We start from the raw sequence: 461,373 nt of genomic DNA, 5'->3' as shown, positions 1-461,373 counted from the left end.
AGGAAAAACTGAAAACCAGTTTACAAATCATCCAAAAATTCATAAAGTTGATGCTCCAATTGTAGAAATTTCTTCTACCATGATTCGTAATGGAATTAAAGACAAAAAGAACATTAGACCTTTACTTACCAAAGAAGTTTGGGAATATATAGACGAAATGAATTTTTATAAGAAATAGTTTCACTATTTTTTCGTTGTATATTTGTTATTCATCAAATATTAATTTGTGGCTATAAAGAATAAAAAAAAGAGTAAATTAAAACAAAAACTGACCGATAAATACAGGTTGGTAGTTTTAAATGAAGACACGTTTGAAGAACGTTTTTCGTTAAAACTATCAAGATTAAATGCATTTGTTTTAGGTGGTGTTTTTTCAATATTATTAATTGCAGTTACAACTGTTTTAATAGCATTTACTCCAATAAAAGAATACATTCCTGGGTATTCTTCTACTGCTTTAAAAATAAAAGCAGCAAAATTAACTTTTGAAGCAGAATCTTTAAAAACGAAACTTGCAATTTTAGAAAACTATACAAAAGCTTTAAAACCTGTTTTAACAGGAGAAATTGAAGCAGAAAGTATCGATTCTATTCAAACTGATGCAAGACAACGCGTAATTGATGAAAGTAAATTAAATGCCTCTAAAGAAGATTCTTTGTTTAGAGAAAAAGTAGAAAGTAAAGATAGATTCCCCATACAAAATAATGCAAATAGTAATGTAAAAATTGTGTTTTTCGCACCACTTTCAGGTTCAATTTCACAAGATTTTGATGCTAATTCTAAGCATTTTGCAGTAGATATTGCTGCTATAACAGGGGCACCAATAAAAGCAATTGCAGATGGAAGAGTTATTTTTTCTGGCTGGAATACAGAAACTGGCTATGTTATCATTTTAAAACATACTAAAGATTTTATTTCCGTTTACAAACACAATGGGAATTTACTAAAACAACAAGGCGATTTTGTAAAATCTGGTGAAGTTATTGCTAGCGTTGGTTCTACAGGAGAATTAACTACAGGACCGCATTTACATTTTGAACTTTGGAGCGGTGGTTATGCCGTAAATCCTACAAATTTTATAGATTTTAAATAATGAGTATTAAATCTGTTTTTGCAATTCCGTTTGCTAAAATTGCAACAAAAAGAGTATTAAAATGGGCTAACAACCCCATTAAAACGCAAGATAAAGTTTTTAAAAAATTAATTTCTAAAGCTAAAAACACTGCTTTTGGAAAAGACCATGATTTTAAAAATATTAAAAACTATTCTGATTTTAAAAAACGTGTAAAAGTTACAGATTACGAAGGCTTAAGAGCTTATGTAGATAGAATAGTAGCTGGTGAATCTGATGTTCTTTGGACAGGAAAACCACTTTATTTCGCAAAAACTTCTGGTACAACTTCTGGCGCAAAATATATTCCGATAACAAAAGAATCTATGCCAACTCATATAAAAGCAGCAAAAAATGCGTTGTTATTTTATATCGCAGAAAAAAACGATGCCAGTTTTGTAAACGGAAAAATGATTTTTTTACAAGGGAGTCCTGTTTTAGAAAATAAAAACGGCGTGAAACTAGGAAGATTAAGTGGTATTGTTGCACATTATATTCCTCAATATTTACTTAAAAATAGATTGCCAAGCTGGGAAACGAACTGCATTGAAGATTGGGATACAAAGGTAAATGCAATTGTAGAAGAAACTATTAATGAAGACATGACTGTAATTAGTGGCATTCCTTCTTGGGTACAAATGTATTTTGAAAAACTGATAGAAAAAACAGGAAAATCTGTTTCAGAATTATTTCCGAATTTTAACTTCTTTATTTATGGAGGCGTAAATTTTGAACCGTATAAAAATAAATTTGAATCTTTAATTGGCAAGAAAATAGAGTATATAGAATTATACCCTGCATCAGAAGGGTTTATAGCATATCAAGATTCTCAAACAGAAAAGGGAATGTTACTACAATTAAACTCAGGAATTTTTTATGAGTTTATTCCAGCGTTAGAATTCTATGATAAAAATCCGACAAGGATTTCTCTAAAAGAGGTACAAATTGGTGTGAACTACGTCATCGTTTTAAACACAACTGCAGGTCTTTGGGGATATAATATTGGTGATACTGTTGAATTTACATCAACAAAACCCTATAGAATTAAAGTTACAGGACGTATAAAACATTTTATTTCTGCCTTTGGCGAACATGTTATTGGTAAAGAAGTAGAAAAGGCATTAAACGATTCTATTATAGGAACTAATATAAATATTAGTGAGTTTACAGTTGCGCCACAAGTAAATCCAGAAAACGGTTTACCTTATCATGAATGGTTTATAGAATTTGAAAATGAGCCAGAAAACCTAGAAGAATTTGCATCAAAAATTGATGCTTCTATGCAAGCTCAAAATATATATTATTTAGATTTGATTGATGGAAAAATACTGCGCCCTCTTGTTATTCGTTGCGTTAAAAAAGGAGGTTTTCATGAATACATGAAATCTATTGGTAAATTTGGAGGTCAGAATAAAATTCCACAATTATCTGATAATAGAAAGATTGCAGACGTTTTACAGCGGTTTTTAATAGCATAAAAAAATTAAAATATATAAAAATGGGAGGAGATTATTTATTTATAGGATTAGCAATAGGATTGGTAATTGTGTACTTTTACAACAAGTTTAGAAACAGAAGATAAATTGTCATTCTTTATTAGAAATGGCACAAGAAAATAGCACAAAAATGAGTACAATAAGAATTACAAAACAATTTAATTTTGAAACTGGACATGCTTTATATGGTTATGATGGAAAGTGTAAAAATGTTCATGGACATAGTTATAAGCTTTCTGTAACTGTTTCTGGAAAACCAATCACCGACAATACAAATGTTAAATTTGGAATGGTAATTGACTTTTCTGATCTTAAAAAAATTGTAAACGAAGAGATTGTAGATATTTTTGATCACGCAACTGTTTTTAATAAAAACACACCTCATGTTGAGTTAGCTAAGGAGTTGATAGATAGAGGTCATCATGTTTTATTAGTAGATTACCAACCAACAAGTGAAATGATGGTAATTGATTTTGCATCAAAAATTAAAAGTAGATTGCCAGAAAACATTAAACTTCATGCCATCAAATTACAAGAAACTGATTCTAGTTTTGCAGAATGGTATGCTAGTGAGAATTAGATTAAAAAGAAACTACACTACTTCCCATTAAAAGCATTCATCGTATTTGCTAAACCAGCAGTTCCAAAACTGGTAATAATTTTTGCTGATACAGGTAAACGCTCAATTAATTGGCTAGTTTCTTCTTTGTTCCATTCTCCAAGAACAAAATCTACTTGCCTTCCTTTACTATAATTACCTCCAACTCCAAATCTAAAACGAGCATATTGTTGGGTATTTAATTTTTCTTGAATATCTTTTAATCCATTATGCCCTCCAGCTGAACCTTTGGCTTTTAAACGAACCGTACCAAAATCAATATTAACATCATCTGTAACAATTAAAATATTTTCTACAGAAATTTTCTCTTTATCCATCCAATATTTTACAGATTTTCCACTTAAATTCATGAATGTACTTGGCTTTAGAAGCACAAAAGTTCTTCCTTTAAATCTAAAGGTAGCTACGTCTCCTAATTTTTCAGTTTCAAAAGTAACCTTATGTTCCTCTGCAACCTCATCAACAATTTTAAAACCAATATTATGACGTGTATTTTCATACTTCGATCCAATATTACCTAAACCAACAATTAAAAATTTCTTCATCAATTCTTCTTTAGTTTCAACTTTTATTCCAAATAAAACAGAAAAGAGGTTTCTTAAATCCATTTGGTAAAAATACTAAAATAAAAAAAGCGTTACAGAATTGTAACGCTTTTTGTAAATTATGTTTGCAAAATTTATTCTGCAGCAGCTTCTGTAGCTTCTTCTGTAGCTTCTTCTTCTTCAGCGGTTGCATTACGAGAAGTTCTTACTTGAACAACAACAGTGTTATCTGGGTGCATAAATGTATAAGAATCATTTACCATTGATGATACTAATAATTTACTTCCTATTTTTAACCCTGAAATATCAGCAGTTACAAAATCTGGTAAATTAGCCGGTAAAGCTTTTACTTTTAATTTACGGTTTGTAAAACGTAAAGAACCACCATTTAATACTCCTGGAGACGTTCCTGTTAATTTTACAGGGATGTTCATTGTAATTTCTTTATCATCAAATAACTGATAAAAATCTATATGTAAGATTTTATCTGTTACTGGGTGAAATTGAATGTCTTGTAAAATTGCAGCTACTTTGTGTCCATCAACGTTAATTGTTGCAGTATATACATTTGGAGTATAGACTAAACTTTTGAACACTTTTTCTTCTGCAGAAAAATGAACTGGTTTATCTCCTCCGTATATAACGCAAGGAACCTGACCAGCATTACGTAAGGCTTTAGTTGATACTTTACCTACGCTTTCTCTTTTTGATCCTTTAATTGTAATTGATTTCATTACTTTTTTGTATTATTTATTTACATTAAAAATTGTCCACTAATTGAAGTATTGTCTTGCACTTTGTGCATAACATCAGCAAATAATGGCGCGCAAGATACTACTTTTATTTTAGAAGTTACCTTCTTTAAAGGAATTGTATCTGAAACAATTAGCTCTGTTAACCCAGAATTTTCTATTTTCTCATACGCTCCTCCAGAAAGTATTGGGTGTGTACAAATTGCACGAACACTTAAAGCCCCTCTTTCCATCATTAAATCTGCTGCATGTGCTAATGTTCCTCCAGTATCAATCATATCATCAACTAAGATCACATTCTTTCCTTTAACATCTCCAATTAACTCCATATGCCCTATTACATTTGCTTTCTTACGTTGTTTGTAACAGATTACAACATCACAATGTAAGTGCTTAGAATATGCATAAGCTCTTTTAGAACCACCCATATCTGGAGAAGCAATTGTTAAGTTATCTAAGTTTAAGCTTTCTATATATGGCATAAAGATTGTAGAAGCATATAAATGATCAACGGGTTTTTCAAAAAATCCTTGAATCTGATCTGCATGTAAATCCATCGTCATAATTCTTGTAGCTCCTGCAGTTTGCAACAAGTTGGCAACTAATTTAGCTCCTATTGCAACTCTTGGTTTATCTTTTCTATCTTGTCTTGCCCAACCAAAATAAGGCATTACTGCTGTAATATGTCTTGCCGATGCTCTTTTTGCTGCATCTAACATCAATAACATTTCCATTAAGTTATCTGCTGTAGGAAATGTAGAACCTATCAAAAAGACTCTTCTTCCTCTAACAGATTCTTCGAAAGCTGGCTGAAATTCGCCATCACTAAAATGAGTTGTAATTACTTTTCCTAATTCCGTATTATACTCTTTAGCTATTTTTTCTGCTAAAACAGTACTTTGTGAGCACGCAAAAAGTTTTGGTGATAATTGATTTGTAGGCATTTAGTTGTTTTTTTGTTGTGTTGTTGTCTAAATACAAAAGTAGAAATTATTTATTAAGTTTCGATTTTATTTTTTCACTTTAAAATAAAATAATTTAATACATTTGCAGTCTTGTTTATTACTTGCTCAAGTGGCGGAATTGGTAGACGCGCTGGATTCAAAATCCAGTTTTTTCGGAAGTGCGGGTTCGATTCCCGCCTTGAGTACAAAGCGAGAATTTGTAGGTTTTTGACCTCTTTTTCTCGCTTTTATTTTGTCTCTATTCCCCGTTAATATTGACATTACTATGTTTTCTTTGGGAGTTCGATAACTCATTTTTTTAGGGTCATATTCAATTTGATTTGAGAACAAAATATTTTGAATATCTTTCTTTATTTCTATATCTCCTTTCTCCCAAATTCCTTTGTAATCATTGACTAATTCAAGTGATTCGTCAAGGTAGTTTTCGTAGTTCGATAAACTAAACGTGATGTTAGATAGTTCTTTATTTAAAATATCAATATCAGCTTTAATTTTAGTAGATACTTGTAGAAAAATCTCTTCATCAAGGTTTTCAGCTGCATATTTAAAATTTACATTATCTAATCTTGTTGTTTCTTTTGAAATCTTAGTCAATAATTCAGATTTCTTTATGTTATTTTCATTTTCTATGTAGTCAAATGTATATTTAAGTTGTTTCTTAAATAATGAAATATACTTTTTATCGAATGAGTATTTAGACAATAAGTCCTCAAATGAATTGTGTATTGGATTAACAGCAGAGTTGTGATGACATTTATTACACTTGTAATAGTTGTATCTTTCTTTCTTTTTATATCCCGTATATACACCTCCGCAAGAACATTTTAAATCTCCTTGCAAAGGTCTATTTTCATCCATTTTAGACGTCTTGTATATTCTAATCTCAGCTTTTTCTCCATTAACTTTCAAAAACATCTCTTCTGAAATTAAAGATTCGTGTAATCCTTCTACAACCCTCCCATTTAAATGTTTGTTTGCAATCCAACCACAATAAAATGGGTCTGATAAATATTTAGGTAAACGGCTTTTGGTTATTTTGGAACCAAGAGCTCGTGTAACTTTTAAAATCTCTGTATTACTACATCCATCCGATTTCATCTCAAATGCTTTTTTTATAAAATCAGCTTCCTCGTTGAATTTCAAGGTATATTTATCAACCTTAGTATAGCCTTTTGGGGGCATTCCAAGCCAATATCCAGATTCTAATCTTTTTATTGACCCATCAATAATTTTCATTTTTCTCTCTCTATTGTTCGAATTAGCTATAATCATCTTTAAATCGTTAAATACATCCTCACTAAAACTATCTGTAATTGAGGTTGCATTTGATTCCAAAACCTTGATTCCAAAGTTTGTTTTCAATTCTTCTACAAGAGCCACAGCTTTCATACCCTCCCTGGAAAATCGAGATATATCATACACAATAATATAACCAATCTTATTTTTTTTATTTTTTACAAATTCTAACATTTGTGGAAAATAAGTTCTTTTATTACCTAATTTTGCACTTTCATATGCTCCACCAAAACGTTCGACAACATTCAGATTATTATTTATTGCACAATCTTCACATTTTTCGAGTTGAGTTTCTAAACTGAAATTATTTTCTTGCTTTAAGGTTGAAACCCTCGTGTAAATTACCGCATTTGGGAATCTCTCTTTTGTAACGGTATTTGATTTCTTTCCGAATTTTTGAAATTTTTCATTCAGCATTTGATATGATTTTAGCTGTTAATAAACTTATGATTTTCAATTTATTAGATATAGTTTCACACTCAGTATCTGAGAGTTTTTGGTTATTTAAACTATTCCTTATTTCCTTATTTGATAAAACTCTTAAATCATTATTTTTCAATTTTAATGTTAATGTAGTAGCAGACTTGTTTTAAAAGTTTTTGCTTACCCAATTCGAACACTCGAATTATTTACTTTGGCAGAGTTTCCTCCTTTAGCCCTATTCTATCTTTAAAAATTTCTTGTATAATGAAAATCAAAAAGGTTATGTTTTCCTTTAAATATTTTTGTCTTAAATTCTAAATTAGAACCTAACCTTTTTTTATAATTTTCAGTTTCTTCATTACTTTTTGGGTCTTTTAAGCCCACTTTAATAGTTTTTAAAGTGTTACTTTTTTTTCTAATTTCAATTTTATTAGTATCGTCTGACCTTATAGCCCACAGTATAATTTTAATAGATTCTTTTTCATCATCATTCAGCAACTCTTTTTGCTTAAAATGGTCACTTAAACCTAATTCCACAAAAATCTCATCAAAAGAAATATATAGATGACTATTGTAAAATCTTCTTATATTTTTATTACCATCATCACTTTCAATATATATATCAGTATTTATTTCTCCTTCATTATTAAATATTAGAATACCCGACGGGTTTCGATTGTATAGAACCGCAAAAAGTACTTCTTCAAAATCATTTCTTCCTTTATCCTCAACGTAATTAAAATACTTTATAGTACTGTCAATTTTTCCTTGTATAAATTCCTCTGACTTGCCTTTATACATTTCTCTAACACCCTTAATTAATGGCTTATACTTTTCCTCCAAATTATCAAAACTGCGAACTTTATCAATAATTTTAGCCTTCAAGTTTTTAATCTGATTTAATGACATCCCGTAATCACGACAATTTTGTATTACACGAATCCAAAAATATTCAGACAAACTAAATCGCATCATCATATTTTTTTCAATATCATTATGTGAATTAAATAATAAGCCCTCTGTTTTCCAATGGTAAATTGTTCTTGAAGCAACTCCTAAGTCTTTTGCACTATATACTTTTTCTTGAATTATTGGCAATAAGTTGTGTACATCCATCTTTTTATGTTTTTAATAGCATTTTTAAACGCTTTGAAACGCAAATGTAATATAAAAATACATATATCCAAAGTATTGGATAAAATTTATTATATTTGTTAAACATATAATTAATAATAAAAACTATGGAAATACAATGTTTATATAGTGGTGAAGGGTTCAACCCTATTCGTTCAAACCAAAAATTTGCATCCACTAAAAACCGAATCAGCTATCATAATGCTAAACTTAAAAAAGTAAGGGATGCAAGGGCTTCTATTGATAATAAATTACATAAAAACTACTTGATTTTATTAGAATTAATGAAAGACAAAACAAAAGGAATCTTTCATAAACAATTCTTAAAAGGGAAAGGCTATTCATTTAATGTATTAACACACTACGAAGAGTATAAAAATAAAAATAGACACGCTATCTATGACTTTTTAATCATTGAAGAGGTGAACGGAATACAGATTATTAGATATTAAAATATGACGGATATAACAAAAATACAAGCGTATGAGATTCCTCCCGAAATTAATATGTTAAAAGACAAGAATATGCAATTAACCAATAAAAACAAATATCTTTTAAAACAAGCGAACATTGTTATCAGTGTAATTGCTTTTTCAACATTAGTACTTGGCATACTAATATATTATAAACAGAATAAAAAAGTAAATAGCAAAAAGTATGGTGAATAAGAAAAATTTATTTGAAGAGACGAAAAAAGAACTATTACATAATTTATACACGAGTAAAATCTTTAAAATAATACAATACGGTGGTATTGCCTTAATTGGTGTTTATAGTCTCGGTTACATTTTTAAGATATTAGCTTATACCAATAATAATTTTAAAATATTAAAAGAGAGTGTAAAACTACAATAGTAGCCTACACTTAAAATTGTGATAACAGAAATTGGAAATTGATTATCTAAAACGGCCATAAACCTTAACGCGAGACACAAAATAAGGGTAAAACGTACACTAACCTAAAATTAGTACAAAATGAAAGTTTTATACATACGAACAAGCACCATCGAACAAAACTCTGAAAGACAAAAACAGAATAAAGATGAAACTTGTAAAATTATAGAAGATAAATGTTCGGGTGCAATACCATTTTTTGAACGTGAGGGAGGAAAGAAAATCTTAGAATTAACAGAAAAAAGGGTTGTCGATGAAATTATCGTTCACGAAATTGACCGCCTTGGAAGAAATCTGTTAGACATTCTAAAGACCATTGCTTTTTTTAATACCAAAAAGGTCAATATTGAATTTAAAAAACAAGGTCTAAGAACTTTAAATGAAGATGGCTCAGAAAATGATATTTCTAAAATGGTCATCTCTATTTTAGGTGTTGTAGCTGAAATGGAACGTAAGATGATAAGAGAAAGACAGTTAGAAGGTATTGCTGTTGCAAAGGCTAATGGTATATATAAAGGTAGAAACAAAGGAACTAAAGAAAATCAAATAGATTTTTTGAATAAAGACAAAAATAAAAAAGCGTTAGACTATTTAAGCAAAGGCTATAAACAAATAGAGGTTGCAAAGATAATTGGCTTACATCCAAATACTATTTCGAAGATTAATAGAATAAGACTTCAACTAACGTAGAATCGGTAATTCTTAGTTAAAAAACCATAAAGCAACATATATTCGATATATTATTTATTTGGCACTATCATTATATTTTTCTTACCAGTCATCATCTGAACTTTTCTTATTAACGTAATCCTCAATACTTTTAAACGTTAATTTAATTTGCTCATTCCAAATAGGTAGGTTGTTTAAATAATCTTTATAATTATCTTTTATGGTTGAACTATATTTTTTAACATTCTTTTTACTCTTTTTTTCAGAATACCCCATCCCTAAAAAACCTTTATACATTGCATCTAAAGAATATTCGGTAAATGTATCTATATTTTCAAATGGCTCAAAATACTGTCTAATTGCTTCTATTCCTCCAACTTCAGAACCGTTATAAGACATACTGTTAGGTATTAAATCTATTTTAAACTTTTTTTCTCTAATAGAAAAAGTTAAAGAATTATTGATTGAATAAATAAAAACATATTTAGATACATTAAAAGTTACTGAAAAATTACCCTTTGTTATTATTTTTTCTTCTGTGTTTAATTGAATTACATCTTTAGCTGACTTATAATTTGTGGCAATCCATTCATTTAATTTCTGATAGATTTCTTTTTTGCTCAATTCTGTATTAATAACTTTAGTGTAACCATTTTTTTCTTTATTTAACATTTGTGAGTAGCTTATCAACGTAAACAGCATAACTGACATAAATAATAGTTTTTTCATAATAATATTGTTTACTCAAATATAATAAATAAAAATATAATAAAATCATTCTACCAATTCTTAACTACAGAAGAAATAGGCAAAGGAAGATTAACTGTTTTTACTTTGAAAGAAAAAACCCTACATTTCTGTAAGGTTGTTTAATAGGTTTTCTATTGAGGTCTTAATACAAATTTTGCACAGCTAACTTTTTAAAAATGACTCTTTCTCCAAACTTGATTGAACACTACTTTTGTAAGTAAAATTTTATAATTTTTTAAAAGCTTTTTCTCTATTTCTATGTGCTTCTTGAAAACCACTGTTTATTTCTAATGCCTTATCGTAATTTTCAATTGCCTCATTAAATTTACCGCTTTTGAAGAAATAATTACCTTGTTTGAGAAATGCAATTGCCCTATTCTTATCGCTAATTCGTATAACTTTAGTTGGCTTAAAAATCAAAAATAAAATTAATATAAAATTGAAGAGAGGTATAGTAATTGCTAAAAGCCAATATCTTGTAATTCCTATGTCTAACATTCTTCGAGCTGCAACAGTAAACAATGGTACAAGATTAAATAGAAGCCATATTCCGAAAATCCAATTTGTCCATTCTGGGAAATTAAATTTATTTTGGAGGTAAATGAAGCCAAAAAGTACGCCATATACGGTTATCCAAAAAAGATTAAACTCTGTTCTACTCGCTCGATATTCGATATTGAAGTAATTTTCGCTACTAACACATTTTAGATAATTATCTATAAAATCATATTTTTCATTCATATGGAAATTAATAAAAGCGTATTAAAATTTTTATTATCTATAATAGTATTAATCGCTAAATTACTAAAAATAGTAATAACAACTTCAAACATTAAGTATCTCAAAAACACTTTAAAAAAGAGTTTAAATGGAATGGGTTCTATAAGTACTGTGTATGTCTTTAAAGGAAGCGTAAAGGGTTACAATACACTCAGTAGTTTGTGTTTTTTATATGTTTCTGTAAACTCTCTAAGCCTATCAAGGTCTTTCAAGAAAAAGTTCGATAATTGGACTACATTGTGTACAAAATATCCCCAAAAATAATAATTTATTCTTGGGGATATATTTTTTTTACTCGGCCGCTTACTCGGCACTTATTAAATTACGCACCCTTTAATATTTTCTTGAAAGGTGCTCGTGAGACCGCTTCGCTTAATTGATAAATAATTAAATAACTAAAAAGCCCGAACTGCACGCACGTTGACTGTGTAGTACTTATAGTAGTTGGCCTGATTACCAGCGGAGAAATTCTGAATCCACGCGCTATTGGTATCGTACTCCGTAGAACTCCAGTAGTAATTACTAAATGCACTAAACCCAGAGACCCCCTCTAAAGTTGTTTTATTAATATACATTTGATTTAAATCCTTTACACTTGGTAAAAACCATTGTGCACCTAAAGACCTTGCCGCTAAAGCAGCGGGAGCAGTAGGGCAATCATTTAGTATAGCATTCGTATTACTAACACCATCTCCTATTTCTGCACCAAGACCAATAGGTGGGTTACTGCTAACATTCGGTACGTTTGGTAAATCTTGACCATAACAACCCCATTCTACAGAAGTTGCATAATCTGAAAAAGCACATACCAAACCGTGTATTTCTCCTGAAACAAAGCCAGGTTCATCGCTTTCAAAAATATAGAAAACAACACCGCCATTAACAACATCACCAATATTATAAGTAGCAGAAGTAGCAGCAGCACTTAAACTTACCCAATTGGCTGTTGTAGCATCTCCTTCATTAATCTGTAGCGTGTTTGTAGTAGTATTAAATAACACTAATCCTTTTGCAGCACTAATAGCATCACGCTGGGTCTCTGTCATTCTTGGTACAAGTAACCCCCCCGTAGTAGAGGTAATATCCAATGCCGCAGAGATATCTGGGATTACTGTGTTTATGCCTATTTGGGCAAAGGTTGTTGTAGTAATAAAGAACGTCGCTAAAAATGTGATAATGTGCTTCATAGAGTAATTAGTTAATTAATCAAGTTACAAAACTATAGTGTTAATTATTATACGCCAAATAATATCTACCTTTTTTTTACAAATAATTAAACAGTCTGTGCTCTAGCTGTGAAATCTCTCAACCTATCTAAATCTTGCAAGAAAAAGTTCGATACTTGGAGTGGGGTGTGTACTTTTAAAAACCTTAACTACTTTATTTTAAGTTAGTTGAGGTTTTTTATTTCGAATAACAACAACCATTTTACAACTACTTTTAAAAACGGTTAATTTAAAGTATTTTTTGTAGTGTTTGTATTTTCAAGAAATCGCTTGTTTTACCAAAGCTAAACTTTTTTCAGAAAATGGAAGTTTCAAAGCAGCTTCATGTCCTTTATCAGACATTTTTACCCAAGTTTTCTTTAAAATATCAATTATTTTTTCGTCAGCATGTTTTGCTGCAAATTCATCAAAATAATAATCTAAAAAAACCAAACAAATAATATCTTCTAAAATTTGAGGCTCTTCATTTTTCTTAATCAGTTTTTTAAGAATAATTTCCTGAACTCTGTCTACAAATTGAGTATCAAAACCAACTTGTTGTAAGATTTCTCCAGTAATATCTGCATGCATTTTTTTTAGGGTTTCACGCCATTTTAGATACCCAACTCTATCCATTGTATATTCATTTCTTTGAATTTTCCAACGACAAATATGTTGTGCTCTCGCTGCAATTTGAAGCGCCTTTGAAGCATTTGGCTCAAACTGAAGCAACGTTCTTGTCATCCTTTGAGAATACAATAATTCTTTAGGATACTCTAATCCTTCTACTTGATACGTATTTGTATCTTCAGCGTTTTTTTTATCAATAATTGCAATAGCAGTTTCAAATCTTGTTGGCTTCATTTTCTTGGTTTAATCTGAGAAGCCAATATACTCATTTCAATCAGTAATCTTTAAAGGATATGTTTCAGTTTTCATTAGAAAAGCTCTTACTTGAGTATTCCATAAAAGAAACAGGAACTCTGTATTTGAAAAAAACAATTAATTACTTAATCCTTTTTAATATCTTTGAATTCCTCTGAAATCAGATAGAAAATGAACGATTTTATCCTCTACTTTAAAATGGGTCTTAACCACGTGTTAGACTTTTCTGCTTACGATCATATTTTATTCTTAATTGTTTTAGCTGTTGTGTTCAGTTTTAATCAATGGAAAAAAGTAGTGTGGTTGGTTACCTTTTTTACAATTGGGCATTCCATAACTTTAGCACTATCTGCTTATGGCCTTCTAAAAATAAGAATGGATATTATTGAGTTTTTAATTCCGTTAACTATTTTTATTACAGGTGTTATTAATGTTTTAACAGCTAAAAAGTCTTCATCAGGAAAAGAAAATATAAACTTAGTTTTTGCGTTGTTCTTTGGGTTAATTCACGGACTTGGTTTTTCTAATTATTTTAAAATGATGATTGGAAAAGAAGAAGATAAATTATTACCTTTATTAGAATTTGCACTAGGGATTGAAGCATCACAAATAATTATTGTTTTTGGAATATTAATTTTAGGAACTATATTTCAAAATTTCTTTCGCGTTTCTAGAAGAGATTGGATTTTAGTTTTCTCATCTATCGTTATTGGTTTTGCGATACCTATGATGATTGAGCGTGTTTTTTGGTAACATGAAAAAATATAGAGGTTTATCTCTAATTCAAATTTAATTGTCTTTCCCGTAAAAACGGAAATCCAAATAGCTAATTTTAATTAACATTTTTGTCTGTTTATTAACATGATAGTTATTCAAATCTTTCTATTTTAGCTTTATGACTGAGATAAAACAACTAAAATATGATACAGCCTACTTAAAAATGGCTTTTGAATGGGGAAAACTCTCTCATTGTAAACGGAAACAAGTTGGTGCTTTAATAGTGAAGGGAAGAATGATAATTTCTGATGGCTTTAACGGAACGCCAACTGGTTTTGATAATTGTTGCGAAGATGAAGAAGGGTTAACAAAATGGGAAGTTCTACATGCAGAAGCAAATGCAATTTTAAAAGTTGCATCTTCCACTCAATCTGCAAACGGAGCAACTTTATATATTACACTATCACCTTGCACACAATGCAGTAAATTAATTCATCAAGCAGGAATAAAACGTGTTGTTTTTGCAAACTCATACAGAGATACTTCTGGTATTCAATTTTTAGAAAAAGCAGGTGTAGAAATAATGCATTTACCATATGAAAAATAGAAATAATCTTCCAATTTACTTTTCTTTAGCTGTAGTTTTTGGTATTTTAATTGGTGTTTCTTTTAGCGGAAACTCAACAAGTATGTTGTCTTTTACTAAAGGTTCAGCCCAAGAATTAAAAATAAAAAGGCTTATTAATTTTATTGATAAAGATTACGTAGACAAAGTAGATACAGATAATTTATTAGACGGTGCAATTACACAAATGTTAGGAAAACTAGACCCACATTCTGTGTATATTCCTAAAGAAAACTTACAAGCTGTTACAGAAAGTATGCAAGGTAATTTTGTAGGAATTGGTGTTCAGTTTAGAATGATTAGTGACTCAATTACTATCATTCAACCAATAAAAGGTGGCCCAAGTATTAAAGCGGGTATCAAAGCTGGAGACAGAATTTTAATGGCTGATAAAGACACGTTGTTTGGTAAAAAAATGGTAAGTGGTAATGTTCCTGAATATTTAAAAGGAAAACCAGACACAAAAGTGGCACTGCAAATTTATAGAAAAACGAACGATTCTCTTTTTACAATTAATCTTAATCGTGGAAAAGTAAACATTAAAAGTGTAGACTTAGCCTACATGGTAAATGATTCTGTTGGGTATATAAAACTAGATCGTTTTGCAAGAAACACCTATAAAGAATTCAAATCTTCTTTAACTCATTTAATGGATGATGGAATGACTGATTTAATTCTAGATTTACGTGGAAATGGTGGCGGTTTTATAGACATTGCTAACAGTATTATTGATGAATTTTTAGAAGATGATACCCTAATCGTTTTCACAAAAAACAACAAAGGTAAAATTGAAGAATCTTATGCAACCTCTAAAGGAAGTTTTGAAAAAGGAGGTTTATATGTTTTAATCGATGAAAACTCCGCTTCAGCATCAGAAATTGTTGCAGGAGCATTACAAGACAATGATAAAGGAACCATCATTGGACGTAGATCTTTTGGAAAAGGTTTGGTGCAAATAGAAATGGATTTAGGCGATGGCTCTGCAGTGCGTTTAACAACTGCACGTTACTACACACCAACGGGTCGTTCTATTCAAAAACCATATTCTGGGGATGGAAATAAAAATTATTATAAAGATTTTCAACAAAGAATTACCAATGGAGAATTACTAAGCAAAGATAGTATAAAAGTAATAGATTCTTTAAAATACAAAACGCCAAAAGGCAAAATTGTTTATGGTGGTGGTGGTATTATTCCAGATGTTTTTGTAGCAATAGACACCACTTCTTACATGTCTAATTTCTATTTTAATAGTATCAATAATTTTGCTTTTAAATATGTAGACAACAATCGTAAAGATTTAGAAAAATGGACACTAGCTTCTTTTGTTTTAGATTTTGATACAGATGAAAAAATTTTTGACACTTATTTATCTGATATTAAAGACACAGCAAAACCTTCATTTAAAACTAAACAAAGCATTAAGAAATACCTAAAATCTTCAATTGCAAATGCGCTATTTGGTGATGAAGGCTTCTATAGAGTTATACATAAAGATGATAAAATGATTCAGAAAGTTTTGGAGTTGGAAAGTAAAGAGGAATAACGTTTCTTTGTAGCAATGATTACAATTACAACTTCAGAAAATAAAAAAGTCTATTTTGCTTCAGACCAACATTTAGGAGCTCCAACACAAGAAGCTAGTTTTCCTAGAGAGAAAAAGTTTGTGGCTTGGTTAGATACAGTTAAACAAGATGCAGAAGCTATTTTCTTGTTAGGAGATTTATTTGACTTTTGGTTCGAGTATAAGACAGTTGTTCCAAAAGGATTTGTACGTGTTTTAGGTAAACTTGCAGAAATTAGAGATAGTGGAATTCCTATTTATTTCTTTGTTGGAAATCATGACTTATGGATGGATGATTATTTTGAAAAAGAATTGAATATTCCTGTATATCACGCTCCACAAGAATTTATCATCAATAATAAAACTTTTTTAATTGGTCATGGAGACGGTTTAGGGCCGGGTGATAAAGGATATAAACGAATGAAAAAAGTCTTTACTTTTCCTTTATTTAAATGGATGTTTCGCTGGTTACACCCAGATTTAGGTGTAAAGTTAGGGCAATATATGTCTGTAAAAAACAAATTGATTTCTGGTGATGAAGATGCAAAATTTTTAGGCGAAGAAAATGAATGGTTAGTTCAATATTGTAAGCGTAAATTATCTCAAACACATTACGATTATTTTATTTTTGGTCATAGGCATTTACCTCTAGATATTCAATTACAAGAAAATAGTACCTATATTAATCTTGGCGATTGGATACAATACTTCACATTTGGTGAATTTAAAAACAGTAAATTATCTTTAAAAAAGTTTGAAAATTAACATTGTAAATCAATAACAAATTTCTTTATTTTTTCTACGCCATTAAAAATATTTGGTGAATTTTCTTTTATGAAATTAGTATCAATATTTTGATTTTTTTGATACGTTTTCATCATATTTTCTCCATCAAAATCTACAAATGCAATTCTAAAAAAGAAATCCTCTTTTTTAAAACCGAAATCAATACCAGGCAGCATTGCAAAATTATAATTCTCTAAAACATAATTTGCCAAATCAAAACTACTAGAAATTCCTAATTTTAAAATAGCAGCTTTGTGCAAGTTAAATCCAATTAACATATAAAAAGCTCCTTCAGATTTGGTGCATTCAATCTTTACTTCCGAAAGTTCTTTAAAAATAAATTCTGAAATTTTTTTTAAAATAGCTGCACTAGTTTCCACATATTTTTTCAAATCAGTAGGGTATTCAAAAGCTTTTATGGCAGCAAATTGAATAGGGGAAGAAACACAGCTAAATGTTTCACTAAAAAGCGATTTATAGACATTTTGAAGCGCTTGCAGCTCATTGGGTAACATCATGTAACCTAACCGATATCCACCTGCAGAAAAGACCTTGCTTAAACCTCCAAAAACAATTGTTTTTTCAGGGTAGAATGCTGAAATACTTGGCGAATAGCTTTCCGAAAAGTTGATTTGAGAATAAATTTCATCAGAAAAAACCACTACATTATATTTTCTACACGCAAGAGCTAACGCTTTATATTCTTCTTTTGTGTAAACGGCTCCTGTAGGGTTGTTTGGTGAGTTTAAAATTAAAACCGTTTGTTTTTTAGGTGCTTTATTCTTGAAAAAAGCATTCAAATTATCTGCAGTTAATTTAAAATCGTTTTCAAAATTGGTTTCTAAAATATGATACACACCACCTTTAGATTGTATTTGAGGAATATAACTAACCCAACTTCCTTTTGGTATTAAAAATTCGGCATCAAAAATTAAAATGGATTGATACAACAACTCTTTACTTCCGGGTCCTATAAAAATAGTCTCTTTTGTGGTTTTAATATTTTGATTCTTTTTTAAAAAAAGCACTATTTCTTCTCTTAATTTCTCTAAACCCGCTACTGGTAAATAATGGTTATTTTCTGCGTTTTCTTTTAACGCAGCAACAATACTAGTATGAATTGGAAAGGGAGATTGACCAAAACCAAAATGACTAATTTCTTTCCCATTTATTCTTAATTCCTTTACTTTTTCATTAATTAAGAGTGTAGAAGATTGTTTTAATGATAAGATATTTTGATTAATCATAATTATATAGCATCTTTTATATTTATAAAAATACTCATTTTTAAGCATAAAAAAAGCGGCTTAAAGCCGCTTTTTCTAAAAAAAATAAATTAATTTACTTTAGAGTAAAACTTACTCTTGCGAATAAGAAACGACCACCAACACCAAATTGTTGAGATCTTCTAGACCAATCAAAACGACCACCACTACGGTTCGCTTCGATAGCTCTGTCTGGAGATACATCTAATAAATTGTTAGCTCCTATTGTAAACGTTAAATCTTCTGTAGCTTTGTAACCAAGAGATAAATCTGTAACAATTTTAGATGCAAAAACTTGTTGATTTGCAGGAGTGTTAGTTGCTTCAGATACTTTACCAAAATACACATTTCTTAAGAAAACATTAAATTTCCCAGAAGTTAGACTATTGGTTAAGTTCATTTTAGTTCTTGGTACTGCTTCTTCTAAAAATATTCTACTAGTTTCAGGAAAATAAGTATCTACTAAACCTGCATCTTTTAAGATTTGAGAAGAGTTAATATCTCCTACTTGTCTTGTTTGAGAAAGCGTTCCTGATAAATCAGTCTTTAATCTTGTATTTGTTCCTAAAGTTGCTTTGTGTGAAACTACAAAATCAATTCCTTTAGACTGCGTATCTATTGCATTTGCAAAGAAAGATGCTGCAGAAGCGTTTGCTTGAATTAACAATAAATCTAGTTCAGATCCTGTACCTGGTCCTTTAAATTGACCTGTATACACAACTCTATCAGCAATATTTACTATATAACCGTCTACAGTAAAGGTTAAGTTAGATTCTGGTAATTTTGCTGTAAAACCAGCACTAAAACTATTAGACGTTTCTTCTTTTAATTGAGGAATTCCTAATAATTGTGCAGCTTTACTATCATTTGCAAACGTCCCTACTTCTACAGGAACTCCGTCTTGAAAAATAGTAGACGTAGAGTTAAAGTTTAATTGGTGTAAAGAAGGAGCTCTAAAACCAGTATTAAAAGAAGCTCTTATTCTAAAATTATCTGAAGCTTTATAAATAGAAGCTAATTTAAAGTTTAAAGTAGAACCAAAGTCTGAATAGTTTTCATAACGTGTTGCGAAAGTAGTTGAGAATACTTCAGAAAACTTAGCGTCTAAATCTACATAAGCAGCAACACTACTACGTGCTCTATCTAATTCATTTTTTGGTCCAAATCCTGGAAATACTTGAGAACCTCCTGGTCTAGAATTTCCGAAAAAGTCTTTTAATGGTGTAGTACCTTCAATACCTGTAAATGGTAAACCATCTGCTTGGTATTGTGTGTAAGAAGATTCCTCACCAGAAATAATTTGATAGTTTTCTATTCTGTGTTCCCCACCAAAAGCAACACCAAAACCTTCAAAAGTATCTTCGTAAAATTTAGACAAATCTAAATTGGTAGTATTTTGCATAAAAGAGAATCCACCAGCATCAAAAGTTGTTGGAGATGCATTTCCTTGAGAAGCGTTATACGTATTACCAATAACAAAATCGAACGCATTTTTACCATACGTGTTAGAAAAATCTACATTCCACTCACCAATTTTTCCTTTAATACCAACTGCTAAAGATTGATCTGAAATCGTTGAATTAATTTCTGGTAAAAAACCATTATTGTATGCAGGTGTAAACGTTCTACTTTGACTTGGTAATCTGTAAAAACCAGCAGAGTTACCGTTTCTTGAACTCATTCCTGAAAAAGAATATAGTTCCGTTCCATTGTCATCTAAAGGTAATTTAAAGTTGGCAAAAAATCTACCTCCTCTTACTTTAGATTGTCCAACTCTCATGTTATAGTCTGTTCTTTTCTGACCTCTTGCTGCTAATTCAGAAGTAGTTGCATCTACCCCTAATATAGATTGTAATTCAGAAAAACCGTCTCCTGCAGTTGTAGGATAACCTGCCGAATTTGCAAAACCTTTTAAATTGTCTATAATCGGTAAACCGTTTATTCCTGACAATGTAGCACCATCTACTCCATTGGCTAATGATAAGAATTCAGAAGAATACCCAGCATTACTGGCATTTGCTAATCTCTCAACAGCATTATATCCGTTAAAAATACCACCTTCCCATTCTTTCATTCTGTTGTACGCTTCACGCACATCAAAATCTCCTGAGAATGTAATAAAACCACCATTTTCACCTAAAGGTAAACCGTAGCTTGCGCTAACGTTTGTAGTTTCACCATCAGAACCACCAGTTTGACTATTTGAGTTTTCACTAAAATGAGCCCCTGTAGTTACTGCGATAGACAATTCATTTACAGTTTCATTTAAAACGATGTTTATAACTCCTGCAATTGCATCAGAACCATATTGTGCTGCTGCACCATCTCTTAATACTTCTAATCTTTTAATTGCTGCAGCTGGTATTGCATTTAAATCAGTACCAACAGAACCTCTACCAAAAGTACCATTAACATTAATTAAAGAAGATGTATGTCTTCTTTTACCGTTAATTAATACTAAAACCTGGTCTGGACCTAAACCTCTTAAAGACGCAGGATCTACGTGATCTGTACCATCTGAAATAGTTTGTGTATTTGATGTAAATGAGGGTGCTACAAAGTTTAAAATTTGATTTAAATTAACCTGTGGTGATGATAATGCTAACTCTTTAATATCAACAATATCAATCGGTACAGGAGAGTCTATAACTGATCTGTTTGGGTTTCGAGACCCGATTACAACAATTTCTTCTAAAGTATTGTCTTCTTTAACAACAATTGTTAAATAAGCGTTATTAGTTACTTTTATCGTTTTTGTTTTAAACCCCATAGAGGAAACATTTAAATAGGCTGGTAAACCTTTTACTGAAAGCGTAAATTCTCCATCATCGTCTGTAGTTGTTCCATTAGAAGTTCCATTTTCTATAACATTCATATAAGGCAACCCTGCGCCAGATGAATCTGTTACTTTACCTTTTACTGTTTGTGCCATTACCCCTAGAGGCAGCATAAACATAAAAGCAATTGTACATAGTTTTAATAAGTAGCTTTGTTTCATGAAATAATTTTTTAGTTAATAAATAAATTTAATTAAGTCTTTACTTTAAATTAAAAAAAAGTAGCAACATTTTTATTATAAGACAAAAAAAGGAAAAGGATACTCTTTAATGTTGAATTAAAAACATCCAGTACACTTTAATAATCTTATACTTAAAAGTAAAGATAAATAAAAAATGCTGTCAATCTCACAAAAGTGAGAAAGACAGCATTTTATATTCAAATAATAATTCTTAAAACTAGAACTGGTAGTTTAAAGATAAATTAAACATGGTTCCTAATTGACTAAAGTGAGAACCATCATAAGTCATTTGAGAATAACGACCATTAAATGTAATAGCATTAGACTCATTTTCAAGTTGAGTTAATCCTGAACCACCATTTGCAATTGAAATTACACTTGTATCATCAATGATTGCTTGTCCTGCAGCAGTATCTGCTTTAAACGCCCATTCTGGTAATACGTTTAATAAATTATTTACATTTAAAGCAATCGATAATTTATCAGATGCTTGAAAGTTTATTGCCAAATCAGTAACGATTTTAGGTGTAAACTCTGTTCTTAATCCATCGTTCATGAATTTCTGTCTAAAAGTAGTTTTACCGAAGTACGTATTGTTTAAAGCCAATCCCCATTTATTGATTTCATAGTTAGCTCCTAAGATCCACTTCGTTTTTGGTCTAGAAGTAAACATTAATGCTAAATTAGATCTGTCAAGTACTGGATATGTATTAACAGAGCCATCGTCTTCAGTAACAGCAATCGTTGGTACATCTTCTGTTCTTTTGTTAGCAATTGTATAATTCCCAGAAAGATTTAAATCTAATTTACCTTCTCCTAATTGAATATTTGAAAAACTAGAAACAAAATCAATACCAGAGGTAGTAGTATCAAAACCATTGATAAAAAATTGATTTTTACCAATTTGGTTTGTATAAATTACTCTGTCCTCAACATCAATTTTATAATAATCAACCGTGAAGTTTATATTATTAGTTACTTTACCACCAAAACCAAATGTTATGTTTGTTGATTTTTCTGGAGTCAATTTAGGAATTCCTAATTCTCTTGCCTTAGGAGATACATTATTTACTAAACCTACAACATCAATTCCTCCACCATCAGCAAAAGAGTATTGAGATTTTTCAGTATAAATTTGGTGTAAACTTGGTGCTCTAAATCCAGAAGAAACAGAACCTCTCATTGTATAATTATCAGATAATTTGTAACGAGAACTAAATTTATATACAAAAGTATTTCCAAAATCAGAATAATTTTCACCACGCACTGTACCACTTAATAAGAAAGCATCAGATACATCATAATCTAAACTAAAGTAACCACCTAAATTATATCTGTTAAAGATTCCTGAATTTACAGGGTCATTTCCTGAAAACGAATCTGAACCACCACCTTCATAAGAAGATGCTTTTCCAGCAATTATTTCGAAATTTTCATTTCTAAACTCTGCTCCCATACCAATACTAACTTTGTCCGAAAGAAGTCTAGATACATCTAAATTACCTACTAAATGTTTAAAAGAGGTTCCTCCTGGATCAAAACTTGTTGGACTAAGTGCCTGATAACCTTCACTCGAATTATGAGAGTTGTTTACTTTATATGTTTGCTCATTTCCACCAAAAGTAATACTAGAATCTACATTCCAATCATTTACTTTTCTTTTAATTCCTAATGTAGCATTATAATCATTTAATACACCTTCAAAAGTTGGTACATACCCATCAAAACCACCTCTTTCATCTGAAGGAAATAAATCTTGTAAATAAGCTGAATCGCCAGTTGCTATTTTCCAATAAGGAGTTCTATAATTAGCGTAACTATTTACTTTTTTAAATACATACGCTGCATTAAAATATAGTGTAGACTCTTCGGATAAGTCATAAGCTCCATTAATTAAGAATTTAGTAGCTACAGTTTCAGGAGAACCGTTAATATTTCCTGCATCTGGTCTACGAGATAAAAATTCTTGAACATCTGCTAAAGGTGCATCAAAACCTGTTCCACTAAAAGCCTCTCCTTTAGCACTTACTGTTCCTGGTCTGTTAGCTAAACCTACTTTAGAAAAATCAACTGTATAGTTAATAAATCCTTTATCGTCACCAATAGAAGATCCGTTATTTATACTAATACCAAACATTTCTCCATCTCCTTCAGAAGTAACGCCTGATCTTAATGTTGCAGAACCTCTGTTTACATCGTCTTTTAAAATAATGTTTATTACACCTGCAATGGCATCAGAACCATATTGTGCAGATGCACCGTCTCTTAATACTTGTATACTTTTAATAGCATCTACAGGTATTGCAGAAATATCAGTTCCTGTTTCACCACGTCCTGGAGAATCTTGTGTATATAATAAGGCACTAACGTTTTTACGTTTTCCATTAATTAATACTAATGTTCTACTTGGTCCCATATTTCTAATTTCATACGGGTCTAATAAAGAAGTTGCATCATTTACAGGAGTTTGTACTGTATTAAATGAAGGAATTCTAAATTGTAATGCCTTATCAAAAGTAGTTTGACCTGTAGACATTAACTCTTTAATACCAACAACATCTATTGGTAATGGACTATCTACATTACTTCTAGGTGCAGTTCTTGAACCAGTAACAATAATTTCATCTAAAGCATTGTCTTCATTAACAACAATTGTTAAATAAGAAGGCTGAATTACTTTTATGCTTTTTGTAGCAAAACCCATAGAAGAGACTACTAAAGTTGTAGGTAAACTCTTAACATTAATGGAAAACTCACCATTATCATCTGTAGTAGATCCATTTGAAGTTCCTTTTTCTATAACATTCATATAAGGCAATCCTGCGCCAGATGAATCTGTTACTTTACCTTTTATAGTTTGTGCCATCATACCTAGAGGTAGCATAAACATAAAAGCAATTGTACAAAATTTTAATAAATAGCTTTGTTTCATAAATAAATTATTAATTAATAAATGTGTTTAATAGGTTCTTACTTTACAAAAAAGAAGGTACCGATTTGTTATATAAGACAGAAAAAGAAATTGTATACTCTTAAAAATTTGCTTTTTTTTCAAAAAAAACAATAAAAACCAATTAAGTGTTTATTAATTATAGTTTTAAATTCAATTTTGTGTAGTAAAATGAGCCATTTGTTCCCATTTGTGTAGCATCCCATAACCCACCACTATCCGTAAAATTATTTTGTTTAGTTGGGTAAATGTTAAACAAGTTATTGGCTCCCAATTGTAGATTAATTATTTTATTTAATTGATAACTAAAATGAATATCTGTTGTTATTTTTGGTTGATAAATATCTGTAGCTGCTTCTAATCTTTCTACCTCTGAATTATTGAAGTTTGATATCTCTTCGCTTATTTGCCAATCAATTAACTTTACGCTGCTAAATCTTGTAAAATTTAATGCTGTTTTTAACTTTTTATATTCATAGTTCATTCCTAAACTAAACTTACTTTTTGGAGCAGATGCTAATAAAAATTGTCGATCTCTTTCTCCAAAAAAAGTTTCTTTATCTAGCTCTTTATTATTAATATTTGTAATACTCATGTAATTTACATTCCCAGAAAGGTCGATAGATATTTTACTGTTTTCCGTTTTTTTCTTCCAATTTAAAACCAAATCTACTCCTGTAGTTTCCGTATTTACACCATTTGCAAAGAATTGAACATTGTCTATGCCTAAGCCTAAAATTGAAGCATCAAAATTACCGCTTAAAATAATTCTGTCTTTAATAGATACATAATACCCGTCTATTGCTAAATTAAACATCGCACCTAATTTTGCTGTAAACCCTAAACTAGCATTTATAGCTTTTTCTTCCTTTAAGTTATCAATATTAAATCTTCTTGCAATGGAGCTATTATTTGCTATTAAAAAAGATTCTGTTGGTGTATTTCCTATGAAATTTGTGAAGGTTAAATTGTAATAACTCTGTGCCAAAGAAGGTGCTCTAAAACCGGTGCTAAAAGAGCTTCTTAGGTTCAATTTTTTGGTAATTCTATATCTAGAAGCTAGTTTATAATTTAATGTGCTTCCAAAATCACTATAATATTCAAAACGTAAAGCAGCGCCAATCATAAACTTTTTAGAAAAATCTACTTCTGTATCTACATAAATGCCAAAATTAGACCTACTTCTATCTACTTCATTTTCTGTAGAATACCCTGGAAAACCCTGAGAACCTCCTGGTCTAATTTTTCCATTATAAATTGTATAATCTGAAATTGGAGTTTGTGAATCTACTACAGCTCCACTACTATCATAGGAACCGTATGAAGCTTCTTCACCAGAAAATATTTTGTATTTATCTAATCTGTGTTCTAAGCCTAAAGCGATATTAAACCCATAAGATGTTGCTAAAAAGTATTTAGAAAAATCTATACTCGTTGTATTTTGTATTAATTGATGTCCGCCTGCGTCAAACTCTGTTGGAGAGTTTTCTTCAAGCGTAGCATTCAGTGTATTTTTAATAAAATAATGAAAGTTATTTCTTCCAAATGTATTGTTTAAATCTACATTCCATTCTTTCAAATTAGTAATCATTCCTACAGATAATGAATTGTCTAAAATATTGGAAGTTATTAATGGATTAAATCCTACAGGATAAATTTCAAGCACGTTTCTTTCACTTTCTGGTCTTCTCGTAAATGCATAAGCTTCTGGTTTTTTATAATTAAAACCACCATTTGCATACAGTTTTATATTTCTATAAATAGGTATTTCAGTATTAAAAAATAGACTCACATTTTTTATTGCCGCTTGTCCAAAATTTTCTCTTGTAGCTGTTCCATTTCTAAAAGTATTGTCTGATGATAATGCTTCTGTAGAAAAATTTACAAACCCTCCTTTAGCTATTTTTACTCCGTAATTTAATGCAATTTTGTAGGTAGTTCCATCCACTTTATTTGGAAAAAAATTATTAGTATTCGCATTATGAAACCCTAAAGTAGTTGTAACATTTAATTGATTATCTGCATCTTTTAAAACAATATTTAAAACACCCGCTATTGCATCAGAGCCATATTGAGCAGAAGCACCGTCTCTTAATAATTCTATTCTTTTTATAGCAGATATGGGAATTGCATTTAAATCTGTACCAGAATTACCTCTTCCTCTTGTTCCATATAAATTTATTAAAGATGCTTGATGTCTTCTTTTGCCGTTAATTAAAACTAATGTTTGGTCTGGACCTAAACCTCTTATTGTTGCAGGGTCTATATGATCTGCTCCATCTGATCCAGATTGTTTTGTTGCGTTAAATGAAGGGATTTCATATTGTAAAAATTGATTAACCTCTACCTGACTACTTTTTGTTGCTGTTTTTTCTATATCTATAAAATCTATAGCTACAGGTGTATCATTTGCAACTCTATTTTTATTTCTTGAACCAACAACTTGTACTTCATCTAACTCTTGACCAGATAATAAAGTTATTGTATTAAATATATTTGGAAAAAGTTGAATAGTTTTAGAATTATGACCTAAAAAACTAACAGTGACTAAACTATTTTGTTTAATTTCAAGTTCAAATGTTCCATCTCTATTTGTTGTTACTCCTATTAATGATTCTTTTTCTTGTAATGTAGCTCCACTAAGAGGCTCGTTATCTGAACTTAAAACAATTCCTTTAACAATTATTTTATTTCTATTAAAAGTACTATCAACAACAATACTCGTAGAGAAAACTGATTCTTCTTTTGAATGAATTCTTCTCTTATTAGATTCTTTTTCAGCGTAAATAACATAGTAATTATTACCTAAGTCATCAAATAGAAATGGTGTTAATTTTTCTAATAATGAAATAGATTCTATTAAAGATAAGTTTACAAAACCTTCTTCTTGTATAAATTTATTTGAAAGTAAATTAGCATTATAAGTAAAGAAAATTTCATGCTCGTTACTAATTTTGTCTAGTAAAACAGCTAAAGGAATTATCTTTTTTTTATGCTCTTGAGCAATTGTTATTTGAAAACTAAAGAGGACAAAAAGAAGTAGTAAAAATTTTATGAATACTAATTTTTTGTCCATTTATTAATTTAAAATTACACCTATTTTTCACTTATAATTAAACTATTATTTTTTTTAATAATAGTTACATCAACTGATTTTTCAATCGCTTTTAAACAGATGTCAATATTTGTAATAGGAACAGCTCCTGTAATTAAAGTATTTTTACTTTTATCATCTTTAAAAACAATAGAATAACCATACGATTCTTCTATTTTTTCCATAGCTTTTTCCAAAGATAGGTTTTCAAAAAGTAAAGAACCATCTTTCCAAGAAGTTTTTACAATAGGATTAAAGATGTTTTTGTCTTCTAAAATTTCATTTTTCTTTGATGAATAAGAGATATAGTTACCAGGAATCATTTTTTTATTCTCCCCATTTTTAAGTGATAACCAGATACTTCCTTCTTCTAAGAATACGTCTGTTTTTTTCTTTTTTGTATTTACATTAAAAGAGGTGCCATACACTTCTACAGACAAATCATCTGTTATAACCCAAAACTTAGCATTGGTAGTTTCCTTTTTATCAACCTGAAAAAATGCTTCACCAGATAACCAGACTCTTCTACTTTCGTTTTTATAATAAGATAAACTAGAATTAGAGTTTAATGTAACATCACTACCATCTTGTAATTTAATATTCAAGATTTCCCCAAAATTGGTTTTGTGTGTAACTTTTGTATTTTTGTTAATGAAATAAAACCCAACTGATATTAATAATAAAATAGATGCTGCTGCACTTATTTGTCTTAAAAACCTAACTTTTCTTTTTGGTACTGCTTTATTTGCCTGAATTCTAGATTCTAATTTCCCCCATTCAAAAGCAACTTTCTCTTTACTAACAAATTTTTTATCAAAAGAGATTCCTAAAACTAAATCTTTAGCTTTATTTACTACTTCTTTTTTGTCGGGATTGTTTGCAATCCAAAACTCCCAAAAATTTATGTCTGTACCAGTATTCTGTAATGCCCAATTTTTAAAAGATTCATCTTCTAAAAAGTCATTAATGGTATTATATTTTTTCTTAATCATACTAAATATATCAGTGTACTTGTGTAAGAATATTTTTCTTTTTTATACTCTTAATTTTATGTTAAAGCTTAATTAAATAATTTAATAATAGCAACTTCTTCTTTTAAACTCTTTATAGCCTTGTGAAGTGTGTTTACCACACTTTGGTAATTTATACCCATAATTTCTGAAATCTCGGTAGCTTTTAAGCCACTATAATATTTTAAATAAATAGCTTCTTTTTGTCTTTTTGGTAACTTATTTAATAACTCTGAAAGATTTTTATCCTTAAACCTCTCTGTTTCTTGGTTTGTTAATAATTCTTCTGGTGTAAATTTAAGGTCTACTATAGTTTCATCAGCATAATCTATATATTTTAGTTTTGCGTTTTTTTTCATCACCTTTAATAAAAAACGTCTATACGATGTAAAAAGATAAGGAGCAATGATATCTAAATCACTTAGGTTTTCTCTATGCTCATAAATATATAAGAAAAAATCCTGCAAAGTATCTTCTGTAATTGCAGCATCCTTTGAAATCTTTAACCCATAACCATGCAATTTTGGATAAAAACTTTCAAAAAGCACAGAAAATGCATTTAAGTCTCCTTCTTTTAATGATTTCCAAATAAACTTATCTGTAAATTTTTCCATATAAAATTTTAGAGGTGAAATAATTTATAAAAATAGTGAAAAAATACCAAATCATCTTTAACCAAAATTTAACAAGATTAAAATTGTTAATATTGTAGTTTTGTTTTTCGAAAAATATAACACATAATATAATATTACAATGGATGTAGATGTAAGAGCTATTAATGAGAAAATTGAAAGAGAGAGTGCCTTTATAGACATTCTTACTCTAGAAATGAATAAAGTAATTGTTGGGCAAAAACAAATGATAGAAAGTTTGTTAATTGGGTTGATTGGAAATGGTCATATTCTATTAGAAGGAGTTCCTGGTTTAGCAAAAACACTAGCAATTAACACATTATCTAAAGCGGTACAAGCAACTTTTAGTAGAGTTCAATTTACGCCAGATTTATTACCTGCAGATGTTGTTGGTACCATGATTTACAACATGAAGGAAAATGACTTCATGATTAAAAAAGGTCCGATTTTTGCAAACTTTGTGTTAGCCGATGAGATTAACAGAGCACCTGCAAAAGTGCAATCTGCTTTATTAGAGGCAATGCAAGAGCGCCAAATTACTATTGGAGACACTACTTTTAAATTAGATGAACCTTTCTTAGTAATGGCAACTCAAAACCCGGTAGAACAAGAAGGGACATATCCTTTACCGGAAGCACAAGTAGATCGTTTTATGCTAAAAGTAGTTATTGATTATCCAAAATTACAAGACGAACAGATTATTATGCGTCAGAATCTTTCTGGCAGTTTTGCAACTGTAAATCCTGTAGTTTCTGTTGCAGAAATTTTAAGAGCAAGAGAAGTTGCTAATGAAGTTTATATGGATGAAAAAATTGAGAAATATATTCTTGATATCATCTTTGCAACTCGTTATCCAGAGAAATATAATTTGCCACAATTAAAAGATTTAATCAGTTTTGGAGCATCACCTCGTGGAAGTATTAACCTTGCAAAAGCTGCAAAATGTTATGCCTTTATCAAAAGAAGAGGTTATGTAATTCCAGAAGACGTTAGAGCCGTTGTTTTTGATGTTTTACGTCATAGAATTGGTATTACATATGAAGCTGAAGCTGAAAATGTAACTTCTGTAGACATCATCAATTTAATTATCAACGAAGTTGAAGTACCATAAAACGTGTAATTGTTGAAACGTTTAATTGTGTAATTGTTAGTAATATTATGCTACAATTCTCAATCAAATAATTACACCAACGCACGCTTACACATTTAAACAATTACACGCTTACACATTGGAAACTAAAGAAATACTTAAAAAAGTTCGTAAAATAGAAATTAAGACAAAGCGTTTGTCTAATGATATTTTTGGAGGTGAATATCATTCATCATTCAAAGGACGAGGTATGACTTTTTCTGAAGTAAGACAATACCAATTTGGTGATGATGTAAGAGCCATTGATTGGAATGTTACCGCCCGTTATAACGAACCTTATATAAAGGTTTTTGAAGAAGAACGTGAATTAACAATGATGCTTTTGGTAGATGTTTCTGGTTCAGAATTATTTGGCACATCCACGCAATTTAAAAAAGATACCGTTACAGAAATTGCTGCAACATTGGCTTTTTCTGCAACTCAAAACAACGATAAAGTTGGTTTAATTTTATTTTCTGATGATGTAGAACTTTTTATTCCTCCTAAAAAAGGAAAAAGTCACGTTTTAAGAATTATTAGAGAGTTAATAGAGTTTAAGCCAAAGAGTAAAAAAACCAATATTGCTGCTGCTCTAAAATTTTTATCTAGTGTGATGAAAAAAAGAGCAATTGTTTTTATGTTGTCTGATTTTATGGATGATGATTATGAGAAAACTTTAAAAATTGCCGCTAAAAAACACGATTTAACAGGAATTAGAGTCTATGATAAACATGATGAAGAAATTCCTAATCTAGGAATGGTACCCATGTTAGATTCTGAAACAGGCAATGTTCAGTTGATAAATACAGGATCAAAATCTGTAAGAATAAGCTATAAAGCAAATGCTTTACGTTTAACAGGTTATTATATAAACATGTTTAAAAGAAGTGGCGCAGGAACTGTCAACACAAGAGTTGATGAAAACTATGTAAAAAAATTATTAGGTTATTTTAAACACAAAGGAAGATAGTAACTCCCTTACTTTTTACAAATGAAAAAACAGTTATTCTACATATTAATTTTGATTTCTACCCTAAATTTTGCTCAGCAAAAACAAATGGTTAACGTAGAAATTGACACTACAAACATTAGAATTGGAGAGCAATTCAATTTAAAAATCTCTGTAAATGAAACTCAGAATGTAATAATCCCTAAACTACAATTGGCAGGTTTAGAGGTCGTAGATTCTACAAAGGTAGATACTATTAAAAATTACCTTATCAAAAAATATGTTTTAACAGGTTTTGATAGTGGTTCTTTTTACATTCCGCAACAACAAATCTTTGTAAAAAATCAAGCTTTTTTAACAGATTCCATATTAGTTAATGTTGCTACAATTGCTGTAGACACTACTAAAGTGAAAAAATTCCCTATAAAATCTATTAAAAGTGAACCTTATGTTTTTGATGATTTTAAAATCTATATTTATCTACTTATAGCTGCATTAGTAATTATTGGTTTTTGGATTTACTGGTTTGTTATTAGAAAACGAAAAGAGGAAGAAGAAGCACCAACCTACAAAACGTTGCCTCCTTATGATGAAGCCATTTATCGATTAAATGAATTGGATGAAAAATTACTGTGGCAAAATAATAAGATAAAAGAATACTATAGTGAGTTAACAGAAATTGTACGTGGTTATATAGAACGTGAACTGCATGTTCCTGCTTTAGAAAAAACTACAGATGAAATTATTGAAATGCTTTTAGATTTTAAAGATGCCGAAACAATAGAAACATCAAAAGAAACTATTAAAAAGCTTAAAGACTTATTACAGGAAGCAGATTTAGTGAAATTTGCAAAATCAAAGCCTTTTGCTTTAGAAATTGAAGAAGACAGAAAAGATGCTGAAGATATTGTTAGCAGTCTAAAACCAAAACCAATTATTGAAGATGATGAATTGGAATAATATTGAATTTAATAATCCAGAATTTTTATGGCTGCTACTAATAATCCCTTTATTAGCAATCTGGTATTTTTTTATGCGTAAAAAAGACGCTGCAGTTTTAACAATGCCAAGCATTAAAGGTTTTAAAGCAACAACTTCTATTTTACCAAAATTAAAACCACTCTTATATGTAGTAAGAATATTAGCTTTAGCTGCTATTATAATTGCTTTAGCTAGACCTAGAAATGTTGCTGTAAGTAAAAAAACAAAAACAAACAGAGGTATAGATATTGTTATGGCAATAGATGTTTCTGCAAGTATGTTGGCAAGAGATTTAAAACCTAACAGATTAGAAGCATTAAAAAAAGTAGCGGTAGATTTTATAGATAGAAGACCAAATGATAGAATAGGTATTGTAGTTTATGCTGGAGAAAGTTTTACGCAAACACCAATTACTAGTGATAAAGGCATAGTAAAACGGACAATTTCTGAACTTAAATGGGGACAATTAGAAGGCGGAACTGCAATAGGAATGGGCTTAGGCTCTGCAGTAAATAGATTAAAAGAAAGTACCGCAAAAAGTAAAGTTATTATTCTTTTAACTGATGGTGTAAATAATTCTGGAAATATAGATCCTAGAACTGCAACTGAATTAGCTAAAGAATTAGGAATTAAAACCTATACAATTGGAATTGGGACAAATGGAATGGCAGATTTTCCTTGGAGTAGAGATCCTAGAACTGGTAAATTACAATTTAGAAAACAACAGGTAGAAATTGATGAAGAATTGTTGAAATTTATTGCTACAGAAACAGAAGGAAAATATTTTAGAGCAACAGATAACACCAAGTTAAAAGCAATTTATGATGAAATTGACAAACTTGAAAAAACAAAAATAGAAGAGTTCAAATATTATAATTATCAAGAAAAATACAGACTATTTGTGTTTTTCGGATTAGGATTATTAGTACTAGAATTTATTTTAAGAAACACACTATTTAAGAGTTTTATATAAATTAATGTGTAATTGGTTAATTGTTGAATAGTGTAAATGTTAAAAGTGTAATTATATGTATGTTTTTTCATTTGAAAAATTAGAAGTTTGGAAAGAAGCAGTTAAGCTTTCTAAAGACATTTATAAGATTACTTCTTCTTTTCCCGCGGATGAAAAATTTGGGTTAGTAAGTCAGATTAGACGAGCTACAAATTCAATTGCTGCAAATTTAGCAGAAGGAACATCTAGAATTACAAATAAAGACAAAGCACATTTTACAACAATTGCATTTAGCACAACAATGGAAGTCTTAAATCATATAATAGTATCAAAAGAATTAGAATTTATTTCTGAAGTAGAATATCTAAAATTGAGAGAGAGAATCTATAAAATATCAAATATGTTGAATGCTTTGAGAAAAGCACAGTTAAACAAATAAACAATTACACGATTACACACTCTAACAAATGTACAAAATAGAAGAACCAATATATTTTTACTTATTTGCAATAATCCCAGCAATAATTGTCATTTTCTTGTTGGTTTTATGGTGGAAAAAAAGAACCCAACGTAAATTTTCTAACTCCCTTTTATTAGAAAGATTAGCGCCAAACGCATCACCCTTTAAATCCATTTTAAAATTAATAATACTGCTTTTAGGAATCTCATTTTTAATAATTTCATTGGTGAATCCTAAAATGGGAACCAAATTAAAAACCATAAAAAGAGAAGGTGTAGATGTTGTTTTTGCTTTAGATGTTTCTAAAAGTATGTTGGCAGAAGATATTGCGCCAAATAGGTTAGAAAAAGCGAAACAAATTATTTCTAAAATAATAGATAAACTAGGTAGTGATAGAGTTGGTATTATTATTTATGCAGGAAATTCGTATCCATTATTACCAATAACAACAGATCATGCAGCTGCCAATATGTTTTTGCAAAACGCAAATCCAGATATGGTTTCTAGCCAAGGAACAGATATTAATGGTGCATTAGAATTAGCAAAAACCTATTATAATAATGATGACCAAACTAACCGGTTTTTAATCATTATTTCAGATGGTGAAGATCACCAAGAAGACACTAAACAAGTTGCTCAGAACTTAACAAACGAAGGCGTTAAAATCTATACAATTGGTGTTGGATTAGAAAAAGGAGGCCCAATTCCTATGCGTTTAAATGGCGCTATGATTGGTTATAAAAAAGATAACAAAGGAGAAACTGTTATTACCAAACGCATGCCAGAAATTTTACAAGGAATTGCAGATATAGGTGAAGGAAAATATATAGATGGGAATTTTACAGACAACCCTGTAAATAGCATTGCAGAAATTATTGCAAATGCAGAGAAAAATGAGTTTGAAACAAAACAATTTTCCGATTATAAAGATCAATTTCAATGGTTTTTAGCCATTGGTTTATTCTTTTTAATTATGGATGTATTCTTATTTGAAAAGAAAACAAAATGGTTAAGAAAAGTTGATTTGTTTAATGAAGAAAAAGCCAAGAAATAAAATGAAAAAATTAAAATACCTATTAATTATTTTTTTGATGCTATTCTCATCCGCAGAAATAGTAGCTCAAAAAGATTCTATTGCTTTGCAACGTAAGGCTAGAAAATTAGTTAGAGATGGAAATCAATTATACCAACAAAAACGTTTTACAGATGCTTCTGTTGCTTATAAAAAGGCCTTAGGAAATGATACAAATTACGAAAAAGCAAACTATAATTTAGGAAATGCTTTGTATGAAACCCAAAACTTTAAAGAAGCTGTTCCTCAATATGAATTAACTGCAAAAACAGCAACAGATAAGTTTACAAAAGCAGAAGCCTATCATAATATTGGTAATGCAAATATGGAATCTAAACAATATCAACCTGCTGTAGATGCATATAAAAATGCATTAAGAAACAATCCTACAGATGATGAAACTCGTTATAACTTAGCCGTTGCCCAACAATTATTAGAAAAAGAGAAACAAGATAATAAAGACGACAAAAATAAAGACAAGGATAAAAAAGACGATAAGGACAATAAAGATAAAGACGATAAAAATAAAGAAAACAAAGACGAAGGAGATAAGGATAAAAAAGACGATAAAGATAAAGACGGAAAAGGAGACAAGGATAAAGAAAAAAACAAAGATCCTAACAAAGATTCTAAAGAGAAAGAGAAGCAAAAGCAAAAACCTAAGCAAAGTAAAATGACTCCTCAGCAAATTAAGCAGTTGCTAGAAAGCTTAAGTAATGAAGAGAAAAAGACACAAAAGAAAATGAATGCTAAAAAAGCAAGAGGGAAAAAAGTAAAACAAGAAAAAGATTGGTAGAAGTACATGTTTAATCGTTTATTTGTGTAATTGTTTCACTGTTACATACTGTAATAAAAAACATAAAATTAAGGCAGGAGTGTCTCTCCCCTTTGGGGAGAATAAGAGGGACAAATATGAAGTTGAAATTTTACATATCGTTATTTATTAGCTTGTTATCACTTTCTGTGATGGCACAAGAAGCAACTTTAAAGGCAAAAGTTAGCAAAAATAAACTTGGCCTAAATCAGCGTTTAAGAATTGAGTTTGCAATTAATAAACAAGGTGGAGACAACTTTTCACCTCCAGGTTTCACCAATTTTAAAATTGTTGGTGGCCCAAGTCAGTCTGTTAGCCAATCTTGGATTAATGGAAAATCTAGTTTTACACAATCCTATACGTATATTATTCAACCAAAAAGAAAAGGTGAGTTAGTTATTAATCCTGCAAGTATAAAAATTGGTGGTAAAATAATAAAATCTGAACCGATAAAAATTATTGTTTTAGACGCTGTAGATCTTCCTAAAAACCCAAATGACCCAAGCTATATTGCACAACAAAACATACATTTAGTTGCAGAAATTTCAAAATCTAAACCTTATGTTGGTGAAGGTGTTTATGTAGAGTATAGATTGTATGTTAGTGAAAGCGTAAGTGTTTATGATACTTCTGTTACAGAAGCACCACAGTACAATGGTTTTTGGAATCAAGAAATTAAAATTAATGGGTTTCCTGTTAAATTAGGGAAATATAATGGTGAAGATTATAGATATATTGTACTTCAAAAGGCACTATTAATCCCTACAAAATCAGGAAGATTAACAATAGATCCTATGAAAATGGATATTGTTATTGGTGTTCCTACAGGTAGAGCTGATTTTTTTGGAAATGTAATTTCAAAAAATATTCGCAAAGAATTTTCTTCTACCAAAAAAGTAATTATTCCAAAAAGTCTTCCTCTAGAGGGGAAACCAGCAAATTTTAATGGTGCAGTAGGTGAATTTAATTTTGATGTTTCTTTGAGTAAAAATGCTTTAAAAGCAAATGAGACTTCGCAAATAAAAGTTGTTGTGTCTGGTAAAGGAAATTTAAAATTGTTTGAACTACCAGAAGTTACAACTCCTGTTGAATTAGAAATATATCAACCAGAAAGGAAAGAAAAAGTTAGCGTTAAAACAAACGGAATTACGGGCTCAGTTTCTGAGTTATATACCGTTGTACCTCAGTATAAAGGGAAATATAAAATTCCGAATGTTTCTTTCTCGTATTTTAATCCGAATGAAAAAAAATACCACACAATAGCTACAGAAGATTTCTTGGTTAATGTGTTAGAAGGAAAAGAATTAGTATCAAGTATTGATAGTAATACCGTAAGAAAACAAGCCATAAAAACAACGGGAAAAAACTTTAGATACATACAGACAAAAAGTAGTTTTCAACCTTTAAAAAATGCTGATTTTTACAAATCTAACTTGTTTTACATTTTATTATTCCTGCCTTTAATAGCAATTCCTGTAGGGCTGTTTATTGCTAAAAAGAATGAGGAAAGAAATAATGATGTTATGGGTAATAAATTAAGAAAAGCAGAAAGATTGGCTAAAAAATATTTATCTGAAGCAGAAAAACAATTGGGTAAAAAAGAAGCTTTTTATGAAGCTTTAGAACGTGCTTTACACAATTACTTAAAGGCAAAATTAGGAATAGAAACTGCTGATATTAGTAAAGAAAAAATTACTCAAATTCTACAAGAAAGAGAAGTAGATTCAACTACAATTCATCAATTTATTGAAGTTTTAAAACATTCTGATATGGCGCGTTATTCACAAATAACAAATACAGAAATGAAGGAAGAATTTGAGAGAGCAAAACAAGTAATTATTAAATTAGATAAACAATTTTAAGATGAAAAAAATACTTTTTATATTCTTATTAATTGCCACCACTCTCTCCTCTCAAGAGGTAGATAGTTTGTTTTCTAATGCAAATAATTTATACAAAAACGGCCAATTTGAAGAAGCAATAGAAGAATACAAAAAAATTGAATCTCAAGATTTAGTTTCATCAGAATTATATTATAATTTAGGAAACTCTTATTACAAACTTAATAAAGTTGGCCCAACAATTTATTACTATGAAAAGGCTTTAAAATTAAACCCTTTAAATCAAGATGTAAAAAACAACTTGGTTTTTGCTAAACGATTGGCTTTAGATAATATTGAAGAATTACCCAAAACAGTTTTGCAAAGATTTAATAAAAATTATTTACAAAAACTATCCTACAACCAATGGGCAGTTGTTGTAATTGTATTTTCTGTTTTAGCAAGTTTACTATTGTTATTATTCTATTTTGCTGATGTTCCTTCAAAAAAACGTATTTATTTTGCTACAAGTATTTTTAGTTTTATACTCTTAGTAACTTCTTTATTCATCACTTATAATCAATATCATTTTTCTAAAAAAAATAAGGTAGCAATTGTTTTTGCAGAAAAAACAGCAGTTAGAAATGCACCAACATTAAATTCTGAAAAAGTTTTTACTTTACATGAAGGTACAAAGGTTATAGTTTTAGACGCTGTTGATAACTGGAAAAAGATTAAATTAGTAGATGGTAAATTAGGTTGGATAATTGCAGATGAAATAAAACTGTTGAACGATTTTTAATTTTTATTTAACAATTATTTCCTATTTTTGCATAAAGCCAAAAAAAGATACTCATTGAAAGTTAAAATTGCACTTTTTTTTACCTTACTATTTTCGACTTTAATAATTACTCCTACAGTAATTAGTTTAGTTGATGATACTCCAAACATTGCTTTTTTTCTTGATATAAATGAAGAAGAAGAAAATAAAGGAAAAGAATCGGCTAAAGATTTAGAAATTAAAATTCATACTACAGATCATTTTAATGATTTTATAATTAATGGAATTCAAAAAAAGAAGAATGTGAGTTTTAAATCTACAAACTACACTTCAGAGTATCCAAAAAACACAACACCACCACCCAAATCATTGTCTTAACAGTTCGTTAATTAAGACAAAATCAATCAAATTTATAATTTAAAAAACTTTAACTAATCTAGTTAGAGTAAAAAATACTTTTATATATGTTTAAATATATTAAAAACGATTTTCCTGCAAGTATTGTAGTGTTTTTCGTAGCATTACCTTTATGTTTGGGTATTGCATTAGCAAGTGGTGCCCCTCTTTTTTCTGGAGTAATTGCAGGAATTATTGGTGGTATAGTAGTAGGTTTTTTAAGTGGCTCTAAAATTGGAGTAAGTGGCCCTGCAGCAGGTTTAGCGGCAATTGTATTAACTGCAATTAGCACTTTAGGGGGCTATGAAAATTTTTTAGTTGCCGTTGTTTTAGGAGGTGTTATTCAGTTAGTTTTTGGTTTTTTAAAAGCAGGAATTATTGGGTATTATTTTCCATCATCTGTAATAAAAGGAATGTTAACAGGAATAGGAATTATAATAATTCTGAAGCAAATACCTCACTTTTTTGGATATGATGCTGACCCAGAAGGAGATTTTGCTTTCTTTCAAATAGATGGTGAAAATACATTTTCTGAAATATTTAAAACTCTAAATAATATTAGTTTAGGGGCTACGACAATAGGGGTTATTGGTTTGGGTATTTTAATACTTTGGAGCAATGTTTTATCAAAAAAAGGAAAAATTTTTCAAATAGTACAAGGTCCATTGGTTGCGGTTGTTGCTGGTATAGTATACTTCTTTGTTACAGATTCAGAATCTAAGTATGGAATAAGCGCAGCACATTTAGTAAGTGTCCCTGTACCAGATAATTTAGATTCATTTTTAGGGCAATTTAGGTTTCCTAATTTTAATGCAATTTCAAATCCTCAAGTTTGGATTACTGCCTTTACGATAGCTTTAGTAGCAAGTTTAGAAACTTTATTGTGTGTCGAAGCCACTGATAAATTAGACCCGCATAAAAACGTAACACCAACAAATAGAGAATTATTAGCACAAGGAACAGGAAATATTATTTCTGGTTTAATTGGTGGTTTGCCAATTACACAAGTAATTGTAAGAAGTTCTGCAAATATACAATCTGGCGGTAGAACAAAGATTTCTGCAATTATTCATGGTTTTTTATTATTAATCTCTGTTATTTTAATTCCAACTTTATTAAATAAAATTCCTTTATCTGTTTTATCTGCAATTTTATTAATTGTTGGTTATAAATTAGCAAAACCTAGTGTTTTTAAAGAAATGATACAATTGGGGTGGAAACAATGGATACCATTTACAGTAACTGTTGTAGGTATTGTTTTTACAGATTTATTAGTTGGTATTGGTTTAGGCTTAGCAGTTGGTATTGTAGTAATATTGATAAAAAGTTTTCAAAATTCTCACTTTCTTCATATTGAAGATAAAAGTAATGGAAAACATAGAATTAAAATGACGCTTGCAGAAGAAGTTACTTTCTTTAACAAAGGTGCTATTTTAAAAGAATTAGACAGTTTGCCAAGAGATACTTTTTTAGAATTAGATGTAAGAAAAACGAGATATTTAGATAATGATATTATAGAAATTTTAGAAGATTTTGCTATAAAGGCAAAAGAAAGAAACATCGATATTAAATTAACTTCTGAAAGAGGAATTGTTGAAAATCCACCAAGTTATATAGAATTCTTTAATTTAAGACCAAAAAAATCAGCCTAAATATATGAAACAAAAATGTAAAATATTGGTGCTTTCAGATATAGATTCATCAACAGAAAAAATTATAAAAAATGGTGTAAATTTAGCAAAGATAGTAGATGGAGAGATTAGCTTTTTCTGTGTTAAAAAAGCTACAGATATTGTAGAAAAAGAAAGTCAGCTTTCTGCAATGAGAACCATAAATGAGAAATTTTTAGAAGTAGATAATAAAATTAAAAAAATTATTAAAGAGCAATCTAAAAATGAAGATGTAAAAATTAATTACAAAATTTCTTTTGGTAATTTAAAAAATGAAATTAGTAAACAAATAGAAGAAACCAATCCAGACATTATTGTTTTAGGAAAAAGTAAATCTAAAGTTTTGTCTTTTGTTGGAGATAATATAATAGATCATGTATTAAAAGAATATTCTGGCACCGTTATGATTGTTTCTGATAATAATTTATTAGAAGCAAGTTCAGATATTTCTTTAGGTTTATTAGGTAATGTAAACATGTTTTCAAATAAATTTACAGAAACTATTGTTTCTTATTCAGATAAATCTTTAATATCTTTTTGCATTAATGATGATAAATTAGATTCTAAAAATATAAATGATTCATCTAAGAAGATAGTAGAGTTTGTTTTTGAAAAAGGAGATAACGTAATAAAACACATTTCTCACTACTTATCTAAAAGTAAAGTAAACTTACTTTTTATTAATAGAAAAAAACAAGATATAAAAAGTATAATCAAAAACCTTGATTGTTCATTAATTTTAACAACATAAAAAAAACACAATGAAAGCACATACAAAAGAAACACAAGGAACAATGACGCCAAATAAAGCGTTAGATTTTTTAAAAGAAGGAAATCAACGATTTCAAAATAATTTAAAAGCGAACAGAAACCTTTTAGAACAGGTAAATGACACAAGTGATGGACAGTTTCCTTTTGCAACAATATTAAGCTGTATAGACTCAAGAGTGTCTGCAGAATTAGTTTTTGATCAAGGATTGGGAGACATTTTTAGTGTAAGAATTGCAGGAAATTTTACCAATGAAGATATTTTAGGAAGTATGGAGTTTGCTTGTAAATTAGCAGGAACAAAGGTTGTTGTTGTTTTAGGACATACAGGATGTGGTGCCATAAAAGGTGCTTGTGATGATGCAAAATTAGGAAACTTAACTGCATTAATTAGTAAAATAAAACCAGCTGTTAAAGCGGTTACAGAACCTAAAGATTTAAATTTAAGAAATTCTAGCAACATAGATTTTGTAAATACAGTTGCAGAAAAAAATGTTTATATGACTATTGATAATATACGTGAACAAAGCCCTGTTTTAAAAGAAATGGAAGATAATGGAGAAATTAAAATTGTTGGTGCAATGTATAATATAAGTGATGGTGGTGTAACTTTTTATTAACTAGAGTATTAGAATTTACTTTTTTAAACCAATCCGTTAAAAGATTGGTTTTTTGATTTTTAGCCCTAAATTGCTTGATATTGAATAAAACTATATAAAAATTTATGAAAAAATTATTTTCAAATATCAAAGGAGATGCTTTTGGTGGTATAACGGCAGGTATTGTTGCATTACCCCTTGCCTTGGCCTTTGGTGTATCTTCTGGTTTAGGACCAAGTGCTGGTTTATATGGTGCTATTTTTATAAGTTTCTTTGCCGCTTTATTTGGTGGAACAAGTACTCAAATTTCTGGTCCAACAGCACCAATGACTGCTGTGAGTATGATTGTAATTGCTGGTATTGTAGCTGCAAATGATGGTGATGTTACAAAAGCGTTACCGGCTATTTTAACTGTTTTTCTTTTAGCAGGATTGTTTCAAGTTATATTGGGAGTTATTGGTCTGGGAAAATATATTAGATATATCCCGTATCCGGTGGTTTCAGGTTTTATGACCGCAATTGGACTTATTATTTTATTGACCCAAATATTACCCTCTGTTGGATATTATCCAAAAGAAGATGTAGAATTTGTAAGCACATTTAAAGCAGAAGCCCAAGAAGTCATTTTAGAAAATATTTTAAAAGAAGAGGCTGGTGAAAAGATTTTAGTTTTAGAAAATTTTGAAGAAACAATTACAAGAGCCGAAAAAATTACGCCTGAAGATATTCTAAAAGAATCACAAACCTTAGCTGCAAAAGAAACCGCTGGTGCCTTAGGTGCTATTAAAGCGTTTCCTAAAGCAATTCTAAACATTAATTGGTTAGAATTATTGTTAGCTTTAGGAACCATAATTATAATATATGGTTTTAAACGGATTACTACAAAAGTACCAAGCACGCTCGTCGCATTGGTTGTAATGTCTAGTATTGCTGTTGGCTTTAGTTTAAAATATAGAACCATTCAAGAAATACCAAGTGGAATACCCATTCCTAATTGGGAGATTTTTACAGGTTTTAGTTTGGCTAGCATCACACCTTATATTTTTACAGCATTAACTTTAGCCCTATTAGGTGCTATCGATTCACTTCTAACAAGTGTAGTTGCAGATAATATGACCAAAACAAAACACAATCCGAATAAAGAATTAATGGGGCAAGGAATTGGAAACAGTATTGCTGCAATATTTGGTGGAATTCCTGGGGCTGGAGCAACAATTAGAACTGTAGTAAACATAAATTCTGGAGGAAAAACAAAGCTTTCTGGAATGATTGCCGGAATCATGTTACTTATTGTAATGCTTGGTTTAGGACCAGTTGCATCTAAAATTCCTGCAGCAGTATTAGCAGGTATTTTAATAACCGTTGGTATTGGAGTTATGGATTATAAAGGGTTAAAAGCAATACCAAGTTTACCAAGAGATATTAAAATAGGTCCATTAAAATTAAGTTCTGAGGTATTAATAATGATAATTGTTTTATTACTTTCCACGTTTTGGAACTTAGTTTACGCTGTTGGTATCGGTTTAATAATTGCTTCTTTAATGTTTATGAAAAAAATTGGCGATTTAACAGCTGAAAGAAGTGATGTTAAAAAATTAAAAGAAGAATCTTGGAGTGATGAAATAGATTTTCCAGCAAATTTAAAAGAAGAAGTATTTATTAAACACATAAAAGGACCTTTGTTTTTTGGATCTACTAGTGATTTTCAGGCTTTATCTTTACAAATTCCAGAAACTGCATCTATTGTAATTATGCGTTTAGGTAGAATGCAATATATGGATCAATCGGGTCTATATGCAATGGAAGATATGCTACAAGATTTAAAGAAAAAAAATATAGAAGTTTTATTTGTAAACTTACTTAAACAACCTAGGTATATGATGGAACGAATTGATATCATTCCAGATTTTATTCCAAAAGAACATATTTTTAAGTCTTTTAATGATTGTGTAAAATGGATAAAGCAAAATATTAAAGACAATTAAAATGGATAAAAAAAAACCATCAAAATTAATTTTGATGGTTTTTTTTTAAGCTTTAAGTAAATAAAAAATATTTCTATTCCTTAACCATAGTAAGTCTTCCTTCCCAAGATTTTCCTCCAAGTGACGAGGTATAATATACTTTTTCACCCTTCACTTTGTTTATTATAATATGCAGTTTTGCACCCATTTCAAAAGGGAAATTTGGAAGTGTAGTTTCTGTTACTGTTAAATAATACTCACAATCACTTATCCATTCTATATCAGATTTAATATAAAACTCATTATCATTATGGTATTCAGCATGTTTACTTTCCTCAAAAACAACTAAAACATCCTCTCCACCGGTTCTATAAGTAAAACTATTGTTCTTCAAAATAGAACAGTCTTTTGACGCAAAAGACATTAGCATTGCAATGCTAAAAAAAGCAATCATTTTATAAATTTTCCTCACTGTCGTTTTTTTTTGTAGGCAATTTACACATTTAATACAATATGTTTATATTTTCTTCTAGGGTTTTTTCATCTTTTTCATTTTTAATGATAGAAGGAAAGATTGCAGGTGCAATTTTTTTAACTGGCTCATATAAAATTGACTCATCTAAAGTCTCCTTTTTTATAAATGGAATGGTGTCATTCATTTTACCAAAAAAGATAAAAACCACACTCAATATTAGTCCTATTTTTAAGGCTCCAAAAACACCTCCTAATATTTTATTTATGATTCCTAAAGAGGCAAAATCTGCCAATTTTGTAAGTGCCCTACCTAACAAAGCAATCACTACAATAATAACAACAAACGTAGCTGCAAAAGCTGCTAAAGAAATATATTCTTCTTTCCAAGAAACAGCATCTTTTAAAAAATCTACTGTAAAATAAGAAAAATGGATCGCACCATAAACACCCCCAATTAAAGCAACTAAAGAAGCAACTTCTACAAAAAGACCTTTCATTAACCCTCTTACAAATCCAAAAAGTAATAATGCTGTAATAATGATGTCAAAAATATTCATGAAAATAATTTTCTCAAACCTACATCTTTTTTTTTACAATTTAAAAATGGCAGTTGTACCTTTACCTTTTTTAAACAACTTGTATGTCAAAAAATAGTAATCTTAAAGAAAAGTGGGATTTGCTTGTTAGCAAATTAACAGATCAATTTGCAGATGGAGAAGCCTTAAATATGGATGGCATTATCTATTTAATTGGTATTCAGGAATTAGGACAAGGACATAGGTCTTTTAAAAAAGACGAGAAAATGAACTTAATGCACATTGCAATTTGTAAATTACTTGAGCCCTATGGTTATTATGAATTCGATTTTTTTGATGATGATAGTTGGCCACATTATAAGATAATAACAGAATTGCCAAACCTAAAACCAGGGGAACAATCTGTACTTATTAAAGAAGCAATTATAAATTATTTTGACGCAGTTGCTTACTTAGAATAATTTAAGTAACGCTTAATTTTCTAATCATTATAGATAAAAACTTAGGAAAAAATCGTTTTACATAAACACCTAATTTCTCTTTTGCGCCAGCAATATAAACTTCCTCTTTTTTATTCTTAATAGCCTTTGCCATAAATTTTGCAAAACGTTCTGGCAACATTCCGTTTTGTGTGGCAACATCCATTTTTTCTTGCGGAGTGCCATCACCTGTTAATGCATTTTTAGAAACATTCGTGTTTACAAAACCTGGACAAACTAAAGTTACGGCAATATTATCTTTAAAATGTTCTGCTCTTAAGCTATCAAAAAAACCATGTAAAGCATGTTTACTTGCCGCATAACTGGAGCGTAAAGGGGTTCCTATTTTCCCCACAATACTTGTAGTTACAACAAAATGGCCTTTTTTATTTTTGATAAAATGTGGCAATACCTCCTTTGTTAAAGCAACCGTTCCTAAATAATTAATATCCATTAAACGCTTATCAACCGCTATTTTAGTGTCTTTTACAAAGGACCTTTGACTAATTCCGCCATTATTTACTAAAATATCAATAGTTCCAAAAGCAGAAATAGCTTCATCAACTTTAGGTTTTAAATTTGTAAAATCTTCTAAATCTAATGAAATGACCTTCACATTTGAGGAATTTTTACACGCTTTTTTTACCAATTCTAAAGCGGCCATTTTTCTTGATGATAAAATTAATTTTGCATTTTGATTAGATAATTCAATTGCTAAGGATTTTCCAATACCAGAAGAGGCACCAGTTATCCAAATTACTTTGTTAGAAAAACTCATTTATTTATTTTTATCTCACAATATACCTATTTTGCTCCAGAAATAGTATTTTTGGTACGCTTATTGAAAATAGATTTACCACAATATTACCCAACAAAAACATGAAAAATTTACTTGCTTTTTTACTATTATTTTCCTCATTTTCTTATGCTCAATATTCAGTAAATGGAACTATGACTCCAGCTTTAGAGAGTGATTGGGTTATTTTATATAAAATTGAAGGTGCTAGACAAGTTTTTGTTCAAAACACTAAAATTAAAACTGATTCTGTTACTGTAAATGGCAAAAAGAGAGCAATAGGTAGTTTTAATTTTACGCTTCCTGCAAATGCAAAAGTGGGTTCTTATAGAGCAACATATCGATTAAAGGAAGCTGGTTTTGTAGACTTTTTTTTTAACAAGGAAAATATTCATTTTGCTTTTAATTCTGATTACCCAGATCAATCTGTGGTGTTTTCAGAATCTAATGAAAACATTTTATACCAACAATATTTAGAAGATATTTCTATTAAGCAACAAAAATTAGATTCAATACAAATTGCTGTTTTAAGAAACGCAAACTTAGAGTTAACACAGAAGTATACGAAATCATTAATGGATTTAAACACCTTACAAAAGCAATACTTAGCTGCTTCAAAAGATTTTTATATTCATCCTTTTATTAAAGCTACTATAAAAAATAATCCACCAGAAATGTATACGTCAGCTGAAAAATATATGTCAAATATAACGGATACTTTTTTTGATACTATGGATTTTTCTGATCCCACATTATTGAATTCTTCTTTTTTAGTTGATAGAATTACTGATTTTGTCTTTTACATTAATTATTCCGATGATTTTGCTACACAACAAAATCTTCATATAAAATCTATAGACACTGTAATTTCTAACATAACAAACATCCCTTTTAAAAAGGATGCTTTAGAATATTTAATTACCCAATTTGCAGCTTCTAATAACTTAGAAATATTTGATTACTTGTTTAACAAGTATTATAATAAGTTGCCAGAATCTTTACAAAACCATGCTTTTAAAGAAGAAAAAATGGCTGCTTTTGCTGCAGAAGTAGGTAGAATTGCACCCAACTTTACTTGGAGAGAAAACAAGAAAAATTTTAGCCTTGCAGAATTAGAGGAAGCTGATACTTATATTTTAATTTTTTGGAGCACAAGTTGTTCACATTGTTTAAAAGAAATTCCTGAAGTATATCAATTTTTACAAGAAAACAAGAAAGTAAAAGTTATTGCTTTTTCTATGGAAAAAGATGATTTTGGATGGAAGAACATGAAAACAACTTTACCAAATTGGCATCATGTTTTAGGATTAAATAAATGGGAAAACAAAACGGCAAGAACCTATAATATTAACGCTACACCAAGTTATTTTGTATTAGATAAAAACAAAAAAATTATTGCTAAACCAGAAGAGTTAATCGATCTAAAAGAGTTTATAGAAAAACTTTAAAAATGTAGAAAAGCATCTTTTAAATGTTCAATTTTAGTAGTGTTGTTTTTATGAATAATTGCAATAATATCAAAACGGACCTCTACGTCTAAATCTCTCTCTACAACATAATTATCTATTGCCGAAAGTAAAAGTTTTATTTTCTTTGGATTTACAAAATCTTGCGGATTCCCAAAGTAATCTGTAGCTCTAGTTTTTACTTCAATAACCGCTAAAGTGTTTTCTTTTTGAGCAATAATATCCACTTCTGCTTTTAAATATCGATAATTTTTTTCTAGAATTTTATACTCGTTTTTAATTAAAAAATTGATGGCTAATTCTTCTCCTTTTTTTCCCAGTTCATTGTGTTCTGCCATATGTTAGTTTTCAGTATTCAATTGGCAGTTTTCAGTGAATTGTAAAACTTCAGAAAAGTTATTTATAGAAAACTACAGCGTGTTAATTTACAGTTTATTATTTACTTATATAAAGTAGGAAGAATAGAATGATAGGAATTTTGACACGAATTCACCAATTAAACTTTTAAAATTCATGAATTCGTAGCATTTTTCTTCAAAATAAAAACGCGAATTTAGTCAGTAAATTTAACTGAATACTGGTCACTATCAGCTGTCAATTTTATTTTTCTCCCAAAAACCAAAGCTCTATTATCAGCTTCATGACCTGCAGGAAAATTAAATAAAACTGGAATATCTTCTGGTACAACATCCAAAATTAATTGTTCAATAGAACTTCCCCATTTTGTAGAGTTCATTTTAATGGAAGACATATCACCAACAATAACCGCTTTTATTTTTGTAAAATATCCAGCCCTTTTTAAACTTTGTAACATTCTATCTATTGAATATTTGTATTCGCCAATTTCTTCAATAAATAAAATTTTCCCTGCTGTTGAAAGTTGACTATTTGACCCCAACATAGAAGTTAAAATTGAAAGATTCCCACCTATTAATTGTCCTTTTAAAATTTCGCCTGAATTTAAAATAGCATTTCTATTCTCTTCTGATGATGGAATTGAATACTTTAATTCTTCACCAAAAAGGGCTTTTTTAAAACTTGCTATAGTTTCTACAATTTCTTCTGGGTTTTCCTCTAAACTTGTTGCCATCATTGCATGCATCGTTTCTACCCCTAAATTATGAATATGATTGTGAAACGCAGTAATATCTGAATAGCCAATTATCCATTTTGGGTTTTTCTTAAATTTTATAAAATTTAGTTTATCTAAAATTCTAACAGAGCCATAACCTCCTCTTGCAGACCAAATAGCTTTTATATTTTTATTGTCTAATGCTTCTTGAAAGTCTTTAAAACGTTCATTGTCTGTACCAGAGAAATGATTATTTTGGTTAAATAAACTTTTACCATACACTACTTCTAAACCCCAACTTTCAGCTAGATTTTTAGCCTTTTCTATGGTTGCTTCTCTGTTTTTTAAAATTCCTGCTGGTGCTATAATTACAATAGTATCTCCTTTATGTAAATAAGGTGGCGTTATTAATTTACCTGTTTTTTCTTGTGCTTTTATTGATGAAAAAATCATCAGAAAAAAAATAATAAAAAATATTTTAATATTCAAAATAGTGTCTTTTTTTTTGATTCTAAAATTTAAAAATAAATGAATGTAAATGTATCTAATTTCAATGGAATTTAAAACTCCGTTTTTTGTACTTTTGTCACTCAAAGATCAGTCCACAAACTAAATTTAAGGAAAATTCAATGAATACTCCAAAAAGATATACAATTACAGCAGCATTACCTTATACAAATGGTCCCATTCATATTGGGCATTTAGCAGGAGTTTACGTTCCAGCAGATATTTACGCACGTTATTTACGTTTAATTGGTAAAGATGTTGCTTACATTTCTGGTTCTGATGAACATGGTGCTGCAATACCAATGAGAGCAAAAAAAGAAGGTGTTTCTCCACAAGTTATTATTGATAAATATCATGGAATGATTAAAAAATCATTTGAAGAATTTGGTATTTCTTTTGATAATTATTCTAGAACTTCATCTGAAATTCACCATAAAACAGCCTCTGATTTTTTTACTAATTTACATGAAAAAGGTGAATTTATTGAAGAGGTTTCTGCGCAATTATATGATGCAGAAGCGAATCAGTTTTTAGCAGACAGGTTTGTTGTAGGAACTTGCCCTAGGTGTGGTTTTGAAGAAAGTTATGGAGATCAATGTGAAAACTGCGGAACTTCTCATAACGCAACAGATTTAATTAACCCTAAATCTGCAATTACAGGTAATGTACCAACTGTAAAAGAAACAAAACATTGGTTTTTACCTTTAGATAAACATGAAGATTTTTTACGTGAATGGATTTTAGAAGGTCATAAAAAAGACTGGAAACCAAATGTTTATGGTCAAGTAAAATCTTGGGTAGAAGATGGTTTAAGACCAAGAGCGGTAACTAGAGATTTAGATTGGGGAATTCCTGTTCCTTTAAAAGATGCAGAAGGAAAAGTTTTATATGTTTGGTTTGATGCGCCTATTGGTTACATCTCATCAACAAAAGAATGGGCAGAAAGAGAAGGAAAAAACTGGGAAGATTATTGGAAAAAAGACGATACTAAATTGGTTCATTTTATAGGGAAAGACAATATTGTTTTTCACTGTATTATATTTCCTGCAATGTTAAAAGCGCATGGAGATTATATTTTACCAGACAATGTACCTGCAAATGAGTTTTTAAATTTAGAAGGAAATAAATTATCGACTTCTAAAAACTGGGCGGTTTGGTTGCATGAGTATTTAGAAGAATTTCCAAATCAGCAAGACGTTTTACGTTATACATTAACTGCAAACGCGCCAGAAAGTAAAGACAATGATTTTACTTGGAAAGATTTTCAGGCAAAAAATAATAACGAATTGGTTGCCATTTTTGGTAATTTTATAAACAGAGTTGTTGTTTTAACTAATAAATATTATGAGGGAATTGTACCAGAACCAACTGATTTTACAGAAGTAGATGAAGATGTTTTGGCTGCAATAAAAGAGTTTCCTATTACTATTGGTAAATCTATAGAAAGATATAGATTTAGAGAAGCTAGCCAAGAATTAATGAGCTTAGCCAGACTTGGAAACAAGTACTTAGCAGATGAAGAGCCTTGGAAAGTTATAAAGGTGGATGCAGAACGTGTAAAAACAATTATGTATGTTGCTTTGCAAATTTCTGCAGCTTTAGCAGTAGTTTCTAAACCTTTTTTACCATTTACCTCAACGAAATTAAAAGGTATTTTAAATATTGATAAAAACCTTTATTGGGAAGATATTTCTGAAAAAAATGTTTTAATTGATGCAAATCACCAAATAAATAAGGCCGAATTGTTATTTTCTAAAATTGAAGATAAAACCATTGAAACTCAAATTGAAAAGCTTGAAGCAACAAAAATTGCAAACGAGCAAGAAAACAAAGTTTTAGAACCTCAAAAAGAAACTATTGAATTTGATGACTTTACAAAACTAGATATTAGAATTGGTACTATTTTAGAAGCTGAAAAAGTTGCTAAAACTAAAAAGCTTTTAAAACTAAAGGTTGATGTTGGTATTGATGTAAGAACAATTGTTTCTGGTATTGCAGAAAGTTTTTCTCCTGAAGATATTATTGGTCAGCAAGTTTCTGTCTTGGTAAATTTAGCGCCAAGAAAAATACGTGGAGTAGAAAGCCAAGGAATGATTTTAATGACAGATACACCTGATGGTAAGTTAGCTTTTGTAGCACCTACAAAAGAAGTTAAAAACGGACAACAAGTGAGTTAGTTCATCTTAAACTCTAATATAAGTTTGAAGAGAAAAAATAAACATATTTAATTACTTCTTTAAAAAAAGTAAAGTTCTTTTTATCATAAATCGATAAAAGGAACTTTTTTTTATACTACTCTTGTATGATGTTGGTTTATTATCAACTAAATTATTTTATCCCAAAACACCACTCTTTTTCAATTCCTTAATAAAAGGTTGACTATAGATTCTTTTACCCAAAGCAGCGTTAATTGCATTTGCAACAGCACCTCCAGCAGGTGGTAAACCTGGTTCTCCTAAACCTGTTGGAGACAACTCATTTTCTACAAAATGAACGGTAACTTTTGGCGTTTCTTGCATTCTAATTAATCTGTATGTATCAAAGTTTTTGTGTGATGGTTTTCCGTCTTTAAAAGAAAAATCAGCATACATAGCATGTCCAATTCCATCTAAAACGCCTCCTTCAACTTGATTTCTTGCTCCTGTTGGGTTTACTACAACTCCACAATCTACAGCAACAACTACTTTTTTAACTACAGGAAAGCCGTCTTTTAAAACAATATCAGCAACTTCTGCAACATGTGTATTGTGACTGTAATAAGCAGAAAACCCTTGAAATACTCCTTCTTCTGTTATTCCCCAATTTGCTTTTTCTCTTACTAATTTAATAGTGTCTTCCATTCTTTGTCCAGAATATTCTATGCTCTTATCTATTGTTCCTTTTACATTTTGAAGTAAATCTAAACGTAATTGAATTGGATCTACATTTAATTCAGTTGCTAACTCATCAAAGAAACTTTGTTCTGCAAAAGCTAAAAAATTAGTATATGGCGCTCTCCAAGCTCCTGTAGTAATATTGCCTCTATAATTACCTGATTCGACTTTATAATTAGGAATACAGCCTGCAGGAAAAAAGTTAGGAATTGAACCATACATATTTCCATTTATAGCAGCCTCTTTTAAATGATATCCAGTAATTTTTCCGTTTTTGATAGATGCTTTTATTCTATATTTTATGGAAGGACGATAAACACCTGTTGTCATATCACCTTCTCTAGAAGAAATAACTTTTACAGGTTTTTTAATTGCATTCGATATTTCTGCAGCTTCATAAACGAAATCTCCATACAGTCTTCTACCAAAACCACCACCCATTCTTGTCATTTCTAAAGAGACTTTATCTAAATCGTAGCCTAACATATCTGCAACAACTGAAGCTGCAAATTCTGGTGTTTGAACAGGCCCCACTAAATGCACTTTTTCAGGAGTTACATTTGCATAAAAGTTCATTGGCTCCATGCAATTGTGAGGTAAAAAGGGCGAATGATAGGTTTTCTCAATTACTTTATCTGCCGTTGAAAAAGCTTTATAAATATCACCATCTTCTCGTCTAACGTTCTGCTCTTTTCCGTCTAAAACTTTTGTCAGAATTTTATCATGGTCTTCTGTAGATTCTAATTTGGTATCAGTTACCCAAACTGCGGAAAGTGCTTTTTTACCTTTTAATGCTGCCCATGTATTTGTAGCAATAACAACTACTTTGTCTGTTTCTGATAGTTTGAATGTCCAGTTATTCTTACCAGATTTCACATAGTTCCTTACTTTATCTCCTATTTTTATAACGTCTATTACTCCTTTTACTTTTTTGGCTTCAGAAGCATCAAAAGAGGCTAATTTCTGTCCAAAAGCTGGTGGTCTTAAAACGGATGCATATACCATTCCTTCAGCCTTATAATCCAACCCAAAAAGAGGTTTTCCTGTAATAATTTTATCAATATCTACATTTACAATTTCTTGACCAATAATTGTATATTCTTTTGTTTTCTTCAGCTTTACATTTTCAGGAATTGCTAACAAAGCTGCTTCTTTTACAACATCTCCATAGCCTAATTTATCTCCTTTTGAATTTGTAATAATTCCTTTTGAAGCTTTACAAGTGTTTGCAGCCACGTTCCATTTTACAGCAGCAGCATTTACCAACATTTGTTTTGCAGTTGCTCCTGTTTGACGCAAAGCATCCCAACCAAAACGTATAGATTGACTTCCACCTGCAAGTTGTCTTTTAAAATTTTTGGTATCTAAAGCACCTTGTACAACATTAACTTTACTCCATTCTACATCTAATTCTTCTGCAATAATCATTGGCATTGATGTTTTTACACCTTGACCAATTTCTGGATTTGGAGAAAAAATAGTAACATACCCATCCTCAGAAATCTTAATAAAAGCATTAAAATCATTGAAATTTAAATTTTCAATATCTACAGGCATTACTGCTCCTGGTTTGCATGCTGTAAGTAAGTTAAACCCTATTAATATTCCTCCACTTGCTAAAACCGAAGTTTTTAAGAAATTTCTTCTGCTAAAATTTGTATTTAATTGAGATTTCATTTTTTAGTAGTTTAGTTAATTATGACATTTTTTGTGCGGCAACTTTAACCGCTTTTTCAATTCTATTGTAGGAAGCACATCTGCAAATATTTCCATTCATTGCTGCTCTAATTTCTTCTTCTGAAGGATTTTTATTCTCCTCTAAAAAGGCTGTAGCTGTCATAATTTGTCCGGCTTGACAATAACCACATTGAGGAACATCAATTTCTTTCCAAGCTTCTTGTACTGGGTGCTTTCCATCTTCAGAAAGACCTTCTATTGTAGTGATTTTTACATCATCTAAAATAGAAACTTGCATTTGGCAACTTCTAGTTGCTATACCATCTATATGAACTGTACAAGCACCACATTGTGCAATTCCACAACCAAATTTTGTACCTACTAAATTGAGCTCATCTCTTAAAACCCATAATAAAGGAGTATCTGCATCAACTGATACAGAACGTTGTTCTCCATTGATGTTTAAATTGTAATTTGGCATAGAAAGTTATTTAGAATTGATGTTGTAAGTTACAAAAAAATGTTTTTGCTTCTTTATTTGAAAGTTAAATAAAAAATATTTGTGAAGTTTTTAACAAAAAAAAATACTTTTTAAAATAAAAATATTTAATAATTTGAGATAATAAAAGTTGAGAGTGTTCCGTTTTAAATTGACCCCGAATTCACAAAAGAAAAACAAACATAGAGGTACGGACCTGGTTTTGTAAGACTTTGGTTGCTATAAATAGCAAAAGAAAAACCCACTCTTTTGGAGCAGGTTCTTCTTTTCACAGCAATTTATTGCACTAAACTAACCATTAACTATTCTTCTTCTTTTTCACTCTTTTATTTTATTTCTTTTTTATTCAAAAGGTTTTCTTCTTCTAAAACTAAAACCAATAAATTTATATAATCATCAACGGTTTCTTCTGCAGAAGAAGGATCTATAATATCTATATATCCTTTCCAAATTAACGTTCTTTCTTTTACAGGACAAATACAATATAAAGAGGTTTCTGTATGGTAAATTTTAAAATCTTTGTAATAATCTGGATTGTAAAAAATTTCTTGGTTAGCATAATAATCATCTTTAAACTTAATGTCTAAATATTCTTTGTCCCTAAATGTTTCTGTATAAACTCTTTTGTCTTCTACTCCTTTTACTTTGGTGAATAAAATGGCATCAAAAAAACTAGCTCCTAAGATCTGTGCAACAATCCTTAACTCTTCTTTAGATTTTTCTTCACCAGTAAATGAAGGTTCAAATAAATCTAAACTCATTACTGCTTCAATACCTCTAGACTCATATTCTTTTTTTAATTTTTCTTCAAATTGTTTTCTTGCTTCAATATTAGAAGACATACCAACAATTAAAACTTTAGATATTGAAAATGAATCTATTTCTGGGTTTTTCCAACTCTCTATAAGCTCTGTAGAAGTACAATTCATTAATAATAATGCTGTTATTAAAAAAAGAATTTTTTTCATCTTATTTGCTTTTATTCTAAATCTATTAACCTTTTCTGTTTTTCTGTTTTCTTGATTTTCTTAATGATATTAAATAACTTTAACTTAAGTACTTTGTTTTCTTTTAAAAAGTTTTTTACCAAAACTTTTAGACCTTTATGTCCTTTTTTATAAGCTTCCTCTTCTTTTGGTTTATTGATACCATCAACTAATATTTCAAGTTTATTTTCATGTTCTTGAACCAGTTTAATTAAATTGTCGTTTTCCTTTTTATAATTACTTATTGTATCAATAATTTTCTTATTCTTAGAGTAATCTTGTAAATCAATTAGTTGAAGTGTATATGATTTCATTAAATCTTCAAAAAAAAGATACTCATCTTTTAAAAACGCTAGTTCTAAAAGCCATTCTTTAGAATCATTATGTATATCCTCTACACTTAACCATTCTGTGAAATTTGTGTGTGTTTGTGTTGTTTTCATATTATTTTATTTTAAACCTTTAAGCAGAAAGTAACCCCCCCAAATTACTAACTGCTTAAAGGCAAATTAAAACAACCTCAATTCTTTTTTGGTTGCCCTTTTTCTTCTTCAATTTTATCAAGATTAAATTTGTGGGTGTTTTGTTATTCTTTTTTTTTTAAAACCTTTAAGCAGAAAGTAACCCCCCCAAATTGCTAACTGCTTAAAGGTAAATTAAACAACCTCAATTATTTTTTTTGGTTGTTCTTCTTCTTGTTCAATTTTATGAATATTTAATTTCAAAATACCATTCTTGTAAGTTGCTTTTACATCTTCTTTTTTATTAACCGTTTTTGGCAATGTGAAAGATCTTTTAAAAGAATTGTAGCTAAACTCTTTACGAGTGTAATCTTCTTCTACTTCTTCCTCTTTATGTTTTTTATCAGCACTAACAGTAAGGGTATTATCATTAATTGTTACTTCAAAATCTTTTTTTAAAAAGCCAGGAGCTGCAAATTCGATTTCAAAATCTTTTTTGTGCTCTTTTACATTCATTGCTGGCATTAAACTATCTTCTTCTAATAAATCACTCTTAAAGAAAAAATCAACATTCAAAAAGTTGTTTAACCTTTCAGAAGTCCATGGAAAAAATCTGTTTTGAATGTTAAATTTAATAAGTGACATAATTTTATGGATTTAGATTAAACATTAATTATGATACAAATTTATAGATGTAAAACGTTTATCAAAATGACGACAGTCAGTCTGTTACAAAAAATATAAAATTAATTATTCTTTTTTAAGACACTTTCTAAATATTGAAGCATTTGTCTTTTAAAGGCTGTTGATTTAAGAAAGAATTGGTAAATTTTCTCTTCTAAATCATCCTGTATTTTTATAAAGAAATTATCACAAAATAAATCATCACATTCAATTTTATTAGTAATTGAATGTGAGTGTGCGTTTATTTCAAGTACTAATTCTGAAACTGCTGTCTCAATATTAGTAAGGTTCCTTTTAAATTGTTCTAAGTTTTCAAATAAATTGATTGTATTTGATTTGTAAATTGATGCTTTTAGAAGGTTTTTATAAAAATTATTTTCTATAATTACTTCTTCTAATCTTGTTTTGTATTGAAGCATATTATACTTTAATTCTTCAATAGATTTTTTTTCATTAAAGCTTTTATAAGAATGTATTGTTTCCATTTTATTTAGATATTAATTAAATGACTACCTCTTCTACAGATTCAAGTTTCGGAATCGTTGCATTCCAATTATAAGTATCTTTTATTTTTACTCGAAAAGCATCTAAAGCTGTTGGTTCTCCATGAATTAAATATACTTTTTCTGGAATGTTTTTAATATTTCTCATCCAATTTATTAAATCTTGCTGATCTGCATGTGCAGATAAACCCTCTAAGGTTTTTACAGCAGCTTTTACTGGATAATATTTACCATAAAAACGTATTTCATGTGCGCCCTCCTGAAGCTGTCTTCCACGTGTTCCCTCTGCTTGATAACCAACTAATAAAACTGTTGTAGACGGTTCATCTATCAATTGCTGTAAATAAGTAAGTACTCTACCTCCTGTTACCATTCCACTTCCTGCAATTACTATCTTAGATCTTTTATTGTCTATCGTTTCCCAAGTTTCTTTGTAAGATTGAATAATATTTACATGATCACACATGGCATTATATTCTTCCAATGGTAATTTATGCCATTTTGGAAAACGTTTAAAAACCTCTAAAACATTGTTGCCCATTGGGCTATCTATAAAAATAGGAATATCCGGAATCTTATTTTCCTTGTATAATTTCCAAAGAATATACATTAGGGTCTGCAAGCGCTCTACGGCAAAACTTGGTATAATAAGGTTTCCTTTTTGATGAATTGTATCAATAATAATACCTGCTAATTTCTCTTCTACATCTTCATCTGAGTGTAATTTACTTCCATAAGTACTTTCAATAAATAAAAAATCTGCCCATTCAGGAGTTTTTGGATCATCAAGTAAATAATCATTACTTCTGCCAATGTCTCCAGAAAATACAAAGCGTTTACCGTTCATATCTATTTCTATAAATGTGGCACCAATAATATGTCCATTATACTGAAAACGATACGTTATATTTTCTGATAAAACGATCCACTTTCCTTCAATTTCTACTTCAAATTGATTAATTGTACTTTCTGCTTCTTTAATTGTATAAAAAGGGATTGCTGGGTTATATTCTGTATACTGTTCTTTGTTTGCTTTTTCTGCTTCTTCTTCATTAATTTTAGCACTATCCTTCAATATAATTTGTGCAATTGATAAAGTGGGTGCTGTGCCAATAATTTTCCCTTTAAAACCTTGCTTTACTAATCTTGGTAAATAGCCAACATGATCTAAATGACCATGTGTTAAAAGAACAACATCAATCTCTTTAACATTTACAGAAAGGTCTTTCCAATTAAGTTCTCTAAGTTCTTTTAACCCTTGAAACATACCACAATCTATAAGTATGTTTTTCTCTGAAGTTTCAATAAGAAATTTAGAACCTGTTACCACTCCTGAAGCTCCCAAAAATTTTATTTTAGCAAAATGTTCCATATTTTAATAATTTTTGGTGTTACATAATTGTTTTATTTCATTAAGTATTTTTTCCTTTCTACTATTAGAAACACCTAAATGATCTAAGTAAAAAGCATCATCTATTAAGTCTCTACATAACACAACATTTCTGTTTAAAATAAACTGCTTTTCTCTATTTGTAAGCAACGTAGAAACTGTAATTGGATATAACCCTAAACGATCTATTCTGTCTTTTAATCCATCGTTTTTAGGATAATCCCAACTTAATAAATACAACCCACAGCAGTTTCCATATTGCAATGCATCTTCTGTAAATCTTGTATTTGTAACAAGCCAACCTTTTGTTAATTTACTTTTAGTTTTATTTTTTTCTTCCCAATGAAATTTTACATCTAGATAGCGAGAATTAATGTATAAAGGAACTTTTACATTACAATTAAAACCTTGCTCGCTATGAAATTTACATTCTATAATTGTGGTTTCATTATTTTTATTTGCAAAAACATCTATTTCGTGTTTTACACATTTTCCGTTTAAAGTTTTTCCAACTTCAACATTGTATCCAGAATATTTTAAAATAGCAGCAACAAATCTTTCAAAAGGAAAACCAGTTGGTCCTAATTCATAAATTGCTTTTTTTAACTTGTATTTAGAGGCTAAAAAGCTTTTCTTTTTTTTAAGTAGTGAAAAAGCTCTGTTGTAAATTTCTTTAGTGGTAATTCCTTGGTAAAGTTCGTCTATTACTTTTTCTATGATCTGATTTACAATTGCATCTTCAGCACCCGTTCTTTTTAATGAAGTATAAAGTTTGTTCACAGAAAACTTTACTTTTTCACCAGAATACTTAATGATACTAATGTCTTGATCATTCATATTGAAAAATAAAAAATTGTTTTTATTTAAAGAAATCTCTCACCCAAGCTTTTACTTGGTTCTCTGTCATACTATCTGCAACTTGTACCGCTTTTACTTTTGCATTTATTTCACTATAAGAAGCTTCTAACTCACTTTTTAATTTATCCTTTACCTCTGCAGGACCAAAAATTATGATACCATCTGCCTCTTTTATTTTTAAAGCTAATTCATCAAAATAAACTTTAAATTGATTTTTTTCTCTTTCTAAATACCTGCTGTCTTGTACTACATCTTGTGGACCTCCTTTAAAACGGGTTCCTGATCCTCCATGAATATGAAAATTTTCTACATTTGAAATAACGGTTTCTAATGTTTCTGTTTCTGCTGTTATTGTTACAATAAGTGCTTTACTTTTGTCTAACCAAATTCCTATATTTTTCATCTTTTTTATGTTTTTAGTTTCTTAAATCGTGCATTACTAGTATTGGAACTTTAGAATGAAAGCCCACTTCTTTAACAAGAGGTTGTGTTAAAACACTACCAAAGAAGAAATGCTTTTTATTAATAAATGCAACCATATCACTATCTCTACTTTCAATAAAAATGTTTATTGCAGCTTCAACTGAGTTATAACTTAGCTCATGAAAAGAATAGGAAACATCTTCAAAAATTTCTTTAAGCAGTTGTTTGTTTTCTTTTTGATTTTTATCTAATTTTTCTTCTTCCGAAATATGTAGTATTTCAATTTTAGCATCACATTTTTTAGCGATATCTATCAGGTAGATTAATTCTCTTCTTTTATAATGTGTTTTATAACTTGTTGGAAAAACAATTTCTTTTGGCAACGTGTGTTTTGCTTTTTCTGGAACAACAATTACAGGACAATTTCTAACTTTTTCCATCACATAAATTGCGGTACTTCCATAAGGAATGTGTCTTGAATCTGTTTCTCCTTTTGTGCCCATTACAATCATTTCTATATCTTTTTTCTCGACACTATTTTTTATTGCTTCTAAAGGATAATTAAACATTGAAATTGTTTCAAAATGATGTTTTGGGTTTTCTTGATCTTCAATATCTAACAGGTCTAAAATTCTTACTAAACCTTGTTCTGATTTTGCTTTTGAAAGCTCATATAATTCGCTTCCAGGTTCAAAATTTATTAGATTATCAAAAACATTTTGTGTTGCCGAAAAAGCATTTAAAAAGTAAAAAATACATTCATCACTTTTATATAATTCTAACGCATACTTTATAGCATTCCAAGAATTTTTTGAGAAATCTGTTGGTACTAATATTTTACGTTTCATACTATGAATTATTAACTATTTTGATATAAATTTAACCCGAAATTAAATATGTTAAAATGATATAAATCAAACTAATACATTTAAATTACTGAAGGAATTACTAAAAACGGAATATTTAAATGGTAGCCCATTTGATTTACAGTAGATTTAAAAAACAATTTTTCTAAAAACGAATTTTTATTGTTAATCATAACTAATAAATTAACACGGGCTTTTAATTGAAAATTAGTAATTGCCTCTGTTACATGCTGTTTATCATCACTATGAAATAGATGTGCTGTATTTTTAAAATATTCTTTAAGTTTTTGTTGGTTTAATTTTTGATTGCTTGTTAATTCAGCTCCTTTTAACACATTTAAAATGTTAATTCTTGAATTATTAGCTTTTACAATTTCTAATATTGGCGCTATGTGTTTATCATTAAAAGACACTTCATAATCTGAGGGAAATAAAATTTCACGAGGAGGTTCAAAATCAAAATCACTTGGAATCGCCAAAACTGGGCACCTTACATTATTAATTACACGAACTGTATTTGAACCCAATAAAACCTCTTTAAGTCCAGATGCGCCTTTGGTTCCCATCACAACATAATCCATTAGATTGCCAAGTTGTAACTCTTCTATTTCGCTAACCAATGTATTAACAGAAGATATTTTGCTAAATGTATGGTTTGGGTTTTTAAATTGTTTACTAATTTTTTGATGAAGCGCTTCTAATTTTTCTTTTGATGCACTTAATACTGCATCCATTAAACCAGATTGCGCACTATAAACCTCCATATAATCTACACCATAAATTACTGGATAACAATTATTTAATAAATAAAAAGTGCATTTTTCATTTTTAAATAACTTGAGAGCATACTGTATTGCATTCCATGCATTATCTGAAAAATCTGTTGGTAATAGTATTTTTTTCATGTTCCTGTTTTTTAATTTCTACATTAATTACGTCTCATGTTTTGTAATGCTAAAAACGGAATATCAATAGACAAACTAATTTTATCTACAGTATCTTGAAATAGAATATTTTCTAAAAAAGAATGCCTTCTATTTATCATAACTAAAATATCTGCCTCATAATTTCTTATATAATTATAGATTTCATTTGAAATATTTTTATCATTAGTAACTATAAAATGAATCTTGGTATTTTTTAAATTTTCTTTTATAACAGATTTGTTCTGTTCTTGTCTAAGAGATAAATAATTGCTGTCTGAAATATAAAGTACATCTATTTTAGATTTATTATCAGTAGCTATTTTACTTAAAAGTTCTAATTCTCTTTGTTGATAAGACATGCTATAGTCTGTTGCAAAAAGAATATCATTAGGTTCTTTAAACTCATAATTTTCTGGAATCGCCAAAACAGGACATTTTACATATTTTAAAACTTGTAAAGTATGACTGCCAAAGGTTAACTTTTTATCATTTGTTTTACCGCGAGTTCCCATTACAACAATATCTATGTTTTCTTCATCTACAACCTTTTCTGCTTCATCTACAAGAATGTTATTGGCAGATAAAATTTTATAGGTGTGTTTTAAATTGGGAGAAAAATTTTTAATTTTCTTTAACGCTAGTTTTAGGTTTAATTGAGATTCTTTTCCAACAGTTCTAATAATCTCATTAATTGTTTCTTTGCTAATTGGAGCATCACTTCTATAAATACCTTCTTGATATGCATGTAAAAAGTAAAACTTGCAAAACTCCTCTTTAAACAATTCTAATGCATATTTTATAGCATTGTTAGCGTTTTCTGAAAAATCAATTGGAATTAATATTTTTTTCATTGGGTGTTTTTTAAAGGTTTGCTCAAAATTACATTTGAGTTTAACAAAACACAATGACATACATCATCTAGAAAACAGCAACTAGATAATTCTACATATAAGGTTTTACAATTCCTTTTCTCTTTTTTAATTGTGTTTGTAAATCTATTATTGTGTTTTTTACAGCAAGTTCATAATTTTTTTCATTAGAAGAAGCAAATACTCTTGGTCCAGGAATGCTTAATTCTATTTCACAAATTACTTCTTTTTCTTTATGAGTAATCTCTCTTTTAAAAAAGACCTTGGCTTTTAGTATCCAATCGAATTTTTTAAATAAGTTATCTAATTTTTTTACTGTGTATGTCTCCATAGTATCACTTGTAGACATATTTACAAATTGAATATTTATTGTCATTTTATATAATTTTAAATGGTTATTTTATAAAAAAAAAGCGAAGTACTTTAATTGCAAAAAACAGGAAGAAAAATCCCCCCGTTTTAGAAGAGCTTTAAATTATTAATAAACCCAAAAAATTTAATAACAACGAAATCTCTTAACCTAAACTATTTTATAAATAATCTAGGTCTCTTTTTAATAATGGCAATTCAAAGAAAAGAGCGCTTTATTTATTGTACTAATTTACAGGGTATCCAATTGATGTAAAATGACATATATCAGTTTTAAAAATTTAAAAAGGAATTATTGAATATGCAATATTCAGTAGAAATAAACCGATAAGAAAAAGTAGCGTATAAATTACCTGAACAAATTTTATGTTTATAAATTTTAACCAATCTATTGTTCTTTTTGGAAAAATAAAAAGCGCTAAACCTATAAATAATGAAACCCAACCAATTAGTGTTATTATTAGTTTCCAGTTAGATTCCCAAATGTTATGAAATAGAATATTGAGTAATCCTATAATTATTGATAAAAACGATAAAATGATAAGGAATTTTTCATCATTTAAATCATTAAAAATTTGTCTTATTCTTTTTGGATTAAAACTTAAAATAACAAAAAAAATAAGTAAATAATAACCCCAAAACTTTGCTAAAAAAATTGAATAATCCATAATTTCTTGTTTTTATTCATGCAGAACTAAAAAAGGAACATCTGTATGATAACTAATTTCTTCTACCTTTGTGTGAAATAATATTTGTTGAAAATAATTGAGATTTTTTGCCACCATTGTAATAATGTCTATATCTCTGCTTTCTACAAAACACTGTATTGCAGCTTCTACTTTTTTATTTGTTAAAAAATGAAAACTGTGTTTATAATTAAAAAAATAATCTTCTAGTAATTCTTTGTTTTTTTGTTGCTCAATATTTAATTTTGCAGATCTTTTACTAATATTTACTATTCTTAATGAGGAATCGTTCTCTTCTAAAATTTCTGCAATTGGATGTAATAATTGTAAATCATTAGTTAAACTAAAATCTGTAGGGAAAGCAACTTCTTCTATTTTTTTAAATTTCGCATTCTCTGGTACAACTAAAGTGGTGCATTTTACTTTTGTAATAACATCACCAGTATTGCTTCCAATAATATATTTACTTAATCCAGAGGCACCTTTTGTTCCCATAACAATCATATCTACTTTTTTCTCTTCTATATGTTTTCTAAGAGAATCTATAAAAAAGTTATAATCTGTTAAAGTGTAAAATTTATGCTTTTTATTATTGGGAAATTTTGTTGCTATTTTTTTAAGTATTTTCTTTAATTCTGTCTTTGCTGGTTTTATGTAAACATCTTCAATTATATCTTGCGTAGGAATATATGGGTAATCATTAGTTACAATGTTACTTAATTTATTAACGTGCAATAAATAAAAGTTGCAATTAGAATCTTTAAAAAAATTAATTGCGTACTCAATGGCGTTCCAAGAGTTATCTGAAAAATCTGTGGGTAATAAAATAGTTTTCATTTAAATTCATCTTAATAGAAGACAAATCTATTGTTTGAACGCTTTTTAAAATATGATATTGGTCATATTAACACTATTTAGAGAACTTTAGCAGATTTCTTGAAGTTTTTCTAAGTCTAAAATTCTAATATTTCTACCTTCAATTTCTATAATACCTTGTTTTTTAAAGTTAGACATTGTTCTAATTAATGTCTCTGTTGCAATACCTGCAACACTTGCTAAATCGTTTCTAGAAATTCTTATTATATCTTTTGGTTTACGATTTAATTTTTCTGCAAATTGTAAAATTGTAGTTGCTGTTTTTTTATTTACAGAACTATAAGCCATTTGTAAAAGCTGGTTTTTTACGCCTGCCAAATCTTCTGTTAGCAGTTGTATTAGCTCTAACGTAACTTTATGGTTACTGTGTAGAACATTTGTAAGTTCTTGCTTAGAAAGGCCAACTAACTCCGTGTCTTTAACTGCAGTTGCAGATTCTTGATACGCTAAATTTTGAGTAAAAGAGGTATAGCCAAATAAATCATCTTCTTTAAACAAAGCAGTTGTAAGTTCTTTACCTTGTTCATCTAACTTATGGCATTTTACAAGCCCTTTATTTATCAAAAAAATATAATTAGAATTGTTTCCTTCTTTATAGATTAATTTATCTCTTGAAAAATTAAATATTTTTCCATTATCATCAAAGAAATTTTTTAAATCATTAAGATTTCTTATTTCTTCTTCATCTTCTTCATGTTTTTCTCTAAGATCTTTTAATATTGATGCTTTTGCTAATCTACTTTCAATAGCACTTATTAACTCTTCTTCACTAAAAGGCTTTGTAATATAATCATCTGCACCTAAATCCATTCCTTTTCTAACATCTTTTCGCTCTGTTTTTGCAGATAAAAATATAAAAGGGATGTGTTTTGTTGTGTCGTTTTTTGTTAAAGCTTCAAGTACGCCATAACCATCTAGTTCTGGCATCATAATGTCACAGACAATAATATCTGGCAACGCTTTTTGTGCTAATTCTACTCCCTTTTTTCCATTAGGGGCATTAATTACATTGTAATTTGATAATTCTAAAAGTTCTGAAGTATTTTCTCTTAAAACAACATCATCTTCAATTAATAGTATTTTTTTCATTTTTTTCCTTTATTAATAATTTTCATAGTAAAAATTGACCCAATATGTTCTGTACTTTCAAAAGTTACGGTTCCTCCTAAGTTTTTTAAATGACTCTTAATAATGTTTAAACCGATTCCCGTACCTTGGGTTAGTAAAGCATTTTCAGCTCTAAAATAACGGTTAAAAATATTTTTTTGATCAACTTCTGGAATCCCAATTCCGTTATCTTTTACTTTAAAAGTGGTGTATGTTTTATCTTGTTTTACTTCAATATTAATTACCGCATTTTCTGGCGAATATTTTATAGCATTGTTTAGCAAATTAGAAAGTGATAATTCTATGATTTTTTCATCTTGGGTTAATGAAATTTCATCAATATCTTCTGGGTAATTAATTTTTTGACCTTCTTTTAAAAGCATATTTGCATTATAAATTACTTCGTTTACAACTTTACTTAATTTAAAAGTATGAAATTTATAATTTATTTGACCTGAATCTAGTTTTTCAACTGATAAAAAGTCATTTAAAATATTATTTAAGTAATGAATTTTATTTGTGATTGTTTCTAAGTGCTTGTCTCTTTTTTCTTGTTGCTCAGTTAATTTATATTTACCTAACAACATAGTAGATGTTAATATTCCGCTTAAAGGTGTTTTAAATTCATGAGAAACTAAGGATAAAAATTTTGTCTTTAATTCATTGAGTTCTATTTCTTTTTTTAGCGCATCTTTAATATGATTTTCTGCTTCTATTCTTTTTTGATTTTCTGCATCTAACTCAACATTTACAACCTTTAATTCATGAACCGTTTTACTTAATTCTCTTGTTCTTTCAGCAACCTTTATTTCTAGTTCTTCATTTAGTTTCAGAATTTCAAATTCTTGTTGTTTACGTATTGAAACATCTATAACCAAGGCCATTACAAAAGTTTCTTCATGAATTTCAAACGGATTTAAGCCAATTTCTAAAGGAAAAACAGTTCCGTCTTTACGAGCTCCATAAAGATCTCGCCCTTTACCCATTTGCCTTTTCTCTTTTTGCTTCATAAAACCCTTAAAATGAGAACCATGATTTGGGTGATACCTTTTTGGTATTAAAATCTCTAGCTTTTCATGTATAAGTTCATCTTTATTGTACCCAAACATTTTTTCTATTGATGAATTAACAGAAACAATCTTTTGTAGATCGTTAACAACTAATACACCCTCTGAAACAGCTTCAAAAAGTACGTTAAAAACATCTTTCTCGTTATTTAGCATTTTTAATAATTAATTATTTAGATTAAATAAGGAAATAAAAATACTACATTTTAGGCAAATATTAATACGAATACTGATTAATATCATTATTTAACACCATTCATTATTCTATTTTTAGATCTATTTATAAATCACTTGTTATGAGACCTTCACAAGATATAATAATCGCTTTTTATCAAAACCTTGGCAAACTATTTTATGCAATTGCAGCTGTAGACAAACATGTAGAAGAAGCAGAATACACTGCTTTAAAAGAAATTGTAAAAACTAAATGGACAAAAATTGATCCTGTTGATGATGATTTTCACACAGATGCTGCCTATCAAATTGAAACTGTTTTTGATTGGTTAAACAGTGAAAGTTTTTCTGATTCAGAAACGTGTTATAAAGAGTTTTTAGATTTTAAAAGAGCGCATCCATCATTATTTACAGAAGAAATTAAGCGTCTTATTTTAAGCACGGCTACTAAAATTGCGGCTTCTTTTCATGGTTTAAACAAATCTGAATTAATGATACTTGCAAAACTTAGTATTGAACTTAAAAAAACCAAATAATAAATTAGTATCATAACAAAATTGTAGCAGGTGATTTTGATACTATTGTTCAAAAAGTAACCCAATTATTAAAAGAACAAGGCTTTGGAGTATTAACCCAAATTGGTATCCAACAAACGCTAAAGGAAAAACTAGACGTAGATTTTAAAAAATATAAAATATTAGGTGCTTGTAATCCTGCCTTTGCATACAAAGCTTTACAAGCTGAAGATAAAATAGGAACCATGTTACCCTGTAATATTATTGTGCAATAAATTGATAATAACAAGATAGAAATTGCTGCAATTAACCCTCTAGTTTCTATGCAATCTGTTAAAAATAAGCAACTAGAAAATATTGCTGAAGAGGTGAGTAAAAAATTAAAAAAGGTGCTTTTAAATATCTAAATTTTAGTAGATAAAAAAAATACTAATTTTTAGTATTAACATGATGAATATCATTTCACTAGGTCGTATTTTAAAATACATTTATTGTTAACTTAAAATACTGTAGTCATGAAAAAACTAATTCTATTATTTATTTTAATTCCTCTTTTAAGTTTTTCTCAAACAATAGATAAACTTGATTATATCTCACCATTTAATGAAGGTTTTTCTGCCATAAAAAAAGGAAGTGAATGGGCATTTATTAATGAGCAGGGAAGCATTATTATCAACTTTAGAAAAGATTTAGTTTTAACAGAAATTGACAATGAAAAGTATCCTGTTTTTAAGAATGGTAGGTGTTTAATTTCTGTAAAAAAAGAGGGTATTTCTTTTTTTGGATATATTGATATATCCGGAAAAACGGTAATTGAACCTAAATTTTTAAATGCTACTAATTTTGAGAACAACCATGCAGTAGTTCTTAAAATGTACAAGGAAGTTTTAGGCGAAAATAATGTGCTAAATAAACATGTAGTAAGGTATGAATCTACGGAGGTTTTAATAGATAAATTTGGTGTTATTAAACACAATTTAACAGCACCAAAAGGTCTTGCACTTTCAATAAACTATATCACTAAACCTCCAAAAATATATAGCAAAATTATTGCTCAAAATTTGTATTCTACATTAGGAGATGATAATAAGCAAATCATTAAAAAACTTATAGAATAAACAAAACCAATCAGTTAACAATAAATTCTAAATAGATGAAAGCAAATTTAAATTTAGGAAGTGTTTCTGGTATCAAAATTAAAATTCATTGGACTTTTTTCTTTCTAATTGTTTGGGTTGCTTTTAATGAAGTTAAAGAAGGCGGAACAACTGAAAGTGTTTTGTACAATATTGCTTTTGTTCTCGCTGTTTTTGCTTGTGTTGTTTTACATGAATTAGGTCATGCATTAACAGCAAAACGTTTTGGCATAAATACTAAGAATATAACCTTGTTGCCAATTGGTGGAATGGCTAGTTTAGATAAAATTCCAGCATCTCCTAAGCAAGAGTTTTTAGTAACAATTGCAGGTCCTTTAGTAAATGTTGTTATTGCTTTACTACTTTATTTTGTAATTCCTCACCAAAATTTAATGCACTTAAGCTTAGGCGAAGAAATAGCATTTATAAATAATTTTACGTTACAAAACTTCCTTATATACCTCTTTTTTGTAAATATAGGATTGGTTGTTTTTAATCTTATCCCTGCTTTTCCAATGGATGGAGGTAGAATTTTAAGAGCTTTATTAGCCATGAAATTAGATCGTGTAAAAGCAACAAGAATAGCTTCAAGTATTGGTTTAACTATTGCTGTAATCTTTCTTTTAATAGGTCTCTTATATAATCCTATTTTAATTTTTATTGCACTGTTTGTTTTTATAGGAGCTTACACAGAAAATTTAATGGTGAAACAATTATCACTATTAAAAGGTCATAAAATAAAAGATGTTATGCTAACAAGTATTACTAAATTTAACTCAGAAAACTCCATTCAAGATGTTATAGATGTATTGTTGGCTGGAAGTGAAAACAATTTTGTTGTTGTAGATAATGATAAAATTGTAGGCTTATTATATCATAAAGATATTATTGAAAAGTCGAAAGAAAGAGCTTTAAAAATTAAGGAAATAATGAAAACATCTTTTAAGACGATTGATATAAATGCAGATATTAATGAAGTGTATCGATTAATATATAGTGATAACAAACCATTTTTACCTGTTGTAGATAAAAACAAACTTATTGGAGCAATTGATTTAGCAAACATTAACGAATTCTTTTTATTACAAGCTAAACTAGCGTATTAAAAAAAATAGCTCGTTAATTTTTATAGCAACCTGATGAATCTCATTTTATCTGAAAGCTATTTCCAATACTTTTATTAAGGCTTATTTAAATATAAAAAACAAGTAATGGCATTTATAGATTATTATAAAATTTTAGGACTTACCAAAAGTGCTTCTCAAGCTGATATTAAAAAAGCTTATAGAAAATTGGCGCGAAAATATCATCCAGATTTAAATCCTAATGATAAAAATGCAGAAAAAAAATTTAAGGAAATTAATGAAGCTAATGAAGTTTTAAGTGATGCTGTAAATAGAAAAAAATACGATAAATATGGCGAGCATTGGCAAAATGCTGAAGCTTATGAACAAGAAAAACAAAGACAACAAAAATACCAAAGAAGTTCTCAAGGCTCTTCTGGAGGATATTCTCAAGAAGATTTTTCTAATATTTTTGGAAACATGTTTGGCGGCGCTTCTTCTGGCAGAAGAACAAGTGCAAAATTTAGAGGTCAAGATTATAATTCTGAGATCCAATTAAATTTAAGCGATGTTTATAAAACGCAAAAACAAGTAATAACGGTTAATGGAAAAAACATCCGAATTACAATTCCTGCAGGAGTAGAAAACGGACAAATCATCAAAATAAAAGGACATGGAGGAAAAGGTGTAAATAACGGTCCAAATGGCGATTTATACATTCAGTTTTCTATTATAAATAATTCTAAATTTAAACGAGACAAAGAGAATCTTCACATTAATATAGATTTAGATATTTACACAGCTTTGTTAGGTGGGCACCTTATGGTGGCTACTTTTGAAGGAAAAGTAAAACTTACGATTAAGCCAGAAACACAAAACGGAACAAAAGTAAAACTGAAAGGAAAAGGATTTCCTAAGTATAAAAAAGAAGGTCAGTTTGGTGATTTATTTATAACCTACCAACTTAAAATACCTACAAATTTAAACGAAAAAGAGAAAGAGTTAATTAAAGAACTACAAAAACAACGCTAATTATGGAAACTCAAAACTTAATATCTATACAGCGCTTTTGTGAGCATTACAGTATTCCTGTTAAATTCATCAACGAATTAAGAGAGTATGAATTAATAGAAATTATTGTAACAGATAGTCAAGATTATATTAAAATTACAGAAATTAACGAGGTAGAAAAAATGATTCGTTTGCATTATGACCTCAACATAAATTTAGAAGGAGTTGATGTAATTTATAATTTATTAGATCAAGTTGATTCCTTAAAAAAAGAAATAACAGATTTACAAAATAAACTTCTTTTTTACGAGCATTTTAAAAATCTATAACAATTAAAATGGAACAAATTGAAAAAAATTTTTGGGAGGTTTTATCTGAATATGGTATTCTGAAATACTTGTTGTTAATTATTTCTGTTCTTTTTATAATTCAGATTTTAAGACGTTTTTTAAGAAAGAAAATAGACAATACAACGGTAAGGTATAAAACACAAAAAGGGGTAGAAATTATTGGTTATATCCTATTAGTTGTTCTGTCTTTCTCCTTTTTTACTGGAAACATAAAAGACTTTACAGTTCTCATTGGCTTATTTACAGCAGGTATTGCTTTTACGCTTCAAGAACTCATTTTAAGTATAGCAGGCTCTGTATATATTTTTATGGTAAAAGTATATCAACCAGGAGATCGAATAGAAATTAACGGAATAAAAGGAGATGTGATTGATGTTGATAGCGTTTACACAACAATGATGGAAATTGGCGAATGGGTAACAAGCGATAATTATAGTGGTAGAATTGTAAAATTGAGCAATGCTTTTGTATTTAAAGGCCCTATTTATAATTACTCACAACACTTTCCTTTTATTTGGGATGAGTTTAATTTACCCATTAGATATGGTTCTAATATTGAGTTAGCAAAATTAATAATTATTAAAACTGCTGCTAAAATTCTTTCTGATTATACCATTAATTCTAAAAAAAAGTGGAAAGAAGTTGTAAATAAATACTACATAGAAGATGCACTGGTAGATCCAACTTTAGCAATAACATTAACAGATAATTGGATTCAATTTAACATCAGATATATTGTAGATTATAAAAAAAGAAGGCTTACAAAACACACTTTACATAATGAGATTAGAAAAGAAATAGACAAAACAAAGGGTAAAATAATTCTGGCTTCTGCTACTATAGAAATTATTGAAATTCCTGAAATAAATATTGATCAAAACAAATAAAATGGACACTAAAAAAATACTCACATTCAAAAATTATAATATAGCAGACTGGTTTTCTTTTTATAGGATATTAGCGGCTCCGTTTTTACTTTTATTAATTTGGTTTGATGCTCAATTAATTTTCACTTGGTTTTTATTAATTAGTTATTTAACAGATGCAATAGATGGTTATTTAGCCAGAAAACTAAAAATTACAAGTGCAAGAGGATCACAATTAGATTCTATTGGAGATCAAATAACTTTAATTATTGGGCTTATTGGTTTGTTTTATTTTGAAAATGAGTTTGTGAAAACAAATCTTACACTAATATTAATAGCATTTATTCCTTATATAATTCAAATGATAATAGCGTTTTACAAATATGGAAAAGCAACCTCTTTTCATACCTATTTAGCAAAAACATCTGCTATTTTACAAAGTGTATTTATACTTTGGTCTTTATTTTTTAATCCAGAATATTCATTATTTTATATAATGATTGTTATAGGAATTTTAGAAACTATAGAAGAAATTTCTTTAGTTTTTATGTATAAAAACTGGGTTTCTGATGTAAAAAGTATTTTTTGGGCACTTAAAGATGAGCGAAGAAAACAAAAATAACCACCAATGAAAAGCTACTCTCTATTTACAATTTTGCTCTTATGTTTGGCAATTTTAATTGTAGATATTTTAGCGTATTATTGGTTACAATCTATTACGCAACTTATAACTTCAGAAACTTTAATAACTATAATAAATGTGTTTTTCTGGGTCTTCACAGTTGGTTTAATTACATTAATAATACTTCTTAAAGTTACTTTAGACGATATTAATCCTAGACGAAAACACCTACTAATTTCTTCTTTATACGGATTGGCAATTTCTTCTTTTATTCCTAAATTTATATTTGTTATTATTTTTTCAATATTGTTTTTCTCTAACTATGTTTTCTCAGAACAAGAATCCTTAATTGTTGTTCCTCTTTTTGGTTTGCTTTCTGGGTTTCTCCCTTTTTTTGTAATACTATTTGGTTTTTTTAGAACTTTATACCGATTTAAAGTCCATCACATTACAGTTAAACACCCAAAATTACCAGCTTCTTTTAACGGATTAAAAATTATTCAAATTTCTGATATTCATCTTGGTAGCTTTAATTATAAATACCACATCTTAGATAAAGCTATTAAAATAATTAATAATTCATCCCCAGACTTTATATTTTTTACTGGAGATTTAGTTAATAATTATGCCTGGGAATTAATTGGATGGGAAAAGGTTTTTAAAAATTTAATTGCAAAAAAGGGTAAATATGCCATCTTAGGAAATCATGATTATGGAGATTATAGTAGTTGGAATTCTGATGAAGAAAAAAAAGAAAATTTCGAAAAAATAAAACAATTTTATAAAAATATCGATTTTAAACTCTTGCTAAATGAATCAGAAATAATTAAAAAAAATGAGGATAGTATAGCAATTATTGGAGTAGAAAATTGGGGAAAACCCCCTTTTAAACAATATGGAAATTTACAAAAAGCACTAAAAAGTGTAACTGAAATTCCCTTTAAATTATTGTTATCTCATGATCCTTCACATTGGAGCGAGGAAGTGATTAAAAATACTGATATTTCATTTACTTTTTCTGGTCATACGCATGGAATGCAAGCTGGTTTTCAATACAAAAAAATGAAATGGAGCCCAATTAAATACAAATACAAACATTGGGCAGGATTGTATAATGAGAAAGAACAATATTTGTACGTTAATCGTGGTTTAGGTTGGCTCGGTTTTCCTGGAAGATTAGGAATGAGACCTGAAATTACAGTGTTTGAATTACTTAAAAAATAGATGTTCTAACTGATACATGTCATGCTTTTTAACTTTAATTATAAATAGCTTTGTTTTTCATTAAAAGCTAAAATCATGTTAACAAGTTTAAACGAAAAAGAATGCATAAGTCTTTTATCAGATAATTATATTGGTCAACTTGCTTATATATATAAAGGCAGACCATTTATTGTTCCCATTACCTATTATTTTGACGGTAAAAATATTTATATTATTGGCTATTCTACAGAAGGTCATAAAACGATGGCGATGCGAAAAAACAATAATGTATCAATACAAATTTCAGAAATAAAAAAAAATGAGAATTGGACTTCTGTAATGGCTCATGGATTTTTTAAAGAACTTACTGGTAGTGATGCAAAAAGATATTTACATGAATTTACCAATGGAATAAAAGATCTTATCTTAAGGAAAGAAGAAAAGAATTTACATTTTATTAGTGAATTTTCTAGTAAAACATATACAGATAAGCTTCCTGTAGTTTTTAAAATAACGATAGATGAAGTTACCGGAAAAAGAAGATTACGTTAAAGAAAATAATAGTTTAGATCTCTTTGTTTTGAAAACCTAACTTGGTTCTATAAGATGGAACTTCCCATTTTATCATTTCTTTTAAAAACTCATCTACTTTTTCTATAACAAGTTTCTCTGTAATTTCTTCAGGATTATAAACACCAAGGTCTAAACTACTATTTTCTACTTGCAATTGTTCTACATAAGGGAAAAGAGCAAGAACATACACATCTCCACTATAAGATTGTGAAAAAACCAACGCGCCTCCTTGAATAAATTGATACGTAGGAATCTTATTTGTACAATCAATTAAATCTTTTGGAAAAGAATCAAAAGTAATATTTATGGCTTCATTATTATAAATCCAATTAAGTTCTTGCACTCTCCAACCAATATTATAACTTTTAGCAACTTTATTTAAAGTTCTAATAATTAATTTTTTAGACTTACTTTGCCACAGCGTTTTTTTATCTACAACTGTTTTTATAGATTCTTTGTAATCATTAACGCGTTCTTCTAAATGTTCTATTTTCATAATAGTACTTCCTAAACCCTTATGTAAAAGAAGTTAAAATTCTATAAAAATGAAATGATATTAATCATATGTAATTTAAGCTGATGAGTATCATTTGAATTCTATTTTAGGAAACATAACTTTATGAAACAAAAATTTATCAAAAATTTAATCAATGAAATACAAGGTTAATTTAGGGGTTTTAATCGTCTTTTTCTTGATAGTAATTATTGGTATAAGTTATTCAAATGTTTTTACTCCTCTAAAAGAGAAAACAATGATTTTTAATACTGATTTAAGAAAAAATATTCCTATTAATTCTGATATTTCTGTAGAAAATTACTTTCAATTCTTAGATTCAATTGTTCTAAAATACGATTCTATAACCTCTTACAAATTAACAGAACATCTTTTAGTGAGAGCTAATCCTTGGATTATTGACAGCCTAAAAAATACCGATTATTATACAATGAAAGAAAAAGATTCTTTTGTTTATAATCAGAAAAAAATGGTTGTTTTAAAAAAAGGAGCTACTTTAATTTTACCAAGTATTAATTCAGTAAAAAAGATGCTCACCTCATTTGAAAACACAAAAATTGATGTAAATATCCCTGAGTATAAACTCAGAATTTTTGAAAACTCTAAAGAACTTTTTAATTTTTCTGTTAGAGTTGGAAGAAATGAAAAAAAATATCTTAAAATGGCAGGAAGAATTTTAGATTTAAGAACCAAAACAGGAAAGGGTAAAATTGTAAGACATGAACGTTTTCCAGATTTCTATAATCCTGTTAACGGATATCAATATTATGTAACAAAAAGAGATGATAAAAAAGTAACAAAATTACCTCAAATTCCGTTTATAGAAACTGAAATAAACGGTGTACGTTATGGTCAATTAATTCATCCAACAACAAATCCAGTTACACTAGGAAAAGCATCTTCTAATGGCTGTATTGGCACAAATGAATCAGCTGCTTGGGTTATTTATTATTACGCACCAATTAATACTAAAATAACGATTAGATACGATTTAATAGTTAATGATTTGGGTAATGGAAATAACCTAATTTTAAAAGATATTTATGGTTATAAGAAGAAAGAATGATTATACCGTTTCTGTAACGGTTTTCGTTAATTCGTTTTCTGTTTCTCTATTTTTACTCCAGCAATCTAAATTATAAATTGTTGTTTCTGCAATATTTGTTAGCGCTTCTTCAGTTAAAAAAGCTTGATGACCTGTAATTAGTACATTCGGCATTGCGTTTAATTTAATAATCATTTCATCTGTAATAATATCATTAGAATGATTTGTAAAAAATAGACCTCTTTCTTTTTCATACACATCTATTCCTAAAGCGCCAATAATTCCACTTCTTAAACCTTTAATGACATCTTCTGTATTTAAAACTGCACCTCTTGCAGTATTTATTATTACAACACCAGGTTTCATTTTGTCAATTAAATCTTCATCAATTAAATGATGCGTTTCACTATTTAAAGGCACGTGTAATGAAATAATATCTGCCTTTTTACATAGCGCTTCCAAAGACTGATATTGCATTCCATATTTTTTGATTAATTCTTCATTTTCAACAATATCATACCCTAATAATTCACATCCAAAACCATGCATTATTTTAGTCATAATAGCACCTATTTTACCAGTTCCTACAATACCTATTGTTTTATTATTTAAATCGAAACCAATCAGGTTATTTAAGTTAAAATTGAAAGACTTTGCTCTTTTATTAGCTTCAATTAACTTTCTATTTAATGTTAATAATAAACCTACAGCATGTTCTGCGATTGCGCATGGAGAATAAGCTGGCACATTTGCCACTTTTATTCCAAATGTATTTGCAGCCTTTAAATTTACATTATCATGTCCAACAGCTCTTAATGTAATATATTTTACACCAAAATCTTTTAATTTTTCAATTACAATTGTTGAAGCTTTACCTGATGAAGATATAGAAACTGCCTCATATCCTATAGCTTTCACTGCAGATTCTGATGACAATGACGCTTCTAAAAAAGTGAATTCATGTTTTTTGCAATTCGCTTTTTCTAAATAAGGAATTTCAAAATCTTTAGCACTGTATACAAGTGTTTTCATGAGTAATTATTTGTTAGATACAATGATGCCTTCTTTTTTTAAGGATTTTATAATAACGCTTACATAGTCATTAACCGTTGTATTTATTGAACTAGGTTCTACTATTTTATTAGAAATAACCCAAACCAATGATTTATCATTATTTTCTTTTAGTTTGTATAATGAAGTTTCTACGTGATAAATTTTATATTTATTATAATAACCGGTATCAAAATACACCTCTTGGTGTAAGTAATAATAATGTCTAAAAGGGTGTCTTCTGTAGTAATAATCTGTATAATAATTATTATTGTGAATTACTTTTTCATCTATTCCTTTAACCGCAGAAATTAAGATTGCATCAAAACCATTTTTAGTTATTTTTTCTATTTCTTCCTGAATATTTTCCTCAGTTTGTTTTTCACTTGTAAATTTAGGTGTAAGTATTTCATAGCTTTCCATAGCCTCAACACCGCTCAAGTTTAGTTCTTCTTTTAATTCCTCTTCAAAGATTCTTCTTGCGATTAAGTTTTCCGTAATTCCAACAATTAATACTTTTTGGGGTTTAAAATCTGCATGGTTTTTACTTTTCCAACGATCTACTGTTTTAATGGATGAACAACTAAAGAAGGTTATTAGAGTTAAAATGTATATTAGATTTTTCATAATATTTATTTTCAACTCCTAAATTATTAAAAGTATAAGCGTACACCAATGACTTCAATCAGTTAAACCTCTTAACATCTATTAAATTAAAAATAAAAACCCACTCTTTTACAAGTGGGTTTCATCTTTAAAATATAATATACTTTACTGCTTATTTCCTAACATCAACAATTCATTACAAACAATTTCTGTAATGTATCTTTTTTCTCCTTCTTTAGTCTCGTAAGATCTAGAAGTCAGTTTTCCTTCAACCGCTACTTCACTTCCTTTTTCTAAATATTTCTCAATTATTTCTGCTGTTTTATTCCAAGCTACAATATTATGCCATTGTGTATCTGTTACTTTTTCTCCTTGTGCATTTTTGTAACTTTCATTGGTAGCAATAGAAAATTTTGCTAACTTTTTACCGCTTTCTAAAGTGATAATTTCTGGGTTGTTTCCTAAATTTCCAATTAACTGTACTTTGTTTCTTAACGTACTCATAAGATAAGGTTTTAAATTATTATTATTTGTCAACTCATTTTGACACTGCAAAGTTGAGACATCATTCCAACTTTATTCGGTTAACAAGCAATTACTTTCGGTTGTAATTACTTGTAATCGTTTGTAAACGGATAAATTCCCTTATATTTGTTCCGAAAAACATCAAAATTATGAAGTCATATAGAAATGAAAGCTGGAAAACTTTCGATTTAGCTGATTGCAATTTTGAAAAAGAAGAAACACAAATATCTAATTACGGTAGGGTTTTAAAGAAGAAAAAAGGAGATGAAGAATTTAAACTCAAAAAAAATAGAATCATTAATAAGTTTGAAACCTTTCTTTATTTAAACAGTAATAATAAAATAAGAAGCTATTCTGTTCATAGAGCAGTTGCCTTTTTATTTTTATTTTTAGATAAAAAGGAAGGTCAGAAGTTTGTGATTCATAAAAATCATGATTTAACTGATAATTTTTACGAAAATTTAAAATGGGTAAATGAAAAAGAATTGACAGCACATCAAATTTCTAACCCAAAAATAATTGTAAAATTTTGAATAAAACTAGGTGCAAAATTGAATGAAGAAAAAGTTACTAGACCCCAATAGAAGAAGGTTAAGAATAATTGCAAGTAATATAGTATAAACACAATGCAATTAAGAAGAATAAAATCTGTTGAAAATTGGGGAGAAATTAAAGTGTAAAAAGAAGGTTACTATGGAAAAAAAAGAATGTTTAGAATGTACTGAGACTTTAATAGGTAGAGTAGATAAAAAATTCTGTTCAGATTATTGTAGAAATGCATACAATAATAAAGTAAATAAAGATAGTAAAAACCTCATCAGAAATATTAATAACCGACTTAGAAAAAATTATAAAATTTTATCTGAATTAAACACTTCTGGTAAAACAAAAGTAACAAGAACAAAATTATATGACAAAGGTTTCGATTTTCAGTTTTTTACATCCATCTATAAAACCAAAACAGGAAATACCTATTTTTATATTTATGATGAAGGCTATTTACCGTTAGAAAATGAAACTTTTTTATTAATAAAAAAAGAATCTTAAAATTAACTATTCCAAGTATTTCCTTGCACTTTAATAGCCGCTTTTAAAACATCTTTTTGGCTCAATTGACCAATAAGTTTTCCGTTTTCTACAACGGGAAACCTTCTTCTGTGCGAGCTTATAAATTTAAAAGCAGCATCAAAAATATTCATGTTTTTATCAATTGTATCAACATCAGTAACCATATATTTTCCAACCGTATTATTTGTGTCTGAAGGCATGTTGTAATACTTACTTTCAGAAATATGCTTAATACAATCGGTTTCAGAAATAATTCCTATTAATTCATTTTTATCATTTACAACGGGTCCTCCAGAAATTTTATATGTAATTAATTGATTAATTACATGATCTAAAGAATCTTCTGCTTTAAAAGTTATCAATTTTGTAGTCATATAATCAGAAACTAAAATTTGAGCATCTTCTTTTCCTTGTGATGCATCTCTTTTTCCTTGGAAACTTTTAATAGCCATAATAGTTTAGTCTTTAATTTAACTAAAAGTAACAATTTTTCAGTTTTAAACAACTTATAATCTACGTTTTTTTTATTTCATATATTTATAAAAACTTATTTATAAAATGAAAGCCTTTTCTTCCCTTGTTTCTATCCTTATAATTCTTGGTGTAATTTATTGGAGTTTTTCTGATTTAAAGCCTTCTTTATCATCAGAAAAAACAATTCAAAAGACAGACTTTTCAATTGATAATGCGCTATTTCATTTAAAGAAAATTAGCGAAACAGCACATCATGTTGGTTCTGATGAGCATAAATTTGTTCAGAATTATATAGCTGATGAACTTAAAAAAATGGATTTTGAAGTTGAAATTCAAACTCAAACTGCTATTAATAAAAAATGGTTTGCAGCTACAACTGCAGAAAATATTATTGCTCGTTTAAAAGGGTCTGAAAATGGAAAAGCATTAATGGTACTCACTCATTATGATTCTAATCCTCATTCTTCTTTAGGGGCAAGTGATGCCGGTTCTGGTGTTGTTACTATTTTAGAAGGAATAAGAGCCTTTTTAGCAAAGAATGAGCAACCAAAAAATGATATTATTATTCTAATTTCTGATGCTGAAGAGTTAGGTTTATTAGGCGCACAAGCTTTTGTAGATGCCCATCCTTGGTCTAAAGATGTGGGTTTAGTTTTAAATTTTGAGGCTAGAGGAAGTGGTGGCCCAAGTTATATGTTAATGGAAACGAATGGTAAAAACAGCAAATTATTATCAGAATTTATGGCTGCAAAGCCTAATTTTCCTGCTGCAAATTCTTTAATGTATAGCATCTATAAAAAGCTACCAAATGATACAGATTTAACCGTTTTTAGAGAAAGTGGAAATATAAATGGATTCAATTTTGCTTTTATTGGAGATCATTTTGATTATCATACAGCACAAGATTCTTATCAAAGGTTAGATAAAGAAACCTTGCTACATCAAGCAGATTACTTTACTACCTCTTTAAATTATTTTGCAAATTCAGATTTATCAAATTTTAATTCTGATAAAGATTTTGTTTACGTAAACTTTCCGTTTGTAAAATTGGCAACCTACCCTTTTTCTTGGGTTAATCCAATGTTGATTATCGCATTTGTTATTTTTATAATATTACTTTTCTTCGGTTTTTCATTAAATAAAATTACTGTAAAAGGTGTTTTAAAAGGTTTTCTACCCTTTTTAATTTCTATAATTTTATGTGGTGGAACCTCATTTGGGTTGTGGAAATTACTTTTAATTATGCATCCTCAGTACAATGATATTTTACAAGGTTTTACTTACAATGGTTATCAATATATAGCCGCTTTTGTATTCCTAAATCTTTGGATTTCATTTAAGGTTTACAAATACTTTTTAAAACAAGATAAAACTACCGACTTGTTAATTGCGCCAATCTTTATTTGGCTGCTTATAAATTTAATAATTGCTACAAACTTAAAAGGAGCTGGCTTTTTTATAATTCCGGTTTTTTCTGCTTTGTTAATTCTTGCAATTGCTGTTTTTATGAATTTAGAAGAGAGGTCTAAACGTATTTTATTTACAATTTTATCAATTCCTGCAATTTACATTTTTGCGCCAATGATAAAAATGTTTCCTGTTGGTTTAGGTCTTAAAAACTTATTTATTAGTGGTGTAATTATTGCCTTAATTTTTGGGTTGATGATCTTAACTTTTTATCAAAAAAAATCTTTCTGGATGCAAAAATTAGTGGGTTTATTCGCTATTATTTTCTTTGGATTAGCAACTTTTAATAGCAGTTTTTCTATTGATAATAAAAAACCAAACAGTATTGTATATATTCAGAATTCTGATCATAATACTGCCTTTTTTGGAACTTACAATTCCACTTTAGACGATTATACAAAGCAAATTTTTGATGCAAATTCAAACAAAGGAAGTATATCAAATGCAGAAACAAAGAGTAAATATAACACGCGCTTTAAGTTTTATAAAAAGACAGACAATAAGAATATTTCATCATCAGAAATCCAAATAGAAATAGATACTATTATTGGTAATAAGCGTTTTTTAGAAGTTATAGTCTCTCCAAAACGAAAAGTAAATAAATTAGAATTTAGTACAGAAAAAGAACTTGAATTACATCAATTTAAAGTAAATGATGTTTTGGTAAATGATGGGAAGCGTTATAACGTGAAAAGCGGTACTTTTTTAGTGTATCATTTAGGAAATCAAGACAAAGAGGTTGCAATTTCTTTTAGCGTTTTAAAAGAGTACCAATTGGATGTTATTTTAAATGAAATCTCTTATGATTTATTAGAGAACCCTAATTTTAATCTAACTCCAAGAACGGATGAAATGATGCCTATGCCCTTTGTTACTAATGATGCTATTATTATTTCTAAAAAACTGAAGTTATAAAAGTTAAATGAACAATTTGCTTTGTGTCTTGTAATGACAAATAATTAATAAGGTGGTTTAGCACTGATTGAAATGACATCCTTTTATGAAGAATGAAGAAAAGATACAGTGGAAAGCAGGAAATAGCTTCTAAAAAAAATAACCTTAAAAATTATAACCAAAAAAAAGCATTCTAAAAATTAGAATGCTTTTTAAAGTCTATTATATTAAGTTTTAATCTATTTCAGAAACTCTTAATGTATTAACCATTCCTTTTGCTTCAACGGGCATAGAAGTAAGATTAATCATTAAATCTCCTTGTTTTACAAACCCTTTTTCTTTAGAGATTTTGTTGATATCTACAACGGTATCATCCGTACTTAAATTTTTATCATAATAAAAAGCTTTAACTCCCCAAAGTAAATTTAGTTTTCCTAAAATTCTTCTTTCAGATGAAAATGCTAATATTTTAGATTGTGGTCTCCAAGCAGATATCTGAAAAGCAGTATACCCACTATTTGTAAGTGTAGAAATTGCTGTTGCATCTATATCATTTGCCATTAAAGCCGCATGATGACAAACAGATTTTGTTATAAATCTATCTGTTCTAATATGTGGTGCTTCATGGGGTACTTTAATCATTCTAGAATTTTCAACAGCGTTAATAATTTCAGCCATTTTTTGAATTACTCTAATTGGATGTTTTCCTACAGATGTTTCTCCAGAAAGCATTACTGCATCTGCACCATCCATAATAGAATTCGCAACATCATTAACCTCTGCTCTTGTTGGAACAGCATTATCAATCATTGTTTCCATCATTTGAGTTGCAATAATCACAGGAATTCTTGCTCTTTTTGCACGTCTCACTAATTTTTTCTGAATTAACGGAACGTCTTGCATTGGTATTTCTACACCTAAGTCTCCACGAGCAACCATTAATCCATCACAATAAGGAATTAATGCATCTATATTTGCAACTGCTTCTGGCTTTTCAATTTTTGCAATTACTGGAACTCTATATTCTGAATGTTCATCAATTAAATCACGTAACATTCTTAAATCTTCTGGTGTTCTTACAAAAGAAAGTGCCATCCAATCTACTTCTAAACCTAAAGCAAAAATTGCGTCTTCTTTATCTTTTTCAGTTAAAGCTGGTAAAGAAATCGCTGTATTTGGTAAATTAACTCCCTTTTTAGAATTTAATGGACCTCCTACAATTACTTTTACTACTACTTGTTTGTCTTTGTCTGTAGAAATTACTTCAAATAATAATTTTCCATCATCTACCATTATTTGTTCTCCTACTTTTACATCTTTAGGAAAACGTTGGTACGTCATAAATGCTTTCTCTTTAGTACCAATACATTTCTCTGTTGTAAAAATAAATGTACTTCCATCTTCTAAAACCACACCATCTTCCATAACGCCAACACGTAATTTTGGACCTTGTAAATCTGCTAAAATGGCAACATTATAACCGTTTTCTTCATTAATCTCTCTAATCGTTTTTACAGTCTTTCTTACATTGTCATAATCTGCGTGAGAGAAATTAATTCTAAAAACATTAACTCCTTCTTTTGCTAACCTTGTTAAAATTTCTTTACTATCTGTTGCTGGCCCTAAAGTTGCAACTATCTTGGTTTTTTTGTATGAATTCATTTTTAAAATATTAAAAAGTCTTTTGACTTTAGTGTGTTCTTATCTATAGAGTATGAGGTAATTACTTGCTCAATACTTTTTATTTTATCTATTGTTTTTAAAACAAAATCATAACTTACTTCTCCAGATATTTTTATAAAAAAGTCTACTTTCTTCTTCTCCGGAATTAAATAAGTTTTAGTTTCTGTTGTTAATAACAGTTCATTTGATTCTGTTTGATTCTCTCTTCTAAAGCTATTCGCAATTAAAAACCAATCAAAGTCATATTTGTCATTTGAGAAATTATAAATAGAAAACGAAGCTTTCTTTTTTTCGCTATCAAATTCTAAATTATCTTTTGATTTATAAAAACGAGTATTTAAGTTTTTATTAATTAAATAGGCAAGTTTATAATCTTCTAATGTTGTGTGAATTCCTATTAAGGAAAAGTCTTCATCACAAAAATCATCAAAGCCGAGGGCATATACTTGCATAAAACTTAAACCATTTTAAGTATGCTAAATTACTAATAGTTTATGAGGTTTACTGCTATTTTTAACGAAAACGATATCGTTAGTTAGTTACAGAAATTTCGTTTTGAAATGCAAAGTACACTCTTTTTGAAGCTTGTTCTTCTGCTTTTTTCTTTGAAGTAGCTCTTCCTTTGGCTATTTGCTCACCATCAATACTAATCTTTACACTAAAATGCTTAATAGGTTCATTTCCAGAATCTTCATAAGTATCAAACGAGTATTTTTTCTTTTGTTTTTGGCACCACTCTATAATTAGACCTTTATAACTAGTAATTTTACCTTCTAATTTTTCTATATCAACATAGGGTACAATTACTTTTTCATAAATAAATTTTTGGCAAGAATTATAACCTCTATCTAAGTAAATTGCGCCAACTAAAGCTTCGAAAATATTTCCATGAATGTTATCGCCAACATTAGCTTGATCTATGTTACTTTTTACAAATCTAATTAAGTTTAAGTCTTTACCTAACTCGTTTAAGTGCTCTCTACTAACAATTTTAGAGCGCATTTGAGTAAGATAACCTTCTGATCCTTGTGGCACTTTTTTGTACAAATAAGCTGCAATTACAGACCCTAAAATAGAATCTCCTAAGAACTCTAAACGTTCATAATTTATAGGAATTCCACTTTTATCTAACATTTGCACAGATCTGTGTGTAAATGCTTTTTTGTATTTATTTATATTTCTTGGAGAAAAATTAAGCAATATTTTTAATTCGTTATATAATTGTGCATCCTCTTCTGAATGAGGTTTAATTATTTTACGAATGAAATTCATAGGTTATTCATCTAATTTCTTAAATGCAACACAAGCATTATGCCCTCCGAAACCAAAAGTATTACTCATCGCAACTTTAATGTCTCTTTTCTGAGCTTTATTAAGCGTTAAGTTTAGTTCTGGGTTAATGTTTTCATCTACGCTTGTATGATTAATTGTAGGTGGTACAATACCATGTTTCATTGCTAAAATTGCAGCAATAGACTCTATAGCACCAGCAGCACCTAGTAAGTGGCCAGTCATAGATTTTGTAGAATTAATATTAATATTTTTAGCATGATCTCCAAAAACTTCTGAAATTGCTTTTAATTCTGCAACATCTCCAAGCGGCGTAGAAGTACCATGTGTATTAATATGGTCTACATCTTCTGGCTTAATTCCTGAATTTTCTAAACAGTTTTTCATTACAGCAATCACTCCTATTCCTTCTGGGTGAGGTGCTGTCATGTGATACGCATCAGAAGACATTCCTCCTCCAATAACTTCTGCATAGATTTTTGCGCCTCTTGCTTTGGCGTGTTCGTATTCCTCAAGAACAAGAGCACCTGCTCCTTCACCTAAAACGAATCCGTCTCTTTCTGAATCAAAAGGTCTTGACGCCGTTGTTGGAGTTTCGTTTCTTGTAGATAAAGCGTGCATGGCATTAAAGCCACCAACACCAGAAATAACAACTGCAGCTTCCGAACCACCAGTTACAATTACATCACAAGTACCTAAACGAATATAATTTAAAGCATCTATCATCGCGTTAGCAGATGATGCACATGCCGAAACTGTAGTATAATTTGGTCCCATAAATCCATTCTTAATAGAAATGTTTCCTGGAGCAATATCTGCAATCATTTTTGGGATAAAGAACGGATTAAATCTTGGTGTACCGTCTCCAGCTCCAAAATTTATTGCTTCGTTTTGAAAAGTTTCTAAACCTCCAATTCCTGCTCCCCAAATTACACCAACGCGTAATTTGTTAATAGTGTCAAGATTTAACTCAGAATCTGCAATTGCTTCATCTGAAGCAACCATAGCATACTGCGTAAATCTATCCATTTTACGTGCATCCTTTTTATTAATAAAATCGGTGACGTTAAAGTTTTTTAATTCACATGCAAAACGAGTTTTGAACTTGGCAGCGTCAAAACTTGTGATAGGCGCTGCACCGCTAACTCCGTTAACTAATGCGTTCCAATATTCTTCAATATTATTACCAATTGGCGTTAATGCGCCAAGTCCAGTGACTACAACTCGTTTTAATTGCATATAAATTTTACTTTTTTGCTTCTTCTATATAACTAACTGCTTGACCAACTGTACCGATGTTTTCAGCTTGATCATCTGGAATTTGAATATCAAATTCTTTTTCGAATTCCATAATTAACTCAACAGTATCCAAAGAATCTGCTCCTAAATCATTTGTGAAGCTAGCTTCTGTTGTTACTTCGTTATCGTCAACGCCTAATTTGTCTACGATAATCGCTTTTACTCTTGATGCAATGTCTGACATAATTTTTTAATTTTAAATTTTAAATCAGGGCAAAAATACAAATCTTATTAATTATAACTAATATTTGTCCCTAAAATGATTGCTAAATGTAAAGATAAAAGTTTTATCTTTAATAAAAATAATCAATTTGTTAATAATTATTCTTTTTTTTGCACCCTAGAAATGTAGTTTATGAAGCGTATTGTTATTTTTGCATCTGGTTCTGGAACGAACGCAGAGAATATTATTAAATTTTTTAATCATACTAAAACCGCTAAGGTCACCAGTGTTCTATGTAACAATGAACACGCTAAAGTCTTTGATAAATGTAAAAATTTAAATACCAAGTGTATACACTTTAATAGAAATGATTTCTCTACTACAGAAATGGTATTAAATCTCTTAAAAGAAAATGCAGATATTATTGTGTTAGCGGGTTTTTTATGGAAAATTCCTGAAAAAATTATAGCAGCTTTTCCTAATAAAATTATTAACATTCATCCTGCATTATTACCAAATTATGGAGGAAAAGGAATGTATGGAATGAACGTTCATAGAGCCGTAAAGGAAAATAAAGAAACAGAAACTGGTATTACTATTCACTATGTAAATGCCAATTATGATGAAGGCGCCATCATTTTTCAAGCAAAAACTGCACTTTTAGAAGAAGATTCTCCAGAAATTATTGCAGAAAAGATCCATATTTTAGAGCAACGCTACTTCCCAAGAGTTATTGAAGATGTAATTTTAAAAGTAAATGAGTAAAAAAAAGTTTTATGTAGTTTGGAACGGTCGTAAAAAAGGAGTTTTTACTTCTTGGAAAGTTTGTAAAGCACAAATTGATGGTTTTGAAGGCGCACAGTATAAATCTTTTGCAGATTTAAATGAAGCTGAAATTGCATCCACCAAAAACTACGAAGATTACAAAGGTAAAAATACTAAAAAACCCACTTTATCAGCTGATGAAAAAGCTACCTATGGCACTCCTAATTTAGAAAGTATTTCTGTAGATGCTGCTTGTTCTGGAAATCCTGGAAAAATGGAATACAGAGGTGTTTTAACACACAATAAAAAAGAAATTTTTATAAAAGGTCCATTTAAAAATGGCACAAATAATATTGGTGAATTCCTTGCTTTAGTGCATGGTATTGCACTTTTAAAAAGTAAAAATAAAGAAGATATTCCTATTTATTCGGATTCTAGAATCGCCATGAGTTGGGTGAAACAAAAAAGATGCAAAACAAACATGCATTTTGATGCTTCTAATAAAGACTTATTAGAACTCATAAAAAGAGCTGAAAAATGGTTAAAAGAAAACACGTATAACAACCCAATTCTAAAATGGGAAACCAAAGCTTGGGGAGAAATTCCTGCAGATTTTGGTCGGAAATAAACAATTACTATTTTGTTAATGTTTTTGTATCTTTACACTTACCTTCTATCTATATATTCAAATGTTAAAAAACCCAACATTTTTGATATTGTTTACTTTACTTTTTCTATGCATAAGTTGTACTACAAAAAATAAAGAAACAAAAAAAAACTTCCTTTTAAATAAATTATCCCAAAAAACTACTGGAATAAATTTTAAAAACACATTACATGAAGATGCAAAGCATAGTATTATTAATTACATTTATTTTTATAATGGAGGTGGCGTAAGCGCTGGTGATATTAATAATGATGGTTTATCAGATCTTTACTTTGTATCTAATCAAGGTGATAACAAACTTTTTCTTAATAAGGGAAACTTAAAGTTTGAGGATATTTCTGAAAATGCGAACATCAATAGTTCTGCAGATTGGAATACTGGTGTTACAATGGTCGACATTAATAACGACGGGTTTTTAGATATTTATGTTTGTGCAGTTTCTGGTTTATTAGATTTTAAAGGGACCAATGAGCTTTTCATCAATAATGGTGATAACACTTTTACCGAAAAAGCGAAAGAATATGGATTGGATTTCTCAGGTTATTCTACACAGGCTTACTTTTTTGATTTCGATAAAGACAATGACTTAGATGTATACATTGTAAATCATGCAACACACACCGTAACTTCTCATGGAAAAGCTTCTTTAAGAAAGGAACGCGTTCCGTTTGTTGGTGATGTTTTACTAAAAAACACCAATGGAAAATTTATTGATATTAGTGAAGAAGCCAATATTTTTGGGGGCGCAAATGGCTACGGTCTAAGTGCTTCTATTGCCGATTTTAACAACGATGGATGGGATGATATTTATGTTTGTAATGATTTTCATGAAGATGATTATTATTACCTCAATAATCAAGATGGAACCTTTAGAGAAGAACTAAAAAAATCATTTTCTACCATTTCAAGATTTTCTATGGGAAGTGATGTTGCAGATATTAATGGTGATGGTTTTCAGGATCTTATCACTCTAGATATGCTACCAAATGACGAACGCGTTTTAAAGGAAACCGAAGGTGATGACGCCATGTACACCATGCAAGAAAAGTTACGAAAACAAGGATATAAAGACCAGTATTCTAGAAATATGCTTCAAATAAGTGAAAAAGGAAGCTATTTCTATGAAACTGCTTTACAAAATAATGTTGCGGATACAGACTGGAGTTGGGCGCCACTTTTTGCCGATTTTAATAATGATGGTCATCAAGATTTATTTATCAGTAACGGAATTAATCGAAGGCCAAACGGTTTAGATTTCAAGAAATATGTCTCTAGCACTTTTAAACAAAAAAGTCATGCAGAGGGTTTAGAATGGCTTTTTAAGTCTATTGATGAGATGCCTTCTGGAAAAGTTTCAAATGAAATTTATAAGGGGAATTCTGACAATTTTATAAAGAAAACTGGTAATTGGATTGAACAAAAGCCGTCACTATCTAACGGAGCAATTTATGCCGACTTAGATTTAGATGGTGATTTAGACATTATTACCAACAATTTAAATAATTATGCAGGAATTTACGAAAACACTACAAATAAGAAAAAGAACTCAATTAGTTTAAGTTTCAATTATAAGAACGGAAATAAAAATGGAATTGGAACTAAAGCAATATTATACAATAATGGTAAAAGTCAACTAAAACAATTATTTGTTTCTAGGGGTTTTATTTCTTCTGTAGAACAAAAAATTTATTTCGGTATAGACACTCTTTCTAGCATTGATTCTATTAAAATAGTTTGGCCAGATAATACGTTTCAGAACCTTAAAAACCCTAAAATAAACAAAAACCTTTTAGTTAATTATATAAGTAAAAACCTCATTTATGATTATACTTTAAGTGAAAAAGAACCCATTTTTAAAACTGATAATAGCATCAAATTTAACCATAAAGAAGATAGTTATTACGACTTTAATAGAGAGAAAATTATTCCGTATCAAGTCTCTAAACTAGGACCAGCTGTTGCCATTGGTGATGTTGATGGAAATGGTTTTGATGACATTTATTTAGGAAATAGCTCTGGAAAAGCTGCAGAATTATATTTAAACAATGGTAAATATTTCAAAAAAAGTACTCAAAGACAATTCAAAGAAGATGCAGATTATGAAGATAATGATGCCGTTTTTTTTGATGCTGACAATGACGGAGATTTAGATTTATATGTTGCAACCGGTATACACAAAATAAGAAATAGGCGGTTTGAAGTAGATCGTTTATATATTAATAAAAATGGAAAATTTTTAAAATCTGAAAAACAAACGCTATTAAATCCACTAAACACTTCTTGCGTTGCAGCTTACGATTATGATAATGATGGAGATGACGATTTGTTTATTGGAAACTTGTCAAACCCTGTAAATTTTGGCTCGAATGTGAATTCTGCAATTTTAATAAATAACGGAAAAGGTAATTTTACTGCAGATTTAAATTTTAAACTCAGCTCGAAAGTTACGGACGCAACATGGGTAGACATTAATAATGACAATCAAAAAGATTTGTTAATAGCCACAGAATGGGGAAACCCACAAATTTTTATAAATAATAACGGAAAATTATCTTTGATGGAAATTCCTGAAAACTTAGAAGGTTTATGGCAATCTATCACCACTTTTGATATTGATAAAGATGGAGATAAAGATATTTTACTAGGAAATTGGGGACTAAACACCAAGTTTAATCCAACTCCAGAAAATCCATTAACATTGTATTATGGTGATTTTGATGCCAATAATAGAAAAGAAACTATAATTGCGTACTCTAAGAACGGGAAAGAATATCCTGTAAATTCAAAAGATGAATTAGCAGCTCAAATGAACATTATTAGCAAGCGATTTGTAGAACATAAGAACTACGCTTTAAAAACAGTTGAAGAAGTTTTAACGCCCGAAGCCCTGCACAAAGCCACCAAATTTACCGTAAACACATTAGCTTCTGGATATTTAGAGAACAATAATGGTGCTTTTAAAACCTTTAAAAGATTCCCAAAAGAATTACAATATGCGCCAATATCTAACTTTAATAATATCGAATTTAATTCTAAAGATGCAATTATCATATCAGGTAATTCATTCAATGTAAACACATATCATGGCGGGTATAGTTCTTTAAAAGGCGTTTTACTAAAATCAATTTCTGATTATAACTTTGTTTCTGATTATGGAATTTCACCTTTTAACACTCAAGTTAAGGCAGTAAAAAGCATTGAAATGAAAAACAAAAAACTGTTATTAGTAGTTTCTAATAATGATTCTTTACAAATGTATTCTTATAAAAAATAAATAATGTCTTTTTTACGAAAACACTTTCCTTTCTCTCCATTTGTTTGATTATTTCTTGTCAAAAAGAATAAAAAATAATTGTGATTACTTCAGATGATGGTTATAAAACAGTAGCTAAATTAGCTAAAATTATGATTCATGATATTTTATCACCCAGTGGCATATGAGGTTTTAACTTCAGAAAACTCAAGCTATAAATCATTAGTAAATGAAGTAAACGGCCTAACTTATTTTAGAGCTATTGACTCACAAAAAAATATTGATAAAATATTGGCCGCTTTAATTACTTATATGGTTGTGGCCAGAGACTTATAGAGAGAGTCTTTTTACGGTCTGGAAAACAACAAATAGAGATGTCTTTTTATCCTCAAAAAAATATGCAAGAGTATTTTCCAAACCCATTAAAATTTGTATGAATACAGAGGTGTTTTAACACATAATAAACAAGAAATTTTTATAAAAGGTCCATTTAAAAATGGCGCAAATAATATTGGGGAATTCCTTACTTTAATATATGGTATTACACTTTTAAAAAGTAAAAATAAAGAAGATATTCCTATTTATTCTGATTCTAGAATTGCAATGAGTTGGGTAAAAAAGAAACTTGTAGAACAAATATCACTTTTGATAATTCTAATAAAGACTTATTAGCACTCAGAAAAATAGCTGAAAAATGGTTAAAGGAAACACCTATAAAAACCCAATTCTAAAATGGGAAACCAAAGCTTGGGGAGAAATTCCTGCTGATTTTGGGAGAAAATAAAATAGTTTGCAATGAACAGTTTCAGTTTGCAGTAAAAAAAATAAAACCCAAAACTAAATTAGTTTTGAGTTTTATTATATATAGATTCTCGATACAATTTTTCAAAAAAAAAATCACTCGAACTGACAATTTCTATATTTATATAGACGCTTTCATCAATTCTCTATTCATTCTTGCAATGTTGTCTAAAGAAATTCCTTTAGGACATTCTACCTCACAAGCACCTGTATTAGTACAGTTTCCAAAACCTTCTAAATCCATTTGTGCAACCATATTTCTAACTCTGTCTGCAGCTTCTACTTGTCCTTGTGGCAATAATGCAAACTGAGATACTTTTGCACCAACAAATAACATAGCAGAACTATTTTTACAAGTTGCTACACAGGCACCACAACCAATACAGGTTGCTGCATCCATAGCTTCATCTGCTGCGTGTTTTGAAATAGGTATGTTATTTGCATCTTGAGTATTACCAGAAGTATTTACAGAAATATAACCACCAGAATGCTGTATTCTATCAAAAGCAGTTCTATCTACTACTAAATCTTTAATTACAGGAAAAGAAGCTGCTCTAAATGGCTCAATCGTAATTGTATCACCATCTTTAAACATACGCATGTGTAATTGGCAAGTTGTTACACCTCTATCTGGTCCATGTGCTTCTCCATTAATATACATAGAACACATACCACAAATACCTTCTCTACAGTCATGATCGAAAGCAACTGGTTCTTCACCAGTATTAACTAATTGTTCGTTTAGAACATCCATCATTTCTAAAAAAGACATATGTTCTGAAATCTCAGTAACTTTATAATCCACCATTTGACCCTTTGATGTTGAGTCTTTTTGTCTCCAAATTTTAAGTGTTAAATTCATTCTATCTTTTTTATTTATAACTTCTTTCTTTAACTTCTATATTCTCGTAAACCAATGCTTCTTTATGTAAAACAGCATCTTTAGGTTCTCCTTTATATTCCCAAGCTGAAACAAATTGAAATTCTTTCATTCTCTTTGCTTCTCCGTCTTCTGTTTGGTGCTCTTCTCTAAAGTGTCCTCCTGCAGATTCTTCTCTTACCAAAGCATCTTTTGCAAACAATTCTCCTAATTCTAAGAAATCTGCAACTCTACCTGCCTTTGCTAATTGCTCGTTATATTCTGTATCTGTTCCGGGAACAAGTACATTTTTCCAGAAATCTTTTCTTAATTCAGAAATTTCCTCAACGGCTTCTTTTAAACCAGCTTCATTTCTAGACATTCCACATTTATCCCACATGATTTTCCCTAATTTCTTGTGGTAATAATCTACAGAATTCGTTCCTTTATTATTAACAAAGAACTCAATTCTTTCAGAAACTTCTTTTTCTGCAGCATCAAATTCTGGTGTATCTGTTGGTATTTTCCCAGTACGAATATCATCTGATAAGTAATCTCCAATTGTATATGGTAGTACAAAATAACCATCTGCTAAACCTTGCATTAATGCAGATGCTCCTAATCTGTTTGCTCCATGATCAGAGAAATTAGCCTCTCCAATTGCGTAACAACCAGGAATAGTAGTCATCAAATTATAATCAACCCAAACACCACCCATTGTATAGTGTACTGCCGGATAAATCATCATTGGTGTTTCATACGGATTTTCATCTATGATTTTCTCATACATCTGAAATAAGTTTCCATACTTTGCTCTTACAATTTCTTGTCCTAATTCTTTAATTTTTGCTTCAGAAGGATTTGAAATATTTTGAACCTTCGCTTGCTCTTTTCCATAACGTTCAAAAGAGGCAGCAAAATCTAAATATACCGCTTCTCCTGTTGCATTTACACCGTAACCAGCATCACAACGCTCTTTTGCAGCTCTAGATGCAACATCACGTGGCACTAAGTTACCAAATGCAGGATAACGTCTTTCTAAATAATAGTCTCTTTCTTCTTCTGATAATTGCGTTGGTTTTAATTTCCCTTCGCGAATAGCCAAAACATCTTCCATGTTTTTAGGAACCCAAATACGTCCATCATTTCTTAAAGACTCAGACATTAACGTTAGTTTTGACTGATAATCTCCAGAACGTGGAATACATGTTGGGTGAATTTGTGTATAACAAGGGTTTGCGAAATACGCTCCTTTTTTATGTACTTTCCAACCTGCAGTTACATTAGAACCCATTGCATTAGTAGATAAGAAATATACATTTCCATACCCACCAGAAGCAATAACAACTGCATGTGCAGAATGTCTTTCGATTTCTCCTGTAACTAAGTTTCTTGCAATAATTCCTCTCGCTTTTCCATCAACAATAACAACATCTAACATTTCGTGACGGTTAAACATTTCTATCTTTCCACGAGCAATTTGACGATTCATTGCAGAATATGCGCCTAATAATAATTGTTGACCTGTTTGACCTTTCGCATAAAAAGTTCTAGAAACTAAAACTCCACCAAAAGAACGGTTGTCTAAAAGACCACCATAATCTCTTGCAAAAGGAACTCCTTGTGCCACACATTGATCTATAATGTTTGCAGAAACTTCTGCTAATCTATATACGTTTGATTCTCGAGATCGGTAATCACCACCTTTTACGGTATCGTAAAATAACCTGTAGGTAGAATCTCCATCTCCTTGGTAGTTTTTTGCTGCATTAATACCTCCTTGTGCTGCAATAGAATGCGCTCTACGTGGAGAATCTTGATAAGCAAATGATTTTACATTGTAACCCAATTCTGCTAAAGTTGCAGAAGCAGAACCACCTGCTAAACCTGTACCAACAACAATAACATCTATGTGACGCTTGTTTGCTGGGTTTACCAAATTAATATGGTTTTTATAATCTGTCCATTTATCTTTTAATGGACCTTTTGGTATTTTTGAATCTAAAGCCATAATTTTACTATTAATGGTTTAAGTGATGATATAATGCAATAAAAATAAATCCTAAAGGAACTATAATAGAATATGCTTTACCAATATTTTGTAATGTTTTCTTTCTTCCTGCAGTACCTCCCATTGATTGAAATGCAGAAGTAAAACCATGTGCTAAATGCAAGCCTAAGAAGATAAATGCAAGTACATAAGCACCTACTCTAATTGGGTTTACAAACTTGTGTACTAATTCTTCATGATAACGATATCCTTCTAAACCTTCAACAACACCAGACCAATCGCCTTGAATAAATTTTGTGTTGATTTCTGGAAACCAAAAATCGATAAAGTGTAAAACGATAAAAGCTAAAATTGTAATTCCGCTCCAAATCATATTTCTACTAAACCAAGTAGAATTTGCAGCACCATTATTTTTAGCATAAGAAACACCGTTTGCTTTTTTGTTTTTTAGCTCTAAAATAAAACCCATTACAAAGTGAAAAACAACTGCAAAAATTAATACAGGTTGTAATGCAAATTGAACCAATGGATTTGTTCCCATAAAATGAGATACTTCGTTAAAAGTATCTGGGCTAAAAACCGATAAAATATTAATTGCTAAATGCTGTAGTAAGAAGAACATTAAGAAGAATGCCGAAAGCGCCATTGCTACCTTTCTTCCAATCGAAGATTTAAAAAATCCGCTCATTGTATATTTTGGTTATAATTGTTGACAACAAAAATAGGGCTAAACTATTTCGTTTACAACGAAAGTAGATTATTTTAACCCGTATTTAGAATAAATTTAAATAAATACTTAAACAAAAACGACAACAAGAAGTGTTGTTTTTTAAAAAAACTACTAGTTAATAAATATTAGAATCTACAAGACACTTATTGTTTTTCCACTTTCCAGTAAGTGCTTCTTTTAAGATAATTTTTCCATCACACGTTAAAAAATTACCTTTTTTATCTTTCAAAATAATTTTCATTTTACCTTTCTGAATTGCATTAACAATTCTAAAAATTAATCCACTTTTTGATGATAAACTACCTTTAGAAATTAATTTTAATCCTTGTTCATTATTATATAAATCCATTTCAGAAGAGATTCTATCTGGCACAATACCATCTTCTAATTTACGCGCTTTAAAGGTTAGGTAATTCTCTTTTTCATGTGCTTTACCTAAAGATTTTGCTGCAGATTTTCCTATTTCTTGACGCAAACGCGCCATCCAATATGCATGACGAAAAGCATCTACTTGCCCACCAGAAGCATCACCATCTAACAAGTTGGTTCTTTTAATAGAATCTGCAACTTTTTTTGCTTCCTTAGAAATTTTAAGAGATTTTTTTGCTTTAAAAGGATGAAACATCACCCATGTACGTTTTGGTCCTGAGAGCTTAAAAAAGCTACTTAGACTAGGTTGAGAATATGTTTGAAACGTAAATATCAGACAAAATAAAAACACTACCTTTTTCATTTTTCAAAAGTAGTGTTTTTAATAAAATTAGACTTGAAACAAAATTATTTCACTTCTAATTCTCCTGAAACTTCACCAATTTTAATGGTATATTTCCCTTTTGGTAAATAATACTTATCATTTTTAGCTTTCTCTATATCTACTTCTTTGTTTGCTTTTTCAAAATCTTCTCTTCCTTTCTTAGAAAAAGAAACATCAAAAACTGCCTCATTAAAACCTTTGTCTGCGTCTATAGAAAATGAATTCACTTTTACATCATCAGAAAACACATCAATAGTAACTTTTTTATCAGAATTTACATAAAAAGGAATTGTTACTTCTGGCGTATTTGGTTCTAACCATTTACTCCAAGAACTTCCCCAAGAACTTCTTTTTTTAATCGAATTAATTTCAAAAATATGAACTGATTTTGCAGCTAATTCATCTGTTAATAATTGTAAAGGCGCAATATTTGCTTTGTATAAACTTCTTCCATGTGTACCAATAATTAAATGTTTTGCTGCAGGTTGAATCACCAAGTCATGCACGGCAACATTTGGTAAATTTTTACTAAAAGCTTCCCACGAATCTCCTTGATTAAAAGAAACATACAATCCATTATCTGTACCTAGATATACTAGATTTTCATTCTCAGCATCTTCTTTTATTACATTTACTGCTGATGTAGGAATTGTACCACCAATATTTTTCCATGTTTGTCCAAAATCATCAGACATAAAAACATAAGGTGTAAAATCATCAAACCTGTAACCGTTTAACGTTACATAAACACGTTCTTTTTTATATTTTGATGCAATAACTCTAGAAACCCATAAATTTTGTGGCAAATTATTAGAAATACGTGTCCAACTTCCTCCTCCGTTTTTGGTAACATTTACAAATCCATCATCTGAACCTGTATAAATTAATCCAAATTGAAACGGACTTTCAGAAATTGAAGTTAATGTTCCATACGCAACATTTCCTTTTTTTCCACCATTTGTTAAATCGCCTGAAATAGTTTCCCAATGATCTCCTTTATCTAGAGAACGATGCAATTTATTTCCTCCTAAATATAAAATATCTTGATTATGTTTTGATAAATGAATTGGTGTTTGCCAATTAAATCGATAAGGATTTTCGCCTAAAGTATGTTTTGGTTGAATGTAGGTGTTTTCTTCTGTTTCTCTATTAATTCTATAATAATTTCCAAATTGATACCCTGTGTAAACAATATTAGGATTTCTGTCATCTACCTGAACTTGCATTCCATCTCCACCCATAATTGACTCATAAGGATTTTGACCCGTTTGTTGCCAACGTTTATCTATTTTTGCATTATTTGATGCAACCCAAACGCCATTATCTTGCAAACCTCCATACACTTTATAGTTTTTTTGATTGTCTGCATACACAGCATAAAACTGACCAACTGCAGGGTCGTTTAATTTTATCCAGCTCTCTCCATCATCATAAGAAATGTTTAAACCACCATCATTTCCGTCAATTAAATGACCTTGTTTTTTAGGGTTTACCCATAATGTTTGATGATCTGCATGTACATTTTCTCTACTAATAGATGCAAAGGTTTTTCCACCATCTTTTGATTTTAAAATAGGAACTCCTTGTACGTAAATACCATTTTCATCTTGTGGATCTACTCTAATTTCACCAAAATAATATCCGTAAGAATAATATAAATCATCTAAATAACCTTCGTGTGTTTTTTTCCAAGATTTCCCTCCATTTGTCGTTTTAAAAACTTCTGCACCTATAACTGGCGTGTCAAATAACATTGAGTTTGCATCTTCTAAATAGTTAGCTAAATCTATTGGTTTCACGTTTCCTGAACGCACCATTTGCTTTACATTTTCTGCTCTATATTTTTCTTGAAATCCGTTTGTTTTTAAATAGGTATTCAATTTTTTATCTGTAAGATTTAAAAACACTTCTGCAGACATGGTTTTAAAATCATCTTTTGTCAATGAATTTAACGCCTTTTTATCCTTGTCTTCCTTTCTTCTAAATTGGTTATCATGAAAAGCATATACTGTATTTTCATCATAAACTGCTAAACCAATTCTACCAACTCCATCTCCGGTTGGGAATCCGCTTTTATCAGAAATTTTATCCCAAGAATTTCCCGCATCTGTACTTTTATAAATGGCAGAACCTTTTCCGTTTCCAACAAAATCCCACGCTTTTCTATTTCTTTCCCAAGAAGCCGCGTACAAAATATTAAAATTATTTGGAGATTGGGCAACATCAATAATTCCTGTGTTTTCATCAATAAACAATGATTTTTTCCATGTTTTTCCTCCATCAGTAGTTTTAAAAATTCCACGTTCTTGATTTGAAGAATACAAATGACCAATTACACCAACTACAACTTCATCAGTATTATTTGGATTGATTAAAATTCTACTTATGTGATGTGAATCTAGCAACCCAACATTTGTCCAACTTTTTCCTTTATCCGTAGATTTCAACATTCCTATTCCTGCATAACTTGATCTAGAAGAATTCTTCTCACCAGTTCCTACCCAAATAGTTCCACTTTTCCAATCAACAGCAATATCTCCAATATTTTGTGTTGGAGATTTGTCTAAAACGGGTGTAAAAGTTGTTCCGTTATTATTTGTATGCCATAAACCACCAGAAGCATAACCAACATAAAACTCGGTTGTATTTTCTGGATTAACATCAACATCTACAACTCTACCACTCATAACAGTTGGTCCTATATTTGTAAATGAAATGTTTTTTACACGTGAATTTTTTGTTAGAATTGCTTTTTGTTTTAAAGCATCTTGAATATTACTTGATTTTGTTACAGTTTGTTGTGCTTCAAAATTTATTGAAAAAAAACACACTACTAACGTAAGAATTGTTGATAAAGTTTTCATTAGGTCTTTTGGTTTAGAAGTGTTGAATTTACTATTTGTAAGGACCTTCACAAAAATTTTAACGTTAAAAAAACTATAATACATCTATTAATCGATTAACAAAACCTCAACAAATAAGTGTTAACACCTTAAAATACAATTCTTTACATCTTTATAGTTCCTCGTTTTTTTAAGAAAAATTGAAATTATAAAAAATTTAAAAGAGCAACACAGCCAGAATTAAAAACCATCAAAATTGATGGTTTTTTCATTTTTAAGAAAGGTTAAAACATTAGTAATACCAATAGAATTCCATGTATATTTGCAAATTCATTCAGAAACGACAAAATCTACGTTGTTTCTTAAAAACCAACTATGTCGTTTAAATCATTAGGATTATCTGAAGCTTTATTAAAAGCCGTTCAAGAAAAAGGGTACACAACCCCATCACCAATACAAGAAAAAGCAATTCCTCATATATTAGACGGAAAGGATATTTTAGCTTCTGCACAAACAGGAACTGGAAAAACTGCAGGTTTTACATTACCTGTTTTACAAATTTTATCAGAAACAAAACACCCAAAATATAGACCTTTACGTGCATTGGTTTTAACACCAACAAGAGAATTAGCAGCACAAGTTCATGAAAATGTTAGAGAATATAGTAAATATTTAGACATAAGATCTACTGTAGTTTTTGGTGGTGTAAAAGCTGCTAGTCAAATAAGAACGCTAAAACAAGGTGTAGATATATTAGTTGCAACTCCAGGTAGATTATTAGATTTACATGATCAAAAAGCAGTTTCATTTAAAAGAGTAGATATTCTTATTTTAGACGAAGCAGATAGAATGTTAGACATGGGTTTTGTTAGAGATATTAACAAAATTATTAGTTTTATGCCTTCTAAGCGTCAAAACTTAATGTTTTCTGCAACTTTTTCTAATGATATTAAGAAATTGGCATCGGGAATTTTAAGAAATCCTGTTTCTGTAGAAGCTGCTCCACAAAATTCTACTGCAGAAATGGTAGAGCAAAAAGTGTATCGAGTAGACAAAGGGAAAAAGACAGGATTAGTTATCGATTTGATAAGTGAAGGTAATTGGAGTCAGGTTTTAATGTTTACAAGAACAAAACATGGTGCAAATAAGTTAACAGAAAAATTAGTTAAATCTGGTATTACTGCTGCTGCAATTCATGGAAATAAAAGTCAAGGAGCAAGAACAAAAGCTTTGGCAAATTTTAAAAACAATTCTATTAGAGTTTTAGTAGCAACAGATATTGCAGCTCGTGGATTAGATATTCCTTTATTACCTCACGTTATAAATTTTGAGCTACCAAATGTACCTGAAGATTATGTTCATAGAATTGGTAGAACGGGTAGAGCTGGTGCAAGTGGAGAAGCAATTTCTTTAGTTTGTAGTGAAGAAACTGAATATCAAAAAGAAATAGAAAAAATTCTAAAGCAGAAATTAAATACTGAAGTTTTAGCAGGGTATGAACCAACGGATACTGCTGGCCCAAAAAGAGCCGCATCTCAAAGTAAAGGTTCATTTGGTAAGAAAAATTCTTCTTCTGAAGGAGATAAACCAAAAAGAAAACCACACTTTAAAGGAAATAAACCTGCAGGATCTACTTCTGGAAGAGGTAGAACTGGAGCACCTAAAAAGAAACGTTATTAGTATATAAGTTTCCTTTTATAGAACGAACCTTTTTTATTTTGAAAAAAATAGAAAAGGTTTTTTTATGCACTTGAAAATTCATCTCGTTTTAAGTTGATGTATATTATTCCTACCTTTGAGTTCTAAATAGAATTCAGCATGAAATATCATCAAATAAATTCACAACTTTTTATAAAAAACCGTAAAAACTTTGCTTCTAATATGAAGCCAAATAGTTTAGCCGTTTTTAATTCTAATGACATTTACCCAATAAGTGCAGATAGCACAATGCCTTTTGAGCAACACAGAGATATTTTATATCTAAGTGGAGTAGACCAAGAAGAAAGTGTCTTGGTTTTGTTTCCTGATTGCCCAAATGAAAAGCATAGAGAAATCTTATTTGTAAGAGAAACAAATGATCATATTGCAGTTTGGGAAGGCGCTAAATTAACAAAAGAAGCCGCTTTTAAAACATCTGGAATCAAAACAGTTTATTGGTTACAGGATTTAGAAAAAGTAATTTTTGAGCTTTCTACGTATTGCGATACTTTCTACATCAATACAAATGAACATTATAGAGCCAACATAGAAACAGAAACACGAGAAGACCGTTTTACAAAATGGTTGCTAGCAAAATACCCTGCACATTCAGTTGCAAAAAGTAGTCCTATTATGCATGGCTTACGCGCTGTAAAAGACCAAATAGAATTAGACTTAATGCAAAATGCTTGTGATATTACTGAAAAAGGGTTTCGTAGAATTTTAGATTTTGTAAAACCCGGTGTTTGGGAACACGAAATTGAAGCAGAATTAATACATGAGTTTGTAAGAAACAGATCTAAAGGGTTTGCTTATTCCCCAATTATAGCTTCAGGAAACAGTGCTAATGTTTTACATTACATGGAGAATAATCGGGAATGTAAAAGTGGCGATTTAATCTTATTAGATACTGCTGCAGAATACGCAAATTATAAAAGTGATTTAACAAGAACAATACCCGTTTCTGGGAAATTTTCTGATAGACAAAAAGCAGTTTACAACGCTGTAAATCATGTTAAAAAAGAAGCTACAAAATTATTAGTTCCAGGTACTTTATGGAAAGAATATCATGTAGAAGTTGGGCATCTTATGACTTCAGAATTACTAAACTTAGGTTTATTAGATAAAGCTGATGTACAAAATGAGGATAAAGATTGGCCTGCATATAAAAAATATTTTATGCATGGAACTTCTCATCATATTGGTTTAGACACCCATGATTATGGTTTGTTGCACTTGCCAATGGAAGCAAATATGGTATTTACAGTAGAACCTGGAATTTATATTCCTGGTGAAGGTTTTGGAATTCGTTTAGAAGATGATGTTGTAATTCAAGAAAAAGGAGCCCCTTTTAACTTAATGGGAAACATTCCTATTGAAGCAGATGAAATTGAAGATTTAATGCAAGGTTAAATCTTGAAATAAATACTTAAAAAGCGAGTTTAAAAACTCGCTTTTTTTATGATTAAATAAATTATATCTTTCTTTTTTATAAAAAATCAACTTTAAGTTTAACTAAACCAATATAAATGTCAACTCAAACTAAAAACAAAACATTAGTTCCAATAATTATTATTGCAGGTCTTTTCTTTATTTTCGGATTTGTAACTTGGATAAATGGCGCATTAATTCCGTTTATGAAAACGATAAACGAATTAACAGATGCACAATCTTATTTAGTGGCTTCAGCATCTTATATTTCTTTTGTTATTATGGCTTTACCAGCTTCTTATATTATAGATAAAATTGGGTATAAAAAAGGAATGTCTTTAGGTTTGATAATTATGGCAATAGGAGCATTGGTTTTTATTCCTGCTGCAGAAGCTAGAACTTACTGGATGTTTTTAGTTGCAATATTTATTCAAGGTGCAGGTATGACTTTACTGCAAACTGCTTCTAACCCTTATATTACTATTTTAGGCCCCATGGAAAGTGCTGCAAAACGTATTGCAATTATGGGAATTGCTAACAAAGTTGCTGGTGCTTTAGGTTCTGTAATTTTTGGTGCTATTTTATTATCTGGAATCGATGAAATTAAAGAACAATTAAACGTTGTAAATGATGCTGAAAAAGCGAGTTTATTAAACACAATGGCAGATAGTGTTGTTACTCCTTATATTGTAATGGCAGTTGTTTTATTTTTATTAGGAATTCTAATTAGAAAAGCTCCTTTACCTCATGTAGAAGCACAACCAATTGAAGTTTCTGAAACTGATGGAAAACCTAAAACAAGTATTTTTCAATTTCCACATTTATGGCTGGGTGTTTTAGCGTTGTTTTTATATGTAGGAGTAGAAGTGATCGCTGGAGATACTATTATTTCTTATGGTATTTCTTTAGATATCCCAGTTGATGAAGCTAAGTTTTTTACCTTATTTACACTAATGGCAATGGTTGCAACCTATGCTTTAGGTGTATTTTTAATTCCTAAATATATAAGTCAATCCTTGGCTTTAAAAGCAAGTGCTATTTTAGGTATTGTATTTTCATTTTGTATTGTTTTTACAAGTGGATTTACCTCTGTACTTTTTGTTGCAGCTTTAGGTATTGCAAATGCGTTGGTTTGGCCAGCAATTTGGCCTTTAGCTTTAACAGGATTGGGAAAATTTACAAAAACCGCTTCAGCATTACTTATTATGGCAATTTCTGGTGGCGCAATTATTCCTCCCTTATATGGTGCTTTGGTTGATAACAAAAAAGCAGCACTAATTACAAACGGAATTAACGAAGCTACAGCGCTCGCAGAAGCTGCTTCCTTTGGGTATTGGATATTATTACCTTGTTATATTATAATTCTTTATTATGCCTTTAGTGGGCATAAATTAGGTGTTAATAAAGGATAAAAAAATAGATTTATTTTTAAACTGCTAAAGAGTTTATAAATTTAATTGTTTGATTGTTAAACGTTTCCGGCTGTTCTACATTTACAACATGTCCAGAATTATCAACAACAAATAAAGAAGAAGTTGTATGTTTTGCTACAATATTTTTTATTGATGGTAAAAACAAATGATCTTCAGCTCCCATAATATAAAAGGTAGGAATTTTAATATCAGTTGCTCTAAAAAAACGCAATAGAGGATTAATCTCTGAGGTTAATTTAAACCATCTTAAAAATTCTTTTTGATAGAGTTTCTTTGCTTCATTTACAAACAACAAACGCGAATTCTTATGATTTTTCTTTGGCATGATTATAAAAGCAAAGAGCTTATATAGATACATGTATGGAACCACAGATTTAAAAACATTACCAACTCGCATTAAAATTTGAGAGCGAAAGTCTAATTTAATAATTGCACCACCCATAATCAAGCTTTCCACCAATTCAGGTCTTTTTTCGGCAAGATTCCGTATCAAAATTGTTCCTAAAGAGATTCCTATAAAATGTGATTTATTAATCTGTAAATACTCAATAACCTCAACAATATCACTTGTAATAGAGTCAAAGGTATATTTAGGATTAAAAGTGTCTTTTAGCGTTGGCGTACTATCTCCATGACCTCGTAAATCTAAAATTAAAACATTAAAATGCTTTTTAAAATCTCTAACTTGTTTGTACCAAATAGAACTACTTCCTCCTGCACCGTGAACAAAAGTCACCCAGTTTGTAGAGATTTTATGAGGATATGAGTAATAGTTTAACAAAGGCTTATTTTTTAACAATAGATAATATGAAAAGCAAAAATAGGTATTTAATTTTGAATGTAATTTTAGTCAAAAAATTAGTCGTTTATTATTTATAATTGATTTAAAATAGGGAATCTAACCCTCTTTAAGTACTCTTTTTTTTTGATTTTTCTTAAATTGCATGTATGAATGACTCAACTTCAGAAAAAAACAAAGGCAAAAAGTTTAATTACGAACAAGAACTAGCGAAAGTGCACACAGAATTAGTGCATTTACAAGAATGGGTAAAAAAGCAAGGTTTAAAAGTAGTTATCATTTTTGAAGGAAGAGATGCTTCTGGAAAAGGTGGCACTATAAAACGTTTTACAGAGCCCTTAAACCCAAGAATTTGTAAAGTTGTTGCATTGGGTATCCCTACAGAAAGAGAGAAATCTCAATGGTATTTTCAGCGTTATGTACAATATTTACCAGCAGCTGGTGAAATTGTTTTACTAGATAGAAGCTGGTACAATAGAGCTGGTGTAGAAAAAGTAATGGGTTTTTGTACAGATGATGAATATGATGAGTTTTTACGTTCTTGTCCAGAATTTGAACGCATGTTAGTGAGATCTGGAACTATCGTTTTAAAATATTGGTTTTCTGTAAGTGATGAAGAGCAGGAAAAACGTTTTAAAAACCGTATTTCTAATCCTTTAAAACGTTGGAAATTTAGTCCAATGGATTTAGAATCTCGATCTCGTTGGTTAGAATATTCTAAAGCAAAAGATACTATGTTTGCTCATACAGATACCAAACAAGTTCCTTGGTATGTAGTAAATTCTGACAATAAAAAGAAAGCAAGATTAAATTGTATTAGCCATGTTTTAAGTAAAATCCCTTATGAAAAAATAGATCATGAACCTATAGAACTTCCTCCTTTACCAGACAACAAAGCGTATATTAGACCGCCAATTACTTACCAAACATTTGTGCCAGAAAAGTTTTAATAGCGCATTTTAAAATAGTAAGAAAAAGGCGAACAGAAGTGTTTGTCTTTTTTATTTAAAAAGAACTCCCTGGCAACAAATTAGTATGTAAAAAATACTTCTTACAAGCTTATAGTCCTGTAATTTTTTTATTAAATTTTAGGTAGTACAAAGTCCTTGTTATTTAAAATGTAGTGTTTTTACTTAATTACCTCTTTTTTCTATAAAAAAAGGGTAATTATACTGACTTCTATATTTTATTAAAAGTAGACCTTTACCTGCAATAATAGCTATTAAGAATTACAATCTCTTTTTAACAAATTTTCGATAAACAACTATTTATGAATACAAAATTAAACACTCTTTTTGCTGCCTTATTAATTACTGCAAGCACTTTTGGACAAACACCAGATAAATTAAATTACCAAGGGGTAATTAGAAACAGTAGCAATGCATTAGTAACCAACACAGCAGTAGGTATGCAAATAAGTATTATAAAAGCGGGCGTACCAGATACTACCGTTTATGTAGAAACCCAAGCACCAACAACCAATGGCAATGGTTTGGTTTCTTTTAAAATAGGAGAAGGTACGCTTGTAAGTGGCAATATTACTACCATAGATTGGTCTGAAGGTACATACGCTATAAAAACAGAAACAGACTTAACCAATGATGGTATTTATACCATAACAGGCACCAGCGATTTATCAAGTGTGCCGTATGCATTGCAAGCTAAAACCGCAAGTAATTTATCTAGTAGTAGTGCAGCTGCTCTTAACCCTGCAGAATGTAATTGTAGTTCTTATATTATACCTTATATGCCTTACTCTTCTAATAGTTCCCAAATAATGTATATCAGTAATAACCCTGCGAGTTGGTTTGGTGGTGCCGTATTACCTGACTCTGATATTACTGCAGAGGCGGTAGATTCTGTCGGAAATTATTATGATTTGGGTATAATAGGGACCGCTCCTGCAGGGGCAGTAACAAAAATTACTTCATTGGTTTTAAAGGCTCTAGAGAGTCAAGGTTTTATGGAAGGTAAAGTTTCAATTCGTATTACGTTAAGCCACCCAGAATATGCATTTGTATATGCTTCTTATAATGCAGGCGGTGTTAGAGGTTACGTAGATGTAAAATGTGTACGCTTTTAACAAATGAACTCTATGAAAAAAGCAGCTTTAATAGCCTTTCTGTTTTTGGCTACTCATTTCTTGTATTCTCAATAAACCGTTTCACCCTCATCTGGCAAAGCCACAGGTACTTGCCCTACCCTACGTTATACCGTATGCCAGGGCAAGTATTTAATGCAATTTAACAGGGAGTAATAGCAATACGCTGTCTGAAGGCGTGCAACCACAGCACGAAAAAATAACCTACACTTTTAATACTACTTGGTTACCAAATGACCCAAGTGAAATTTCATTTGCAGAAGATGATGTTTTAATAAATACAGGTAATGCAATTCTATCTAATACTACATTCTGTAATACACTAATAGTTAATCCTGGCGCTGCAGTAACTGTAAATACTAGCTTTTGATTAACAGCAAACACAACTACATTAAATTCTAAGAATAAAATTAGAAAAAAAAAAAATACCTCATAGTTGATACAAATAAGAGCTAACTTTTGGGTTTTTTACAACTGTTGCCACTTTTTTTGAAGGAGAAGTAAAAACATACAATCATTTTGCTACCAAGAAAAGGTTTACTATAAATGTAAAAATTAAAAGTCTTTTTTGTAAAAATAACAGTGCTTCTTTTTAAATTTTCAGCTAAATAATTTAAACATGAAGTTTGATAAACTTTGAATGAGATTAAGTTGGTTAATAGTTTTTGTACTAATTAATCTTCAATGATAAAAAGAGTAAGCATTTTGTTGTTCTGTGTGATCTATTGTACAGGCTTTTTCAAACTGAACGGCACATACTTAAAAGGTGTCTTTAAAAGAGTGTTTTGTAATGACAATTATAGCTTCGTTTGGTTTACTAGTCGTAAAAAAACTATTTAATTATAGTTAAAATCTTGTTTATTGGTTGACTTTTACCTATTTTTATATACTTTTGTCAACCTTTAAAAGTAGAAATATGGAAAATATTATAGCAAATAGAATTAAAAATGCACGAATATTAAAATGTTTGTCTCAACAGAATATTGCTGATGAATTAGGTATTACTAAACAAATGGTTAGTAAATATGAGAAAGGTGAAGCGGTTCCAACAAGTTCTAGGTTTTTAAAATTATCAAAGCTTTTTGGCTTAAAAATGGATTACTTTTTTAGTTCTTTTCAAATTGAACTTGGTGAAATCAACTTTAGAAAAAAATCAACTTTTTCTATAAGAAAACAAAACTCACTAAAAGAAGAGATAAAGATAAGACTTGAAAATTATATTTGGATAGAAGAAACTCTATCAATTGATTATAGTTTTAAAAATATAATTGAAAATATAAAAATTAACTCTTTAGATGATATTCAAAAAACTGTATTAAAATTAAGAAATGACTGGAATATTGGTATTGACCCTATTCACAACATAATTCAACTTTTAGAAGATAAAGAAATAAAAGTAATCGAGTTATATAATGTAGATGAAAAATTTGATGGTTTAGCCACTTATGTTAATAATAAATACCCAGTTATTGTTGTTAATGGGGATTTCCCTGTTGAAAGAAAAAGATTTACTTTACTTCACGAATTAGGACATCTTTTACTAAACCTTCCAGATTGTGAAACTAAAGAGGAAGAAGTGTTTTGTAATAAATTTGCTTCAGAATTTCTTTTTCCTGCAGATATTGTAATTAAAGAATTTGGGGGAAAAAGACGTAATATTACTTTTCCTGAATTAATTAATGCTCAAAAAAAATACGGAATCAGTATTCGTGCAATAATTTATAGACTTGTAGATACTGGTATTTTAAGTAAGAATAAACATATCAGTTTTTATAAACGATTGAATTTAAACCCTTCCTTAAAAAGGGAAGTAGATAATTCAAGATTTGAAACTCCAGAAAAATCAAATAGATTTGAACAGTTAGTTTACAGAGCACTTTCTCAAGAAAATATTTCTATTAGTAAAGCTTCTTCTTTACTTAATGAGAGAATAGCAAACCTAAAAGAGATTTCATTATTATAAGATACAATTGCTATGAAAGTTATAATAAATGATGCTAATATTTTAATCGATTTAGTAAAATTAGAACTTCTTGAAGTATTTTCTGAACTTAAATTTGAATTACATACAACAGATTTTGTATTTGAAGAGATATACGATGAGCAAAAAGAAGCTATTTCTATTTTAACATCAAGTAACAAACTTAATATAATTGAGACTGCCTCTATTGATGATTTTTCAGGGATAAATAACATTTTAGAAAAAAGCAATGGTGTAAGTTTTGAAGATTGTTCTGTTTGGTATTATAGTAAAAAACTCTCTGGAGTTTTGTTAACTGGTGATGCACAATTAAGAAAACAAGCAAAAAAAGATGATTTAGAAGTTCGGGGAATATTATACATTTTTGATGAGTTATTAAATCAAAATTTGATTACACATGAGATAGCTCTACAAAAGATAAAAGAGCTTTATTTGTTCAATAATAGACTTCCTAAAAGAGAAGTTGAACAAAGAATAGAGTTGTGGAAAAACAGTTAGTTAATTGTCGTTTTCTTCCCTAAAAAATTCAACCCAATAAAAACCAATAAAGCAGGAATTACCCAACCCAAACTAGAGTTTGCTAAGGGAATCATATTTTTAATGCCTACTAAGTTTTCTCTAGGAATTATAAAGCCTAAAAAGTCAGTAATACTAAAGATAAAAGTCACTAAAACCACTCCTCTAAAAACCAATTTTGAAGCATATTTATTGGGTACAATATTTAGTAGAATTAATACAATGGTTATTGGATATAAAAACATTAATGCTGGTACCGCTAATGTGATAATAAAATCTACTTGATAACTCCCTACAACAATCCCAATTACAGAAGCAATAGCAGCAGTAGCAATATAAGCTGTTTTAGAGTTTTTGCATATTCCTTTTATATAATCTGCTGATCCTGTTACAATACCAACCGCTGTTGTAAAACATGCTAAAGCAACTAAGACACTTAAAAAAGTAGTTCCTAAATTACCCAACGTTTGTGAACTTAAGCTTGATAAAACTTCTGTTCTTGATCCATTTTCTACAAATGTTGAAGAAAATAAAGAGCCACTTAGAATTAAACCTCCATAAATTAAAAGCAAACCAGATCCTGCAATAATTCCTGCTTTTGTAATCAGTTCTTTTCTAACTTCAAAAGAGTCATTCCCTTTTAAGTTTAAAGAGATAATAATTACGGCTCCAACAACAACGCCTCCAATAGCATCAAAGGTTTGATATCCTTCTAAAATTCCGTCTACAAAAGGAGTTTTAAACGTTGATGGATTTACAGTTCCTGAAGATGTAAAAATAGCGATTGCAATTATTATCAAAAGAATTAAAACAATAATTGGTGTTAAAAACTTACCAATTAAACTAATAATTTTATTACGATTTATGGCAAAAACAAACACCAATACAAAATAAATAATACTGGTTAAAAGTGGTGTTATTTCAAAAAAGGGTTGAACTGCCATCTCATGTGTAACTGCTGCTGTTCTTGGAGATGGAATTGCGATGGCAATTGCATAGATAAGTACACAATAAACCGTGCTAAAAATCGGAGAAACTTTTTTACCAAAATCATATAAAGTTCCCTGTAATTTTGCGTGTGCAAAAATTGCCAAAATAGGAATCGTTACTGCTGTTAGTACAAAACCCAATACAACAATCCACCAATCTGAACCTGACTTCGCTCCTAAAGTTGGAGGTAAAATTAAATTTCCTGCTCCAAAAAAGAGCGAAAATAGTGCAAAACCTGCAATCCAAATATCTTTTGTTTTAATCAAAATTACTATTATTTTTTAAGGTTTAGGTCATGAAAATCGAAACTAAAATCTGTAATTGGTGCAATGTATTTCATTTTTGCAGATTGCGCCATTCCTTTTTCATCAAAAGAAAACTGAACAAAAACATCTGCATCATAACTTCTATTATTCCATTTTACAACATAAGTTGTTTGATTGTATGGCAATAATTCACCAAACAAATTAGAAGAACGTTCGCATTTTATAGCATAGGTGTTGCCATCATTAGAAATAATAACATTTCCAAACCAATCATCTTTATAAGTTCCTATAATTTGAGCCGGTTTTGGTAAGTTTTTATTGGTTTTAGCAAGTTCAACTTTTGCATAAATACTATCTTTTAAATCATCATTATATTTTAAATAGGTAGCATTACTTGTTCCGTATTTCTTTAACCAACCTCTATCTTCATAGCCTAAATAGGTGTCTTTTATCGTATTGGTAATGGTATTAAATGCGCTTCCATTCATTTGATTTGTTAACACTACAATTGCCAAATCTAAATCTGGAATCATGGTAAACTGAGTTACTGTGCCTAACAAACCACCTGTGTGATACACTTGCTTATATCCGCCTTTTACATCCGTTAAAAACCAACCCAAACCATACCCTCTAAAATTAGCATTGTAAGAGTCGTTTTTTCTAACTTTTAAAGGCGTTTGTAATTGCCATAATTCGTGAAATTGTAGTTCACTTAATAATCGTTTTCCGTTTTGAGTAACAGCATCATTCATTAAAAAATTTGCCCAAGTAAGCATGTCTTTTACATTACTCATAATTCCACCTGCAGGATTGGCTGTTTCGCTCCAATCATGAGGAATTTGAATCACTTTACCATCTGCTCTTGTGTGTGCCTCAATAATGTTCGTTCTATCTGTAACTCTATTGTAAGATGCTTTACTGTTTAGCATTCCAACAGGTTTCATAATTTTTGTTTCAATAAATTCTTCCCAAGAAAGACCACTTACACGTTTTAAAACTTCACCAGCAATAATAAACATGTTGTTATTGTAAGCAAATTTGCTTCTAAAAGAACTTTCTGGTTTTAAATGTTTTACATTGTTAATCACATCTTTGGATGTAAAATCATTTCCTTCAGGAAAGAACATTAAATCTCCAGCTCCTAAACCCATTCCACTTCTATGCGTTACTAAATCTCTTACTGTAAATTGTTCTGTTACCCAAGCATCATATAGCTGAAATTCTGGAATGTGTTTTCTCACTTTATCATCCCAATTTAGTTTTCCTTCATCTACCATCATCGCCAAAGCAAAACACGTAAAACCTTTACTATTAGAAGCAACACCAACTAAAGTATTTTCGTTCATGTCTTTTTTATTGGTTAAAGAACGAACTCCATGGCCTTTTGCATAAATAATTTTTCCGTCTTTTAAAATTCCGACAGAAATACCTGGAACATCAAAAGTTTTTAACGTCTCTTTTACCAAGTTATCGAGATTTTTCTCATCAATTTGTGCACTTAAGGTTAAAGAAAAAATAAAAAGAACAAGAGGTAGTATTTTTTTGAAAAACATAAGATTAGATTTTAATGAATTCTCATCAAATATAGTAAATACTTTTTCATGTTTTTGAGTTTCTAAAAGCGATTCAAATGGTATATTTGTTTCTATGGTTTTAGATTATAAAAATGCTACTATTTCTTATTCTGATCAAGGAAAAGGAACTGCTATTATTCTGATTCACGGTTTTTTAGAAAATGCAACAATGTGGAAAGAGATCACACCACAACTTACTAAAAAAAATAGAGTAATTACTATTGATTTATTAGGTCATGGAAAATCTGATTGTTTGGGTTATACACATTCCATGGAATTATTTGCAGAAACAATTGAAGCTGTTTTAAAGCATTTACGAATTAGAAAATGTATTCTAATTGGTCATTCTTTAGGCGGTTATGTTGCGTTGGCTTTTGCAGAAAAAAATCCACAGAAAATAAAAGGGTTGTGTTTAATGAACTCGACCTCTATTGAAGACGACAATGAGCGAAAAAAGTTAAGATCTCGTGCCAATAAAATGGTACAAAATAACTTTACCAATATGGTAAGAATGTCTTTTACTAATTTATTTAGTGAAGCAAGTAGAACTGTTTTTAAAGATGAAATGAAATTGGCTTTAGCTGAAGCTTTACAAACCCCTATTCAAGGTTATATTGCCGCTCAAGAAGGAATGAAAAATCGCCCAAATAGAAGTCCTATTTTAGCTGAAAATAACTTTAAAAAATTGATAATTATTGGTGAAAAAGATCCTGTTTTAGACCATCAAACTTCCTTAGAAGAAGCTAAAAAAACGAATTCAGAATTTGTTGTTTTTCCTAATGGACATATGAGTCATATTGAAAACAAAGAGGAGTTGATAACTATTTTAGAGCGTTTTGTGAAGCTTTGTTGATTTCACTTTCTAAAAAAACTACTGACTTCCTTTAACTTCTGATAAAATGAATTAAAGCTCATGTTCTCTTTATAGAGAAACAAATCTTTATTAAAAACAAAAAAGCGCAAATTTTAAATTTGCGCTTTTTTTATAAGTTATTTTATGCTTTTTACTCCCCTTTTAAAGCATTCCAACCTTGTGCTTTTAGCTCAATTTCTTGGTTTGCTCTTGTAACTAAATTCATACCTTGAGTTTCTGCTGTAATATGCCCAATAATAGAAAAATTAGGATTGTCTTTTATTTTATCAAAATCTGCAATTGGCACTGTAAAAAGTAATTCGTAGTCTTCACCTCCACTTAATGCAATCATCGTAGAATCCATATTAAATTCTTCTGAAGCGGTTATTACTTGTGGATCTAAAGGTAACTTGTCTTCATATATTTTACAACCAACTTTACTCTGGCTGCAGATATGCATAATTTCAGAAGAAAGTCCATCAGAAATATCAATCATAGAAGTTGGTTTTACTTCCAATTCTTTTAACCAACCTGCAACATCTTTACGTGCTTCTGGCTTTAATTGACGTTCTATTAAATACGTGTAATTGTCTAAGTCTGGTTGATTATTTGGATCTACTTTAAAAACTTGTTTCTCTCTTTCTAAAACCTGTAACCCCAAATATGCTGCACCCAAATCTCCAGTAACAACAATTAAATCGGTTTCTTTTGCAGTATTTCTATAAACAACTTCTTCTTTATCAACTTTTCCTATTGCAGTTACAGAAATTAAAATCCCTTTGGTAGAGGATGTTGTATCTCCACCAATTAAATCTACTTTATACGTATCACACGCCAACTGAATTCCTGCATACAATTCTTCAATTGCTTCTAAAGAAAAACGATTAGATACGGCAATAGAAACTGTAATTTGTTCTGCAACACCATTCATTGCATACACATCAGATAAATTAACCATAACAGCTTTATAACCTAAATGTTTAAGAGGCATATAACTTAAATCAAAATGCACACCTTCAACCAACAAATCTGTAGTAATTAAGGTTTGCTTTTCTGATGCAGCTAAAACTGCAGCATCGTCACCAATTCCTTTTACTGTAGATGCGTTCTGAATTTTAAAATATTGTGTAATATGATTTATTAAACCAAACTCACCAAGTTCAGCTAATGATGTTTTTTGTGTATTCTTGTCTTCTAACATACTGCAAAGATAGGTACAATCTTAAAGGTTATATGGTACATTTAAAAGAGATATTTATCAAATCTTGTTTTTTTGTAGTACATTCGGTACATTATTAAAATTAACCCCCCAATTCTACCATGAAAAAAATTACTTTTATTTTCTTTTTATTAACTCAAATTATATTTGCTCAAACTCCTTGTATAGATGGTTTTGCTGGCGAATATCCTTGTAATGATTACGACTTAATGTCTCACATTTCTAATGCTACTCTTGGCAATCTCTCAACGGCAGGTAATGATAGCTGGGGATGGACCGACCCTGATACACAAAAAGAATATGCTTTAATGGGTATAGATACCGGTATTGTTTTTATAGATATCAGCAATCCTATAGAACCCATCATTATAGGAACACTAAGCTCAAGTACCGTAAGTAGTTCTTGGAGAGATGTAAAGGTGTATAATTCTCACGCCTTTATTGTTAGCGAAGCTAATTCTCATGGCATGCAGGTTTTTGATTTAAGAAGACTAAGAAATCCTTCAAATGCAATAATACCTTTTACTGCAGACACCACTTTTACGGGGTTTGGAAGTGCGCATAATATCGTGATTAATGAAGAAAGTGGATATGCATATATCGTTGGGGCAAGCAGAAGCTCTACCTATGGGGGTGGTCCTATATTTATAAATATTCAAGATCCTGTCAACCCGGTTATTGAAGGCGGTTTTGCTGAGGGCGGTTACTCCCATGATGCACAGGTTATCACTTATAGCGGTCCAGATACAGACTATACCAACAAGGAAATTCTTATTGGAAGTAATGAAAATGAAATTGTAATTGCAGACGTAACGGATAAAACAAACCCTATCGTAATTTCTACCATAAGTTATTCTAATGTTAAATATGCACATCAAGGTTGGTTTACTGATGATCTAAAATATTTTATTTTAGGTGATGAACAAGATGAGTTAAAAATAGGAAACAAGACACGGTCTATTATTTTCGACTTTACAGATTTAGACAATCCAGTATATCATTTTGATTACTTCGGAAACACAAATGCTATAGATCATAATGGATATGTAAAAGACAATGTCTACTATCAAGCAAATTATACGGGTGGTGTGCGCATGATTGATGTGTCAAATATAGCAACTAAAAGTTTTTCAGAAATTGGTTTCTTTGATACCTACCCAAACAATGATAATGCGGACTTTAACGGTGTTTGGAATGTATACCCTTATTTTCCCAGCGGAAACATTATTGTTAGTGATATAGACAACGGTTTTTTTGTTATTCGAAAAAGTGGTACTTTAAATGTAGCGCCTAAAAAAGCACTAACAAATTTCTCTGTTTTTCCAAACCCTGCAAAATCTCAAACAACAATAACAATTGGAAATAATAAAATAATAGAAAGTGTTCAAGTATATTCTATTTTAGGCCAAAAAATAATTGATAAAAAAAATCTTAAGCAACCAAAATACATTTTAAAAACTGCTATTTTAAATAAAGGAATTTACCTTATTAAAATTAATGGTAAAATGACAAAGAAATTTATTATTGAATAAGTTCTTTAATATAAAGTTTCAAATAATTATTACAACCCTTAAAAGAGCTAGTTCATACTAGCTCTTTTAATTTTACAAAAAAAAATTAACCAACCTAAATATATTTTAGAAACTACCGTTTTAGAAAAAGGTATTTACCTTATTAAAATTAATGAAAAAATGACAAAGAAATTTATTGTTGAATAAATTATTTAACATAAAATGCCAAATAATTATTATAAAATGAAAAAATATTCTCTAATATTAGCGTTATTATTTTTATATAACTGCTCAAAAACGGATGTTACAATAAACCAAGAAGAAGTAGAAGAGATAATTAATACAGGCTCTTTAGATTTTGCCCAAACTTTTGGTGGTTCTAAAAATGAGGTTTTTTATTCTGTTGAAAAAACAATTGATGGTGGCTACGTTATTGCTGGTTATACGCACAGTGTAGACGGAGACATCACCACAAAAACAGATGCCTCTTTTGATTTTTGGATTCAAAAATTTTCTGCAGACAACACCCTAGAATGGCAGAAAACTTTTGGTGGTTCAAAAGATGACAGTGCAGCAAGTATTATACAAACTAAAGATGGTGGTTTTGCAGTCTTAGGATACAGTAAAAGTTCAGATACAGATGTTTCTGAAAATGCAGGTGATAAAGATTTTTGGTTTCTAAAACTCTCAAACAGTGGAAACCTGCTTTGGGAAAAAACATTTGGTTTTTCTGGCGCAGATTACGGTACAACATTGTTAGAAGCCAAAGATGGGGGATTTCTTATTGCTGGTGTTTTAGATGTTTCTAGTTCTAACGGACAAGGGAACTCAAAATCAGCCGCAACACAGCACGCTGGTGGAGATTATTGGGCAATAAAAACAGATGGTTCTGGTAACTTACAGTGGCGTAAATTCTTTGGTGGGTCACTTTCAGAACTGCCTTTAGGTGTTGTGGAAACCACGGATAATAATTTTATAATTGTGGGCTCATCAGACAGTGACGATTTTAATATTGAAAATAATAAAGGAAGTTATGATTTTTGGATGATAAAAATCTCATCTACAGGAACATTGCTTTTAGAAAAAAGTTTTGGCGGATCAAAAATTGATGAAGCTACTGCAATTACAGCTACAAATGACGGTAATTTTATTGTTGTTGGAGATACCAGAAGTTCAGATTTAGATGTATCGTTAAATAATGGTGGCGCAGACATTTGGATTATTAAAGTTTCTGCGCAAGGAGAACTTATTTGGGAAAAAACAGTAGGAGGTTCAAGTTTTGATGTTGCAAAAGCAGTTTTTAAAACCCAAGATAATGGTTTTTTAATTGCAGGTAGTTCTAGAAGTTTAGACAACGGTTTTGAAAATAAAGGACAAAATGATGCACTTATTTTAAAAGTTGATGCCAATGGAAACCTCTTATGGCAGAAAACAGTTGGCGGCTCAGAAATCGACTTTCTATACGATGTTGTTGAGTTAAATAATAAGGCCATTATTGCAGTTGGTGAAAGTAGTAGTTCAGACAAAGATATTTCTGAAAATAAAGGCTTTACAGATGCATTAATAATTCAATTAAAATAACAAAATGAAAAATATACTTGCTTTTTTATGCATCTCAATATTTATGTTTTCATCTTGCTCCAGCGAAGACGAAAACATAACTATTACCTTAAATTTTACTCATAATTGGGATGGAACACCAATTACCAATCAAGATTTTGACACGCTAAAATTTACAAACAAAAATGGAGAAAAAATAAGTATCGAGAAATTACGATATCTTATTTCAAATATTAGTTTGCTTGGCTTAAAAAACTATCATTTGATTAATTTTACTGAAAATTCTGGAACATCATTCAATATTTCAAACCTTACGAACGGGACTTATACACTTTCTTTTAGATTCGGTTTTTCAGACGAAGACAATATAGATGGCGTATATCAAGATTTAAATTCTGTTAGCTTTAACGTTCCTGGGATGTTAGGTGGCGGATATCATTACATGCAATTTGACGGAAAATATATAGACAACAAATACGAAGAAGCAGGCTTTAATTACCATAGTATTAGAGCGGTAGACAGAACATATCCAGATAATTTAAAATTTGAAGACACTTCTTTTGAAGTCAATTTAGGAACTGTAACAATTTCAAACAATACGGAGATTGAAGTTAAGGTAAACCTTGCAGAATGGTTTAAAAACCCAAATACATGGGATTTAAACGAGCTAAACACTGTTTTAATGCCTAACTTCGAAGCTCAAAAAACAATGAGTGCTAACGGGAAAGGTGTTTTTTCTCTTGGAGAAGTAAGTCAATAAAACTTTGTCATTACTAAGAATGGCAAACAATATAAAAATGAAAAAAATACATCTATTTTTTCTTTTCTGTTTTCTTTTGATGAATTGCGCATCGAATGAAGAGGAGGTGTACACCCCAATTCCGTATAACTTAGAAATTCCAACTCTTTTTGCAGCAAAATTAATTGCTCCCATTGTACCTGCAAACAACCTTTTAACGGAAGAAGGAGTTGCTTTAGGAAAGAAATTATTTTTTGATCGTATTTTATCTGGGGATGGATCACAATCTTGTGCTTCTTGCCACAATCCAAAAAAAGCATTTACAGATCAACAACAATTTAGTGCCGGAATTCAAGGAGAATTTGGAAAAAGAAATGCCATGCCTTTATTTAATCTCGCATGGAATTTTGATGAACGTTTCGCTTGGGACGGAAAAGAATTTGGTCTAGAAGAACAGGCATTAGAACCAGTTTCAAATCCGATAGAAATGCATGCAGATTGGAAAAAAGTTACTCAAAGAATCCAACAACACCCAACCTATCCAAATTTATTTTTACAAGCTTTTGGTACTTCAAAAATAGATTCTATTATAATTACAAAAGCAATTGCTCAGTTTGAAAGAACACTTATTTCTGGCAATTCTAAATTCGATCAGTTCTTACGTAAAGAAGCAACCTTAACTCCTGAAGAGCAAAACGGATTTGATGTTTTTATGGACGAAGCAAAAGGAGATTGTTTTCATTGTCATGGAAGTAATAACAATCCGCTTTGGACAGATAATAAATTTCATAATAACGGATTAGATGCTACTTTTAAAGATTTAGGGTTTGGAAATGTTACAGGAGACCCTAATGATAATGGTAAATTTAAATCGCCTTCTATTCGCAATTTAGCTTTTACAGCACCTTACATGCATGATGGTCGGTTTTCAACTTTAGAAGAAGTTATCAATCATTATTCTGAAGGCTTAAAGAAATCAGCAACCATAGATCCTTTAATGAAGAATATAGATAAAGGTGGTGTGCAGTTATCAACTCAAGATAAAACAGATTTAAAAGCATTTCTACTCGCGCTTTCAGATAATGATTTCATCAATAATCCAACCTTTCAGCAGTAATCAATAAAACCAATTGGATTATTGTCTTTCACAATGAAAATTCTTCGTTATTCTTCGACTTATATTGTATATTTGTCCACAATTTAGATTTAATCTATTTAAAGATATGATAAAAGTTTCAGACACAGCAAAGAAGAAAGTCGTAGAATTAATGACTGACGACGGCTTTAACGCGGTAACCGATTACGTAAGAGTTGGTGTTAAAAGTGGTGGTTGTTCGGGTTTGTCCTACGATTTAACTTTTGATAATAAGAAAGAAGATAGTGACAAAGTTTTTGAAGAGAATAATGTAAAAATTATTGTTGACAAAAAGAGTTTTTTATACTTAGTGGGAACAACTTTAGAATACTCTGGAGGTTTAAACGGGAAAGGGTTTGTTTTTAATAACCCAAACGCAAATAGAACTTGTGGATGTGGAGAAAGTTTTTCACTTTAAAAATCAAATAAATATGTCAAAATACACAGAAGACGATTTAGAACAAGAATTAAAAACCAAAGAATATAAGTATGGTTTTTATACAGATATAGAGAGTGAAACCTTTGCAAAAGGGTTAAGTGAAGATGTTGTAATTGCAATCTCTAAAAAGAAAAACGAGCCTCAATGGATGACTGATTGGCGTTTGGAAGCTTATAGAGTTTGGGAGAAAATGGAAGAGCCAGAATGGGCAAATGTTCATTATACAAAACCAAAATTTCAAGACATTGCTTACTATTCTGCTCCAAAAGCAAAACCGAAGTTAAATTCTTTGGATGAAGTAGACCCAGAATTATTGGATACTTTTAAGCGTTTAGGGATTTCATTAGATGAACAGAAAAAACTAGCAAATGTTGCTGTAGATATTGTAATAGATTCAGTTTCTGTTGCAACAACTTTTAAGAAAACATTAGGCGAAAAAGGTATTATTTTTATGCCTATTTCTGAGGCAATTCAAGAACATCCAGAATTAGTTAAAAAATATTTAGGAACTGTTGTACCAACTACAGACAACTTTTATGCAGCATTAAATTCAGCAGTTTTTTCAGATGGATCTTTTTGTTACATTCCAAAAGGTGTGCGTTGTCCAATGGAATTATCTACCTATTTTAGAATTAATGAAGGAGGAACAGGACAGTTTGAAAGAACGTTAGTTGTTGCAGATAAGGGTAGTTATGTTTCGTACTTAGAAGGTTGTACTGCGCCAAGTAGAGATGAAAATCAATTACATGCAGCCGTTGTAGAATTAGTTGCAATGGATGATGCAGAAATTAAATATTCTACCGTACAAAACTGGTATCCTGGAAATAAAGAAGGAAAAGGTGGTGTTTACAATTTTGTAACTAAAAGAGGTATTTGCGAGAATAATGCAAAAATTTCTTGGACACAAGTAGAAACTGGTTCTGCCGTAACTTGGAAATACCCTTCCTGTATTTTGAAAGGAAATAACTCTGTCGGTGAATTTTACTCAATTGCAGTAACAAACAATCACCAGCAAGCAGATACTGGAACAAAAATGATTCATTTGGGGAAAAACACCAAATCGACCATTATTTCTAAAGGTATTTCTGCAGGAAAATCACAAAACTCGTATAGAGGATTAGTACAGATAAGTCCAAGAGCAGAAAATGCACGTAACTTCTCTCAATGTGATTCTTTACTAATGGGAAATGATTGTGGTGCGCACACCTTCCCTTATATAGAAGTGAAGAATAAAACAGCACAAGTAGAACACGAAGCAACTACGAGTAAAATTGGTGAAGAACAATTGTTTTACTGTAATCAACGTGGAATAGATACTGAAAAAGCAATTGCATTAATTGTAAACGGATTTAGTAAAGAGGTTTTAAATAATTTACCAATGGAATTTGCTGTAGAAGCTCAAAAATTATTGGAAATTAGTTTAGAAGGAAGTGTTGGATAAGATTCACGGAGTTTTAACTGTATAATTGCTGAACCAACAGAGCAAAAATTAAACAGAATATTAAAAAGCGAATCGTGTAAAAAGCGAAAAGAAAATAGCGAAAGACAATGTTAAAAATAGAAAATTTACAAGCAAGTATCGACAATAAATCAATCTTAAAAGGATTAAATTTAGAAGTAAAAGCTGGTGAAGTTCATGCAATTATGGGTCCTAACGGTGCTGGAAAAAGTACGTTGGCTAATATTATTGCCGGTAAAGATGATTACGAGATTAGTGCGGGAACTATTGAATTAAACGGTGAAGATATTAGCGAGCTAGCACCAGAAGAAAGAGCACACAATGGCGTGTTTTTATCTTTCCAATATCCTGTAGAAATTCCTGGAGTTTCTGTAACTAACTTTATAAAAACTGCAATAAACCAAACTCGTAAAGCAAAAGGTTTAGAAGACATGCCAGCAAAAGACATGTTAAAAATGATTCGTGAGAAATCTGAATTGTTAGAAATAGACCGTAAATTCTTATCCCGTTCTTTAAACGAAGGTTTTTCTGGAGGAGAAAAGAAGCGTAACGAAATATTTCAAATGGCAATGTTAGAGCCTAAATTAGCAATTCTTGATGAAACTGATTCTGGTTTAGATATTGATGCTTTGCGTATTGTTGCAAACGGCGTTAACAAACTAAAATCTAAAGACAATGCCGTAATTGTAATTACGCATTATCAACGTTTATTAGAATATATCGTGCCAGATTTTGTCCACGTTTTATACGATGGGAAAATCGTAAAAACTGGTGATGCTTCGCTAGCGCTTGAGTTAGAAGCAAGAGGATATGATTGGATTAAAGAGGAGTTAGTTCAGTAAAAAAGTTTATAGCTAAAAAAGTTTAACAATTGAAACAGTGATAAAGCTGCGTAAAAGCAAACTTTAAAAAACTCCCAATTCTAAACTTTAAAACGAAAACAAATGGAATTAAAAGATAAATTATTATCATCATACGTAGCGTTTGAAAACGATATAGACACCAATTCTGATATACATGAAATTCGTTCAGAAGCGTTTCAAAATTTTGAAGATTTAGGTTTTCCTACTAAGAAATTGGAAGCTTGGAAATACACTTCTTTAAACTCAGTTTTAAAGCAAGACTATAGCCTATTTCCTAATAAAGAGAATTCAATTCAATTAGCAGATGTACAAAAATATTTTATTGATGATATCGATGCATACAAGCTTGTTTTTATTGATGGAAAATACAGTTCTTTTCTATCGGAAACTACACATGACACTTTTGATGTTTGTTTAATGTCTTCGGCATTAACAAAACCAAAATACAAAGCTGTTATCGAAAACTATTTTAATAAAATAGCAAAAAAAGACAATTTAACCTCTTTAAATACTGCATTTGCAAACGAAGGAGCTTACATCTACATTCCTAGAAATGTTGAGGTAGAAAAGCCAATTCAGATTGTCAATTTTACCACAGGTTCTGAAGCTGCAACGATGTTACAACCAAGAAACTTAATTGTGGTTGAGCAAAATGCACATGTTCAAATTATAGAACGTCATCAAAGTTTAACTTCAAACCCTGTTTTAACAAATGCAGTTACTGAAATTTTTGCTGCAAAAGATGCTACTGTAGATCTTTATAAGATTCAGAATGATGATAACAATGCTTCATTAGTAGATAATTCTTATATAGAACAGAAATCGAATAGTGTGGTCTCTGTGCATACTTTTTCTTTCGGAGGAAATATCACTAGAAACAATTTAAACTTTTATCAAAGAGGAGAACACATCGACTCTATTTTAAAAGGAATTACAATTATTGAAGGAAAACAACATGTAGATCATCATACTTTGGTACATCATATAGAACCAAATTGTGAAAGTCATCAAGATTACAAAGGGATTTTTAACGATCGTTCTACAGGTGTTTTTAACGGTAAAGTTATTGTTGATAAGGAAGCTCAGAAAACAAATGCATATCAAAAAAACAACAATGTTTTATTGAGTGATAAAGCTACGATTAATGCAAAACCTCAACTAGAAATTTTTGCTGATGATGTAAAATGTTCTCATGGTTGTACCATTGGTCAATTAGATGATGAAGCATTATTTTACATGCAACAACGTGGAATTCCAGAAAAAGAAGGTAGAGCATTATTAATGTTTGCTTTTGCAAATACCGTTTTAGAAAGCGTTAAAATACCGGAAGTAAAACAACGAATTACTAAATTAATTGCAGAGAAATTAAATGTAAATATTGGTTTTGACCTATAAGTAACATTGTTTCTTTTTTATAAGAGTATAAACCACGCAATTTGCGTGGTTTTTTATTATCTATAAAAAATGTAGTAACTTAGAACAAAAATCAACGATGAACAAAAGCATAAAACTAGTTTTATTAATTACAGGTGCTATTCTACTAACTTATGGAATTTACACCATGGTAATTCCAGAAACACAGCTTTCTATAGGTACTTTAGACTTAGTTAAAACACAAGATAATACGAATGCTTATATTACAATTTCTTTAGGTATTGTAGCTGTTGTTTTAAGCTTGATTAAAGGAAAAAATTAGTAAATTTATACTGCATAAGACAGGCTTTCACTTTTTAAAAACTAAAATTATTTACATAATACTATTTTAAACTTTCAATTACACCTTTCAAAAATAAATTAATATCCGCATTTTTAGTTAATCCCATTCTAACAATAACCAATTCTTGGTCTGGTAAAACAAATACATTCTGTCCTTGGTAACCATTAAAAGAATACATGTTTTTGGGTGCATCTGGATATCTTTTTCCGTCATTTAACCAAATTTGCGCGCCATACCAACCCTCTGAAGTTGGTGTTGGTGTAGTAGCGTATTTTACCCATTGTTTTGTGAATAAGTTTTCACCATTCCATTTTCCGTTATTTAAATATAACAAACCAAATTTAGCCCAATCTCTTGGCGTTGCCCAAGCATAAGAAGAACCCACATAATTTCCAGATAAATCTGTTTCAACAACCATAGAATTCATGCCAATTTTATCAATTAAATTCGTGTACCAAAAATCTAAATATTCTTGGTGGGTTTTAAATTGATTTCTTAAAATACCCGACAATAAATTTGTTGTTCCAGAAGAATAGTTCCACGTTTCGTTTGGTTTTCCTACAAACGGTTTGTTGATTTGTTGCTGCGTCATATCTCTTTCTAAAAACAACATTTTACTAACATCAGAAATAGAATTATAATCTTCATCCCATTCTAAACCGCTATTCATTTGTAATAAATTATGAATCGTAATTTCACTTCTAGCATCATTTTCCCATTCAACAATTGGTGCTTTATCTTGCACATTAATTTTTCCTTGATACTGTAAAATGCCGAATAAAGTACCTGTAATACTTTTGGTCATAGACCAACCTAAAATTTTAGACTCTTTTGTAAAGCCATTCGCATATTTTTCTGCAATAATTTTATTTTTATAGATAACAACAGCTGCTCTGGTTTTATTCACATCCTTAAAAAGAGCACTAACAGTTTTGTTTAAGTGGGTATAATCTACATTTGTAAAAACAGTATCTTTTTGATCTGCATTTCCAAATGGAAAAGGAGTTTTATAGTCAGGTTTTGTTCTTTTGGGAGCTAAAAACTTCTTATTGACATCTTCTTTATCTAAAGTTAAAACACTTCCTAGGCCTTCTCTATAAATTGCTTTTCTTGTAAGTAACCCAATTGCAGATGCAGATGCAGATTTTTCTTCTAAGTTCACTTTATCAGAAGCTAAATTAATAGGAGAAAAGTTATTGTCATTTATATCTGTAAATTCTAAAGTTCTCTCTGCAACAAAAACAGATGAAGCCATATTTTTAGCAGAATAACCTGCCATAATATTCAATTTAGGGTAATTATAGATTACAGTAATTATAATAATTAATGATAAAAAAAGAAGAATACGCTTGCTTACTTTCATTAGAAATATAGTTTAATGATGTAAAAATAAGGAAAACATATTCAGTTTATGAAAACTTTAAAAAATCAAGCTTTATCTTTGTAACTAAATATGATTTGTATGATTAATATTGATAAAATTCGTGAAGATTTCCCAATTTTAAAAAGAACTGTTCATGGAAAACCTCTAGTATATTTTGATAATGCAGCAACTTCACAAACACCACAAGTTGTAATTGATGCTATTGTAGATTATTACAGCAATTACAACTCAAATATTCACAGAGGCGTGCATACTTTAAGTCAAGAAGCAACTGATAAATATGAAGAAGCTCGTATTAAAGTGCAACATCATTTTAATGCAAAAGAAGCTTACGAAATTATTCTAACTGCTGGAACTACGCACAGTATCAACATCGTTGCATCTGGATTTTCTTCACTTTTAAATGCTGGTGATGAAATTATTGTTTCTGCTTTAGAACACCATTCAAATATTGTTCCTTGGCAAATGCTTTGCGAAAAAACAGGTGCTATTTTAAAGGTAATTCCAATGTTTGAAGATGGCTCTTTAGATATGGAAGCATATCATAGTTTGTTAAATGAAAAGACAAAATTAGTTTTTTGTAATCATGTTTCAAATGCATTAGGAACCGTAAACCCAATTAAAGAAATTATTGATGCTGCTCACAAAGTAAATGCCGCTGTTTTAATTGATGGAGCTCAGGCAACACCTCATATTAAACCAGATGTACAAGCTTTAGATGCTGATTTTTACGTGGCTTCTGCTCATAAATTATGTGGCCCAACAGGAGTTGGGTTATTATATGGGAAAAAAGAATGGTTAGAAAAACTACCTCCTTATCAAGGTGGTGGAGAAATGATAGAAACGGTTTCTTTTGAAAAAACTACCTATGCAGGTTTACCTCATAAATTTGAAGCTGGAACCCCAAATATTTGTGGAGGAATCGCTTTTGGAACAGCTATCGACTATATGAACTCAGTGGGTTTTGAAGAGATTGCCTCTTATGAACACGAACTTTTAGAATATGGAACTAAAGAATTATTAAAAATTGAAGGTTTAAAAATTTATGGAACCACAAAAGAAAAAACAGCTGTTATTTCTTTTAATGTGAATGAAATTCATCCTTATGATATTGGATCAATCTTAGATAAATTAGGAATTGCTGTTAGAACAGGGCATCATTGTGCACAACCAATTATGGATTTCTATAAAATACCAGGAACCATAAGAGCTTCTTTCTCTTTTTACAATACAAAAGAAGAAATAGATATTTTAGTTGCTGGAGTAAAAAGAGCAACTTTGATGTTGTCTTAAAAAGATAACATTTATAAAAACAAAAAAGGTTGAGCAATTGCTCAACCTTTTTTTATGAATACTATATTGTAAAAACTTATCTCAATAAAGGAGAGTAATTTGTTGGATAATCTCCTGCTTTTGCTAAACCATTTGTTGCAGTGGTAAAATTAGAACCAAATTCAATATCCATAGCTGCTAAAATTTTGTTTGCCATTAAAGCATATCCTCTTGCAGTTAAATGAACACCATCTAAACTTACTAAACCTCCAGTAACTAAACTTGTAGTCATTGTATAATTATCAAACATAATACCTGTAGATGCTTCTGATAAAACCCCTTTAAAATCTACTAATGCAATATTTGAATTAGAAGCGGCAACTGCTCCGATAGTAGTATTGTATGAATCTGTAGCTGTTTTAATAGCTGTTTGTTCTTCAGGTGTTAAAACCCATTCGTCTGCTAAGGGAACAGAGACTCCATTAATTAATTGAGGGTTTCCACCAACTGTAGTACCTAATACTGTAGAACTTGCTAAAAGCAATAAATCATCTGCAGTTGCTTGTCTCATATTTGTTAAACCTGGGTTAATAGGAGTTAAATTTGATAAATTTTCATCTAACATTAAAACTGCGTTTTGTCCAGCAACAAAATTAACTTGTCTACGATCTACTTCAGCTTGATCATAGTTAACCAACAAAGGAAGAACCTGAGCCGGTAAAAGGTTTGCGTTTTTAAGATCTAATATTTGTTGTAACCCTCCATTATAAGCTGCAAAAGCACCATTTAATTGACCAGCAGTTGCTGCATCTAATGGAATTGCATTATAAGGTACAGTTGTAAAATTAGCCAAATCTGTAATATAAGGTACATTAGCTACTACTCCTTTTGCTCCATTTGCAGTTAAAGCAGTAACCATACCACTAAATACTTGTGCAAATACATTAGGATCTGTAATATCTGAACCTCCATAACTAGATGGATCAAAATTACCAGTTTGATCTATACCTGAACCTCCAGAAAGCGCATACCCTAAAACATCATTTCCACCAATCTCTGATAAGGTGAAAAACGTTGGGCTTTGAGCTAATGCGTCTCCCATAACAGATGCTCCGGGACTAGATGCCATTCTACCGAAATAAGGATTTAATTGTCCATATCCAGCAACTCCTAAATGAAAACTTTTTGCTCCTGGAGCGCCAAAATTATTAAAAGGCCCTGAAAGAACCGCTGTTAACTCTGTAGTTGGCGTTGCGGGTAATCTTGCTGGTCCAGCACCATCAAAATAAAATCTTGGTGGCTGAACTGCTGTTCCTCCATAAACCAATCCTCCAATATTATCTGCCATTAATGGTTGATTAAATTCAGTTCCAAATTTCCCAGCCAAAATATTTGGAAAAGAATTTTCTTGAGCTGCTTTAAACATCGCTCCGTCTGTATAACCTGCAGTAAAAGATGCACCAATAGAAATGTATTTAGAAAAATCTAATCCATTTGCATCCAACTGTACTTGATCAACTATTTCTTCTTGAATTGCATCTAACTCATTGTTTACATTACAAGATGTGAAGCCTAGAGTTAAAAGAAACAATCCTAAATATTTATAATTCTTCATTAAATTTTGTTTTTTTTAGTTATTAATTGACCAAGAAAGGTAGTATTGAGAACCAATTGCACCAACACCTGGAGCACTTAAGTATTCTTGACCTGTTAAGTTTGCGCCTCCTAATTTAAATACAGATTTTATAGAAGGAACCGAATAATTAATCTGTGCATCTATAACAGTTCTTGATTCTATAGTACCATCTACAAAGGTAGATTCCCATCGATATTCATCTTGCCATCTTGCATTTATGTTGAAACCAAAGTTTTTAAACAAATCTGTTTTACCAAATTGTAATTTTACTTTGTGTTCTGGCGTATTAAAACCAGCTTCAAAATCTGGGTTTGCAGCTTGGTCAAACTCAAATTGAGCAAAAGTATAGTTTAAGCCTAAATTAAAACCTTTTAAAACCTTCGTATTTAAACCGATAGTTGCTCCGTAAGAACTGATATCTGCTGGAGAATTCGTGTACAATTGAAAGATTTTATATCCACCTGTTGCATTGTAAGGTACAATTACATTTGTATTCGCTATAAAGTCTTCATATTGATTATAATACACACTTAAATCTACAGTAATTCTGTTAGAAACACCGGTGTTAACTAGCCCCCTATAACCTACTTCATACGCGGTTACTTTTTCTGGTTTCACAAAAGCTACATTTGCTTTTACAGTTCCGCCACTTGCAACTGTGTAAGAATTTTCATAAGCATCTCTACCTGTTAAAGTATAACTAGTTCCAGTACCATCTTGAAAAGTTGTACTGTATCTATCTATATTATCTTCAACACCACCAACTAAAATAGCATTACCTACGTCTAGACCAATATATTGATCTTGCGTTGTTGGGTTTCTAAAACCTGTTTGAAAAGAGGCTCTAAAATTTTGATTTTTATTTTCTCCTGCTGCATATGCCATAGATACTCTTGGTGAAAAATTACCATCAAAATTTTGTGCTTTATCATATCTAAGGGATGCCGTTACTTTTAAACGATCCTCTTCTAAAAATTTCTTTTGAGCTTGTGTATAAATACCGTATTCATCATAGTCAATAGGACCATCTGCATCCGTAAATATATTACCAAAAGAATTTAAAGAATACCTTCTATAAGAAGCACCTACTTGAATTTCTGCAAAATCTATTAGATCTTGAAAATTATAATTTGCATCTCCATGATATAATTTAGTTTGATCTCTAAATTTTGCACCTGTTAATAAATCTGGGTCTGAAGTAATTCTATCAAAGGCCTCTTTATATTCTGCTGAACCTGGCTCATATCTTCCTGATTCTGCAGTTTGTCTTGCTACGGCATGCGCCTGGTCTGATGTTAAACCTGCAAGAGTTCCTCCTAAATATGCTCCTGTATATTGTCCAAACCAAGTACTATCATCTTTCCACGCTCTATTGATGTTTATTGCTGCAAATAATGTGTTATATGAATCCCCAGCATCTTCTGCTGTCATATATCCTCTTACAAAAAAGTTTTTCCCTTTCACTTCTAATTTATGCTGTTGCATCAAAAAGTTTTTAATAGCATATTTTTGACCACCTAAGTATTGAGTATTACCTGTACCCACTTTAGAATTCCAAATAACCTCTAGACGATCATCCCCAAAAGGACGGTAATTTAATGAACCTCCAAACTTTACGCTTTTCACACCGTAATCCATCAAATCTCTTTCATTATAACCCGTTCTACTGATGTTTTCACTAGGTACAAGTGCAGAAGCTCCGTTAGGAATAAGTCCTAAAGCCTCAAGACTTTTAGCCACACCATTTATATTTGTAGAAACCACATCTCCATATACATTAACACCGTTATAGTTCCTGTCGGATTCTCTGGTTCCAGCAATCATTTTTCCGCCACTCGTATTTCTATAATCTGTTGCAAACCAATCTGTGCCTTCTAGTACAGAAAGAGTTGCTTTTGCTGCAAACTTATTAGAAAAAGCATGCGCCATTCTAATATTTAAATCTGTAAATTCATTGTCTCCACCAGCTTCTTGACTAGTAATTCCTCCTTTTAAAGAGACACTAATCCCTTGATCATCAAAAGGGCTTTTACTTGTCATAAACATAATACCATTAAAAGCATTTGCACCATATAATGCAGAAGATGCTCCAGGAAGTAATTCTACTGTTTTTACATCTAATTCAGACATTCCTAATAAATTACCCAATGCAAAATTTAAAGCTGGAGATGAATTATCCATTCCATCTACTAATTGCATAAAACGTGTATTTGAAAAAGTAGCAAAACCACGTGTATTTACAGATTTAAATGTTAAACTATTTGTATTTACATCTACACCTTTTAAATTTTCTAAACCATCATAAAAAGATGGAGCAGAAGTGTTTTTTATTGCTCTAGAATCTAACCGCTCTATTGTTACCGGAGACTCCATAATACGCTCTGGAGTTCTAGAAGCAGAAACGACTATTTCATCTAAAGAAGTTTCGTTTTCAGTTAAATTAACCTCAACCTTTTGGTTGTTTTTAGTAATCTCAACTTTGGCTGTTTTAAAACCTAACATAGAAATTTCTATCGTAAATGGTGGTTTATCTGTTGTATTCATTACAAAAACACCATCAAAATCTGTGTTTGTTCCAACTGCCTTTCTAGAAACTTTAACACTGGCACCAGGAAGTGTTTCCCCAGTAGCCGCATCTGTAACTATACCAGTAACAGTGGTTTGAGCAACCATTGCAATACTACCAAAAGCTATAAATGCAAGAAGTAAAATCTTTTTTATCATAATTTAAAATTATTTGTTAACTATTATGCAAAATACAATTTTTTTTGAATAATTGATTATTTGAATAATAAATTTATTAATTCTTAAAAAAAACATCTTTTAATTATTGATTTATCAACACAAAAAACCACTACTTTGAAGTATTAATTAAACTTATAGTTATTGTACATTTGTAAAAAAATCACTTTTTTGATTACAATTCAGAATATTTCTAAATTTTCTTCCTTAGAGAAAACCTTTGTTACTATTGGTACTTTTGATGGGGTTCATTTTGGCCATCAAACAATAATAAAAAAACTAGTTTCTGATGCTAAAAAAGCAGGTAAAAAATCGGTTTTATTAACTTTTTTTCCACACCCAAGAATGGTATTGCAAAAAGAGGCTACTATAGAGTTAATTAATACAATTGATGAACGTGCAGCGCTTTTAGAAAAAACAGGATTAGATTATTTAATTATTCATCCTTTTAGTAAAGAATTTTCTAGAATTACGGCGCTAGAATTTGTGCGAGACATTTTAGTAAGTCAACTAAATATTTCTAAATTAATTATTGGTTACGATCATCATTTTGGAAAAAATAGAGAAGGAAATATTGAGCAATTAACAGCATATAGCCATTTATATGATTTTACTGTTGAAGAAATTCCAGCTCAAGATATAGATGATGTTTCTGTAAGTTCTACAAAAGTTAGAAAAGCATTAGCTACTGGAAACTTAAAAACTGCCAACAACTATTTAGGCTATCTTTTTATGTTAAACGGTAACGTTGTTAATGGTAAAAAGTTAGGTGGTAAAATTGGTTTTCCTACAGCAAATATTGATGTAAAAGAAACCTACAAATTAATACCTAAAACAGGTGTTTATGTTGTAAAATCAACTATTGACAATCAAGAGGTTTTTGGAATGATGAACATTGGAAGTAGACCAACTGTAAATGGAAAACACCAAACTATTGAGGTTCATTTTTTTGATTTCAACAAAGATGTATACAATCAGAATTTAACTATAGAATTATTTTACTTCTTACGTGATGAACAAAAGTTTGCTTCTATTGAAGAACTTATCATTCAAATAAAAAAAGACAAAGAAATCTCATTAGATTATATTAAAAATAATCTATAAATTAACTGCTTTAACAAATCTCATTCCCTATTTTCAAGGTGTCTAAGTAGTCAAGTTTTTTATTTATGATTTCTTGGTAAAACTACTTCACAAATTATATCTTTGCATTTCATAATTCTTACAAAATGTTACAATTACAATTTATTAGAGAAAACAAACAAACTGTTTTAGACGGGTTGGCAAAAAGGAATTTTGCAAATGCTGAAACAATTATTGAAAGTGTTTTAATTGCAGACGAAAATAGAAGGGCAACTCAGGTTTCTCTTGATACTATTTTGGCTGAATCTAATAGCTTATCCAAAGAAATTGGACAATTGTATAAATCTGGTGAAGTACAAAAAGCGAACATTTTAAAAGAAAAAACAAGTCAGTTAAAAGAGACCTCTAAAGAAGTATCAGAGAAGTTAACTTCTTATGCAGATGAATTACAAAACTTGTTGTATCAAATACCAAATGTGCCTCATGCTTCTGTAAAACCAGGGAAATCTGAAGAAGATAATGAGAAAATTTTTAGCGAAGGGATAATTCCTGATTTAGGAGAAAATTCTCTTCCTCATTGGGAGTTGGCGAAGAAATATGATATCATAGATTTTGAATTAGGTACAAAAATTACGGGTGCTGGTTTTCCTGTTTATAAAGGAAAAGGAGCAAGGTTACAACGTGCATTAATCAATTACTTTTTAGATAAAAATATTGAAGCTGGTTATAAAGAATATCAAGTTCCGCATTTAATTAATGAAGCTTCAGGTATTGGAACGGGTCAATTGCCAGATAAAGAAGGGCAAATGTATCACTCTACAGTAGATGATTTATATTTAATTCCTACTGGTGAAGTGCCAATTACAAATATGTTTCGCGGAAATTTATTACAAGAAAGCGATTTTCCAATAAAATGTACAGGTTACACCCCTTGTTTTAGAAGAGAAGCAGGAAGTTATGGTGCACATGTTCGTGGATTAAACAGATTGCATCAATTTGATAAAGTAGAAATTGTACGAATTGAACATCCAGATAATTCTTACCACGCTTTAAGCGGAATGGTAGAACATATTAAAGATATATTAAGAGACCTTAAATTACCTTACAGAATTTTACGTTTGTGTGGTGGAGATACTGGTTTTACGGCTGCATTAACTTTTGATTTTGAAGTTTTTTCTACAGCGCAAGACAGATGGTTAGAAATTAGTTCTGCATCAAACTTTGAAACTTTTCAGGCAAATAGACTAAAGTTACGTTTCAAAAACAAAGAAGGAAAAAGCGAATTAGCGCACACATTAAACGGAAGCTCTTTAGCTTTGCCTCGTGTTTTAGCAGGAATTCTAGAAAACTACCAAACAGTAGATGGAATTAAAATTCCAGATGTGTTAGTTCCTTATTGTGGATTCGATATTATAAACTAATTAAACAGTATTCAGTAAGCTGTTTTGTGTAGATATGTGTTTATAATTTGAAACTGTTTCCAGTTAGTTGATGACTATTTATAAAAAACAGCGTACTAATTTGATATCACAGCAATCATCAATCTTTTATACTTGTTCATTTCTAACAAAGCTTCAAAATAAGCTGTTATTTGTCCTTGTTTCATAAACGCTATTGAGTTCTGTTTTGCTGTTTCGTATTGTTGAGTAAAAGTATTCATGGTTTAAAATTTGTTCGTTATTTATTATGTAGACAAGTTTTATGCCAAAATGTTACAACACAACGCTCAAAATTAGATTGTTTAATAAATATTTAACATTTTAGTTGATTATCTTTGAACCTATATGAAACGTTTTTTTTTACTCATTTTATTGTTTATCAGTAGTTTTAGCTTCTCTCAAAAGGAGCTTCAAAATGATTATTTGCTTGCAGAAAATTATTATAGAGAAGGAGAATACAAAAAAGCGACTCAGATTTTTAAAAAGCTGTATGATGAAAGTCCGTTTAACACAACCTATTTAGGAAGACTTATTACTTGTTATCAAGAAACAGCAGCTTTTATAAAAGCTGAAGATTTGCTAAAATCTCGCATAAAAGCAAATGCTTCACAAATATATTTATACGTTTATTTAGGACATAATTATGAACTTCAACAGCAAAAAGAAAATGCCAAAATTAATTATGAATTCGCATTAAACTCTTTAGATAAATATGCTGCTTATAGTGGTATTATTGGTCGTCTTTTTAAAGATTATAACTTACTAGATAATGCCATTTTAGCTTACGAAAAAGCAATGATGAAAAATGAAAACGCGAATTATAGTTTTCAAATTGCACAGATTTATGGCGAAAAAGGAGACTTTAAAAAAATGTTTAAAGCCTATATAAATCTGGTTGATAAAAATGAGAATTATTTTAACTTAGTTCAAAGATATACCAGTAAATATATAACAGAAGATGCTGAAAATGAAAAGAATATTTTATTCAGAAAAACGCTTTTAAGAAAGTCTGTAAGCAAACCAAAAGATGTTTGGAATGTTTTATTAAGTTGGTTGTTTACACAGCAGAAAGACTATGGAAAAGCGTTAATTCAAGAAAAAGCGTTGTTTCACAGAAATCCTACAGATTTGTCTGCGGTATTTACTTTAGGTGAAATTGCTTTTGATAATAAAGAGTATGAAACTGCTGAACAATGTTTTAATTTCATCAGAGAAAAATCAATTTTAAAAGCAGAAAAAATTAATGCCAATTTATATATCGCAAAAATTGCTGTCGCTATAAAAAACCCAGAAGCAAAAACTATTTTCCAATCTTTATTTACACAATTTGGAAAAAATACGTCTACAATTAAATTACAAGTTGCATATGCTGATTTTTTAACTTTTCAGAAAAATGAACCAGAAGAAGCAAAAGAAGTTTTAAAAGAAGCACTCAGTTTTTCGAACTCTAAATTTGATAAAGCAAGAATTAAGTTAAAATTAGGTGATGTTTTAGTGTTTACTGGAAAATTTAATAAAGCATTAATCTATTTTTCACAGATTCAAACACAATTAAAAAACAACGAATTAGCACAACAAGCTCGTTTTAAGGTTGCTCAAACAAGTTACTTTAAAGGTGATTTTCCTTGGGCAAAAGCACAGTTAAAAGTATTAAAAGGTGCTACCACACAATTGATTGCAAATGATGCTTTAGATTTGTTTTTAATAATTTCAGACAATGAACCTGTAGACTCAATTCCTTCAGGATTAACCGAATATGCAAAAGCAGACCTGTTGGCTTTTCAGAATAAAAATGAAGAAGCAATAACTGTTTTAACATCCATTTTAAATAATGAAAGTCTAAAAACCTTAAACGGTGGCTTTTTACCAATTACAAATAATGTCTTGTTTAAAATGGCGAAACTTCAGATAAAACAAGAGAAATATGAGGATGCAATTCTAAATTTAGAAAAAATAATAGCAACAGATGAGCAAGGTTTTTTAACTGATGACGTTTTCTATGAAATGGCAGAAGTGTACAATAACAAATTAAATAGTCCTGAAAAAGCATCAGAATATTATCAAAAGATTATTTTTGAACATTCTTCTAGTATTTACCTAGTAGATGCTAGAAAAAAATACAGAAAATTAAGAGGAGACGCTATTAATTAATCCATATAAAACAGTGATTTAATGTATATATACAATGTAACTATAAATATAGACGAAACTGTTCATGAAGAATGGTTAACTTGGATGGAAATTCATATTTTAGAAGTATTAAATACAGGTAGATTTACATCTGCAAAACTAACAGAGGTTTTGGTTGAAGAAGAAATGGGTGGAAAAACCTATTCTGTTCAATACACCACTAATTCTAGAGAAGATTTAGATGATTATTATAAATTTGATGCAGATAAATTAAAAGGGGAAGCTTTTAAGAAATTTGCTGATAAAATGATGACTTTTAGAACAGAATTAAAAGTTATTAATGAATTTTTTCCAACGGTTACAAGTAATTAAATTATGAGTGTTAAAGCAAAAAAACATCTTGGTCAACATTTTTTAACTGATGAAACAATCGCAAAAAATATTGCAGATGCATTAATTGGAACCAATTATGATAACGTTTTAGAAATTGGCCCAGGAATGGGGGTTTTAACAAAATATCTGTTAGAGAAAAAACCAAAAATAACGGTAATGGAATTAGATAGAGATTCTGTTGCATACCTGCATGAAACTTTTCCGTTAGAGCATCTTAAATTAGACACCTCAAAAGATAAATTTGAAATTATTGAAGGTGATTTTCTAAAACAAAATCTTACCGATTTTTTCAACAAAAAACAGGTAGCAATTATTGGTAATTTTCCTTACAATATTTCTACCCAAATCGTTTTTAAAGCAATAGAGCATAGGGCGTATGTGCCTGAGTTTGCAGGAATGTTTCAAAAAGAAGTTGCTTTGAGAATAGCAGAAAAAGAAGGAAGTAAAGTCTATGGAATTCTTTCTGTTTTAACACAAGCTTTCTTTGATGTAGAATACTTATTTACAGTTCCGCCAACCGTTTTTAATCCGCCTCCAAGAGTAGATTCTGGAGTAATAAGGTTAACAAGAAAAGAAAACTTTATGCTTCCTGTTGATGAAAAATTATTTTTTAGAGTTGTAAAAACAGCCTTTAATCAACGAAGAAAAATGCTGCGTTCTAGTTTAAAAGTGTTCAATCTTTCAGATACTTTAAAAGAAGACCCTTTCTTTACAAAACGTCCAGAACAATTATCTGTTAATCAGTTTTTTGAACTCACAGAAAAAATCTCAAACAATGGCATTTGAAATTAACGAAGACCTTATAAATCAAGTCAAGTTTCTGATTGAAAATCAGGATGACAAAGCCATTCTTCTTCTTTTAAATGAAGAACATCATGCAGATATTGCTGAAGTTATAGAGGAAATTAATTTTGAAGAATCTGTTTACATTATCAAACTTTTAGATAGTGAAAAAACTTCTGAAATATTAACTGAATTAGACGAAGATGTTCGTGAAAAAATTCTAGAAAATCTTTCTGCAAAAGAAATTGCAGACGAGGTTGGAGAAATGGATACTGATGATGCTGCTGATATTATTGGAGAACTTTCTGAAGAAAGACAAAAACGTGTTATTTCTGCATTAGAAGATGATGACCATGCAGCAGATATTAAGGAATTACTTTCTTATGAAGATGAAACTGCGGGTTCTTTAATGGCAAAAGAATTAGTAAAGGTTTATGAAACATGGACCGTTGCTGGTTGTTTAAGAAGAATTAGAGGGCAGGCAAAAGAAGTTACAAGAGTTCATTCTATTTATGTTGTAGACAAACAAGAAAAACTAATTGGTAGACTTTCTTTAAAAGATTTAATTATCGCTAAAAATGAACAGAAAATTTCTGAGATATATATAGATCAAGTAGATTCTGTAAACGTAAATGAAGATGATGAAGCGGTTGCCAAAATTATGGCAAAATACGATTTAGAAGCAATTCCTGTTGTAGATGATAACAATGTTTTGTTAGGAAGAATTACTATTGATGATATTGTAGACCTTTTAAAAGAAGAAGCAGAAAGAGATTATCAAATGGCTGCTGGTTTAACACAAGATGTAGATTCAGAAGACAGTATTTTAGAATTAACGAGAGCGCGGTTGCCTTGGTTATTTTTAGGTTTAATTGGTGGTATTGGCGCTTTTTTAATTATGGGTTTATTTGAAAACACGTTTTCAGAAAATGCAATATTATTCTTTTTTACTCCTTTAATTGCTGCAATGGCAGGAAATGTTGGTGTACAGTCTTCTGCAATTATTGTACAAGGTTTAGCAAACGATGATGTAAAAGGAAGTATAAATAGCCGTTTACTAAAAGAAATGCTTTTAGCAGCTTTAAACGGAGCTATATTGGCTTTGTTTCTATTTGTTTTTGTTTGGATTTATGAAGGAAAAATAAATACTGCTTTAGCAATTTCTACATCACTTGTTATCGTAATTATTGTGGCGGGTTTAATAGGTACTTTTGTTCCTTTATTTTTAAATAAAAGAGGGATAGACCCTGCAATAGCAACAGGCCCTTTTATAACGACAAGTAATGATATTTTTGGAATCTTAATTTACTTTATGATTGCAAAACTTATTTTAGGTATCTAATAAATAAAAACACCCTAATTCTGCGTATTTTTTAATTTTAAGTATTAGATTTAATCTTTACCTTCATGTCAACTTCCTACACCGCCTATTTCTATTTTTGGATGGTCTACTTCAGGGTTTAAGTTTATTAATAATTCTTGTAAATTCATTCCTAACTATTTTTTTGTTTAATATCTTAAAATAGAGTTTTAGAATTAAAACTATAATATATTCATTTTCTGAAATAAATCCCACAAAACAACCCCTGTTGTAACAGAAATATTTAAAGAGTGTTTTGTACCTAATTGTGGTATTTCAATACACAAGTCAGACGCATTTACAACTTCTTGCTGCACACCTTTTACCTCATTACCCATAACAATTGCATATTTTTCATCTTTCTTAGGATAAAAGTTATTCAATTTTGTGCTGTTTTCTGCTTGTTCAATAGCCAATACTTTCACTTTTTCTTTCTTTAATTTTTCAACTAAAGTAAATGTATCTTCAACATATTCCCAAGCTACAGATTCTGTTGCTCCTAAGGCAGTTTTATGAATGTCTTTATTTGGTGGTGTTGCCGTAATTCCGCAGAGGTAAATTTTTTCAATCAAAAAAGCATCAGAAGTTCTAAAAACAGAACCAATATTATTTAAACTTCTAATATTGTCTAAAACTACAATTAAAGGTGTTTTTTTTGTAGTTTTAAATTCATCAACTGTAATTCTTCCTAACTCGTTATTCTTTAATTTCCTCATAATTCAGTTTTCAATTGGCAGTAACAGTCAACAGTAAAAAACTGGTTTCCTGAATACTGAATACTGCCTACTTTTTGTAACTTCGCAAAACTAACTGAAAATTTTCAAAAACTTGGCAAAATCAACCGCTAAAAAGGTAACTCCGTTAATGAAACAATACAATGCAATTAAGGTGAGATATCCTGATGCAATGTTACTTTTTCGTGTTGGAGATTTCTATGAAACCTTTGGTGAAGATGCTAAAAAAGCGGCTGGAGTTTTAGGAATTACACTCACAAAACGTGGAGCAGGAAGTGAAACAGAAACAGCTTTAGCTGGTTTTCCATATCATTCTTTAAACACCTATTTACCTAAGTTAGTAAAAGCCGGAATGCGTGTTGCTATTTGCGATCAATTGGAAGATCCAAAAATGACAAAAACCATTGTAAAACGTGGTGTTACAGAATTAGTAACTCCTGGGGTTTCATTAAATGACGAAGTTTTACAAACCAAAACCAATAATTTTTTAGCTGCTGTTCATTTTGATAAAAATCAACTCGGAATTTCATTTCTTGATGTTTCTACAGGAGAATATTTGGTGGCGCAAGGAAATGCAGAATACATAGATAAACTGTTGCAAAACTTTAGTCCGAGTGAAGTTTTAGTCCAAAAACAACACAAACAACAATTTTTAGAATTATTTGAAAACCGATATTACACCTTTTATTTAGACGATTGGATTTTTCAAAAGGAATATGCAAACGAAACTTTACAGAATCATTTTGAAGTAAAAAGTTTAAAAGGTTTTGGAATTCAGGATTTAAAACACGGAATTATAGCCGCTGGTGCTGTGATGTATTATTTGTCTGAAACGCAACACAATCAGCTAAAACACATACAATCTATTAGCAGAATTGCTGAAGATAATTATGTTTGGATGGATCGTTTTACGGTTCGGAATTTAGAGCTTTACAATCCGAATTCTATTAATGCAGTTACGCTGTTAGATGTAATTGATAAAACTATTTCGCCAATGGGTGGACGTTTATTAAAACGTTGGTTGGCGCTTCCTTTAAAAAATATTGACGAGATTAAAAATCGTCATGAATTGGTAAAGTTTTTTATAGATTCTGATGATTTTTCTCAGACGGTAACCTATCAATTAAAACAAATATCCGATTTAGAAAGATTGATTTCTAAAGTAGCAACCGGTAAAGCTTCACCAAGAGAAATTGTCTTATTAAAAGACTCTTTAAAGGCGATTTTACCGATAAAATCATCCGCAGAAAGTAGCAAAAACGCTACTGTTAAGGGATTAGGAAATCAATTGCATAATTGCAACGAATTAATTAAAAAAATTAATGAAACCCTGTTTAATGATGCGCCTGTAAACATTAATAAAGGAAATGCAATTGCTACTGGCGTTCATCAAGAATTAGACGATTTACGTACAATTTCTAACTCTGGAAAAGAGTACTTAGATAACATGCTAAAGCGTGAAATTGAAAGAACAGGAATTACAAGTTTAAAGATTTCGTTCAACAACGTTTTTGGGTATTATATTGAAGTTAGAAACTCTCACAAAGACAAAGTTCCTGGAGAATGGATTCGTAAACAAACGTTGGTAAATGCAGAGCGTTATATTACGGAAGAACTTAAAGAATACGAAACAAAGATTTTAGGTGCTGAAGAGAAAATAGCAAAACTAGAACAAGAAATATTTTCTAAATTATTACAATATATCATTCAATATGTACAAATTGTGCAAGAAAATGCGCAAATTATTGCAAAAATTGACTGTTTATTGTCTTTTTCTGTTTTAGCGATTGATAACAACTATGTACGTCCGATTATGGATGAAAGTACCGATTTAGATATTAAAAACGGAAGACATCCTGTTATTGAAAAACAGTTGCCAATAGATCAAACTTATATTGCAAATGATGTTGTTTTAAACAGAAATCAGCAACAAATAATTATGATTACTGGACCAAATATGTCTGGTAAATCCGCAATTTTAAGACAAACAGCATTGATTGTTTTATTAGCACAAATGGGAAGTTATGTGCCTGCTCAAAATGCAAAAATTGGTATTGTAGATAAGATTTTTACGCGTGTTGGCGCAAGTGATAATATTTCTATGGGCGAATCTACTTTTATGGTAGAAATGAATGAAACCGCCTCTATTCTAAATAACCTTTCTGAGCGTAGTTTAGTTTTATTAGATGAAATTGGTCGTGGAACTTCTACTTATGACGGAATTTCTATTGCTTGGGCTATTTCTGAGTTCTTACATGAACATCCTTCTAAAGCAAAAACATTGTTTGCAACGCATTATCATGAATTGAATGAAATGACCGCTACTTTTGAGCGTATTAAAAACTTTAATGTGTCTGTAAAAGAGTTAAAAGACACTATTATTTTCTTACGTAAATTGGTTTCTGGAGGTTCTAATCATAGTTTTGGAATTCATGTAGCAAAACTTGCTGGAATGCCAAATATGGTGATTCATAGAGCTAATAAAATATTAGCGAAATTAGAAAAAAACAATAAAAGTGCAGAAGTTAAAGACGTTTTAAAACAAACGCAACATGAAGAAATGCAACTCAGCTTTTTTCAATTAGACGATCCCTTACTAGAAAACATTAAAGAAGAAATTCTTGCTACCAATATTGATACATTAACACCAATTGAGGCATTAATGAAATTGAATGAAATTAAGCGTATGTTGATTAAAAATTAATGGTAAACAATTTAGAACAAGGTTTTTTCGGAATTGGAATTCAGAATGGAAAAACACCTGAAAATTTAGGTGTATTATGGCGTTCTGCACAAAATATGGGCGCTAGTTTTATTTTTACCATTGGCAATCGCTATGCAAAACAAGCTTGCGATACTCACAAAGCTATTGGTGCAATGCCTTATTTTCATTACGATACTTTTAACGATTTCTTTAACAATCTTCCTAAAGGAGCGATGTTAGTTGGTGTAGAATTAGATGAAAAAGCAGCACAATTAGAAACTTTCGTGCACCCTAAACGTTGTGTTTATCTATTAGGCGCAGAGGATCATGGATTGTCTAATACAGCAATTGAAAAATCACATCATTTAGTGAAATTTAAATCTGAGTTGAGTTTAAACGTATCCGTTGCAGGAAGCATCATTATGTATGATAGACAAGCAAAATTAAATTTTAAGGTTTCATAAAATAAAGTGCCTTGTCTTGAAATACAACTATGGGTTAAAATTGATTTGAACTGTATTTAAATATACCCGATTTGGTGTTTTATAGTCTAAAAGATAGATGCAATAGAATAGAGTTTATAAAGTTCACTCTTGGTGTATTTTTCAGTACTAAGTTCGGTTAAAATTTTTAATTTAAAAGGTTCACTGTAACGTCTAATTACTTTGTCATTTGTGTACATAATATTTAAAATTATGTAGCCATTATTCTGGACGGGGCAGTATGAAGCACATCGGTATATATAAAAACAAATAGTTGTTTTATCCGTTTATTTTAAAGGATACTTATAATCCAAAGATAGCGAGAAAAAGTACCGTTGTCAATCCTTGAAAACACTTAAATTTTCTTCTAACAGAAAACCTTTAAAAACCTCACTTTTTCCCGTGAAGGAAAAAATAAATTTAAGAAACAATTTTAATGCTTTGATAAAAAATAAGCGTATGTTGATTAAAAAGTAATTACCTTTGCATTAGTATGAATACAACTTTTTTATTTATTAGTGGTCCAGAAATTATGATTATCATGTTAATTGTGGTGATGGTTTTTGGTGCAGATAAGATTCCTGAAATTGCCAGAGGTTTAGGTAAAGGATTGCGTCAAGTAAAAGACGCTACAAATGATATTAAGAAAGAAATAAACGAAAGTTCTCAAAAACACGGAATTGATACGGATATTTCTAAAGACATTAAGAACGAAGTGTCTAAAGTAAAAGATAATATTGATGATCTTACAGGACCTATAAAAAGGCAATTGTAAACTAATAATTCTTTTCTAAAAGTTTAAATTCCTGCCTTGTCTGCAATGACAATTGTTTACAAAACTACTTTACTCTACTAATTGTTAATCCATCTCTAATTGGCAATAAAACAGTTTCTATTCTAGCATCAGAATTTAGTAGTTTATTGTATTCTAAAAGTACTTTTGTGTCTTTATCTTTTGGATCTAATTCTTCTACTACTTTTCCACTCCAAAGCACATTATCAGACAAAATAATTCCGCCAGGATTCATTTTATCAATAATTAAATGAAAATAATTTATGTAGTTAGATTTATCTGCATCAATAAAAACTAAATCAAATTTTTCATCAATAGTAGGTATTATTTCTATCGCATTTCCAACAAATTGTTCTATCTGATTTCTATGTCCAGATTTCTCAAAATACTTGTTCTGTAACGGTTCTAACTCTTCGTTTTTATCAATTGTAACTATTTTTCCTTCAGATACCAAACCTTCTGCTAAACATAAAGCAGAATAACCCGTATAGGTTCCTATTTCTAAAATGGTTTTTGGTTGAACTAACTTAGCAATCATAGATAAAATTCGTCCTTGAAAAGCGCCACTTAACATTCTTGGGTTTAATACCTTTTGCCAAGTTTCCTTACTTAACTCTTGTAAAATTTTTGGTTCTTGTTGCGAGTGTTCTACAACATAAGTATCTATCTTTTCTGGTAAAAAATGCATGGAATTTTATTTGCTTCAAAAGTACAAAAAAACGGAATTTATATTTCTATAAATTCCGTTTCAATCTAACAAAAAATCAAAAACTGTAGTTTTTACAAAAACTACAAAAAATTATTTATGACGCTGTTTTATCTAAATTTATTTTAATTTCTTCTTTTTCTTCTTTACTTAAACAGTGTATTCTTTCTTTGCAGTTTGTTGCTTCTTTTTTAAAGAAACGAGATAAAGTAATGTTCTGTTTTGTGTATAATAAACATATTCTACATTTTAAAAAATGAATATTTAATTTCACTTTTTCTGAAAATGTTGCTTCACCATATTGATTTTTATCACATATAGTTGTTGCTTGATCACAAGTTATATTTAATTTTTTAAACATCTGTTAATTTTTAAACCAATTATCTTCCATACACTTTCTTAATTGCGTTCTTGCTCTATGAATAATTACCCATAAATTTGACGCAGTGATGTCTAGTTCCTTACAGATTTCTTCTGTTTCAAATTCTTGAATAGTTTTCATTCTAAAAACCATTGCATATTTTTCTGGTAATTTACTTATACAAAGCTCTAACTGGCTTTTTAATTCTTCGTTTTCAATGTCTTTTTCAGATTGATTATCCCAACTTTGTGGAACTCTTTCTTCTATCCAACTCCCTTCATTTTCTCCATTATCATAGAAATTCATTCGAACTTCAGCTTGCCCTTTTTTAGAATTTATTTTTCTATAATGATCAATAATTTTCCTTTTTAAAATAGAAACTAACCAAGTTCTTTCTGTAGATTTTCCTTGAAAATTTTTCGCAGATTTTAATCCTGCAAAAAAAGTGTCTTGTACTAAATCTTTTGCCAAATCAGCATCATTAACTCTAACCACAGTATAATTATATAAATAATCTGCGTAAGAATCAATCCATTTATTAGAATCTATTTTATGTATTACAGTTTCTGACATTCTCAATTTTAAAAAACCAAATATAGGCTATTTTTTATCCTTTAAATAGGTGCAATTTTCTCTTCTTCTCATATCTACCAAATAAATAATTTCCCATTTGCCATTATTATTAAAAAGCTGAAAAGAGTTTGCACCACAATGACTAAAATTTCCATTGTAATAAAACTCATAAGGTGTCCAAACTGAAGCTAGGTTCCCATCAATTTTAATGGCGTAAGAAAGTATTTTTTCTAAATAAATATCTATTGGTTTTTTATTCGAAACTGCTTTTAACAACTGCTCTCTTGTTTCCGTTTTTAACACCTTTTTACCTTCTTTATTTGTATTTGTTGTTTGAATTTTTATGTCTTTATGAAGTGTTGCCTTCATAATTGTAGTGTCTCCTTTGTGTAATCCATCAAAAAAAGTTTTAATGGTTTGTTTTATTAACTGTTCTTCTGTTTTTTCTTGAGCTACAATTGTTACTGAAAATAGCCCCGCAATTAGTAAAAGAATAATTCTTGACATAATAAATGGATTTTAAAATCTTAAAACTATATAATTTAGAATTGGTATAAAATAAAACACTTCTAATTAACTAAAAATTAACTCGTTTAAAATAGTTCTATATTTATTACTTTTACCAAATTCAAAATAACAAATATGTCTGTAGCAAAAAAAGAATATAAGAGAGTTACCGTAAAATCTTTGGTAGACATGAAGTCTAACGGAGAAAAAATTTCTATGTTAACTGCTTATGATTATACCATGGCTAAAATTGTTGATGGAGCAGGAATTGACGTAATACTTGTGGGTGATTCTGCTTCTAATGTAATGGCGGGTCATGAAACAACTTTACCAATAACTTTAGATCAAATGATTTATCATGCAAGTTCTGTGGTAAGAGCAATAGACCGCTGTTTGGTTGTTGTAGATTTACCTTTTGGTAGTTATCAGTCTGACCCAAAAGAAGCATTACGTTCTGCAATTAGAATTATGAAAGAAAGTGGTGGACATTCAATTAAATTAGAAGGAGGAAGAGAGATTAAAGAATCAATTAAACGTATTTTAAATGCGGGTATTCCTGTAATGGGACATTTAGGTTTAACGCCTCAATCTATCTATAAATTTGGTACGTATACTGTAAGAGCAAAGGAAGAAGAGGAAGCAGAAAAATTAATGGAAGACGCATTAATGTTAGAAAGAATTGGATGTTTTGCAATTGTTTTAGAAAAAGTTCCTGCAAAATTAGCTCAAAAAGTAGCAGAAAGTATTTCAATTCCTGTAATTGGAATTGGTGCTGGAAATGGTGTTGATGGGCAAGTTTTAGTCACGCATGATATGATAGGAATGACACATGAATTTAATCCTCGTTTTTTACGTAGATATTTAGATTTATATAAAGACATGACGGGTGCTTTTGAAACCTATATTAATGATGTAAAAAGTGGCGATTTCCCAAGTGATAAAGAGCAGTATTAAAAGCCCATCCTAACCTTACCAAAGGGAAGGAATTTGTTACAGAGAAATTAAATAAACAGCAAACATATTTTGACTATGTTTCTATGTGGTAAAATAAATATTACAAATGAAAATCCTTCACTTAGACACAAACCATCCTCTTTTACTTAAACAACTCTGCGAGTTGGGTTTTATTAATGATGAAGATTATACTTCTTCAAAATCTGAAATTGAAGATAAAATTCATTTTTACGATGGTTTTATAATTAGAAGTCGTTTTTCTATTGATAAAAAATTTATTGACAAAGCAACAAACCTTAAATTTATTGGACGCGTTGGTGCTGGTTTAGAAAACATAGATTGTGATTATGCCGCAACTAAAAATATAGAATTAATTGCTGCGCCAGAAGGAAATAGAAGTGCAGTTGGGGAACATTCTTTAGCCCTGTTATTATCACTTTTTAACAAACTAAACAAAGCTGATAAAGAAGTTAGAAATGGAAAATGGTTGCGTGAAGAAAATCGCGGAATTGAACTCGATGGAAAAACTGTTGGTTTAATTGGCTATGGAAATATGGGGAAATCTTTTGCTAAAAAACTTCGAGGATTTGATGTAAAAGCAATTTGTTATGATATAAAACCAAATGTTGGCGATGAAAATTGCACACAAGTTTCTTTAACTGAATTACAAGAAAAAGCAGAAGTTGTAAGTTTACACACACCACAAACTGTACTCACACAAAATATGATAAATTCTGATTTTATAAAGAATTTTAAAAAGAATTTTTGGTTGATAAATACTGCCCGTGGAAAATCTGTTGTTACAAAAGATGTAGTTGAAGCTTTAAAATCAGGTAAGATTTTAGGAGCTGGTTTAGATGTCTTAGAATATGAAAAATCATCTTTTGAAAACCTTTTCTCTGAAGATAAAATGCCAGACGCATTCAAATATTTAATCAATTCAGAAAATGTACTTTTATCTCCACATGTTGCAGGTTGGACAATTGAAAGCAAAGAGAAATTAGCACAAACAATTGTTGATAAAATAAAAGCAAAATTTTGTTAAGCTGTAATCATCACATTTTGATGTTATGCAGTACAAAGAAATTTCACCTATAAAAAATAAATTAGTCAAGATCCAGAAGAGCGTAAAAACGCGATAAAAAAACTTCAGACAACAATTAAAGAGAACTTACCAAAAAAATTTGAAAAAGGTATTTAATATAAAATGATTGGGCAGTATAATTCCAATTCTATTTATTCAGATGGATATCATTACAATCCACAAGAACCTTTGTATTTTATGAGTTTTGCATCACAAAAAAACTCCATAAATTTATATCATAGTGGTATTTATGAAATGCTAAAAATTTACGATTGGTTTGTAAATGAAGATCCAAAACATTGTTTTAGAAAATTAGATATAGGAAAAAGCTGTATTTGTTATAAAAAAATGGAGGATATTTCTTTTAATCTTATTGCAGAATTATCAAAAAAAAATACTGTAAAAGAATGAATAGCTATTTACGGAACGAACTCCAAAAAGAAATAAAAAATAAAATAATAGAGTAACAGTAATTGGTTGTTTATTTTTTAAATTTGATGTTTGAAAAGAATTAAAGGATGCTATAAAAATCACTCAGGTTTTAATACAGATAATTGAGGTTCACCTTTTTGGGAAAGATAAAAATATATAGAAAGATTCAATTCAATCGAGTGCGTTTCTAAAAGACACCAACTATTTTGAACCTTCAAAAAAAGACTTTATGTCTAATTATAGAGTTGAAAACTAAGTAGGATTATTTAGAAGAACTAAAATATAAGAGTTTGATTATAAGCAATCTGTATAGGTATTAGACAACTAAGGAACAAAGTAGTGCTTTGTAAAACTATATATAAAGCATTTAAATACACATAACTACCAAAAAATAAATACTTTATGGCAGAAAAAAATATATTAGAAAAAAAAGAACCACAGAAGTCTCTTTCAGATGAAGTAAAACAAAAAGCAGCTGAGTTTAAAGAGGAAGCAAAAGAGGTTTTGGAAAGTACTAAAGAAAAAATAAACGCAACTTTATCAGATGAAAATATAGAAAATGTAAAAGATAAAGTTGAAAAATATAGGGAGGTTACAAAAGAAAAAGCAACAGAATTAGCGGGAGAAGCAGCAGAACATATTGCTGATTTCGCTGATGAAGCAAAAGAAGATATTAAAGAAGTAAAAGGAAAAGCGAAAAACTTTTTTCAACGTTTAATTAAAAAATAAAAACAAGCCATATGAAATTACTATCAAATTATCCCGCAGAAATTCTAATATTACTTTTTTTAATTGTTACTTTTTTACAATCCAGTATTGATAAAGTATTAGACTGGAAAGGAAATGTTTCTTTTATTAAAAATCATTTTAAAAACTCTCCTCTCAAAAATAGTGTTCCTTTATTATTAGCCGTTATTTTATTTTTAGAATTTTTTGCTGGAGCCATAATGGTTGTTGGTGTTTATCAACTTTATACTTTAGGAACAAAAGAAATTGCTTTATTAGGAATAGCGCTTTCTGCTATCGTTTTAATATTTTTACTTATAGGTCAACGATTGGCAAAAGATTATGCAGGAGCAATGTCTTTAGCCGTCTATTTTATTATTACAGTCTTTGGTGTATTTTTATTAAATAATTAAAAATTATAGTAAAAATAAAATCAATAAATATTATTTATTAAAAAACCCCTTAAAACTTTCGTTTTAAGGGGTTTTTATTTATTCTTAAACAAAGTATATGTTTTAAAGCTAAAAACTAACTCAAACAATCTCTAAATGCCTATTTACTTGTTTTTAAGAATATAAATCAAAGAAGAATACTCAGAAGATTTTCTTGCTTTAAAATTTGATAAGAAACCACGATATAAGGAAGAAAACGGTTTCATTTTACCGGACTTATATTTTTCACTTAATAAAGAAACATAATAAGAATCAAATTTCATTGGTAGTGTTTTTTCAACAATCATATTTTCTTCTAAAAATAATTTTTTAATTGACGTTTGTGAAAAGTGCCAAATATGTCTTGGCACATCAAAAGCAGCCCAATATTCTTTATAATAGTTCGCATCATAACTTTTAAAATTAGGAACTGCAATTATTAATATTCCGTTTTCTTTTAGAAGTTTTTTTAGTGTAGAAATATATTTAGTTAAGTTTTCTACATGTTCTAAAACATGCCAAAGAGAAATTACATCGAATGTTTTGTTTTGTATGTTTTCTAATTTTTCTAATAGAATAATATTCTTTTTTTCTGCAATAGTTCTCGCCGCAGAATTTGGTTCTACACCAAAAGTAGTCCAACCATTCGTTTTACAAACTTTTAAAAAATCTCCCGTTCCTGCACCAACATCTAAAATGCTTTTACCTTCCGTATTAAAAGAATTGATTAAAGCTAATTTTTTATTTAAAGTATAACTTCTTACTTTTTGATACACTTTATTAAAGAGTGTTTTTTTACTATCTGTATGAGAAATATAATCTTCACTTTTATAATAATTTTCTAAATCTAAAGGAATTGGCGAAGTAACTAACATCTCATATTTTTTATTGAGCATTACTTCATAACTTTCTTTAGAAACTGAATAATCTTTACAGTTTAAAAAAGGTTCTAATCTTTTAAAAAACTCTTTTTCTTTCCCCATTATTTTTATTTTCAAGCAAATGTTCCACGAGGAACATTTTAATAATTTAATTCTTTTTACCTACCCATAAAAACAAGAAGTACTGAAATATCACTTGGGGAAACGCCACTAATTCTGCTTGCTTGTGATATTGATGTTGGTTGAATTTTACTTAATTTCTCTCTTGCTTCGTAAGAAAGAGATTGCACTTTATGATAATTAAATTTAGAAGGAATCATAACACTTTCTAACCTATTTAATTTATCTGCATTGTTCTTTTCTTTATCAATATAACCAGAGTATTTTAAATGAATTTCTGCTTGCTCTATGACCTCTTTATCAATTGAATTATCTTCTACAAAATCACTTAATTTTTTAACATTCTTAAAATCAGAAAAAGACAATTGTGGTCTAGCTGCAATTTTAAAAAGCTTCATAGATTGAGTAATTAAAGCCAAACCTTTAGCTTCTAAAATAGGGTTTATTTCTTCTTTACGAACACTAGTTTCATTCAAAAATTTAATTAGTAAATCTGTTTTACGTTGCTTCTCTATAACTCTTTCCAATCTTTCTTTTGAAGCTAAACCCAATTTAAAAGCTAATGGAGTTAATCTTAAATCTGCATTATCTTGTCTTAACAGCGTTCTATATTCTGCTCGAGAAGTAAACATTCTATATGGTTCTTCTGTACCTTTTGTAATTAAATCGTCTATTAAAACACCAATGTAAGCCTCATTTCTTTTTAGAACAAAAGGCTCTTTTTCTTGCACTTTTAAGGCCGCATTTACACCAGCCATTAACCCTTGTGCAGCAGCTTCTTCATAACCTGTTGTTCCGTTAATCTGACCTGCAAAAAATAAGTTTTCAATTAACTTTGTTTCTAAAGAATGTTTTAATTGTGTTGGCTGAAAGAAATCATACTCTATCGCGTAACCATATCTTAAAAACTTTACATTTTCAAAACCTTCAACTGAGCGAATTGCTTTGTCTTGGATATCTTCTGGAAGAGAAGTTGAAAACCCATTTACATACATTTCAACGGTCGTCCAACCTTCTGGTTCTACGAAAATTTGATGCCTGTCTTTTGTTGCAAATCGATCAATTTTATCTTCAATTGAAGGACAGTATCTTGGACCCGTAGATTTAATTCTACCATTAAACATTGGTGATCTGTCAAAACCTTCGCGCAATGAATCATGCACGTTTAAATTAGTATATGTCAACCAACATGAACGTTGCTTTACTAGCGCTTTTGTGGTTGGTAAATAAGAAAACTTTTCTGTAAATTCATCACCAGGTTGTTCAATCATTTTAGAATAATCTAAAGAACGTCCATCAACTCTTGGTGGAGTTCCAGTTTTCATTCTACCAGATTCAAAACCTTTTTTAACTAATTCTTCTGTAATTCCAGTAGAAGCTCCTTCACCTGCTCTACCACCACCAAAACTTTTATTACCAATATGTATTAATCCGTTTAAAAAAGTGCCCGCCGTAATTATAACTGTTTTAGCTTTTATCTCTAAACCTAATACAGTTTTAACTCCAATAATTTTATCCCCATCAAACAACAAACCATTTACAGAATCTTGATAAAAATCTAAATTCTTAGTTTGTTCTAACATTGTTCTCCAGCATTCTGCAAATTGCATTCTATCTGATTGAACTCTTGGACTCCACATTGCAGGTCCCTTAGATTTATTCAGCATCTTAAACTGAATAGCTGTTTTATCAGTAACAATAGCACTGTAACCACCTAAAGCATCAATTTCTCTTACAATTTGTCCTTTTGCAATTCCTCCCATTGCAGGATTACAACTCATTTGAGCAATATTTTGTAAATTCATTGTGATTAACAAGGTATGTGCACCTAAGTTTGCACTTGCGGCAGCAGCTTCACTTCCTGCGTGACCTCCTCCTACTACTATAACATCATATGTTGTTGAAAATAAGCTCATTCTTTTATCGTTTCACGTGAAACTTTATTTTATTTAATTAAATATCAGATACTTAACAAGGATAAAGCATTGTTTTCTGCTTCTCTCATTGTATTTTTATCAGTATCAGTTTTATCTTTAAAGCCTGTATAATGTAAAACTCCATGAATCATTACTCGGTGCAGTTCTTCTTCAAAAGAGACATTAAAATCCTTTGCGTTATCTTCTACTCTTTCAACGGAAATATAAATATCTCCATTAATCAACTTCCCTAAAGTAGTATCAAAACTTATTATATCTGTAAGAGTATCGTGTTGTAAAAATTCAACATTTAATTTATGAAGATAGGCATCATCACAAAAAATATAATTGATTTCTCCTAGTTCAAAATTATGATTTTCTACAACATTTTGAATCCAATTTTCTAAAGAAGTTTCATCTTTAAGTTGAAAAGAAGTTTCGTAATTAAATGTTATCATAATTGTTTTTTATCTGGTTCGGAAAAATATTCACGCACCTTACTTTTAAAATTTTGCTGCAAAGGTAATGATTGTCTGTTCAATATTTCGGTTTGATTATAAAACAACTTCTTAAATTTTATAGCTTTTAATTTATTTTTTTGAATCAATTGTAAATTAGTATTTGATTTACGCTTTTTATCTTTCCCTTGTTCTAAAGCAGCTTTATCTAATTTCAGTAATTCATAATTTAAACTTTGCATTTTTTGAAGCGTCCCAGCATTAAAACCTTTTTCAAGAATTTCGTTTTCTAATTGCTCCATCGTTTTCAAAGCTCTTTTAGCAGCAGCATTACCAACAGGATTGACTTTGTTTCCTTCTTTTATTGCTTTTTGTAATTGTTCTCTTAATTGGCTTTGTTGTTTATAAATCTCATATATTTCACCATCTAAATCATCATTAGGTTCTCCGTTACCTTCTCCTCCCTGTTTTCCATTTTCACCTGGTTTATCTCCATTTTCTCCAGGTTTCTTTCCGTTACCTTGTTTACCCTTTTCTCCTTTATCACCAGGTTTACCATTCTTGTCTAGCTTCTCTCCTTCTTTTCCTTTTCCTTTCTTTTGGCCTTTTTTTTGCCCTTCTTCTAATTTTTTAGCCAAGTCTCCTTGCTTTTGAATTAAATCTGGTAAACTAAAACCTTGCCCTTTTTTACCTTTTCCTTTGCCCATTTGCATAGACATGGAATTCTTCATACTATTTAAAATAGTACTTAAATAATCAGCTAAATTATTAACAGATGTCATAACATAACGTTGATTGGAAATACCATTAGAAAATCTATTTTCGGAAAAATTCTCTAAAGATTGGTGTAGATTATAATGGGCAGTAGATAAATCATCTTGAATTTTAGCTGATATTTTTGGTAAACGCATAGAAAGAACATACAAACTATCATCTATATGTTCAAAATAGGTTTTGATATTATTCTGATTTTTTAAGTCATTTCCAAAGTCTGGATGCGAAGTAGAAATAGCACTAAATTTATTCATTAGCCATTCTTGCTTAAAGGAAAAGACAATAAGATTTTCTAAAATTTTACGCAAATCATCCATATTTTCTTCAATGGACTCTCCATCCATTTCCATCATGGCTTGTTGCATTTTAGCGCTCATTTCTTTCATCTTTTCAGATGATTTTTTTTGATTCTTTTTAGCCTCTTTACTTTCTTTTTTGCTTAATTTGTCTTCAGACTTATTTAATTCTTCTGTAATCTCTTCTTTTTCATCTTCAACATCTGGAAGCTCCATTGGCTCTTTCAACTTCTCATTGTCTTTTGCTAGTTCTTCTAACTGTTTTTTTATTTGATTAAATTCTTTATTAATCTCTTTTTGGGCTTCTAAATTATCTTTCTCTTTATTGAAAAGCTCCTCTTGTTTTTTTGCTAATTCATCAATTTTAGTAGCAATTTGCATTGTCTTTTGTTCAACATAAAAACGTTTTGTCAGCTCTAAAATTCGTTCTAAACTTCGTTGTTGTTGTTTATTTTGCTGCGCTAATTCTTTGGCTTTTTTTAATAAGTCTTCCTTATTAATTTTCTTTGCCATTTTTTCAATTTCATCTAACAACTTTTGTTGTTTTTCTAACTTCTTTAATTCTTCAATACGTTTTTTTAGTTCTTCTTTTTTATTCTGAAGGTTTTCATTTTCTTCCTTTTTCTCATCAAGATTTTGTTGCAACTTATCTGTCTGACGTTGCATCATCTGTTTGTAATTATTCTGGCGTTTTATAAAATTTTGAAACTTCTTTTTATCACTCCAATTTAAATTCTTTTTATTCTGTAAATCATTTTTAATTTTCTCTAATTCTTTCTGTTCTTTGTTTTGTTGTTGAATAGAATTCTCTAAATTATTAATGGTGTTTTTTTGTTCTTGCAACAACTCCTCATCTACTTCTTCATTTGTTTTATTTCTATAATTAAAAACCTTACTCTTAGTTTTTTTATTACCATTTATAGCATCATTATCAAAAACCTGAAAAAACAGCTCATAATTTGTTCCAAGTTTAAGTGTTAATCCTTCAGGAAATTGATAGAAAAAAGTTTGAATATTTTCTTGTGTAATTTGTAAATCAAATGTTTTTTGAGCTTCAGGGTTTTGAGCATCATAATACACAAGTTGTAATTTTTTTAAACCATAATCATCAGAAATCTGTCCAGCAAATTGAGCTGTTCCACGTGAAATACTATCAATATCTGAAGTCACAGAAATTAATGGATTATCATCTTTTACAACATCAACAGTAAATTGTAAATTCTCGTAATCCTGTAAATTTTTATTAGAGGATGATATTTGATAATTTAGAGGATTTTGGATACTTTTAGAAAACTGAAAGTCATTTTTAGAAATTTCTTTAAAGAGATTTCTTTTTTCATTATTAATAAAAGCCAAAGAATCTGTTTGACTCGTCTTAACATACCATGTAATTTTTGTTCCTTCAGGAACTGTAATATTTCCTGTATTCTTAATATTTTGGTTTCTTTTTCCAACATATTTTGGATACATTAATTGCATAGAAATATTTTTAATTGTTGGTGTTTTTATAACATTAATTGTATAATTAAGAGATTGAATTCCATTTGCTTCAAAGAAAAAATAGGTTGAATTATTTACTTCAGAAAATGTAAAACTAAATAGTCCATTTCCATTATTTTGTAAATAATATTGTTGATTATCAAAAGTAATTTTTGCTTCATTTGGTACTACACTTCCTTCTGTTTTAATAGAAACTGTAAAAGGGTTTCCTTGTATTACCTGTAAGTTAGCATTGGTAACAAAAAAAGTAAAAGGAGCTGGAGGATTGTAAGTTGTTCTATAATTTACAACACGCTCTAAACTTTCTTTAAAAATATTATTATTCCCTGACAATAAGGTAATTAACCAAATAAAAACAGGAATTACTGCATATTTTAAATACTTTCCATTATGTCTAAATTGAATTGCTTTTACAAACGGAATGGGTTGTAATTCTTTTGATTTCTGATGAATGCTTGCTAAAATTAGTTCCGAATGATCTGAAGTTTCATTTAATTGTAAAACGTTTAACAGCTTGTCTTCAACTTCAAGAAAATGACTACCTATAATTTTTGAAGAATCAATTAAAGAAATTCCTTTTCGTAAGCCAATTAATTTAAATATTGGGATAAAAATAAATCGGATTAATAGAAAAGCCTCAACTAGAATAAACAGCCAAAATAAAAGAGTTCTAGCTGTTGGTTTTAACCAAAAAAAATACTCTAAAAACAAGGTAAAAAATAAATATAGAAATCCTAAAGAGAGAAATAAAATTCCCCCTTTTATCAATTCATTTGTATAATATTTACGTGTAAATTGATGTAACTTCTTCTCTATTTCCTTAAATCCTTCCATAATTAACGAATAAAAGTAATATTTTTACATAGATACACAATCAAATAACTGTTAAAACCCTTTGTGTAAGTTTTGAGTATAGAAAACTACTAAAGGTTTATAAAGAATAAACACATGAAAAACTTCTTAAGAATAGTACTATTAGGAATTAGTATTTCATCTTTTGCACAAGGTCCTTGGACAAAAGAAAAAGGAAAATTTTATACACAACTTTCATTTACAACAATACCAAGTTATACTACTTTATTTGGAAACCCAGATTATGAAATACCTGGAGAAATTTCTGATAAAACTTTACAAATTTATGGAGAATATGGCGTTACAAATTCAACAACACTAATAGTAAACCTACCTTATAAAATAATAAATAATAGTGGTTTAGTACATCCTTGTTTGGTTGCGCCTTGCACTGAACATTCAAATAAAGAAGCATCTATAGGAAACATAGAGGTTGGACTAAAACATAACTTTTATAAAAAAAATTGGTTGCTTTCTGGACAATTTTCTGTGGAAACAAATACAGGTAATTATGACAATGCTACAGGAATAAGAACAGGCTATGATGCATTTACATTTACACCGCTTTTTTTAGTAGGAAAAGGTTTTGGAAAATCTTATTTACAAACATTTATTGGAACTAATATTAGAACAAATAAATACAGTTCTAACTTTAAAATTGGTGGAGAATATGGTGGTGAAGTTAGTAAAAACATTTGGTTGATTGGTTTTTTAGATATTTCAAAATCTTTTAAAAATGGTACTATTATTTTACCTGCTTCCAATTTAGCAACTGGTTTGTATGTTAACAACCAAGAGTATGGAGTTGTTGGCGTTAAAGTAATTGGAGAATTTTCTGATAATTTTGGAATTACAGCAAGTTTACCAGCTGCATTCTTTGGTAATAATGTGGCAAAACAAATAGCTTTTAGTCTTGGAGTTTATCGTAAATTTTAAATCAGTAATTTTAGATGAAAGCCTTTTAAATAAAGGCTTTTTTTTATGCTTTTAAGAAAGTATCTTTGCAGCTTTAAAACAAGAAAAAATGGAATCTCATGTTCGCGTTCGTTTTGCACCAAGTCCTACAGGACCTTTACATATAGGTGGTGTAAGAACTGCTTTATTTAATTATTTATTTGCTAAAAAACATGGTGGAACTTTTGTGTTGCGTATAGAAGATACAGACCAAACACGTTATGTTGCAAATGCAGAACAGTATATTATAGATTCTTTAGAATGGTGTACTATTCCTTTTGATGAAGGTCCAGGAAAGAATGAAAAATTTGGTCCTTATCGTCAATCAGAACGCAAAGAACTGTATAAAAAATACGCAGCTATTTTAATAAATTCTGGTTGGGCATATTATGCTTTTGATACTTCAGAACAATTAGATGGTCATAGAAAAGGGCATGAAGCTGAAGGAAAGACCTTTATTTACAATTGGCATAATAGAGAAAAAGGACGCTTAGTAAATTCATTAATTTTAACTGCTGATGAAGTACAAACTAAGATAAATGCTGGTGAGAATTATGTAATCCGTTTTAAAACTCCACAAGATGAAACCTTGATAATGCAAGATGAAATACGTGGAACCATTAAAATTGATACAAATACATTAGATGATAAAATTTTATTTAAATCTGATGGAATGCCAACCTATCATTTAGCAAATATTGTAGATGATCATTTAATGGAAATTTCGCATGTAATTCGTGGTGAAGAATGGTTACCATCAATGCCATTACATGTTTTATTATACAAAGCTTTTGGTTGGGATTCTCCAAAATTTGCACATTTACCTTTAATTTTAAAACCGGTTGGAAAAGGAAAATTAAGTAAAAGAGATGGAGACAAATTAGGTTTCCCAGTCTTTCCATTAGAATATATAAATGAAGTTTCTGGTGCTATTTCTCGTGGTTATAAAGAAGATGGTTATTTTGCTGATGCTTTTATAAATATGTTGGCTTTGTTAGGATGGAATCCTGGAACAGAACAAGAAATATTTTCTTTAGAAGCGTTAGTTGAAGCTTTTGATTTAGCTAGAGTTAGTAAATCTGGAGCAAAATTTAGTCCAGATAAAACGAATTGGTTTAATCAGCAATACATGCAAACTAAATCTGATGCAGAACTAACTGATTTATACATTCCAATTTTAGAAGAAAAAGGAATTTCTAAAGAAAAAGAATTCGTTCAAAAAGTAGTTTCTTCCATTAAAGAAAGAGCAATTTTTGTTGCTGATTTCTGGGAATTATCAAGTTTCTTCTTTGAAACTCCAACAGAATATGATGCGAAAGCTTCAAAGAAAAACTGGAAAGAAGGAACTGCAGAATTAATGCAAGAATTAATTACTGTACTTTCTACGATTCAAGATTTTTCATCAGAAAACACAGAAAAAGAAATTAAAGAATGGATTACTGCTAAAGAAATTGGTTTTGGTAAAGTGATGCAACCACTACGTTTGAGTTTAGTTGGTAAATTAGCTGGACCTCATTTATTTGATATTATAGCTATGATTGGAAAAGAAGAAACTATGTATAGAATTAAAAATGCAATAGAAAAACTATAATTATGAAAAAAATTGTCCTACTTTTTATTTTTCTTTTTACAACAATAATTCAAGCTCAGAATGGGTATAGAAATGGTCAAAGACAGCGTCAGAGACAAATGCCGCAAACGCAACAGAAAGCGCCAGATCCTGATTTTAAAATAGAAAAATACTTAGGAATTGTACTTTATGACATTGAAAAATCTGCAAAAAAATCGAAAATAAAATTAGCCTCAGAAGAAGGAAAGCAGTTTTCTAAAGTATTAACAAAGTACAATAAGGATATTAAAAGTTTTACTAGAATTAATAGCTTTTTACTTAGAAGTACTAAAGATATGGTTGATAACTATCAAAAATTAGCTATGGAAAGTGGTGATTATTCTAATCAACTAAAGGTTCAAAAAGTAATGATGGAAAATCTAAAACCCATTTCTGAGACCCTTAAAAAAGAAGATTTAAAATTAGACAAAACAATAAAAAGTTTACTTTCTGAAAAACAATATAAAAAGTGGATTAAGTATAATAGAAAAATTTACAAAATTTTTCCGAAAGAAGAATAATCAGCCTACAAAACAATTAAAAAACCTGTGTAAAAATAATTTATACAGGTTTTTTCTGTTTAAAACTGTAACAATATTATAAAGTTGCGTCCAATAAATAACTACTGAAATTCAGTATCTTTACAATAAATGATTATTAACTTTTAAAAAATATACTATGTTACCAGTAATACCTATTATATTAGTACTTGGAGCAATTATTGTTTTTGCTTCCTTTTTTGTAGTAAAACAGCAAACGGCTGCTATTTTAGAACGCTTTGGTAGATTTAATTCTATAAGACAATCTGGACTTCAATTAAAAATACCTATTGTTGATAAAGTAGCAGGTAGATTGAGCTTAAAAATTCAGCAATTAGATGTAATTATTGAAACAAAAACTTTAGATGATGTATTTGTAAAATTGAAAGTTTCAGTACAATACAAGGTAATAAAAGATAAAGTATATGATGCTTTCTATAAGTTAGATTATCCTCATGATCAAATAACTTCTTATGTTTTTGATGTTGTTAGAGCAGAAGTTCCAAAGATGAAATTAGATGATGTTTTTGTTAAAAAAGATGATATTGCAATTGCTGTAAAAACAGAATTAAATGATGCAATGTTAGATTACGGTTTTGATATCATTAGAACCTTAGTTACCGATATTGATCCAGATCCTCAAGTAAAGATAGCAATGAATAGAATTAATGCTTCTGAAAGAGAAAAAGTAGCTGCACAGTATGAAGGAGATGCACAACGTATTTTAATTGTAGAACGTGCAAAAGCTGAAGCAGAAAGTAAACGTTTACAAGGACAAGGAATTGCAGATCAAAGACGTGAAATTGCACGTGGTTTAGAAGAGTCTGTAGAAGTTTTAAATAAGGTTGGTATCAATTCTCAAGAAGCATCTGCTTTAATTGTTGTAACCCAACATTATGATACTTTACAGTCTATTGGTCAACAAACAAATAGTAATTTAATCTTATTACCAAACTCACCTCAAGCAGGAAGCACTATGTTAAATGATATGGTTGCAAGTTTTACTGCAAGTAATCAAATTGGTGAAGCAATGAAAAATCAAAAACCAAAAGAGTTGAATAAATAAATTTGTTCTTTTAAAAAGGCTTAAAATACATCTTATAAATTGGCTTAGAAAGCCATACTTTTTTGAACCAACTCCAAAAACCCATTTTAAATTGGCTTTTGGAGTTGTTTTTTTTACGCAAACATTTATGTTTGTTTTAGTTCCGTTTATATTAAAACAAAAAGCTCAACCTGTAGATACAAGTTGAGCTTTTTAAATTATAATTAGAAGTATACTAAGTTACTTTTTATCTTCTATTTTGTCTTCAGTTTCTTCTTTGGCAGCATTCTTAAACTCCTTAATTCCGCTTCCCAAGCCGCGCATTAATTCAGGAATTTTTCTTCCTCCAAATAACAATAACACTACCACAACAATAATAATTACTTGTGGCCCACCAATCATTCCAAAAAATATAGCTAAACTATTCATTATTTCTTATTTTTAATAAAACAAAGATACAAAAAAGGTTAATATTTTAATACTTTGTTTTTACTTGGATTAATTTCTTTTTTGAATAATACCTCCTATTACTTTTTTATCCTTTACAATATCCGGGTTTCCTTTATAAAAAATAGAACCTCCAAAACTTACTTTTGCATTTAAAACATCACCAGCTAAAATTTCTGCTTTTGCTCCTGTTGCAGATTTTACTGCAGAGTTTCCAGAAACTTTCATATTGTAACCATGATAAATTCCATATAAATCTACATCTACATCTTGATGTTTTGCAGTTCCAGAAAGTTTAATAATACCTCCTGATGAAGCTCTAACAGAAATATAATTTGCAGTAGTTGTTAACGTAATAAAAGCTCTTTCTTGTGCATTTACTTCAATTTTATCTTGATTAAAATCTTTAGCTGTAATAGTTGCACCCTCATTTGCATCAATTAAAGTAATATTTTTATTGTAATAAATTTTTACAAAAATTTTACCTTCAGCTGAGTTTTCTGCTGGTCTTATAGAAAAAGGTAAAGATATTTTTAAAGTATTATTTACGTTTTTTACTTTTACTAATTCAGACTTTTCACCCGTTATTTCTAATTTTTGCTCATTAGATTTTATAAGCTCTAACTCTATTCCATTATAAACTTTTAGTGTCGTATAATCTCCTAAATTTTTAGTGATAGTAGATTGTGCAATTGTTATGTAACTTAACAGTATAATACAAATAAATGTTATTTTTTTCATCATTTTAAAATTTACTTATTTTACTTAAAGAAACAAGTATACCATTATAAAGGCTTTTTTAATCTTTTATTGTAACAATATCGTTAAATTTATTCATCTTCAATTAAATTAAAATCTAAATGTTTACGTTCTAAATCTGCTTTTTTCACTTGCACCCTTACATCATCTCCTAACTGATATATTTTTTTAGAAGATTGCCCAACAATAGCATATTGTTTTTCATCAAAAATATAATGATCGCTTTTTATATCTCTAATCCTTACCATTCCTTCACATTTATTAGAAGAAATTTCTACATAAATTCCCCATTCTGTAACACCAGAAATTACACCATCAAACACTTCATCATTATGATCTTGCATGTATTTAATTTGCATGTATTTAATAGAAGCACGTTCTGCTTTTGAAGCTAATTCTTCTCTATTTGAAGAATGTTTACATTTTTCTTCATAAGAAAGTGCTTTTGGCGTGTCTCCGCCCTCTAAATAATGTTGTAATAATCTATGTGTCATTACATCTGGATAACGTCTTATTGGTGATGTAAAATGACTGTAATAGTTAAAAGCTAATCCATAATGCCCAATATTTTGAGTTGTATAAACCGCTTTACTCATAGTACGAATTGTTAAAGTCTCAATCATGTTAGATTCTGCTTTACCATGAACATCACTTAATAACTTATTTAAAGAATCTGAAGTAGTTTCTTTAGTATCCGTATTAATTTTATAGCCAAATTTTCTAATAATATTTTGTAATGCTGCTAATTTCTCATCATTTGGTTCATCATGTACTCTATAAATAAAGGTTTTATTAGTTGCTTTTCCTTTAGAAAAACCGATAAATTCTGCTACTTTTCTATTTGCTAATAACATAAATTCTTCAATTAATTTATTAGCATCTTTAGATTCTTTAAAGAAAACACCAACTGGGTTTGCTTTTTCATCTAAATCAAACTTCACTTCTACTCTATCAAACGAAATTGCACCTTGTTTCATTCTTTTTTTACGAAGAATTTTAGCCAATTTATCTAACTTTAAAGTTGCTTCTACAATAGCTGGATTTACTTCATATTCTTTATCTAAAATAGAAATATCTAAAGGCATTGTATAAGGCTTAATAGCATCAGATAATTTACAATTTTCTATAATAGATTGCGCTTCTTCATAGGCAAAACGTTGGTCTGAATAGGTTACTGTTCTACCAAACCATTCCTTTATAATTTCTGCTTTCTCATTAATTTCAAAGACGGCAGAAAAAGTTAATTTTTCTTCATTAGGTCTTAAAGAACAAGCGCCATTACTTAATATTTCTGGTAGCATTGGTACTACTCTATCTACTAAATAAACAGAGGTTGCTCTTGCATAAGCTTCATCATCTAAAATAGTTTTTGGCTCTAAATAATGCGATACATCTGCAATATGAATTCCTATTTCATAATTCCCATTTTCTAATTTTGTAAATGACAATGCATCATCAAAATCTTTTGCATCTTTTGGATCTATGGTAAAAGTTAAATCTTTACGCATATCTCTACGTTTAGAAATTTCTTTTTCTGTAATTTCTAAAGAAACTGATTGCGCATCTTTTTCTACTTCTGGTGGAAACTCGTAAGGTAAATCATACTCTAATAAAATAGAATGCATTTCTGTATTATGCTCTCCTGGTTTACCAAGAACTGCCGTAATTTTACCAAACGGGTTTTTAGAATTCTTAGGCCAATCAGAAATTGTAGCTTGTACTTTATCTCCATCTTCTGCACCATTCATTTTATTTTCTGAAATAAAAATATCTGCGTACATTTTATGGTTATCTGCTATTACAAAACCAAAATTCTTGTTCTTATTCTTCTGTAAAACACCAACAAATTCTGTTTTTGCACGTTCTAAAATTTCAACAACTTCTGCTTCTAATTTTTTTCCACTTCGTCTTTTATAAACATATGCTTTAACCGTATCTTGATGTAAACCTTTACCAAGATTTATATTTGGTATAAAAATATCATCTTCATAATCATCAGAAATAAAATACCCATTTCCTGTAGATGTAACATCTAAAGTACCAACAGAATATTTTTTATCTATCTGTATTTGAAATTTACCTCTATCTACTTCTTTAATCTTTTTTTCTCCAGCCAATTCTGCTAATTTCTTTACTATTTGGGTTTTTCCATCCGTATCAGAAATCTTTAATTTTGCAGCAATTTGTTTGTGATTATATGATTTTTCGCTGTCTTCATTTAATATTCTAAAAATATTTCTAGTTAAGTCTTTTACAACATTCCCTTTCTTTTTAAATATTGCTTTCTTCTTTTTTGTCATTTATATTATTTATTTACTTGTTAATTAGAGTGTTTTTTACTTTAACTAACATCAATTGCAAATTACAATTAATTACTTTGATACTATATTAAAAAACAGTTATCAATCTAATATTGTATTTTGGCTTTTCTTTAATTATTATTTATGTCTAAATCTTGGTTTATAATTGCAAATCCTATTGCTGGAAATCGGAATTTTTCTAAACAGTGGAAAGAAATTCAACAATTACTTAAAAATAAGAACATAGACTATTCTTTTGTTTTTACTCAATTTTCTAAACACGAAATTGAATTGGTACAAAACGCTATTCAAAAAGGTTTTAGAAATATTATTTCGATTGGCGGAGATGGAACACTGCACAATGTAGTTAACGGAATAATGCTGCAAAGGTATGTAAAAACTTCTGATATAACTATTGCAGTGATTCCACAAGGAACTGGAAATGATTGGATAAAAACATATAATATACCAAATAATGTTGAAAAAGCGATAGAAATCATCCATCATAAAAAAATAACACTACAAGATATTGGTGTTTTAGAAACGGAAGATAAAAGTATTACTTACTTTAATAATGTAGCTGGTTTAGGATATGATGGATATATTGTTAATAAACTAAAAACGCTAAAAAGTTTTGGTTCAATTGCTTATTTATTAAGTGGTTTGGCCGGTTTATTATTTTATAAAAAATCTAATTTTAAAATTATTTTTGATGATAAAATAATAGAAACCAACTGTTTAATGACCTTATTTGGAATTTGTAAATTTTCTGGTGGTGGAATGCAGTTTACAAAAGAAGTACATACTACTGATGGTTTATTTGATATTACAATTGCTAAAAATCTAACAATTTTCGATTTAATATTTAATATTAAAAAATTATATAACGGAACTATCGTTTATCATAAAAAGATTGAGACGTATAAAACCAAACAAATAACTGTGATTCCACAAAACTCAAAACCTTTTATTCAAGCAGATGGTGAATTAATTGGAACAGGTAAAGTGAACGTTAAAATAATAGAAAAAGCGATTAATTTTGTGGTGAATTAAATCAAAATGTCTGGTTGATTACTATCTAAACCTTTTAAAATTAAATAATAGATCCCGTTTGTAAACGGGATTAATTCAACTTACTAATTTTATACATCACTACGTGATTTTAAAATTAGAGTTTCATTAAGTTAAAGAAATCTTAAAAAAAATGTAACGTTTGTTAAAATAAAACGTCTTTATAATAAGAGGTTACAATTTTAAGATGAAAAACTTACATAAAATTTTTGCTTTATTCGCTTTTATATTTGTTACAGGTATTATTATAACTGTAATGAGTATAAATTCTTCTTTGAATAAAATTGAGCCTCAAAAAGAAACTGTAGAATTACAAAGGGATACACTTTCTCTTTTAAAAACAGAACAGAAAACAGTTTAGCCTGTTTCTTTATTTTTACTTCTTTTTTAAAAACTTCCTTTTCTCTTTATTTTCATTTCAAAATATTTCAATTTTAAAATTTTATGTTTTTAACAGTTATCAACATTATATATTATAATTATATTTCTTTTTAAATTTTAAAAAAAACAATGATGGTTATAATAGTGTGTGAATAGCTACTATAAAATTTTACTTTTTTATTATATTATATCAGTTATTAAAAACGAACAACAAGTTGTTAGTTATTTAAAAGCTTAAAAATCAATATAAAATTGTAGTTATTAACAATAGTTATAAATAGTAATTAACTGCTTTTTCTTAATAGTTAATAAACCAATCTATGTAAATAAATTGTAAATTTTATGTTGATAAACTTTTATCAAAAACTCATAAAAAAAGTTGTGTATGTGAAACTACTCACTGTATTGTAATAATTTTTTAATTCACCAAAAATACTTGTAAAAATTTACTGATACTTCTTAACATTTAGGTAATATAGATAAAGAGTTAAAAACTAAAAGGTTATTAAAAAACTTAAAATTTACATTGTTTATAACTGTTGATAACCGTTAGTTTCTGTATTTTTGTTGTTCTAACTATGTCATTGCGAATGAAATGAAGCAATCTTTTTATAAATTAAAAAAAATTACTTTATTATTCTTACTCGTAAAGATAATCTTTAAATTAAAAAATTATGACAATTGCAATTGGTAACGATCACGCAGGTACCCAATATAAGTTCGAAATTATAAAACATTTAGAAGAAAAAGGATATAAAGTTCTAAATTTTGGAACCGATACAGATGATTCTATGGATTATCCTGATGCAATTCACCCAACTGCAGACGCTGTAGAATCTGGTAAAGCAGAATTAGGAGTTATTCTTTGTGGTTCTGGTAATGGTGCGCAAATGACGGCAAACAAACACCAAGGTATAAGAGCTGCTCTTTGTTGGAATAATGAATTGGTTGCATTAACAAGACAACATAATAATGCAAATATTCTTACAATTCCTGCTCGTTTTGTTTCTTTACAACAAGCTATTGGTTTTGTAGATATCTTTTTAAACACCAAATTTGAAGGAGGAAGACATGGTACTAGAGTAAATAAAATTTCTTGTGCTGGATAAAAACCTTCTCAATATAAAATTCTAAAAAAAAGAATTTCGCTCGAAGTGGCATAATTTTTATTTGAGATGATAAAAGGTGTTGTTATTTCGAGTGATTTCGGTTTTTTTAGCGAAATTGTATCAAGAACATTTAGATTTTAAAATAATGAATTTCCAAATAAAAACCTTTCAAGAATTAACTACTACAGAATTGTATGCAATTCTTCAATTACGATCTGAAGTTTTTGTGGTAGAACAAGATTGTGTGTATCAAGATGTAGATGGTAAAGACCAAAAATCTTTACACGTTTTTGGTTTTAAAAATGATAAAATTATTGGGTATACACGTATTTTTAAACCAGGAGATTATTTTGATAATGCAAGTATTGGTAGAGTTGTAATTGCAGCTTCAGAAAGAAAATATGGTTTTGGTCACGATTTAATGAAAGCTTCTATAAAAGCGGTAGAAACTTATTTTAAAGTTGATGAAATTACAATTTCTGCGCAAAAATATTTAAAAAAATTCTACGAATCTCATCACTTTATTCAAGTAGGAGCCGAATATTTAGAAGATGGAATTCCTCATATTAGAATGGACAGAGATGCTATTTAAAAACGAACCCTAAAACTTAAATTAGGTGTAAAAGGTAAAGAATAACTATCTACTCTTCTTACATTATTTGTACTTGAATTATCTATTACATAATAAGAATCTAAGATGTTTTTTCTATCCGTAATATTGGTAAAACCAATACGAAAAGTAGATTTTACAGCATCAGAAATATTAAATTTATAACTTCCAGAAATATCAATTCTAAAGAAATCATCTAAATTTTGATCATTAGGATTATCATAATTTACAATAGTTCTATTTCCATTTTGTATGGTTTCATTTCCTACTACAGGTTTTGTATATGGTTTTCCTGAGCGTAAAATTCCGCCTAAAGAAACTTTTAAATCTTTGGTAAAATTATAGTTAAAAGCGGCGCTTAAAGAGTGTGTTATATCTAAACTATTAGAAAATGTTTGTGGGTCAAAAATATCAAAAGTATAATTATTTTTAGCATAGGTATAACTTAACCAAGTACTAATTAAAGCTGTTTTTTTATTTACTAAAAATTCAACACCTTGTACTTCATAATTTCCAATAAAATTAATTGTTTGGGTATTGTTATAAAACCCTTGATTTGCAGCTGTAATGCCATCTACTTTCTTGTAAAACCCAGTAATATCAAGATATAATTTATCTTTAGAATAATCGATACCAAAAGACACTTGTTTGCTCTTCATTATTGGAGTGTTTTCCTCATCAGAAAGAATCCACCTTCTTTTTTCTATCCCTAAAAAATTATCTTCAAAATCTATTTTTTGAGCCGTTGTTTGGTTCTTAAATTCACCTTCTAACTTTATAGAAATTTCAGTATTTAGTTCTTGTCGGATGTTAATTCTTGGTTCAATTATGAATTTATTAAATTTATGAAAGTAGTTTGTACGAAATCCAAATCTAGCATACGTGTTCTTTTTACGATATTCAATTTCAGAAAATAAGGCACTTTTTAGCAATACATCTTTTTCTATTTTGGAAAAGGTTGGCGCGTTTACAGAGGTTCTATTTACAATACCAATTTCATTAAATACCAATCCGTTAGAAAAGTGCAGCACATCAGAAAATTCATATTTAGAATTCAGTTTTATCTCTGTTTCTAACACATTGTTAAACTGCGTTTGAAACTGATCTGTATCCCTATTATCATCTGTAGAGTTTATTTTATACCCTGAAAAAAAGGCAGATACACTGGTAGAAAATTTAGAATTCCAATCTGTATCCCAACTAATTCTCGCTCCTAAATTTTCTTGTTTTAACGTACTATTTTCTTCAATTATAGTGTTGTTAGAAGTGTATTGTTCAAGATACTCTAAATTGTTTTTTATATGAATAAAATTAGTTCTAATCGAATGTTTGTAATTAATATCATATAAGAGTTTAATAGAATAATCAAAGAAATAAAAATCTGATTCCGAATTATTTATAGCATTAGAAGCAATAGAATTATCTTGAAAACTACGGGATAAATAATTATTATAGGTAGGGGTGTTTATAATATCTGTAAAAGATCTTCTTGCAGAAACATGAAGCTCTAAATTTTCTTTTATTGGAACTTGCACAAAAGCATCTGCGCTTAATAAATTAAAACCTCCACCACCAGAAATTTTATTGGTAATTCTATTAGAAGTTTTCATATTTATGGTTGATGAAACTCCATCTGAAAATCGACTACTTGTTCCGTTTTTAGTAACCGTAACTTTTTTTGTTAAATACGGATTATAGGCAGAAATTAACCCAAAGAAATGACCTCCATGATACATTTTAATTCCATCCCAAAGTATTAAGTTTTGATCATTTGTACCACCTCTAACATTTATATTAGAAACAGTTTCGTTGATACTTTCTACGCCAGGAAGGATTTTAATGGTTTTTAAAATATCTGGTTCTATAAGACCAGGTAAAATTCCGAATTTTTCTGTGTTTAAAACAGTACTCCCATCATCACTTTTTTGCAACCCTGAAGTTAAAAAATTATCTATGGTAATTTCTGATAATTCTTCTTCTGCTTCTTCTAAAAATAGTTGTTTACAACCTGTATTAGAAAATAAATCTTTTGTAGTGATTGTTTTAGTTTTAAAGCTGATAAAAGAAATACTTATCGTAGAATTTATAGCAATATTATTTAAATAAAAAACACCTTCACTATTGGTTGTAGTTCCTATTTTAGAACCATTTACTTTTACAGATGTTAACAACAATGGATCTAATGTTTTTGCATTTAAAACAAACCCACAGACAGAAACATTCTTATTTAAAAAAGATACAGTTATATACCTATTGTCTAAAGTTTTAAATTGTAAAAATGTTTTTTCATTTAAAAATAATAATAACGCATCTAGCGTTATTCCGTTTTTTGGTTGTTCTAAAAAAATATTTTTTACATCAGTATCAGAATAAGAAAATTTAATAGTGTACGTTTTTTCAAGATCTAATAACAAAGAAGAAAGTGCCAGTTTTTCTTTAGAATCCTGGGCAATACTAACACTTACAACTAAAAAAAAACTAATAAATAGAAGTAAGGTTTTATTCACCATAATTAAATATAGTAATTTTTTTACCTTCAATTTTATATGATAATTGTAACGGAATTGTTACAGATTTCAATGCAATATTGATATCTGTATGGGTAAAACCACCAGAATATAATTTATTTAAGTCAATATCTTTTGTTTCTATTTTGTAACCAAACTGATTTTCTATTTCAGCTAAAACAAAACGAAGTTGTATGCTTTTAAAGTTGGATTCTTTTTGTAACCAAGATTTTTCACTTACATCAAAAGTATTGGTTGTATCTATAATACCATTGACTACTTTAAAAATAGTTCCTCTAGGTAATTTTACAAGTGTGTCTTTATAAGAGACACTTACCAAACCTTCGTAGGTTTTTACCTCAAAATAACCCGCTCTTTCTTTTACATTAAATTGAGTTCCAAGTACGGTTACTTCTCCAATTTCTGTATTTACAGTAAACTTTTTTCCTTTCTTAACTTTAAAATAAGCTTCTCCATTTAAAGTTAAATTTCTACTTTCTTTCCACACTGTTTTAGAGTAGGTAATTTCTGAATTTGCGTTTAGAATAACTTCAGAATTATCTGGTAAATTAAAGGTTTTTGTTTCTGCAAATTGGGTATTAAAATCTACTTGGTTGTTAAAAAATAAATAGTAAGAAGTAGTTATTAAGATTACAATTGCTGCAGCATATTTGTATAAGTTTTTAAAATTAAAGGAGACAACTTTGCCTTTCTTAGACTTGTTTTTTATCTTATTTTTTAAATCTACAAGGGCTTTTTCTACATCTACTTTTGGTACTTCAAATTGAGTACTATAATGAGAAATTTTATCTAAAGTTTTAAAATTTTCAGTTTCTTTTAAACGCAATAGTTCCTCATCAGAGATTTCTTTGTTTAGCCATTTTAATATTTCTTTTTCGTGTTTCATTTTTGATGAACTTGTTTCAATATTTTAGTACTTCTATATATGTAACACTTAAAAAGTAGTTTACCCTACCTTAAATTCCGTCTATTTTATTTCTTAATTTTTTTAAGGCTAATGACATGCGTTTTTCAACTGCTTTCTGAGATATTTCTAATAGTTCTGCTATTTCTCTGTATTTTTTACCATCAATTCTGTTCATCAAAAAAACTTCACGTTCTCCTTCAGTTAAATCTGCAATTGCCCTTTTTAATTTGTCTTTAAACTCTTCTTCCTCTAATAAATAATCTGGACTTTGGTTATCAACATCTAAATAAGGACTGCTTTTGGCATATTCGAAAACTACTTTTTCGTGTTTAACTTTATTTAAAAAAAGATTGTTAATAACTGTAAATAAATAAGACTTTGCTTTTTCAAATTCTATTTTAGCACAATTCTCCCAAATTTTTATAAATGCTTCTTGTGCTAAATCTAAAGAGGTATTTTTCTCTCCGCTTTTATAGTATGCAAAATTACTTGCAGACTGAATGTGAGAAGAGTAGAACTTATTAAAATAAATTTCATCACAAAGTGATTTATCAGTCATAAAGGGGGTTTAAAATATAAAATCTTATAATTTTATAAGACAAAGGTAGGGTAAATAAACGTTTAGTTGTTTTACTTATAGATGGGCAAAAATAATAACCATTCAAAAAAAGAATAAGTAGGGTAAAGTAGTACAAAGTTGTTTTACTTATATAAACAAGAAACATTAATCATTAAATCTATTAATATGAAAACATTTAAATTATTTACAGCAATTGCTTTCACAGCAATTTTAGGATTTACATCATGTCAATCTGAAGAAAATTCACAAGTGGGTACCAATCCAAATGCAAATTCATCTACATCGCCAACTGCCTCTAATTATGAAAGAGCTGCTAAGAATGACGGTTCTGATGACGACTTTTTAGATGGTAACTCTTGTACAGAATTATTATTCCCATTAACAGCAGCAGTAAACGGACAAAGTATTACTATAATAAGTAAATTAGATTTCTCAGCAGTTTTAAATATTATGGGAGAATTTAATGACGATAGTGATGTTGTAACTTTTCAATTTCCTATTAGAGTAATAACAAGCAGTCATACACAAGTTACTTTACAAAGCCAGTCAGACTTAGACGAATTAAAAGAAGCATGTGAAAGTGCAGAAGAGGAAGGAAATGACGCTATTTCTTGTGTAGAGATCGATTTTCCAATAACAATGTTAACCTATAATGTAAGTATAGAACAAACAGGAAGTGTAGTTATTCAATCACAACAACAACTGTATACATTTATGTCAGACTTACAATCAGACGAGTTGTTTTCAGTAAATTATCCAATGAATGTAACTGCAAGTAACGGAACTTCTATTCAAATAGGAAGTGATGCAGAGTTTCAAAGTGCAATTTCAGATTGTTTACAAACAGAAGAGGAAGAAGAGGAAGCAGCAGAAAGTGCAGTTGAAGTAGAGGCAATCTTAAGTGGATCTATATTTAAAGTAGAAACTTTTATTACGGGTGGTGTTGAAACAGCAAACGACTATGCAGATTATACGATAGAATTTACGAACGATTTAAAAATAGTTGCTAAAAACCAGGCAAACGCAACATTAGATGAAATTGAGGGAACGTACACTGTAAGTTCAGAAATCGAAGTTTTTGTAGATATTAGCTTTGCAAGTAATACAGCAGTAAGTGCTTTAGGAAATGATTTTATTGTGAGTGCTTATAGCGATACAGTTATTACTTTAACAAGTAAAACGGACGCTTCTGTAACATTAGCTTTTAAGAAGATTTAATATCTTTAACCCAAGTAAATAAATGATACTTTACAACTATTATAGAAGTTTATAATAGTTGTAAAGTTTTAAATAAAAGCAAAATGAAACATAATATATTAAGAGTAATTTTAGTTTGTAGCATCTTTTTTTCATGTTCTTCAGAAGAAACAGAACAAATCATAGATCCAGCTACAGGAGACACTATCAATGTGGCTTCAAATAGACAACAAACAGGGTCTTCTGCTAACGATTTACTTTCTGCAAATACGTTTGATAAAATGATTGTTGAAATTGCTTTTATTGAAGGCTTTAAACCAACACAAGAAGCATTAGATAATTTTAAAAACTTTATAGAAGATAGGACTTTTAAAACAGCAGGAGTAACGTTTATTGAAAAGGAAATTTCAGCTACAGGAAAAACAGAATATACTACCGAAGAAGTAGCGGATATTGAAAAAGAATTCAGAACACAATATAATTCTAGTTCAACAATTGCAGTTTGGGTATTGTTTATCAACGGAAACTCTTCAAGAGATTCAAACCAAGGTTCAATTTTAGGTTCTGCCTATTGGAACACTTCTTTTGTAATTTATGAAGAAACAATACGAGGTTTAAGTAACAGCACTTTTGAGCCAGAGAGAAGTTTGTTAGAATCCGCTGTAATTCATCATGAATTCGGACATATTTTAGGATTAACAAATATAGGAACGGACTTGCAAAGTGACCACGAAGACCCGGATCATGCAGGACACTGTGTTGAAGAGAGCTGTTTAATGTATTTTGCTGCAGAAACAAGCCAGGGAATAGACACTATGATTTCTGGAGGTCAAGTACCTAAATTAGATGCACAATGTTTAGCCGATTTAAAGGCAAACGGAGGAAGATAACGCTTTTAAAAACTAAAAAAATGAAAACAACATATATAGCAATTGCAGTAATGATTGTAAGTACTTTATCATTAAATGCACAAGACAGAAAAAATAAAGCAACAGCAGGTATTAAAGGAGGGTATAATGTCTCTTCAGTTAGTTTTGATGGAACCTCAGAAACAGAAAGATTACATGGCTTTCACCTGGGTATCTATGTGGAGTCTTATATTGGTAAATATATTTCTGTTCAACCAGAAATTTTATACTCGCAGCAAGGGTACAAAATGATAGATGAGGATGGAACCTTTACTCAAAAGTTAGATTATTTAAATGTTCCGTTGATGTTAAAATTATACCCTATGAAAAGCTTCTTTTTAGAAGCAGGACCACAAGTAGGATTTTCAATTTCACACAAAGAAACATATGATTCTGATTTTATTTTTGGAGATACATCAAGAGAGTTAGAACCAAATAATTTTGATTGGGGTGTAAATTTAGGTGCAGGTTTTAAAAGTGATGCAGGCTTCACTTTAGCGGCAAGATATCACATAGGACAAAATGATATTTACGATGAAGACAAACCAAAAAATAGACTTTGGCAAATCTCTGTAGGATTTGAATTTTAAGAAATTTAAAAGAGAAGTAATTTTTACTTCTCTTTTTTTTTGCGGTTATTTTAAGTAAAACAGGTTACTTCTTTTACTTCACCAACTTCTAAGTTCTCTAATTTAACCTCACCTATTCTAACACGTATTAAACGCAATGTAGGGAAACCAACAGCAGCAGTCATTTTTCTCACTTGTCTAAATTTTCCTTCTCTAATAATTATTGAAACCCAACTTGTAGGCCCATGTCTTTCATCTCTAATTTTCATGCTTCTTAATGGAAAATTAGGAGCTTCAACTAAAAACAAAGAGTACATTATTTATACTTCATAATCTAAAAATAGGGTATCTATACGTAGTTAAAGTCTCTTCCTTTATACTAGATTACAGGTTATTAAATAAATAGCTATGAAAAATTTTAAATTATTGGTTTTACAAACCTGCTTTTTAGTAAGTTTTATAAACCTACAAGCCCAAACCCAAATAGGCGCAGACATTGATGGCGAAGCAGCTGGAGATTACTCAGGAAGCTCAGTGAGTTTAAGTTCCGATGGATCTGTGATGGCAATTGGAGCTCCTTTTAATGATGGAGTAAATGGATCAAATTCAGGATCGGTTCGTTTGTATAAAAATACAGGTGGTAGTTGGGACAAAATAGGCGCAGACATTGATGGGGAAGCAGCTGAAGATTACTCAGGAAGGTCAGTGAGTTTAAGTTCCGATGGATCTGTGGTGGCAATTGGAGCTCCTTATAATGATGGAAATGGAGCTAATTCAGGATCGGTTCGTTTGTATAAAAACACAAGTGGTACTTGGGCCCAAATAGGCGCAGACATTGATGGGGAAGCAGCTTATGATCAATCAGGAATTTCAGTGAGTTTAAGTTCCGATGGATCTGTGGTGGCAATTGGAGCTCGTTATAATGATGGAAATGGTGCTAATTCAGGATCTGTTCGTTTGTATAAAAATACAGGTGGTACTTGGGCCCAAATCGGCGCAGACATTGATGGGGAAGCAGCTGGAGATCAATCAGGAATTTCAGTGAGTTTAAGTTCCGATGGATCTGTGGTGGCAATTGGAGCTCTTCTTAATGATGGATTAAATGGTGCTTATTCAGGATCTGTTCGTTTGTATAAAAATACAGGTGGTACTTGGGATCAAATAGGCGCAGACATTGATGGGGAAGCAGCTCAAGATCAATCCGGTCATTCAGTGAGTTTAAGTTCCGATGGATCTGTGGTGGCAATTGGAGCTCCTAATAATGATGAAAATGGTGCTAATTCAGGATCGGTTCGTTTGTATAAAAATACAAGTGGTAGTTGGGTCCAAATAGGCGGAGACCTTGATGGGGAAGCAGCTCAAGATCAATCAGGATGGTCAGTGAGTTTAAGTTCCGATGGATCTGTGGTGGCAATTGGAGCTCGTAATAATGATGGAAATGGATCAAATTCAGGATCTGTTCGTTTGTATAAAAATACAAGTGGTAGTTGGGCCCAAATAGGCGCAGACATTGATGGGGAGGCAGCTAATGATGAATCAGGATTTTCAGTGAGTTTAAGTTCCGATGGATCTGTGGTGGCAATTGGAGCTCGTTATAATGATGGATTAAATGGTGCTTATTCAGGATCGGTTCGTTTGTATAAATATACAAATGATCCTTGGGCCCAAATAGGCGCAGACATTGATGGGGAAGCAGCTGATGATTACTCAGGAAGTTCAGTGAGTTTAAGTTTCGATGGATCTGTGATGGCAATTGGAGGGATTTATAATGATGGAAATGGTACTCGTTCAGGATCCGTTCGTTTGTATAAAAATACAGCTGGTACTTGGGCCCAAATAGGCGCAGATATTGATGGCGAAGCAGCTGGAGATTACTCAGGAAGTTCAGTGAGTTTAAGTACCGATGGATCTGTGGTGGCAATTGGAGCTCCTCGTAATGCTGGAAATGGTTATCGTTCAGGATCGGTTCGTTTGTATAAAAATACAGGTGGTACTTGGGATCAAATAGGCGCAGACATTGATGGGGAAGCAGCTGGAGATGAATCAGGAAGGTCAGTGAGTTTAAGTTCCGATGGATCTGTGGTGGCAATTGGAGCTCTTTATAATGATGGAAATGGTACTAGTTCAGGATCGGTTCGTTTGTATAAAAATACAGGTGGTACTTGGGACCAAATCGGCGCAGACATTGATGGCGAAGCAGCTGGAGATTACTTAGGAACTTCAGTGAGTTTAAGTTCCGATGGTGCTGTGGTGGCAATTGGAGCTTCTCGTAATGCTGGAAATGGTAGTAGTTCAGGATCGGTTCGTTTGTATAAAAACACAAGTGGTACTTGGGACCAAATCGGCGCAGACATTGATGGCGAAGCAGCTGGAGATTTCTCAGGAATTTCAGTGAGTTTAAGTTCCGATGGATCTGTGGTGGCAATTGGAGGGATTTATAATGATGAAAATGGTGCTAATTCAGGATCTGTTCGTTTGTATAAAAATACAGGTGGTACTTGGGCCCAAATCGGCGCAGACATTGATGGAGAAACAGCTGGAGATCAATCAGGAACTTCAGTGAGTTTAAGTTCCGATGGTGCTGTGGTGGCAATTGGAGGGATTTATAACGATGGAAATGGTACTCGTTCAGGATCGGTTCGTTTGTATAAAAACACAGGGGGTACTTGGGCCCAAATAGGCGCAGACATTGATGGGGAAGTAGCTTATGATTACTCAGGAAGTTCAGTGAGTTTAAGTACCGATGGATCTGTGGTGGCAATTGGAGCTATTGGTAATGATGGATTAAATGGTACTGATTCAGGATCGGTTCGGGTGTATAAAAACCCAAACTATGTTAAAACCCAAATAGGCGCAGACATTGATGGCGAAGCAGCTAATGATGAATCAGGAAAGTCAGTGAGTTTGAGTTTCGATGGCTCTGTGATGGCAATTGGAGCTCGTTATAATGATGGAAATGGTGCTAATTCAGGATCGGTTCGTTTGTATAAAAATACAAGTGGCACTTGGGCTCAAATAGGCTTAGATATTGATGGCGAAGCAGCTGGAGATCAATCCGGTCATTCAGTGAGTTTAAGTTCCGATGGATCTGTGGTCGCAATTGGAGCTCCTTATAATAATGCTAATATAGGTCACGTTCGTTTGTATAAAAATACAAGTGGTAGTTGGGATCAAATAGCTGGAGACATTGATGGGGAAACAGCTGGAGATCAATCAGGTTATTCAGTGAGTTTAAGTTCCGATGGATCTGTGGTGGCAATTGGAGCTCGTTATAATGATGGAAATGGTGCTAATTCAGGATCTGTTCGTTTGTATAAAAATACAGGTGGTACTTGGGCCCAAATCGGCGCAGACATTGATGGGGAAGCAGCTGGAGATCAATCAGGAATTTCAGTGAGTTTAAGTTCCGATGGATCTGTGGTGGCAATTGGAGCTATTGGTAATGATGGAACTGGATCAGATTCAGGATCCGTTCGTTTGTATAAAAATACAAATGATACTTGGGCCAAAATAGGCGCAGACATTGATGGCGAAGCAACAGGAGATCAATCAGGAATTTCAGTGAGTTTAAGTTCCGATGGATCTGTGGTGGCAATTGGAGCTACTTATAATGATGGAGGTGGCACTGATTCAGGATCGGTTCGTTTGTATAAAAACACAGGGGGTACTTGGGCCCAAATAGGCGCAGACCTTGATGGGGAAGCAGCTGGAGATGAATCAGGATGGTCAGTGAGTTTAAGTTCCGATGGTGCTGTGGTGGCAACTGGAGCTCCTTATAATGTTGGAAATGGATCAAATTCAGGATCGGTTCGTTTGTATAAAAATACAGGTACAGATATAGCTGGTACTTGGGCCCAAATAGGCATAGACATTGATGGCGAAGCAGCTGGAGATGAATCAGGATGGTCAGTGAGTTTAAGTTCCGATGGCGCTGTGGTGGCAATTGGAGCGATTTTGAATGATGGAAATGGATCAAATTCAGGATCGGTTCGGGTGTATAAAAACCCAAACTATGTTAAAACCCAAATAGGCGTAGACATTGATGGGGAGGCAGCTGGAGATGAATCAGGAAGGTCCGTGAGTTTAAGTTCCGATGGTGCTGTGATGGCAATTGGAGCTCCTTTTAATGATGGAAATGGTGCTGATGCAGGATCGGTTCGTTTGTATAAAAATACAGGTGGCACTTGGGCTCAAATCGGCGCAGAAATTGATGGCGAAGCAGCTAATGATCAATCAGGAACCTCAGTGAGTTTAAGTTCCGATGGATCTGTGGTGGCAATTGGAGCTCCTTATAATGCTGGAGTAAATGGATCAAATTTAGGATCGGTTCGTTTGTATAAAAACATAGGTGGTAGTTGGGCCCAAATAGGCACAGACATCGATGGGGAAGCAGTTGAAGATAAATCAGGATGGTCAGTGAGTTTAAGTTCCGATGGATCTGTGGTGGCAATTGGAGCTATTGGTAATGATGGAAATGGTGCTGATTCAGGATCGGTTCGTTTGTATAAATATATAGTTGGAACTGCTTCTTGGGCACAAATAGGCGCTGACATTGATGGGGAAGCAGTTGGAGATCAATCAGGATTTTCAGTGAGTTTAAGTTCTGATGGATCTGTGGTGGCAATTGGAGCTCCTTATAATAATGCTAATTCAGGACACGTTCGTTTGTATAAAAATACAGGTACAGATATAGCTGGTAGTTGGGTCCAAATAGACGGAGACTTTGATGGGGAAGAAGCAGAAGGTCAATCAGGATGGTCAGTGAGTTTAAGTTCTGATGGCTCTGTATTGGCAATTGGAGCAATTACCAATAATGGAAGTGGTGGTGGACGGGTAGATTCAGGACACGTTCGTTTGTATAGAAATAGAGGAGATATTTGGGTCCAAATAGGCTTTGACATTGATGGCGAAGTAGCTGGAGATCAATCAGGAAAGTCAGTGAGTTTAAGTTCTGATGGTTCTGTGGTGGCAGTTGGAGCTTCTTATAATGATGGAAATGGTAATGCTTCAGGATCTGTTCGTTTGTATAAAAATATAGATAATACTTGGACCAAAATAGGCGCAGACATTTATGGGGAAGCAGCTGGAGATGAATCAGGATGGTTAGTGAGCTTAAGTTCCGATGGCTCTGTGGTGGCAATTGGAGCTCCTTATAATGATGGAAATGGTGCTTCTTCCGGTACTGTAAGTGTACAGGTTACAGGTCATGTTATTTGGCAAGGAGATGATAATACTGATTGGGAAAATAGTTACAACTGGTCTAACAATTCGATTCCTAAAAGCAATGATTATGTGGTAATTCCGAGCGGTAGTGAACGTTACCCGACGGCTACAAAAACGATATCTGCAAACACCATAGAAATTAACAACGGCGCAAGTTTTATGGCAGATTATTTTGTAAACGCTGTTGTAAATTATAAAAGAAATATTGCTACTTCAGACTGGTATATGGTATCTAGTCCTGTTGCAGGACAAGACATTGATGTCTTTGCAAGTGCAACAAGTTTAGCTGTTGGTGGTACAGGCAATAACCGTGGTTTAGCACCTTATAACAATGCAACACCAGGTTGGGATTATTATCAAAGTGGCGCTACAGGTTCTGGTAATTTTTCTTTAGGTACAGGGTATTCTATAAAACTAACAGCAGCGAGCACACTTAATTATAGAGGTACAATGGCTACCATAAATAAGGATGTAACCATAAACAATGCAGACAATGCTTTTAATTTAGTAGGGAATCCTTACCCTTCTTTTATTGCTATTAATGCAAATGCAATAAATGCTACAGAAAATTTATTAACTGTAAATAAAGCACTACCAGATGCAGCAGCTGTGTTAGAAGAGGCTACACTTTGGTTTTGGGATCAAGGTAGTGTGTATAAGGCTGTAAATTTAGCCTCTACAGATGTAACATACATTGCTCCAGGGCAAGGGTTTTTTGTAAAAACTTCGGCAACTACGGGTAATACTACCTCGTTGAGTTTTACTAAAGCAATGCAATCGCATCAAACTACAGATACTTTTTTAAAGGCTACAAACAACCGAACAGAAATTAAACTAAAGGTTTCACAGAATGAAGCGGCTAAAGAAACAGAAATATTTTATATAAGAAAAACAACAACAGGTTTTGATAATGGTTATGACAGTAGCATTTTTGAGGGTGTTAGTGCTTCTTTAGAACTCTTTACAGGTTTGGTAACTGGTAGTGTAGATAAAAAATTAGCCATACAATCTTTACCAGACAGTAATTTTGATGCGATGGTAATCCCTATTGGTGTTATTGCACCTGCTGGAGAAGTTACTTTTTCTGCTAACGCAACCAATTTACCTTCCGAGGCAAATAAAGTATTTATAGAAGATAAAGAATTAGGTGTTTTTAAACGTTTAGATGATGCAAGCATTTATACAGTAACACTAACAGAAGCCAGTACAACTGCAGGAAGATTCTTTTTACATGTTAGATCAGCGGTATTAAGTGTGCCTAATGAAAATTTAACAGCGATAAACATGTATTATGTAGGCAACTCAAAAGAGCTGCATATAAAAGGTTTATTAGAAGAGGAAGCTATAGTAGAGGTATATAATGTAATGGGAAAAAATGTTTTCTCAACAAAGTTTACTTCCAAAGCAAACACTAGTTTAGTGTTGCCAAACTTAAGCACAGGCGTTTATATTGTTCAGCTTCGAGATAAGTCTAATGGAAACTGGACTAAAAAAATAGCTGTTGAATAATACCTATAAATCGAAAAGCAAAAAAATGAAACATTAAGATAAAAAACAAGTACCTACCATAAATAGAAAAGAAGCAATATAAAAAATAGGAAACTGTGGTAAAGATGCAACATTAACAGCATTGGGTACTACCTAATGTTAAACCCTTAAAAAGCCCAAGCTGCTTGCCCTGAAGCTCTAGGTAGTGGGTTTTAAAAAATAATAAAAACGCTTTTAATAAATTGAAAAGAGAAGTGATTTTTACTTCTCTTTTTTTTTTGCAATAATTTTAAGTAAAACTGAGGACTTCTTTTACTTCACCAACTTCTAAGTTCTCTAATTTAACCTCACCTATTCTAACACGTATTAAACGCAATGTAGGGAAACCAACAGCAGCAGTCATTTTTCTCACTTGTCTAAATTTTCCTTCTCTAATAATTATTGAAACCCAACTTGTAGGCCCATGTCTTTCATCTCTAATTTTCTGACTTCTTAACGGAAATTTAGGATCTTCAATTAAAAAAGATTTTCCGGGTTTTGTGATGTATTTCTTTCCATCAAAACCAATTTCTACACCCGTTTTTAATTTTTCTACAGCTTCTTGAGTAATTATACCATCTACCTGAACAAAATATTCTTTTTCGTATTTACTACTTCTAATTTCTTCAGAAACTTTACCATCTGTAGTTAATAAAAGTAACCCTTCAGAAGCAACATCTAAACGTCCAATTGCCATTGTTCCTGTTGGAAAATCATGCAAATCTCCTAATAATTTTTTCTTCCTTTTTGCAGGATTTACAAACTGAGAAATCATTCCCCAAGGTTTATGAATTATAAAATGTTGCTGTTTTTTAATCAAATTATAAAACTTTAATTGTTATAGAAAAAATATTTTTTCCTTCGGATAAACGCATATTTTCTTCAGAGAATTTTTGCGCTGTATAAGACGTATATTGTGTAATTGGTTCAATACAAAGCATGTTATTAACTTGGGTCCAAAGCATAAAATTATCAAAACCTTTTGTAGTGATTTCTAAATCATTTTTAGCGATATTATGCAGTATAATTTTATTAGAATTCAAAACCGGAAATGCATTAGAGCCTGTTTTAAAAACATCAGACATAGTAATTTCTTTATCATTTGATTTTAAAGTCTCTTTACCAGAATCAGACAATAAAAAAGCGGGATGATAGCCTAACATAAAAGGCATTCCTTTTATAGAATTGATAATAAAGTCGATTTTTAAAACATCATTTTCTAAAGTAAAATTCTTTTCAAAAGAAAAATCGAAAGACCAAAATAGAAACTCTTCAGTAGATTTTTCAGGAAATTTACTATTGGTTATGTTGGTGTTTTTATTATATTTTTTAATAAAGTTTGCGGTGTTTTCATCCGAAGAAATTAAGGAATAATCTAACTCACGCAGCAAACCATGTTGATCTTGAATTGCATCTCCTTTTTTTGTGTGAACTCTAAAATTATTTTTTGAAGTTGGACCAATAACAGGAAACATTTCATCATCAGAATTACGCCAACCTTTATTTCCTTTTTGATGAATAAATTCAATGCCATTTTTTTTAAAACTTGTTAATTCTCCATCAAGAATAATAGCAGCACTATCTAAATTATTTAATTGTATTTCTGAATTCATTTTTTTAAAATTAACCAATACAATAGTACAAAAATGTAGTTTATTTTTTTGTAACTTGTGGCACTTATTTAAAATTATACATAGAAAGATTTATGGCAGCAGATAAAGAAAAAGTAGCAAAACTTAAAGCACTTCAACTTACACTAGATAAACTAGATAAAACGTATGGTAAAGGAGCTGTAATGAAATTAGGAGACGTAGTTACAGAAGATATCGATGCAATTTCATCTGGTTCTTTAGGATTGGATTTAGCTTTAGGAGTTGGGGGTTATCCAAGAGGAAGAGTAATAGAAATTTACGGACCAGAATCTTCTGGTAAAACAACATTAACATTACATGCAATTGCAGAAGCTCAAAAAGCGGGAGGAATTGCCGCTTTTATTGATGCAGAACATGCATTTGATAAATTTTACGCAGAAAATTTAGGCGTAGATATAGATAATTTAATCATTTCTCAGCCAGATCATGGTGAACAAGCACTAGAAATTGCGGAAAACTTAATTCGTTCTGGCGCAATAGATATTGTTGTTATTGATTCTGTTGCAGCTTTAACACCAAAAGCAGAAATTGAAGGAGAAATGGGAGATTCTAAAATGGGTCTTCATGCTCGTTTAATGTCTCAAGCATTGCGTAAATTAACAGGTACAATTTCTAAAACAAAATGTACAGTTATTTTTATTAACCAATTAAGAGAAAAAATTGGTGTAATGTTCGGTAATCCAGAAACAACAACTGGTGGTAATGCCTTAAAATTTTATGCTTCTGTACGTTTAGATATTAGAAGAAGAACTCAAATTAAAGACGGAGATAGAGTTATTGGAAACAGTACCAAAGTTAAAGTTGTAAAAAATAAAGTAGCACCGCCTTTTCAAATTGCAGAATTTGATATTATGTATGGACAAGGAATTTCTAAAGTTGGTGAAATTTTAGATATTGGTGTAGAATTAGGTATTGTAAAGAAAAGTGGTTCTTGGTTTAGCTATGGTGAAACAAAACTAGGTCAAGGAAGAGATGCTGTTAAAGGGTTAATTAAAGATAATCCTGAATTAGCAGAAGAGTTAGAAGGAAAAATAAAATTAGCGATTGAAAATCAAGAATAATTTTTAAAAGCTTATATTATTATAAACTGCTGTGGAAGTAACTCTCTATAGCAGTTTTTATTTTAAAATAATGATTAAAGTATCAGAAAATATAAAGTTAAAAGAGGTTTCTAATTTAGATTCTGAAACTCTTTACAAGTTAATGAAGGAAATTTATCCTTTAGCCTATAGTCATTTTTGGACTGATAAAGGAGATTGGTATGTGAATACACAATATTCTAAAGAGCGTCTTTTAAAAGAGTTATTAGAAGAAAATTCTGATAATTACTTTATCCTTTTTAAAGATAAAATAATTGGTAATTTTAGAATTATTTGGGACGATAAATTAGCTGGTTTAACACAAGAAAAACAAGTAAAACTACATAGAGTATATCTACACCAAAATACACAAGGAAACGGAATTGGTAATGAATTGATGGCTTGGTTAGAAAACAAAGCCAAAGAAAAAGGATATAGAATTATTTGGTTAGATGCAATGAACGAGCAACCTCAAGCTTTTCAGTTTTATAAAAAGCGAGGTTACAAATATCATTCTCACATTTTTTTACCTTTTAAATTATTACATGATGAGGTTCGAAAAATGAGTCAGATTTTTAAAGAAATTTAAACTCCTGTACTTCCAAAACCTCCAGAACCACGTGCTGTTTCACTTAAAACAGTAACTTCTTTCCAAATTGCACGTTCATGTTTTGCAATTACAAGTTGCGCAATTCTTTCTCCATCATTTATTATAAAATCTTCGTTAGATAAATTGACTAAAATTACACCTATTTCTCCTCTATAATCTGCATCTACAGTTCCGGGAGAATTTAAAACAGTAATTCCTTTTTTTGCAGCCAAACCACTTCTTGGTCTTACTTGTGCTTCAAAACCAACTGGTAAAGCTATAAATAAGCCTGTCTTTACAATTGCGCGTTCAAGAGGTTTTAGTGTGATTTCTTCTTCTATATTTGCTCTTAAATCCATTCCTGCAGCGCCTTCAGTTTCGTAATTTGGAGTTGCGTGTTTAGAGTTGTTTATGATTTGTACGTTCATTTTTTATAAATTAAATAAGTAGGTTATTGTTTCTGAAAATTCTGCTCTCCAAAAAGACTCTGAGTGCGTTCCATCTGGAACAATTTTTGTTTTTAATTTTTTTGTTGGAAAACCAAGTTCTATTAAAAGTGCTGCCATGTTTTCTGTATCAACAGCCATAGGACCACTTTCTTTTTCACCTGCTAAAAGGTACATTTTTGAGTTACTTTGTTTACCATTTTCTCTAGCAAATTTTTGGACTTCACTAGAAAACCAAAAAGAAGTAGAAAGTGCGCCAATTTTACCAAAAACCTTAGGATATTTTAAACCGCCGTAGAATGAAATTAATCCACCTAAAGAACTACCAATTATTGCTGTATTTTTTGATGTAGATTTTGTTCTATAGGTAGTATCAATATATGGTTTTAATTCATTTACTAGAAAATCTACATAAATAGCACCTTTTCCACCACCATATTTTTTGTTTTTCCAAGGGGTATATTCTTCAATTCTTTTTTCGCCACCATTTTCTACACCAACAACAATAAAGCTTTTTCCTGTTTTATTATAGATGTCATTTAAGGTTTCATCAACTTCCCATTCTCCAGCATACGAAGTTTTAGCATCAAATAAATTTTGAGCATCATGCATGTAAATTACAGAAAATCTTTCTTTTGAAGAAGTGTAATTTGGAGGTAAATACAACCAAATTTTATGAGAAATAGTATTTAAACCTTCAATAATAAATTCCTTTTCTAAAATAGAAACAGTACCTTTTTGTATAGAATTTTTTTCTTCAATTTTTATTGAAGTTTCTTTTTTAGCTTGCTTTACACCGCAAGAAATCATCAGAAAAAAAGCAAAAAATAATAAGAATATTGTTTTCTTCATAAGATTAATTCTAATTTAGACAAATATAATAAATAGACTAAGGATTCCTTAAAAGTTAATAGTTTTATTACTTTTGAACCAAAATATATTAAATATGAGTAAGCAGCCAAAAATAGCAGTTTTAGGAGGAGGAAGTTGGGCAACTGCCATTGTAAAGATGTTAACAGAAAACTTAGATATAGTTGGCTGGTACATGAGAAATGAACAAGCAATTGAGCATATAAAGAAGAATGGACACAACCCAAATTATTTAAGTGCTGCGGAGTTAGATGCTACTAAATTAGATCTATCTAATGATATTAATACTACTGTTGAAAATTATGATATTTTAATTTTTGCAATTCCTTCTGCGTTTTTAATGAGCGAATTAGAAAAGTTAAATAAATCATTAGAGGGGAAAATAATTTTTTCAGCAATTAAAGGGATTGTACCTGAAACAGGTTTAATTATTGGAGAACATTTTAACGTAGAATATAATATTCCACTAGAAAATATTGGAGTAATTACTGGGCCTTGTCATGCAGAAGAAGTTGCAATGGAGCGTTTATCTTACTTAACAATTGCTTGTCAAGATGAGAATAAAGCTAAAATAATTGCAGATTCTTTAGAGAGTTGGTATATAAAAACAAAGATTTCTGATGATATTATTGGTACAGAATATGCTGCAATGTTAAAAAACATTTATGCAATTGCTGCTGGTATTGCACACGGTTTAGGTTATGGAGATAATTTTCAAGCTGTGTTAATGAGTAACTCTATTAGAGAAATGAAACGTTTTATTAAGAAAGTTCATAAAATGAAACGTAACATTAATAACTCTGCTTATTTAGGAGATTTATTGGTTACAGGGTATTCTTCTTTTAGTAGAAATAGACTTTTTGGAAACATGGTAGGTAAAGGCTACACTGTAAAGTCTGCTCAATTAGAAATGAGTATGATTGCAGAAGGATATTATGCTGCTAAAAGTGCTTTCAAAATAAAAGAAGAAAACGGAGCTAATACACCAATTATAGACGCTGTTTATAGTATTTTATACAACCATAAAGACGCAAAAAAAGAATTTAATAAGTTGACTGATAAATTAGATTAATTGTTTAATTTTGAACATTAGTATAATTTATTAAACAATTGCAATGAAAACAATACAAGAAGTTGTAGAAAGCACTATCAGAAAAACACCTTTTATAGAAGAAGCTTTAAATGAAAAGTTGATAAATGTATCTTCTTTGGCAAGAATTATTTTACCAGAAGTTTCTAAAGTTTTAAAGAAAGATGTAAAAGCGGGTGCTGTAATGATGGCAATTAACAGACTTTCTCCTGCAAGCGAATTAAGAATAAGAAAGAATATTAAAAAACTAGCTTTAGAGCTGGGTGATGTAATTGTTCGTTCAGATTTGTGTGATTTCACTTTTAAAAACACACCTTCTTTATTAAGAGAAATTGCAAAAATATTAACCAAATCTTCAGAAAACACTGATTATTTCTTAACAGTTTCTCAAGGGATTTTTGAAACGAATATTGTTACAAGTAAGAATTTACAACCTTTTGTTAATGATATTTTTGAACAAGAAATTTTAATTAGCAATGTTTTAGAACTCGCTTCAATTACGATAAAACTGCCAAAAGAAAACCAAGAACAATCGGGTATTTATTATTTTATTTTAAAACAATTGGCTTGGGCAGATATTCCTTTACAGGAAATAATTTCTACAACAAATGAAATGACAATTGTTGTAAAAGAACAAGATATCAACCAGACATTTTCTATTTTAATGGATATGAAATTAAGCTAAAAAATGGCAAAAAAAGACCCTTATGGAGCATTAAGAATAAAGGAATTCAATATTTTTTTGTTTGTTAGATTTCTACTTGTTTTTGGTTGGTCTATGCAATTTATTGTTATTGAATGGCAAGTGTATTCAATTACTAAAGATCCTTTATCTCTTGGAATAATTGGGTTAATGGAAATTATTCCCGCATTTAGCATGGCTTTATTTGCAGGTCATATTGTAGATCAAAATGAAAAAAGAAATTTACTAGCAATTTGTACCGCCGCTTTTTCATTAATTAGTTTAGGGTTATTTCTCTTAACTACAGATGGTATTGTTGGTAGTTGGTCTACAAACTCAATTTTATATTCTATCTACGCCTTGGTTTTCTTTGGCGGTTTTTTACGTTCTTTTTTTGGTCCTACAATTTTTTCTTTGGTAGCATTATTAGTGCCTAAAAACATTTATCATAATGCGGCAACCTGGAGCACAAGTACATGGAAAACAGCATCCGTTTCAGGAGCTTTATTTGGAGGTTTTTTTATAAGTTGGATTGGTGTTGATATGACTTTGTGTTTAGTGTTCATCTTAGTTGTTTTATCGTTTATTGTTCTTTTTCAAATAGAAAAGAAACCTATTTTAAATAAGAAAATTGGTGAACCGATGAAAGAAAGTTTAAAAGCTGGAGTAAAATTTGTTTTTCAAAATAAAGCTATTTTAGGTGTTTTGTCTTTAGATATGATCGCTGTTTTATTTGGAGGAACAGTGGCTATTTTATCTGTCTTTGCACAAGATGTTTTAAAAGTTGGACCAGAAGGTTTTGGTATTTTAAACGCATCTATTTCTATGGGAAGTATTCTTACCATGTTTATTACAACCTATATTCCTATCAGTCAGAATACAGGTAAAAAAATGTTGATTTCTGTCTTCATTTTTGGTTTAAGTATCATTGCTTTTGGACTTTCATCTATTTTCTGGGTAAGTGTTTTAGCTTTATTTATTAGTGGAGCTGCAGATGGAATTTCAATGGTAATTCGTCAAACTATTTTACAATTAAAAACACCAGATGAAATGCGTGGAAGAGTCGCTTCTGTTAACTCTATGTTTGTAGGTTCTTCTAATGAATTAGGTGCTTTTGAAAGCGGTTTAGCGGCTAAAATACTAGGACCGGTAGCTGCAGTGGTTTTTGGTGGAACAATGACTTTAATTACTGTTACAGCCACAGGAATATTAAATCCTAAATTAAGAAAATTAGATCTAACTAAAGATATTGAAGAAAACGATAAAGAATAAAAAAACCGTTTTCTGAGTTTCAAAAACGGTTTTATAAAATTTATTTAATTAAAGTGAGTACAGTAATTGATTTTACCTTCTTTTTTTCTCCTGTTAATTCTCCTTCATCATCCATTAATTCTATTTCCTTTTCAACCCAAGAAATAGTAAACTTTTTACCAATAAACGCATCATCATATAAACCAATTTCTATTTCTTCATTAAGGTCATAAAATAGCACTATTTTTTTATTTTCGTCTTCAAATTTGTAATAATCATCTTCAGTAAGACCAATAAAGGTTGCCGTTAAAGTGTTCTCTTTTACAGTAGTTTTTGAAGTAAAAGATAGGGATACTAAAATAAATAGCACGAATGCTACAGAATATAATGTTTTCATAATTTTTAATTTTAAAGTTGTTTTTTAATAAATATAGTAGCTATTCTTTTTCCTAAAAGAAGGTGCTATTTTGTTGAAGTAAAGCGAACTATATTTTCATAGGCCTTAAAATTAAAAATTGGTATACCAAATATACTTTATTTTTTAATTAAATGATGATGCTAAATTAATTTTTTCATCTAATTCATTTAAGTGCATTTTTGCTGTTTTTTCATCCCACTTAAAATGATTTGTAAATTCTTTTAAAGTCAAATTTTTAAATAGGTCTACAGAGGGTTTGTCAAAAAATAATCTACCCGTTCTTCGCATAAAGAAATCAGTTGGCGTGCAAGCCATTTCGTAGTTTACAGCAAACCAAACTTCAGCCATTATCATTTTTTCTTGCATATCGTCATGATATAAATCATCAAACTTTTGCAATATTGTATCTGTTTGCTTTCCGTAATTATGGACTAGATATTCTGCATCTTTTTCATCAAAATCTACTTCTGCAATTCGATTATGAATGGCATCGATATAACTTTTAACTTCAGACGAATTTTTAAAAGTTCCGCCTGAAAGGTTAATTTCTTCCGTTTTAATAGCACTAAACTCTTTATCATAGCGACGGTTGTATTTTTTACTAACCAAATCTACAATTCGTTCTGCCATTTTTCTATAACCCGTTAATTTTCCTCCAGCAATTGAAATAAGTTCAGTATCAGAAACAAAAATTTCGTCTTTTCTAGACAATTCTGAAGCAGATTTTCCTTCTTCATGAATTAACGGACGCAAACCAGCCCAAGAAGATTGAACATCCTCTAGCGTTAAACTAATTTCTGGAAACATATTATTAACTGCAGAAATTAAATACGTTGCATCCACTAGGTTTGTTTCTACATTGTTTTTATCTAACTGATAATTCGTATCTGTTGTTCCAAAATAAGTGACTTTTCCACGCGGAATTGCAAACATCATTCGGCCATCTGGAACATCAAAATAAACAGATTGTTTTACAGGTAATTTTTCATGAGGAACTACTAAATGAACCCCTTTTGTTAAGTGTAATCTTTTCCCTGTTTTAGAGTGATTCATTTGTCTTAATTCATCTACCCAAGGCCCACAAGCATTTACTACATATTTTGCTTTAATTTCAAAAGATGCATCCGTAAAAGTATCTTTTACTTTTGCACCAACAACCCTTTCATCTTTGTAAATAAATTCAGTTGCTTCTGCATAATTCAACAATTTTGCATCATAATCTAATGCAGTTTTTAAAACTTCAATTGTTAAACGAGCATCATCTGTTCTGTATTCTGCGTAGTAACCAGCGCCATTTAAAATACTTTCTGGCAGTAAAGGTTCTTTTTCTAAAGCTTCCTCTTTATCCAACATTACACGCTTATCTTCTCCTTCTACAGAAGCTAAAATATCGTATACTTTTAACCCAATTGAGGTTAGCCAAGAACCATAAGTTCCACCATCAATTAAAGGTAAAATCATTTTTTCTGGAATGACTAAATGGGGCGCTAATTTGTGTACAATTGCACGTTCTGTTCCTACTTCTTTTACCAACCAAAAATCGAATTGTTTTAAATAACGCAAACCTCCATGAATCAGTTTTGTTGATTTACTACTTGTTCCAGAAGCAAAATCATTCTTCTCTATCAAAGCAACTTTCATTCCTCTAGAAGCTGCGTCTAAAGCAATTCCTGCACCTGTAATTCCTCCTCCAATAATTAATAAGTCAAATTCTGTAGCTTGTAATTCTTTGGTACTATTTTCTCTTTCTAAATAGGAGAATTTTTTCATATTTAATTTTTTATAATATTTGTTGGTAAACCATCAATACTTGTTTGATTTATGTCTTCCCAATAGTGTTCAATTTTATCTTTTCCTTCTGTTGTTGCCCACTCATTTAATTCATTTCTTTCCTCTTTAAATTCATAAAAAGGAATTGACATTCCGCAAGAATTTTGAGCAGATTCTATAGTGATATCAAAGATTTGACGGGTTCCTGGAGTTTCTGGAAATAGTGAAATCACATCACTCCAACCGGCATCATTTGGTTTTATTTCTTTTCCTTTCCCGTACAAACGTAAAACATTAGGAGCGCCTTCAAAAGAACAAAACATAATTGTTATGCGTTCGTTTTCTAGTAAATGTGCTGCAGTTTCGTTTCCACTTCCTGTAACACTTAACCATAAAACTTTGTTTTCATTTAGTACTCTAAAAGAATCCATTCCTTTTGGCGATAAATTTATTCTTCCAGAAGTTGGCGCAGTAGCCACAAAAAACATTTTTTGTGCCTCAATAAATTTTTGAATTCTTGGAGTAATTTTTTTATAGAATTTCGACATGTTTTTAATTTTTAATCAATCCAATCTTTAGAGCGTTCAACAGCTTTTAACCATTTTTTATATAATTTTTCTCTCTTTTCTGATGAAAAAGTTGGCGAGAATTCTTTATCAATTTTTCTAAAGGATAAAATATCTTCTTTACTCCATAAACCAACATAAATCCCTGCTAAGTAAGCAGCTCCCAAAACGGTTGTTTCCGTTATTTTTGGTCTTTCTACAATGCAATCTAAAATATCAGATTGAAATTGCATTAATAAATCATTATTGCTTGCTCCGCCATCAACCTTTAGTGAAGTTAACTTAGTTTCTGCATCATTTTGCATCGCAATTAAAAGATCTTTTGTTTGATATGCTAATGATTGTAATGTTGCTTTTATTAAATGATTTTTTCCAGTATCTCTTGTTAATCCAAAGATGGCACCTCTTGCATACATGTCCCAATAAGGAGCGCCTAAACCAGCAAAAGCAGGAACAACAATTACAGGATTCTCTCCTTCAACTTCTGATGCAAAAATCTCAGATTCTTCTGCAGAAGAGATAATTTTTAAACCATCTCTTAACCATTGAATTGCTGCACCAGCAATAAAAACACTTCCTTCTAAAGCATAAAAAATTTTGTTATCAATTCCCCAAGCAATGGTTGTTAATAAACCGCTTTTAGAAAACTGAATATCATTTCCTGTATTCATTAACATAAAACAACCTGTTCCATAGGTGTTTTTTGCTTCTCCTTTTTTGAAACAAGTTTGGCCAAATAGCGCTGCTTGTTGATCTCCAGCAATTCCGGTAATTGGAATTTTAAATCCATCAATTTTATAATTTCCAAAGTGAAAAGAAGAAGGATTTACTTTTGGTAACATTGATTTTGGAATCGTTAATGCTGTCAATATTTTTTCATCCCAACACAAATTTTTAATATCAAAAAGCATTGTTCTTGATGCGTTGCTGTAATCTGTAGCGTGAATTTTTTTATCGGTTAAATTCCATAAAAGCCACGTATCAATAGTTCCAAAAAGTAGCTTTCCTTTTTCAGCTTCTTCTCTGGCGTTTTCTACATTTTCTAGAATCCAATTTATTTTTGTAGCAGAAAAATAAGAATCAATTACCAAACCTGTAGTTTGTTTTATATGATTTTCTAATCCTTTTTTCTTAAGGTTTTCGCAACTATTTGCAGTTCGTTTATCTTGCCAAACAATTGCATTGTAAATTGGTTTTCCGGTGTTTTTATTCCAAACAACGGTAGTTTCTCTTTGATTTGTAATTCCAATTCCTACAATTTCCTTCGGATGAATTTCAGCTTTTTTAATTACCTTTTTTAAGGTAGAAAGTTGCGTTTCTAAAATTGCTATCGGACAATGTTCTACCCAACCAGATTCTGGAAAAATTTGTTCAATTTCTTGCTGTTCAATCGCAATAATTTCTCCTTTTATATTTACAACAACAGCCCGAGAACTTGTTGTTCCTTGATCTAAAGCGATGATAAATTTGTTTGTCATTTCCTTAAAAAATTGAAAAGCAATTTACAAAATAAGACCTTAGAAAACGAAATATAATTTTGTGTATTAATTACTACCTTTAGCTCCTTAAATTTATTTCTATGGAGTATGGTTTTCTTTCAATTGTTCCGCCAATTGTTGCAATTATTTTAGCGTTAAGAACAAAGCAGGTTTATATTGCTTTGTTATTTGGAATCTGGTTTTCTTGGCTGATTATCAAGGGTTGGAATCCGTTAGACGGAACATTGGCAATGATAGAAGGATTGGTAAATGTTTTTAAATCACCAGGAAATACAAGAACCATAATGTTTAGTGCTTTGGTTGGTGCGTTATTAATTTTTATTCAATATTCTAGAGGAGTTGAAGGATTTATAAATATTTTAAATAAACTGATTTTAAAAGTTGAAAAAAAACAAGCTGGTTATAGTCGCGTTTTAGTTCAGCTTTTAGCAACAATTACAGGGTTATTATTATTTGTAGAAACAAGTATTAGTTCTTTAACTGTTGGAACTTTATACAGACCAATTTTTGATAAGTTAGGAATTCCGCGTGAAAAACTCGCATATATAGCAGATTCTAGCTCTGCGCCTTCATCCATCTTAATTCCCTTTAATGCTTGGGGCGCTTTTATTATGGGATTGTTATTAACGCAAGGAATAGAGAAGCCATTTTCTTTAATGATGAGCTCTATTAAATATAATTTTTACCCTTTGTTAGCCATCGCCATTCTTTTTATTGTGATTTTCACCAAAAAAGATTTTGGTCCGATGAAAAAAGCAGAGAAGAGAACCAAAGAAACAGGAGAATTAATGAATCCTAATGCAATACCAATGGTTTCTGATGAGGTAACTTCATTTCCACCAAAAGAAGGGATAAAAGCGAAAGCATATAATATGATTGTTCCTTTATTGGTAATGGTTTTAATGATGCCAATCAACTTAATTTATACAGGTTGGAATGCTGTAGAAGGTGCAACCTCATTTTTAAACCATGCTGCACAAGCAATCGGAAATGGTTCTGGATCTTCATCAGTTTTATATGCGGTAATTACATCTCTTTTAGTGGCAATGGTCATGTATTTTATACAAGGAATTATGAAGCCAAAAGAAATGGTGAATTTAACGTTAAAAGGAATTAGTGAGTTAATGCCATTAGCTTTATTGATGTTGTTAGCATTTGCAATTGGTGATGCTTGTAAGGAGTTAGAAACGGGAATCTATGTTGCAAACGTTACTAAAGATTGGTTGTCGCCAGAATTACTACCTGCAGTTGTCTTTATCATAAGTTCTTTTATTGCATTTTCTACAGGAACATCTTGGGGAACTTTTGCAATTATGTTGGCAATTTCTGTACCAATGGCAAATATTCATGGAGCAGATTTAACCATTGTTGTTGCTGCAACTTTAGGTGGAGGAATTTTTGGAGATCATTGTTCACCAATTTCAGATACTTCTATTATTTCATCAATGGCGTCTGCAAGTGATCATATAGATCATGTAAAAACACAATTACCGTATGCGTTAGTTGGTGGAGCTATCACCACTATTTTGTATTTAATTATTGGTTTTTTGGGGTAAAATGAATGTAAAATTTTTAAGAATTTGGGCGTTACCACAAGGGGCGCGCTTTCCGCACTCGCTTTTTATTCATTCTTCACAAAAGAGCTCAAACAAATGCTACAATCGCTAACGCGGGCTTCTAAGAAAATTTTGTTGTTTTTACAAAGATAAGATGACACGTGACTTGTCATTACTAGGAAGAATGACGAAGTAATCTTTTTATTTAGAGTACAATTAAGCGGATTGCTTCACTCTTCGCAATGAGATTGTGAGAGTAAGAACATCCTGTCAGTTCGAGTGTTTTTTATTGAAACAAAGTGTAAATAAAAAATGTATCGAGAACTTTTACTTCGCTAAAATTCCGCGTTTTTTTAATTCAGGAATTATTCTTAAAGCACCTTCTTTAACGGTGTTTTGTTTCAATAGATATGTTTTATCAAACAATTTGTTATCAGCAAAAAAAGAAACCTGAAAACGGTTATTTAAGGCAAATAAATCAGGTTGAATAAACTCAATCTTTGCAAAAGAATTAGCAGGTAATACCTCTAATTTTTTACGCATTAAAGACGTTGTTTTTTTCTCAGAAAAACCTTGAGAAACAATTACAACCAATTCTAAAGCAATGTTTTTATTATTGATAATATAAATGTTCCAATCATCAGTTTTATAAATATCATTGTATTCATAAACTACCGCAATTTCTACATCTGTAACTTCAGGTATTTGAATGTCTTTTTTCATTTATGCTGAACTTGTTTTAGTATCTTTTTACCAAAGTTTATAAAAATCTTCTTTAGATACTATATCACCATCACAGTCATCAATAGTTAAAGTTCCTTCACATAAACCACCAAATTCATCTTCAAGATGGTCTTCATTATATTTTGTAACTTTTTCGTTTTTATAAACAGTAATTTGTTTTAAAACTTCATCTGCATCATTGGTTTCAAAATACCAAGTTGAGGTTCCCCAATCTGCATATTCATCATCTCTATTTTCGTCCCAAAATTGTGAAAAGTATTTCATTATATAACAGATTTAAATTGCTCTAAAAAGCGTTTATCATTTTCGTAAAACATTCTAATATCTGGTATTTGATATAACAACATTGCAATACGTTCTATTCCCATACCAAAAGCGTAACCAGAATATTTTGTTGGATCAATATTGGCATTTTTCAACACATTAGGATCTACCATACCACAACCCATAATTTCTAACCAACCCGTTCCTTTTGTAATTTTATAATCAGTTTCAGTTTCTAATCCCCAATAAATATCTACTTCTGCACTTGGCTCAGTAAAAGGGAAATAAGAAGGACGTAGTCTAATTTTAGATTTTCCAAACATCTCTTTAGTAAAGTATAAAAGCGTTTGTTTTAAATCTGCAAAAGAAACATCAGTATCTATATACAAACCTTCAACTTGATGAAAAATACAGTGAGCACGCGCAGAAATATCTTCATTTCTAAAAACCCTTCCAGGAGAAATAGTTCTAATAGGCGGCGTATTATTTTCCATATAACGAACTTGCACAGAAGAAGTGTGGGTTCTTAATAAAGTATCTGGATTTTTATCAATAAAAAAAGTATCCTGCATATCTCTAGCAGGGTGATATTCTGGTAAGTTTAAAGCAGTAAAGTTATGCCAATCATCTTCAATTTCTGGACCTTCAGAAACCGTGAAACCAATTCTATTAAAAACTTCAATAATTTTATTTTTAACCAATGAAATTGGATGACGAGAACCTAATTCTATTGGCTCAGAAGGACGCGTTAAATCGCCATAAATTCCTTTTTCTTCAACAGAGTTATCTAAAGCTTCATTTAATTGAATAACTTTTTCTTCCGCAGATTTTTTAAGGTTGTTTAGCGCTTGTCCAAAATCCTTACGTGATTCAGCGTCAACATTTTTAAATTCAGCAAATAAATCTTTTAAAAGACCTTTACTTCCTAAGTATTTAATTCTAAAAGATTCAACCTCTTCTTTAGAAGTTGCATTAAATGCTTTTACATCACCAATCAGTTCTTTTACTTTATCTAACATTTTTCAATAAAATTAGGCTGCAAATTTAGTGTTTTTTGTAGAGCTTTATCCACCTAAAGTAAGGAAAACAATAAGAGCTTCCGAAATCGATTGAAATAAGGTGGTTTAAAGAATAAATAAAAATTCTTTTTTTATTTAAGGATTCATAAATTAACTATATTTGTTCTACTTAAATATTATTAAATTCATAAAAAAGTATGGCTAAAAAAGCAGAATTAAAGATAAATGAGTTTATGGAAATGGTTACAAAAAGAAATAACCATGAGCCAGAATTCTTACAAGCTGTTCAAGAAGTTGCAGAAACTGTAATTCCTTATATCGCTAATCACGATATTTACAATGGAAAAAATATATTGTTAAGGATGGTAGAGCCAGAGAGATTAATTTCTTTTAGGGTTTCTTGGGTAGATGATGACGGAGAGATACAAGTAAATAGAGGATATAGAGTTCAAATGAATTCTGCAATAGGACCCTATAAAGGAGGTTTGCGTTTTCACCCATCAGTGAATGCAAGTATTTTAAAGTTTTTAGCTTTTGAGCAAGTCTTTAAAAACTCTTTAACAACTTTACCAATGGGTGGAGGAAAAGGTGGTTCTGATTTTGATCCGAAAGGAAAGTCTGACAATGAAATTATGCGTTTCTGTCATTCTTTTATGAGTGAATTATTTAGACATATTGGTCATAATACAGACGTTCCTGCTGGAGATATTGGTGTTGGAGGACGTGAAATAGGCTTTATGTTTGGAATGTATAAAAAATTAAATAACACATTTACTGGAGTTCTTACGGGTAAAGGTGCTTCTTGGGGAGGATCTTTAATTAGACCAGAAGCAACCGGTTATGGTACTGTGTATTTCGCACAAAACATGTTATTGCGTAGAGAAGATTCATTTGATGGAAAAAAAGTAGTTATTTCTGGTTCTGGAAACGTAGCGCAATATGCTGCTGAAAAAGCAATAGAATTAGGAGCAACTGTTTTAACATTGTCAGATTCTGGAGGTTATATTTTAGATGAAGAAGGCATCAGCACAGAAAAGTTGAAGCACATAATGTACATCAAAAATGAAAAAAGAGGAAGAATAAGTGAGTATTTAGAGAAATATCCAAATGCAAAATTTGTTGCAGGAAAAAGACCTTGGTCTGTAAAATGTGATATTGCTTTACCATGTGCAACTCAAAATGAGTTAAATGGTGAAGAAGCAAAAGAATTGGTTAAAAATGGATGTATGTGTGTTTCTGAAGGTGCAAATATGCCTTCAACTCCAGAAGCAATTCATGAGTTTCAAAAAGCAAAAATGTTATTTGCCCCAGGAAAAGCAAGTAATGCAGGTGGTGTAGCTACTTCTGGTTTAGAAATGAGTCAGAATTCATTACGTTTAAGCTGGTCTCGTAAAGAAGTTGATGACAAATTAAAAGATATTATGGAAGACATTCATGATTCATGTGTACAATATGGAGAAAATGAAGATGGTTCTATAGATTATATCAAAGGTGCAAATATTGCTGGTTTTGTTAAAGTTGCAGATGCAATGTTAGCACAAGGAGTTGTATAAAACATCAAATTAAATTTAATATAGAAAATGCATCAATTTATTTGATGCGTTTTTTTTTGTGCATACTATTTAAAAAAGTAATCTTTACAGAGAGAATAGTACAAAAAATATTTTTATAGATGATTTTGATTTTTCACCTTTTATTTGGTTTTATTTTTTCATTTATTGGCTCAATTACGCCAAGTATGTTAAATATGACAGCATTAAAAATTAGTTTAGAGAAAAATGAAACAGCAGCTAATTATTATAATTTAGGTGTTTCTTTAATTGTTTTTATTCAAACTTATATTGCAGTAATTTTAACAAATTACATTTCAAAAAATCCAAGTTTTTTAGAGAGTTTAGAAAAAGCAGGAATCTTTATATTTATTCTTTTATCTTTTTATTTTTACAGACAATCAAAAAAAGAAAAAACCCAAGTTAAAGCAAGTAACACAAAAAAAGGAAGCTCTTTTTTATCAGGAATAATTTTATCTTTTTTAAATATGTTTGCAATTCCTTTTTTCTGCGGAATAGTGGCAACATTAGCTCTTTTTAATTTGTTTAATTTCGATATATTTCCAGTACTATTTTTTGTTTTTGGTGCGGGAATTGGGTCGTTTTTTATCTTATTCTTATATGCAAAATATGCAAAACAAATTCAGAAAAAAGCAGGAAAAATAACAAAAGATATTAATTTGGTATTAAGTGTTTTAACAGGTTTATTTGCGGTATTAACACTTTTTAAACTATTTGTTTTAAACGATTAAAAAATGAAGATTTCTAAAGATATAATTTTACAAGGAAAGCATAACAAACCAATTCTTACAGATGTGTTTTTTAAAGAAACTCATCAACAAAAACCAGTGGTAATTTTTTGTCACGGTTACAAAGGTTTTAAAGATTGGGGCGCTTGGAATTTAATGGCAGAAGCTTTGGCAAAAGCAGGGTTTTTCTTTATAAAATTCAACTTTTCTCATAACGGAGGAACTGTTGAGCAACCCATAGATTTTCCAGATTTAGAAGCTTTTGGAACTAATAATTACACAAAAGAAGTAGCTGATCTAGAAACTGTAATAGATTGGATTTCTACAAATCATGATTTTAAAAACGAAGTTAATATTGATGCTATTTCTCTGATAGGGCATAGTAGAGGCGGCGGAATTGTTTTGTTAAAATCGAATGAAGATGCTAGAATTAAAAAGGTGATTACTTTGGCAGGAGTTTCAGACTATAAAAGTAGATTTCCAAAGAACGAAAAACTCCAAGAATGGAAAGAAAAAGGTGTTTTTTATGTAAAAAATGGAAGAACTCATCAAGAAATGCCGCATTTTTATCAATTTTACGAAGATTTTATAAAAAATGAAAATCGATTAAATATTCAAAAAGCCGCTCAAAATTTAAAGATTCCACAGTTAATAATTCATGGAGATAATGATACTTCTGTATTGATTAATGAAGCAGAAAGTTTAAAAAAATGGAATCCAAACAGTGAGTTTAAAATTATAGAAAACGCAAATCACGTTTTTAATGTTTCTCATCCTTGGGTTAAAAAGAGCAGTTCAGAGGCATTTGAAAAAACAATCAAAAGTTGTATTAATTTTTTAAAACAGTAAACTTTTTGTTTTTGTATTTTTGAATAACCAAAAAACAAAAATCATGAGTGGCGAAAAAAATTTAACCAATTTACTAAAAGGACTACAACCCGTTTTAAATGCAGGGGAGTATGTTTTTGTAACGGTTTCAGATTTTGAAAAAATAGGAAGAAAAGACACCTTGTTTGAGTTTAAGGAAGCAGAAGGAATTACTGTTGTTTTAGAAAAAAACAAAGCGCAGGCCTTAAAATTACCCTACCAATTTGTGAGTGCTTGGCTTACATTAAAAATCCACTCCTCTTTAGAAGCCGTTGGTTTAACAGCAGCCTTTTCTACGGAATTAACAAAACATCAAATAGCGTGTAATGTTGTTGCAGGGTATTATCATGACCATATTTTTGTCGATATAAAAGAGGCTCAAAAAGCACTTGAAATTTTAACAAACTTAGCTCAAAAATAACCTTGGAACTACACCCTCCATTTCGGAAAATAATTCATGTAGATATGGATGCTTTTTATGCATCGGTAGCAGAATTAGACAATCCAGAATTAAGAGGAAAAGCGATTGCAGTTGGTGGTGAAGGTAGAAGAGGAGTTATCTCTGCAGCAAGTTATGAAGCACGTAAATTCGGAGTAAAATCTGCAATGAGTGGCAGTTTAGCAAAACAAAAATGTCCACATCTTATTTTTGTTACAACAGATTTTGAACGTTATAAAGAGATTTCATTAAAAGTGAGAGAAATTTTTTATGAGTACACAGATTTAGTAGAGCCACTTTCTTTAGATGAAGCCTATTTAGACGTTACAGAGAATAAGAAAGGGAATGCTTCTGCAAATGATATTGCCAGAGAAATTAGAGAGCGTATTTATGAAGAAACAGGCTTAAGAGCGTCAGCCGGAATTTCTATTAACAAATTTATAGCAAAAGTAGCTTCAGATATTAACAAGCCAAATGGACAAAAAACAGTACATCCAGATGAGGTTCTTCAATTTTTAGAAGAACTACCTGTCAATAAATTTTATGGAGTTGGTAAAGTTACCAGTGCAAAAATGTACAATTTAGGAATTTTTGTAGGGAATGATTTAAAGAAAAAAACAGTAGAAGAATTAACTAATTTATTTGGTAAATCTGGAACACATTATTACAATATTGTACGCGGAATTCATAACAGCGAGGTAAAACCAAATAGAATTCGTAAATCTATTGCAGCAGAAAGAACTTTTAATGAAAACATTTCATCGGAAATTTTTATGCTAGAAAGATTAGAAAAGATTGCTGATGAAATAGAAATACGCATGAAAAAGTCTGATACCAAGGGAAAAACAATTACTTTAAAAATTAAATATTCAGATTTTACGCAACAAACCCGTAGTAAAACTGTGGCTAATTTTATGCAACAAAAAAAAGAGTTTTTTCCGATAGTTAAAGCGCTACTATTTCAAGAAAAATTACAGAATTCCGTACGCTTATTAGGGCTTTCTTTTGGGAATTTAAATACCGAAAATAAAGAACCTATTTGGGTTCAATTAAAGTTTAATTTTGACCCACAGCGTCTTTAACTACTCTCAATAGAATGAGCACAAGAATAGAAAGAACAAACTCAGAAAACAGAGATTTCATTAAATTAGTAAAAAAATTAGATGCATATCTAAAAACTACCGATGGAGATGAACACGATTTTTACAATCAGTTTAATCATATTGATGTTTTAAAGAATATTGTGGTAACTTATGTTGATACTGAAATAAATTCAGCACAAGTGAAAGTTGCAGTCGGTTGTGGAGCGATCAAAAAATTTGACAACAACACTGTTGAAGTAAAAAGAATGTTTGTTTGCTCTGAAAATAGAGGTTCGGGAGTTGCACAAAAAATACTCCAAGAACTAGAAACGTGGGCAAAAGAACTTGGGTATAAAAATTGTATTTTAGAAACAGGAATAAGACAAGTAGAGGCTGTAAGGTTTTATAAAAAGTGTAATTATAAAATTATTCCCAATTACGGACAATATAAAAATATGGAAAATAGCATTTGCTTTAAAAAACGACTATAAATGGATTACAGTTACTGGGAATTAAAAGAATGGTTTACAAACATTGATTTTACCATTGTTGGTAGTGGAATTGTGGGTTTAAATTGCGCTTTAGAATTGAAGAAAAAGTACCCTAAAGCAAAAATTTTAATGCTAGAAAAAGGCATGTTGCCACAAGGCGCAAGTACTAAAAACGCTGGTTTTGCTTGTTTTGGAAGCCTATCTGAATTAATAGACGATTTAGACTCTCATACGGAAGAAGAGGTTTTTAATTTAGTAGATAAGCGATGGAAAGGTTTACAATTACTGCGTAAAAATTTAGGGGATAACAATATCGATTTTCAGCAAAATAAAGGGTTTGAATTGTGTGAAGACCAAGCTTTTTTTTCGGAATGTATTTCTCGTAAAAATGAAATTAATGCGTTATTAAAACCGATTTTTAATACTGATGTTTTTTCAGTTTCTGATAATACTTTTAGTTTTAAAAAAGTGCACCAACAATATATTGTAAACAATTTTGAAGGTCAAATTGATACCGGAAAAATGGCGTTTGAACTGCTACAGAAAGTTCAAAATTTAGGCGTTAAAATTTTAAATAATATTAGTGTTGAACACTTTATAGAAAATCAAAATAAAATACACGTAAAAACCAACAGGTTAGATTTTTATACTAAAAAAATATTTATTACAACCAATGGTTTTGCTTCGGAACTTTTACAAGAAAACGTACAACCAGTAAGAGCACAAGTTTTAATTACAAAGCCAATTAAAAACCTACAGATAAAAGGCACTTTTCATTTAGAAAAGGGATATTACTACTTTAGGAATATAGATAATAGAATTCTTTTTGGAGGAGGAAGAAACCTGGATTTTAAAACGGAAGAAACAACCGTATTTGGTCAGACAGAAATTATTCAAAATCAATTAGAAAAAATCTTAAAAGAGACAATTTTACCAAATACAGCCTTTGAAATTGAACACAAATGGAGTGGAATTATGGGTGTTGGAAATCAGAAAAAAGCAATCGTTAAACAGCTTTCAGATAATGTGTTTTGTGGCGTTCGTTTAGGAGGCATGGGTATTGCAATTGGTAGTTTAGTAGGTAAGGAATTGGCAGATTTACTTAATTAGCACTATGAAAGAAAACCCTAAAAAATTTGATGTGATTATAATTGGAGGAGGTTTGGCTGGTTTGTGTAATGCAATTCACCTATCTAAATTCGATAAAAAAGTTTTATTGATTGAAAAAAATGACTACCCAAAACACAAAGTTTGTGGGGAATATATTTCTAATGAAGTACTACCGTATTTAGAATTTCTTAATGTGAATCCTTTTAATTTTGGGGCAGTAAAGATTAATAAGTTTCAACTTTCTACGACTAAAGGTAATTTAATTTCAGCAAAATTACCTTTGGGCGGATTTGGAATTTCTCGGTATAAGCTGGATTTTGAGTTGTCAAAAAAAGCTGTGAAAAATGGGGTAACCCTATTAAAAGACATTGTTGTTAATGTTGATTACTCCAATGATTCTTTTTTAATACAAACGAAAGAAAATAAAACATACACCTCTAAAATCACAATTGGAGCATTTGGGAAAAGAAGTCTTTTGGATGTAAAAATGAACCGTAATTTCATTAAAAAAAAATCACCTTATTTAGGAGTGAAACTTCATGTAAAAGGAAATTTTCCAGAAGATTTAGTAGCGCTTCATAATTTTAAAGGAGGATATTGTGGTGTTTCTAAAGTAGAAAATAACGCGATTAATTTGTGTTATATCACCAATTTTTTATCCTTCAAAAAATATAAAAATATTGAGGATTTTCAAGAGAAAGTAGTTTTTAAAAATCAATTTTTAAAAGAGATATTTACTACTTCCGAAGCTATTTTTGAAAAACCATTAACGATAAGTCAGATTTCTTTTGAAACAAAAAAACCAGTAGAAAATCATATTTTAATGTGTGGCGATTCTGCAGGAATGATTCACCCTTTATGCGGAAACGGAATGAGTATGGCAATTCAATCTGCTCAAATGGCGTCTAAATTAATTCTAAATTACTTGAATGGAGCGTTAAATTCGAGAAATGAACTCGAAAAGCAATATATTAGGCAGTGGAATAAAAAATTTAGTTTTCGTTTAAAAACGGGTCATTTCATTGCAATGTTGTTTAGAAAAGATAAAATTGCAGCTGTTTTACTTCAAGTTTTAAAGAAATTACCTTTTTTATTACCCATTATTATCAAACAAACTCACGGAAAATTAATGAAAGTTTAATGGATTTTTTCATCAACACAAAAAACAGAACAGACAAGGAAGAGTTGATGGACGATTTTTCTATTGGAGGAGATTTGTTACGTGATACTTTAGATAAATTAGAAAATATAAATCGTTGGTTAGGCGGCAATTTAGTCACCGTAAATTCGCTGAAAAAAATTTTAAAAAACCATCCAAAAGAACAGGAATTAAGCATCGTAGATATTGGCTGTGGACATGGCGATATTTTAAGGGATGTTGCTAAGTTTGGTAGAAAAAATGGCTACAAAATGAAGTTGTTAGGAATCGACGCAAACCCAACAGCAATAGAATATGCAAATGAACTATCGACCGAATTTCATGAATTAAGTTTTAAAACGGAAGATATTTTTTCTAAGGAGTTCAAAAAAAGAAAATTTGATGTTGTTTTAGCAACATTATTTCTGCACCACTTTAAAGAAGAACAATTGGTGTCTTTTTTAGAAAACACATTAAAGCAGACAAAAATAGGAGTGGTTGTAAACGACTTGCACAGACATAAATTGGCATATTATTTATTTATGTTATTATCGGTATTTATCAAAAATAAGATGATTATTGAAGACGGCTTAACTTCCGTTTTAAGAGGGTTTAAACGAAAAGATTTAGTGATGATCTCTCAAACATTAAATATAAAACCACAAATATCATGGAAATGGGCTTTTCGATATCAGTGGATATTAATAAGAACAGAGTTTTGATTTTGAGATTTAAACTTGTGAATTCCGTGAAAAAAAATAATTGTGAGAAAAAAATATTATGAAAGTAAAAATAACATCAGTTGCAAAACAGCTGCCAAAATATTATAGAGAAACAAAAGATATTATTCCGTTTGTAAAACTCTGGATGCAAAATCAAGATACTCGTTTTCAGCGAAAAGTAATTAAACTTTTTGAAGGAGCTGGCGTTGATAAGCGCTATTCAATTATGGACCCTGAAGAAGTTTTTATAGCAACTTCTTTTGAAGAGAAAAACAATATTTACGCACGAGAAGTGGTAAAGTTAGGGGAACAATCTCTAAAAAAAGCATTAGAAAAAGCATACCTAAAAGCTACCGATTTAGATTATATTATTACCGTAAGTTGCACGGGAATTATGATTCCTTCGATGGACGCATATTTAATTAATTCCTTAGGAATGAAACAAGATATTGTGCGTTTACCAGTTACGGAAATGGGCTGTGCAGCAGGAGTCTCGGGAATTATTTATGCAAAGAATTTTTTAAAATCAAATCCAAACAAAAGAGCTGTTGTTATTGCGGTTGAAGCGCCAACAGCCACGTTTCAATTAGACGATTTTTCGATGACAAATATTGTAAGTGCAGCTATTTTTGGTGATGGTGCATCTAGTGTAATTTTGTCTTCATATGAAGAAGATAAAGGCCCGGAAATTATTGATGAAGCCATGTATCATTTTTACGATGCTACAGAAATGATGGGTTTTAATTTGGTTAATACAGGTTTACAAATGATCTTAGACAAGGAAGTTCCGCAGAAAATATCAGACCATTTTCCGGCCATTGTACATCCTTTTTTAGAAAGAAATAACTTAACAATTGAGGATATAAATCATTTGATTTTTCATCCTGGAGGAAAAAAAATCGTGCAAACTGTAGAAGACTTATTTGGTGTTTTGGGTAAAAATATTGATGATACAAAAGAGGTTTTAAGACTGTATGGCAATATGTCTAGCGCAACGGTGCTGTATGTTTTAGAGCGGTTTATGGATAGAAACCCGGCAAAAGGAGAACGAGGTTTAATGCTGAGTTTTGGCCCTGGGTTTTCTGCACAAAGAATTTTGTTAGAATGGTAAGAGAATTTCAGGATAAAAATTATTGGGCGTTTGTTTTAGGAGGTTCAATGGGGTTGGGTTTGGCTACTGCAAAAAAGTTGGCAAAACACGGTATGAATATTTGTGTGGTTCATAGAAACTCAAGAGCTCAAATTGTTTCGATAGAAAAGGATTTTGATGAAATTAGAAATGAAAACATTGAGTTTATTTCTTTTAATATTGATGCTTTAAACGTAGAAAAAAGAGCTAAAGTTCTTCACGATTTTGAAGAAAAATTAGGAAGAAAAGGCAAAGTAAAAACCTTGGTTCATTCGATAGCAAAAGGGAACTTAAAACCCATGTATTCTGAAGAGACCCAAGTATTGCAAAATGACGATTTCCAAATTACCATTAATGCAATGGCAATAAGTTTATATGATTGGTTTCAGGCAATTTTTGACAAAGAATTATTTGCTGAGGACGCAAGAGTTATTGGTTTTACAAGCGAAGGAAATTTAAAACCTTGGAAAAATTATGCTGCGGTTTCTGCTGCAAAAGCAACTTTAGAAGCGATTACAAGAAACATTGCTTTAGAGTTTGCTGAATTCGGAATTAGAGCAAATTGCATTCAAGCTGGTGTTACAAATACCGCTTCTCTTAATATGATTCCTGATAGTGAAGAAATTAAAAATCATACCTTAAAAAGAAATCCATTTAAAAAATTAACAACTCCAGAAGATGTTGCGAATGTAGTTTACTTGTTAAGTAAGGACGAGGCTTCTTGGATTAATGGAACGATTATAAAAGTAGATGGAGGCGAAAGTTTAAATTAGAAATGGACCAAAAACAGCTCATACAATATTTACCCTATAAAAAACCATTTTTGTTTGTGGATGAAATTACTGAAATTTCAGAAAATGGCGTTTCAGGAAATTATACATTCAAGGAAAGCGAGTTTTTTTATAAAGGTCATTTTAAAGACAACCCAGTAACACCTGGTGTAATTTTGACGGAAACGATGGCTCAAATCGGTGTGGTTTGTTTGGGGATATATTTACTAGAAGAGGAAATTTCATCAGAAAAAAAACCACAAATAGCACTAACGTCAAATCAAATTGATTTCTTTTTACCGGTGTACCCCAATGAAAAAGTAAAGGTGGTTTCAGAAAAAGAGTATTTTAGATTTAACAAATTAAAGTGTGCAGTAAAAATGTATAATCAAAAGAACGAATTGGTTTCTAGAGGAACCATTTCAGGGATGATTGTGGCTAAATAGATAGAGATGCTGAAGCAAGTTCAGCACAAGTAAATTGAGCATAAATGAAAAATAGAGTTGTTATTACTGGTTTAGGAGTTGTTGCTCCAAATGGTGTTGGTTTAAAAGCATTTACAAAGGCTATTAAATCTGGAACGTCAGGAATTACTTTTCATCAAGAATTAAAAGACAAAGGTTTTTCTTGCTGTATTGGTGGAATTCCAGAAGTTTCAGAAGAAAAAAAGTTAGAATATTTATCTCCGTTACAATTACGAGGATTTAATAGCACTTCTATTTTATATGGTTGTATGGCGGGAATTGACGCATGGAAAGATGCTGGTTTTTCTGTGGATGAAAATTCAAATTTAGATTATGATTCAGGGTTAATTTTTGGCACAGGAACTTCAGGGATTGAGAAATTTAGAGAATCGATTTATAAGATTGATGATCAAAAAGTAAGACGTTTAGGAAGTACTTCTGTAGTGCAAACCATGGCGAGTGGCATTTCTGCCTATTTAGGCGGAATTTTAGGTTTTGGAAATCAAGTGACTACAAATTCATCAGCTTGTACAACCGGAACAGAAGCATTGTTATTAGGTTTTGAACGCATAAAAAACGGAAAAGCAAAGCGCATGTTAGTGGGTAGCTCTAGCGATAGTAGTTTATATACTTGGGGTGGTTTTGATGCGATGCGCGTGATGACGTATAAGCACAATGAAACGCCAGAGAAAGGCTCTAGACCCATGAGTGAAACAGCATCAGGATTTGTGCCAGGAAGTGGAGCTGGAGCGCTAGTTTTAGAGTCTTTAGAAAGTGCATTAGAAAGAAAAGCAACTATTTATGCAGAAGTTTTAGGAGGAAATATAAATTCTGGCGGACAAAGAAATGGTGGCACATTAACGGCTCCAAATTCAGAAGCTGTTCAGAAATGTATTACAGATGCATTATTAGATTCAGACATATCCTCAGCAGAAATAGATGTGATAAACGGTCATTTAACCGCCACTTCAAAAGACGGCTTAGAAATAGAAAATTGGACCAATGCTTTACAAAGAAAAGGAGCTGATTTTCCTTATATAAATTCGTTAAAATCAATGGTTGGTCATTGTTTAGCAGCTGCAGGTGCTATTGAATCGGTAGCTTCTGTGCTTCAAATTAAAGAACAGTTTGTATTCCCAAATATTAATTGTGAAGACATTCATCCAGAAATATCTGAATTGATTGATGCTCAAAAAATTCCGACTAAAATAATAGAAAAAGACATTGATATTATTGCAAAAGCAAGTTTTGGTTTTGGCGATGTAAATGCTTGTGTTATCTTTAAAAAATATATTTTATAAAAAATGAAAAAAGAAGAATTAATCTTAAAATTAAAAGCGATTGTAAAACCGTACATTCAAGATGAAGAAGCTTTTAAAAACTTAACCGAAGAAACCGATTTTATTAATGATTTAAAAATAAATTCGGCAAATTTAGTGGATGTTATTTTGGATGTTGAAGATGAGTTTGACATCGAAATAGATAACGATTCTATGGAAAAAATGCTTTCTGTAAAAGCGGCCATAGAAATTATTGAAGAAAAGCTATCAGCGTAATGATTGGTAATGATATTATTGATTTAGAATTGGCAAAAACGCAAAGTAACTGGCAACGCAAAGGGTTTTTAGAAAAACAATTTACAGCTAAAGAACAAAAACTTATTTTAAATTCTCAAAATCCATTTTTACAAGTTTGGTTGTTTTGGAGTATGAAAGAAGCGGCTTACAAATGTTATACTCAAAAGCATAAAAAACGATTTTTTGCTCCTAAAAAGTTTGAGTGTACTGTAATTAGTAAAGATAAAGGAATCGTAGTTTTTGAAGAAAACACATTTTATACAGTATCTGTTTTTAATACACTTTATATGTCTACAATCGCCAGAGAAAAAAAAGAAGAAACTGTTATTTTTTCTGAAATTGGTTTGCCAAGCGCAATAGATTTAGATTTGAAAATAAAACTAGCAGCAGAAACAGGTGTTTCAGTTGAAGGCATAGAGAAGAGAAAAACAACTATTGGTGCGCCACTTTTTTATTATCAAGAAGAATTATTAATAAAATCATGCTCAATTTCTCATCATGGAAATTACGGAGCGTATGCTTTTAATTTAGGTTTTAAATTTTAATATATTGATGAGACTTAAAATTATATTACTGGTTTTTGTATTGGGTGCTTTCACTTGTTTTTCACAAGAGTTGGTGCAAGATAAAACAGCCTCTAAAATTACATTTACAATAAAGAATTTTGGATTTAATGTACCTGGTAATTTTAATCAATTTATAGCTTCCAGTAATTTTAGTGCGAGTAATTTAAAGGGAAGTTTTTTGAATGTAAAAATAGGCGTATCATCAATATTTACAGATTCAGAGGCTAGAGATAAACACCTTTTAGAGGTAGATTATTTTAATATTAAAAAGTATCCGAATATTGTATTTGAATCTATTGCAATAGAGAAAATAACCAGCGCTAAATATTTACTAAAAGGTTTTATAACAATTAAAGGAATCAAGAAAAGGGTAGAAACCATATTAAATGTAACCACCTCTAAAAGCACAGTAACAATTTTGACTGATTTTTCTCTAAATAGAAGAGACTTTGGTGTTGGTGGCAGTAGTTTTTTGCTTTCTAAGGAAGTGAATATTAAAATGAAGTATGTTGGTAATAAAAATTAAAGAAGCGCTTTTTAGCCAATGTAAAGCGTTTGTAAATAAACGTGCAAAAACGGTTGAAGAAATCATTTCATCAAACCAAAAAGCTTTGCAATCTGAAACTAAAAGTTCTGCTGGTGACAAGCATGAAACTGGTAGAGCAATGCTACAGTTAGAAATGGAAAAAGCAGGTCAGCAATTAGCTGGAATTAACCAAATGAAAGAAATTTTAGCAAAAGTTAGTGTTTCTAAAACGTCTAAAATTGGACATTTAGGAAGTGTTATTTATACTGATAAAGTCAATTATTTTTTAAGTATAAGTGTAGGCAAGTTAACAGCTTGTGGGGATGATTTTTTTGCGATTTCTGTTTCTTCTCCAATAGGGAAATTGTTATTAGGGAAGCAACAAAATGATGAGGTAGTTTTTAATGGAAATGCAATTAAGATTACTAAAATAGGTTAAGGTATTTTGCTATTCCTGATAACGTAGGATTCTATAATAGAGTGCTTTTATATTGTTGTTTTCACTAGAATAACAAATAGAAATAAGTAATCCTTATTTTATTTAAAAATTAAAAACACGTTTTCACCTTTTTCCAAATTTGAAGCGTGATTAAAAAACACTTTTTGTTCATTAAATTCTGCTTCTAGTAACCAATAAGAACCTTTAAAATAAGAATTTAAAACGGTTGCTTTTAAGTCTGATTTATCAATAATTTTAATTTGATGAGGGTATAACAAAACCTTTTTATTATTGATGATAATTTCATTTACATCATCAAACAAAGCAGCAACATATTTCTCTTTTGGATTGTTGTAAATTTCTTTTGGAGAATCGTTTTCTATTATTTTATTATCTTTTATTACAATTAGTTTATCTGCAAAAGAGAGTGCATCACTTTTATCATGCGTAGCAACAATACAAGCAATGTTTTTTTCTTTTAAATAGCGGAATAAATTTCTTCTTAAAGAGTTTTTTTTGAAGTTATCTATTTGCCCAAAAGGCTCATCTAATAATAACAATTCAGGTTCTTTTGCCAAAGCTCTAGCAATAGCAACACGCTGTTTTTGTCCGCCACTTAAGTTCTTTACTTTAGTGTTTTCAAAAGCGGTCATTTCTATTACTTCTAATAATTCTTGCGTTCGTTTTTCACTTTCTTCAGGGTAAAAACGAGATAAGAATTTTTTAATATTTTCAGAGACAGAAATGTAGGGCATTAAATCAAAATCTTGTGCAACATATTTAAAAAAATCCATTCCTGGAACTAAATGTTTTTTTGGTCCCAAAACCGGTTGCTCTTTCCAAAAAATAGTTCCTTTTTTTAAATCTAGTAACCCATAAATTGTTTTTAAAAGTGTAGATTTTCCACAACCACTTTCTCCCATTACACAAAGATGTTCTCCTTGTTTTAAAGAGAAATTAAATGCTTCTAAAACAGGTTTGTTTTTTTTGTATTTAAAAGAAATATGATTGACTTTTAGCATGTTGCAAAAATAGGTTTTCTATTTGGTTTGTGATCACTAAAAATTGGCAAGTATGCTTGCGTTAACGATTGAAGCATTTGTTTGAGCTCTTTTTTGAGAAACGAAAAAAAAGCGAGTGCGAAAAGCGTGACCCTTGTGGTAACGCCCAAATATCAAAAAAAATAGCATTAAAAACTTTATTAAGAACTAATCTCATAATTTAAGTGTACCCTTTTTAAATAGGTTAGTTTTGTGGCTCTAAAACAATACATGAAGGATTATATAATTATAGGTGCTGGTCAATCTAGTTTGGCGATTGCTTACCATTTAAGTAAACAAAACGCTAATTATTTAATCGTTGATGCAAATACTGAAACAGGTGCTCCTTGGTTAAAAAGATGGAATTCTTTAAAATTATTTACTCCTTCTGAATTTAATAGTTTACCAGGCATGGATTTTCCTTATGAAAAGGGATATTATGCAAATAAATACGAAGTAGCAGATTATTTAAAAGCCTACGTTTCAAAATTTAATATTCCTATTAAATTCAACCAAAAAATAACTTCTTTAAAAAAAGAAAAGGATGTTTTTATCTTAAAAAGTGATACAAAAACATTTGAGGCAAAAAATGTGATTATAGCTACTGGCCCTTTTCATAAACCCTTTACTCCTGCTTGTCACACAAAAATATCAAAAGAAATAATCCAAATTCATAGCGAGCATTATAAAAGTCCAGATCAATTACAAGACGGCGCAACATTAGTTGTAGGAGCTGGAGATTCTGGGGTACAGATTTTAAATGAAATTTCGCAAACAAATAGCGCTGTTTATTTCTCTGGAAATACAAATATTGTTTCTCTTCCACAGGAATTTTTAGGAAAAACATTATGGTGGTGGTTTAGTAAAACAGGTTTTTTAACGGCACACAAATACTCTTGGATTGGTAAAAAACTAAGCAAAAACGGACAACCCGTTATTGGAACAGACGTAAAAACGTTGTTTAAGAAACAAAACATTACTTGTGTTGGTAGAACGCTTGATGCAGATGATGAAACCATCATCTTTGAAAAGCAAAAAATAAATGATATTAAAAATATTGTTTGGGCTACAGGTTTTAAACCTAATTTTAACTGGATTGAAGGTATTGAATTAGATGAGAACCATTATCCGAAAAACTATAGAGGTGTAAGTGATATTGAAGGTTTGTATTTTTTGGGACTTCCTTGGTTATATACTAGAGGTTCTGCTACTTTAGGAGGCGTTAAAAAAGATGCGGAATACTTGAATAATTATATGGCTAAAAAATAAAAAGGTAACTGTTATTTACAGCTACCTTTTTTATTAAAATAGTTTCTATAAATTATGATTTGATTTTACTTTTTGGTGGATTTGGTAATTGATCAAACCCCATATTAAATAATGTGAATCCAAAAATATCTGAATATTGTTCTATTGTTTTGGTAACAGGAGTTCCTGCTCCATGACCCGCATTTGTTTCAATTCTAATTAAAACAGGGTTTTCACCAGCTTGTTTTTCTTGTAATTCTGCCGCAAATTTAAAACTGTGCGCAGGTACAACTCTATCATCATGATCTCCTGTAGTTATTAAAGTTGCAGGATATTTTGTTCCTTTTTTTACATTATGAACAGGAGAGTACCCTTTTAAATAATCAAACATTTCTTTACTCTGGTCTGCAGTTCCATAATCATAAGACCAACCTGCTCCTGCAGTAAATGTGTGATAACGTAACATGTCTAAAACACCAACTGCTGGTAAGGCAACTTTCATTAAACCGGGTCTTTGTGTCATTGTTGCTCCCACTAATAAACCTCCATTTGATCCTCCTCTAATTGCTAAATACTCTGAAGAAGTATATTTTTCTGCAATTAAGTATTCTGCAGCAGCAATAAAATCATCAAAAACATTTTGCTTTTTAAGTTGCGTTCCTGCATCGTGCCATTTTTTACCATATTCGCCACCACCACGTAAATTAGGAACAGCATAAACGCCTCCTTGTTCCATCCAAACTGCATTTGCAATACTAAAACTTGGAGTTAAACTAACATTAAAACCTCCATAACCATATAAAATAGTTGGGTTTTTTCCGTTTAATTTCACCCCTTTTTTATGAGTAATTATCATTGGGACTTTTGTTCCGTCTTTTGATGTATAAAAAACTTGATTACTTATATAAGCATCAGAATTAAAATTGATAGTTGGTTTCCAATAAGACTCATAAGTTCCGTCTTTTGGATTAAATTTATATGATGAGTTTGGTGTGTTGTAATTAGTAAATGAAAAATACAATTCTTTATCTTCTGTTTTTCCTCCAAAACCACCAGCAGAACCAACCCCAGGTAATTTTACTTCTCTAATTAAATTTCCATCAAAATCATATTGTAAAACTTTAGAAACTGCATCCACCATATATTCTGCAAAGAAATATCCAGCACCAGAATTTAGGCTTAAAACATTTTCAGTTTCAGGAATAAAATCTTTCCAATTTTCAACTGTAGGATTTGCAGCATCAACCGTAACTACTTTTTTATTAGCAGCTTTTAAATTAGTCACCAAATATAATTTGCTTTCTCTATTTTCTGTTACATATGTATCACTATCAAAATTATCTATAACCGTTATTAATTTAGAATTTTCTACGGATACATCTTTGATAAATAATTTATTTCCAGAGGTTGAGGTTGAAGCAGTAATAACTAAATACTTATTGTCTTCAGTTAAATAACCGCTTACATATCTGTGTTTTTCTGAAGGTTTTTCTCCAAAAATAACGGGATCATTTTTTTGTGAAGTTCCTAACTTATGGTAATATAATTTGTGTTGATCTGTTTTTGCAGAAAGCTGACTTCCTTTTGGTTTATCATAACTAGAATAGTAGAAACCTTCGTTTTTATACCAAGAAATTCCAGAGAATTTTACATCTACCAAAGTATCTTCTTTAATGAGTTTAGATGTTGCGTCTATAATAATTATTTTACGCCAATCAGAACCACCTTCAGAAATTGAATAGGCAACTGTTTTTCCGTCTTTAGAAAAACTTAAAGTACCTAAAGAAGTTGTAGCGTCATCAGAAAAAGTATTTGGATCTAAAAAAACCTCTTCCTTATCATCTTTCTTTCTATAAACAACATATTGGTTTTGTAAACCATCATTTTTATAAAAATAAGTATAACCGCCTTCTTTAAAAGGGATTCCTACTTTTTCGTAATTCCATAATTCTGTTAAACGAGATTTTAATTGTTCTCTATACGGAATTTTGCTTAAATAATTGAAAGTAACTTCATTTTCTGTGGTAACCCAAGACTCTGTTTCTTTACTTCTATCATCTTCTAACCACCTATAATTATCTACTACTTTTGTTCCAAAAATGGTATCTACAATAGCCTTTTTACTTGTTTCTGGGTAATTCACTTCTATATCTCTTTGTTTAATTTCTTCTTTACAAGAAACAAAAATTGCACTTGCAAACATGATAATACTAATCAAATTTTTATTCATGGTGAGTGGATGCTTTTATGTTAACTCAAAGTTACTGCAAAAAAACAGGTCTATTCTACTTGTATTTAATGTTTTAACACTATTTAACATTTTGAATGTGTTTTCTTTAATAACTTGTGAAGTATCAATTATAAAAACATTTTTTTTGGAAAAAAAAGTACTGAAATATGATAAAAAAAATAATTACAGTCATAATACTTCTTCTTTTAATAGGTTGGTTTGTAGGTAATTCTGATTGGCATTTAAACAGAAATACCCATAATGTTTTACCAATTGGTTTTTTGAAAAAAGTAACTACAAATTTTTATGATGATGACCGCGGAAGATGTTGGGAACTGCTACCCCATAGTAAGAATATATTTCATCAACCAGAAGAAGAAAGTAAAGCGATAGAAAATCCGTATTCGAATGTAGATTTGCTGCCTCCATTTGATACTAAAAACCCAAACATTAAATTTTTATCGGAACTAGAAAATGGGTGCTCTTACGAAGCAATTTTACAGCCAGATGGAACCTACTTGACAACAGGAAGAAAGCAAGGAACGTATAATTATTCGCATCCAAGTGGCTTTTTTGGGACTTTTAAACACGTAATTTTGGATGTAATTCCTCATTTTTTTAATGATGATTATAAGTAGATTTAATTAGAACCTTGGGCGGAACTTCTTGTTTGTTTTCTCAAAAGAAATGAGCAACTAATATTAAAAAGAAGAACTATTTTTATAAGTGTCTTAGAACAAGAGGAAACCTATTATTTTGGATTTTTTTATAATTCAGTTGTGAGTAAAAATGCCTTGACTACAGGTTTTTTTTGATCTTTTCTTAATTTTTATAAGAGAAGTGATATTTATCGACCTAAAAAACGACTATTTTTGCGAAATCTTTTCTACGTTGGAAAAGACAAATTAATGAAATCTCAATTACCTTGAGAAAAATAGTGTATTATTATGACAGAAAATTTAACAAAAGAAGCCTTTTTAGAAAAGGTTTTTAATTTCGAAAACAACCAAGAATGGGATTTTGAAGGAAAAGTACCCGCAATTATAGATTTTTATGCAGATTGGTGTGGACCCTGTAAAACCATTGCGCCAATTTTAGAGCAATTGTCTGAAGAATATGGGGATAAAATAAATATTTATAAAATAGATACAGAAGCAGAACAAGAATTAGCTGCTGCATTTGGCATTAGAAGTATTCCTTCTATGTTGTTTTGCCCAATGGAAGGACAACCGCAAATGGCAAATGGCGCTTTGCCAAAACAAGAACTTGAGCGAATTATTGCTGATGTTTTAGAAGTGGAGAAGTAATTTTTACATTCTGTGCTTGTGTTGAATCTAGTTCAGCACAAGTACAAAAATCTATTTTAATAGACTTATATAATCCTGAGGAAATTAATTCTCAGGATTTTTTTATTAAAGGAAAAAATGCATAAGAGTTTTATACATAAGAAAATTATGTATATATTTGGTTGCGAATCACCACAGATATTTTTTTTGAGTAGATTCAATAAACAAACGATTACACATTTCACAACATGGGAAATCAGAAATTATACAAAGGTTCTTTACAAACCATCATTTTAAAGTTATTAGAAAGTAACGATAAAATGTATGGTTATGAGATTACACAAAAAGTAAAGGAACTCACCAAAGGCGAATTAAAAATTACTGAAGGTGCTTTGTACCCTGCATTACACAAATTAGAAGCCGATGGTTTGTTAGATGTTGAGGTTGCAAAAGTAGGAAACCGCTTAAGAAAATACTACAAACTTACAGAAAGCGGATCTAAAGAAACTGCCAATAAGTTGGAAGAAATGCAAGAGTTTTTAAGAACGATGCAACATTTGGTGAATCCTAAATTTAGTTTAGAGTAAGATTTTATACGCTATGGAAATCACAACAAAACAAATACAACAAGTAGAAACCTATCTTGATAAAAAAAGCTTTGATTTTATTGATTTAAAAGTAGAAGTTTTAGACCATATGATTTCTGACATTGAAAGCTTCTTGGATAACAATTATTCTTTTGAGAATGCTTTTAAACGAACTGTTTTAAAATGGGATCAACATTTTAAAGATACATCTAGTTTCTATTTTGGTCTTCAATATCACGAATCTAAGATTGTAGTAAAAAAAGCAATAAAAATGTTTAAGCCTTTTTACTTCTTGTACCTCTCAGCATATATTTTACCTGTACTATTTCTTAAGAATTTTTCAATTATTTTTTCTAAAAATACAATCTATTTATTAAATGGTTTTTTGAATTTAATTACCGCTGTGTTTTTAATCTACGTAATCTTTATCATTATAAAAGTTATAAAATCGAAAGTAAAAACAACCTATCGTTTTATTCTAAGAACTCAGTATTTAGGGATGATTTTTCTAGTGATTCCTTTGTTGATAGGAAGTCATTTTAATGATAAAGGAAACTTAGAGCCTGTTTTTACGGGCTTTCTTTGTGGTGGTTTCGCAGTAACTTATATCTGCCATTATTTTTTTAAAAAACACCAAGAGGCCGTCAATACATATAACGTTTTGTAAGCTATGGAATTATCAAAAGAACAACTCTTACAAATAGACAATTACATTTTTAGTTGTGGTATTAAATTTTATGATGTTAGAACAGAAATTGTAGATCACTTTGCTAATATTTTAGAACAAAAGTTAGATAAAAACCAGGACTTAAATTTTAGACAAGAAATTATAAATATTCATAAAAATTTTAGCGAGAGAGGTTTTCAAAATTTATTAAAAGAGAAAACCAAATCTGTTCAAAAAAGATTTTATAAAGCATCATTTAAACACTTTATTACCTTTTTTAAACTTCCTAAAATAATTATTACGGGTGCTTTTTTTTATGGGTTATTAGAAGTGATGCATTTAATAGAAGATAAAGAAGTCTTTTTCCAACTCTTAACAGTTTCAGGGTATGTAACTGTATTTAGTTTTTTTTTGATTTCATATTTTAAAAAGAAGAAGAAAAAAGAGTTATTTCTAGCTTTAGACATGAATAATAATCTAGTTATTATTATAAATAACGCTATTATTTACTTTAATACAATTACAATTTTTAGAAATGAAGAAAGTTTTTTAAATCCAATTTATAATAATATTCAATTAGTAATTTTTGTATTGGCTTTATTATTTTATTGGTCTTGTCAATCTGTTTATAATCAAAACAAAAAAATAGTTAAAGAACAATATCCAAATATTTTGGTATAATCATGGAAATCACAAAAGAGCAAATACAATATATAGATAATCGTCTGAAGAAAGAAGGCATAAAATACTGGGACATTAGAATAGAAATGGTAGATCATGTGGTTTCTGATTTAGAAAAAAACGCAAAAACCAGTGATTTTAAAATTGAATTAGATGTTACTTTAAAAAGAATTGGTTGGTCAGGAAACTTATCAGATATAAATAGAGAAAGTTGGCAAAACGTAAACAGATATTATAGAAAAATGTATCATAAAGGATTTGTGCATTTTTTTAAGAAATTTAAGAATGTTTCAATTTTTGCAACGTCACTTTTGGTGTTTTATGTTGTTTCTGAAATGATTTCATTTAAGGCATTTAAAAATTTGAGTTTTACCTTATTTGTCGCTCCCATGCTTTTTGTACTCATAGAGTTTGTGAAATCATTATTTAAAAAATATGGTAGATCCGTGAACTTAGATTATGGCTTTATGTACTTATTAATGAGTTTTTTAATTTTAAACGCTTTTCCGCATTTTTTTATAGATCAAACCGAAACTGTACAAAAGATAGTTTGGTTTGTTATACTTTCTGTTCATTTCATAGCTTTTTATTCTGGCTACCATTTGTACAAGAAAACAATTCTTAAGGTTGAAGAAATGAGAAAACAATTACTATCATGAAACTAACCCCAGCCCACATAGAAGAGCTCTATAAGTTTACCAGAAAACATTTTGTAGAACATTATGATGTGCAAACAGAATTGGTAGATCATTTAGCAAATGATATTGAAGAAATTTGGCAGGCACAACCACATATATCATTTCAAGAAGCTCGTGACAAATCCTTTAAAAAATTTGGTGTTTTTGGTTTTATGGATGTTGTTAGTGCCAAACAAAAACAACTAAGTAAAAGGTATACCAAGATTTTATGGAAGTTTATGAAAGCATGGTTTTCTATTCCCAAACTATTTTTAACACTCTTAATTTTTACGTTCTTTTACACTTTGGTGGGTTTTAGAATTAACAATATTATTATTGATGTTTTCCTAATCTTATTAACGATCCTACAGATTTTTTTAGCTTCGAAACTATTGAGAAAAGCGAATAAAAGACTTAAAGAAAAAAAAAGGAAATATATGTTAGAAGAAATGATTTTTAGAACAGGCTCTTTAAATTCAATCCTTCTTTTTTCTAACTTTCTTAGCCTATCAAATTTCTCTGATGGTATAACCTCTATATGGGGAAAATGCATCTTTTCGAGCTTAATAACGATGGCAATTATTTTCTCCTACATCAGCTTAATTATTATCCCACAAAAAGCAGAAGAATTGCTGCAAGAAAACTATCCGGAATATAAACTTGGTTAAATTTTTTATTGATGAAACTAACAACAAATCAAATAGATGAACTTTTTAAATTTACACGTAAACATTATGTTTATCATTATGATGTACAATCTGAGTTGGTAGATCATTTGGCCAATGATATAGAAAGTACTTGGAAAGAAACACCGAATTTATCATTTGAACAAGCCAGAGATAAATCATTCAAAAAATTCGGAATTTTTGGCTTTATGGATGTAATAGAAGCAAAACAAAAAGCCATGAATAAACGCTACAGAAAAATATTGTGGCGCTTTTTTAAAGAATGGTTTACATTACCTAAAGTAGTAACTACAATAGCTGTTTTTTTATCAATTTTCTTCTTTTTAAAAATTCCATTTTCAGAATATATTTTATTAGGAACGCTTTTTATTTTTGTAGTTTTCGATTTAATAAATCAATTTAGGAACAGAAAAAATCAAAAACAAAAGAAACAAAAGAAAGAAAAAATATTTTTATTAGAATCTATGATTGGCGAAACTAAAGGAGGTTTTACAGGAATAACACTTATCAACGCATTCAATTTTGTTAATTTGTCTCATGTAAACTTTAGTGCTTTAGAGATTCATTGGTCTATTATTGTTTCATTAACAGCAACCTTGTTAGGTGTTTTGTTTTATGTGATTAATTACATCATTCCACAAAGAGCAGAAGAATTATTAGAGGAAACCTACCCAGAATATAAACTTGTTAATAATCTGTAACAAAATCAATTTTTAACCTACTTATTATCAATCAAATTAATGACTAAAATATGATTTCACATTTTTTAAAACTAGAATGGAAACAATTTGTTCGTTCTGCTGCCTTTGGAAAAAGCATTGCTGTAAAAATACTTATGGGCTTTTTTGCTCTCTATTTTATTCTTACTTTCCTAGCAATTGGTGTTGGAGGTTATTTTATTTTAAAGAAAGAATTTCCAGATTCAGATCCTTTAGAACTTGTAAACTCTTACTTGCTTTTTGCAATTCTAGGAGATTTAATTTTCAGGTATTTAATGCAAAAATTACCAATTATGAATATAAAACCAATGCTTATTTTACCAATTAAAAAAAGTAATCTGGTGCATTATGTTTTAGGAAAATCATCTTTCTCATTTTTTAATATTTTGGGCTTGTTTTTTTACATTCCTTTTGCAATTGTTTTAATAAAAGAAGGCTATAACACAACGGGGGTATTAGGGTGGTTATTTACAATGATATTAATTATTCAGTCTGCAAATTTTTTAAATTTTTTAATCAATAAAAACAACATTGCTTTAGTTGTTATTGCTGCAATCTTATTGTCTTTAATTGGTTTACAAAAGTTTAATATTTTAGATGTTGTTAGTTATGGAGGTCAAGTATTTAATGCTATTTATGCAAACCCTATTTTTTCTTTAATTGGTGTTGTTGTTTTGGTCGTATTATATCAGTTAAATTATAAACAATTGCGAAACCAAGTATATTTGGACGAAGCAGTTGCAGCTAAAGTAGAAGAAGCAAAATCTGCAGATTTATCTTTTACAGACAGGTTAGGAGATGTTGCTCCGTTTATAAAAAATGATATGCGTTTAATCTGGAGAAATAAAAGAACAAAAACAGTTTTCTTAATGTCTTTTCTATTTCTTTTTTATGGTTTAATTTTCTTTACAAATGAAATGTATGCAAAAATGCCAGCAATGTTAATGTTTGCATCTTTATTTATTACTGGAGGTTTTGCCTTAAATTATGGTCAGTTTATTCCAGCTTGGGATAGCGCACATTATAAAATGTTAATGAGTCAGAGTTTTAGGTACAGAAAATTTTTAGAATCAAAATGGGTTTTAATGGTCTCAATGACCACAATTCTTTATGTATTAAGCTTCCCTTATTTGTATTTTGGGATAGATGTTTTTTTAATGATAACTGTAGGAGCAATTTTTAATATTGGGTTTAATTCTCTCTTTTTATTGTATGCAGGTTCTTTTAATAGAAAAAGAATAGACTTAACAAAAGGTGGTTTTGGAAACACACAGGGAACAAGTGCAACACAGTTTCTTATTATAATTCCATTAATGTTATTTCCGATGTTATTGTTTTGGGTTTTTAACAAGTTTGTAGGTTATAATTCAGGCTTTATAATAGTTGCAAGCATAGGGTTAATTAGCTTACTGTTTAAAAACTATGCTATGAGTTTCATCGAAAATAAATACATTAAAGACAAATATGTTATGATTAACGCTTTTGAAAAAGAAGCATAATTAAAATTTAAAACACACAAAATGATTACAATAGATACTATATCAAAAAAATACGGAAAGGCAGAAGTATTAAATGTTTCGTCTATAGAAATTCCAACAGGGCAAAGTTTTGGTTTGGTTGGTAATAATGGAGCAGGAAAAACAACGTTATTTAATATTTTATTAGATTTAATAAGACCAACAACAGGAACGATTACAACTAATGATATCGTTGTGAATAAGAGTGAAGACTGGAAAGTCTTTACCGGATCTTTTATTGATGAATCTTTTTTAATTGGTTATTTAACGCCAGAAGAATATTTCGATTTTATTGGCGATTTAAGAGAAATGAATACCGCTGATGTTGCTACATTTCTATCTCAATTTGATGAGTTTTTTAATGAAGAAATTATTGGGAAGAAAAAATATTTAAGAGATTTAAGTAAAGGAAATCAAAAAAAAGTGGGAATTGTTGCTGCTATGATGGGCAATCCACAAGTGGTAATTTTAGATGAACCGTTTGCAAATCTAGATCCAACAACACAAATTAGACTTAAAACAATTATAAAAGAGTTAACTGAAAAAGGAGGTATTACTGTTTTAGTTTCTAGTCACGATTTAAGTCATGTAACAGAAGTTTGTGAAAGAATTGTGGTTTTAGACAAGGGAATTGTTGTAAAAGATATTAAGACTTCTACAGAGACTTTAAAAGAATTAGAGAGCTATTTTTCTGTATAGGTCAGGTATTCTTAATTTATTACTATTTTTACATTCTTATTTATAATATATTTCTTAAAATTCTGTTGTAATTAAGAGGTTTTAATTTTATGAAAGACACAAAAAAAATAGTTTTATTACTTACTGTATTTGCAGTGCTATATTCTTGTAGCACAAGAAAAGACACAATAATTAACAGGAACTACCACGCACTTACTACAAAGTTTAATGTTCTTTTTAACGGGAAAGAAGCTTTTAAAGACGGAATTAAAGGTATAAATGACGGCTATAAAGATGATTTTTTTAAGCAATTACCAATAGAACCTATAGCATTTGATGAAGATAAAATAGTAATGCCTAAATATTCTAACAGCGGTATTGGAGCTGGGTTTGGTGATGAAGAAGAAGAAGAAGAAAAAGCAGAAACCCCTTTTGATAAAGCTGAAGAAAAAGCGGTAAAAGCAATTCAAACACACGGTATGAACATTAATGGTTTAGAACGTAATTCTCAAATAGATGATGCGTATTTACTATTAGGAAAATCACGTTATTATTCTCAGCGTTTTATTCCGGCAATAGAAGCTTTTAATTATGTTATTGCAAATTACCCAAATGCAGATTTAATTGCTGAAACCAAAATTTGGAGAGCCAAAGCCAACATCAGAATAGATAACGAAAAAAGAGCAATAGAAACTTTAAAATTATTACTGGTTGTAAAAGATACATTAGAGGTGAGTTTTTCTGATGAAATAAAAGAACAAGGAAATACTGCTCTTGCAATGGCTTATGTAGCATCAGACAGTATTCAAAAAGCTAAAAACCATTTAAGAAAAGCGACAAGAACCTTAAAAAACAGAGAACAATCTGCAAGAAACCTTTTTATTTTAGGTCAGATTTATAGTTCAGAAAACAAAAAAGATTCCGCTTTAGCAGTATTTAATAAATTGGCAAACTTTAAAAAAGCGCCCTATAAATTTAAAATACATGCAAATATAGAAATGGCAAAAAATGCTTCTAAAGACTCTTCATCAATAGCTTTGTTAGAACAAATGCAAAAGCTAATTAAAAATAGAGATAATAGACCTTTTTTAGATGAATTGTATTACCAATCTGGAGTTTTACATGAAAAAAATGACAGTATAAGAACAGCTATAAATTTTTATAATAAATCGATAAGAACAAAATTAGGAGGTAATAAACAAAAAACGTTCACTTATGAAAGATTGGGCGATTTGTATTTTAAAGACTCAGAATATCAATTAGCAAGTGCTTATTATGATAGTGTTTTACAAATCTCTGAGGATCCTAAAGAATTAAGAATTAGAAGAATAAAAAGAAAGTATAAAAACTTAGCCTCATTAATAAAGTTTGAAGAGATTGTTACAGAAAATGATAGTATTCTAAGAATTGCATCGTTATCAAAAGGAGCGCAAGAAAGTTATTTTCAAAAGTATATTGATGCTTTAAAAAAGAAAGACGAAGAAGCTGCGCAGTTAAAGTTAAATCAATTGGCTTTTGGTAGTGCTTTTGGCAATAACTCATTACAATCTAATAAAAAAGGAAAATGGTATTTTTATAATTCACAATCTTTAGGGTTTGGACAAACTGAGTTTCAAAAAGTATGGGGAAACAGAAAGTTAGAAGATAATTGGCGCTGGTCTTCAAAGATTAGTATAAACACATCAGAAATAGATGCTGTACAAGTAAATGAAATAGATATACGTTATGATTTGGCAAGTTATTTAAAAACGATCCCTTCAGAAAAAGTACAAATAGACAACTTAAAGACCGATAGAAATCAAGCTTTATATGAACTAGGTTTAATTTATAAAGAGCAGTTTAAAAATCTATCTTTAGCAATTAAAAGATTAGAAAGAGTAGCATTTTTAAATCCAAAACAAGAACTAGTTTTACCAATTAACTGGCATTTATATCAAATTTATACTAATTTAGGGCTAGAAGATAAAGCAAGTAAGTACAAAGAAATAATTCTTACAAAATATGCGAACACCGTTTTTGCAAAAGCAATTAAAGAACCAAATAACAAAGTAGAAGAAGAAACAGCAGTTGATGAAATAGAGAAAAAATATAAAGAAATATATTATTTATATAAGGAAAATAAGTTTGAGGAAACAGTTTTTAAAATTGTAGCTATTTTGCCAACAATACAAAGCTCAAAATTATGCCCTAAATTTGAACTCTTAAGAGCTTATGCATTAGGTAAATACTCTAGTAGAGAAGTGTATAAATTTGCATTAGAGGCAATCGTTATAAAATACGCTATTACAGAAGAAGGAAAAAAAGCAAAAGAAATTTTAGAACAACTAAGTAAATAAAATATGTTTAGCAGTAAAAATAAAAAACTAGAAAAACCAAAAACTATGGAAAGAAATGTTATCGCTAAAAACACAACAATTATTGGTGATATAAAATCGGATGGAGATTTTAGAATAGATGGTACTTTAGAAGGCACAATAAAAACAAATGGACGTGTAATTATTGGTGTTGAAGGACTTGTAAAAGGTAATGTAGATGCTGCAAATGCAGATATTGAAGGTAAGTTTTCTGGTAAATTACTAGTCTCAAAAATTTTAACAGTAAAAGCAACAGCTACTATTTCTGGAGATGTTGTAATTGGTAAAATTTCTTTAGAACCAGGAGCATCTTTTAACGCAACTTGTTCAATGAAAGGAGCAATTAAAGAATTGAATAAAGGAAATGACCAACAAAAAACCTCAGAAAAAACCGCTTAATAAAGCGCTTCAACTCTCTGGAGCTGGCTTACAAATGGGGGGTACTATTTACCTAGGTTTTTTGCTAGGTCAATGGTTAGATAAGAAATTTCAATTAGAATTTTTAACAGAAACAATTACGTTGTTTGCTATTTTTTTATCAATGTATTCTTTAATAAAACAAGCCAATAAAATTAATGAATAAAGACATTTTTACCTATATAATAGTGTTTGTTGTTTTATTCTTAATTGTATTTTATTCACATCAAACTTTTTTATCATGTAAAGAAATAACTTTAGGTTTTTCTTTAGAAAAAATATACCTTTTTCACGCCTTCTTTTCAGCTCTTGTTTGTATTAATTTAAGAGTTGTTTCTACTGTTGATAAACTCTTTACTCAACTAGGTTTTATCTATTTAGCGAGCTTAGTAATCAAGTTAGTTTTATTTTGTATTTTTTTCTATAAGTCTATACTAACAATAGAAACCTTTACTTTTTCAGAAAAAATATCGCTGTTAATTCCAATATTTATTTTTTTATTAACAGAAGTTGTTTTTGTGGCAAAAACCCTAAACAGAAGTAATAAAAAACAATTTTAAAAAAACGTTTGTGGTTTTGAATTATTTCCTACCTTTGCGCGGAATTTAGAAAGCCTATTTTTATAATGAAGATTGCACAAAAAATAATCAAGTTTCTTACAATAGCAGCTATAGCCTTTTTTACGGCTACAAGTTTTGCCTCAGAATCTGATAAAAAACAGGAGAACCAAAATGATGGAGGTCGTGTAAACACTAAAGCAGAAGTAGATGCTTATATTCTACATCACATTAAGGATTCTCATGATTTCTCATTATTTTCATACACAAGTGATGAAGGTAAAAGAAAGCATGTTGGTTTTCCACTACCAGTAATTCTTTGGACAAGTGAAGGTTTAGTTGCTTTTATGTCATCAGAATTTCATCATAATGATGATGGTCATGTGGTTGTAGAAAAGAAAGGATTAAAATTTGCTAAAATTCACAGTAAAATTTATGAGTTAGACAAAGAAGCTTCAACAGTTTCTTTTGATGAAACTCACCACGCAACAAATGCACACAAAACTTTAGATTTCTCAATTACTAAAAGTGCTTTTGGTATTTTGGCAATAGGTTTATTGATGTTATTTTGGTTTTCTAAATTAGCAAGACAATATAAAACCAAGAAGGTTCCAACTGGTTTTGGACGAGTTTTAGAGCCGTTAGTTTTATATGTTAGAGATGAAATTGCAAGGCCAAACATTGGTGAAAAACATTATAGAAGATTTACAGGATATCTATTAACGGTGTTTTTCTTTATTTGGGCATTAAACTTATTAGGGTTAACACCTTTAGGATTTAATGTTACCGGTCAATTAGCAGTTACTGCTTGTTTGGCAATTTTTACACTAGTAATTTATACAGTAAGTGGTAATAAGGATTATTGGATGCACATGTTGTGGATGCCAGGAGTTCCTTATGCAATTCGCCCAGTTTTAGCAATTATAGAATTGGCTGGAGCTTTAATAATTAAACCATTTTCATTATTAGTGCGTTTGTTCGCAAACATATCAGCAGGTCATATTGTGGTAATGAGTTTAATAGCAATTATGTTTACGCTAAAAGAATCTTTAGGGGTTGTTGGAGCAACAGGATTGTCATTAGTATTATCATTTTTTATAACATTAATTGAGGTTTTAGTAGCTTTTTTACAAGCGTATATCTTTACAATGCTTTCAGCATTATTTATTGGTATGGCAGTAGCAGAGCCTGAGCATCATTAATAAAAGTTTGTTTAATTTAATATAAATACAATTATTATGTACAATTTAATTGGAGCAGGATTAATCGTAATCGGAGCAGGAATTGGTCTAGGTCAAATTGGTGGTAAAGCAATGGAAGGAATTGCTCGTCAACCAGAAGCGACAGGAAAAATTCAAACAGCAATGATTATTATCGCTGCATTATTAGAAGGTTTAGCATTTGGAGCATTATTCTTAGGAAAATAATCCAAGCAAAAAACAAAAAACATGTTTCTGTAACGGTTGGTTACAGAACATGTTTTAAAATTAAACATTTAAGAATAAAATATATTAACTAGTTTATAGAATGGAAACTTTATTAAACGATTTTTCACCAGGGTTATTTGTAGTTTCGTTGATCTTATTATTAGCACTAATTGCTTTAATGGTAAAATTTGCATGGAAACCAATTTTAACTTCTTTGGAAGAAAGAGAATCTGGAATTGAAAATGCTTTAGAAGCTGCAGAAAATGCACGTAAAGAAATGCAGAATTTACAAGCAGATAATGCAAATTTGATAAAGGAAGCAAGAGCAGAAAGAGATGCAATGATGAAAGACGCAAGAGATATTAGAGATAATATGATTGCTGAAGCAAAAGAAGATGCAAAAGAAGTTACTACAAAATTGATTGAAAATGCGCAAGCATCTATTCAACAAGAGAAACAAGCAGCTTTAGCAGAAATCAAAAAGAACGTTGCAGAATTATCTATAAGTATTGCAGAATCAGTAATTAGAAAAGAATTGTCTAATAAGAAAGATCAACTAGAATTAGTTGAAGGAATCTTAAAAGAGGTTACTTTAAATTAAGCAAACCATGAAAGACGCAAGAGCAGCATTACGTTATGCAAAAGCAATTTTAAATCTTGCTAAAGATTCTAAAGAAGAAACTGCAGTAAATGACGATATGTTATTTATTTCTACTACAATTTCTGAAAATGATGAATTTGAAGTAATGTTAAGAAGTCCTATTGTTAAGTCTTCTGATAAGATAAACGTTTTAAACGCTATATTTAAAGGAAAAGTAAACAATATTACGCTTGGTTTGTTTCATTTATTACTAGATAATAAAAGAATAGCAATGCTAGCATCTATAGCAAAACAATATGTAATCATTTATGATTTTGATAAGCATATGCAAGTAGCTAAAGTTACTACAGTTGTACCTTTAACTGCAGATATAGAAAAGCAAATAGTAGCTAAAATTGTATCCTTAACAGGAAAGAAAGCAAATTTAGAAAACGTAATTAACCCAGCTATTTTAGGTGGATTTATTTTACGTGTTGGAGATGTGCAATATGATGCAAGTATCTCTAATTATTTAAATGAATTGAAAAAGGAATTTGACAACAGTCATTATATTCCAAAAATTTAATAATACATCAAATTATACAAGATGGCAAGTATTAAACCAGCTGAAGTATCAGCAATTTTAAAACAACAGTTAACTAATTTTGAAGCGAAAGCTACCTTAAATGAAGTAGGAACTGTTTTACAAGTAGGAGATGGTATTGCTCGTGTTTACGGTCTTTCTAATGTTCAATATGGTGAACTAGTTGAATTCGAAAACGGATTAGAAGGTATCGTATTAAACTTAGAAGAAGATAACGTAGGTGTTGTATTATTAGGAGCTTCTACTTCAATTAGAGAAGGTTCTACTGTAAAACGTACTGAGCGTATTGCTTCATTAAGAGCAGGTGAAGGCGTAGTAGGACGTGTTGTGGATACTTTAGGGAATCCAATTGATGGTAAAGGACCAATTTCTGGTAAAACTTATGAAATGCCTTTAGAGCGTAGAGCTCCGGGTGTTATTTATAGAGAGCCAGTAACGGAACCATTACAAACTGGTATTAAATCTATTGATGCAATGATTCCTGTTGGTAGAGGTCAACGTGAGTTAATCATTGGAGACCGTCAAACAGGTAAATCTACAGTTGCTTTAGATACTATTTTAAATCAAAAAGAATTTTTTGAAGCTGGAGAGCCAGTATTTTGTATTTATGTTGCTATTGGTCAAAAAGCTTCTACAGTTGCATCTATTGCAAACATGTTAGAAGAAAAAGGAGCAATGCAGTATACTACAATTGTAGCAGCAAATGCATCAGATCCTGCAGCAATGCAAGTGTATGCACCATTTGCTGGAGCTGCAATTGGAGAATATTTTAGAGATTCTGGAAGACCTGCTTTAATTATTTTTGATGATTTATCAAAACAAGCAGTTGCTTACCGTGAGATTTCTTTATTATTAAGAAGACCTCCAGGACGTGAGGCGTATCCTGGTGATGTATTTTACTTACACTCTAGGTTATTAGAACGTGCTGCAAAAGTTATTAATGATGACAAAATTGCAAGTGAAATGAACGATTTACCAGATTCTTTAAAAGGAATTGTAAAAGGTGGAGGTTCTTTAACTGCATTGCCAATTATTGAAACGCAAGCAGGAGATGTATCAGCATATATTCCAACAAATGTAATTTCTATTACAGATGGACAAATTTTCTTAGATGGAGATTTATTTAACTCAGGTGTAAGACCAGCAATTAACGTAGGTATTTCTGTATCTCGTGTTGGAGGTAATGCACAGATTAAATCTATGAAAAAAGTATCTGGTACTTTAAAATTAGATCAAGCAGCGTACCGTGAATTAGAGGCATTTGCTAAGTTTGGATCTGATTTAGATGCAGCTACAATGAATGTAATTTCTAAAGGACAACGTAACGTTGAAATTTTAAAGCAAGCTCAAAATGACCCTTATCCAGTAGAAGATCAAATTGCAATTATTTATGCAGGATCTAAAAACTTGTTAAGAGACGTACCTGTAAAACAAGTAAAGAAATTCGAAAGAGATTATATCGATTATTTAAATGCAAAGCATAGAGATACTTTAGATACTTTAAAATCTGGTAAATTAACAGAGGAAGTAATTGCTACTTTAACAGCAGCAGCTAAAGAGATTTCAAGTCATTTTGCAAAATAATCTAATTGTAGACTTAAAGCTATAATTACCAATACTAAAGTAGATGGCAAACTTAAAAGAAATACGTAATAGAATCACCTCAATTGGTTCAACAATGCAGATAACATCTGCCATGAAAATGGTATCTGCTGCAAAGTTGAAAAAAGCGCAAGATGCAATTACTGCAATGAGACCTTATTCATCTAAACTAACTGAATTGTTGCAGAATTTAAGCGCAACTTTAGATAGTGATGCTGGAGGAACGTATTCTACGCAAAGAGAAGTTTCTAAAGTTTTAATAGTTGCAATTACTTCTAATAGAGGTTTATGTGGTGGTTTTAATTCTTCTATTACAAAACAAGTTGTAAAAACTATTGAAGAAAAATATTCTAATGCAACTGTAGAATTATTTACAATTGGTAAAAAAGGAGCAGATACATTATCAAAGCAGTTTACTATTATTGAAAGACAAAACGACATATTTGACGATTTAACTTTTGATAATGTTGCAGAAATAGCAGAAAAATTAATGGCTATGTATACTGATGGTAGCTATGATAAAATTGAAATTGTTTACAATCAATTTAAAAATGCTGCTACTCAAATACCTCAAGTAGAACAATTTTTGCCAATCAAACCTATTGAAGGTGGAGATGCATCTGCAGTGAAATCTGATTATATTTTTGAGCCTTCTAAAGAAGAGATAGTTTTAGCATTAATACCGAAGTCTTTAAAAACTCAATTATACAAATCTATTAGAGATAGTTTTGCTTCAGAACACGGAGCACGTATGACTGCAATGCACAAAGCAACAGACAACGCAACAGATCTTAGAGATGATTTATTATTAACGTATAATAAAGCGCGTCAAGCGGCAATTACTAATGAAATTTTAGAAATTGTTGGTGGAGCAGAAGCTTTAAAAAGTTAATTATTAAAAATAAGACAAGCAAATTTTATATTTAAAAAAGCGAACCAATTTGGTTCGCTTTTTTATTTTTATATACTTGATCAATACAAAAAAACTAGTTTGTGCTTTTTTTATATCTTAGCATAGCGCTTGAAACTTATTCATTAATCACAAAAAAATGAAGACAATGAAATTGATATCAATAATTGCTATCCTATTTAGCTTTACACAATGTGGAAGCATAAAAGTAGAAAAGAATCCTCCTTTTAAAATTGAAAAAGCATCTTATAATAATTGGGTTGGAGGGCAACCAGGAGTTCGTGGAACTAAAGTAGAAATAGCCTTGAAAGAAAATTCAAGTATCATTTTTGATTCACTATTTTTTCGAAATAAATCAACCAAAGTGGAAATTAATACTGCTGGAAGTAAAATGCTTTTAATAGGACATTTTAATACATCAAAGAGACAAAATAGAGATCTTATTTTAGATGCAGATGTTACTAAAGAAATGAAAAATACACCGCCAGATGTAAATGATTTTCCTTTCGAATTAAAAGAAAACCAAGCTATTATTAGTTATAAAGTAGGTTATAAAATTAAATATTTTAAAATTGAAAATATAGAAAAAACGAAACCTGTGTTTTTTCCAAGAGCAAATAAAAAACAATAACTTATTAGTAATTAGTGTAAAACTCATTCAAATTTGAATGGGTTTTATTTTTGGCACACATTTTGAAATTACATAAGCATAACCATAAAAGGCAAGCTTATGAAATCTTTAAAATTACTTTTCACAATTATTTTTACAGGAGCTTTATTAAGTTCATGTTCTACAATTTATCAAGATTCTTTTGAGGACAATAATCAGATTTCATTAGAAGAAATCGTTTCTGGGTATGATTTATGGTATGTAGATTATCACAGAACTACAGGAAATGTAGATATCCCTTATGTTTCTAAAGCATTTACACTTTCGTTTTTAAACGGAACATTATATGCAAATAATAATATTGCAGATATTGGTATTACAGGAAATGGTTTAGGAATAGATGTTGGAACCTACAATACATATAATGGTTTATTAGAAACAGATCATGATTTAGATGGTGCAAACGATTTTGAAGTTTTTGAGATTTCAGCCAATGAAATTAGGTTATACAATTATAGAAATAATGTAAATTATTATTTAGTTGGCTATCAAAGAAATCAATTTGATTATGATAAGTTGTTTTATGAAAACATAGAATATTTTTTACAAGAGTATGTTGCTTGGGAAAAAACAGCAACTGAAGGAGGAACTCCAAATGCATTTGATGATGAAAACTATTTAGCATTTACACCAGAAAATATAACAACATTTTATAGTTCTCAAGATGGTTTTGGCACAGATATTGATTTTATTAATTGGAGTTATGTTGGTGGCTATGAAGTGTATGATGTAATAGATTATGAAGACCTAAAAATCTTAACACTTAATTATGATGGAGGAGATATTGAAGAATTTGAATTAAACGTTATCAATGATAGAACAATTAGATTGTATCATGTAAGTTCAGAAACAACGTACGATTTTTCAGGTAGAGGGTTTATACAATATTTAAAAGGTGAAAAAACATCAAAAACTCCAAAACCTGCTGTAAGGAATAACAACAGAAAACGTACTAAAATAGAAAGAAATAGAAAGGTTAGAAGAAATTTAAAATAAAGTTTGGTTAGTTGATTTTTGGTTGACTATTTTTAATAGTCAATTAAAAGGAAACCGCTCTAGAGGTAGAGCGGTTTTTCTTTGTTCATAATTCATGAAAAAACTATAGAAACTTACTAGTTTGGTGTTCTTAGATTTTTTATTTTTAATGATAATTTTATCATACATAAAAAAGGATGAAACAAACAGCATTTATTACTGGAGCAACTTCAGGAATTGGAAAAGCAACAGCAGAAATTTTTGCAAAAAATAAGATTAGATTAATTCTCTGTGGACGAAGAACTGAACGATTAAAAGAACTTAAAAATGAATTAAGTAAACTTACAGAAGTTACCACTTTACAGTTTGATGTTTCTAAAAGAACTGAAGTTGAAGCTGCTATTAATTCTATTCCAGAAAATTTTAAACAAATAAATATTCTAATTAACAATGCAGGTAATGCACATGGTTTATCAACCATTCAAGATGGTGATGTTGATGATTGGGATGCAATGATAGATATTAACGTAAAAGGGTTACTCTATGTTTCTAAAGCAATCATTCCTCAAATGACAGAAAGAAACAAAGGTTTTATAGTAAATATTGGCTCTATAGCAGCAAAAGAAGTCTATCCTAACGGAAATGTATATTGCGCTTCTAAACACGCTGTAGACGCTTTAAATAAAGCGATGAGAATAGATTTAAACAAACATAACATTCGTGTTGCTGCTATTCACCCTGGAGCTGTAGAAACAGCGTTTTCAGAGGTTCGTTTTAAAGGTGACACCAAAAAAGCAAAAGCTGTTTATGCAGGTTATAAGGCTTTACAAGCAGAAGATATTGCAGACATTATTTACTTTGTAATTTCTAGACCTTATCACGTAAATATTGAAGATTTAGTAGTGTATCCAACCGCACAAGCAAGTGCAACAATAATGAATAAAGCGTAAATGAAAATACAATCAAAAATAATAATAGGATGTATGTCTTGGGGAAATTGGGGCAAACAGTTTTCTACCAAAGAACAAGCAGAAATGATTCAATTCTGTTTAGAAAATGGAAATTCGGCTTTTGATCATGCAGATATTTATGGAGATTATACAACAGAAGCAGGATTTGGAAAAGGTTTTTTAGAAAGTAGAATTCAACGCGAAAACATCCAATTGATTTCTAAATGCGGAATTCAATTAGTAGGAGGAACTAGAAACAATGCGGTAAAACAGTATCAATATGATAAAAAGTATATTATTGAAAGCGCAAATCAATCTTTAAAAAACTTAAAAACAGATTATTTAGATACTTTTTTATTACACAGACCAAGTCCGTTAATGCAACCTAATGAAATAGCAGAAGCAGTTTCAGAATTAAAAGAAAGTGGAAAAATCATCAATTTTGGAGTATCAAATTTCACACCCTCCCAAGTTGATTTAATTGCGGATAAAGTTCCAATTTGTGTAAATCAGATTCAGTTTTCTTTAACAGAAAATACTGCTATGAGTAATGGCTCTTTAGATCAATTACTACAAAAAAACATACAACCAATGTGTTGGAGCCCTTTAGGAAGTGTTTTTAGAGAAGAAAATGAGCAAACTTCAAGAATAAAAGTAGTTTTAAAAACACTAACAGTAAAGTATAATACAACTGAAGATGTTCTTTTATTAGCTTGGATTTTAAAGCATCCTTCTAAAATAGCACCCGTTATTGGAACCACAAATAGAGAACGAATTTTAAACGCAAATAAAGCGCTAGAAATAGATTTAGAAAACCAAGATTGGTTTTTATTATTAGAAGCAAGTATTGGAAAAGAAGTTAATTAGATATGATTAATAAACGCTTACTTATCAAAAATTTACTTTCTCATAATGATGAGAATAGTTTTTATGATAAGAAGCAAAAATTATCCTTTAGCACAAAGGAAGGAAAAGCAAAGTTTTTAAAACATATCTGTGCACTTTCAAATTCAAACCCAGAAAACAATTCTTACATTGTAAATGGAGTTGAAGACGAAGAAAATAAAATTATTGGTGTCGATTTTTTTGATGATAGTAAGATTCAGAATTTGATAAATGCGTATTTAAAAAATCCACCAAAGATTGAATATGACAATGTTCCTTTTCCAACCCTACCAAGGTATAAAGTTGTTGGTTTGGTTACTATTTATCCGAATAATAAAGTTACTTCTCTTTTAAAAAATGCTTGGAAATATAGAAAAGAAACCATTTTTTATAGAAGAGGAAGCAATTCTATGCCTTCTTATGGTAATTTTGAACTTAGAAATACCAACAAAGAAACCGTTGAAGCTATTGAAAAAAATGCACGTAATAATATTGAATTAACCCTCGATGGAGTTTTCGATTTTATTAATAATCACAAATCAGAATACAACCCACAATACAAAGTTTTTAATGAGCAATTTGTGCTCTGTTGGGCTGGAGAAAAGAAAATTATTAACGGAGAAGAATTTTTTACAAGAGTAGATATTGAATTAATTAACGAACAAGTAAGGCTATTTTTTTCGTCTTTAGACGATGTGCAAATTAGTTATAATAACAAGTCATTTATCATAACAGAATATATTTTATTGGGTATAGATAAAAATGAAACTCATTATCCTTTAGAAAAAACAATCATCAATTTTAAAGCAAACGGACAGCACGATATTGTAAAAGAGTTTTTATTTATTCCCCCAAAATTAGATATACATATTATATCCCGTATTTACGAAAACTGTAAATCTATTATAAAGAAAATTGTAGGTGACATTGCACTCTCTGTAATAGAACATGATGCTATTTTAAGCTTACCAACAGACTGTCTTATTTGCTTTTTACATGGCTTTATAGATGCACCAGAACAACTAAAAAAAGCAAAAAATTTCTTAAAGAATTTAGAAGATAAAACTACCTATATCAAATACAAAGAAGCAATGAGGGTTGTTAGAAAAATGAATTATAATTAAGTGTTTTGTTTATTTATAATGATAAGTCGATTTTTCTGAGAAACCAAAAATTAAATAAAATCTAATTTAGAAACCAATTATTCTATAATTTCGTAGTCAATGCTTAATTTTCGCAAGGCTCTTAAAGCAGAACCAGCGTTTTTATCCTCTATTTCGATATCTACAGCGTCTCCTTCTAAGAGAATTTCTGTAAGTTCGTTTGACATAGATTCATTAATGTTAGCTGAAATCTCTGCAATACATTTGGCAATTACTCTTCTATCTGGTCTTTGAGTATCACAAGATAATAAGTTTAATTTCATAATAATAGTTTATAAATGCAATATACTACAGTTGAGTGTAGATACGTCTAGATTAGACTTAAATAGTATTCATTTTAATAACTTACAACTTTAATAATAGTACTAATCAACTTATTGTCTAAAGAATTTGATCTTTTAATTTTAAGGAATTAGCATTAAACTCATTGTTTTTTAGAAAGGTGAATTATAATTAAGTGATTCGTTTAACGTATTTGTAGCGATTTTTAGACTCCTAATTTAGAAAACGCTTTATTTAAAATGGCAAGAAGATCTACTTCTAACCATTTGTCGAAAAATAGGGTTTTAAATCAAGCTGTAATTTTGTATTCTTTTAAAGAGCTAAATTAACTATTGACTAAACGTTATTACATACTTGACAAAAAATTTATACTTTAACTGACATATTTGCTGATTCAATTGTTTTTTATAAGAATATTTTAATTTTTGTTCAAAAAGTTAGGTTTTACTGCGATCAAAGGGATACAAGACTAATTTTATGCTTTTAAGATCATGAGTTTATGAGTTTATAGCTTTTTATTCTAGTTTTATAGGGTTTTGGCTTGATTTTCGCGGATTGTATGCTATAAGTAAAAATTAAAATATTTGATGTGTAAGAATTATGCAAAGAATATTTTTAAAATTAAATAACATCGTATGAGTCAAGTTGCAGAGAACAACACAGTTAAAGTAAATTATACAGGTAAGCTAATAGACGGACAGGTTTTTGATACGTCTGAAGGAAAAGAACCGATGCAATTTACACTAGGACAAGGACAGGTATTTCCTGGTTTTGAAAAAGCGTTGATTGACATGAAATTAAACGAAAAGAAAACCATTACAATTACTAAAGACGAAGCTTACGGAGAAGTCAATCAAGATTTAATTCAAGAAGTAAATAAATCTGAACTTCCACAAGATATGGCTCCAGAAGTTGGAATGGGACTTGTTTCTAAAACTCCAGATGGACAGGAAATGAACTTGAAGGTTGTTGAAGTTAAAGAAGAAACTATTGTTATTGATGGAAACCATCCTTTAGCAGGTATGGATTTAATTTTTGATATTGAAGTTTTAGAAATTACATAATAGCTGTCTTTTTTTTAATATTATAAGAGATTCTATTTCATAAAAAACCCAACATTTAATGTTGGGTTTTTCTATTTTATTAAAAAGTTTAAATAATTTTAAAGATCAAATTTAATTCCTTGAGCTAGCGGCAATTCATCTGAATAATTTACAGTATTTGTTTGTCTTCTCATATACACTTTCCAAGCATCAGATCCAGATTCACGTCCACCACCAGTTTCTTTTTCACCACCAAAAGCACCACCAATTTCAGCACCAGAAGTACCAATATTTACGTTTGCGATACCACAATCTGAACCAGTATAAGATAAAAATTTCTCAGCCTCTTTCAACTCATTGGTCATAATTGCAGAAGATAAACCTTGTGCAACGCCATTTTGTTGTACGATTGCATTTTCTACTCCACCAGAATATTTCATTAAATATAAAATAGGCGCAAAAGTTTCATGCTGCACAATGTCAAAATGGTTTTCAGCCTCAATAATTGCAGGTTTTACATAGCAACCAGATTCGTAACCTTCACCTTTTAAAACACCACCTTCAACTAACATGTTTCCACCTTCAGCTTTTGCTTTTTCAATAGCAGCTAAATAGGTGTTTACAGAATCATGATCAATTAACGGTCCGATATGATTTGTTTCATCCAAAGGATTTCCGATTGTTAATTGTTTGTAAGCACCTACTATTGCATCTCTTACTTTATCGTAAACAGATTCGTGAATAATTAATCTTCTTGTAGAAGTACAACGTTGTCCACAAGTTCCAACAGCACCAAATACAGCACCAGGAACTACAACTTTTAATTCTGCAGTAGGTGTAATAATAATTGCATTATTTCCTCCTAATTCTAATAAAGATTTTCCAAAACGTTTGGCAACAGTTGCACCAACAATTCTTCCCATTCTTGTAGAGCCAGTTGCAGATAATAACGGCATTCTGGTATCATTCGACATCATTTCACCAACATTGTAATCTCCATTTATAATAGAAGAAATACCTTCTGGTAAATTATTCTCTTTTAAAACACCAGCAATAATGTTTTGACAAGCAATAGAGCATAAAGGTACTTTTTCAGAACCTTTCCAAACACACACATCACCACAGATCCAAGCTAAAGAAGTATTCCAAGCCCAAACAGCTACCGGAAAGTTAAATGCAGATATAATACCAACAACACCAATTGGGTGCCATTGCTCTCTCATTACGTGTCCAGGGCGCTCAGATGGCATGGTTTGTCCGTTTAATTGTCTTGATAAACCAACAGCAAAATCACAGATGTCTATCATCTCTTGAACCTCACCATAGCCTTCTTGTAAAGATTTACCCATTTCATAAGAAATTAATTTTCCTAAAGGCTCCTTTAATTCTCTTAATTTGTTGCCAAACTGGCGTACAATCTCTCCTCTTTGTGGAGCAGGCATATCTCTGAAAGATAAGAAAGCTTTACCAGCTGTTTCCATTACCTTTTCATAATCCTCTTTTGTTGTCGCTTTTACTTTTCCAATTAATTTTCCATCAACAGGAGAGTAACTTTCAATTATTTCTCCGTTAGAAAAATTATCAGAACCAGTAGAAGTTCCGTTATTTATGTCTTTTACACCTAATTGTTGTAAGGCTTCTTTAATTCCAAAATCTGTCATTTTGCAGTTACGTTTTAGTTGTTTAACTTCGAAAAACGAATTTACGAATAATTTCAGACATATGTATATTAAACAAATACATTGTTATTTGTTTAATATAAAACATTCAACTTATGAGAAAAGTACCTTTTATTGTATCACTTTTAATAATTTTATTCGGATGTAGAACGGATAAATCATCACCAGAGAAAGAGAAGACAGAGAAAGTAAATGAATTTGCAATTATAATTCATGGAGGCGCAGGAACTATTTTAAAGAAAAATATGTCTGATAAAAAAGAAACTGAATACAAAGAAAAGTTAGAAGAAGCTATCAAAGTTGGTCATACAATCTTAAAAAAAGGAGGAACAAGCCAAGAAGCAGTAATGAAAACAATTCAAATTATGGAAGAATCACCATTGTTCAATGCTGGAAAAGGTGCTGTTTTTACACATGAAGAAACCAATGAGTTAGATGCATCTTTTATGGATGGAAAAACCTTAAATGCTGGTGCAGTTGCAGGGGTAATGAATGTTAAAAGCCCAATAGAATTAGCAATAACGATTATGACAGATTCAGATCATGTAATGCTTTCAGGAAAAGGAGCATCAATATTTGCCAAAGAAAAAGGGTTAGAAATTGTAGATCCAAGCTATTTTTATACAGAAAGACGATTTCAGTCACTTCAAAGAATAAAGGAAAAAGAAAAAACGGAATTAGATTATGATGCTAAAACAGCAGTTTTTTATGATTCAGATATTAAAAACGCAAAATTCGGAACTGTGGGTTGCGTGGCTTTAGATAAAAATGGAAATATTGCAGCAGGAACTTCAACCGGTGGAATGACTAACAAACGTTGGGGTAGAATTGGCGATGCACCAATTATTGGCTCTGGTACGTATGCCAACAATAAAACTTGCGGAGTTTCTTCTACTGGTTGGGGCGAATATTTTATTAGAGGCCAGATAGCATATGATATTTCTGCACAAATGGAATATCAACAAAAAACGTTAAAAGAAGCTACATCAGATGTAATTCAGAATAAACTAACAAAACTTGGTGGAACTGGCGGTGTTGTTGCTTTAGACAAAAACGGAAATATGTCTTTTGAGTTTAATACTGCAGGAATGTATAGAGCTTCAATGAATGATAAAGGGGAATTACTTGTAAAAATTTACAAAGAATAGCCTAACCATTTTAATGGAATTGGTTGTAAATCTAATTCTATAAATTCAGATTTTAATTTCATCTTTAAACCTAATTTAGATATTTTTGGAACAGATAAATTGATGTTATTTTTTTTGTTGATAAGAATTAAAGCCTCTTCTATTGTTCTATTGGTACACAAAACTAAACTATTCATCATTGAGTTAGATTCTTTTTCTAAATCGTAAAAATCTACATAAAATTTAGGTTTGTTATCTTGATAGATTATCCATTGAGTGAATGTCTTTTTAGGAATTTCAATGACTTCTTTTGTTCCGCTTAAAGTTCTGTAGGTCGTTTTTAAATAAATCATTTTTATTTTTCTTCAAAACTAACTTTTTATTAAAAATTTTATATTTAAAAAAAGTAAAGCAAAATTAAATAATTGTTATAAGTCTGATTTAATACTTCGATAAAAGAACAAAATATGTCGTTAAAAGGTTAACTATAATAGATTAACGGTGTTTAAATAAAATTTTATAGTGGATTATTTTTGTAGCAATTACTTCTTTCGTTTCATTACAAGGAATAAGGAAGAGAATATTAAAAACTAAAAAACATGTTTCATAAATTATACCTTTTCTTATAAGATGCAAAAAGAATAAAAAGGTTGTGTGTAATAATGTTATTTTTGCAAAAGCTTATGAAAGAATCCATTTTTAATATACAAAGCGAAGAAGATTTTACAAACGTAGCGCTAGAAGTTTTTAAATATCAGTTTAAAAATAATAAAGTGTATCGTTCTTTTTGTGATTTGTTATATGTTCATCCATCAGATGTAAAAACGATTGAAGAAATTCCGTTTTTACCAATACAGTTTTTTAAGACAAAAAAAGTGCTGTCTTCTTTAGATAAAGTTGAAGAAATATTTACAAGTTCTGGAACAACAGGTAGCATAACAAGCAAGCATTTTGTAACAGACATCAACCTTTATAAAGAAAGTTATTTAAAAGGGTTTTTACACTTTTATGGAAACATAGAAGGGTATGTAGTTTTAGCTTTATTACCAAATTATATAGAGCGTAAAGGTTCTTCTTTGGTTTTTATGGTTGATGATTTAATTATAAAATCTAAAAATATAGAAAGCGGATTTTATCTAAACAACTTAGAAGAATTAGCTAAAAAGCTGATAGAATTGAACCAAAAAGGACAAAAAGTGTTACTTATTGGCGTTTCTTTTGCTTTGTTAGATTTAATTGAGCAGCAACAATTCAACCTTAAAAATACCATAATTATGGAAACTGGTGGAATGAAAGGAAGAAGAAAAGAGTTAGTTAGAGAAGAACTACACAATACCTTAAAAAAAGGTTTTGGAGTTGATGAAATTCACTCAGAATATGGGATGACAGAATTGTTAAGTCAAGGATATTCTAAAGGAAACGGCGTCTTTAATTGCCCTCCTTGGATGAAAATTCTTACAAGAGACACAGAAGATGCATTAACAATTCAAGCAAAAGGAAAAAACGGAGGAATTAATGTTATTGATTTAGCAAATTACAATTCGTGTTCTTTTATTGCAACCCAAGATTTAGGAAAAGTTTATAAAAACCAAACGTTTGAAATTATTGGACGTTTTGATAGTTCAGATATTAGAGGTTGTAACTTAATGGTGTTATAAAAAAAGTATGAAAATAAAATTGTTTCAAGAGTTTAAAGAATTTGCTGTAAAAGGAAACATGATAGATATTGCTATTGGTGTTATCATTGGTGCAGCATTTAATAAAGTAGTAAATGTACTTGTAAAAGAGGTTTTAATGCCTCCATTATCTTTTTTAACAAATGGTACAAATTGGGAAAATAAAAAGTTTATTTTAAGAGAAGCTATTGTTATTGACGGAGTTACTAAACCAGAAGAAATTGCAATTGGTTATGGTAAATTAGTGGGTGCAGGAATCGATTTTTTAGTTATTGCTTTTACTGTTTTTATTGTGGTAAAAATAATGAATTCTATAAAGAAAAAAGCAGAGGACCCTAAAAACAAAACGATTGTTACACCTAAAAACATTGAGTTGATGAACAAAACAAATGAACTGTTAGAAAAGCAAAATGAGTATTTGAAAAAAGTCTTGGCAGAAAAAAAATAGTTTGTTAACTTGATTCTTTTTTAAACATATTTTCATTTTTTTTAGTGGAACATTACTAAAAATGAATTAAACACCTTACTGAGGTTTTATTGTAATGTTCTAAAAAATTCATCGACAAATTGAAAAACCATACTCGATGAAAAATTTAGTTATCTTTTTTTTCCTTTTAGTTTCTTTCACCTCTTTTGCCCAAAAAACAGATTACAATACAAAAACAGGTTTTGTAGCAGAAGGTTATGATGTTGTAGCGTACTTTAATAACAAAGCAGAAAAAGGAGACAAGAAATTTATAGCAATTTTTGAAGGAGTAAAATTTAAGTTTTCATCTAAAGAACATTTAGAGAAATTTAAAAATTCGCCAGAGAAATTTATTCCTCAATATGGAGGATATTGTGCATTTGCAATTGGTAAAAATGGAGAAAAAGTTTCTATCGATCCTAAAACATTTGAAATAAGGGACGAAAAATTATATTTATTTTATAATTCTTGGGGAACAAATACTCTTGAAATATGGACAAATGAAGGTGCCGAAAAGTTACAAAAACAAGCAGATATAAATTGGGAAAAACTAAAAACTAAAAATTAATGGCAAGCAGACTTGGGGGAGTTTGTGAATGATGATAAAAAAAGAGCTGAAGTAATTCAGCTCTTTTTTATGTTTTATAAAGTTAATATTACTCAACTTTTAGTAAATAATATGTTTTTTTACCACGCTGTAATAACACATATTTATTTGCAATTAAATCTTCTTTAGAAATCGTAAAATCTTCTTTTACTTTTTCTTTGTTTACAGAAATTGCGTTCTCTTTTAACGCTCTTCTAGCATCACCATTAGAATTTAGAAAGTTCGTTTTAGCAGATAAAGCACCAATCATATCCAAACCATTTTCTACATCTTCTTTAGAAACAGTTGCTTGTGGCACACCATCAAAAACATCTAAAAACGTTTGTTCGTCTAAAGATTTTAAATCAGAAGCAGTAGATTTTCCAAATAAAATATTAGAAGCTTTTAAAGCATTTTCATACGCTTCTTTACCATGTGTTATTATGGTTACTTCTTCTCCAAGCTTTTTTTGTAATAAACGTAAATGCGGATTTTCTTTGTGCTCTACAATTAAATTTTCTATAGTTTCTTTATCTAAAAAAGTAAATTTTTTAATGAAGTTTTCTGCATCTTCATCTGAAGAATTTAACCAATATTGATAAAATTTGTAAGGTGAAGTTCTGTCTGCATTTAACCAAATATTACCACCTTCCGTTTTACCAAATTTTGTTCCATCTGCCTTTGTAACCAAAGGAACTGTAATAGCGTACGCTTTTCCTTGTGCTTTTCTACGTATTAATTCTGTACCCGTTGTAATATTTCCCCATTGGTCTGAACCACCCATTTGTAATTTACAATTCTTCTCTTTGTACAGGTGATAAAAATCGTATCCTTGAAATAATTGGTAGGTAAACTCTGTAAAACTCATTCCAACGGAAGATTCAGAGCCTAAACGTTTCTTTACAGAATCTTTAGACATCATGTAATTTACAGTAATATGTTTTCCGGTATCTCTAACAAAATCGATTAAAGAAATATCTTTCATCCAATCGTAATTGTTTACTAATTCAGCTTTATTTTCTGCGGTTGCATCAAAATCTAAAAAACGCTCTAAATTTTCTCTAACTCCCGCAATATTTTTTTCTAATGTAGCTTCATCTAACAAATTTCTTTCTGCAGATTTACCAGAAGGGTCTCCAACCATTCCTGTTGCGCCACCAATTAAAGCAATGGGATTATGGCCTGCGTTTTGAAAATGTTTTAAAATGAATATTTGTACCAAACTACCAATATGCAAAGAATCTGCAGTAGGATCAAAGCCAATATAACCAGCTGTTTTGTTTTTTAATAAATATTCTTCTGTATCTGGCATGATATCATGTAATAATCCACGCCAACGTAATTCTTCAACAAAGTTTGTCATTTCCATAAAATTAATCAGGCAACAAAGATACATTTATCAATGAAAAAATCTAATTTTTAGATAGGATGAATTTTACCCTTTTAAATTTTAGTACTTTTGAAATAAAAATAGAAAAATTCTCTTTTTATAAATTGATTTTTACATGATTTTAGTAACCGGAGGAACAGGTTTAGTAGGCGCACATCTATTGTATCATTTAATTGCAAGTGATAAAAAAGTGCGTGCTATTTATCGTTCAGAAAATAAAATAGAAAGCGTTAAAAACGTGTTTTCTTTATATACAGATGATGAAAAACTGTTCTCTAAAATTGAATGGTTTAAAGCAGATATTACAGAAGTTCCTTCAATGATTCCTGCTTTTTTAGAGGTAGATAAAGTATATCATTGTGCTGCTTTAATTTCTTTTAATCCAAAAGATTATAGAGAAATGCGTAAAGTAAATATTCATGGAACTGCAATTGTTGTTAATTTAGCTATTGATGCCAAAGTAAAAAAACTATGTTTTGTAGGTTCAATTGCTGCTATTGGCGATTCTCTAAATGGCAATATAGTTACAGAAGAAAATGAGTGGAATAGTCAAAAAGATAACAGTGGTTATTCAATTACAAAATTTGGTGCAGAAATGGAAATTTGGCGTGCTAGCCAAGAAGGAGTTAAGGTTGTTATTGTAAATCCTGGAGTAATTTTAGGAAGTGGTTTTTGGAATTCTGGTTCAGGAAAATTATTTTCCCAAATTTATAATGGATTTAAGTATTTTACAGAAGGAATTACCGGTTTTGTAGGTGTAAAAGATGTGGTAGCATCTATGATTTTATTAATGAATTCAGAAGTTAAAAACGAACGTTTTATTTTAGTTTCAGAAAACAAATCTTTTAAAGAAGTTTTCTTTTTAATTGCGGATGGTTTTGGTAAAAAAAGACCAAGTAAAAGTATAAAACCTTGGCAGACTTCTATTTTTTGGCGAATTTCTAGTTTCTTGTCAGCTATTTCTGGCACCCCCCCTTTGTTGAGTAAATACTCTGCAAGATCTGCACATAGTGTTTCTAAATATTCATCAGAAAAAATTAAAAAACTACTTAATTTTGAGTTTGAATCAATAGAAAAATCAATAAAGAGAACTTCCAATAATTACCTTAAAAATTAGGTTTTTCACTTACTGTATCTATCAATAATTTTTTATTTAAAGTATCTATTTTAGGAAATATCATATTTGTTAAATTCTCTATTGCGTCTTTTTTATGAGAAATTAAAAGCCTTTCTTTCTTTCCTATATTACTGATAGAATCTTTTCTAATAGAATCTAATGCTGTTTTTAATTTAGAAAAAAGATCTTTTCTACTTTGAAGAGATGTTTTGGCATCTGTAAGAATTTCTTCATATAGATCTATTTTAGACATATAATAAAGATTACTTTTCTGAAAACGTAAACTATCAATCTTGTACCTTTCACTGACAAAAGGCATATAATTAATATTCTTTTGTTGGTTTATGTTTTTTATATGTTTAGCAGAAGAAGCAATCATCATTTCCTGAATTAAAAGACTCATACTGTCTTTAGGAATGAGATCTTTTGGTTTTTCAAAAATGGTGTTACTTGTACAAGAAAACAAGAAAATTAAAAGTATTAGGTATAAGCTTTTATTCATAATTACCTATTAAAAGTTAGTCTTTTACCTTTAATTTCTTCGTTAAAAACACCTTCATTATACATTAAATTCCCGTTTACAAAAGTATGTGTTATTGTAGATGAAAATGTTGTTCCTTCAAAAGGAGACCAACCACATTTATATAAAATATTGTCTTTAGAAACAGTCCAAGATTTGTTTGGATTTATCAAAACCAAATCTGCATAAAAACCTTCTTTTATAAAACCTCTTTTTTCAATTTGAAATAATTTTGCAGGATTATGGCTCATTTTTTCTACCGCTTTTTCAATAGAAATAACGCCTTCTTTTACTTTTTCTAAAATTGCTGTAACAGCATGTTGTACTAATGGCCCACCACTTGGCGCTTTTGCATATACATTGTCTTTTTCTTCAATTCTATGAGGAGCATGATCTGTTGCAAGTACATCAATCCTGTCATCTAACAAAGCTTCCCACAAACCTAGTCTGTCTTTTTCGGTTTTTACAGCAGGGTTCCATTTTATTAGCATTCCTTTTTCGTCATAATCTTTATCTGAAAACCATAGATGATGAATACAAACTTCTGCAGTAATTTGTTTTTCCTCTAAAGGGATATCATTTCTAAAAAGTGCTGTCTCTTTTGCGGTTGAAACATGAAAAATATGCAATCTTGCACCTGTCTTTTTAGCTAAAGCGATTGCTTTTGAAGAGGATAAATAACAGGCTTCTTCACTTCTAATAATTGGATGATATTTAACAGGAATATCATCTCCAAACTCAGCTTTAAATTTTTCTGTATTTTTTCTGATCGTTGCCTCGTCTTCACAATGTACAGAAATAATCATTTTTGTTGAAGAGAAAATTTTCTCTAAGATAGCTTCATCATCAACCAACATATTTCCTGTAGAAGAACCTAAAAACAATTTAATTCCGGCTACTTTTTTAGGGTCTGTTTTTAACAATTCCTCTAAATTATCATTTGTTCCACCAAACATAAATGAATAATTTGCGTACGAATCATTTGCAGCAATTTTAAATTTATCTTCTAATAAATCTTGCGTAGTTGCTTGAGGTACTGTGTTTGGCATTTCTATAAAAGTAGTAATTCCACCAGCAATTGCAGCCTTACTTTCTGTTGCAATATTTGCTTTATGTGTTAAACCAGGTTCTCTAAAATGCACTTGATCATCTATAAAACCAGGAATTAAATAATTTCCTTCTGCGTTTATAATTTTTGTGTTTTCAGGTGGATTTATTTCTGTAGAAATTTCTTTTATAATTTCATTTTCAATAAGAACATCACCTTTAAAAATGTTGTTTTCATTAACTATTCTTGCGTTTTTTATTAAAGTAAATTGTGTCATTTTTTTAATTAAATTTCCATTTTCATATTTACCAAACTGTTATTAAAACCAAAACGGCTATAAGATTTTATTGCAGATAGATTATTGCTATAAACATCTAATCTTAATTCTTTTAATTCTTTTTCTTTTCCCCAATTTTTTAAAGATTCTAAAATTTTTGCACTAATTTTTTGTCCTCTAAAAGCAGGTTTTACAAACATAAAACCAATATAACCATGAAGTGGGTTTTTTTGGTAATGATTAGAGTTTTCTAATCTTATATAACCAGATCCAACAATTTCATTATTAGACATTGCAACTAAAAGCTGAATGTTTTCTGAAGTAATTAATTCTGTAATATTATAATAAGTGATTTTTCCTTCTTTTAACAATGGATCTAAAGGTCTTTCTGCCTTTATAACACCTTGTTCAAATTCTAATAAGGTTTTTAGATCTTCAATTTTTGAGGGTCTTATAGAAATTTCACTCATTATATTTATTTTGGTAATCCGTTTAAACGCATTTTTATTACTCCAAAAAGTGCTTCGGATACAATGTTTCCACTCATTTTAGATTCTCCTAAAGTTCTATCTGTAAACACAACAGAAACTTCTTTTATCTTAAATTTATGTTTCCAAGCTTTAAATTTCATTTCAATTTGAAAAGCATACCCTACAAATTTTATTTTATCTAATTTAATAGTTTCTAAAACAGTACGCTTGTAGCAAACAAAACCGGCAGTTGTATCAAAAACAGGTATTCTTGTAATAAAACGCACATATTTAGATGCAAAATAAGAAAGTAATAATCTTTTTATATCCCAATTTACAACATTCACTTTATTTTCTACATATCTAGAACCAACAGATACATCCGCACTATCTTTATGACAAGCGTTGTATAAGCGAATTAAATCTTTAGGGTTATGAGAAAAATCGGCATCCATTTCTATAATGTAATCGTATTTTTTATCAATTGCCCATTTAAAACCATGAATATATGCAGTTCCTAATCCGCTTTTTCCTAGCCTTTTTTCTAAAAAAAGCTTATTTGGATATTCAGTAATTAGTTTGGTTACAATTTCAGAAGTTCCATCAGGAGAGTTGTCATCAACAATTAAAATATTAAATTTTTTTTCTTGATTAAATGTAGCTCTAATAATCGCCTCAATGTTTTCCTTTTCGTTATAGGTAGGGATAATAACTAGCGTGTCAGACATAAATAAATTTTCATGTAGTAAGAAGACAAATATACATTATTTAATTACTAATTTTGTGTTAATATTACTAAAACAAAAAAGTGCAGGCACTAGAAAAAATAGTTATAGAAAATAATTTTATTACCCTTCTTTTGGTTTTGCTTCTGGCTATTGTTTTTTTATTAAAAGGAATAGACTCAATAAAACTAAAAGGCTACGTTTCTGCTTTGTTTAATAAGGGTTTTGTAGAGATTGAAACAGATGAAAACAGAATGATTTTTAAAGGATTTTATATTTTAATTTTTACCTTTTCTGTAACTGTTTTATCTCTAATTTTATATTTTTTCATTAGAGAAAATGTAAATAATAGGGAAGAAGGTTTTTATTCTTTTTTTGCTATTTTTTCATTAGTTTTAATTTATTTTTTAGTTAAATGGATTTTAGAATATTTATTTTCTAGTTTATTCTTAATAAATAAGGGAGTTCATTTTTTTTTAGTTTCAAAAACTAGTTACTTATATGCAATCACTTTTTTGCTTTTTGGAGGGGTTATTTTGGTTGAATACTCTCAGCTTAATGCCTCTTTTTTATTCTATTTAACTGCTATCTTATTCTTCATACGTTTTGTAGCACACGTTGTAAATAACAAAAAGCTGATTTTTAGTGAGTTGTTTTATTTTATATTGTATCTTTGCGCCTTCGAAATAGCACCCCTATTTATACTGTTTAAATTGATATTTTAAATACAAAACGAAAGCTTATGAAAGTGAAAACTATTCTAGTATCACAACCACCACCAAAGACAGAAACTTCACCTTATTTTGATTTGTCTGACAAACAAAAAGTAAAGATTGATTTTAGATCTTTTATTCATGTTGAAGGTATTGAAGTAAAGGAAGTTAGAAGTCAGAAAATAGATTTAAATAATTTTACAGCAATAATTTTGACGAGTAGAAATGCTGTAGATCATTTCTTTAGAATTGCTGAAGAAATGCGTTTTAAAGTGCCAGATGATATGAAATATTTCTGTCAATCTGAAGCTGTAGCTTATTACTTACAAAAGTATGTTGTTTATAGAAAACGTAAAATTTATGTTGGTCTTAGAACTTTTCCTGAGTTAATTAAGTTGATTAAAAAGCATAAATCAGAAAAATTCTTACTACCTTCTTCGGATAAATTAAAATCATTAATTCCAGAAGAATTAAATAAAATTGAAGTTACTTGGACAAGAGCAGATTTGTATAAAACTGTTGTAAGTGATTTATCAGATTTAGAAAATGTGGTTTATGATGTGCTTGTATTTTTTAGCCCTTCAGGAATAGAATCGTTATTCAAGAATTTTCCAAACTTTGAGCAAAAGGAAACAAGAATTGCTGCTTTTGGAAACTCTACTGTTGCAGCAGTTACAGCAGCCGGTTTAAAGTGTGATATTGTTGCACCTTCTCCAGAAACACCTTCTATGACAATGGCTTTAGATAAGTACATTAAAGTTGTAAATAAAAAATAATTTATGCTGAATCTTTACACTGAGCTTGTCGAAGTGTAATTCAGAAAATTCTTATAAATTGATATAAACCGAGCAGAGATGTTCGGTTTTTTTTTGATTCTATTCTATGCTACTTTTTTATTTTCTAATTATTCGGCAGCTGACTATCATCATTGCAAAAGAATAATTAGTGTATTAGTTTTGACAAAAGGATATAAAAACGTCCATTATTGTTACTAATTTAAAAAATAAATTATGAAAAAATTAATTATTTTATTTGTTGTTATTGGTTTATCAATACCAGCATTTGCCCAAGATCCAATAGAATTGTCTGAGATAACTATTTTTGCCAGAAATTACAAATATTTAGATAAGATTGATTCTCAAAAAGCAGCGATACCTGTTAAACTACTACAAAGGTCAGTAGCTACTTATGATGTAAGAAAATCAGATTTTTATGATGATGATTATGATTATTATACTGTTTCATTTTTTATTCCAAAAGGAAAAATTGTTGCAGTTTATGATAAAGACAGTAATATTATTAATACCATAGAAAAGTATAATAACATTAGACTACCAATAGCAGTAGCTACTGCTGTCGCAGAACGTTTTCCTAAATGGAGAGTTTCTAAAGATGTTTATTTATTAAGCTATAGGGATGATAGAGAGGCTAAAAAAGTATATAAATTAACATTAGAGAATGGTAATGAACGTTTAAAAGTTAAAATGGATGCTGAAGGAAATTTTTTATAGATAATTAAACTTTTTAGTATAAAAAACAGGAAAGCAATGTGCTTTCCTGTTTTTTATTTTAATCTTATAAAAGATGGAATCAAAGTTATCCCTTTAGGGTTTAGCGTTTACCAAATTAATTAAACCGAGAAAACTAAGCAAATAAAGTAGCAAAAGCTTCTTCAATCTTACCAACTAAAATCAATTTAATTCCGTGGTTTTTAGAAGTAATCTTATTGTATTTAGAAGCTACAAAAGTTTTATAACCTAGCTTTTCTGCTTCTAAAATACGTTGATCAATTTTAGAAACAGGTCTAATCTCTCCTGCTAAACCAACTTCTGCAGCAAAACACACGTTCGGGTTTATGGCAATATCTTGATTGGATGATAAAATTGCCGCTACAACTGCCAAATCTATGGCTGGATCATCTACATTTATTCCTCCAGTAATATTTAAAAATACATCTTTTGCACCCAACTTAAAGCCAGCTCTTTTTTCTAGAACTGCTAAAATCATGTGTAAGCGTTTTAAATTATAACCTGTTGTGGAACGTTGTGGTGTTCCATAAACTGCGGTAGAAACTAAAGCTTGAATTTCTATCATTAAAGGTCTAATCCCTTCTAAAGTAGATGCAATTGCTGTTCCGCTTAAATCGGCATCTTTTTTAGATATTAATATTTCTGATGGATTTGAAATTTCTCTTAAACCTGTAGAAAGCATTTCATAAATTCCTAATTCTGATGTTGAGCCAAATCTATTTTTTTGTGATCGTAAAATTCTGTAGGTATGATTTCTGTCTCCTTCAAATTGTAAAACAACATCTACCATGTGTTCTAAAATTTTTGGTCCAGCAATATGTCCCTCTTTATTTATATGACCAATTAATAAAACTGGCGTAGCTGTTTCTTTGGCAAATTTTATTAGTTCTGCAGCAGTTTCTCTAATTTGAGAAATACTTCCTGGAGAAGCTTCTATAGCATTTGTATGTAATGTTTGTATAGAATCTATCACTAAAACATCTGGTGCTGTAGCTTCAATATTTTTAAAGATATTTTGCGTGTTTGTTTCTGTAAGAATTAAACAATTAGAATTGTTAGTTTCTAACCTTTCTGCTCTCATTTTTATTTGAGATTGACTTTCTTCACCAGAAACATAGAGTACTTTTTGATTTATTTTTAGCGCAACTTGTAATAATAAAGTCGATTTTCCAATACCAGGTTCCCCACCTAAAAGTGTTACAGAACCTTTTACTAATCCGCCACCTAAAACGGTGTCTAATTCGTTATTATTGGTAACAACTCGTTCTTCTGGGTTTAACTGAATATCAGCAATTCTTAACGGTTTTGAAACTTGTTTTGCTGTTGTTGCTTGTTTCCAAGAACGCTTTTCTTCTTTTTGAATTACTTCTTCTACAATCGTATTCCATTCTTTACAGGCGCCACATTGTCCTACCCATTTTGCATGTTGAGTTCCACAATTCTGACAGAAAAAAGTTGTTTTGGTTTTAGCCATTTAAAAAGAGTTTCTAAAGTTTGAAAGTAACAAAGTTACAAAGTTTATGAGCTGATAATTTTTTAAAATAGATAAAAATAAGATTTTCTTAAAGTTGGCAAATAATTGCGTTAGCGATTGAATGGCATGTTTGAGCTCTTTTTTGAGATGCTAATTTTTATTAGCATGAGGAAAAAGCGAGTAATGAAAGCGCGACCTTTAGGTAACGCCCAAAAATTACTTATTCTTATTATAAATGGGTAAAAGGAAAAACGCCAATCCTCCAAAAACAATAATCATTGCAGTTTGGGCGGTCCACATAATCCAACCAAAAGCGGTTGCGGGTTCTGTAGGAATATCAAACAAAGCGAGTGCTCCAGCAACAGCAATTGGGTATAAACCAACGCCACCATTTGTTGCCGCAATAGAAAATCCACCAGCAATAAAGCCAATTAAAATTCCGCCTAAAGGAACATTTAAACCTTCAATTGCAGGTATTGTTGCCCAAAACATAGCAACATACATTGCCCAAATAAATACGGTATGAAAAATAAAAGCCCATTTATTTTTCATCTTAAAAATACTTGTAACGCCTTCTAATAAACCAGAAGCAAAAGTTTTAATTTTTAATAGAAATCCGGATTTTGCTTTTTTTACAAAGGAAGAAAAGATGTAAAAACCAATAACTAAAATTACTAAACCAATAATTATTTTAGTTGGGTCGAAATTCTTAGTTAAGAGTTCGTAAATAAAATCGAACTGAACAAAAAGTGTAATTGTTATGATGCATAACATCATAATTAAATCGGCAATACGTTCTGCTACTATGGTTCCAAATCCTTTTTCAAACGGTACGTCTTCGTAATTTGTTAACACTAAAGCTCTAGATACTTCTCCTGCTCTTGGTAGTGCTAAATTTACTAAGTAACCTACTAAAACAGCTAAAACACTATTGGTAAATTTTGGTCTAAAACCTAAAGGTTCTAACATAAATTTCCATCTATAAGCTCTTGATAAATGGCTTAAAATTCCAAAAAATAATCCTAAAAAAATCCAATTATAATTTGCTTCTTTAAAGTAGCCAATTAAAACATCTATAGAAATATTAGAGAGAGAATACCAAACTAAAAAACCTCCCAAAATAAGAGGTAATATTATTTTTAAAACCTTTTTGATATTCAAAATTATGTAAGAGTATTATCTTTTTCGTTAGGAAAAACTAAGGAAGGTTTAAATGCTTTTGCTTCTTCGAGCTCCATAAAAGCATAAACAATTAAAATTAAAATATCACCAACAGCAACCAGACGAGATGCTGCTCCGTTTAAAGTGATTTCTCCACTTCCGCGAGGCCCGGGAATTGCATACGTTTCTAAACGATTACCATTATTATTATTTACAATTTGAACGCGTTCACCCTCAATAATATTGGCTGCATCCATTAAATCTTCATCAATGGTAATGCTTCCTATATAATTTAAATCTGCACCTGTAACTTTTACACGGTGAATTTTTGATTTTACAACTTGTACTAACATATGGCAAAAATAGTATTTTTTTCGTTATTAATTCTTTAAACGAATGTTGTCAATCAATCTAATTTTATCTGCATAAACTGCAATAAAAGCACGGTACTTCTTTTTAGATTCTCTATTTTCTATTGTTTCTAGTGTTTTTTCTTCAGCAATAGTAAAGTACTCTAAATCTAAAAGAGGTTGTTTTTTAAACTGATTTTCTACCCATTCATTTATAATATTAGCATTTTCTGAGCCAAATTTTTCGCGTACTTTTTTAAGTGTTTCATAAATAAAAGGAGCTAAATCTCTTTGTTCTTTAGTTAAGCGTATATTTCTTGAGCTCATTGCTAAACCATCTTTTTCTCTAAAAATAGGACACCCTTTTATTTTTACAGGAAGTCTATTTTTATTCACCATCTTTTTGATGATTTGTAATTGCTGAAAATCTTTTTGACCAAAATAAGCTCTTTTAGGTTCAATAATTTCAAAAAGTGTTTTTACAACTGTACCGACACCGTTAAAATGACCTTCTCTAAACTTTCCTTCCATTTGATGTTCCAAGCCATCAAAATCAAAATTTTCTGAAGAAATATTTTCTTCATAAATTTCTTCTACAGAGGGTGAAAAAAGAAGATCACAAGAAGCACTTTCTAATAATTTAATGTCGTTTTTTAATGTTTTAGGATACTTTTTTAAATCCTCATTATTATCAAATTGAGTAGGGTTTACAAAAATACTGACTACAACAATGTCATTTTTTTGTTTTGCTTTTTTAATTAACGATAAATGACCCTCATGTAAAGCACCCATTGTTGGCACAAAACCAATAGATTTTTCTTTTGCTTTAAGTGATGATAAACAGTCTTTTAAATCTTGTTTTTTATTAAAAATTTCCATTCCTATATTATAAGTAAAGTGTGCAAACTTACCATTTTAACACGATATTAGCATAATAATTTGTATTTTTGCGCTTCTTATAAAAGAGATTGATTTAATGAAGGACAAGAGAATATTATTTGTTTCATCGGAAGTGGTTCCTTACTTACCGGAAACAGAGTTATCGTTAACTGCTTTTCAAGCAGCAAAAAATGCACATTCTAAAGGGGTTCAAACAAGAATATTTATGCCAAGATATGGTGTAATTAATGAACGAAGACATCAATTACATGAGGTTATTCGTTTATCTGGAATGAACTTAATTGTAAATGATATGGATATGCCACTTATTATAAAAGTTGCCTCTATACCAAAAGAAAGAATGCAAGTTTACTTTATTGATAATGAAGAGTATTTTAAAAGAAAAGCTGTTTTTACAGATGAAGATGATAAATTATTTCCTGATAATGATGAGCGCGCAATTTTCTTTGCAAAAGGAGTTGTAGAAACTGTAAAGAAATTAAATTGGGCTCCAGATATTATTCATGTTAATGGATGGCTGGCATCTTTGTTACCATTATATTTAAAAGAGTTTTATAAAGAAGAACCTTTGTTTGCAGAAAGCAAAATTGTAACATCTCTTTACAATAATGGCTTTGAAGGAACTTTGAATGAAGATTTAGCAAGTAAAGTTAAATTTGATATGATAAAAGACGAAAAAATAGCAACTATAAAAACACCTAATCATACTAATATATTAAAAAGCGCCATAGAAAATTCTGATGCAATTATTTATGGTAGCGAAACAATTTCTGATGAACTATCCTCTTTTATTAAAGAAAGAGAGATACCGGTATTAGAATACCAACCAGAGAACTTAAAAGAAAATTATTTAAATTTTTATGCTGATTTAATTCCAGCTAATTAATTATTTTATAGTGAGAAATATTATTAGAAAAAGCGTTTATGTAGGTGTTTTGTTTTTTATCTTTTCAGGAATTATTTCTTGTGAAAAAGACTTTACAGACATAGGAACAAGTATTATAGGGAATACAAAGTTTTTAACAAAAGATACAATTTTAGAAGTACTAGTAACAAATGCACCTATAGAAAGTGTAATTGCTGGTGGATTAAGCCTTTCAGGAGGTTTACAAGGGCAATATTTGTTAGGTAATTATATAAATACGAATGATGAATATGAGAGTATAGAAGCGTCTATAGTTTCTCAAGTTGTTATAAATACAACTTCAGCAATTGTTACTTATACGAATCCAGATGATTTAGAAGTAATTACTACCATAGATACGGTTTTTTTAAAGCTACCTTATCAAGCTACTTTAGAATCAAATACGGATAGACCTGTTTATGAATTAGATTCTGTTATTGGAAATCAAGAATTGCCATTTACTTTAAATATTTACGAATTAGACACTTATTTAAGTAGGTTAAATCAAACAGATCCTACAAAAGTAAATCAGTATTTATCTAATGCAACGTATGAGAAAAAAGGAACGAACCTAAATGAATTTGCAGATATTGATTTTACACCAGGCGTAAATGATACGTTAATGATTGTAAAAAGAAGAACTAGCGATGGTAATCTGTACGAAACGGATACTGTAAAATATACAACAACATCAAATACAGATTTACCTTTACCAGTTGCTTTTATTCCACTGAAGAAGAGCATTGGGCAAGATGTTTTTTTAGATAATTTTGGTGGTGATAATTTTGCTTCCCAAGATGCTTTTAATAATTACTTTAGAGGAGTTATAATAGAGGCTAAAGAAAAAAATCATGTATCTGGTAAAAAAGGCGGTTCTTTAATTGGTTTTAATTTCAGGAGTACATCTTCTCAATTAAATCCTTCTATAGAAGTTTATTATACGAATACATTTTTAAGGAATGGGGTAATAGATACTGTATTTACTAAAAATCATTCTTTTCAATTATCAGGAATTGTAAATAATTCATTTAAAATGACGGATAAAATTTATCCTACAAATAATGAAGTGAAAATTCAAGGACTTGCAGGAAGTGAAGCAACAGTTGAAATACTAAATGGCAATGAACTTTCTGATTTAAGAAGTGAAAATTGGTTAATTAATGATGCAGCGTTAACGTTTTATATAAATCAATCTTCAGATACTACAATTGCTCCATATAATTTGTTTTTATATAAAAATGGTGTAGATGTAAATTCTAACCCTGTATTAAGTCAAGTAAAAGATAGTTATAGTGAGCAATCTTTCTTTGGAGGTGCTTTAGATAATGAAGGTGGTGTACCGAGTAAGTATACGTTTAAAATTACTGATTATATTTCTGATTTATTAAGTGGTGAAACAGATTATTTACCAAAATTAAGGTTAAAAGTTTATAATTCTACAGATACTCCAGTATCTGATTCAATTTACAGAAATTATAATTGGAGCCCAAAAGCTGTTACAATATTGAATCATGATAAAACTATAAATGGTTCAAGAAGAGCGCAATTAAAAATATCCTATTCAGAGAAAAATAATTAATCAACTAACTTATAAAAAATTGCTATGTGTGGAATTACAGGTTATATTGGTTTTAGAGATGCATATCCAATAGTTATAAACGGCCTAAAAAGGTTAGAGTATCGTGGTTACGACAGTTCTGGAATCATGATGTATAATGATAAACAAATACACCTTTCTAAAACAAAAGGAAAAGTTTCAGATCTTGAAGCCATTACTAATAAAGAAGAAGGAAGAAGAAAGGGAAATATAGGAATGGGGCACACACGTTGGGCAACTCATGGAGTTCCTAATGATGTTAATTCTCACCCACATTTTTCTCAGTCTGGAGATTTAGTTATTGTTCATAATGGAATTATAGAAAACTATGATACGTTAAGAAAAGAGCTAATCTCTAGAGGATATGTTTTTCAAAGTGATACAGATACAGAAGTTCTAGTTAACTTAATAGAAGAAGTAAAAAAACAAGAAGGCTGTAAACTTGGTCAAGCTTTACAATTAGCTTTAAACAACGTAATAGGGGCTTATGCTATTGCTGTTTTTGATAAAACAAAGCCAAATGAAATTGTTGTAGCTCGTTTAGGAAGTCCAATTGCAATTGGTGTAGGAAAAGATAATTCAGAATTTTTTATTGCTTCAGATGCGTCTCCATTTATTGAATATACAAAAGATGCCATTTATTTAGAAGATGAAGAAATGGCAATAATAAAATTAGGTAAAGCAATACAAGTTCATAAAATTCATGATGACTCTATAGTAGACGCTAATATTCAGAAATTAAAAATGAATTTAGAGCAAATAGAAAAAGGGGGTTATGACCATTTTATGCTTAAAGAAATTCATGAACAACCTAAAGCTATTATTGATACTTACAGAGGTAGAATGTTGCCAGATGAGGGCATCATAAGAATGGCCGGTATAGATGATAATATCAACAAGTTTTTAAACGCAGAACGAATTATAATTGTTGCTTGTGGTACTTCATGGCATGCTGGTTTAGTTGGGGAATATCTTATTGAAGATAAGGCGCGAATTCCTGTAGAAGTTGAATACGCATCAGAATTTAGATATAGAAATCCTATTATTACACCTAAGGATATTGTTATTGCTATTTCACAATCTGGTGAAACTGCAGATACATTAGCCGCTATAAAATTAGCAAAATCAAAAGGGGCATTTGTTTTTGGTATTTGTAACGTTGTTGGGTCTTCTATTGCTAGAGAATCAGATGCAGGAGCATATACGCATGCAGGGCCAGAAATTGGAGTTGCTTCAACAAAAGCTTTTACAACACAAATTACACTTTTAACGTTAATTGCATTAAAATTAGCTTCTAAAAAAGGAGAGGTTTCTAAACCTGAGCTTAGAGTGTTCATGCAAGAAATGCAATTAATACCGAAGAAGATAGAGGCTCTCTTAAAGATAGAAGATAAAGTAAAGGAGATTGCTGCCGTTTATAAAGACGCTAAAAATTGTTTGTATTTAGGAAGAGGTTTTAACTTTCCTGTGGCTTTAGAAGGTGCTTTAAAATTAAAAGAAATTTCTTATATTCATGCAGAAGGTTATCCTGCTGCAGAAATGAAGCATGGACCAATTGCTCTGATAGATGAAAATATGCCAATTTTTGTTATTGCAACAAATAAGGGGCATTATGAAAAAGTAGTTAGTAATATTCAAGAAATAAAATCTCGATCTGGAAAAATTATAGCAATTGTTACAGAAGGAGATACGCAAGTAAAAGAAATTGCAGATCATGTAATTGAAATTCCAGAAACTGTAGAAGCATTAACACCTTTGTTAACTACAATTCCGTTTCAATTGTTGTCTTATCACATAGCTGTAATGTTAGGTAAAAATGTAGATCAGCCAAGAAATTTAGCAAAATCGGTTACAGTAGAGTAAAGGTTTTACTATAATATATATGAAAAAAAATCCAGCTTTTTAGCTGGATTTTTTTATTATCTTACTTCAAATGTTATAGGTATACTGTAGCTTACACCAACAGGTGAGCCCCTTTGTTTCCCAGGTGTCATTCTAGGTAATGAAGTTAAAACCGTTATTACTTCTTTTTCTAATCTTGGGTGTGGGCCTCTTGCCATTACATTAGAAACTTTTCCTGTTCTATCAATTTTAAACATAACAAAAAGTTTTTTCTTTCCAGGAACTAACCCAAGCTCCGTTGCTAAACTAGTATTAAATTTTTTTCCAAAAAAAGCTGTTATTTTTTGAGTGAAACAACGTTTAAGCTCTGTGTTGTTACCTTTGCAACCTGGATATACAGGAACGTTTTCAATAAGAACAAAAGGAATGTCTTCTAAAAGCTCTTCTTCTTCCTCTACTTCAATAATATCATCTGTATTTATAACAATTGCTTCACCTTCATCTGTCTCTGTAGATTCAATAATTGTTTCTTCTATTTTCATTTCATCCTCTACAATCTTAATTTTCTCAACAAGTACAGGAACGTCTTTAGGTGGAGGAGTAACTTCTTGAATTAAAACGATAGGAATATCTTCTTTCATTTCATCTTCCATGTTTGCTTGCCCTAAACTTTTTAAATCACTTCTATCATAAGTTTTGTGCTCCATAAGAGTGTACACAACAAATAAGGTAAGTGCTAAACCTATTTGAAGAAATATTTTACTATAATTTTCTAACTGTTGTTTCGGGTTTTTTTTGGTAATCATTTTTAAAACTTTTAATGTTTATATTTTAAAATAAACAGACTAATTAATAGTCTTGGAATATATTAATAACAGTGTGAAATGTCTTTATAAAGACAATTACACAGTGTAAAAGTATATGCTTTAAAAGTTTTAAAATATGATTAAAATCATACTTTATCGTGCACTTTGGTAGAAGTATTGTTATTCCAAAGGGTTAAGATATCTGTTGCTACACTAGCTCCACTTCCTGCTGCAATTGCAAATTGACTTCGCCAACCAGCTATTGTACCACAACAATACAAACCAGTTTTAATTAAATGATTGTTGTTTTTAAGTTGAATTCTGTCTTTTTCAGGATTTGCTCTTTGGTGTGGTTCTAAAAAATTTTCTAAACCAGAAATAGAGAAGGGTTTTGAGTAGTTTAATGCTAGAATTACAATTTTTGAAATATAAACATTTTTATTGGTCGTAATTTTATATCCACCTCCATCTTGTAAGATAGAGACAACTTTTTCATCTTCGATTTGAGATACATGTGGATATAGGTTTGATAATTGCTCTTTTCCTTCAATTAAAATATTTTTTCCAAGAGTTTTAGCTGGTAAACCTAAAACATTATTAAAGAGCGCATTTTGTAAATGAGATGTTTTCTGGTGGAGTATAACACCAATGTTTTTATTGATAGCAAACGCTTTATTTTTAGCAGAACCTAAAACCAAAGCACATTGCATACCAGCAACCCCACCACCAATAATTAAAGTATCAAAAATCATTTAAATAAATAGCATTTTAATATTTGCGGCAAACAATTTTACGGCAATGGCAAGTAAAATTACACCAAATATTTTTCTAATTATTTGTATTCCATTAGGTCCAATAATACGTTCTATTTTAGAAGATGTTTTTAAAACAATATAAATTAAAAGAACATTTAATAAAACGGCTACAATAATATTTTCTATATGAAACTCTGCTCTTAAAGAAAGTAAGGTAGTTAAACTTCCAGGGCCAGCAATTAATGGAAAAGCTAATGGAAAAATAGAGGCGGTTATTGCATTTACATCATCTTCATTGTCTTTATATAGTGTAATTCCTAAAATCATTTCTAAAGCAATAAAGAATAAAATAAAAGCACCAGCTACAGCAAATGAATTTACATCAATACCTATTAAACTTAATAAACTTTGCCCTAAAAAAAGGAAAATTATCATAATAAAACCGGCAATTAGTGACGCTTTTTCAGACTGAATATGGCCCGCTTTTTTACGCAAATCAATAATAATAGGAATATTTCCAATAATATCTATTACTGCAAACAAAACCATAAAAGCGGTAACAATTTCTTTGAAATTAAAATTCATAATTTTTATTTATTTTGCAAAACTAGACAACTTAGTTTAACTAAATGTAAAGTTATAGAAAAAAAAAATACTATTTTTGCGATATGTTTCAACTAGGAAAAACTATCGTTTCAGAAGATATTATCGAAAAAGACTTTGTGTGTAACTTATCTGCATGTAAAGGAGCTTGTTGTGTAGATGGAGAAGCGGGTGCGCCTTTAGATGAAGAAGAGACTAAAATTTTAGAAAAAATTTATCCAAAAGTAAAACCCTTTTTAAGGAAAGAAGGGATCGCTGTTATTGAAAAAGAAGGTCCTTGGGTAAAAAGTGAATGGGGCGAACTAGAAACTCCTTTAATTAATGGTGCAGATTGTGCATATGTTTTTTTTGATGAAAAAAAGACAGCTTTATGCGCAATTGAAGAGGCTTATAACTCTGGAGAAATAGATTGGAAAAAACCTGTTTCTTGTCATTTATACCCAATAAGAGTAAAAGATTACAGTGAGTTTTCTGCTGTAAATTATAATAAATGGGAAATTTGCGATGACGCTTGTTCTTTAGGAAAAGAATTACAAGTGCCTGTTTACAAGTTTGTAAAGCAAGCTTTGGTTAGAAAATTTGGGCAAAACTGGTATGATGAACTTGAAAAAGTTGCAGAAAAGCATTTAAAATAAAGGAAACTTTAAAATAACTTTTGTTCCACAGATTTTTTTATTCTCACACAAAATATCTTCATAGGTAAGTGTATAATCGTTTTTTAAAGTTTTAACAAAGGTTTTTAATCGTTGTTTGGTTAAATCGACACCAACAGATTTTCTTTTTATAGATTTTTCGGCTTTAATTTTGGATGAAGCTTCTCTACCAATTCCATTATCTTCAATTTCAATTTGAATAAAATCGGATGATAATTTAGTAATAGAAATTATTATTTTTTTATCTTCTTTCTTTGAAGATAAGCCATGCCATAAAGAATTTTCTAAGAAAGGTTGCAACACCAAAGGTGGAATTTTTATTGTATTTAAATTTACTAAAGAATCAGTTTTTATACTAAAATCTATTTCATTTGAAAAACGAATATTTTCTATACTCATATACAGCTTCATTGTTTCTAACTCTTCTAATAAAGTAATTTTTTGAATAGATGAAGCTTCTAATATTTTTCGCATTAATTTAGAAAACTTATTTAAGTACGATATTGCCTTCTTTTGGTCATTTTCTATAATATATAACTTAATAGAATTTAGAGCGTTAAACATAAAATGAGGGTTCATTTGACTTCTTAAAGCATCTTGTTTTAATGAAAGAATCCTTTTTTCATTTTTTAGCCCTTCTTGCTTATTGATAGAGAATAAAAGAATAGCAACTAAAGTAAAAATACTTAATGCTAAAATCCATAAATTTCTATTTCGTGTAATTTGTAGTTGGGCAATTTCATTTTTTTTAGCGAGCTCTTTTATTTGATTTTCACTGTGCTGCTTATCATATTTTGTTATCAGTTCACTCAGATATAAAAGGTTACGATCATTAAGCGTTTTAGCATCTTCTTCTTTAGCATGTTTGTAATATGTGTAGGCTTTTTTGTACTCTTTTTTCTTATCGTACAATAAAGCTAAATTTTCATTTGCTTTAACTACAATAGTATGGACATTAAATTTTGTTGCAATTTTTAAAGCTGTAGTTAAATTGTTTTTTGCGTCTACAAGATTATTTAAATGTAACTGCGCTAAACCTAATGTATTGTATGTGTTTGAAAGATAGTATTTATCTTTTTCTTTAATTGCAGTTGATAAAACGGTATCTACAGTTTTTAAAGCTTGGTTGTATTTTTTTTGTTTTATTAAAACATTTGCAATACTATACCCACAAATTACTTTACCTATTTTAGAATTAATTAGATTGTTGTTATCTAATGACTTATGATAATTTTTAAGAGCCTCATCTAAATCTCCCAATTCTTCCTGTGCATTACCAATATTTTGATAATTAATTGCAAGACCAAGTTTATGATTAAGTTCTCTTTGTACAACGATAGATTTTCTAAATTCATTTAAAGCCAATTTATATTGTTTTAAAGAAATATAAATATTACCCATACTGTTTTGAGAAATGCTAATACCCTTTTTAATACTTATTGTGGGGTTTTTAACATTAAGCGCTTTGTCTAATGCTTCTTGATGGTAATTTAAAGCATTTCTAATATCATCTTGTCTCCTATATACAGAGCCAATTGAATTTAAAGTTTTTACTTCAGAAATAGTGTCTTTTTTTTTCCTACTTAACTCAAGCGCTCTCTTATAATAGTAGATTGACTTATTAAAAAGTGAATGGTCTCTATAATACCTTCCCAAAGCATTATTGCCATAAAACTGGCCTTCTAAATAGGATGCTTCCTTGCTTCTTTTAATTAATAACTCTAAAGGTTTTTTGCTTTTTCTTTCCTTTATAAAAATTGAGTCAATAATGCTAAGTGAAGAAAATTTATTTTCAACAAGGTATTCTATTTTATTAGTTGTTTCTGTTTTTTGAGAAAAGCAAAAAATACTTAAAAACAGAAAATAAAAAAGAAATATTTTTGTTTTCATGAATTAAAATTTATCTAAAAATGCTGCTTTTTTCTGACGAGAAACTGGTATTTTATGATTATTTTCTATAACAACATAACCATCCGTTTTATAAAATTCTTTTACCTTTTTTAAGTTGATGATAAAAGAGTTATGAATTCTAAAAAATAATTCTTTAGGCAGTAAAGTATTTACCTCTTTTAGTTTTTTTGTAACAACAATTTTTTTATTTTCTGTAGTATAAATAGTTGAGTAATTTCCATCAGATTCAATAAAAAGTATTTCTTTAGGCTCTAAAAAAATCATTTTACCATCTGTATTTATTGTAATTTTTTTTGCGTTGAAGTTTTTGTTGAAATTCAACAATACCTTTTCTACATTAGAAGAATTTAAAGCTTTAAAACTATGTTTTTTAACTTTCTCTATAGTTTCTTCTAAATCATCGGTATCTATTGGCTTTAATAAATAATCAATAGCTTCATTTTTTAGTGCTTTTATAGCATACTCATCATAAGCAGTTGTAATAACTACAGCAAAATCACGAGATGTAAGTTTATTCAAAAATTGAAAACCATCCATAGTTGGCATTTCGATGTCTAAAAAAAGGCAATCAATATTATTTTTAGCTAAATAAATTAAAGCTTCTTCAGGATCATTGAAAGTAGCAATAACCTTAATTTGGGTATCAAAATTTGATAATTCCCAAGACAAACTTTGTATTGCTTTCGGCTCATCATCAACAATTACTGATGTTAACATAAAAAATATTTTAATCAAAAATACTATAATATTTTTATATAAAAATGAATTGCAAATTCATTTATTTTTAATACCATTTGTACAGTATTTATAACCATTTATACAAAAGTAGATTTTTAAACTTACAAAGTTATTTACTTTTGTATCGCATTTTGAGGGAAATGTTTAGCTTGAAAAGAAAAAGTATTTTATGAAAAAAAGCATCACTTAATTGTGATGTTTTTTTTTGGCATGTTCTTTGTTTTAACAAAGTTTTAACATTTAAAACTTTCTAATTATGAAGAACACAAAAAAGCTACCAACCAAACAATTAGAAAAGTTCTCTACTATTTTTATGCAGTTAGGACTTGTATTAGTACTCTTTATTGTTTTTATTACTTTAGAGTATCAAACTGAACAAAAAACGGCAACCATTTTTAAACCTGATAAAAATAATGTTGTTTATATAGAATTAGAACAAGATGTAATTTTTACTAAAAAGCTAAAAGTTGTTCCTAAATTAGAAGCACCAAAACTACAAGTTTTTATTGTTGATAAAGTTATAAAAGGAAATAATGATATTATCGAAACCATTATTGATGCAACAACAGAAGATCCAATACGAATTGATATAGATAGTTTTGTAGAAATTAAGGAAGTTGAAGACCTAAATTTAGAAGATGAAGTTCCATTTTTAAGCATACAAAATGCACCTATTTTTAAAGGATGTGAAAATTTATCCAAAGAAGAAAACAAAAATTGTTTTGATAAAAAAATGAAACAATTTGTACAACGTAACTTTGATGTCGACTTAGCAAATGAATTAGGTTTACATTCAGGTAAACATAAAATTCAAACTCAGTTTATCATTAATAAAGAAGGAAATATTTTTGATATAAAAATAAGAGCACCTCATAAACAGTTAGAAAAAGAAACTCAAAGAATTATAAAAAAGTTGCCAAAATTTAAACCTGGTAAACAAAATAATAGAACTGTAAAAGTCAGATATACTTTGCCTATTTCTTTTAAAATAGAGTAAAATTTAAGCCCAACCAAAAGGTTGGGCTTTTTAATGTTCTCTTTTTATTATTTCTTATTTTTGTATTATGGAAATTAATCAATTTTTAGATGCTACTTACTTAAAAACGGCAAGTCAAGCCAATCTAACAGAAGAAGAAACTCAACAAAAAGTAATTGAGTTAGTTAAAGAAGCAATTTTGTATGATTATAAATTAGTTATGATTCGTGCAATACACATTCCTTTAGTAAAGAAAATTTTAAATGAAGCAAAATCTAACGTTTTAATAGGAACTGTTATTGGTTTTCATGAAGGAACCTATACTACAGAAGAAAAATTAAAAGAGGCAAAAGCAGCAATTGTTTTAGGTGCAGATGAATTAGATTTTGTTGTAAACTATACAGCGTTTAAAAAAGGGGACCTTGATTTAGTAAGAAATGAAATAATTAAAGGAATAAAACTATGTTTAGATAACAACAAAGTTGTAAAATGGATACTTGAAGTAGCAGCCTTAACAAATGAAGAAATAATTGTAATTTCACGTCTTATAAAACAAATAGTTTTTGAAGATTTTGGAGAAGAAAATGCTAAAAATGTTTTTGTAAAATCATCAACTGGGTTTTTTAAAACTAAAAATAATTTACCAAACGGAGCAACATTAGAAGTTATGAAAATAATTTCAGAAAATGCAAAACCGTTAAAAATTAAAGCAGCTGGAGGAGTAAGAGATTATGAAACAGCATTAAAAATGATTACTTTAGGTGTAGATAGAATTGGTACATCATCATCTGAAGAAATTATAAAGAGAGAAAAAAATAGAAATAAAGGATATTAGTTTTGATAAATTATTTTGCACATAAAACGGCCGTAATAGATAAAGGTTGCAGTATTGGAGAAGATACCAAAATTTGGCATTTTAGTCATATAATGCCTAATTGTATCATTGGTAAAGCATGTAATATTGGTCAGAATGTTGTGGTTTCTCCAGAAGTTATTTTAGGCAATAATGTAAAGGTGCAAAATAACGTTTCAATTTATACAGGTGTTATTTGTGAAGATGATGTTTTTCTCGGCCCTTCTATGGTTTTTACAAATATAATTAACCCAAGAAGCGCTATTAAAAGAAAAAACGAATACCAAAAAACAATTGTTAAAAAAGGCGCAAGTATTGGTGCAAACGCTACTATTGTCTGTGGAAATAATATTGGCGAATATGCTTTTGTTGGTGCAGGAGCGGTAGTTACTAAAGAAATTTTATCGTATGCATTAGTTGTAGGTAACCCGTCTAAACAAATAGGTTGGGTTAGTGAGTATGGGCATCGATTAGATTTTAATGAAAATGGTTTTGCAACCTGTAAAGAAAGTAAGCAAGAATACCAATTAAAAAATAAGAGTGTTATAAAATTATAGAATGATTAAAAAATATTTAATACTGGTTTTATTATTTCCATCAATACTATTATCTCAATCAGAAAAATTTCCAGTTTTTGATGTTTGTAAAGGTTCTGAAATTAATTCTATTGAAGATTGTTTTTTATCAACTACAAAAAAACATTTTTTTGCAGAGTTTAAGACACCTGCAATTGTAGAAAATGAAAATTTTAAAGGAACTGCAAACGTGATTTTTGCGGTCACTAATAAAGGAGATTTTAAATTAATCTATGTTAGTTCGCCATATGAAGAAGTAAGAAAAGAGGTTGAGAGCGCTTTTAAAATTTTTCCTAAAGTTACTCCAGGTTGGTATAATAATCATCCTATAGAAATGACGTTTGAAATTCCGATTACATTTCCTTTAGATGAAAATATAAATGAGAAAGGAATTACCAAAACTTTAAAACCAAAAGAAGATTTATTTGTTTTAGTAGAAAAAAATAGAATAGCAGATTCTATTTTTTTAGAGCATAGTAGCCAATTAAACATTCCTTTTACACATCAAAAATATGTAGATTATGAATTTGCGATGCATAAAGCAAATGGCACTCACACAGCTTCAAAACCTTATATTTATAGTGATGTAAATAAGTATTACAATCTAACAGAAGAAAAAAAGAAGTTTTTAAAACCAAAAGTAAAATCTTGGGTAGGTAACAAAATTTGGAACGAACATTTACTACAAGTTAAGAAAGATGATTATTGGTTTACTTTAGATTTTTTAGTTGATGTTCAATTAGGAAAAGATAATTCAGATCAGTCATACACCTATAATAATTCTAGAATTGTAGCTGTAAATGGAGGTTTAGGAGATAAGTTTTCTTATGCTGCAACCATTTATGAGAGTCAAGCAAGATTTGCAGATTATGTGAATAGTTATATTACAAACACAGCATTAAATGTAAGACCAAAAAACTCTGAAGGATTGGTTCCTGGAAGGGGAAAGGCAAAAGGATTTAAAACAGACGCTCATGATTACCCTGTTGCAGAGGGGTATCTGTCATACAAGCCAAATAAGTTTATGCAATTTCAATTTGGAAATGGTAAAAATTTTATTGGAGATGGATATAGATCATTTATACTTTCAGATGTTTCTTCTCCAACAACTTATTTAAAAATGAAGGTTGATTTTTGGAAATTCCAATATACAAATATTTGGATGTGGAATACAGAACCGTCATTAAGTGCTGCTTCTAACTCTAATAAACATGCAAGAAAATATGTTGCAGCCCATTATTTAAGTATCAACCTAACAAAAAAACTAAACATTGGTTTTTTTGAAACTGCAATTTCTACAGGAGAGCAAGGTTTTGATGCTGGCTTTTTAAACCCTATAATTTTCTATAGATCGGTAGAGTTTAATAGAGGAGAAGATGCAGGAAACGCACTGGTTGGTCTAACGGGTAAATATAAGTTGAATGATCATGTTTCTTTATATTCTCAGTTTATTCTTGATGAGTTTTCTGTGGGAAACTTAAATGATTTAGGAAAGTGGCAAAATAAATTTGCATATCAATTAGGAGCAAAATATTTTGATGCTTTTAAAGTTGAGAACCTTTTCTTACAATTGGAATACAATTATGCAAGACCTTATACTTTTGCACATAAATCACCTGTTTTAAATTATGGTAATTATAGTCAACCTTTAGGTCACTTATGGGGTGCAAACTTTTGGGAAGCAGTTGCTATTGCTAGATATAAAAAAGATAGATGGAGTGGAAGCGCAAAAATAATTCTCGGAAAAAAAGGATTTGATTTACAAGATCAAGTTGTAAGTTATGGAGGAGATATTTACCAATCTTATGAAGATAGATTTGCAGAAACAGGAAACGAACTTGCACAAGGTAATACTGCAACTATTTTTATTGCAGATTTTCAAGGAAATTATCTATTAAACCCTTCGAACAATTTAAGTCTTTTTGCAGGCTTATCCTATAGAAAGTTTACCCCAGAAGTTTCTTTAACTAGTTTCCCAGAAGGAAATAATATTTGGCTTTCAGTAGGGGTTAAAGCAGATTTATTTAATTGGTATTTCGATTTTTAAATATTTTATAGTTTCATTAAGAAAAAGTAAAATATTTATGTATATATTTACATCGTGATTTTCATAGATCACACTTTTTCTTTTTCATAGCAATTTCCCACTCGATTTATTGAGTGGGTTTTTTTTACCTCAATAACTATTAAAATATGTGGTAAATTCAGATTTATCAAATATCTTTGCAGCCGAATTGTGATATGATGAATACAACCGTTATTACAGACAATAAAATATTTATGCAAACTATAATTTCAGATTTAAAGCAACTTACAAAAGTTGGCCTGTCTTTAAGTGTAGTGTTTTCTTCTGTTGCAGGGTATTTATTAGCTGTAGATGTTATTAATTATAGTACACTGTTTTTATTAGCTTTAGGTGGTTTTCTTATGGTTGGTGCTTCAAATGCATTTAATCAAATTATAGAAAAAGATACAGATGCTATGATGAAGCGCACACAGAATAGACCTTTGCCTACAGAAAGAATGTCTATAAATACAGCATTGGTAATTGCAATATTTTTTACAATTGCAGGTTTAACAATTTTGTATAGCATAAATGCAAAAACAGCATTATTTGGTGCTATTTCAATATTTTTATATACAAGTGTTTATACACCATTAAAACCGGTAACGCCATTATCTGTTTTTGTTGGTGCAATTCCAGGAGCAATTCCCTTTATGTTAGGTTGGATTGCTGCAACAAATAATTTTGGATTAGAAGCAGGTTTTTTATTTATGATTCAGTTTTTCTGGCAATTTCCACATTTTTGGGCAATTGGCTGGTTGCAATTTGAAGAATATAAAAAAGCAGGTTTCAACATGATGCCAATGAACACGAAGGATAAAAGAGCTGTAAAGCAAATCATTTTTTACACAATAATTATGATTTTGGTTTCTATAGCCCCGGTTTTTAAAGTGTCAGGAGCATTTTATATTTATCCAGTTACAGCAGTAATTATTGCCTTTTTAGGATTAATTATGTTATATTATGGAGTTAAATTACATAAAAGTGAAGAAAACGTAGATGCAAGAAAACTAATGTTATCAAGTGTTTTATACATTACATTAGTGCAAATTATATACGTTGTAGATAAATTTTTACATTAAAAATGATAGACGAAAAAACATTACAAAAAGAATTAACCACGGCTAAAAGGAAATCAGCAAAACCAATGTTGTGGGTTTCTATGATTAGTATGGTAATGTTTTTTGCAGGATTAACAAGTGCCTATGTAATTAGTATGAAACGTGAAGATTGGGTTTCTTTTGATTTACCTCAAGCATTTTATATTAGTACATTTTTGATTATAGGAAGTAGTATTACGCTATTTTTATCTCAAAAATTCTTAAAAAAGGATAAAAGACAGCTCTCTTTGTTGCTTGTAGTTGTAACATTGTTGTTAGGAATAGGATTTGTTTGGCAACAATATGTTGGCTTTAATCAATTAAAAAGTGTAGGGTTATTTTTTACTGGACCAGAAAGTACAGTGTCAACATCATTTATAATAGGTATAACGTTTATGCACGTTTTACACCTGTTTGCTGGCCTAATTGTACTTTTAGTTGTAATTTATAATCATTTTAAATACAAATACAAATCGGATGATTTACTGGGGTTTGAACTCGGTGCAATCTTCTGGCATTTTGTAGATATATTATGGATTTATCTATTTTTCTTTTTCTATTTTATTAGGTGATGAAAAATGTTTAATTTTGACAAACTAATTAAGAATTAATTAACAGAGAATATTTATGGAAGCAAAGATTGCTATACCTTCTAACAAAAAAGAAACTTGGAATGGAGGTGGTGTGAAGCCATTTGGCGCAAGTTATGGTAAAATGATGATGTGGTTTTTTATCGTATCAGATGCATTAACTTTTTCAGCTTTTTTAGCAGCTTATGGTTTAACACGTTTTAAATTTATAGATTCTTGGCCAATTGCCGATGAGGTTTTTACACACATTCCTTTTTTTCACGGTAATTTTCCAATGATTTATGTTGCATTTATGACATTTGTCTTAATTGCATCATCTGTAACTATGGTATTGGCTGTAGATGCAGGACATCATATGAACAAAAAGAAAGTAACCATCTATATGTTTTTAACAATTATAGGAGGTTTAATCTTTGTTGGTTCTCAAGCTTGGGAATGGAAAACCTTTATTAAAGGTTCTTATGGGGCGGTAAGAACTACAGATGGGAAAATTTTACAGTTTGTAAAAGATGGTCATCAAATAGCATTGTCAGATTTTGTTGTTGGAGAAAGAACAGACGCAAGAGAACAACATACAAGACTAAATGGATTGTGGTTTGAAAAAGAAGAAACAATTTCAACATACTCAATAGACCAAGTAATTTCTGCATATAATGCAGACCCAACAATTCTAATAAAGTCTGAACTTATAAATGCTGATGAAAAAAGCAAAATAATTCTTTCTAGGGAAGCAGGTTCTGCTGCATTAGCAAAAACAAAAATGATTGTAGAAGGCGCTAATTTGAAAGTAAATGAATATGGTAATACCATATTTGCAGATTTCTTTTTCTTTATAACTGGGTTTCACGGTTTTCATGTATTATCAGGAATCATAATTAATATCATCATTTTCTTTAATGTTATTCTAGGAACTTACGAACGCAGAGGACATTATGAGATGGTAGAAAAAGTAGGATTATATTGGCACTTTGTAGATTTAGTTTGGGTATTTGTATTCACATTCTTCTACCTAGTTTAATTATAAAAGCATAAAAAAATGGCACACGCACACGAATCGAATTTAAAAAGAATCTGGGTAGTTTTCGGAATTTTATCTGTTATAACTATAGTAGAAGTTATTTTAGGAATATACAAACCAGATGTATTACACCTTACTAGTTTTTTAGGCACTAGTCCTTTAAACTGGATTTTCATAATCTTAACATTAGTAAAGGCGTACTACATTACTTGGGCATTTATGCATATGGAAGGTGAGAAAAAATGGTTTAGACGTGCTGTAGTTTGGACAGCAGTATTCTTAATTTCGTATTTAGTAACCTTTCTACTAATAGAAGGAGGTTATTTATATACCACATTAGCACCACTTGTAAAATGGTAATCTAAAAAATATAAGGTGGTTTTAACCACCTTTTTTTATATAAAATAATCATGAAAATTTCTAAAAAAAGAGTTGTACTTTTTTTACTCTTTATTTTTCCTTTAATGTTTTACCTAGCATTACAACAAGGAGTAAATAATTTTGCAAAATTACCAGTAGTAACAGAAAATGTTATTAATGTTTCTCTAATAGATAGCACAAATACGACCACCTTAGAAAATAAAATTTCTATTATTTGTTTTTTAGGAAATGATATAGAAACTATAAAAGGAGGAGTTTTTAACTTAAATCAGAAAATTTATAAACCTTTTTATGGCTTTAAAGATTTTCAAATAGTTGTTGTTTATCCTAATGGAAAAGAGCAAGAAGTAATTCAACTTAAAAAAGAAATTGGCAGTTTTACTGATATGGTAAAATGGAAGTTTGTAGCTAGTTCTAAAGATGAAATAAATGCTTTTTATGATAGTTTTAAAACGAATGAACCATTAACTAATTTGTATAGTTCAAAAGCTTTTATAATTGATAGAGAAGGAGGCTTAAGAGGAAGAACTGATGATGAAGACAGTGAAGATGGTAAACTTTTTGGTTATGACATGAATTCTGTAGCAGAACTAAACAATAAAATGAAAGATGATCTAAAAGTTGTTTTGGCAGAATATAGATTAGCTTTAAAAAAGAACGATGCAGATAGAGAAATCTAAAAAATAATGAATAAAAAATATTCTTACGTTGGTGTCGCTTTCATCATTTTATTATTTGGAATTTATACAGTTCCAAAAATTGTTGAGCGCTTTAAAGGTTCAGATTTACATACTTTTAATAAAGTCCCTGATTTTGAGTTTACAAACCAAAATGGGAAAACAATTACCAATAAAAGTTATGAAGGTAAAGTATATGTTGTAGAATTCTTTTTTACTACTTGTCCTACTATTTGCCCAATAATGAACCAAAAAATGAGTACAATTCAAGATGAATTTTTTGGAAATCCAAATTTTGGAATTGCCTCTATTTCTATAACGCCAGAAATAGATTCTCCTCAAATACTCAAAGAATACGCAAGTAAATATAAAATTACACATCCTAATTGGCATTTGTTAACGGGTAAATCAGAAGATATGGTGTATGCTTTATCAAATAAAGGGTTCAAATTATATGCAGGGAAAGGAGATGATGATCATGGAGGTTTTGAACATTCAGGTTTATTTGCATTGGTTGATAAAGAAGGTTACATCCGTTCTAGAAAAGACCAATATGGAAACCCAATAATGTATTACAGAGCATTGGAAGAACAGGGTTTTCCTGATCAAATTAAAGAATTAAAAGAAGATATTAAAACCTTGTTAGATGAATAATATAGCACAAGAAAAAAAGTATAAAAAAATTATTACAGGATTATCAATTGTAATTCCTTTAGCGGTAGCTGCTTTGTTTGGAGTAAATTTAAGAGATTTAGGTTTTAATGTTGAACCTCTAACTTTTTTACCTCCAATTTACGCATCAATAAACGGATTAACAGCAGTTGTTTTAATAGCTGCAGTTATAGCAATTAAAAAAGGGAATAAAAAATTACACGAACAATTAAATACATTTGCAATTGGTTGTTCTTTAGTCTTTTTATTGCTTTATATAGCATATCATATGACATCCAATTCTACTAAGTTTGGTGGAGAAGGAATCATAAAATATGTATATTATTTTATTTTAGTTACCCACATTGTTTTATCAATAATTGTTATTCCTTTTGTGTTAACAACATATATGAGGGCTAAATTGGGTAAATTTCCAGCACATAAAAAAATAGCAAAAATTACATTTCCTTTATGGTTATATGTAGCAGTAACAGGAGTTGTAGTTTATATAATGATTTCACCTTATTATGTATAAAACAAAGCAGTTTTTTTTCTTTTTTGTAATGATGATTTTCTTAACAAAATCATCCTATTCTCAGTGTGCAATGTGTAAAGCAGTTGTAGAGAATGGCGATATTTCTATGGCAGAAGGAGTAAACAACGGAATTACATACCTAATGGTTTTTCCTTACCTTTTAATTGGTTTTTTATTCTATGCAATTTATAGCTATAAAAAGAAATCTAAAAATTAACATTTCAATAAGAGTAAAATAGTGTAACATATTTTACTTTTAATCGTCTTATTAAGACTATCAAAAGTTAGAAGTGTTCAATATTGAGCAAGAAGTGTTTGTCTTAAAACAATTATAAATAATTATTTAGTGTAACTATTTGATTTTTAGTTGGTTTTATTCTTTTATCTTTTGGTACAACCCTTGAAAACCAATCATTGAAATTATAAAATTTAAAGATTTTGAAAACGAAAATTTTACTAGTAATCGTTGTATTAACATCAATAACAACTTTTTCTCAAAAACAATGGACTCTTAGAGAGTGTGTTGACCAGGCATTAGAAAAAAATATTTCTATTCAGCAAAATAAATTAAGTTTAGAGCTTGCTAAAAAGGATGTAGATATTGCAAAAGGTAATTTCTTGCCAAATTTAAATGGTTCTACTGGAGGTAACCTAAATTTTGGTTCAGGATTTGATCCAGTTACACAAAATAGAATTTCAACGAGTATTTTTGGAGGTTCTGTTGGTTTAAGTGCTGGTTATACTGTTTTTAATGGTTTTAGAAATACCAATACCTTTAAACAGGCACAATTAGGAGTAGAATCTAGTTTGTATGATTTACAAAAAATAGAAAATGACATTTCATTATTTGTTGTTAATGGGTATTTAAACATTCTTTTTGCTAAAGAAAATTTAAATGTTGCAAATGTGCAATACGCCATTAGTAAAAAGCAAATTGAAGCTGCAAAAAACAGATTTAAAGCCGGAGTTATACCTAAAGGAGAATTATTAAACACAGAATCTACAGCTGCAACTAATTTACAAAATGTAATTACACAAGAAAATTCGTTGGATATCTCGCTATTAAATTTAGCACAATTAATTCAAACTCCTGTTCAAGATTTTGATGTTGCTTCTATAGATGTGGGAACGCCATCAGCTAATTTATTATATAAAAACTCAAGTGCTGTTTATGATAAGTCTTTAACTAAAATGCCAGAAATAGCGAGAGCTAAACTAGCTATTGAAAATGCAGATTTAAATATTGAAATTTCTAAAAGTTATTTTTTACCAACGGTATCTGCATCAGCAGGATTATCATCAAACTATGGGTATAATTTAAACCTTCCACCCGGATTTTCTAACACGAATTTATTTACCCAATTAGATGATAATTTAGGTTATGGTTTAGGGTTTAATGTTAGTATTCCTATTTTTAATAGATTTCAAACAAAAAACGGTCTTGCAAAATCTATAATAAATAGAGAAATTTTTGAAACTAGATTAGAAAGTGAAAAACTGCAATTAAAACAAACGATTGAGCAAGCTTTTTTAGATGTAAAATCTGCCTTAAAAACTTTTGAAGCTGCAAAAATTTCTTTAGCTGCACAAAAAGAAGCGTTTAAAAATGCGCAAGAAAGATATAATTTTGGGGCAATGACATTGTTTGATTTTGATCAAGTAAGAAATCGTTTAGTAAGTGCAGAAGCTTCATTAATTAGTTCTAAATATGATTATGTTTTTAAAACTAAAGTATTACAATTTTATTCAGGTGAGTTAGTTTTAGACTAATCTGAATTTTAAAATATTACAGAACCTCGCATTTATGTGAGGTTTTCTTTTTCTTATCATTTATATTTGCATTAAAATAGTAGACCTTGGCAATTATCCTAAACATAGAAACTGCAACCAAAAATTGTTCTGTCAGCATTGCTAAAAACGGAGAGATTTTAGCAATTAAAGAACTAAATAACGGTAATTATTCTCATGCAGAAGTTTTACATCCATTTATTGTAGCTCTTTTAGAAGACGCACAAATTACTTCCCAAGAATTAGACGCAGTAGCGGTAAGTAAAGGTCCAGGTTCTTACACTGGACTTAGAATTGGAGTTTCTGCGGCAAAAGGGCTTTGTTTTGCTTTTAATAAGCCTTTAATTTCTATAGAAACATTAAGATCTTTAGCGCATTCTATTTCTATTGATAAAGGAGTTATTATTCCGATGTTGGATGCTAGAAGAATGGAAGTGTATGCTGCAGTTTTTGATAAGAATTATGAGCAAATAAGAGAAATTAAGGCAGAAATTATTGACGAAACTTCATTTTTAAATTATCTTAAAAATCAAAAAGTATATTTTTTAGGTGATGGAGCTGAGAAATGTAAAGAAATTATTACGCATGAAAATGCAGTCTTTGTTGATGATAAATTTCCATCATCAAAAGAAATGGCAGAATTATCATATAATAAGTACAAAAAAAACGACATCGAAGATGTCGCTTATTTTGAACCTTTTTATTTAAAAGATTTTGTTGTGATTCCTCAAAAGAAAAAGAAACCTACTTTTTAACGTTTACTTGGTGTGGATAAGGAATTTCTATTCCTGCTTTATCTAAAGCTATTTTTGTGTTTTCTGTAACATCAAAATAAACAGTCCAATAATCTTCTGTTTTACACCAAGGCCTTACTGCAAAATTTACAGAACTATCTGCTAATTCAGAAACTGTAACGCCAGGAGCAGGATCTTTTAACACTTTAGGATGCGAAGTTAAAACGTTCATTAAAACCTCTTTTGTTTGCTTTATATCAGCAGCATAATCAACTCCAAAAGTGAAATCTACTCTACGTGTCCCTTCTGTAGAATAATTTACAATATTGCCGTTAGATAAAGAACCATTAGGAATTATAATTTCTTTGTTAGACAAACCTGTTAGTTTAGTTGTAAAGATTTCAATTTCTTTTATTACGCCAATTTCTCCTTGAGCTTCAACTAAGTCACCAATTTTAAAGGGTTTAAAAATCATTATTAAAACACCACCTGCAAAATTTGCAAGAGAACCTTGTAGTGCCAAACCTACAGCTAAACCAGCAGCAGCAATGATAGCAGTAAAAGACGTGGTTGCAATACCTAATTTAGAAACAACAGTAATAAGTAATAATATTTTAAGTACCCAACCAATTAAATTACCTAAAAACTTTTGAAGCGTTATATCAACACCTCCTTTTAGCATTAACCTTCTTGAAGTCTTTATTATTATATTAATTATAAATAATCCTATAATTAAAATTGCAAAAGCAATAATAATATTTGGAGTAAATTCAATTAGTAGGTCTTTTATTTTTTCTAGGTATTCTTCCATTGTAATGTTATTAAAGAGAGTTAAAATAAGTTGTAATTTTTACTATATCGTCAATATTTTTATGAGATAATTTTTGTTCACTCATATATTTTTTTATTAGAGCAGCTTTATTATTAAATAATTTATAAAATGCTTTCTTTCTTTTAGGTATACTTTTAAGTTCTTTATTATTGAAAGCAATAAAGAGTTGATCGTTTTTTCTGAAAAATTTTGGTGCTATTTTAGTATCAAATTGTGTAACGACTTTTTTACCTTCATCAAATTGTACAATTTGTTTGATTAAAACAGAGTTTTTGCCTGAATTTTTTATTAAAAAATAATTTAATTCATTATCTAAATAAAATATTCCATATTTTGCTTTTATCTCAAAAAAGTCAATAATTTTATGTTCACTCTTATTTAAAGTATAAATATTATTGTTCTTCACATACTCCATTTCATCAGTAAAGATATTGTACCTCAAAAGATATACTTGTTTAGAATTACTGATATATGCTTTTTTATAGTCTTGATGTAAAAATCGTACGTGAATTGTCTTTCTTAGGTCTTCATTGTCAAATTTTTTAAGTTTTTTTACAGCGCCTATCTCCTCTCGAACTGCATTTTTGAATTCAAAATTCGGATCTGTTTGGCTAGAGGTACTTTTTACTAAAAAAGTAAATAAAGTAATACTTAAGATTATAGTTTTAGTGTTCATAGTTTAAGATTTTAATTAAAGATATTGGTGCTGGAATGGATTGAAAATACAAGATACTTTTTCTCTTTGTGGATTAGGTGCCATAGATACCTGCAATAAAGATACGTATTAAAAAGAATAAAGCTATATCTGTGCTTTTTATAATTATGGACCAAATTAATCCTGCAGCTAAAACTTTAGTTTCTTTAACAAACTATCTACTCTTTAGTCCAAATGCTTTAATTCCCTTGGTTTAGTCCATAAAAATATTTCTATATATACTATGTAAATGTGTATAAGTTCAATAATACAGATAAGTGTAATTTGAAGGTAACTCATTTTTTTTAAATTGATTTAATAGAGTTAACAAATCCTTCTTATTAGTAGTTTTTAGCTTTAATTTACTTCAAAAATAATTTTTAAATTTACGTTAAACGCTTCTACATCATTGTCTTTATCAACTGCACTCAGGTGTTGTACAAATAGAGGTTTAGAGATCTACTTTACTACTTTTCTAGTTGTATCTTCCTAACTTTTCTAAGAATTTGCTACTACTTCAATTACTTTCCTTATTGCCAAAATATTAATTTTTTATTTCTTTTTTACAAAAAACTATACAATGTTAAGTTAATGTTACTAAATTGTTTTTTAATTGTTATAATAATACATATATTCGTAAAGGAATTGTAAACCTTAAAAATAGAAATCATGAAAAAACTTATAATAATTGGTATTCTTTGTATTGCATCAATAGGGTATTCACAGGATAACGAACCAACCTTTAAGGCAGAAGGAGATTTAGTGAAGGCTACATATTATTATGAAGATGGATCTATAAGTACACAAGGTTATTTTAAAGATAAAAAATTAACAGGAGAATGGACTCGTTTTGATAATGAAGGGAAAAAAATTCAATTAGCTTATTACGATAATGGAAAAAAAGTTGGTAAATGGTTTGTTTGGACTAAAGAGTCTTTAAAAGAAATTAATTACGATAATAACGCAATAGTTAACGTAAATTTATGGAAATCTGAAAATGCTTTAGCAACAAATAGATAAAACATAATCCTTTTTTATAAGGACAAAAATCTCCTAAGAATTAATGTAATTCTTAGGAGATTTTTTATTTATTTTTAAGAATAATATTTGATCTAATACAATTTGACCATTGTTAAGTAATGAGTGTTTAAAACTCACGTTATTGTAGTAAATCGAAGAGCATAATACTATTTATTAGTTACGTTCTTTTAGTTCTTAATAGAAAATTAGCAAGTATTTTATAATTAATTTTATAGTGTGTTGTGGAGCGCTTTTATTTGTTCAATTTTTAATAACCAATTCTACTCTTAGTCCTCAAATTCTGGATTTTTAATTTTCTTTAAATTTATTCAGTTTTATACAAACTATTTCTAAAAAATAGAAACCAAATACTTAAAATAGTAAACACTTTTAATCCTATACATAATGTAATAATTTGAGTCAATTATTAAAATAAACCCAGTAATAAAGTATAAATTTATGTCAACTTAATATAAATTCTGGTTTTCTATTTGTCAAGTTAAAAGTAAATTTATTGGACACTTTTTTATTTTAAATCGCTCATTTAATATTCGTTTCTTAATGCTTCATAACATTAGTTATTCTATTATTTCTCTATTAATTGTTTAGAACAAATTTATTTTAAATGCATAAAAAACGTTTAGAGAACCTCTAAACGTTTTTTATGCATTTAAAATATAATTTTAATTACTCTACTAATAAAGTAAAAGGAATACTATATTTAACACCTACTGGTTTCCCTCTTTGTCTACCTGGTTTCATTTTAGGTAATAATTTCATTACCTTAATTACTTCATCCTTAATTTTTGGGTGTGGTGCTCTTGCTTGTATATTTACAATATTACCGTTTCTATCAATTTTAAAACCAATAAATACTCTTTTCCTTCCTGGAGATAAACCTAATTCATTAGGTAGCTCTGCGTCAAATTTTCTAGAAAAATGTTTTTGAACCATTTTACTAAAACATTTTTTTAGTTCAGCTTTACTTCCTTTACAACCTGGAAATACAGGAACGTCTTCAATAATCATGAAACTTACATCCTCTATAACTTCTTCCACTTCTTCAATTTCTACAATTTCAACAGCTTCAGTTTCATCCGTTTCTGTAGATTCAATTATAGTTTCTTCTACTTCCTTTTCATCTTCAACAATTTCAATCTTTTCAGGAGCTGGTGGTGGTGGTGTTTTTGGTTTTACTGGTTCTATTCTTTCAGTAATTATCGTTTCTTCTTCCATTTCAGCATTCATAGAAACAGAACCCAAGTCACCAATATTTCTATCGTATGTTTTCTTTTCTATTGCAACATAAGTTATGAATAGTGCTAATACAAGCCCAATTTGCATAAAAATTTTGCTGTAATTTTCTAAATTCGATTTTGGATTTTTCTTAATTTCCATTATAAAGAGTTTTTAATAGTTCGCTAATTTAGTTAAATTATTATGTTATACACAAGTGTTATTGTGAATTAACCTTATTTTTTTTTAAAATTTGATTATAAATCGTTAATGCTACGATAACTCCAGCTGTATTTGCAACTATATCTATGTAATCTCCAGTTCTATATGAAGTTATTGTACCTTGTAATATTTCAATAATTATGCCAAAAATAATACAACTAACTATTACAATATACTTTGCTTTAGGTTTTTTATAATAAGTAAACAACCAACAGATAGTTAATGTAAAGTATGCAAATAAGTGATAGACCTTATCTATGTTACCAAAACTTATTCCAATTTTTGGCATTTTCATCAAACTTAAATATACAATACTAATTGTTATAGATATTGCTATTATAAAAATGCTATCCTTCAATAAGTTTTTTATACGCTTCTGCATCTAAAAGGTCATCTATTTGTTTACTGTCAGAAATATCAATTTTAATCATCCAACCTTTTTCATAAGGATCAGAATTAACTAATTCTGGTTCATCTTCTAAACCTTCGTTAAACTCTATAATTTCACCTGTTAAAGGCATAAATAAATCTGAAACTGTTTTAACGGCTTCTACAGAACCAAAAACATCTCCTTCCTCTACTGTGTCATCTAAGGTGTCTACATCTACATAAACAATATCTCCTAACTCTCCTTGAGCAAAATCGGTAACACCTACAGTTGCTGTATTGCCTTCTATTTTAATCCACTCGTGATCTTTAGTGTATTTTAATTCTGATGGAATGTTCATTTCTTAATAAAAATTTATTTTGTTATTATTTTAATTTCCTCCTAAATTGTAAATAATATTAAATCCACCATTAATTGCTTGCCTTGGGAAAGTGGTAGAAATAGCATATTTAGACGTTTGATGATTGTAATAAAACGACGCGGTTAAATTACTATTTAATCTGTAATCTGCAGTAAATTTAATTGAAAATAGTTTTTGACCACCGCTTATTTGATTATTATCTTCATCTACAGATCTAATTTGTGTTAAATTATCTCTTAAAGAAACATCTGCTCTTAAATTAACATCGCCTTTTAAGGTTTGTTTTTTCCCGGTAAAACGGGTGTCGAATTTAACATCTTTAAATACATAACCTAAACCAAATATGTATTCAGTTCCTTTTATGTCTGTTAAAGTACTATTGTTAAAGTTCATTGTTAAAGTTCTGTCTCTTTTAATCTCTCCTCTAAACGAAAATGAATTTTTCATTTTCATATCTACTTTTACTAATGGTGAAAACTCATCAACCAAGGTAACTGCAGATACTAATAATTCTGGTTCATAATTTCCAGAAGTCGTATTTGTTTCAGCATAAGGATTTAAGCTATTATGTTGTAGGTTATTGGTGAAATTAGAAATTGTGTATGAAGAATTATATCCATGAGAAACAACAAAATTGCTAAAGTTCTTTTTGAAAAAATTGAATTTCATTAACCCATTATAACGTAAAGACCAGTTAGGAATGGGTACATCTCTAAACAAACCTGTACTTACTTTATCAGGATTATTACCAGAATACGCAGCTATAAATGCAGGCAATAACACTTGCTGACTGTTTTCTCCAAAACCTGCAGCAGGAACTCCATTTTCTATTGATAATCTATTAGAAAGAATACTTCTATAATCTCTCATCTGTTGAAATAACGCATCTCCATCTGAAAATGCTGTAGAAATCATAGAATGACTTGTACTAAAGTTTCCTGTTTCGAAAGCACTAATAGCCGTGTCTATTTCTCCAAATTCTTCACCATTCTCAATTACATCTAATTGTTGTGATAAGTCTCTTGTTTGAATTTTATTACCTCTAACCTCAATATTAAAATCCTTAAAAGGTTTTAGAGTAAATGAATAATCTAACTTATTATAATGTGTTTTACTATATGTTTTATTATAATACTCACTATTTATTGGATCTCTAGGGTTAATTAACCAACCATTAATTAATGCTTTATTCCTAATATCTACTTGGCTACCAAAAGCAAAAGAAGTTGGTGCGCCACCTAAAAAACCAATGTCTTCTGTATATCCTGGTAATAATTGTCCGTTATTTTCTGAATAACTTATTTTTCCTGTTTTTACGGATGTAATAACATCGTAAGTGCCTTTTAAAATCTTTTTTCCTAAGGATAGCTTTTTATTTTTATTGATTCTTCTAGGTGCTGTAGGCAAGCCATTTCCTTTTAATCCTTTTGCTTTTTTACGTTGAGATTTTGTTAATAATAACTTTTCAAAACCAAGACCTTTATAAAATTTTTCAAAATTAATAGTTGTGTTTAAGTTGTGCGTATTTGCATTCTGAATAACATTTCCTATTTGAGAAACAATTTCTTGATCTTGTGAAGATGTTTGCCAGTCAAAATCTGCTGTATACCCATAATCTGCTTTTATAAAACTTAAAAAAGGAATTTTATCAATTGGTAATTTATATGTTGCGTTTAGTTTTTGATGATAATGATTTGGTCTTCCTGTGTTAAAGAAATCATCAAAAACTTCTAATTCTTCATCACTTTCAAATGCATCATAAATATAACTATTGGTTGCATTAAAGTTTAATTGAAGCGATTTTGTTAAATCGAAACCAATTGTATAATCCCAATCAAACAAAAATCTACGTTGTTTTAATTCTGGTTGTACAGATAATCCAGCAACTAAGTTTCTAGATTGTTGTTCGTTATAACTTCTATTAATTCTAGAATTTAAAGCTACTGTTTTTGGTATTGGATTAAAGTTGATGTCTTTTATTAGTTTCCAGTATTTATTTTTAAGTTTCTCAGAATTTTTAAAAGGCTCTATAGATTTAGATTTAAAATTAAAATTGTAAGAAGCAGAAGCTGTTACATTTTCATTTATATATTTTTTAATATTGTAATCTCTATGAAACTCTTTGTTATGAGCATAAGAAACAGACATGTTTTCTACATCGTAAAACTTAGGTTTTTTAGTAGAATTAGGGTTTCTGTTCTTTTTTACATTGTTAAAACTAATACTAGTTCTTTTTGTATAATCTCTAGAAAATTCACTATTTGGATTTTGCGCTATCGCATCCGCTAATTTTACATCTTGATATTGTGGGTCGAACTTTGGATCTATAAATTTCTCACCAACACTGTAACTCATTGGCAATTGAATTCCCCATCTTTCTGGGGTAAATACTTTACCTAAATTAATACTTGTTGCAACATCATATTGCTTAGTTTCATCTAAACTACGTTGGCTTACTCTATCTTCTACATTACCAAAACCAACAGTAGACATGCTACCTGATAAGGAAACATTGGCAACATCAGCAAAATTTGCATCTGCATTTACAACAGCCGCCCAACCGCCATCATTATCAAAACCAGAAGAACGTAACTCATTAAACCAAACTTCTCCATTTTTTGTTGAATTTGTAGTGTTTTTTACACCCAACATTATCGTTTTTAATTGTGCTAAAGTTGGGTTTCCTTTTACACTAATAGTGTAGGTTGAATTTGGGTCTTGTTCTGTAGATGTAAATAACTCGTTTATAGGAGCAATTGTAGTTCCAAGTGCATTTCTTTCTAGTTTTATTTTTCCAAAAGTTTCTAGAAATGCATCTAAATTATTTGCTTCTGGCCAAATATCTAATTGAGAAGTACCTGCAGGACTCACTGTTAAGGGTAAATCTATTTGATAATAATTGTCATCTAAATCTGTTCCTAATCTTATTACTGCATGTAAACCTTCTGCATCTATATTAGAACCAGAGTTTGACTGTAAATGCATAAACATTTTAAGATTTTTAAACCTTCTTAAGTCGATACTTATGTTTTTATAAATAGCTCTAATGCTATTAGCTTGTAAGTTGTTTACTTTTAAAGTTACAGATTGCTCATTTTGTAATTGAACAGTTGTACTTCCTTGTAAACGTTCTCTCTCAATTCCTGGAGGCTGAATATAACTACCTTCATTTTGCTCTATACTTACAACACCAACTTCAAAGTCATTTAATTCTGTTTGTGTTAAATTTATTGCAGGAGCTACATCTTCATCTAACGTTTTTACATAACGTCTCCAATCTCCACGTACCAAATCTAATTCGCCAAATCTAATGATTACTGGCATTTTAAAATTGGTTAAAAACATTCTTACAAAACGAATACTATTAAAATCTGAAATACCATTTATTGGTGTTCCACTTCTAACAGGAACTCTAAATTGATACCATTTTGTTTGTTGAGAACTACCGTTTTCTAAGGTAACAGTTGTTGTTTTTTCATCAACAATAAAATTATTCCCTTTTACCAAATCGGTTTTATTCATAGAAATTTTATACTCATAGTAACTTTCTACAGTACTCATTGTTTGATCTCTGTTGATGTCTTCTACATCGGGATACGTTGATGAGGAAGTTGGATAAGATTCTGTAGATTGATTTAACGTTACTGAGTTTCCTTCTGTGTTATTAAAGTTTTTATATCTTCTTATAAGGGATGCATTTATTGCATCTAACTCGGCTCCTCTAAAATACTGAAAGTTATCTGCAGCAGGATCAGCTAAAGAAGCATAATTACCAATTCCTGCTAATTTTTGTTCATCTGCATCATTTAAACCATCAAAACCAACATCTTGATTTTCTCTTGCTCCATCATCTAAATTAAAGGCATAAATAATTGATGGATTTCTAGGAACATCTCCCCAAGTTGTTCTATTTACATTATTACCATCTACTTTTAATCCATCTTCTGGTAAACCGTTTTCGTACATTTTACGGTTGTCTTTTAAAATATCTTCAGAGATATTACCAAGATTAATATATAAATCTCCAACTTGATTTGTTTGATCGTTTGGATTTATTCCTGCTGGTAAACCTTCTGAGTTTGTTATAGAATAATTCTCATAAGGATCCATTATCCAAAACTGAATATATTCTACATTTGCTTGGTCAAAATTGTTTGTTGTTAAAGGGCGCATAATTCCACCCCAATTTGTTTCTGGGTTATTAAGAGTTACTTCTCCTTCAATAATTTTAGCATCAGGATTAAAGTTGTAAGAACCTCTTTCTTCTGGAAAATAGGCTAAATCTAAAGTTCTAACTAGCGAGTTTTGAGTAATATCTAATTGAACATTAGGAAATAATTCCCTGTAATTAATTTGTCTTGTTTCTGCTCTAGAAAGTTCATCAGCATCTATACTTGTAGGTGTTTCACCAGCGCCATAAAAAATTTGATCTACATTATACCAAGCTAATTTTGCTCTTTTGTAATTGTAAGATAAATCATCTTGTTCCCCATTAAATGTTGGAAAATATTTTGGTGTACTTGCTTCATACCAATCTAAAGGAGATAATAAACTTATAGGAATTTGAGAGGCTTCAAAATCATCTATATAAGAAGTTGCTGCACCAGTAACATCAATTCCACTTGGTGTTCCAGGAAGTAAATAAGCCATATCTGCTTTTACAGATAAATTAGAAGGAACATCTGTATCTACAAAAGGTAATTTATTGGCCAATTTTGTAAAATAGGGTACTTCTGTTGAGTAGTTTATATTTACCCCAAACATAGTGTTATCAATAGGTTCTGCACCAAAATTAACTTTTGGAGTAATAGGTCTTTCGTTCACATTTAAAATTGTGGCACCAACAATAAAGTCTTCAGAGAATTTGTGTTCAATATCAACCCCCATAAAGGTTTTTCTTTGTTGATTAAAAACAGCATTGTTTTCTGTAGAAACACTTATTGGAGTTCCAGAAGATTGTAACCCTGGATCTATAATTTGTACTCTTCCTAATTGATAATCTACAACATAATCAACGCCTTCTACTAATTGTCTTCCGCCAGCAGTTACTTTTACAGAACCTCTAGGAACGTTAAAAGCACCAATAGGGATTCCGCCAGAAGTTTCTGATTTAAAATATCCTTTTAAGAAATATTTATCCTTATTCTGAAAATTGTTTTTTACGTTAATTTTTGTGTTTAAATATAATTCTTTGAACACATAATTAGAAACATCTGTGGTAGTTGGGTCTAAACCTTCATCACCTGAAATAGAATTGTCTTTTACTAAGTCATTACCAAAAGGTTCTGGCTCTGGGAAAATAACATATCCGTTTTGAGAATTTACTGTAACTCCTTCAACAAAATCTATATAACCATCAGGGTTTCTAAACTGACTTTGATCTAATTGATCTAATTTTAAAACTTGTATTAATGGTTGATTTGCAATCCCTGTAGTTTGTGCATTTTGTAATACGTTTGATGCAATACCTGTAGCATCATCTCTATATTGAATTTCGAAACGAAATCCTTCTTGTGATAAAGGGTAAGCACCTAAAGCGTACACGTTTTTCATCATTAAACGCCAAGTAGGAAAAGATTCTTCGCCACCATTTCCATCATCTCTTTTTGTTTGTAGAATTTCACTACGCAATAATTTTACAGCTAAGTTATCTGGAGATTGAATTCCATCATTAGAAAATTCACCAATTTTAAAAGATTTTTTAGTACTTCCGTTTACGTTTCCTGCAACAGTATATTCATAAGCAACAGCTAAAACTTCACCATCATTTAACCTTCTATTTAAAGAAATAAAACCTAATTGTGAGTTTAATGTAAATTCATTTATATCTAATTTTCTAGCATTTTGTAGAATAGAATAATCTGTTCCTTGTTGCATCATGTAAGAAAGCAAGGTAGCATCAACTGTAGAAATATCTCTAATTCCGCTATTTGCTGTTAATAATGCAGATAAATTATTAGATTCATTTGTAGGTAAATTTCCTCCAGAAACAGAAGGAGGACTTGTTGGTTGTACTGCACCAGTTTGGTTTACAAGTACATTATTTTCTGACTCACCAATATCTGCAAACGCAACAATACTTCTATAATCTTCTGTACTTGCATTTCTATTTGTAATCCAAACTTCAATTCTTGTAATATTTACTTGACTATTTATTAAAGGATATCTTTTTAGTGAATTTGCATAATTATCTATAAAATATTGTGATAAGAAAAAGTGTCTATCATTATCATAATCTGTCGCTTTTAATTCAAACTCCTGAATAGAAGCTCCAGCTTCTGCAACTACTGTTTTACTTTCTGAATTTTGCTGAGAAAAAACGGCTGTAATATTTGTATTACCAAACTGTAATTTTGTTTTAAGACCAAATAAACTTTGTGCTCCATTAATTAAAGAGTTTTTAATGGGCATAGAAATATTACCAGCTTCAATTCCTTGAATAATACCATCTTCTCCGTATTTAACATCTGAAAGCGAAGGAGGAATAAACTCTACTTTTACTAAATTCTGAAAATCGAAAGAAGACTGTGTATCGTAATTGGCTGTAAATTTTAATCTACTTCCAACCTTTGCCTGTATACTTGCGTTAATTTGTTGATCAAAATCAAACGTAAAACTACTTCTGTTTTCTTCTGATAATTGTGGGTTGTCTGTGTTTTGATAAATAAAACCAAGCTTTAAATTTAAGCTTCCAGTAGGAGTTACCTCTACTGTATTTCCTCCAAAAATGGTTTCAAAAAATTTAGAGTTTACATAATAAGTGGGTAGTAAGTTTTTTTGTGCGTCTTTAGCACCTTTTGTCTTACCGCTTTCAGCACTTACTTTGTCTTTAAAATATTGTAACATATCACTTTTTAAGCGATATTGTTCATATTCTTTTGGAGATAAGTAAATAGGTGTTCTTGTGTAATAATCTCCTATTTTTTCTACAATTACATATTTGTTCAGCTCTTTATCAAAAACAATCGTTTTTTCTGCTAAATCATCTAAAAACAACCCTCCTTTTTGAAGTTTACTAAAGTTATATTTTAAATTTAAAGTATCTTTTTTTACGTTAGTAGAGTCTTTATCTGTGTTGGTTTGTGCATAAGAAGAAAGGGTTACTATAAAAGTAAGTATACCAAATGTAAATATGTTTTTAAAGATTTTATTCAATTGATTATAAGCTTTTTAGTGCTAATTTTATTAATTGTTCTACAGAAGCATCTGTATTTTCCCTTATGATTGCAGAAATAATTTTATCAGATTGTTTTCTTTGGAAGCCTAAAACCTCTAAAGCAGATAACGCTTCATCTTTATTAGTATTGCTTGTATGAACAGAAACTTCATCTATATCAAACGTTTTTAAAATCTTATCTTTTAAATCTACAATAACTCTTTGTGCTGTTTTTACTCCAATTCCTTTTACAGATTGTATTAAAGCAACGTTTTCTGTTGCAATTGCATTTTGTATTTCCTCTGATGTCATAGAAGACAACATGGTTCTTGCAATACTTGGTCCTACACCAGAAACAGAAATCAATAATTTAAAAACTTCTCTTTCAGTTTTACTAATAAACCCAAAAAGTGTGTGTGCATCTTCTCTAATGGATAAATGTGTGTATAAAACAACAGCTTCATCATCTGGTAAGCTAGAAAATGTATTTAGAGAAATATGTAATAAATAGCCTACACCATTACAATCTACAACAACATCTGTTGGGTTTTTCTCTACAATTCTTCCTCTAATTTGTGTAATCATACAACTATTTTTTTAGGCTTCTAAAGTAACAATTTTTATTTGTTGTTTCTTTTTTCTTTTTCTTGGGCATCAACAGCAGCTAAAGCAGCCATATTTACCATTTCATCAACACTAGATCCTAATTGTAGAATATGTACAGGTTTACTTAACCCTAAAATTATTGGACCAATAGATTCTGCTTGGTTTAATTGTTTTAATAATTTGTAGGTAATGTTTGCTGATTCTAGGTTTGGAAAGATTAAAACATTCACTTTTTTTCCATTTAATTTAGAAAAAGGAAACTCTTTTGCTAACATTTCTGGATTTAAAGCAAAATCTGCTTGAATTTCTCCATCAATAACGGTGTCTGGAAAATGACGGTGTAAATAAGAAACAGCTTCACTTATTTTTTTAGAGGTATCAGAATTTGAAGATCCAAAATTAGAAAAAGAAACCATTGCCATATTTGGTTTCATGCCAAACATCTTCACAAAATTAGCAGTCATTTGTGATATTTTAACCAAGTCTTTTGCCGTAGGATTTATGTTAATTGTAGTGTCTGCTAAAAATAACGGACCTTGTTTTGTTAGCATTAAATTACAGGCAGCAATTTTTTGAACACCTTTGTCTTTTTCAATTAATTCTAATATTGGTTTTACTACAGAAGGATAAGGCCTTGAGTATCCGGTAATTAACGCATCTGCCTCTCCCTCATTTATCATCATAGCAGCAAAATAATTACGTTCTCGCATTAATTTTTTTGCTTCAGAAAGAGTTCTTCCTTTTCGCTGTCTGTTTTTCCAATAAATTTCTCCAAAACGTCCTCTGCGTTCTGTTTCTTCATCGGTTTTTGGGTCCATAATTGGCACATCATCTGTAAAACCAATTTCTTCTTTTAGTTCTAAAATAACCTCCTTACGTCCTAATAAAATAACATTTCCAATTCTTTCTTCATGTACTCTTTGAGCAGCTTTTAAAACATCTAAATGATCTGCTTCAGCAAAAATTATTCGTTTTTTATTGTTTTTTGCTCTGTTATGTAGCAGTCTAATTTCTTTACTTCCAGAACCAGATCTTTCCATTAATTCTTCACGATACTTATCCCAATCTGTGATTGGTTCTAATGCAACACCAGAATCCATTGCAGCTTTTGCTATTGCAGGTGGAATTTCATAAATCAATCTTGGGTCAAATGGTTTTGGAATAATATATTCTCGTCCGTAAGTTAAACTAACCTCGTCGTAAACAATATTTACTTGTTCTGGTACAGATTTCTTAGCTAAATTTGCTAAAGCATGTACTGCAGCCATTTTCATTTCTTCATTAATTTTTGTTGCTCTAACATCTAAAGCTCCTCTAAAAATAAATGGAAATCCAAGTACATTATTTACTTGGTTAGGATGGTCTGATCTACCCGTAGCCATAATAATATCTTTTCTTGTGGCAACAGCTAAGTCGTATTCTATTTCTGCAACAGGATTTGCCATAGCAAATACTATTGGGTCTTTTGCCATCGATAAAAGCATTTCTGGAGAAACTATGTTTCCTTTAGATAAACCAATAAAAACATCAGCATTATGCATTGCTTCATCTAAAGTATTTAAATCTTTATCAGTTGCAAATTCTGCTTTTTGCGATGTTAGATTACCTCTATCTTTTCTAATAACACCTTTACTGTCACACATAACAACATTTTCTCTTTTTACACCTAGTTTTAGGTATAAACGTGTACAAGAAATTGCAGCTGCTCCAGCCCCGTTAACAACAATTTTTACTTTACTAATATCTTTTTCTGTAATATCAATCGCATTTTTTAGCGCAGCAGCAGAGATAATTGCTGTTCCATGCTGGTCATCATGCATTACCGGTATGTCTAGTTCTTCTTTTAATCTTCTTTCTATTTCAAAAGCTTCAGGGGCTTTAATATCCTCTAAATTAATACCTCCAAAAGTAGGAGCAATTGCTTTTACAGTTTGTATAAAAAGTTCTACATCAGTTGCGTCTACTTCAATATCAAAAACATCTATATCTGCAAAAATTTTAAACAGTAATCCTTTTCCTTCCATTACTGGTTTAGAAGCATCTGGGCCAATATCTCCCAAACCTAAAACGGCAGTTCCGTTAGAAATTACAGCAACTAAGTTTCCTTTAGCTGTATATTTATATGCGTTGTTTTTGTCTTTTGCAATTTCTAAACAAGGCTCAGCAACTCCTGGAGAATATGCTAAAGCTAAATCGTGCTGAGTAGCATATTTCTTAGTAGGAACAACTTCAATTTTTCCTGGTTTTGGTTTTGCGTGATATAGTAAAGCTTCGTGTCTTTTTCTAGAATCGCTCATAAATGATTTTTTGCTCGTTTAACTTACAAATATAGGTTTTTCATTTAAGAGGAAATTAAATAAACAAAGAATAATAGGTTGAAATAGTGTTTAAAAATTCATTTTTGTAGTTATTTCATTTTCTGAAAAAGTTATTACAAAAGTACACGTTGTAAGATTTGCTTTTAGCTGTGCAAATTCTTTGTCATTTTCCCAGATAATATCTAATTCGTTTTCATTAGAATTATTAATTTTAATGTTGCCTAGAAAAGCATTAGATGTGTTTCTTAATCGCATTATTTTGAGTTGATTTAAAACAATGTCTTTTTTAAGACCTTCCTCTATGTCTTTATTTGTTAAGGTTGTTCTATTAATTTCTTTATGACCACCACTTCCTCCTTTGTCTGCAGCTGCATAATTGTTTTTTCCTGCAAAAAGATCTAAATACCAAACTTGTGGGATACCAGGCATAAACATTTGAATAGCTCTAGCTAGTAATAATTTTTTTTCGTCTTCGCCTAAAGCGCTAAAAAAAGTTGCATTAACTTGGTAATAAGAAATTTTATTTCCTGAAGGGTCGTATAAGTTTTTTACTCTTCCACCGCGTTCTATAATTGTGTTCATTATAGCTTCTATTTCAGTATCTTCTAACAAACCTTTGTTATAAGTTCCATTAACTTCTTTTCCTTTTAAATCTAAAACAGGAATTCCATCATGGCAACCTAACATATTTACTGTTTTATAACCTTTGGCTATAATTTCTTTTGCCCAAGTTATAATTGCTTTATTAGAGGATTTTTCTAAGGTATGAATCATTAAGCCAGGTAAGAAAAAATCATAAATTTGATACCCTTTTTTTGCAACTTCATCGTGTAGATTTATACCATATTCTGCATGAATTTCTGGTAAAAGAATTAAGTCGTTCTTTTTTGCAATTTCATTAATTCGATCTAGATAATTCCAAGTTCCTGGTTTGTTAAAAAAATTAGTTTGTCCAATTTCTTTATGTAAATACGCAAAGGCATCTAAACGTAAAATTTTACAGCCAAAGCTTTTTACTTTTGCTAAAGTTTCTTCGTAAAAATCCCAAACCAATTCAGATTTGGCATTTACATCCATTTGTCCTAAAAAAGTTTTCTTTGTTTCAATTAATTTTAAAATATCAGATTTTAAATTATCGTTGTTATCAAAACTTAAAGTTGAAAAATCTTCTTTGTTTTCTATTGCTTTGTTTATTTTTTTACAAATATCTTCTTTGTCGAGGTTCGATAGCTTTTGAAAAGAGTGTAAATCAGAAAGCGTAATTTTTTTATAGTTTATTTCTTGATAAAAGGTGTTCCAATAGGGTTTTTCTGTGCCATCTGGAAAAGGAACTTTTAAAATAGGAAGTCCAGATTTTCTCATAAATAATTTAGTAAGAAACTCTTCTTTTGGTAGTACAATTCCATCTTCATTTTTTGTTCCGTTTTCTTGCCAAAAAGTGTTCCAATTTATAAAAAAATCTTTGTATTTAGATTTCTCACCATTCAACAATAAGTCTTTAAATTGTGGAGAATTAACAGATAAATGGTTTAAAACAATATCAAATTTTAATTTAATGTTCAACTTTTCTAGTGCGATTAAATCTGCTTTAGAAACTAATTCTTTATTTAAGTTATAATCTATTACAGAAAAACCTCTGTCTAAATCGCTATTAAAAAAAGTTGGCAATACATAAAACAAAGAAAACACGTCTTTGAAGGCTTCATTTTGAAGCATATTTACGGTATCACTTAATTTATGCCCAATACTATCTGGGTAAGAGTTTAGCATTACTCCATTAGAGATAATTTTGCTGTTTTCGTTTTGCATAAGATTGATGAAGTTTAATAAAAGAAACTTATAAAAGTTTAGATAAAATATTAATGTTATCTGGAAGCCTACCTACATTTTGGAGTTTTAAAGCAGCTAATTTTAAGGCTACTTGTAAACATTCTTCTATTGGCTTTTCTTTTATGTAAGCGAATAAAAATCCTGACCAAAAAGCATCTCCTGCGCCTGTAGTATCTACCACTTTTTCAATTTTTATGGCTGGTAACTGAATAATTTCTTTTCCAATTTGAGACAATTTAACCCCATTACTACCTAGCGTTAAGCATACCGTTTCTACGCCTTGCTTATGGAAGTATTGAAAAATTTCTTCATGAGGAAGTTCTTTTTCAAAAAGCCTCAACATATCATCTTCACTAATTTTAATTAATGGATTAAACTTGCAATAGGTTTTAATTACATGTAGTGCTTGTTCTTGACTCGCCCACAACTTCTTAGCATAATTTAAATCTATACTAAGTTTACAGCCTAAATTATATGCTTCTTCAGCCTTTTTTAAGATAGTAGTTTGTGCAGGTTCTTTACTTAAAGCAAAACAAGTTGTATGAAATATATTGATTTTTTTAAGTATTTCAGTAGGTATTTGATCTTCAGTAATGTGATAATCTGCTGCTCTAAAAGGAATAAATTCTGGGGTGCTTTCAGACCTAGAAACAAAAATTACGCTTGTAGGTATATGCTCTAATCTTTTAATATTATTTGTACTAATATTAGCTTCTGTAAGTCTTTTTAAAATGTATTCACCAAAACCATCATCTCCAATAGAAGAAATCATTACTGGCTTTAAACCTAGTCTAGCAAAATTCATTGCAACATTAGTGGGTGAGCCACCTAAATATCTATGATAATCTCTAGTGTTGTTTATAAGTACTCCAGATTGATGACCTATAAAATCAATAAGGACTTCTCCAACACATAATATGTCTATATTATTCAAAATTTCTAACTTTTTTAGTTACTTATTTTTATATTTAGTATAAACGTACAATTATGTTTTTATAAGGGTCTTTTTTTTTAAAATAAAGCGCTTATTATCTAGCGAAAACGTTTTAGTAAATCGATATTTATCAAGAATATCTAACTATTTTTTTCTTTTCTGAAGTTTAAACCTGCGATTAACAAAGCAAAAAAGGTTAATAGTAACAATGTTAAAAAGCTTATTTTTAAATTATAGGTGTTTGATATATAGCCTAGAACAACGGGGCCTAATAGAAAGCCAGAAAAACCAATTCCTGAAACAATTGAAATACCTACAGAGGCTTTTACGCCTTTAACTTTACCTGCAATTCTAAATAATTCTGGAATAATAACAGAAAGCCCTAAACCTACGATACTGAACCCTAAAAGTGTGATTGTTAACTGCCCAGCAAGAATACATAAATAACCAATACTTGCTAAAATACAGCCTAAAACAATTATTTTTATTGAGCCTATTTTAGCACTAATTCCATCTCCAAAAAAACGACCAATAGTCATCATCACAGAAAAAATAATAAACCCTGAACCTGCAAGGTTTTGTTGGGTGATTTTTACTACTTCAATTAGATAAAGACTGCTCCAGTGTTCTATTGCACCTTCACTGCTCATAATTACAAAAGCTATAAATGCAATCGCTATTAATGGTTTAATTATAGTAAAAGAATACTTATTTTTCTGTTTTAAATGCTGCTCTTCTGATACAGAAAAATAATTTTTGACTAACAGAATATTTAAAAATATAATAAGAACAGCTACTGTAATCATATGATATACAGGTAAATTGAATATTGGCATTAAAAGACTACCCAAAGCTGCACCTAAAACGCCTCCTAAACTAAAAAAGCCATGTGCTGCAGACATGATATTAACTTTCTCCTTTTTTTCAATTTCAGAAACTAAAGCATTCATTGCAATATCTGTTATTCCAGTAAAAACACCAACTATAAATAATGATATACATAATGAAACGTAATCTGGCATTAATACAGGGAATATAAATGCAAGTGCAAAAAGCACAATTGCAAAAAAGGTTAAACGACCCAATCCTATTTTTTTACTTAAATAAGGAACCAATGGGAGGAAAGTTAAAATTCCTAAAGCTAAACAGAATAATGCAAACCCTATCTGAGAATCGTTTAAACTCAACTTTGTTTTTACATAAGGGATGTATAATATCCAAGTACCAACGATAAAATTTAAAGAACTAAAGACCCATACTACTGAAAAGTATTTAATATTAGTTAAAATGAGCTTTAGTGAATTCATTTTTAAAAAATTATTTTTGGATGAATTAGGTTATTTAAACTGGTAACGTATTCTTTTTTTAATAAAGATAACCCATATTGATACGAAGCGTTCATCCAACCAAAACCTTCTTGCGTAATATATTCAAAGTCAGTACCCACATTTCCATATTCAGCAAAAACTTTATGAGTAGCTTCTAAAACATCGTATTTCTCTGGAATTGTGCCATTATAATCTACAGCATTTTTTGTAATCATATATAACCATCTATAGATTAACTCTTGTGTTGCATCTATAAATCCATAGTTTATTAAACCTTTCCAAATTAACATTTGATGTGGAGCCCAACCATTAGGATAATCCCATTGTCGTTGTGGTCTTTCATTTGAAATTAAACCAATACTCTCTTTTGTACTTCCAGCAATTCCTCCTTGTTCTATAAGTAGTGGTAATATATTTTTAACAAGACTTTCTGCTTGTTCTTGTGACGCCATTTTACTCCAAAGAGGTGTAAATGTTGTAGCAGCTATAAAATTTGATTGTTTGGTTGTTTTAAAATTATAATCTAAATAAAGCCCCTTCGTTTCATTCCACAAGTAATGATTTGCTTTTTCTTGTCGGTTTTTTGCTTTTTCTAGCCAATAAGAACTCGTATATGTTTTTGAATTAACTACTAATTTATCATTAAATTCATCTTTAATTAATGCGGCAAAATCAGTTTCATATTTAAAAAGCAACGCATTTAGTTCTACCAAATTTAAATCTGCACAATTACCATCAATACGATAGGAGGTATCATGACCAGATTCACGAACACTTCTATCATTTATAAAATAAGTGTCTAGTGTTTTGTTTTTTATTTCACCTAGTTGATACTTTTCTAAATAAAGACCGATTGAAAGTTTAATTTCATCAGCAAAAGGTTTTACTATAGCGTCAAAATGACCTTCTTCACATTCAGGTGGCATACCAATACCTTCAGCTAAATAACGATTTAATCCGTTTTTTGTAAGACGGTTTCCTGCTGTCATCCAAACGGTTTCATATTCAAAAATAGCGGTTATTAAATTACTCTTTAGCCATTTTTTATCATCAGTTACTTCAAAAACTTCTGTTATTAAACTTGAATAAAATGGAGGTTGTGTTCTTGTTAGGTAATAAGATCTATTTGCATTTAATATTTTTCCATAATGCTCAATTTCATATTGAAAGTGTTCTGCAGCAGCTTTTGCGAGCGTAACTTTACCATCTATAATTAAACCTATAGATTGAAAATAACTATCCCAACCATACATTTCATTAAAACGTCCTCCGGGAACAACAAAAGGTATTCCGCTAATTTTTTCGTTTTCTTCTTCTAATTTTAACGATAAAATACCGGGTTTTGTGTTTATATTTTTTACAAATTTTGGCGTTATTTTTTCAGGAAGTTTAATTGCTTCTATAGGAAAAGTGCTTTCTAATTTTTTATAATATTTAAATGCAATTTCATCCTTAAAAGGAATATATACTCTTAAATTATTAGAGATAAGAGCTTCATTTTTAGAATCGTTTATTAGATTTTTAATCCCTTTTTCATCAAGAGTTCTTGTTAATCCGTTCCAAAAATAATCTTTTATCATTCTAGAAACCCTATCTACTGGTAACTCTTCTATATGATTTAAAGGAATTTGTGCAGTTATTAAACCTTCATTTTTTGAAATCACTAACTCCTGTAATAGATTAGATAAATGATATGTATTATTTACAATATACTTTTTACCATTCTTAGAAACTAACTCAAATGATTTAGGTCCTTTATCTTCAATAGTAATTTTTTTATCACCATCTGTATCTTCTTGCTGTAATAATTTACTTAAAGTATCTTCTATATTTAATTGAAAAATCATGCCTTTAAAAGGGTTTGTTTTTTAGACATTCTATCAATTAGTAGTACAAAAATTATTAGTAAGGTCATTGGGATTAACAGGAAGTAAAAAGCACTTGCACCACCTATAGTTTCAAATAATTCGCCAACAACTCTAGAGCCAATTGTTCCGCCTAATGCAGAAAATATAATAATTAAACCAGACATTGGTGAGTGTAAACTTTTTGGCAAAGAACTTAGTACAGTAGAATTTAATAATGGATAAATAGGAGCAATAAATAGCCCTATTAATGGTAAAATAAATCCTAATAATGGCACTTCAGATAAGCTTGTAATTTCTCCTATAGATTCTATATCTCCTCGTAATTGAGGTAAAATATAAAGAAGAATCCCTCCAGAAATAACAACACATACAATGACCAAAACCACCCAATTAATATGTTTGGTTAAAAAACCTGCAATAAATCTACCAAGCGCTAGAGAAAGTGCCAATATACTAGCCATTTGAACGCTTAACACAGAACTAAAGTTAAATATTTTCTTATTAAAAGTTGGTAACCACGTCATAATTCCTTGCTCTATCATTACAAACAAAAAAGCAGAAATGATAAAAACTAAAACTAGTGGAACAATAATTAATTTAACAGATTCCATTAAGTCTTCTTTTAAACTAGACCCTATGACTTCTACTTTATATTCTATTTTAGAAAAGAGAAGAAATATAAATGAGATTAATATAAGTCCGCATAAAAGATAATATACATTTAACCATGAGTTTTCATCATCAGAATAAAAAACAGGGAATAAAAAATAAGCGAAAGCAATACCTACCATAAAAAAACCTTCAATAGAACTCATCATTGAAGCATGCTCTTTTTTTGAATCTGTTAGAACCCCTATAAGCGAGTAAACAGATAATTTTATTAAAGCAAAACTAACACCTATGGATAAAAATAAAACTTTTGTATGATAAAAAGTATTTCCAAATATCATGTATAGGCAACCAAAAAACACAATTGCTAAGGCTGTTAGCATCGCTTTTTTATAACCAAATCGAGGTAGAAAAGAGGCAATTAAAAAAGAAACTAAAGCAATGGGTAAGTCTTTAAAAGCTTCTAAAACGGAAGCTTGAGATTCACTTACTCTATAAACATCAATAGATTTTTCTATAACGATACCAACACTATTTAATAAAATAGCAAAAACAAAATAGTTAAGATAAATAGAGATTTTAATGCCTAGATTTTTCATGGTTAAATTGTATTAAATTATTCTTCGATAATTGATTTCGATTCATTTAAACGGAATGCTAAAAAAGCTGCAATAGCAAAAAATACACCTGCAAAAAGCATTGCATTTATTGCATTTCCTCCAAGTAAATATTTATAGATCGGACCAAAAGTTAACGTCTGAATAAACATAGGTATTACGATCATCATATTTAAAATACCCATATAAACACCTCTTTTGTCTTGAGGTACAATTTTTGAAACCATCGTGTAAGGAATTCCCATCATTGCTGCCCAACCAATACCAAATAATACCATTGGTGCCAATACCAGCATTGGGTCTGAAATATAGGGTATGGAAAATAAAGCAATTGCAGTACCAATTAAACTTATAGCATATATTTTTTTACCGCCAAAACGAAGTGTTAAAGGCACTAAAGCTAAAGCAACCACCATAGTAACAATATTGTAAGTTAAACTCATTTTAGCCGCTTGTGAAGCAGCTTCGGATGTAGAGAACCCAAGTGTTAATTTAAATAATGGTGTTGTAAACTGCCAGTAAATAAAAAGAGCATACCATTGAAATAGATAAACGGCTCCAATTTTCCACATGAATTTTGGCATCTTTTTTATAGCTTCTGCAATCTCTGAAAATGGTTGTGATATACGTTGGCTAATAGGTAAAGCTTTAATAGCATTAATGTCTGCTAGTTCCTTGTCACTAGGTGGAATTTCTGGAGTTTTAAAAACGGACCATAAAATAGTAGTTAAAGACAAGAAAGCACCTATGTAAAAAGAATAATATAACCATTGTGGTATGACTCCTGCAGACTCAACAGACTCACCCCCAAACCAATATTGAAATAAAACAATAGACCCATTTGCTAATAAAATACCTGCACCAACAAATAAACTTTGCATTTGATACCCCATACTTAATTGCTTTTCTGGTAATTTATCTCCTACAAATGCTCTATAAGGTTCCATAGCCATATTGTTACCTACATCTAAAAGCCATAATAAACCAACAGCAAACCAAAGAATAGGACTATGAGGAAAGACAAATAAACATAAACTACCCATTAAAGCACCAATTAAAAAATAAGGTTTTCGTCTACCCCAGCGATTAGACCATGTTTTATCTGACATGGCTCCAATAATAGGCTGAATAATTAACCCAGTAACTGGGCCAGCAATATTTAAAATAGGCAGCATATCTTCTGGAGCTCCTAAATATAAAAAAATTGGATTTATAGCGGTTTGCTGTAAACCAAAACTATATTGAATTCCTAAAAAACCAACATTCATATTAAAAATTTGCCAAAAGGATAAACTTGGTTTTTTTAGTTTCATCTATTATTTAGTTTTAGTTGTTAAGTATGTTTTTTTTATTCTTTTAAAAGGCTAATTGCAAAACCACCACCTGATGCTAATTTTATATCTAAAGTAGCTGCTTTCGTTATTTCTATTTCTTCAATTTTATAAGCCTCTGGATTGGTATTCCAGTCTGAATCTTCAGAGTCTTTATATACAATCGCTTTATATTTTTTTCCTTCTTCTAAAAAATCAAAAGTTAAAGATTCAATTCTTTCATTTTCATCTGTAATTCCTCCAATAAACCAATTTCCAGTTTCCTTTTCTTTTCGAGCAATGGTAACATATTCTCCAATTTCGCCACTTAAGACCTTAGTCTGTTGCCAATCTACTCCAACATCGGTAATAAATTGAAATGCAGGATGTACTTTTCCATTAGCCATGTAATGTTCTGGTAAGTCGCAAGCCATTTGAATTGGACTATATATAACTACATACAAAGCCAATTGATGTGCTAGAGTAGTATTTACTTGGTTTTCTTTTTTGAACTCATTAAATTTTATATTAAAAACTCCTGGTGTAAAATCTATTGGACCTGATAGCATTCTTGTAAATGCAACGGTTGGTATATGATTTGGAGGGTTACCCCCATCTGTTGCCCAGGCATTAAATTCTTGCCCTCTTAATCCTTCTCTTGCAATCGCATTAGGATAAGTTCTTCTTTTACCTGTTGCTTTAATTGGTTCGTGCGCATTAACTGCAATTTTCTTTTTAGCAGCCTCAACCAATACCTTATGATAGTGATTTACCATCCATTGACCATGATGATATTCTCCTTTTGGAATTATTTTACCTACATAACCAGTTTTAACTGAATTGATGTTATTAGCTTTCATAAAATCGTAAGCAACATCCATTTGTTTTTCATAGGTTAGTGGTGCAGCAGAAGTTTCATGGTGCATAATTACTTCAACACCTTTTTCTTTGGCATATGCCATTACTTCCTCAAAATTATAGTCTGCATAAGGTGTCATAAAATCAAAAACACCTTCTCTATCATTGCTTATCCATTTATCCCATCCCGTATTCCATCCTTCAACTAAAAGTCCTTTAATGCCATTTTGTGAAGCAAAATCTATATATTTTTTCGCATTTTTTGTGTTAGCTCCGTGTCTTGAAGTTCCTACTTTACCCGTTGTAAAAGTATTCATGTCTTGACTTCCTTCTAAGTCCCAAGTAGATTTTCCAATATGCATTTCCCACCAAATTCCTACATATTTCATTGGGGTAAAATAACTAACGTCTCCTATCTCATTAGGGTCATTAAGATTTAATGTCATTTTAGACTCAATTAAATCGCCAGCTTTTTCGGCAATTTGAATTGTTCGCCAAGGAGTCGTAAAAGGTAATGTTACTTTTGCTTTTCCTCCCAATCGTTCTGAACCAACTAATTCACTTGTCATACTCAAGTTCTCTGTATCAACTTTTAAAGTCATACCTGAATAATTAGTTAAATCTGCTTCATGAAAACTTAGATATAAACCATCATCAGTTTTCATTGTTACCGGCGTATTTACTGCATTTTCAGGAATATAAGTTGCAGATAAGTTTTCGTGATTTCTTTTTGAAAGCGCATCAATTTTAGAAATTTTTGTTTTGTTATATAAATGCTCATAAATATCCCAATCTCCAGGAATCCACCATACTTTATGATCTCCAGTTAAATTGAATTCTGTGTTTTCATCTGTAATTAAAACTTCTTTTAAGTTCGCTTGTTCAGGAAATTCATATCGAAACCCTAACCCATCATTATACACTTTAAAGTGAATATTTAATTGTCTTTTATCTTTGGTTTGTTCTTCTAAAAAAACAACTAATTCATTGTAATTATTTCTAACATTTATTTGTTCACCCCAAGGCATTTGCCATGTTTCATCTATGCTTCCTGTTGTTGTTTTTACTATTTTAAAATTCTTTTTTAAAGAAGGTAAATTTTTAAAATCAAAACTGATTGAAGAGGTGTCAATTACTGTCTTGTTTTTATGTATTACAAAATAGATTGGCTCTCCAGTTTTTGATAAAGCAAATTCAACAGTAATGTTTTTATCTGGTGAAGTAACAGAAGTGCTTTTTTCTGAAGTGCTGCATGCAGATAGAATAAATGTAGCTAATATTAATAATAATAATAAATGAGAATTAATTTTTTTCATAATACAGTTCTTAATTTATTTTACAAGTAATTGCTTGGTAAGGTTTTAATATAATTTCACCATTTTTAAGTCGAAAATGTTTCGATTTTTAGAAAATTAAATCAACTATTTAATGCTTAGTTTATGAACAACAAATTCTCCTAAATCTCTACCTTGCTTAACACCAACTTCAACAGCAGCTCTAAAATGAATACCTCCATACATTCTACTAATTGCTGCTTCATCTGCTGCGGCATTAAAAGATTTAAAACTTCTTATAGGTAAACCAAATTGAACTTCAGTATCATCATCAAAAGCAAAATCATTACCAAAAATAGCTGTTAATACTGTTGATGCTGCTCCTGAAACTACAGAATGCCCACTTGTATATTCTGGAAAAGGAGGTGTTTGTAAAATTGGAAGCCAATCTGGATCTATATTTTGATTTATTAGCGTTTCTGGACGCACTAAATTACTTCTGTATTTTTCATCCCAACAACTAATAAACCCATCTGCAATTGCCAAAGATGTTTTGGTATATGCATTTACCGTTTCCATTAAATTTAAATTGGTTTTTTTTGAGGCTATTTTAACGATTCCTATCCAATGTGCACCTGGAGAAATCTTTTTTGTGGCAAACATAAAATGTCCTCTAGTTACAGAAACAAACGGATTACAATCCCAAAATTGAGCGATTGCAATCGCTTCAGATTTATCTCCTTCTTTTGTTATTTCCTGGCTTATATTATAGACTTCTATTAGTTCTTTATAAAAATCAGAATTTTTATCCATTGAAAATTTTGGTGGAGGTATCGGCTTAAATTGTGAAGCAGTTTCTAAAATAAAAGGCCTAATTTTATCCCAATGAGGTTCTATTCCATCCATATAAGCTGGTGGGGTAGGTTGCCACCTAGAGGCATCATCTGTGTCTACCGTAAATTTTGGCATTGTTCTGGTCTGATTGTAATTATCTGCATCCATCCACTTTTTAATATGTTTTACAACTTTTAAAGCATATTCTTTAGAATTTACAAACTCTTGTTCATTTGTGTTATTCCATTTTTGATACAAACTATCTTTTAAAACGTTTAGCTTATCTTCAGAAAAAACTAACATTTTACTTATTTCCATGTGTGCAATTAATGCTGCCACATTTAAATTTACTTGATCTGCTTTTGCTGGTTTAGGAATAGATGTTAATCCATTTAATGTGTTTTCTAAAGAGGTATGAATAGAATCATTTTGCACTAAAATTTCATATGCAGCTACATTAGGATATGCATAAATTCTACTTGCTACTGGTGGCGAAAAAATATCATGAATCATAATATTTGTTACTTTATCTACAGATGCATGATATGTGTTTGTACTAATTTCTATAGGTTCTGATGGTTTTTGACAACCAATAAAAGTTCCTATTATGGATATAAAAAGTAAAGGTTTTAATAAATTATTCATATTAGTTTAGGCTATTTTTTAGTATTTAAAATATATGATTTTCCGTTATTAGAGAGAATTAAATAGTCCTCATCATTTAGTCTTACAATTTTTCTTCCCATAAATTTTGTAGGTAATTGCAAGGCACTTTTTTGATATATATCATTATCAGTAAAAGATAAAACGCCTCCTGAATTTGACTTGTTTTGTCCTAGCTCCGTTACAAATCCATCAAAATTTCCAGTATAAATAATTTCACCATTATTTATATAAATATCTTCTATGGTACTTAATTGAGCTTCTTTTGCTAACGCTTTTTGAGTGAATTTACTTCCATCATTTAGATATAACATAGAACGTAATTCATAAATAAATTTAGTTTCCAGAATAGATTTTTTATCTTTTAAATTTAGATCTTCAATAGATGTTACTTTCGAAAATGCTGAATATTTTAAAAACTGTTTTTTTAATTTAGGTATTTGTTGTACCAATTTATCTTTTGATGCAAAAGGAACATCTATACCAAAATAATTATAAAAAATAATTTGGTCTAATTTATTGTTTCCATCAAAATCATCTAAATACATTTTTACAGGATTATCTTGAGAAGCTGTCCATTTAAAGTTGGTTCCTGTATTTCCTCCTAATATATCTAAAAACCCATCTTTATTAATATCTGTTATTTTAATAACATTCCACATTCCATTGGTTTTATCCAATCCCATTATTTTGGTTTTGTTTTCAAACTTTCCTTCTTTTGTATAAGAGAAAACAGTTATTGGCATCCAATCTCCAGCAACTATTAATTCAATTTCTCCATCATTTTCTAAATCTGCCCATTGGCTATCGGTTACCATTCCAAAACGAGTCTTTACTTCAATTTCAAAATTGTTATTTCCTGTATTTTTCAAAATAAAACTAAATGGTGATAAACCATAAGCTCCAGGAATAGACCTATTTCCAATAAACAAATCTTCAAATCCATCTTTATTAAAATCAAAAGATGAAACCGATCCTCCATTTGTAGCTAATAATTTTGCATCTAATTTTGTAAAATTACCTTTTCCATCATTTATATACACACGATCTTCTAACATTGGGTTGCCTTCTTTATAGTCATTTCCGCCACTTAAAGCATAAATGTCTAAATCATTATCGGCATCAATATCAAAAGCAATTGCGTCTACATCTTCATATATTTTGTCTTTTTCAAAAACAGCATTGTTTTGAACTCTATATTTTCCCTCTTTAGTTTGAAAATATAAAACAGGTTTTTGATTTCTTGCCCCACCAATAAACAGGTCTTTTAAACCATCTGCATTAAAATCTGCTTGAACAACAGAAGGACCTTCTGTAGATAGTTTTTCTGGCATTAATGCTTCTCTTTCATAATCTAAAAAACCATTTTCTATATGTTTATAAGAAAATTCAGTATGTGTGTCTGTTGCTGATTTTTCAAAAATATGTTTAGAAGTTTTTCCTTTTTTAATGGTTATTTCTTTACTAGAAGAAATTTCTTTTTGAAGCGTTTCTGAACCATCATTCCAAACAATTTTTATAGAATCTACAGATGTTAAATTACCTAATCCAAAATGCACTTTTCTAGTAGAACTAGATAAAAATCCTCTAACTGTAGTTTGTTCTTTATAAAAACATTTGTGACCAGCATAGAGAAATACTTTTGTACCGTTTGTATTTAGGTTGTTCTCTTTTTCTAATAAATTTATAGTAACATAATTAGTTGCTGTTGTTTTATTTTCTAGTAAAGTTGCTTTTTCATTCAAATTATTTACTACAATATCTAAATCGCCATCTAAATCTAAATCAGAATAAGCAGCACCATTAGAATACGTCGTTTTTTTCTTAGAATTGATCTCTTTTTTTGTAAAATCTAGATTGTCATTATTCTGAAATAACACATTAGCCAACGCTAAAGTAGGCATGGTTTCAATCAATTTTTTTTCTAAAGTATCTTGCTCATTAGTAGTGTATTTTGCAAAATCTACATTGCTTATGTAGTTTACATAATCTAAATCATTTGGTCTTTTGTAAATTCCGTTTGTAATATAAATATCTTGTAACCCATCATTATTATAATCTAATAATAGAGGAGACCAACTCCAATCTGTTGCGTGAACGCCAGAATATAAAGCCACATCAGAAAAATGAGCTCCTTTATTTATTTGTAAATGATTTCTAGCATATTGCTGTTGAAAGCCAAAAGTTTTTTTGATTTCATTAATCTTATCAGAATCTTCTCCACCAGATTTCAGAAATACTTCTGATTTATAAGGCATCATATCTAAAGTAATTAAATCTAATTTTTTATCATTATTAACGTCTGCAACATCAACTCCCATAGTAAATCTAGAAGTACTTGTAAAGTAATCTGCAGTAGATTCTGTAAAAGTTTTGTTTCCATTATTAATGTATAAATAATCGTTTTCATGAAAATCATTACCCACATAAATATCCATTAATCCATCATTATTAAAATCTGAAGTTGCAATTGCCAATCCGTATCCTAATGCACTATTATAAATTCCTGCTTTTTTAGTAACATCTATAAATTTAATAGCACCTTTTTCAGTAGTGTTTTCAAATAATAGATCACCAGCCAATACATCTGATTTTTCTCTTAATTTAGCATTTCCATAAGAGTAGGTAGAGTGTACAGAATGGTTTAATAGATACATATCCATATCTCCATCTTGGTCATAATCAAAAAAAGAAGCCTGTGTAGAAAAACCAGAAAAGTCCAATCCATACTTTTTTGCTTCTTCTGTAAAAGTGGTATCTCCGTTATTTATATACAACTCATTTGTTGCTTTTAAAGTCTTGTAATTACCTACTTTACAAACATAAATATCTAAAAAACCATCATTATTAATATCTACCATGGTAACACCTGTAGACCAAGTGCTGTCTTGACTTATGTTACCTGTTAATGAAATATCTTTAAACTTTAAATTTCCTTGATTAAGATATAATTTATCTGGTTTTTGATTTGCAGTCAAATAAATATCGTCTAATCCGTCATTATTAATATCACCTAAAGCAACACCACCACCATTATAATAATACAAGTATTCAATAATATTTAAGTCTCCTTTTTCTATTAAATCATTTGAAAAATGAATGCCAGAAACTTCAGAAGCTACTTCAGTAAATAGTTCTTTTTCGATGCTTTCTTTTCCTGTTTTATCTTTGGTACAACCAATTATAATAAGAGAAAATAAAATTATTCTTTTTATCATATTAATATTTGTAAACTTCTAATGAATCGTTATTTTTTGTGATAAAAACTTTGTTGTTCAATACCTTAATATCTCGTATTTGCCCTTTAATTTTTAATCCTTTTCCAGTTTGATGAAACTTGAATTGATGATTACCTAAGTTTTCTAAGTAGTTTCCAAAAGAAGCATCATATTTTCCAAACTCAGGTTTTACGCCATTTAAATTTCCGCCTAAAAGAAGGTCTTGATCACCATCTTTGTCAAAATCTGCTGTAGCAATTGCATATACTGGTGAAAACTGTGTTTCTGTAGGTAGTTCTTGAATTTTAAATTTAAAACCTCCTTGATTGATAAGTAATATCGAGCTTAATGTATTTACTTCTAAAACGGTACTTTCTTTAAGTTGTTCTTCTGTAAAAATATCTTCAATTGTTGCTGATTTAAAAGATTCATAATCAGGGAATTTTTTACTTAAATATTTTAATTGATCTGACAAATCATGACGTAAGGCATATGGATACTCTTTTCCATTTTCTGCCGTAAAAGAAAGAATTGGATCTAAAAATCTATTGTTGTCAAAATCGTTTAGGATTAATTTTATAGGATGTTTCACACTGGCTTTAAATCTACTATTTAAGCCATGGTTACCTAGAATTAAGTCTAAATCTCCATCATTATCCAAGTCGCTTTTTTCAATCGTTTTAAACCAACCTTTTACTTGGGATAATGGACTGTCTTTTAATTTTTGGAAACTTCCTTTTTTATTTTCAAAAACTTCAATTCCCATAAACTCTCCAACAATCACCAAATCTTCATATCCATTTTTATTAATGTCTATAAAAATAGCATCCGTAATCATACCTAAGTTTTTAAATTGAGGTGCTAAACTTTCAGTTTTTTCTGTAAAATTTCCTTTTCCATCATTGATTAATAAAAACCCTGAACCTGGAAGGCCATAAGAGTTAGGAATAGCTCTTTCTCCTACAAATAGATCTAAATCGTTATCATTATCAATGTCAGCAGCAATCACTGTACTTGTGCTATGAAATTTAGTAGCACTTGGTAATTTTTGATTGGATATTGAGAAATTTCCTTTCCCATCATTTAGGTATAATTTATCTAAATAATTGGCACTGTATTTAGAGGTTTCTATACTACCACTGCATACATATAAATCTAAATCTCCATCGCCATCTGCGTCAAAAAAGAGACTTTCTGTATCTTCTGCAGATTTTTGTTTATCAAAAATTGATGTTTTACTTTGTGTAAAAGAATCATTATTCTGCAGAAATAATGAAGCTATATTGTTTTTAGATCCACCAATAAAAATAGCTTGTTTTCCATCATTATTAATATCTGCTATTGCCATTTTTGGTCCTTCTGTACTTCTCATAAATGGCAACAAACGATCTACATTAAAATCACTATAATTATTTTCTTTATGTACAAATTGAAGTGTAGTTTTGTCTTTAATAAAGAGTTCTTTGTTCTTTTTTTTGTCTTTATTTAAAACAGCTACAGCATCTTTTTCAAATAATGTTAAGGTTTTATTTACTTCAATATTTTCTAATTGAGTTCTTTTACCAGAAGGCCATGTTACTGTTAAATTAACATTTTCTTTATTTTTAAAGCCAAAGTTTGGTCTATTATCCATAGAAGATTGAAAACCTCTAACGGGTTGTTGTTCTAAATAATAGTTACCAGATTTTGTTGCTAATTTTATTTTTGCTCCAATAGCATTTTTATTAGCTCCATCACCATTTAAAATAAGCTTTACATAATTAGTTTTCTTTGTGTCTAAATTGTTTTTATAAACAAATAATGGCATGTTTACATTGTTTACCACCAAGTCCATATCCCCATCATTATCTAAATCTCCGTAAGCAGCACCGTTAGAAAATCCCTCTGTATTTAGTCCATTATTTTCACGTTCAAATGCGAGATTTCCTTTATTAATATAGGCATGGTTTTTTACTTTATTAGAAGGAATAATGTCAATCAATTTTTTGTAGTCTACTTTATTATCTTTTACTAAAGACTGTAATACTTCTTCATTAGAAACATAGCGTAAATAATCTTGATTTGTTAAATCTTTATAAATACCATTGGCTATAAATAAATCTTTAGATCCATCATTATTCATATCAAAAAACAATGCTCCCCAACTCCAATCTGAAGCTTCTACACCACTAAATCTTCCCACTTCACTAAAGGTTTCGTCACTGTTATTTAACTGTAACATATTTCGAGTAAACTGGTGGTAGTAATCATTTTTAAGATTGTATTGGTATTTATTCCAATCTTCAAAAGTGGTTACCGTTTTTAACCTTTCATACTCACTAGGTAACATTTCAGTTACAAAAATATCAGTAAAACCATCGTTATTAATATCTGCTGCATCGGCTCCCATAGAAGCTCCACTAATAGAACTAATAGCGCTAGTTAATTGCTCTTTAAAGGTGCCGTTTTGTTGATTAATATAAAGGTAATCTCTTTCAAAAAAATCATTAGATACATAAATATCTTCCCAACCATCATTATTTAAATCACTTACAGTAACTCCTAAACCAAACCCAATAATACTTCCATAAATGCCTGCTTTCTCGCTAACATCTACAAAATGATTATTGACATTTTCAAACAATTTATCGCCACCTAAAACATCTCGATTTGGTCGTTCGTTTTTGGTAAGGTTAAAGCTACCAATAGCTTGATAAGAATTATTTAATAAATACACGTCTAAATCTCCATCTTTATCATAATCAAAAAAAGAAGCATGTGTAGAAAACCCTAAATCTGCTAACCCATATTCAGCTGCTTTTTCTAAAAAAGTTCCATCTCCATTATTAATAAACAATTCATTTTGTTTGTTATCACCTGCTACATCACCAGAATTACAAACATAAATATCTATAAAGCCATCTGCATTAATATCTACCATAGAAACTCCTGTAGACCATGCTTTTGTTCCACCAACGTTTGCTTTTTTAGTAATATCTTCAAACTTAAAATTACCTTTATTTAAAAATAATTTATTTTCTTTTAAGTTCGCTGTGAGATAAATGTCTTGTAATCCGTCATTATTTACATCACCAATTGCAACACCACCACCGTTATAAAAATTACGATAACGATAGACATTAAAAATATCTGTAGAGGTTAAATCGTTACTAAAATTAATGTTTGTTGTTTCTGAAGATAAAAGCTCAAACTGCGTTTTATTTTCTTCTGTTTTGCCACAAGACAATACAAAAACTATCAAAAAAACACTGTAAAATTGTTTCATTTTCTCTCTATTTTTTAATCAACTAAGGTGTTGTATTTGTATTCTAAATTTTCTATTAAGACAGAAACATTTCTGTTTGACTCTTTTTTGATTTGGATTTGCCTATTTCCATCTATTTTTACGTCAATTCCATCTTTCATTTTCATAAATGAATTTCCAGGGTACCATTTCAATAAGCTATCTTTTAGTACCGGAAGTAAAGCATCTGCCAATAAATCCTTGTTCCAAGGCGCCCAAGCTGAGTATGAAAATTTCATGTCCATCGCTGTTATTTTATCACTAGAATCAAACCTAGCATAAAACAACATTTTTATTGTTTTTAATTTGTCAACACTGTCTTTAGGTACCAAGTATTTCTTGACATAATTATTGTTTTCTCCATGAGTTGCGATTCCTTTTTTATTCAAATCCCAGCAAATTTCATAAAACTCTTTTCTTGTATTCCCAAATCTGAGGGTGTTAAAAAGGGTGTCATTTTTTACATTACTGGCTAATTCTTTTTTCACTAATTTTGAATAGTCTGATTGACAGGAGTATATAAATAGAATTCCAATAAGGAAACTTCCTTTCATTAATTTATTGTATTTCATAAAACTGTAAGCTTTCATTATTTATCGTTGCTAATACGTGTTTTTTATGGTTGATTTCACCTTTCCAAAAATCTCTAATTTGTCCCTGTATTTCTAAAGTACGTATTTTATTAAAAATATTTTTATCTCCAGAACCGTATAATAACCATCCCTTTGAAGCATCTTGCCTCCCGAATTGGGGTTTTACAAGGTATTGATTTCCTCCAAATAAAATATCTAAGTTTCCATCATTATTAACGTCTATGGTTTCAATGGCTGCAACGTTTGAATACTGAATTTTGTTTGGAAATCTTAAGGGTGAAAATAGCGTTTCATTATTTACAAAAAGTGTTGTTGCAACTGTTTTTATTTCTAGTATTGTTGCATTTTGAAGTTGTTCTTTTGAAAAAATAGACTCCATCGTTGCATTTTCATATTCTTTATAATAGAGTAGTTGGTGTTTTAAACTGGCAATTTGTCCAATCAATTCATCCCTATCTACAATTGGGTAATAGGCATCTCCTTTTTTATAACAAATAATAGCTTCTACCGTCCCATTTTTATCAAAATCTGAAACATACATTCTCATTCCTTTTTCAAAAAGGGTGTTTTCTCCTTTGTTCCCTGCAATGATATCCAAATCACCATCGGCATCAATGTCTACAATTTTTATCGTTTTCCAAAAGCCATTCGAATTTTCCAACCCAAACTCTTTGGTTGCGTTTATTAATTTTCCGTCAGTTATCTTAAAAACACTAATCGGCATCCATTCACCTGCAACCACCAATTCTTTTACTCCGTCATTGTTAAGGTCTTCCCATGTGGCATCTGTAATTAAGCCAATATTTTTGAGTGCCTTTTGTGATGAGAACTTATACTTGTTATTTCCTTTATTTTCTAATAAATATCCGTGTACAGGAATTCCGTAGGTAGCTAGTTTAAAACGTTCACCTATAAAAATATCCTGATCTCCATCATGGTCAAAATCATAGACTGCTACTGCAGATGAGCTCATAGGAGTTTTAAAAGGCAATGGAGTTTTACTCACTGTAAAATTTCCAGTACCATCATTTAAATACAATCTATCGTGTAAAGAAAAGTCATATTTAGAAAATGATTTTCCACCACTGGTAATATACAAGTCTAAATCACCATCATTGTCACTATCAAAAAAAACAGCATCGGTGTCTTCGGAAGAAGAATGTATCGCAAAAGGTTTTTTAACAGCCTCGTACGTTTCATTCGATTTTGAAAGAAATAAAGTTCCCGTTTGTCCTTTAGCCCCACCAATATAAAAATCTGAAGCTCCATCATTATTAACATCTGCACTTGCAATATGTGGGCCTTCATTATTGTACATTTCGGGTAACAATTGCTCTCGATTAAAATCTATCGCTTTGTTTTCCTTGTGCTTATATACAAAAAGGTTTTCAACAAGTTTTAAATCTTCTTTCTTCGTTAAGACTTCTTGAGGTTTGTTTTTAAGACCTTTTCCTGAAGGTTTAAAGGTGTAGCTCGTATTTGTTTTTAGTTCTTTATAAACATCCGTAATGCCATCGTTCCATGTAATTTTTAAACTATCAATACGATCACAATTACCCAAACCAAAGGTAAGGTTGGTAGACACAGAGCTTTGAAATCCTCTAGAAGGGTAGTTTTCTAGAACGCTATATTTATTTTTCTGATAAAACACTTCTGCTTTTGCACCAATTGCATGTGTATTTTTAAAATTTTCTTTTAATTGAAGTGTAATGCTTTTATGTGATGCACTATCTATGGTATTTTCATACATAAAGGCGGGCATGTTTACATTGTTAATCACCAAATCTAAATCGCCGTCATTGTCTAAATCGCCATAAGCACTTCCATTGCTAAAACTCGGTTGTTGAAGTCCCCAGTTTTGTGTTTGATCTTTAAATTGAAAATTCCCTTCGTTCTTATAGATCGCATTTGCAACTGGATTGGAAGGCATTTTATCAATTAATTTCTTCATGACTTGTTTGTCATTTTGAATCATTTCTTTTATTTGCTCCCTGTTTGCCATATAGGTCAAATAGTCTCTGTCTAGTAAGTCTTTATAAATACCATTGCTAATAAAAATGTCTTTAAGGCCATCGTTATCGGCATCAAATAATAAGGTAGACCAACTCCATTCGGAAGCGTGTACATTAGAGAAACGACTTATTTCCATAAAGGTGTCATTGCCCATATTTTGGTGCAATGCATTTCTTGAAAATTGGTAATGATAGCCATTTTTGACGCTCATATCATGTTTTGTCCAAGATTCAAAGAGTGTTTTTGTACGTTGTCTTTGGATTGTTTTTGGTAACATTTCGGTTACCATAATATCGGTTTTAGAATCGTTATTTAAATCTGCGGCATCTACGCCCATAGAGCCCATAGAAATCGATTCAAATTGTGCTGTTAATTTTTCTTTAAAAGTTCCGTCTTGTTGATTGATGTATAAGTAGTCTCTTTCAAAAAAATCATTGGAAACAAAAATATCGGGCCATGTATCGTTATTATAATCGCTTACGGTAATCCCTAAGCCAAACCCGATTGCACTGGAGTATATATTCGCTTCTTTGGTAATGTCTACAAAAAAGTTATTATCATTTCGTAAAAACTTATTTCCTTTATCGGTCGCTTTATCTCGTTGATCTTTGATCAAATCATAGTTTCCAACGGAACGAATGGAATTGCTTAAGAGGTAGCAATCTAAATCTCCATCTTTATCATAATCAAAAAAAGTAGCATGAACGCCTAAACCGGTAATGTCTAAGCCATATTTTTTTGATTGTTCTGTAAAGGTTAAATCACCGTTATTAATAAAGAGTTGATTGTGTCTATTTTCTGTTTTTGGAGGACCCGCTTGACACACATAAATATCTAAAAAACCATCGTGGTTAATGTCTACAAAAGTGACTCCCGAAGACCAGATGTCTTTACAAGCAACCTGTGCTTTTTTTGTAATATTTTCAAATTCCCAATTTCCTTTATTAAGGTACAATTGATTATCTACTAAGTTGCCACTGAAGTAGAGGTCTAATAAACCATCGTTGTTAATATCACCTATGGCAACTCCACCACCATTATAAAAGTTTTTATAGGTATATGGATTTAGTTGTTCTGTTTCTTTTAATGTGTTTGAAAAAGTAATTCCAATATTATTTTTTAAAACAAAAAGAGGTTTTGAGTTTTCTTCATTTTTACAAGAAAAACAAAGTAGTAATAGAAAGACACAATATGTTGTTTTTAAGTCCATAAGAAAGGTTTACAAAACCATTTTGTTCATTAAAAATTTTGTTGATTTTTTGTCTTCAAATCTTGTTTATGAGAAAAAATTAACTTTCAGTTTACTTAGCAAATTACACCAACTATTCTTAGGGGTAATGTTTCAAATATATAAAAAAAAGCCTTTATATTAAAGATAAAATAGCTGCTTTTGATTATAGAATATTTTTTGATTTAAAATTAAAAAGCGGATTACCAAGTGGTAATCCGCTTTAAAATCAAATAATTATTTTTTATAAGTACTAGTACCCAGGATTCTGAGTTAAAGTACCACCACTTCCGTCAATTTGTGCTTGTGGAATAGGGAACATAGTTTTGTGTGCATCACTATTTGTTTTTTCCCACCATGAGCTACCCCATTTACCAAAACGAATTAAATCTTGTCTACGCGTTACTTCCATAAACATTTCTCTACCTCTTTCAGCTAAAAAGCTATCTGCAGTTACACTTCCCATTGCTGGTAAACCTGCTCTTGCTCTAATCGTGTTTACATCAGTAGCAGCTAAACTCCAGTCTCCTGCAGCTCTTGCTTTTGCTTCAGCACGTATTAAATACAAATCTCCTAAACGGATGATTGGATAATCATTATCCATTTCAGCACGTTGTCCTTGTCTAGAGCTAAATTTCCCTAAACGTGCACCACCTTCTCTAGATGCATTTGGCTCTAATTCGTCGATGAATGGAGTTAAAATTAATTCCAATTCAGAAGACTCCGCATAATCTACAATAGCAGATCCTGAATAATCAAATTGTTGTCCAACAATAAAATTGGCAGCTTTACGCTTATCTGCAGATTCATAAGAATTGTAAAATTCTTCTAAAGCAGAATATCCATTCCAAGGTTGGTCAGCTAAATTCCAAGTAAATTGACTTGCATAGTGCAAAGACATTTGAGCAAAATTCATTCCTCCACCTTCAACATTATCATAAGCAATCGACCAAATAATTTCAGGATTGTTTTGATTGTTTGGTGCAAAAACTGCTGCATACCCTTCTAAAGTTTCTGGATCAGAGTCTACAGCGGGTCTTTTACCTTCATTAGGTACAGAACAACCTACACCACATAATGTATATCCACCATTATCAATTACATATCCAGCAGCAATTTCAGCTTCTACATTCATAGCAATACCTGTATACACTTCTGCATTCAAATATAATTTAGATAACAAACCTAAAGCAGCAAATTGATTAATTCTGTATGCAGCATTTGCAGTTCCTAAAGGGCTCGTTGTTAAATCCATCCCTACAGATACATTTGCAACACCTAAAGAAGCTAATAATTCACTTTCAACAAAGTTAAAAAGCTCAGCTCTTGTAGATTGTGCTGGGTTTCCACCTGCTTCCGTTAAAATCTTCACTCTACCATACATGTCTAACAAACGGTAATAGAAAAATGCTCTTAAGGCCTTTACTTGTGCCATTTGATTTGCATCTAAACCTCCATTAGCGATTGTAGTATTACAAGCACCAATAGCATCGTATTGTTGTCCCCATGCTCCATTTAAAGGATCATTTGTAGAAGTGTATGTATGTCTGTGCATATCTAACCAGATACCACCATCATACCAGTCACCACCTTTTTGTGTAATTGCCATTTCATCAGAAGAAACTGATTGAACTGACCAATATCCACCATGACTTGCAGAACCAGAACTTCTTAATGCATTAAAAGCAGAACTAAGAGGATCTGAAGGACCTGCGCCTCCACCATCAAAATTTCCAAAACTTGGCTCTTCTCCGTTAAACTGAGAAGTAGTATCACCTACCAAGATTTCATCTAAGTTTGTACATGCACTTATTGTTAATAGTGCAAAACAAATTGTAAATAATTTATAAGTATATTTCATTTCTATTTATTTTTTAAAAGTTAACATTAACACCTAATGTAAAGGTTCTTGCAGCAAAATAATTATATCTTCTGTCAATACCTGGTACTAAAGGATCAGCACCTCCAACAAATTCTCCGTTAGCTGCAGCACCTCCATCTTGTAAAGAAGGTTCTGGATCAGCTCCTGAGTAACCAGTAATTGTAAACAAGTTTTGACCTGTTAAAGAAAAACGCACACTTTTAAAGTATTTGTTATCTTCTGAAATTTTTGGGCTATACCCAACAGATAAGTTATCTAATTTAATAAAATCTGCTTTTTCAACATACAATGAACTGAATTTTGCAGTTGTAATTTCTGCATTTGCAAGATCTGTATTGATGTAGTTATAAGAACCTTGAGAACCAACTCTTGGCTCATAAAATACTCTAAAGTTATTTACTAAACTGTGTCCAAATGCACCTCTAAAGAACGCATTTACATCCCAGTTCTTGTATTGAATAGAGTGTGACCATCCTAATTCGAAATCTGGAATACCTTTTCCTAATTTCTTTAAATCTCCGTCAACAACACCATCTCCGTCTGCATCAATTGCATTTCCAACCTCTTGGTTTACATCAATAGAACCATCTCCATTCACATCTACAAAGTTTTGATTACCATCTGTTACAGTACCATCCCATAGTGCACCATAAATTTGACCAATCTCTTCTCCTTCACCAACTAATACTACTGGAGTACCATTTTGTCCTGGAGCACCTAAGTTACCTCTTAAAGAAGTACTTCCGTTAAATTTATCTAATACAGATTTGTACGTAGAGAAATTGATTCCAGAATTATACGTAAAACCTTGTTTCTTAATAATATCATAGTCTAAACTTAATTCAAGTCCGTTTGTTGTTAATTCACCAACATTGTTAAACCAGTTATCAGCTATTTTTACAACACCATCTGCTAATTCTCCATCTTGTATTTTTGAAAACAAGATAAAATCTGAAACTTTTCTAGAGTAGATATCTAAAGTCGCAGACAAACGTCCTGAACTAAAGTCAATACCAAAGTTTGTTTCTGCTTTTTCTTCCCATTTCAAATCTGGATTTGCTTGTCTAAAAGCTACAGAAGATAATAAGTTTCCATTTGGACTATATCCATCTTGAGATAAACCATTTTCACTAGGTAATGCACCTGTTACACCATAACCAATTCTAGCTTTTAATAAATCAACATTGTTTAGTTTAAGATACTTGTTTACATCAACACCTAAACCAAGTGAAGGAAAAAGACCCCATTTGTTGTTTTCTCCAAATTTAGTAGAACCTTCTCTACGTAATGAGGCATTAAAGTGAATAGCATCATCAAAACTAAGATTTACTCTTCCGAAGAAAGCGATAATTCTATCTTCTGGAGATCTATTACTATCAATTGAAATTTGACCTGCATTGATTAAATCTTGAGACCATTCTAATGCATCAATATATTCTAAATCATTGTTTGGAAAATCTCCAGCGGTTAATGAATAATCGAAATAATTAGTTTCTTGCCAAGAATATCCTCCTGTAAATTTGAATTTGATTTTATCAGTTATATCTTTATTATAATCTGCAAACATTTCAAATAATTTGAAATCATTTTCTTGTGTAAACAAGGTAGCAGAACCTTTTCTTAAAGGACTAGAAGCATTACCTCTATATAGAGATGTTGGTCTGTAGTATGCTTTATTGGTAAGTTTTGTTGATTGCTCAGAATAAACACCACTTACAGATAAATCATCTGAAATGTCATATTTCATATTCAAGCTATACGTAAACTCACTACGAGCACCAGTATTTGAATTTTGATTCACAATAGAAACCGGGTTGAAACTATCAAACAATCCTAATGTTTCAAAGTAGCCACCATAATTGTCTCCATTATAAGGATATGGAGAATCTGTTCCATATACTGGAGCAGTTGGATTGTACAATACCGCATAACGCAATGCATCATTAAATCCGTATTCAATATCTTTTTTAGTATAAGAAGCATTGAAACCGATCTTTAACTTGTCGTTTAAGATTCTAGTTTCAGCTTGAAATCTTGTATTGAATTGATTAAATCCAGATTTCCTTAATACACCTTCAGCATCTCTAAAGTTAGCAGAAGCTCTAAATGTTGTATTCCCTTGTCCACCAGACATAGAAACGTTATGTACTTTAGATACTGCAGAACGAGTAACTAAGTCTAACCAATCTGTTCTACTTCCTAAATCCGTACCTCCTGCAGCAGCAAATTCATCTCCAGTCATGTTTTGAACTTGGTTTTGAATAGACTCCATAGCAACAGAACCGCTATAAGAAACTTGTGTCATACCCGCTTTACCTCTTTTGGTAGTTACAATAATAACCCCACTAGAACCACGTGTACCGTAAATTGCAGCAGCAGAACCATCTTTAAGAACAGTCATACTAGCAATATCATTTGGATCTACATTGTTTAAAGAAGCTCCAATTACTCCGTCAACAACAATTAAAGGAGAAGAATTTGCTCCTACTGTAGAAATACCTCTTAATCTGATTACTGCATCATCATTAGGATTTCCCCCTTTGTTATAGATACTTAAACCAGCAACTTTACCTTGCAATAATTGTGCAGGTGCAGCAATTGTTCCTCTGTTAAATTCCTCTGCAGAAACTTGTGTAACAGATGAGGTAATTTCTTTTTTAGCTGAACTACCGTAACCAACAACTACAATCTCATCTAAAGATGTAGCATCTTCTGTTAAGGTTATGTTAATGGTATTTGAATCAACTGTTTTTTCTGCTGTCTTAAATCCTAAAGACCTAAAGACTAAAACATCTCCATTTTTTGCTGTAATTGTATATTTACCGTCAAAGTCTGTTTCTGTACCTACAGAAGTACCTTTAACATTTACACTTACACCTGGTAGCGCACCAGAACCGTCAGACACAACACCGGTTACGGTTTGTCCATACATAATACCACCAATCAATACTAATACTGGCAGTATTATTTTTTTAAGTAATTTGTTTTTCATTTAAATTTGAGTTTAAAAAAGTTAATTGAATTTTTTACTAATTTTTGTTTAATTAGTAAAAACAGTTATAAAAGATTGTAATATTAACAATTATTTATGATTTTAAAAGTAATTTAACTAAAATAGTATTAAAAAATTAACGAAAACGTTTTCGATTTTTTTTTCTATTTCAATTCTCTTACCCATATATTTTTATAGCTAACCCCGCTTTTATCTTGGTGGTCTTGTAGTTTTATAGGTTGCTTGCCATGAGCATTGTTTTTTGGCCAACCTATATATTCTGTTGTTCCTTTTATTTTAAAATGATCTTGTACTAATATACCATTATGTAGCAGTGTAATTGTTGCTTTTTTTGAAACCTTTCCTTTAGTGTCAAATATTGGTTGATGATATATAATGTCATAACGATTCCATTCTCCCGTTTTAGAAGCTGCTTTTACTAATGGAATTGATTGTTTATATATAGCTCCTACTTGTCCATTTACATAAGTATCATTGTTATTATTGTCTAAAATTTGTACTTCATATCTGTTTTGAAGAAAAACGCCACTATTACTTCTGTTCTGACCATTTGCCCTAACTTCTGAATTAGATTTCCATTCTATATGTAGTTGTACTGATCCAAAATTTCTTTTTGTTTGAATATCTCCTTCTTTATCTTTTACAGTCATGCTATTGTCTTTATTTAAAAGCCATTTTACAGCTGTAGAATCTTTTGATGAAATCCACTCATTAAAATCTGTTCCATCAAAAAGCACAATTGCATCTGAAGGAATTCCAGTTTTATAATCAACATGAATTACTTTAGGTTTCGGTTCCCAAATTTCTGTTTCTTCTGGTTTTGTAGGTTCTTTTACAACTTTATTTGTTGTAGTTTCCTCTGTTATTGATTTTTTATTTGTAGTTTGATTACAGCCTACGAAAACGAAGCTCAAACAAAATAATAGTATTATTTTTTTCATATTATAGTCCTAAAATATTTTTTAAATATGTTTCATCTGTTGTTTCTGTTCCTGCAAAATCATCAAAGCGTTTGTTTGTTGCCTCAATAATATGGTCCTTTATAAATCCAGCGCCTTCACGAGCGCCTTGTTCTGGACTTTTAATAACGCATTCCCATTCTAAAACTGCCCAAACATCACAATTGTATTCAGTTAATTTAGAAAACACTTTTTTGAAGTCTATTTGTCCATCACCTGGAGAACGATAACGTCCTGCTCTATTTTTCCAATCGTTATAACCGCCAAAAGTTCCTTTTTTTCCAGAGGAATTAAATTCGGAATCTTTTACATGAAACGCCTTTATAAACTCATGATAATGATCTATGTATTTTATATAATCTAATTGTTGTAATACAAAATGTGATGGATCATAAAGAAGGTTAACCGCTTTATGATTTCCAGTAGCTTCCAAAAAACGTTCGAAGGTGTCACCGTCATGAATATCTTCTACAGGATGAGCTTCGTAACAAACTGCTACTCCATTCTCTTCAAAAGTATTTAAAATAGGTTTCCATCTGTCAGCAAGTTCTTTAAAACCTGTTTCTACTAATCCTTTTGGTTGCTGTGGCCAAGGGTGCATCATAGGCCAAAGTAATGAACCAGAAAATGTAGCATGGGCTTTTAAACCTAAGCGTCTACTTGTTTTTCCTGCTTTGTGCATTTGATCTATAGCCCAAGCTGTTCTTTCTTTGTACTTTCCTTTTAATTCTTTTGGTACAAAAACATCAAACATTATATCGTGTGCTGGATGTACAGCAACTAACTGGCCTTGTATATGTGTTGATAGTTCTGTTATTTCTAATCCGTAGCTATTTATTCTTCCTTTAAATTCATCGCAATACGTCTGGCTCTCTGCAGCAATATCTAAATCGATAATTGATTTATCTAACGTAGGAATTTGCACACCTATATAGCCTAAGTCTGACGCCCATTTACACAATCCATCTAATGAATTAAATGGCGCTTTATCGTCCATAAATTGAGCTAAAAATATACCTGGTCCTTTAATTGTCTTCATTAATCTATCTTATCTATATTAACCCAAACGTTTCCATTTTGATGAGATTCTACTGCTTTTTCTATAAAACTCATACCACGAACTCCATCAATCATTGTTGGAAACTCGCCTGAATTGTACGATTCTTTGTTTATTGCTTTTGCAACACCTTTGTAGATATTACCCATAGAATCGAAAATACCTTCTGGGTGTCCAGGTGGTAATTTTGTTCCATCTAAAGATAAATCACTATTATATGTATGACCTGGTTTTAGTACTTGAAGAGGTTTCCCATCTTCCATTAAGTACAAGTAGTTGGGGTTTTCTTGTTCCCATTTTAATCCCGCTTTATCACCATATACTTTAACAATAAAGCTATTTTCTTCACCTGTAGCAATCTGACTGGTACAAATAACACCTTTTACATTATTACTACAACGAAGTAAAACGGTTCCGTCAATATCCATTTTATTATCAGAATACAAGTAATTTAAATCTGCTAAAACAGATTCTATTTTTACGCCAGAAACAAATTCTAACATATCAAAAGCGTGTGTTCCGATATCTCCAATACAACAACTAATTCCAGATTTCTCTGGGTTTAAACGCCAAGTTGAAGAACGCTTTTCTTTATCATGAATAAGAGGGTTTATCCATCCTTGATAATACTGTGCATCTACTTTTTGAATGTTTCCTAGCTCCCCGTTTTTTATCATTTCGCGCATTTGACGAATCATAGGGTAACCAGTGTATGTATATGTTACGGCAAAAACAGTTTTTGCTTTTTTAAGTGTTTCATTTAATATTTCTGCTTCAGCAAAAGTAGTTGTCATTGGTTTTTCACAAATAACATTAAACCCATTTTCTAAAAGCTTCTTTGCCATAGAAAAGTGCAAAAAATTTGGAGTTAATATAGATACCACTTGCATTCTTTCACTTTCTGGAAGTTTTATTTCTTCTTCAATAAGTGTATCAAAATCTTTATATATTCTATTTGTTGGCAATCCTATTTTGTTAGCAAAACCAATATTGTCTTCCCAATTTGGATTGAAAACACCACCAACTATTTGATATTTATCATGCATAGCAGATGCTATACGATGTAAAACACCAATTAATGAATCGCCACCTCCGCCTAATATTCCTAATCTAATTTTAGAGCTCATTTATTTTTTTAAGATTTGTATTCGATTTTTTCATTTTTAAACAGTACAGCGAATAGTATTAATACCCCTACTGCAAATAATGCTGGAAAAATCCATATTGATTCCCAGTTATGCAATCCACCTTCAATTAAATTAGCATCTACAATTTTACCGGCTACCCAAAACCCAACGAGCATACCAACTCCATAAGTTGCTAATGTAATTAGACCTTGTGCTGCACTTTTTACTTTTTCACCAGCTTTAGAGTCTGTATAGATTTGTCCAGAAACAAAGAAGAAATCATAACAAATACCATGTAAAGCAATACCTGTTATTAACATAAAGAATAAATCGCCATTATTTCCATATGCAAATAATACATAACGAATTATCCACGCTAACATTCCAAATAATACGGTGTTTTTAAATCCATATTTTTTGAAGAAAAATGGCAATAATAACATAAATGCCACTTCAGATATTTGTCCTAAAGAGGCCCATGCGGTAGAATTATCAACTTTATATTCTGTTAAAAACAAACTTATATTTTGATAATAAAACGCTAATGGAATACAGATTAAAAATGAAGACAGAAAGAAGACTAAAAAGTTTCTGTCTTTTAATAATTTCAAAGCATCAAGCCCTAATATATCAGAAATTGAAGCTTTTTCATTTCTATTTGCTGTGGGTGGTGTTTTTGGTAAAAAGAAACTAAAGATACCTAATACAACAGAAGCAATTGCCACCATTATAAAAGTATTAGACAACATTCCGTTTGCAATATTTGCTTCAGAATCCCATTTAAAAAGGAAGCTAATTGCTAAACCAGCCAATATCCAACCTATTGTTCCCCAAACTCTAACGATAGGAAACTGTTTAGCGGGATCACTCATTTGATTAAAAGAAACAGAATTAACTAATGCCAATGTTGGCATATAAGTAATCATATATCCTAAAACATATGGGTAGAAAGCGCTAAATTCTGTTGCTTGAGACATCATATACATTAATAGTGCTCCAATAAGATGTAAAACACCAAGAATTTTTTCTGCATTAAAATAACGGTCTGCGATCATTCCAATAATAAAAGGAGCAATAATAGCTCCCCAAGATTGAGTTGAATATGCCATTCCGGTTTCAGCACCAGAAGCACCTAAATTACTTCCTAAAAAACTTCCCATTGTTACAAACCATCCGCCCCAAATAAAGAACTCAAGAAACATCATGAATGACAATTGGTATTTTGTAGAATTTTTCATCTTTTTATTTTCTTAATTATATTTATTTAACTGTTTTGGCAGATTTTAATAATAAATCTCTAATTGCTATAATACCTTCTTTTTCACTTAAACGATCTCCTTCATATTCTACTCCTACATATCCTGTATAGCCAGAATTTTTTACCATTTGAATGATTCTAGGAAAATCTAATGTTGTTTCATTTCCGTTTTCATCAAAATCATAAGCTTTTGCACTTACTGCTTTTGCCTTGGTAAGCAGTACTTCAATACCTGCGTATTTATCAGGGTATTCTTCTAAACATTCTCCCCACATAGCGCCATCTTTTCGCTTTACACACCAGTTACCAAAATCTGGTAGTGTTCCACAATTATCCATATTAACTTTTGAAATGGCATCCATAAGAACAGGAACGTCAGATGATAACCATCCGTGGTTTTCGCATAATACATTTATATTTTTTGTAGCTGCATATGTTGATAATTTTTTAAGCCCATCAACTACAGAAGGTACCCAAAGTGCTGGGTCATTTGTACCAAAGGTGTTTACTCTAATTGAATGACATCCTAATTTTTGTGCTGCATCTATCCATTTTTTGTGATTTTCAACAGCTTTATTTCTAACGGCAACATCTGGGTCTGCTAAATCGCCTTGACCATCTATCATAATTAGCACATTTTGCATACCATACTTTTCACTTAACGTTTTAAGGGAGTCAATTACTTTATCAAATCCTAAAGTTTCAATTTCTTTTGTGTATAAATGATTTACATATTCTAACCCTTCAAAACCCATTGATTTTGCTTGAGAAGCAAAATTAAAAGGCGAACCATTTTCTTCATTTACATATTTATGTAATGACCATTGTGCTAAAGAAAGTTTAAAAAAAGGTGTCGTTTCTTGCGTTTCTTTTGCTGTACTTACATCCGTCTTTTTTACTTCGTTTTTACAACTTTGTAATGCTAAAAATAAGGTTATTAAAACAAGGTAAGGTTTTAGTTTTGATATGATATTTGAGTCCATTTAGTTTGGTTATTTTATGTTTAAGAAATTAAAATTATAAAAATAGCTATAAATTAGTGTGTATAATTTTTCAGTGAAAAATTTTAAACAAATTTAAATGAGTGAAAGCGCTTTTTTTCGATAGGCTTTTGGAGTACATTTCTCTTGTTTTTTAAACATTGTTGCAAAATATTGACTGGTTGAAAAGCCGCATAAATAAGCAACATCATAAACACTCATATCTAAATTTTCTATTAGAATTTTTTTCGCCATTTCTATACGTTTTAACATCAGGTATTTCATGGGTGTTAAGTTGGTTAATTGTCTACAGTGAAATGTAAAACGGGTGAGTCCAACCCCAGATGATTTTGCCATCTCTTCTACCGTCCAGTTTTCAGATAAATTGTTCTCTAATTCTTTTAAAAACAGATTAACACTTCTAGATCGATCCATTAATTTTTCATCTAATGTTACTTCATCAATTAGTAATAGGTCTAAAAGAAATAGTAATAAATTATTTACTAATAACCTTATTTTTGAAGTATTACTTCCCTTATTGTCAGAGTCAACGGCTTTTCCAATCCTTTGAAAACAATCTAAAATTCGTTTATCTGCTTTCCATGAAATTCTTTCATTTTGCCTTAAAATAGTTGTCAATTTTTCAAGATCTTTTGGGGCTAAAACAATCCAATCTGGCCAGGTCCAGTTTTGATGTGGACGACGAACGTCTAAGTCTAAAATAACCCAATAAAATCGACCCATTCCAATATTTGGGTTCCCAACTTTATGCGCTTCCCAGGGTCTTGTTATGGTTAAATTATTTGGTAAAAGAGTCATTTCTTTGCCTTCTTGAGAATAAGGCATTATACCAGATTCTAAAAAATGAATCTCAATTCCTTCGTTTCTGTGCCAGTCTAAACCCCAATCTTGAGGCTCGTTAGCATCCCAGTAGCCAATACTGTTAATCCCTACTGTATCATCGGTTAAACGCTTTCCTGGGTAGGTGTATCTAGCCAAAGCGTTGAACTTTAATTTATTTCTAGACACAGCGTCAATTAATGGTAAACAAGTATCTGCGTGATACTCTATTCCGTCTATTTCAAACGGTGTTATATTTTGTATATTTAATTTCACTGAAAAATATTGAACATTATAAAAATGCAAATTAATTAATTTGGCTGAGAAATATGTATTTTTACCTAGTTTTAATTTAGAATATCCAAAAAAAAGGTACATAAAAATATATATAATAAACAATAACTTATATAAATATGGAAAATCACCAATACGATGCCATTGTAGTAGGCACAGGAATTTCAGGCGGATGGGCTGCAAAAGAACTTTGTGAAAAAGGGCTTAAAACACTTGTTCTAGAGAGAGGAAGAATGATAAAACATGTTGAAGATTACCCTACAGCACATTTAGACCCTTGGGATTTACCTAATGGAGGAGAAGCGAGTAATGAAACGAAAGAGCGCAAACCAAAACAACATAGGACGGGTTACGTTACAAAGGAGGCACATCAACATTTTTTTGTAGACGATTTAAAACATCCTTATAATGAAGTCAGACGTTTTGATTGGATTAGAGGGTATCACGTAGGTGGTCGTTCTTTAATGTGGGGAAGACAAACTTATAGATTAAGTGATATTGATTTTGAAGCAAATAAAAAAGAAAACATTGCAGTTGACTGGCCAGTGAGATATAAAGATATCTCTCCTTGGTATGATAAAGTAGAAGAATATATTGGTGTAAGTGGTGAAAATCTTGGACTAAAACAATTACCGGATCAAAAGTTGTTAAAACCAATGAACCTTAATTGTGTTGAAAAAGAATTAAAAAGTAAAATTTCTGCAAACTTTGACGACGGTAGGTTACTAACTATTGGTAGAACTGCACATATTACTGAAGGTACAAAACCAGGACAAGGAAGAAGTACTTGTCAATATCGTGATAGATGTATGAGAGGATGTCCTTTTGGTGCTTACTTTAGTAGTAACTCATCAACACTTCCTGCTGCAGAAGCTACAGGGAATATGACATTAAGACCAAATTCTATTGTACATGAAGTTATGTATGATGATGTTACTAAAAAAGCAACTGGAGTTAAAGTTATAGACGCAGAAACTAAAGAGGTTATTGAGTATAAAGCAAAAGTTATTTTCTTGTGCGCTTCTGCAATAGCATCTGCATCGATTTTATTACAATCTAAATCTGAGCGTTTTCCAAATGGATTAGGTAATGACAGTGGAGAATTAGGTCACAACCTTATGGATCATCACTTTCATGTAGGCGCAGTTGCAAAAGCAGATGGTTATGAAGATAAAATTGAAAAAGGAAGACGTGCAAACGGTATCTATATTCCTAGGTTTAGAAATTTAGGAGGTAACACAGATTCTAAAACCTTTAAAAGAGGTTATGGATATCAAGGTGGAGCTAGTAGATCTAGTATGTCTGAAATGGTAGCAGAATTAAAATATGGGCCAGAATTAAAAGAAGCAATCTTAAAACCTGGAGAATGGAATGTTAATTTATTAGCTTTTGGCGAAACACTTCCTGACCATAGTAATCGTATGTATATGGATTACGAAAAACTTGATGAATGGGGTTTACCAACCGTTACTTTTGATGCTGCTTTTGGAGAAAACGAAATGGCAATGAGAGAAGATATGAGAGTTCAAGCAGAAAACATGTTAAAAACTGCTGGCTTTAAAGAAGTACAAGGCTATGACAGGGGTGAAAATACTGCTATGGGATTAGGGATTCATGAAATGGGAACTGCAAGAATGGGTCGTGACCCTAAAACATCTGTTTTAAATGAATACAATCAAGTTCATACATGTTCAAACGTATATGTTACAGATGGTTCTTTTATGACATCTGCTGGTTGTCAAAATCCTTCGTTAACGTATATGGCTTTTACGGCTAGAGCAGCAAATCATGCAGCAGAACAATTGAAAAAAAATAACAGTTAAAATTTTTAAAATGGAAAGAAGACAAGCTTTAAAAAACATAGGTCTTGCTGCAGGTTTTTTTGTAGTAACACCATCAATACTTACTTTAATGCAAAGCTGTAAAAGCGATGTTGCAAAATGGGTTCCAGAATTTTTAACGATAGATCAAAGTGTTGCATTATTAAATATTGTAGATGTGATTTTACCAAAAACAGAAGGTTTACCTTCTGCTACAGAAGTTAATGTTCCAGAATTTATAGATAAATATTTAAACGAAGTGTTAGACGATGAGGATCAAGGCAATGTTAAAGTTGCTTTTGATACTATTATTTCAATACTTAAACCAGACAATGAAGCATCTTGGGATACTGTTACAATAGAAGATTATAAAGGTCTTTTAGATAAGCACATGTTATTAAAAGGAGAAACTGATGAAGAACGATTAGCAAACCCAGCATCTTTAATACCTACTAAGTCAGAGTTTTTAAACAATTTAAAATGGATGACTATTAATGCTTATACAACTACAGAGCAAATTGGAGAAAATGTATTAATATATGATCCAATTCCTTCTCAATATTTTTGTGGAGATCTACAAGAATTAACAGGGGGGAAATCATTTTCTCTTTAGTCTTAAAGTTATTAAATAAATAAAGCAACAGAACATGAAGCATTTTTTAAAAATAATAGTATTCATCGTTTTTGTTGCTTTTTTTAGCTGTAAAAAAGAAACAAAAAATACGTCACTTAAAGCGGGGTCTAGTAAACAGTGGAAACCATTATTTAATGGAAAAAATTTAGAGGGATGGATTCCTAAAATTAATGGTTACGAACTTAATAACAACTATAAGAATACTTTTCAAGTAGAAAATGGTGTTATAAAAGTATCTTATGATAATTATGATAATTTTACAGACCAATTTGGGCACTTGTTTTATAAAACTCCTTTTTCTAATTACAAATTAAGATTAAAATATCGATTTGTAGGTGAGCAAGCTACTGGAGGAAAATCTTGGGCAGCAAAAAATAGTGGGATTATGATACATTGTCAATCTCCTGAAACAATGTTATTAAAACAAGCGTTTCCAATTTCTTTAGAAGTACAACTTTTAGGTGGTGTAAAAAAGGATGAATTACGTCCTTCAGGAAGTTTATGCACACCAGGAACCCATGTTGTAATGGAGGGTAATCAAATTACTGAACATTGTGTTACGGCAAACTGTAAAACTTATTACGGTGAAGAATGGATTACTGCAGAAGTTATTGTAAACAAAGATTCTATAAAACATTACATAGATGGTAAGCTTGTAATGTCTTATTCTAAACCTACTATTGGAGGTGAGTTTTTAGATGCTACCTCTAAAGAAGTTCAGGTTAAAGATGGTCAACTACTAACAAGTGGTTATATTTCTTTACAAAGCGAGAGTCATCCTATAGAATTTAAAAACATAGAAATAATTGAGTTTTAGCGCTTATTTGTAAAACTTACTATTAACAAAAAGTAGTACGGTTGCTAATTATTTGGATCTTTAATAAGCAAGATTATCATTCATATTTTAATGTAAAAAAGCTAAATTTCTATAGATAGAAATTTAGCTTTTTTATTTAATTCTTAGTACTGTAAATTTTTATAAAAATCTTTAAAAGTAATGAGGTTTTAAAAAACCAACAGTACACAAAGTATATAAAATAGCACTTGTTTCTAAAGTTATTCTACGATAAACTTTCCTTTCATCATTGCAAAATGTGCTGGAAAACTACATATAAAATCATAGATACCTTTTTCTGGTGCAGTAAATTCAATAGTTGTTATTTCTCCACCACCAATTATTTTAGTATGAGCAATTACATCTGTTGTTCCTTCAGGAATATAATCATTCTCTTTAGAAGTTGCTGCTTTTTGAGCAAATGTAGAAAGTTTTACACCCTTTTGTAAAATCACCACATTATGGCCCATAATTCTTTTATCTAATTTTCCTGTATGTTTTAAAGTCAATTTTATTTTCTGACCTACTTTTATAGTTATTTTTTTGACATTAAATTTCATAACATCATTTGTTGTTATCAAAATATTTGCTACACCATTTTCATCTACTGTTACCGCAGAAGGTTTAGCCATTTTTTCTACTTTTTTAGTAGCTTTTATTTCTTCTTTAACAGCATCCTCTTTTTTGCTTTTTCCACAGCTTACTAATACAAATAGACTAATAACTGCAATTAAAATTTGTTTCATTTTTTATGTTTTAAATAGTATATAAAGATACAAAATTTATCAATAAATACAAGGTTTAAAGTGTTTTACAATGAAATTTCATTCACTAATTTAGTGTCATAATTGTGATTTATATTTGAAAAGGCATGAGGCTATTTTATTCATATAATTTGAAACAATTAATGTATAATGAACTGTTTTTTTAAAGAAAAATTGTAGATTACATTTCTATAATATAGAATAATAAATAATGCAAAAAGTAACATTAAAAATAATTGCAGAAAAGCTAAAAATTTCTGTTGCTACAGTATCAAAAGCATTAAAGAATTACCCGGATGTTAATAATGAAACAAGATTAAAAGTACTTAACCTTGCAGAGGCCTTAAATTATAAGCCGAACTCTTTTGCTCAAAATCTTAGAAATCAAGAGTCTAGAACTATAGGGCTTATTATACCAGAAATTGTACATCATTTTTTTTCAAACATTATTAATGGTGTTATTAATACTGCAGAAAAGGAAGGGTATCTAGTAATTGTTCTTAAATCCGATGAATCTAATATTCATGAAGAAGAATTACTAGAAGTTCTAGTAAGAAAAAATGTTGACGGTATTTTATTATCATTATCAGGGGATACAATACGTTTTAATCATATAAAAGAAATAATTAATCAAGGTACCCCCATTGTTTTATATGATAGGGTATCCAGAAGTATTAATTGTTCAAAAGTAATAATTGATGATGTTAAAGCAGCTTTTAACGCTACTGAATACCTTATTAAAACTGGATGTAAAAAAATAGCACATTTAAGCGGTGTGCTTAAACCTCAAACAACAATTGATAGATTAAAAGGATATAGAAGAGCTCTAGAAAAACATGATATAATCTACGATAAATCTTTGGTTTATGTTAGTGAAAATTTATCATATGAAGATGGTTATACGCTAGCTAGTAAAATGACTTCTGATCATCCAGACTTAGATGGTGTTTTTGCTCTTACAGATCTTTTAGCAACAGGTGTTTTGGCTAGATTTAAAGAAATGAAAATTGATGTACCAAATAAAATTTCTATTATGGGTTTTAGTAATTGGTTTCTTACGCAGATTACATCGCCCAAATTATCTACTATTAATCAACCAGGATATGAAATGGGGGAAAAAGCTTTTAAATTATTACTTGAAAATATCAAACAATTAAAAGAAGGAGGCAAGAGTGAACCGCAAATCATTGAGTTGCCTACGCACGTAATTGCAAGAGGTTCTACCAAAAGTATTTAACTTTATCTCTTAATGAACTCAATTATATTTTTATTTGATATTTTTGGGTTTGCACCCACACTTGATGCTACTAAAGCACCAACGGCACATGCAAAATCAATTGCATTTTGTGGTGTTTCTTTTTTCAGTAATTTATGTATAAGTGTAGCTAAAAATGAATCTCCAGCTCCTACAGTATCTCTTACATTCACTTTATAACCATCATTAAAATAATAAGTTTTATTTATAAAAAGAACGGCTCCTTTTCCTCCTAGAGTTACACAAATAGTATTTGTAATTGTTTTTTTAGAAATAAATTCAATGTTCTTTTTTAAATCACCTGAGTTAAAATCTAGCTTTTTACATATTTCAAATAACTCATCATCATTAAATTTAATGAAATCTGCTTTTTGCATTAACGCTATTAATACATTTATTTTATAATGTGGAGGTCTTAAGTTTACATCAAATACTTTAAAAGGTGCAACATTTATAAGTTGTAACAAAGTGTTATAAGATAACTCATTTCTTGCAATTAAACTACCAAAAATAAAAGCATCAGATTTTTTTACAGTACTTAAAATAGTGTCGTTTATAGTTATATAATCCCATGCGCATGGGAATTCTATACTATAACTTGCAGCTCCTGCTTTATCTAAACTTACAATTACTTCACTGGTATTAAATTCTTCATTAATTTGAATGGCTGAATTGTTTAGCCCCTCTTTTTTGATATAGTTTAATAAATCAGTTCCATTTACATCTTTACCTACACTGCTTATTATAGTTACTTTATTTTTGAATGAATTAAGTCTTAAAGCAACATTTAGTGGAGCGCCTCCAATTTTTTTATACGACGGAAATACATCCCATAGAACCTCTCCAAAACAAACAATATTTGACATTTTATTACTAATTAATTAGATTTTAATTCTTCAATTTTTAGGTGTTCTATAATTAACTTTTCATCTGAAGTAATTACAGATAAAGTTTCAAATGGCTGATTTGGAAAGAATATTTCAGTCATTACTGTCTCGCCATCATTATAAAAAACTTCTATTGAGGTTTTATCCATAAGTACTTGAACATTTAAAGTACTAGAAGAGTTCATTCTATTTGCTTTAGAAATTGTATTCGAAAATTTATCAGAAAAAGCAACTTTTCCAGATTTTTGTCTATTCACAAAATATTTCTTTTCAATATTGTCTAGACCAAATGAAAGGCTGTCTCCAAATTTATTATGAAATAGAAAAGTATATTTACTTTCATTTAAATTTTTTATTTCTAATTGCAGGCTTATACGTGATAAATCTACTTCATTTTTAGAAATGATTGTTTTCTGTCTGTTAACATGCAGTGTATCTTTAATAATGATTTTAGAAACATATTTAGATAGTTCTGAAACTGGATTAGAAACTAATAAATAATTATTTTCAGATTTTTTAAGCTTCAATTCCCTTGGAATTGTCATTGCACTTCGCCACGTTTCTGTAGGTACATCTCTTGCGTATTCCCAATTAGACATCCAACCAATAAATAATTTTCGTCCATCTTGCTCTGGGATATTTGACCATGTTACGCCAGCATAATTATCTCTTCCATAATCTAACCAGACTGCTTTTTGTTTCTCTAATTGTGTTTTAAAATTAGTGTCAAGTGTAAACTTAGTACCATCAAAATCACCAATAAAATATTGTGTTCCACTACCTCCATTTGGCGCTGCAGGGTTTATACTTACTATTAATACCCATTTGGTTTTATCAGTTCCTTCAATTTTTATAGGAAATAAATCTGGGCATTCCCACATACCATTATGTTGTCCAAATTCTTGTCCAAATTCTGATTCTAAATTCCAGTCTTTTAAATTTGTAGAGCTATAAAACATAATCTTATCAGCCGCCGCCAATGCCATAATCCATTTACTACTATTAGCGTCCCAAATTACCTTAGGATCTCTAAAATCTTTAATTCCTGGGTTAGAAATTACTGGGTTTTTATCATATTTAGTCCATGTCATCCCCTCGTCTAATGAATACGCAATGGCTTGGGTTTGAAAATTTAATTCTCCTGCTTTTTCACCATCCATATTATGGTAGGTATAAATGGCAACTATTGGTGTAATACCGTCTTTTCCAAATCCTGAAGTATTATTTTTATCAACGACAGCACTTCCTGAAAAAATAAGTCCTAATTCATCTGGATAAAGAGCTATTTGTTGTTCTTGCCAGGTAATCATGTCTTCGCTAATTGCATGTCCCCAGTGCATTGGTCCCCAAACATTACCCTCTGGATAATATTGAAAATACAAATGATATTTACCGTTTAGATAAAACATTCCATTAGGATCATTCATCCAATTTGCCTTTGGTGTAAAATGAAAATTAGGCCTGTATAAAACTTCTTCAGTACTTCTTTCTATTGATGCTATTGATTTTGAGGCACTCTTTTTTGTGTCTTTTTTACAACTTATAAAAGCAACAAAAATTAAGGCGATTAAAAAAACAGATAATAGGTTGAAACTATTTTTATTTTTCATCTTTTATTAATTTTTTACTTAATTCTTCTAGTGAAATTCCTTTGGTTTCTGGCATCATAAATAGTACAAATAGCAATTGAAACACCATCATAATTGCAAATACCATAAAGACAACTCCCGCTCCAATTGTAGAGAAAAGTACTGGAACTAATGATGGAATTATGGCAGCTAAAACCCAATGTGTAGATGTACCAAAAGATTGGCCACTTGCTCTTAAATGATTTGGGAAAATTTCAGAAATAAACACCCAGATTATTGCACCTTGACCAATAGCGTGTGAAGCTATAAACATAAATAGAAAAATGGGTACAGCTAAACCACCCCAATCTAGAAAAAACGCCATCGAAACTAAACTTAATGAAATAATATAACCTATAGAACCAATGTACATCAATGTTTTTCTTCCTAAACGATCTATTAAAAAGACACCTAATAATGTAAATATTAAATTAGTTACCCCAATTCCGATACTACTTAATAAGGCAGTACTTTCGCCTAAACCAGCTTCTTCAAAAATTCTTGGAGCATAATATAAAAAGGCATTAATTCCTGATAATTGATTAAAAAAAGCAATTAAAAATGCCAAGATTAAAGGGAACCTATATTTTTTCATAAAAATATTTTCTCCTTCGGCATGACTTTCATTTTCTTTTTTTATTGCTGACATTAATTTTTCTGAATCTTCATCTGGATTAATAAGTTTCAGTACTTGCTTTGCTTCTGCATTTCTGTTTTTTGAAACTAACCATCGTGGGCTTGCTGGCACAGTAAAAATAAGTAGTGTATAAATAAAAGCAGGAAACGCTTCAATACCTATCATCCAACGCCATGCATTTTCTCCTACATTTCTTAGTAAATAATTGGATAAAAAGGCTATCAGAATCCCTAAAACAATATTAAATTGATACAATGCTACTAATCTCCCTCTGTCTTTCGCTGGAGAAATTTCAGAAACATAAGCTGGAGCAGCAATGGTTGAAGCACCAACACCAACACCTCCTAAAAATCTAAAAAAAGCAAAAGTATAAGGGTCATTAACTAAAGAAGATCCTACTGCTGAGACAAAATAAAAGACGCCAATCCAAATTAACGTTTTCTTTCTTCCTAATCTATTTGTGGGAATTCCTCCAAATAATGCGCCAATTACAGTTCCCCAAAGTGCCATTGCCATAACAACAGATCCATGAAAAGCATCAGAAGAGCCCCAAAGTGCTTGTAGCTTTTTATCAGCTCCAGAAATTACTACTGTATCAAAACCAAATAGAAACCCTGCTAAAGCGGCTGTTACAGACCAAATTAATATTTTTTTGTTCATGTTTTAGTTGTTAATTTTTTCTAAAACTAATAAAACAGAAGATTAATGATGGTGTATTTAATTGTTAATTAGCAATTAAGTAACCGAAATCGTTTTCGGGATACAAATCTGTATCTTTTCATTTCATCACTTCTCTATTTAATAAAAAACAGACATCTTTGGGTAAACTTTATAGTGTCAAGGCCATGAAAAATATACTACTTATTACTTTTCTTTTACTATCTACTATTTTAATAGCTCAAAATGAAGGATGGGAGATTTCTACATCAAATAATACTAATTATACGGGCATTGCAACAGCAAATGGAAGAATAGGTATTTTACCTTCAAATAAAGTGTTTAAAACAGAACAAATAATATTAAATAATGTCTACGATAAAGAATCTCCTTTAGGTGTGAGTAAAATTTTGAAAGGTATTAATTTTCAAGATATTGAATTAGAAATTGATGATGAAGTAGTTAATGACGAAAATATATCTAATTGGAAGCAAACATTAAATATGAAAGAAGCTTCCTTTACAACGAGCTTTACTTTTAAAGATAAAGCGGCTATTTCTTATACCATGTATGCTTTAAGGAATGTGCAGTATAGTGGTTATTTAGATATTTCTATAGCAGCTATAAAAGACATTAAGGTAAAGGCAATAGCAAGTATAAAAACCCCAAAAGAATATCATAATCCAATAAGTACGTTTAGAATTTTAAAAGATTTAGAGACTACAATGCCTATTTTACAAACGGTTGCAAGAAGTAGAGAGAAAAAACATCTTGTAGCGGCATCTGGTACTTTTATATGGCATGCTATTAATAGCACTAGAGAGCATCAAAGACCAGTGTTACATCATAAAAAAGTTGATGATTATAATAATCGTTTATCATTTTCAAAAAAGATAAAAAAAGGTGCTTCTTTAGATTTTGCTTGGACTGGTGCAATATGTACTACTCAAGATTTTGAAGACCCTCAAAATGAATCTGAACGATTTGTTATTTTTAATCTACTGACCCCAAAAAAAGACTTATTAGAGCAACATAAAAAGCTTTGGAATAAATTATGGGAAGGAGATATTGTTATTGAAGGAAATGTACAAGATCAACGAGATGTAAGGTTGGCATTATATCACCTGTATTCTTTTTCTAGAGGTGATTCCGATTTAAGTATTGCTCCAATGGGTTTGTCTTCACAAAACTATAATGGACATATTTTTTGGGATACAGAATTATGGATGTTTCCTCCTTTATTATTGTTGAATCAAGATATTGCGCGTTCACTGGTTAATTATAGATCAGACCGTATAGAAAAGGCAAAAGAGAAAGCAATAAATTTTGGATACAAAGGTGCTATGTTTCCTTGGGAAAGTGATGATACTGGTGAAGAAGCAACTCCAGCTTGGGCTTTAACAGGAACTTTTGAACATCATATTACCGCAGATGTAGCTATTGCTTTTTGGAATTATTACCGGGTTTCAAAAAACAAAACTTGGCTTAAAACAAGAGGTTTTCCAATGTTAGAAGAAATAGCAGATTATTGGGTAAGTAGGGTTACTAAAAATAAAGATGGTTCGTATTCAATAAAAAATGTAGTAGGCGCTAATGAGTTTGTTGCAAATGTTACAGATAATGCTTTTACAAATGGGTCTGCAATTACTGCTTTAGAGTTTGCTGTTTTAGCGGGTAAAGAGCTTGAACAAGAAATCCCAGAAATATGGCAACAAGTTGCTGCTAATATTAGAATCTTAAAGTTTAAGGATGGTACAACTAAAGAGCATGAAAAATATGATGGAGAAATTATTAAACAAGCAGATGTAAATTTGTTAACCTATCCTTTAAATATTATAAATGATAAAAAAACCATTTTAAAAGATTTGAAATATTACGAACCTAAACTATCAAAAGAAGGACCGGCAATGGGGAAATCTGTTTTTGCAGTAATATATGCGCGTTTAGGAGATTCTGAAAATGCATATAGGTTATTTAAAGATAGTTACGCGCCTAATAAAAGACCTCCTTTTGGTGCTTTAGCAGAATCAGCAACTAGTAATAACCCTTATTTTGCTACTGGAGCTGGAGGAATGTTACAGACTGTTTTATTTGGTTTTGGTGGTTTACAACTAACCAATGAAGGAGTTGTGCAAATAAACCCAAATCTACCTAAAGAATGGAAGTCACTTACTATTAAAGGAGTTGGTCTTACCAAGAAAAATTATGTAATTAAACATTAGTTTTAACAATAGTTGAAGTGGTATAAGTACCTAAAAGTAGTTTTATACAACCTTTGGTGTTTTTTTAGCATCTTAGAGTTAAGGTTTTATTATACCTTGCTTAGCAAGTTTTAAAGATTTGAGTGTAACATAAACTTTGTGTTTGCGTCTACTAACTAAAACCAGCTATGAAAAAAATTACAATTCTATTCTTTCTTTTTGTTTCAGTAACTTTTGTTGCGCAGGTAAAAGGTAAAATTGTAGATTCAAAAAATAATCCATTATCTTTTGTAAGTGTTTATTTAGATAAAACGGTTACAGGAACTACTTCTAATGACAATGGAGACTATGTTTTAAACCTTACTAAGAAAGGAAATTACTCGATTGTTTTTCAAATTTTAGGTTATAAAACAATAAAAAAGAAAGTGTCTATTACTTCTTTTCCTTTTCAATTAAATGTAAAATTAGCAGAAGAAGATATTGTTTTAGATGAGATTTCTATATCTACAAAAGACAATCCTGCAAATGCGATTATTAGAAATGTAATTGCGAATAAAGAGAAGAACACAGACAAGTTTGCAAATTATACAGCCAAGTTTTATTCACGTGGTTTGTATCGAATTAAAGATGCACCAAAGAAATTTTTAGGTCAAACTTTAGGCGATTTTGGCGGAGGTTTAGATTCTACAAGGAGCGGGATTATTTACCTCTCTGAAACTATTTCTGATATTAAATTTCAGAAAAAACCTAAAAACTTCAAAGAGAATATTATTGCATCTAAAGTTAGTGGACAAGATAATGGTATCAGTTTTAATAGGGCAGAAGACGCAAACATTAACTTTTATGAAAACAGTGTCGAGTTTGGTAATGATTTAATTTCACCACTTTCTGTAAATGCTTTTAGCTACTATACGTTTAAATTAGAGGGAACTTTTTATGACAAAAATGGAAAGCTAATCAATAAAATAAACATCATACCAAAGCGTAAAAATGATCGTGTTTTTAGTGGATCATTATATATTGTAGAAGATGATTGGGCTTTGTATGGGGCAGATGTTTCTGTAACTGGAGCGCAAGTAAATATTCCTGTAGTCGATGTTTTAAAGCTAAAACAAAATTATAACTATTCTGATAAGAATGCTGCTTGGGTTTTAATTAGTCAAAGTATAGACTTTAGAGTAAATGCCTTTGGTTTTAAGTTCGATGGGCGTTTTTCTGCTGCTTTTTCTAATTATAATTTTACACCCAATTTTACTGAAAAAACATTTACAAATGAGGTTTTAACTTTTGAGAAAGAAGCTACTGAGAAAGATTCTTCTTATTGGAATACTTTAAGACCTGTTCCTTTAACCACAGAAGAGGTAAAAGATTATACAATTAAAGACAGTTTAAAAGTAGTACGTAAGTCAAAAAAGTATTTAGATTCATTAAATAAAGAGCAAAATAAAGTTAGTGTCCTTTCTCCAATTACAGGTTATACCTACAGAAACTCATACCAAAAATGGTCTTTGTCTTATGATGGTTTAATTGACGATTTAGGATTTAATACCGTGCAAGGGTTTAATACTTCGGTGGGTGTTAGTTATTCTAAAAGGATAAACGATAAAGGAAATTGGTGGAATGCAGGTTTTAATGTTGCCTATGGTTTTTCTGATAAAAGAGCAAGACCAACTTTCTTTTTTAATAAAAAATGGAATAATATTTCTAGACGAAGAATGTCTCTTTCTGGAGGTGTAAAAACAGCGCAATTTAATGAAAGGCAACCAATTTCTAAATTAGATAATATGATTCGTTCTTTATTGAGGAGAGAAAATTATATGAAAATTTATGAAAAGGAATTTGCGGAAATTAGTTATTCTGAAGAAATTAAAAACGGCGTATATTTTACATCTTCTCTAGAATATGCGAATAGAAAACCACTTTTTAATACCAATAATTATTCTTTCGCACGTCAAAGTAAAACAGCTCCTTATACGTCTAATAATCCTTTAGAGCTATCAAATTATACCAATGCAGCTTTTTTAGAGCATAAAATTGCTTCTTTAAAAGTGGGCGCAACTTTTATCTTCAATCAAAAGTATTTATCGTATCCTGATAGAAAATTTAATATTGGCAACACCAAATATCCAACTTTGGGTTTAATGTATAGGAAAAATTTTGGAGCTTCAAATTCTGAATTAAATTCAGATGTGTTTGTTGCTAATATTAGACAGAGTATAGATGCAGGAAACTACGGAAATCTATCTTATAATATGAGAGGAGGACTATTTTTGAAAAAGAAAAACATTGCTTTTATGGACAATTTGCAAGCGAACGGAAATCAGTTGCTTTTTATTACAGACAATAAATTAAGTAGTTTTGGCTTGTTAGAATATTATAAGTTTTATACAAATGATAAATATGCAGAAGCACATATAGAACATAACTTTAAAGGAGCTTTTTTAAGTAAAATTCCTTTAATTAATAAGCTTAATTTTTATTTAGTTGGAGGCGCAAAAAGTTTGTTTATGGCAGACAAAAAAGCATACACAGAATATTCTGTGGGATTAGATAATGTTGGTCTTGGTAAATGGCGTTTTTTAAGAATTGATTATGTAAAATCTTTTCATGCAGGAATTAAGAATGACGGACTCTTATTAAGGTTGAATATATTAAACTAATACTTTTATCTTTGTTTATGATGAAATTAAAAATACTTTTTTTTGGGATTACAACAGATTTGGTTGGGGTTTCAAATTTAGACCTAGTGCTGCCTGATGCTTCAACGGTTCTTGATTTTAAAAGCTTGTTGAAGAAAAAGTATCCTCAGTTAGAAAATTTAGACTCTTATGCAATTGCAGTAAATGAGAGTTATGCAACTGGTGATTTGATTCTAAATGAAAAGGATACAGTTGCTGTAATTCCGCCTGTGAGTGGAGGTTAAAACGATCTCAAATATTTCTTATCAATATAAAAAGTTCCAAAAGGTACAATTGAAGCTAATAAAACAACTCCTAAAGTTTTAGTATTCCATTTCATTTCTTTTTTAATCATAATTGCCAAAATTATATAGAGCATAAAAAGAATTCCATGCGGCATTCCAAACATTTTTACAAAACTTGGGTCGTTTAAAGCATATTTATAATACAAGCCTAAACTCATTAATAATAGGTAAGAAATACCTTCTAAAAAACTTACGACTCTAAAAATGCTTTTCATTTTATGATACTTTAAAAATTTGATGGCAAAGATACGTTTTAGAATTCCTATTTTTGTCTCAGTGCTAAACTTGTTTTTTCAGTAACTCATAAAATGAAAAGAACTTCTATTAAAATAACATCAGAAAAACTAGACTTAAATGAGTGTTACAATTTTGTAACTGATGCTTCTTGTGGCGGAATTTCTGCATTTATTGGTACTGTTAGAAATGATACGCAAGGAAAAGAAGTAACTCAGTTAGATTTTTCTACCTACAAACCAATGGCTATTAAAGAAATGCAAAAAATTGCAGATTTGGCTTTAGACAAGTTTGATATCAAAAAAATAGCGATTCATCATGCAGAAGGAATGTTACAGATTGGCGAAGTTCCTGTAATTATAACTGCGTCTTCAAAACACAGAAAAGCTGCTTTTGAAGCTTGTGAATTTGCAATAGATACTTTAAAAGAAACGGTTCCTATTTGGAAAAAAGAATATTTTTCTGATGGAGAAGTTTGGGTAAATGCGCACCCGTAGTTTCGGTTTTTAGTCTTCAGTAGACAGTCTCAGTTCTCAGTTGCAGTATGCATAACAGTGAGAAACTGAAAACTGCGACTACCTACTGCCACTGAATTACTGTTTACTTAGCCTTTCTACTTTGCAACCATAAATAAAATTGCAATCCAAATAAAATTGCTCCAGCTAACAAATGTGTTGCTTGTGTTCCTATAGGAAATTCTGCATAATACATTAAAATTCCTGTAATGGTTTCTACAAAGAGTAAGAAGACAATCCAATTTACGAGTTTGTAACCTAAATTTTTAATTTGATTCAGATAGAACATTCCAAAATTAACCAATACAATGGCAATTGTAAAAGACCTATGAAAGTAGAATTTAAAACTAGGGTTCATTAAACTATAATCTTTGTTTTCAAAACCAAAAAGTTTTACTTGTTCATCTATAAATTGTCTTACTTGGGTTCCCATTGCAATTTGAACCAAAGAAAAAATAACAGAAACAATTAGTAATTTATTAAAAAGTGAGTTGTAATTGTATTTCGTTTTATTCTCAGAAACAATAAATTTTAATTGTAGTAACAGCGCAATTATTACCAATCCAATAACCATATGTATTGTTATAATTGTTGGTTTTAAATTGGTGTCTACAACTGTTTTTCCTATCCAAGCTTCAACTAACATTAAAAAGAAAGCAGTAAAAGCTACTATTGGAATTGTCTTGTTTTTTTTCCAAAACTTTGTAGCTGCGTAAATTAAGAATAAGAAAACAAACCCAGATAAAACAGATGCTAACCTATTAATATATTCTGTCCAAGTATGGTATTTATTAAATTTAACATAATTGTGTTTGGTGTATTTTTTCCAATTATTAACGCTAAATTTTGTAGAAGTTTTAATGTTTTTTTCTGCAACAAATAAGGTTTTGTCTTTAACAATAATGATTCCTTCTTTGTAGTCAGAATTTGGTTGCCAAGTAATTTGTTCTTCAGAAGTTGGTGGAATCAGATAACCAAAACATTTTGGCCAATCTGGGCATCCCATTCCAGAACCTGTCATTCTAACAACGGATCCTGCTAAAAAAATTAGGTAAACAGAAATAATGGAAATTTGTACAATTTTTGGAAACTTTTTTTGCATCAAAAATAAATTTACACAAATATACTGCAAAAAAAAGGTCGCCTAAAATAATTTAGACAACCTTTTTTATTGTAAGAAAATAATAAATATTAGATTACTCTAACGTCTACAGCGTTTAAGCCTTTTCTACCTTCTTTTAAATCAAATTCTACAGAATCACCTTCTCTTACTTCGTCGATTAATCCTGAAACATGAAGAAAATATTCATCGTTTGAACCATCCTCTATAACAAATCCAAATCCTTTAGATTCGTTAAAAAATTTTACTTTACCGTTTTTCACTTTAATATATAATAAATGTTAATAATACGCAAATATACGGATATATCTCTGATTTCTAACATGTTTTCGTTTTTAACTGTTAAAATTTTTTTTTATTGATTTTTGAGAATTTTATTCCCTTTTATTTAGGCTAAAAAAGCTGCAAAAATTTTTTATAAAAAGGTGTTTTTAAGAATGTCAGTAGAATAGGGATGTCTCACTGCTTTTTGTTTTTAAACACCTATTAGTTAGTCTGTTCTATAATCTGTTTTTTTAGATGAAAAAGTGTTTTTTTTTAATTTTGTTAAAAACTTCAAGGGATTTGTGAATAAGTATAACTTTCATTTTTAAGTAAAAAAGCCAATCTTTGTAAGAGTCGTTATTAACGATTAATTAACCTTCAAACAACAACAATTTACTGTGGAAATTACGCATATCATAAAAAGAGACTCTGAAACTACCAATTTTGAGTTAGAGAAAATTACTAATGCTATTGAAAAAGCAATGGTTACTGTAAATCACGGTACTAGACAAGATGCTATTGCAATTTGTAATATAGTAAACGGTACTTTATTAGAAAGAAAATTAAATGAACCTGATTACACCCCCACAGTAGAACAGGTTCAGGATATTGTAGAATATAAATTAATGGATAGTCCTTTTCATGATGTTGCAAAGGCCTATATATTATATAGAGACGAGCAGACAAGAAGTAGAAAAAGCAATATTTTTGAGAAGAGAATAAATTTAAAGCCTTATGATTATCCTGCTTTGGGAGAATATGTAGACGCTATTAGACATTCTTACTGGATTCATACAGAGTTTAATTACACGAGTGATATACAGGATTTTAAGACCTCTCTTACAGAATTAGAGAAAAATGCGATAAAGAATACCATGTTAGCAATTTCTCAAATAGAAGTTGCTGTTAAAACTTTTTGGGGAGACATTTATAAGAAGATGCCAAAACCAGAAATTGGTTCAGTTGGTGCTACGTTTGCAGAAAGTGAAGTACGTCATCATGATGCATATTCACATTTATTAGAAATTTTAGGATTAAATAATGAGTTTAAAAACTTAAAGAAAAATCCTGTAATTATGAAGCGTGTTAATTACTTAGAAGGCGCATTAAAAAACGTAAATAGTGAAAACAACCAAGAGTTTTCTGAATCTATAATTTTATTTTCTCTATTTATAGAGCATGTATCTTTATTTTCTCAGTTCCTTATTATTATGGCTTTTAATAAGCATAAAAATGTATTAAAAGGAATTTCTAATGTTGTAGAAGCTACTTCTAAAGAAGAACAAATTCATGGAGATTTTGGTATAGATCTTATTAAAATTATAAAAGAAGAGAACCCAGAATGGTTTGATGAAGAGCATAAGTTATTAGTGCAAGAAACTTGTAAAGAAGCTTTTCTATCAGAAAGTAAATTAATTGATTGGATTTTTGAAAAAGGAGAATTAGATTTTCTACCTAAAAATGTAATTAAAGAATTTATTAAAAATAGATTTAATGACTCTTTAGAAAGTATTGGTATCTCAAAAGTATTTGAGATAGACCAAGCATTATTATCTGAAACAGAATGGTTTGATGATGAAATCATAGGAACTAAACACGGAGATTTCTTTGTAAAAAGATCTATCAACTACAGCAAAAGAACTAAAAGTATAACCAGCGACGACTTATTTTAAACTATGAACCTAAACGACCAAAAAACAACGACAGAGCCTACCGAGCACGAAAGATTAATTCAAGCAAGAAACGCTGCTCGAAAAGAAATGCTTAAAAACAAAAACGAACCTGAAATTGAATGGTTAACAGAAAATAGCCGTAAATTTTTAGAGTCGGGGTATTTAACAGGGAAAACAACACCAGAAGAAAGAATACGTGAAATTGCTGATAATGCAGAAGGTATTTTAAAAATTGATGGTTTTTCTGATAAGTTTTACAAATACATGGCAGCAGGGTATTATTCTTTAGCATCGCCAGTTTGGTCTAATTTTGGGAAAAAGAGAGGTTTACCTATTAGCTGTTTTGGTTCGCATGTTGCAGATGATATGGGAGATATTTTATTCTCACAATCAGAAGTTGGTATGATGTCTAAATTAGGTGGAGGTACCTCTGGTTATTTTGGTAAGTTACGTCAAAGAGGAGCGGATGTTAAAAATAATGGTTCATCATCTGGTTCCGTACATATTATGCAATTGTTTGAAAAAATGGTTGATGTTGTAAGTCAGGGTTCAGTAAGACGTGGTCGTTTTTCTCCATATTTACCAATAGATCATCAAGATATTAAAGAATTTTTAGAAATAGGTACAGAAGGAAACCCAATACAAGAATTGACGCACGGTGTTACTGTAAGTGATAAGTGGATGCAAGAAATGATTGATGGTGATGTAGAAAAAAGAAGTCTTTGGGCAAAAGTATTACAAAGAAGAGGAGAAATTGGGTATCCATATATTCTTTTTAGAGACAATGCAAATAACGGAACGGTAGATGTTTATAAAGACAAAGGCCACGAAATTTATGCAAGTAATTTGTGTACGGAAATAATGTTGCCTTCTAATGAAGATTGGTCTTTTGTTTGTTGTCTATCATCAATAAATTTAGTGCATTATGATAAATGGAAAGATACAGATGCTGTAGAAACATTGGCTTTCTTTTTAGATGCAGTTATGCAAGAATTTATCAATAAATTAGAGGTATATAAAGATTCAGAAGATAGAGACGATCAGTTTACGTTTCGTTTTATGGAGAAAGCGTATAATTTTGCAAAAGAGAACAGAGCTTTAGGTTTAGGAGCTTTAGGATGGCATTCTTTATTACAATCTAAAATGCTTGGATTTGATAGTGCAGAAGCATATTCTTTAAACAGTGAAATCTTTAAAGTAATTAAAGAAAAATCATACAAAGCATCTGAAGAGATGGCAAAAATGTATGGTGAACCAGCGGTTTTAAAAGGATATGGAAGACGTAATGCAACGCTAAATGCAATTGCACCAACTACATCGTCTGCTTTTATTTTAGGACAAGTATCTCAAGGTATTGAGCCAATTTGGTCTAATATTTATGTAAAAGATATCGCTAAAATTAAAACGACGATTAAGAACCCAGTATTAGAAAAATTATTGGAAGACAAAGGACAAAATACTTCTGATGTTTGGAAAAGTATTAGAGATAATGATGGGTCTGTTCAGCATTTAAGTATTTTATCTGAACACGAAAAAGACGTTTTTAAAACCTATTCAGAAATAGATCAAAATGTAATTGTTTACCAAGCAGCAAATAGACAAAATCATATAGATCAAGGGCAATCTATAAACATTATGGTGCACCCAGATATGCCAATTAAAGAAGTAAATGCAGTGTATGTTAATGCTTGGAAATTAGGTGTAAAATCTATGTATTACCAACACAGTATGAATGCTGCACAAAAATTTAAACAAAAGAAAGATTGTGCTTCTTGTGAAGGATAATCACTTTATAAATTAAAGTTAATAGAAAGAGAAGTCGAAAGGCTTCTCTTTTTGTATTTATATGATTACTAAGTAGTGAAGAATCTCTTTTTTTTTGAAGCTATTTCCAGCTTTCACTACTCGCTTTTTTTATTCCGAAAAAAGAATAAAAAAGAGCTCAAACAAACCGTTCAATCTGGGCTAACCTTGTTTAAATACACATAACTTGTTATTTAATATAATTTATTAATAAAGGTAGTTTATGAAGCAAACAAAGTGAAGAATTTTTTTGTATTTTCGTCCAACTTGTCATTCTTGCATAGACAGGAGTCTAATAATAAAAGATACTGAACTAAATTCAGCATAAAATGAACTGGGAACAATTACTTTCTTTAAAACGATTTGGAGATACACAAAAACGACCAAGAATTGAGCAAGACGAAACACGTTTAGGCTTTGAGGTAGATTTTGATAGAATCATATTTTCATCAGCATTTAGAAGCTTACAAGACAAAACACAAGTAATTCCGTTATCAGAAACAGACTTTGTGCACACACGTTTAACACACAGTTTAGAAGTGTCTGTTGTTGGTAGAACTTTAGGTAGAAGAGTAGGTAAAATTTTACTAGAACGTCATCCAAATTTAAAAGAACTTGGGTATACGTTTAATGATTTTGGTGCCATTGTTGCCGCAGCTTCGGTAACACACGATATTGGGAATCCACCTTTTGGGCATTCTGGAGAGAAAGCAATTGGAGAGTATTTTAAAACCGGAAAAGGAGCACAATACAAAGAAGAGTTAACAGCAAAAGAATATCAAGATGTAATCGATTTTGAAGGAAATGCAAACGGATTCAAGATTTTAACAGAAAGCAGAGAAGGAATTTCTGGCGGATTAAGATTGTCTTACGCAACTTTGGGCGCGTTTATGAAATATCCAAAAGAAAGTTTACCAAAGAAACCTACACATCATATTGTAGATAAAAAATACGGCTTTTTTCAATCAGAAAAAATAGAGTTTTTAGATGTTGTTCAAGAGTTGGGGTTACTAAAAAAATCTAAAACGGATGATATTTCTTTTCATCGTCATCCTTTAGCGTATTTAGTAGAAGCAGCAGATGATATTTGTTATACAATTATTGATTTTGAAGACGGAATTAACTTGGGCTTAATTGATGAGAGTTATACGCTTGAATACATGTCTAAATTAATAAGAAATGTAAACAAAGAAAAGTATTATGCTTTAGAACATAAAAAAGACAGAACAGCTTATTTACGTGCTTTAGCAATAGGGTCTTTAATTGATGAAGCAGTAGCAATTTTTTTAGAAAATGAAGAAGCTTTTTTAAAGGGAACTTTTGATAGAGGTTTATTAGATAGATGCCAATATGAAGCACAAATTAATGATATTATAAAAATTAGTATCGATAAAATTTATAAGAGCAAAGAAGTTGTAGAAAAAGAAGTTGCAGGCTATAGAATTATTGCAGATTTATTAGATGTTTTTGTAACGGCTTTAAATAATAAGTTTGAAGGAAATCAATCTAATTATGACGAACTAGTACTAAATTTATTGCCAGAAGAATATCAAACAGAAACCAATAAATTATACAACAGAATTATGCTAATCTGTAGCTATGTTTCTAGTATGTCAGACAGTTATGCAATACGAATGCATAAAAAAATAACAGGAAACATTTTATAATACTTAAATTAAGAATAGGATATAAATCTAGAATTATAAATAAGTACGTAAAAAGGCTTCCTATTATAAATAGATATCTAGCATCAATTAAATAGTAAACATTTAATTAAAATTAGATTTAGTTTTTTAGAATAAAAGAGAATTATTCAATATTAAACCATTACGTTTGTAAATCCTCCAATAAAAGTTAATCTTAAGTAAATTAAATTACGAGATTAACTATTTTTATATTTCCAATAAAAAATATCAAATACATAACGCTTTCGTGTTTTGTCTAAAAGTATCTAAATATTGGTTTATAGAAGTCATTCAATTTTTAATATTATTTGCAAAAGTCTTAAGACTTTTTACTTAAAATAAAAGTCAAGAACTTTGCATTAAGGGTATCATTATAAAATAGGGTACAGATACTAATAGTGTAAAATATTTAGTGATGTTACTGTCTTAAGGAAGGCTTAAAAATTAATACTATTAAAATGATTAAAAAAACGCTACAATTATTCTTTCTAATCTTAGTTTCAGGGCTATTTTTTTTCTGTAAATCAAACGATATACATGAAAAAAAAAAGGATAATCAACTTACTTTTATAGAAAGTGAAATTACAAAAGAAGTATACAACCAAGATAAATCTAAAATTTTGATTTTGAATTATGTGATACATAGATCTCCAGTTATTACGTATAACTTTAAAGTGGTGGATTCTAAATCTAAAAAAGTATTAAAAAAAGGAGTATTTGTAGGCAGTAAAATAGAATGGAAAGACAATTCAACTTTAAAGTGTTTTCTTCACAAAGGAATCGTACAAAAAGAAAATGAAGCCTTTTCAGATCGAAAAAATAGTAAACCCAATATAGATTATATAATAATACAGATTAGATAAATTAATAGATGAAGAAAACTTACAAAGTATTAGTATTTGCAATAATATCGATTTTCCTAATCAGTTCTTGTGAGCAAAAGAATAGTGATAAACAATTTTTACTGCAAGAGTCAAAAGTGAAAATTGAAAAAAAAGATAAAAATATTCCTCATAAAAAAGGAATAGAACATCTTGCTGATTATCAAAATGAAATAAGAAAAGCTGTTGACGAAGAAAAACCGAACTATAAGGAAGGATATTTAATAGAAGAATTTAATAAAGCAAAAAAACAAATTTTGTTTAGAAAAAAAGCGAGTGCTATAACACCCGTTTTTGAAGAGAGAGGTCCAGCAAATGTTCCGGGTAGATCTAGAGGCATGGCTGTAGACCCTACCAACCCTAATAGATGGTATGTAGGGACAGTTGGTGGTGGTGTTTGGTTAACTCAAGACGCAGGCACAACATGGGTAAATTTAACAGACTTGCAAATTCCTAACCTTGCAACCTCTACGATAGTAATTAGCCCTCAAGATGCAAATACTTTATATGTTGGTACAGGTGAACCATTTAGAAACTTAGGAGCAATTGGTGGTTCTGGAGTTTTTAAAACTACAGATGGAGGTACAACTTGGCAACATTTAACAGCATCTCAAAATTTTGGAGATGTAGGTAGAATTATTATTAACCCTAATGATAAAAATAATGTTTTAATAGCTACAGAGTCTGGTATTTATAGAACGATTAATGGAGGAGGTAGTTGGACAGTAACATACAACTCTTCAGGAATAGTTCAAGATTTAGATGCAGATCCTACAGATTTTAATATTCAATATGGATCTGTAAGAAACTTAGGAATTGTAAGGTCTACAGATGGAGGTTTAACTTGGTCAATAGTTCTTGATAGGGCTTCATTTAATAGCAACCACAGTAGGTTTGAAACATCAGTATCGCCAGCAGACCCAAATACAGTTTTTGTAAGTGTATATAGCGCTTCTGGAGCAACAGTTGGGGTAAATACAGATTTTTATGTTTCTAGAAACAAAGGAGCTTCTTTTACGAACTTAAAAACTAACGGCACTGCTGATAGCGCAAATTTACTTACAGGTCAAGGATGGTATGACAATGTAATTATGGCGCATCCTTATGATGCTAATGTTTTTTATGTTGGTGGCGTAGCTGTTTTTAAAGTTACTGTTTCGGGTAGTCTTTTTAGTTCTCAACCTATAGCTTCTGGTTATGATAATACTCAAATTAATAGAGATGTTCACGTAGATCAACATGGTTTGTTTACAGTTTTAGGTAACAATCAGGAATTTAGAATACTTTTAGCCAACGATGGTGGTGTATTTAGTACATCATTTAAGGAAGACCCAGGGGTATCGCAAGGAGATTGGTCTAATTCAGTATTAGGAAAAAATAGTACACAGTTTTATGGTGCTGCTAAAGAAAATGGTAAAGATAATTATTTAGCAGGTGCTCAAGATAATGGTTCTTGGCTTTCTCAGGGAGATGACTCTTCGAAGTCTAAATCTTTTTTGAGTGTTACAGGAGGAGACGGTTTTGAAGCTATTTGGCATTATAATAATCCAGGAGATATTATTACTACAAGTCAGACGAATGTAATATACAGGTTCATTAATTTTTCTGGAGCGGCTGCAAATATACCAGATTCTAGAGATAGTGGTAAATCACCTTTTTACACAAAAGTTGCAAATGCAGATAATAATCCGGATGTTGTTTTTACGGTTTCAACAAGTGGTGTTTGGAGATCTACAGATTTTGCAGCCAATTGGACCTTAGTGCCAATTACCAGTAATTTTACGTCTAGTGCTACAAGTTCTTTAAATATAAAAGTATCTCCTGCAAACCCTAATATTGTATGGACAGGTGCGGTAATGGAAGCAAGCGGCAGTTACACAATGCATGTTTCTCAAGATAATGGTCAAAATTTTACCAAAACAAATGTTTTTGATGATCCTAGAGGGGCTTACTTTTATAATATTTCTGGTATGAGTACATCTTATATAGAAAAAAATAGAGCGTATCTTGCATTTAGTCAAGAAGGGGCAGCTAAAATTTTAAAAACTGAAGATTTAGGAAATACTTGGGTAGATATTTCTGGTTATTCTACTAGGACTAATACAGGTTTTCCTAATGTAGCAGTGCACAGTGTTTTAGAAATGCCTTTTGATAAAAATATCATTTGGGCTGGTACAGATATTGGTTTATTTCAAACAGAAGATGGTGGTGCTAATTGGAGTTTAGTTTCAGAATTTATACCAGTAGCCATTTATGATATGAAAATAGTAAACGATCAAGTAGTTATTGCTACTTATGGCAGAGGGATTTGGTCTGCTACTATAGCTGAATTAAATAATTATGAGCCAGCAGCTTTTTTATCTCTACCAGATGTTACATCTAAACAAAAAGGGTTTGATAGTTCACAAACTTTAGTGAGTTATAATGTAACAGGAGACAATGTAAATAGAGTTAAAATATTTATTAATGATGTAGAGCAACCAGAGGTAGTTCAAGATTTTAATAAAGGAGTAACTTATGAGTATGAAACTGCTAATCTTTCTGAAGGAATTCATAAATTTTCAATTCAATTATTTGATGATAGGTCTGGTGATAGTTCTTCCTTAAAAGATTATGAATTTAGTGTAATAGATTTTGAGAATGCATCACAAACTATGGGTATAGATCAGTTTGCAGCATCGGACGTATATTCACCGAATGGAGATTTTTTAATAAATAATATGAGTGGAGCTGTTTCTGAGTTAGTAATGAATAATTCGGATCACCCATACCAAAATAACAAGACTTATACCTCTATATTAAGAAGACCATTAATCATAACTGAAGCAAATAAAAACTTCACTTATGAAGATATGGCTATTACAGAGCCTTATTCCGATGATTTAAATGATTTAAATAGTTTTTATGATTTTGTTATTATTGAGGCTTCTTCAGATTTAGAAACATGGAAAACATTAGATAAATACGATTCAAGAAGATTTACAGATTGGTTAGACGAATATAATAAAGGAACCATTGCTTCAGCTAATGATAATTTATTTAAATCTCAAACAATTGTTTTAACAGACAATGGTTTCTCTATAGGTGAGACAATTGTTTTTAGATTTTCACTGGTAGCAGATCCTTTTGAAAATTCTTTTGGATGGGCTATAAAATCTATTGAAGGCTCTGTCGCTTCTATAGATAAAGTAATAAATGGTATGAAATTATTTTCAGTGTATCCTACAATTTCAAAAGGTAATTTTACTATTTTTGGAAAAAATACTTTAGGTAAATCTAAAATACAAATTGTAGATGTAAATGGTAAAAAGGTATATCAAAATACTATTAATTTTAACAAAGAGGAAAAACAAGAAATTTCTGTTAATTTAAATACAGGAATTTATATGGTTAATTTAATTGATGAGAACAATAAAAAATCTTCAAGTAAGATTATTATTGAATAGTTTTTTGATAAAATAAAAAAGACGCTAATTTTAGCGTCTTTTTTTATCATAATTCAGTAAAAATTTAATTGAATTTAGGGACCCTAAACTTTTTTCCAATTCTAGTTTTTCTTAGGAATCATGCTTAATAAATGCATCAATAATTTGTAAAAAAGCAACTTTATATTTACCTCTTATGAGGTGATTATATTTACTTCACAATTATTGACTTTAAAGATGGAGTTAATTTGGGCTTAATTGAAGAAAAATTCACTTTAGAGTACATGATTAAGTTGGTAAAAGAGGCTGTTGGTAGTAAAAAAGAGTATTCTTTACCTTATAAAAAAGATAGCGTAAGTAACTTAAGAGCTCTATTAATTGGTACCTAATTAATGAAGCAGTAGCAATTTTTTTAGCAAATGAAGAAACAATTTTAAATGAATCTTTTGATAAACTTTTATTAGATAAAGGTAAGTATAAAGCACAAATTAACTACATAATTAAAATTAGTATGGATGAAGTTTACAAAAACAAAGAAGTTATCAAAAAAGAAGTTGCTGGTTATAGAATTATTGCAGACTTATTAAGTATTTTCGTAAATTCGTTTAATAATAAGTTAGTCTTCAGTTTTTTACCAGAATAATATCAAATAGAGAATGTTAATCTATATAACAGAACCATGTTAATTTGAAGCTGTGTTGCCTGAATGACCGATATTTATGCCGTTAGAATGCATGAAAGATTAACAGAAAATAGTATTTAATAATAAACAAAAAAAATATGAAAAAAATTTACAATCTTTTTAATTTACTTTTGATTTCAAGTTTAATCATATCTTGTAATTCAACTTCAGAAAAACAAGAAACTAAATCTTTAAAAACGCAAAAAAAATCTAAAAAAACAATTCAAGAGAAAGCAGATGCAACTAGAGAAAGATTGTTATATGATTTTAATATGCAAAAAAACCCTGTAACAGGAGTTATACCAAAAAAAGAAAAAGAAAAAGAATTTGAAAATGCTTTAATAGAAAAACAACGTAATCTTGCTTTTAAAACGGCTACAAATGTATATGTAAGTAGAGGTCCATCCAATTTAGGAGGAAGAACACGTTCTCTAAAAGTTGATCTTTCTGATGCTACAGGTCAAACTATGTTAGCTGGTGGTGTTAGTAGTGGTGTTTTTAGAACCACAAATGGAGGTGATTCATGGACTAAAGTTTCCCCTTTTGATGAAATTCATAATGTAACAACTATTGCACAAGATCCTAGATCAGGTTTTCAAAATATTTGGTATTATGGTACAGGAGAATATAGTGGCAATAGTGCTTCAATACAAGAGAGCTACTTAGGATATGGAGTTTGGAAGTCAACAGATAGTGGTTTAACATGGCAACAAATTACTGAAACAGCAAGTGGTTCGTTTGAATCTTTCGATAATTTTTTTGATTTTATAATTGATATAGAAGTGCATCCAATTACAGGAGAATTATTTGTAGGAACTGCAGGTAAAATATATAGACTAACAGTAAGTGGAGCTGTAGTTGAATTGGAAATGGAATCAAATAGAATAGGTTGGACTGATTTAGAAATTACAAGTACAGGAAGAGTTTTTGCTACTATAGATGGTAGTGCTGCGTTTGATAAAGGAGTGTGGACATCTATTTCAGGATCAGGATCTTGGGTTAAAATAAATCCGCCTTTATCTGATTGGGACCCTAGTAGTAGAATTACATTGGCTGTTGCACCTTCAAATGAAGATATTTTATATGTTCTTTATAATAATGGTGAAAGTAATAACAGTACTAACAGAGTGCCAGAAGCAGATTTATGGCAGTTAGATTTTTCTTCTAATACTTGGACAAATTACAGTAGTAAGTTACCAGATGAACCGGGTGCAGATAGTGATGGTAATGACCCATTCTCAATTCAAGGAGGTTATGATTTAGTAATATCTGTAAAACCAGATAATTCTAATTTTGTGGTAATAGGAGGTACAAATGTGTATAAGATTGCTGATATAACTCAAGATGCAATGTTTTCTAGAATTGGGGGGTATAGAGGTCCAGGAACGTATGCACTTTATAACGAAGGCGGTGTAAATCATCATCCAGACATTCACGGTTTAGAATGGGGTACTGTTGATATGAATGTTTTATATACAGGTACAGACGGTGGTGTGCACAAGACCAATGATATTAATTCTACTTTTACGATTTGGCAAAATTTAAACAATAATTATTTAACCTACCAATACTATCATGTAAATATGGTAAATGAAGCAGGTAATGATTTTATAATTGGAGGAGCCCAAGATAACGGAACGACCACAGGTGGTATTAATTCTGGAAACTTAAATAATTCTTCTATGAGTGATTATTTTGGCGGAGATGGTGCTGCTGTGGCTGTTGCTAAAATGATAGTAGGTTTTAGTCTTGATGGTTATGTGGTATATGCTTCTACTCAAAATGGTAGAATCTTAAGAGGAAATAAAGACCAATTAACAGCAGATATAAGACCCGTTGAAAGTTATGATGTAGCGGATAATCCAGAATATTATCCAAGTCAATTTGTTACCTATTTCCATATGGATCAAGATAACCCGTTAACCTTGTATTATGCAAGTAACCATCGAATTTTAAGAACAAATAATGGGGAAACAGTGGATAATGACTCATGGGAACTTGTTGGAGGATTACCATTTTCTGAAAGGGTTACTACCTTTGAAACATCTAGGGGAACCTATAATGCTTCTTCAAGTTATCTACTTATAGGAGGAAGAGGAGGAAATGTATATCGTTTAGATGATCCTCAAAATGTTACAGATTTAAGTTCAATCAAAAAAATAACTCCATCAGTTGTTCCTACAAGTACTGTGGATGCTAATGAAGGTCAATATACATCAGATATAGCGGTTCATCCAACAAACCCAGATATTGTTATGGTAACGTATGCGAGTTACGGAAGTGATATAAAAAATATTTTTATAACTAGTAATGCAACCTCAAACACTCCAACTTGGAAAGAAGTTGAACGTAACTTAAGTGCTCATTCAGTTAGGGCCGCTGCAATAACTGTTGTAAATAACAAAACTATATATTTTGTTGGTACTGCTAGAGGTTTGTATCAATCAGATGATCCAGTAACTAAAGATTGGTCTGTTGAAGGAGGAACTATTATGGGGATTCCTGTTATAAGCGGTTTGGTTTACAGGTCTTCTGATAATATACTTTTAGTGGGTACTCATGGTAATGGAATGTTTGAAACTAATTTAAATAGTTCTTTATCAATTGATGATAATAATATTAGCAGAATTAGTTTGGCCATGTATCCAAACCCTGTTCAACTTAAGCTTCGTTTTGCGACAAATGATTTTAAAATAAACGATACGACCAAATTTTCTGTTTATGATATTAAGGGAAAAGAGGTAATTAATGGGAAGTTAAAGAATAAATCAATAGATGTGTCTAGCTTAAGTAGAGGTGTTTATATTGTTAAATTGAATCATGAAAATATTTTTATTTCAAGAAAATTTGTTAAAAATTAGAATATGAAATATTTGATAATATTTTTTTCTATTACAATGTTTTTTGGATGTAAATCACAGGAGTATCAGCTAGTAGATAAGCCAATATTAATTTTAAAAGAAGGCTTTTATGTTGAAATTCCGCCCGCAATAGTAGAAGGATTTAGTTCTGTAAAGGCAACATTAAAATTTCAGGTATTCGATAAAGAAAAAATTGAATTGCTTGGCTTCTATTTTAGAAATAATTACATTTTAATGAAAGAAGTCTTAGATCCCTATGCTATTGAAGGAAGTGTTCAGAAGAAGAGTAAAGAAGATGTAGATCAAAAAAACACAATACCTTTTAATTTAGAGAGTTATGAGGTTGTTTTAAGTTATAAATATTTAGGGAATCTCAAGTATGCTAAATTTAAAGTTAAAAGAAAGGTCTCGTTTGATGATGTTCCGAGATAAGCATAGATAATTCAAATTTAAAAGGCGTCTAACAAGGCGTCTTTTTTTTATGATAAAATGTCAAAATAATCAGCTAATTTCTGTGCGTCTAAACCAATTTCATGTTGCAGATTTTTAAGGCTACCATGCTCAATAAACCTATCAGGAATACCAAGGATTTTTATATTATTTGTATAGCTGTGTTCAGAAGCAAATTCTAAGATAGAAGACCCGAAACCACCTTTAACAACTCCATCCTCTATTGTAATTATAGTTTTATATTTCTCAAAAATTGGATGCAATAATTTTTCATCCAAAGGTTTTAGAAAACGCATATCATAATGTGCAATTTTGCTTTTATTTTCTGATAAAAGAATTGCTTCTTCAATATTTTTAGCAATAGTTCCTAAAGATAAAACGGCAATCTTTCCCCCTTCTTTCAAACAAATTCCTTCGCCAATTTCTATCACAGAAAATTGTTGTTGCCAATCAATGATACTTCCAGTTCCTCTTGGATACCGTATTGCAATCGGTTTTTTCAATCCTAACTGTGCCGTATATAAAATATTTCTTAATTCAATTTCGTTTCTTGGTGCAAAAATAATGATGTTTGGGATACATCTTAAATATGCTAAATCAAAAACTCCATGATGTGTAGCTCCGTCCTCACCAACCAACCCAGCTCTATCTAGACAAAAAATAACGGGTAATTTTTGCAAAGCAACATCATGAATTACTTGATCATAAGCACGCTGTAAAAAAGTAGAATAGATGTTACAAAACGGAATTAAACCTTGGGTTGCCATTCCTGCAGCTAAAGTTACTGCATGCTGCTCTGCAATACCAACATCAAAAGTTCTTTTAGGAAATTTTTCCATCATCAATTTTAGAGAACTTCCTGTTAACATTGCGGGTGTTATTCCAACAATTTTATCATTTTTTTCTGCTAATTCTAAAATTGTTTTTCCAAAAACATCTTGGTACTTGGTATATAAACTTTCTTCCTTTTTTATTCTTTCACCAGAAATTTTATCAAATTTACCTGGTGCATGATAGGTTACTTGGTCTTCTTCAGCTTTCTGTAAACCTTTACCTTTTGTAGTAATTACATGTAAAAATTTAGGTCCTTTTACAGATTTTAGTCTTTCTAATTCTGATAAAATTTTTGGTAAATCATGTCCATCAATAGGACCAGAATAATCAAAATTCAACGCTTTTATAATATTGTTTTGTACAGCTAATCTTTTATCGGTTTTTACCTTTGTTAAATACTCTTTTAAAGCACCAACAGAAGGGTCGATTCCAATAGCATTATCATTTAAAATGATGAGTAAATTTGCGTTAGAAACCCCTGCATGATTTAACGCTTCAAATGCCATTCCGCTTGCAATAGAAGCATCACCAATAACAGCAATATGTTGTTTTTCTGTTTCCCCTTTCAGGTTAGATGCAATTGCCATTCCCAAAGCGGCAGAAATAGAAGTTGATGAATGCCCAACGCCAAAAGTATCAAACTTACTTTCGCTTCTTTTTGGGAAACCAGAAATTCCTTCTAACTGACGATTGGTATGAAAAACGTCTTTTCTTTCTGTTAAAATTTTATGTCCATATGCTTGATGCCCAACATCCCAAACCAATAAATCAGTTGGAGTGTCAAACAAATAATGTAAAGCAATTGTAAGTTCTACAACACCTAAACTGGCTCCTAAATGACCTTCTTTTGTAGCAACAATATCAATAATAAATTCACGCAATTCTTTTGCCAATTGTGGCAATTGGGTAGGACTTAATTTACGTAAATCTGTTGGGTTTGAAATGTTATCTAACAATTTTTTTGTCATAATACAAAAATACAATTTAACTTTTTGTATCCGTAAAACGGACTGTAAATAAATACAAATTTATCGTAAATTAATTACTTAAATTTACTCGATTAATAATATAATATATGATACAGCCTTTTGATGACGAATATTTTATGAGAAAAGCTTTGCAAGAAGCAGAAACGGCTTTTGATAAAGGCGAAGTTCCTGTTGGTGCAGTTATTGTTTTGAAAGATCAAATAATAGCGAGAGCACATAATTTAACAGAAACTTTAAATGATGTAACCGCGCATGCAGAAATGCAAGCATTTACTTCTGCAGCAGATTTTTTAGGTGGAAAATATTTAAAAGAATGTGTCTTATATGTTACTTTAGAGCCTTGCCAAATGTGTGCAGGTGCAAGTTATTGGGCCCAAATTGGTAAAATTGTCTACGGGGCTTCTGAACCAGAAAGAGGTTTTAAAAACTTAAACACTACGCTACATCCAAAGACAAAAGTAATTGGTGGCATTTTAGAAAATGAATGTTCTCAAATTTTAAAACGTTTTTTTGTTGAAAAACGAAATTTGAATTAGTGTTAAATACTGTTAATCTTTTAATAAAAATTAAATTAATATTTGTAGTCTAATTTGTTTTCGAGAACTTGAGCACATAATTCAAATAAAACAACTACTACAAATGAAAAATATTGCCTTAATTTTTTTGTTTTTATTTACTGTATCAGTAATTTCTGCACAAGAAACTCCAAGACCAAATTATAGAGCTGCTGCTAAATACGCTCCAAAAAACTTAGCAAAAATGGTGCATTCAACAAGTGTAAGACCACATTGGTTAAAAAAGGGAAACCGTTTTTGGTATGCTTACAAAACCTCAGAAGGGTCTAATCATTATTTGGTAGATTTAGATAAAAAATCTAAAAAATCATTATTCGATAATGTGAAAATGGCAAAATGGTTAACAGAAATAACCAAAGATCCTTATGATGCAAAACATTTACCAAAATTTACTTTTAAATTTAATAAAGCAGAAAATGCAATTCGTTTTCGAGTAACATCAACAGAAGAAGTACTAGCTGTTGATGATAAAAAGGAGGAGACAGATGATGATGAAAAAGAAGGAAGCGAGCAAGATTCTATTTCATCAAAAAAATCGGGAAAGAAAAAGCCCAAAATGGATAAAAAAGTCTACCATTTAGAATACAGACTTGGTAGAAATGGTTTGACAATTATTGATAACAAAAAGAAAGAAAAAGAAACGTGGAAGAAATGGGCAAATATTGCTCCAGACAGTTCTATTGTTTTGTATTCTAAAAATTACAATTTATATTGGATGGATAAAATGAACTTTAAAAAGTTTATTAAAGATGAAAAAGATAGTACAGTTGTAGAAAACCAATGGACCAAAGATGGTGAGGAAAACTATGGTTACGGTTCAGGAAATAGAGGGCAAGATAATGTGGATGTAGAAAAAAATAAAGACAAAAGAAAAGGGGCTTGGGGTACTTGGTCTCACGATTCTAAAAAGTTTGTTTTTCAAAAATCTGACGCGAGACATATTAAAGATTTATGGGTAATTAATTCTACTGAGAAAGAAAGACCGACTTTAGAAACGTATAAATACCATATGCCAGGGGAACAAGAATATTATAAATCAGAACTATTAATTTTTGATATTCCTACAAAATCACATGTAAAAGTTGCTTTAGATACTGTTCGTCAGCAAAGTATTTCTGTCTATAGAGCACCAAGAAAACAGTCTAATAAAGACGATGAATTTAAACCTTCTTTATTGCTTTCTAAAAAAGGGAAAATATATTTTAGTGTGATTTCTAGAGATAGAAAAAAACTAGATATTAATGTTGCGGATATCAATACAGGAGCATACAAAACTTTAATTGAAGAACGATTTAATACGTATATAGAGTCTCGTCCTTTAATTCTATTCAACAATGAAAAAGAAATATTGCATTGGGCAGAAAGAGATGGTTGGGCGCATTTTTATTTATATGATTCAGAAGGAAATTTAAAAAATCAAGTTACAAATGGTGATTATCATGTAGATAATTTTGAAGGTTTAGATGAAAAAACAAGAACCCTTTATTTTACAGCAAATGGTGTAAATAAAGAGCAAGACCCTTATTATGCACATTCTTATAAAATCAATTTATCAGGAACAGCAATGAAAGGTCTAAATCCTGGAGATTTTACATCAAGCACAAGTATGTCTGATTCTAATCAATATTTTGTAAACAATTTTTCTAGAGTAAATACAATTCCAAAATCAGAAGTTAGAGATACAAATGGACGAAAAGTGATGGATTTAGAAGCGGCAGATTTATCACAATTATTTGCATCAGGATATAAATTTCCAGAACCTTTTAAAGTGAAAGCAGATGATGGAATTACCGATATTTATGGTGTAATGTATAAGCCTTTTGATTTGGATTCAACAAAAGTGTACCCGTTGTTAGAATATGTGTATCCTGGTCCACAAACAGAAGCCGTAAACAAATCTTTTTCTTATAGAATGGATCGTTTAGATAGAATGGCACAAGTTGGTTTTGTGGTAATTACTTTAGGAAATAGAGGAGGACATCCAGATAGATCTAAATGGTATCATAATTATGGTTATGGTAATTTACGTGATTATGGTTTGGCAGATAAAAAATATGTTGCTCAACAACTAGCTAATAAATACCAATTTATAGATATTGAAAAAGTAGGAATCTATGGGCATTCTGGTGGTGGATTTATGTCTACTGCAGCAATGTTAGTATATCCAGATTTCTTTAAAGCTGCTGTTTCATCTGCAGGAAATCATGATAATAATGTGTATAATTCTTGGTGGAGTGAAACGCATCATGGTGTAAAAGAAGAAATTGATGCGAAAGGAAAAATATCTCATACCTATAAAATTGATGACAATCAATCTTTAGTTAAAAACTTAAAAGGACATTTAATGTTAATTCATGGAGATATGGATAATAATGTAAATCCTGCGGGAACAATTAGAATGGCAAATGCTTTAATTAAAGCGCACAAACGTTTTAAATTTATGGTGATGCCAGGACAAAGACATGGTTTTGGAAACATGACAGAATACTCTTTTTGGCTAAGAGCAGATCATTTTAGTAAGTATTTATTAGGTAAAGAAAATACAGAAGTAGATTTTATGTTTATGAATATGGATAAACCAATGAATAAATAAATTATTAAATTCTATGTCAGTCCTAGCATAGTGTGGAATTAATTAAAATAAAAGCAAAAAACTCTGAATGAAAATTCGGAGTTTTTTTGTGCTTTTTAATCTTGCTGATATTCTAAAATATCTGCAGGTTGGCAATCCAAAGCATCACAAATAGCGGCCAAAGTTGAAAACCGAATTGCTTTTGCTTTTCCTGATTTTAAAACAGATAAATTTGCGGTAGTAATTCCGATTATTTCTGCCAATTCTTTACTCCGCATTTTACGAGTGGCAAGCATTATATCTAAATTTACGATGATTGCCATATTATATAGTTAAGTCATTTTCTTGTTTTTGATTCTTGGCTATTTTAAATATTTCACTCAAAACTAAAAAAAACAATCCCAAACAAATAATTACTAAATGTTGATTTAATCCAAATTCTAAGGTTACTTTTTGTTCAAAATAGATTTTACTAAGTATCGAAATTAAAAACGAAATAAAACCAGAGATGATTAATAGGTTTCCTATCTTTTGAAATGATTTTATAACCGTTTCTTTAAATATTTTCACTCTTATAAAGTAGTTTAATACTTTTCTGAAAAAATATAAGGCAGCAATAATTAATAAATAATTGATTAAAGAGACAAAAAATAATACTTTTGACAACACATCGTTGTTGTTAAAATTTACTGAATTCATTTCTATATTTAACGCACCAAGGTCAATAAAGAAAATTGCAATAGAAAAGCCAATAATTAATAATACTACTGGCATAGAAAAGATCCAAAGTAAATCTACAATCGCTTTTAAAATATTTATTTTTCGCATAACTTTATATAATGTAGTAACACAAATATGGTAAAATTATTGATAAACAATAATAAAATGTTAAAAAAAGATAATTTTACACCTTTTTAATTACACTCGTTACAATTCCCCAAATCATAAAATCGTTCTCTTCAGTGATATTTATAATTGGATAATTAGGATTTTCTGGTTGTAACCAAACCTCATTTTTTTCTACACGCAAACGTTTTACTGTAAATTCTCCGTCTAAAAAACAAACCGCAATTTTATTGTTTGCAGGTTCTAAACTTCTGTCAATCACTAATAAATCGTTATCATCTAAACCGGCATCAATCATAGATTGACCTTTTACTTTTGCAAAAAAAGTAGCTTGTTTATTTCTGATTAATTCATCATCCAAAGAAATTCTTGTTTCCATAAAATCATCTGCGGGTGTTGGAAATCCAGCAGAAATTCCTGTATCAACAAAGATTGCTCCATTCCCAGTTGAAGCTTTGGGAGTAAAAAAAGTAAGTGTTTTAGAAGTTTCCATTTGAATGCAAATTATAACTTTTATATACATTTTAGACATTAAATTTAAAAATACTACCAAAGTAATTGTGGCGTATGTTTTATTTCGAAAACCAATCAACTTAAAACTTAAAATTTGACTTTATGGAAATTAGCATGTAAAGAACTAGCCTTTTAAAGTTTCTTTAAACTTCGATAAATAATCTATTATAGGCGCTTCTTAGTTTTTTAAGCACCGTTGTTATTTCTGCAGTATTTAAGTGCCCAAAACCAAAACGAATAGCGCAGGTATTTTTATCTTGATAAAGAATTGTTTTGGGTAGAAATAAATCGTTTTTTTCTGATTCTTCGGCTAGTTTTACTAACGATATTTTTGGTTGAAATTCTAACCAAATTGCTAATCCGCCAGAAGGAATTTTCCATTGAGCCATTTCTGAAAAATATTGAGTTAGGAGCTTGCATAAACAATCGCGTCTTTGTTTATAGATGACAATATTTTTTTTCATGAGGCGATAAATTTCACCTTCATGAATTAATTCAGACAGCATTTGTTCTTGAATTAAATCGCCTTGTTTGTCTAGTAATTCTAAATAATTATTTGCTTCAGATATCAGGTTTTCTGGCGCAACCACAAATCCTGTTTGAAAACTTGGAAATAATGATTGTCCCAATTTTCCTAAATAAATAACCATACCATTAGCATCTGCACTTGCCATGGGCAACATTGCAGAACCTTCATATTGAAAATCATAATCATAATCATCTTCAATAATAGCAAATCCGTATGCGGCAGCAAGTTGTAACAATTGTACACGACGTTCTGCACTTAATGTTACTGCGGTTGGGTAATCTCTATGTGTACAAACATAAACGCACCTTATACTTTTTTTTATAAAATGTTTTCTAATATAATCAACATTTAAACCCTCATCATCTATAGGAATTGTTTTAATGGTTGCACCTGCTTGTTGAAAAATCATATTAGAAGCATAATTACTTAAATGACCGACTAAGACAATATCGTTTTGTTTTATTAATAATTGAGATACGATGTACAAACTCATTTCTGTACTACGCGTATTTATTAAATTACTTGGACTTATATGAAAACCTCTAGTTGCATTTAAATAATTACATAGTTGCGTTTGAAATAGAGAATAAGAAGACTCAATTGGTCTGTTCCATTTATTTATCAATGTTTTTCTTTTCATGGCAGCGCTGTACCATCTGGTAAATTCATGTACAGGATGTAACCGTAAATCTGGTTTTCCATCGTTAATAGTATACTTAGCATCTGTTAACTGAGTAGTTGATGCTAAATGAAATGATTTTTGAAAAGGAAACCCTGTTGCCTTAGCGTAGCTATATGCTTGATGTAACTTTTTTGAAGGCGCTTTTATTTTTGCTTTTTTTAGTGCTGGTTCTAAAATAAATGTGCCTTTATTTGGTATTATTTCTACCCAACCTTGAGAGGCCAACTCTTCATAAACTGCAACTGCTGTATTTCTATGAACTTTTAATAGTTGACCTAACACACGGGTTCCTGGTAAAACTGTTCCCTTGGCTAAATAGCCACGTTGTATCGCATTTATAATTTGCTGTGAAACTTGTATATATACAGGTTGAGACAACGATTTATCAAAATTAATTAATTGTTTAAAAAGAGTATTAACCGGACTATCTATCATTTTAAAACTGGACTAGTTTAATCGTCCGGAAAGTTACGACTTTTGCAGCGTTTTAAAATTAAAATAAAATGACACGAAATAAATTATTAATTATTGCTTTTTTAGTATTGTATATGACTTCTTTTTCTCAGGAAAAAAAGGAAGTTCAAGAATTAGATACTGTTTTAATAAAATCTTCTAGAATAGATTTGCCATTTAAAGAAAATTCTAGAACAATAACTGTTATCACTTCTAAAGAGATAGAAAATAGCGCTGCAATAAATGTAGCAGATTTATTACAACAGGTTGCTGGTGTAGATGTTAGAAGAAGAGGAACTGCTGGTAGTCAAGCAGATTTATATATTAGAGGAGGAGGTTTTGATCAAACATTATTATTAATTGATGGTATTAAAATGGATGACGCTCAAACAGGTCATCATACTTTAAATGCTGCTTTACCGATAGAGGTTATAGAAAGAATAGAAATTATTAAAGGTCCTGCAGCACGAGTTTTTGGTCAGAATGCATTTACAGGAGCAATAAATATTGTTACTAAAAAGAAATTATCAAATACGGTTTCTGCCAATATTGAAGCAGGTTCTTTTGGGCAATTAAATGGTTCTGTAACTGTTGGTAAGGAGTTTAAAAACGCATCAATTATTGCACATGTTGGCGCGTTAACTTCAGGTGGTTATCGTGATAATTCTGATTATAATAATTACAATTATTTAGTAAAAGGTGTTTTTAACAAGAAAAAGCAACCTATTGAAGTACTTGCAACTTTTTTCGATAAGAAATTTGGCGCACAAAACTTTTATACTCCAGAATCATGGGGTTTTAATGAATATGAAGAAACTCAGAGTAGTTTGCTAGGTGTTTCATCAACATTTAAAAAAGAAAATTTTAAAATTACACCAAGAATTTATTGGAAAAGAGGTCAAGATATATTTCAATTAAAAAGAGATGATCCTAGTTTTTATAGAAACTTACATATAACGAATAAAGTAGGTGTAGAAACAAATGCTTCTTATACATCTAACGCAGGTATTACAGGTTTTGGTGCAGATATTTCTAAAGTTTTTATAAGAAGTAATAATTTAGGAGATAGAAATAGAACAATGGTAAACTTGTTTTTAGAACACCGTTTTAAATTGGCAAATGATAAATTAGATATAACGCCTGGTGTTGCTGTTACTTATTTTTCTGATTTTAAATTTCATGCATTTCCAGGATTGGATATTGGGTATCAATTATCAGATAATTTAAAAGCGTATGGAAACCTAGGTTTAACTTACAGAATACCAACATATACAGATTTGTTTTACAATGATAGCAGTACTAGTGGAAACCCTAATTTAAAACCAGAAGAAGCTTTTGCACAAGAAATAGGATTGAAATATAACTCAGGAAAATTTACAGCTTCTTTGGCAATTTTTAATAGAAATGCTACTAATTTAATTGATTTTGTTAAGCCAAATACTACAGCAACAAAATATGAAGCAACAAATATTGCAGAAGTAAATACCAAAGGTTTTGAGTTAAATGCAGATTATCGTTTTAAAATAAGCGATTATAATCAAACTTTATCTTTTGGATATAATTTTTTAGATGATGATATTTTAGATCAGAATAAAGAGTTGTCTCGGTATTCATTAAACACATTAAAACATCAATTTATAACACGTTTTACAAGTAAATTATTTAAAAATGTAAGACAAAATATTATTTACAAACATGCAGAACGTACTATTGGTGGAAGTTATAATGTTTGGGATGCTTCTGTAATTGTAGATTTCACTAAATTTAGTGTTACAGTTACTGCTAATAATATTTTTGATGCAGCATATATAGAATCTGGTTTTGTGCCGATGCCACCAAGCAATGTTTTATTTGGATTGCGTTATAATTTCTAAATTAGAGCTTTATAGAATTTTTTAATAAATAGTCTTGATATATTTTTATCAAGGCTATTTTTGGTTTTAAATTATTTACGATTTATGTGACAAAATTGTTTTTTATTCTAAACTCTAATTTTTATAACATGAACTTAACGCTACTTAATAGAGAGTAAATAGGTAAAAACACGTAAAATAGAAGACCAATAAGGTATTAAATGGGTATTAATACTGAGGTGATAGTCTGTTACTTTAAGTACATTTACGCCTCCCCTTAACTTAAATATTACTTAATTATGAAAGTTTGCCCTCAGTGCAAATCTGTGTCTAGGCACAGAATGAGGAGACAGGCAATGGTAAAATTAATTCCAGGTGCTAGAGCATACGCTTGTGATAACTGTAACACACAGTATACCTGGATTTCTTGGCTTAACCTATCTCTTAAAAACTAAAAAAGCACTCACATTTTTGTGAGTGCTTTTTTAGTTTAGAGTTTTAAGTTTTATTTAAATAATCTAAAAATATCATTTCCGTTAGCAAAAAGTAATAATGCAATTAGTAGAACAAACCCAACTACTTGCGCATATTCTAAAAATTTGTCACCAGGTTTTTTACCAGTAATCATTTCCCAAAGGGTAAATACTACGTGTCCACCATCTAAAGCAGGAATTGGTAAAAGATTCATAAACCCTAACATAATAGATAAGAATGCTGTAATGTTCCAAAAAGATTCTGCACTCCATTCAGCAGGAAAAATACTACCAATAGAAATAAACCCTCCTAAACCTTTATAAGCACCTGTACTTGGGTTAAAAATCTTTTTTAATTGTTTTACGTAATCTGTTAGTGTTTTCCAAGATTTATTCCAACCAGCAGGAATTGCTTCTGCAAAAGAATACTCAAAACGAGCTAAATCATAATATCCTAGTTTTTCTAAATCATTAGCAGATAGCTGCCCAATACCAACACCTAACTTACCTTCACTTGTTACTTTTACAGGAATTTCTTTAGTTTCATTTCCTCTTTTTACTGTAATAGTAATGTCTTGATTCTTAAATTTATCAAGTTCAGTTTGAGCTTCATCAAAATATTTAATAGCATTACCATTTATAGTAGTTACTATGTCTTTTGATTTTAAATCAGAATTTAGATTAGGAGAACCTTCTGAAATACCAGCAATTACAAATGGGTAACGTGGTAATATAAATGGTCCAGCATCTTTGCCTCTGTCCATTAACTGAGAAATAAAATCGGTAGGAATTTCTTTATCTAAAACTTCTCCATTTCTTTCTATCTGGTAATTATTTCCGTTGATAAACTCTAAAGACAACCCATAGAATTTCTTTATTTTTTCTCCATCAACAGTTAAAACTTTATCACCCGTCTGTAAACCTAAATCTGTTGCTAGTTTGTCTTGTACCCAAACACCATCTTTTACATTGTCATTTGGTAAAAATTTCTCTCCATAAGCATACATTAACATAATGTAAATGAAGATTCCTAAAACAAAATTCACAAAAACACCACCTAACATTATAATAAGACGCTGCCATGCAGGTTTAGATCTAAACTCCCAAGGTTGCACGGGTTGCGCTAGCTGCTCAGTATCCATGCTTTCATCTATCATTCCAGCAATTTTTACATAACCTCCTAAAGGAATCCAACCAATACCATAAACGGTATCACCAATTTTTTTCTTAAAAATTGAGAATTTATAATCGAAAAATAAGTAGAATTTTTCTACTTTAATTTTAAATAATTTTGCAGGGATAAAGTGCCCTAATTCGTGCAAAACAATTAGTAAAGATAAACTTAGTATAAATTGCGATGCTTTTATTAATATTTCCATTCAGCGTTAAATCAGGATTAAAAAAGCAACAAATGTACGTTTTTAAACAGAGCTGTAAAAGAACTATTAAAGGTTGCTTTTTATTTTAACAAAGATTTTGGATAGCATTTATTTTTGTTTACTTTTTTAAGGTGTTTTTAAGTCGTAAATTTGTGTAATTAAACCTGTTTTATGGATTTTAAATTCTTTAAAAAATCAATACCTACACTTATTTTTTTAGTAGTATTTTCTGTGGTTGGAATTACCGTTTTTTATCATTTATTAAAACAAGATGATCGATTAAAAATTTACAATCCGGTTGATGTAAATCCACGTTTGGTAGATGAAAGTATGTTGCATGTTCAAAAAAACCATACAATTGCTGATTTTGAATTGTTAAATCAGAATGGAGAAACAATTACCAATAAAAATTACAAAGACAAAATTTACATAGCAGATTTCTTTTTTACACGTTGCCAGACCATTTGTATTGCAATGGCATATAATATGAGTGAATTGCAAGAATTTTATAAAAATGATGATGATATTCTATTTTTGTCTCATTCTGTTACTCCAGTAATCGACAGTGTTTCTGTTCTTAAAGAATACGCAGATAGAAAAGGAGTAATTGATGGAAAATGGAATGTAACTACGGGAAGTAAAAAACACATTTATGAGCTTGCAAGAAAGAGTTATTTTGCTGTTTTAGATGAAGGAAATGGAGATGAAAATGATTTTATTCATACAGAACAATTTGTTTTGATTGATAAAGAAAGACGAATACGTGGTTTTTATGATGGTACAGAAAAAAAAGACATGGAAAAACTAAAAAAAGACCTCATTTTTTTAAAAGAAGAATATGCTAAGTAATAACTTGTTTAGAATCATTCTAATTTAGTATATTTGCTTCCCAAATATAATTCTTTGAGCACAATAGCATCTTTACATATTGGAGAAATAGGTTATATATCTGAAGAAGCTTTAGATTTTATACCCTTAAAACTGCTAGAAATGGGCTGTATACCCGGTGCAGAAGTGGAGCTGGTTCAGATTTCTCCGCTTAAAGACCTGTTATATATTTGTGTAAATGGAAGTCATTTAGCAATTAGAAAAGAGACAGCGTCTAAAATTCAAATCCTAAAAGTTAATTTGTAATGTCTAAAAATGATATAAAAGTAGCTTTAATAGGAAATCCTAATACAGGTAAAACCTCACTTTTTAATCAACTTACCGGTTTAAATCAAAAAGTAGGAAATTACCCAGGAGTTACGGTAGATAAAAAACAAGGAATTTGTAAGTTATCTGCTACACAAAATGCAATTATTACAGATTTACCAGGAACTTATAGCATAAATCCAACATCAATAGACGAAAGTATTGTTTTAAAAACCTTATTAAAAAAGGATATTAAAGAATCTCCAGATGTTATTTTAGTAGTTGCAGATGTAGAAAATTTAAAACGAAATCTTTTACTTTTTTCGCAAATTAAAGACTTAGAAATACCCACGGTTTTGGCAATCAATATGGTTGACCAAATGAGTAGAAAAGGAATTACTGTAGATTTATCTGAGTTAAAAAAGGAGCTAAACACAGAAGTTCTTTTAATTAGTGCCAGAAAAAATCAAGGAATTGATGAGGTAAAAGCAGCTATTATTAGGTGTCATGTTACCGCAAAAGCATCGCCTTTATGTGGAGTAAATCACAAAATTGATCCAGATTATTTTAAAAAATTAAAAGAAATTAGTCCTAATTATTCTTTGTATGAATTATGGTTGATGGTTACACAAGGTAATTATCCAGATACTATCACAAAAGAAGAAAAAGAGAAGTTATTAGCCTTTAAACAAGATGTTTCTAAGTTAAAAAAATACCAACACAAAGAAACTATTTATCGATATCAAGAAATAAATAAAATTCTTAAGAAAACTTATATTGTTGATAAAAGTAAAGCAAAAGATTTAAGAAGTAAATTAGATAAAGTTTTTACACATAAAATCTTTGGATATTTAATTTTTGTCTTTTTATTACTAATTATCTTTCAATCAATTTTTGATTTGGCTTCTGTGCCAATGGATTTTATAGACAGAGTTTTTGCACAAATTGCTGACTTCACAAAAAATAATTTAGAACCTGGAATTTTAACAGATTTACTAGCAGAAGGAATAATACCAGGAATTGGTGGTATTATTATTTTTATCCCACAAATTGCTATTTTATTTTTATTTATAGCTGTTTTAGAAGAAACGGGATATATGAGTCGTGTTGTTTTTTTAATGGACAAAATTATGCGACGTTTTGGAATGAACGGAAAAAGTATAATTCCGTTAATTTCTGGAACAGCCTGTGCAATTCCTGCAATTATGGCAACAAGAACTATTGCTAATTGGAAAGAAAGATTAATTACTATTTTAGTAACACCTTTTACAACTTGTTCTGCACGTTTGCCTGTATATGCAATTTTAATATCTCTAATTATTCCTGATAAAAAAATATTTGGGTTTTTAAATTTACAAGGTTTTGTATTGCTATTATTGTACGCTTTAGGTTTTGCAACAGCAATTTTAGCAGCCTATATTTTACACAAAACACTAAAGATAAAATCAAAATCATTTTTTGTAGTTGAGATGCCAAACTACAAATTACCTTCAATAAAAAATGTAGCTTTTGATGTATTAGAAAAAACAAAATCATTTGTTTTTGAAGCAGGTAAAATAATTTTGGCCTTGTCTGTTATTTTATGGTTTATGGCTTCAAACGGACCAGAATCTTTTAAAAATGCTGAGAAAAATGTTATAGAAAACCCTATTCATCAGCAATTAAATGATGCCGAATTACAACAAAAAATTGCTTCTGTAAAACTAGAAAATTCCTATATAGGTATTATGGGAAAAACCATAGAACCCGCAATTAGACCTTTAGGTTATGATTGGAAAATAGGAATTGCATTAATAACTTCTTTTGCAGCTCGTGAAGTATTTGTAGGAACTTTAGCAACCATTTATAGTGTAGAGGCAGATGATGAAAACACAACAACTATAAAAGAGAAAATGGCTTCTGAAGTTAACGAAACAGGAGGAAAACGTTTTAACTTTCCTGTAGGAATGTCTTTATTAGTCTTTTATGCATTTGCAATGCAGTGTATGGCAACTTTAGCCATTGTAAAACGCGAAACTAAAACATGGAAATGGCCGTTAATTCAGTTGTTTGGAATGACAGGGTTAGCGTATGTAGCATCATTTATTGTATATCAAATTTTAAGTTAATGCAAGAAATTATTACTTATATCATTCTTTTTGTAGCAGTTGCTTTTTTAGTGAAGAAATATTTTTTTTCATCAAAAAAGAAGAAAAATTGTAGTACAGATTGTGGTTGCCACTAAAAACTTAACAGAATATTAATACATTTTTTCTGTAAGGAGTCTTATTTTTGATGACCAATAAATAACACGAATTAATCAAAATATAAACTATGAAAAAATCAATTTTATGTATCGCTATTTTTGCAATTTCTTTCCTTTCTTCTAATGAAGTTGTTGCTCAAGAATTCTCAAAAATGGATGTAAGTCCAATGGATGCAGCCTATTTTCCTAAAAGTTACAAAATATCAGATAAAGTAGTAAAAGTAACTTATGGAAGACCACAATTAAAAGGAAGAAGTTTAGATAAACTAGCTCCAAAAGATAACGTTTGGAGAACAGGAGCAAACGAAGCAGCAGAAATTACTTTCTACAAAGATGTAACTTTTGGTGGAGAAAAAGTAAAAGAAGGAAGGTATACATTATTTACAATTCCGGGAGAAAAAGAATGGACAGTAATTTTAAGTACAGCAAAAAATGTTTGGGGTTCTTATTTTTATAAACAAGAAGAAGACGTTGTTAGAGTTTCTGGTACAGTTTCTAATTCTGATGAAAACATTGAAGCTTTTTCTATGATGTTTGATGATGAAATGAATTTAAATATGGGCTGGGGAAATACCATAGTTTCTGTTACTATTGAATAATTAAAAAACATAAAATTTAGATAAAAGTCGCAATTATTTTGCGACTTTTTTTGTGCTTTTAATTTACTGAAACATACACTTTAATCTTTTAAAGAATAAACGTAAATTTGCGGACTTTAATAAAAGAATCAAAATGCAATATAATCATCAAGAAATAGAAGAGAAATGGCAAAAATTTTGGGCTGAAAACCAAACTTTTAAAGCCAGTAATGAATCGGAGAAACCAAAGTATTATGTGCTAGATATGTTTCCTTATCCTTCAGGAGCAGGTTTACATGTTGGGCATCCTTTAGGTTATATTGCAAGTGATATTTATGCACGTTACAAACGTCATAAAGGGTTTAATGTTTTGCATCCTCAAGGATATGATTCTTTTGGTTTACCAGCAGAACAATATGCAATTCAAACTGGGCAACACCCTGCAAAAACTACAGAAGCAAATATTGCAACCTATAGAAAACAGTTAGATAAAATTGGTTTTTCTTTTGATTGGTCTCGCGAAGTAAGAACTTCTAATCCAGCATATTATAAATGGACACAATGGATTTTTATTCAGCTGTTTAATTCTTGGTACAATAAAGATTCAGACAAAGCAGAAGATGTTTCTACGTTGATTAAAATCTTTAAAAAAGAAGGAAATGCCACTGTAAATGCAGTTGCAGATGAAGATATCAAAATATTTTCTGCGGAGCAATGGAAAGCGTTTTCAAAAACAGCACAAGAAGAAATTTTATTACAATATCGTTTAACATTTTTGTCGGATACAGAAGTAAACTGGTGTCCTGCTTTAGGAACCGTTTTAGCAAACGATGAAATTGTAAATGGCGTTTCAGAACGTGGAGGTCATCCTGTTGTTCGTAAAAAAATGACACAATGGTCTATGCGAATTTCTGCATATTCACAACGTTTAATAGACGGTTTAGAAACGATTGATTGGCCACAACCATTAAAAGATTCTCAAACAAATTGGATTGGTAGAAGCCAAGGAGCAAGTGTTACTTTTAAAGTTGAAGGAAGTACTTCTAAAGAAAATTCTGAAGTAAAACTATCTTATAAAGAACTAGAAGCATTAAAAGAATTACGTTTAAACCTTTCTAAAGCAGAAGGAACTCTTTGGGATGAATTAAAAAATAAAAAAGGCGCGGCAAAATTTAGAAAAAAGTACAGAATTGGTGCTTTTATGGTTGATTATGTGTGTTTGGCTAAAAATATTATTGTAGAATTTTCTGGTAAAGAAGACGAAGCAGCAAGAGCTATTTATTTCGCTAGCGAAGGATTTAATCTTATTCGTTTTACAAATGAAGAAGTTCTAGAAAACGTTTTAAATGTTGTTTCTAAAATTAATAATACAATTCAGTTTTCTAAACCCGTTGAAAAAACGGTTAGTAAAACCGATGTTACGTCTATCGCAGTTGAGAAATCTTTTAAAATAGACGTTTTTACAACAAGACCAGACACTATTTTTGGAGTAAGTTTTATGACGTTAGCTCCAGAACACGAGTTGGTTTCTAAAATTACTACAGACGCTCAAAAATCTGCAGTTGAAACCTATATAAAAGTAACAGCAAAACGTTCTGAGCGTGATAGAATGGCAGATGTAAAAACCATTTCTGGTGCATTTACAGGTGCGTTTGCAATACATCCTTTTACAGGAAAAAAAGTACCAATTTGGATTGGAGATTACGTGTTAGCAAACTATGGCACAGGAGCAGTTATGTCTGTTCCTTGTGGAGATCAACGTGATTATGATTTTGCAAAACATTTTAATATTGAGATTCCTAATATTTTTGAAAATGTAGATATTTCTGAAGCTGCGCATGCAGGTAAAGAAGGAACAAAAATTGCAAATTCAGATTTCTTATCCGGATTAAAGTACAAGAAAGCCATGAAATTAGCCATTTTTGAAATGGAAAAACGTGGTTTTGGTGAAGGAAAAATAAACTACAGATTACGTGATGCTGTTTTTAGCAGACAACGTTATTGGGGAGAACCTTTTCCTGTTTATTATAAAGACGGAATGCCACAAATGATTGACGCAAAATACTTGCCAATTGTGTTGCCAGAAGTAGAAAAATATTTACCAACTGAAGATGGAAAACCACCTTTAGGAAACGCAACAGAATGGGCTTGGGATTCTCGTGCAAATAAAGTGGTGCCTAATGAAAAGTTAAAAAACAAAACGGTGTATCCGTTAGAACTAAACACAATGCCAGGTTGGGCAGGAAGTTCTTGGTATTTTAATAGATATATGGATTCTAATAATGAAGGCGAATTTGCAAGCAAAGAAGCCTTAGATTATTGGAAAGAAGTAGATTTATATATTGGAGGTTCAGAACATGCAACAGGACATTTATTGTACGCTCGTTTTTGGCAAAAATTCTTGTTTGATAAAGGAATTGTTCCTGTAGATGAGTTTGCAAAAAAACTAATTAACCAAGGAATGATTTTGGGAACTTCTGCTTTTGTATATAAAGCAAGTCCTTTTGTGAAAAATGGTTGTAGTATAGATACATCTAATGACGATGTTTTAGAAAAGATACCAACTGTAATTGTTTCTAAGAATTTATTTAATTCTGATGATGAATTTGAAGCCGTTGTTAAAAATTATCTACTAGATAAAGGATTTTTGAATCCGAATTTTGCAGATTTAGTACTGATTGTAAAAACACCTTTACACGCAGATGTTTCTTTAGTAAATGCTTCTGATGAATTAGATGTTGAAGCTTTTAAAAATCATCCTTTAAATGCAGAGTATAAAAATGCAGCATTTATTTTAGAAGATGGAGTTTATAAAGTTGGTAGAGAAGTTGAGAAAATGTCAAAATCTAAATACAATGTGGTAAACCCAGATGCTATTTGTGAGGAGTATGGCGCGGACAGCCTTAGGCTGTTTGAAATGTTTTTAGGCCCTTTAGAACAAGCAAAACCTTGGAGTACCTCAGGTATTTCTGGAGTATCCTCTTTCTTAAAGAAATTATGGAAATTGTATTTTACAGAAGAAGTTCTTACAATTTCTGATGCAGCACCTACAAAAGACGAATTAAAAGTTTTACATAAAACCATTAAAAAAGTAGAAGAAGATATAGAGAATTTCTCTTTTAACACCTCTGTTTCTACGTTTATGATTGCAGTAAATGAGTTTACTGCTTTAAAATGTAACAAACGTGCAATTTTAGAACCATTAGCAGTTTTAGTTTCGCCTTATGCGCCACATATTGCAGAAGAATTATGGAATCAGTTAGGAAATAAAGAAAGTGTTTCTACTGTAGATTTTCCTGTTTTTGATGCAAAACATTTGGTAGAAAGTGCGAAAAATTATCCTATTTCTTTTAACGGAAAAATGCGTTTTACATTAGAGCTTCCACTAGATTTATCTAAAGAAGAAATTGAAGCAGCAGTAATGGCTAATGAAAAAACAATTGCGCAATTAGAAGGTAGAACTCCTAAAAAAGTGATTATTGTTCCTGGTAAAATTGTAAATATAGTTGGCTAGCACACGCAATGTACTTTTGGTATTCACTTGTTTGTGAAGAGATAATTACAATGAAATAGTTACAAGCATATTGTCATTCCGAACGAATAATGAGTAGGAATCTCATAATATACTTGTAGCTATTTTAATAAGATTTCTCAATCGCTGAAATGGGCATTTCTAAATGACAGATTAAGCAATTCATTTATCAGAAAAAGTAAAAAAAATGATTGACTTTTACGAGGTGATTGGCTTAATTGCTGCATTTATTACAACAGCATCCTTTTTGCCACAAGTTTATAAAACCTGGAAAACAAAACAAACAGAAGGTTTATCTTTAACCATGTACGTTACTTTTTTTATTGGGATCGTTTTATGGTTAATTTACGGAATTCACTTAAATAGTTTACCAATGATTTTAGCCAATTCAATCACAGCAGTTTCCTCTTTATTTTTAGTGATTATGAAATTAAGACATAAATAAAAAAAGATATTTTATACCTACTAAAAGTCATTACATAGTTTGTAATGACTTTTTTATTTTGTTACCTTGTGACTATATTCATAAACAAAAATAAAAAGTAAAATTTTCCTTTTAATTGGTTTTGTTGGAACACCTTTTGCATGGTCAAAACAATACCTTTTTTATTATAGGTTTTGAGAATATATTATTACTAAAAACATAAAGAATAAATTAGAACAATTTGAGTATTTTTAAAAACATATCACTTAAAATTCGCATTTTTTTATCAATGATTTTATTGGTGTTATTAGCTTCAATATTAATATTGGTTGTAACCCTTTATCAATATGATGAGCAAACAAAAGACTATAATATTCAGCGTTTTGAACGAAAAGAATCTGCAACAAAACAAAGCATAGAATTAGAGCTTAAAAATAAAACCACGTATCCTGTAAGTACAGAAAATTTATCTAAAATTTTTAAGGAACGTATTTATGAAATATCAGCAATACATAAGCTAAATATTTCTATGTATGATATGAATGGTAAGCTGCTAAAATCTTCTATAGCCAATGCTTTTGAGAAGTTAGATATACAACCTATTTCTGAAAGTATTCTTGATGAATTAGCGCAAAATTCTAATCATAAAATATTAAAAGCAAGAGAAGAAAACGGTATTGGTTACCAATCTTCATATTCTTATGTAAACGATCCTAAATTTAAAAGAATAGGTATTTTAGAATTGCAATTTACACAAGACAATTCTGAGATTGAGAAAGAACTAAGAGAGTTTATGTATAGACTTAGTTTGGTCTATCTTTTAATGTTTTTAATTGCAATTGCTTTTGCCTATTTTTTATCAAGTTATATTACACGTTCTATAAAAACAATTTCAGATAAAATGCAACAAACGCGTTTGAATGAGAGGAATGAAAAAATTATTTTAAATGCTGCAAGCTCAGAAATTGAAATTTTAGTTGAAGCGTATAATAATATGATAGATCAGCTAGAGGAAAGTGCTGTAAAATTGGCTAGAAGTGAGCGTGAACAAGCTTGGAGGGAAATGGCAAAACAAGTTGCTCATGAGATTAAAAACCCATTAACACCAATGCGATTAACAGTGCAGAGTTTTGAGCGTAAGTTTGATCCTGAAGACAAAGATGCTAGAGAAAAGTTGGCAGAATATAGCCAAACCTTAATTCAACAAATAGATGTAATGAGTGCTATTGCATCTGCATTTTCAGATTTTGCTAAAATGCCAACTCAAAAAAGAGAAAAGATTGAAGTAATTGGTGTTGTAAAGTTGGCTTTAGATATTTTTAATGAAGATTACGTAAAATATTTACCAAAGGAAAAAGAATTATATGCCAATTTAGATAAAACACAATTAATAAGAATTGTAACTAATCTAGTTAACAATGCTTCACAATCAGTAGAAAATAAAGAAAACCCGTTAATAGAAGTAAAAGTCTTATCCGAAGGAAATGATATAAAAATTATAGTTTCTGATAACGGAAAAGGAATAAGCGAAGAAGTAGAAGATTTAATATTTGAACCTAAATTCACTACAAAAACAAGTGGAATGGGATTAGGCTTACCCATGATAAAAAATATTATTGAAGCTTATGATGGCACTATTTATTTTACATCAAAAGAAGGAATTGGAACTGTTTTTACAGTGATTTTACCAAAAACATAATAACCATGTCATTCCTGCTAAAACAGGAATCTAAAACAATAAATAGATGAACTTTGAAAATATTTTAGTTGAAAAAAACAACGGAACTGCAAGAATAACAATTAATAGACCCAATAAATTAAACGCTTTAAATAAAGCAACTATTAAGGAGTTAAATGTAGCTTTTGGTGCTTTAGAAGATAACAAATCTGTAAAAAGTATAATTATTACTGGAAGTGGAGACAAAGCATTTGTTGCAGGTGCAGACATTTCTGAATTTGCTCATTTTTCTGTTGATGAAGGCGGTGAATTATCTAGGTTAGGACAGACAATATTATTCGATTATATAGAAAATTTATCTACACCAGTAATTGCAGCTATAAATGGTTTTGCTTTAGGTGGAGGTTTAGAATTAGCAATGGCTTGTCATTTTAGAATTGCATCTGATAATGCAAAAATGGGGTTACCAGAAGTTTCTTTAGGTGTAATTCCTGGTTATGGAGGCACACAAAGGTTACCACAATTAGTTGGTAAAGGAAAAGCGATGGAATTAATTATGACCGCGGGAATGATTGCTGCAGAAGAAGCAAAAGATTGGGGTTTAGTTAACCACGTAACAACCCAAGAAGAATTATTACCATTAGCAGAAAAACTAGCGAGTAAAATTAATAGAAATTCTTCTTTAGCAATAGGTGCAGCTATAAGAGCTGTAAATGCAAATTTTGAAGATGGTGTAAATGGTTTTGATACAGAAATAGAAGAGTTTGGAGAATGTTTTGGAACCAAAGATTTTAAAGAAGGAACTACTGCATTTTTAGAAAAAAGAAAACCTAATTTTCCAGGAAATTAAATAGAAAAAGAAAAGCGAGCCTCTCCAGGCTCGCTTTTTTTATCAAAACAATCAGTAGTTTTGATGGGTAATTAACAATTAACTAAACTGTTTTTTATATTCTAAAACTCTTAGAATAGTTGCTGTTATTCGTATTAATAATTATTATATAATTTCCTCTTGGGCTTTTAGATAAACTATAAATTCTATTTAACGTATTTTCTCCCTCTACTTTTTCCGAAAGAAGGATTTCATTTTCGTGATAAATAGTTACTTTTAAAGGCTTGTTATCAAATTCAATTTTAGAAATTAAGATTAATTCTTTTTCTATTCTAATTAATGGTTTAAAAACTTTTCCTTCTTTTTCTTCTAAAAAAGTAACCGATCCATTCTCTACAATAAAGGGTTTAACGATAACTTCAAAATCTTTATCTAACTCTGCTGTATAATTTCCGTTTTCTAAAGCAGTTAAATTAAATGTTCTTGAATAATTTCCAGAAGTTTTAATTTCTTGGTTATAAACTGTAGTTCCTAAATTATTTTTAATGGTTAAGGTTTGGCCTTTTTTTACAGCGTTAAATTCTACTTTAACCCTTTTTGCATCTAAAATATTGTCAGATGTAACGTTCTCATTTGCGTAGTTAATTAATGTTCCTAACATAAATACTACTACTACTAAACTTTTCTTAATTGTTGTTTTCATAATTTTTTTCATTTAATGATTATTAACACTGCAAATCTATGTTAGATTTAAATATCTGAAAACATCAGAATTGGTGTATTTATGTGTTATATTATCAGTAAAAAGTGTGTTAATTTAATGGGCGGTTAAAATAGTATATAAAAATGATAATTTTATATAACTTTATAAGGTTAAGTATTGTAATTTTGATTAAAATTGGTAATAATGATAAACGTTAAACCTAAATTAGAAAAAATAAGTCCAGATTTTGGGAGCTCTATTTTGGCAAAAAAGCATACAGAGTTTTTAAAACAAATAAAAGCTTTTTGGCATTTTCACCCAGAAATTGAATTAGTATATGTTAATAAAGGAAAAGGAAAAAGACATATTGGTAATCATTTGTCTTACTTTAATAATAGTCAATTATTATTAATAGGTTCTAATTTACCACATAATGGGTTTACAGATAGGTTAACAACAAATGGATCTGAAACCTTAATTCAGTTTAAACCAGATTTTTTGGGAGAAACTTTTTTTGATGCTCCAGAAATGTTTCCTATAAAAAGGTTATTTGAGAAAGCAAAAAAAGGTATTTTATTTGGCGTTAAAACAAAACAAAAATTAGGTCCTAAAATTGAAAAACTTGCAGAAAAAGGGGGGTTCAAACAAATTCTAATATTATTAGAAATTTTGCATACACTTTCTAAATCTGAAGATTATACAATTTTAAATGCAGATGGTTTTGCTTTTGAAACTCAGCCACAAGACAGCAGTAAAATAGATATAATTTTTAAGCATATTAATGAAAATTTTAACCAACATATTAGTTTAGATGAAATTGCTGGTTTGGTAAGTATGACGGTTCCTGCTTTTTGTAGGTTTTTTAAAAAAACTACAGGAAAAACGTTTACAAAATTAGTAAACGAGTATCGGGTTGTTCATGCTACAAAGCTATTATCAGAAAGTCAAACAAGTATTACAGATATTAGTTTTGAATGTGGTTTTAATAATTTTTCACACTTTAATAAACTCTTCAAAGAGTTTACAGGAAAATCAGCGTCAAAGTACAGAAGTGAAATGTTAAGTTTAATTCAATAATTAATTATATGAAAAATAAAATTGAAACTGCAATAGAGTATTATACGTTTAAAAGTAAAGAGTTATTAGATTTTATAAATTCTAATAAAAAATTAACTGTAGATCAAATAATTGAAAGCGGAGAAGAATTAGCTGTTTTAGAACATAAAATAACAGCATTAGAAGTTGCAAAAGAGAACTAATTATTTAATTCCATTCCACTCATCATCAAATTGGTTTAAAAATCCTTCCATATAAAGAGGTCTCCTTGTAGCTATTTTTTTTCCAGCAACAGTATTCATCTTCTCTTTTAGCAATAATAATTTTTCATAAAAATGATTAATTGTTGGGTGCATCAGAATTTTTGTATTGCTCTTTTGTCATATTTAAATTTGGAATAATTTCTGGATCGTACAACGCTCTGTTTTTAAAGCCACCGTAATTAAAGCAACGTGTAGGAAACAATGCCGTTCGCGCTACGAAAACAATAAAGCGGTTATTAGGTGTATTTGTTGTTTATAAAACCTTTTTTATAGCACTTATTTCCTTATTCATGCACTTATTTCCTTATTCATGCACTTATTTCCTTATTCATGCACTTATTGTTTGATCTCCAATATATCTATTAATAAGCAAGACCTTTGTTCTACATATTTAAAAACAAATTATGAAGAGAATTAGCTATTTAATGTGCTGCATTTTACTAACCAATGTTGCATGGTCTCAAGACCTTACTTTATTATCTGGGGGTCAAATAGTAACCTTATCTGGCGGTATGTTGCATGTAGGAGGCAACGTTTTTGTAGATGCATCAGCAAGCTTAACCACTACCTCAGATGCTACTCTAAGTGGCTCTTTTATTGTGAGTGGCAACACAACAGGAGACATTACGTATAAGCGTTATATAACTAACACTGATTGGCATTTGGTTTCTGCACCTGTTACAGATCAAGATATTCCTACTTTTGTAGGGGTTGCTGGCAATGCAGTAGCTCAAAGTGGTACAACAAGTAATTACGGGGTGTCTTATTACAACAACAGCAATGCTGCGAATAATCGTTGGACGTATCATAACAACGGTTCGCCATTATTAGAAAATCAAGAAACATTAACAAATTTTGTTTCGGGGCAAGGGTATAGTATGAAGAAGGCCGCTACTGGCGCTTACACCTTTACTGGTGCCATGGCAAACACAGATGTTGCTGTGTCAATACCAACTGTAAATGCTGGTACGCATCGTTGGAGTTGTATTGGAAACCCGTTTCCATCATTTTTAGCTGTAAATAATGCTGCAAATGCAGTGGCAAATGTGTTAACAGGTAACCTTGGTAATTTAGACCCAAGTTTTGCTTTTTTATATGTTTGGAATGGAACTTCTTATGATCCTATAGGGCTTTCGGATACTGCTTTACAGTTAGCTCCAGGGCAAGCTTTTATGGTGAAAGCAATTAATTTGAATGAAACATTTACCTTTAGCAAAGGTTTACAAAACCATAACAGTGGTCCAACCACTTTTTATAAAGGGAGTTCTTCAATACCTACTATTTTAGTAAATCTTACAAGTGGTGCTGTAAACAAAGCTACAAAATTAACGTTTTTAGACAGCTCAACTACAGGTTTAGATGTAGGGTATGATGCGGGTGCTTATCAAGATGGTACGCCTTCTTTTTCTTTAAACACACATTTAGTGTTAGAAAGCCAAGGGGTAGATTTTACCATACAATCTTTACCAACAAGTGTTTTAGATAGTGAGTTAGCAATACCTTTATCTGTGTACGCTGCTGTAAATAAAAAATTAACATTTAGTGTAGCTGCTAATAATGTGCCAGACGGCGTAGCAGTCTATTTAGAAGATAGCTTTAACAATACTTTTACAAACCTAACCGATGCATCTGTAGAAATAACAACTACTACCGCTTTAAATGGTATTGGGCGGTTTTACCTACGTACCTCTAGTAGTGTCTTAAGTTTAGAGAATAACGTTGTAGATAATAGTGTAAACTTATATAAAACTTCTAATAGTACGCTAAAAATTACAGGTTTAAAAGCACAAGGTAATGCTACGCTTCAAATGTATAACATTGGTGGTAAAGAAGTATTGGCTACACAATTTGTTGCACAGCGTGTAAAAGAAATTTCATTACCAATGTTACCAACAGGCGTTTACATTGTAAGTGTTGTTTCTAAATTGGGTACGTTTCATAAAAAATTAATTATCGAATAAAAACTTCAATTAAATGAAAGTAAATAACAAGAAATTTGTGGAGCAAGAAAAAGAAGAAATCTCTAGAAAAGAAGCCATTTCTAAAATAGGAAATTATGGAAAGTATGCTGCTTTAACAGCATTAGGTACCTATCTAATTTTAAGTCCACAAAAAGCGCAAGCTGCTAGTGCTGAGTCACCAGGAACTGGTTTCTAAAAATAAACACACAAATAGCATTTAAATAAAAATTAAATTATGAAAAAACTATTATTATGTGCTGCATTTATAGCGGCAAGTTTTACAAGTATTGCACAGGTTGGTATCGGTACCACCGCGCCGCAAGCAGCTTTAGATGTAGTGTCTTCAACTAGTGGTGTTCTTTTGCCGCGTGTTGCTAATATTGCCGCAGTTACCACTCCCGTAAATGGAATGCTTATTTACGATGAATCAAGTAACTGTTTTAAAGGGTTCGAAAATGAGGCCTGGACCTCTTGTTTTAGTAATAATGCAGGTGTAAAAGATGTCGTATCTACTACCGGTCGCATATGGATGGACCGTAATTTAGGAGCAACACAAGTAGCCGCTAATAGTACAGATTTTGCATCTTATGGAAATTTATATCAATGGGGTAGAGCTGCAGATGGCCACCAAGTAATAATGCGAGATGCAGCCACATTACCAAATGGTACTAATCCACCAAGCGGTTCTTCTTCATCTGCAGCAGGGCCAGTGGCTAGTGGTAGTGAAGGTGCAAACTTTATTACTGGTAATTCTGATTGGTTAAGTACACAAGATGATGTGCGTTGGAGCACTGGTACAGAAATAGCTCCTGTAAAAACTGCTAACGACCCTTGTCCATCTGGGTATAGAGTGCCAACCGAGACAGAATTAACCCAAGAACATCTTTCTTGGTCTTCTAATGATAGTGATGGAGCCATAGATAGCCCATTAAAATTACCTCTTGCGGGCTACCGCAGCAGCAATTATGGTACGCTTGACCTTGTTGGCTCAGGTGGCTACTATTGGTCAAGTACCGTAACTAGTGCGTATGCGCGTAACCTGTCCTTCAATAGCAGTAATGCTGGCATGTTCGATAGCAATCGTGCCTACGGCTTCTCGGTACGTTGCATTAAGGATTAATTACTTTGGGTTTTTGTACCCTTTATACTTAAACTGGTTGTCCCGTAGGGCAGCCAGTTTTTTAATACCGCCTTGGCGGTCAATTTTTTTTTAAAAAAAGCAGTTAACAGTCTACAGTAATAAGTAAGCCACCCAGTTTGTCTTCCTTTAAGGAACCCACACAAGAGTAGGTAAACAAAAAAAGCAATGACCTTAAAAGAAAAAGTAACTTTAGCAGCACAACCTAATAGGTTGTACCTTTTTAAAGAAGGCATGTTTTATAAAGCGTATAACCAAAATGCTATATGGTTTTTACAATAAATTTAATATTGCTGTGTTTACGACCAGACACTATTTAGATAGCGTGCACTTAAAACAATTTTTACCATGCTATTAAAATATTAATTATAAGAGAAATATTAAGATGAGAAACACATTATTACTAACACTATTACTAACAAACATACTACTAGCACAAACTCAAACCTTAACAGGCACCTTAACAGAACATAAAGGGCAAGAGATAACCTTAATAGGCTTTAACTATTACAAAGCAATAGATGTAGACAAAACAGTTGCAGATAGCCTTGGTAATTTTAGCTTAAACTACCCAAAAAATTACAAAGGTATGGGCATCTTAAAAACCCAAGACAATAGTAATTTAGTTATTGTACTTAAAAAATCTAAAACACAAATTACAGGCACACATTTAAAAGAGGTAGCTAGTTTAGAGTTTATAAATAGTAAAGAGAACAACCAATTTGTAACGTATGCAAAGACATATACCCAAGGTAAACAAGCGTACAGCGCATGGCGTTATCTAAAACCGAAGTATACAAATCAGCAAACTTTAAAAACAGAAAAAAAAGTACTACAAACAATAGACAAAGAGTTAGAACGTTTAGAGCAAGTAGCTACCAATGCTATAAAATTAATACCAGAAAACAGTTATTTACATTGGTTTTTACCCATGCAAACGTTGGTAAAAGACATGCCAGAAACCATCCATAAGTATACAGAGAACTTACCTAAAAACATACAGCAGTTTAGAAGCATAGCCTTTAACCACCCAAATTTTAAAACCAGTGGTTTATTTAAAGAATTGATAGAAGGGCATTATTTTTTACTAGAAAATATGGGGCAAAATTTAGACAGTGTCTATACCCAAATGAATACAAGTACAGATTATTTAATTAAAAGCCTAAAGAAGAATGACAGCTTGTTAAACACCGTTTCAGAAACACTGTTTAAATACTTTGAAAAACGAAGTTTATACCCTGCAGCAGCACATTTAGCTACCCAAATGCTAAGCCAAGACCAATGTGTGTTAAGCACCAGTTTAGCCAATACGATGCAAAAATATAAAGATTTAAAAGTGGGTGCTATTGCACCAGATATACAACTAGATGCAAGCACCACATTAAGTAGTATTAAAAAACCGGTATTACTTGTGTTTGGTGCAAGTGGGTGTACACACTGCAAAAAAGAAGCTTTAGAATTATTAGGCTATTATGACACTTGGAAAGCCAGAAAAAATATAGAAGTAGTGTATATAAGCTTAGACACAGACAAAACGCTATATGCTAAAGCCTACGGAAACACACCTTGGCAAACCTATTGCGATTATAAAGGTTGGGAAACCCAAGCCGCAAAAGACTATTATATAAACGCTACACCAACCTATTTTTTATTAGATAAAGACATGAAAATACTGGTGCACCCTAGATCTTTAGGGCAAGTAGATGCTTGGGTACACTATAAATTATAAGATTTTTTATAAACAAAGGCAATGCAACCCATCATAGGTCTTAAATTTTTAACACCTATGATGGGTTCTTTTTAGCAGAATTATTTGGATAGCAAATCTTTACTTAAGAGGTAATTGTTCTGAAAAACTAAACTAAACCATCCCATTCATTATAAAACTGTTGCAGATATGTTTCCATAAAAGCATGTCTTTGTGCGGCTATTTTCTTTCCAGTAACAGTATTCATCTTCTCTTTTAGCAATAATAATTTTTCATAAAAATGATTAATTGTTGGTGCATCAGAATTTTTGTATTGCTCTTTTGTCATATTTAAATCTGGAATAATTTCTGGATCGTACAACCCCCTGTTTTTAAAGCCACCGTAATTAAAGCAACGTGCAATACCAATAGCACCTATTGCATCTAGTCTATCGGCGTCTTGCACAACTTCTAGTTCTTTAGACGTAAATTTTTTAGCTTCTTTATCAAAAGAATTTTTAAAAGAGATGTGTTTAATAATGTTTATTACATGTGTTATAATAACAGTATCAACTTTTTGTTCTTTTAAAAAGGTAGTGGCTACTTTCGGTCCAATAGTTTCATCACCATTATAAAACTTTGGATCTGCAATATCATGTAAAAGTGCTGCTAAAGAAACTACAAAAACAGCTACTTTTTCTTCTTTAGAGATTAACAATGTGTTTTTATAAACACGTTCTATATGAAACCAATCGTGCCCGCCTTCGGCATTTTTAAGTTCTTCTTTTACAAAAGTGATGGTATTAGAAATAATTTTTTCTTGATGCATCTTATTTTTTTGAAGCAAGTTCTTTTTTAATCTTTTTTATTTCAAAATACATGACAATATCCATTGGAATAAAAAAGAAAGGCAAAAAAGTTTGAAAAGAAATCCCTTTTTCGAGGGTAGAGAATACAGCAAAAACAATCATTAAAACAATAACAATACTTTGTATTAGAAACAACGTTTTTTGAGTTTTTAATTTCTTTTCTAGTTCTGGTTTCGTATAAGTAGATAAAAGTGATGCCATTTTTTTTGGTTTTTGATAAAAATAAAAAAATCCATTCTAAAAAGAATGGATTTTTGTATAAATTTAGAATTGTTTCTTAACAAAACTCATCATAAGCTTGCGCTAAATTTTGTGCAATCATTTGTGCAGATCTTCCTTCAATATGATGACGCTCTAGCATATGAACTAAATTACCATCTTTAAACAAGGCAATTGCTGGAGAAGATGCAGGAAAAGGAATCATATATTCTCTTGCTTTTTGAGTAGATTCTTTTTCTACACCTGCAAAAACAGTAGTTAAGTTTGTTGGTGTTTTCTCTGCTCCTAAAGAAGCAATAGCACCAGGTCTTGCTGTACCTGCAGCACAACCACAAACAGAATTTACCATTACTAGGGTAGTTCCTTCTTTAGACATTGCATTTTCTACATCTTCTGCTGTTAATAATGCTTCAAAACCTGCATTAATAAGCTCGTTACGCATTGGTTTTACTAATTCTTCTGGATACATATTTAAAATAATTTTAAGAAGCAAATATACGAATAAATGTATCAGGATTCATCATTTGAATAAATGGTTCTTCTAATAGGTTTATCAATAAAATTGATATTCATTTCTAAGAATAAAACCAGCATCGATTCCTTATATTTGACCCTAATTTTAAAAAATAGTATGGGAAATTTCACCAAATGGTTAGGTGCTGGTTTAGGTTTTACTTTAGGAGGTCCAATAGGAGCGGCAATAGGTTTTGCTGTAGGTAGTTTTGTAGATGGTTTTACTGAAGAAGATTTAACGAAAGAACAACAAGAATACCAAAGAAAATTTCAGGGAAATAGAGATGAAAACGGTAACTTAAATACGCAATCTGGAGATTTTGAAATGAGTTTATTGGTGCTTGCATCAATTGTTATAAAATCTGATGGAAAAGTAGATCAAAGAGAGCTAGATTATGTACGTGCTCAATTTGTTGGAATGTATGGTAAAGAACGTGCTAATAGTGCTTTTAAACTTTTTAACGCAATTATAAAAAAGGAAATTTCTTCGCGTCAAGTGTGTATACAAATTAGAGAACATATGCCTCATGCTTCTCGTTTACAGTTACTTCATTTTTTGTTTGGTATTGCTAAAGCGGATGAGTCTGTGGTAGAGGCAGAAGTAGAAGATATTAGAAAAATTGCGGGCTATTTATATGTGAATCAAAAAGATTTTGATTCTATAAAAGCCATGTTTTATGATGCGTCAGATACGGCGTATAAGATTTTAGAAATAGAAAAAATTGCTTCTGATATTGAGGTGAAAAGAGGATACAGAAAGATGGTTAAAAAATACCATCCAGATAAATTACAAGGCTTAGGTGAAGAGCATTTAAAAGGAGCAAATGAAAAATTTCAAAGCATACAAGCTGCTTATGAAAAAATTAAAACAGAAAGAGGTTTATAAAAGAGTTTTAAAGTAATTGCGTTGCAAAGTTTCTAAGTTAAAAAAAGCGAATAGTTTAAGAATTTAAAACCCTTTAATTTTTAGAATTATCACGCCAATTTCTTTGTCACTTTGTAACGATGTAACTTTTTTTTACCCTTTGCAACTTTGCGACTTTCAACTAAGAAAAATTGCAAGAAAATCCTTAATTTCGCAATCTTATTAGAAAAGATAGAAAATGAGCACGAAATTCACTGAATATAAAGGACTTGACTTACCAAAAGTAGCAGAAGAAATTCTAAATTATTGGGAAGAAAATAACATTTTTGAAAAAAGTGTAACCACTAGAGAAGGAAATAAACCTTTTGTGTTTTTTGAAGGACCTCCCTCTGCTAACGGTTTACCTGGTGTACACCATGTTTTAGCAAGAGCAATTAAAGATATTTTTCCGCGATATAAAACCATGAAAGGGTACCAAGTAAAGCGTAAAGCTGGTTGGGATACACATGGTTTACCTATAGAATTAGGGGTTGAAAAAGAATTAGGAATTACCAAAGAAGATATTGGAAAGAAAATTTCTGTAGAAGATTATAACGCAGCTTGTAGAACAGCAGTAATGCGTTACACAGGTATTTGGAACGATTTAACTCAGAAAATGGGGTACTGGGTAGATATGGAAGATCCATATATTACCTATGAACCAAAATACATGGAGTCTGTTTGGTGGTTGTTAAAAGAGATTTACAATAAAAAATTAATTTACAAAGGCTATACGATTCAGCCATATTCACCAAAAGCAGGAACCGGTTTAAGTTCTCATGAATTAAATCAACCAGGTACGTACCAAGATGTAACAGATACAACTGTTGTTGCGCAATTTAAAGCAATAGAAAATACGCTTCCAGATTTTTTACAAAACGAAGGAACTATTTACTTTATAGCTTGGACAACTACACCTTGGACATTGCCAAGTAATACTGCATTAACTGTTGGGCCAAAAATTGAATATGTTTTAGTAGACACTTTTAATCAATATACATTTGAACCTACAAAAGTAATTTTAGCTAAAAAATTAGTTGGTAAACAATTTGGAGGAAAAAATAATTTTGAAGTTGAAACTTCAGAAGGCTTATCTGTTTATAATTCTGGTGATAAGAAAATTCCTTATTACATAATTAAAGAGTTTGTTGGTAAAGATTTAGTAGATATTAAATACGAACAAATTTTAGATTACGGTTGTGAATTTGAAAATAAACAAGATGCTTTTAGAGTAATTTTAGGAGACTTTGTGACTACAGAAGATGGAACAGGAATTGTACATACAGCACCAACTTTTGGGCAAGATGATGCATTAGTTGCAAAACAAGCAACACCAGAAATACCACCAATGTTGGTAAAAGATAGTGATGGTAATTTAGTTCCGTTAGTAGATTTACAGGGTAGATTTAGACCAGAAATGGGAGAATTTGCTGGTAAATATGTTAAGAACGAATATTATAATGATGGTGAAGCGCCAGAAAAATCTATAGATGTTGAGTTGGCTATTAAATTAAAAACAGAAAACAAAGCCTTTAAGGTTGAAAAATATAAGCACAGTTACCCTAATTGTTGGAGAACAGATAAGCCTATTTTATATTATCCATTAGATTCTTGGTTTATTAAAGTAACGGATGTAAAAGACAGAATGCATGAGTTAAACAAAACCATTAACTGGAAACCTGAATCTACAGGAACTGGGCGTTTTGGAAACTGGTTAGCAAATGCAAACGATTGGAATTTATCTCGATCTCGTTATTGGGGAATTCCATTACCAATCTGGAGAACAGAAGATGGTAAAGAAGAAATTTGTATTGGTTCTGTTGAAGAATTAAAAGGCGAAATGGCAAAAGCCGTTGAAGCTGGAGTTTTAGCAAAAGATATTTTTGAAGATTTTGAAGTTGGAAACAACACAGAAGAAAACTATGCAAAAATTGATTTACATAAAAATATTGTTGATGAAATAGTATTAGTTTCATCTACAGGAGAACCAATGAAACGTGAAAACGATTTAATAGACGTTTGGTTCGATTCTGGTTCTATGCCTTATGCACAATGGCATTATCCGTTTGAAAATAAAGAAAAAATTGATAACAACGAATCTTTTCCAGCAGATTTTATTGCAGAAGGAGTAGACCAAACACGTGGTTGGTTTTATACTTTACATGCAATTTCTACCATGGTTTTTGATTCTGTAGCGTATAAAAACGTTGTTTCTAACGGTTTAGTTTTAGATAAAAACGGACATAAAATGTCTAAACGTTTAGGAAATGCAACAGATCCTTTTACAACATTATCAACATATGGAGCAGATGCTACACGTTGGTATATGATTGCAAATGCAAACCCTTGGGACAATTTAAAATTTGATTTAGAAGGAATTGAAGAAGTAAAGCGTAAGTTTTTTGGAACGCTGTATAACACCTACTCGTTCTTCTCTTTATATACAAATATTGATGGCTTTTCTTATGCTGAAGCAGATGTAGCTTTAGAAGAAAGACCAGAAATAGACAGGTGGATTTTATCAGAATTACATACGTTAATAGCTAAAGTAGATAAATTCTATGAAGCATATGAACCAACAAGAGCTGCAAGAGCAATATCAGATTTTACACAAGAATATTTAAGTAACTGGTATGTACGTTTAAGTAGAAGACGTTTTTGGAAAGGAGACTATCAAACAGATAAAATTTCTGCTTACCAAACATTATACACGTGTATGGTAACCGTTGCAAAGTTAAGCGCGCCAATTGCGCCGTTTTTTATGGATAAATTGTATTTAGACTTAAATGCGGTTACAAATAAAGAAAGTTTTGAAAGTATTCACTTAGCAGAATTTCCAATATCTGAAGACCGTTTTGTTGATAAATCGTTAGAACGTAAAATGGAAAATGCACAGATTATATCTTCTTTAGTTTTATCACTTAGAGCAAAAGAAAAGATAAAAGTGCGTCAACCATTACAAAAAATTATGATTCCTGTTGATAATGAACAGCAAAAGGAAGAAATTTTAGCGGTTGCAGATTTAATAAAGCACGAAGTAAATATTAAAGAAATTCAGATTTTAGATGACGCTTCGGGTATTTTAATCAAACAAATAAAACCTAACTTTAAAACATTAGGCCCAAAGTTTGGTAAGGATATGCGTTTTATAGCTGCAGAAGTTCAGAAGTTTAACCAAGAAGATATTAACAAAATAGAAAAAGATAAAAACATTCTTCTTGAAATTAACGGAAAAAATATTACTTTAGAACTCTCAGATGTAGAAATATCATCTAAAGATATAGAAGGTTGGTTAGTTGCAAATGAAGGAGCGTTAACAGTTGCTTTAGATGTTACTTTAACAGAAGATTTACGTAAAGAAGGTGTTGCCAGAGAATTGGTAAACAGAATTCAGAATGCACGTAAAGACACAGGTTTAGAAGTAACAGATAGAATAAAGTTAACGGTTTTAAATTTCGAAAACTTACAGAAATCTATCACAGATAATAAAGACTATATTATGAGTGAAACATTAACCAAAGAATTGGTTTTTGTTGATGAATTAAAAATGGGTACAGAAATTGAATTCGACACCATAAAAAGCAAAATATTAATCGAAAAAATTTAAGGGTATATCGGCTATGAAAATGAAATATTCAGAAGAAGACTTAAAAGAATTTAAAGAAATTATTGACAAAAAAAAGACGAGAGCTCAAGCCGATTTGGTTTTATTAAACGCAGCATATAAAAATGATGCTGATAATGGTACAGATGACACTTCACCATCATTTAAATCTTTTGACGAAGGTTCTGAAGTGATGAATAAAGAAGCAAATGTGCAGTTAGCTATAAGACAAGAAAAGTTTATTAGAGACCTTAGTAATGCTTTGTTAAGAATAGAAAACGGTACGTATGGTGTGTGTAGAGTTACTGGTAAACTAATTCAGAAAGAACGTTTAAGATTAGTGCCTCATGCAACTTTAAGTATAGAAGCTAAGCGGAAACAATAATTTAAAATACAGTTATTATTAATTAATAAACAAAAAGCTTCTTTTTATAGAAGCTTTTTTTATGAAAAAAACAATATTAATATCGGTTTTATTATTTTCTATTGCTATTTTTTCGCAAAAGAAAGCTTCAAAAAAGTTTGAAACTATGGTAAGTGTAATAGAAATATCTGCGGTTTAGTTTGTAGACAAATTCGTTTAGATATAATTGCAAGTATTTTCTCTTAATTTTATGATAATTACCTGTGAAATTTCGTTTTGGCATTACTAATTGCCATATGTACCTAAAATTAGAGCATCTAATTTTTATCTAAAGACTTGATAATCATTTTTATATTAGATTAGGTTCTTTTACTTGTACTTTGGCGATTACTACTTGTAGCAATCTCTTTTTTAAAAACGCTCGCTCCTTAATTTAAAGTTGAATTGACCTCATTTTAGCTATATACCTCAAAGATAAAAATTGCCTTATTTCTTTTAATTGGCAAATACTCTTTATTTTTTGGTATTCAGTTTTCATGTACTTACTGCGCAAACACTCAGGTTAATAGCGATCTTAGAATACAAAATAAAAATGATTTTCTTTAGTCTCTCAAATTTAAATTGGTAGTCATTTTTTTAGGGTATTAATACGGTATAATAAGAAGTTATTTTGTTTTATTTTTACCGAGAAATTTTAAAAAAATTTCAAATACATTAACGAGTACTATTTCGAATTTAGAAATAGTAGTTTCCATATTAAAATAAAGTATTAATTTATTGATTTATAAATTTTTAATTAGCTTTCTATTACTTTAATAAAACCTCCATATTATGAAAAAAAATTATCTACTATTATTAATAACAACGCTGTTCTTTTTAAATTCTTACTCACAAACTTGTGGTTTTGATTATGAACGCTCTAAATTAAGACAAGATCCAAGTTATATTCAATTAGAAAAAGTCGCGGAACAAAGAATTCAAGAAGCAATTGAAAAAAGAAGTCTTTCAAAACGCAGTGGTGCTCCTATCGAAGTTTTAACAATCCCTGTAGTAATGCATGTTCTGCATTTAGGAGAAAATGTAGGAACAGGAATTAACATTTCTGATGCACAAATACAAAGTAGTATAAACAATTTAAATCAATTTTATAGAGGGCAAACCGCAAACAGTTCCTTAGATTTTGGAGTAGAATTTATACTTGCTAAAAGAGACCCAAGTAATAACGCTACAAACGGAATCAATAGAATTGATGCCTCTAATCTTGCAGGGTATTCAGACTATGGTGTAAATGTTCAGAACTCTAATGGTGCAAGTTATAGTGATATTGTTGCACTGAGCAATTGGCCACAGGGCGATTATTTTAATATTTGGATTGTATCTGAACTAGATGATAACAATGGCGGATTTGGTTATCAAGGCTATGCCTATTTTTATAATGAGACTAGTAGTAACCATGGGTCAGTAATGATGGCGAGTGTCTTTGGATATGATCCTGGAAACACCAATGGTTGGGGATTAAATTCTAATGGAGATAATGGCACTGTGGTTCATGAACTTGGGCATTATTTTCATTTACACCATACATTTAAAGGAGATGGAGATGGTAGTGTATGTCCAGCAGATGCCACTGTAGGGACAGATAGTGATGGTTGTGCAGATACGGTTCCACATAAAAGAGAAACAAGTACTTGTCCTACTGTAAATAGTTGTAATAACTCAGCAAATTGGGTTGATAATAACACCATTAATAATATTATGAGTTATTACAAGTGTACAGATAGAATGACAGCTGATCAAAAAACAAGAGTAAGAGCTGCCATGGAAGGAACATCCATTGTTAATTCTAAAGCAGGAATAGTACCAGACCCAACTTATGTTGCTCCAGTATCCGTTTGTACTACAAATACTAGTACTTATGATGGTGGTAGTGTTGCAGGTATTCTTAGTGTTGCATTAAATAATGTAACGTTTTCTTCATCTTCTACATATAATGACAATGGTAATATAGATAAAAGTGCAAATGCCAATAATTATTTTGAAATTAATACAGAAAATACAAATACTATAAATGTAGGTATGTTTAATGGTAATCACCATCAATTAGGTATTTGGATTGATTGGAATGATGACGGTGATTTTAATGATAACGCAGAACAACAATACTTAGAAGAGGATATAACAGGGGGTGCAACCATTCAACACCAGATTACCTACCCCACAAACATTCCTTATGGTGATTATGTAAGAATACGCTTAATTACTGATTTAGATGATAGATATATTAATAATTGTGCATGTATACTTATCGATTCTGCTTGCTATGATAGCCTTCAATATGGCCAATCTGAAGATTATGCTTTGTATATAGAACCTGCTGCTGTTTCTACATGGACCGGTGCAAATACAGATTGGGCAACAACTGCTAACTGGAGTTCAGGTGCTGTGCCAACAGTAACAGATAATGTTGTAATTCCAAATACAGCTACTAACCAACCTATAATAAGTTCTGGTACAGCAGCAGTGGCTAATAATGTTACAATAGATGCCAATGCTACTTTAATTGTAAATGGAGGTGGTTCTTTAACGATGGATGGAAATTTAACCAATAACGGTGCTTTTAATATAAAATCTGATGCAGCAACAAATGGTTCCTTAATTGTAAAAGGTACTGCTACTGGTAATGTTACATATTTGAGATTTGTAACTGCTAATGCTGATATTAGTAAAGCTTGGCACTTAATTTCATCTCCTGTAAACGGACACAACATTGCTGGTTTTTTACCTGGCATGGCTAAGAATGGAACAAAACGAGGTATTGCTCCTTATATAAACACGAATGGAGTAAATGCTAAATGGGCTTATTATTCAGAAGGTGATACACCTGGTGCTTTCACCAATGGAAAAGGGTATACTTTAAAACTCGACCATGCTCTTATACCTAATGGAATTGCGCTAGATTTTGTTGGAACACTAAACACGAACAATGCTGGTGTAGCTATTACTGTTAATGCAACTGGTGATCAATATAACGCCATTGGAAACCCGTATACATCATATATAGATGGAGGTACATTTTTAAGTAATAATTCATCAGGAATATTGGCTGAACCAACTATTTGGTTATGGGATTCAAAAGCGAATAGTAATGTTGGTGAATACATTACAAAGAATTTTGCAAATGCATATAAAATAGCTCCAGGACAAGGTTTTTTTGTAAAAGCTTTAGCTACAGGTACTGTAAATTTATTGGAAGCGATGCAAACTCATAGTGGTGGAGATACTTTTTTAAAGCAAGAAAACAGGCCAGAAATTAAGTTATCTATTAAAGAGGGTACAACTATAAAAAGCGCAGAAATTTTTTACATAGAAAATAAAACTACTGGTTTTGATGATGGTTATGATAGCTCTCTATTTACTGGAGTTTCTAATCCCTTTGCTATTTATACGCAACTAGTTTTAGATAACAAAGGTAAAAACCTTGCAATACAAACCTTACCAAATTCTAATTATGAAAACATGGTGGTACCTGTTGGTATTAATGCAGAAAGTGGTAAAGAAATTACATTCTCTTTAAATGCTTCAAACTTTACTTCTGATCTAAAAATATTTTTAGAAGATAGCGTAACAAATACATACACACGTTTAGATGAGGCAAATAGGACTTATAAAATTACAACAACTGAAGCCTTAAACGGAATTGGAAGATTTTATTTACATACTTCTAGAAGTTCTTTAGATGTTAAAGATATTTCTTTAGAAAATGTTAGTGTCTTTAAAACCGATGCGAGTACTTTAAGAATTACAGGCTTGCAAAACAATAGTAAAACCAATGTTACTTTATTTAATCTTATGGGAAAACAGGTATTTAACACCTCTTTTCAATCTAATGGAGTAAAAGACATTGCTTTACCAAAATTAGCAACAGGTGTTTATGTTGTAAAACTTAAGACGGATAAAGGGAACTTAAGTAAGAAAATAATATTAGAATAATAACGGTAATTTTAAGACAAAATAGTATGAAAAACACAAAGAACACGCAAGATATTGCTCAAGAAATTACGCGTAAACAAGCAATAAAAAAAATAGGAAACTACGGTAAATACGCTGCTTTAACAGCTTTAGGAACGTATCTAATTTTAAACCCGCAAAAAGCACAAGCTGCAAGCCCTGAAGCTCCAGGAACTGGGTTTTAAGAATATATATTATAATAATAATAATAATAGGTTGTCTAAAAAAGAATAGTTTTTAGACAACCTTTTTTTTATAAAAAAAATACATTTAATTTTTCTATTGATTTCTACTATGGTTTTTTTGTAAAAAAGGATTGTAAATGAAATAGAAATCTCTACAGAAGGTTTAGATGATTTTGTTTTAAAAAATTCTGAAACTGAATTTTTAGATTTTTTTGTGCGCAGAAAACTCTAACAGGCAACATCTCGTTTTTGAAGAAGAAAACAATATCGTAAGCCTCTATCATAATGAAAAATACCAGCTTCATTTTTGTAAGCTCTATTTTTTAATGCCATTTCTAAGGCAAGTAAAGACCCTTTTACATTTAAGCTATTAGAAACATTGTATCCCATAATTTTCTTATAATACACATCTGCTGTTAAGGCTAAAGAACTTGGCTTCTTGCTTTTTCTGATAGGAATATTAAACTCTTTTTCTGCAATATCAGTTATTATATCAAACAAAATTTCATTTTTATCAGTTCAGTCTGCTAAATATTCTGCTCTATTTTTCAAGTAATTTAAAACCATGTTTTCACATAATTAAACAGAGTTAAGTGTAACAGTATATTAAGACGAGACAAAGCATTCAAATAAAACACCCTATTGTTTGAACGCTTAATTTTTTCACTCATCTAAGTAAGAAAATTACCTTATTTTTGAGGGTATGAAAAAGAGTATTGTTATTTTAATTCTTCTTGTTTGTTGTGTTCTTATATATAAGGTTTCATCAAGAAATAATAGTAATAAAGACTTACAAGAAAAGTATGAACTGTATCTTAAAAATCATATTTTAAATACAACTTTAACGCTTTCTAGGGAAGAAAGATTGGTTAATGGAATTCCGCCTAATAAATATTTAGAACAAAAGTATTTATTAGAGATTAACCCTCATACCGGCAGAACTCATCCAGAAAATACTTATAAAATTCAAAAAGAATTAAAAACTCAAAGATTAATTCAACACAGAACACCGGGAGACGGTATTGACAATCAATGGGTAGAAAGGGGGCCAAATAACGTTGGAGGAAGAACAAGAGCCTTGCTTTTTGATCCAAATGATGTAACTCATAAACGTGTTTTTGCGGGTGGAGTTAGTGGCGGACTTTGGGTAAATGATGATATTACAGATGAAACTTCGTCGTGGATAAGCGTTGGTATCGATGAAAACCTATCAGTAACCTGTATAACTGTAGATCCTAATGATTCGCAAATAATGTATTTAGGTACTGGTGAAGTCCATTCTCCTGCTCAAGCTTTAGGAAATGGAATTTGGAAATCTACAGATGGAGGAGATACTTGGACAAATGTTTATAAAGTAAGAGGTGTTACAACATCTGGCTTAGTACCAGGAACCTATTATACTACAGATATTATTGTAAGAGATTCAGACGGAAGTTCTGCAACAAATAATGATTCTGAGGTTTTTGCAGCAATAGGAGCTGCAGGATATAGTAGAGATCCAATAGATACTTACTTAGGATTTAATGATTATGGCATTTTTAAATCTACGGATAATGGAGCTAATTGGAATAGAGTAAGCTTAACTATAGATGAAACTAATGTTGCACCTAATGATTTAGAGATAGGTTTGGATAATACATTGTGGTTAGGTACAAGAAGAAATGTACATGGTAAAGGTGGGGGTTTAGTTTACAGTAGTTCTGATGGAAGTACATTTACACTAAAGCATACAATTACTAATGCAAAAAGAACAGAAATAGCTGTATCTAGTCTAAAGGATAGTACGGTTTATGTATTGGCAGAAGTGGCAACATTAAATGGAGCAGAAACAGCACTTATAGCCCCATATCTATCAATCTTAAAAACAGAGGATGCATTTGCAACCTCGCCAACAGTTTTGACATTACCTAATGATGCAAGATATTCTGCAGATGACTTTACAAGAGGGCAAGCATTTTATGATTTAGTAATTGAAGTAGACCCAACTAATGATGCAATTGCATATGTAGGAGGAATTAATTTATTTAGAACTACCGATAGTGGAGGTGCTTGGTCTCAAATATCTAAATGGTCTGATAGTAATAATTTAACGATTCCAACAGTCCATGCAGATCAGCATGCGTTATTATTTCATCCAACAGATGCTAACGTGGCAATTATTGGTAATGACGGTGGTGTTTTCTATGCATCTTCTTTATCATCAGCCAATACAAATACTACAGCCATTAATGCAAGAAATAAAGATTATAATATCACTCAATTTTATCATGGTACAATAAGCCAAAGTTCAAGTCCAGAATATATTTTAGGAGGAGCTCAAGATAATGGAACTCAATTTTTTGATAATGCAGTAGCAGGTGTAAATGCAACAACTAGCGTTTTTGGTGGGGATGGAACTAAATGTTTTATTGATAAGGATGGTGGGTATATGATTGTAACCTATTTATATAACAGAATAATTAGATTCGATTTACCATATACAAGTGGTAGTGAATTTAGAATTTCGTCTGACAGAAGTACAGGGAGCTTTGTGAACGCAATGGATTTAGATGAGAACTTAGATGTTTTATATACAAACGGAACAACACACCTTGCTCGTTTTACTGATATAACTACAAGTTCCCCTATACGAACAAATATTTCTGATGCACTTTTAAATAATATTAGTGCCATAAAGGTGTCTCCTTTTACATTAACTTCTTCAAAAGTTTTTGTTGGAACTTCAGATGGAACTTTAGCTAAGGTTGAAAACGCAAATACAGAAAATCAAACGATTACAGATGTTTCTGGGAGCTCGTTTTTAGGAAGTATTTCTTCAATAGAATTTGGTGCTAATGAAGATGAAATTATGGTAACATTTCATAATTTTGGAGTTACAAATGTTTGGTATTCTGCTGACGGAGGAACAAATTGGGCTAATAAAGAAGGTGATTTACCAGATTTCCCGGTAAAATGTATTTTAATGAATCCTTTAAATAATGACGAAGTAATAATTGGAACAGAATTAGGTGTTTGGAATACAAATAACTTTAAAGAGGTTTCACCAAAATGGAATCATTCGTATAACGGCATGTCAAACGTAACTGTGACTACACTCGGTTTAAGAACTTCGGACAACACTATTTTGGCTGCCAGTTATGGTAGAGGTATGTTTACAGGTAAGTTTACAGGAAATACTTTAACAACATGGACAGGAACAGTAGATTCTGATTGGAATAATGTAGGTAATTGGTCTAATGGATTGCCAACAAGTGTAATGGATGTGAAAATTCTAGAAACTACAACGGGTCCTGCTATAAATACCACAATTACGGTTGCAAATCTTTCTATTGAAACAGGTGCTTCATTAATATTAAACGCTTTAGGTTCTTTAACTATAAAAGAAAATTTAACAAATGAAGGAACCTTTATTATATATTCTAGTTCATCAAATTCTGGAAGTTTAATTGTAGAAGGCAACTCTACCGGAAATATAACTTATAATAGGGTTGTTACTACAGATTGGCATTTAACAAGTTCACCAGTAATTGGTCAGAATTATAATAATGATTGGGTTTTAGCAAATTCCATTGCATCCGGAAGCATAAATACAAGTCAAAGAGGTATTGCTACCTACAACAATGATTCTGGGCATTGGCACTATATGCTAACAGGAGAATCATCTCAATTTACACAAGGTACAGGATATTCTACATTAAGAACTACAACAGGGAATCTTTCATATACAGGAACTTTATTAACAACAGTTACAACGAAAGACATCTCAAAAGGAACTACCAATTCTTTTAATCTTATAGGAAATGTATACGCTTCTTATATCCCTTTAAATTTTGAAGCAGATAACACAAATAATTTTTTAACTACAAATACAAGTTTATTAGAGGAGGCAACAATTTGGCTTTGGAACGGAACTATTTACAACCCTATCAATCAGGCAACATCTTCACAATTTATTCCTCCAGGGCAAGGGTTTTTCGTTAAATCAAAATCAGCAGGAGGAATGGTTTCTTTTACACCATTAATGCAAAGTCATCAAGTAAGTACTTTCTTTAAAACGCAGCAGTCAAGACCATCAATAAGATTATCTCTTACTAAAGGAAAAGATAAAAAATATGCAGAGATATTTTTTATAGACAACACAACAGCAGGTTTTGACAATGGTTACGACAGTTCTTTGTATACTGGAGTGTCTAGTAATTTTGAGGTTTTTACAAAATTGGTAAATCAAGAAAAAGATATGAATTTATCTATTCAATCAATTCCAAAAGATGATTCAATTGTTGTACCAATTGGTATAATTGCACCAGCAAATACCGAAATAAGTATACGTGCTTTAATGAAAAATAGAAATGATGGTGAGAAAATCTATATAGAGGATAAAGAACTTGGTATTTTTACACGAATGCATGATGATGAAACAACGTATCGTTTTAAAAGTGAAGAAGCTATAAATGGTTCTGGAAGATTTTATTTACACACTTCATCTAAAGTCCTTGCCTTATCAAATACAAACTTATCAAGTGCAGTTCTTTTTTATACGAATGAGAAAATTCATTTTTCAGGATTGCCATCAGGGAAAAAAGCGATTAGAATTTACAATACAATAGGTACGTTAATTTTAAAAGAAAATATAATTTCACATAATGCTATTTCTGTAGCTAATTTACCAAAAGGAGCTTATATTGTTCTTATAGATACAGAAAAGGGAACTATTCAAAAGAAAATAGTCTTTTAGTAGCATTGATAAATAACAATTAAATGTTTTAATTTTATGAAAAGGGGTTTTTTATTAATTTTCTTGCTTACTTCAATACTCGTTTTTTCGCAAAAGAAAGCCTCAAAAAAGTTTGAAACGACTGTTAGCGAAATAGAAATTTCTACAGAAGGTTTAGATGATTTTGTTTTAGAAAATTCTGAATCTGAATTTTTAGAGATTTTTTTGTACGCAGAAAACCCTAATAAGCAACATATTGTTTTTGATGAAGAAAACAATATTGCCACTATTAAATTTAATATCCCAGAATTTAAAACTGATGAAAAAGTTTTTAGAAAATTTATAACCAAAAGATTAAATAGAGCAAGTGCTGTTGTAAAAATACCTAAGCATATAATTGTAACTATTTTTGGAGATGATATAAATATAGCGTCTAAAAGCTGTCAAAATAATCTTAGCGTTTTTATTGAAAAGGGAAATGTGAAATTAAATACAGTAAAAGAAAATACTGATGTAAAATTATATAGTGGTAATGTTTTTGCTACCTCAAATAATACAGCTATAGATGTAATTTCTACTATTGGTAGTATTCATGTTAATGGTGCTTTAGTAGCAAAATCATATCAAAAAAACGAAGAGAAAGCCACTAAAAAACTTACTATAAATACAATAAAAGCTAATATTTTCTTAACAACCCAAAAAACACAATAATAGTGTTATTTTTGTGAACACAAATTTTAAAAAAATGTCAAAAAAGAATCTTGCAATTCTTACCATATTAGTAGCAATTATTTTAGATCAGGTAATAAAAATCTATGTAAAAACACATTTTGTTCTAGGAGAAGAAGTAAAAGTTTTTGACTGGTTTATTATCCATTTTACAGAAAACAACGGAATGGCAATGGGCTTTGAGTTTGGCGGTAAAGGAGGAAAACTTTTTTTAACTGTCTTTAGATTAGTTGCTGTTTCTGGTATTATTTATTGGCTAGCTCAGAATATAAAAAGAAAAGTACACAATGCTGTAATTATTGCAATTTCTCTTATTTTTTCTGGCGCAGTTGGTAATATTATAGATTCTGTTTTTTATGGTGTTATTTTTGATTCTTCAGATCACAAAGTAGCAAAGCTTTTTGCAGAAAAACCTTACGGAGAATTATTACACGGAAAAGTAGTTGATATGTTTTATTTTCCTTTTTGGAATGGAAATTTACCAGATTGGTTTCCTTTTGTAGGTGGAGAACCTTTTACTTTTTTTCAATATATTTTTAATCCTGCAGATGCTTTTATTAGTGTTGGTGTTGCGTTGCTTTTTATTTTTAGCAAACAAGCTTTTCCTAAAGAAGAAAAACCAACCGAAAAATAATCTTTTACTATCTTTAGAGAACCTTTAAAAGGTAGTTATGCGTTTTCTAAAATATATTTATTGTTTTCTTAGTCCGGTTTTATTACCAATTTTTGATATGAAAAGAATTTACAAGAAGAAATACAAGTAGTTTGTTTTAGAAGGCATTTTTTCTTAAGGTTATAATTATACAGATTCTAAAAAAGATTTTTACAATTATCTTTCTTTTGATAAAAAAGCCATAGTTACAGTATATGCAAAGGTTGAGGTTGGTTATAATTTGTCTGAACTAGAAATTTAAATAGATTCTGTTGGCAAGAAAATCATTACCAATAAAATGCCTACTCAAGAAGGTGCTTTTTCTTATGATGATATAAAATATTTCGATTTACAACAAAGTCTGTTTAATGTTTTTCTAAAGAAGAATTATCTAAAATATATCAATTATCTGCAGTTTACAATTGGCAAGTTTTAAATACTAGGAATTCTAATTTTCTTACTAATTTAAAGAAGTGTTTTTGTTAATAAAAAAAGACTATCAAAAATTAATTTGACAGTCTTTTAATAAGTATTCCTAATTCTCGTTTCTTAAAACCCAGTTCCTGGTGCCTCTGGAGAAGCCGCTTGTGCTTTTTGTGGACTCAGTATTAGATAGGTTCCTAATGCAGTTAAAGCTGCATATTTACCATAGTTTCCTATCTTTTTAATTGCTTGTTTACGCGTAATTTCTTGAGGAATATCTTGAGTATTTTTTGTGTTTTTCATACTATTTTGTCTTAAAATTATCGTTATTATTCTAATACTATTTTCTTACTTAATTTCCCTTTACCAGTCTTAATTTTGACAACATAAACACCTGTGGCTAATTTTGGTAAAGAAATATCTTTTACTCCATTAGATTGAAAAGAGGTGTTTAATACCTGTTTTCCTAAAAGGTTAAATAAAGTAACATTGGTTTTAGTATTATTTTGCAAGCCGGCAATTCTTAAAGTACTCGCATCGGTTTTAAAGACACTAACATTTTCTAAAGAAATATCTTTTACATCTAAAGAACTTTTAGAGGTATGTATATAAAATCTTCCAATTCCGTTTAAAGCTTCAGTTGTAGTAATTTTATAAGTACTATTTGCTTCATCTAAACGTATAAAGGTATTTGTTACGCTATCTTCTAAAAATATTTTTAGATCAGAAGTAAAGTTTAAAGCATTTAAAGAGAATGTAAGTTCTTCATTAGCATTTGCGTTCACTCCCACAGGAACAATCATTATTTCTAAATCTGTATTTGGTAATGCTTGTGTTTCAAAAGCAACTTCTTGATGTCCTTCAATTAATTGTGTAAAGACACTTAAGTCAGAAGCAACACCTTTAAACACTCCTATATCAAATCTTGGATCTAATCCAATAGTTTTTCCATCTAAATAATTAATTGTAGCTTCTTTAGAAGAAGCTCCATTAGAAAGTGTCAAATTAATTGTTGGGTTATTAGTTCTATAGAAAGAACCTGTATTATGACTCTGCATAGCTTCTGTAATAGAAGCAGTGCCAGAAGCTACATTAGAATTAATGAAAAATGCTTGCCCTGGATGAATATACCCTGTTGTTAAGTTGGTGTATGTAGCACCATTCCAAACATAGACTGCTTGATGAGTTGGAGTCATATTGGCAGTATTAGCAGTAATAAAAGCAGCAATATCTAAATAAGATGGATAAGGGTTTCCTAAAAGGTTATCATTTTTATCATTTTGAGAAATAGCAGGAGAAACAGCCGTCGTTGGGAAGGTTCCTGTAAAACTATAGTTACCAGTACTTGTTCTTTTATTAGAATATCCAATACCAGCATTAAAGTTAGCAGCGGCAGCACTAGCTTGGAAATATCTCCAATGTTGCGTTGTTGCATCTGGTGTTCCATTATCATAAGTAGAAATACCTCTATTTGTTCCTGTTACTGAACCTGAAGCAATAGCGTTGGCAGTAATCCAAGCATCATCATAAGTTTCTCCAACAACTGGCGAAGCTACTAAATGCCAGTTGGTATCAGGTATTGCTAAATTATAGGTAACATCACCAATCACTGTAGATTGAGCAATCATTGAAGCTCCAGAATTAATTGTTAAACTATTAAATGTTAAAGCAGAGCCAGCTGTAGGGTAGTTTGTTAACCCACTTGGTATTGTAATTATAGTGGAACTTACGGGAACTGAATTTGCAGACCAGTTTGATGAAGTATCCCAATTATTATCTGTAGATCCATGCCATGTATTGTTAATAACATATATTAGATCGTCTAGAAAAAAATTGATATCAACAGCATTTATTCTAATTTCATCTATGTTATTAAAATTAGGATTGCTAGATAGTGTTATTGTACCATTAAAAGTTATAAGTGCTGCACCGCCTACTGCAGCACCATCTTTATAAGCTGTAATAGTGCCATCTTCACTACCAAATCCAGCATCTTGTAAATAAATGCTTCTTAGTTGAAATTTAGAATTGTCTATTTTTTCAATCTTATATTCTGTAATATCCCCGACATCCGCATTATTATCATATAAAGCAGGAGAACCACCTGGATTCTGATTGGTATCATACTGAATTTAATCATTATTAGGACTATTTATTGTAAATCTAAATCCTGCAATGTCAACCGTTTTTCCAATTGTTTGATTGTCGAAATAAGGTAGATCATTAAAATCAATACTTACTTGTGAATGTGTTAATAAAGGGGAAAAAAGTGTTATAAATATTATTTTTTTAAAAAAGGAATTTTGTTTCATAATTATTGGCAGATTTTGGGTTAATTCGGTTGTAAATGTAGGCAATTGTTAACCTAAATTCTGTTTTTTTGAAAAGAAAAAAACAATGTTTTATGGTCAGATTTTACTGATGGAAATCATAAATTTTTTAATGCTTAGAGCATTAAAAAAAATGTTTTTTACAAGCGAAATTAGTTTCTTGCAGGGTAAGTTCCACTAAGACAAATAATATAATTCATTGCTAAATAAGGTTGACGATTTTCAACTGATTGACTACCACCAGTATTGCCTACTGTAACATCAATTGCGTTGGCATTCATCTCTACATCTGAAGTAGCACCATAAGAAAGTACATCTTCAAGGTTTCCTCTATTGATAGTGTATATACTAGAAGCAAAATAATTTCCAGCTGGTTCCTTTGTAGTAGCATTAGAATTAGATGCCTTAATTACACCAGCTGCGTCATGGCTATGAGCTGGTAACTGAGCAGTGCTTAATCTGTTTGTTTCCGTCCCTCCTTGTTGTCCTTCTCTATATTGAGATAACCCTGGCCCGGTTCCTTGGCCTACAGCAACTCTACCTTGCAGATCTGGCAATGCAAAAGTAGTTCTACCATCTCCACCATATGTGGTTCCTAGGATAGAGTACAGCGCCTGGTTGTTACTAATCGCTATTATCTGACCATTACAAATAGCCCATCCTCTTGGAGTAAAATTTCCTGCAAATAATCTAACTTCACCCAAAAACCCCTCCTGTGCTTGTCCATCAAAATTTGACATCGCACAAATAACAAAGAGCATTAAAATTTTCATTTTTTGTTTCATCATAATATTTTTTTTTGTTTATTTTTCATAACTACTAATGTTAGAATTCAAATCTAACGCTAATAAATATTTTAAAATCAAGTATAAATACTTGTTGTTATACGTATAAATACCTGTTTTTAATTAATGCTTTTTTAGATATTTAGTGTCATAAATATGCACTCTACCACCCCTAAATTTGTTTATCTTCTTTAGATTGGTTACTGTTTCTGGTATTATTTATTGGCTAGCTCAGCATATAAAAAGAATAGTACACAATGCTGTAATTATTGCAATTTCTCTTATTTTTTCTGGCGCAGTTGGTACTATTATAGATGCTATTTTTTATGGTGTTATTTTTGATTATTCAGATCACAAAGTAGCAACGCTTTTTGCAGAAAAACCTTACGGAGAATTATTACACAGAAAAGTAGTTGCTATGTTTTATTTTCCTTTTTGGCATGGAAATTTACCAGATTGATTTCCTTTTGTAGGTGGATAACCTTTTACTTTTTTTCAATATATTTTTAACCCTGCAGATGCTTTTATTAGTGTTGTTGTTGCGTTGCTTTTTATTTTTAGCAAACAAGCTTTTCCTAAAGAAGAAAAATAATTTTTTATTATCTTTAGAGAACATTTAAAAGAGTGTTCTGCGTTTTCTAAAATATATTGTTGTTTTCTTAGTTGGATTTTTAGCCAGTAACAGGGCATATAAATATTGCTATACCAATATACGCTCTAACACTTGGTATGTCTTCTTTTAAAACATGTACTAAAATAGATTTAGGAATATTAAATGCGCTATAGTCATTTATATTTGTTTTAAGTAGATTCAGTTTCTCTCCGTTCTTTAGCCCAATTTTTAGCTGTTTTGCTTTATTGAGTGTTTAAAAAAAAGTGTATTTTCGTTGTATGTCCACACCCTTAGAACTTCAAGTAAAAACGTTACCAAATGAACCTGGTGTTTACCAGTATTTTGATAAAAATGAGGTAATTATTTATATAGGTAAAGCAAAAAACTTAAAGAAAAGGGTTTCCTCTTATTTCTCAAAAACACATGACAATGGCAAAACCAAAGTTTTAGTAACAAAAATTGTAAGTATAAAACACATTGTTGTAGAAACAGAAACAGATGCTTTATTATTAGAAAACAACCTTATAAAAAAACACAGGCCTCGGTATAATATTTTATTAAAAGATGATAAAACGTATCCTTGGATTTGTATAAAAAAAGAACGTTTTCCTAGAATTTTTATGACACGTAGGGTTATAAAAGATGGCTCAGAGTATTTTGGGCCTTATACAAGTATAAAAACAGTAAGAGTTCTGTTAGATTTAATTAAAGAAGTTTACCCGTTAAGAACTTGTAATTATGATTTGAGTGCGCAAAATATTAGTGAAGGAAAATATAAAGTGTGTTTAGAATATCATTTAAAAAACTGTAAAGGAGCTTGTGAAGCCTTAGAAACCGAGGGTCATTATAACAATGCCATTGTAGAAATTAGGAATATTATTAAGGGAAATTTTAAAGAAAGTTTAGAGAGGTTTAATGAAATGATGCTAGATTTTGCAGCAAATATGGAGTTTGAAGAAGCGCAAAAAATTAAAGAAAAATTACAGCTTTTAAGTAATTACCAATCAAAATCTACTATTATAAACCCATCTATAAACAATGTGGATGTATTTTCTGTTATTTCTGATGAAACGCACGGTTATGTAAATTTTCTTAAAATTTCAAATGGTTCAATTATTCAATCCCATACAACTGAAGTCAAGAAAAAACTGGATGAAACAGACAAAGAAATTTTAGAATTATTTATTGTTGAAATCAGGCAACGATTTAATTCAATTTCACCAGAAATTTATGTTCCTTTTAAAGTGAATTTAGGAGAGAATGTTAAAGTTATTGTGCCTAAGTTGGGTGATAAAAAGCGGATTGTAGAGCTCTCTGAAAGAAATGCAAAGTATTACAGAATGGAGCAATTTAAGCAAGTACAAATTGTTGATCCAGACAGGCATGTAAAAAGAATTATGGCGCAAATGAAGAAGGATTTGCGTTTGCATGTAGAACCAAGACATATAGAATGTTTTGATAATTCTAATATTCAAGGAACACACCCTGTTGCTGCTTGTGTTGTTTTTAAAGACGGTAAACCAAGTAAAAAAGACTACAGACACTATAATATTAAAACTGTTGAAGGGCCAGATGATTTTGCATCTATGGAAGAGGTTGTTTATAGAAGATATAAAAGACTGTTAGAAGAAGATGAGCCTCTACCACAATTAATTATTGTTGATGGTGGAAAAGGACAGTTATCTTCTGGCTTAAAAGCCTTAGATGATCTAGGATTGCGAGGAAAAATTGCAATTATTGGAATAGCAAAAAGATTGGAAGAAATTTATTACCCAGGAGATCCAATACCAATGTATTTAGATAAAAAGTCTGAAACTTTAAAGATTACGCAATATTTAAGAAATGAAGCGCACAGATTTGGAATCACTTTTCATAGAAATAAACGTAGTAAAAGTGCAATACAATCTGAATTAGAACAAATTACGGATGTAGGTACCCAAACTATTACCACTTTATTACGTAAATTTAAGTCGGCTAAACGCGTAAAAGAAGCCTCTTTTGAAGATTTAAAATCAGAAATTGGTACCGCTAGAGCTTTAAAAGTGTTCAACTATTATCACCCAAAAAAACAATGAAAATAAAAATATTTTTTTTACTACTTTTTTTACCACTTTTTCTTTTTTCTCAAGAAAAACAACCAAAAATTGGTTTAGTTTTAAGTGGAGGAGGCGCAAAAGGGTTTGCTCATGTTGGTGTTTTAAAAGAAATTGACAAAGCCGGTATTCAATTAGATTATATTGGTGGTACAAGTATGGGCGCAATCATTGGGGGTTTGTATGCTGCGGGTTATTCTGGGGATCAGTTAGAGAAAATTATTATTGAAACAGATTTTATATCAATGATAAGAGATAAGCTACCAAGAAGTTCAGAGACCTTTTTTGAAAGAGAATTTGGTGAAAACACAGCAATTTCACTTCCCGTTAAAAATACCGCTATTGGTTTGCCAAGAGCAGTTTCTAAAGGACAAAATGTATTAAATTTTTTATTAGAATTATTAGAGCCTGTAGCAGAAATTGAAGATTTTGGTAAACTACCAACTCCCTTTTTCTGTATTGCAACAGATGTAGAAAACGGAGGCGTTGTTTTACTAGAAAAAGGTTCACTTCCATTAGCTTTAAGAGCAAGCGGTTCTTTTCCTACACTATTAAACCCTGTTATTTTAGATGATAAATTACTTGTAGATGGCGGAATTGCTAACAATTTTCCTGTAAGTATTATGAAATCTAAAGGAATTGATATTGTAATTGGTGTAGATGTAGAAGGAAAACTGTATCAGAAAGAAAAACTAAACTCTGTTGTTTCTATAATGAATCAGATTGTTAGTTATCAAATGTATGATGTAACCAAAAAAGAGAAAAAAAAGTTAGATGTTTATATTCATCCAGACATCACAGATTATAATGTTGTAGCCTTTGATAAAAAAAATAAAATTTTACAAATTGGAATAGAAGAGGCAGCAAAATTTAGTGCTATTTTTAAAGAAATTGCACTAAAGCAAAAATATAAAAAGAAGAGATCGCTTATAGGATTTATTAATAAAGAACACCTTATTTCTGAAATAGATATTAAGGGATTTAAAAATTATACGAGGGCTTTTGTTTTAGGTAAATTAAAAATTAGAGAAGGAGACAGTCTTTCTAGTAAAGAAATTACAAAAAAGATTTATTTATTATCTGCTACAAAAAATTATGATAGAATAGAATATTCTTTTATAAAGAAGAAAGATAATTCTTACAAATTAAGTTTTCTTTTAAAGGAATCTAATGAAAATGCAAATTTAAATTTAGGTGTTCATTATGATTTATTATACAAATCTGGTGTTTTGGCAAACTACAGTCAAAAGCATTTATTAGTAAATAATGATTTGTTTTCTTTAGATATGATCCTGGGAGACAATTTAAGATATAATCTAAATTATTTTGTAGATAATGGTTTTTATATAAGTTATGGTTTAAGGTCTAGGTATAATCATTTTAGAGCAAATTCAAAATTCAACCCCATAGTTTCTTCGTTTCCAAATATTAGTAATATCAATTTAAAATACACAGATATAACAAATCAATTTTTTATACAAACTACTTTTGATAGAAAGTTTGCCATAGGTTTGGGGCTAGAACATAAACATGTAAAAGCTACAACGGAAACAATTTTATCTAATAATGAAGAAACAATTTTTGATAATAGTAATTATTTTAATGCTTTTGGGTATTTAAAGTTAGATACTTATGATGATAGAAATTTTCCTACAAAAGGATATTTTGCAGATTTAAATGCAAAATGGTATATAGCATCTTCTGATCATAACAATGATTTTAAACCTTTTTTACAAGGAAAAGGAACCTTAGGGTTCGCAACAACATTTTGGGGTAAATTAACTTTTCAAAATACAAACGAAGCAGGGTTTGTATTCAATGATGCTAATTCAGATGTTTTTGATTTTTATTTAGGAGGTTATAATAAAAACTACATAAATACTTTTATTTCTTTTTATGGTTATGATTTTGCAGAATTGTCTGACAACTCTTTTTTTAAATCTGAATTTAATTTAAAGTATCATTTATCAGGAAATCATTACACTACTTTTATTGCCAATTATGGAAGATTAGATGATAATGTTTTTAGAGATATTGATGTATTTAAAAACATAAAATCTGGATATGCAATTGGGTATAGTTTTAATGGTTTTTTAGGACCTGTAGAATTAAAATATAGTTGGTCTCCAGACAATAATCAAAATTATTGGTTATTTAATTTAGGGTTTTGGTTTTAAATAAAATAGCATAGTAAAAACAAAAAACCATGAAAGCTAATTCATGGTTTTTTTAATAAAATTATTGTGTTTGTGTTATTTATTTTCTTTTGTAACACTAATCGTTGCAGGCTCAATTGAACTATCAAAAGAGTTATGATACTCTTCTAAAAGATTCATAGTTGCATCAACTAAATCTTTTGTTTCTAAAAGTAAACCAAAGTGCAAAGTTGTGTTTTTTGGACTTGATTCTTCTGAACGAGTGCGCTCAATTTGTTTTTCGATTTTTTCATTTAACAAATTATAAACCACTTTCTTTTCATTTAAGATAACGCCAATTTCTTCAAATGATTCCGATTTAAATGCTTTTTCAATATCAGTAAATAAAACTTCAAGCTTATCTACAATCTCTTTAAGCTCTTTAATTTGACCTGGTTTTAATTGCTTATGGTTGTTATTAATGTGTCTGTAACTTATTTTAGAGATATATTCTAAAGATTGAGACATGTCTTGTAAGGATCCTAAAATATTAATGTAAAAGCCACTTGCTTGTAAACTAGATGCATCAAGATTTTTAATAAAATAAGTGATATTATCTCTTAAATCATCAATTTCATCTGAAAGTTTTACAACTTGATTTTTACTCTTTTTAAGGATTGATATTTCTTGTTTTGCTAAACCTTCTATAGTATTAGAATAAATTTTATTAGTACGTTTAACTACTTTAGAAATGTTTTTTGCACTTTCATGAATAACACCTTGAACAGAGCTACCTTCCGCTTCACTTAAACTATCTTCATCTACAGTTTTTGTTGATTTTGTTTTATGAGATTTGTAGTTTCTATATAATAAAATTACAGTTAATAAAAGTAAAATTGGTATGATAACACTTGGGTTAAAGTTAATTAAGAAGACAACAATTCCTGCTGCAATAAAAGCTCCTATTGCAGTTCCAAACCAACCACCAATTACGTTTAAAACTCCAGCGACTCTATATACAGCACTTTCTCTTCCCCAAGCTCTATCAGCTAAAGAAGTTCCCATTGCCACCATAAAAGTAACGTAAGTAGTTGATAAAGGTAACTTCATAGAAGTTGCAATGGCAATTAAAACACCAGCCACCATTAAATTTACAGAAGCACGAATCATATCAAAAGCAGGAGCTTCAATACTTTGGTTCTTACTCATTGTAAAATTTGGTTTTTCAAAACTCTTCCCTAAGCGTTCGCTAATTGAAGAGGGTATAATAGCAGAAAAATAATTAGACAATTGTGAAGTAACTTTTACAACAGTTCTTGAAAGTTGATTAGGTTCAAATTTTTCATGCGTTTCACCTTGACGTGAAAGGCTTATTTCTGTTTCTGCAACTGTTTTTGCTTTTTTAGAAAACCATAGTGTAAGCACCATTATTGTTCCTGCAATAAATAGTAAAAAAGGTTCAGCAGGTACTTTTTTCTCTAAAACAGCCATAGACATCGTCGAATCCATTCCTCCAGCAATCCATGCTTCGTATGAATGATATGCTGCCATTGGTACACCAATAAAATTCACTAAATCATTTCCTGAAAATGCTAGCGCTAATCCAAAAGTTCCAACTGCAATAACTACAAGTAGCACCGTTTTTTTAGTTAGTTTCTCAAATATAAATGAAAACAAAGTCCAGAAGACAAAACTTCCTATAATAATATAGATTTCATTTCCATCTAATACACTTTTTAATTCTTTATAATATGGTGTTCCTTTTAAACCTTTAAGAAAGATGAAATAGGTAATTGCAGTTAATGCAACACCACCAAAAAGTACACCAAAATTATTTATTCTTTTTTCATAATTAAAAGTAAATATAAGTCTAGAAATCCATTGAACAAATGCACCAACAGAGAAAGCAATTACTACAGAAAGTAGAATTCCTGTTATAATTTCAATTGCTTTTGCCGTATTTATATAATTTCCTAAGTCTGCAAGAGTCTCCGTTTCTGAATGACTAATTTTTATTAAGGACATTACTACGGCAGCTCCTAATAAATTAAAAACAATTGAAACTGTCGTTGATGTTGGTAGACCTAGCGTATTAAAAAAATCTAGTAATAATATGTCTGTTATCATTACAGCCATAAAAATTAGCATGATTTCCCCAAACTCAAATTGAGCAGGAACAAAGATACCTTTTCTTGCAACTTCCATCATTCCACTTGAAAAAACAGCACCTATAAAGATACCTAAACTAGCAACGATCATAATAGTTCTAAGAGATAGCGCTTTAGATCCTATTGCAGAATTTAAAAAGTTAATTGCATCGTTACTTACACCTACAATTATATCAGCAACAGCTAATACAGTTATAGCAATTAAAATAAGTAAATAAATATTATCCATAATTTAAAATTTAGTTTTGCAAATTTACAACTAGAAAAAGTTGCGAATGTTACGTTTATGTTATGTTAATTTTTATTAAAAGTGAATGTCTACTTGTAATCTAAATAATAATTCATTTGTTTTAAAGCCGATATCAGTATAACTTAAATCGGTTTGTACTTTTAAACTATGACCAGCAATATATTTAGACAATCCTAGAGTGTATTGATTTTCTGCGCCTTTACCAGTAATGCTTTTATCTAAAGTTATGTTTGTGTAACGTGCAGAAACTTCTACAGTTTTAGACAATAAATACCCTGTTTGTAAATTTAAACCTGTACCAACTTGTACTTCATCTCCTGTTAAAGTTCCGTCAGAATTTTTAGCTAAAGGATCTTCGGCATCTCTATCTGCATATTCTGCCATAAAAGAAAATCCTTTATGTTTATACATTGCATCTAAAAAAAGTGTGGAGATATTAGTAGAATAAAAACCAGTATCATTTAACATATATGAACCTTGATTACTTCTTGTTTTAGAAGCATTATTATTAAAGTCATAAGCAACCCCAAGCGCTAACTTTGGTTTTTCTTCAAATTTTAAATCACTTCCTTTATAATCTCCTTTGCTTGCAAAATTACCAAAAGGCAATAATTCAACTCTTGTTGTATATTGATGTCCACCAACATTTCCCTTCGTTATATTTCTTCCTTCACCTTGAGCGATAGAAAAAATTTCTTTTACAATAAAAGTATCAGAAAGGTTAAAATGGTGTCTTAATTGCATTCCTATATCTCTATCAATATTAAACCTACTATTTAATAAAGAACGATCTACTTGTTGTAAGTTGGCAGAAGAAATTACACGTTCTCTGTTTCCTGGTAGTTTCGTTTGTCCAAACCATAAAACAAAATTACCTGAGAAATTCCATTTTAAAACAGCGTCTAAAATATATCTTGGAGCATTACTTGTATACTCAGAAGCACCAGATTGATCTCTATTAGATAAACCTAATTCTAATTTATATTTAAGTTTAGGAGAAAAAGCCCAACCATCAAACTTTAAACGAGATCTTCTAATCATCATTGAAGATTCTGGGTTAGAAAGCCCATTAATTACATCCCATTGAGATGTTGCAAGCGTTTGAAATCGTAGTCCAACTTTCATCGTAAAAGTACTGTCTTTACCTAGTAAGTTAAACAAACCTTTTCCAAATTTTGGTGCATTTGTTTCTTGCGCACTTATACTTAAAAAAGCAAGCATACAGGATAAAATAACTACATTTTGTAGTATAGGAAATTTCATAATTATTAGTTTTTGTCGGTGACAAAGTACTTGTAATTATGTTAATTAAATGTTAACACAGTATTAATAAAACAAAAAAACTGCCTTAGCTAAAGGCAGTTTGTCATATAAAATAAGTCGACAAAAACTAATATGTTTATGATGACAATTAATCTTTAAAGATTAACACAAATATCTAACTGATATATAAAGTTAATGTGCCCTATAAATTAAAAAATTGTTAACTATTTTTTCGATTTAACTTTTAGTTAATGTTTCTGTAATACAAGCATAATTTTAAACTAACATAGAATTTACAATTCCGCGAGACTTTTGCAATTGTAAATTATACATATAAAATGAAGAAATTTTTATTTATTACTTTTTTAGCTTTAAGCCAGTTTATTGCTGCCCAAGATAGAGGAACTTTAAAAGGATTGTTAACTGATAAAGAAACAAATAATGAGTCTTTGCCTTTTGCAAATGTTCAAATTAAAGGAACAACTATTGGTACAACTACAGATTTTGACGGTAACTACAGTTTAAAAGTAGCTGCTGGTAACCATGTTATTGTTTTTAGTTTTTTAGGATATAAATCAATAGAGAAACCTTTTACAATAAAAGAAGGTGGGGTTTTAACTATAAATCAGTTAATGTCTGCTGAAGAAGGTGTTTTTTTAGATGAGATTGTTGTAAAATCATCTTCAACTAAAGAGTCTGCATCTGCATTGTTACTAGATCAAAAGAAAGCTGTAGTTATAAAAGAAAGTATTGGCGCTCAAACATTAGCTAAAGTAGGTGTTTCTAATGCAGCAAATGCGACTACTAAAATCTCTGGAGTTACAAAAAGTGAAGGATCTGGAGATATTTACATTAGAGGTTTAGGAGATCGATATTTATCTACTACTATGAATGGTTTGCCAATTCCTTCTGACGATGTGGCTAATAAGAATATTAATTTGAACTTATTTTCTACTAATGTTATTAAAAATATTGGAATAAGTAAAACATATACTACTTCTAGTTATGCAGATCAAGGATCTGGTAATGTAGATGTAAATACTAAAGAGTTTAGTAAAAATGAATATTCTATAGCTGTTTCTGGAGGTTCAAATACAAACGTGTTAAACCTATCGGATGATTTTAGAACAACAGTTATTAATAATGATGTTTCTTTAGGTTTTCATAAAAAACAATATGCCCTTCAAAATTTAATTACATATCAAGGTTGGGACACAGAGACAATAACTAGTCCAATAGATTTTAATGGGTCTTTTTCTGCAGGAAGAAAATTTGAAGTTTTTGGAAAAGACGTAGCTGTTTTTGTAACAGGTTCGCACGCTAAATCTTTTACATATTATAAAGGAGATTTTAAAAGATTTAGAACTAATGAAATAAATAATAGTTTTACAGATACTGAACTTTATAGATCTAATTCTAATACAACAGGATATATAAATGTTAAATTAAGATTGAATGATAATAATAAAATTAAATACAATACTCTTTATGTTAATAAAGGAGTAGATGAATTATATGAGCAAGGTAGAAATGGCTTAGGTTTTGTTTTTGATCAAGATCCGCAAGAAACAGGTGCATTTGTAAGAGACCAGAACTTTAAACAAACTTCTCTTTTTATCAATCAATTGTTAGGGGAGCATAAATGGAATGAAAACAATACTTTAAATTGGGCTGGAGGTTACAACTTTGTTTTAGCAGAAGAACCTAATAGAATTAGAAATGAAGTAAATATTTTAGATATTACATCTTCTGATGAAATACAATACGCTCACGTTGGAGATTTTCAACAAAGAAAATCTAGTCAAAAAATTCAAGATTCAGAATACAATGCGTTTGTAGAAAACAAATGGGCTTTAGGAGCTAATAATAAAGATGAAAACAAACCTTATTCATTAAACTACGGATTAAATTTTAGACATAAAGAAAGAACTTTTAAATCTTTATTTATTGGTGTTGATGCCCAGGATTTCACAGCAACTTCTATAGATAATTTATCATCAACATTTACTTCTGAAGGTTTTAATAACGGGTTAAAATTAAATGTAGGAACTGCAGATAGGTATAATGCAGACTTAAATGTAATTGCTGGGTTTGTTAATTTTGATTTTAGCCTAGATAATAAATTATCAGGTAATTTAGGATTGCGTTTTGAAAGAGATGAAATAAGTGTTATTTGGGATGTTGGTAACTATGTTGGAAGAATTGGCACTGTAAATAAAACGTATGAGCGTCTTTACCCAAGTATTAATTTAAAATATGAATTAAGTGAAAACCAATATTTACGTTTTGCTTCAAGTAGTACACAAACATTACCAGAATTTAAAGAGCTAGCACCATTTGAATATGTTTCTCCTAGAGGTCGTGTTACAAAAGGGAATCCAGATTTAGAAAAATCAGAAATATATAATTTTGATTTAAAATGGGAAATTTTTCCACAAAGAGGTCAATTGTTTTCTGTAACGGGTTTTCATAAACTAATTAAAAACCCAATTAACTTTTCTCAAATTAGAGGGTCTTCTGGTTATTTTGCGTATTCCAATACAGGTAAAGAAGCAACTATTTACGGATTTGAAATAGAAGCTAGAACAGATTTAATTAAGAATAATGATGACGAAGGAATTCTAAACTTAACAGCAAACATTACTAAAATGTGGATGGAACAAGATTTATTAGAAGACTTCCAATATAATGGAATTACAGCATCTGGTTTACAAGGTGCTTCTGATTTTATTGCAAACGGCTCTTTAAGTTTTGGCGATAAAAAAGAAAAAGAATTTGTAGCAACTTTAACAGGTAACTACTCATCAGATAAAATATTTGCTTTAGGATCTCCAGAATCTAAAGCTAATAGCGATGTTTTTTATAATAGTGAAATTGTAGAAAAAGGATTTGTATCTCTAGATTTTGTAATGAGTAAAGAATTATCAAAAAATCTAAGTGTAAAACTAGTTGGTAGAAATTTATTGAACCCAGATATTAAGCAGACACAGTTTGTAAAAAGTATCGCTTCTGCTGTTGAAATAAATGAAACCGTGTTGTCTTATAAAAAAGGAAGCCAGTTAAGCTTAAGTTTTAAATACACTTTTTAATCAATTAACCATTCCTTAACAAAACAGTAAAATAGTTGTAAAACCTAACATACTATTAATGTTTAGGTAAAGAAAAGTAAAGAATAAGTCAATTTCTTTGTATAAAATTAATAACATACAAACTTAAAATGAAAAAATCAATTTTTAAAACTTTAAACATAGCAGTATTTTCTATCGCTGCTTTAATGCTAACAAATTGTGGTAGCGATGATCCTATTATTATACCAGCACCTTCTTCTCTAGTTGTTGAAAACTTAAATTCTGGAATAATGAGTGGTAACCTTGATGAGGATTTTACATTAAATTCGAATCAAATTTATAATTTAAATTCTTCATTTATTATTGAATCCGGAGCAACATTAACAATACCTGCAGGAACAAGAATTCAAGCAATAAATGGAGGAGTTGAAGTTTTTATTGCAGTATTAAAAGGAGGAAAAATAAATGTTCAAGGAACTTCTTCTAACCCAGTATTTATGTCTTCTGCTTCTGGTAATGCTGGAGATTGGGGAGGTTTAACAATCTGTGGAGATGCAACAACAACTGCTGGAGTGAATGCTGAAGCTGAAGTTGGTGGTTTTATTTACGGTGGTACTAATGATACAGATAATTCTGGATCTATTAGCTACTTAGTAATTAAAGGAACCGGAGCTCAAATTAATACAGAATCTCAATACAATGGAGTTTCTTTGTATGCCGTTGGTTCTGGAACAACAATTAATAATGTTGCCGTAATTAATGGTAAAGATGATGGTATTGAGTTTTTTGGAGGTACAGTTTCTGTAAGTAACTTATTCTTAGAAAACAATGCAGATGATTCTATAGATTGGACTGAAGGTTGGAATGGAACTGTAGATAATGCTTATATTTCTCATACTCTAAGTGGTTTCTCAACTGTTTTTGAAGGAGATAAAGTAAATGGAAATCCAAAATTTAATAATATTACTGCAATTTCTACTGTAGGTGGTACTGCTTTACAATTTAAATTAGAGTCTGGAGCAACAATAACAGGTTTATCTTTAACGGGTTATGATACATCAATAGATATGAAAAATGATGGACCTTTAGCAAATGTTATTATAGATGGTGCTGCTGCAGATCCTTCATTATCTTATACAAGTACAGCTACTGTAACTGCAGCAGATTTTAGCTGGGTAAATTCTAGTGTTTCTATAACAACCTTACCTTTACAAGGTACTATAGCTAGTAAAGTTACTCTAGATGCTTCTATAAAATATGTATTAAAATCTTCTTATATCGTAAAATCTGGAGGTGAATTAGTTATTCCTGCAGGAACAAAAATTGAAGTTGAAGCTGGTGGAACAGATGTATATATTGCTGTTTTAAAAGGAGGAAAAATAGATGTTCAAGGAACAGCAACAGAACCAGTAGTAATGTCTTCTGTTGATTCTAACCCTGGAGATTGGGGTGGTTTAACAATCTGTGGTGATGCTACAACAACTGCAGGTGTTGATGCTGAAGCTGAGGTAGGTGGTTTTATTTACGGTGGTACAAATGATGCAGACAGTTCTGGTGCTATTAAATATTTAGTAATAAAAGGAACAGGTGCTCAGATTAACACAGAATCTCAATATAATGGTGTTTCTTTTTACGCTGTTGGATCTGGTACAACTGTAGAAAATGTTTCTGTTATAAATGGTAAAGATGATGGTGTTGAATTCTTTGGAGGAACGGTTTCTGTTACAAATATTTATTTAGAAAATAATGCAGATGATTCTGTAGATTGGACTGAAGGATGGAATGGTAAAGTAACTAATACTTATATTTCTCACACACTTGATGGTTTTTCTACGGCTTTTGAAGGAGATAAAATAAATAACAATCCGCAATTTGAGAATTTAACAGCTATTTCTACTGTTGGTGGTACAGCTTTGCAATTTAAATTAGAATCTGGAGCTACTATTAATAATATTTGGTTAGAAGGTTATGATGATAACATTGACATGAAAAATGAGGGTCCTTTAGAGAATGTAATTATAGATGGAGTTGCTGCTTCAACTACTGCAGATTACAAAACAGGAACTAAAGTAGATATTTCTACTTGGACTTGGAAGAGTGCAGGCCTATAATACTTAAATACAATGAAAACAAAAAAAAAAGCAGGCTTAAAGCCTGCTTTTTTTGTTTTATAAGAAAAAGAGCTATTTTGTTACTTTATTAGCACAACACGCCATTTTACAATCTGCTTTACATTGTTTTTTCTCGCCTTTTTTAACTTGACATTCTTTTTTACAAGAATCTGAACAAGCATGTAATTTTTTAGAAGCTTCAGAAGCTTTGTACAAGTCACCACCAGCAATTCCATCAACAAAAGCTATTAGGTCTTTTTTAGAAGTTTTATTTGCATCAAATTCAATATTTGCAATACTGTCTGTAAAAACAACTTTAGCATCTAAAACACCTTCTTTTTTAGATAATTTAGATTGAATAGTTTTAGCACAACCAATTTCACAAGTCATTCCAGAAATAGCTAAAGAAGTACTTTGCTTATTAACAGGTAGGGTTTCTTTTTTCGCTTCATTTTTACATCCTACTAGTATAAAAAAAGCAATAGCAACAGAAAATAATATTTTTTTAGTCTTCATATAAATAGATTTAATCTTTAATTTTTCACAAAAACCCTCTATGAAAGTCATTTATTAAATAATAATACAAATTTATTAATAAAAGAGCTGACTTTTAAAGTTTTATCGGATTTTTGCAAAATATTTTTATAAAAATGAATAATCAACAACAAAAGTGGTTTTACCTTATTATTCTTTCGATCGTTTGGGGTAGTTCTTTTATCTTAATGAAGAAAGCACTTTTAGGTGTAACGCCAGTTCAATTGGGTGCTTTAAGAATGATTTTTACAGCTATTTTTTTACTCTCTGTAGCTTTTCCTTCAATTAAAAAAATTAAAAAAAGACATTGGAAATATATTGTTTATACTGCACTCGCAGGTACATTTATACCTGGTTTTCTATTTGCTTTTGCAATTACAACTATAGATAGTTCCATTGTATCTATTTTAAATTCATTTACACCTTTTAATACTTTAATTTTTGGTGCAATTGTTTTTGGTTTTTATTTTAAGAAAAGGCAATTATATGGTATTCTCATAGGTTTAGTAGGTACTTCCATTTTAATATTAAAAGGAGCCGATTTAAATCCGAATCAAAATTATTGGTATGCATTATTGATTATTATTGCCTCTGTAGGTTATGCTTTTAATGCGAATATGATAAAAAAATATTTGTATGATTTAGATGCTTTGGCAATTACAACAGGTAATTTTTTATTGTTGATTATACCAGCAACTATTGTTTTAGGGTGTACTGATTTTTTTAAAACGTTTGATTCTGAAAATGAAATTTTAATGCAATCTCTTGGTTATTTAGTTGTTTTATCTGTTGTAGGTACTGGGATTGCAAAAACTATTTATAATAAATTAGTGCATATTTCAGATCCAGTTTTTTCATCTTCTGTAACGTATTTAATTCCATTAGTGGCCATTTTTTGGGGAGTATTAGATGGAGAAAAATTGAGTATGCTTCAGGTTTTTGGTGGAATAATAATTCTTTTTGGAGTTTATTTGGTAAATAAATCGAAATAAAAAAATCCGCAACTTTAGTTACGGATTTTAATATTTTAAAAAAAAGGATAGATTATTTAAAATCTTCGTCAGAAACTCCTTCGTTAATTTTTATTTCTGTGATTGTAAAATTTATATCCATTGGACCCATTTTTTGACCGATTGAATGCGGAAATTTTACTCCGTTTACTTCTTTATAATCAGAAAAAATAGTTGGCACTTGTGTTTCTTTACCATCTGGAGTTTTAACAACGTTAATGGATTTTATTTTTAAACCAGATTCCATATCATAGAAAACCTCTGTACTTCCATGTTTTAAAACAATCATGTTTTTACCGTCTAAAGGTTCTATTCTTAGAAGTTTTCCTTCTTTATAACTTAAATCACTAAGAATTGAGTTTTCTATTTTAGATTTTTCTAAATCTTCCCCAGCTAAATCTTGTCGTTGTCCTCTAGATTCTGAGTATCCTTTTTCACCATCAAAAACAGTTTTTTGAAACGTTTGTCCCATAGCAGAAATTACAGAAGATTTTTTGTTAGGAGAAGACGCTTTAGTTGTAAGAATTAAAGGGGTTCCTTGCACAGTTGCATTTGCAACCATCATTGTAGTTTTTATAGCTGCTACTTTATCGATACCACCAATTGCATCAATATATTTATCAACAACATTTGCAGCAGTCATTCCTTCAGGAATTGGTAAAGTCATTGCTGGTTTTACAGTTGCATTTCCTTCTTTATCAAAATATTTAATTACATAATCTCCTTTTTCAAGGTTATTAAGAACATCTATTCCTTTCCCTGTAATTATAATTCTAGCTTTATCGGCTTTAAAATATTTTATTGCTGCGTTCTGTAAATCATCTAAAGTAACAGTATTAATATTCTCTATGTAGTTGGCATAAAAATCTTCAGGTAAATTATAACGTGCAATATTTAAAGCAAAACTAGCTGCAGTAGCTGGTTTTTGAACATCCATAACAAAACCACCAATATACTCTTCTTTAGAGTTTTTTAACTCTTCTGCTGAAACTGGTTGATAACGAATTCTGTTAATTTCTTTTTGAATTTCTACAACAGAACTATCTGTAACCACATTACGTACACTTGCTGAAGCTCTAAAAGTTGCTGCAGTTCTGCTTTGTCTTAAGCTAGAATAAGAACCATAAGTATACCCTTTATCTTCACGTAAATTCATGAATAAACGTGCGGTTCCACCACCACCAAGAATATTACTTGCCATTAATGCCGCGTAGTAATCCTTATCTCCTAATTTTAAATCGATATTGTTGATTACAGCAATTTCTGATTGAACAGCATTTGGCATATTTATAAAATTGATTTCTGTAGTAGAAACATTTTCTGGTTTCGCAATATCAAAAACAGGAATATTTCCTTTTTCCCAATCACTAAATAATTTCTTTACTAACTTTTTAGTCTCTTTAATATTAATATCTCCAACAATTACTAAGTAAGCATTGTTAGGTTTATAATAGGTATTGAAATTATTTTTTACATCATCTAAGTTGATTTTGTTAATGGTTTCTTTTGTTGTGAATTCTCCTGAAGGATGATTTTTACCAAAAGTCAATGCATTTTCAACTCTTCTAGCAATAGATTTTACATCTTTTTCACCAGATTTTAAATTATCTAAAGTAACCTTAACTTCCTTGTCAAACTCTTCTTGAGTAAATTGAGAATTTTTTACTCCATCTGCCATTAAACCTAAAATTTCTGGAAAATATCTTTTTAAAGAAGTAGCATATGCTCCTGAGCTTCTAAAACTTACATTTGCTCCTAAGAAATCTACTTGTTCGTTAAATTCGTCTTTAGTAATATTTTTAGTACCTCTTCCTAAAAGACTTCCCATCATTCCAGAAACTCCAGCAATATCTCCTTCAAAATAAGGCTTATTATCAATTGTTAAATTTGCTGATGCTCTAGGTAATTTATGGTTTTCTACCATAATTACTTTTAGTCCGTTTTTTAAAGTAAATGTTTTTGCTTTTCCTAATTTTACAACCGGATCTGGTCCTGGTTTAGGCATTTTACTTCTGTCTATTTGTGCACTTCCAGCAAAAGATAATGTTATAATTGCTATTAGCGATAAAATCTTTGTTTTCATCATTTTAAATGTCTTTATAAATTATTTTTTTTCTGGTAAATATTCTAAAATTAATCGCTGATTTGGATTTAGATATTTTTTTGCAACTTCTCTAATCTCTTCTTTAGTGATTGATCTGTAAATATCAATTTCTGTATTAATTAAATTTGTATCACCATACAAAACATTGTAACGCGCTAAAGAATTTGCAACTCCCTCTACACTTGAGTTTGAATTCACAAAATTATTCTCGAACTTATTTTGTAGTTTTTGATAGTTTTTTTCAGAAATTAAATCAGATTGTAATGTTACAATCTCTTCATCAATTTCTTTAACAAGGTCTTTTAATTTTGTTTCTCCTTGTGGCAAAGCATATAAAATATAGGTTCCGTAATCTTCTTGACTTAAATTAATTGCACCAGCTTGTAAAGCCATTTTTTTAGTATCCACTAATTTTTTATACATCACAGAACTTTTACCAGAACTTAAATAGGAAGAAATCATATCTAAAATTCTTGAATCTCTAGTTTTCATAGACGGAGTTCTATAAGCAGCCATAACTGCAGGAATTTGAATGTTTGGGTCATATCCCTTAGCATTCATTTGTTCCGTTATTGGATCTTCTTTTATGTTCGTTCTAATAATATTTTCACCCCTTGGAATAGGTCCAAAATAGTCTTGAATCATTTTTTTTGTAGCATTTACATCAATATCACCAGCAACAACTAAAGTAGCATTGTTTGGGACATAGAATTTTTTATTAAATGCTAAAAACTCTTTTAAAGTAGCATCATCTAAATGCTTCATTTTACCAATTGTAGTTCCTTTATAAGGGTGTTTCTTAAACATGTTAACTTTAACATATTCTAAAAATCGAGAGTAAGGTTGATTATCTACTCGTAATCTTTTTTCCTCTTTTACAACTTCATTTTGAGTATCTACACCTCCTTGTTTAATAATTGGATGTAATAACCTTTCAGATTCCATCCATAAACCAAGCTCTAATTTGTTTGAAGGAAAGATTTCATAATAGTAAGTTCTATCATCAGTTGTGTTTGCATTATTTCTGCCTCCGTTTGATGAAACAATTTTAAACCATTCTCCTTTTCCAATATTTTGAGTTCCTTCAAAAAGTAAGTGCTCAAAAAAGTGAGCCATTCCTGTTCTGTCTGGTTGTTCATCTTTTGCACCCACGTGATACATTACAGAAGTAGTAACAACTGGAGCAGAATTATCTTGATGTAAGATAACGTGCATACCGTTATCTAAATTGTACTCTTCAAATTCAACTTTTTGTGCGTTTGTAGAAAACACAAATAACACCGCTGAAGTAAGAGATAAAATACTTTTTTTCATTGACTTTGTTTTTAATTAATAATAGATAATATGTTGGACGCTGTCTTATTAAATTTGTTACAATAAAAAGGAAATAAGACTGCAGTAGTTCCAAAAATAAAAAGATTTTAATAAAAAATATGTTAAAAAAGTTTTATTCTGTTGACTGTGATGTAATTATTTTTTAAAATACATCTTGTAAAATAGTAAAAAAGATGTACATTTGCTCCCGCATTTTCATTAGAAAGATGTAAAATAATAAGTATAATAAGCAAAACAAATAGTATGTACGCAATCGTAGAGATAGCAGGGCAGCAGTTTAAAGTAGCAAAAGACCAAAAAGTATACGTTCATCGTTTACAAGGAGAAGAAGGATCAAAAGTAACTTTTGATAACGTTCTTTTACTTGACAACGCAGGAAGTGTAACAATTGGCGCCCCAGCTATAGAAGGAGCCGCAGTAACGGCAAAAATTCTAGGTCACCTAAAAGGTGATAAAGTAATCGTTTTCAAAAAGAAAAGAAGAAAAGGTTACCAAAAGAAAAATGGACATAGACAGTATTTAAGCGAGATTCAAATTGAATCTATTGCTGCTACTGGTGCTAAAAAATCAGCAAATAAAGAAGCTGCTCCTAAAAAGGAAGCTGCTACTAAAGCTGAAGTAAAAGAAGCTTCAACAGATTATAGTTCTATGACTGTTGCAGAATTAAAAGCAGCCGCTAAAGATAAAGGTATCTCTGGATATACTTCTTTAAAGAAAGCTGAATTAATTGATGCTTTAACTAAATAAAAAATTCAATTTTAAAACCATCGTATCATGGCACATAAAAAAGGAGTAGGTAGTTCGAAGAATGGTAGAGAATCAGAATCGAAACGTCTAGGTGTAAAAATATTTGGAGGACAAGCTGCAATAGCAGGTAATATTCTTGTTCGTCAAAGAGGAACAACTCACAATCCAGGAGAAAACGTTTACATGGGTAAAGATCATACTTTACATGCAAAAGTTGACGGAGTTGTTGAGTTTAGAAAGAAAAAGAATAATAGATCTTATGTATCTATTACACCTTTTGAAGCTTAAGAGATTAAGTTTTCTAAAATTATTTAAAACGCTCAAACATATGTTTGAGCGTTTTTTTTGTACATATAATTTAAATGCAACTTTTATTTCTATTTGATAGTTTGTACATTTACTGCTTATGAATTTTTTATATAATATATTAATTTTTATAGCTCGTATTTTAGTATCAGTTAACGCTTTATTCAATAAAAAAATAAAACTTTTTGTTGATGGAAGAAGAGAAACGTTCTCTAAAATAGCTAAATTAAAGAATGAGAAAATAATTTGGTTTCATGCTGCGTCATTAGGTGAGTTTGAGCAAGCTAGACCAATTATAGAAGAAATAAAAAGTAACTACGCTGATTATAAAATTCTAGTTACATTTTTTTCTCCTTCAGGATATGAAATTAGAAAGAACTACAATTTAGCAGACGTAGTTTGTTATTTGCCTTTAGATTCTAAACGAAATGCAAGGAAATTTATAAAAGAAGTAAATCCTACTTTGGCAATATTTATTAAATATGAATTTTGGCCTAATTTTTTAAATGAGTTAAAAAAGAAGAATGTACCAACAATCTTAGTTTCAGGAATTTTAAGAGAAAAACAACTTTTTTTTAAATGGTATGGAGGTTTTATGCGAAAATCTTTGGATGCTTTTCATCACTTTTTTGTACAAGATAAAAACTCTAAAGAGTTACTGAATTCTATTAATTTAAATACTGTTACTATTGCTGGTGACACGCGTTTTGACCGAGTTTCTAAAATTTTAGAGCAAGACAATTCAATTGATTTTATAAATGAATTTAAAAATAATCAATATACAATAGTAGCAGGAAGCACTTGGCAAGAAGATGAAGAATTATTGATTGATTACATCAATAATAAAGCATCGGAAAATGAAAAATTTATTATTGCGCCTCATAATATTAAGCAAGAAGCTATTTTTGGGATGAAGAAACTCATCAATAAAAAAACAATTTTGTTTTCTGAAAAAGAAGGGGAAAATTTATCAGAATCTCAGGTTTTTATAATTGATACAATTGGGATTCTAACCAAAATTTATGCAGCAGCAGATGTTGCTTATGTAGGTGGAGGTTTAAAAACAGGATTACATAATATTTTAGAACCTGCAACTTTTGGAATTCCTGTAGTTATTGGAAATAAATACGACAAATTTAAGGAAGCAGTAGATTTGGTTTCTTTAAAAGGATGTATTTCTATCAGTAATCATCAAGAGTTTTCTACTACATTTACGAGATTAAAATCGGATGAAGGTTTTAGAATATCCACAGGGAAAATCAATAAAAAATACATCCAAGATCATCTTGGTGCAACAAAGTTAATTATGAATTATTTAAAGAAGATATTATAAAATGGAGTTTATTACACAACCTTGGCCATGGTATGTTGGAGGGCCATTAATTGCTTTTGTACTATTTTTAACGTTCTATTTTGGACAAGCTTTTGGTGTTTCTAGAAGTTTAGAGACTTTCTGTACAATTGGTGGAGCAGGAAAAATTTCAGATTATTTTAAAGTAGATTTAAAAGAAAGTAAATGGAGTTTGTTTTTTGTAGCAGGAATTATAATTGGAGGTTTTATCTCTTCAGAATTTTTAATGCAATCTCAAACAATAGATTTAAACCCTGAAACAGTTAATGAATTAGCAGGTTTAGGTTTTTCTAATGCTGGAAGTTCTTATCTGCCAGAAGAAATTTTTAGCTTAGAAAGTTTACTAACTATAAAAGGGTTCTTAATTTTAATTGGTGCTGGAATTTTAATAGGTTTTGGTACACGTTATGCCGGTGGTTGTACTTCTGGGCATTCAATTACAGGATTAAGTAGTTTGCAATTACCTTCTTTATTAGCTACAATTGGTTTTTTTATTGGTGGTTTAATTATGACTTGGTTTTTAATTCCTTTAATATTTTAGCCAATAATTGGCATTAACAAAAAACAGAAAAACGTCTATTATGTTTCTTCGAGCGCAATCGAGAAGTAAATAGTAAGTTTGAAAATATATGTATATGAAAAATATCAAATTTTTAATAGTAGGAGTTTTATTCGGAATTATTTTAAGTAAAACAGAAGTTGTTTCTTGGTACAGAATTTACGAAATGTTTAAGTTTCAATCCTTTCATATGTATGGTGTTATTGGTAGCGCAGTTGTTATCGGAATTGTATTTATGCAACTCTTTAAAAGAGGGGTAATAAAAGATTATTTAGGAAACGAAATACTTATAAAAGACAAGGATAAAGGTTTTATAAGGACAATTTTGGGAGGAACAATTTTTGGTTTAGGTTGGGCGTTATCAGGTGCTTGTCCAGGACCAATGTTTGTTTTATTCGGTCATGGAGTTCTACCAATTTTAATTGTGCTTTTAGGAGCCGTTTTAGGAGCTTTTATTTACGGATTATTAAGTAAAAAATTACCAAATTAAATAGTAGATGAGCAAATTAGTAGACAGTTTTGGAAGACAAATAAATTACCTTCGGTTAGCGGTTACAGATCGTTGTAATTTGCGTTGTCAGTATTGTATGCCAGCTCATGGAATTGATATTGTTCCAAGAAAAGAATTGCTAACGTACAAAGAGATGTACAGAGTAGTTAGGGTGTTAACAGAATTAGGCGTTAACAAAATTCGCTTAACAGGAGGAGAACCTTTTGTACGTAAAGATTTTGTTAAGTTTTTAGAAATGTTGTCTTTTAATGACTTGCTAGAAGATATTAATATTACCACAAACGGGGCGTTGATTTCTAATCATATTACAACCTTAGAAAATTTAAAAAAAGTAAAGAGTATCAATTTAAGTATTGATAGTTTAAAAGCTGAGAAATTTAACGAAATTACACGTAGAAACGCTTTTGATGAGGTTTTTAAAACCATGGAAACTTTAGAGAAAAGCACATTAAATTTAAAGCTAAATGTTGTTGTACAATCAGGAATAAATACTGATGAAATTAGAGACTTTGTTCGTTTAACAAAAGACAAAAATATTGCAGTTCGTTTTATAGAAGAAATGCCTTTTAATGGAAAAGGACAACGTGAAATGCAAGAGAATTGGACTTTTAAAAAAATTTTAAACGAAATAAAATCAGAATTTTTAGTTGAAGAAATTCAGTCTGAAAAATCATCAACATCAAGAAATTATTCTATAGAAAATCATGTAGGAACTGTTGGGATAATTCCTGCATTTACACGTACAATTTGTAACGATTGTAACCGAATTAGAATTACATCAACAGGAACATTTAAAAATTGTTTATTTGATGATGGTGTTTTTAATTTAAGAGATTTTATAAGAGACGGAGCATCTAATGACGATTTAAAAGAACTCTTTTTATCCTTAATAAAAGAGAAGCCAGAAAATGGTTTTATAGCAGAAGCAAATAGAAAAGATGGTGGTGCTTCTGAAAGTATGAGTACTATTGGAGGGTAGAAAAAGTGTAATCGTGTAAATGTTTAATTGTGTAAACCTTAGTTTGACGATTACACGATTACACGATTAAACAAATAAGCAATTACACATTTTAAAAAATGATTTCAGTAGAACAAGCTTTACAAACTATTTTAAATTCAACTCAATATTTTGGAGTTGAAGAAATTCCGTTTATAAAATCTGTAGGTAGAATTTTAAAAGAAGACATTAAAGCAGATAGAGATTTCCCGCCTTTTAACAGGGTTTCTATGGATGGAATTGCAATTGACTACGCTTCATTCAAAGTTGGACAAAGAAGCTTTAAAATTGAAGGAATTCAAGCGGCTGGAAGTAAGCAAATTTCTTTAAACAATTCAGTCAATTGTATAGAAGTAATGACAGGTGCGGTTTTGCCAAAAAACACAAATACTGTAATTAGATATGAAGATGTTGATATTGAAAACGGAATTGCAACCATTAGTATTGATGAAATCAAAAATGCCCAAAATATTCATAATAAAGGAAAAGATGGAAAAGTTGGCGATTTATTAATTAAGCAAAATACTAAAATTTCAGCAGCAGAAATAGGTGTTTTAGCAACGGTTGGAAAATCGTTAGTAAAAGTAGCAAAACAATCAAAAGTAATGATTGTTTCTACAGGTGATGAATTGGTTGGTGTTGATGAATTTCCGTTAGAACATCAAATTAGAAGAAGCAATGTTTTTACGTTGGTTTCTTTATTAGAACGCTTAAATATTCCTTCGGAAACGGCTCATATTACAGATGATAAACCTGTTTTAAAATCAAAAATAAAAAATTATTTACAAGAATATGATGTCTTGCTTTTTAGCGGTGCAGTAAGTAAAGGTAAATTTGATTTTTTACCAGAAGTTTTTGAAGAATTAGGGGTAGAAAAACTGTTTCACAAAGTGGCTCAAAGACCAGGGAAACCTTTCTTTTATGGTAAAACAAATGATTGCAATGTGTTCGGTTTTCCTGGAAATCCAATTTCGACATTTGTAAATTGTTTAGTGTATTTTTATCCTTGGTATTACAAATCAGTAGGATTAGAGGCTAAAGAGGAAACTGCAATTTTATCAGAAGATGTTACTTTTAAACCAAGTTTAACCTATTTTTTACAAGTAAAATTAAACTCTAAATTCGGACATTTAGTTGCGACTCCAATTACTGGAAACGGTTCCGGAGATTTAGCAAGTTTGGTAAATGCAGGTGCTTTTATTCAATTACCAAATGATAAAACTGAGTTTAAAAAAGGAGAGGTTTATAAAATAATTAGCTATCGCTAATTATAGTTTTTAATGATTAATTTTGAGTGTTAAGTCTAAAATATAGCTATGAAAGAAAGTATCGTTCAAAAAAAGAGTTTTGAGTTTTCATTGAAGATTATTTCTCTTTATAAAAAATTACAACTCGAAAAAGAATTTGTAATTTCAAATCAAATTTTGAGAAGTGGAACATCTATTGGAGCAAATATAGAAGAAGCTTTAGCTGGACAAAGTAAACGAGACTTTACTGCAAAAATGTCAATATCTTCAAAAGAAGCAAGAGAAACTAAATATTGGTTACGACTACTAAAAGAAAGCGAACTAACACATTTAGATGTAGGTTCTTTAATTTTGGATATTCATGAATTAATTAGAATTTTAACTTCAATTGTTAAGACTTCTCAAATTAATCTAACTAAAAACTAAACATTTAAAACTAAAAACTTTTTAAATGACTTTTACACACATAAACAAAAAAGGAAATCCTAAAATGGTCAATGTTTCTGATAAGAAAATTACCAAAAGAACGGCAATTGCAAAGGCAATTATGTTTTTAGGAAAAGAAGTGATTTCTCATTTTACAAATGAGGAGTTAATTACTAAAAAAGGCCCAGTTTTTCAAACTGCAATTATTGCCGGAATTCAAGGCGTAAAAAAGACCTCAGAATTGATTCCTATGTGTCACCCATTATTGATTAATGGCGTAGATATAGATATTGAAATTATTGATTCAGAAAATATAGAAATTTTTTGTAAAGTAACAATTGAAGGAAAAACAGGTGTAGAAATGGAAGCTTTAACGGGCGTAAATATTACCTGTCTAACGATTTATGATATGTGTAAAAGCATCAGTCAAGAAATGGTGATTAAAGAAGTAAAGTTGGTAGAAAAAACTGGCGGAAAATCGGATATTAAAAATGGCTAAACACAAAAAACATACAAACTTAGAAAGAAGAGATAACGATAATTTTGCTCCAAATGAAATAGCAATTCTAGGAACAAATTGTAATACTATCTCTGACTTGGTACATAAAGTTTCAGAAAGATTATCCAATTATAAATTGGCTTATTTTGATGCTTCTCATGCAAAAGAAATTCAAGAAAATAAGTTGTCTGAATTTACTTTTCATCATCAAGGAAATTTACAAATTACAACATCAGGTAACGTAAATAAGTTTGAACAACGATTACAATTTGCACAGTTTGACTATGTTTTTATTAATGGAAATCATTATCAAGGAGCAAAGCAAATTTTAATTCTAGATGAAGAAAAAGAAGCTTCAGTTTTAAAAAGATTAGAACAATTAGATTGTATTCAGTTTGTAATAAAATTGACAAAAGACACTGCGTATTTTTCTTTTTTAGAGGAGAAATATCCACATATAAAAAATAGCACTTGTTATACAATTGATGAGTTTGATAAAATTGCGAATCACATCAATAATTTAATTCAAGAAAAGATTGCTCCTGTAAAAGGGTTGGTTTTAGTTGGAGGAAAAAGTACTAGAATGGGAACTGATAAATCTGAATTGAATTATCATGGAAAATCTCAAAAAGAAGCTGCAAAAGAATTATTAGAAACTAGTAATTTAGAGACGTTTTACTCTGTTCAAAGTGTATCAGAAAAAGCAGATGAAATTCATGATAAATTTCTAAACTTAGGTCCTTTTGGCGGTATTTGTTCTGCGTTTCAAAAAGACCCAAATGCTGCTTGGTTAGTTTTGGCAACAGATGTTCCGTTTATTAATGAAGAAGTTATTCAGCTATTGTTAAAACATAGAAACCCTAGTAAAGTTGCAACTGCAATTAAAGGAAAAGGAAAGGAATTTGTAGAGCCATTAATTACAATTTATGAGCCAAAAGCATATCCTGTTTTATTGCAATATTTAGCACAAGGATATTCTTGTCCTAGAAAAGTATTGATAAATTCTGATGTAGAAATTGTAGAAATAGATGCTTCTTTTATCAGAAATATAAATACGCCAGAAGAATTTGATGCTGCTAAAAAAGAGATAAATAGACACTAAAACAAGTTCAGCTTAAAATGAAACCAACAAAAAATCAACTTTTTAAACGTCAAATTACTTTATCAGAAATTGGTAAAGTTGGGCAACAAAAATTACAAAACGCAGCTGTTTTGGTTGTTGGTTGTGGAGGTTTAGGGAGTCCGATTGCAGTTTTTTTGGCTTCAAGTGGGGTTGGAAAAATTCATTTAGTTGATTTTGATACCGTAGATATTACCAATTTACACAGACAAGTTTTTTATTCTTTAGAAGATGTTGATAAACCCAAAGCAGCAGTTTTATCTGAATTTATAAAAAAAAGAGCGCCTTTTACAACCGTAAGCTTTACAAACAATCCAATTACAAAAGACAATGTTTTCGATTTGATTTCTGATGTAGATATTGTAGTTGATGGAACAGATTCTTTGCCAACAAAATACTTATTAAATGACGCTTGTGTTATAAAAAACAAACCGTTGGTTTACGGTTCTTTGTATAAATTTGATGGCTATGTTTCTACTTTTAATGTGAAACAAAAAGACGGAAGTTATTCATCAAATTTAAGAGATGCATTTCCGAAAATGGCAACAGATATTCCTAATTGTTCAACAACTGGAACTCTAAATTCAATTGTTGGTATGATTGCTACACAACAAGTAAATGAAGTTTTAAAACTGATTACCGGAATTGGAAAACCATTAACAAATGAGTTGTTGATTTATAATTCCCTTCAAAATACGCAATTAAAAATGAAGCTAAAACCAATTGTTTTAAAAGAACAAATTACTGAACTTTTTAAGGCGCAAACCTATTTTGATATTGCTTGTGCTACTCAGAATCCTGATTGGCAAATATCACCTAAGGATTTAAAAGAAAAATTGGAAGATAAAAATATTGAAATTATTGCAGTTTTAGCCAATTTAGAGTTGCCTTTTAAGGTGAATAAAACAATTCCTATTCAAGAATTTAATGTTGATGAAATTAAAATTGATAAAAGTAAAACCTATGTTATGGTTTGTCAAAGAGGCTTTAATAGTTACAAAGCAACTACAAAACTGAAAGAAAAATATCCGGACTTAAAAGTGCTGAATTTAACAGGGGGAATTTCTAGTTATTAAAATGAAAAGCAACAAAGTTTTTAAAATAGTTTCCCAAAAAAGAGCCTGGTATGAGAGATTATTAGCTGCTGTTTTCTTTTCATTAGCTGCTTATGTTATTTTTGTATTTTATAAAAATAATGGAGTTTCATTTTCTGAAAATTACTATATAAGAAGCTTTAGAGTTCTTTCCGCTTTAATTATTTTGATAGGTTTTGGTATTCGGTTTTCTGCTACTTTAAATCATCATTTTAATTTAATGGAAATGAAATACAGAAAGTTTTATTCTGTAGGACCAATTGGTGTTGGAAAATGGCACAAGCTTAAAAAATTAGATAGAGTTTCTACATTTTTAAACTCTAGAAATGAATGTGAAGTTACTATTTGGGATATTAGAAATAACCGATATAAGATTGCTGTTTTTGACGAAATTAACGCTGCTGTAATTTATGGACGTAGTTTGGCTAAAAATTTAGAAATTAAATTTAAAGAAAGAAAATAATTAAATGAAAAACCCCTTTGCGTTTTACACTCAAGAAAAATCAGTTTTAGAAAATCAGGCTAAAGTATTAAAAAATAAATCTCGGAATTTGAGTGTTTTCAGGTTTGCTGTTTTTTTAACTACATGCTTTTTAATTTATCTTACGTTTGGTAAATACCCAGATGTTTTTATTATTGCCTTTTTAGGTTTTTCATTGTTTGGTGTTTTAGTAGTTAAATATTTAAATCTCAAAAGAGAACGAAAAATACTTAATGAGAAAATTAGAATTAATACTACTGAAATTACTGTTTTAGAACAGAATTCTTATGACTTAGAATCTGGTAAAGAATTTATAAACCCCACTCATTTTTATAGTAATGATATCGATTTGTTTGGTGTTGGTTCTTTCTTTCAATATATAAACAGAACTGTAACCAAAGATGGTAAAAACCTTTTAGCAAACACGCTTACAGAAAATAAAATTGATGCTATTTTAGAGAAACAAAACGTGATAAAAGAACTGTCACAAAAAACAAAATGGCGACAACATTTTAACGCGATTGCAAGTTTAGTAACTGTAAAAAATACTACTGGTTTTATAACAGATTGGATTGGGAATTACACTGCTGTTTTACCAAGCTTTTTACCAACACTAACAAAAATATACTCTGTTATTTCTATAGGTATAATTGGTTTTGTGTCTTTTGGTAATTTATCTTTCACCTATATTACAATTTGGTTTTTTATAGGACTTTTTATTACTGCAAAATATTTAAAAAAAACGAGTAACTTATATTCAGAAACAGACAAAGTAAGAGAAACTTTTAAGCAATATCATGAATTATTAGATGAGATTGAAAATGAGACTTTTCAATCAAAAACATTAAAAGAAAAACAAGAAATTATTAAATCTGAAGATAAAAAATCAGCTACTATATTTAAATCATTTTCTAAAATTTTAGACGCTTTTGATCAAAGAAATAATATACTAATTGCTGTTGTTGGAAATGGATTTTTTTTAACAGAGATAAACAATGCTTGCAAAGTTGAAAGATGGATACATAATTATAAACATACAGTTGAGAAATGGTTTGAAGTAGTCGCTTTTTTTGATGCTCAAAACTCTTTAGGAAATGTTGTTTTTAATCATCCAAACTATGTTTTTCCAGAAATAACTTCAGAAAAAAATGTTATTTCTGCTACCAATTTAGGGCACCCTTTATTGACGTCAGAAAAAAGAATTGACAATAATTTTTGTATCAATAAAGAAGAATTTTTTATTGTTACTGGAGCAAATATGGCGGGTAAGAGTACCTTTTTAAGAACGGTTTCCTTATCAATTGTTATGGCAAATTGTGGTTTACCTGTTTGTGCAGAAACTTTTAAATATGCTCCAATAAAGTTAATTACAAGTATGAGAACTTCAGATTCTTTAACGGAAGACGAATCTTATTTTTATTCTGAATTAAAACGTTTAAAGTTTATTGTTGATGAAATTGCAACCGAAGATTACTTTATTATTTTAGATGAAATTTTAAAAGGAACAAACAGTAAAGACAAAGCAATTGGATCTAAAAAGTTTGTAGAAAAGTTAACAAAATCTAAATCTACAGGAATTATTGCAACACACGATGTGAGTTTGTGTGAATTAGAAAATGAGTTTTCTGGTATTAAAAACTATTATTTTGATGCAGAAATTATTGAAGATGAACTTTACTTTGACTACACATTTAAGAAGGGAATTTGTAAAAATATGAATGCTTCATTTTTATTGAAAAAAATGGAAATTGTATAAATTACTTTTTCCACTCTAAAGTTTCCATCAAATGTAAAATATCTTCTTTTATATAATTTACTGCAGGTAAAATAGAGTCGTAGTTTGGTTTTGCGTAAAAATATAAAGAACCTTTTATAAAGTTATGAGTGCTGTCTGTTAGATGAAACTGAATGTGAGAAGCTGCATTTCCTGTAATTTCATAGATGCTTCCAAAAACTCTTTTTTTAGGATTCACAAAATCTTTTGGAATAATTTCTTCCGCTTTTACAGTATGCTTAAAAACTAATTTTTCTGCTTCAGTAAGTAGTTCTTTTAAATTATTATTTACAGGTCTGTAAGTAATATCTATGGATGCTTTTAAGTCTGGGTATTTAATTTTTAACCAATTATTAGCTTCGTTAATTACTATTGTATTTTTTAAAATCTCAAAAGAAAAGGGCCTTTCAATCCGCAATTTTTCATACTTTTTTTCTGGGTATGTTAAACTCAAATATGCTTTTGGTTTTGGTAAAACATCATCATTACAAGAAATAAAAATGATGGAAATAATTAAGAGAAAGAGGTTACGCATTTCTAGTTGCTTTTACTTGTTTTATGCGTTTGTTGTCTAACGCTTCAATAGTAAACGTATAATTCTTGAAACTTATTTTCTCACCCTTTTTCGGGAATTTTCTAGAAATCTCTAAAATAAAACCTGCAAGTGTTTCACTTTCTCCTTTTTCTTGCTCAAAGATTTCTTCATTTTCATCATCTAAAACTTTACAAAAATCTTTAATAGTGGTTTTTCCTTCAAAAATATAATTGTTTTTATCAATTTTTGAATAGGTTAAATCATCATCGTCAAACTCATCATTTATATCGCCAACAATTTCCTCTATTACGTCTTCAAGGGTTACTAATCCGCTAGTTCCTCCGTATTCATCTACAACGATTGCTAAATGATTTTTACGCGCTCTAAAATCGCCTAATAAGTCATCTAATTTTTTGTTTTCTGGCACAAAAAATGGTTCACGAATTAAATCTTGCCATTTAAAGGATTGTTTGTTTAAGTGTGCTAACAAATCTTTGGCGTATAACACGCCAATAATAACGTCTATATGTTCATGGTAAACCGGATTTCTTGAATACCCATTTTTAAGAATTTTTTCTAGTACAGTTTCGTAAGGTTCATCATCAGAAAGTGCAAAAATATCTATTCTTGGTTTCATTATTTGTACCGTTTCTGTATTCCCAAAATTTACAATTCCTTCTAATATTTTTTGCTCATCTTTAGTCGTTGCTCCGTAGGAGGTAAGTTCTAAAGCTTGTGATAAAATTTCAACCGAAAAATTAGTGTTTTTACTTCCTAATTTAGTTTCTATCCACTTTGTTAAGGAGATCAGTGGCATGCTAAATGGTGATAAAATAATGTTTATTACATGTATAAGTTTAGCCATTGCTTTAGAGAAACGAAGTGCGTTTCTAGAAGCATATACTTTTGGTAAAACCTCGCCAAACAAGAGAATTAAAAATGTTATAAGAATAATTTCTAGTAAAAAGCGAATAGGAACCGTAAAGAAATAGAAGTTTAATACGTAGTTAAAATCGCTAAAAAGAGTTTCTGCTAATGAAGCAAAGAGCAGTACGATTAAAATATTTATAAAATTATTTGTTATTAAAATTGTTGCAAGTAATTTTCTTGGTCTTTCTAATAAAGTTACAACAATATTTTTCTCTTTTCCTCCGTTAGAAAGCTCGTTTATATCGGTTTGTGATAATGAGAAAAAGGCAACTTCTGTGCCTGAAATCAATGCAGAACCAATTAATAAAGCAATTAAAACAATTCCGTTTATTGCTGTTAAGAAATCGATAGTTTCAAAAAGTAAAAATAAAAGCTTGGGGTCTGGGTCCAATTTTTCTAAATTTTAATTAAAAAGGTAAATCATCATTTTCTTCTGGTGCAACAGATTTTGGAGTTACCGGTGAAGAAGGTTGATTTTCTTCAGTTTTATTAGTGTTTTCTGTGCTTTTCTTAGTTGATAAAAACGTCATTTCGGTAACTTGTACTTCTGTAGAATAACGTTTTATACCATCTTGTTCCCATTGACGGTTTTTTAGTTTTCCTTCAACATAGACTTTATCGCCTTTGGTTAAGTACTTTTCGCAAATTTCTGCTAATTTATTTCGAACAACAATATTATGCCAATCTGTAGTAGTAACTTTTTCTCCAGTTTGTTTATTTGTATAGCTTTCACTAGTTGCAATAGGAAATCTTCCAATAGCGTTTCCTCCATCAAAATAATGCATTTTCACTTCATCGCCTAAATTACCTATTAAAATTACCTTGTTTATTGTCCCTGCCATAACATGTCTATTTTTAGATCAAATGTACTAAAAATATCAATCACTTTTTTGTAAGAAATTCGGTTAAAAAATTGGCAATTAAAACCGGAACAGGAAATTTATTGATTTCTTTCCAGCTAATAGTTGCTTCCGGTAAATTTTTGATATTCACAATCCAGAATTGTGTATATAAATGTTGATGTGATAATTTATGTACAATTTCTTTTTTATTGAAAAGTGAAATAGTGGTTTCTTCAGGAAATAAGTTCATAAATTCTTCGGATGAAACTAGCGTTTCTTTTTTAATATTTTTATCGCTTTCAATTAAAGGAAACTGATGTAAACCTTGCCAAATTCCTTTCCCTTTTCTTTCAGACAAAATGGTTTTTTCAGTATCAGTTACAATCACTAAAAAATTAAAAAACCGATTTCTAACTTTTGTTTTTTTTGTTTTTACGGGCAATTCTTTTGTCAGTTTTTTTTCTACGGCAACGCAACTATCAGCAAAAGGGCAACTTTCACACAAAGGATTTTGTGGTTTGCAATGCAGCGCGCCAAAATCCATAATTGCTTGATTAAAAGTTCCTGGTTGTGTTTCATCAATTAAGCTTTGTGCTAATGCTTTAAACTCTTTTATTCCTGCTGATGAGTTAATAGGGGTTTTAATCCCGAAATAGCGAGAAAGTACTCTGTAAACGTTTCCATCAACAACTGCTGCAGGTTCATTAAAACAAATTGATGAAATTGCAGAAGCTGTATAATCTCCAATTCCTTTCAATTTTATAATCTCTTTATAAGTTGAAGGAAATTCGCCATTTAATTCATCAGAAATCTGTTTTGCTGTAAAATGGAGGTTTCTTGCGCGAGAATAATACCCTAAACCTTGCCACATTTTTAAAACGGTACTTTCATCTGCTTTTGCAAGGTGAAAAACAGTAGGAAATGTCTCTGTAAATTTTAAATAATAAGACAATCCTTGAGCAACTCTTGTTTGCTGTAGCATGATTTCTGACAACCAAACAAAATATGGGTTTTTAGTTTTACGCCAAGGCAGTTCTCTGTTGTTTTGTAAGTACCAGTAAGTTAATGTGTTAGAAAATTTCATCTGTAAAAAATAGAATTGCAATATTACATTTTAAAATTCACATAAATTTAAGTATTAAATTTTTTGGAATTGATTAATTATCATATATTTGCATCCGAATTTTTGGAATAAAATTAATAAAAATATAGTAAAATAAGAGACATGACGAAAGCAGATATCGTATCAAAAATTTCAGATAAATCAGGTATTGAGAAAACAGATGTTTTAGCAACCGTTGAAGCATTTATGACTGAAGTTAAAGATGCATTGGAAAATGGAGACAACGTTTATTTAAGAGGTTTTGGTAGTTTTATTATCAAAACAAGAGCAGAAAAAACTGGTAGAAATATTTCTAAGAATACAACTATTAAGATTCCAGCTCACAATATTCCAGCTTTTAAACCAGCAAAAACTTTTACTGAAGGAGTAAAAAGTAAAGTAGCTGTAAAGTAATACAATTTTAATCTAAACCTAAAAGGTTTAAAAAACATTAAACATTATGCCAAGCGGTAAAAAAAGAAAGAGAGCAAAAATCTCTACACACAAAAGAAAGAAAAGAGCAAGAGCAAATAGACACAAGAAAAAGTAAGCTAACGCTTACTTTTTCGTTTATAGTTTAGCGAAAAAAACAACAAAAAGTTCATTGACATTAGAGGTTAAGCTAACCTCACACGGTATTACAAATACCTGACAGTATTCATCCATCTACACAAATATGTGTAGTATTAAAACCAAATTCAGCATGAAAACAGAATTAATAATTCGTTCAAATTCATCTGATATTGATTTTGCCTTATTAAGAGATGGAAAACTTATTGAATTAAATAATGAAACAACTGGTAACAAATTCTCGGTTGGCGATATTTTTTTAGCCAAAATAGGAAAAGTGTTAACTGGTTTAAATGCAGCCTTTGTAAATGTTGGTTACCCAAAAGATGGGTTCTTACATTATCATGATTTAGGTGCGCAAGTAAATTCATTAAATGCATTCATTAAGAAAGTAAGCACAGGTAAGTATAAAGAATTCACTTTAAAAAACTTCCAATTTCAGGAAGAGATTAACAAAGACGGTAGTATTAACAACGTACTAAAAACAGGGCAAAACCTATTAGTACAAATAGTAAAAGAACCAATTTCTACAAAAGGACCAAGATTAAGTTCTGAGTTGTCTATAGCAGGTAGGTTTTTGGTTTTAGTTCCTTTTTCTAACAGAGTTTCTGTTTCTCAAAAAATAGAAGACCCAAAAGAAAAAGAACGTTTAAAAAGATTAGCAAAAAGCATTAGGCCAAAAGGGTTTGGTGTTATTTTAAGAACTGTTGCAGAAGGTAAAAAAGTTGCAGAACTAGACAAAGATTTGCAAAACTCATTAGAACGTTGGAAAAAAATGTGCATGCGTATTGCTAACACAAATACACCAACAAAAATTTTGAGCGAATTGAACAGAGCATCTTCTATTTTACGAGATGTTATGAATGACTCTTTTACTAGCATAGTAACCAATGATGAAACTCTTCAATTAGAAATTAAAGAGTATTTACAAGAAATCAACCCTGAAAAGGTGGGAATTGTAAAATTACATAAATCTGAAACTCCAATTTTTGAAAAACATGGAATTGAAAGACAAATAAAAACATCGTTTGGTAAAACAGTTTCTATGAGCAGAGGTGCCTATTTAGTAATAGAGCACACAGAAGCTTTACACGTTATTGATGTAAATAGCGGAAACCGTTCTAATAAAGCAGGTTCTCAAGAAGACACTGCATTAGAAGTAAATCTAATTTCAGCTACAGAAGTAGCGCGTCAGTTACAACTGCGCGATATGGGAGGAATTATAGTAGTAGATTTTATTGATATGCATAAAGCTGAAAACAGAAATAAACTGTATCAGCATCTTAAAGAGCAAATGGCTTTAGATAGAACAAAGCACAAAATATTACCTCCAAGTAAATTTGGATTGGTACAAATTACAAGACAAAGGGTTAGACCAGAGTTAAGTATAAAAACTACCGAAGCCAACCCAAATAAAAATGGAGAAGTAGAAGCTCCAATCGTTTTGTTAGACAAGATTGAAGCAGATTTAGAAAAATTTATTTCTAATTCAAAAAATAAAAAGATACAGTTAAATGTACATCCTTTTATTGCTGCTTATTTAACAAAAGGAGTAAATTCTATTCGTTTTAAATGGTATTTAAAACACAAAAAGTGGATTACTATTATACCTCGTGATGCTTACACATACTTACATTATAGATTTAAATCTGTTAAAGAATAAATTTAGAATTGTAAAAGGCAATAATTTATTATCAAAAAAACCCAAAACTTTAAAGTTTTGGGTTTTTTCATTTTATATAATAGTTTTTACTTCTTTTCTTTTATTAAGTAAATATATACAGGATAATGATCTGAATAGCCACCAGTATAACCTCCGTTTGAAAAACTTCTAAAAGGATACCCCTTGTATTTTCCTTTTTTAGTAGTTAAAAAAGCCTTGTTAAAAATCATTGCTTTGTACATTTTATAGGTAGAAAAATCTTTTTCACCTTTATCTAATAAAGGTGAAGTAAAGAAAATCATGTCAAATAAATTTATCTTATCTCTATATTTTAAAGTATTAAATCCTCTACGAAACATATCTTCATAGGGGTTATATAAATCTCCTTCATTTACATTCTTCTTTCTGCTTTTTGTCTTTAATACTTTTTTTAAACTAGAATTTATTGGATCATCATTAAAATCTCCCAGAATTAAAATTTTAGCATGAGCATCTTGCTCTCTAATTTGTTTTATAATCTTTGTATTTTGATACGCAGCTTTTTCTCTATTTGGTCTACTTGCAGCCTCACCACCTCTTCTAGAGGGCCAGTGATTTACAATTAAGTGTATTAATTCTCCGTCTAAATAACCAGAAACTAATAGCTGATCTCTTGTATAAACTTTATAGTTTTTTTGATAGATTTTAGGGTCGAAAGCCTCATGATGTATAGGATTAAAATATTTTTTTTGATACAACAAAGCAACGTCTATTCCTCTTTTATCAGGAGAATCATAATGTATAATTCCGTAATCATTTTTTACCAAATGTTTAGATTTCACTAAATCTTCTAAAACATTTAAATTCTCTACTTCTGAAACTCCAATTATTGCAGGACTTGTATTCGATTTATCTAATCCAATTTGCGCAATGGTACTACTCAGTTTTTCAATTTTATCCCAATAAACTTTAGATTTGTTTGATTTCAACTCCATAATTGGGCTTGCCTCATCATTCTTAGTAACATCATTAATGGTGTCAAATAAGTTTTCTAGATTATAAAAAGCAATCGTTCTAATGTTATATTTCTTTCCGTTTTTCTGAGAATTACATGCCGTAATTATTGTTGAAAAAAGTAAAATAAAAAATATTTTCTTATTCATTTTTAGTGTTTTTTTATAGCGTAAAAGTAAGAAAATAAGGTGATTAGTAGTGTTGAATACACCCGTTTTTAGGAGTTACAAATATTTTTACACTAACTTGAAGTGCAATTGAGAAAAAGAAAATTTAGAGTACAACTTATTTATGAAAAAAATTGTTACGATAACTTTGTTTCTATTAACCTCATTTTTAGAGGTTAACGGTCAGAACGTGGTAAAAGGAATTGTTTTAGATACTGATTCTGAAAAACCACTTCACGGTGTTTTTGTGACAATAAAAAACACATCTAAAAGTCAAACTACAGACTTAAATGGTACTTTTCTGATTAAGAATATCCAAAATGGAACGTCTATTTTGGAAATAAAATTGGTTGGTTATGAAACCCAAAATATTCCAATAGAAGTAGCTGGTAAAAATGTAGATTTAGGAATCATCTTACTTTTTAAAGATATTACAGAAAACCAAGATCTAAGTTTCATTACACTTACGGATGATGAATTAAATGATGATGCAAGTTCTGCTGATAATATTTCTGGACTTTTACTATCATCAATGGATATTTTTCTTAGAACCGCTGCTTTTGAATTTAGTTCTTCCTTTTTTAAAGTGAAAGGCTTAGATTCTAGTAATGGAAAATTACTGATTAATGGCATAGAAATGAACAAAATTTATGATGGTAGAGCGCAATGGAGTAATTGGGGAGGTTTAAATGATGTGCTAAGAAATCAAGAATTTAGAAGTGGCTTAACACCATCTGATGTTACTTTTGGCGGTCTTTTAGGGGCAACAAATATAAATACTCGTGCATCAGAACAAAGAGCAGGAATTAGAATAACATATTCTTCCTCTAACAGAAGTTACCAACATAGAATGATGGCAACCTATTCTAGCGGAATGTTAAAAAACGATTGGGCTTTTACTTTTTCTGCGAGTAGAAGAGTAGGAAATGAAGGTTTTAATGATGCAACTTCTTACAATGCATATGCTATATTTACATCCATAGAGAAAAAAATAAACGATAAAAGTAGCATCAATTTTACAGGAATTTTTACACCAAATAGAAGAGGAAAGTCATCACCTAATACACAAGAAGTATATGACTTAAAAGGAATAAAATATAATGATTATTGGGGTTCTTTAAATGGAAGAAAGACAAACTCAAGAATTAAAGAAGTAAGTGAGCCAATTTTAATGTTAAATCATTATTGGAATTCTTCTGAAAACACCTCAATAAATACAAATATTGCCTATCAATTTGGTAAGATTGGTAATAGCAGAATAGATTATAATGGAGGGTCAAACCCGAGTGCAACCTATTATCAAAAAATGCCGAGTTATTTTTTAAGAAGTGGAGATTTTGAAGAAGCATATGAAGCAGAAAAGAATTTTTTAAAAGAGGGGCAAATAGATTGGGTATCCATTTTTGATGCAAATACTACCAATAAAAATGCAGACTTAGAGAATGCCTATATTTTGTATGAAGATAGAAATGATGACAAACAGTTTACGATTAACACAATTTTAAATACAGCACTTAATAGCAATGTTTCTTTAAATGGAAAAATAGAATACAAGCGTTTACGCTCTCAAAATTTTGCTGAAGTAATAGATTTATTAGGAGGTGTTGGTTATTTAGATATTGATCCTTTTGGAGCGACTGAAGATGAAAAACAAAACAACCTTTTAAATCCGAATAATGTAGTGGGCAAAGGAGATGTATTTAAATACAATTTCAACTTAAATTCTGATATTATTACTGCTTTTACACAAGCACAGTTTGTTTATAATAAAACAGATTTTTATACAGCGATAAAAATCACTAGTACAACACATGAGCGGGAAGGGGTGTATAAAAATGGTGGTTTTCCAGAGAGTTCATTAGGAACATCAGAAAAACAAAAATTTATTAATTATGGTTTTAAAACAGGAGCAACTTATAAATTTACTGGCCGTCATTTAGTAGATGTAAATGCAGCTTATTTAACTTCTGCACCCACCATTAGAAATACGTTTTCAAACTCCAGAGAAAACAATAATGTAGTTTTAGATTTGCAAAGTGAAAAAACACTTTCTACAGATATCAGCTATGTTTTTAGAAACCCAATAATTACATCAAAAGTAACAGCATATTACACTTCTATAAAAGAGGCAACAGAAATTTCCTTCTATTTTGCTGATGGAGTTGGAGGGGATAATACTGCTTTTGTACAAGAAATTCTTAGCGGAATTAACAAAAAACATATCGGTTTAGAGGTAGGTTTAGAAGCACAAATTACAGCAACATTTAAGTTGAAAGGAGTAGCTTCTATTGGTCAGTTTACGTATGATAATAATCCTAATTTATATTTAACAACGGAGGCGGATACAGAATCTTTAGCCGCAGGTTTTGTAAATGGTTTTAAAGATTTTGGAGTAACAAATTTGAAGAACTACAAATTTGCAGCAGGACCACAAAATGCATATTCTGTTGGTTTTGAATATAGAGATCCAGATTATTGGTGGGCAGGAGCAACTGTAAACTTTTTTAGCAACACATTTATAGATATTTCTCCTTTAAATAGATCTCGTAATTTTTATACAGATGATGATGGTTTGCCTTTCTTAGACTATGATGCAACCATTGCTAAAGAACTTTTATCACAAGAAAAATTTAGCAATTATTCTGTTGTAAACCTTGTTGGTGGAAAATCTTATAAAATAAAAAAGCATTACATAAGTATTTTTGCAACGGTAAATAATTTATTAAATAAAACCTATAAATCTGGTGGATTTGAACAAGGAAGAAATGCCAATTATAGGCAATTATTAGAGGATAAATCACTTGATAAACCTGTTTTTGGAAATAAATATTGGTATGGTAGAGGTGCAACCTATTTTATGAATGTGGGTATCTCTTTTTAGGGAAAAATAAAAACACAAAAATGGAAAAGAAAATAGTACGCAGATTAATATTCATTTTTATAATAAATATGTCTTTTATCACTTGTGTGGAAGACGGGGATTTTACAGTTCCAGAAAGTTTAGGAATTGAAGAAAATGAAATTGTAAAGAAAATTTTAGACAGTATTTCTGACCATATGCTTGAATTGAAAACGATAAAACAAGTAAAAGAATTATATATAATTGGCAATGATCCGTTAGAAATTGTGTCTGATATTGTTGTAAAAGGATATGTAGTCTCTTCGGATAAATCAGGAAATTTCTATAAAGAATTTTATATGCAAGACGCTCCAGAAAACCCAACAGTAGGAATGAAAATTGCTTTAAACTTAAGCAATAGTTATAACAAGTATAATGTTGGTAGAGAAATTTACATTCGTTTAAAAGGCTTGTTTATTGGCGAAACAAATTCTGGTAATGGAATAATTACTATAGGAGGAAAAATAAAAGTTACCGATAATACAGAAATTGAAAACGTAACAACTAATCAAATTCCGAATCATATTTATAGAACAGAAACTACCGAAGAAATTGTACCAAAAATCATTGATTTTGCAGGAATAAATGAATCTAACATCGGAACTTTTATTAGGTTAGAAAATGTGTTTTTCGAATCTAAATTAGCAGGAAAATCTTATGTAGACCCAAAAGAAGATTTTGATACGCAACGTAAAATTCAAACTTGTTTGGGTTTAGGCTATGATGAATTATTAGTTGAAACTAGCTCTTTTTCAAAATTTTCAAATGAGTCTTTACCAGAAAATGCAGGAACTATAAATGCTGTAGTTTCTAAAGATTTTGGAGGAAATTTTATTGTATTAAATTTAAATGACACTGGTGATGTAGATATGAATGAAGAGAGATGCTCTCCTTTACTAATAGAAGATTTTACAGCAATTTTATTAGAAGAAAACTTCGATGATCAATCTGGAGATATTGATGTTTTAAATTGGATTAATTATAGAGAAGAAGGTACAAAATCTTGGAGATCTTACACGGATTCTTATTCGCAAAGTAAAGCTGCTAGAATGGGTTCTAGTAGTTCTAATGATGAAAGTACAATTACTTGGTTAATTACTGATGGTTTTAATTTAGACACAACTTCACAAGAATTTTTATCTTTTGAAACCTCAAATAGTTTTGCAAATAGTAGCGAATTACAAGTGTTAATTTCTACAGATTTTAATGGTGATAAAAGCGATATAAGTTCTGCAACTTGGGCCGTTTTACCAGCAAAAATAGTTGCTGATGGAGAGAATTTTAAAAACTGGATTCATTCTACATTTATAGAATTATCAGCGTATTCTGGAACTGCTTTTATCGGTTTTAAATATTCGGGAAATGGGAATGTAAATTTTAATGGTACTTATGAATTGGATACTATTATTATAAATGCTAAATAGAAATTAGGTGTTTTTCCTCTTTTAAGAACTTGTTGTAATTTATAGTTTTGTGAAAAAAGTTAAACTTATCAAATTAAATTTTTTCCTGAGAACGAAGGGAATTCACACCCTTTTTAGAACGGTGAAAAACTAATTATACGAGTATATGAAGTTTATAAAATATCTTGGCGCTTTTTTCTTATTTTTACTTCATGGATAAAATTGAGCACATTGGTATTGCGGTTAAAGATTTAGAAAAATCTAATGAGTTATTTGCTTCACTTTTTGGAAAACAGCATTATAAAATGGAAGAAGTTGCTTCAGAAGGAGTGAAAACTTCATTCTTTAAATCAGGACCCAATAAAATTGAGCTATTACAAGCCACAAGCCTAGAAAGTCCAATTGCTAAGTTTATAGAGAAAAAAGGTGAAGGAATTCATCATATTGCTTTTGCAGTTTCAGATATAGCATCAGAAATTAAAAGGCTTAAAAAAGAAGGTTTTATCGTTTTAAATGAAACTCCTAAAAAAGGAGCAGACAATAAATTAGTCGCTTTTTTACACCCAAAATCTACAAATGGAGTTTTAATTGAATTGTGCCAAGAAATAGAATAGTTAAAATACTGTAAACAGTTACTGTCAAATGCCTACTAATTATTATCTTGCAGTCTTTAAAAAGTAAAAAATAAATGTCAGCAAAATTTGATTCTTATCAAAAAAGACGCCTTCAATCTTCTTACTTATCTGTAGTAATTAGTATTGCTTTGGTACTTTTTATTGTTGGTATTTTAGGATTGGTATTATTAAAATCTACTTCAGTAGCAAATCGTGTAAAAGAAAAAGTAGCGATAACTTTATTTATAAAAGATAAGGTAACTCAAAAACAAATTAAAACATTTAGAGAATCTCTTTTAAAGGAAGAATTCACTAAAAAAGCAATTTATACGAGTAAAGAAAGAGCCGCTAAAATTTACAGTAAAGAAATTGGTGAAGATTTTTTAGAATTTTTAGGAAAAAATCCATTAAAAAACGGAATTGACATTTATCTAAAAGCAGCTTTTGTTACGCCAGAAAAAATGCAAGAAATAGAAACAAGGTTTTTAAAAAATGCTTTTGTTGCAGATGTTTCTTATGATAAGCCTCTTATAAAATTATTAACTAAAAACATTCAAAGAATTAGTTTTTGGCTTTTTGTTTTAAGTGCATTTTGTGGTTTGGTTGCTATGATTTTAATTAATAGTTCTATAAGATTATCTGTTTATTCTAAACGATTTAATATAAAAACTATGCAAATGGTTGGTGCTACTAAAAGTTTTATTAGAAGGCCATTTATTTGGAGAAGTATAAAATTAGGAATGATTGGTGCAATTTTATCTCTTATAGGATTAGCAGTTGTTATTTATTATATAGATAAAAAGATACCAGCATTAGCGCTTTTAGAAGATTATGTTTCATTAAGTGTTTTAGTTGGAGGGGTGCTTTTATCAGCTTTTATTATTACTTGGATAAGTACATTTTTTGCAACACAGCGCTTTTTAAATCTTAAAACAGACGAACTTTATTATTAAATATATGGAAAACGAAAACATACAAAAATCAGAATTTTTATTTGGTAAAAGAAACTACATCATAATGGTAATTGGACTTATTGTTATTGCTTTAGGGTTTATTTTTATGTCTGGTGGGGGAAGTAATGATCCAGAAGTTTTTAATGAAGAAATCTACAATTGGCAACGTATTCGTTTAGCGCCAACATTAGTAATTATTGGGTTAGGAATAGAAATTTATGCTATTTTAGCAAACCCCAAAAAATAATAAATGAACATTATAGAAGCAATTATCTTAGGAGTTATTCAAGGGCTAACAGAATTTTTACCAGTATCTTCAAGCGGACATTTAGAGCTCGCAAAAGCAATTTTAGGAGATACTTCTGTGCCGGAAGAAAGTCTAACTTTTACGGTAGTCTTACACTTTGCAACAGCATTAAGTACTTTAGTGATTTTTAGAAAAGAAGTAGCAGAAATTTTTAAAGGATTATTTCAATTTAAATGGAATAATGAATTAAAATTCTCTCTAAAAATTATACTTTCTATGGTTCCAGCAGTAGTTGTTGGATTACTTTTTGAAGAAGAATTAGAGTCTTTTTTTGGAGGAAAAATTTTATTAGTAGGAGTAATGTTATTAGTAACTGCTGTTCTTTTATTATTAGCTGATAAGGCAAAAAGCACGAATAAAGAAGTTTCATTTTCTAACTCTTTATTAATTGGAATTTCTCAAGCAATTGCTATGCTGCCTGGTATTTCTAGGTCTGGAGCAACAATTTCTACATCAGTTTTATTAGGAATTGATAGAACTAGAGCTGCACGATTTTCTTTTTTAATGGTAGTTCCTCTAATTTTTGGAAAAATTGGAAAAGATTTATTAGGCGGTGATATTAGTTTTCAATCTTCAGAAATTGTTCCTATTTCAGCAGGTTTTATTGCTGCTTTTTTAGCGGGTTTATTAGCTTGTAAATGGATGATTTCTTTAGTTAAGAAAAGCAAATTATCTTACTTTTCTTTATACTGTGCAATCGTAGGTTTTATTGCTATTGGTTACGCTCTTTTAAATTAATATTGAAAATAAATTCAGTGCAAATAATGACTGCAGAAGAATATCAAAATGGTCAAGTTTTATTGATAGATAAACCTTTGGAATGGACTTCATTTCAGGCTGTAAATAAATTACGTTGGGAAATTAAACAACGTTTTAAAATTAAAAAAATTAAAGTGGGTCATGCAGGTACTTTAGATCCTTTAGCAACAGGTTTATTAATTATTTGTACAGGAAAGCAAACCAAACAAATAGATACGTACCAAGGTCAAATTAAAGAATATACAGGTACATTTACTATTGGTGCAACTACACCAAGTTATGATTTAGAGACAGCAATAGACAACGTTTTTCCTACAGAACATATTTCTGAAGAACTTTTAAAAGAAACTACAAAACAATTTACTGGAGAGATTCAGCAAAAACCACCTATTTTTTCAGCAATTAAAAAAGATGGAATACGTTTGTATGAATTGGCTAGAAAAGGTGAAACTACAGAAATAAAAGCGAGAACAGTAACTATTTCTGAGTTTGAAATTACGAAAGTTAATTTACCTGAAGTAGAATTTAAAGTGGTCTGTAGTAAAGGAACTTACATTCGTTCTTTAGCTTTCGATTTTGGCCAAGCTTTAAATTCTGGAGCACATTTATCTGCTTTACGTAGAACTAAGATTGGTGATTTTTCAGTTGATAACGCAGCTTCTATTGAAGGTTTTATTAAAAGTTTGGAAGTGGAATAGTTTTTGATTCTTTTGAAAAATGAAAACTACAATATGAAAAAATCATTACTTTTTATTGCCATTTTTTTTGTGATACAAACTTCATTTTCTCAAGAAAAAAAAGGGAAACCATTTTTTACAGGATCTTTAAATTTAACATTTGCATTAAATGAAAATTATGTTTTATTTGATTCTGATGATGGTGAAACATTGTTAATTCCTGCAGCATTATTTTTAAGAACAGGTTTTGGATATCAATTTAACAGAAGATTTGCTGTAAGTTTAAATGCAGGTTTTGATTATCATTGGAACTATGCTGTAAGTGCCTTTCCAACCTATGGAAGTTTACATTACAATATTACTGAAAAAGACGGTAATACTTTTTTTATTGAAACAAGTTACGGTAAAATGTGGCGACCTTCTTCTAAATACACAGATGGAAAATACTATGGAATAGGAATTGGGGTTCAGGTAATTGGAGAAAAAAGATGGAACACAATTCTTAGATTAGATTTTCACAGAAAAGCTATTTTAGGTTTTTATAACGACAGTTTAGATAGTGTTTCTTTAGGAATTGGTTTTTCTTTTTTTTAGAAAAAAAACACTTAATAATCTAAAGAAATCTACTATACCAACTATCTTCAATCGCAACTTCCCAGAAATTATCAAATTCTTGTTTGGTGGTAATTAAGTTATCAAAAATGATGGTTTTTGCAGTAACAGCTTTGTTTTTTACTAATTTTTTAAGGTCTTTAAGTTCTTTGTACTGTACAAATTCACCTTGTTTAAAACAAACATTCATTCTGTCTAAAAGTTCAACTTCGTATTCTTGTTGTAATTGTAAAATAAAAGAAACAGAAGCATCTATATCTACATTTGTAAGAGGAGAAGTAACATCATCTGCCATTAAGATGATAAATCTGTTGTATAGAAATTTGTACGAAGCAGTAAAATTTTCATCTGTAGATTTCCAGTTTTCTATAAAAGTTTTTATTTTCTCTTCTATTACTTCAATTTCATTTGGATAAAACTTTCTACTAGAAGGATAAATCCAAACTTTAGCATCTTCAGGAATTGAACTAGAATCTATAAACATGAGTTATTTTTATTCTGCAAATATAGTTAAAAGAAAAACCGTAAACTGAATTTCAATTTACGGTTTAAAAAATGTTTTTGATTTTTAATTATACCTCTCTTACAAAAGAGTTTTTAAAAAGAGCTAGAAAATCTTCTTGCAAACTTTCGCCTTTATTTTTGTTATACCAAACTTGTAAATCTTGTTTAAATTTGGCGTCTATAACACCATGTTCTGCTTTGTAATCTGCAACCATTTTAGTGGCAACAGTTGGTCTTGGTCCCCAAGTATTTAGTACATTATTGTCTTTGTCTAAAGCAATTAATTTAGGAATTGCTCTTCCTCCGTTTGTTAAAAATAAATCCATTAATTCAAGATTTTCATCACGTAGCGCAACTCTTAAATCAATTTTTTTATTAGTTTCTGCCATTTTATTAATAATAGGAGAATTCTGTGCAGCATCTCCACACCAACCTTCAGTTATTAATAACCAAGTTTGAGGATCATCTATTTTCTGTAAATTTTGTAATGTTTTTTCAGATAATTTAGTGGTTTTGTTTAAACGTTTCATTCTTTTGTCGTTTAACAAGCTATAATGGGTTAAGTCTTCAGATTGATTAGGTCCTGTAGCTTTTCCTTCCGCTAATAAATTGCTTACTAAATCTGTATATTCTTTATATGAAATGGTATTCTCTAAACTTTTTTCTATACTATTTTTCATCATCTAATATTTACCATCAAAGGTATTTTATTTTAAAAATTACACTTGTAACTTTTGTTACATTTCTATCTTCTTTTTCTAATAAGGAACAAGTATATAGACGATGATAAAATAAGAAACTTACAGTTTTTTTTAAGACGTTATTTTTTGGTGCTCAAATTTTCAAGAATGTCTTCTGTCATAGAGGTTAAATCATATTTATGTTGCCAACCCCAATCTTTTCTTGCTTCAGAATCATTAAGAGAAGAGGGCCAAGAATCTGCAATTTCTTGTCTAAAATCCGGTTTGTAAGTAATCTCAAAATTGGGAAAATGTTTTTTAATTTCAGAAGCAATTTCTTTGGGTGTAAAATCCATTGCAGATAAATTATATGAAGTTCTAATTTTAACTTCAGATGGTTTTGCCTGCATTATTTTAATAGTTGCAGCTACAGCGTCATTCATGTACATCATTGGTAAACGGGTGTTTTTAGATAAAAAACATTCTAATTTACCCTCTTCAATCGCTTTAAAATAAATATCTACAGCATAATCTGTTGTTCCTCCACCAGGTTGTGTTTTCCAAGAAATAATTCCAGGATAACGTAAGCTTCTTACATCTACACCAAATTTTTCATGATAATAATTACACCAGAATTCGCCAGAAATTTTACTAATTCCATAAACAGTACTAGGTTCCATTATCGTTTTTTGTGGTGTATTTAGTTTTGGAGAACTTGGTCCAAAAACAGCAATAGAACTTGGCCAATAAACCTGTTTTATGTGTTTTTCTTTTGCCAAATCTAAAACATTAAGCAAAGAATTCATGTTTAAATCCCATCCTTTTTGAGGAAACTTTTCTGCAGTTGCAGATAACATTGCAGCCAATAAATATATTTGTGAAACTTTATATTTTTTAACAACTTTTAAAATGGTTTCTTTATCAGTAGCATCAATAATCTCAAAAGGTCCAGAAACCATCATTTCTTTGCCTCCTTCTCTAATATCAGAAGCAATAACATTGTTGTTTCCATATAGAACACGCAAGCTTTGGGTTAATTCATTTCCAATTTGTCCACTAGCTCCTATTACTAAGATGATTTCTTTCATTCCTTGAAATTATGTATTTATCAAAAACAAAGGTAATTGATTTTAGTATTCGTAATATATATTCTTAAAAAGAATTATTCAATAATTTTAAAATTATAATATCTGTATTTGTTAGTATTTTCTTAAAATAAATTGTAGTGTTTTTAAATTATGTATTTTTACTTTTTTAAATTTACCTGTGAAAAATTCAATCTACTTATTACTTTTCGTATTATTAGTTTCTTGTACCAAGAAACAAGAGAAATCAGTTGAAAAAGAACAAACAAAACCCTTGTTAAGTGTTGTTAAAAAACATGTTTCTATAGAAAAAATAAACCCAGAATTTAAAAAAGATGTAGAGCGTTGGCAAGAATTAAATGCTATAAATTCTTTTCTTTCAAGGTTTGAAAAAACATCACCTAATGAAGCTTTAAGTAATGCGTTAGAATTAAGAGATTTGGTGAAGAGTTTAAAAGATAGTGTAACGCCAAAGCTTTTTGATATTCCTTCATTTAATGCCAGAATAAATATTTTAAATAATGAAGTATTAAGGTTGGCAGATTTAACTTTTATTCCTGCTATTACTGCAAATGAAGTTAATACGCATGTAGATAAAACAATAGTCGCTTTTTCTTCTGTTAACTCTAAGATAAATACCATTCTTTCTAAAAAAATGTTTGAGGATTCTATAAATGTTGATTTTGAGTTTATAGGAATAGATGCTACTAAAATTGATAGTATTTCTAAAAAATCTATAGATAAGAAATTAAAGGAAGAACGATTTGAGCCTAATAAGAAAATAAAATCAGCAAAACCTTCTAAATTAGAATTACCAATAAGAAGGAAAAAAACAATTGGAAAAAAATCATCTAGAATATTTAAAAAGAAAAATTAATGAAAAAGTATTCCTTATTTGTAATAGCAATATTATTGTTTATAAGTTGTAATCAACCTAAACAAACAGTTTCAAAAGAACAGGTTTCTTTCATTAAAACTGAAATAAATACAGTATTAACAGGTTGGCATAAAGCAGCTTCAGATGCAAATTATAATGAGTATTTTAATAAAATGGACAGCATTTCCGTTTTTATAGGAACAGACGCTTCAGAAAATTGGACTAAAAACAAATTTCAAGCATTTAGTAAACCTCATTTTGATAAAGGTAAAGCCTGGGATTTTAAAACTTTAGAACGAAACATTTATGTAAATAATACAGGAGATTTTGCTTGGTTTGATGAACTTTTAAATACTTGGATGGGAACTTGTAGAGGTTCTGGAGTTTTAGAAAAAAAGGATAAAATTTGGAAGATAAAACACTATGTTTTGTCGGTTGAAATTCCGAATGATGATGTACAAGCAGTAATTTCAGCAAAAAAGAAAAACGATTCAATCTTTTTAAGTACGTTTAAAAAATAATTTTAGAAGCTATTTCCTGCTTTCGCTACTCGCTTTTTTGTGCTGCTGAAATTAGTTCAGCATCTCAAAAAGAGGGTAAACAAACCGCTCAATCAGGGCTAATCCTTTTTACCAACTTATTGACTTTACGAAGGTTACTTTTTTTTTGTAAACTGATGCAATTTATGCTGAACAGAATTTAGTAAGGCAGAAAATCTAAAGAAACAGCAATTTAAGAAACTACTTCACCAACAACTTTGTAAATCAATTCATTTTCAAAGCCTTTTCTCATTAAGAAATCTATCAATTTTTTCTTTCTTTTATAGATATTTGGTTCAGATATTACAGCATTCCTATTTTCTGTTATTCTATAAATAGTTGCTATATATTCTGTTTCATCAATTTCTTTTAGAGCAGTTTTTAAATTGTATGCAGAAATATCTCTAAATTTTAATTCTCTAATAATTCGTTGTTTTCCCCAGCTTTTTATTCTGAATTTTCCTCTGGCATAACTCTTAGAAAAGCGTTCTTCATTTAAAAAATTATCTTTCATTAAGCTCAGAAGAATTAATTCTCTAGCTTCAGGAATTAATCTGTATTCATACATTTTTTGCTCCACTTCTTTATGACATCTGTCTTGATAAACACAATAGTTTTCTAACTTTCGTTTAATTTCATCTACAGTAAAAGAACCTTTTTTAATCATTTTGTCTAAAATACAAAAAGAGATGAAACTATAATCGTTTCATCTCTTTTTAATAAAAAAATTAAATTTTAGAAGTTATTTTTCTCCTCTATCCTGTTATCCATATTAAATACTTAATGTGTAATTATTTCTTTAGAAGATGTTTTACTTTTAATCCACATTTTAAATAGTGTAATTAAGTAGAATAAAATTGGTACCAATATTAAGGTTAAAAAGGTTGCTACTATAAGACCATAAATAACGGTCCAAGCTAAAGGACCCCAAAAAACAACATTGTCTCCTCCAAAATAGATATTAGCATCAAACTCGCTAAATAATGTAAAGAAGTTAATGTTTAAACCAATTGCTAAAGGAATTAATCCTAAAATAGTTGTTATTGCCGTTAATAATACAGGACGTAAACGTGCTCTACCAGCTCTTACAATCATTTCAAATAATGTTTCTTTATCTAAGTAATCATCCTCCTCTAAATCTAATTCTGCTTTCTTTCTATCTATCAATAATTGTGTATAATCTAACAATACTACTCCGTTGTTTACCACAATTCCTGCAAGAGAAATAATTCCCATCATTGTCATCATAATAACAAATGAACTACCAGAAATAACAATACCACCAAACACACCAATGAAGCTTAAGAAAATTGCGATCATTATAATTCCTGGTTTAGAAATCGAGTTAAATTGAAAAATTAAAATGAAGAAAATTAATGCCAAACCTGTAAAAAATGCTCCAACTAAGAATAACATTTGTTTATTTTGTTCTTCAATTTGACCTGTATAATCAATTTTGATTCCTTTAGGTAAATCTTTAAAACTTTTCATTTCGTTTTGAATTTTACTAACAACAGCACCTGCATCTGTTTCTCCTGGAGCTAAAGCAGAATAAACGGTAACAACTCTTCTTATGTCTTTGTGCTTAATAGCACTAAACCCAGAATTATTTTTTTGTGTTGCAACTGTAGAAACAGGAATCTCTTTCACTTTACCAGAAGCCATGTCTCTAAAAATAATATTTTGATTAAATAAGGCACTTTTATTGTATCTGTTTTCTTTATTAAAACGAACATAGATATCATAATCTTCACCATCTTCTTTATAAACACCTGCTTTGTTACCAAAAATTGAAGCTCTTAATTGTTGTCCAACTTGACCAGTTGATACTCCTAATTCCCCTGCTTTTTTTCTGTCAACCAAAACTTCCATTCCTGGCTTGTCTCTATTTACGTCAATCTTTAATTCATCAATTCCAGAAATACTTTTTGTATTGATAAAATCTCGCATTCTTTGAGCTGTAGCAATCAATTCAGCATAATCTTCACCTTCAATTTCAATATTAATTGGTGCTCCAACTGGTGGGCCATTAGCATCTTTTTCAACAGAAATTAAAACTCCAGGATAAATACCAACTAATGCTGTTTGTACTTTCTGACGCATTAATTCACTGTCTAAACCCTTTCTATATTTGTATTCTCTCATAGAGGCAGTAACCTTACCTTTATGAGGTATTTCTGCTGCAGAACCACCATCTGTTTGTGGGTTTCCTGCTCCTTCACCAACTTGAGAAACTAAACTTTCTACCATAAAGTTGCGGTCTCCATCCATATATTCATCACCATATAAAACGTCAGCTACTCTTTCTTCAATTAACTTTGTAATTGAATTTGTTTTCTGAATATCTGTTCCTTCTGGGTATTCTATATAAACAATTATCTGATTTGGTTTGTTATCTGGGAAGAATTCTACCTTAGTTCTTTGTGTTCCTAAAGACCAACCAAAAGCAATAAATGAAGCTATTAATAATACAAAAGTCAGTACAACTAATGCATAAGGTCTTTTACCTGTTAAAGCACTTCGTAAACGATTTTCGTACCAGCTTTCTAATTTTGGTAATACTTTGTTTTGAAAACTATTTGCCCAACCTCTTAAAAACAATCTATAAATCCACAACATAATTGCAGTAAAAATCATTAAAGTTCCAAGAGCGCTATATGCACCTCCTGTTAGTAAAACAATAATTCCTAAAGCAGTCATTACACTTGTGATAATAATAATTTTTTTGATTGGCATATCAACATCTTCTACACTCATAAATTGAGAAACCAATACGGAGTTAAAGAAAATTGCAACTAATAAAGAAGAACCTAAAACGGTAGATAAAGTAATAGGTAATAATACCATAAAATCGCCCATTACTCCAGGCCAAAGACCTAAAGGAATAAATGCAGCTACAGTGGTTGCAGTAGAGATGATAATCGGAAACGCAATTTCGCTAATTCCTTTTTTTGCAGCTTCAATTCTGCTCATTCCTTCTTCATCCATTAAACGATACACGTTTTCGACGACTACAATTCCATTATCTACCAGCATTCCTAACCCCATAATTAATCCAAAAAGAATCATGGTATTCATGGTGTAGCCTAATAAGTTTAAAATCATTAAAGACATAAACATAGACATCGGAATTGCAAACCCAACAAAGACTGCATTTTTAAATCCTAAGAAAAACATCAAAACAGTTACTACTAAGAAGACACCAAAAATAATGTTGTTTACTAAATCATCTACTTGACCAATGGTTTTAGAAGATTGATCATTTGTAATTGTAACTTTTAAATCTTTTGGAAAGTGATTCTTAATAGCCTCATCTACAATTAAATGTATTTGTTCTGATGCTGCAACCATATTTTCACCAGCTCTCTTTTTAACATCTAACATTACAACTGCTTTTCCTTTTTCTCTTGCAAAAGTTGTTTTGTCTTTATCTTTAAATGAAACTGTTGCTACGTCTTTTAAATAAATAGGATTATTAAATTCAGATTTAATTACAAAATCTTCTAAAGCAGAAGGTTTTTCAATTTCACCAATAATTCTTACCGTTCTTCTTTGTCCACTTGTAATAAAATTACCTGCAGACATGGTTACGTTTCCGTTACTAATTGCAGAAGTAATATCATTAAAACTCACTTTTGCAGCCATCATTTTGTAAATGTCTACCGCAACTTCAACTTCTTTTTCTTGAGCTCCACGGATATCTACTTTCTTAATTTCTGCTAAATCTTCAATTTCATCTTGTAAATATTCACCAAATTCTTTTAGTTTATAAACAGGGTAATCTCCAGAAATATTAATATTTAAGATTGCAATTTCTTCAGACATACTTAAATTAAAAACATTAGGCTCTATTTTAGCACCGTTAAATGTTGGCCAATCTTCGCTTGAAGTTTCTGTAGATAATTCGTCTTTAATTTTTTGTTTAGCAAGCTCTACAGAGATGTTTTCATCAAACTCAACAATTACCATAGAGTAATCTTCTTGAGACGTTGAGGTAACCTCTACTACATTACTTACCGTTTTTACTTTATCTTCTATAGGGTCTGTAATTAGTTTCTCTATATCTTCAGCAGTATTTCCAGGAAAAACAGTGCTAATGTATATTTTAGTTTCTTTTACTTCCGGAAAATTTTCTCTGGCCATGCTTAAATAAGCAGAAATACCATAGAAAAATAGCACACCCATTATTACATAAATGGTGGTTTTATTATGAATTGCCCAAGAGGATAATTTAAACTCTTTATCTACTTGTTTTTTTTGTTTTGTCATCCTTACTATTTTTATTTATTGATAACTTTTACAGTTTGCCCATTGTTTACACTTCTAGCTCCTTCTTTAATAATCTCATTTCCAACAGATAAATTCTCTAAAACTTCAATAAAGTTTCCTTGCGTTTTACCAGTTTTAATAATTACCCTTTCTGCAACAGCTTCATTTTTTGCATTTTTGTTTTTAATAACATAAACAAATTGTTCTCCGTTTGCATTTTCTGAAATAATGCTCTGAGGAATTAAAATAGCTTTGTTGTCTGTGTAATCATTAATTTGAAGTTTTGCAGTTAAATTTGGTTTTACATTTCCGCTTTTATTTGCAACAGGAACTTCAATTTTAAAAGACCTATTATTTGGATTTATAAAACTACCAACCTGTCTTATTGTACTATTTAAACTACTTCCAAGAACAGGGAATTCAACTTTAACTTCTTTGTTTTTAGTAATGCTTGCAATATATCTTTCTGGCACTTCCGCCTCTACATACATATTATTAAGATTCACAATTCTAAAAACCTCAGATCCTTGTCCAGGTGCAATAACAGTTCCAGCTTCTTTCATTACATCATCAATAACACCAGAAAATGGTGCTCTAATTGATGCTTTAGTTTGTTGGCTTTTTAGTTGATTTAAAGTGCTTTTTTGTGCTTCATAATTCGCTTTTGTTTGTAAAAACTGAATTTCAGATCCAATTTTTTGTTCCCATAAACGTTTTTGACGCTCAAATGTAGTTTTAGCTAATTGTGTGGTAGCTTCTAATTGAGCAACTTGATTGCTTAATCCGCCATCGTCAATAGTTGCTAATAATTGTCCTTTAGAAACACGTTCTCCTTCTTTAACAAGAACTCTTTTTAAGATTCCTGGCATTTCTGGGTACACTAAAATATTTTGTTTTGTTTTTACATTTCCTTGAATTTCTAAATAATGATTAAAAACGGCCTCTTTTGCAGTAATAGTTGTTATTAAAGGTAGTTTTTTTAGCGTGTCTTTTTTAGAAATGGCATTATTTATAGCTTCTAAATCAGTATTTATAGCTTCTAAATTGGTTGTTATTTCTTTCTTTTTAGCTGTTAATTGGTCTAAAGTTCCTGTAGATACTAAGTTTTCTATGGATACAGTTTCTTTCTTTCCGCAAGAAACTAAAAGAATAATACTTAAAATGGTGATATATGTTTTTGTCATTTCAGGTTGATTTTTATTATTTGATTGGTATGTTTAATGCGTTTTCTAGCGCTGCTTTATTCGCAATTACTTCCAACATAGATTGAATGTAATTTTGCTGCTGCGTGTACAATTGATTTTGTGCTTGTGATAAATCAAAACTTGAAGAAATTCCTTCGAAGAACTTAATTTGTTGCTTTTTTTCTATTCGTTTAGCTAAACCTAAATTCTTTTGTGCTGTTTGATAATTTTCTATACTTAATTGATAATTACTTTTTGTGCTAGCTACTTGTAAGTTTAAGCGCTCTTTGGTTTCTTCTAATCTAATATCTGCACTTTCTAAAGCTATTTTTGCTTGTGTTGTTTTAGATTCTCTTTTAAAGCTACTAAAAATAGGAACGTTTAAAGAAACTCCTAATAATGAGGAACCAAACCATTTCTGATCATTATCAAAAAAAGTAAATGAATCTGAGTTACCTGTATAGCCATAATTTACAAAAGCAGATAAACTTGGTAATGCTTTACTTTGTTCTAAACGCATTAATAAGCGCTTACTTTCTCTATCGTTTTGTGCAATCTTATAATCTATATGATTGTCTATACTAAAAGATTGACTTGCTAAGTTTAAATCAATATTTTTAATGATTAATGAATCTAAATTATCTAATAAAGTTAGTGGGGTGTTTATAGAATTACCTAACGTTAAGTTTAACATTTTGTAGGCAATTGCTTTCATTCTAATAACGTTATTTAACTGACTTTTAAGGTTTCCTAAGGTAATTTCTAGTTGCTCAACATCTTCTTCTTCATTAAACCCATTTTCATAGATTTTCTTTGCATCGTTTAAGTTTTTTTCTAAAACAGCTTTGTTTTGCTTTAAAATTTCGATACTTTTTTCTGCAACTAAAACATTTCCATACGCATTAATTACAGCTTCTCTAGTTCCTAATTCTGTCTTTTCTTTTGCTTGTTCATAAATTTGTAAATAGGTTTTAGCAGACTGTAATGCTACTAAATAAGAACCATCAAAAATTAATTGGTTTAAAGTTACGGTTGCATTTAGGTTTTGTTTTGTTCCAAAAGCAATTTCAGTAAAATCGCCTTCATTACCGCCAAAAATTTCTGCAGGCAATAAAGAAACTTGTTGTTTTAACCAGCTTTGGTAATCTACTTTTGCATCTATTTGCGGCAAACCAATAGTAGTTGTTTCCCACTTTTTTTTATGAGCAGATTTAATGTCGTTGTCTGCAACTTTATTGTTGTAGCTATTCTTTAGTGCGTAATTTACAGCTTCGTCTAATGATAACTTTAGCGCTGTTTCTTGAGCTTGTATTGAACTCACTATTAAGAAAACTAAAAATGTGTATATTATTTTTTTCATTTATTTATAATTTCTCTTCTAATTGTTTTTCTAATTTTGATACTCCTTTTTCTGTACAAATTCCTCTTAGATGATATTCTAAATAATAATTCATTAATGTGTTCATAGAATAATGATCTAAAGGAAATAAATCTTTGTTTTTTATTGAAACCATACCATTAAAATAGATTCTTGAAATAAATTCAACATCAATATTTTTTCGATATAAACCTTCTTCAACCCCATGATTCAGATTTTTTATGACGCAACCTCTCATAACATCAAATTGTTTTTTGCTTAATGATGCGTAAATTTTGGGGTAATATTTCTGTAATTGGTATTGAGGAGATGACTTTTCATCTTTCAAATGATACATTACAAACCTTTTTATATCAAAAATTTCTTCAATAGGATCTTTTTTTAGCTCGCAAATCATGTCAATTCCTGTACTAATGGAACTAAAGATAAAATCTGTTACCGCTGCAATAAGTTCTGTTTTGTTTTTAAAATATTTGTAAATTGTTTTTTTTGAAACACCTAAAGCGCTGGCTATTTCATCCATTGTAACACTTTTAAAACCTAAGTTTAAAAAGAGTTCTTTTGATTTTTCTAAAATTTTTTCCCTCATAATCAGGTGCAAATATAGTCAAGGAAACTTTAGAAACAATAAAAGTTTCCAAAGTTTTATTGATTTTTTATCATTTCCTTTTAAAAGAAGAATTTCTTTACGTTATTTTTACAAAAAATTTAGATTTGGACATTTTACATTATCAAAAAGAATTTCTATCTTATTTAGAATCAAAAGACTGGATTCACGAGCCTAAAAACTTGTATGAACCTATAGATTATATTTTAAAATTAGGAGGAAAAAGAATTCGACCGGTGCTAACTTTAATGGCAGCAGATATTTTTTCTAGTGATTTTAAAAAAGCGCTACCTGCAGCTTTAGCAGTTGAGGTTTTTCATAATTTTACATTGATTCACGATGATATTATGGATGCTGCTCCGTTAAGAAGAGGAAAAGCAACTGTTCATGAAAAATGGGATACAAATACAGGAATTCTCTCGGGAGATGCAATGTTGATTTTAGCCTACAAATATTTTGAGAATTATGACCCTATTATTTTTCAAAAATTAGCAAAACTTTTTAGTAAAACAGCTTTAGAGGTTTGTGACGGACAACAATTAGATGTAGATTTTGAAACTAGAAACGACGTTACAATAGATGAATATATTAATATGATTCGTTTAAAAACATCTGTTTTAGTTGCTGCGGCATTAAAAATGGGTGCTATTGTAGCAGAAACTAATGATGACAATGCGAATTTAATTTATGATTTTGGTTTAAATCTAGGGTTAGCGTTTCAATTACAAGACGATTATTTAGATACGTTTGGTAATCCAGAAACGTTTGGTAAACAGATAGGTGGTGATATCATAGAAAATAAAAAAACCTATTTATATCTTAAGGCTGTAGAAGTTGCTAATAAAAATGATAAAGGAAAATTAAAATATTTATACAGAAAAAAAAGAAAAGATAATGCTATTAAAATTGCAGATATTACAAGAATCTTTCAGTTAAACGATATTCCTTTATTAATAAAAGAAGAAATAAAAATTTATACAGAAAAAGCTTTTAATACTTTGGCTGAAATGGACATTAAAGATACAGATAAACAGCGTCTTAAGGATTTTGGTTTGTGGTTAATGAATAGATCTGTTTAAGATTCTTATTTTTTATTGTGTTTTTTTAAAATAAAGAGTACATTTGCACCCAATATTTTCGGTCCCATAGCTCAGCTGGTTAGAGCATCTGACTCATAATCAGAGGGTCCTTGGTTCGAGCCCAAGTGGGACCACTTTATTACACAAGCCTTACAGAGATGTAGGGCTTTTTTTATGGGTTTAGGTAAAACATAGGTCAAACATTTTTGGTTTATCTATATTTTTAATGATTACCCAAAACTTTTTTCATGCAGTCGTCAAATTCTACACTTTCTTTTTATTTTGATATGTTATTCATTAATAGTACACAATCCGTTAAAGATGGTTTTGTCTTGTCCTGAAATACGACTAAAGGTTAAAATTGATTTAGGCTGTTTTTAAATAGACCATATTTGGTGTTTTAACTCTAAAGATAAATGTAATCTTACCTCATTGTATAAATTAATTTCATTTTTTGAATCTCTCATTGCCTGTGTTACGTTTACAAAGGTTTAATCGAGATAAAACTCGGCTTTTAGTATTCCGTTTACACGTTCTGCCATCGTATTTTCGTAGCAATGATTTTCTTCCGTTATACTAATGTCTATCTTTTTTCTTTTGAGTATTTGCGTGTATACATTACTACAATATTTTATTTCTCTGTCTGAATGATGTATTAATCTTTTTAGCTTGGTAAATCCCTTTATTAATTGCTCCGTAGGGGTTATCGTTTTTAAAAACGTACCTTTTGCCGCATCAAATTCTGAATAAAGTTTTAGATTGCTAAAAAAAAACTGATAAAACATGGAGAATTGGTATGTATTATATACAAAACCTAGATATGAGAAAAAAGTTACGACTAAGTTAACGGAACTTGGCATAGCCGCATATTGTCCTATGTTAACCACAAAGCGCCAATGGTCCGACAGGAAAAAATTAGTTTCAACTCCCTTAATTTCTTCGTGCATATTTATTCACTCAAATGAAAATGACAGGGCAAATGTATTTCAAGTGCATGGAGCTGTTCGTTACCTATTTTGGTTGGGTTTGCCGGCAATTGTGAAAGATGCTGAAATTGAAGCCATGAAATTGTGGTTGCAAGGTGAAATTATTGATGCTAAAGTGAAAAAGTTACAACCAGGAGATCAATATGATGTTAAAGAAGGACTATTTAAAGGAAAGGAAGGCATTGTGCAAGAGGTTACTAAAAATAAGTTGCAATTAATATTGGTTGAGTTAGGTATGAAAATTACCATAACAAGAGGGGTGGTAAATTCTTAATTAGCCATAAAAAATTAAAAATATTGTTAAAATATTTAATATGCTATAACTGTTTATTAACTAATTGATTATGTGGTGTTTGACGTGTAATCCGAATCAAGTCCAAAAGTTGTGGGATTTAGTATTTATGCAAAAATATTTGACATTCTAAATAAGAAGAACGCTACATTTCTAACACCTCTAAACTGGGCTCTAAATGCTTTTATTTTCGCATTGAAAGATTCCGTAGAAGCATTTGTACTTCTATTATCAAAGTAGTTTAGAATATTTTGATAGTGTATAGATATTGTTCTGGCAATGGTGTTAAAGCTTTTAAATTTAGCTTGTTTTACTTTTTTATCCCATTTGGCTACTCTTATTAGTGCAGAAGTTTTATCTTTTGTTTGGTTATATATCCACGATAAGTTTTGACAAAGCTTATATGCTTTTTCTAAGTCAGGATATTTTTAAAAAAGTATTTTTGCTCTTTTTTGATTGATTATCAGACCACTTATAACTTTGTTTGTATAATAAAGACCTACTTCCAGCTAATAATTTTTTAATGTATCTCCATTTAGAAGTAGTTCAGGAATACTATTTAATTATGTAAAGTAGAAATGTAAATCTTCCCCTTCTATGGTATAAATTTTTAACTCAAAATGAGTAATTAAAACTTCAGGAAGTAACAATTTAACAATTGATACTAAAGAGGAAGATATCATAGGCTGTTTTAAGATTCAAAGTTCTTAATTTTTAATCTACTCCACAACTTTTTGTGTTGATCCATAAATATCACCATTTATTATCTATATTCGCCCATTCATTATAAATGTTGAGATTTACCCCAAACTAGTACTTCAATTTCAATAATTTAAATATAGATATTTATATTTTAACCTCAAACAGAAAACACGACTGAGTGTGACTGTTAATGCAATCAAATGTGACTGTTAGTGGCGAAGCCGTGAAAAAAAAGTAGTTTTGAGAGAATTGGTTGACGGGAAATTATAAGTTACGAAAAGGTTAAAACTTGGTTATTTCTTAAATTAAATATAAACTATGAAATACTTTGTACACGAAACAGCAGTAATTGATGACGGTTGCCAAATAGGAAACGGCTCCAAAATATGGCATTTTTCTCATATTATGCCCAATTCAAAATTAGGCGAGAATTGTAATATTGGACAAAACGTGGTGCTTTCACCAAATGTTGTTTTAGGAAATAATGTTAAAGTTCAAAATAATGTATCTATATACACAGGAGTTACTTGCGAAGATGATGTTTTTTTAGGGCCCTCTATGGTTTTTACCAATGTTATTAACCCACGATCTGCTATTGTCAGAAAAGAGGAATACTTAAAAACCTCGGTAAGAAAAGGAGCAAGTATTGGTGCAAACGCAACCATTGTTTGCGGTAATGAAATAGGTGAATTTGCTTTAATTGGTGCAGGTGCGGTGGTTACTAAAGAAATTAAACCATACGCTTTGGTAGTTGGGAACCCGGGCAAACAAATAGGCTGGGTAGGTGAATATGGACATCGCTTGGTTTTTAATAAGGAAGGCATAGCAGTATGTTTAGAAAGCAAACAAACCTATCAATTAGATAAAAATAATTTTGTGTTTAGAATAAATTAATAAGAGTATGAAAAATTTTGCAATGATTGGGCTATCGGGCTATATAGCACCCCGCCACTTGAAAGCCATTAAAGAAACCAATAATAACTTAGTAGCAGCTTTAGATAAGTTTGACAGCGTAGGTATTATAGATAGCTATTTTCCAAATGCTGATTTTTTTACAGAATTTGAACGATTTGATCGTCATATTGAAAAATTGAAACGGAATCAAGGTTTAACTATAGACTATATGAGTATTTGTACTCCCAACTATTTACATGATTCCCATATTCGTTTTGCTTTGCGCAGTGGTGCAAATGCCATTTGTGAAAAACCATTAGTGCTTAACCCATGGAATTTAGATACTTTAGAAGATATTGAAAAGGAAACTCAGAAAAAAGTAAATACCATTTTACAACTTCGTTTACACGAGAGCATTATAGCTTTAAAACAGCAAATTGAAAATGGCCCTAAGGATAAAATTTACGATGTTGATTTAACCTATTTAACCTCACGAGGTCATTGGTATTATACTTCCTGGAAAGGAGATAGTTCCAAATCTGGAGGTATCGCTACAAATATTGGTGTTCATTTTTATGATATGTTGGCCTGGGTATTTGGTCCACTACAAAATAGTTTGGTTCACCTTCATTCTCACGATAGAGCAGCAGGTTATTTGGAGTTTAAACAAGCCCGTGTACGTTGGTTCCTTTCTATTAATGAGGAATTACTTCCTTTGGAAGCAAAAGAAAAAGGACAAAGAACCTATCGCTCTATTACCGTAGATGGAAAGGAGATTGAGTTTAGCGATGGCTTTTTTGATTTACACACAAAAAGTTATAAAGA

General features: G+C 30.1%; 421 protein-coding genes, 2 tRNA genes and 5 pseudogenes (2 of these 428 running past the window's edge). 250 read left to right on the top strand and 178 right to left on the bottom strand.

Features of this window, described 5'->3' with window-relative positions; translation table 11 throughout:
• The 4 genes from nadD to BTO04_RS10950 form a co-directional block, all read left to right on the top strand.
• Positions 1-178 carry the 3' portion of a nicotinate (nicotinamide) nucleotide adenylyltransferase gene (nadD, locus tag BTO04_RS10965; protein ID WP_087564533.1) on the top strand. 407 nt of this gene lie to the left of the window's left edge, so the window shows 178 of its 585 coding nt (coding positions 408-585); its start codon lies off the left edge, out of view; it ends in the stop codon at positions 176-178.
• Between the two features lie 48 nt (positions 179-226).
• Positions 227-1,093 (top strand): M23 family metallopeptidase, encoded by an 867-nt coding sequence (locus BTO04_RS10960; protein ID WP_087564532.1) that lies wholly within the window; start codon positions 227-229, stop codon positions 1,091-1,093.
• Entirely contained in the window at positions 1,093-2,589 is a 1,497-nt protein-coding gene (locus BTO04_RS10955; RefSeq protein WP_087564531.1) for a GH3 auxin-responsive promoter family protein, read from the top strand. Before BTO04_RS10960 ends, BTO04_RS10955 begins: the two co-directional genes overlap by 1 nt.
• A 148-nt stretch (positions 2,590-2,737) precedes the next feature.
• Positions 2,738-3,187, top strand: coding sequence for a 6-carboxytetrahydropterin synthase (locus BTO04_RS10950; protein WP_087565397.1), 450 nt, complete (start codon positions 2,738-2,740; stop codon positions 3,185-3,187).
• Between the two features lie 17 nt (positions 3,188-3,204).
• Here BTO04_RS10950 and pth read toward each other — a convergent pair whose 3' ends face one another.
• The 3 genes from pth to BTO04_RS10935 all read right to left on the bottom strand — a co-directional run bounded on the left by pth (position 3,205) and on the right by BTO04_RS10935 (position 5,467).
• Entirely contained in the window at positions 3,205-3,834 is a 630-nt protein-coding gene (gene pth, locus BTO04_RS10945) for an aminoacyl-tRNA hydrolase (protein ID WP_087564530.1), read from the bottom strand.
• A gap of 71 nt (positions 3,835-3,905) precedes the next feature.
• On the bottom strand, positions 3,906-4,505 hold the full coding sequence (locus BTO04_RS10940) for a 50S ribosomal protein L25/general stress protein Ctc (RefSeq protein ID WP_087564529.1): 600 nt from the start codon (positions 4,503-4,505) through the stop codon (positions 3,906-3,908).
• Positions 4,506-4,525: 20 nt separating this feature from the next.
• Positions 4,526-5,467 (bottom strand): ribose-phosphate pyrophosphokinase, encoded by a 942-nt coding sequence (locus BTO04_RS10935; protein ID WP_087564528.1) that lies wholly within the window; start codon positions 5,465-5,467, stop codon positions 4,526-4,528.
• A 124-nt stretch (positions 5,468-5,591) separates the two neighbouring features.
• Here BTO04_RS10935 and BTO04_RS10930 point away from each other — a divergent pair.
• Positions 5,592-5,673: transfer RNA gene (locus BTO04_RS10930), tRNA-Leu, on the top strand.
• Between the two features lie 715 nt (positions 5,674-6,388).
• Here the strand turns inward: BTO04_RS10930 and BTO04_RS15760 are convergent.
• Both BTO04_RS15760 and BTO04_RS10915 read right to left on the bottom strand, forming a co-directional pair.
• Positions 6,389-7,201, bottom strand: a pseudogene (locus tag BTO04_RS15760) (recombinase family protein); the annotation flags it as partial.
• Positions 7,202-7,453: 252 nt separating this feature from the next.
• Positions 7,454-8,323 (bottom strand): MerR family transcriptional regulator, encoded by an 870-nt coding sequence (locus tag BTO04_RS10915; protein ID WP_087564526.1) that lies wholly within the window; start codon positions 8,321-8,323, stop codon positions 7,454-7,456.
• Positions 8,324-8,448: 125 nt separating this feature from the next.
• Here BTO04_RS10915 and BTO04_RS10910 point away from each other — a divergent pair, with 125 nt between their 5' ends.
• The 3 genes from BTO04_RS10910 to BTO04_RS10895 all read left to right on the top strand — a co-directional run bounded on the left by BTO04_RS10910 (position 8,449) and on the right by BTO04_RS10895 (position 9,925).
• Positions 8,449-8,793 (top strand): hypothetical protein, encoded by a 345-nt coding sequence (locus tag BTO04_RS10910; protein WP_087564525.1) that lies wholly within the window; start codon positions 8,449-8,451, stop codon positions 8,791-8,793.
• Between the two features lie 3 nt (positions 8,794-8,796).
• Positions 8,797-9,009, top strand: a complete 213-nt coding sequence (locus BTO04_RS10905; RefSeq protein ID WP_087564524.1) for a hypothetical protein — start codon at positions 8,797-8,799, stop codon at positions 9,007-9,009.
• A 307-nt stretch (positions 9,010-9,316) separates the two neighbouring features.
• Positions 9,317-9,925, top strand: coding sequence for a recombinase family protein (locus tag BTO04_RS10895; RefSeq protein WP_087564522.1), 609 nt, complete (start codon positions 9,317-9,319; stop codon positions 9,923-9,925).
• An 81-nt stretch (positions 9,926-10,006) separates the two neighbouring features.
• Here the strand turns inward: BTO04_RS10895 and BTO04_RS10890 are convergent, their stop codons facing one another.
• The 4 genes from BTO04_RS10890 to BTO04_RS10870 all read right to left on the bottom strand — a co-directional run bounded on the left by BTO04_RS10890 (position 10,007) and on the right by BTO04_RS10870 (position 13,503).
• Positions 10,007-10,633: a DUF4468 domain-containing protein gene (locus BTO04_RS10890; protein ID WP_087564521.1), complete on the bottom strand. Its 627-nt coding sequence runs from the start codon at positions 10,631-10,633 to the stop codon at positions 10,007-10,009.
• A gap of 246 nt (positions 10,634-10,879) precedes the next feature.
• Positions 10,880-11,395, bottom strand: a complete 516-nt coding sequence (locus BTO04_RS10885; protein ID WP_087564520.1) for a DUF805 domain-containing protein — start codon at positions 11,393-11,395, stop codon at positions 10,880-10,882.
• A gap of 434 nt (positions 11,396-11,829) precedes the next feature.
• Complete coding sequence (locus BTO04_RS10875) at positions 11,830-12,621, bottom strand: DUF1566 domain-containing protein (RefSeq protein ID WP_087564518.1); 792 nt, start codon at positions 12,619-12,621, stop codon at positions 11,830-11,832.
• 297 nt (positions 12,622-12,918) lie between these two features.
• Positions 12,919-13,503 (bottom strand): DUF4202 domain-containing protein, encoded by a 585-nt coding sequence (locus BTO04_RS10870; protein WP_087564517.1) that lies wholly within the window; start codon positions 13,501-13,503, stop codon positions 12,919-12,921.
• Between the two features lie 192 nt (positions 13,504-13,695).
• Between BTO04_RS10870 and BTO04_RS10865 the strand changes: the two genes are divergently transcribed.
• The 4 genes from BTO04_RS10865 (at position 13,696) to BTO04_RS10850 (ending at position 17,195) form a co-directional block, all read left to right on the top strand.
• Positions 13,696-14,277 carry a HupE/UreJ family protein gene (locus BTO04_RS10865; RefSeq protein WP_087564516.1) on the top strand — a complete coding sequence of 194 codons (582 nt, stop codon included), beginning with the start codon at positions 13,696-13,698 and terminating at the stop codon, positions 14,275-14,277.
• 142 nt (positions 14,278-14,419) lie between these two features.
• Complete coding sequence (locus BTO04_RS10860) at positions 14,420-14,848, top strand: dCMP deaminase family protein (RefSeq protein WP_087564515.1); 429 nt, start codon at positions 14,420-14,422, stop codon at positions 14,846-14,848.
• Complete coding sequence (locus BTO04_RS10855) at positions 14,838-16,412, top strand: S41 family peptidase (protein ID WP_087564514.1); 1,575 nt, start codon at positions 14,838-14,840, stop codon at positions 16,410-16,412. The genes BTO04_RS10860 and BTO04_RS10855 overlap by 11 nt, the downstream gene beginning before the upstream one ends.
• A 15-nt stretch (positions 16,413-16,427) precedes the next feature.
• Positions 16,428-17,195 (top strand): UDP-2,3-diacylglucosamine diphosphatase, encoded by a 768-nt coding sequence (locus BTO04_RS10850; RefSeq protein WP_198342058.1) that lies wholly within the window; start codon positions 16,428-16,430, stop codon positions 17,193-17,195.
• Here the strand turns inward: BTO04_RS10850 and BTO04_RS10845 are convergent.
• From BTO04_RS10845 to BTO04_RS10820, 6 genes are all read right to left on the bottom strand, one after another.
• Complete coding sequence (locus BTO04_RS10845; RefSeq protein ID WP_157662457.1) at positions 17,192-18,463, bottom strand: pyridoxal phosphate-dependent aminotransferase; 1,272 nt, start codon at positions 18,461-18,463, stop codon at positions 17,192-17,194. The genes BTO04_RS10850 and BTO04_RS10845 overlap by 4 nt on opposite strands.
• 94 nt (positions 18,464-18,557) lie before the next feature.
• Positions 18,558-21,479, bottom strand: coding sequence for a TonB-dependent receptor (locus BTO04_RS10840; protein WP_087564512.1), 2,922 nt, complete (start codon positions 21,477-21,479; stop codon positions 18,558-18,560).
• 238 nt (positions 21,480-21,717) lie between these two features.
• Positions 21,718-24,432 (bottom strand): TonB-dependent receptor, encoded by a 2,715-nt coding sequence (locus BTO04_RS10835; RefSeq protein WP_087564511.1) that lies wholly within the window; start codon positions 24,430-24,432, stop codon positions 21,718-21,720.
• Between the two features lie 157 nt (positions 24,433-24,589).
• Entirely contained in the window at positions 24,590-27,526 is a 2,937-nt protein-coding gene (locus BTO04_RS10830; RefSeq protein ID WP_087564510.1) for a TonB-dependent receptor, read from the bottom strand.
• A gap of 20 nt (positions 27,527-27,546) precedes the next feature.
• Positions 27,547-28,536: a FecR family protein gene (locus tag BTO04_RS10825; RefSeq protein WP_087564509.1), complete on the bottom strand. Its 990-nt coding sequence runs from the start codon at positions 28,534-28,536 to the stop codon at positions 27,547-27,549.
• Positions 28,537-28,604: 68 nt separating this feature from the next.
• The gene (locus tag BTO04_RS10820) at positions 28,605-29,168 is read right to left on the bottom strand and encodes an RNA polymerase sigma factor (RefSeq protein ID WP_087564508.1); all 564 of its coding nucleotides are present in this window, start codon (positions 29,166-29,168) and stop codon (positions 28,605-28,607) included.
• A 139-nt stretch (positions 29,169-29,307) separates the two neighbouring features.
• Between BTO04_RS10820 and BTO04_RS10815 the strand changes: the two genes are divergently transcribed.
• From BTO04_RS10815 to BTO04_RS10750, 14 genes are all read left to right on the top strand, one after another.
• The gene (locus BTO04_RS10815; RefSeq protein ID WP_087564507.1) at positions 29,308-30,297 is read left to right on the top strand and encodes a MoxR family ATPase; all 990 of its coding nucleotides are present in this window, start codon (positions 29,308-29,310) and stop codon (positions 30,295-30,297) included.
• 118 nt (positions 30,298-30,415) lie between these two features.
• A complete protein-coding gene (locus tag BTO04_RS10810; protein WP_087564506.1) occupies positions 30,416-31,285 on the top strand; it encodes a DUF58 domain-containing protein in 870 nt (289 codons plus the stop codon).
• An 87-nt stretch (positions 31,286-31,372) separates the two neighbouring features.
• A complete protein-coding gene (locus BTO04_RS10805) occupies positions 31,373-32,224 on the top strand; it encodes a BatD family protein (protein ID WP_232455890.1) in 852 nt (283 codons plus the stop codon).
• Positions 32,211-33,218: a VWA domain-containing protein gene (locus BTO04_RS10800; RefSeq protein ID WP_087564504.1), complete on the top strand. Its 1,008-nt coding sequence runs from the start codon at positions 32,211-32,213 to the stop codon at positions 33,216-33,218. The genes BTO04_RS10805 and BTO04_RS10800 overlap by 14 nt, the downstream gene beginning before the upstream one ends.
• 55 nt (positions 33,219-33,273) lie before the next feature.
• Positions 33,274-33,636 carry a four helix bundle protein gene (locus BTO04_RS10795; protein ID WP_087564503.1) on the top strand — a complete coding sequence of 121 codons (363 nt, stop codon included), beginning with the start codon at positions 33,274-33,276 and terminating at the stop codon, positions 33,634-33,636.
• A 28-nt stretch (positions 33,637-33,664) separates the two neighbouring features.
• Entirely contained in the window at positions 33,665-34,711 is a 1,047-nt protein-coding gene (locus BTO04_RS10790; protein ID WP_198342057.1) for a VWA domain-containing protein, read from the top strand.
• 1 nt (position 34,712) lies between these two features.
• The gene (locus BTO04_RS10785) at positions 34,713-35,525 is read left to right on the top strand and encodes a tetratricopeptide repeat protein (RefSeq protein WP_087565395.1); all 813 of its coding nucleotides are present in this window, start codon (positions 34,713-34,715) and stop codon (positions 35,523-35,525) included.
• A gap of 116 nt (positions 35,526-35,641) precedes the next feature.
• Positions 35,642-37,405: a BatD family protein gene (locus BTO04_RS10780; protein WP_087564502.1), complete on the top strand. Its 1,764-nt coding sequence runs from the start codon at positions 35,642-35,644 to the stop codon at positions 37,403-37,405.
• A gap of 1 nt (position 37,406) precedes the next feature.
• Entirely contained in the window at positions 37,407-38,165 is a 759-nt protein-coding gene (locus BTO04_RS10775) for an SH3 domain-containing protein (RefSeq protein ID WP_087564501.1), read from the top strand.
• Positions 38,166-38,219: 54 nt separating this feature from the next.
• Complete coding sequence (locus BTO04_RS10770; RefSeq protein ID WP_232455889.1) at positions 38,220-38,522, top strand: hypothetical protein; 303 nt, start codon at positions 38,220-38,222, stop codon at positions 38,520-38,522.
• A gap of 86 nt (positions 38,523-38,608) precedes the next feature.
• Positions 38,609-40,192: a SulP family inorganic anion transporter gene (locus tag BTO04_RS10765; protein WP_087564500.1), complete on the top strand. Its 1,584-nt coding sequence runs from the start codon at positions 38,609-38,611 to the stop codon at positions 40,190-40,192.
• Between the two features lie 4 nt (positions 40,193-40,196).
• Positions 40,197-40,961: a universal stress protein gene (locus BTO04_RS10760; protein WP_087564499.1), complete on the top strand. Its 765-nt coding sequence runs from the start codon at positions 40,197-40,199 to the stop codon at positions 40,959-40,961.
• A 10-nt stretch (positions 40,962-40,971) separates the two neighbouring features.
• Positions 40,972-41,598, top strand: a complete 627-nt coding sequence (locus BTO04_RS10755; protein WP_087564498.1) for a carbonic anhydrase family protein — start codon at positions 40,972-40,974, stop codon at positions 41,596-41,598.
• 104 nt (positions 41,599-41,702) lie between these two features.
• Positions 41,703-43,562, top strand: coding sequence for a SulP family inorganic anion transporter (locus tag BTO04_RS10750; RefSeq protein WP_087564497.1), 1,860 nt, complete (start codon positions 41,703-41,705; stop codon positions 43,560-43,562).
• A gap of 73 nt (positions 43,563-43,635) precedes the next feature.
• Here the strand turns inward: BTO04_RS10750 and BTO04_RS10745 are convergent, their stop codons facing one another.
• Together BTO04_RS10745 and BTO04_RS10740 are read right to left on the bottom strand one after the other, a co-directional pair.
• A complete protein-coding gene (locus BTO04_RS10745) occupies positions 43,636-44,013 on the bottom strand; it encodes a hypothetical protein (protein WP_157662456.1) in 378 nt (125 codons plus the stop codon).
• 31 nt (positions 44,014-44,044) lie between these two features.
• Complete coding sequence (locus tag BTO04_RS10740) at positions 44,045-44,572, bottom strand: CvpA family protein (protein ID WP_087564495.1); 528 nt, start codon at positions 44,570-44,572, stop codon at positions 44,045-44,047.
• 83 nt (positions 44,573-44,655) lie between these two features.
• On the opposite strand from BTO04_RS10740, the gene BTO04_RS10735 reads away from it, so the two are divergent.
• The gene (locus tag BTO04_RS10735; protein ID WP_087564494.1) at positions 44,656-45,012 is read left to right on the top strand and encodes a hypothetical protein; all 357 of its coding nucleotides are present in this window, start codon (positions 44,656-44,658) and stop codon (positions 45,010-45,012) included.
• A gap of 1 nt (position 45,013) precedes the next feature.
• On the opposite strand, the gene BTO04_RS10730 is transcribed toward BTO04_RS10735, so the two are convergent.
• A complete protein-coding gene (locus tag BTO04_RS10730) occupies positions 45,014-45,808 on the bottom strand; it encodes an SDR family oxidoreductase (protein ID WP_087564493.1) in 795 nt (264 codons plus the stop codon).
• A 101-nt stretch (positions 45,809-45,909) separates the two neighbouring features.
• Here BTO04_RS10730 and BTO04_RS10725 point away from each other — a divergent pair, with 101 nt between their 5' ends.
• Complete coding sequence (locus tag BTO04_RS10725) at positions 45,910-47,274, top strand: TlpA disulfide reductase family protein (protein ID WP_087564492.1); 1,365 nt, start codon at positions 45,910-45,912, stop codon at positions 47,272-47,274.
• Here the strand turns inward: BTO04_RS10725 and BTO04_RS10720 are convergent.
• Positions 47,271-47,630 (bottom strand): YraN family protein, encoded by a 360-nt coding sequence (locus BTO04_RS10720; protein ID WP_087564491.1) that lies wholly within the window; start codon positions 47,628-47,630, stop codon positions 47,271-47,273. The genes BTO04_RS10725 and BTO04_RS10720 overlap by 4 nt on opposite strands.
• A gap of 215 nt (positions 47,631-47,845) precedes the next feature.
• Positions 47,846-48,817: an LD-carboxypeptidase gene (locus tag BTO04_RS10715; RefSeq protein WP_087565392.1), complete on the bottom strand. Its 972-nt coding sequence runs from the start codon at positions 48,815-48,817 to the stop codon at positions 47,846-47,848.
• Between the two features lie 143 nt (positions 48,818-48,960).
• Here BTO04_RS10715 and metG point away from each other — a divergent pair, with 143 nt between their 5' ends.
• Positions 48,961-51,048 carry a methionine--tRNA ligase gene (metG, locus tag BTO04_RS10710; RefSeq protein ID WP_302849214.1) on the top strand — a complete coding sequence of 696 codons (2,088 nt, stop codon included), beginning with the start codon at positions 48,961-48,963 and terminating at the stop codon, positions 51,046-51,048.
• Between the two features lie 156 nt (positions 51,049-51,204).
• Here metG and BTO04_RS10705 read toward each other — a convergent pair whose 3' ends face one another.
• The 17 genes from BTO04_RS10705 to BTO04_RS10625 all read right to left on the bottom strand — a co-directional run bounded on the left by BTO04_RS10705 (position 51,205) and on the right by BTO04_RS10625 (position 66,147).
• Positions 51,205-53,421 carry a xanthine dehydrogenase family protein molybdopterin-binding subunit gene (locus tag BTO04_RS10705; protein ID WP_087564489.1) on the bottom strand — a complete coding sequence of 739 codons (2,217 nt, stop codon included), beginning with the start codon at positions 53,419-53,421 and terminating at the stop codon, positions 51,205-51,207.
• 19 nt (positions 53,422-53,440) lie between these two features.
• A complete protein-coding gene (locus tag BTO04_RS10700; protein WP_087564488.1) occupies positions 53,441-53,902 on the bottom strand; it encodes a (2Fe-2S)-binding protein in 462 nt (153 codons plus the stop codon).
• Positions 53,903-54,246: 344 nt separating this feature from the next.
• Positions 54,247-54,888, bottom strand: coding sequence for a hypothetical protein (locus tag BTO04_RS10695; RefSeq protein ID WP_087564487.1), 642 nt, complete (start codon positions 54,886-54,888; stop codon positions 54,247-54,249).
• Positions 54,889-54,899: 11 nt separating this feature from the next.
• Positions 54,900-55,349: a hypothetical protein gene (locus BTO04_RS10690; RefSeq protein WP_087564486.1), complete on the bottom strand. Its 450-nt coding sequence runs from the start codon at positions 55,347-55,349 to the stop codon at positions 54,900-54,902.
• Between the two features lie 213 nt (positions 55,350-55,562).
• Entirely contained in the window at positions 55,563-56,012 is a 450-nt protein-coding gene (locus BTO04_RS10685) for an Hsp20/alpha crystallin family protein (protein ID WP_087564485.1), read from the bottom strand.
• 101 nt (positions 56,013-56,113) lie between these two features.
• Positions 56,114-56,536 (bottom strand): hypothetical protein, encoded by a 423-nt coding sequence (locus tag BTO04_RS10680; protein ID WP_087564484.1) that lies wholly within the window; start codon positions 56,534-56,536, stop codon positions 56,114-56,116.
• Positions 56,537-56,552: 16 nt separating this feature from the next.
• A complete protein-coding gene (locus tag BTO04_RS10675; protein ID WP_087564483.1) occupies positions 56,553-57,926 on the bottom strand; it encodes an MBL fold metallo-hydrolase RNA specificity domain-containing protein in 1,374 nt (457 codons plus the stop codon).
• A gap of 3 nt (positions 57,927-57,929) precedes the next feature.
• Positions 57,930-58,781, bottom strand: coding sequence for an ATP cone domain-containing protein (locus tag BTO04_RS10670; protein WP_087564482.1), 852 nt, complete (start codon positions 58,779-58,781; stop codon positions 57,930-57,932).
• Positions 58,782-58,803: 22 nt separating this feature from the next.
• Positions 58,804-59,205, bottom strand: a complete 402-nt coding sequence (locus BTO04_RS10665; RefSeq protein ID WP_087564481.1) for a hypothetical protein — start codon at positions 59,203-59,205, stop codon at positions 58,804-58,806.
• Positions 59,206-59,218: 13 nt separating this feature from the next.
• Positions 59,219-60,073 (bottom strand): universal stress protein, encoded by an 855-nt coding sequence (locus BTO04_RS10660; protein ID WP_087564480.1) that lies wholly within the window; start codon positions 60,071-60,073, stop codon positions 59,219-59,221.
• An 80-nt stretch (positions 60,074-60,153) separates the two neighbouring features.
• Complete coding sequence (locus BTO04_RS10655) at positions 60,154-60,996, bottom strand: universal stress protein (RefSeq protein WP_087564479.1); 843 nt, start codon at positions 60,994-60,996, stop codon at positions 60,154-60,156.
• A gap of 23 nt (positions 60,997-61,019) precedes the next feature.
• Positions 61,020-61,868: a universal stress protein gene (locus BTO04_RS10650; protein ID WP_087564478.1), complete on the bottom strand. Its 849-nt coding sequence runs from the start codon at positions 61,866-61,868 to the stop codon at positions 61,020-61,022.
• A gap of 91 nt (positions 61,869-61,959) precedes the next feature.
• Entirely contained in the window at positions 61,960-62,262 is a 303-nt protein-coding gene (locus BTO04_RS10645) for an HPF/RaiA family ribosome-associated protein (RefSeq protein ID WP_087564477.1), read from the bottom strand.
• A 274-nt stretch (positions 62,263-62,536) separates the two neighbouring features.
• The gene (locus tag BTO04_RS10640) at positions 62,537-62,923 is read right to left on the bottom strand and encodes a hypothetical protein (RefSeq protein WP_087564476.1); all 387 of its coding nucleotides are present in this window, start codon (positions 62,921-62,923) and stop codon (positions 62,537-62,539) included.
• 12 nt (positions 62,924-62,935) lie between these two features.
• Entirely contained in the window at positions 62,936-63,778 is an 843-nt protein-coding gene (locus BTO04_RS10635) for a universal stress protein (RefSeq protein WP_087564475.1), read from the bottom strand.
• 87 nt (positions 63,779-63,865) lie between these two features.
• Complete coding sequence (locus tag BTO04_RS10630; RefSeq protein WP_087564474.1) at positions 63,866-64,906, bottom strand: response regulator; 1,041 nt, start codon at positions 64,904-64,906, stop codon at positions 63,866-63,868.
• The gene (locus BTO04_RS10625) at positions 64,903-66,147 is read right to left on the bottom strand and encodes a HAMP domain-containing sensor histidine kinase (protein WP_087564473.1); all 1,245 of its coding nucleotides are present in this window, start codon (positions 66,145-66,147) and stop codon (positions 64,903-64,905) included. Before BTO04_RS10625 ends, BTO04_RS10630 begins: the two co-directional genes overlap by 4 nt.
• A 140-nt stretch (positions 66,148-66,287) precedes the next feature.
• Here BTO04_RS10625 and BTO04_RS10620 point away from each other — a divergent pair, with 140 nt between their 5' ends.
• The 10 genes from BTO04_RS10620 (at position 66,288) to BTO04_RS10575 (ending at position 73,484) form a co-directional block, all read left to right on the top strand.
• Entirely contained in the window at positions 66,288-66,701 is a 414-nt protein-coding gene (locus BTO04_RS10620) for a hypothetical protein (protein WP_087564472.1), read from the top strand.
• A 20-nt stretch (positions 66,702-66,721) separates the two neighbouring features.
• Positions 66,722-66,955 (top strand): DUF302 domain-containing protein, encoded by a 234-nt coding sequence (locus BTO04_RS15755; protein ID WP_368356379.1) that lies wholly within the window; start codon positions 66,722-66,724, stop codon positions 66,953-66,955.
• Between the two features lie 240 nt (positions 66,956-67,195).
• Positions 67,196-67,798 (top strand): WG repeat-containing protein, encoded by a 603-nt coding sequence (locus tag BTO04_RS10610; protein ID WP_087564471.1) that lies wholly within the window; start codon positions 67,196-67,198, stop codon positions 67,796-67,798.
• A 35-nt stretch (positions 67,799-67,833) separates the two neighbouring features.
• A complete protein-coding gene (locus BTO04_RS10605; RefSeq protein WP_087564470.1) occupies positions 67,834-68,922 on the top strand; it encodes a site-2 protease family protein in 1,089 nt (362 codons plus the stop codon).
• A 105-nt stretch (positions 68,923-69,027) separates the two neighbouring features.
• Positions 69,028-69,912 (top strand): DnaJ C-terminal domain-containing protein, encoded by an 885-nt coding sequence (locus BTO04_RS10600; protein ID WP_087564469.1) that lies wholly within the window; start codon positions 69,028-69,030, stop codon positions 69,910-69,912.
• Between the two features lie 2 nt (positions 69,913-69,914).
• Positions 69,915-70,220 carry a chaperone modulator CbpM gene (locus BTO04_RS10595; protein ID WP_087564468.1) on the top strand — a complete coding sequence of 102 codons (306 nt, stop codon included), beginning with the start codon at positions 69,915-69,917 and terminating at the stop codon, positions 70,218-70,220.
• An 8-nt stretch (positions 70,221-70,228) separates the two neighbouring features.
• Positions 70,229-71,128: a mechanosensitive ion channel family protein gene (locus BTO04_RS10590; RefSeq protein ID WP_087564467.1), complete on the top strand. Its 900-nt coding sequence runs from the start codon at positions 70,229-70,231 to the stop codon at positions 71,126-71,128.
• A 1-nt stretch (position 71,129) separates the two neighbouring features.
• Positions 71,130-71,729: a CDP-alcohol phosphatidyltransferase family protein gene (locus BTO04_RS10585; RefSeq protein ID WP_232455888.1), complete on the top strand. Its 600-nt coding sequence runs from the start codon at positions 71,130-71,132 to the stop codon at positions 71,727-71,729.
• A 6-nt stretch (positions 71,730-71,735) separates the two neighbouring features.
• Complete coding sequence (locus BTO04_RS10580) at positions 71,736-72,953, top strand: metallophosphoesterase (protein ID WP_087564466.1); 1,218 nt, start codon at positions 71,736-71,738, stop codon at positions 72,951-72,953.
• Positions 72,954-73,028: 75 nt separating this feature from the next.
• Positions 73,029-73,484 carry a pyridoxamine 5'-phosphate oxidase family protein gene (locus BTO04_RS10575; protein ID WP_087564465.1) on the top strand — a complete coding sequence of 152 codons (456 nt, stop codon included), beginning with the start codon at positions 73,029-73,031 and terminating at the stop codon, positions 73,482-73,484.
• Positions 73,485-73,497: 13 nt separating this feature from the next.
• Here the strand turns inward: BTO04_RS10575 and BTO04_RS10570 are convergent, their stop codons facing one another.
• Positions 73,498-74,001 (bottom strand): hypothetical protein, encoded by a 504-nt coding sequence (locus BTO04_RS10570; RefSeq protein ID WP_087564464.1) that lies wholly within the window; start codon positions 73,999-74,001, stop codon positions 73,498-73,500.
• Positions 74,002-74,155: 154 nt separating this feature from the next.
• Here BTO04_RS10570 and BTO04_RS10565 point away from each other — a divergent pair, with 154 nt between their 5' ends.
• Positions 74,156-75,085, top strand: coding sequence for a L,D-transpeptidase (locus BTO04_RS10565; RefSeq protein ID WP_087564463.1), 930 nt, complete (start codon positions 74,156-74,158; stop codon positions 75,083-75,085).
• On the opposite strand, the gene BTO04_RS10560 is transcribed toward BTO04_RS10565, so the two are convergent.
• The 3 genes from BTO04_RS10560 to BTO04_RS10550 form a co-directional block, all read right to left on the bottom strand.
• Positions 75,086-76,096 (bottom strand): 2-hydroxyacid dehydrogenase, encoded by a 1,011-nt coding sequence (locus tag BTO04_RS10560; protein ID WP_087564462.1) that lies wholly within the window; start codon positions 76,094-76,096, stop codon positions 75,086-75,088. It lies immediately after the preceding gene.
• 6 nt (positions 76,097-76,102) lie between these two features.
• The gene (locus BTO04_RS10555) at positions 76,103-76,741 is read right to left on the bottom strand and encodes a hypothetical protein (protein WP_087564461.1); all 639 of its coding nucleotides are present in this window, start codon (positions 76,739-76,741) and stop codon (positions 76,103-76,105) included.
• A gap of 144 nt (positions 76,742-76,885) precedes the next feature.
• Positions 76,886-77,224: a single-stranded DNA-binding protein gene (locus BTO04_RS10550; protein ID WP_087565390.1), complete on the bottom strand. Its 339-nt coding sequence runs from the start codon at positions 77,222-77,224 to the stop codon at positions 76,886-76,888.
• Between the two features lie 170 nt (positions 77,225-77,394).
• Here BTO04_RS10550 and BTO04_RS10545 point away from each other — a divergent pair, with 170 nt between their 5' ends.
• Together BTO04_RS10545 and BTO04_RS10540 are read left to right on the top strand one after the other, a co-directional pair.
• Positions 77,395-77,778: a hypothetical protein gene (locus BTO04_RS10545; RefSeq protein WP_087564460.1), complete on the top strand. Its 384-nt coding sequence runs from the start codon at positions 77,395-77,397 to the stop codon at positions 77,776-77,778.
• Positions 77,779-77,938: 160 nt separating this feature from the next.
• Positions 77,939-78,292 carry a hypothetical protein gene (locus tag BTO04_RS10540; protein WP_087564459.1) on the top strand — a complete coding sequence of 118 codons (354 nt, stop codon included), beginning with the start codon at positions 77,939-77,941 and terminating at the stop codon, positions 78,290-78,292.
• Positions 78,293-78,294: 2 nt separating this feature from the next.
• Here BTO04_RS10540 and BTO04_RS10535 read toward each other — a convergent pair whose 3' ends face one another.
• Positions 78,295-78,765, bottom strand: a complete 471-nt coding sequence (locus tag BTO04_RS10535; RefSeq protein ID WP_087564458.1) for a CBS domain-containing protein — start codon at positions 78,763-78,765, stop codon at positions 78,295-78,297.
• A gap of 106 nt (positions 78,766-78,871) precedes the next feature.
• Here BTO04_RS10535 and BTO04_RS10530 point away from each other — a divergent pair, with 106 nt between their 5' ends.
• Positions 78,872-81,169 (top strand): M28 family peptidase, encoded by a 2,298-nt coding sequence (locus BTO04_RS10530; protein WP_087564457.1) that lies wholly within the window; start codon positions 78,872-78,874, stop codon positions 81,167-81,169.
• A gap of 213 nt (positions 81,170-81,382) precedes the next feature.
• On the opposite strand, the gene pyk is transcribed toward BTO04_RS10530, so the two are convergent.
• The 5 genes from pyk to BTO04_RS10505 all read right to left on the bottom strand — a co-directional run bounded on the left by pyk (position 81,383) and on the right by BTO04_RS10505 (position 85,604).
• Complete coding sequence (pyk, locus tag BTO04_RS10525; protein ID WP_087564456.1) at positions 81,383-82,810, bottom strand: pyruvate kinase; 1,428 nt, start codon at positions 82,808-82,810, stop codon at positions 81,383-81,385.
• A gap of 2 nt (positions 82,811-82,812) precedes the next feature.
• Positions 82,813-83,283: an IPExxxVDY family protein gene (locus BTO04_RS10520; protein ID WP_087564455.1), complete on the bottom strand. Its 471-nt coding sequence runs from the start codon at positions 83,281-83,283 to the stop codon at positions 82,813-82,815.
• A gap of 79 nt (positions 83,284-83,362) precedes the next feature.
• The gene (gene rnc / locus BTO04_RS10515) at positions 83,363-84,103 is read right to left on the bottom strand and encodes a ribonuclease III (RefSeq protein ID WP_087564454.1); all 741 of its coding nucleotides are present in this window, start codon (positions 84,101-84,103) and stop codon (positions 83,363-83,365) included.
• 3 nt (positions 84,104-84,106) lie between these two features.
• Positions 84,107-85,360 carry a beta-ketoacyl-ACP synthase II gene (fabF, locus tag BTO04_RS10510; protein WP_087564453.1) on the bottom strand — a complete coding sequence of 418 codons (1,254 nt, stop codon included), beginning with the start codon at positions 85,358-85,360 and terminating at the stop codon, positions 84,107-84,109.
• Positions 85,361-85,367: 7 nt separating this feature from the next.
• Entirely contained in the window at positions 85,368-85,604 is a 237-nt protein-coding gene (locus BTO04_RS10505) for an acyl carrier protein (protein ID WP_004569249.1), read from the bottom strand.
• 171 nt (positions 85,605-85,775) lie between these two features.
• Here BTO04_RS10505 and BTO04_RS10500 point away from each other — a divergent pair, with 171 nt between their 5' ends.
• The 5 genes from BTO04_RS10500 (at position 85,776) to BTO04_RS10485 (ending at position 90,940) form a co-directional block, all read left to right on the top strand.
• A complete protein-coding gene (locus BTO04_RS10500) occupies positions 85,776-86,348 on the top strand; it encodes a phosphoribosylglycinamide formyltransferase (RefSeq protein WP_087564452.1) in 573 nt (190 codons plus the stop codon).
• Entirely contained in the window at positions 86,341-86,976 is a 636-nt protein-coding gene (locus tag BTO04_RS10495; RefSeq protein ID WP_087564451.1) for a viroplasmin family protein, read from the top strand. Before BTO04_RS10500 ends, BTO04_RS10495 begins: the two co-directional genes overlap by 8 nt.
• Before the next feature lie 88 nt (positions 86,977-87,064).
• Complete coding sequence (locus tag BTO04_RS10490) at positions 87,065-90,289, top strand: VCBS repeat-containing protein (RefSeq protein ID WP_232455887.1); 3,225 nt, start codon at positions 87,065-87,067, stop codon at positions 90,287-90,289.
• A 138-nt stretch (positions 90,290-90,427) separates the two neighbouring features.
• Positions 90,428-90,604 (top strand): hypothetical protein, encoded by a 177-nt coding sequence (locus BTO04_RS15215; protein WP_157662455.1) that lies wholly within the window; start codon positions 90,428-90,430, stop codon positions 90,602-90,604.
• Between the two features lie 93 nt (positions 90,605-90,697).
• Positions 90,698-90,940: a hypothetical protein gene (locus BTO04_RS10485; protein ID WP_368356225.1), complete on the top strand. Its 243-nt coding sequence runs from the start codon at positions 90,698-90,700 to the stop codon at positions 90,938-90,940.
• Between the two features lie 250 nt (positions 90,941-91,190).
• Here BTO04_RS10485 and BTO04_RS10480 read toward each other — a convergent pair whose 3' ends face one another.
• The 5 genes from BTO04_RS10480 to BTO04_RS10460 all read right to left on the bottom strand — a co-directional run bounded on the left by BTO04_RS10480 (position 91,191) and on the right by BTO04_RS10460 (position 98,287).
• Complete coding sequence (locus tag BTO04_RS10480; RefSeq protein WP_087564449.1) at positions 91,191-91,931, bottom strand: succinate dehydrogenase/fumarate reductase iron-sulfur subunit; 741 nt, start codon at positions 91,929-91,931, stop codon at positions 91,191-91,193.
• Positions 91,932-91,941: 10 nt separating this feature from the next.
• Entirely contained in the window at positions 91,942-93,942 is a 2,001-nt protein-coding gene (locus BTO04_RS10475) for a fumarate reductase/succinate dehydrogenase flavoprotein subunit (protein WP_198342143.1), read from the bottom strand.
• A 7-nt stretch (positions 93,943-93,949) separates the two neighbouring features.
• A complete protein-coding gene (locus BTO04_RS10470; protein WP_087564447.1) occupies positions 93,950-94,627 on the bottom strand; it encodes a succinate dehydrogenase cytochrome b subunit in 678 nt (225 codons plus the stop codon).
• Between the two features lie 157 nt (positions 94,628-94,784).
• Positions 94,785-95,297 carry a hypothetical protein gene (locus BTO04_RS10465; protein ID WP_198342056.1) on the bottom strand — a complete coding sequence of 171 codons (513 nt, stop codon included), beginning with the start codon at positions 95,295-95,297 and terminating at the stop codon, positions 94,785-94,787.
• Between the two features lie 149 nt (positions 95,298-95,446).
• Positions 95,447-98,287: a glycosyl hydrolase gene (locus BTO04_RS10460; protein ID WP_157662454.1), complete on the bottom strand. Its 2,841-nt coding sequence runs from the start codon at positions 98,285-98,287 to the stop codon at positions 95,447-95,449.
• 354 nt (positions 98,288-98,641) lie between these two features.
• Between BTO04_RS10460 and BTO04_RS10455 the strand changes: the two genes are divergently transcribed.
• From BTO04_RS10455 to BTO04_RS10445, 3 genes are all read left to right on the top strand, one after another.
• Positions 98,642-99,946, top strand: coding sequence for a DEAD/DEAH box helicase (locus tag BTO04_RS10455; protein WP_087564446.1), 1,305 nt, complete (start codon positions 98,642-98,644; stop codon positions 99,944-99,946).
• A gap of 138 nt (positions 99,947-100,084) precedes the next feature.
• Positions 100,085-101,377, top strand: a complete 1,293-nt coding sequence (locus BTO04_RS10450; protein ID WP_087564445.1) for an aminopeptidase P family protein — start codon at positions 100,085-100,087, stop codon at positions 101,375-101,377.
• 116 nt (positions 101,378-101,493) lie between these two features.
• The gene (locus BTO04_RS10445) at positions 101,494-102,807 is read left to right on the top strand and encodes a sugar MFS transporter (protein ID WP_087564444.1); all 1,314 of its coding nucleotides are present in this window, start codon (positions 101,494-101,496) and stop codon (positions 102,805-102,807) included.
• A gap of 16 nt (positions 102,808-102,823) precedes the next feature.
• On the opposite strand, the gene BTO04_RS10440 is transcribed toward BTO04_RS10445, so the two are convergent.
• Positions 102,824-103,609 carry an alpha/beta fold hydrolase gene (locus BTO04_RS10440; protein WP_087565387.1) on the bottom strand — a complete coding sequence of 262 codons (786 nt, stop codon included), beginning with the start codon at positions 103,607-103,609 and terminating at the stop codon, positions 102,824-102,826.
• Between the two features lie 167 nt (positions 103,610-103,776).
• Between BTO04_RS10440 and ppk2 the strand changes: the two genes are divergently transcribed.
• The 5 genes from ppk2 (at position 103,777) to BTO04_RS10415 (ending at position 108,207) form a co-directional block, all read left to right on the top strand.
• Positions 103,777-104,577, top strand: coding sequence for a polyphosphate kinase 2 (gene ppk2, locus BTO04_RS10435; protein ID WP_087564443.1), 801 nt, complete (start codon positions 103,777-103,779; stop codon positions 104,575-104,577).
• Between the two features lie 320 nt (positions 104,578-104,897).
• The gene (locus BTO04_RS10430) at positions 104,898-105,710 is read left to right on the top strand and encodes a hypothetical protein (RefSeq protein ID WP_087564442.1); all 813 of its coding nucleotides are present in this window, start codon (positions 104,898-104,900) and stop codon (positions 105,708-105,710) included.
• Positions 105,711-105,906: 196 nt separating this feature from the next.
• On the top strand, positions 105,907-106,098 hold the full coding sequence (locus tag BTO04_RS15210; RefSeq protein WP_157662453.1) for a hypothetical protein: 192 nt from the start codon (positions 105,907-105,909) through the stop codon (positions 106,096-106,098).
• A 546-nt stretch (positions 106,099-106,644) separates the two neighbouring features.
• Complete coding sequence (locus tag BTO04_RS10420) at positions 106,645-107,691, top strand: helix-turn-helix domain-containing protein (protein ID WP_087564440.1); 1,047 nt, start codon at positions 106,645-106,647, stop codon at positions 107,689-107,691.
• 12 nt (positions 107,692-107,703) lie between these two features.
• Entirely contained in the window at positions 107,704-108,207 is a 504-nt protein-coding gene (locus tag BTO04_RS10415; RefSeq protein ID WP_087564439.1) for a hypothetical protein, read from the top strand.
• Here the strand turns inward: BTO04_RS10415 and brnQ are convergent.
• Positions 108,204-109,481 (bottom strand): branched-chain amino acid transport system II carrier protein, encoded by a 1,278-nt coding sequence (gene brnQ, locus BTO04_RS10410; protein ID WP_087564438.1) that lies wholly within the window; start codon positions 109,479-109,481, stop codon positions 108,204-108,206. The two genes, BTO04_RS10415 and brnQ, sit on opposite strands and share 4 nt — an antisense overlap.
• Before the next feature lie 8 nt (positions 109,482-109,489).
• Positions 109,490-111,034, bottom strand: coding sequence for a serine hydrolase (locus BTO04_RS10405; RefSeq protein WP_087564437.1), 1,545 nt, complete (start codon positions 111,032-111,034; stop codon positions 109,490-109,492).
• Between the two features lie 94 nt (positions 111,035-111,128).
• On the opposite strand from BTO04_RS10405, the gene BTO04_RS10400 reads away from it, so the two are divergent.
• Positions 111,129-111,908, top strand: coding sequence for an alpha/beta fold hydrolase (locus BTO04_RS10400; RefSeq protein ID WP_087564436.1), 780 nt, complete (start codon positions 111,129-111,131; stop codon positions 111,906-111,908).
• A 151-nt stretch (positions 111,909-112,059) separates the two neighbouring features.
• Here the strand turns inward: BTO04_RS10400 and thiL are convergent, their stop codons facing one another.
• Positions 112,060-113,109: a thiamine-phosphate kinase gene (gene thiL, locus BTO04_RS10395; RefSeq protein WP_087564435.1), complete on the bottom strand. Its 1,050-nt coding sequence runs from the start codon at positions 113,107-113,109 to the stop codon at positions 112,060-112,062.
• 119 nt (positions 113,110-113,228) lie between these two features.
• On the opposite strand from thiL, the gene BTO04_RS10390 reads away from it, so the two are divergent.
• The 9 genes from BTO04_RS10390 to BTO04_RS10350 all read left to right on the top strand — a co-directional run bounded on the left by BTO04_RS10390 (position 113,229) and on the right by BTO04_RS10350 (position 122,529).
• Entirely contained in the window at positions 113,229-114,659 is a 1,431-nt protein-coding gene (locus tag BTO04_RS10390; protein WP_087564434.1) for a choice-of-anchor B family protein, read from the top strand.
• Positions 114,660-114,881: 222 nt separating this feature from the next.
• Positions 114,882-116,219 (top strand): hypothetical protein, encoded by a 1,338-nt coding sequence (locus BTO04_RS10385; protein ID WP_087565386.1) that lies wholly within the window; start codon positions 114,882-114,884, stop codon positions 116,217-116,219.
• 4 nt (positions 116,220-116,223) lie between these two features.
• On the top strand, positions 116,224-116,958 hold the full coding sequence (locus BTO04_RS10380) for an MbnP family protein (protein ID WP_087564433.1): 735 nt from the start codon (positions 116,224-116,226) through the stop codon (positions 116,956-116,958).
• A gap of 37 nt (positions 116,959-116,995) precedes the next feature.
• Positions 116,996-118,054, top strand: coding sequence for a cytochrome-c peroxidase (locus BTO04_RS10375; RefSeq protein WP_232455886.1), 1,059 nt, complete (start codon positions 116,996-116,998; stop codon positions 118,052-118,054).
• 106 nt (positions 118,055-118,160) lie between these two features.
• On the top strand, positions 118,161-118,490 hold the full coding sequence (locus BTO04_RS10370; RefSeq protein WP_087564431.1) for an iron-sulfur cluster assembly accessory protein: 330 nt from the start codon (positions 118,161-118,163) through the stop codon (positions 118,488-118,490).
• 13 nt (positions 118,491-118,503) lie between these two features.
• Entirely contained in the window at positions 118,504-119,952 is a 1,449-nt protein-coding gene (gene sufB / locus BTO04_RS10365; protein ID WP_087564430.1) for a Fe-S cluster assembly protein SufB, read from the top strand.
• Positions 119,953-120,059: 107 nt separating this feature from the next.
• Positions 120,060-120,812, top strand: a complete 753-nt coding sequence (sufC, locus tag BTO04_RS10360; protein WP_087564429.1) for a Fe-S cluster assembly ATPase SufC — start codon at positions 120,060-120,062, stop codon at positions 120,810-120,812.
• Positions 120,813-120,914: 102 nt separating this feature from the next.
• Positions 120,915-122,228, top strand: coding sequence for a Fe-S cluster assembly protein SufD (gene sufD / locus BTO04_RS10355; RefSeq protein ID WP_087564428.1), 1,314 nt, complete (start codon positions 120,915-120,917; stop codon positions 122,226-122,228).
• A gap of 97 nt (positions 122,229-122,325) precedes the next feature.
• Positions 122,326-122,529 (top strand): hypothetical protein, encoded by a 204-nt coding sequence (locus BTO04_RS10350; protein ID WP_087564427.1) that lies wholly within the window; start codon positions 122,326-122,328, stop codon positions 122,527-122,529.
• 61 nt (positions 122,530-122,590) lie between these two features.
• Here BTO04_RS10350 and BTO04_RS10345 read toward each other — a convergent pair whose 3' ends face one another.
• Positions 122,591-123,913: a serine hydrolase gene (locus BTO04_RS10345; protein WP_087564426.1), complete on the bottom strand. Its 1,323-nt coding sequence runs from the start codon at positions 123,911-123,913 to the stop codon at positions 122,591-122,593.
• Between the two features lie 99 nt (positions 123,914-124,012).
• Here BTO04_RS10345 and BTO04_RS10340 point away from each other — a divergent pair, with 99 nt between their 5' ends.
• Positions 124,013-125,227, top strand: coding sequence for an aminotransferase class V-fold PLP-dependent enzyme (locus BTO04_RS10340; RefSeq protein ID WP_087564425.1), 1,215 nt, complete (start codon positions 124,013-124,015; stop codon positions 125,225-125,227).
• Between the two features lie 76 nt (positions 125,228-125,303).
• Here BTO04_RS10340 and BTO04_RS10335 read toward each other — a convergent pair whose 3' ends face one another.
• Together BTO04_RS10335 and BTO04_RS10330 are read right to left on the bottom strand one after the other, a co-directional pair.
• Positions 125,304-126,821 (bottom strand): SGNH/GDSL hydrolase family protein, encoded by a 1,518-nt coding sequence (locus tag BTO04_RS10335; RefSeq protein WP_087564424.1) that lies wholly within the window; start codon positions 126,819-126,821, stop codon positions 125,304-125,306.
• A gap of 15 nt (positions 126,822-126,836) precedes the next feature.
• Positions 126,837-129,566: a TonB-dependent receptor gene (locus BTO04_RS10330; RefSeq protein ID WP_087564423.1), complete on the bottom strand. Its 2,730-nt coding sequence runs from the start codon at positions 129,564-129,566 to the stop codon at positions 126,837-126,839.
• Between the two features lie 189 nt (positions 129,567-129,755).
• Between BTO04_RS10330 and BTO04_RS10325 the strand changes: the two genes are divergently transcribed.
• Complete coding sequence (locus BTO04_RS10325; RefSeq protein WP_198342055.1) at positions 129,756-130,688, top strand: bifunctional riboflavin kinase/FAD synthetase; 933 nt, start codon at positions 129,756-129,758, stop codon at positions 130,686-130,688.
• A 125-nt stretch (positions 130,689-130,813) separates the two neighbouring features.
• Positions 130,814-132,088, top strand: coding sequence for a serine--tRNA ligase (gene serS / locus BTO04_RS10320; protein WP_087564421.1), 1,275 nt, complete (start codon positions 130,814-130,816; stop codon positions 132,086-132,088).
• Between the two features lie 95 nt (positions 132,089-132,183).
• On the opposite strand, the gene BTO04_RS15370 is transcribed toward serS, so the two are convergent.
• Positions 132,184-132,327, bottom strand: a complete 144-nt coding sequence (locus tag BTO04_RS15370; protein ID WP_198342054.1) for a hypothetical protein — start codon at positions 132,325-132,327, stop codon at positions 132,184-132,186.
• 124 nt (positions 132,328-132,451) lie between these two features.
• Here BTO04_RS15370 and BTO04_RS10315 point away from each other — a divergent pair, with 124 nt between their 5' ends.
• Genes BTO04_RS10315 through mgtE form a run of 4 tightly spaced genes read left to right on the top strand, consistent with a single transcriptional unit; the run spans position 132,452 to position 136,754 of the window.
• Positions 132,452-134,257, top strand: a complete 1,806-nt coding sequence (locus BTO04_RS10315; protein WP_087564420.1) for a hypothetical protein — start codon at positions 132,452-132,454, stop codon at positions 134,255-134,257.
• Between the two features lie 21 nt (positions 134,258-134,278).
• Positions 134,279-134,608: a DUF4286 family protein gene (locus BTO04_RS10310; RefSeq protein ID WP_087564419.1), complete on the top strand. Its 330-nt coding sequence runs from the start codon at positions 134,279-134,281 to the stop codon at positions 134,606-134,608.
• A 3-nt stretch (positions 134,609-134,611) separates the two neighbouring features.
• The gene (gene rsmA / locus BTO04_RS10305) at positions 134,612-135,415 is read left to right on the top strand and encodes a 16S rRNA (adenine(1518)-N(6)/adenine(1519)-N(6))-dimethyltransferase RsmA (RefSeq protein WP_087564418.1); all 804 of its coding nucleotides are present in this window, start codon (positions 134,612-134,614) and stop codon (positions 135,413-135,415) included.
• Positions 135,405-136,754, top strand: coding sequence for a magnesium transporter (mgtE, locus tag BTO04_RS10300; protein ID WP_087564417.1), 1,350 nt, complete (start codon positions 135,405-135,407; stop codon positions 136,752-136,754). Before rsmA ends, mgtE begins: the two co-directional genes overlap by 11 nt.
• A gap of 200 nt (positions 136,755-136,954) precedes the next feature.
• On the opposite strand, the gene BTO04_RS10295 is transcribed toward mgtE, so the two are convergent.
• Positions 136,955-137,488 carry a TrmH family RNA methyltransferase gene (locus BTO04_RS10295; protein WP_087564416.1) on the bottom strand — a complete coding sequence of 178 codons (534 nt, stop codon included), beginning with the start codon at positions 137,486-137,488 and terminating at the stop codon, positions 136,955-136,957.
• A gap of 112 nt (positions 137,489-137,600) precedes the next feature.
• On the opposite strand from BTO04_RS10295, the gene mutS reads away from it, so the two are divergent.
• From mutS to BTO04_RS10280, 3 genes are all read left to right on the top strand, one after another.
• Positions 137,601-140,210 (top strand): DNA mismatch repair protein MutS, encoded by a 2,610-nt coding sequence (gene mutS / locus BTO04_RS10290; RefSeq protein WP_087564415.1) that lies wholly within the window; start codon positions 137,601-137,603, stop codon positions 140,208-140,210.
• Entirely contained in the window at positions 140,210-140,674 is a 465-nt protein-coding gene (locus tag BTO04_RS10285) for an RNA methyltransferase (protein WP_087564414.1), read from the top strand. The genes mutS and BTO04_RS10285 overlap by 1 nt, the downstream gene beginning before the upstream one ends.
• Before the next feature lie 511 nt (positions 140,675-141,185).
• Positions 141,186-141,467: a twin-arginine translocase TatA/TatE family subunit gene (locus BTO04_RS10280; RefSeq protein ID WP_087564413.1), complete on the top strand. Its 282-nt coding sequence runs from the start codon at positions 141,186-141,188 to the stop codon at positions 141,465-141,467.
• A gap of 64 nt (positions 141,468-141,531) precedes the next feature.
• Here the strand turns inward: BTO04_RS10280 and BTO04_RS10275 are convergent, their stop codons facing one another.
• The 4 genes from BTO04_RS10275 to BTO04_RS10260 form a co-directional block, all read right to left on the bottom strand.
• Positions 141,532-142,173, bottom strand: a complete 642-nt coding sequence (locus BTO04_RS10275; protein WP_087564412.1) for an O-methyltransferase — start codon at positions 142,171-142,173, stop codon at positions 141,532-141,534.
• 115 nt (positions 142,174-142,288) lie between these two features.
• Entirely contained in the window at positions 142,289-142,552 is a 264-nt protein-coding gene (locus BTO04_RS10270; protein WP_087564411.1) for a hypothetical protein, read from the bottom strand.
• 3 nt (positions 142,553-142,555) lie between these two features.
• The gene (locus tag BTO04_RS10265) at positions 142,556-143,125 is read right to left on the bottom strand and encodes a sigma-70 family RNA polymerase sigma factor (RefSeq protein ID WP_087564410.1); all 570 of its coding nucleotides are present in this window, start codon (positions 143,123-143,125) and stop codon (positions 142,556-142,558) included.
• Between the two features lie 27 nt (positions 143,126-143,152).
• Complete coding sequence (locus tag BTO04_RS10260) at positions 143,153-143,632, bottom strand: nuclear transport factor 2 family protein (RefSeq protein WP_087564409.1); 480 nt, start codon at positions 143,630-143,632, stop codon at positions 143,153-143,155.
• A gap of 135 nt (positions 143,633-143,767) precedes the next feature.
• Here BTO04_RS10260 and panB point away from each other — a divergent pair, with 135 nt between their 5' ends.
• The 5 genes from panB (at position 143,768) to BTO04_RS10235 (ending at position 147,241) form a co-directional block, all read left to right on the top strand.
• Positions 143,768-144,586 (top strand): 3-methyl-2-oxobutanoate hydroxymethyltransferase, encoded by an 819-nt coding sequence (gene panB, locus BTO04_RS10255; RefSeq protein ID WP_087564408.1) that lies wholly within the window; start codon positions 143,768-143,770, stop codon positions 144,584-144,586.
• A gap of 106 nt (positions 144,587-144,692) precedes the next feature.
• Positions 144,693-145,631 carry a 2-hydroxyacid dehydrogenase gene (locus tag BTO04_RS10250; protein ID WP_087564407.1) on the top strand — a complete coding sequence of 313 codons (939 nt, stop codon included), beginning with the start codon at positions 144,693-144,695 and terminating at the stop codon, positions 145,629-145,631.
• 162 nt (positions 145,632-145,793) lie between these two features.
• The gene (locus tag BTO04_RS10245) at positions 145,794-146,081 is read left to right on the top strand and encodes a hypothetical protein (protein WP_368356224.1); all 288 of its coding nucleotides are present in this window, start codon (positions 145,794-145,796) and stop codon (positions 146,079-146,081) included.
• A 423-nt stretch (positions 146,082-146,504) separates the two neighbouring features.
• Positions 146,505-146,831: a hypothetical protein gene (locus BTO04_RS10240; protein WP_087564406.1), complete on the top strand. Its 327-nt coding sequence runs from the start codon at positions 146,505-146,507 to the stop codon at positions 146,829-146,831.
• An 11-nt stretch (positions 146,832-146,842) separates the two neighbouring features.
• Positions 146,843-147,241: a DoxX family protein gene (locus BTO04_RS10235; RefSeq protein ID WP_087564405.1), complete on the top strand. Its 399-nt coding sequence runs from the start codon at positions 146,843-146,845 to the stop codon at positions 147,239-147,241.
• A gap of 143 nt (positions 147,242-147,384) precedes the next feature.
• Here the strand turns inward: BTO04_RS10235 and BTO04_RS10230 are convergent, their stop codons facing one another.
• From BTO04_RS10230 to BTO04_RS10215, 4 genes are read right to left on the bottom strand one after another with little or no spacing between them, the layout of a single operon-like run.
• Positions 147,385-148,242, bottom strand: a complete 858-nt coding sequence (locus BTO04_RS10230) for a class I SAM-dependent methyltransferase (protein ID WP_087564404.1) — start codon at positions 148,240-148,242, stop codon at positions 147,385-147,387.
• 56 nt (positions 148,243-148,298) lie between these two features.
• Positions 148,299-150,176: a tRNA uridine-5-carboxymethylaminomethyl(34) synthesis enzyme MnmG gene (gene mnmG, locus BTO04_RS10225; RefSeq protein WP_087564403.1), complete on the bottom strand. Its 1,878-nt coding sequence runs from the start codon at positions 150,174-150,176 to the stop codon at positions 148,299-148,301.
• A gap of 44 nt (positions 150,177-150,220) precedes the next feature.
• Positions 150,221-150,634 (bottom strand): rRNA maturation RNase YbeY, encoded by a 414-nt coding sequence (gene ybeY / locus BTO04_RS10220; protein ID WP_087564402.1) that lies wholly within the window; start codon positions 150,632-150,634, stop codon positions 150,221-150,223.
• Complete coding sequence (locus BTO04_RS10215) at positions 150,631-154,038, bottom strand: DUF4175 family protein (protein ID WP_087564401.1); 3,408 nt, start codon at positions 154,036-154,038, stop codon at positions 150,631-150,633. Before BTO04_RS10215 ends, ybeY begins: the two co-directional genes overlap by 4 nt.
• Positions 154,039-154,152: 114 nt before the next feature.
• Here BTO04_RS10215 and BTO04_RS10210 point away from each other — a divergent pair, with 114 nt between their 5' ends.
• The 4 genes from BTO04_RS10210 to BTO04_RS10195 all read left to right on the top strand — a co-directional run bounded on the left by BTO04_RS10210 (position 154,153) and on the right by BTO04_RS10195 (position 158,224).
• Positions 154,153-154,992, top strand: coding sequence for a hypothetical protein (locus BTO04_RS10210; protein WP_087564400.1), 840 nt, complete (start codon positions 154,153-154,155; stop codon positions 154,990-154,992).
• 88 nt (positions 154,993-155,080) lie between these two features.
• On the top strand, positions 155,081-156,601 hold the full coding sequence (gene gltX / locus BTO04_RS10205; RefSeq protein WP_087564399.1) for a glutamate--tRNA ligase: 1,521 nt from the start codon (positions 155,081-155,083) through the stop codon (positions 156,599-156,601).
• A gap of 2 nt (positions 156,602-156,603) precedes the next feature.
• Positions 156,604-157,140 (top strand): hypothetical protein, encoded by a 537-nt coding sequence (locus tag BTO04_RS10200; protein WP_087564398.1) that lies wholly within the window; start codon positions 156,604-156,606, stop codon positions 157,138-157,140.
• A 157-nt stretch (positions 157,141-157,297) separates the two neighbouring features.
• Complete coding sequence (locus tag BTO04_RS10195; protein ID WP_087564397.1) at positions 157,298-158,224, top strand: SPFH domain-containing protein; 927 nt, start codon at positions 157,298-157,300, stop codon at positions 158,222-158,224.
• Positions 158,225-158,443: 219 nt separating this feature from the next.
• Here BTO04_RS10195 and tatA read toward each other — a convergent pair whose 3' ends face one another.
• The 3 genes from tatA to rnr all read right to left on the bottom strand — a co-directional run bounded on the left by tatA (position 158,444) and on the right by rnr (position 161,709).
• Positions 158,444-158,632, bottom strand: a complete 189-nt coding sequence (gene tatA / locus BTO04_RS10190; RefSeq protein ID WP_087564396.1) for a twin-arginine translocase TatA/TatE family subunit — start codon at positions 158,630-158,632, stop codon at positions 158,444-158,446.
• 69 nt (positions 158,633-158,701) lie between these two features.
• Positions 158,702-159,391 (bottom strand): head GIN domain-containing protein, encoded by a 690-nt coding sequence (locus BTO04_RS10185; RefSeq protein WP_087564395.1) that lies wholly within the window; start codon positions 159,389-159,391, stop codon positions 158,702-158,704.
• A gap of 89 nt (positions 159,392-159,480) precedes the next feature.
• On the bottom strand, positions 159,481-161,709 hold the full coding sequence (gene rnr, locus BTO04_RS10180; protein ID WP_087564394.1) for a ribonuclease R: 2,229 nt from the start codon (positions 161,707-161,709) through the stop codon (positions 159,481-159,483).
• Between the two features lie 144 nt (positions 161,710-161,853).
• Here rnr and BTO04_RS10175 point away from each other — a divergent pair, with 144 nt between their 5' ends.
• The 4 genes from BTO04_RS10175 (at position 161,854) to BTO04_RS10165 (ending at position 164,862) form a co-directional block, all read left to right on the top strand.
• The gene (locus BTO04_RS10175; protein ID WP_087564393.1) at positions 161,854-162,762 is read left to right on the top strand and encodes a diacylglycerol kinase family protein; all 909 of its coding nucleotides are present in this window, start codon (positions 161,854-161,856) and stop codon (positions 162,760-162,762) included.
• 205 nt (positions 162,763-162,967) lie between these two features.
• Positions 162,968-163,141, top strand: a complete 174-nt coding sequence (locus BTO04_RS15365) for a hypothetical protein (protein WP_198342053.1) — start codon at positions 162,968-162,970, stop codon at positions 163,139-163,141.
• Between the two features lie 694 nt (positions 163,142-163,835).
• Positions 163,836-164,270, top strand: a complete 435-nt coding sequence (gene rpiB / locus BTO04_RS10170) for a ribose 5-phosphate isomerase B (RefSeq protein ID WP_087564392.1) — start codon at positions 163,836-163,838, stop codon at positions 164,268-164,270.
• Positions 164,271-164,415: 145 nt separating this feature from the next.
• Positions 164,416-164,862: a GNAT family N-acetyltransferase gene (locus tag BTO04_RS10165; RefSeq protein ID WP_087565385.1), complete on the top strand. Its 447-nt coding sequence runs from the start codon at positions 164,416-164,418 to the stop codon at positions 164,860-164,862.
• Here the strand turns inward: BTO04_RS10165 and BTO04_RS10160 are convergent.
• The 3 genes from BTO04_RS10160 to BTO04_RS10150 form a co-directional block, all read right to left on the bottom strand.
• Positions 164,859-167,390, bottom strand: a complete 2,532-nt coding sequence (locus BTO04_RS10160; RefSeq protein WP_087565384.1) for a TonB-dependent receptor — start codon at positions 167,388-167,390, stop codon at positions 164,859-164,861. The two genes, BTO04_RS10165 and BTO04_RS10160, sit on opposite strands and share 4 nt — an antisense overlap.
• Positions 167,380-168,294 carry a FecR family protein gene (locus BTO04_RS10155; RefSeq protein WP_087564391.1) on the bottom strand — a complete coding sequence of 305 codons (915 nt, stop codon included), beginning with the start codon at positions 168,292-168,294 and terminating at the stop codon, positions 167,380-167,382. Before BTO04_RS10155 ends, BTO04_RS10160 begins: the two co-directional genes overlap by 11 nt.
• A 70-nt stretch (positions 168,295-168,364) precedes the next feature.
• Complete coding sequence (locus BTO04_RS10150; RefSeq protein ID WP_087564390.1) at positions 168,365-168,874, bottom strand: RNA polymerase sigma factor; 510 nt, start codon at positions 168,872-168,874, stop codon at positions 168,365-168,367.
• Between the two features lie 186 nt (positions 168,875-169,060).
• Here BTO04_RS10150 and BTO04_RS10145 point away from each other — a divergent pair, with 186 nt between their 5' ends.
• The 3 genes from BTO04_RS10145 to BTO04_RS10135 all read left to right on the top strand — a co-directional run bounded on the left by BTO04_RS10145 (position 169,061) and on the right by BTO04_RS10135 (position 171,590).
• Positions 169,061-170,113: a hypothetical protein gene (locus BTO04_RS10145; protein ID WP_087564389.1), complete on the top strand. Its 1,053-nt coding sequence runs from the start codon at positions 169,061-169,063 to the stop codon at positions 170,111-170,113.
• Between the two features lie 83 nt (positions 170,114-170,196).
• The gene (locus tag BTO04_RS10140) at positions 170,197-170,982 is read left to right on the top strand and encodes a membrane metalloprotease (RefSeq protein ID WP_087564388.1); all 786 of its coding nucleotides are present in this window, start codon (positions 170,197-170,199) and stop codon (positions 170,980-170,982) included.
• 20 nt (positions 170,983-171,002) lie between these two features.
• The gene (locus tag BTO04_RS10135) at positions 171,003-171,590 is read left to right on the top strand and encodes a porin family protein (RefSeq protein ID WP_198342052.1); all 588 of its coding nucleotides are present in this window, start codon (positions 171,003-171,005) and stop codon (positions 171,588-171,590) included.
• Between the two features lie 50 nt (positions 171,591-171,640).
• Here BTO04_RS10135 and BTO04_RS10130 read toward each other — a convergent pair.
• Positions 171,641-171,859: pseudogene (locus BTO04_RS10130) on the bottom strand (hypothetical protein); the annotation flags it as partial.
• Positions 171,860-171,977: 118 nt separating this feature from the next.
• Here BTO04_RS10130 and BTO04_RS10125 point away from each other — a divergent pair.
• On the top strand, positions 171,978-178,301 hold the full coding sequence (locus BTO04_RS10125) for a T9SS type A sorting domain-containing protein (protein WP_087564386.1): 6,324 nt from the start codon (positions 171,978-171,980) through the stop codon (positions 178,299-178,301).
• Between the two features lie 268 nt (positions 178,302-178,569).
• Here BTO04_RS10125 and BTO04_RS10120 read toward each other — a convergent pair whose 3' ends face one another.
• Together BTO04_RS10120 and BTO04_RS10115 are read right to left on the bottom strand one after the other, a co-directional pair.
• Positions 178,570-179,136 carry a pseudouridine synthase gene (locus BTO04_RS10120; protein WP_302849213.1) on the bottom strand — a complete coding sequence of 189 codons (567 nt, stop codon included), beginning with the start codon at positions 179,134-179,136 and terminating at the stop codon, positions 178,570-178,572.
• Between the two features lie 4 nt (positions 179,137-179,140).
• Positions 179,141-179,932, bottom strand: a complete 792-nt coding sequence (locus BTO04_RS10115) for an aldose 1-epimerase (RefSeq protein ID WP_087564385.1) — start codon at positions 179,930-179,932, stop codon at positions 179,141-179,143.
• A 92-nt stretch (positions 179,933-180,024) separates the two neighbouring features.
• Between BTO04_RS10115 and recA the strand changes: the two genes are divergently transcribed.
• Complete coding sequence (gene recA, locus BTO04_RS10110) at positions 180,025-181,032, top strand: recombinase RecA (protein WP_087564384.1); 1,008 nt, start codon at positions 180,025-180,027, stop codon at positions 181,030-181,032.
• A gap of 70 nt (positions 181,033-181,102) precedes the next feature.
• Positions 181,103-181,639, top strand: coding sequence for a GNAT family N-acetyltransferase (locus tag BTO04_RS10105; protein ID WP_087564383.1), 537 nt, complete (start codon positions 181,103-181,105; stop codon positions 181,637-181,639).
• Here BTO04_RS10105 and dut read toward each other — a convergent pair.
• Positions 181,636-182,067, bottom strand: a complete 432-nt coding sequence (dut, locus tag BTO04_RS10100) for a dUTP diphosphatase (protein WP_087564382.1) — start codon at positions 182,065-182,067, stop codon at positions 181,636-181,638. The two genes, BTO04_RS10105 and dut, sit on opposite strands and share 4 nt — an antisense overlap.
• Positions 182,068-182,070: 3 nt before the next feature.
• Positions 182,071-182,937, bottom strand: coding sequence for an alpha/beta hydrolase (locus BTO04_RS10095; RefSeq protein ID WP_087564381.1), 867 nt, complete (start codon positions 182,935-182,937; stop codon positions 182,071-182,073).
• Positions 182,938-183,031: 94 nt separating this feature from the next.
• Between BTO04_RS10095 and BTO04_RS10090 the strand changes: the two genes are divergently transcribed.
• From BTO04_RS10090 to BTO04_RS10080, 3 genes are read left to right on the top strand one after another with little or no spacing between them, the layout of a single operon-like run.
• Positions 183,032-184,027 carry an NAD(P)H-dependent glycerol-3-phosphate dehydrogenase gene (locus tag BTO04_RS10090; RefSeq protein WP_087564380.1) on the top strand — a complete coding sequence of 332 codons (996 nt, stop codon included), beginning with the start codon at positions 183,032-183,034 and terminating at the stop codon, positions 184,025-184,027.
• Positions 184,028-184,070: 43 nt separating this feature from the next.
• A complete protein-coding gene (locus BTO04_RS10085; protein WP_087564379.1) occupies positions 184,071-184,730 on the top strand; it encodes a hypothetical protein in 660 nt (219 codons plus the stop codon).
• Between the two features lie 3 nt (positions 184,731-184,733).
• A complete protein-coding gene (locus tag BTO04_RS10080; RefSeq protein ID WP_087564378.1) occupies positions 184,734-185,999 on the top strand; it encodes an MFS transporter in 1,266 nt (421 codons plus the stop codon).
• Positions 186,000-186,039: 40 nt separating this feature from the next.
• On the opposite strand, the gene BTO04_RS10075 is transcribed toward BTO04_RS10080, so the two are convergent.
• From BTO04_RS10075 to glpK, 4 genes are all read right to left on the bottom strand, one after another.
• Entirely contained in the window at positions 186,040-186,375 is a 336-nt protein-coding gene (locus BTO04_RS10075; RefSeq protein ID WP_087564377.1) for a hypothetical protein, read from the bottom strand.
• 144 nt (positions 186,376-186,519) lie between these two features.
• The gene (locus BTO04_RS10070; protein ID WP_087564376.1) at positions 186,520-188,166 is read right to left on the bottom strand and encodes a glycerol-3-phosphate dehydrogenase/oxidase; all 1,647 of its coding nucleotides are present in this window, start codon (positions 188,164-188,166) and stop codon (positions 186,520-186,522) included.
• Positions 188,167-188,168: 2 nt separating this feature from the next.
• Positions 188,169-188,714 (bottom strand): pyridoxamine 5'-phosphate oxidase family protein, encoded by a 546-nt coding sequence (locus tag BTO04_RS10065; protein ID WP_087564375.1) that lies wholly within the window; start codon positions 188,712-188,714, stop codon positions 188,169-188,171.
• 11 nt (positions 188,715-188,725) lie between these two features.
• On the bottom strand, positions 188,726-190,210 hold the full coding sequence (glpK, locus tag BTO04_RS10060) for a glycerol kinase GlpK (RefSeq protein ID WP_087564374.1): 1,485 nt from the start codon (positions 190,208-190,210) through the stop codon (positions 188,726-188,728).
• Between the two features lie 101 nt (positions 190,211-190,311).
• Here glpK and BTO04_RS10055 point away from each other — a divergent pair, with 101 nt between their 5' ends.
• On the top strand, positions 190,312-191,787 hold the full coding sequence (locus BTO04_RS10055; protein WP_087564373.1) for a Na+/H+ antiporter NhaC family protein: 1,476 nt from the start codon (positions 190,312-190,314) through the stop codon (positions 191,785-191,787).
• A 327-nt stretch (positions 191,788-192,114) separates the two neighbouring features.
• Here BTO04_RS10055 and BTO04_RS10050 read toward each other — a convergent pair whose 3' ends face one another.
• Genes BTO04_RS10050 through pheS form a run of 3 tightly spaced genes read right to left on the bottom strand, consistent with a single transcriptional unit; the run spans position 192,115 to position 193,814 of the window.
• A complete protein-coding gene (locus BTO04_RS10050; RefSeq protein WP_087564372.1) occupies positions 192,115-192,510 on the bottom strand; it encodes a hypothetical protein in 396 nt (131 codons plus the stop codon).
• A 27-nt stretch (positions 192,511-192,537) separates the two neighbouring features.
• Positions 192,538-192,795, bottom strand: a complete 258-nt coding sequence (locus BTO04_RS10045) for a hypothetical protein (RefSeq protein ID WP_087564371.1) — start codon at positions 192,793-192,795, stop codon at positions 192,538-192,540.
• Positions 192,795-193,814, bottom strand: coding sequence for a phenylalanine--tRNA ligase subunit alpha (gene pheS, locus BTO04_RS10040; RefSeq protein ID WP_087564370.1), 1,020 nt, complete (start codon positions 193,812-193,814; stop codon positions 192,795-192,797). Before pheS ends, BTO04_RS10045 begins: the two co-directional genes overlap by 1 nt.
• A 197-nt stretch (positions 193,815-194,011) precedes the next feature.
• Here pheS and gdhA point away from each other — a divergent pair, with 197 nt between their 5' ends.
• The 17 genes from gdhA to BTO04_RS09955 all read left to right on the top strand — a co-directional run bounded on the left by gdhA (position 194,012) and on the right by BTO04_RS09955 (position 207,433).
• Positions 194,012-195,367 (top strand): NADP-specific glutamate dehydrogenase, encoded by a 1,356-nt coding sequence (gene gdhA, locus BTO04_RS10035; RefSeq protein WP_087564369.1) that lies wholly within the window; start codon positions 194,012-194,014, stop codon positions 195,365-195,367.
• A gap of 119 nt (positions 195,368-195,486) precedes the next feature.
• Positions 195,487-196,116: a LysE family transporter gene (locus BTO04_RS10030; protein WP_087564368.1), complete on the top strand. Its 630-nt coding sequence runs from the start codon at positions 195,487-195,489 to the stop codon at positions 196,114-196,116.
• A 3-nt stretch (positions 196,117-196,119) separates the two neighbouring features.
• The gene (locus tag BTO04_RS10025; RefSeq protein ID WP_087564367.1) at positions 196,120-196,962 is read left to right on the top strand and encodes a S9 family peptidase; all 843 of its coding nucleotides are present in this window, start codon (positions 196,120-196,122) and stop codon (positions 196,960-196,962) included.
• A 43-nt stretch (positions 196,963-197,005) separates the two neighbouring features.
• On the top strand, positions 197,006-197,401 hold the full coding sequence (locus BTO04_RS10020; RefSeq protein ID WP_087564366.1) for an ACT domain-containing protein: 396 nt from the start codon (positions 197,006-197,008) through the stop codon (positions 197,399-197,401).
• 2 nt (positions 197,402-197,403) lie between these two features.
• Positions 197,404-198,501, top strand: coding sequence for a DNA polymerase IV (gene dinB / locus BTO04_RS10015; protein WP_087564365.1), 1,098 nt, complete (start codon positions 197,404-197,406; stop codon positions 198,499-198,501).
• Positions 198,502-198,515: 14 nt separating this feature from the next.
• Positions 198,516-198,992: a GNAT family N-acetyltransferase gene (locus tag BTO04_RS10010; RefSeq protein ID WP_087564364.1), complete on the top strand. Its 477-nt coding sequence runs from the start codon at positions 198,516-198,518 to the stop codon at positions 198,990-198,992.
• Positions 198,993-200,102, top strand: coding sequence for an FAD-binding oxidoreductase (locus tag BTO04_RS10005; protein WP_087564363.1), 1,110 nt, complete (start codon positions 198,993-198,995; stop codon positions 200,100-200,102). It abuts the gene before it with no gap.
• 4 nt (positions 200,103-200,106) lie between these two features.
• Positions 200,107-201,243 (top strand): NAD(P)/FAD-dependent oxidoreductase, encoded by a 1,137-nt coding sequence (locus tag BTO04_RS10000; protein WP_087564362.1) that lies wholly within the window; start codon positions 200,107-200,109, stop codon positions 201,241-201,243.
• Positions 201,243-201,962, top strand: coding sequence for a methyltransferase domain-containing protein (locus BTO04_RS09995; RefSeq protein ID WP_087564361.1), 720 nt, complete (start codon positions 201,243-201,245; stop codon positions 201,960-201,962). The genes BTO04_RS10000 and BTO04_RS09995 overlap by 1 nt, the downstream gene beginning before the upstream one ends.
• Positions 201,963-202,020: 58 nt before the next feature.
• Complete coding sequence (locus BTO04_RS09990) at positions 202,021-203,073, top strand: type III polyketide synthase (RefSeq protein WP_087564360.1); 1,053 nt, start codon at positions 202,021-202,023, stop codon at positions 203,071-203,073.
• A complete protein-coding gene (locus BTO04_RS09985; RefSeq protein ID WP_087564359.1) occupies positions 203,067-203,864 on the top strand; it encodes an SDR family oxidoreductase in 798 nt (265 codons plus the stop codon). Before BTO04_RS09990 ends, BTO04_RS09985 begins: the two co-directional genes overlap by 7 nt.
• Positions 203,865-203,866: 2 nt before the next feature.
• Positions 203,867-204,307, top strand: coding sequence for a 3-hydroxyacyl-ACP dehydratase FabZ family protein (locus tag BTO04_RS09980; protein ID WP_087564358.1), 441 nt, complete (start codon positions 203,867-203,869; stop codon positions 204,305-204,307).
• A gap of 44 nt (positions 204,308-204,351) precedes the next feature.
• Positions 204,352-205,626, top strand: a complete 1,275-nt coding sequence (locus tag BTO04_RS09975) for a beta-ketoacyl synthase (RefSeq protein WP_087564357.1) — start codon at positions 204,352-204,354, stop codon at positions 205,624-205,626.
• Positions 205,627-205,629: 3 nt separating this feature from the next.
• A complete protein-coding gene (locus BTO04_RS09970) occupies positions 205,630-205,881 on the top strand; it encodes an acyl carrier protein (RefSeq protein ID WP_087564356.1) in 252 nt (83 codons plus the stop codon).
• Positions 205,881-206,447, top strand: a complete 567-nt coding sequence (locus BTO04_RS09965; protein WP_087564355.1) for a 4'-phosphopantetheinyl transferase superfamily protein — start codon at positions 205,881-205,883, stop codon at positions 206,445-206,447. The genes BTO04_RS09970 and BTO04_RS09965 overlap by 1 nt, the downstream gene beginning before the upstream one ends.
• Before the next feature lie 7 nt (positions 206,448-206,454).
• Entirely contained in the window at positions 206,455-206,994 is a 540-nt protein-coding gene (locus tag BTO04_RS09960; protein WP_232455885.1) for a YceI family protein, read from the top strand.
• A complete protein-coding gene (locus tag BTO04_RS09955) occupies positions 206,975-207,433 on the top strand; it encodes a GreA/GreB family elongation factor (RefSeq protein ID WP_087564353.1) in 459 nt (152 codons plus the stop codon). Before BTO04_RS09960 ends, BTO04_RS09955 begins: the two co-directional genes overlap by 20 nt.
• Positions 207,434-207,531: 98 nt before the next feature.
• Here BTO04_RS09955 and BTO04_RS09950 read toward each other — a convergent pair whose 3' ends face one another.
• Positions 207,532-208,455 carry an ABC transporter ATP-binding protein gene (locus BTO04_RS09950; RefSeq protein ID WP_087564352.1) on the bottom strand — a complete coding sequence of 308 codons (924 nt, stop codon included), beginning with the start codon at positions 208,453-208,455 and terminating at the stop codon, positions 207,532-207,534.
• A 249-nt stretch (positions 208,456-208,704) separates the two neighbouring features.
• Here BTO04_RS09950 and BTO04_RS09945 point away from each other — a divergent pair, with 249 nt between their 5' ends.
• A complete protein-coding gene (locus BTO04_RS09945; protein ID WP_087564351.1) occupies positions 208,705-209,742 on the top strand; it encodes an NAD(P)/FAD-dependent oxidoreductase in 1,038 nt (345 codons plus the stop codon).
• 52 nt (positions 209,743-209,794) lie between these two features.
• On the opposite strand, the gene BTO04_RS09940 is transcribed toward BTO04_RS09945, so the two are convergent.
• On the bottom strand, positions 209,795-211,951 hold the full coding sequence (locus BTO04_RS09940) for a prolyl oligopeptidase family protein (RefSeq protein ID WP_087564350.1): 2,157 nt from the start codon (positions 211,949-211,951) through the stop codon (positions 209,795-209,797).
• Positions 211,952-212,118: 167 nt separating this feature from the next.
• Here BTO04_RS09940 and BTO04_RS09935 point away from each other — a divergent pair, with 167 nt between their 5' ends.
• The 25 genes from BTO04_RS09935 to BTO04_RS09815 all read left to right on the top strand — a co-directional run bounded on the left by BTO04_RS09935 (position 212,119) and on the right by BTO04_RS09815 (position 232,504).
• The gene (locus BTO04_RS09935; RefSeq protein WP_087564349.1) at positions 212,119-212,589 is read left to right on the top strand and encodes a hypothetical protein; all 471 of its coding nucleotides are present in this window, start codon (positions 212,119-212,121) and stop codon (positions 212,587-212,589) included.
• A 309-nt stretch (positions 212,590-212,898) separates the two neighbouring features.
• Positions 212,899-213,258, top strand: coding sequence for a thioredoxin (gene trxA, locus BTO04_RS09930; protein ID WP_087564348.1), 360 nt, complete (start codon positions 212,899-212,901; stop codon positions 213,256-213,258).
• Between the two features lie 227 nt (positions 213,259-213,485).
• Positions 213,486-213,824 carry a PadR family transcriptional regulator gene (locus tag BTO04_RS09925; RefSeq protein WP_087564347.1) on the top strand — a complete coding sequence of 113 codons (339 nt, stop codon included), beginning with the start codon at positions 213,486-213,488 and terminating at the stop codon, positions 213,822-213,824.
• Between the two features lie 13 nt (positions 213,825-213,837).
• Positions 213,838-214,491, top strand: coding sequence for a hypothetical protein (locus BTO04_RS09920; protein ID WP_087564346.1), 654 nt, complete (start codon positions 213,838-213,840; stop codon positions 214,489-214,491).
• A gap of 3 nt (positions 214,492-214,494) precedes the next feature.
• Entirely contained in the window at positions 214,495-215,172 is a 678-nt protein-coding gene (locus BTO04_RS09915) for a hypothetical protein (protein ID WP_087564345.1), read from the top strand.
• A gap of 2 nt (positions 215,173-215,174) precedes the next feature.
• Positions 215,175-215,831: a hypothetical protein gene (locus BTO04_RS09910; protein WP_087564344.1), complete on the top strand. Its 657-nt coding sequence runs from the start codon at positions 215,175-215,177 to the stop codon at positions 215,829-215,831.
• Entirely contained in the window at positions 215,828-216,517 is a 690-nt protein-coding gene (locus tag BTO04_RS09905; protein ID WP_087564343.1) for a hypothetical protein, read from the top strand. The genes BTO04_RS09910 and BTO04_RS09905 overlap by 4 nt, the downstream gene beginning before the upstream one ends.
• Before the next feature lie 11 nt (positions 216,518-216,528).
• Entirely contained in the window at positions 216,529-217,236 is a 708-nt protein-coding gene (locus BTO04_RS09900) for a hypothetical protein (RefSeq protein ID WP_087564342.1), read from the top strand.
• Positions 217,237-217,286: 50 nt separating this feature from the next.
• Positions 217,287-218,753: a DUF5687 family protein gene (locus BTO04_RS09895; protein WP_087564341.1), complete on the top strand. Its 1,467-nt coding sequence runs from the start codon at positions 217,287-217,289 to the stop codon at positions 218,751-218,753.
• A gap of 21 nt (positions 218,754-218,774) precedes the next feature.
• Positions 218,775-219,470, top strand: coding sequence for an ABC transporter ATP-binding protein (locus BTO04_RS09890; RefSeq protein WP_087564340.1), 696 nt, complete (start codon positions 218,775-218,777; stop codon positions 219,468-219,470).
• Between the two features lie 89 nt (positions 219,471-219,559).
• Positions 219,560-221,785, top strand: a complete 2,226-nt coding sequence (locus BTO04_RS09885; RefSeq protein WP_087564339.1) for a tetratricopeptide repeat protein — start codon at positions 219,560-219,562, stop codon at positions 221,783-221,785.
• 45 nt (positions 221,786-221,830) lie between these two features.
• Positions 221,831-222,202 carry a polymer-forming cytoskeletal protein gene (locus tag BTO04_RS09880; RefSeq protein WP_232455884.1) on the top strand — a complete coding sequence of 124 codons (372 nt, stop codon included), beginning with the start codon at positions 221,831-221,833 and terminating at the stop codon, positions 222,200-222,202.
• The gene (locus BTO04_RS09875) at positions 222,168-222,386 is read left to right on the top strand and encodes an AtpZ/AtpI family protein (RefSeq protein WP_087564337.1); all 219 of its coding nucleotides are present in this window, start codon (positions 222,168-222,170) and stop codon (positions 222,384-222,386) included. Before BTO04_RS09880 ends, BTO04_RS09875 begins: the two co-directional genes overlap by 35 nt.
• Positions 222,379-222,780 (top strand): DUF6168 family protein, encoded by a 402-nt coding sequence (locus BTO04_RS15540; protein ID WP_087564336.1) that lies wholly within the window; start codon positions 222,379-222,381, stop codon positions 222,778-222,780. Before BTO04_RS09875 ends, BTO04_RS15540 begins: the two co-directional genes overlap by 8 nt.
• Before the next feature lie 65 nt (positions 222,781-222,845).
• A complete protein-coding gene (gene atpB / locus BTO04_RS09865) occupies positions 222,846-223,979 on the top strand; it encodes a F0F1 ATP synthase subunit A (RefSeq protein WP_087564335.1) in 1,134 nt (377 codons plus the stop codon).
• 36 nt (positions 223,980-224,015) lie between these two features.
• Entirely contained in the window at positions 224,016-224,204 is a 189-nt protein-coding gene (gene atpE / locus BTO04_RS09860; protein WP_013993139.1) for an ATP synthase F0 subunit C, read from the top strand.
• 100 nt (positions 224,205-224,304) lie between these two features.
• Positions 224,305-224,805 carry a F0F1 ATP synthase subunit B gene (locus BTO04_RS09855; protein WP_087564334.1) on the top strand — a complete coding sequence of 167 codons (501 nt, stop codon included), beginning with the start codon at positions 224,305-224,307 and terminating at the stop codon, positions 224,803-224,805.
• A gap of 7 nt (positions 224,806-224,812) precedes the next feature.
• Positions 224,813-225,370 carry an ATP synthase F1 subunit delta gene (gene atpH, locus BTO04_RS09850; protein ID WP_087564333.1) on the top strand — a complete coding sequence of 186 codons (558 nt, stop codon included), beginning with the start codon at positions 224,813-224,815 and terminating at the stop codon, positions 225,368-225,370.
• A gap of 21 nt (positions 225,371-225,391) precedes the next feature.
• Positions 225,392-226,972 (top strand): F0F1 ATP synthase subunit alpha, encoded by a 1,581-nt coding sequence (atpA, locus tag BTO04_RS09845; RefSeq protein ID WP_087564332.1) that lies wholly within the window; start codon positions 225,392-225,394, stop codon positions 226,970-226,972.
• A gap of 43 nt (positions 226,973-227,015) precedes the next feature.
• Positions 227,016-227,882 (top strand): ATP synthase F1 subunit gamma, encoded by an 867-nt coding sequence (atpG, locus tag BTO04_RS09840; RefSeq protein WP_087564331.1) that lies wholly within the window; start codon positions 227,016-227,018, stop codon positions 227,880-227,882.
• Between the two features lie 166 nt (positions 227,883-228,048).
• A complete protein-coding gene (locus BTO04_RS09835) occupies positions 228,049-228,531 on the top strand; it encodes a hypothetical protein (RefSeq protein ID WP_157662452.1) in 483 nt (160 codons plus the stop codon).
• Between the two features lie 99 nt (positions 228,532-228,630).
• Complete coding sequence (locus BTO04_RS09830) at positions 228,631-229,566, top strand: hypothetical protein (protein ID WP_087564329.1); 936 nt, start codon at positions 228,631-228,633, stop codon at positions 229,564-229,566.
• A 176-nt stretch (positions 229,567-229,742) separates the two neighbouring features.
• On the top strand, positions 229,743-230,495 hold the full coding sequence (locus BTO04_RS09825; RefSeq protein ID WP_087564328.1) for an SDR family NAD(P)-dependent oxidoreductase: 753 nt from the start codon (positions 229,743-229,745) through the stop codon (positions 230,493-230,495).
• Positions 230,496-231,362, top strand: a complete 867-nt coding sequence (locus BTO04_RS09820) for an aldo/keto reductase family oxidoreductase (RefSeq protein ID WP_087564327.1) — start codon at positions 230,496-230,498, stop codon at positions 231,360-231,362.
• A 2-nt stretch (positions 231,363-231,364) separates the two neighbouring features.
• Entirely contained in the window at positions 231,365-232,504 is a 1,140-nt protein-coding gene (locus tag BTO04_RS09815) for an ATP-binding protein (protein WP_087564326.1), read from the top strand.
• A 77-nt stretch (positions 232,505-232,581) separates the two neighbouring features.
• Here the strand turns inward: BTO04_RS09815 and BTO04_RS09810 are convergent, their stop codons facing one another.
• Complete coding sequence (locus tag BTO04_RS09810) at positions 232,582-232,806, bottom strand: hypothetical protein (RefSeq protein WP_087564325.1); 225 nt, start codon at positions 232,804-232,806, stop codon at positions 232,582-232,584.
• A 654-nt stretch (positions 232,807-233,460) separates the two neighbouring features.
• Here BTO04_RS09810 and BTO04_RS09805 point away from each other — a divergent pair.
• Positions 233,461-233,889 (top strand): peptidylprolyl isomerase, encoded by a 429-nt coding sequence (locus BTO04_RS09805; protein WP_087564324.1) that lies wholly within the window; start codon positions 233,461-233,463, stop codon positions 233,887-233,889.
• A 98-nt stretch (positions 233,890-233,987) separates the two neighbouring features.
• Here the strand turns inward: BTO04_RS09805 and BTO04_RS09800 are convergent, their stop codons facing one another.
• Positions 233,988-235,529, bottom strand: coding sequence for an aldehyde dehydrogenase family protein (locus BTO04_RS09800; protein WP_087564323.1), 1,542 nt, complete (start codon positions 235,527-235,529; stop codon positions 233,988-233,990).
• 113 nt (positions 235,530-235,642) lie between these two features.
• Here BTO04_RS09800 and BTO04_RS09795 point away from each other — a divergent pair, with 113 nt between their 5' ends.
• Entirely contained in the window at positions 235,643-236,695 is a 1,053-nt protein-coding gene (locus BTO04_RS09795; RefSeq protein ID WP_087564322.1) for an isoaspartyl peptidase/L-asparaginase family protein, read from the top strand.
• Here BTO04_RS09795 and BTO04_RS09790 read toward each other — a convergent pair.
• Complete coding sequence (locus BTO04_RS09790; protein ID WP_087564321.1) at positions 236,683-237,027, bottom strand: hypothetical protein; 345 nt, start codon at positions 237,025-237,027, stop codon at positions 236,683-236,685. The two genes, BTO04_RS09795 and BTO04_RS09790, sit on opposite strands and share 13 nt — an antisense overlap.
• Before the next feature lie 330 nt (positions 237,028-237,357).
• On the opposite strand from BTO04_RS09790, the gene BTO04_RS09785 reads away from it, so the two are divergent.
• The 3 genes from BTO04_RS09785 (at position 237,358) to BTO04_RS09775 (ending at position 239,384) form a co-directional block, all read left to right on the top strand.
• Positions 237,358-238,332 carry an acyl transferase gene (locus BTO04_RS09785; RefSeq protein ID WP_087564320.1) on the top strand — a complete coding sequence of 325 codons (975 nt, stop codon included), beginning with the start codon at positions 237,358-237,360 and terminating at the stop codon, positions 238,330-238,332.
• Between the two features lie 7 nt (positions 238,333-238,339).
• A complete protein-coding gene (gene mscL / locus BTO04_RS09780) occupies positions 238,340-238,798 on the top strand; it encodes a large conductance mechanosensitive channel protein MscL (protein WP_087564319.1) in 459 nt (152 codons plus the stop codon).
• A gap of 136 nt (positions 238,799-238,934) precedes the next feature.
• Positions 238,935-239,384, top strand: a complete 450-nt coding sequence (locus BTO04_RS09775) for a YHS domain-containing (seleno)protein (protein WP_087564318.1) — start codon at positions 238,935-238,937, stop codon at positions 239,382-239,384.
• 88 nt (positions 239,385-239,472) lie between these two features.
• Here BTO04_RS09775 and tyrS read toward each other — a convergent pair whose 3' ends face one another.
• On the bottom strand, positions 239,473-240,765 hold the full coding sequence (tyrS, locus tag BTO04_RS09770) for a tyrosine--tRNA ligase (protein ID WP_087565382.1): 1,293 nt from the start codon (positions 240,763-240,765) through the stop codon (positions 239,473-239,475).
• Between the two features lie 142 nt (positions 240,766-240,907).
• Here tyrS and BTO04_RS09765 point away from each other — a divergent pair, with 142 nt between their 5' ends.
• Positions 240,908-241,909 carry an SDR family oxidoreductase gene (locus tag BTO04_RS09765; RefSeq protein ID WP_087564317.1) on the top strand — a complete coding sequence of 334 codons (1,002 nt, stop codon included), beginning with the start codon at positions 240,908-240,910 and terminating at the stop codon, positions 241,907-241,909.
• Here the strand turns inward: BTO04_RS09765 and BTO04_RS09760 are convergent.
• From BTO04_RS09760 to BTO04_RS09745, 4 genes are read right to left on the bottom strand one after another with little or no spacing between them, the layout of a single operon-like run.
• The gene (locus tag BTO04_RS09760) at positions 241,899-242,411 is read right to left on the bottom strand and encodes a DUF4296 domain-containing protein (protein ID WP_087564316.1); all 513 of its coding nucleotides are present in this window, start codon (positions 242,409-242,411) and stop codon (positions 241,899-241,901) included. The two genes, BTO04_RS09765 and BTO04_RS09760, sit on opposite strands and share 11 nt — an antisense overlap.
• A 2-nt stretch (positions 242,412-242,413) precedes the next feature.
• Positions 242,414-243,754, bottom strand: coding sequence for a dihydroorotase (locus BTO04_RS09755; RefSeq protein WP_087564315.1), 1,341 nt, complete (start codon positions 243,752-243,754; stop codon positions 242,414-242,416).
• Between the two features lie 8 nt (positions 243,755-243,762).
• Entirely contained in the window at positions 243,763-244,224 is a 462-nt protein-coding gene (locus BTO04_RS09750) for a GNAT family N-acetyltransferase (protein ID WP_087564314.1), read from the bottom strand.
• A 5-nt stretch (positions 244,225-244,229) separates the two neighbouring features.
• Positions 244,230-244,952, bottom strand: a complete 723-nt coding sequence (locus BTO04_RS09745; RefSeq protein WP_087564313.1) for a polyprenol monophosphomannose synthase — start codon at positions 244,950-244,952, stop codon at positions 244,230-244,232.
• An 80-nt stretch (positions 244,953-245,032) separates the two neighbouring features.
• On the opposite strand from BTO04_RS09745, the gene BTO04_RS15750 reads away from it, so the two are divergent.
• The 3 genes from BTO04_RS15750 to BTO04_RS09730 all read left to right on the top strand — a co-directional run bounded on the left by BTO04_RS15750 (position 245,033) and on the right by BTO04_RS09730 (position 247,173).
• A complete protein-coding gene (locus tag BTO04_RS15750) occupies positions 245,033-245,674 on the top strand; it encodes a DUF4271 domain-containing protein (protein WP_087564312.1) in 642 nt (213 codons plus the stop codon).
• Positions 245,675-245,691: 17 nt separating this feature from the next.
• Positions 245,692-246,438 (top strand): uroporphyrinogen-III synthase, encoded by a 747-nt coding sequence (locus BTO04_RS09735; RefSeq protein ID WP_087564311.1) that lies wholly within the window; start codon positions 245,692-245,694, stop codon positions 246,436-246,438.
• Positions 246,439-246,672: 234 nt separating this feature from the next.
• Entirely contained in the window at positions 246,673-247,173 is a 501-nt protein-coding gene (locus BTO04_RS09730) for a nicotinate-nucleotide adenylyltransferase (protein WP_087564310.1), read from the top strand.
• 133 nt (positions 247,174-247,306) lie between these two features.
• Here the strand turns inward: BTO04_RS09730 and radA are convergent, their stop codons facing one another.
• The 4 genes from radA to panC form a co-directional block, all read right to left on the bottom strand.
• Entirely contained in the window at positions 247,307-248,665 is a 1,359-nt protein-coding gene (radA, locus tag BTO04_RS09725) for a DNA repair protein RadA (protein ID WP_087564309.1), read from the bottom strand.
• A gap of 216 nt (positions 248,666-248,881) precedes the next feature.
• Entirely contained in the window at positions 248,882-249,826 is a 945-nt protein-coding gene (locus BTO04_RS09720; protein ID WP_087564308.1) for a lysylphosphatidylglycerol synthase transmembrane domain-containing protein, read from the bottom strand.
• A gap of 2 nt (positions 249,827-249,828) precedes the next feature.
• On the bottom strand, positions 249,829-250,179 hold the full coding sequence (gene panD, locus BTO04_RS09715) for an aspartate 1-decarboxylase (protein WP_087564307.1): 351 nt from the start codon (positions 250,177-250,179) through the stop codon (positions 249,829-249,831).
• Between the two features lie 27 nt (positions 250,180-250,206).
• Positions 250,207-251,055, bottom strand: a complete 849-nt coding sequence (panC, locus tag BTO04_RS09710) for a pantoate--beta-alanine ligase (protein WP_087564306.1) — start codon at positions 251,053-251,055, stop codon at positions 250,207-250,209.
• A 97-nt stretch (positions 251,056-251,152) separates the two neighbouring features.
• Here panC and BTO04_RS09705 point away from each other — a divergent pair, with 97 nt between their 5' ends.
• From BTO04_RS09705 to glmS, 3 genes are read left to right on the top strand one after another with little or no spacing between them, the layout of a single operon-like run.
• Entirely contained in the window at positions 251,153-251,962 is an 810-nt protein-coding gene (locus BTO04_RS09705; RefSeq protein WP_087564305.1) for a glycogen/starch synthase, read from the top strand.
• A gap of 10 nt (positions 251,963-251,972) precedes the next feature.
• A complete protein-coding gene (locus tag BTO04_RS09700) occupies positions 251,973-253,559 on the top strand; it encodes a DUF4270 family protein (protein ID WP_087564304.1) in 1,587 nt (528 codons plus the stop codon).
• Positions 253,560-253,583: 24 nt separating this feature from the next.
• Complete coding sequence (glmS, locus tag BTO04_RS09695; protein ID WP_087564303.1) at positions 253,584-255,440, top strand: glutamine--fructose-6-phosphate transaminase (isomerizing); 1,857 nt, start codon at positions 253,584-253,586, stop codon at positions 255,438-255,440.
• A gap of 56 nt (positions 255,441-255,496) precedes the next feature.
• Here glmS and BTO04_RS09690 read toward each other — a convergent pair whose 3' ends face one another.
• From BTO04_RS09690 to BTO04_RS09680, 3 genes are all read right to left on the bottom strand, one after another.
• On the bottom strand, positions 255,497-256,225 hold the full coding sequence (locus tag BTO04_RS09690; RefSeq protein WP_087564302.1) for an energy transducer TonB: 729 nt from the start codon (positions 256,223-256,225) through the stop codon (positions 255,497-255,499).
• 146 nt (positions 256,226-256,371) lie between these two features.
• Positions 256,372-256,977, bottom strand: a complete 606-nt coding sequence (locus BTO04_RS09685) for an FAD-dependent oxidoreductase (protein WP_087564301.1) — start codon at positions 256,975-256,977, stop codon at positions 256,372-256,374.
• On the bottom strand, positions 256,978-257,565 hold the full coding sequence (locus tag BTO04_RS09680) for a MarC family protein (protein WP_087564300.1): 588 nt from the start codon (positions 257,563-257,565) through the stop codon (positions 256,978-256,980).
• Between the two features lie 83 nt (positions 257,566-257,648).
• Here BTO04_RS09680 and BTO04_RS09675 point away from each other — a divergent pair, with 83 nt between their 5' ends.
• Positions 257,649-258,218: a DUF3109 family protein gene (locus tag BTO04_RS09675; RefSeq protein WP_087564299.1), complete on the top strand. Its 570-nt coding sequence runs from the start codon at positions 257,649-257,651 to the stop codon at positions 258,216-258,218.
• On the opposite strand, the gene BTO04_RS09670 is transcribed toward BTO04_RS09675, so the two are convergent.
• Entirely contained in the window at positions 258,210-260,126 is a 1,917-nt protein-coding gene (locus BTO04_RS09670; protein WP_087564298.1) for a tetratricopeptide repeat protein, read from the bottom strand. The genes BTO04_RS09675 and BTO04_RS09670 overlap by 9 nt on opposite strands.
• 3 nt (positions 260,127-260,129) lie before the next feature.
• On the bottom strand, positions 260,130-260,864 hold the full coding sequence (locus tag BTO04_RS09665) for a LytTR family DNA-binding domain-containing protein (RefSeq protein WP_087565381.1): 735 nt from the start codon (positions 260,862-260,864) through the stop codon (positions 260,130-260,132).
• A gap of 277 nt (positions 260,865-261,141) precedes the next feature.
• Here BTO04_RS09665 and BTO04_RS09660 point away from each other — a divergent pair, with 277 nt between their 5' ends.
• From BTO04_RS09660 to tsaB, 14 genes are all read left to right on the top strand, one after another.
• Positions 261,142-261,882, top strand: coding sequence for an energy transducer TonB (locus BTO04_RS09660; RefSeq protein WP_087564297.1), 741 nt, complete (start codon positions 261,142-261,144; stop codon positions 261,880-261,882).
• A gap of 67 nt (positions 261,883-261,949) precedes the next feature.
• The gene (gene deoC, locus BTO04_RS09655; protein ID WP_087564296.1) at positions 261,950-262,696 is read left to right on the top strand and encodes a deoxyribose-phosphate aldolase; all 747 of its coding nucleotides are present in this window, start codon (positions 261,950-261,952) and stop codon (positions 262,694-262,696) included.
• 2 nt (positions 262,697-262,698) lie between these two features.
• The gene (locus BTO04_RS09650; protein WP_087564295.1) at positions 262,699-263,271 is read left to right on the top strand and encodes an acyltransferase; all 573 of its coding nucleotides are present in this window, start codon (positions 262,699-262,701) and stop codon (positions 263,269-263,271) included.
• Between the two features lies 1 nt (position 263,272).
• The gene (locus BTO04_RS09645; protein WP_087564294.1) at positions 263,273-265,336 is read left to right on the top strand and encodes a hypothetical protein; all 2,064 of its coding nucleotides are present in this window, start codon (positions 263,273-263,275) and stop codon (positions 265,334-265,336) included.
• 197 nt (positions 265,337-265,533) lie between these two features.
• Entirely contained in the window at positions 265,534-266,436 is a 903-nt protein-coding gene (gene cyoE / locus BTO04_RS09640) for a heme o synthase (RefSeq protein ID WP_087564293.1), read from the top strand.
• A 2-nt stretch (positions 266,437-266,438) separates the two neighbouring features.
• Positions 266,439-267,026: a cytochrome c oxidase subunit 3 gene (locus tag BTO04_RS09635; RefSeq protein WP_198342051.1), complete on the top strand. Its 588-nt coding sequence runs from the start codon at positions 266,439-266,441 to the stop codon at positions 267,024-267,026.
• Positions 267,027-267,081: 55 nt separating this feature from the next.
• A complete protein-coding gene (locus tag BTO04_RS09630) occupies positions 267,082-268,062 on the top strand; it encodes a cytochrome c oxidase subunit 3 (protein WP_087564292.1) in 981 nt (326 codons plus the stop codon).
• Positions 268,063-268,080: 18 nt separating this feature from the next.
• The gene (locus BTO04_RS09625; RefSeq protein ID WP_087564291.1) at positions 268,081-268,422 is read left to right on the top strand and encodes a cytochrome C oxidase subunit IV family protein; all 342 of its coding nucleotides are present in this window, start codon (positions 268,081-268,083) and stop codon (positions 268,420-268,422) included.
• Between the two features lie 50 nt (positions 268,423-268,472).
• Positions 268,473-269,123 carry a hypothetical protein gene (locus BTO04_RS09620; RefSeq protein WP_087564290.1) on the top strand — a complete coding sequence of 217 codons (651 nt, stop codon included), beginning with the start codon at positions 268,473-268,475 and terminating at the stop codon, positions 269,121-269,123.
• 6 nt (positions 269,124-269,129) lie between these two features.
• Entirely contained in the window at positions 269,130-269,774 is a 645-nt protein-coding gene (locus BTO04_RS09615; protein WP_087564289.1) for an SCO family protein, read from the top strand.
• Positions 269,767-270,306: a DUF420 domain-containing protein gene (locus BTO04_RS09610; protein WP_087564288.1), complete on the top strand. Its 540-nt coding sequence runs from the start codon at positions 269,767-269,769 to the stop codon at positions 270,304-270,306. The genes BTO04_RS09615 and BTO04_RS09610 overlap by 8 nt, the downstream gene beginning before the upstream one ends.
• Positions 270,299-270,523, top strand: coding sequence for a hypothetical protein (locus BTO04_RS09605; protein ID WP_087564287.1), 225 nt, complete (start codon positions 270,299-270,301; stop codon positions 270,521-270,523). Before BTO04_RS09610 ends, BTO04_RS09605 begins: the two co-directional genes overlap by 8 nt.
• A gap of 221 nt (positions 270,524-270,744) precedes the next feature.
• Positions 270,745-272,076 carry a TolC family protein gene (locus BTO04_RS09600; protein ID WP_087564286.1) on the top strand — a complete coding sequence of 444 codons (1,332 nt, stop codon included), beginning with the start codon at positions 270,745-270,747 and terminating at the stop codon, positions 272,074-272,076.
• Positions 272,077-272,162: 86 nt separating this feature from the next.
• Positions 272,163-272,849, top strand: coding sequence for a tRNA (adenosine(37)-N6)-threonylcarbamoyltransferase complex dimerization subunit type 1 TsaB (gene tsaB / locus BTO04_RS09595; RefSeq protein ID WP_087564285.1), 687 nt, complete (start codon positions 272,163-272,165; stop codon positions 272,847-272,849).
• Here the strand turns inward: tsaB and BTO04_RS09590 are convergent.
• Both BTO04_RS09590 and BTO04_RS09585 read right to left on the bottom strand, forming a co-directional pair.
• Entirely contained in the window at positions 272,839-273,639 is an 801-nt protein-coding gene (locus BTO04_RS09590) for a mechanosensitive ion channel family protein (RefSeq protein WP_087564284.1), read from the bottom strand. The genes tsaB and BTO04_RS09590 overlap by 11 nt on opposite strands.
• 10 nt (positions 273,640-273,649) lie before the next feature.
• On the bottom strand, positions 273,650-274,336 hold the full coding sequence (locus tag BTO04_RS09585) for a hypothetical protein (RefSeq protein ID WP_087564283.1): 687 nt from the start codon (positions 274,334-274,336) through the stop codon (positions 273,650-273,652).
• Positions 274,337-275,023: 687 nt separating this feature from the next.
• On the opposite strand from BTO04_RS09585, the gene BTO04_RS09575 reads away from it, so the two are divergent.
• On the top strand, positions 275,024-275,374 hold the full coding sequence (locus tag BTO04_RS09575; RefSeq protein WP_087564282.1) for a toxin-antitoxin system YwqK family antitoxin: 351 nt from the start codon (positions 275,024-275,026) through the stop codon (positions 275,372-275,374).
• A 687-nt stretch (positions 275,375-276,061) separates the two neighbouring features.
• Here BTO04_RS09575 and BTO04_RS09570 read toward each other — a convergent pair.
• The 26 genes from BTO04_RS09570 to BTO04_RS09445 all read right to left on the bottom strand — a co-directional run bounded on the left by BTO04_RS09570 (position 276,062) and on the right by BTO04_RS09445 (position 321,513).
• Positions 276,062-276,772 (bottom strand): energy transducer TonB, encoded by a 711-nt coding sequence (locus BTO04_RS09570; RefSeq protein WP_087564281.1) that lies wholly within the window; start codon positions 276,770-276,772, stop codon positions 276,062-276,064.
• 58 nt (positions 276,773-276,830) lie between these two features.
• The gene (locus BTO04_RS09565) at positions 276,831-277,121 is read right to left on the bottom strand and encodes a VanZ family protein (protein WP_232455883.1); all 291 of its coding nucleotides are present in this window, start codon (positions 277,119-277,121) and stop codon (positions 276,831-276,833) included.
• 58 nt (positions 277,122-277,179) lie between these two features.
• Positions 277,180-277,560 carry a glycine cleavage system protein GcvH gene (gcvH, locus tag BTO04_RS09560; protein WP_087564279.1) on the bottom strand — a complete coding sequence of 127 codons (381 nt, stop codon included), beginning with the start codon at positions 277,558-277,560 and terminating at the stop codon, positions 277,180-277,182.
• Positions 277,561-277,590: 30 nt separating this feature from the next.
• On the bottom strand, positions 277,591-284,736 hold the full coding sequence (gene sprA, locus BTO04_RS09555) for a cell surface protein SprA (RefSeq protein ID WP_087564278.1): 7,146 nt from the start codon (positions 284,734-284,736) through the stop codon (positions 277,591-277,593).
• A 4-nt stretch (positions 284,737-284,740) separates the two neighbouring features.
• Complete coding sequence (ruvA, locus tag BTO04_RS09550; protein WP_087564277.1) at positions 284,741-285,322, bottom strand: Holliday junction branch migration protein RuvA; 582 nt, start codon at positions 285,320-285,322, stop codon at positions 284,741-284,743.
• 35 nt (positions 285,323-285,357) lie between these two features.
• On the bottom strand, positions 285,358-287,640 hold the full coding sequence (locus tag BTO04_RS09545) for an NADP-dependent malic enzyme (RefSeq protein ID WP_087564276.1): 2,283 nt from the start codon (positions 287,638-287,640) through the stop codon (positions 285,358-285,360).
• 90 nt (positions 287,641-287,730) lie between these two features.
• A complete protein-coding gene (locus tag BTO04_RS09540) occupies positions 287,731-289,470 on the bottom strand; it encodes a glycosidase (protein WP_087564275.1) in 1,740 nt (579 codons plus the stop codon).
• A gap of 28 nt (positions 289,471-289,498) precedes the next feature.
• Positions 289,499-290,428 (bottom strand): carbohydrate kinase family protein, encoded by a 930-nt coding sequence (locus tag BTO04_RS09535; RefSeq protein WP_087564274.1) that lies wholly within the window; start codon positions 290,426-290,428, stop codon positions 289,499-289,501.
• 137 nt (positions 290,429-290,565) lie between these two features.
• Positions 290,566-291,732: an MFS transporter gene (locus tag BTO04_RS09530; RefSeq protein WP_087564273.1), complete on the bottom strand. Its 1,167-nt coding sequence runs from the start codon at positions 291,730-291,732 to the stop codon at positions 290,566-290,568.
• Between the two features lie 2 nt (positions 291,733-291,734).
• Positions 291,735-293,600 (bottom strand): alpha,alpha-trehalase, encoded by a 1,866-nt coding sequence (locus tag BTO04_RS09525; RefSeq protein ID WP_087564272.1) that lies wholly within the window; start codon positions 293,598-293,600, stop codon positions 291,735-291,737.
• Entirely contained in the window at positions 293,597-294,829 is a 1,233-nt protein-coding gene (locus BTO04_RS09520; protein ID WP_087564271.1) for a sugar MFS transporter, read from the bottom strand. Before BTO04_RS09520 ends, BTO04_RS09525 begins: the two co-directional genes overlap by 4 nt.
• 17 nt (positions 294,830-294,846) lie before the next feature.
• Positions 294,847-296,160 carry an MFS transporter gene (locus BTO04_RS09515; protein ID WP_087564270.1) on the bottom strand — a complete coding sequence of 438 codons (1,314 nt, stop codon included), beginning with the start codon at positions 296,158-296,160 and terminating at the stop codon, positions 294,847-294,849.
• Positions 296,161-296,195: 35 nt separating this feature from the next.
• Positions 296,196-298,331: a glycoside hydrolase family 97 protein gene (locus tag BTO04_RS09510; RefSeq protein ID WP_087564269.1), complete on the bottom strand. Its 2,136-nt coding sequence runs from the start codon at positions 298,329-298,331 to the stop codon at positions 296,196-296,198.
• A 105-nt stretch (positions 298,332-298,436) separates the two neighbouring features.
• Positions 298,437-299,768 carry a vanadium-dependent haloperoxidase gene (locus tag BTO04_RS09505; protein WP_087564268.1) on the bottom strand — a complete coding sequence of 444 codons (1,332 nt, stop codon included), beginning with the start codon at positions 299,766-299,768 and terminating at the stop codon, positions 298,437-298,439.
• An 11-nt stretch (positions 299,769-299,779) separates the two neighbouring features.
• A complete protein-coding gene (locus BTO04_RS09500) occupies positions 299,780-303,004 on the bottom strand; it encodes a VCBS repeat-containing protein (RefSeq protein WP_087564267.1) in 3,225 nt (1,074 codons plus the stop codon).
• Position 303,005: 1 nt separating this feature from the next.
• A complete protein-coding gene (locus tag BTO04_RS09495) occupies positions 303,006-306,269 on the bottom strand; it encodes a CRTAC1 family protein (RefSeq protein ID WP_087564266.1) in 3,264 nt (1,087 codons plus the stop codon).
• A gap of 14 nt (positions 306,270-306,283) precedes the next feature.
• Positions 306,284-306,859 (bottom strand): hypothetical protein, encoded by a 576-nt coding sequence (locus BTO04_RS09490; protein ID WP_087565379.1) that lies wholly within the window; start codon positions 306,857-306,859, stop codon positions 306,284-306,286.
• Positions 306,846-310,103 (bottom strand): VCBS repeat-containing protein, encoded by a 3,258-nt coding sequence (locus BTO04_RS09485; RefSeq protein ID WP_087564265.1) that lies wholly within the window; start codon positions 310,101-310,103, stop codon positions 306,846-306,848. Before BTO04_RS09485 ends, BTO04_RS09490 begins: the two co-directional genes overlap by 14 nt.
• Before the next feature lie 271 nt (positions 310,104-310,374).
• Positions 310,375-311,982: a RagB/SusD family nutrient uptake outer membrane protein gene (locus BTO04_RS09480; protein ID WP_087564264.1), complete on the bottom strand. Its 1,608-nt coding sequence runs from the start codon at positions 311,980-311,982 to the stop codon at positions 310,375-310,377.
• A 13-nt stretch (positions 311,983-311,995) separates the two neighbouring features.
• Complete coding sequence (locus BTO04_RS09475) at positions 311,996-314,995, bottom strand: SusC/RagA family TonB-linked outer membrane protein (protein ID WP_087564263.1); 3,000 nt, start codon at positions 314,993-314,995, stop codon at positions 311,996-311,998.
• Between the two features lie 164 nt (positions 314,996-315,159).
• Complete coding sequence (locus BTO04_RS09470; RefSeq protein ID WP_087564262.1) at positions 315,160-315,957, bottom strand: DUF1080 domain-containing protein; 798 nt, start codon at positions 315,955-315,957, stop codon at positions 315,160-315,162.
• A gap of 1 nt (position 315,958) precedes the next feature.
• Entirely contained in the window at positions 315,959-317,014 is a 1,056-nt protein-coding gene (locus BTO04_RS09465) for a sugar phosphate isomerase/epimerase (protein WP_087564261.1), read from the bottom strand.
• Positions 317,014-318,159, bottom strand: a complete 1,146-nt coding sequence (locus BTO04_RS09460; protein WP_087564260.1) for a Gfo/Idh/MocA family protein — start codon at positions 318,157-318,159, stop codon at positions 317,014-317,016. The genes BTO04_RS09465 and BTO04_RS09460 overlap by 1 nt, the downstream gene beginning before the upstream one ends.
• A gap of 8 nt (positions 318,160-318,167) precedes the next feature.
• A complete protein-coding gene (locus BTO04_RS09455) occupies positions 318,168-319,397 on the bottom strand; it encodes a nucleoside permease (RefSeq protein ID WP_087564259.1) in 1,230 nt (409 codons plus the stop codon).
• 22 nt (positions 319,398-319,419) lie between these two features.
• The gene (locus BTO04_RS09450) at positions 319,420-320,400 is read right to left on the bottom strand and encodes a sugar phosphate isomerase/epimerase (RefSeq protein ID WP_087564258.1); all 981 of its coding nucleotides are present in this window, start codon (positions 320,398-320,400) and stop codon (positions 319,420-319,422) included.
• A 93-nt stretch (positions 320,401-320,493) separates the two neighbouring features.
• Entirely contained in the window at positions 320,494-321,513 is a 1,020-nt protein-coding gene (locus BTO04_RS09445; RefSeq protein WP_087565378.1) for a helix-turn-helix transcriptional regulator, read from the bottom strand.
• Between the two features lie 137 nt (positions 321,514-321,650).
• Here BTO04_RS09445 and BTO04_RS09440 point away from each other — a divergent pair, with 137 nt between their 5' ends.
• Genes BTO04_RS09440 through BTO04_RS09430 form a run of 3 tightly spaced genes read left to right on the top strand, consistent with a single transcriptional unit; the run spans position 321,651 to position 324,802 of the window.
• Positions 321,651-323,354, top strand: a complete 1,704-nt coding sequence (locus tag BTO04_RS09440; RefSeq protein ID WP_087564257.1) for a GMC oxidoreductase — start codon at positions 321,651-321,653, stop codon at positions 323,352-323,354.
• 10 nt (positions 323,355-323,364) lie between these two features.
• Positions 323,365-323,964 (top strand): gluconate 2-dehydrogenase subunit 3 family protein, encoded by a 600-nt coding sequence (locus BTO04_RS09435; RefSeq protein WP_087564256.1) that lies wholly within the window; start codon positions 323,365-323,367, stop codon positions 323,962-323,964.
• Between the two features lie 34 nt (positions 323,965-323,998).
• On the top strand, positions 323,999-324,802 hold the full coding sequence (locus tag BTO04_RS09430; RefSeq protein WP_087564255.1) for a DUF1080 domain-containing protein: 804 nt from the start codon (positions 323,999-324,001) through the stop codon (positions 324,800-324,802).
• Positions 324,803-325,041: 239 nt separating this feature from the next.
• Here the strand turns inward: BTO04_RS09430 and azu are convergent, their stop codons facing one another.
• Entirely contained in the window at positions 325,042-325,566 is a 525-nt protein-coding gene (gene azu, locus BTO04_RS09425) for an azurin (protein WP_087564254.1), read from the bottom strand.
• Between the two features lie 229 nt (positions 325,567-325,795).
• Between azu and BTO04_RS09420 the strand changes: the two genes are divergently transcribed.
• On the top strand, positions 325,796-326,821 hold the full coding sequence (locus BTO04_RS09420; RefSeq protein ID WP_087564253.1) for a LacI family DNA-binding transcriptional regulator: 1,026 nt from the start codon (positions 325,796-325,798) through the stop codon (positions 326,819-326,821).
• Between the two features lie 2 nt (positions 326,822-326,823).
• Here the strand turns inward: BTO04_RS09420 and BTO04_RS09415 are convergent, their stop codons facing one another.
• From BTO04_RS09415 to BTO04_RS09405, 3 genes are read right to left on the bottom strand one after another with little or no spacing between them, the layout of a single operon-like run.
• Positions 326,824-327,705 carry a carbohydrate kinase gene (locus BTO04_RS09415; RefSeq protein WP_087564252.1) on the bottom strand — a complete coding sequence of 294 codons (882 nt, stop codon included), beginning with the start codon at positions 327,703-327,705 and terminating at the stop codon, positions 326,824-326,826.
• An 11-nt stretch (positions 327,706-327,716) separates the two neighbouring features.
• Positions 327,717-329,336 (bottom strand): glycoside hydrolase family 32 protein, encoded by a 1,620-nt coding sequence (locus BTO04_RS09410; protein ID WP_087564251.1) that lies wholly within the window; start codon positions 329,334-329,336, stop codon positions 327,717-327,719.
• Complete coding sequence (locus tag BTO04_RS09405) at positions 329,326-330,651, bottom strand: sugar porter family MFS transporter (RefSeq protein ID WP_087564250.1); 1,326 nt, start codon at positions 330,649-330,651, stop codon at positions 329,326-329,328. Before BTO04_RS09405 ends, BTO04_RS09410 begins: the two co-directional genes overlap by 11 nt.
• Positions 330,652-330,836: 185 nt before the next feature.
• On the opposite strand from BTO04_RS09405, the gene BTO04_RS09400 reads away from it, so the two are divergent.
• The 3 genes from BTO04_RS09400 to moaD all read left to right on the top strand — a co-directional run bounded on the left by BTO04_RS09400 (position 330,837) and on the right by moaD (position 335,772).
• Positions 330,837-332,870 (top strand): glycoside hydrolase family 65 protein, encoded by a 2,034-nt coding sequence (locus tag BTO04_RS09400; RefSeq protein WP_087564249.1) that lies wholly within the window; start codon positions 330,837-330,839, stop codon positions 332,868-332,870.
• Between the two features lie 167 nt (positions 332,871-333,037).
• Positions 333,038-335,509: a DUF5686 and carboxypeptidase regulatory-like domain-containing protein gene (locus BTO04_RS09395; protein WP_087564248.1), complete on the top strand. Its 2,472-nt coding sequence runs from the start codon at positions 333,038-333,040 to the stop codon at positions 335,507-335,509.
• A gap of 17 nt (positions 335,510-335,526) precedes the next feature.
• A complete protein-coding gene (gene moaD / locus BTO04_RS09390) occupies positions 335,527-335,772 on the top strand; it encodes a molybdopterin converting factor subunit 1 (protein WP_368356223.1) in 246 nt (81 codons plus the stop codon).
• Here the strand turns inward: moaD and BTO04_RS09385 are convergent.
• On the bottom strand, positions 335,769-336,047 hold the full coding sequence (locus tag BTO04_RS09385; protein ID WP_087564246.1) for a DUF3817 domain-containing protein: 279 nt from the start codon (positions 336,045-336,047) through the stop codon (positions 335,769-335,771). The genes moaD and BTO04_RS09385 overlap by 4 nt on opposite strands.
• A 93-nt stretch (positions 336,048-336,140) precedes the next feature.
• Here BTO04_RS09385 and BTO04_RS09380 point away from each other — a divergent pair, with 93 nt between their 5' ends.
• Complete coding sequence (locus tag BTO04_RS09380; protein ID WP_087564245.1) at positions 336,141-336,563, top strand: molybdenum cofactor biosynthesis protein MoaE; 423 nt, start codon at positions 336,141-336,143, stop codon at positions 336,561-336,563.
• Between the two features lie 103 nt (positions 336,564-336,666).
• On the opposite strand, the gene BTO04_RS09375 is transcribed toward BTO04_RS09380, so the two are convergent.
• Together BTO04_RS09375 and BTO04_RS09370 are read right to left on the bottom strand one after the other, a co-directional pair.
• Positions 336,667-337,683: a heme A synthase gene (locus BTO04_RS09375; protein ID WP_087564244.1), complete on the bottom strand. Its 1,017-nt coding sequence runs from the start codon at positions 337,681-337,683 to the stop codon at positions 336,667-336,669.
• A gap of 89 nt (positions 337,684-337,772) precedes the next feature.
• A complete protein-coding gene (locus BTO04_RS09370; protein WP_087564243.1) occupies positions 337,773-337,964 on the bottom strand; it encodes a cold-shock protein in 192 nt (63 codons plus the stop codon).
• A gap of 399 nt (positions 337,965-338,363) precedes the next feature.
• On the opposite strand from BTO04_RS09370, the gene BTO04_RS09365 reads away from it, so the two are divergent.
• From BTO04_RS09365 to BTO04_RS09335, 9 genes are all read left to right on the top strand, one after another.
• Entirely contained in the window at positions 338,364-339,638 is a 1,275-nt protein-coding gene (locus tag BTO04_RS09365; protein WP_087564242.1) for a ribonucleotide-diphosphate reductase subunit beta, read from the top strand.
• A gap of 3 nt (positions 339,639-339,641) precedes the next feature.
• A complete protein-coding gene (locus BTO04_RS09360; protein WP_087564241.1) occupies positions 339,642-341,423 on the top strand; it encodes a ribonucleoside-diphosphate reductase subunit alpha in 1,782 nt (593 codons plus the stop codon).
• 347 nt (positions 341,424-341,770) lie between these two features.
• Entirely contained in the window at positions 341,771-343,108 is a 1,338-nt protein-coding gene (locus BTO04_RS09355) for a deoxyguanosinetriphosphate triphosphohydrolase (RefSeq protein ID WP_087564240.1), read from the top strand.
• A 476-nt stretch (positions 343,109-343,584) separates the two neighbouring features.
• Entirely contained in the window at positions 343,585-343,989 is a 405-nt protein-coding gene (locus tag BTO04_RS09350; RefSeq protein ID WP_087564239.1) for a hypothetical protein, read from the top strand.
• 116 nt (positions 343,990-344,105) lie between these two features.
• Positions 344,106-347,453 (top strand): T9SS type A sorting domain-containing protein, encoded by a 3,348-nt coding sequence (locus BTO04_RS09345; RefSeq protein ID WP_232455882.1) that lies wholly within the window; start codon positions 344,106-344,108, stop codon positions 347,451-347,453.
• A 227-nt stretch (positions 347,454-347,680) separates the two neighbouring features.
• Complete coding sequence (locus BTO04_RS15205) at positions 347,681-347,821, top strand: hypothetical protein (RefSeq protein ID WP_157662451.1); 141 nt, start codon at positions 347,681-347,683, stop codon at positions 347,819-347,821.
• A 122-nt stretch (positions 347,822-347,943) separates the two neighbouring features.
• Positions 347,944-348,075 carry a hypothetical protein gene (locus BTO04_RS15645; RefSeq protein ID WP_302849191.1) on the top strand — a complete coding sequence of 44 codons (132 nt, stop codon included), beginning with the start codon at positions 347,944-347,946 and terminating at the stop codon, positions 348,073-348,075.
• A gap of 137 nt (positions 348,076-348,212) precedes the next feature.
• Positions 348,213-350,975 carry a T9SS type A sorting domain-containing protein gene (locus tag BTO04_RS09340; RefSeq protein WP_087564237.1) on the top strand — a complete coding sequence of 921 codons (2,763 nt, stop codon included), beginning with the start codon at positions 348,213-348,215 and terminating at the stop codon, positions 350,973-350,975.
• A gap of 3 nt (positions 350,976-350,978) precedes the next feature.
• Entirely contained in the window at positions 350,979-351,407 is a 429-nt protein-coding gene (locus BTO04_RS09335; RefSeq protein ID WP_087564236.1) for a hypothetical protein, read from the top strand.
• A 47-nt stretch (positions 351,408-351,454) separates the two neighbouring features.
• On the opposite strand, the gene dxs is transcribed toward BTO04_RS09335, so the two are convergent.
• On the bottom strand, positions 351,455-353,227 hold the full coding sequence (dxs, locus tag BTO04_RS09330) for a 1-deoxy-D-xylulose-5-phosphate synthase (protein WP_087564235.1): 1,773 nt from the start codon (positions 353,225-353,227) through the stop codon (positions 351,455-351,457).
• A gap of 107 nt (positions 353,228-353,334) precedes the next feature.
• Between dxs and BTO04_RS09325 the strand changes: the two genes are divergently transcribed.
• Both BTO04_RS09325 and BTO04_RS09320 read left to right on the top strand, forming a co-directional pair.
• Positions 353,335-353,784 carry a nucleoside deaminase gene (locus tag BTO04_RS09325; RefSeq protein WP_087564234.1) on the top strand — a complete coding sequence of 150 codons (450 nt, stop codon included), beginning with the start codon at positions 353,335-353,337 and terminating at the stop codon, positions 353,782-353,784.
• 103 nt (positions 353,785-353,887) lie between these two features.
• Positions 353,888-356,416, top strand: coding sequence for a DPP IV N-terminal domain-containing protein (locus BTO04_RS09320; RefSeq protein ID WP_087564233.1), 2,529 nt, complete (start codon positions 353,888-353,890; stop codon positions 356,414-356,416).
• A gap of 95 nt (positions 356,417-356,511) precedes the next feature.
• Here BTO04_RS09320 and BTO04_RS09315 read toward each other — a convergent pair whose 3' ends face one another.
• The 4 genes from BTO04_RS09315 to BTO04_RS09300 all read right to left on the bottom strand — a co-directional run bounded on the left by BTO04_RS09315 (position 356,512) and on the right by BTO04_RS09300 (position 359,400).
• The gene (locus BTO04_RS09315; protein ID WP_087564232.1) at positions 356,512-356,718 is read right to left on the bottom strand and encodes a helix-turn-helix transcriptional regulator; all 207 of its coding nucleotides are present in this window, start codon (positions 356,716-356,718) and stop codon (positions 356,512-356,514) included.
• 1 nt (position 356,719) lies between these two features.
• Entirely contained in the window at positions 356,720-357,223 is a 504-nt protein-coding gene (locus tag BTO04_RS09310) for a DUF2975 domain-containing protein (protein WP_087564231.1), read from the bottom strand.
• A 76-nt stretch (positions 357,224-357,299) separates the two neighbouring features.
• Positions 357,300-357,734 carry a LexA family transcriptional regulator gene (locus BTO04_RS09305; RefSeq protein WP_087564230.1) on the bottom strand — a complete coding sequence of 145 codons (435 nt, stop codon included), beginning with the start codon at positions 357,732-357,734 and terminating at the stop codon, positions 357,300-357,302.
• 163 nt (positions 357,735-357,897) lie between these two features.
• Positions 357,898-359,400, bottom strand: coding sequence for a PLP-dependent aminotransferase family protein (locus BTO04_RS09300; RefSeq protein ID WP_087564229.1), 1,503 nt, complete (start codon positions 359,398-359,400; stop codon positions 357,898-357,900).
• 68 nt (positions 359,401-359,468) lie between these two features.
• Between BTO04_RS09300 and BTO04_RS09295 the strand changes: the two genes are divergently transcribed.
• Positions 359,469-361,292, top strand: a complete 1,824-nt coding sequence (locus tag BTO04_RS09295; RefSeq protein WP_087564228.1) for a TonB-dependent siderophore receptor — start codon at positions 359,469-359,471, stop codon at positions 361,290-361,292.
• 484 nt (positions 361,293-361,776) lie between these two features.
• Here the strand turns inward: BTO04_RS09295 and rseP are convergent, their stop codons facing one another.
• Entirely contained in the window at positions 361,777-363,123 is a 1,347-nt protein-coding gene (rseP, locus tag BTO04_RS09290) for an RIP metalloprotease RseP (protein ID WP_087564227.1), read from the bottom strand.
• Positions 363,124-363,294: 171 nt separating this feature from the next.
• On the opposite strand from rseP, the gene BTO04_RS09285 reads away from it, so the two are divergent.
• From BTO04_RS09285 to BTO04_RS09245, 9 genes are all read left to right on the top strand, one after another.
• Positions 363,295-363,972, top strand: a complete 678-nt coding sequence (locus BTO04_RS09285; RefSeq protein ID WP_087564226.1) for an SCO family protein — start codon at positions 363,295-363,297, stop codon at positions 363,970-363,972.
• 54 nt (positions 363,973-364,026) lie between these two features.
• Complete coding sequence (locus BTO04_RS09280) at positions 364,027-364,257, top strand: FeoA family protein (RefSeq protein WP_087564225.1); 231 nt, start codon at positions 364,027-364,029, stop codon at positions 364,255-364,257.
• Complete coding sequence (gene feoB / locus BTO04_RS09275; RefSeq protein WP_087564224.1) at positions 364,257-366,365, top strand: ferrous iron transport protein B; 2,109 nt, start codon at positions 364,257-364,259, stop codon at positions 366,363-366,365. Before BTO04_RS09280 ends, feoB begins: the two co-directional genes overlap by 1 nt.
• Entirely contained in the window at positions 366,281-366,481 is a 201-nt protein-coding gene (locus BTO04_RS15745; protein ID WP_368356222.1) for a FeoB-associated Cys-rich membrane protein, read from the top strand. Before feoB ends, BTO04_RS15745 begins: the two co-directional genes overlap by 85 nt.
• 89 nt (positions 366,482-366,570) lie before the next feature.
• Complete coding sequence (locus tag BTO04_RS09265; RefSeq protein WP_087564222.1) at positions 366,571-367,101, top strand: DUF2911 domain-containing protein; 531 nt, start codon at positions 366,571-366,573, stop codon at positions 367,099-367,101.
• A gap of 133 nt (positions 367,102-367,234) precedes the next feature.
• Positions 367,235-370,594, top strand: coding sequence for a class I tRNA ligase family protein (locus tag BTO04_RS09260; RefSeq protein ID WP_087564221.1), 3,360 nt, complete (start codon positions 367,235-367,237; stop codon positions 370,592-370,594).
• Positions 370,595-370,799: 205 nt separating this feature from the next.
• The gene (locus BTO04_RS09255) at positions 370,800-371,057 is read left to right on the top strand and encodes a SemiSWEET family sugar transporter (protein WP_368356221.1); all 258 of its coding nucleotides are present in this window, start codon (positions 370,800-370,802) and stop codon (positions 371,055-371,057) included.
• Between the two features lie 268 nt (positions 371,058-371,325).
• The gene (locus BTO04_RS09250; protein ID WP_087564220.1) at positions 371,326-372,735 is read left to right on the top strand and encodes a PAS domain-containing sensor histidine kinase; all 1,410 of its coding nucleotides are present in this window, start codon (positions 371,326-371,328) and stop codon (positions 372,733-372,735) included.
• 46 nt (positions 372,736-372,781) lie between these two features.
• Complete coding sequence (locus tag BTO04_RS09245) at positions 372,782-373,564, top strand: enoyl-CoA hydratase/isomerase family protein (protein ID WP_087564219.1); 783 nt, start codon at positions 372,782-372,784, stop codon at positions 373,562-373,564.
• Positions 373,565-373,658: 94 nt separating this feature from the next.
• Here the strand turns inward: BTO04_RS09245 and BTO04_RS09240 are convergent, their stop codons facing one another.
• Positions 373,659-374,246 carry a DUF3244 domain-containing protein gene (locus BTO04_RS09240; RefSeq protein ID WP_157662450.1) on the bottom strand — a complete coding sequence of 196 codons (588 nt, stop codon included), beginning with the start codon at positions 374,244-374,246 and terminating at the stop codon, positions 373,659-373,661.
• Positions 374,247-374,450: 204 nt separating this feature from the next.
• Between BTO04_RS09240 and BTO04_RS09235 the strand changes: the two genes are divergently transcribed.
• On the top strand, positions 374,451-375,323 hold the full coding sequence (locus tag BTO04_RS09235; RefSeq protein WP_087564217.1) for an AraC family transcriptional regulator: 873 nt from the start codon (positions 374,451-374,453) through the stop codon (positions 375,321-375,323).
• Between the two features lie 8 nt (positions 375,324-375,331).
• Positions 375,332-375,505: a hypothetical protein gene (locus BTO04_RS15360; RefSeq protein WP_198342050.1), complete on the top strand. Its 174-nt coding sequence runs from the start codon at positions 375,332-375,334 to the stop codon at positions 375,503-375,505.
• Here BTO04_RS15360 and BTO04_RS09230 read toward each other — a convergent pair.
• Positions 375,506-375,755: pseudogene (locus BTO04_RS09230) on the bottom strand (HD domain-containing protein); the annotation flags it as partial.
• Positions 375,756-375,969: 214 nt separating this feature from the next.
• Here BTO04_RS09230 and BTO04_RS09225 point away from each other — a divergent pair.
• From BTO04_RS09225 to BTO04_RS09205, 4 genes are all read left to right on the top strand, one after another.
• On the top strand, positions 375,970-377,526 hold the full coding sequence (locus BTO04_RS09225; RefSeq protein ID WP_087564216.1) for a T9SS type A sorting domain-containing protein: 1,557 nt from the start codon (positions 375,970-375,972) through the stop codon (positions 377,524-377,526).
• A gap of 13 nt (positions 377,527-377,539) precedes the next feature.
• Positions 377,540-377,722, top strand: coding sequence for a hypothetical protein (locus BTO04_RS09220; RefSeq protein WP_087564215.1), 183 nt, complete (start codon positions 377,540-377,542; stop codon positions 377,720-377,722).
• A 333-nt stretch (positions 377,723-378,055) separates the two neighbouring features.
• On the top strand, positions 378,056-378,646 hold the full coding sequence (locus BTO04_RS09215) for an FISUMP domain-containing protein (protein ID WP_157662449.1): 591 nt from the start codon (positions 378,056-378,058) through the stop codon (positions 378,644-378,646).
• Positions 378,647-379,049: 403 nt separating this feature from the next.
• Positions 379,050-380,393, top strand: coding sequence for a peroxiredoxin (locus BTO04_RS09205; protein ID WP_087564212.1), 1,344 nt, complete (start codon positions 379,050-379,052; stop codon positions 380,391-380,393).
• A 127-nt stretch (positions 380,394-380,520) separates the two neighbouring features.
• On the opposite strand, the gene BTO04_RS09200 is transcribed toward BTO04_RS09205, so the two are convergent.
• The 3 genes from BTO04_RS09200 to BTO04_RS09190 form a co-directional block, all read right to left on the bottom strand.
• A complete protein-coding gene (locus BTO04_RS09200; RefSeq protein WP_087565376.1) occupies positions 380,521-381,180 on the bottom strand; it encodes an HD domain-containing protein in 660 nt (219 codons plus the stop codon).
• A gap of 1 nt (position 381,181) precedes the next feature.
• The gene (locus BTO04_RS09195; protein ID WP_087564211.1) at positions 381,182-381,421 is read right to left on the bottom strand and encodes a hypothetical protein; all 240 of its coding nucleotides are present in this window, start codon (positions 381,419-381,421) and stop codon (positions 381,182-381,184) included.
• A gap of 76 nt (positions 381,422-381,497) precedes the next feature.
• Entirely contained in the window at positions 381,498-381,908 is a 411-nt protein-coding gene (locus BTO04_RS09190; protein ID WP_087564210.1) for a BrxA/BrxB family bacilliredoxin, read from the bottom strand.
• Positions 381,909-382,070: 162 nt separating this feature from the next.
• Here BTO04_RS09190 and BTO04_RS09185 point away from each other — a divergent pair, with 162 nt between their 5' ends.
• From BTO04_RS09185 to BTO04_RS09175, 3 genes are all read left to right on the top strand, one after another.
• On the top strand, positions 382,071-382,838 hold the full coding sequence (locus BTO04_RS09185; RefSeq protein WP_087564209.1) for a TerB family tellurite resistance protein: 768 nt from the start codon (positions 382,071-382,073) through the stop codon (positions 382,836-382,838).
• Positions 382,839-383,055: 217 nt separating this feature from the next.
• Positions 383,056-386,463, top strand: coding sequence for an isoleucine--tRNA ligase (ileS, locus tag BTO04_RS09180; protein ID WP_087564208.1), 3,408 nt, complete (start codon positions 383,056-383,058; stop codon positions 386,461-386,463).
• Positions 386,464-386,476: 13 nt separating this feature from the next.
• Entirely contained in the window at positions 386,477-386,845 is a 369-nt protein-coding gene (locus tag BTO04_RS09175) for a TraR/DksA C4-type zinc finger protein (protein WP_157662448.1), read from the top strand.
• Between the two features lie 127 nt (positions 386,846-386,972).
• Here BTO04_RS09175 and BTO04_RS15200 read toward each other — a convergent pair.
• Positions 386,973-387,126: pseudogene (locus tag BTO04_RS15200) on the bottom strand (transposase); the annotation flags it as partial.
• Between the two features lie 529 nt (positions 387,127-387,655).
• On the opposite strand from BTO04_RS15200, the gene BTO04_RS09170 reads away from it, so the two are divergent.
• Both BTO04_RS09170 and BTO04_RS15355 read left to right on the top strand, forming a co-directional pair.
• Positions 387,656-390,814 carry a M43 family zinc metalloprotease gene (locus BTO04_RS09170; RefSeq protein ID WP_087564206.1) on the top strand — a complete coding sequence of 1,053 codons (3,159 nt, stop codon included), beginning with the start codon at positions 387,656-387,658 and terminating at the stop codon, positions 390,812-390,814.
• 26 nt (positions 390,815-390,840) lie between these two features.
• On the top strand, positions 390,841-391,017 hold the full coding sequence (locus BTO04_RS15355) for a hypothetical protein (protein ID WP_198342049.1): 177 nt from the start codon (positions 390,841-390,843) through the stop codon (positions 391,015-391,017).
• A 228-nt stretch (positions 391,018-391,245) separates the two neighbouring features.
• Here BTO04_RS15355 and BTO04_RS09165 read toward each other — a convergent pair whose 3' ends face one another.
• Positions 391,246-391,518 carry a hypothetical protein gene (locus BTO04_RS09165; RefSeq protein WP_087564205.1) on the bottom strand — a complete coding sequence of 91 codons (273 nt, stop codon included), beginning with the start codon at positions 391,516-391,518 and terminating at the stop codon, positions 391,246-391,248.
• Positions 391,519-391,720: 202 nt separating this feature from the next.
• On the opposite strand from BTO04_RS09165, the gene BTO04_RS09160 reads away from it, so the two are divergent.
• Genes BTO04_RS09160 through BTO04_RS09150 form a run of 3 tightly spaced genes read left to right on the top strand, consistent with a single transcriptional unit; the run spans position 391,721 to position 397,094 of the window.
• Positions 391,721-395,752 carry a T9SS type A sorting domain-containing protein gene (locus BTO04_RS09160; RefSeq protein ID WP_087564204.1) on the top strand — a complete coding sequence of 1,344 codons (4,032 nt, stop codon included), beginning with the start codon at positions 391,721-391,723 and terminating at the stop codon, positions 395,750-395,752.
• A gap of 36 nt (positions 395,753-395,788) precedes the next feature.
• Positions 395,789-396,442 (top strand): hypothetical protein, encoded by a 654-nt coding sequence (locus BTO04_RS09155; protein ID WP_087564203.1) that lies wholly within the window; start codon positions 395,789-395,791, stop codon positions 396,440-396,442.
• A gap of 34 nt (positions 396,443-396,476) precedes the next feature.
• Complete coding sequence (locus BTO04_RS09150; RefSeq protein WP_087564202.1) at positions 396,477-397,094, top strand: lipoprotein signal peptidase; 618 nt, start codon at positions 396,477-396,479, stop codon at positions 397,092-397,094.
• Positions 397,095-397,661: 567 nt separating this feature from the next.
• On the opposite strand, the gene BTO04_RS15350 is transcribed toward BTO04_RS09150, so the two are convergent.
• Together BTO04_RS15350 and BTO04_RS09145 are read right to left on the bottom strand one after the other, a co-directional pair.
• A complete protein-coding gene (locus BTO04_RS15350; protein WP_198342048.1) occupies positions 397,662-397,838 on the bottom strand; it encodes a hypothetical protein in 177 nt (58 codons plus the stop codon).
• A gap of 26 nt (positions 397,839-397,864) precedes the next feature.
• A complete protein-coding gene (locus tag BTO04_RS09145) occupies positions 397,865-399,163 on the bottom strand; it encodes a T9SS type A sorting domain-containing protein (RefSeq protein ID WP_087564201.1) in 1,299 nt (432 codons plus the stop codon).
• A gap of 91 nt (positions 399,164-399,254) precedes the next feature.
• On the opposite strand from BTO04_RS09145, the gene BTO04_RS09140 reads away from it, so the two are divergent.
• Positions 399,255-399,491 carry a hypothetical protein gene (locus tag BTO04_RS09140; protein WP_087564200.1) on the top strand — a complete coding sequence of 79 codons (237 nt, stop codon included), beginning with the start codon at positions 399,255-399,257 and terminating at the stop codon, positions 399,489-399,491.
• Between the two features lie 176 nt (positions 399,492-399,667).
• Here BTO04_RS09140 and BTO04_RS09135 read toward each other — a convergent pair whose 3' ends face one another.
• Entirely contained in the window at positions 399,668-399,847 is a 180-nt protein-coding gene (locus BTO04_RS09135; protein ID WP_087564199.1) for a hypothetical protein, read from the bottom strand.
• Positions 399,848-400,017: 170 nt separating this feature from the next.
• A complete protein-coding gene (locus tag BTO04_RS09130) occupies positions 400,018-400,653 on the bottom strand; it encodes a phage tail protein (protein ID WP_232455881.1) in 636 nt (211 codons plus the stop codon).
• A 175-nt stretch (positions 400,654-400,828) separates the two neighbouring features.
• Between BTO04_RS09130 and BTO04_RS15535 the strand changes: the two genes are divergently transcribed.
• The 3 genes from BTO04_RS15535 to BTO04_RS09115 all read left to right on the top strand — a co-directional run bounded on the left by BTO04_RS15535 (position 400,829) and on the right by BTO04_RS09115 (position 405,533).
• Positions 400,829-401,110: a signal peptidase II gene (locus BTO04_RS15535; RefSeq protein ID WP_232455880.1), complete on the top strand. Its 282-nt coding sequence runs from the start codon at positions 400,829-400,831 to the stop codon at positions 401,108-401,110.
• A 431-nt stretch (positions 401,111-401,541) separates the two neighbouring features.
• Positions 401,542-403,338 carry an excinuclease ABC subunit UvrC gene (gene uvrC / locus BTO04_RS09120; protein WP_087564198.1) on the top strand — a complete coding sequence of 599 codons (1,797 nt, stop codon included), beginning with the start codon at positions 401,542-401,544 and terminating at the stop codon, positions 403,336-403,338.
• Complete coding sequence (locus tag BTO04_RS09115) at positions 403,335-405,533, top strand: patatin-like phospholipase family protein (RefSeq protein WP_087564197.1); 2,199 nt, start codon at positions 403,335-403,337, stop codon at positions 405,531-405,533. Before uvrC ends, BTO04_RS09115 begins: the two co-directional genes overlap by 4 nt.
• Positions 405,534-405,608: 75 nt before the next feature.
• Here the strand turns inward: BTO04_RS09115 and BTO04_RS09110 are convergent, their stop codons facing one another.
• Together BTO04_RS09110 and BTO04_RS09105 are read right to left on the bottom strand one after the other, a co-directional pair.
• The gene (locus BTO04_RS09110) at positions 405,609-407,888 is read right to left on the bottom strand and encodes an inorganic phosphate transporter (RefSeq protein WP_087564196.1); all 2,280 of its coding nucleotides are present in this window, start codon (positions 407,886-407,888) and stop codon (positions 405,609-405,611) included.
• A 75-nt stretch (positions 407,889-407,963) separates the two neighbouring features.
• Positions 407,964-409,172, bottom strand: a complete 1,209-nt coding sequence (locus tag BTO04_RS09105; protein ID WP_087564195.1) for a porin — start codon at positions 409,170-409,172, stop codon at positions 407,964-407,966.
• A gap of 338 nt (positions 409,173-409,510) precedes the next feature.
• Here BTO04_RS09105 and BTO04_RS09100 point away from each other — a divergent pair, with 338 nt between their 5' ends.
• A complete protein-coding gene (locus BTO04_RS09100; protein WP_087564194.1) occupies positions 409,511-412,261 on the top strand; it encodes a TonB-dependent receptor in 2,751 nt (916 codons plus the stop codon).
• A 128-nt stretch (positions 412,262-412,389) separates the two neighbouring features.
• Positions 412,390-414,351: a hypothetical protein gene (locus tag BTO04_RS09095; RefSeq protein ID WP_087564193.1), complete on the top strand. Its 1,962-nt coding sequence runs from the start codon at positions 412,390-412,392 to the stop codon at positions 414,349-414,351.
• 72 nt (positions 414,352-414,423) lie between these two features.
• On the opposite strand, the gene BTO04_RS09090 is transcribed toward BTO04_RS09095, so the two are convergent.
• Positions 414,424-414,867, bottom strand: a complete 444-nt coding sequence (locus BTO04_RS09090) for a cation transporter (protein WP_087565374.1) — start codon at positions 414,865-414,867, stop codon at positions 414,424-414,426.
• Between the two features lie 134 nt (positions 414,868-415,001).
• Between BTO04_RS09090 and BTO04_RS09085 the strand changes: the two genes are divergently transcribed.
• A complete protein-coding gene (locus tag BTO04_RS09085; protein WP_087564192.1) occupies positions 415,002-415,877 on the top strand; it encodes a DMT family transporter in 876 nt (291 codons plus the stop codon).
• A 52-nt stretch (positions 415,878-415,929) separates the two neighbouring features.
• On the opposite strand, the gene BTO04_RS09080 is transcribed toward BTO04_RS09085, so the two are convergent.
• Complete coding sequence (locus BTO04_RS09080; protein WP_368356220.1) at positions 415,930-417,981, bottom strand: M16 family metallopeptidase; 2,052 nt, start codon at positions 417,979-417,981, stop codon at positions 415,930-415,932.
• Positions 417,982-417,999: 18 nt separating this feature from the next.
• Positions 418,000-419,313, bottom strand: coding sequence for a pitrilysin family protein (locus BTO04_RS09075; protein ID WP_087564190.1), 1,314 nt, complete (start codon positions 419,311-419,313; stop codon positions 418,000-418,002).
• A 264-nt stretch (positions 419,314-419,577) separates the two neighbouring features.
• Between BTO04_RS09075 and rplU the strand changes: the two genes are divergently transcribed.
• The 13 genes from rplU to BTO04_RS09010 all read left to right on the top strand — a co-directional run bounded on the left by rplU (position 419,578) and on the right by BTO04_RS09010 (position 430,428).
• Positions 419,578-420,081 (top strand): 50S ribosomal protein L21, encoded by a 504-nt coding sequence (rplU, locus tag BTO04_RS09070; RefSeq protein WP_087564189.1) that lies wholly within the window; start codon positions 419,578-419,580, stop codon positions 420,079-420,081.
• Between the two features lie 27 nt (positions 420,082-420,108).
• Positions 420,109-420,369 carry a 50S ribosomal protein L27 gene (gene rpmA, locus BTO04_RS09065; protein ID WP_087564188.1) on the top strand — a complete coding sequence of 87 codons (261 nt, stop codon included), beginning with the start codon at positions 420,109-420,111 and terminating at the stop codon, positions 420,367-420,369.
• Positions 420,370-420,487: 118 nt separating this feature from the next.
• Positions 420,488-421,720, top strand: coding sequence for a 3-deoxy-D-manno-octulosonic acid transferase (locus BTO04_RS09060; RefSeq protein ID WP_087564187.1), 1,233 nt, complete (start codon positions 420,488-420,490; stop codon positions 421,718-421,720).
• A gap of 1 nt (position 421,721) precedes the next feature.
• Positions 421,722-422,279 (top strand): YeeE/YedE family protein, encoded by a 558-nt coding sequence (locus BTO04_RS09055; protein WP_087564186.1) that lies wholly within the window; start codon positions 421,722-421,724, stop codon positions 422,277-422,279.
• Between the two features lie 94 nt (positions 422,280-422,373).
• Entirely contained in the window at positions 422,374-422,787 is a 414-nt protein-coding gene (locus BTO04_RS09050) for a DUF6691 family protein (RefSeq protein ID WP_087564185.1), read from the top strand.
• Positions 422,788-422,794: 7 nt separating this feature from the next.
• Positions 422,795-423,787, top strand: coding sequence for a GTP 3',8-cyclase MoaA (gene moaA / locus BTO04_RS09045; protein ID WP_087564184.1), 993 nt, complete (start codon positions 422,795-422,797; stop codon positions 423,785-423,787).
• Positions 423,788-423,885: 98 nt separating this feature from the next.
• Entirely contained in the window at positions 423,886-425,073 is a 1,188-nt protein-coding gene (locus BTO04_RS09040) for a molybdopterin molybdotransferase MoeA (protein ID WP_087564183.1), read from the top strand.
• A gap of 48 nt (positions 425,074-425,121) precedes the next feature.
• Entirely contained in the window at positions 425,122-425,478 is a 357-nt protein-coding gene (locus BTO04_RS09035) for a four helix bundle protein (protein WP_087564182.1), read from the top strand.
• Positions 425,479-425,503: 25 nt separating this feature from the next.
• Positions 425,504-425,977, top strand: coding sequence for a cyclic pyranopterin monophosphate synthase MoaC (gene moaC, locus BTO04_RS09030; RefSeq protein ID WP_087564181.1), 474 nt, complete (start codon positions 425,504-425,506; stop codon positions 425,975-425,977).
• A complete protein-coding gene (locus tag BTO04_RS09025; RefSeq protein WP_087564180.1) occupies positions 425,970-427,079 on the top strand; it encodes an NTP transferase domain-containing protein in 1,110 nt (369 codons plus the stop codon). Before moaC ends, BTO04_RS09025 begins: the two co-directional genes overlap by 8 nt.
• Positions 427,080-427,096: 17 nt before the next feature.
• Positions 427,097-428,173, top strand: coding sequence for a HesA/MoeB/ThiF family protein (locus BTO04_RS09020; protein ID WP_087564179.1), 1,077 nt, complete (start codon positions 427,097-427,099; stop codon positions 428,171-428,173).
• 1 nt (position 428,174) lies between these two features.
• Positions 428,175-428,654: a hypothetical protein gene (locus tag BTO04_RS09015; protein ID WP_087564178.1), complete on the top strand. Its 480-nt coding sequence runs from the start codon at positions 428,175-428,177 to the stop codon at positions 428,652-428,654.
• Positions 428,655-428,658: 4 nt separating this feature from the next.
• Positions 428,659-430,428, top strand: coding sequence for a DNA mismatch repair protein MutS (locus BTO04_RS09010; protein WP_087564177.1), 1,770 nt, complete (start codon positions 428,659-428,661; stop codon positions 430,426-430,428).
• A gap of 1 nt (position 430,429) precedes the next feature.
• Here BTO04_RS09010 and gldD read toward each other — a convergent pair whose 3' ends face one another.
• From gldD to mutY, 4 genes are read right to left on the bottom strand one after another with little or no spacing between them, the layout of a single operon-like run.
• The gene (gene gldD, locus BTO04_RS09005) at positions 430,430-430,981 is read right to left on the bottom strand and encodes a gliding motility lipoprotein GldD (protein ID WP_087564176.1); all 552 of its coding nucleotides are present in this window, start codon (positions 430,979-430,981) and stop codon (positions 430,430-430,432) included.
• Entirely contained in the window at positions 430,974-432,302 is a 1,329-nt protein-coding gene (gene gldE, locus BTO04_RS09000) for a gliding motility-associated protein GldE (protein ID WP_087564175.1), read from the bottom strand. The genes gldD and gldE overlap by 8 nt, the downstream gene beginning before the upstream one ends.
• 16 nt (positions 432,303-432,318) lie before the next feature.
• A complete protein-coding gene (locus BTO04_RS08995; RefSeq protein ID WP_087564174.1) occupies positions 432,319-432,753 on the bottom strand; it encodes a single-stranded DNA-binding protein in 435 nt (144 codons plus the stop codon).
• 40 nt (positions 432,754-432,793) lie between these two features.
• Positions 432,794-433,837, bottom strand: coding sequence for an A/G-specific adenine glycosylase (mutY, locus tag BTO04_RS08990; RefSeq protein WP_087564173.1), 1,044 nt, complete (start codon positions 433,835-433,837; stop codon positions 432,794-432,796).
• A 141-nt stretch (positions 433,838-433,978) separates the two neighbouring features.
• Here mutY and BTO04_RS08985 point away from each other — a divergent pair, with 141 nt between their 5' ends.
• Together BTO04_RS08985 and BTO04_RS08980 are read left to right on the top strand one after the other, a co-directional pair.
• Positions 433,979-434,269 carry an HU family DNA-binding protein gene (locus tag BTO04_RS08985; RefSeq protein WP_087521132.1) on the top strand — a complete coding sequence of 97 codons (291 nt, stop codon included), beginning with the start codon at positions 433,979-433,981 and terminating at the stop codon, positions 434,267-434,269.
• 289 nt (positions 434,270-434,558) lie between these two features.
• On the top strand, positions 434,559-436,088 hold the full coding sequence (locus BTO04_RS08980; RefSeq protein ID WP_087564172.1) for a ribonuclease E/G: 1,530 nt from the start codon (positions 434,559-434,561) through the stop codon (positions 436,086-436,088).
• Between the two features lie 86 nt (positions 436,089-436,174).
• Here BTO04_RS08980 and BTO04_RS08975 read toward each other — a convergent pair whose 3' ends face one another.
• Positions 436,175-437,230 (bottom strand): endonuclease, encoded by a 1,056-nt coding sequence (locus BTO04_RS08975; protein WP_087564171.1) that lies wholly within the window; start codon positions 437,228-437,230, stop codon positions 436,175-436,177.
• A 142-nt stretch (positions 437,231-437,372) separates the two neighbouring features.
• Here BTO04_RS08975 and BTO04_RS08970 point away from each other — a divergent pair, with 142 nt between their 5' ends.
• The 8 genes from BTO04_RS08970 to BTO04_RS08935 all read left to right on the top strand — a co-directional run bounded on the left by BTO04_RS08970 (position 437,373) and on the right by BTO04_RS08935 (position 445,454).
• Positions 437,373-440,129 (top strand): carboxypeptidase-like regulatory domain-containing protein, encoded by a 2,757-nt coding sequence (locus tag BTO04_RS08970; RefSeq protein ID WP_087564170.1) that lies wholly within the window; start codon positions 437,373-437,375, stop codon positions 440,127-440,129.
• A 20-nt stretch (positions 440,130-440,149) separates the two neighbouring features.
• The gene (locus BTO04_RS08965; protein ID WP_232455879.1) at positions 440,150-441,571 is read left to right on the top strand and encodes a DUF5689 domain-containing protein; all 1,422 of its coding nucleotides are present in this window, start codon (positions 440,150-440,152) and stop codon (positions 441,569-441,571) included.
• A gap of 191 nt (positions 441,572-441,762) precedes the next feature.
• Complete coding sequence (gene mce / locus BTO04_RS08960) at positions 441,763-442,164, top strand: methylmalonyl-CoA epimerase (protein ID WP_087564169.1); 402 nt, start codon at positions 441,763-441,765, stop codon at positions 442,162-442,164.
• A gap of 74 nt (positions 442,165-442,238) precedes the next feature.
• Complete coding sequence (locus BTO04_RS08955) at positions 442,239-443,117, top strand: ABC transporter permease (RefSeq protein ID WP_087564168.1); 879 nt, start codon at positions 442,239-442,241, stop codon at positions 443,115-443,117.
• Between the two features lie 4 nt (positions 443,118-443,121).
• Positions 443,122-443,364, top strand: a complete 243-nt coding sequence (locus BTO04_RS08950; protein ID WP_087564167.1) for a DUF3098 domain-containing protein — start codon at positions 443,122-443,124, stop codon at positions 443,362-443,364.
• Positions 443,365-443,367: 3 nt separating this feature from the next.
• Positions 443,368-444,162 (top strand): undecaprenyl-diphosphate phosphatase, encoded by a 795-nt coding sequence (locus BTO04_RS08945; protein ID WP_087564166.1) that lies wholly within the window; start codon positions 443,368-443,370, stop codon positions 444,160-444,162.
• Positions 444,163-444,188: 26 nt separating this feature from the next.
• The gene (gene truB, locus BTO04_RS08940) at positions 444,189-444,881 is read left to right on the top strand and encodes a tRNA pseudouridine(55) synthase TruB (protein ID WP_087564165.1); all 693 of its coding nucleotides are present in this window, start codon (positions 444,189-444,191) and stop codon (positions 444,879-444,881) included.
• A gap of 33 nt (positions 444,882-444,914) precedes the next feature.
• The gene (locus tag BTO04_RS08935; RefSeq protein WP_087564164.1) at positions 444,915-445,454 is read left to right on the top strand and encodes a hypothetical protein; all 540 of its coding nucleotides are present in this window, start codon (positions 444,915-444,917) and stop codon (positions 445,452-445,454) included.
• Positions 445,455-445,473: 19 nt separating this feature from the next.
• Here the strand turns inward: BTO04_RS08935 and BTO04_RS08930 are convergent, their stop codons facing one another.
• The 3 genes from BTO04_RS08930 to BTO04_RS08920 form a co-directional block, all read right to left on the bottom strand.
• Positions 445,474-445,956 carry an ABC transporter ATPase gene (locus tag BTO04_RS08930; protein ID WP_087564163.1) on the bottom strand — a complete coding sequence of 161 codons (483 nt, stop codon included), beginning with the start codon at positions 445,954-445,956 and terminating at the stop codon, positions 445,474-445,476.
• Between the two features lie 88 nt (positions 445,957-446,044).
• Positions 446,045-446,656 carry a thioredoxin family protein gene (locus BTO04_RS08925; protein WP_087564162.1) on the bottom strand — a complete coding sequence of 204 codons (612 nt, stop codon included), beginning with the start codon at positions 446,654-446,656 and terminating at the stop codon, positions 446,045-446,047.
• Between the two features lie 140 nt (positions 446,657-446,796).
• Positions 446,797-447,744: an NAD-dependent epimerase/dehydratase family protein gene (locus BTO04_RS08920; protein WP_087564161.1), complete on the bottom strand. Its 948-nt coding sequence runs from the start codon at positions 447,742-447,744 to the stop codon at positions 446,797-446,799.
• Positions 447,745-447,922: 178 nt separating this feature from the next.
• Here BTO04_RS08920 and BTO04_RS08915 point away from each other — a divergent pair, with 178 nt between their 5' ends.
• Positions 447,923-448,618 carry a hypothetical protein gene (locus BTO04_RS08915; RefSeq protein ID WP_087564160.1) on the top strand — a complete coding sequence of 232 codons (696 nt, stop codon included), beginning with the start codon at positions 447,923-447,925 and terminating at the stop codon, positions 448,616-448,618.
• The gene (locus tag BTO04_RS08910; RefSeq protein ID WP_087564159.1) at positions 448,618-449,139 is read left to right on the top strand and encodes a nuclear transport factor 2 family protein; all 522 of its coding nucleotides are present in this window, start codon (positions 448,618-448,620) and stop codon (positions 449,137-449,139) included. Before BTO04_RS08915 ends, BTO04_RS08910 begins: the two co-directional genes overlap by 1 nt.
• A gap of 211 nt (positions 449,140-449,350) precedes the next feature.
• Here the strand turns inward: BTO04_RS08910 and BTO04_RS08905 are convergent, their stop codons facing one another.
• From BTO04_RS08905 to BTO04_RS08885, 5 genes are all read right to left on the bottom strand, one after another.
• Complete coding sequence (locus BTO04_RS08905; RefSeq protein ID WP_232455878.1) at positions 449,351-449,824, bottom strand: regulatory protein RecX; 474 nt, start codon at positions 449,822-449,824, stop codon at positions 449,351-449,353.
• Between the two features lie 113 nt (positions 449,825-449,937).
• On the bottom strand, positions 449,938-453,426 hold the full coding sequence (locus BTO04_RS08900) for an efflux RND transporter permease subunit (protein ID WP_087564157.1): 3,489 nt from the start codon (positions 453,424-453,426) through the stop codon (positions 449,938-449,940).
• Positions 453,427-453,437: 11 nt separating this feature from the next.
• Positions 453,438-454,610: an efflux RND transporter periplasmic adaptor subunit gene (locus tag BTO04_RS08895; protein WP_087564156.1), complete on the bottom strand. Its 1,173-nt coding sequence runs from the start codon at positions 454,608-454,610 to the stop codon at positions 453,438-453,440.
• Positions 454,611-454,626: 16 nt separating this feature from the next.
• Positions 454,627-455,970, bottom strand: coding sequence for a TolC family protein (locus tag BTO04_RS08890; RefSeq protein ID WP_087564155.1), 1,344 nt, complete (start codon positions 455,968-455,970; stop codon positions 454,627-454,629).
• 4 nt (positions 455,971-455,974) lie between these two features.
• Complete coding sequence (locus tag BTO04_RS08885) at positions 455,975-456,577, bottom strand: TetR/AcrR family transcriptional regulator (protein WP_087564154.1); 603 nt, start codon at positions 456,575-456,577, stop codon at positions 455,975-455,977.
• 125 nt (positions 456,578-456,702) lie between these two features.
• Between BTO04_RS08885 and BTO04_RS08880 the strand changes: the two genes are divergently transcribed.
• Both BTO04_RS08880 and BTO04_RS08875 read left to right on the top strand, forming a co-directional pair.
• A complete protein-coding gene (locus BTO04_RS08880; protein WP_198342047.1) occupies positions 456,703-457,674 on the top strand; it encodes a polyprenyl synthetase family protein in 972 nt (323 codons plus the stop codon).
• 60 nt (positions 457,675-457,734) lie between these two features.
• Positions 457,735-457,808: transfer RNA gene (locus BTO04_RS08875), tRNA-Ile, on the top strand.
• 360 nt (positions 457,809-458,168) lie between these two features.
• Here BTO04_RS08875 and BTO04_RS15530 read toward each other — a convergent pair.
• Positions 458,169-458,333: pseudogene (locus tag BTO04_RS15530) on the bottom strand (IS3 family transposase); the annotation flags it as partial.
• Positions 458,334-458,457: 124 nt separating this feature from the next.
• On the opposite strand from BTO04_RS15530, the gene BTO04_RS08865 reads away from it, so the two are divergent.
• Positions 458,458-458,934, top strand: a complete 477-nt coding sequence (locus BTO04_RS08865; protein ID WP_087564153.1) for a UpxY family transcription antiterminator — start codon at positions 458,458-458,460, stop codon at positions 458,932-458,934.
• A gap of 125 nt (positions 458,935-459,059) precedes the next feature.
• Here BTO04_RS08865 and BTO04_RS15345 read toward each other — a convergent pair whose 3' ends face one another.
• A complete protein-coding gene (locus BTO04_RS15345) occupies positions 459,060-459,329 on the bottom strand; it encodes a transposase (RefSeq protein ID WP_198342139.1) in 270 nt (89 codons plus the stop codon).
• 643 nt (positions 459,330-459,972) lie between these two features.
• Here BTO04_RS15345 and BTO04_RS08855 point away from each other — a divergent pair.
• Positions 459,973-460,548 carry an acyltransferase gene (locus tag BTO04_RS08855; protein WP_087564152.1) on the top strand — a complete coding sequence of 192 codons (576 nt, stop codon included), beginning with the start codon at positions 459,973-459,975 and terminating at the stop codon, positions 460,546-460,548.
• A gap of 7 nt (positions 460,549-460,555) precedes the next feature.
• Positions 460,556-461,373, top strand: the 5' portion of a protein-coding gene (locus tag BTO04_RS08850; RefSeq protein ID WP_087564151.1) for a Gfo/Idh/MocA family protein. The gene runs 157 nt beyond the window's last position; only the first 818 of its 975 coding nucleotides appear in the window; the start codon lies at positions 460,556-460,558; the stop codon falls past the right edge of the window.

The sequence above is a fragment of the Polaribacter sp. SA4-10 genome (assembly GCF_002163835.1).
Classification (GTDB): Bacteria; Bacteroidota; Bacteroidia; order Flavobacteriales; family Flavobacteriaceae; genus Polaribacter.
Note: the sequence above shows the minus strand (reverse complement) of the source record. Positions and strands in the feature narration are given on the sequence as shown.

Coding starts and splice junctions, on each gene's coding strand:
- BTO04_RS09430 (WP_087564255.1), top strand. CDS start 323,999: ATGAAGCATTTTTTAAAAATAATAGTATTCATCGTTTTTGTTGCTTTT.
- BTO04_RS10025 (WP_087564367.1), top strand. CDS start 196,120: ATGAAGATTTCTAAAGATATAATTTTACAAGGAAAGCATAACAAACCA.
- BTO04_RS08885 (WP_087564154.1), bottom strand. CDS start 456,577: ATGAGGGAAAAAATTTTAGAAAAATCAAAAGAACTCTTTTTAAACTTA.
- BTO04_RS10555 (WP_087564461.1), bottom strand. CDS start 76,741: ATGAAAAATCTAATATACATTTTAACTCTAATAACCTTCTTTAGTTGT.
- BTO04_RS08920 (WP_087564161.1), bottom strand. CDS start 447,744: ATGAAAGAAATCATCTTAGTAATAGGAGCTAGTGGACAAATTGGAAAT.
- BTO04_RS09915 (WP_087564345.1), top strand. CDS start 214,495: ATGGAATTATCAAAAGAACAACTCTTACAAATAGACAATTACATTTTT.
- BTO04_RS10850 (WP_198342058.1), top strand. CDS start 16,428: ATGATTACAATTACAACTTCAGAAAATAAAAAAGTCTATTTTGCTTCA.
- BTO04_RS09835 (WP_157662452.1), top strand. CDS start 228,049: ATGAAATTGATATCAATAATTGCTATCCTATTTAGCTTTACACAATGT.
- BTO04_RS10940 (WP_087564529.1), bottom strand. CDS start 4,505: ATGAAATCAATTACAATTAAAGGATCAAAAAGAGAAAGCGTAGGTAAA.
- BTO04_RS09660 (WP_087564297.1), top strand. CDS start 261,142: ATGAAGAACACAAAAAAGCTACCAACCAAACAATTAGAAAAGTTCTCT.
- BTO04_RS09360 (WP_087564241.1), top strand. CDS start 339,642: ATGAACCTAAACGACCAAAAAACAACGACAGAGCCTACCGAGCACGAA.
- BTO04_RS10500 (WP_087564452.1), top strand. CDS start 85,776: ATGAAGCGTATTGTTATTTTTGCATCTGGTTCTGGAACGAACGCAGAG.
- BTO04_RS09335 (WP_087564236.1), top strand. CDS start 350,979: ATGAAATATTTGATAATATTTTTTTCTATTACAATGTTTTTTGGATGT.
- BTO04_RS09610 (WP_087564288.1), top strand. CDS start 269,767: ATGAATAATATAGCACAAGAAAAAAAGTATAAAAAAATTATTACAGGA.
- BTO04_RS10480 (WP_087564449.1), bottom strand. CDS start 91,931: ATGAATTTAACACTTAAAATTTGGAGACAAAAAGACTCAACATCAAAG.
- BTO04_RS09465 (WP_087564261.1), bottom strand. CDS start 317,014: ATGAAGACAATTAAAGGACCAGGTATATTTTTAGCTCAATTTATGGAC.
- BTO04_RS09965 (WP_087564355.1), top strand. CDS start 205,881: ATGATTGGTAATGATATTATTGATTTAGAATTGGCAAAAACGCAAAGT.
- rsmA (WP_087564418.1), top strand. CDS start 134,612: ATGAGTGTTAAAGCAAAAAAACATCTTGGTCAACATTTTTTAACTGAT.
- BTO04_RS10155 (WP_087564391.1), bottom strand. CDS start 168,294: ATGAAACACGAAAAAGAAATATTAAAATGGCTAAACAAAGAAATCTCT.
- BTO04_RS09025 (WP_087564180.1), top strand. CDS start 425,970: ATGGCTAAACACAAAAAACATACAAACTTAGAAAGAAGAGATAACGAT.
- BTO04_RS09375 (WP_087564244.1), bottom strand. CDS start 337,683: ATGCAAAAAAAGTTTCCAAAAATTGTACAAATTTCCATTATTTCTGTT.
- BTO04_RS10295 (WP_087564416.1), bottom strand. CDS start 137,488: ATGAGGAAATTAAAGAATAACGAGTTAGGAAGAATTACAGTTGATGAA.
- BTO04_RS10545 (WP_087564460.1), top strand. CDS start 77,395: ATGAAGTCATATAGAAATGAAAGCTGGAAAACTTTCGATTTAGCTGAT.
- BTO04_RS10390 (WP_087564434.1), top strand. CDS start 113,229: ATGAAAAAAATTACTTTTATTTTCTTTTTATTAACTCAAATTATATTT.
- BTO04_RS09215 (WP_157662449.1), top strand. CDS start 378,056: ATGGACCGTAATTTAGGAGCAACACAAGTAGCCGCTAATAGTACAGAT.
- BTO04_RS09895 (WP_087564341.1), top strand. CDS start 217,287: ATGATTTCACATTTTTTAAAACTAGAATGGAAACAATTTGTTCGTTCT.
- BTO04_RS15745 (WP_368356222.1), top strand. CDS start 366,281: ATGGAAATGGCCGTTAATTCAGTTGTTTGGAATGACAGGGTTAGCGTA.
- BTO04_RS10385 (WP_087565386.1), top strand. CDS start 114,882: ATGAAAAAATATTCTCTAATATTAGCGTTATTATTTTTATATAACTGC.
- BTO04_RS08895 (WP_087564156.1), bottom strand. CDS start 454,610: ATGACAAAAACATATATCACCATTTTAAGTATTATTCTTTTAGTTTCT.
- BTO04_RS10645 (WP_087564477.1), bottom strand. CDS start 62,262: ATGACAATAAATATTCAATTTGTAAATATGTCTACAAGTGATACTATG.
- dxs (WP_087564235.1), bottom strand. CDS start 353,227: ATGACAAAAAAATTGTTAGATAACATTTCAAACCCAACAGATTTACGT.
- BTO04_RS10095 (WP_087564381.1), bottom strand. CDS start 182,937: ATGAAGAAAACAATATTCTTATTATTTTTTGCTTTTTTTCTGATGATT.
- BTO04_RS10595 (WP_087564468.1), top strand. CDS start 69,915: ATGGAAACTCAAAACTTAATATCTATACAGCGCTTTTGTGAGCATTAC.
- ybeY (WP_087564402.1), bottom strand. CDS start 150,634: ATGATAACATTTAATTACGAAACTTCTTTTCAACTTAAAGATGAAACT.
- BTO04_RS09590 (WP_087564284.1), bottom strand. CDS start 273,639: ATGGAAGAATACCTAGAAAAAATAAAAGACCTACTAATTGAATTTACT.
- BTO04_RS09115 (WP_087564197.1), top strand. CDS start 403,335: ATGAAAATAAAAATATTTTTTTTACTACTTTTTTTACCACTTTTTCTT.
- BTO04_RS10200 (WP_087564398.1), top strand. CDS start 156,604: ATGAAAAAAATTGTCCTACTTTTTATTTTTCTTTTTACAACAATAATT.
- BTO04_RS15645 (WP_302849191.1), top strand. CDS start 347,944: ATGGATGAAGTTTACAAAAACAAAGAAGTTATCAAAAAAGAAGTTGCT.
- BTO04_RS08910 (WP_087564159.1), top strand. CDS start 448,618: ATGAAAAAGTATTCCTTATTTGTAATAGCAATATTATTGTTTATAAGT.
- BTO04_RS10565 (WP_087564463.1), top strand. CDS start 74,156: ATGAAATACAAGGTTAATTTAGGGGTTTTAATCGTCTTTTTCTTGATA.
- BTO04_RS09505 (WP_087564268.1), bottom strand. CDS start 299,768: ATGAATAATTTATTAAAACCTTTACTTTTTATATCCATAATAGGAACT.
- BTO04_RS09790 (WP_087564321.1), bottom strand. CDS start 237,027: ATGATTTATTTAAAAACGACCTACAGAACTTTAAGCGGAACAAAAGAA.
- BTO04_RS10020 (WP_087564366.1), top strand. CDS start 197,006: ATGAGTGGCGAAAAAAATTTAACCAATTTACTAAAAGGACTACAACCC.
- BTO04_RS10635 (WP_087564475.1), bottom strand. CDS start 63,778: ATGAAAACTATTTTATTACCCACAGATTTTTCAGATAACTCTTGGAAC.
- BTO04_RS09435 (WP_087564256.1), top strand. CDS start 323,365: ATGGAAAGAAGACAAGCTTTAAAAAACATAGGTCTTGCTGCAGGTTTT.
- BTO04_RS10505 (WP_004569249.1), bottom strand. CDS start 85,604: ATGTCAGACATTGCATCAAGAGTAAAAGCGATTATCGTAGACAAATTA.
- BTO04_RS10775 (WP_087564501.1), top strand. CDS start 37,407: ATGAAAAAAATACTTTTTATATTCTTATTAATTGCCACCACTCTCTCC.
- BTO04_RS09520 (WP_087564271.1), bottom strand. CDS start 294,829: ATGAAAAATCTAGGCATTAAAATCTCTATTTATCTTAACTATTTTGTT.
- BTO04_RS09440 (WP_087564257.1), top strand. CDS start 321,651: ATGGAAAATCACCAATACGATGCCATTGTAGTAGGCACAGGAATTTCA.
- BTO04_RS10345 (WP_087564426.1), bottom strand. CDS start 123,913: ATGAAAGTAAGCAAGCGTATTCTTCTTTTTTTATCATTAATTATTATA.
- sufC (WP_087564429.1), top strand. CDS start 120,060: ATGTTAAAAATAGAAAATTTACAAGCAAGTATCGACAATAAATCAATC.
- BTO04_RS09470 (WP_087564262.1), bottom strand. CDS start 315,957: ATGAAAAAAATAATACTATTATTTTGTTTGAGCTTCGTTTTCGTAGGC.
- BTO04_RS09150 (WP_087564202.1), top strand. CDS start 396,477: ATGTCAAAAAAGAATCTTGCAATTCTTACCATATTAGTAGCAATTATT.
- BTO04_RS09175 (WP_157662448.1), top strand. CDS start 386,477: ATGAAAATGAAATATTCAGAAGAAGACTTAAAAGAATTTAAAGAAATT.
- BTO04_RS10210 (WP_087564400.1), top strand. CDS start 154,153: ATGAAAAACTTCTTAAGAATAGTACTATTAGGAATTAGTATTTCATCT.
- BTO04_RS10495 (WP_087564451.1), top strand. CDS start 86,341: ATGAGTAAAAAAAAGTTTTATGTAGTTTGGAACGGTCGTAAAAAAGGA.
- BTO04_RS10085 (WP_087564379.1), top strand. CDS start 184,071: ATGAAAACAATACAAGAAGTTGTAGAAAGCACTATCAGAAAAACACCT.
- BTO04_RS10870 (WP_087564517.1), bottom strand. CDS start 13,503: ATGAAGCCAACAAGATTTGAAACTGCTATTGCAATTATTGATAAAAAA.
- BTO04_RS09195 (WP_087564211.1), bottom strand. CDS start 381,421: ATGGCATCACTTTTATCTACTTATACGAAACCAGAACTAGAAAAGAAA.
- BTO04_RS09420 (WP_087564253.1), top strand. CDS start 325,796: ATGCAAAAAGTAACATTAAAAATAATTGCAGAAAAGCTAAAAATTTCT.
- BTO04_RS09250 (WP_087564220.1), top strand. CDS start 371,326: ATGATTTTATTGGTGTTATTAGCTTCAATATTAATATTGGTTGTAACC.
- BTO04_RS09995 (WP_087564361.1), top strand. CDS start 201,243: ATGGATTTTTTCATCAACACAAAAAACAGAACAGACAAGGAAGAGTTG.
- BTO04_RS10570 (WP_087564464.1), bottom strand. CDS start 74,001: ATGAAAATAGAACATTTAGAAGAACGCGTTAATGATTACAAAGAATCT.
- BTO04_RS10405 (WP_087564437.1), bottom strand. CDS start 111,034: ATGTTTTTCAAAAAAATACTACCTCTTGTTCTTTTTATTTTTTCTTTA.
- BTO04_RS10010 (WP_087564364.1), top strand. CDS start 198,516: ATGAGCACAAGAATAGAAAGAACAAACTCAGAAAACAGAGATTTCATT.
- BTO04_RS10335 (WP_087564424.1), bottom strand. CDS start 126,821: ATGAAGAATTATAAATATTTAGGATTGTTTCTTTTAACTCTAGGCTTC.
- BTO04_RS10125 (WP_087564386.1), top strand. CDS start 171,978: ATGAAAAATTTTAAATTATTGGTTTTACAAACCTGCTTTTTAGTAAGT.
- BTO04_RS10700 (WP_087564488.1), bottom strand. CDS start 53,902: ATGCCAAATTACAATTTAAACATCAATGGAGAACAACGTTCTGTATCA.
- BTO04_RS09825 (WP_087564328.1), top strand. CDS start 229,743: ATGAAACAAACAGCATTTATTACTGGAGCAACTTCAGGAATTGGAAAA.
- BTO04_RS09135 (WP_087564199.1), bottom strand. CDS start 399,847: ATGAAACAAAATTCCTTTTTTAAAAAAATAATATTTATAACACTTTTT.
- moaD (WP_368356223.1), top strand. CDS start 335,527: ATGATGAAATTAAAAATACTTTTTTTTGGGATTACAACAGATTTGGTT.
- tyrS (WP_087565382.1), bottom strand. CDS start 240,765: ATGACAAACTTTGTTGAAGAATTACGTTGGCGTGGATTATTACATGAT.
- BTO04_RS09705 (WP_087564305.1), top strand. CDS start 251,153: ATGAAGGACAAGAGAATATTATTTGTTTCATCGGAAGTGGTTCCTTAC.
- BTO04_RS09285 (WP_087564226.1), top strand. CDS start 363,295: ATGGATTTTAAATTCTTTAAAAAATCAATACCTACACTTATTTTTTTA.
- mnmG (WP_087564403.1), bottom strand. CDS start 150,176: ATGAGCTTATTTTCAACAACATATGATGTTATAGTAGTAGGAGGAGGT.
- glmS (WP_087564303.1), top strand. CDS start 253,584: ATGTGTGGAATTACAGGTTATATTGGTTTTAGAGATGCATATCCAATA.
- BTO04_RS10185 (WP_087564395.1), bottom strand. CDS start 159,391: ATGAAAAAAATAACATTTATTTGTATTATACTGTTAAGTTACATAACA.
- BTO04_RS10830 (WP_087564510.1), bottom strand. CDS start 27,526: ATGGACAAAAAATTAGTATTCATAAAATTTTTACTACTTCTTTTTGTC.
- rpiB (WP_087564392.1), top strand. CDS start 163,836: ATGACAATTGCAATTGGTAACGATCACGCAGGTACCCAATATAAGTTC.
- BTO04_RS10630 (WP_087564474.1), bottom strand. CDS start 64,906: ATGAAAAAAATACTATTAATTGAAGATGATGTTGTTTTAAGAGAAAAT.
- BTO04_RS09955 (WP_087564353.1), top strand. CDS start 206,975: ATGTTGGTAATAAAAATTAAAGAAGCGCTTTTTAGCCAATGTAAAGCG.
- BTO04_RS09020 (WP_087564179.1), top strand. CDS start 427,097: ATGAAACCAACAAAAAATCAACTTTTTAAACGTCAAATTACTTTATCA.
- BTO04_RS09885 (WP_087564339.1), top strand. CDS start 219,560: ATGAAAGACACAAAAAAAATAGTTTTATTACTTACTGTATTTGCAGTG.
- BTO04_RS10055 (WP_087564373.1), top strand. CDS start 190,312: ATGGAGTATGGTTTTCTTTCAATTGTTCCGCCAATTGTTGCAATTATT.
- panD (WP_087564307.1), bottom strand. CDS start 250,179: ATGTTAGTACAAGTTGTAAAATCAAAAATTCACCGTGTAAAAGTTACA.
- BTO04_RS10935 (WP_087564528.1), bottom strand. CDS start 5,467: ATGCCTACAAATCAATTATCACCAAAACTTTTTGCGTGCTCACAAAGT.
- BTO04_RS09500 (WP_087564267.1), bottom strand. CDS start 303,004: ATGATAAAAAGAATAATTTTATTTTCTCTTATTATAATTGGTTGTACC.
- atpA (WP_087564332.1), top strand. CDS start 225,392: ATGGCAAGTATTAAACCAGCTGAAGTATCAGCAATTTTAAAACAACAG.
- BTO04_RS09185 (WP_087564209.1), top strand. CDS start 382,071: ATGGGAAATTTCACCAAATGGTTAGGTGCTGGTTTAGGTTTTACTTTA.
- BTO04_RS10195 (WP_087564397.1), top strand. CDS start 157,298: ATGTTACCAGTAATACCTATTATATTAGTACTTGGAGCAATTATTGTT.
- BTO04_RS10575 (WP_087564465.1), top strand. CDS start 73,029: ATGTTAACAAGTTTAAACGAAAAAGAATGCATAAGTCTTTTATCAGAT.
- BTO04_RS09170 (WP_087564206.1), top strand. CDS start 387,656: ATGAAAAAAAATTATCTACTATTATTAATAACAACGCTGTTCTTTTTA.
- BTO04_RS10845 (WP_157662457.1), bottom strand. CDS start 18,463: ATGATTAATCAAAATATCTTATCATTAAAACAATCTTCTACACTCTTA.
- BTO04_RS10955 (WP_087564531.1), top strand. CDS start 1,093: ATGAGTATTAAATCTGTTTTTGCAATTCCGTTTGCTAAAATTGCAACA.
- BTO04_RS10400 (WP_087564436.1), top strand. CDS start 111,129: ATGGTTTTAGATTATAAAAATGCTACTATTTCTTATTCTGATCAAGGA.
- glpK (WP_087564374.1), bottom strand. CDS start 190,210: ATGACAAACAAATTTATCATCGCTTTAGATCAAGGAACAACAAGTTCT.
- BTO04_RS09015 (WP_087564178.1), top strand. CDS start 428,175: ATGAAAAGCAACAAAGTTTTTAAAATAGTTTCCCAAAAAAGAGCCTGG.
- BTO04_RS10905 (WP_087564524.1), top strand. CDS start 8,797: ATGACGGATATAACAAAAATACAAGCGTATGAGATTCCTCCCGAAATT.
- BTO04_RS09565 (WP_232455883.1), bottom strand. CDS start 277,121: ATGCCAAAAATTGGAATAAGTTTTGGTAACATAGATAAGGTCTATCAC.
- BTO04_RS10005 (WP_087564363.1), top strand. CDS start 198,993: ATGGATTACAGTTACTGGGAATTAAAAGAATGGTTTACAAACATTGAT.
- serS (WP_087564421.1), top strand. CDS start 130,814: ATGTTACAATTACAATTTATTAGAGAAAACAAACAAACTGTTTTAGAC.
- BTO04_RS09255 (WP_368356221.1), top strand. CDS start 370,800: ATGATTGACTTTTACGAGGTGATTGGCTTAATTGCTGCATTTATTACA.
- BTO04_RS10445 (WP_087564444.1), top strand. CDS start 101,494: ATGTCAACTCAAACTAAAAACAAAACATTAGTTCCAATAATTATTATT.
- BTO04_RS08935 (WP_087564164.1), top strand. CDS start 444,915: ATGAAAAAATCATTACTTTTTATTGCCATTTTTTTTGTGATACAAACT.
- BTO04_RS09485 (WP_087564265.1), bottom strand. CDS start 310,103: ATGGACTTAAAAACAACATATTGTGTCTTTCTATTACTACTTTGTTTT.
- BTO04_RS10895 (WP_087564522.1), top strand. CDS start 9,317: ATGAAAGTTTTATACATACGAACAAGCACCATCGAACAAAACTCTGAA.
- BTO04_RS08905 (WP_232455878.1), bottom strand. CDS start 449,824: ATGATTAAAAAAGGTTCTTTTACTGTAGATGAAATTAAACGAAAGTTA.
- BTO04_RS10885 (WP_087564520.1), bottom strand. CDS start 11,395: ATGAATGAAAAATATGATTTTATAGATAATTATCTAAAATGTGTTAGT.
- BTO04_RS08970 (WP_087564170.1), top strand. CDS start 437,373: ATGAAAAAAATTGTTACGATAACTTTGTTTCTATTAACCTCATTTTTA.
- BTO04_RS09145 (WP_087564201.1), bottom strand. CDS start 399,163: ATGATTGCTCAATCTACAGTGATTGGTGATGTTACCTATAATTTAGCA.
- deoC (WP_087564296.1), top strand. CDS start 261,950: ATGGAAATTAATCAATTTTTAGATGCTACTTACTTAAAAACGGCAAGT.
- BTO04_RS10090 (WP_087564380.1), top strand. CDS start 183,032: ATGAGTAAGCAGCCAAAAATAGCAGTTTTAGGAGGAGGAAGTTGGGCA.
- BTO04_RS10550 (WP_087565390.1), bottom strand. CDS start 77,224: ATGAGTACGTTAAGAAACAAAGTACAGTTAATTGGAAATTTAGGAAAC.
- cyoE (WP_087564293.1), top strand. CDS start 265,534: ATGAATACAACCGTTATTACAGACAATAAAATATTTATGCAAACTATA.
- BTO04_RS09350 (WP_087564239.1), top strand. CDS start 343,585: ATGATTAAAAAAACGCTACAATTATTCTTTCTAATCTTAGTTTCAGGG.
- atpG (WP_087564331.1), top strand. CDS start 227,016: ATGGCAAACTTAAAAGAAATACGTAATAGAATCACCTCAATTGGTTCA.
- BTO04_RS10310 (WP_087564419.1), top strand. CDS start 134,279: ATGTATATATACAATGTAACTATAAATATAGACGAAACTGTTCATGAA.
- BTO04_RS09385 (WP_087564246.1), bottom strand. CDS start 336,047: ATGAAAAGCATTTTTAGAGTCGTAAGTTTTTTAGAAGGTATTTCTTAC.
- BTO04_RS09240 (WP_157662450.1), bottom strand. CDS start 374,246: ATGAAAACAACAATTAAGAAAAGTTTAGTAGTAGTAGTATTTATGTTA.
- BTO04_RS09875 (WP_087564337.1), top strand. CDS start 222,168: ATGACCAACAAAAAACCTCAGAAAAAACCGCTTAATAAAGCGCTTCAA.
- BTO04_RS10600 (WP_087564469.1), top strand. CDS start 69,028: ATGGCATTTATAGATTATTATAAAATTTTAGGACTTACCAAAAGTGCT.
- BTO04_RS10765 (WP_087564500.1), top strand. CDS start 38,609: ATGTTTAAATATATTAAAAACGATTTTCCTGCAAGTATTGTAGTGTTT.
- atpE (WP_013993139.1), top strand. CDS start 224,016: ATGTACAATTTAATTGGAGCAGGATTAATCGTAATCGGAGCAGGAATT.
- tatA (WP_087564396.1), bottom strand. CDS start 158,632: ATGAATAGTTTAGCTATATTTTTTGGAATGATTGGTGGGCCACAAGTA.
- BTO04_RS09785 (WP_087564320.1), top strand. CDS start 237,358: ATGAAAGAATCCATTTTTAATATACAAAGCGAAGAAGATTTTACAAAC.
- BTO04_RS10890 (WP_087564521.1), bottom strand. CDS start 10,633: ATGAAAAAACTATTATTTATGTCAGTTATGCTGTTTACGTTGATAAGC.
- BTO04_RS09300 (WP_087564229.1), bottom strand. CDS start 359,400: ATGATAGATAGTCCGGTTAATACTCTTTTTAAACAATTAATTAATTTT.
- BTO04_RS10705 (WP_087564489.1), bottom strand. CDS start 53,421: ATGAAATCTCAATTAAATACAAATTTTAGCAGAAGAAATTTCTTAAAA.
- BTO04_RS10105 (WP_087564383.1), top strand. CDS start 181,103: ATGATTAAAGTATCAGAAAATATAAAGTTAAAAGAGGTTTCTAATTTA.
- BTO04_RS15360 (WP_198342050.1), top strand. CDS start 375,332: ATGAAAAATAAAATTGAAACTGCAATAGAGTATTATACGTTTAAAAGT.
- BTO04_RS10520 (WP_087564455.1), bottom strand. CDS start 83,283: ATGCAAGTATATGCCCTCGGCTTTGATGATTTTTGTGATGAAGACTTT.
- BTO04_RS09415 (WP_087564252.1), bottom strand. CDS start 327,705: ATGTCAAATATTGTTTGTTTTGGAGAGGTTCTATGGGATGTATTTCCG.
- BTO04_RS08965 (WP_232455879.1), top strand. CDS start 440,150: ATGGAAAAGAAAATAGTACGCAGATTAATATTCATTTTTATAATAAAT.
- BTO04_RS10165 (WP_087565385.1), top strand. CDS start 164,416: ATGAATTTCCAAATAAAAACCTTTCAAGAATTAACTACTACAGAATTG.
- BTO04_RS09400 (WP_087564249.1), top strand. CDS start 330,837: ATGAAAAATATACTACTTATTACTTTTCTTTTACTATCTACTATTTTA.
- BTO04_RS09205 (WP_087564212.1), top strand. CDS start 379,050: ATGAGAAACACATTATTACTAACACTATTACTAACAAACATACTACTA.
- BTO04_RS09060 (WP_087564187.1), top strand. CDS start 420,488: ATGAATTTTTTATATAATATATTAATTTTTATAGCTCGTATTTTAGTA.
- uvrC (WP_087564198.1), top strand. CDS start 401,542: ATGTCCACACCCTTAGAACTTCAAGTAAAAACGTTACCAAATGAACCT.
- BTO04_RS09480 (WP_087564264.1), bottom strand. CDS start 311,982: ATGAAATATACTTATAAATTATTTACAATTTGTTTTGCACTATTAACA.
- BTO04_RS10215 (WP_087564401.1), bottom strand. CDS start 154,038: ATGGAAGGATTTAAGGAAATAGAGAAGAAGTTACATCAATTTACACGT.
- BTO04_RS10805 (WP_232455890.1), top strand. CDS start 31,373: ATGGTTAACGTAGAAATTGACACTACAAACATTAGAATTGGAGAGCAA.
- BTO04_RS09615 (WP_087564289.1), top strand. CDS start 269,130: ATGAATAAAAAATATTCTTACGTTGGTGTCGCTTTCATCATTTTATTA.
- BTO04_RS10795 (WP_087564503.1), top strand. CDS start 33,274: ATGTATGTTTTTTCATTTGAAAAATTAGAAGTTTGGAAAGAAGCAGTT.
- BTO04_RS10835 (WP_087564511.1), bottom strand. CDS start 24,432: ATGAAACAAAGCTATTTATTAAAATTTTGTACAATTGCTTTTATGTTT.
- BTO04_RS10640 (WP_087564476.1), bottom strand. CDS start 62,923: ATGGATTATTCAATTTTTTTAGCAAAGTTTTGGGGTTATTATTTACTT.
- BTO04_RS10330 (WP_087564423.1), bottom strand. CDS start 129,566: ATGATAAAAAAGATTTTACTTCTTGCATTTATAGCTTTTGGTAGTATT.
- BTO04_RS10625 (WP_087564473.1), bottom strand. CDS start 66,147: ATGCTAAATAACGAGAAAGATGTTTTTAACGTACTTTTTGAAGCTGTT.
- BTO04_RS10065 (WP_087564375.1), bottom strand. CDS start 188,714: ATGTCGAAATTCTATAAAAAAATTACTCCAAGAATTCAAAAATTTATT.
- BTO04_RS09675 (WP_087564299.1), top strand. CDS start 257,649: ATGTTTCAACTAGGAAAAACTATCGTTTCAGAAGATATTATCGAAAAA.
- BTO04_RS10530 (WP_087564457.1), top strand. CDS start 78,872: ATGAAAGCCTTTTCTTCCCTTGTTTCTATCCTTATAATTCTTGGTGTA.
- BTO04_RS10620 (WP_087564472.1), top strand. CDS start 66,288: ATGAGACCTTCACAAGATATAATAATCGCTTTTTATCAAAACCTTGGC.
- BTO04_RS10590 (WP_087564467.1), top strand. CDS start 70,229: ATGGAACAAATTGAAAAAAATTTTTGGGAGGTTTTATCTGAATATGGT.
- BTO04_RS09220 (WP_087564215.1), top strand. CDS start 377,540: ATGAAAGTAAATAACAAGAAATTTGTGGAGCAAGAAAAAGAAGAAATC.
- BTO04_RS10820 (WP_087564508.1), bottom strand. CDS start 29,168: ATGGAAAAATTTACAGATAAGTTTATTTGGAAATCATTAAAAGAAGGA.
- pth (WP_087564530.1), bottom strand. CDS start 3,834: ATGGATTTAAGAAACCTCTTTTCTGTTTTATTTGGAATAAAAGTTGAA.
- BTO04_RS09460 (WP_087564260.1), bottom strand. CDS start 318,159: ATGAGCTCTAAAATTAGATTAGGAATATTAGGCGGAGGTGGCGATTCA.
- BTO04_RS15540 (WP_087564336.1), top strand. CDS start 222,379: ATGAATAAAGACATTTTTACCTATATAATAGTGTTTGTTGTTTTATTC.
- feoB (WP_087564224.1), top strand. CDS start 364,257: ATGTCTAAAAATGATATAAAAGTAGCTTTAATAGGAAATCCTAATACA.
- BTO04_RS09775 (WP_087564318.1), top strand. CDS start 238,935: ATGAAAAATTTAGTTATCTTTTTTTTCCTTTTAGTTTCTTTCACCTCT.
- BTO04_RS10715 (WP_087565392.1), bottom strand. CDS start 48,817: ATGATTTTTTCATCAATAAAAGCACAAGAAAAAACAGGTAAATTAATA.
- BTO04_RS08900 (WP_087564157.1), bottom strand. CDS start 453,426: ATGACAAAACAAAAAAAACAAGTAGATAAAGAGTTTAAATTATCCTCT.
- BTO04_RS09950 (WP_087564352.1), bottom strand. CDS start 208,455: ATGCTAAAAGTCAATCATATTTCTTTTAAATACAAAAAAAACAAACCT.
- BTO04_RS09075 (WP_087564190.1), bottom strand. CDS start 419,313: ATGAAAAAAAGTATTTTATCTCTTACTTCAGCGGTGTTATTTGTGTTT.
- BTO04_RS09800 (WP_087564323.1), bottom strand. CDS start 235,529: ATGACAGATTTTGGAATTAAAGAAGCCTTACAACAATTAGGTGTAAAA.
- BTO04_RS10655 (WP_087564479.1), bottom strand. CDS start 60,996: ATGAAAAAAATACTATTACCAACAGATTTTTCAGATAATGCATGGAAT.
- BTO04_RS10455 (WP_087564446.1), top strand. CDS start 98,642: ATGTCGTTTAAATCATTAGGATTATCTGAAGCTTTATTAAAAGCCGTT.
- BTO04_RS10815 (WP_087564507.1), top strand. CDS start 29,308: ATGGATGTAGATGTAAGAGCTATTAATGAGAAAATTGAAAGAGAGAGT.
- mscL (WP_087564319.1), top strand. CDS start 238,340: ATGAAAATAAAATTGTTTCAAGAGTTTAAAGAATTTGCTGTAAAAGGA.
- BTO04_RS09340 (WP_087564237.1), top strand. CDS start 348,213: ATGAAAAAAATTTACAATCTTTTTAATTTACTTTTGATTTCAAGTTTA.
- BTO04_RS08975 (WP_087564171.1), bottom strand. CDS start 437,230: ATGAATAAGAAAATATTTTTTATTTTACTTTTTTCAACAATAATTACG.
- BTO04_RS09670 (WP_087564298.1), bottom strand. CDS start 260,126: ATGAAAACAAAAATATTTCTTTTTTATTTTCTGTTTTTAAGTATTTTT.
- BTO04_RS09040 (WP_087564183.1), top strand. CDS start 423,886: ATGATTTCAGTAGAACAAGCTTTACAAACTATTTTAAATTCAACTCAA.
- BTO04_RS09960 (WP_232455885.1), top strand. CDS start 206,455: ATGAGACTTAAAATTATATTACTGGTTTTTGTATTGGGTGCTTTCACT.
- BTO04_RS08930 (WP_087564163.1), bottom strand. CDS start 445,956: ATGTTTATAGATTCTAGTTCAATTCCTGAAGATGCTAAAGTTTGGATT.
- BTO04_RS10460 (WP_157662454.1), bottom strand. CDS start 98,287: ATGAAAACTTTATCAACAATTCTTACGTTAGTAGTGTGTTTTTTTTCA.
- BTO04_RS10605 (WP_087564470.1), top strand. CDS start 67,834: ATGAAAGCAAATTTAAATTTAGGAAGTGTTTCTGGTATCAAAATTAAA.
- BTO04_RS09665 (WP_087565381.1), bottom strand. CDS start 260,864: ATGTTAACATCAGTAATTGTTGATGATGAGCCGAAAGCAATACAAAGT.
- BTO04_RS09750 (WP_087564314.1), bottom strand. CDS start 244,224: ATGAGTGAAATTTCTATAAGACCCTCAAAAATTGAAGATCTAAAAACC.
- BTO04_RS10350 (WP_087564427.1), top strand. CDS start 122,326: ATGAACAAAAGCATAAAACTAGTTTTATTAATTACAGGTGCTATTCTA.
- trxA (WP_087564348.1), top strand. CDS start 212,899: ATGACAGAAAATTTAACAAAAGAAGCCTTTTTAGAAAAGGTTTTTAAT.
- BTO04_RS10115 (WP_087564385.1), bottom strand. CDS start 179,932: ATGAATTCAGAAATACAATTAAATAATTTAGATAGTGCTGCTATTATT.
- BTO04_RS09690 (WP_087564302.1), bottom strand. CDS start 256,225: ATGATTACCAAAAAAAACCCGAAACAACAGTTAGAAAATTATAGTAAA.
- BTO04_RS09050 (WP_087564185.1), top strand. CDS start 422,374: ATGAAAAATATCAAATTTTTAATAGTAGGAGTTTTATTCGGAATTATT.
- BTO04_RS09305 (WP_087564230.1), bottom strand. CDS start 357,734: ATGGAAACTTCTAAAACACTTACTTTTTTTACTCCCAAAGCTTCAACT.
- BTO04_RS09810 (WP_087564325.1), bottom strand. CDS start 232,806: ATGAAATTAAACTTATTATCTTGTGATACTCAAAGACCAGATAGAAGA.
- BTO04_RS09160 (WP_087564204.1), top strand. CDS start 391,721: ATGAAAAAGAGTATTGTTATTTTAATTCTTCTTGTTTGTTGTGTTCTT.
- BTO04_RS10450 (WP_087564445.1), top strand. CDS start 100,085: ATGAAATATCATCAAATAAATTCACAACTTTTTATAAAAAACCGTAAA.
- BTO04_RS09530 (WP_087564273.1), bottom strand. CDS start 291,732: ATGAATTCACTAAAGCTCATTTTAACTAATATTAAATACTTTTCAGTA.
- BTO04_RS10950 (WP_087565397.1), top strand. CDS start 2,738: ATGAGTACAATAAGAATTACAAAACAATTTAATTTTGAAACTGGACAT.
- BTO04_RS10535 (WP_087564458.1), bottom strand. CDS start 78,765: ATGGCTATTAAAAGTTTCCAAGGAAAAAGAGATGCATCACAAGGAAAA.
- dut (WP_087564382.1), bottom strand. CDS start 182,067: ATGAACGTACAAATCATAAACAACTCTAAACACGCAACTCCAAATTAC.
- BTO04_RS09620 (WP_087564290.1), top strand. CDS start 268,473: ATGAAAATTTCTAAAAAAAGAGTTGTACTTTTTTTACTCTTTATTTTT.
- BTO04_RS09935 (WP_087564349.1), top strand. CDS start 212,119: ATGATAAAAAAAATAATTACAGTCATAATACTTCTTCTTTTAATAGGT.
- fabF (WP_087564453.1), bottom strand. CDS start 85,360: ATGCAATTAAAACGAGTTGTAGTCACTGGACTTGGCGCATTAACGCCA.
- BTO04_RS10240 (WP_087564406.1), top strand. CDS start 146,505: ATGGCAGAAAAAAATATATTAGAAAAAAAAGAACCACAGAAGTCTCTT.
- BTO04_RS10265 (WP_087564410.1), bottom strand. CDS start 143,125: ATGTCAGAAACTGTAATACATAAAATAGATTCTAATAAATGGATTGAT.
- BTO04_RS10260 (WP_087564409.1), bottom strand. CDS start 143,632: ATGTCAAGAATTATTCTTTTACTAATTGCGGGGCTATTTTCAGTAACA.
- BTO04_RS08980 (WP_087564172.1), top strand. CDS start 434,559: ATGAAAACAGAATTAATAATTCGTTCAAATTCATCTGATATTGATTTT.
- BTO04_RS09945 (WP_087564351.1), top strand. CDS start 208,705: ATGAAGGATTATATAATTATAGGTGCTGGTCAATCTAGTTTGGCGATT.
- BTO04_RS09815 (WP_087564326.1), top strand. CDS start 231,365: ATGATTAATAAACGCTTACTTATCAAAAATTTACTTTCTCATAATGAT.
- BTO04_RS09985 (WP_087564359.1), top strand. CDS start 203,067: ATGGTAAGAGAATTTCAGGATAAAAATTATTGGGCGTTTGTTTTAGGA.
- BTO04_RS10740 (WP_087564495.1), bottom strand. CDS start 44,572: ATGAATATTTTTGACATCATTATTACAGCATTATTACTTTTTGGATTT.
- ppk2 (WP_087564443.1), top strand. CDS start 103,777: ATGAATGACTCAACTTCAGAAAAAAACAAAGGCAAAAAGTTTAATTAC.
- BTO04_RS10285 (WP_087564414.1), top strand. CDS start 140,210: ATGGTAAACAATTTAGAACAAGGTTTTTTCGGAATTGGAATTCAGAAT.
- mgtE (WP_087564417.1), top strand. CDS start 135,405: ATGGCATTTGAAATTAACGAAGACCTTATAAATCAAGTCAAGTTTCTG.
- BTO04_RS10690 (WP_087564486.1), bottom strand. CDS start 55,349: ATGAAAACAACACAAACACACACAAATTTCACAGAATGGTTAAGTGTA.
- BTO04_RS09545 (WP_087564276.1), bottom strand. CDS start 287,640: ATGAGCGATTCTAGAAAAAGACACGAAGCTTTACTATATCACGCAAAA.
- gltX (WP_087564399.1), top strand. CDS start 155,081: ATGGAATCTCATGTTCGCGTTCGTTTTGCACCAAGTCCTACAGGACCT.
- gcvH (WP_087564279.1), bottom strand. CDS start 277,560: ATGAACATTCCATCAGAATTAAAATACACTAAAGATCACGAGTGGATT.
- rseP (WP_087564227.1), bottom strand. CDS start 363,123: ATGGAAATATTAATAAAAGCATCGCAATTTATACTAAGTTTATCTTTA.
- BTO04_RS10860 (WP_087564515.1), top strand. CDS start 14,420: ATGACTGAGATAAAACAACTAAAATATGATACAGCCTACTTAAAAATG.
- sufB (WP_087564430.1), top strand. CDS start 118,504: ATGTCAAAATACACAGAAGACGATTTAGAACAAGAATTAAAAACCAAA.
- rnc (WP_087564454.1), bottom strand. CDS start 84,103: ATGAATTTCATTCGTAAAATAATTAAACCTCATTCAGAAGAGGATGCA.
- BTO04_RS09225 (WP_087564216.1), top strand. CDS start 375,970: ATGAAGAGAATTAGCTATTTAATGTGCTGCATTTTACTAACCAATGTT.
- BTO04_RS08855 (WP_087564152.1), top strand. CDS start 459,973: ATGAAATACTTTGTACACGAAACAGCAGTAATTGATGACGGTTGCCAA.
- BTO04_RS10825 (WP_087564509.1), bottom strand. CDS start 28,536: ATGATTAAGAAAAAATATAATACCATTAATGACTTTTTAGAAGATGAA.
- BTO04_RS10175 (WP_087564393.1), top strand. CDS start 161,854: ATGTCTAAATCTTGGTTTATAATTGCAAATCCTATTGCTGGAAATCGG.
- BTO04_RS09380 (WP_087564245.1), top strand. CDS start 336,141: ATGAAAAGAACTTCTATTAAAATAACATCAGAAAAACTAGACTTAAAT.
- gldD (WP_087564176.1), bottom strand. CDS start 430,981: ATGCGTAACCTCTTTCTCTTAATTATTTCCATCATTTTTATTTCTTGT.
- BTO04_RS10855 (WP_087564514.1), top strand. CDS start 14,838: ATGAAAAATAGAAATAATCTTCCAATTTACTTTTCTTTAGCTGTAGTT.
- BTO04_RS08890 (WP_087564155.1), bottom strand. CDS start 455,970: ATGAAAAAAATAATATACACATTTTTAGTTTTCTTAATAGTGAGTTCA.
- BTO04_RS09410 (WP_087564251.1), bottom strand. CDS start 329,336: ATGAAAAATAAAAATAGTTTCAACCTATTATCTGTTTTTTTAATCGCC.
- BTO04_RS09395 (WP_087564248.1), top strand. CDS start 333,038: ATGAAAAAAATTACAATTCTATTCTTTCTTTTTGTTTCAGTAACTTTT.
- BTO04_RS10340 (WP_087564425.1), top strand. CDS start 124,013: ATGATTAATATTGATAAAATTCGTGAAGATTTCCCAATTTTAAAAAGA.
- BTO04_RS09260 (WP_087564221.1), top strand. CDS start 367,235: ATGCAATATAATCATCAAGAAATAGAAGAGAAATGGCAAAAATTTTGG.
- BTO04_RS09625 (WP_087564291.1), top strand. CDS start 268,081: ATGGCACACGCACACGAATCGAATTTAAAAAGAATCTGGGTAGTTTTC.
- BTO04_RS09880 (WP_232455884.1), top strand. CDS start 221,831: ATGGAAAGAAATGTTATCGCTAAAAACACAACAATTATTGGTGATATA.
- BTO04_RS10650 (WP_087564478.1), bottom strand. CDS start 61,868: ATGAAAAAAATATTAATTCCAATTGATTTTTCAGAAAACGCTAACAAT.
- BTO04_RS10375 (WP_232455886.1), top strand. CDS start 116,996: ATGAAAAAAATACATCTATTTTTTCTTTTCTGTTTTCTTTTGATGAAT.
- mce (WP_087564169.1), top strand. CDS start 441,763: ATGGATAAAATTGAGCACATTGGTATTGCGGTTAAAGATTTAGAAAAA.
- BTO04_RS09585 (WP_087564283.1), bottom strand. CDS start 274,336: ATGAACACTAAAACTATAATCTTAAGTATTACTTTATTTACTTTTTTA.
- BTO04_RS09605 (WP_087564287.1), top strand. CDS start 270,299: ATGTATAAAACAAAGCAGTTTTTTTTCTTTTTTGTAATGATGATTTTC.
- BTO04_RS10585 (WP_232455888.1), top strand. CDS start 71,130: ATGGACACTAAAAAAATACTCACATTCAAAAATTATAATATAGCAGAC.
- BTO04_RS09010 (WP_087564177.1), top strand. CDS start 428,659: ATGAAAAACCCCTTTGCGTTTTACACTCAAGAAAAATCAGTTTTAGAA.
- BTO04_RS09095 (WP_087564193.1), top strand. CDS start 412,390: ATGAAAAAATCAATTTTTAAAACTTTAAACATAGCAGTATTTTCTATC.
- BTO04_RS09980 (WP_087564358.1), top strand. CDS start 203,867: ATGGACCAAAAACAGCTCATACAATATTTACCCTATAAAAAACCATTT.
- BTO04_RS09245 (WP_087564219.1), top strand. CDS start 372,782: ATGAACTTTGAAAATATTTTAGTTGAAAAAAACAACGGAACTGCAAGA.
- BTO04_RS09760 (WP_087564316.1), bottom strand. CDS start 242,411: ATGAATAAAAGCTTATACCTAATACTTTTAATTTTCTTGTTTTCTTGT.
- BTO04_RS10915 (WP_087564526.1), bottom strand. CDS start 8,323: ATGGATGTACACAACTTATTGCCAATAATTCAAGAAAAAGTATATAGT.
- BTO04_RS15350 (WP_198342048.1), bottom strand. CDS start 397,838: ATGAAAAACACAAAAAATACTCAAGATATTCCTCAAGAAATTACGCGT.
- azu (WP_087564254.1), bottom strand. CDS start 325,566: ATGAAACAAATTTTAATTGCAGTTATTAGTCTATTTGTATTAGTAAGC.
- BTO04_RS10050 (WP_087564372.1), bottom strand. CDS start 192,510: ATGAAAAAAGACATTCAAATACCTGAAGTTACAGATGTAGAAATTGCG.
- BTO04_RS10415 (WP_087564439.1), top strand. CDS start 107,704: ATGAAAGTTATAATAAATGATGCTAATATTTTAATCGATTTAGTAAAA.
- BTO04_RS15355 (WP_198342049.1), top strand. CDS start 390,841: ATGAAAAACACAAAGAACACGCAAGATATTGCTCAAGAAATTACGCGT.
- BTO04_RS10270 (WP_087564411.1), bottom strand. CDS start 142,552: ATGTTTAAAAAATTAAATATAACTTGTGATCAAGCAACAACTATATGT.
- rplU (WP_087564189.1), top strand. CDS start 419,578: ATGTACGCAATCGTAGAGATAGCAGGGCAGCAGTTTAAAGTAGCAAAA.
- BTO04_RS10695 (WP_087564487.1), bottom strand. CDS start 54,888: ATGAAAAAAATTCTTTTTTTAATAACAGCATTATTATTAATGAATTGT.
- moaA (WP_087564184.1), top strand. CDS start 422,795: ATGAGCAAATTAGTAGACAGTTTTGGAAGACAAATAAATTACCTTCGG.
- BTO04_RS10135 (WP_198342052.1), top strand. CDS start 171,003: ATGAAAACAACATATATAGCAATTGCAGTAATGATTGTAAGTACTTTA.
- rpmA (WP_087564188.1), top strand. CDS start 420,109: ATGGCACATAAAAAAGGAGTAGGTAGTTCGAAGAATGGTAGAGAATCA.
- panC (WP_087564306.1), bottom strand. CDS start 251,055: ATGGAAATTTTTAATAAAAAACAAGATTTAAAAGACTGTTTATCATCA.
- BTO04_RS15365 (WP_198342053.1), top strand. CDS start 162,968: ATGAAAAACTTACATAAAATTTTTGCTTTATTCGCTTTTATATTTGTT.
- pyk (WP_087564456.1), bottom strand. CDS start 82,810: ATGAATTCATACAAAAAAACCAAGATAGTTGCAACTTTAGGGCCAGCA.
- BTO04_RS09765 (WP_087564317.1), top strand. CDS start 240,908: ATGATTTTAGTAACCGGAGGAACAGGTTTAGTAGGCGCACATCTATTG.
- BTO04_RS10315 (WP_087564420.1), top strand. CDS start 132,452: ATGAAACGTTTTTTTTTACTCATTTTATTGTTTATCAGTAGTTTTAGC.
- BTO04_RS10755 (WP_087564498.1), top strand. CDS start 40,972: ATGAAAGCACATACAAAAGAAACACAAGGAACAATGACGCCAAATAAA.
- pheS (WP_087564370.1), bottom strand. CDS start 193,814: ATGTTAGATAAAGTAAAAGAACTGATTGGTGATGTAAAAGCATTTAAT.
- BTO04_RS10280 (WP_087564413.1), top strand. CDS start 141,186: ATGAATACAACTTTTTTATTTATTAGTGGTCCAGAAATTATGATTATC.
- BTO04_RS10840 (WP_087564512.1), bottom strand. CDS start 21,479: ATGAAACAAAGCTACTTATTAAAACTATGTACAATTGCTTTTATGTTT.
- BTO04_RS09795 (WP_087564322.1), top strand. CDS start 235,643: ATGAGAAAAGTACCTTTTATTGTATCACTTTTAATAATTTTATTCGGA.
- BTO04_RS09130 (WP_232455881.1), bottom strand. CDS start 400,653: ATGATGAAACAAAAAATGAAAATTTTAATGCTCTTTGTTATTTGTGCG.
- thiL (WP_087564435.1), bottom strand. CDS start 113,109: ATGTTAGAAGACAAGAATACACAAAAAACATCATTAGCTGAACTTGGT.
- BTO04_RS09100 (WP_087564194.1), top strand. CDS start 409,511: ATGAAGAAATTTTTATTTATTACTTTTTTAGCTTTAAGCCAGTTTATT.
- BTO04_RS10075 (WP_087564377.1), bottom strand. CDS start 186,375: ATGAAAACATTATATTCTGTAGCATTCGTGCTATTTATTTTAGTATCC.
- BTO04_RS10730 (WP_087564493.1), bottom strand. CDS start 45,808: ATGAGTTTTTCTAACAAAGTAATTTGGATAACTGGTGCCTCTTCTGGT.
- BTO04_RS10760 (WP_087564499.1), top strand. CDS start 40,197: ATGAAACAAAAATGTAAAATATTGGTGCTTTCAGATATAGATTCATCA.
- BTO04_RS10800 (WP_087564504.1), top strand. CDS start 32,211: ATGAATTGGAATAATATTGAATTTAATAATCCAGAATTTTTATGGCTG.
- BTO04_RS09455 (WP_087564259.1), bottom strand. CDS start 319,397: ATGAAAAATTCTACAAAATACCAATTGTCATTCATGATGTTTCTTGAG.
- BTO04_RS09940 (WP_087564350.1), bottom strand. CDS start 211,951: ATGAATAAAAATTTGATTAGTATTATCATGTTTGCAAGTGCAATTTTT.
- atpH (WP_087564333.1), top strand. CDS start 224,813: ATGAAAGACGCAAGAGCAGCATTACGTTATGCAAAAGCAATTTTAAAT.
- BTO04_RS09190 (WP_087564210.1), bottom strand. CDS start 381,908: ATGTATCCAGAAGAATTAGTAAAACCAATGCGTAACGAGCTTATTAAT.
- BTO04_RS09515 (WP_087564270.1), bottom strand. CDS start 296,160: ATGAAACTAAAAAAACCAAGTTTATCCTTTTGGCAAATTTTTAATATG.
- BTO04_RS10875 (WP_087564518.1), bottom strand. CDS start 12,621: ATGAAGCACATTATCACATTTTTAGCGACGTTCTTTATTACTACAACA.
- BTO04_RS10030 (WP_087564368.1), top strand. CDS start 195,487: ATGATTTTGATTTTTCACCTTTTATTTGGTTTTATTTTTTCATTTATT.
- BTO04_RS09805 (WP_087564324.1), top strand. CDS start 233,461: ATGAGTCAAGTTGCAGAGAACAACACAGTTAAAGTAAATTATACAGGT.
- BTO04_RS09155 (WP_087564203.1), top strand. CDS start 395,789: ATGAAAAGGGGTTTTTTATTAATTTTCTTGCTTACTTCAATACTCGTT.
- BTO04_RS10420 (WP_087564440.1), top strand. CDS start 106,645: ATGGAAAATATTATAGCAAATAGAATTAAAAATGCACGAATATTAAAA.
- panB (WP_087564408.1), top strand. CDS start 143,768: ATGTCTGTAGCAAAAAAAGAATATAAGAGAGTTACCGTAAAATCTTTG.
- BTO04_RS10430 (WP_087564442.1), top strand. CDS start 104,898: ATGAATACAAAATTAAACACTCTTTTTGCTGCCTTATTAATTACTGCA.
- BTO04_RS09325 (WP_087564234.1), top strand. CDS start 353,335: ATGATACAGCCTTTTGATGACGAATATTTTATGAGAAAAGCTTTGCAA.
- ruvA (WP_087564277.1), bottom strand. CDS start 285,322: ATGATTACACAAATTAGAGGAAGAATTGTAGAGAAAAACCCAACAGAT.
- BTO04_RS09200 (WP_087565376.1), bottom strand. CDS start 381,180: ATGCATCAAGAAAAAATTATTTCTAATACCATCACTTTTGTAAAAGAA.
- BTO04_RS09090 (WP_087565374.1), bottom strand. CDS start 414,867: ATGAAGACTAAAAAAATATTATTTTCTGTTGCTATTGCTTTTTTTATA.
- truB (WP_087564165.1), top strand. CDS start 444,189: ATGACTGCAGAAGAATATCAAAATGGTCAAGTTTTATTGATAGATAAA.
- BTO04_RS09540 (WP_087564275.1), bottom strand. CDS start 289,470: ATGCAAAACGAAAACAGCAAAATTATCTCTAATGGAGTAATGCTAAAC.
- BTO04_RS10560 (WP_087564462.1), bottom strand. CDS start 76,096: ATGAAAACACTTGTATACAGTGCTAAAGATTTTGAAATTCCTTATTTA.
- BTO04_RS09035 (WP_087564182.1), top strand. CDS start 425,122: ATGAAAGAAAGTATCGTTCAAAAAAAGAGTTTTGAGTTTTCATTGAAG.
- BTO04_RS10070 (WP_087564376.1), bottom strand. CDS start 188,166: ATGAAAAAATTCTCCTATTTAGAAAGAGAAAATAGTACCAAAGAATTA.
- BTO04_RS09235 (WP_087564217.1), top strand. CDS start 374,451: ATGATAAACGTTAAACCTAAATTAGAAAAAATAAGTCCAGATTTTGGG.
- BTO04_RS10000 (WP_087564362.1), top strand. CDS start 200,107: ATGAAAGAAAACCCTAAAAAATTTGATGTGATTATAATTGGAGGAGGT.
- BTO04_RS09745 (WP_087564313.1), bottom strand. CDS start 244,952: ATGTCTGACACGCTAGTTATTATCCCTACCTATAACGAAAAGGAAAAC.
- BTO04_RS08925 (WP_087564162.1), bottom strand. CDS start 446,656: ATGAAAAATAGTATAGAAAAAAGTTTAGAGAATACCATTTCATATAAA.
- BTO04_RS09735 (WP_087564311.1), top strand. CDS start 245,692: ATGAAAGTGAAAACTATTCTAGTATCACAACCACCACCAAAGACAGAA.
- BTO04_RS09645 (WP_087564294.1), top strand. CDS start 263,273: ATGATTAAAAAATATTTAATACTGGTTTTATTATTTCCATCAATACTA.
- BTO04_RS09830 (WP_087564329.1), top strand. CDS start 228,631: ATGAAATCTTTAAAATTACTTTTCACAATTATTTTTACAGGAGCTTTA.
- BTO04_RS10250 (WP_087564407.1), top strand. CDS start 144,693: ATGAAAATCCTTCACTTAGACACAAACCATCCTCTTTTACTTAAACAA.
- BTO04_RS10380 (WP_087564433.1), top strand. CDS start 116,224: ATGAAAAATATACTTGCTTTTTTATGCATCTCAATATTTATGTTTTCA.
- BTO04_RS09820 (WP_087564327.1), top strand. CDS start 230,496: ATGAAAATACAATCAAAAATAATAATAGGATGTATGTCTTGGGGAAAT.
- BTO04_RS10080 (WP_087564378.1), top strand. CDS start 184,734: ATGGCAAAAAAAGACCCTTATGGAGCATTAAGAATAAAGGAATTCAAT.
- mutY (WP_087564173.1), bottom strand. CDS start 433,837: ATGAAATTTTCTAACACATTAACTTACTGGTACTTACAAAACAACAGA.
- rnr (WP_087564394.1), bottom strand. CDS start 161,709: ATGACAAAAAAGAAGAAAGCAATATTTAAAAAGAAAGGGAATGTTGTA.
- BTO04_RS10780 (WP_087564502.1), top strand. CDS start 35,642: ATGAAGTTGAAATTTTACATATCGTTATTTATTAGCTTGTTATCACTT.
- radA (WP_087564309.1), bottom strand. CDS start 248,665: ATGGCTAAAACCAAAACAACTTTTTTCTGTCAGAATTGTGGAACTCAA.
- ileS (WP_087564208.1), top strand. CDS start 383,056: ATGAGCACGAAATTCACTGAATATAAAGGACTTGACTTACCAAAAGTA.
- BTO04_RS09755 (WP_087564315.1), bottom strand. CDS start 243,754: ATGACACAATTTACTTTAATAAAAAACGCAAGAATAGTTAATGAAAAC.
- BTO04_RS10685 (WP_087564485.1), bottom strand. CDS start 56,012: ATGTCACTTATTAAATTTAACATTCAAAACAGATTTTTTCCATGGACT.
- BTO04_RS09970 (WP_087564356.1), top strand. CDS start 205,630: ATGAAAAAAGAAGAATTAATCTTAAAATTAAAAGCGATTGTAAAACCG.
- BTO04_RS10785 (WP_087565395.1), top strand. CDS start 34,713: ATGAAAAAATTAAAATACCTATTAATTATTTTTTTGATGCTATTCTCA.
- gdhA (WP_087564369.1), top strand. CDS start 194,012: ATGGCTAAAAAAGCAGAATTAAAGATAAATGAGTTTATGGAAATGGTT.
- BTO04_RS09635 (WP_198342051.1), top strand. CDS start 266,439: ATGATAGACGAAAAAACATTACAAAAAGAATTAACCACGGCTAAAAGG.
- atpB (WP_087564335.1), top strand. CDS start 222,846: ATGAAGATTGCACAAAAAATAATCAAGTTTCTTACAATAGCAGCTATA.
- BTO04_RS10275 (WP_087564412.1), bottom strand. CDS start 142,173: ATGCATTTTTTACCAGAAAAGATAGATACTTATGTTGTAGAACACTCG.
- BTO04_RS09080 (WP_368356220.1), bottom strand. CDS start 417,981: ATGATGAAAACAAAGATTTTATCGCTAATAGCAATTATAACATTATCT.
- BTO04_RS09265 (WP_087564222.1), top strand. CDS start 366,571: ATGAAAAAATCAATTTTATGTATCGCTATTTTTGCAATTTCTTTCCTT.
- BTO04_RS09910 (WP_087564344.1), top strand. CDS start 215,175: ATGGAAATCACAAAAGAGCAAATACAATATATAGATAATCGTCTGAAG.
- BTO04_RS10580 (WP_087564466.1), top strand. CDS start 71,736: ATGAAAAGCTACTCTCTATTTACAATTTTGCTCTTATGTTTGGCAATT.
- BTO04_RS09680 (WP_087564300.1), bottom strand. CDS start 257,565: ATGAATTTTAATTTCAAAGAAATTGTTACCGCTTTTATGGTTTTGTTT.
- BTO04_RS09105 (WP_087564195.1), bottom strand. CDS start 409,172: ATGAAATTTCCTATACTACAAAATGTAGTTATTTTATCCTGTATGCTT.
- BTO04_RS09085 (WP_087564192.1), top strand. CDS start 415,002: ATGAATAATCAACAACAAAAGTGGTTTTACCTTATTATTCTTTCGATC.
- recA (WP_087564384.1), top strand. CDS start 180,025: ATGGCAGCAGATAAAGAAAAAGTAGCAAAACTTAAAGCACTTCAACTT.
- BTO04_RS10370 (WP_087564431.1), top strand. CDS start 118,161: ATGATAAAAGTTTCAGACACAGCAAAGAAGAAAGTCGTAGAATTAATG.
- BTO04_RS08950 (WP_087564167.1), top strand. CDS start 443,122: ATGGAAAACGAAAACATACAAAAATCAGAATTTTTATTTGGTAAAAGA.
- BTO04_RS09320 (WP_087564233.1), top strand. CDS start 353,888: ATGAAAAATATTGCCTTAATTTTTTTGTTTTTATTTACTGTATCAGTA.
- BTO04_RS09510 (WP_087564269.1), bottom strand. CDS start 298,331: ATGAAAAAAATTAATTCTCATTTATTATTATTATTAATATTAGCTACA.
- BTO04_RS10670 (WP_087564482.1), bottom strand. CDS start 58,781: ATGAATGATCAAGACATTAGTATCATTAAGTATTCTGGTGAAAAAGTA.
- BTO04_RS09900 (WP_087564342.1), top strand. CDS start 216,529: ATGAAACTAACAACAAATCAAATAGATGAACTTTTTAAATTTACACGT.
- BTO04_RS09855 (WP_087564334.1), top strand. CDS start 224,305: ATGGAAACTTTATTAAACGATTTTTCACCAGGGTTATTTGTAGTTTCG.
- BTO04_RS10790 (WP_198342057.1), top strand. CDS start 33,665: ATGTACAAAATAGAAGAACCAATATATTTTTACTTATTTGCAATAATC.
- BTO04_RS10230 (WP_087564404.1), bottom strand. CDS start 148,242: ATGGGGAAAGAAAAAGAGTTTTTTAAAAGATTAGAACCTTTTTTAAAC.
- moaC (WP_087564181.1), top strand. CDS start 425,504: ATGACTTTTACACACATAAACAAAAAAGGAAATCCTAAAATGGTCAAT.
- BTO04_RS09490 (WP_087565379.1), bottom strand. CDS start 306,859: ATGAAATACAATAAATTAATGAAAGGAAGTTTCCTTATTGGAATTCTA.
- BTO04_RS15215 (WP_157662455.1), top strand. CDS start 90,428: ATGATATTTTATCACCCAGTGGCATATGAGGTTTTAACTTCAGAAAAC.
- BTO04_RS09450 (WP_087564258.1), bottom strand. CDS start 320,400: ATGGACTCAAATATCATATCAAAACTAAAACCTTACCTTGTTTTAATA.
- sufD (WP_087564428.1), top strand. CDS start 120,915: ATGGAATTAAAAGATAAATTATTATCATCATACGTAGCGTTTGAAAAC.
- BTO04_RS10675 (WP_087564483.1), bottom strand. CDS start 57,926: ATGGAACATTTTGCTAAAATAAAATTTTTGGGAGCTTCAGGAGTGGTA.
- BTO04_RS10660 (WP_087564480.1), bottom strand. CDS start 60,073: ATGAAACGTAAAATATTAGTACCAACAGATTTCTCAAAAAATTCTTGG.
- BTO04_RS09495 (WP_087564266.1), bottom strand. CDS start 306,269: ATGAAACAATTTTACAGTGTTTTTTTGATAGTTTTTGTATTGTCTTGT.
- BTO04_RS10235 (WP_087564405.1), top strand. CDS start 146,843: ATGAAATTACTATCAAATTATCCCGCAGAAATTCTAATATTACTTTTT.
- BTO04_RS09920 (WP_087564346.1), top strand. CDS start 213,838: ATGGAAATCACAACAAAACAAATACAACAAGTAGAAACCTATCTTGAT.
- BTO04_RS09055 (WP_087564186.1), top strand. CDS start 421,722: ATGGAGTTTATTACACAACCTTGGCCATGGTATGTTGGAGGGCCATTA.
- BTO04_RS10865 (WP_087564516.1), top strand. CDS start 13,696: ATGAACGATTTTATCCTCTACTTTAAAATGGGTCTTAACCACGTGTTA.
- BTO04_RS10680 (WP_087564484.1), bottom strand. CDS start 56,536: ATGGAAACAATACATTCTTATAAAAGCTTTAATGAAAAAAAATCTATT.
- BTO04_RS09110 (WP_087564196.1), bottom strand. CDS start 407,888: ATGGATAATATTTATTTACTTATTTTAATTGCTATAACTGTATTAGCT.
- BTO04_RS10470 (WP_087564447.1), bottom strand. CDS start 94,627: ATGAGCGGATTTTTTAAATCTTCGATTGGAAGAAAGGTAGCAATGGCG.
- BTO04_RS10720 (WP_087564491.1), bottom strand. CDS start 47,630: ATGGCAGAACACAATGAACTGGGAAAAAAAGGAGAAGAATTAGCCATC.
- BTO04_RS08945 (WP_087564166.1), top strand. CDS start 443,368: ATGAACATTATAGAAGCAATTATCTTAGGAGTTATTCAAGGGCTAACA.
- BTO04_RS08865 (WP_087564153.1), top strand. CDS start 458,458: ATGGAGAATTGGTATGTATTATATACAAAACCTAGATATGAGAAAAAA.
- BTO04_RS10145 (WP_087564389.1), top strand. CDS start 169,061: ATGAAAACATTTAAATTATTTACAGCAATTGCTTTCACAGCAATTTTA.
- BTO04_RS10725 (WP_087564492.1), top strand. CDS start 45,910: ATGAAAAATTTACTTGCTTTTTTACTATTATTTTCCTCATTTTCTTAT.
- BTO04_RS10910 (WP_087564525.1), top strand. CDS start 8,449: ATGGAAATACAATGTTTATATAGTGGTGAAGGGTTCAACCCTATTCGT.
- BTO04_RS09570 (WP_087564281.1), bottom strand. CDS start 276,772: ATGGAAATTAAGAAAAATCCAAAATCGAATTTAGAAAATTACAGCAAA.
- BTO04_RS09890 (WP_087564340.1), top strand. CDS start 218,775: ATGATTACAATAGATACTATATCAAAAAAATACGGAAAGGCAGAAGTA.
- BTO04_RS09310 (WP_087564231.1), bottom strand. CDS start 357,223: ATGCGAAAAATAAATATTTTAAAAGCGATTGTAGATTTACTTTGGATC.
- BTO04_RS09905 (WP_087564343.1), top strand. CDS start 215,828: ATGAAACTAACCCCAGCCCACATAGAAGAGCTCTATAAGTTTACCAGA.
- BTO04_RS08955 (WP_087564168.1), top strand. CDS start 442,239: ATGTCAGCAAAATTTGATTCTTATCAAAAAAGACGCCTTCAATCTTCT.
- BTO04_RS10610 (WP_087564471.1), top strand. CDS start 67,196: ATGAAAAAACTAATTCTATTATTTATTTTAATTCCTCTTTTAAGTTTT.
- BTO04_RS09315 (WP_087564232.1), bottom strand. CDS start 356,718: ATGGCAATCATCGTAAATTTAGATATAATGCTTGCCACTCGTAAAATG.
- BTO04_RS10150 (WP_087564390.1), bottom strand. CDS start 168,874: ATGACTGATAAATCACTTTGTGATGAAATTTATTTTAATAAGTTCTAC.
- BTO04_RS10750 (WP_087564497.1), top strand. CDS start 41,703: ATGAAAAAATTATTTTCAAATATCAAAGGAGATGCTTTTGGTGGTATA.
- BTO04_RS09685 (WP_087564301.1), bottom strand. CDS start 256,977: ATGATTTTTGATACTTTAATTATTGGTGGTGGGGTTGCTGGTATGCAA.
- BTO04_RS10665 (WP_087564481.1), bottom strand. CDS start 59,205: ATGAAAAATATAGGAATTTGGTTAGACAAAAGTAAAGCACTTATTGTA.
- BTO04_RS09475 (WP_087564263.1), bottom strand. CDS start 314,995: ATGAAAAACAAATTACTTAAAAAAATAATACTGCCAGTATTAGTATTG.
- BTO04_RS09990 (WP_087564360.1), top strand. CDS start 202,021: ATGAAAGTAAAAATAACATCAGTTGCAAAACAGCTGCCAAAATATTAT.
- BTO04_RS09295 (WP_087564228.1), top strand. CDS start 359,469: ATGACACGAAATAAATTATTAATTATTGCTTTTTTAGTATTGTATATG.
- BTO04_RS15370 (WP_198342054.1), bottom strand. CDS start 132,327: ATGAATACTTTTACTCAACAATACGAAACAGCAAAACAGAACTCAATA.
- BTO04_RS09575 (WP_087564282.1), top strand. CDS start 275,024: ATGAAAAAACTTATAATAATTGGTATTCTTTGTATTGCATCAATAGGG.
- BTO04_RS10160 (WP_087565384.1), bottom strand. CDS start 167,390: ATGGTGAATAAAACCTTACTTCTATTTATTAGTTTTTTTTTAGTTGTA.
- BTO04_RS09975 (WP_087564357.1), top strand. CDS start 204,352: ATGAAAAATAGAGTTGTTATTACTGGTTTAGGAGTTGTTGCTCCAAAT.
- BTO04_RS10245 (WP_368356224.1), top strand. CDS start 145,794: ATGATTGGGCAGTATAATTCCAATTCTATTTATTCAGATGGATATCAT.
- BTO04_RS09925 (WP_087564347.1), top strand. CDS start 213,486: ATGGGAAATCAGAAATTATACAAAGGTTCTTTACAAACCATCATTTTA.
- BTO04_RS09630 (WP_087564292.1), top strand. CDS start 267,082: ATGGAAGCAAAGATTGCTATACCTTCTAACAAAAAAGAAACTTGGAAT.
- BTO04_RS09525 (WP_087564272.1), bottom strand. CDS start 293,600: ATGATTTTTCAATTAAATATAGAAGATACTTTAAGTAAATTATTACAG.
- BTO04_RS10045 (WP_087564371.1), bottom strand. CDS start 192,795: ATGAAATACTTTTCACAATTTTGGGACGAAAATAGAGATGATGAATAT.
- BTO04_RS09355 (WP_087564240.1), top strand. CDS start 341,771: ATGAACTGGGAACAATTACTTTCTTTAAAACGATTTGGAGATACACAA.
- BTO04_RS10540 (WP_087564459.1), top strand. CDS start 77,939: ATGGAAAAAAAAGAATGTTTAGAATGTACTGAGACTTTAATAGGTAGA.
- BTO04_RS09405 (WP_087564250.1), bottom strand. CDS start 330,651: ATGAACAAAAAAATATTAATTTGGTCTGTAACAGCCGCTTTAGCAGGG.
- BTO04_RS10140 (WP_087564388.1), top strand. CDS start 170,197: ATGAAACATAATATATTAAGAGTAATTTTAGTTTGTAGCATCTTTTTT.
- BTO04_RS08995 (WP_087564174.1), bottom strand. CDS start 432,753: ATGGCAGGGACAATAAACAAGGTAATTTTAATAGGTAATTTAGGCGAT.
- BTO04_RS09730 (WP_087564310.1), top strand. CDS start 246,673: ATGAAAAAATTAATTATTTTATTTGTTGTTATTGGTTTATCAATACCA.
- BTO04_RS08985 (WP_087521132.1), top strand. CDS start 433,979: ATGACGAAAGCAGATATCGTATCAAAAATTTCAGATAAATCAGGTATT.
- BTO04_RS10735 (WP_087564494.1), top strand. CDS start 44,656: ATGTCAAAAAATAGTAATCTTAAAGAAAAGTGGGATTTGCTTGTTAGC.